The sequence below is a fragment of the Dechloromonas aromatica RCB genome (assembly GCF_000012425.1).
In genome coordinates this window covers 3,857,462-4,316,643 of sequence record NC_007298.1, presented here as the reverse complement: position 1 = coordinate 4,316,643, position 459,182 = coordinate 3,857,462, and the positions used below count along the sequence as shown (strand labels likewise).

The 459,182-nt window shown below is 60.5% G+C and carries 420 protein-coding genes, 2 tRNA genes, 2 pseudogenes and 1 riboswitch (2 of these 425 running past the window's edge); of the genes and pseudogenes, 262 read left to right on the top strand and 162 right to left on the bottom strand.

Features of this window, described 5'->3' with window-relative positions:
- The 5 genes in view from mdcE to DARO_RS20450 are tightly spaced (at most 42 nt apart) and all read left to right on the top strand, a layout consistent with a single transcriptional unit that may run on beyond the window.
- Positions 1–287 carry the end of a biotin-independent malonate decarboxylase subunit gamma gene (mdcE, locus tag DARO_RS20470; protein ID WP_011289738.1) on the top strand. The gene continues 436 nt to the left of window position 1, outside the view, so only the last 287 of its 723 coding nucleotides appear in the window; the start codon falls outside the window, past its left edge; the stop codon is at positions 285–287.
- A gap of 4 nt (positions 288–291) precedes the next feature.
- On the top strand, positions 292–960 hold the full coding sequence (mdcG, locus tag DARO_RS20465; protein WP_011289737.1) for a malonate decarboxylase holo-[acyl-carrier-protein] synthase: 669 nt from the start codon (positions 292–294) through the stop codon (positions 958–960).
- The gene (gene mdcB, locus DARO_RS20460; RefSeq protein ID WP_011289736.1) at positions 953–1,846 is read left to right on the top strand and encodes a triphosphoribosyl-dephospho-CoA synthase MdcB; all 894 of its coding nucleotides are present in this window, start codon (positions 953–955) and stop codon (positions 1,844–1,846) included. The genes mdcG and mdcB overlap by 8 nt, the downstream gene beginning before the upstream one ends.
- 1 nt (position 1,847) lies before the next feature.
- The gene (gene mdcH / locus DARO_RS20455) at positions 1,848–2,762 is read left to right on the top strand and encodes a malonate decarboxylase subunit epsilon (protein WP_011289735.1); all 915 of its coding nucleotides are present in this window, start codon (positions 1,848–1,850) and stop codon (positions 2,760–2,762) included.
- 42 nt (positions 2,763–2,804) lie between these two features.
- Positions 2,805–3,614, top strand: a complete 810-nt coding sequence (locus DARO_RS20450) for a sulfite exporter TauE/SafE family protein (RefSeq protein WP_011289734.1) — start codon at positions 2,805–2,807, stop codon at positions 3,612–3,614.
- An 11-nt stretch (positions 3,615–3,625) separates the two neighbouring features.
- Here DARO_RS20450 and DARO_RS20445 read toward each other — a convergent pair whose 3' ends face one another.
- Positions 3,626–4,402, bottom strand: a complete 777-nt coding sequence (locus tag DARO_RS20445; protein WP_011289733.1) for an enoyl-CoA hydratase-related protein — start codon at positions 4,400–4,402, stop codon at positions 3,626–3,628.
- 126 nt (positions 4,403–4,528) lie between these two features.
- Here DARO_RS20445 and DARO_RS20440 point away from each other — a divergent pair, with 126 nt between their 5' ends.
- From DARO_RS20440 to DARO_RS20425, 4 genes are all read left to right on the top strand, one after another.
- Positions 4,529–4,849, top strand: a complete 321-nt coding sequence (locus DARO_RS20440) for a DUF485 domain-containing protein (protein WP_011289732.1) — start codon at positions 4,529–4,531, stop codon at positions 4,847–4,849.
- Positions 4,849–6,522: a cation acetate symporter gene (locus DARO_RS20435; protein WP_011289731.1), complete on the top strand. Its 1,674-nt coding sequence runs from the start codon at positions 4,849–4,851 to the stop codon at positions 6,520–6,522. The genes DARO_RS20440 and DARO_RS20435 overlap by 1 nt, the downstream gene beginning before the upstream one ends.
- Before the next feature lie 105 nt (positions 6,523–6,627).
- Entirely contained in the window at positions 6,628–7,167 is a 540-nt protein-coding gene (locus tag DARO_RS20430) for a PAS domain-containing protein (RefSeq protein ID WP_497463008.1), read from the top strand.
- On the top strand, positions 7,142–8,428 hold the full coding sequence (locus DARO_RS20425; protein WP_011289729.1) for a methyl-accepting chemotaxis protein: 1,287 nt from the start codon (positions 7,142–7,144) through the stop codon (positions 8,426–8,428). Before DARO_RS20430 ends, DARO_RS20425 begins: the two co-directional genes overlap by 26 nt.
- A gap of 9 nt (positions 8,429–8,437) precedes the next feature.
- Here the strand turns inward: DARO_RS20425 and DARO_RS20420 are convergent, their stop codons facing one another.
- On the bottom strand, positions 8,438–9,103 hold the full coding sequence (locus tag DARO_RS20420; protein WP_041225320.1) for a GntR family transcriptional regulator: 666 nt from the start codon (positions 9,101–9,103) through the stop codon (positions 8,438–8,440).
- Between the two features lie 166 nt (positions 9,104–9,269).
- Between DARO_RS20420 and scpA the strand changes: the two genes are divergently transcribed.
- Genes scpA through DARO_RS20400 form a run of 4 tightly spaced genes read left to right on the top strand, consistent with a single transcriptional unit; the run spans position 9,270 to position 16,033 of the window.
- Positions 9,270–11,420, top strand: a complete 2,151-nt coding sequence (scpA, locus tag DARO_RS20415; protein WP_011289727.1) for a methylmalonyl-CoA mutase — start codon at positions 9,270–9,272, stop codon at positions 11,418–11,420.
- Positions 11,421–11,427: 7 nt separating this feature from the next.
- Positions 11,428–12,438, top strand: coding sequence for a methylmalonyl Co-A mutase-associated GTPase MeaB (gene meaB / locus DARO_RS20410; protein WP_041224568.1), 1,011 nt, complete (start codon positions 11,428–11,430; stop codon positions 12,436–12,438).
- 34 nt (positions 12,439–12,472) lie between these two features.
- Positions 12,473–14,008 carry an acyl-CoA carboxylase subunit beta gene (locus DARO_RS20405; protein ID WP_011289725.1) on the top strand — a complete coding sequence of 512 codons (1,536 nt, stop codon included), beginning with the start codon at positions 12,473–12,475 and terminating at the stop codon, positions 14,006–14,008.
- A gap of 21 nt (positions 14,009–14,029) precedes the next feature.
- A complete protein-coding gene (locus DARO_RS20400) occupies positions 14,030–16,033 on the top strand; it encodes an acetyl-CoA carboxylase biotin carboxylase subunit (protein ID WP_011289724.1) in 2,004 nt (667 codons plus the stop codon).
- A 78-nt stretch (positions 16,034–16,111) separates the two neighbouring features.
- On the opposite strand, the gene DARO_RS20395 is transcribed toward DARO_RS20400, so the two are convergent.
- Positions 16,112–17,647 (bottom strand): cyclic-di-GMP receptor FimW-related protein, encoded by a 1,536-nt coding sequence (locus DARO_RS20395; protein ID WP_011289723.1) that lies wholly within the window; start codon positions 17,645–17,647, stop codon positions 16,112–16,114.
- Between the two features lie 62 nt (positions 17,648–17,709).
- Between DARO_RS20395 and DARO_RS20390 the strand changes: the two genes are divergently transcribed.
- Positions 17,710–17,940 (top strand): hypothetical protein, encoded by a 231-nt coding sequence (locus DARO_RS20390; RefSeq protein WP_157037250.1) that lies wholly within the window; start codon positions 17,710–17,712, stop codon positions 17,938–17,940.
- A 3-nt stretch (positions 17,941–17,943) separates the two neighbouring features.
- Here the strand turns inward: DARO_RS20390 and napF are convergent, their stop codons facing one another.
- From napF to DARO_RS22035, 11 genes are all read right to left on the bottom strand, one after another.
- The gene (napF, locus tag DARO_RS20385; protein WP_011289721.1) at positions 17,944–18,423 is read right to left on the bottom strand and encodes a ferredoxin-type protein NapF; all 480 of its coding nucleotides are present in this window, start codon (positions 18,421–18,423) and stop codon (positions 17,944–17,946) included.
- A gap of 11 nt (positions 18,424–18,434) precedes the next feature.
- Positions 18,435–19,274 carry a c-type cytochrome biogenesis protein CcmI gene (gene ccmI, locus DARO_RS20380; RefSeq protein WP_011289720.1) on the bottom strand — a complete coding sequence of 280 codons (840 nt, stop codon included), beginning with the start codon at positions 19,272–19,274 and terminating at the stop codon, positions 18,435–18,437.
- On the bottom strand, positions 19,271–19,759 hold the full coding sequence (locus DARO_RS20375) for a cytochrome c-type biogenesis protein (protein WP_011289719.1): 489 nt from the start codon (positions 19,757–19,759) through the stop codon (positions 19,271–19,273). The genes ccmI and DARO_RS20375 overlap by 4 nt, the downstream gene beginning before the upstream one ends.
- The gene (locus DARO_RS20370; RefSeq protein ID WP_011289718.1) at positions 19,756–20,340 is read right to left on the bottom strand and encodes a DsbE family thiol:disulfide interchange protein; all 585 of its coding nucleotides are present in this window, start codon (positions 20,338–20,340) and stop codon (positions 19,756–19,758) included. The genes DARO_RS20375 and DARO_RS20370 overlap by 4 nt, the downstream gene beginning before the upstream one ends.
- Entirely contained in the window at positions 20,337–22,331 is a 1,995-nt protein-coding gene (locus DARO_RS20365; protein ID WP_011289717.1) for a heme lyase CcmF/NrfE family subunit, read from the bottom strand. Before DARO_RS20365 ends, DARO_RS20370 begins: the two co-directional genes overlap by 4 nt.
- A gap of 2 nt (positions 22,332–22,333) precedes the next feature.
- A complete protein-coding gene (ccmE, locus tag DARO_RS20360; protein WP_011289716.1) occupies positions 22,334–22,795 on the bottom strand; it encodes a cytochrome c maturation protein CcmE in 462 nt (153 codons plus the stop codon).
- Positions 22,792–22,992 carry a heme exporter protein CcmD gene (gene ccmD / locus DARO_RS20355; protein WP_011289715.1) on the bottom strand — a complete coding sequence of 67 codons (201 nt, stop codon included), beginning with the start codon at positions 22,990–22,992 and terminating at the stop codon, positions 22,792–22,794. The genes ccmE and ccmD overlap by 4 nt, the downstream gene beginning before the upstream one ends.
- A complete protein-coding gene (gene ccmC / locus DARO_RS20350; protein ID WP_011289714.1) occupies positions 22,989–23,735 on the bottom strand; it encodes a heme ABC transporter permease CcmC in 747 nt (248 codons plus the stop codon). Before ccmC ends, ccmD begins: the two co-directional genes overlap by 4 nt.
- Positions 23,732–24,400: a heme exporter protein CcmB gene (ccmB, locus tag DARO_RS20345; protein ID WP_011289713.1), complete on the bottom strand. Its 669-nt coding sequence runs from the start codon at positions 24,398–24,400 to the stop codon at positions 23,732–23,734. Before ccmB ends, ccmC begins: the two co-directional genes overlap by 4 nt.
- A gap of 13 nt (positions 24,401–24,413) precedes the next feature.
- A complete protein-coding gene (gene ccmA, locus DARO_RS20340; protein ID WP_011289712.1) occupies positions 24,414–25,028 on the bottom strand; it encodes a cytochrome c biogenesis heme-transporting ATPase CcmA in 615 nt (204 codons plus the stop codon).
- A gap of 116 nt (positions 25,029–25,144) precedes the next feature.
- Entirely contained in the window at positions 25,145–30,142 is a 4,998-nt protein-coding gene (locus tag DARO_RS22035) for a PAS domain S-box protein (RefSeq protein WP_011289711.1), read from the bottom strand.
- A gap of 265 nt (positions 30,143–30,407) precedes the next feature.
- Here DARO_RS22035 and DARO_RS20330 point away from each other — a divergent pair, with 265 nt between their 5' ends.
- From DARO_RS20330 to hypE, 25 genes are all read left to right on the top strand, one after another.
- Positions 30,408–31,499, top strand: coding sequence for a hydrogenase small subunit (locus tag DARO_RS20330; RefSeq protein WP_011289710.1), 1,092 nt, complete (start codon positions 30,408–30,410; stop codon positions 31,497–31,499).
- Position 31,500: 1 nt separating this feature from the next.
- Positions 31,501–33,297, top strand: coding sequence for a nickel-dependent hydrogenase large subunit (locus DARO_RS20325; RefSeq protein ID WP_011289709.1), 1,797 nt, complete (start codon positions 31,501–31,503; stop codon positions 33,295–33,297).
- A gap of 101 nt (positions 33,298–33,398) precedes the next feature.
- Positions 33,399–34,103, top strand: coding sequence for a Ni/Fe-hydrogenase, b-type cytochrome subunit (cybH, locus tag DARO_RS20320; protein WP_011289708.1), 705 nt, complete (start codon positions 33,399–33,401; stop codon positions 34,101–34,103).
- 170 nt (positions 34,104–34,273) lie between these two features.
- Entirely contained in the window at positions 34,274–34,888 is a 615-nt protein-coding gene (locus DARO_RS20315; protein ID WP_011289707.1) for a HyaD/HybD family hydrogenase maturation endopeptidase, read from the top strand.
- Positions 34,888–35,190, top strand: coding sequence for a HypC/HybG/HupF family hydrogenase formation chaperone (locus tag DARO_RS20310; protein ID WP_011289706.1), 303 nt, complete (start codon positions 34,888–34,890; stop codon positions 35,188–35,190). Before DARO_RS20315 ends, DARO_RS20310 begins: the two co-directional genes overlap by 1 nt.
- Positions 35,187–35,645: a hydrogenase-1 expression HyaE gene (locus DARO_RS20305; RefSeq protein ID WP_011289705.1), complete on the top strand. Its 459-nt coding sequence runs from the start codon at positions 35,187–35,189 to the stop codon at positions 35,643–35,645. Before DARO_RS20310 ends, DARO_RS20305 begins: the two co-directional genes overlap by 4 nt.
- Complete coding sequence (locus DARO_RS20300; RefSeq protein ID WP_011289704.1) at positions 35,642–36,505, top strand: hydrogenase expression/formation protein; 864 nt, start codon at positions 35,642–35,644, stop codon at positions 36,503–36,505. Before DARO_RS20305 ends, DARO_RS20300 begins: the two co-directional genes overlap by 4 nt.
- A 10-nt stretch (positions 36,506–36,515) precedes the next feature.
- Entirely contained in the window at positions 36,516–36,716 is a 201-nt protein-coding gene (locus tag DARO_RS20295) for a rubredoxin (RefSeq protein WP_011289703.1), read from the top strand.
- Positions 36,717–36,726: 10 nt separating this feature from the next.
- Complete coding sequence (gene hybE / locus DARO_RS20290; protein ID WP_011289702.1) at positions 36,727–37,197, top strand: [NiFe]-hydrogenase assembly chaperone HybE; 471 nt, start codon at positions 36,727–36,729, stop codon at positions 37,195–37,197.
- A complete protein-coding gene (locus DARO_RS20285) occupies positions 37,194–38,120 on the top strand; it encodes a hypothetical protein (protein ID WP_011289701.1) in 927 nt (308 codons plus the stop codon). Before hybE (DARO_RS20290) ends, DARO_RS20285 begins: the two co-directional genes overlap by 4 nt.
- Complete coding sequence (gene hypA / locus DARO_RS20280) at positions 38,113–38,454, top strand: hydrogenase maturation nickel metallochaperone HypA (protein ID WP_011289700.1); 342 nt, start codon at positions 38,113–38,115, stop codon at positions 38,452–38,454. Before DARO_RS20285 ends, hypA begins: the two co-directional genes overlap by 8 nt.
- Positions 38,455–38,467: 13 nt before the next feature.
- Positions 38,468–39,526, top strand: a complete 1,059-nt coding sequence (hypB, locus tag DARO_RS20275) for a hydrogenase nickel incorporation protein HypB (RefSeq protein ID WP_011289699.1) — start codon at positions 38,468–38,470, stop codon at positions 39,524–39,526.
- Positions 39,527–39,533: 7 nt separating this feature from the next.
- A complete protein-coding gene (hypF, locus tag DARO_RS20270; RefSeq protein ID WP_011289698.1) occupies positions 39,534–41,825 on the top strand; it encodes a carbamoyltransferase HypF in 2,292 nt (763 codons plus the stop codon).
- Positions 41,826–42,011: 186 nt separating this feature from the next.
- Positions 42,012–42,794 carry a transporter substrate-binding domain-containing protein gene (locus DARO_RS20265; RefSeq protein ID WP_011289697.1) on the top strand — a complete coding sequence of 261 codons (783 nt, stop codon included), beginning with the start codon at positions 42,012–42,014 and terminating at the stop codon, positions 42,792–42,794.
- Positions 42,795–42,802: 8 nt separating this feature from the next.
- A complete protein-coding gene (locus tag DARO_RS23205) occupies positions 42,803–44,374 on the top strand; it encodes a CHASE domain-containing protein (protein WP_011289696.1) in 1,572 nt (523 codons plus the stop codon).
- A 299-nt stretch (positions 44,375–44,673) separates the two neighbouring features.
- A complete protein-coding gene (locus DARO_RS20255; protein WP_011289695.1) occupies positions 44,674–45,858 on the top strand; it encodes a hydrogenase small subunit in 1,185 nt (394 codons plus the stop codon).
- Between the two features lies 1 nt (position 45,859).
- On the top strand, positions 45,860–46,915 hold the full coding sequence (gene hybA / locus DARO_RS20250) for a hydrogenase 2 operon protein HybA (RefSeq protein WP_011289694.1): 1,056 nt from the start codon (positions 45,860–45,862) through the stop codon (positions 46,913–46,915).
- Complete coding sequence (hybB, locus tag DARO_RS20245) at positions 46,912–48,072, top strand: Ni/Fe-hydrogenase cytochrome b subunit (RefSeq protein ID WP_011289693.1); 1,161 nt, start codon at positions 46,912–46,914, stop codon at positions 48,070–48,072. The genes hybA and hybB overlap by 4 nt, the downstream gene beginning before the upstream one ends.
- A 21-nt stretch (positions 48,073–48,093) precedes the next feature.
- On the top strand, positions 48,094–49,806 hold the full coding sequence (locus DARO_RS20240) for a nickel-dependent hydrogenase large subunit (protein WP_011289692.1): 1,713 nt from the start codon (positions 48,094–48,096) through the stop codon (positions 49,804–49,806).
- A gap of 67 nt (positions 49,807–49,873) precedes the next feature.
- Positions 49,874–50,353, top strand: a complete 480-nt coding sequence (locus DARO_RS20235; RefSeq protein WP_011289691.1) for a HyaD/HybD family hydrogenase maturation endopeptidase — start codon at positions 49,874–49,876, stop codon at positions 50,351–50,353.
- Positions 50,353–50,643: a HypC/HybG/HupF family hydrogenase formation chaperone gene (locus tag DARO_RS20230; protein WP_011289690.1), complete on the top strand. Its 291-nt coding sequence runs from the start codon at positions 50,353–50,355 to the stop codon at positions 50,641–50,643. The genes DARO_RS20235 and DARO_RS20230 overlap by 1 nt, the downstream gene beginning before the upstream one ends.
- Positions 50,636–51,187 carry a [NiFe]-hydrogenase assembly chaperone HybE gene (hybE, locus tag DARO_RS20225; RefSeq protein ID WP_011289689.1) on the top strand — a complete coding sequence of 184 codons (552 nt, stop codon included), beginning with the start codon at positions 50,636–50,638 and terminating at the stop codon, positions 51,185–51,187. Before DARO_RS20230 ends, hybE (DARO_RS20225) begins: the two co-directional genes overlap by 8 nt.
- Before the next feature lie 52 nt (positions 51,188–51,239).
- A complete protein-coding gene (locus DARO_RS20220; protein ID WP_011289688.1) occupies positions 51,240–51,485 on the top strand; it encodes a HypC/HybG/HupF family hydrogenase formation chaperone in 246 nt (81 codons plus the stop codon).
- On the top strand, positions 51,485–52,609 hold the full coding sequence (gene hypD / locus DARO_RS20215; protein ID WP_011289687.1) for a hydrogenase formation protein HypD: 1,125 nt from the start codon (positions 51,485–51,487) through the stop codon (positions 52,607–52,609). The genes DARO_RS20220 and hypD overlap by 1 nt, the downstream gene beginning before the upstream one ends.
- Positions 52,602–53,654, top strand: coding sequence for a hydrogenase expression/formation protein HypE (gene hypE, locus DARO_RS20210; RefSeq protein WP_041224566.1), 1,053 nt, complete (start codon positions 52,602–52,604; stop codon positions 53,652–53,654). The genes hypD and hypE overlap by 8 nt, the downstream gene beginning before the upstream one ends.
- Positions 53,655–53,658: 4 nt before the next feature.
- Here the strand turns inward: hypE and DARO_RS20205 are convergent, their stop codons facing one another.
- On the bottom strand, positions 53,659–53,871 hold the full coding sequence (locus DARO_RS20205; RefSeq protein WP_011289685.1) for a hypothetical protein: 213 nt from the start codon (positions 53,869–53,871) through the stop codon (positions 53,659–53,661).
- A gap of 161 nt (positions 53,872–54,032) precedes the next feature.
- On the opposite strand from DARO_RS20205, the gene DARO_RS20200 reads away from it, so the two are divergent.
- Genes DARO_RS20200 through DARO_RS20185 form a run of 4 tightly spaced genes read left to right on the top strand, consistent with a single transcriptional unit; the run spans position 54,033 to position 59,606 of the window.
- The gene (locus DARO_RS20200) at positions 54,033–55,709 is read left to right on the top strand and encodes a hydrogenase maturation protein (protein ID WP_011289684.1); all 1,677 of its coding nucleotides are present in this window, start codon (positions 54,033–54,035) and stop codon (positions 55,707–55,709) included.
- The gene (locus DARO_RS20195) at positions 55,706–57,193 is read left to right on the top strand and encodes a sigma-54-dependent transcriptional regulator (RefSeq protein ID WP_011289683.1); all 1,488 of its coding nucleotides are present in this window, start codon (positions 55,706–55,708) and stop codon (positions 57,191–57,193) included. The genes DARO_RS20200 and DARO_RS20195 overlap by 4 nt, the downstream gene beginning before the upstream one ends.
- Complete coding sequence (locus tag DARO_RS20190) at positions 57,190–58,191, top strand: NADH-quinone oxidoreductase subunit B family protein (protein WP_011289682.1); 1,002 nt, start codon at positions 57,190–57,192, stop codon at positions 58,189–58,191. Before DARO_RS20195 ends, DARO_RS20190 begins: the two co-directional genes overlap by 4 nt.
- Positions 58,188–59,606, top strand: coding sequence for a nickel-dependent hydrogenase large subunit (locus tag DARO_RS20185; protein ID WP_011289681.1), 1,419 nt, complete (start codon positions 58,188–58,190; stop codon positions 59,604–59,606). Before DARO_RS20190 ends, DARO_RS20185 begins: the two co-directional genes overlap by 4 nt.
- A 117-nt stretch (positions 59,607–59,723) precedes the next feature.
- On the opposite strand, the gene DARO_RS20180 is transcribed toward DARO_RS20185, so the two are convergent.
- Positions 59,724–60,884, bottom strand: coding sequence for an IS30 family transposase (locus tag DARO_RS20180; protein ID WP_011287191.1), 1,161 nt, complete (start codon positions 60,882–60,884; stop codon positions 59,724–59,726).
- A gap of 209 nt (positions 60,885–61,093) precedes the next feature.
- Here DARO_RS20180 and DARO_RS20175 point away from each other — a divergent pair, with 209 nt between their 5' ends.
- Genes DARO_RS20175 through DARO_RS22965 form a run of 3 tightly spaced genes read left to right on the top strand, consistent with a single transcriptional unit; the run spans position 61,094 to position 62,602 of the window.
- Complete coding sequence (locus DARO_RS20175) at positions 61,094–61,606, top strand: hypothetical protein (RefSeq protein ID WP_011289680.1); 513 nt, start codon at positions 61,094–61,096, stop codon at positions 61,604–61,606.
- A gap of 4 nt (positions 61,607–61,610) precedes the next feature.
- Positions 61,611–62,033 (top strand): hypothetical protein, encoded by a 423-nt coding sequence (locus DARO_RS22970; RefSeq protein WP_157037249.1) that lies wholly within the window; start codon positions 61,611–61,613, stop codon positions 62,031–62,033.
- 26 nt (positions 62,034–62,059) lie between these two features.
- The gene (locus DARO_RS22965; RefSeq protein ID WP_011289679.1) at positions 62,060–62,602 is read left to right on the top strand and encodes a hypothetical protein; all 543 of its coding nucleotides are present in this window, start codon (positions 62,060–62,062) and stop codon (positions 62,600–62,602) included.
- Positions 62,603–63,204: 602 nt separating this feature from the next.
- Here the strand turns inward: DARO_RS22965 and DARO_RS20170 are convergent.
- Together DARO_RS20170 and DARO_RS22030 are read right to left on the bottom strand one after the other, a co-directional pair.
- Positions 63,205–64,359, bottom strand: a complete 1,155-nt coding sequence (locus DARO_RS20170) for a Fic/DOC family N-terminal domain-containing protein (protein ID WP_011289678.1) — start codon at positions 64,357–64,359, stop codon at positions 63,205–63,207.
- A gap of 446 nt (positions 64,360–64,805) precedes the next feature.
- Entirely contained in the window at positions 64,806–66,797 is a 1,992-nt protein-coding gene (locus DARO_RS22030; protein ID WP_198134079.1) for a bacteriohemerythrin, read from the bottom strand.
- A gap of 190 nt (positions 66,798–66,987) precedes the next feature.
- On the opposite strand from DARO_RS22030, the gene DARO_RS20160 reads away from it, so the two are divergent.
- Together DARO_RS20160 and DARO_RS20155 are read left to right on the top strand one after the other, a co-directional pair.
- Positions 66,988–67,776: a J domain-containing protein gene (locus DARO_RS20160; RefSeq protein WP_011289676.1), complete on the top strand. Its 789-nt coding sequence runs from the start codon at positions 66,988–66,990 to the stop codon at positions 67,774–67,776.
- Positions 67,776–68,165, top strand: coding sequence for a hypothetical protein (locus DARO_RS20155; RefSeq protein WP_011289675.1), 390 nt, complete (start codon positions 67,776–67,778; stop codon positions 68,163–68,165). Before DARO_RS20160 ends, DARO_RS20155 begins: the two co-directional genes overlap by 1 nt.
- A gap of 15 nt (positions 68,166–68,180) precedes the next feature.
- Here DARO_RS20155 and DARO_RS20150 read toward each other — a convergent pair whose 3' ends face one another.
- The 4 genes from DARO_RS20150 to DARO_RS20135 form a co-directional block, all read right to left on the bottom strand.
- Positions 68,181–69,146 carry an AAA family ATPase gene (locus DARO_RS20150; protein ID WP_041224565.1) on the bottom strand — a complete coding sequence of 322 codons (966 nt, stop codon included), beginning with the start codon at positions 69,144–69,146 and terminating at the stop codon, positions 68,181–68,183.
- A 227-nt stretch (positions 69,147–69,373) separates the two neighbouring features.
- A complete protein-coding gene (locus DARO_RS20145; RefSeq protein ID WP_011289673.1) occupies positions 69,374–69,766 on the bottom strand; it encodes a hemerythrin domain-containing protein in 393 nt (130 codons plus the stop codon).
- Complete coding sequence (locus DARO_RS20140) at positions 69,763–70,830, bottom strand: DUF8744 domain-containing protein (RefSeq protein ID WP_011289672.1); 1,068 nt, start codon at positions 70,828–70,830, stop codon at positions 69,763–69,765. Before DARO_RS20140 ends, DARO_RS20145 begins: the two co-directional genes overlap by 4 nt.
- The gene (locus DARO_RS20135) at positions 70,831–71,160 is read right to left on the bottom strand and encodes a metal-sulfur cluster assembly factor (RefSeq protein WP_011289671.1); all 330 of its coding nucleotides are present in this window, start codon (positions 71,158–71,160) and stop codon (positions 70,831–70,833) included.
- Between the two features lie 81 nt (positions 71,161–71,241).
- On the opposite strand from DARO_RS20135, the gene nikR reads away from it, so the two are divergent.
- From nikR to DARO_RS20110, 5 genes are all read left to right on the top strand, one after another.
- Positions 71,242–71,706, top strand: a complete 465-nt coding sequence (gene nikR / locus DARO_RS20130; protein ID WP_011289670.1) for a nickel-responsive transcriptional regulator NikR — start codon at positions 71,242–71,244, stop codon at positions 71,704–71,706.
- The gene (locus DARO_RS20125; RefSeq protein WP_011289669.1) at positions 71,681–73,027 is read left to right on the top strand and encodes an ATP-binding protein; all 1,347 of its coding nucleotides are present in this window, start codon (positions 71,681–71,683) and stop codon (positions 73,025–73,027) included. Before nikR ends, DARO_RS20125 begins: the two co-directional genes overlap by 26 nt.
- Before the next feature lie 114 nt (positions 73,028–73,141).
- Positions 73,142–73,951 carry a HoxN/HupN/NixA family nickel/cobalt transporter gene (locus DARO_RS20120; protein ID WP_011289668.1) on the top strand — a complete coding sequence of 270 codons (810 nt, stop codon included), beginning with the start codon at positions 73,142–73,144 and terminating at the stop codon, positions 73,949–73,951.
- 85 nt (positions 73,952–74,036) lie between these two features.
- Positions 74,037–76,061 carry a TonB-dependent receptor gene (locus tag DARO_RS20115; protein WP_497463007.1) on the top strand — a complete coding sequence of 675 codons (2,025 nt, stop codon included), beginning with the start codon at positions 74,037–74,039 and terminating at the stop codon, positions 76,059–76,061.
- A gap of 164 nt (positions 76,062–76,225) precedes the next feature.
- Positions 76,226–78,502 carry an NADP-dependent malic enzyme gene (locus DARO_RS20110; protein ID WP_011289666.1) on the top strand — a complete coding sequence of 759 codons (2,277 nt, stop codon included), beginning with the start codon at positions 76,226–76,228 and terminating at the stop codon, positions 78,500–78,502.
- A gap of 98 nt (positions 78,503–78,600) precedes the next feature.
- Here DARO_RS20110 and mpl read toward each other — a convergent pair whose 3' ends face one another.
- Positions 78,601–79,947, bottom strand: a complete 1,347-nt coding sequence (gene mpl, locus DARO_RS20105; protein WP_011289665.1) for a UDP-N-acetylmuramate:L-alanyl-gamma-D-glutamyl-meso-diaminopimelate ligase — start codon at positions 79,945–79,947, stop codon at positions 78,601–78,603.
- A gap of 50 nt (positions 79,948–79,997) precedes the next feature.
- Here mpl and DARO_RS20100 point away from each other — a divergent pair, with 50 nt between their 5' ends.
- From DARO_RS20100 to DARO_RS23400, 9 genes and pseudogenes are all read left to right on the top strand, one after another.
- The gene (locus DARO_RS20100) at positions 79,998–80,588 is read left to right on the top strand and encodes a hypothetical protein (RefSeq protein WP_011289664.1); all 591 of its coding nucleotides are present in this window, start codon (positions 79,998–80,000) and stop codon (positions 80,586–80,588) included.
- 39 nt (positions 80,589–80,627) lie between these two features.
- Positions 80,628–81,107: a type II 3-dehydroquinate dehydratase gene (gene aroQ, locus DARO_RS20095; protein WP_041224564.1), complete on the top strand. Its 480-nt coding sequence runs from the start codon at positions 80,628–80,630 to the stop codon at positions 81,105–81,107.
- Positions 81,108–81,162: 55 nt separating this feature from the next.
- Positions 81,163–81,615, top strand: coding sequence for an acetyl-CoA carboxylase biotin carboxyl carrier protein (accB, locus tag DARO_RS20090; protein ID WP_041224563.1), 453 nt, complete (start codon positions 81,163–81,165; stop codon positions 81,613–81,615).
- 10 nt (positions 81,616–81,625) lie between these two features.
- Positions 81,626–82,984, top strand: a complete 1,359-nt coding sequence (gene accC / locus DARO_RS20085) for an acetyl-CoA carboxylase biotin carboxylase subunit (RefSeq protein WP_011289661.1) — start codon at positions 81,626–81,628, stop codon at positions 82,982–82,984.
- Between the two features lie 3 nt (positions 82,985–82,987).
- Positions 82,988–83,878 (top strand): 50S ribosomal protein L11 methyltransferase, encoded by an 891-nt coding sequence (prmA, locus tag DARO_RS20080; protein WP_011289660.1) that lies wholly within the window; start codon positions 82,988–82,990, stop codon positions 83,876–83,878.
- Positions 83,854–84,927 (top strand): DUF3426 domain-containing protein, encoded by a 1,074-nt coding sequence (locus DARO_RS20075; RefSeq protein ID WP_011289659.1) that lies wholly within the window; start codon positions 83,854–83,856, stop codon positions 84,925–84,927. The genes prmA and DARO_RS20075 overlap by 25 nt, the downstream gene beginning before the upstream one ends.
- A 6-nt stretch (positions 84,928–84,933) precedes the next feature.
- Entirely contained in the window at positions 84,934–85,866 is a 933-nt protein-coding gene (locus DARO_RS20070) for a carbohydrate kinase family protein (protein ID WP_011289658.1), read from the top strand.
- A 95-nt stretch (positions 85,867–85,961) separates the two neighbouring features.
- The gene (locus DARO_RS20065) at positions 85,962–86,714 is read left to right on the top strand and encodes a GNAT family N-acyltransferase (protein ID WP_011289657.1); all 753 of its coding nucleotides are present in this window, start codon (positions 85,962–85,964) and stop codon (positions 86,712–86,714) included.
- Between the two features lie 152 nt (positions 86,715–86,866).
- Positions 86,867–87,244: pseudogene (locus tag DARO_RS23400) on the top strand (lysophospholipid acyltransferase family protein); the annotation flags it as partial.
- A gap of 190 nt (positions 87,245–87,434) precedes the next feature.
- On the opposite strand, the gene DARO_RS20055 reads toward DARO_RS23400, so the two are convergent.
- The 4 genes from DARO_RS20055 to DARO_RS20040 are packed head-to-tail and all read right to left on the bottom strand — an operon-like array spanning position 87,435 to position 91,912.
- Complete coding sequence (locus DARO_RS20055; protein ID WP_011289655.1) at positions 87,435–88,265, bottom strand: symmetrical bis(5'-nucleosyl)-tetraphosphatase; 831 nt, start codon at positions 88,263–88,265, stop codon at positions 87,435–87,437.
- Between the two features lie 4 nt (positions 88,266–88,269).
- The gene (gene glmS / locus DARO_RS20050) at positions 88,270–90,093 is read right to left on the bottom strand and encodes a glutamine--fructose-6-phosphate transaminase (isomerizing) (RefSeq protein WP_011289654.1); all 1,824 of its coding nucleotides are present in this window, start codon (positions 90,091–90,093) and stop codon (positions 88,270–88,272) included.
- Between the two features lie 9 nt (positions 90,094–90,102).
- Positions 90,103–91,110: an NAD-dependent epimerase gene (locus tag DARO_RS20045; protein WP_011289653.1), complete on the bottom strand. Its 1,008-nt coding sequence runs from the start codon at positions 91,108–91,110 to the stop codon at positions 90,103–90,105.
- Between the two features lie 31 nt (positions 91,111–91,141).
- Positions 91,142–91,912, bottom strand: a complete 771-nt coding sequence (locus DARO_RS20040) for a glycosyltransferase family 2 protein (RefSeq protein WP_011289652.1) — start codon at positions 91,910–91,912, stop codon at positions 91,142–91,144.
- A 39-nt stretch (positions 91,913–91,951) separates the two neighbouring features.
- On the opposite strand from DARO_RS20040, the gene waaC reads away from it, so the two are divergent.
- Together waaC and waaA are read left to right on the top strand one after the other, a co-directional pair.
- Positions 91,952–92,905: a lipopolysaccharide heptosyltransferase I gene (gene waaC / locus DARO_RS20035; protein ID WP_011289651.1), complete on the top strand. Its 954-nt coding sequence runs from the start codon at positions 91,952–91,954 to the stop codon at positions 92,903–92,905.
- On the top strand, positions 92,905–94,164 hold the full coding sequence (gene waaA / locus DARO_RS20030; protein ID WP_011289650.1) for a lipid IV(A) 3-deoxy-D-manno-octulosonic acid transferase: 1,260 nt from the start codon (positions 92,905–92,907) through the stop codon (positions 94,162–94,164). The genes waaC and waaA overlap by 1 nt, the downstream gene beginning before the upstream one ends.
- Here waaA and DARO_RS20025 read toward each other — a convergent pair.
- From DARO_RS20025 to DARO_RS20005, 5 genes are read right to left on the bottom strand one after another with little or no spacing between them, the layout of a single operon-like run.
- The gene (locus DARO_RS20025; RefSeq protein ID WP_011289649.1) at positions 94,130–95,455 is read right to left on the bottom strand and encodes a TolC family outer membrane protein; all 1,326 of its coding nucleotides are present in this window, start codon (positions 95,453–95,455) and stop codon (positions 94,130–94,132) included. The genes waaA and DARO_RS20025 overlap by 35 nt on opposite strands.
- 7 nt (positions 95,456–95,462) lie before the next feature.
- Entirely contained in the window at positions 95,463–95,786 is a 324-nt protein-coding gene (locus DARO_RS20020) for a rhodanese-like domain-containing protein (protein WP_011289648.1), read from the bottom strand.
- Entirely contained in the window at positions 95,786–96,439 is a 654-nt protein-coding gene (locus DARO_RS20015) for a protein-L-isoaspartate O-methyltransferase family protein (RefSeq protein ID WP_011289647.1), read from the bottom strand. Before DARO_RS20015 ends, DARO_RS20020 begins: the two co-directional genes overlap by 1 nt.
- Before the next feature lie 60 nt (positions 96,440–96,499).
- The gene (locus DARO_RS20010) at positions 96,500–97,144 is read right to left on the bottom strand and encodes a TetR/AcrR family transcriptional regulator (RefSeq protein ID WP_011289646.1); all 645 of its coding nucleotides are present in this window, start codon (positions 97,142–97,144) and stop codon (positions 96,500–96,502) included.
- 53 nt (positions 97,145–97,197) lie between these two features.
- A complete protein-coding gene (locus DARO_RS20005) occupies positions 97,198–98,643 on the bottom strand; it encodes a carbonic anhydrase family protein (RefSeq protein ID WP_011289645.1) in 1,446 nt (481 codons plus the stop codon).
- A 123-nt stretch (positions 98,644–98,766) separates the two neighbouring features.
- A riboswitch (TPP riboswitch) is annotated at positions 98,767–98,863 on the top strand.
- Between the two features lie 53 nt (positions 98,864–98,916).
- Between DARO_RS20005 and thiC the strand changes: the two genes are divergently transcribed.
- The 6 genes from thiC to DARO_RS19975 all read left to right on the top strand — a co-directional run bounded on the left by thiC (position 98,917) and on the right by DARO_RS19975 (position 106,509).
- The gene (gene thiC, locus DARO_RS20000) at positions 98,917–100,833 is read left to right on the top strand and encodes a phosphomethylpyrimidine synthase ThiC (protein WP_011289644.1); all 1,917 of its coding nucleotides are present in this window, start codon (positions 98,917–98,919) and stop codon (positions 100,831–100,833) included.
- A 212-nt stretch (positions 100,834–101,045) separates the two neighbouring features.
- Positions 101,046–101,561, top strand: coding sequence for a Spy/CpxP family protein refolding chaperone (locus DARO_RS19995; protein WP_083761560.1), 516 nt, complete (start codon positions 101,046–101,048; stop codon positions 101,559–101,561).
- Between the two features lie 197 nt (positions 101,562–101,758).
- Positions 101,759–103,171 carry an efflux transporter outer membrane subunit gene (locus DARO_RS19990; protein ID WP_497463006.1) on the top strand — a complete coding sequence of 471 codons (1,413 nt, stop codon included), beginning with the start codon at positions 101,759–101,761 and terminating at the stop codon, positions 103,169–103,171.
- Complete coding sequence (locus DARO_RS19985; RefSeq protein WP_011289641.1) at positions 103,168–104,469, top strand: efflux RND transporter periplasmic adaptor subunit; 1,302 nt, start codon at positions 103,168–103,170, stop codon at positions 104,467–104,469. Before DARO_RS19990 ends, DARO_RS19985 begins: the two co-directional genes overlap by 4 nt.
- Positions 104,470–104,605: 136 nt before the next feature.
- On the top strand, positions 104,606–105,304 hold the full coding sequence (locus DARO_RS19980) for an ABC transporter ATP-binding protein (RefSeq protein ID WP_011289640.1): 699 nt from the start codon (positions 104,606–104,608) through the stop codon (positions 105,302–105,304).
- Entirely contained in the window at positions 105,301–106,509 is a 1,209-nt protein-coding gene (locus DARO_RS19975) for an ABC transporter permease (protein WP_011289639.1), read from the top strand. The genes DARO_RS19980 and DARO_RS19975 overlap by 4 nt, the downstream gene beginning before the upstream one ends.
- Positions 106,510–106,580: 71 nt before the next feature.
- On the opposite strand, the gene DARO_RS19970 is transcribed toward DARO_RS19975, so the two are convergent.
- Positions 106,581–107,486 carry a LysR family transcriptional regulator gene (locus DARO_RS19970; protein ID WP_011289638.1) on the bottom strand — a complete coding sequence of 302 codons (906 nt, stop codon included), beginning with the start codon at positions 107,484–107,486 and terminating at the stop codon, positions 106,581–106,583.
- 96 nt (positions 107,487–107,582) lie between these two features.
- Here DARO_RS19970 and DARO_RS19965 point away from each other — a divergent pair, with 96 nt between their 5' ends.
- From DARO_RS19965 to DARO_RS19925, 10 genes are all read left to right on the top strand, one after another.
- Entirely contained in the window at positions 107,583–108,347 is a 765-nt protein-coding gene (locus DARO_RS19965; protein WP_011289637.1) for a sulfite exporter TauE/SafE family protein, read from the top strand.
- A 119-nt stretch (positions 108,348–108,466) separates the two neighbouring features.
- Complete coding sequence (locus tag DARO_RS19960; RefSeq protein ID WP_011289636.1) at positions 108,467–108,802, top strand: hypothetical protein; 336 nt, start codon at positions 108,467–108,469, stop codon at positions 108,800–108,802.
- 10 nt (positions 108,803–108,812) lie between these two features.
- Positions 108,813–109,052 (top strand): hypothetical protein, encoded by a 240-nt coding sequence (locus tag DARO_RS23395; RefSeq protein ID WP_011289635.1) that lies wholly within the window; start codon positions 108,813–108,815, stop codon positions 109,050–109,052.
- A gap of 33 nt (positions 109,053–109,085) precedes the next feature.
- Positions 109,086–109,910, top strand: coding sequence for an undecaprenyl-diphosphate phosphatase (locus tag DARO_RS19955; RefSeq protein ID WP_011289634.1), 825 nt, complete (start codon positions 109,086–109,088; stop codon positions 109,908–109,910).
- A complete protein-coding gene (locus DARO_RS19950; protein ID WP_011289633.1) occupies positions 109,895–110,464 on the top strand; it encodes a YqiA/YcfP family alpha/beta fold hydrolase in 570 nt (189 codons plus the stop codon). Before DARO_RS19955 ends, DARO_RS19950 begins: the two co-directional genes overlap by 16 nt.
- 7 nt (positions 110,465–110,471) lie before the next feature.
- Positions 110,472–112,385, top strand: a complete 1,914-nt coding sequence (locus tag DARO_RS19945) for an RNB domain-containing ribonuclease (RefSeq protein WP_011289632.1) — start codon at positions 110,472–110,474, stop codon at positions 112,383–112,385.
- The gene (locus tag DARO_RS19940) at positions 112,382–113,272 is read left to right on the top strand and encodes a TonB family protein (RefSeq protein WP_011289631.1); all 891 of its coding nucleotides are present in this window, start codon (positions 112,382–112,384) and stop codon (positions 113,270–113,272) included. The genes DARO_RS19945 and DARO_RS19940 overlap by 4 nt, the downstream gene beginning before the upstream one ends.
- A complete protein-coding gene (gene aroE / locus DARO_RS19935) occupies positions 113,269–114,093 on the top strand; it encodes a shikimate dehydrogenase (RefSeq protein ID WP_011289630.1) in 825 nt (274 codons plus the stop codon). The genes DARO_RS19940 and aroE overlap by 4 nt, the downstream gene beginning before the upstream one ends.
- Positions 114,090–114,785 (top strand): monofunctional biosynthetic peptidoglycan transglycosylase, encoded by a 696-nt coding sequence (gene mtgA, locus DARO_RS19930; protein ID WP_011289629.1) that lies wholly within the window; start codon positions 114,090–114,092, stop codon positions 114,783–114,785. The genes aroE and mtgA overlap by 4 nt, the downstream gene beginning before the upstream one ends.
- A 92-nt stretch (positions 114,786–114,877) precedes the next feature.
- Positions 114,878–116,263 carry a magnesium and cobalt transport protein CorA gene (locus tag DARO_RS19925; protein WP_011289628.1) on the top strand — a complete coding sequence of 462 codons (1,386 nt, stop codon included), beginning with the start codon at positions 114,878–114,880 and terminating at the stop codon, positions 116,261–116,263.
- A gap of 30 nt (positions 116,264–116,293) precedes the next feature.
- On the opposite strand, the gene DARO_RS19920 is transcribed toward DARO_RS19925, so the two are convergent.
- The 5 genes from DARO_RS19920 to thiD all read right to left on the bottom strand — a co-directional run bounded on the left by DARO_RS19920 (position 116,294) and on the right by thiD (position 121,678).
- Positions 116,294–118,504: a SulP family inorganic anion transporter gene (locus DARO_RS19920; RefSeq protein WP_011289627.1), complete on the bottom strand. Its 2,211-nt coding sequence runs from the start codon at positions 118,502–118,504 to the stop codon at positions 116,294–116,296.
- 61 nt (positions 118,505–118,565) lie between these two features.
- Positions 118,566–118,904 carry a quaternary ammonium compound efflux SMR transporter SugE gene (gene sugE / locus DARO_RS19915; protein WP_011289626.1) on the bottom strand — a complete coding sequence of 113 codons (339 nt, stop codon included), beginning with the start codon at positions 118,902–118,904 and terminating at the stop codon, positions 118,566–118,568.
- Complete coding sequence (hemL, locus tag DARO_RS19910; protein WP_011289625.1) at positions 118,901–120,184, bottom strand: glutamate-1-semialdehyde 2,1-aminomutase; 1,284 nt, start codon at positions 120,182–120,184, stop codon at positions 118,901–118,903. The genes sugE and hemL overlap by 4 nt, the downstream gene beginning before the upstream one ends.
- The gene (gene thiE, locus DARO_RS19905) at positions 120,181–120,816 is read right to left on the bottom strand and encodes a thiamine phosphate synthase (RefSeq protein ID WP_011289624.1); all 636 of its coding nucleotides are present in this window, start codon (positions 120,814–120,816) and stop codon (positions 120,181–120,183) included. Before thiE ends, hemL begins: the two co-directional genes overlap by 4 nt.
- Positions 120,803–121,678 (bottom strand): hydroxymethylpyrimidine/phosphomethylpyrimidine kinase, encoded by an 876-nt coding sequence (gene thiD / locus DARO_RS19900; protein WP_011289623.1) that lies wholly within the window; start codon positions 121,676–121,678, stop codon positions 120,803–120,805. Before thiD ends, thiE begins: the two co-directional genes overlap by 14 nt.
- Before the next feature lie 231 nt (positions 121,679–121,909).
- Here thiD and DARO_RS19895 point away from each other — a divergent pair, with 231 nt between their 5' ends.
- From DARO_RS19895 to DARO_RS19875, 5 genes are read left to right on the top strand one after another with little or no spacing between them, the layout of a single operon-like run.
- Positions 121,910–122,284: a response regulator gene (locus DARO_RS19895; protein ID WP_049758819.1), complete on the top strand. Its 375-nt coding sequence runs from the start codon at positions 121,910–121,912 to the stop codon at positions 122,282–122,284.
- 14 nt (positions 122,285–122,298) lie between these two features.
- Positions 122,299–122,664 carry a response regulator gene (locus tag DARO_RS19890; protein ID WP_011289621.1) on the top strand — a complete coding sequence of 122 codons (366 nt, stop codon included), beginning with the start codon at positions 122,299–122,301 and terminating at the stop codon, positions 122,662–122,664.
- A 4-nt stretch (positions 122,665–122,668) separates the two neighbouring features.
- Positions 122,669–123,181, top strand: a complete 513-nt coding sequence (locus DARO_RS19885; protein ID WP_011289620.1) for a chemotaxis protein CheW — start codon at positions 122,669–122,671, stop codon at positions 123,179–123,181.
- A gap of 38 nt (positions 123,182–123,219) precedes the next feature.
- Complete coding sequence (locus DARO_RS19880; RefSeq protein WP_011289619.1) at positions 123,220–125,340, top strand: methyl-accepting chemotaxis protein; 2,121 nt, start codon at positions 123,220–123,222, stop codon at positions 125,338–125,340.
- 46 nt (positions 125,341–125,386) lie between these two features.
- The gene (locus DARO_RS19875; RefSeq protein ID WP_198134077.1) at positions 125,387–130,963 is read left to right on the top strand and encodes an Hpt domain-containing protein; all 5,577 of its coding nucleotides are present in this window, start codon (positions 125,387–125,389) and stop codon (positions 130,961–130,963) included.
- Here the strand turns inward: DARO_RS19875 and DARO_RS19870 are convergent.
- Positions 130,960–132,372: a cryptochrome/photolyase family protein gene (locus tag DARO_RS19870; protein WP_011289617.1), complete on the bottom strand. Its 1,413-nt coding sequence runs from the start codon at positions 132,370–132,372 to the stop codon at positions 130,960–130,962. The genes DARO_RS19875 and DARO_RS19870 overlap by 4 nt on opposite strands.
- A gap of 38 nt (positions 132,373–132,410) precedes the next feature.
- On the opposite strand from DARO_RS19870, the gene DARO_RS19865 reads away from it, so the two are divergent.
- The 6 genes from DARO_RS19865 (at position 132,411) to DARO_RS19840 (ending at position 136,496) form a co-directional block, all read left to right on the top strand.
- Positions 132,411–132,971: a YqgE/AlgH family protein gene (locus DARO_RS19865; RefSeq protein WP_011289616.1), complete on the top strand. Its 561-nt coding sequence runs from the start codon at positions 132,411–132,413 to the stop codon at positions 132,969–132,971.
- A gap of 1 nt (position 132,972) precedes the next feature.
- Positions 132,973–133,413: a Holliday junction resolvase RuvX gene (gene ruvX, locus DARO_RS19860; RefSeq protein ID WP_011289615.1), complete on the top strand. Its 441-nt coding sequence runs from the start codon at positions 132,973–132,975 to the stop codon at positions 133,411–133,413.
- Positions 133,385–133,894 (top strand): bifunctional pyr operon transcriptional regulator/uracil phosphoribosyltransferase PyrR, encoded by a 510-nt coding sequence (pyrR, locus tag DARO_RS19855; RefSeq protein ID WP_011289614.1) that lies wholly within the window; start codon positions 133,385–133,387, stop codon positions 133,892–133,894. The genes ruvX and pyrR overlap by 29 nt, the downstream gene beginning before the upstream one ends.
- Positions 133,887–134,846: an aspartate carbamoyltransferase catalytic subunit gene (locus tag DARO_RS19850; protein WP_011289613.1), complete on the top strand. Its 960-nt coding sequence runs from the start codon at positions 133,887–133,889 to the stop codon at positions 134,844–134,846. The genes pyrR and DARO_RS19850 overlap by 8 nt, the downstream gene beginning before the upstream one ends.
- Positions 134,847–134,848: 2 nt before the next feature.
- Positions 134,849–136,096: a dihydroorotase gene (locus tag DARO_RS19845; protein ID WP_011289612.1), complete on the top strand. Its 1,248-nt coding sequence runs from the start codon at positions 134,849–134,851 to the stop codon at positions 136,094–136,096.
- Positions 136,097–136,214: 118 nt separating this feature from the next.
- Positions 136,215–136,496, top strand: a complete 282-nt coding sequence (locus DARO_RS19840) for a helix-hairpin-helix domain-containing protein (protein ID WP_041224560.1) — start codon at positions 136,215–136,217, stop codon at positions 136,494–136,496.
- Between the two features lie 49 nt (positions 136,497–136,545).
- On the opposite strand, the gene DARO_RS19835 is transcribed toward DARO_RS19840, so the two are convergent.
- Genes DARO_RS19835 through DARO_RS19820 form a run of 4 tightly spaced genes read right to left on the bottom strand, consistent with a single transcriptional unit; the run spans position 136,546 to position 138,867 of the window.
- Entirely contained in the window at positions 136,546–136,839 is a 294-nt protein-coding gene (locus tag DARO_RS19835) for a DUF167 domain-containing protein (protein ID WP_011289610.1), read from the bottom strand.
- Positions 136,836–137,369, bottom strand: coding sequence for a YggT family protein (locus DARO_RS19830; protein ID WP_011289609.1), 534 nt, complete (start codon positions 137,367–137,369; stop codon positions 136,836–136,838). Before DARO_RS19830 ends, DARO_RS19835 begins: the two co-directional genes overlap by 4 nt.
- Positions 137,369–138,181 (bottom strand): pyrroline-5-carboxylate reductase, encoded by an 813-nt coding sequence (gene proC, locus DARO_RS19825; RefSeq protein ID WP_011289608.1) that lies wholly within the window; start codon positions 138,179–138,181, stop codon positions 137,369–137,371. The genes DARO_RS19830 and proC overlap by 1 nt, the downstream gene beginning before the upstream one ends.
- Positions 138,178–138,867 (bottom strand): YggS family pyridoxal phosphate-dependent enzyme, encoded by a 690-nt coding sequence (locus DARO_RS19820; protein WP_011289607.1) that lies wholly within the window; start codon positions 138,865–138,867, stop codon positions 138,178–138,180. Before DARO_RS19820 ends, proC begins: the two co-directional genes overlap by 4 nt.
- A gap of 56 nt (positions 138,868–138,923) precedes the next feature.
- On the opposite strand from DARO_RS19820, the gene DARO_RS19815 reads away from it, so the two are divergent.
- The 6 genes from DARO_RS19815 (at position 138,924) to DARO_RS19790 (ending at position 144,775) form a co-directional block, all read left to right on the top strand.
- Positions 138,924–139,967 (top strand): type IV pilus twitching motility protein PilT, encoded by a 1,044-nt coding sequence (locus DARO_RS19815; protein ID WP_011289606.1) that lies wholly within the window; start codon positions 138,924–138,926, stop codon positions 139,965–139,967.
- Positions 139,968–140,000: 33 nt separating this feature from the next.
- Complete coding sequence (locus tag DARO_RS19810) at positions 140,001–141,137, top strand: PilT/PilU family type 4a pilus ATPase (protein WP_011289605.1); 1,137 nt, start codon at positions 140,001–140,003, stop codon at positions 141,135–141,137.
- Positions 141,138–141,156: 19 nt separating this feature from the next.
- On the top strand, positions 141,157–141,843 hold the full coding sequence (locus DARO_RS19805; RefSeq protein WP_011289604.1) for a DUF4197 domain-containing protein: 687 nt from the start codon (positions 141,157–141,159) through the stop codon (positions 141,841–141,843).
- A 50-nt stretch (positions 141,844–141,893) separates the two neighbouring features.
- Positions 141,894–142,211 carry a hypothetical protein gene (locus DARO_RS19800; RefSeq protein ID WP_011289603.1) on the top strand — a complete coding sequence of 106 codons (318 nt, stop codon included), beginning with the start codon at positions 141,894–141,896 and terminating at the stop codon, positions 142,209–142,211.
- Positions 142,212–142,328: 117 nt separating this feature from the next.
- The gene (locus DARO_RS19795; RefSeq protein WP_011289602.1) at positions 142,329–144,320 is read left to right on the top strand and encodes a UvrD-helicase domain-containing protein; all 1,992 of its coding nucleotides are present in this window, start codon (positions 142,329–142,331) and stop codon (positions 144,318–144,320) included.
- Positions 144,321–144,460: 140 nt separating this feature from the next.
- On the top strand, positions 144,461–144,775 hold the full coding sequence (locus DARO_RS19790; RefSeq protein ID WP_011289601.1) for a hypothetical protein: 315 nt from the start codon (positions 144,461–144,463) through the stop codon (positions 144,773–144,775).
- A gap of 127 nt (positions 144,776–144,902) precedes the next feature.
- Here DARO_RS19790 and DARO_RS19785 read toward each other — a convergent pair whose 3' ends face one another.
- The 3 genes from DARO_RS19785 to mobA all read right to left on the bottom strand — a co-directional run bounded on the left by DARO_RS19785 (position 144,903) and on the right by mobA (position 146,556).
- Entirely contained in the window at positions 144,903–145,346 is a 444-nt protein-coding gene (locus DARO_RS19785) for a c-type cytochrome (protein ID WP_011289600.1), read from the bottom strand.
- A gap of 313 nt (positions 145,347–145,659) precedes the next feature.
- The gene (locus DARO_RS19780) at positions 145,660–145,842 is read right to left on the bottom strand and encodes a hypothetical protein (protein WP_011289599.1); all 183 of its coding nucleotides are present in this window, start codon (positions 145,840–145,842) and stop codon (positions 145,660–145,662) included.
- Between the two features lie 108 nt (positions 145,843–145,950).
- Positions 145,951–146,556: a molybdenum cofactor guanylyltransferase MobA gene (mobA, locus tag DARO_RS19775; protein WP_011289598.1), complete on the bottom strand. Its 606-nt coding sequence runs from the start codon at positions 146,554–146,556 to the stop codon at positions 145,951–145,953.
- Positions 146,557–146,589: 33 nt separating this feature from the next.
- Here mobA and pncC point away from each other — a divergent pair, with 33 nt between their 5' ends.
- The 3 genes from pncC to DARO_RS22025 all read left to right on the top strand — a co-directional run bounded on the left by pncC (position 146,590) and on the right by DARO_RS22025 (position 150,874).
- Positions 146,590–147,090, top strand: a complete 501-nt coding sequence (pncC, locus tag DARO_RS19770; protein WP_011289597.1) for a nicotinamide-nucleotide amidase — start codon at positions 146,590–146,592, stop codon at positions 147,088–147,090.
- 83 nt (positions 147,091–147,173) lie between these two features.
- Positions 147,174–148,316: an FIST C-terminal domain-containing protein gene (locus DARO_RS19765; RefSeq protein ID WP_011289596.1), complete on the top strand. Its 1,143-nt coding sequence runs from the start codon at positions 147,174–147,176 to the stop codon at positions 148,314–148,316.
- Positions 148,313–150,874, top strand: coding sequence for a PAS domain S-box protein (locus DARO_RS22025; protein WP_011289595.1), 2,562 nt, complete (start codon positions 148,313–148,315; stop codon positions 150,872–150,874). The genes DARO_RS19765 and DARO_RS22025 overlap by 4 nt, the downstream gene beginning before the upstream one ends.
- A 43-nt stretch (positions 150,875–150,917) precedes the next feature.
- On the opposite strand, the gene DARO_RS19755 is transcribed toward DARO_RS22025, so the two are convergent.
- From DARO_RS19755 to ubiB, 3 genes are all read right to left on the bottom strand, one after another.
- Positions 150,918–151,358 (bottom strand): DUF302 domain-containing protein, encoded by a 441-nt coding sequence (locus DARO_RS19755; RefSeq protein WP_011289594.1) that lies wholly within the window; start codon positions 151,356–151,358, stop codon positions 150,918–150,920.
- A gap of 64 nt (positions 151,359–151,422) precedes the next feature.
- Entirely contained in the window at positions 151,423–154,698 is a 3,276-nt protein-coding gene (locus tag DARO_RS19750; protein WP_011289593.1) for a DEAD/DEAH box helicase, read from the bottom strand.
- 4 nt (positions 154,699–154,702) lie between these two features.
- Positions 154,703–156,223 carry a ubiquinone biosynthesis regulatory protein kinase UbiB gene (ubiB, locus tag DARO_RS19745; protein WP_011289592.1) on the bottom strand — a complete coding sequence of 507 codons (1,521 nt, stop codon included), beginning with the start codon at positions 156,221–156,223 and terminating at the stop codon, positions 154,703–154,705.
- Between the two features lie 220 nt (positions 156,224–156,443).
- On the opposite strand from ubiB, the gene DARO_RS19740 reads away from it, so the two are divergent.
- The 15 genes from DARO_RS19740 (at position 156,444) to DARO_RS19670 (ending at position 169,288) form a co-directional block, all read left to right on the top strand.
- A complete protein-coding gene (locus DARO_RS19740) occupies positions 156,444–157,964 on the top strand; it encodes a GGDEF domain-containing protein (protein ID WP_041224558.1) in 1,521 nt (506 codons plus the stop codon).
- A 9-nt stretch (positions 157,965–157,973) separates the two neighbouring features.
- On the top strand, positions 157,974–158,504 hold the full coding sequence (locus DARO_RS19735; protein ID WP_011289590.1) for a DNA-deoxyinosine glycosylase: 531 nt from the start codon (positions 157,974–157,976) through the stop codon (positions 158,502–158,504).
- Positions 158,505–158,535: 31 nt separating this feature from the next.
- Complete coding sequence (gene argS / locus DARO_RS19730) at positions 158,536–160,299, top strand: arginine--tRNA ligase (protein ID WP_011289589.1); 1,764 nt, start codon at positions 158,536–158,538, stop codon at positions 160,297–160,299.
- Between the two features lie 9 nt (positions 160,300–160,308).
- Complete coding sequence (locus tag DARO_RS19725) at positions 160,309–160,938, top strand: SPOR domain-containing protein (protein ID WP_011289588.1); 630 nt, start codon at positions 160,309–160,311, stop codon at positions 160,936–160,938.
- Between the two features lie 9 nt (positions 160,939–160,947).
- Positions 160,948–161,604: a thiol:disulfide interchange protein DsbA/DsbL gene (locus tag DARO_RS19720; protein WP_011289587.1), complete on the top strand. Its 657-nt coding sequence runs from the start codon at positions 160,948–160,950 to the stop codon at positions 161,602–161,604.
- Positions 161,605–162,387, top strand: coding sequence for an SDR family oxidoreductase (locus tag DARO_RS19715; protein ID WP_011289586.1), 783 nt, complete (start codon positions 161,605–161,607; stop codon positions 162,385–162,387). It begins immediately after the preceding gene.
- A gap of 4 nt (positions 162,388–162,391) precedes the next feature.
- The gene (thiS, locus tag DARO_RS19710) at positions 162,392–162,595 is read left to right on the top strand and encodes a sulfur carrier protein ThiS (protein WP_011289585.1); all 204 of its coding nucleotides are present in this window, start codon (positions 162,392–162,394) and stop codon (positions 162,593–162,595) included.
- 12 nt (positions 162,596–162,607) lie between these two features.
- Positions 162,608–163,390: a thiazole synthase gene (locus DARO_RS19705; RefSeq protein ID WP_011289584.1), complete on the top strand. Its 783-nt coding sequence runs from the start codon at positions 162,608–162,610 to the stop codon at positions 163,388–163,390.
- Positions 163,387–164,127 carry a tRNA (guanosine(46)-N7)-methyltransferase TrmB gene (gene trmB / locus DARO_RS19700; RefSeq protein WP_011289583.1) on the top strand — a complete coding sequence of 247 codons (741 nt, stop codon included), beginning with the start codon at positions 163,387–163,389 and terminating at the stop codon, positions 164,125–164,127. Before DARO_RS19705 ends, trmB begins: the two co-directional genes overlap by 4 nt.
- Positions 164,128–164,181: 54 nt before the next feature.
- The gene (locus DARO_RS19695) at positions 164,182–164,802 is read left to right on the top strand and encodes a c-type cytochrome (protein ID WP_011289582.1); all 621 of its coding nucleotides are present in this window, start codon (positions 164,182–164,184) and stop codon (positions 164,800–164,802) included.
- 207 nt (positions 164,803–165,009) lie between these two features.
- Complete coding sequence (locus DARO_RS19690) at positions 165,010–165,924, top strand: recombination-associated protein RdgC (protein ID WP_011289581.1); 915 nt, start codon at positions 165,010–165,012, stop codon at positions 165,922–165,924.
- Positions 165,921–166,310 (top strand): YchJ family metal-binding protein, encoded by a 390-nt coding sequence (locus tag DARO_RS19685; RefSeq protein WP_011289580.1) that lies wholly within the window; start codon positions 165,921–165,923, stop codon positions 166,308–166,310. Before DARO_RS19690 ends, DARO_RS19685 begins: the two co-directional genes overlap by 4 nt.
- A 41-nt stretch (positions 166,311–166,351) precedes the next feature.
- Entirely contained in the window at positions 166,352–168,031 is a 1,680-nt protein-coding gene (locus DARO_RS19680) for an ATP-binding cassette domain-containing protein (protein WP_011289579.1), read from the top strand.
- Between the two features lie 85 nt (positions 168,032–168,116).
- On the top strand, positions 168,117–168,527 hold the full coding sequence (locus DARO_RS19675) for a YidB family protein (protein ID WP_011289578.1): 411 nt from the start codon (positions 168,117–168,119) through the stop codon (positions 168,525–168,527).
- Between the two features lie 95 nt (positions 168,528–168,622).
- Positions 168,623–169,288, top strand: a complete 666-nt coding sequence (locus DARO_RS19670; RefSeq protein WP_011289577.1) for a YiaD family glycine zipper/OmpA-like lipoprotein — start codon at positions 168,623–168,625, stop codon at positions 169,286–169,288.
- 28 nt (positions 169,289–169,316) lie between these two features.
- On the opposite strand, the gene hemW is transcribed toward DARO_RS19670, so the two are convergent.
- The 5 genes from hemW to DARO_RS19645 all read right to left on the bottom strand — a co-directional run bounded on the left by hemW (position 169,317) and on the right by DARO_RS19645 (position 173,775).
- Positions 169,317–170,516 (bottom strand): radical SAM family heme chaperone HemW, encoded by a 1,200-nt coding sequence (gene hemW, locus DARO_RS19665; protein WP_011289576.1) that lies wholly within the window; start codon positions 170,514–170,516, stop codon positions 169,317–169,319.
- Positions 170,517–170,599: 83 nt separating this feature from the next.
- Positions 170,600–171,187 (bottom strand): RdgB/HAM1 family non-canonical purine NTP pyrophosphatase, encoded by a 588-nt coding sequence (gene rdgB / locus DARO_RS19660; protein WP_011289575.1) that lies wholly within the window; start codon positions 171,185–171,187, stop codon positions 170,600–170,602.
- A complete protein-coding gene (gene rph / locus DARO_RS19655) occupies positions 171,184–171,900 on the bottom strand; it encodes a ribonuclease PH (protein ID WP_011289574.1) in 717 nt (238 codons plus the stop codon). The genes rdgB and rph overlap by 4 nt, the downstream gene beginning before the upstream one ends.
- 10 nt (positions 171,901–171,910) lie before the next feature.
- Complete coding sequence (locus DARO_RS19650; RefSeq protein WP_011289573.1) at positions 171,911–172,831, bottom strand: PP2C family protein-serine/threonine phosphatase; 921 nt, start codon at positions 172,829–172,831, stop codon at positions 171,911–171,913.
- Positions 172,831–173,775 carry a serine/threonine-protein kinase gene (locus DARO_RS19645; RefSeq protein WP_011289572.1) on the bottom strand — a complete coding sequence of 315 codons (945 nt, stop codon included), beginning with the start codon at positions 173,773–173,775 and terminating at the stop codon, positions 172,831–172,833. Before DARO_RS19645 ends, DARO_RS19650 begins: the two co-directional genes overlap by 1 nt.
- 77 nt (positions 173,776–173,852) lie before the next feature.
- Between DARO_RS19645 and DARO_RS19640 the strand changes: the two genes are divergently transcribed.
- Entirely contained in the window at positions 173,853–174,719 is an 867-nt protein-coding gene (locus DARO_RS19640) for a YicC/YloC family endoribonuclease (RefSeq protein WP_011289571.1), read from the top strand.
- Positions 174,720–175,281: 562 nt separating this feature from the next.
- On the opposite strand, the gene DARO_RS19630 is transcribed toward DARO_RS19640, so the two are convergent.
- A complete protein-coding gene (locus tag DARO_RS19630; protein ID WP_011289570.1) occupies positions 175,282–175,896 on the bottom strand; it encodes a PEP-CTERM sorting domain-containing protein in 615 nt (204 codons plus the stop codon).
- Between the two features lie 416 nt (positions 175,897–176,312).
- Here DARO_RS19630 and DARO_RS22015 point away from each other — a divergent pair, with 416 nt between their 5' ends.
- From DARO_RS22015 to napH, 9 genes are all read left to right on the top strand, one after another.
- Positions 176,313–178,895 carry a response regulator gene (locus DARO_RS22015; RefSeq protein WP_011289569.1) on the top strand — a complete coding sequence of 861 codons (2,583 nt, stop codon included), beginning with the start codon at positions 176,313–176,315 and terminating at the stop codon, positions 178,893–178,895.
- A gap of 42 nt (positions 178,896–178,937) precedes the next feature.
- Entirely contained in the window at positions 178,938–179,546 is a 609-nt protein-coding gene (gene gmk / locus DARO_RS19620) for a guanylate kinase (RefSeq protein WP_011289568.1), read from the top strand.
- A gap of 16 nt (positions 179,547–179,562) precedes the next feature.
- Positions 179,563–179,769, top strand: coding sequence for a DNA-directed RNA polymerase subunit omega (rpoZ, locus tag DARO_RS19615; RefSeq protein WP_011289567.1), 207 nt, complete (start codon positions 179,563–179,565; stop codon positions 179,767–179,769).
- A gap of 21 nt (positions 179,770–179,790) precedes the next feature.
- Positions 179,791–181,944, top strand: coding sequence for a RelA/SpoT family protein (locus DARO_RS19610; protein WP_011289566.1), 2,154 nt, complete (start codon positions 179,791–179,793; stop codon positions 181,942–181,944).
- Positions 181,941–183,197 carry a D-amino acid dehydrogenase gene (locus DARO_RS19605; RefSeq protein WP_011289565.1) on the top strand — a complete coding sequence of 419 codons (1,257 nt, stop codon included), beginning with the start codon at positions 181,941–181,943 and terminating at the stop codon, positions 183,195–183,197. The genes DARO_RS19610 and DARO_RS19605 overlap by 4 nt, the downstream gene beginning before the upstream one ends.
- On the top strand, positions 183,191–183,952 hold the full coding sequence (locus DARO_RS19600) for a TatD family hydrolase (RefSeq protein WP_011289564.1): 762 nt from the start codon (positions 183,191–183,193) through the stop codon (positions 183,950–183,952). The genes DARO_RS19605 and DARO_RS19600 overlap by 7 nt, the downstream gene beginning before the upstream one ends.
- 126 nt (positions 183,953–184,078) lie before the next feature.
- Positions 184,079–184,282 (top strand): molybdopterin-binding domain-containing protein, encoded by a 204-nt coding sequence (locus tag DARO_RS19595; RefSeq protein ID WP_198134076.1) that lies wholly within the window; start codon positions 184,079–184,081, stop codon positions 184,280–184,282.
- A gap of 87 nt (positions 184,283–184,369) precedes the next feature.
- Entirely contained in the window at positions 184,370–185,242 is an 873-nt protein-coding gene (gene napG / locus DARO_RS19590; RefSeq protein ID WP_011289562.1) for a ferredoxin-type protein NapG, read from the top strand.
- On the top strand, positions 185,239–186,144 hold the full coding sequence (napH, locus tag DARO_RS19585) for a quinol dehydrogenase ferredoxin subunit NapH (protein WP_011289561.1): 906 nt from the start codon (positions 185,239–185,241) through the stop codon (positions 186,142–186,144). The genes napG and napH overlap by 4 nt, the downstream gene beginning before the upstream one ends.
- A gap of 152 nt (positions 186,145–186,296) precedes the next feature.
- On the opposite strand, the gene rpoH is transcribed toward napH, so the two are convergent.
- Positions 186,297–187,157, bottom strand: coding sequence for an RNA polymerase sigma factor RpoH (gene rpoH / locus DARO_RS19580; RefSeq protein WP_011289560.1), 861 nt, complete (start codon positions 187,155–187,157; stop codon positions 186,297–186,299).
- A 772-nt stretch (positions 187,158–187,929) separates the two neighbouring features.
- Here rpoH and katG point away from each other — a divergent pair.
- On the top strand, positions 187,930–190,140 hold the full coding sequence (gene katG, locus DARO_RS19575; protein WP_011289559.1) for a catalase/peroxidase HPI: 2,211 nt from the start codon (positions 187,930–187,932) through the stop codon (positions 190,138–190,140).
- A 57-nt stretch (positions 190,141–190,197) separates the two neighbouring features.
- Here the strand turns inward: katG and DARO_RS19570 are convergent, their stop codons facing one another.
- Together DARO_RS19570 and DARO_RS19565 are read right to left on the bottom strand one after the other, a co-directional pair.
- Positions 190,198–191,109, bottom strand: coding sequence for an alpha/beta fold hydrolase (locus DARO_RS19570; RefSeq protein WP_011289558.1), 912 nt, complete (start codon positions 191,107–191,109; stop codon positions 190,198–190,200).
- A gap of 11 nt (positions 191,110–191,120) precedes the next feature.
- Positions 191,121–191,975, bottom strand: coding sequence for a LysR family transcriptional regulator (locus DARO_RS19565; protein WP_041224556.1), 855 nt, complete (start codon positions 191,973–191,975; stop codon positions 191,121–191,123).
- A gap of 114 nt (positions 191,976–192,089) precedes the next feature.
- Here DARO_RS19565 and DARO_RS19560 point away from each other — a divergent pair, with 114 nt between their 5' ends.
- Together DARO_RS19560 and DARO_RS19555 are read left to right on the top strand one after the other, a co-directional pair.
- On the top strand, positions 192,090–193,121 hold the full coding sequence (locus DARO_RS19560) for a zinc-dependent alcohol dehydrogenase family protein (protein WP_011289556.1): 1,032 nt from the start codon (positions 192,090–192,092) through the stop codon (positions 193,119–193,121).
- Between the two features lie 32 nt (positions 193,122–193,153).
- Positions 193,154–193,690, top strand: coding sequence for a carboxymuconolactone decarboxylase family protein (locus DARO_RS19555; RefSeq protein ID WP_041224555.1), 537 nt, complete (start codon positions 193,154–193,156; stop codon positions 193,688–193,690).
- Between the two features lie 212 nt (positions 193,691–193,902).
- Here the strand turns inward: DARO_RS19555 and DARO_RS19550 are convergent, their stop codons facing one another.
- Positions 193,903–194,910 carry a LysR family transcriptional regulator gene (locus DARO_RS19550; protein ID WP_011289554.1) on the bottom strand — a complete coding sequence of 336 codons (1,008 nt, stop codon included), beginning with the start codon at positions 194,908–194,910 and terminating at the stop codon, positions 193,903–193,905.
- 29 nt (positions 194,911–194,939) lie between these two features.
- On the opposite strand from DARO_RS19550, the gene DARO_RS19545 reads away from it, so the two are divergent.
- The 5 genes from DARO_RS19545 to DARO_RS19525 all read left to right on the top strand — a co-directional run bounded on the left by DARO_RS19545 (position 194,940) and on the right by DARO_RS19525 (position 203,162).
- Positions 194,940–195,875: an alpha/beta hydrolase gene (locus DARO_RS19545; RefSeq protein ID WP_497463005.1), complete on the top strand. Its 936-nt coding sequence runs from the start codon at positions 194,940–194,942 to the stop codon at positions 195,873–195,875.
- A 111-nt stretch (positions 195,876–195,986) separates the two neighbouring features.
- Entirely contained in the window at positions 195,987–197,150 is a 1,164-nt protein-coding gene (locus DARO_RS19540; protein ID WP_011289552.1) for an efflux RND transporter periplasmic adaptor subunit, read from the top strand.
- Positions 197,151–197,162: 12 nt separating this feature from the next.
- Positions 197,163–200,351, top strand: a complete 3,189-nt coding sequence (locus DARO_RS19535; protein ID WP_011289551.1) for an efflux RND transporter permease subunit — start codon at positions 197,163–197,165, stop codon at positions 200,349–200,351.
- A gap of 18 nt (positions 200,352–200,369) precedes the next feature.
- Positions 200,370–201,884 (top strand): efflux transporter outer membrane subunit, encoded by a 1,515-nt coding sequence (locus tag DARO_RS19530; RefSeq protein ID WP_011289550.1) that lies wholly within the window; start codon positions 200,370–200,372, stop codon positions 201,882–201,884.
- A 108-nt stretch (positions 201,885–201,992) separates the two neighbouring features.
- Positions 201,993–203,162: a metallophosphoesterase gene (locus DARO_RS19525; protein WP_011289549.1), complete on the top strand. Its 1,170-nt coding sequence runs from the start codon at positions 201,993–201,995 to the stop codon at positions 203,160–203,162.
- Between the two features lie 233 nt (positions 203,163–203,395).
- Here the strand turns inward: DARO_RS19525 and DARO_RS19520 are convergent, their stop codons facing one another.
- Complete coding sequence (locus DARO_RS19520) at positions 203,396–204,187, bottom strand: hypothetical protein (protein WP_011289548.1); 792 nt, start codon at positions 204,185–204,187, stop codon at positions 203,396–203,398.
- 143 nt (positions 204,188–204,330) lie between these two features.
- Here DARO_RS19520 and DARO_RS19515 point away from each other — a divergent pair, with 143 nt between their 5' ends.
- The 13 genes from DARO_RS19515 to DARO_RS19455 all read left to right on the top strand — a co-directional run bounded on the left by DARO_RS19515 (position 204,331) and on the right by DARO_RS19455 (position 221,797).
- Positions 204,331–205,764 carry an IS1182 family transposase gene (locus DARO_RS19515; protein WP_041224552.1) on the top strand — a complete coding sequence of 478 codons (1,434 nt, stop codon included), beginning with the start codon at positions 204,331–204,333 and terminating at the stop codon, positions 205,762–205,764.
- 387 nt (positions 205,765–206,151) lie between these two features.
- Positions 206,152–206,739 (top strand): hypothetical protein, encoded by a 588-nt coding sequence (locus DARO_RS19510; RefSeq protein WP_011289546.1) that lies wholly within the window; start codon positions 206,152–206,154, stop codon positions 206,737–206,739.
- Between the two features lie 608 nt (positions 206,740–207,347).
- A complete protein-coding gene (gene ltrA / locus DARO_RS19505) occupies positions 207,348–208,679 on the top strand; it encodes a group II intron reverse transcriptase/maturase (RefSeq protein ID WP_497462968.1) in 1,332 nt (443 codons plus the stop codon).
- Positions 208,680–209,337: 658 nt separating this feature from the next.
- Entirely contained in the window at positions 209,338–211,536 is a 2,199-nt protein-coding gene (locus DARO_RS22010; RefSeq protein WP_198134075.1) for a hybrid sensor histidine kinase/response regulator, read from the top strand.
- Between the two features lie 270 nt (positions 211,537–211,806).
- Positions 211,807–213,312, top strand: coding sequence for an aromatic/alkene/methane monooxygenase hydroxylase/oxygenase subunit alpha (locus tag DARO_RS19495; protein WP_011289544.1), 1,506 nt, complete (start codon positions 211,807–211,809; stop codon positions 213,310–213,312).
- Positions 213,313–213,375: 63 nt separating this feature from the next.
- On the top strand, positions 213,376–213,642 hold the full coding sequence (locus tag DARO_RS19490) for a toluene-4-monooxygenase system B family protein (RefSeq protein WP_011289543.1): 267 nt from the start codon (positions 213,376–213,378) through the stop codon (positions 213,640–213,642).
- 47 nt (positions 213,643–213,689) lie between these two features.
- The gene (locus DARO_RS19485; protein WP_011289542.1) at positions 213,690–214,025 is read left to right on the top strand and encodes a monooxygenase system ferredoxin subunit; all 336 of its coding nucleotides are present in this window, start codon (positions 213,690–213,692) and stop codon (positions 214,023–214,025) included.
- Between the two features lie 163 nt (positions 214,026–214,188).
- The gene (locus DARO_RS19480) at positions 214,189–214,503 is read left to right on the top strand and encodes an MmoB/DmpM family protein (RefSeq protein WP_041225276.1); all 315 of its coding nucleotides are present in this window, start codon (positions 214,189–214,191) and stop codon (positions 214,501–214,503) included.
- 56 nt (positions 214,504–214,559) lie between these two features.
- The gene (locus DARO_RS19475; RefSeq protein ID WP_011289540.1) at positions 214,560–215,546 is read left to right on the top strand and encodes an aromatic/alkene monooxygenase hydroxylase subunit beta; all 987 of its coding nucleotides are present in this window, start codon (positions 214,560–214,562) and stop codon (positions 215,544–215,546) included.
- A 72-nt stretch (positions 215,547–215,618) separates the two neighbouring features.
- On the top strand, positions 215,619–216,635 hold the full coding sequence (locus DARO_RS19470) for a 2Fe-2S iron-sulfur cluster-binding protein (protein WP_011289539.1): 1,017 nt from the start codon (positions 215,619–215,621) through the stop codon (positions 216,633–216,635).
- 67 nt (positions 216,636–216,702) lie between these two features.
- Positions 216,703–218,097 carry an outer membrane protein transport protein gene (locus DARO_RS19465; protein ID WP_011289538.1) on the top strand — a complete coding sequence of 465 codons (1,395 nt, stop codon included), beginning with the start codon at positions 216,703–216,705 and terminating at the stop codon, positions 218,095–218,097.
- Positions 218,098–218,282: 185 nt separating this feature from the next.
- On the top strand, positions 218,283–221,174 hold the full coding sequence (locus DARO_RS19460) for an ATP-binding protein (protein ID WP_011289537.1): 2,892 nt from the start codon (positions 218,283–218,285) through the stop codon (positions 221,172–221,174).
- Positions 221,171–221,797: a response regulator gene (locus DARO_RS19455; protein WP_011289536.1), complete on the top strand. Its 627-nt coding sequence runs from the start codon at positions 221,171–221,173 to the stop codon at positions 221,795–221,797. The genes DARO_RS19460 and DARO_RS19455 overlap by 4 nt, the downstream gene beginning before the upstream one ends.
- Positions 221,798–221,814: 17 nt before the next feature.
- Here the strand turns inward: DARO_RS19455 and DARO_RS19450 are convergent, their stop codons facing one another.
- The 11 genes from DARO_RS19450 to DARO_RS19400 form a co-directional block, all read right to left on the bottom strand.
- A complete protein-coding gene (locus tag DARO_RS19450; protein ID WP_497463004.1) occupies positions 221,815–223,419 on the bottom strand; it encodes a methyl-accepting chemotaxis protein in 1,605 nt (534 codons plus the stop codon).
- A 219-nt stretch (positions 223,420–223,638) separates the two neighbouring features.
- Complete coding sequence (locus DARO_RS19445) at positions 223,639–224,073, bottom strand: tautomerase family protein (RefSeq protein WP_011289534.1); 435 nt, start codon at positions 224,071–224,073, stop codon at positions 223,639–223,641.
- A 15-nt stretch (positions 224,074–224,088) separates the two neighbouring features.
- Positions 224,089–224,853 carry an SDR family oxidoreductase gene (locus DARO_RS19440; RefSeq protein WP_011289533.1) on the bottom strand — a complete coding sequence of 255 codons (765 nt, stop codon included), beginning with the start codon at positions 224,851–224,853 and terminating at the stop codon, positions 224,089–224,091.
- The gene (gene dmpG, locus DARO_RS19435) at positions 224,850–225,914 is read right to left on the bottom strand and encodes a 4-hydroxy-2-oxovalerate aldolase (protein WP_011289532.1); all 1,065 of its coding nucleotides are present in this window, start codon (positions 225,912–225,914) and stop codon (positions 224,850–224,852) included. Before dmpG (DARO_RS19435) ends, DARO_RS19440 begins: the two co-directional genes overlap by 4 nt.
- A complete protein-coding gene (locus DARO_RS19430) occupies positions 225,911–226,828 on the bottom strand; it encodes an acetaldehyde dehydrogenase (acetylating) (RefSeq protein ID WP_011289531.1) in 918 nt (305 codons plus the stop codon). The genes dmpG (DARO_RS19435) and DARO_RS19430 overlap by 4 nt, the downstream gene beginning before the upstream one ends.
- A gap of 15 nt (positions 226,829–226,843) precedes the next feature.
- Positions 226,844–228,313 carry a 2-hydroxymuconic semialdehyde dehydrogenase gene (locus DARO_RS19425; protein ID WP_011289530.1) on the bottom strand — a complete coding sequence of 490 codons (1,470 nt, stop codon included), beginning with the start codon at positions 228,311–228,313 and terminating at the stop codon, positions 226,844–226,846.
- 108 nt (positions 228,314–228,421) lie between these two features.
- Positions 228,422–229,357: a catechol 2,3-dioxygenase gene (locus DARO_RS19420; RefSeq protein WP_011289529.1), complete on the bottom strand. Its 936-nt coding sequence runs from the start codon at positions 229,355–229,357 to the stop codon at positions 228,422–228,424.
- A 66-nt stretch (positions 229,358–229,423) separates the two neighbouring features.
- Positions 229,424–230,224 (bottom strand): 4-hydroxy-2-oxoheptanedioate aldolase, encoded by an 801-nt coding sequence (hpaI, locus tag DARO_RS19415; protein ID WP_011289528.1) that lies wholly within the window; start codon positions 230,222–230,224, stop codon positions 229,424–229,426.
- A 183-nt stretch (positions 230,225–230,407) separates the two neighbouring features.
- Positions 230,408–230,839 carry a PAS domain S-box protein gene (locus DARO_RS19410; protein ID WP_011289527.1) on the bottom strand — a complete coding sequence of 144 codons (432 nt, stop codon included), beginning with the start codon at positions 230,837–230,839 and terminating at the stop codon, positions 230,408–230,410.
- The gene (locus tag DARO_RS19405; protein WP_011289526.1) at positions 230,832–231,023 is read right to left on the bottom strand and encodes a hypothetical protein; all 192 of its coding nucleotides are present in this window, start codon (positions 231,021–231,023) and stop codon (positions 230,832–230,834) included. The genes DARO_RS19410 and DARO_RS19405 overlap by 8 nt, the downstream gene beginning before the upstream one ends.
- Before the next feature lie 3 nt (positions 231,024–231,026).
- Complete coding sequence (locus tag DARO_RS19400) at positions 231,027–231,233, bottom strand: DUF3079 domain-containing protein (protein WP_041225275.1); 207 nt, start codon at positions 231,231–231,233, stop codon at positions 231,027–231,029.
- An 83-nt stretch (positions 231,234–231,316) separates the two neighbouring features.
- Here DARO_RS19400 and DARO_RS19395 point away from each other — a divergent pair, with 83 nt between their 5' ends.
- A complete protein-coding gene (locus DARO_RS19395; RefSeq protein WP_041224546.1) occupies positions 231,317–231,598 on the top strand; it encodes an EAL domain-containing protein in 282 nt (93 codons plus the stop codon).
- Between the two features lie 48 nt (positions 231,599–231,646).
- Here DARO_RS19395 and DARO_RS19390 read toward each other — a convergent pair whose 3' ends face one another.
- The gene (locus tag DARO_RS19390; RefSeq protein WP_011289524.1) at positions 231,647–232,549 is read right to left on the bottom strand and encodes a LysR family transcriptional regulator; all 903 of its coding nucleotides are present in this window, start codon (positions 232,547–232,549) and stop codon (positions 231,647–231,649) included.
- A gap of 13 nt (positions 232,550–232,562) precedes the next feature.
- Complete coding sequence (locus DARO_RS19385; RefSeq protein WP_011289523.1) at positions 232,563–234,239, bottom strand: sigma-54-dependent Fis family transcriptional regulator; 1,677 nt, start codon at positions 234,237–234,239, stop codon at positions 232,563–232,565.
- 437 nt (positions 234,240–234,676) lie between these two features.
- Between DARO_RS19385 and DARO_RS19380 the strand changes: the two genes are divergently transcribed.
- Genes DARO_RS19380 through DARO_RS19350 form a run of 7 tightly spaced genes read left to right on the top strand, consistent with a single transcriptional unit; the run spans position 234,677 to position 239,668 of the window.
- Positions 234,677–234,946, top strand: a complete 270-nt coding sequence (locus DARO_RS19380) for a phenol hydroxylase subunit (RefSeq protein ID WP_011289522.1) — start codon at positions 234,677–234,679, stop codon at positions 234,944–234,946.
- Positions 234,947–234,987: 41 nt separating this feature from the next.
- On the top strand, positions 234,988–235,977 hold the full coding sequence (locus DARO_RS19375) for an aromatic/alkene monooxygenase hydroxylase subunit beta (protein WP_011289521.1): 990 nt from the start codon (positions 234,988–234,990) through the stop codon (positions 235,975–235,977).
- A gap of 8 nt (positions 235,978–235,985) precedes the next feature.
- On the top strand, positions 235,986–236,255 hold the full coding sequence (locus DARO_RS19370) for an MmoB/DmpM family protein (protein WP_011289520.1): 270 nt from the start codon (positions 235,986–235,988) through the stop codon (positions 236,253–236,255).
- 14 nt (positions 236,256–236,269) lie between these two features.
- Positions 236,270–237,823: an aromatic/alkene/methane monooxygenase hydroxylase/oxygenase subunit alpha gene (locus tag DARO_RS19365; RefSeq protein WP_011289519.1), complete on the top strand. Its 1,554-nt coding sequence runs from the start codon at positions 236,270–236,272 to the stop codon at positions 237,821–237,823.
- Between the two features lie 58 nt (positions 237,824–237,881).
- A complete protein-coding gene (locus tag DARO_RS19360; RefSeq protein WP_011289518.1) occupies positions 237,882–238,238 on the top strand; it encodes a phenol hydroxylase subunit P4 in 357 nt (118 codons plus the stop codon).
- Positions 238,239–238,250: 12 nt separating this feature from the next.
- Positions 238,251–239,312, top strand: coding sequence for a phenol 2-monooxygenase domain-containing protein (locus DARO_RS19355; protein WP_011289517.1), 1,062 nt, complete (start codon positions 238,251–238,253; stop codon positions 239,310–239,312).
- A gap of 17 nt (positions 239,313–239,329) precedes the next feature.
- Entirely contained in the window at positions 239,330–239,668 is a 339-nt protein-coding gene (locus tag DARO_RS19350) for a 2Fe-2S iron-sulfur cluster binding domain-containing protein (protein WP_011289516.1), read from the top strand.
- Positions 239,669–239,680: 12 nt separating this feature from the next.
- Here the strand turns inward: DARO_RS19350 and DARO_RS19345 are convergent, their stop codons facing one another.
- Positions 239,681–240,388 (bottom strand): FCD domain-containing protein, encoded by a 708-nt coding sequence (locus DARO_RS19345; RefSeq protein ID WP_011289515.1) that lies wholly within the window; start codon positions 240,386–240,388, stop codon positions 239,681–239,683.
- Positions 240,389–240,570: 182 nt separating this feature from the next.
- Here DARO_RS19345 and DARO_RS19340 point away from each other — a divergent pair, with 182 nt between their 5' ends.
- From DARO_RS19340 to DARO_RS19255, 18 genes are all read left to right on the top strand, one after another.
- Complete coding sequence (locus DARO_RS19340) at positions 240,571–241,497, top strand: catechol 2,3-dioxygenase (RefSeq protein WP_011289514.1); 927 nt, start codon at positions 240,571–240,573, stop codon at positions 241,495–241,497.
- The gene (locus DARO_RS19335; RefSeq protein WP_011289513.1) at positions 241,497–241,925 is read left to right on the top strand and encodes a heme-binding protein; all 429 of its coding nucleotides are present in this window, start codon (positions 241,497–241,499) and stop codon (positions 241,923–241,925) included. Before DARO_RS19340 ends, DARO_RS19335 begins: the two co-directional genes overlap by 1 nt.
- Positions 241,926–241,947: 22 nt before the next feature.
- The gene (locus DARO_RS19330; protein WP_011289512.1) at positions 241,948–243,402 is read left to right on the top strand and encodes a 2-hydroxymuconic semialdehyde dehydrogenase; all 1,455 of its coding nucleotides are present in this window, start codon (positions 241,948–241,950) and stop codon (positions 243,400–243,402) included.
- A gap of 12 nt (positions 243,403–243,414) precedes the next feature.
- Complete coding sequence (locus DARO_RS19325; protein ID WP_011289511.1) at positions 243,415–244,239, top strand: alpha/beta fold hydrolase; 825 nt, start codon at positions 243,415–243,417, stop codon at positions 244,237–244,239.
- A 22-nt stretch (positions 244,240–244,261) separates the two neighbouring features.
- Entirely contained in the window at positions 244,262–245,044 is a 783-nt protein-coding gene (gene dmpE, locus DARO_RS19320; protein WP_011289510.1) for a 2-oxopent-4-enoate hydratase, read from the top strand.
- 14 nt (positions 245,045–245,058) lie between these two features.
- Positions 245,059–245,853 carry an SDR family oxidoreductase gene (locus DARO_RS19315; RefSeq protein ID WP_011289509.1) on the top strand — a complete coding sequence of 265 codons (795 nt, stop codon included), beginning with the start codon at positions 245,059–245,061 and terminating at the stop codon, positions 245,851–245,853.
- Between the two features lie 25 nt (positions 245,854–245,878).
- Positions 245,879–246,793 carry an acetaldehyde dehydrogenase (acetylating) gene (locus tag DARO_RS19310; RefSeq protein ID WP_011289508.1) on the top strand — a complete coding sequence of 305 codons (915 nt, stop codon included), beginning with the start codon at positions 245,879–245,881 and terminating at the stop codon, positions 246,791–246,793.
- 20 nt (positions 246,794–246,813) lie between these two features.
- Positions 246,814–247,845: a 4-hydroxy-2-oxovalerate aldolase gene (dmpG, locus tag DARO_RS19305; protein WP_011289507.1), complete on the top strand. Its 1,032-nt coding sequence runs from the start codon at positions 246,814–246,816 to the stop codon at positions 247,843–247,845.
- On the top strand, positions 247,842–248,630 hold the full coding sequence (gene dmpH, locus DARO_RS19300) for a 2-oxo-3-hexenedioate decarboxylase (RefSeq protein WP_011289506.1): 789 nt from the start codon (positions 247,842–247,844) through the stop codon (positions 248,628–248,630). The genes dmpG (DARO_RS19305) and dmpH overlap by 4 nt, the downstream gene beginning before the upstream one ends.
- 16 nt (positions 248,631–248,646) lie before the next feature.
- Positions 248,647–248,838 (top strand): 2-hydroxymuconate tautomerase, encoded by a 192-nt coding sequence (thmT, locus tag DARO_RS19295; protein WP_011289505.1) that lies wholly within the window; start codon positions 248,647–248,649, stop codon positions 248,836–248,838.
- 249 nt (positions 248,839–249,087) lie between these two features.
- Positions 249,088–250,053: a YCF48-related protein gene (locus DARO_RS19290; RefSeq protein WP_011289504.1), complete on the top strand. Its 966-nt coding sequence runs from the start codon at positions 249,088–249,090 to the stop codon at positions 250,051–250,053.
- Positions 250,054–250,073: 20 nt separating this feature from the next.
- Complete coding sequence (locus tag DARO_RS19285) at positions 250,074–252,464, top strand: MMPL family transporter (RefSeq protein ID WP_011289503.1); 2,391 nt, start codon at positions 250,074–250,076, stop codon at positions 252,462–252,464.
- Between the two features lie 78 nt (positions 252,465–252,542).
- Positions 252,543–254,504 carry a DUF1302 family protein gene (locus DARO_RS19280; protein WP_497463003.1) on the top strand — a complete coding sequence of 654 codons (1,962 nt, stop codon included), beginning with the start codon at positions 252,543–252,545 and terminating at the stop codon, positions 254,502–254,504.
- Positions 254,505–254,526: 22 nt separating this feature from the next.
- Positions 254,527–255,843 carry a DUF1329 domain-containing protein gene (locus tag DARO_RS19275; protein ID WP_011289501.1) on the top strand — a complete coding sequence of 439 codons (1,317 nt, stop codon included), beginning with the start codon at positions 254,527–254,529 and terminating at the stop codon, positions 255,841–255,843.
- Positions 255,844–255,963: 120 nt separating this feature from the next.
- Complete coding sequence (gene leuB, locus DARO_RS19270; RefSeq protein WP_011289500.1) at positions 255,964–257,040, top strand: 3-isopropylmalate dehydrogenase; 1,077 nt, start codon at positions 255,964–255,966, stop codon at positions 257,038–257,040.
- A 306-nt stretch (positions 257,041–257,346) separates the two neighbouring features.
- Positions 257,347–257,868, top strand: coding sequence for a TlpA disulfide reductase family protein (locus DARO_RS19265; protein WP_011289499.1), 522 nt, complete (start codon positions 257,347–257,349; stop codon positions 257,866–257,868).
- A 130-nt stretch (positions 257,869–257,998) separates the two neighbouring features.
- Positions 257,999–258,295, top strand: coding sequence for a hypothetical protein (locus DARO_RS19260; protein ID WP_011289498.1), 297 nt, complete (start codon positions 257,999–258,001; stop codon positions 258,293–258,295).
- 51 nt (positions 258,296–258,346) lie between these two features.
- Complete coding sequence (locus DARO_RS19255; RefSeq protein ID WP_011289497.1) at positions 258,347–259,564, top strand: c-type cytochrome biogenesis protein CcmI/CycH; 1,218 nt, start codon at positions 258,347–258,349, stop codon at positions 259,562–259,564.
- A gap of 10 nt (positions 259,565–259,574) precedes the next feature.
- Here the strand turns inward: DARO_RS19255 and DARO_RS23200 are convergent, their stop codons facing one another.
- Complete coding sequence (locus DARO_RS23200) at positions 259,575–259,733, bottom strand: hypothetical protein (RefSeq protein ID WP_198134074.1); 159 nt, start codon at positions 259,731–259,733, stop codon at positions 259,575–259,577.
- 431 nt (positions 259,734–260,164) lie between these two features.
- On the opposite strand from DARO_RS23200, the gene DARO_RS19245 reads away from it, so the two are divergent.
- Complete coding sequence (locus DARO_RS19245) at positions 260,165–261,142, top strand: sensor domain-containing diguanylate cyclase (protein WP_157037343.1); 978 nt, start codon at positions 260,165–260,167, stop codon at positions 261,140–261,142.
- A gap of 149 nt (positions 261,143–261,291) precedes the next feature.
- A complete protein-coding gene (gene gluQRS, locus DARO_RS19240) occupies positions 261,292–262,197 on the top strand; it encodes a tRNA glutamyl-Q(34) synthetase GluQRS (RefSeq protein WP_011289494.1) in 906 nt (301 codons plus the stop codon).
- Here gluQRS and clsB read toward each other — a convergent pair.
- From clsB to DARO_RS19220, 4 genes are all read right to left on the bottom strand, one after another.
- Positions 262,178–263,371 carry a cardiolipin synthase ClsB gene (clsB, locus tag DARO_RS19235; RefSeq protein ID WP_011289493.1) on the bottom strand — a complete coding sequence of 398 codons (1,194 nt, stop codon included), beginning with the start codon at positions 263,369–263,371 and terminating at the stop codon, positions 262,178–262,180. The two genes, gluQRS and clsB, sit on opposite strands and share 20 nt — an antisense overlap.
- A complete protein-coding gene (locus DARO_RS19230; RefSeq protein WP_011289492.1) occupies positions 263,361–264,119 on the bottom strand; it encodes an endonuclease/exonuclease/phosphatase family protein in 759 nt (252 codons plus the stop codon). Before DARO_RS19230 ends, clsB begins: the two co-directional genes overlap by 11 nt.
- Positions 264,120–264,126: 7 nt before the next feature.
- Positions 264,127–265,224 (bottom strand): quinolinate synthase NadA, encoded by a 1,098-nt coding sequence (nadA, locus tag DARO_RS19225; protein WP_011289491.1) that lies wholly within the window; start codon positions 265,222–265,224, stop codon positions 264,127–264,129.
- A 76-nt stretch (positions 265,225–265,300) separates the two neighbouring features.
- The gene (locus tag DARO_RS19220) at positions 265,301–265,753 is read right to left on the bottom strand and encodes a rhodanese-like domain-containing protein (protein WP_011289490.1); all 453 of its coding nucleotides are present in this window, start codon (positions 265,751–265,753) and stop codon (positions 265,301–265,303) included.
- Positions 265,754–265,800: 47 nt separating this feature from the next.
- On the opposite strand from DARO_RS19220, the gene DARO_RS19215 reads away from it, so the two are divergent.
- The 3 genes from DARO_RS19215 (at position 265,801) to DARO_RS19205 (ending at position 269,141) form a co-directional block, all read left to right on the top strand.
- Positions 265,801–266,970: a cation diffusion facilitator family transporter gene (locus DARO_RS19215; protein WP_011289489.1), complete on the top strand. Its 1,170-nt coding sequence runs from the start codon at positions 265,801–265,803 to the stop codon at positions 266,968–266,970.
- A 201-nt stretch (positions 266,971–267,171) separates the two neighbouring features.
- The gene (gene glnA, locus DARO_RS19210) at positions 267,172–268,587 is read left to right on the top strand and encodes a type I glutamate--ammonia ligase (protein ID WP_011289488.1); all 1,416 of its coding nucleotides are present in this window, start codon (positions 267,172–267,174) and stop codon (positions 268,585–268,587) included.
- Between the two features lie 107 nt (positions 268,588–268,694).
- Positions 268,695–269,141 (top strand): DUF4124 domain-containing protein, encoded by a 447-nt coding sequence (locus DARO_RS19205; protein ID WP_011289487.1) that lies wholly within the window; start codon positions 268,695–268,697, stop codon positions 269,139–269,141.
- Between the two features lie 78 nt (positions 269,142–269,219).
- Here DARO_RS19205 and DARO_RS19200 read toward each other — a convergent pair whose 3' ends face one another.
- Together DARO_RS19200 and DARO_RS19195 are read right to left on the bottom strand one after the other, a co-directional pair.
- Positions 269,220–272,363, bottom strand: a complete 3,144-nt coding sequence (locus tag DARO_RS19200) for an efflux RND transporter permease subunit (RefSeq protein ID WP_011289486.1) — start codon at positions 272,361–272,363, stop codon at positions 269,220–269,222.
- Positions 272,364–272,366: 3 nt separating this feature from the next.
- A complete protein-coding gene (locus DARO_RS19195) occupies positions 272,367–273,443 on the bottom strand; it encodes an efflux RND transporter periplasmic adaptor subunit (RefSeq protein WP_041225273.1) in 1,077 nt (358 codons plus the stop codon).
- A gap of 103 nt (positions 273,444–273,546) precedes the next feature.
- Here DARO_RS19195 and glnL point away from each other — a divergent pair, with 103 nt between their 5' ends.
- The 11 genes from glnL to DARO_RS19145 all read left to right on the top strand — a co-directional run bounded on the left by glnL (position 273,547) and on the right by DARO_RS19145 (position 286,265).
- Positions 273,547–274,617 (top strand): nitrogen regulation protein NR(II), encoded by a 1,071-nt coding sequence (gene glnL / locus DARO_RS19190; protein WP_011289484.1) that lies wholly within the window; start codon positions 273,547–273,549, stop codon positions 274,615–274,617.
- A gap of 49 nt (positions 274,618–274,666) precedes the next feature.
- A complete protein-coding gene (ntrC, locus tag DARO_RS19185; protein WP_041224542.1) occupies positions 274,667–276,079 on the top strand; it encodes a nitrogen regulation protein NR(I) in 1,413 nt (470 codons plus the stop codon).
- Positions 276,080–276,089: 10 nt separating this feature from the next.
- Positions 276,090–276,893, top strand: a complete 804-nt coding sequence (locus tag DARO_RS19180) for a biotin--[acetyl-CoA-carboxylase] ligase (RefSeq protein WP_011289482.1) — start codon at positions 276,090–276,092, stop codon at positions 276,891–276,893.
- 7 nt (positions 276,894–276,900) lie between these two features.
- Complete coding sequence (locus DARO_RS19175) at positions 276,901–277,617, top strand: type III pantothenate kinase (protein ID WP_011289481.1); 717 nt, start codon at positions 276,901–276,903, stop codon at positions 277,615–277,617.
- Between the two features lie 20 nt (positions 277,618–277,637).
- Positions 277,638–278,945, top strand: a complete 1,308-nt coding sequence (locus DARO_RS19170) for a cyclic di-GMP phosphodiesterase (protein WP_011289480.1) — start codon at positions 277,638–277,640, stop codon at positions 278,943–278,945.
- Entirely contained in the window at positions 278,926–280,611 is a 1,686-nt protein-coding gene (locus DARO_RS19165) for a GGDEF domain-containing phosphodiesterase (protein WP_011289479.1), read from the top strand. The genes DARO_RS19170 and DARO_RS19165 overlap by 20 nt, the downstream gene beginning before the upstream one ends.
- A 58-nt stretch (positions 280,612–280,669) precedes the next feature.
- Positions 280,670–281,071 (top strand): DUF350 domain-containing protein, encoded by a 402-nt coding sequence (locus tag DARO_RS19160; protein WP_011289478.1) that lies wholly within the window; start codon positions 280,670–280,672, stop codon positions 281,069–281,071.
- Between the two features lie 18 nt (positions 281,072–281,089).
- On the top strand, positions 281,090–282,103 hold the full coding sequence (locus tag DARO_RS19155) for an SPFH domain-containing protein (RefSeq protein WP_011289477.1): 1,014 nt from the start codon (positions 281,090–281,092) through the stop codon (positions 282,101–282,103).
- A gap of 10 nt (positions 282,104–282,113) precedes the next feature.
- Positions 282,114–284,045 (top strand): DUF4178 domain-containing protein, encoded by a 1,932-nt coding sequence (locus DARO_RS19150; protein WP_011289476.1) that lies wholly within the window; start codon positions 282,114–282,116, stop codon positions 284,043–284,045.
- Complete coding sequence (locus DARO_RS23195; RefSeq protein WP_198134073.1) at positions 284,045–284,188, top strand: hypothetical protein; 144 nt, start codon at positions 284,045–284,047, stop codon at positions 284,186–284,188. Before DARO_RS19150 ends, DARO_RS23195 begins: the two co-directional genes overlap by 1 nt.
- A gap of 64 nt (positions 284,189–284,252) precedes the next feature.
- Complete coding sequence (locus DARO_RS19145) at positions 284,253–286,265, top strand: diguanylate cyclase (RefSeq protein WP_198134072.1); 2,013 nt, start codon at positions 284,253–284,255, stop codon at positions 286,263–286,265.
- A gap of 6 nt (positions 286,266–286,271) precedes the next feature.
- On the opposite strand, the gene DARO_RS19140 is transcribed toward DARO_RS19145, so the two are convergent.
- Positions 286,272–286,943, bottom strand: coding sequence for a UCP032817 domain-containing protein (locus tag DARO_RS19140; RefSeq protein WP_011289474.1), 672 nt, complete (start codon positions 286,941–286,943; stop codon positions 286,272–286,274).
- A 4-nt stretch (positions 286,944–286,947) separates the two neighbouring features.
- Positions 286,948–288,402 (bottom strand): NAD-dependent succinate-semialdehyde dehydrogenase, encoded by a 1,455-nt coding sequence (locus DARO_RS19135; protein ID WP_011289473.1) that lies wholly within the window; start codon positions 288,400–288,402, stop codon positions 286,948–286,950.
- Between the two features lie 63 nt (positions 288,403–288,465).
- On the opposite strand from DARO_RS19135, the gene DARO_RS19130 reads away from it, so the two are divergent.
- The gene (locus DARO_RS19130) at positions 288,466–288,966 is read left to right on the top strand and encodes a C40 family peptidase (RefSeq protein ID WP_011289472.1); all 501 of its coding nucleotides are present in this window, start codon (positions 288,466–288,468) and stop codon (positions 288,964–288,966) included.
- A gap of 78 nt (positions 288,967–289,044) precedes the next feature.
- Here the strand turns inward: DARO_RS19130 and DARO_RS23390 are convergent, their stop codons facing one another.
- A complete protein-coding gene (locus DARO_RS23390) occupies positions 289,045–289,302 on the bottom strand; it encodes an HDOD domain-containing protein (RefSeq protein WP_497463002.1) in 258 nt (85 codons plus the stop codon).
- A gap of 18 nt (positions 289,303–289,320) precedes the next feature.
- Here DARO_RS23390 and DARO_RS23385 point away from each other — a divergent pair, with 18 nt between their 5' ends.
- Together DARO_RS23385 and DARO_RS19120 are read left to right on the top strand one after the other, a co-directional pair.
- Positions 289,321–289,524 (top strand): hypothetical protein, encoded by a 204-nt coding sequence (locus DARO_RS23385; protein WP_497463001.1) that lies wholly within the window; start codon positions 289,321–289,323, stop codon positions 289,522–289,524.
- Between the two features lie 177 nt (positions 289,525–289,701).
- A tRNA-Arg gene (locus DARO_RS19120) sits at positions 289,702–289,778 on the top strand.
- A gap of 511 nt (positions 289,779–290,289) precedes the next feature.
- Here DARO_RS19120 and DARO_RS23380 read toward each other — a convergent pair.
- A complete protein-coding gene (locus tag DARO_RS23380) occupies positions 290,290–290,874 on the bottom strand; it encodes a PEP-CTERM sorting domain-containing protein (protein ID WP_011289470.1) in 585 nt (194 codons plus the stop codon).
- Positions 290,875–291,692: 818 nt separating this feature from the next.
- On the opposite strand from DARO_RS23380, the gene DARO_RS19105 reads away from it, so the two are divergent.
- Together DARO_RS19105 and DARO_RS19100 are read left to right on the top strand one after the other, a co-directional pair.
- Entirely contained in the window at positions 291,693–293,849 is a 2,157-nt protein-coding gene (locus DARO_RS19105) for an HDOD domain-containing protein (protein WP_011289469.1), read from the top strand.
- Positions 293,846–296,014 carry an EAL domain-containing protein gene (locus tag DARO_RS19100; protein WP_011289468.1) on the top strand — a complete coding sequence of 723 codons (2,169 nt, stop codon included), beginning with the start codon at positions 293,846–293,848 and terminating at the stop codon, positions 296,012–296,014. The genes DARO_RS19105 and DARO_RS19100 overlap by 4 nt, the downstream gene beginning before the upstream one ends.
- Before the next feature lie 177 nt (positions 296,015–296,191).
- On the opposite strand, the gene DARO_RS19095 is transcribed toward DARO_RS19100, so the two are convergent.
- The 7 genes from DARO_RS19095 to DARO_RS19065 all read right to left on the bottom strand — a co-directional run bounded on the left by DARO_RS19095 (position 296,192) and on the right by DARO_RS19065 (position 300,757).
- Positions 296,192–296,470: a type II toxin-antitoxin system HicA family toxin gene (locus tag DARO_RS19095; RefSeq protein ID WP_011289467.1), complete on the bottom strand. Its 279-nt coding sequence runs from the start codon at positions 296,468–296,470 to the stop codon at positions 296,192–296,194.
- A 55-nt stretch (positions 296,471–296,525) separates the two neighbouring features.
- Positions 296,526–297,011 (bottom strand): phosphatidylglycerophosphatase A family protein, encoded by a 486-nt coding sequence (locus DARO_RS19090; protein ID WP_011289466.1) that lies wholly within the window; start codon positions 297,009–297,011, stop codon positions 296,526–296,528.
- Entirely contained in the window at positions 296,995–297,972 is a 978-nt protein-coding gene (gene thiL, locus DARO_RS19085; RefSeq protein ID WP_011289465.1) for a thiamine-phosphate kinase, read from the bottom strand. Before thiL ends, DARO_RS19090 begins: the two co-directional genes overlap by 17 nt.
- A 4-nt stretch (positions 297,973–297,976) precedes the next feature.
- Complete coding sequence (gene nusB / locus DARO_RS19080) at positions 297,977–298,468, bottom strand: transcription antitermination factor NusB (RefSeq protein ID WP_011289464.1); 492 nt, start codon at positions 298,466–298,468, stop codon at positions 297,977–297,979.
- Positions 298,465–298,947 (bottom strand): 6,7-dimethyl-8-ribityllumazine synthase, encoded by a 483-nt coding sequence (gene ribH / locus DARO_RS19075; RefSeq protein WP_011289463.1) that lies wholly within the window; start codon positions 298,945–298,947, stop codon positions 298,465–298,467. The genes nusB and ribH overlap by 4 nt, the downstream gene beginning before the upstream one ends.
- 5 nt (positions 298,948–298,952) lie before the next feature.
- Positions 298,953–300,062 (bottom strand): bifunctional 3,4-dihydroxy-2-butanone-4-phosphate synthase/GTP cyclohydrolase II, encoded by a 1,110-nt coding sequence (gene ribBA, locus DARO_RS19070; protein ID WP_011289462.1) that lies wholly within the window; start codon positions 300,060–300,062, stop codon positions 298,953–298,955.
- 101 nt (positions 300,063–300,163) lie between these two features.
- Complete coding sequence (locus DARO_RS19065) at positions 300,164–300,757, bottom strand: YceI family protein (protein ID WP_049758797.1); 594 nt, start codon at positions 300,755–300,757, stop codon at positions 300,164–300,166.
- A gap of 263 nt (positions 300,758–301,020) precedes the next feature.
- Between DARO_RS19065 and DARO_RS19060 the strand changes: the two genes are divergently transcribed.
- Positions 301,021–302,520 (top strand): polyamine aminopropyltransferase, encoded by a 1,500-nt coding sequence (locus tag DARO_RS19060; RefSeq protein ID WP_011289460.1) that lies wholly within the window; start codon positions 301,021–301,023, stop codon positions 302,518–302,520.
- A 7-nt stretch (positions 302,521–302,527) separates the two neighbouring features.
- Here DARO_RS19060 and DARO_RS19055 read toward each other — a convergent pair whose 3' ends face one another.
- The 9 genes from DARO_RS19055 to DARO_RS19015 form a co-directional block, all read right to left on the bottom strand.
- Positions 302,528–304,276 (bottom strand): EAL domain-containing protein, encoded by a 1,749-nt coding sequence (locus DARO_RS19055; RefSeq protein ID WP_011289459.1) that lies wholly within the window; start codon positions 304,274–304,276, stop codon positions 302,528–302,530.
- A gap of 44 nt (positions 304,277–304,320) precedes the next feature.
- A complete protein-coding gene (gene ychF, locus DARO_RS19050) occupies positions 304,321–305,412 on the bottom strand; it encodes a redox-regulated ATPase YchF (RefSeq protein ID WP_011289458.1) in 1,092 nt (363 codons plus the stop codon).
- Positions 305,413–305,422: 10 nt separating this feature from the next.
- Positions 305,423–306,001 (bottom strand): aminoacyl-tRNA hydrolase, encoded by a 579-nt coding sequence (gene pth, locus DARO_RS19045; protein ID WP_011289457.1) that lies wholly within the window; start codon positions 305,999–306,001, stop codon positions 305,423–305,425.
- A gap of 69 nt (positions 306,002–306,070) precedes the next feature.
- Positions 306,071–306,682, bottom strand: a complete 612-nt coding sequence (locus DARO_RS19040; protein WP_011289456.1) for a 50S ribosomal protein L25/general stress protein Ctc — start codon at positions 306,680–306,682, stop codon at positions 306,071–306,073.
- Between the two features lie 56 nt (positions 306,683–306,738).
- Positions 306,739–307,689 carry a ribose-phosphate pyrophosphokinase gene (locus DARO_RS19035; protein ID WP_011289455.1) on the bottom strand — a complete coding sequence of 317 codons (951 nt, stop codon included), beginning with the start codon at positions 307,687–307,689 and terminating at the stop codon, positions 306,739–306,741.
- 92 nt (positions 307,690–307,781) lie between these two features.
- A tRNA-Gln gene (locus tag DARO_RS19030) sits at positions 307,782–307,858 on the bottom strand.
- A 74-nt stretch (positions 307,859–307,932) separates the two neighbouring features.
- Entirely contained in the window at positions 307,933–308,757 is an 825-nt protein-coding gene (gene ispE / locus DARO_RS19025; protein WP_011289454.1) for a 4-(cytidine 5'-diphospho)-2-C-methyl-D-erythritol kinase, read from the bottom strand.
- A gap of 20 nt (positions 308,758–308,777) precedes the next feature.
- Complete coding sequence (gene lolB / locus DARO_RS22005) at positions 308,778–309,350, bottom strand: lipoprotein insertase outer membrane protein LolB (RefSeq protein ID WP_011289453.1); 573 nt, start codon at positions 309,348–309,350, stop codon at positions 308,778–308,780.
- Positions 309,347–311,065 (bottom strand): tetratricopeptide repeat protein, encoded by a 1,719-nt coding sequence (locus DARO_RS19015; protein WP_011289452.1) that lies wholly within the window; start codon positions 311,063–311,065, stop codon positions 309,347–309,349. Before DARO_RS19015 ends, lolB begins: the two co-directional genes overlap by 4 nt.
- 100 nt (positions 311,066–311,165) lie before the next feature.
- Between DARO_RS19015 and mutM the strand changes: the two genes are divergently transcribed.
- Both mutM and DARO_RS19005 read left to right on the top strand, forming a co-directional pair.
- Positions 311,166–311,999 carry a bifunctional DNA-formamidopyrimidine glycosylase/DNA-(apurinic or apyrimidinic site) lyase gene (gene mutM, locus DARO_RS19010; RefSeq protein WP_011289451.1) on the top strand — a complete coding sequence of 278 codons (834 nt, stop codon included), beginning with the start codon at positions 311,166–311,168 and terminating at the stop codon, positions 311,997–311,999.
- A 67-nt stretch (positions 312,000–312,066) separates the two neighbouring features.
- Positions 312,067–314,016, top strand: a complete 1,950-nt coding sequence (locus DARO_RS19005; protein WP_011289450.1) for a dynamin family protein — start codon at positions 312,067–312,069, stop codon at positions 314,014–314,016.
- Positions 314,017–314,078: 62 nt separating this feature from the next.
- Here DARO_RS19005 and DARO_RS19000 read toward each other — a convergent pair whose 3' ends face one another.
- From DARO_RS19000 to DARO_RS18975, 6 genes are read right to left on the bottom strand one after another with little or no spacing between them, the layout of a single operon-like run.
- Positions 314,079–314,336 carry a YfhL family 4Fe-4S dicluster ferredoxin gene (locus DARO_RS19000; RefSeq protein ID WP_011289449.1) on the bottom strand — a complete coding sequence of 86 codons (258 nt, stop codon included), beginning with the start codon at positions 314,334–314,336 and terminating at the stop codon, positions 314,079–314,081.
- Positions 314,337–314,353: 17 nt separating this feature from the next.
- A complete protein-coding gene (gene coaD / locus DARO_RS18995) occupies positions 314,354–314,848 on the bottom strand; it encodes a pantetheine-phosphate adenylyltransferase (protein WP_011289448.1) in 495 nt (164 codons plus the stop codon).
- Positions 314,845–315,399 (bottom strand): 16S rRNA (guanine(966)-N(2))-methyltransferase RsmD, encoded by a 555-nt coding sequence (gene rsmD, locus DARO_RS18990; protein ID WP_011289447.1) that lies wholly within the window; start codon positions 315,397–315,399, stop codon positions 314,845–314,847. The genes coaD and rsmD overlap by 4 nt, the downstream gene beginning before the upstream one ends.
- Positions 315,396–316,685, bottom strand: a complete 1,290-nt coding sequence (locus DARO_RS18985) for a M16 family metallopeptidase (protein ID WP_011289446.1) — start codon at positions 316,683–316,685, stop codon at positions 315,396–315,398. Before DARO_RS18985 ends, rsmD begins: the two co-directional genes overlap by 4 nt.
- A complete protein-coding gene (locus DARO_RS18980; protein WP_011289445.1) occupies positions 316,682–317,089 on the bottom strand; it encodes a hypothetical protein in 408 nt (135 codons plus the stop codon). The genes DARO_RS18985 and DARO_RS18980 overlap by 4 nt, the downstream gene beginning before the upstream one ends.
- Positions 317,090–317,101: 12 nt before the next feature.
- Complete coding sequence (locus tag DARO_RS18975) at positions 317,102–318,454, bottom strand: M16 family metallopeptidase (RefSeq protein WP_497463000.1); 1,353 nt, start codon at positions 318,452–318,454, stop codon at positions 317,102–317,104.
- Between the two features lie 138 nt (positions 318,455–318,592).
- On the opposite strand from DARO_RS18975, the gene ftsY reads away from it, so the two are divergent.
- The 4 genes from ftsY to DARO_RS18955 are packed head-to-tail and all read left to right on the top strand — an operon-like array spanning position 318,593 to position 322,758.
- A complete protein-coding gene (ftsY, locus tag DARO_RS18970; RefSeq protein ID WP_041224536.1) occupies positions 318,593–319,567 on the top strand; it encodes a signal recognition particle-docking protein FtsY in 975 nt (324 codons plus the stop codon).
- Entirely contained in the window at positions 319,564–320,217 is a 654-nt protein-coding gene (ftsE, locus tag DARO_RS18965; RefSeq protein WP_011289442.1) for a cell division ATP-binding protein FtsE, read from the top strand. Before ftsY ends, ftsE begins: the two co-directional genes overlap by 4 nt.
- Entirely contained in the window at positions 320,214–321,113 is a 900-nt protein-coding gene (gene ftsX, locus DARO_RS18960; RefSeq protein ID WP_011289441.1) for a permease-like cell division protein FtsX, read from the top strand. The genes ftsE and ftsX overlap by 4 nt, the downstream gene beginning before the upstream one ends.
- On the top strand, positions 321,106–322,758 hold the full coding sequence (locus DARO_RS18955; RefSeq protein ID WP_011289440.1) for an NAD(P)/FAD-dependent oxidoreductase: 1,653 nt from the start codon (positions 321,106–321,108) through the stop codon (positions 322,756–322,758). Before ftsX ends, DARO_RS18955 begins: the two co-directional genes overlap by 8 nt.
- On the opposite strand, the gene DARO_RS22000 is transcribed toward DARO_RS18955, so the two are convergent.
- From DARO_RS22000 to DARO_RS18940, 3 genes are all read right to left on the bottom strand, one after another.
- Positions 322,724–325,831 (bottom strand): PhnD/SsuA/transferrin family substrate-binding protein, encoded by a 3,108-nt coding sequence (locus DARO_RS22000; protein WP_157037248.1) that lies wholly within the window; start codon positions 325,829–325,831, stop codon positions 322,724–322,726. The genes DARO_RS18955 and DARO_RS22000 overlap by 35 nt on opposite strands.
- A gap of 104 nt (positions 325,832–325,935) precedes the next feature.
- On the bottom strand, positions 325,936–327,150 hold the full coding sequence (locus DARO_RS18945; protein ID WP_011289438.1) for a DUF1343 domain-containing protein: 1,215 nt from the start codon (positions 327,148–327,150) through the stop codon (positions 325,936–325,938).
- Positions 327,147–327,701 carry a DOMON-like domain-containing protein gene (locus tag DARO_RS18940; RefSeq protein WP_011289437.1) on the bottom strand — a complete coding sequence of 185 codons (555 nt, stop codon included), beginning with the start codon at positions 327,699–327,701 and terminating at the stop codon, positions 327,147–327,149. Before DARO_RS18940 ends, DARO_RS18945 begins: the two co-directional genes overlap by 4 nt.
- A 168-nt stretch (positions 327,702–327,869) precedes the next feature.
- On the opposite strand from DARO_RS18940, the gene DARO_RS18935 reads away from it, so the two are divergent.
- The 5 genes from DARO_RS18935 to DARO_RS18915 are packed head-to-tail and all read left to right on the top strand — an operon-like array spanning position 327,870 to position 331,603.
- Positions 327,870–329,234 (top strand): TrpB-like pyridoxal phosphate-dependent enzyme, encoded by a 1,365-nt coding sequence (locus DARO_RS18935; protein ID WP_011289436.1) that lies wholly within the window; start codon positions 327,870–327,872, stop codon positions 329,232–329,234.
- Between the two features lie 4 nt (positions 329,235–329,238).
- Positions 329,239–329,967 carry an SPOR domain-containing protein gene (locus tag DARO_RS21995; RefSeq protein WP_011289435.1) on the top strand — a complete coding sequence of 243 codons (729 nt, stop codon included), beginning with the start codon at positions 329,239–329,241 and terminating at the stop codon, positions 329,965–329,967.
- Positions 329,964–330,587: a dephospho-CoA kinase gene (gene coaE, locus DARO_RS18925; RefSeq protein ID WP_011289434.1), complete on the top strand. Its 624-nt coding sequence runs from the start codon at positions 329,964–329,966 to the stop codon at positions 330,585–330,587. The genes DARO_RS21995 and coaE overlap by 4 nt, the downstream gene beginning before the upstream one ends.
- 60 nt (positions 330,588–330,647) lie before the next feature.
- Positions 330,648–331,406, top strand: coding sequence for a cell division protein ZapD (gene zapD, locus DARO_RS18920; RefSeq protein ID WP_011289433.1), 759 nt, complete (start codon positions 330,648–330,650; stop codon positions 331,404–331,406).
- A complete protein-coding gene (locus DARO_RS18915) occupies positions 331,406–331,603 on the top strand; it encodes a DNA gyrase inhibitor YacG (RefSeq protein WP_011289432.1) in 198 nt (65 codons plus the stop codon). The genes zapD and DARO_RS18915 overlap by 1 nt, the downstream gene beginning before the upstream one ends.
- Here DARO_RS18915 and DARO_RS18910 read toward each other — a convergent pair.
- Positions 331,587–332,531, bottom strand: a complete 945-nt coding sequence (locus tag DARO_RS18910; RefSeq protein WP_011289431.1) for a Nudix family hydrolase — start codon at positions 332,529–332,531, stop codon at positions 331,587–331,589. The two genes, DARO_RS18915 and DARO_RS18910, sit on opposite strands and share 17 nt — an antisense overlap.
- Positions 332,528–333,418, bottom strand: a complete 891-nt coding sequence (locus DARO_RS18905; protein ID WP_011289430.1) for an ATP-binding protein — start codon at positions 333,416–333,418, stop codon at positions 332,528–332,530. Before DARO_RS18905 ends, DARO_RS18910 begins: the two co-directional genes overlap by 4 nt.
- Before the next feature lie 289 nt (positions 333,419–333,707).
- Between DARO_RS18905 and mltA the strand changes: the two genes are divergently transcribed.
- Positions 333,708–334,682, top strand: coding sequence for a murein transglycosylase A (gene mltA / locus DARO_RS18900; RefSeq protein ID WP_497462999.1), 975 nt, complete (start codon positions 333,708–333,710; stop codon positions 334,680–334,682).
- 158 nt (positions 334,683–334,840) lie between these two features.
- Positions 334,841–336,043 carry an ammonium transporter gene (locus DARO_RS18895; protein WP_011289428.1) on the top strand — a complete coding sequence of 401 codons (1,203 nt, stop codon included), beginning with the start codon at positions 334,841–334,843 and terminating at the stop codon, positions 336,041–336,043.
- 231 nt (positions 336,044–336,274) lie between these two features.
- Here the strand turns inward: DARO_RS18895 and DARO_RS18890 are convergent, their stop codons facing one another.
- The 7 genes from DARO_RS18890 to DARO_RS18855 form a co-directional block, all read right to left on the bottom strand.
- A complete protein-coding gene (locus DARO_RS18890) occupies positions 336,275–336,826 on the bottom strand; it encodes a hypothetical protein (RefSeq protein ID WP_011289427.1) in 552 nt (183 codons plus the stop codon).
- The gene (locus tag DARO_RS18885) at positions 336,808–337,821 is read right to left on the bottom strand and encodes a transketolase C-terminal domain-containing protein (RefSeq protein WP_011289426.1); all 1,014 of its coding nucleotides are present in this window, start codon (positions 337,819–337,821) and stop codon (positions 336,808–336,810) included. The genes DARO_RS18890 and DARO_RS18885 overlap by 19 nt, the downstream gene beginning before the upstream one ends.
- Before the next feature lie 7 nt (positions 337,822–337,828).
- Complete coding sequence (locus DARO_RS18880) at positions 337,829–338,791, bottom strand: thiamine pyrophosphate-dependent dehydrogenase E1 component subunit alpha (RefSeq protein WP_011289425.1); 963 nt, start codon at positions 338,789–338,791, stop codon at positions 337,829–337,831.
- 135 nt (positions 338,792–338,926) lie between these two features.
- Positions 338,927–340,264: a GAF domain-containing protein gene (locus DARO_RS18875; RefSeq protein WP_011289424.1), complete on the bottom strand. Its 1,338-nt coding sequence runs from the start codon at positions 340,262–340,264 to the stop codon at positions 338,927–338,929.
- Complete coding sequence (locus DARO_RS18870) at positions 340,261–340,734, bottom strand: hypothetical protein (RefSeq protein WP_011289423.1); 474 nt, start codon at positions 340,732–340,734, stop codon at positions 340,261–340,263. The genes DARO_RS18875 and DARO_RS18870 overlap by 4 nt, the downstream gene beginning before the upstream one ends.
- A 780-nt stretch (positions 340,735–341,514) precedes the next feature.
- Positions 341,515–341,820: a hypothetical protein gene (locus DARO_RS23185; RefSeq protein ID WP_041224533.1), complete on the bottom strand. Its 306-nt coding sequence runs from the start codon at positions 341,818–341,820 to the stop codon at positions 341,515–341,517.
- Between the two features lie 248 nt (positions 341,821–342,068).
- Positions 342,069–342,497, bottom strand: coding sequence for a bacteriohemerythrin (locus DARO_RS18855; RefSeq protein WP_011289421.1), 429 nt, complete (start codon positions 342,495–342,497; stop codon positions 342,069–342,071).
- Positions 342,498–342,593: 96 nt separating this feature from the next.
- Between DARO_RS18855 and DARO_RS18850 the strand changes: the two genes are divergently transcribed.
- A complete protein-coding gene (locus tag DARO_RS18850) occupies positions 342,594–345,386 on the top strand; it encodes an EAL domain-containing protein (protein WP_011289420.1) in 2,793 nt (930 codons plus the stop codon).
- A 517-nt stretch (positions 345,387–345,903) separates the two neighbouring features.
- Here the strand turns inward: DARO_RS18850 and DARO_RS18840 are convergent.
- A complete protein-coding gene (locus DARO_RS18840) occupies positions 345,904–346,470 on the bottom strand; it encodes an OmpA family protein (RefSeq protein WP_011289419.1) in 567 nt (188 codons plus the stop codon).
- Between the two features lie 188 nt (positions 346,471–346,658).
- Between DARO_RS18840 and DARO_RS18835 the strand changes: the two genes are divergently transcribed.
- From DARO_RS18835 to hemA, 5 genes are all read left to right on the top strand, one after another.
- Positions 346,659–347,657, top strand: a complete 999-nt coding sequence (locus tag DARO_RS18835) for a sulfate ABC transporter substrate-binding protein (protein ID WP_011289418.1) — start codon at positions 346,659–346,661, stop codon at positions 347,655–347,657.
- The gene (cysT, locus tag DARO_RS18830; protein WP_011289417.1) at positions 347,657–348,532 is read left to right on the top strand and encodes a sulfate ABC transporter permease subunit CysT; all 876 of its coding nucleotides are present in this window, start codon (positions 347,657–347,659) and stop codon (positions 348,530–348,532) included. Before DARO_RS18835 ends, cysT begins: the two co-directional genes overlap by 1 nt.
- A complete protein-coding gene (cysW, locus tag DARO_RS18825; protein ID WP_011289416.1) occupies positions 348,529–349,392 on the top strand; it encodes a sulfate ABC transporter permease subunit CysW in 864 nt (287 codons plus the stop codon). Before cysT ends, cysW begins: the two co-directional genes overlap by 4 nt.
- A complete protein-coding gene (locus tag DARO_RS18820; RefSeq protein WP_011289415.1) occupies positions 349,392–350,459 on the top strand; it encodes a sulfate ABC transporter ATP-binding protein in 1,068 nt (355 codons plus the stop codon). The genes cysW and DARO_RS18820 overlap by 1 nt, the downstream gene beginning before the upstream one ends.
- A 72-nt stretch (positions 350,460–350,531) precedes the next feature.
- Entirely contained in the window at positions 350,532–351,782 is a 1,251-nt protein-coding gene (gene hemA, locus DARO_RS18815) for a glutamyl-tRNA reductase (protein WP_011289414.1), read from the top strand.
- On the opposite strand, the gene DARO_RS18810 is transcribed toward hemA, so the two are convergent.
- On the bottom strand, positions 351,779–353,410 hold the full coding sequence (locus DARO_RS18810; protein ID WP_011289413.1) for a diguanylate cyclase: 1,632 nt from the start codon (positions 353,408–353,410) through the stop codon (positions 351,779–351,781). The two genes, hemA and DARO_RS18810, sit on opposite strands and share 4 nt — an antisense overlap.
- Positions 353,411–353,541: 131 nt before the next feature.
- Here DARO_RS18810 and prfA point away from each other — a divergent pair, with 131 nt between their 5' ends.
- Positions 353,542–354,624, top strand: coding sequence for a peptide chain release factor 1 (gene prfA, locus DARO_RS18805; RefSeq protein WP_011289412.1), 1,083 nt, complete (start codon positions 353,542–353,544; stop codon positions 354,622–354,624).
- 16 nt (positions 354,625–354,640) lie between these two features.
- Here prfA and DARO_RS18800 read toward each other — a convergent pair whose 3' ends face one another.
- Both DARO_RS18800 and DARO_RS18795 read right to left on the bottom strand, forming a co-directional pair.
- Positions 354,641–356,503 carry an ATP-binding protein gene (locus tag DARO_RS18800; RefSeq protein ID WP_011289411.1) on the bottom strand — a complete coding sequence of 621 codons (1,863 nt, stop codon included), beginning with the start codon at positions 356,501–356,503 and terminating at the stop codon, positions 354,641–354,643.
- Positions 356,500–357,357 (bottom strand): phosphate/phosphite/phosphonate ABC transporter substrate-binding protein, encoded by an 858-nt coding sequence (locus tag DARO_RS18795; RefSeq protein WP_011289410.1) that lies wholly within the window; start codon positions 357,355–357,357, stop codon positions 356,500–356,502. The genes DARO_RS18800 and DARO_RS18795 overlap by 4 nt, the downstream gene beginning before the upstream one ends.
- Positions 357,358–357,476: 119 nt before the next feature.
- Here DARO_RS18795 and prmC point away from each other — a divergent pair, with 119 nt between their 5' ends.
- Entirely contained in the window at positions 357,477–358,289 is an 813-nt protein-coding gene (prmC, locus tag DARO_RS18790) for a peptide chain release factor N(5)-glutamine methyltransferase (RefSeq protein ID WP_011289409.1), read from the top strand.
- Positions 358,290–358,302: 13 nt separating this feature from the next.
- Positions 358,303–358,623 (top strand): Grx4 family monothiol glutaredoxin, encoded by a 321-nt coding sequence (gene grxD / locus DARO_RS18785; RefSeq protein WP_011289408.1) that lies wholly within the window; start codon positions 358,303–358,305, stop codon positions 358,621–358,623.
- 66 nt (positions 358,624–358,689) lie between these two features.
- Here the strand turns inward: grxD and DARO_RS18780 are convergent, their stop codons facing one another.
- Both DARO_RS18780 and argH read right to left on the bottom strand, forming a co-directional pair.
- A complete protein-coding gene (locus DARO_RS18780) occupies positions 358,690–359,067 on the bottom strand; it encodes an OsmC family protein (RefSeq protein ID WP_011289407.1) in 378 nt (125 codons plus the stop codon).
- Positions 359,068–359,207: 140 nt separating this feature from the next.
- Complete coding sequence (gene argH / locus DARO_RS18775; protein ID WP_011289406.1) at positions 359,208–360,596, bottom strand: argininosuccinate lyase; 1,389 nt, start codon at positions 360,594–360,596, stop codon at positions 359,208–359,210.
- A 120-nt stretch (positions 360,597–360,716) separates the two neighbouring features.
- Between argH and DARO_RS18770 the strand changes: the two genes are divergently transcribed.
- From DARO_RS18770 to DARO_RS18760, 3 genes are read left to right on the top strand one after another with little or no spacing between them, the layout of a single operon-like run.
- Complete coding sequence (locus DARO_RS18770; protein ID WP_157037246.1) at positions 360,717–361,679, top strand: histidine kinase; 963 nt, start codon at positions 360,717–360,719, stop codon at positions 361,677–361,679.
- The gene (locus tag DARO_RS18765) at positions 361,646–362,434 is read left to right on the top strand and encodes a LytR/AlgR family response regulator transcription factor (protein WP_011289404.1); all 789 of its coding nucleotides are present in this window, start codon (positions 361,646–361,648) and stop codon (positions 362,432–362,434) included. The genes DARO_RS18770 and DARO_RS18765 overlap by 34 nt, the downstream gene beginning before the upstream one ends.
- A gap of 22 nt (positions 362,435–362,456) precedes the next feature.
- Positions 362,457–362,975 (top strand): glutaredoxin family protein, encoded by a 519-nt coding sequence (locus DARO_RS18760; protein ID WP_041224526.1) that lies wholly within the window; start codon positions 362,457–362,459, stop codon positions 362,973–362,975.
- A 34-nt stretch (positions 362,976–363,009) separates the two neighbouring features.
- Here DARO_RS18760 and DARO_RS18755 read toward each other — a convergent pair whose 3' ends face one another.
- The 4 genes from DARO_RS18755 to DARO_RS18740 form a co-directional block, all read right to left on the bottom strand.
- The gene (locus DARO_RS18755; protein WP_011289402.1) at positions 363,010–363,501 is read right to left on the bottom strand and encodes an RNase H family protein; all 492 of its coding nucleotides are present in this window, start codon (positions 363,499–363,501) and stop codon (positions 363,010–363,012) included.
- A 218-nt stretch (positions 363,502–363,719) separates the two neighbouring features.
- Positions 363,720–366,326 carry an aminopeptidase N gene (pepN, locus tag DARO_RS18750; protein ID WP_011289401.1) on the bottom strand — a complete coding sequence of 869 codons (2,607 nt, stop codon included), beginning with the start codon at positions 366,324–366,326 and terminating at the stop codon, positions 363,720–363,722.
- A 40-nt stretch (positions 366,327–366,366) separates the two neighbouring features.
- On the bottom strand, positions 366,367–366,972 hold the full coding sequence (locus tag DARO_RS18745) for a methyltransferase domain-containing protein (RefSeq protein WP_011289400.1): 606 nt from the start codon (positions 366,970–366,972) through the stop codon (positions 366,367–366,369).
- A complete protein-coding gene (locus DARO_RS18740; protein WP_041224524.1) occupies positions 366,969–367,451 on the bottom strand; it encodes a SoxW family protein in 483 nt (160 codons plus the stop codon). The genes DARO_RS18745 and DARO_RS18740 overlap by 4 nt, the downstream gene beginning before the upstream one ends.
- Between DARO_RS18740 and hemC the strand changes: the two genes are divergently transcribed.
- From hemC to DARO_RS18715, 5 genes are read left to right on the top strand one after another with little or no spacing between them, the layout of a single operon-like run.
- Positions 367,450–368,385, top strand: coding sequence for a hydroxymethylbilane synthase (gene hemC / locus DARO_RS18735; protein ID WP_011289399.1), 936 nt, complete (start codon positions 367,450–367,452; stop codon positions 368,383–368,385). The two genes, DARO_RS18740 and hemC, sit on opposite strands and share 2 nt — an antisense overlap.
- Positions 368,382–369,164 carry a uroporphyrinogen-III synthase gene (locus tag DARO_RS18730; RefSeq protein WP_011289398.1) on the top strand — a complete coding sequence of 261 codons (783 nt, stop codon included), beginning with the start codon at positions 368,382–368,384 and terminating at the stop codon, positions 369,162–369,164. The genes hemC and DARO_RS18730 overlap by 4 nt, the downstream gene beginning before the upstream one ends.
- On the top strand, positions 369,161–370,207 hold the full coding sequence (locus tag DARO_RS18725) for a uroporphyrinogen-III C-methyltransferase (protein WP_011289397.1): 1,047 nt from the start codon (positions 369,161–369,163) through the stop codon (positions 370,205–370,207). The genes DARO_RS18730 and DARO_RS18725 overlap by 4 nt, the downstream gene beginning before the upstream one ends.
- Positions 370,204–371,388, top strand: coding sequence for a heme biosynthesis protein HemY (locus DARO_RS18720; protein WP_011289396.1), 1,185 nt, complete (start codon positions 370,204–370,206; stop codon positions 371,386–371,388). The genes DARO_RS18725 and DARO_RS18720 overlap by 4 nt, the downstream gene beginning before the upstream one ends.
- Positions 371,389–371,417: 29 nt before the next feature.
- The gene (locus DARO_RS18715) at positions 371,418–371,657 is read left to right on the top strand and encodes a hypothetical protein (protein WP_011289395.1); all 240 of its coding nucleotides are present in this window, start codon (positions 371,418–371,420) and stop codon (positions 371,655–371,657) included.
- Between the two features lie 3 nt (positions 371,658–371,660).
- Here DARO_RS18715 and hemF read toward each other — a convergent pair whose 3' ends face one another.
- The 10 genes from hemF to DARO_RS18665 form a co-directional block, all read right to left on the bottom strand.
- The gene (hemF, locus tag DARO_RS18710) at positions 371,661–372,557 is read right to left on the bottom strand and encodes an oxygen-dependent coproporphyrinogen oxidase (RefSeq protein WP_011289394.1); all 897 of its coding nucleotides are present in this window, start codon (positions 372,555–372,557) and stop codon (positions 371,661–371,663) included.
- Positions 372,558–372,634: 77 nt separating this feature from the next.
- Positions 372,635–373,912 (bottom strand): phosphoribosylamine--glycine ligase, encoded by a 1,278-nt coding sequence (gene purD, locus DARO_RS18705; RefSeq protein ID WP_011289393.1) that lies wholly within the window; start codon positions 373,910–373,912, stop codon positions 372,635–372,637.
- Between the two features lie 27 nt (positions 373,913–373,939).
- Positions 373,940–375,532, bottom strand: a complete 1,593-nt coding sequence (gene purH, locus DARO_RS18700) for a bifunctional phosphoribosylaminoimidazolecarboxamide formyltransferase/IMP cyclohydrolase (RefSeq protein WP_011289392.1) — start codon at positions 375,530–375,532, stop codon at positions 373,940–373,942.
- Positions 375,533–375,621: 89 nt separating this feature from the next.
- The gene (locus DARO_RS18695; RefSeq protein ID WP_011289391.1) at positions 375,622–375,855 is read right to left on the bottom strand and encodes a Fis family transcriptional regulator; all 234 of its coding nucleotides are present in this window, start codon (positions 375,853–375,855) and stop codon (positions 375,622–375,624) included.
- Positions 375,852–376,865, bottom strand: coding sequence for a tRNA dihydrouridine synthase DusB (dusB, locus tag DARO_RS18690; protein WP_011289390.1), 1,014 nt, complete (start codon positions 376,863–376,865; stop codon positions 375,852–375,854). Before dusB ends, DARO_RS18695 begins: the two co-directional genes overlap by 4 nt.
- A 68-nt stretch (positions 376,866–376,933) precedes the next feature.
- Positions 376,934–377,806, bottom strand: coding sequence for a 1,4-dihydroxy-2-naphthoate polyprenyltransferase (locus tag DARO_RS18685; protein ID WP_011289389.1), 873 nt, complete (start codon positions 377,804–377,806; stop codon positions 376,934–376,936).
- A gap of 67 nt (positions 377,807–377,873) precedes the next feature.
- Positions 377,874–379,019: an FAD-dependent monooxygenase gene (locus tag DARO_RS18680; RefSeq protein WP_011289388.1), complete on the bottom strand. Its 1,146-nt coding sequence runs from the start codon at positions 379,017–379,019 to the stop codon at positions 377,874–377,876.
- Complete coding sequence (locus DARO_RS18675; protein WP_011289387.1) at positions 379,012–380,310, bottom strand: aminopeptidase P N-terminal domain-containing protein; 1,299 nt, start codon at positions 380,308–380,310, stop codon at positions 379,012–379,014. Before DARO_RS18675 ends, DARO_RS18680 begins: the two co-directional genes overlap by 8 nt.
- A complete protein-coding gene (gene murU, locus DARO_RS18670; protein ID WP_011289386.1) occupies positions 380,307–380,978 on the bottom strand; it encodes an N-acetylmuramate alpha-1-phosphate uridylyltransferase MurU in 672 nt (223 codons plus the stop codon). Before murU ends, DARO_RS18675 begins: the two co-directional genes overlap by 4 nt.
- A 6-nt stretch (positions 380,979–380,984) precedes the next feature.
- Positions 380,985–382,010, bottom strand: coding sequence for a phosphotransferase (locus tag DARO_RS18665; RefSeq protein ID WP_011289385.1), 1,026 nt, complete (start codon positions 382,008–382,010; stop codon positions 380,985–380,987).
- 91 nt (positions 382,011–382,101) lie between these two features.
- On the opposite strand from DARO_RS18665, the gene DARO_RS18660 reads away from it, so the two are divergent.
- The 4 genes from DARO_RS18660 to rsmA are packed head-to-tail and all read left to right on the top strand — an operon-like array spanning position 382,102 to position 387,717.
- Complete coding sequence (locus DARO_RS18660) at positions 382,102–384,651, top strand: LPS-assembly protein LptD (RefSeq protein ID WP_011289384.1); 2,550 nt, start codon at positions 382,102–382,104, stop codon at positions 384,649–384,651.
- Positions 384,648–385,964 carry a peptidylprolyl isomerase gene (locus DARO_RS18655; RefSeq protein WP_011289383.1) on the top strand — a complete coding sequence of 439 codons (1,317 nt, stop codon included), beginning with the start codon at positions 384,648–384,650 and terminating at the stop codon, positions 385,962–385,964. The genes DARO_RS18660 and DARO_RS18655 overlap by 4 nt, the downstream gene beginning before the upstream one ends.
- Complete coding sequence (pdxA, locus tag DARO_RS18650; protein WP_011289382.1) at positions 385,964–386,953, top strand: 4-hydroxythreonine-4-phosphate dehydrogenase PdxA; 990 nt, start codon at positions 385,964–385,966, stop codon at positions 386,951–386,953. The genes DARO_RS18655 and pdxA overlap by 1 nt, the downstream gene beginning before the upstream one ends.
- Positions 386,950–387,717 carry a 16S rRNA (adenine(1518)-N(6)/adenine(1519)-N(6))-dimethyltransferase RsmA gene (gene rsmA, locus DARO_RS18645; protein WP_011289381.1) on the top strand — a complete coding sequence of 256 codons (768 nt, stop codon included), beginning with the start codon at positions 386,950–386,952 and terminating at the stop codon, positions 387,715–387,717. Before pdxA ends, rsmA begins: the two co-directional genes overlap by 4 nt.
- 66 nt (positions 387,718–387,783) lie before the next feature.
- Here rsmA and DARO_RS22960 read toward each other — a convergent pair.
- Positions 387,784–387,870: pseudogene (locus tag DARO_RS22960) on the bottom strand (YgaP family membrane protein); the annotation flags it as partial.
- Positions 387,871–387,961: 91 nt separating this feature from the next.
- On the opposite strand from DARO_RS22960, the gene DARO_RS18640 reads away from it, so the two are divergent.
- Positions 387,962–388,984, top strand: a complete 1,023-nt coding sequence (locus DARO_RS18640; RefSeq protein ID WP_011289379.1) for a site-specific integrase — start codon at positions 387,962–387,964, stop codon at positions 388,982–388,984.
- A gap of 163 nt (positions 388,985–389,147) precedes the next feature.
- On the top strand, positions 389,148–390,707 hold the full coding sequence (locus DARO_RS18635) for a TIR domain-containing protein (protein WP_041224521.1): 1,560 nt from the start codon (positions 389,148–389,150) through the stop codon (positions 390,705–390,707).
- Positions 390,708–390,724: 17 nt separating this feature from the next.
- Here DARO_RS18635 and DARO_RS18630 read toward each other — a convergent pair whose 3' ends face one another.
- The 8 genes from DARO_RS18630 to DARO_RS18590 form a co-directional block, all read right to left on the bottom strand.
- On the bottom strand, positions 390,725–391,303 hold the full coding sequence (locus tag DARO_RS18630; RefSeq protein ID WP_011289377.1) for a recombinase family protein: 579 nt from the start codon (positions 391,301–391,303) through the stop codon (positions 390,725–390,727).
- A 595-nt stretch (positions 391,304–391,898) separates the two neighbouring features.
- Entirely contained in the window at positions 391,899–392,891 is a 993-nt protein-coding gene (locus tag DARO_RS18625) for a hypothetical protein (protein ID WP_011289376.1), read from the bottom strand.
- Positions 392,892–393,145: 254 nt separating this feature from the next.
- Entirely contained in the window at positions 393,146–393,337 is a 192-nt protein-coding gene (locus DARO_RS18615) for a YgaP family membrane protein (protein ID WP_011289375.1), read from the bottom strand.
- A 72-nt stretch (positions 393,338–393,409) separates the two neighbouring features.
- Positions 393,410–394,078 carry a Crp/Fnr family transcriptional regulator gene (locus tag DARO_RS18610; protein WP_011289374.1) on the bottom strand — a complete coding sequence of 223 codons (669 nt, stop codon included), beginning with the start codon at positions 394,076–394,078 and terminating at the stop codon, positions 393,410–393,412.
- A 6-nt stretch (positions 394,079–394,084) separates the two neighbouring features.
- A complete protein-coding gene (xth, locus tag DARO_RS18605; RefSeq protein ID WP_011289373.1) occupies positions 394,085–394,849 on the bottom strand; it encodes an exodeoxyribonuclease III in 765 nt (254 codons plus the stop codon).
- Positions 394,846–395,334: a glutaredoxin family protein gene (locus DARO_RS18600; protein ID WP_011289372.1), complete on the bottom strand. Its 489-nt coding sequence runs from the start codon at positions 395,332–395,334 to the stop codon at positions 394,846–394,848. Before DARO_RS18600 ends, xth begins: the two co-directional genes overlap by 4 nt.
- A 24-nt stretch (positions 395,335–395,358) precedes the next feature.
- Positions 395,359–397,413, bottom strand: a complete 2,055-nt coding sequence (locus tag DARO_RS18595; protein ID WP_011289371.1) for a M3 family metallopeptidase — start codon at positions 397,411–397,413, stop codon at positions 395,359–395,361.
- Positions 397,414–397,474: 61 nt separating this feature from the next.
- Positions 397,475–398,248: a DUF2189 domain-containing protein gene (locus tag DARO_RS18590; RefSeq protein WP_011289370.1), complete on the bottom strand. Its 774-nt coding sequence runs from the start codon at positions 398,246–398,248 to the stop codon at positions 397,475–397,477.
- A 292-nt stretch (positions 398,249–398,540) separates the two neighbouring features.
- Here DARO_RS18590 and DARO_RS22955 point away from each other — a divergent pair, with 292 nt between their 5' ends.
- The 4 genes from DARO_RS22955 (at position 398,541) to DARO_RS18570 (ending at position 401,263) form a co-directional block, all read left to right on the top strand.
- Positions 398,541–399,125 carry a hypothetical protein gene (locus DARO_RS22955; RefSeq protein WP_011289369.1) on the top strand — a complete coding sequence of 195 codons (585 nt, stop codon included), beginning with the start codon at positions 398,541–398,543 and terminating at the stop codon, positions 399,123–399,125.
- A 128-nt stretch (positions 399,126–399,253) separates the two neighbouring features.
- Entirely contained in the window at positions 399,254–399,877 is a 624-nt protein-coding gene (locus DARO_RS18580) for a DUF5343 domain-containing protein (protein WP_011289368.1), read from the top strand.
- A 1-nt stretch (position 399,878) separates the two neighbouring features.
- Complete coding sequence (locus DARO_RS18575; RefSeq protein ID WP_011289367.1) at positions 399,879–400,457, top strand: Swt1 family HEPN domain-containing protein; 579 nt, start codon at positions 399,879–399,881, stop codon at positions 400,455–400,457.
- 71 nt (positions 400,458–400,528) lie between these two features.
- Entirely contained in the window at positions 400,529–401,263 is a 735-nt protein-coding gene (locus DARO_RS18570; protein ID WP_157037245.1) for an abortive infection system antitoxin AbiGi family protein, read from the top strand.
- A gap of 206 nt (positions 401,264–401,469) precedes the next feature.
- Here the strand turns inward: DARO_RS18570 and DARO_RS18565 are convergent, their stop codons facing one another.
- From DARO_RS18565 to DARO_RS18550, 4 genes are all read right to left on the bottom strand, one after another.
- Complete coding sequence (locus DARO_RS18565) at positions 401,470–402,402, bottom strand: phosphoribosylaminoimidazolesuccinocarboxamide synthase (RefSeq protein ID WP_011289365.1); 933 nt, start codon at positions 402,400–402,402, stop codon at positions 401,470–401,472.
- Positions 402,403–402,476: 74 nt separating this feature from the next.
- Positions 402,477–403,790 (bottom strand): DUF3422 domain-containing protein, encoded by a 1,314-nt coding sequence (locus DARO_RS18560; RefSeq protein ID WP_041225249.1) that lies wholly within the window; start codon positions 403,788–403,790, stop codon positions 402,477–402,479.
- Between the two features lie 54 nt (positions 403,791–403,844).
- Entirely contained in the window at positions 403,845–404,795 is a 951-nt protein-coding gene (locus DARO_RS18555; protein ID WP_011289363.1) for a LysR family transcriptional regulator, read from the bottom strand.
- A 613-nt stretch (positions 404,796–405,408) separates the two neighbouring features.
- Positions 405,409–406,788: a ribulose-bisphosphate carboxylase gene (locus DARO_RS18550; protein ID WP_011289362.1), complete on the bottom strand. Its 1,380-nt coding sequence runs from the start codon at positions 406,786–406,788 to the stop codon at positions 405,409–405,411.
- Between the two features lie 330 nt (positions 406,789–407,118).
- On the opposite strand from DARO_RS18550, the gene DARO_RS18545 reads away from it, so the two are divergent.
- From DARO_RS18545 to DARO_RS18530, 4 genes are read left to right on the top strand one after another with little or no spacing between them, the layout of a single operon-like run.
- Positions 407,119–407,397, top strand: coding sequence for a DnaJ domain-containing protein (locus DARO_RS18545; RefSeq protein WP_011289361.1), 279 nt, complete (start codon positions 407,119–407,121; stop codon positions 407,395–407,397).
- Positions 407,394–407,969: a hypothetical protein gene (locus tag DARO_RS18540; RefSeq protein WP_011289360.1), complete on the top strand. Its 576-nt coding sequence runs from the start codon at positions 407,394–407,396 to the stop codon at positions 407,967–407,969. The genes DARO_RS18545 and DARO_RS18540 overlap by 4 nt, the downstream gene beginning before the upstream one ends.
- A gap of 48 nt (positions 407,970–408,017) precedes the next feature.
- Complete coding sequence (locus DARO_RS18535) at positions 408,018–408,779, top strand: hypothetical protein (RefSeq protein ID WP_011289359.1); 762 nt, start codon at positions 408,018–408,020, stop codon at positions 408,777–408,779.
- A gap of 11 nt (positions 408,780–408,790) precedes the next feature.
- Positions 408,791–410,032, top strand: a complete 1,242-nt coding sequence (locus DARO_RS18530) for a hypothetical protein (protein WP_198134070.1) — start codon at positions 408,791–408,793, stop codon at positions 410,030–410,032.
- Between the two features lie 6 nt (positions 410,033–410,038).
- Here the strand turns inward: DARO_RS18530 and DARO_RS18525 are convergent, their stop codons facing one another.
- Entirely contained in the window at positions 410,039–410,653 is a 615-nt protein-coding gene (locus tag DARO_RS18525; RefSeq protein ID WP_011289357.1) for a trimeric intracellular cation channel family protein, read from the bottom strand.
- A 317-nt stretch (positions 410,654–410,970) separates the two neighbouring features.
- On the opposite strand from DARO_RS18525, the gene DARO_RS18520 reads away from it, so the two are divergent.
- Entirely contained in the window at positions 410,971–411,651 is a 681-nt protein-coding gene (locus DARO_RS18520; RefSeq protein WP_041224513.1) for a hypothetical protein, read from the top strand.
- Positions 411,652–411,819: 168 nt separating this feature from the next.
- Here the strand turns inward: DARO_RS18520 and DARO_RS18515 are convergent, their stop codons facing one another.
- Both DARO_RS18515 and DARO_RS18510 read right to left on the bottom strand, forming a co-directional pair.
- Positions 411,820–412,185: a hypothetical protein gene (locus DARO_RS18515; protein WP_011289355.1), complete on the bottom strand. Its 366-nt coding sequence runs from the start codon at positions 412,183–412,185 to the stop codon at positions 411,820–411,822.
- 128 nt (positions 412,186–412,313) lie between these two features.
- Entirely contained in the window at positions 412,314–413,015 is a 702-nt protein-coding gene (locus DARO_RS18510; protein ID WP_011289354.1) for an HAD family hydrolase, read from the bottom strand.
- A 179-nt stretch (positions 413,016–413,194) separates the two neighbouring features.
- Between DARO_RS18510 and DARO_RS18505 the strand changes: the two genes are divergently transcribed.
- From DARO_RS18505 to fba, 5 genes are all read left to right on the top strand, one after another.
- Entirely contained in the window at positions 413,195–414,268 is a 1,074-nt protein-coding gene (locus tag DARO_RS18505) for a class 1 fructose-bisphosphatase (protein WP_011289353.1), read from the top strand.
- A 23-nt stretch (positions 414,269–414,291) separates the two neighbouring features.
- A complete protein-coding gene (locus DARO_RS18500) occupies positions 414,292–415,164 on the top strand; it encodes a phosphoribulokinase (RefSeq protein ID WP_011289352.1) in 873 nt (290 codons plus the stop codon).
- A 109-nt stretch (positions 415,165–415,273) separates the two neighbouring features.
- Positions 415,274–417,346, top strand: coding sequence for a transketolase (tkt, locus tag DARO_RS18495; RefSeq protein ID WP_011289351.1), 2,073 nt, complete (start codon positions 415,274–415,276; stop codon positions 417,344–417,346).
- A 121-nt stretch (positions 417,347–417,467) separates the two neighbouring features.
- Positions 417,468–418,487 carry a type I glyceraldehyde-3-phosphate dehydrogenase gene (gene gap, locus DARO_RS18490; protein ID WP_011289350.1) on the top strand — a complete coding sequence of 340 codons (1,020 nt, stop codon included), beginning with the start codon at positions 417,468–417,470 and terminating at the stop codon, positions 418,485–418,487.
- A 116-nt stretch (positions 418,488–418,603) separates the two neighbouring features.
- Positions 418,604–419,641, top strand: a complete 1,038-nt coding sequence (gene fba, locus DARO_RS18485; protein WP_011289349.1) for a class II fructose-bisphosphate aldolase — start codon at positions 418,604–418,606, stop codon at positions 419,639–419,641.
- Positions 419,642–419,694: 53 nt separating this feature from the next.
- Here the strand turns inward: fba and DARO_RS18480 are convergent, their stop codons facing one another.
- From DARO_RS18480 to DARO_RS18450, 7 genes are all read right to left on the bottom strand, one after another.
- A complete protein-coding gene (locus tag DARO_RS18480; RefSeq protein ID WP_011289348.1) occupies positions 419,695–421,446 on the bottom strand; it encodes a PAS domain-containing protein in 1,752 nt (583 codons plus the stop codon).
- Between the two features lie 151 nt (positions 421,447–421,597).
- Positions 421,598–422,110, bottom strand: a complete 513-nt coding sequence (locus tag DARO_RS18475; protein WP_011289347.1) for a VF530 family DNA-binding protein — start codon at positions 422,108–422,110, stop codon at positions 421,598–421,600.
- Between the two features lie 39 nt (positions 422,111–422,149).
- Complete coding sequence (locus DARO_RS18470; RefSeq protein WP_011289346.1) at positions 422,150–423,391, bottom strand: GGDEF domain-containing protein; 1,242 nt, start codon at positions 423,389–423,391, stop codon at positions 422,150–422,152.
- Between the two features lie 307 nt (positions 423,392–423,698).
- Positions 423,699–425,264, bottom strand: a complete 1,566-nt coding sequence (locus tag DARO_RS21990; protein WP_011289345.1) for a hypothetical protein — start codon at positions 425,262–425,264, stop codon at positions 423,699–423,701.
- A 53-nt stretch (positions 425,265–425,317) separates the two neighbouring features.
- Complete coding sequence (locus tag DARO_RS18460; protein WP_011289344.1) at positions 425,318–425,983, bottom strand: D-Ala-D-Ala carboxypeptidase family metallohydrolase; 666 nt, start codon at positions 425,981–425,983, stop codon at positions 425,318–425,320.
- Positions 425,980–431,397: a DUF7379 domain-containing protein gene (locus DARO_RS18455; RefSeq protein WP_011289343.1), complete on the bottom strand. Its 5,418-nt coding sequence runs from the start codon at positions 431,395–431,397 to the stop codon at positions 425,980–425,982. Before DARO_RS18455 ends, DARO_RS18460 begins: the two co-directional genes overlap by 4 nt.
- Positions 431,398–431,433: 36 nt before the next feature.
- Positions 431,434–432,270 carry a caspase family protein gene (locus DARO_RS18450; protein WP_011289342.1) on the bottom strand — a complete coding sequence of 279 codons (837 nt, stop codon included), beginning with the start codon at positions 432,268–432,270 and terminating at the stop codon, positions 431,434–431,436.
- A gap of 662 nt (positions 432,271–432,932) precedes the next feature.
- Between DARO_RS18450 and DARO_RS18445 the strand changes: the two genes are divergently transcribed.
- The 18 genes from DARO_RS18445 to DARO_RS21980 form a co-directional block, all read left to right on the top strand.
- Positions 432,933–433,505: a Pvc16 family protein gene (locus DARO_RS18445; RefSeq protein ID WP_011289341.1), complete on the top strand. Its 573-nt coding sequence runs from the start codon at positions 432,933–432,935 to the stop codon at positions 433,503–433,505.
- Positions 433,502–434,500, top strand: coding sequence for a hypothetical protein (locus DARO_RS18440; protein WP_011289340.1), 999 nt, complete (start codon positions 433,502–433,504; stop codon positions 434,498–434,500). The genes DARO_RS18445 and DARO_RS18440 overlap by 4 nt, the downstream gene beginning before the upstream one ends.
- A gap of 14 nt (positions 434,501–434,514) precedes the next feature.
- On the top strand, positions 434,515–436,464 hold the full coding sequence (locus DARO_RS18435; RefSeq protein WP_011289339.1) for a phage tail sheath C-terminal domain-containing protein: 1,950 nt from the start codon (positions 434,515–434,517) through the stop codon (positions 436,462–436,464).
- Between the two features lie 30 nt (positions 436,465–436,494).
- Positions 436,495–436,935: a phage tail protein gene (locus DARO_RS18430; protein WP_011289338.1), complete on the top strand. Its 441-nt coding sequence runs from the start codon at positions 436,495–436,497 to the stop codon at positions 436,933–436,935.
- 20 nt (positions 436,936–436,955) lie between these two features.
- Positions 436,956–437,399: a phage tail protein gene (locus DARO_RS18425; protein WP_011289337.1), complete on the top strand. Its 444-nt coding sequence runs from the start codon at positions 436,956–436,958 to the stop codon at positions 437,397–437,399.
- 14 nt (positions 437,400–437,413) lie between these two features.
- Positions 437,414–437,584 carry a DUF5908 family protein gene (locus DARO_RS23180; RefSeq protein ID WP_011289336.1) on the top strand — a complete coding sequence of 57 codons (171 nt, stop codon included), beginning with the start codon at positions 437,414–437,416 and terminating at the stop codon, positions 437,582–437,584.
- Between the two features lies 1 nt (position 437,585).
- Complete coding sequence (locus DARO_RS18420; protein WP_011289335.1) at positions 437,586–438,326, top strand: CIS tube protein; 741 nt, start codon at positions 437,586–437,588, stop codon at positions 438,324–438,326.
- 3 nt (positions 438,327–438,329) lie between these two features.
- Positions 438,330–440,054: a type VI secretion system tip protein VgrG gene (gene vgrG, locus DARO_RS18415; protein ID WP_011289334.1), complete on the top strand. Its 1,725-nt coding sequence runs from the start codon at positions 438,330–438,332 to the stop codon at positions 440,052–440,054.
- Between the two features lie 19 nt (positions 440,055–440,073).
- On the top strand, positions 440,074–440,352 hold the full coding sequence (locus tag DARO_RS18410) for a PAAR domain-containing protein (protein WP_011289333.1): 279 nt from the start codon (positions 440,074–440,076) through the stop codon (positions 440,350–440,352).
- 37 nt (positions 440,353–440,389) lie between these two features.
- Entirely contained in the window at positions 440,390–440,836 is a 447-nt protein-coding gene (locus tag DARO_RS18405; protein ID WP_011289332.1) for a GPW/gp25 family protein, read from the top strand.
- A gap of 6 nt (positions 440,837–440,842) precedes the next feature.
- Positions 440,843–443,866, top strand: coding sequence for a baseplate J/gp47 family protein (locus DARO_RS18400; RefSeq protein ID WP_011289331.1), 3,024 nt, complete (start codon positions 440,843–440,845; stop codon positions 443,864–443,866).
- 13 nt (positions 443,867–443,879) lie between these two features.
- Positions 443,880–446,471, top strand: a complete 2,592-nt coding sequence (locus tag DARO_RS18395) for a baseplate wedge protein (protein WP_011289330.1) — start codon at positions 443,880–443,882, stop codon at positions 446,469–446,471.
- Positions 446,472–446,489: 18 nt separating this feature from the next.
- Positions 446,490–449,315: a hypothetical protein gene (locus tag DARO_RS18390; RefSeq protein WP_011289329.1), complete on the top strand. Its 2,826-nt coding sequence runs from the start codon at positions 446,490–446,492 to the stop codon at positions 449,313–449,315.
- A gap of 13 nt (positions 449,316–449,328) precedes the next feature.
- On the top strand, positions 449,329–450,819 hold the full coding sequence (locus DARO_RS21985) for a contractile injection system tape measure protein (protein WP_011289328.1): 1,491 nt from the start codon (positions 449,329–449,331) through the stop codon (positions 450,817–450,819).
- A complete protein-coding gene (locus DARO_RS18380) occupies positions 450,804–452,150 on the top strand; it encodes an ATP-binding protein (RefSeq protein ID WP_011289327.1) in 1,347 nt (448 codons plus the stop codon). The genes DARO_RS21985 and DARO_RS18380 overlap by 16 nt, the downstream gene beginning before the upstream one ends.
- A 79-nt stretch (positions 452,151–452,229) precedes the next feature.
- Entirely contained in the window at positions 452,230–455,406 is a 3,177-nt protein-coding gene (locus tag DARO_RS18375) for an eCIS core domain-containing protein (protein WP_011289326.1), read from the top strand.
- A 211-nt stretch (positions 455,407–455,617) separates the two neighbouring features.
- The gene (locus tag DARO_RS18365) at positions 455,618–457,006 is read left to right on the top strand and encodes a toll/interleukin-1 receptor domain-containing protein (protein WP_011289325.1); all 1,389 of its coding nucleotides are present in this window, start codon (positions 455,618–455,620) and stop codon (positions 457,004–457,006) included.
- 2 nt (positions 457,007–457,008) lie between these two features.
- On the top strand, positions 457,009–459,182 hold the 5' portion of the coding sequence (locus tag DARO_RS21980; RefSeq protein ID WP_011289324.1) for a WD40 repeat domain-containing protein. It continues 1,462 nt past the right edge of the window; 2,174 of the gene's 3,636 nt are visible here — the first part of the coding sequence; it begins with the start codon at positions 457,009–457,011; its stop codon lies off the right edge, out of view.

The following is a 459,182-nucleotide window of genomic DNA, read 5'->3' as shown; positions in this document are numbered from 1 at the left end:
ACCTGCGGGCCATGGCGCGGGTGACCAAGATCGCCCATGAGCGCCTGGTCGAACTGGCCACCACTTCCCCGATCTTCGCGCCGGGCGCCGAGAGCTATGTCCGCATGGGCGGCATCGCGGCGATCTGGCCGGGGCCGTCGGCCGACCTGCTGGCGAGTGCGCTGGCCGATGCGGCCACGGCGTGTGCCGCGGGTGACCGGCGCCAGGCCGAGGGTCTGGCCCGCGGCGGGCGTCAACTGGCGGCCGGGATTGCTCAAACCGTCCGCAATTCGGCGCCCGGGGTCTGAGGCAATGCGTCGCCACGACCTCGTCTATCTGCAGCGCGATGCCTTGTTCTCGACCCCTTGTGCGGAAACAGGCGATCCCTACTGGCAGGCTGCAGGTGACTGGATCGCGGCCGGCCGGCCGCTGGTGGCTGCCCGCCAGCCGGTGGACTGCGAGTGCCTGCTTCTCGGTTTGAGTCTGCCGTCGGCATTGCAGCGAAAGAGGCTGTCCATCACTGTCGATCATGGCGCCGTGGCCAGGGTTTGCTCGCCACTCTCGCTCAGGCATTGCTTGCCCCTCTTGCCAGCGGCCCAGGTCGAAATTTTACGCCGGCTGGATGTCGGGGCTGCCGCCTGCTCGGTACGCCTCGGCGTTTTCGGCTCACTGGCCTGGGAGGCACTGAGCGGCGAAAGCTATCGCCATGCCGAATCCGATATCGACCTGATCTGCGATATCGCCACGCCGGAGCAATTCGATTGCATGCTGAGCTTGCTGCAACAGGCGGCCGACGCCTTGCCCTGCCGGCTCGATGGCGAAATGCGCTTTCCCGATGGCGCTGCCGTTGCCTGGCGGGAGCTTGCTGCACAACGCTGGCAGCCGGCCGCACAGGTGCTGGTCAAGGGGGAGCGTGAAGTCGGGCTGCGACCCTTGCAGCATCTGCTGGCCAGCCTGAAGGAGGAATGCTGTCATGCTTGAGCGCATCGTTCAGGTAGCCCGGCCTCAGCCGCTGGCTAGCCCGCTCGGCGAACTGCCGGCCGCCCGCATCGGCCGCTTGGCCATTCGCAGCCTGTATCGCGAAGCGGCGCTGGCGCCCAAGCCCGGCCTGGTCAGTCCGGGCAGCCACGGTAGCCATCGTGACATGGATTTCGCCACCTTCCTGCGCAGCCTGCAGTCCTTGCGCGCCTATTTTCCGTCCATCGCTGCCTGTGGCCTGCGCCGCCCTAGGTTTGCTCCGTTGCAGCAGCTCGGCATCGACGCCGAAAGCGCCATGCTGGAGGCGACCGGCGGGGTCAACACCCATCGCGGGGCAATTTTTAATCTCGGTCTGCTGTGTGCGGGAGCCGGCCGGCTGATCGCCGAAGGTGAAAGGCTGGAGGCTGCAGCGGTCTGTGCTGTCGTGAAAGATACCTGGGGGGCGGAGATTCTTGCCGGACTGTCATCGGTGCCGGATGTCGCAGCGCTCAGCCACGGCCTGTCCGTCGCCCGGCGCTATGGCAGCGGCGGCGCCCGTCAGGAAGCGGCCAGCGGGTTTCCGGCCGCGCTGGAACTCGGCCTGCCGGCCTATCGCAGCGCGCTGGCCACCACCGGCGATGGCGAACTGGCCGCTGTGCAGGCCCTGTTCGCGCTGATCGCTAAACTTGAAGATACCAACCTGCTGTGGCGTGGCGGGCGTCAAGGCCTGGCCCACGGACGTCAGGCCGCGGCTGGCTTCCTTGCTGCCGGTGGCGTGCTGGCTGGCGACTGGCGTGAGCATGCGGCGGCGATCGACCGCGATTTCGTTGCCGCGAATCTCAGCCCCGGCGGTAGCGCCGACCTGCTCGGCGTCACGCTTTTCCTGGCCGAACTGGACGATTGCTTCTGAAATGCGCCTCGCCCTCCTCTTCAGCGGTCAGGGCGGACAAACCGCGGCCCACTGGCAACAGGTGCAGGCCGGTGCTACCGGCGAGTGGCGTGAAGTACTAAGGCAAGTCTTGCCCGGTATCGCGGATCAAGACGCGATGGTCGCCCCGGGAATACTGGCCAAAAACAAAATCGCCCAACCGCTGATCTTTGCCCAGCAGATGCTGCTCTGGGGCAGCCTACAAAGTCGCCTGCCGCGGCCGATCTGCGCCGCCGGCTATTCGCTGGGAGAAATGGCCGCGTGCAGTGCGGCCAGTGCCTTTACGGCCATCGAGGGGATCGCCCTGTGTGTCGAACGGGCGGCGGCGATGGATGGTGCCGCGGCTGGCGAGCATGGCATGCTCGCCGTGCTTGGACTCGACGATGCGCTGGTCGCGACTATGGCCGCCGAGGCCGGTCTGGCCGTGGCCATCCGCAATGCGCCGCGCCATCTGGTCGTCGCCGGGCCGCTCGCCGGCATCGTTGCGGTGGCCGATAAGTTCGCAGCCGCCGGGGCGAGCCGGCTGGTCCATCTGGCGGTACAGACGCCATCGCACACGCCCTTGCTGGCCAAGGCGGCGGTCGAATTCGGGAAACGTCTGGATGGCTTGCCTGATCGCCGGCTAGCCTTTCCCGTGCTCAGTGCCATTGACGCAACGGCGGCACGAACGGCTCGCCCGGCGCTTGATGCCTTGGCCCGCCAGATCTGCACGCCGCTCGACTGGGCGGCTTGTCTGCAGGCCGTGCGCGAGATGCAGCCTGATGCGGTGCTCGAAATCGGCCCCGGCAATGCGCTGGCCAAGCTGTTCGGCGAGCTGGTTCCAACGATCCCGGTACGCGCTTGCGATGATTTTCGCAGCGTCGAGGGCATCGTTCGCTGGGTTGAGGGCTGTGCCTGATAAAATTCAGTACTTGCTAATATTGCTGCATTACCCACCATCGTGATTCCCTTCGAGGCCATTCCGGCCTATTTGCTGACCGGCGCCTGCGCTGGTTTCTTTGCCGGCCTGCTCGGGGTCGGCGGCGGTGTCGTGGTGGTGCCGGTGCTGACCATGATTTTCGCCTGGCTCGGCTTTCCCGGCCGCGAGGTCCTCCATCTGGCGCTGGGCACCTCGATTGCGACCATCCTGTTCACCTCGCTCTCCAGCCTGCGTGCCCATCATGCCCATCGAGCCGTCCTCTGGCCGGTCATGCGCGCCCTGACGCCGGGCATCCTGATCGGAACCTCGCTCGGGGCCGGGCTGGCGGTGGCCATTTCATCCCGTGCCTTGTCGATCTTCTTTGTCGGGTTCATGCTGTTCGTGGCGCTGCAGATGATTGCCAATCTGCGTCCGCAACCGAGCCGCAATCTGCCGGGGCGCGCCGGTCTCGGCCTGGCCGGTATCGTCATCGGCGCCGTGGCCAGCCTGGCGGCGATGGGCGGCGGGGCCTTGACGGTGCCCTACCTGATCCGCTGCAACGTCAATCCGCATCAGGCGATTGGCACCTCGGCCGCGGTCGGCCTGCCGATCGCCCTGGGCGGGACGCTTGGCTATATCTGGAACGGCTGGGCGCATCCCGGCCTGCCGCCTGGCAGCCTGGGCTTTGTCTATCTGCCGGCGCTCGGCATCATTCTGCTGGCCAGCGTACTGGCCGCCCCACTTGGCGCCCGCCTCGCCCACCGTCTGCCGGTCATTGTCCTCAAGCGCATCTTTGCCGGACTGCTCCTGATCCTTTCGGCAAAAATGCTGTGGAGTCTGTATGGCAGCTGAATCGCTATGCTTCAGCGCGCCTTGAAAACCGGCTTGCGCTTTTCGAGAAAGGCGGCAAGGCCTTCCTTGTAGTCCTCGGTATCGAGGAAGGCGAAGGAGGCCGCCTTTTCAGCGTCAGTGAGCGGTCGGCCGTCGAGCAAGCGGCGAATCCATTGCTTGTGCCAGCCGGCAACCAGCGGCGCGCCCGAACAGATACGGCGGGCCGTGGCATAGGCTTCGTCCGCCACCTGCTCATCGGCGACAACCCGCGTCAGCAATCCCTTTTCGTAGGCTTCCCGGGCGTGCAGGATGCGCCCCTCAAGCAGAATTTCCTTGACGACGGCTGGCCCGACCAGGCGCAGCAGGCCTTCCATTTCACCGGGGTACATCGAGAAGCCCAGGCGGTTGATCGGTGCGCCGAAGCGTGAACTTTCCCCAGCGATCCGGAAGTCGCAGACTCCGGCGATCTCCAGTCCACCGCCAATACAGGCACCGCTGATCAGCGCTAGCGTCGGATGCGGGCAGTCGGCGATGGCGTTAAGCGCCACGGCGACCTGGTCATGGTAATGCAGCGCCTGTTCGAGTGTCGTGCGGGCGGTGACGAATTCTTCCAGATCACCACCGGCGGCAAAGGCGTCATTACCAGCGCCGCGAATGACGACACAGCGAATGCTGCTATCGGCAGTGATTTTGCCCATGCGGTCAGCGAGTTGCTGCCACATGGAGAGATTGATTGCGTTGAGTTTTTCCGGGTTGTTCAGGGTCAGAGTCGCGATTTCGCCCTGAACCAGAAGGTCGACTGTCGTCATTCGATGTCCTGCCAGTACAAAGCAGGGAATTATAAGTGGGTGCCAAGCCAGCGCTTGCCATGTCTTCTATAAGATATAATACAGCCGCCGGTTTTTACGGTAATTATTAATTAGGGAGGAGCAGCCATGAGCAGCGCGATGTATGAGCGGATGCGGGCCAACCCAAAGTTCCAGGAACTCGTCGCTCGACGGGGTCGTTTTGCCTGGACGTTGGCATTCATTGTTTTGACCATGTTTTACGGCTTTGTGATGGTGGTGGCATTCAACCCCGCCTCGTTGGGGCAGCCGTTGAGTGAAGGTTCGATGCTGACGGTGGGGGTCGTCGTCGAGCTCTTTATGTTCATTTTCTTCTGGGCGCTGACAGCGGTTTACGTCCGTCGTGCCAATACGGAATTCGATTCCCTGACGCAGGAAATCGTCAAGGAAGCCTGGAAGGAGAATAAATAATGCGTCGCCTGACACAACTCATTACCGCGCTCGGCCTCGTCGCTGTTGCAGCCATGGCTTACGCCGGTGGCCCGCTCGAAGGCGTGACCGAAAAGCAGGCGACCAACTGGCACGCCATCATCATGTTCTGCATCTTCGTCACGATGACGATGGGCATTACCTATTGGGCCGCCAGCCGCACCAAATCGACGGCTGACTTCTACACGGCCGGTGGCGGTATCACCGGTTTCCAGAACGGCCTGGCGATTGCCGGCGACTACATGTCTGCCGCCACGCTGCTTGGTCTGACTGCCATGGTCTATGGCCAGGGTTATGACGGCTATATCTACATGCTGGCTTTCTTTGCCGGCTGGCCGGTCATCCTGTTCCTGATGGCAGAACGCCTGCGCAATCTGGGCAAGTTCACCTTCTCCGACATCACCGCCTACCGCCTGGATCAGGGCAAGGTGCGCACCATGGCCGCGATTTCCTCGCTGACCGTGGTCTGCTTCTACCTGATCGCCCAGATGGTTGGTGCCGGTCAGCTGATCAAGCTGCTGTTCGGTCTCGATTACAACGTCGCGATCTTCGCCGTTGGCATCTTGATGATGGTTTACGTGACCTTCGGCGGCATGGTTGCTACGACCTGGGTGCAGATCATCAAGGCCTGCATGTTGCTGGCCGGTGGCACGCTGGTCATGTTCCTGGCCTTCGGTCAGTTCGGCTTCTCGTTCCAGACCTTGGTGGAGAAGGCGACGGCAGTGCACAAGCTGGGTCCCAAGCTGATGTTCCCGGGTAGCCTGCTGGCCGATCCGGTGACCGCCATCTCGCTCGGTCTTGGCCTGATGTTCGGTACGGCCGGCCTGCCGCATATCCTGATGCGTTTCTTCACGGTGACCGATGCCAAGGAAGCGCGTAAGTCGGTGCTTTACGCTTCCGGTTTTGTCGCCTACTTCTTCAACGTCATCTTCATCATGGGCCTGTGCGGCATCCTGATCGTCGGTCAGAATCCGGAGTTCTTCGAAGGCGGCGTCGTCGGCGCCAAGATGATCGGTGGTGGCAATATGGTTGCCATGCACCTGGCCAAGGCTGTGGGCGGCAACATGCTGCTCGGCTTCCTGGCAGCGGTGGCCTTCGCTACTATCCTGGCCGTTGTGTCGGGTCTGGCGCTGGCTGGTGCTTCGGCCATTTCGCACGACATCTACGCTCGCGTCATCATGAAGGGGCAGGCTTCGGAAGCCACTGAAATCCGTGTTTCGAAGATTGCGACCATTTGTCTTGGTGCTGTTGCCATCGTGCTCGGCATCCTGTTCGAGAAGCAGAACATCGCCTTCATGGTCGGCCTGGCGTTCGGCGTGGCAGCAGCAGCCAACTTCCCGGTCCTGATCCTCTCCATGTACTGGAAGGGCTTGACCACCCGCGGCGCGCTGTTCGGCGGCTACGGCGGCCTGGTTTCCGCTGTGCTCTTCGTGGTCTTCTCCAAGTCGGTGTGGGTTGATGTGCTGCACAATGCAGCCCCGCTCTTCCCTTACACCCAACCGGCGCTGTTCGCGATGCCGATTGCCTTCCTGCTTGCCTACATTTTCTCGAAGACTGACACCAGTGTTCGCGCTGGCAAGGAAATCGAGGCGTTCGAAGATCAGTATGTCCGTGCCCAGACGGGTTACGGAGCTGAATCAGCCAGCAAGCACTGATCCCGCTTGAGCCAATCGAAACCCCGGCAGCCAAAACTGCCGGGGTTTTCTATTGGGCGAAATACTTTTCGGCTGCTTCAATGAATTACCGTTTGTAGTAAATTCGTGGAATATCTGGAGGAGCTGATGAAACGAGCGATAAAACCGACCAGCGTTGAGCGAAAAATGCGTGAAGATGACTTCATCGTTTCCAAAACCAACGCCAAAGGCATCATCACTTACGGGAATCCGATTTTTATCGAATTTTCCGGCTATACAGAAGAAGAACTGCTGGGTTCCCAGCACAACATCATTCGTCATCCGGACATGCCCAGATCGGCCTTCAAGCTGGTTTGGGACACGATCCAGTCAGGCAAGGAATTCTTTGGCTACGTAAAGAACATGTCGAAGGACGGTGGTTTTTATTGGGTCTTTACCCACATTACGCCGGATCTGGATTTGTCCGGGAATATTGTCGGTTATACCTCTGTCCGGCGTTGCCCCAGCGCGGAGGCCGTGCGCAAGATTGAGCCAGTCTATCGCGCCATGCTCGAGGCGGAACGCTCGGCCGGAGCGCGCTCGGCGATGGAAGCCGGAACCAATGTTTTGCTCGAAATCATGAATCAGTCAGGAGTGAGTTATGAAGAACTCGTCTTCTCGCTCTAAAGCGCAACTTTTCCTGGCTATCCTGCTGTTGCTGGCTTTGGGTCTGGGATTTCTTTCACCGTGGGCGTCTGCGGCTTGTTTGGCGGTAGCCTTGCTGGTTCTACTCTGGCCCAACGCCAGTTCGGTCAAGGAGCTCTCAACGCTTGATGCATTGCTGCGTCAGGTCGGCAAGGGGGAACTGGTCGCCCGCTTGCCTCATGCCATGGGTGATCCAACGCTGGAATCGATCCGGGTTAACCTCAACTCGGCGCTCGACCAGACTGAAACGGCTTTTCGCGAAATCCTGGGCGCGATGCAAGCCTCATCGACGGGCCGGACATGGCGAAGGCTCCAGCGACCGGGCCTGCATGGCACCTTCGGTACCGTCCTGGCCCAGATGCAGGTGTTGCTGGATCAGCTTGAAGAGGCTCAGGAGTCGATTGCGCGAGAGGCGCTTCTGTCACGAATTTTCCTGCGCTCCGAGCGTGGCTTGTCGATGGCCATTGAGCACGTCGACAAAGCCTTGTTCGAAGTGGGCGGCAACTCAAAACTGTCGCAGCAGTTGGCAGGTGATTTTGGCGAATCCGCCTCGGCGATGTCGAGTTCGGCGCAGCGCATGTCCGATGCACTCGGCGGGGCGCAGCAGGCAGCTGAGGCTGGCGTCAGCGCACTCGACGACCTCAATGCCAAGGCGGCAGCGATTCATCTGCTGACAGGCCAAATCGAAGGGGTGGCGAAACAGACCAATCTTCTGGCGCTCAACGCCGCCATCGAGGCGGCACGGGCCGGTGAAGCCGGGCGAGGCTTTGCAGTCGTCGCCGATGAGGTACGTAAACTGGCCGATCAGGCACAGCGTTCGGCCGAAGAAATCGCCGCAGCGATTTCGGCGATCAGCACCTCAATGCAATCGGCCACGGTCCAGATCGGTGATCTGCAACATGCAGTGTCTGGAGCGCGGCTTACCGCAGGCGAATTCAGCAGTGAGCTGGCCAATTCGGCGACCTCGGCCAATCGCGTTTACGACTTGGCAAGTACGATAGGGGAAGGCGCCCACTCCATGGAGTCTTCAATGCGTCTGGTGGCCACCGCCCAGCGGGCGCGGGCCGATGTGACGGCTATTCTCCACGGCGAGGAGGTCAATATCTCTTCGCTGAGCGAAATGGAGCAGGAAGCGGCGAATATTGCGCGTTCCCGCAAATGGATCAAGGGAAGCTCAGACCGTGAGGCCTTGGTGGCGATTTACGACAGCCTGTTCGCCAATATCGAAAGGCAGATGCACTAATCAGTGCGCTCAGGCCGCCTTGGGGGCTTTGGCATCCATCTTGGCCAGTGCTTCGCGGCCGGAAAGCAGGTGGTCATGCATCAGCTTTTCGGCACGGCTGGCATCGCTGGAAGAGAGCGCCGCCATGATCAGGCGGTGTTCATCCAGCGATTGCTGCAGGCGGCCCTCCAGCGACAGGGAATGCAGGCGCGACAGCTTCAATACTTTGCGCAAATCCTGGATCACCGAGAGCAGCCAGCGGTTGCCGGAGAGTTCCTGAATTTTCTTGTGGAATTCCTGGTTGGCCTCGAAGAAGGCATCGATGCGACCGTCGCGCGCAGCCGATTCCAGTCGCTCGTGTATTTCCTTGAGCGCGGCGATGTCGACAGGCTTGGCGTTCTTGACCGCTTCGGCGGCGCAACGTCCTTCCAGCATGGCCATCAGCGGGAAAATGTCGTCCAGATCCTGGCGGGAAATTTCAGTGACGTAGCAACCACGCCGCGGCCGAAGTTCAACCAGTCCCTCGGAGGCGAGTACCTTGAGTGCTTCACGCAAGGGTGTGCGTGAAATGCCGTACTGCTCGGCGAGTTTTTGCTCGTCGATCCAGGTGCCGGGGGTCAGTTCGTGGGCGAAGATGCGTTGGCGCAGTCGTTCTGCCACTTCCTGATAAAGCGCGGTTGGTGCGATACGGTTCATGGTTTTGGTGTGGTGTGAATGGGCAAGTCGGTGCATGGCTGACTTGCTTCCATAATTATGGATACAGTATTATGTGGGGCTTGGTATGTCAAGCTGGGCCCAAAAGCGTAGAATTTTGAATTCTGCATCATAAGCCCGAAAAAATCGAATCAGCGAGGGGTGTGTCATGTCTGAAAAGTTCTTTGATTCCAATAACCTGGATGCCTGGGAAAAGGCAGCCGCCAAGCAATCTCCCGGCGGTGACGTCAATAACCTGGTCTGGAACACACCCGAAGGTCTGGCCGTCAAAGCCTTGTACACCAAGGCCGATGTTGCAGACCTTGAGTTCGCCGACACCCTGCCCGGCTTCGCGCCCTATTTGCGCGGCCCGCAACCGACCATGTATGCAGTCAAGCCGTGGACCATCCGCCAGTACGCCGGTTTCTCCACTGCCGAGGCTTCCAATGCTTTCTACCGCAAGGCGCTGGCCGCCGGCGGTCAGGGCGTTTCGGTGGCTTTCGACCTGGCGACGCACCGTGGTTACGACTCGGACAACGCCCGCGTCACTGGTGACGTCGGCAAGGCTGGCGTGGCGATCGACTCGGTCGAGGACATGAAGATTCTCTTTGACAGCATCCCGCTCGACAAGATTTCCGTCTCGATGACCATGAACGGCGCTGTGCTGCCGATCCTCGCCGGCTACATCGTTGCTGCCGAAGAACAGGGCGTGTCGCAGGACAAGCTGTCCGGCACCATCCAGAACGACATCCTCAAAGAATTCATGGTGCGGAACACCTATATCTATCCGCCCAAGCCGTCGATGAAGATCATCGCCGACATTTTCGGCTATACCGCGCAGCACATGCCGAAGTTCAACTCGATCTCGATTTCCGGTTATCACATCCAGGAAGCCGGCGCCAACCAGGCCATCGAGCTGGCCTTCACGCTGGCCGACGGCATGGAATACGTGCGTACCGGCGTCGCTTCCGGCATGGACGTCGACACCTTCGCTGGCCGTCTGTCCTTCTTCTGGGCCGTCGGCATGAACTTCTACCTGGAAATCGCCAAGATGCGCGCCGGCCGCCTGTTGTGGGACCGCATCATGACCGGTTTCAATGCCAAGAGCCCGAAGTCCAAGATGCTGCGCACGCACAGCCAGACCTCCGGCTGGTCGCTGACCGAGCAGGACCCGTACAACAACGTCGTGCGTACCACGATCGAAGCGATGGCGGCCGTCTTCGGCGGCACCCAGTCGCTGCACACCAATGCGCTCGACGAAGCCATTGCGCTGCCAACCGAGTTCTCGTCGCGCATCGCCCGCAACACGCAGCTGATCATCCAGGAAGAAACCCACATCACCAATGTCGTCGATCCGTGGGCCGGCTCCTACATGATGGAAAAGCTGACCCAGGACATGGCTGACAAGGCCTGGGGCATCATTCAGGAAATCGAGGCGATGGGCGGCATGACCAAGGCCGTCGAGTCCGGCTGGGCCAAGATGCAGGTCGAAACCTGCGCCGCCGACAAGCAGGCGCGCATCGACTCCGGCAAGGACGTCATCGTCGGCGTCAACAAGTACAAGCTGGCCAAGGAAGACGCGATCGACATTCTCGATATCGACAACCATGCCGTGCGTGATTCGCAGGTTGCCCGCCTCAAGCAGATTCGTGCCACCCGCGACACCGCTGCGGTCAACGCAGCTCTGGAGGCCTTGACCAAGGCAGCCGAGACCGGCGAAGGCAACCTGCTCGACCTGACTGTCAAGGCCATGCGTCTGCGTGCCACGGTCGGTGAAGTATCCGATGCGCTGGAAAAAATCTTCGGTCGTTTCCGCGCCAACAACCAGACCATTTCGGGTGTTTACGGAGGTGTCGTGGAGGGTCAGGAAAGCTGGGAATCGATCAAGGCCGATATCGCCAAGTTCGCTGAAGAAGAAGGTCGTCGTCCGCGCATCATGATCGCCAAGCTCGGTCAGGACGGTCATGACCGCGGCGCCAAGGTGGTGGCCACCGCTTTCGCCGACCTCGGTTTCGACATCGACATGGGCCCGCTGTTCCAGACCCCGGAAGAGGCAGCCCGTCAGGCCGTTGAAAACGACGTCCACGCGATTGGCGTTTCGTCGCTGGCCGCTGGTCACAAGACGCTGTTGCCGGAACTGGTCAAGTCGCTCAAGGCGCAAGGTGCCGATGACATCATCGTCTTCGCCGGCGGTGTGATTCCGGCCCAGGATTACGACTACCTCTATAACGCAGGTGCCAAGGCCATCTTTGGCCCGGGCACGCGGATCGAGGATTCGGCCAAGCGCGTGATGGAAGAAATCCGTAAGGCGCGCGGCTGATTCGCGAATGAATCTGAGCGAGGTTCCGGTGTCGGCTCATTCGCTGTCGTCTGCTGACCAGACGCTCGTCGAGAGCGTGCTGGCCGGTCAGCGGCGGGCGCTCGCCAAGGCGATCACGCTGATCGAGTCTACCCGTGCCGATCACCAGCAGCGCGCCCAGCAGGTGCTGAACGCGCTGTTGCCAAAGACCGGTAACGCGGTCCGGATCGGTATTTCCGGCGTGCCGGGGGCGGGAAAGTCGACCTTCATCGAGGCGCTTGGCGTCTGGTTGATCGAGCAGGGCAAGAAACTGGCCGTGCTCGCCGTCGATCCTTCCTCGTCGGTATCCGGTGGTTCCATTCTCGGCGACAAGACGCGCATGGAGCAGCTTTGCCAGCGCGAGGAAGCATTCATTCGTCCCAGTCCGTCGGCCGGTTCGCTCGGCGGTGTTGCTGAAAAGACCCGCGAGGCCATGCTGCTTTGCGAAGCGGCCGGTTTCGACGTGATCATCATTGAAACCGTCGGCGTCGGTCAGTCGGAAACGACCGTGGCCGGCATGGTCGACATGTTCTGTCTGCTGCAATTGCCGAATGCCGGTGATGACCTGCAGGCGATCAAGAAGGGTATTGTCGAGATTGCCGACATGGTGGTCATCAACAAAGCCGATATCGATCGTCAGGCGACCGCAGTCGTTCGCGCCCAGTGGCGCAATGCGCTGCACATGTTGCGGCCGGCGTCGCCAAACTGGGCACCGCCGGTGATCGCCCTGTCGGCCTTGCATAAGGAAGGTATTGCCGAGTTCTGGGAGCAGGTCGAGAAGTACCAGGCGGCCTTGAAGCCGACCGGCGAGTTCCAGGCCAAGCGCCAGCACCAGTCCTTGAGCTGGATGTGGCAACTGATCGATTCCGGGCTGCGCCAGCATTTTCGCCAGCATCCGCGTGTGCAGGCCAATCTGCCGGCACTGACCCTATCCGTTGAACAGGGCCATACGACCCCGGCTGCCGCCGCGTATGCGCTGCTCGACTATCTGAAACACTGAGTTCAAATTACCTGATCCACTTAGGGAGTTTTTTATGCACGACATCATCCGTCAGCTGGAAAAAAAGCGCGAAATGGCCCGCCTCGGCGGTGGCCAGAAGCGTATCGACAGCCAGCACAAGAAGGGCAAACTGACCGCCCGCGAACGCCTTGAGCTGCTGCTTGACCCGGATTCCTTCGAGGAATGGGACATGTTCAAGGAGCACCGTTGCGTCGATTTCGGCATGGATCAGGCCGAAAAGACCCCCGGTGACGGCGTTGTCGTCGGCTATGGCACCATCAATGGTCGCCTGGTTTTCGTCTTCTCGCAGGACTTCACGGTGTTTGGCGGTTCGCTGTCCGAAACCCACGCCGAGAAGATCTGCAAGGTCATGGACCAGGCGATGAAGGTCGGTGCGCCGGTGATTGGCCTGAACGACTCGGGTGGCGCCCGTATCCAGGAAGGCGTTGCCTCCCTCGGTGGCTATGCCGACGTGTTCCAGCGTAACGTGATGGCCTCCGGCGTCGTGCCGCAGATCTCCATGATCATGGGCCCCTGCGCCGGTGGTGCGGTTTATTCGCCGTCGATGACCGACTTCATCTTCATGGTCAAGGATTCGTCCTACATGTTCGTGACCGGTCCGGAAGTCGTCAAGACCGTGACCCACGAAGACGTCACCGCCGAAGAACTGGGCGGTGCCGTGACCCACACGACCAAATCCGGTGTGGCTGACCTGGCCTTCGAGAACGATGTCGAAGCCCTGTCCATGCTGCGTCGTTTCATGAACTTCGTGCCTTCCAACAACAAGGAAAAGCCGCCGGTCACCCCGACCAACGATCCGGTTGATCGCATGGACTATTCGCTCGACACCCTGGTGCCGGACAACGCGAACAAGCCGTACGACATGAAGGAATTGCTGGTCAAGGTCGTTGATGACAACGATTTCTTCGAATTGCAGGCCGACTACGCCAAGAACATCATCATCGGCTTTGGCCGCGTTGATGGTCATCCGGTCGGTATCGTCGCCAACCAGCCGTTGGTGCTGGCCGGCTGTCTGGATATCAAGTCCTCGATCAAGGCCGCCCGTTTCGTCCGTTTCTGCGATGCGTTCAACATTCCGGTGGTCACCTTCGTCGATGTGCCGGGCTTCATGCCGGGTACGACGCAGGAATACGGCGGCATCATCAAGCACGGCGCCAAGCTGCTCTACGCCTACGCTGAATGTACCGTGCCGAAGGTCACTGTGATTACCCGCAAGGCTTACGGTGGTGCCTATGACGTGATGTCCTCCAAGCACCTGCGTGGTGACGTCAATCTGGCCTGGCCGTCGGCTGAAATCGCGGTCATGGGCCCGAAGGGCGCTGTGGAAATCATCTTCCGCGAAGAAAAGAGCGATCCGGCCAAGCTGGCGCAACGTGAAGCCGAGTACAAGGAAAAGTTCGCCAATCCGTTCGTGGCGGGCGCTCGTGGCTTCATCGACGATGTCATCATGCCGCACGCCACCCGCAAGCGCATCGCCCGTTCGCTGGCCATGCTGCGCGACAAGAAACTCGACAATCCGTGGCGCAAGCACGGCAACATTCCTCTGTAAGCGTCAGGGAGAAAAAGGAATATGTTCACTAAGATTCTGATCGCAAACCGCGGCGAAATTGCCTGCCGCGTCATCAAGACCGCCCGCAAGATGGGCATCAAGACGGTTGCCGTCTATTCCGAAGCCGACAAGGACGCCTTGTTCGTCGATATGGCCGATGAAGCCGTCTGTATCGGCCCGGCTGCGTCGAAAGAGTCCTATCTGGTTGCCGACAAGATCATCGCCGCCTGCAAGCAGACCGGTGCTCAGGCCGTCCATCCGGGCTACGGCTTTCTGTCGGAAAACGCAGGGTTCTCGCGTCGCCTCGAAGAAGAAGGCATCAAGTTCATCGGTCCGAAGCACTACTCCATCGCCAAGATGGGCGACAAGATCGAGTCCAAGAAGCTGGCCATCGAAGCCAAGGTCAACACCATCCCGGGCTACAACGAGGCCATCGCGGGTCCTGACGAAGCCGTCAAGATCGCTCAGGGCATCGGCTATCCGGTCATGATCAAGGCTTCCGCAGGCGGCGGCGGCAAGGGCCTGCGCGTGGCCTACAACGATGCCGAAGCGCACGAAGGTTTTTCCTCTTGCGTCAATGAAGCCCGAAATTCCTTCGGTGACGACCGCGTCTTCATCGAAAAGTACGTGCTCGAACCGCGTCACATCGAAATTCAGGTGCTCGGTGACTCGCACGGTAACTACGTGTACCTGAACGAGCGCGATTGCTCGATCCAGCGTCGTCACCAGAAGGTCATCGAAGAAGCGCCGAGCCCCTTCGTCGATCCCGAGATGCGCAAGGCGATGGGCGAACAGGCCGTAGCCCTGGCCCGTGCTGTGAATTACGAGTCGGCCGGTACGGTCGAGTTCGTGGTGTCCGGTGCGACCAAGGAGTTCTACTTCCTGGAAATGAACACCCGCCTGCAGGTGGAACACCCGGTCACCGAACTGATTACCGGTCTCGACCTCGTCGAGCAGATGATCCGTGTCGCCTACGGCGAAAAGCTGCCGCTGACCCAGGCTGAAGTGAAGATCGACGGCTGGGCGATGGAATGCCGGATCAACGCCGAAGACCCGTTCCGCGGCTTCCTGCCCTCCACCGGCCGTCTGGTCAAGTTCCTGCCCCCCAAGGAAGTGCCGGGTCACGTGCGCGTCGATACCGGCGTTTACGACGGTGGCGAGATCTCGATGTTCTACGACTCGATGATTGCCAAGCTGATCGTCCATGGTGCCACCCGCGAGCAGGCCATCGCCCGCATGCGCGATGCGCTGAACGGCTTCGTCATTCGCGGCATTTCCTCGAACATCCCGTTCCAGGCCGCGCTGATGCAGCATCCGGTTTTCCATTCCGGCATCTTCGATACCGGTTTCATCCCCAAGCACTACCCGACGGGCTTCGATGCCTCGATGGTGCCGCACGATGATCCGGCCCTGCTGGTTTCCGTTGCCGCCTACGTCTATCGTGCCTTCACCGACCGTTCTGCCTCGATCACCGGTCAGTTGCAGGGTCACGAGCGCCTGGTCAGTGACAACTGGTGTGTCGTTCGCCTGAACCCGAATGGCAACGAGAATCATATGGTTGTCGCCCGTCCGATTCCAGGTGGCTACCATGTCGAGTACAAGGGTGAGCAGTACGAAATCCTGTCCGACTGGAAGCTGGGTGAGTCGCTGTTCAACGGCACCTGCAACGGTGAGGAATTCACGCTGCAGGTCGAGCGTCACAAGACTCGCTACAGCCTGTTCCACTGGGGCACACGTGCCGATTTCATGGTGATGAGCGCCCGTGCAGCTGAACTACTGGCCTTGATGCCTGAAAAGCAGGCGCCTGACCTCACCAAGTTCCTGATCTCCCCGATGCCTGGTCTGCTCCGCGAAGTGGCGGTCAAGGTTGGTCAGGACGTCAAGGCCGGCGAAAAGTTGGCGGTCATCGAAGCCATGAAGATGGAAAACATCCTTAAGGCCGACCAGGACTGCAAGGTCAAGAAGATCTCGGCAGCGGCCGGCGAAAGCCTGACCGTGGATCAGATCATCATTGAATTCGAGTGATGGTCCGTAGCTGCTGACTTTTAGTAAAAATCAGCAGCTCTCACACGCAAGAAAGGTCCGCCAAATGGCGGGCCTTTTTTATTGCCTGTTCACCGCGTAGCGGACGAAATCGACGCCACGCTCGAGTACTTCGGTTGGCAGCAAGTGGCTGACCTTTTCTGACTCGAAAGTGATGCCGACCTTGAGGCGAAGGCCCGCTGTCGAGGGAACGATCAGCGAATAATGCGTCCCGTCGCGCAGCAGGAAGGCCGGAGTGGCCGGCGCCTGTTTGTCCTGCAAGGCAGAGCGGCCAATGCGACCAGCGACAATATCTTCTTCATACCATGTCAGATTGGCCGCCAAGGCGCCGGTGGCCAGGCTTTGCAGGCCGATCATCACGCCAAGCCGAGCGGTCCCGCCATGGGAGGAAGCGATCAGGCAGGGGGTCAGGCGGCGAGCGCCTCCCCGGTCTTGCGAACGGATCGCCTTGCCGTCGACCAGTGTCCATTGTTCGCTAGGTACGTTCAGCTTCTTGACTGAGGTCGGCATGGCCGAGACCCGATCAAAGCCGAACATGGCGACCCGCTGGTGGGCCAGGGTGGCGCTGCCGGCATCGAGCGCGCCGGCAGGGGCAAGCAATTCGCCAGTCAACACGGCATAGGCATGGGTTGCTCCGAAGGCGAGTTCGATTTCGCCGATTTCTGTCGAAGCTTGCGGATATTGTGCGTCAAGACTGGCATCAAGCTGCCTGAGCAAGCGGATGCAGGCAGGCCCAGACAGCTCCCGTCCAAGTTTGAGCGCCTCGGGGGCTTCCCCGGCCTCCAGGGCAGCGATACGCTGCTCGATCTTGCGGACCACCTTGCGAACTTCCAGCCAGCGCGGCACCCCCGCCGGCAGCGGGGCACCGAAGAGTGGCGTGAGATCGACCGAATGGGCCTTGGGATCGTCGTCTGCCATGCTCTGGAAGCCGGCCAGTTCTCGCCAGCGACTGATCGCCCGGTTGGCGACACTGAGTTGGGCAGCTGATAATCGATAGGGATCGATCAGGCGCAGCATGAAGGCCCAGGCCAGATGCCCGGCGATGTTTGCTTCGCCCAGATGGCGAAAGTCTGGATCGGGCAGCGCCTGGCGCAACAGGCCACTGCTTTCAGCCTGCGCCAGCACGGCAAAGAGTGCTCGGTCCAGGATTTCAGGCATCTCTCGGGCCGCCTGAAAGTGGCAATATTGAGCCATGCGGAAGGCGCAGGCGGCCCGGTGCAGCGGCAGACACTTGTCAGATGACCCGAAATGCGGGGCCTGGCGAAGATAGGCGATGCCGAGGCGCAGCCACAGGCGCTGGGCCGTATCGAAGCAACGCTCGTCTTCGTCTGGCATCGGCAGCGCCTTGCGAACGTAACGGGTTTCAATCGCATCCTGCGCCGGAACGGCTGCACTGCGTAGCAGGTTCAGCAATTCGACGGCTTGCGCTGGCGGCAGCGCGGAGCCTTCCAGGGCCTCGATCTGTAAACAGATGGCAGCCAGCATGTGCATCGGCTGTGCTTGCGGCTGGCTGGCCAGCCAGGCTTTGGCTGACGGCAGATCGTGAAAAGCCTGAGTGATATTCTTGCGTGGTTCAGGCAGTGTTAACCAGTGCATAGGCGCTCCTTGCGGGGTATGCTTGAGTTATGAGCGGATTTGAACATTATGATCGCGAATTGATGGATCTTGATAACGAGATTCATCGCTATGCTGCCATTTGCGGCGTCAACTTGGCGAATCGCCACGAAGTCGATGCCTGTCTGCGCAATCATCACGAGACTTGGGCGGACGACAAGGCACGCGAGTCTCTGCAGGGCTTGCTGATTTTGCGTATCAAGCTGGAGGCGGAGATGATCGAACTTGGCTTCACGCCGCCAGCGCTGATCAAGCCGCGAACCCCGGATGCGTAAACGCTAGCCAACGCCGATGGCGGTGACCGGACAAGGCGCAACGCAGGCGCCGCAGCCGGTGCACGTTTCCGCATCAATTTCCGGCAGTGGGCTACCGCCCAGGCGCGGCGGGAAACGGATGGCGCGGGTGTCGCAAAAATCGCCACAGACCCGGCATTCGACCCCTTGTCGGGGCAGGCAGTCTTCGCCGATAGTGGCTTTGTAGGCCCAGGCGACTTGTTCAGGTTCAAGGCGAACCAGGGCCTTGGGTTGGCAACGACTGACGCAATCGCCGCAGAAAGTGCATTCCCCAAGGCTGAAATCGACGGTTGGATAGCCGCCGTCCCCGATCGCGATGATCTGGGTCGGACAGGCTTTCACGCAGTCACTGCAGCGTGTGCAGTGGTCGATGAAGGCGTCTTCCTGCAGAGCCCACGGCGGACGGAGCTCTGTCCTGGGGCGAGGTCGCCCCCGGAAAAAGCTGCGCCGTGACAGGTCGACCATGATGTGCAGCCTTACTTGCCAGCTTTCATTTTGTCGATACCGCTACGCAGCATCTGATCAATTTCGGAGCCCGGTTCGACCTGGTCCAGCAGTGGTTCCCAATACGCGATGCCCTTCTTGTTGTCGCCAGCCTCCATGGCGGCAGCGCCGGCCAGGAACAGACTGTGGGCGTGCTTGGGATCGATTTTCAAGGCGCGCTCGACCAGTTGCAGGGCCTTGCCGGTGATGCCCTTGCCGTTGGCCATGGCGACAGTTTCGGCGTAAGCAGCGAGCAGGTCGGGATTGTCGTCAATGGTTTTTTCGGCCTTGGCGAAGGCTTGTACCGCTTCGTCGTAACGGCCAAGTGATTTGTAGGAGCGGGCGAGCATCAGCCAGCCTTGCATGTCGTCCGGATTGGCCTTCATTTTTGCGGCCAGGCTGGCGACCATTTCGTTGATCTTTTCCGGCGTCATCTGCTGCGGGGCAGCGGTTTGCATCGGGTCCAGCGCTTTCGGATTGCCGAGTATGCCGTAGGCCAGCAGGCCAAGGATAGGGAGCAGGAGCAGGATGATGATCGCCATCTTGCGGCTCGGGCCGTACGTGGTGGTCACGGCATCGCCGGTCGTCGGTTCGACTTCTTCAAGCAGGCGGCGTTGGAGTTCGCGTTTGGCCTGCTCGAAATCGGCGATAGCCAAGGTTCCTTCCGTATTTTCGCGTTCAAGTTCGGCCAGCTGGTCGCGGAAAATCGCAACATTGGCTTCCTTGCGGTCTGTTTGCGGTTTTGGCGTGCGCAGGCCGAGCCAGAGCGGGGGCAAAATGAAGGCGGCAACCACCACGATCAACAGGGTGGCAAAAATGGCGAACTGGGTCATTTCTGGTCGTTTTCCTTGAGCAGCGCGTCGGCGCGGCTGGCGTCGTCAGCCGACAGCGGCTGATCTTCGGCATCAATGCGGGTCGAGCGGCGGCGCAGATAGCGCTGCAGCATGAACAGGCCAAGCAACATCAAGACGATGGGGCCGCCCCAGAGCAGCAGGGTGATGCCCTTGACTGGCGGCCGGTAGAGCACGAAATCGCCATAGCGGACGACCATGAAATCGACGATTTCCTTGTCGGTCTTGCCATCCTTGATCATGGTGCGGACTTCGCGGCGCAGATCCTGCGCCAGTTCAGCATTGGAGTCGGCAATGGTCTGGTTCTGGCAGACCAGGCAGCGCAGTTCCTCGGAGAGCTTTTGCAGGCGCTTTTCGGCCACCGGGTCGGCGGCGGTGGCCGCTTCGGTGGCCGCATCGGCCAAGGCTGCGGTCGACCCAAAAAAAGAGCCAAAAATGAAAAGTGCAATCAGGAAGCGGCGCTTCATTTGTTCAACTCGGCGAGTAGCGGCATGATCTTTTGCGCCAGCACGTCCGGCGAGATCGGGCCGGTGTGCTTCATGCGGATGATGCCGGCCTTGTCGATGATGTAGGTTTCCGGCACGCCATAGACGCCGTAGTCGATACCAACGCGGCCATCGAGATCCATGACGGTCAGCGTGTAGGGATTGCCGTGTTGCGCCAGCCATTGATTGGCGCGCTGGAAAGCCAGTTTCTTCTCTTCATCGGCCGGCATCTTGCTCATGTCGAAATTGCCGTCGCCCCGGACTTCCTTGTAGTTGAGGCCGACTAGTGGTACGTCGACCTTCCTGGAGAATTCGACCAGGACCGGGTGCTCCTGGCGGCAGGACACGCACCATGAGGACCAGACGTTAAGCAGCCAGACCTTGCCCTGCATGTCCTTGGGGCCCAGTGTCTTGTCAGGCGTGGCCAGGACGTTCAGGTTGAAGGCGGGAGCGGGTTTGCCGACCAAGGGAGACGGGACATCGCGGGGGTTGAGGTTGAGCCCGACAGCGAGCAGGGCGACGAGGGCGGCGAAAGCGCCGAGGACCCAGTAATAACGATTCATGCTTGTTGTGTTCCGGCAGGGATTTTGACAGTGGCTGAGACGCGGGATTTGACGCGATAGCGGCGGTCGAGCAGAGCGAGCAGGCCGCCCAGTGCCATCAGGAAGCAGCCACCCCAGATCCAGTCAACGAAGGGCTTGTAATAGACGCGCACCGCCCACTCGGCTTCCGGCTTGTCACGGTCGATTGGCTCACCGAGCGAGACATAGACATCGCGCAGGAAACCAGCGTCGATGGCGGCTTCGGTCATCGGCATGCCGGAGGACGCGTAGTTGCGCTTTTCCGGGTTCATTTTGCGCATGAATTTGCCGTCGACCGCAAGGTCGAAATCACCCTGAGCGGCCGTGTAGTTTGGCCCCTGCACGGATTTGACGCCGTTGAAAGTGAAACTGTAGCCGGCAACCGTGGTTGTTTCACCCGGCGCCATCTTGATGTCCTTTTCGTCCTGGAAGCTATTGACCATGGTCACGCCAACCACGAAAACGGCGATGCCAAAGTGCGCCAGGCACATGCCGACGAAGCTGCGCGGCTGCTTGACGGCGGTACTCAGGAAGGACTGGCCGGCACGCGTGTGCTGGACACGCTCGACGAAGGTAATCACCGTCGTGATCGCGACCCAGGCGGCGAGCAGGATGCCCAGTGCGATCAGCGTGCTCCAGTGGCCGTAAATCAGCGGCAGGGCGATAGCGACTACCGCAGCGGCGACCATCGCCCAGCGCACGATTCGGGTGATGTCCGGAATCGACGCTTCCTTCCAGCGGGCGAAGGGAGCAATGCCCATCAGAAACAGAACCGGAGCCATGACGGGAACGAAAACCGCGTTGAAGTACGGTGGCCCGACCGAAATCTTGCCGATGCCGAGGGCGTCGATCAGCAGTGGGTAGAGCGTGCCGAGGAGCACGGTGGCGCAGGCGACGACGAGCAGTACGTTATTGGTTAGCAGCAGCGACTCGCGAGAAATCAGCCCAAAACGGCCACCCAGGCCAACCTTCGGCGCCCGCCAGGCGAACAGTGCCAGCGAGCTACCGATGACGGCGACCAGGAAAATCAGGATGAAGATACCGCGCCGTGGATCGGTGGCGAAGGCATGAACCGAGGTCAGTACGCCGGAACGGACCAGGAAGGTGCCGAGCAGCGACAGCGAGAAGGCAGAGATGGCCAGCAGAACCGTCCAGTTCTTGAAACTGCCGCGCTTTTCGGTGACCGCCAATGAGTGGATCAGCGCCGTGCCGACCAGCCAGGGCATGAACGAGGCGTTTTCAACCGGATCCCAGAACCACCAGCCGCCCCAGCCCAGTTCGTAATAGGCCCACCACGAGCCGAGGGCGATGCCCATGGTCAGGAAGCACCAGGCAGCCATGGTCCATGGCCGCGACCAGCGTGCCCAGGCGGCATCCAACTGGCCAGAAAGCAGGGCTGCAATGGCAAAGGCGAAGGCGACCGAGAAACCGACGTAACCCATGTAGAGCATGGGCGGATGGATGACGAGTCCCGGGTCCTGTAGCAGCGGGTTCAAGTCGCGCCCTTCGGCGGCGGCTGGAAGCAGGCGCTCAAATGGATTGGAGGTGATCAGGATGAAGAGCATGAAGCCGAAGGCGACCAGCCCAAGGGTTCCGAGCACGCGGGCAACCATCGTTTCCGGCAGTTGCTTGGACAGCATGGCGACGCTGAAGGCCCACCAGGTCAGGAACAGCATCCAAAGTAGCAGCGAGCCCTCATGGCCGCCCCAGACGGCGGCAACGCGGTACTGAATGGGCAGCAACGAATTGGAGTGTTGCGCGACATAAACCACGGAGAAATCGTTGGTCACGAAAGCCTGCACCAGGCAGGCAAAAGAGAAGGTGAGCAGCAGCGCCATCGCCGAAGCGGCGGGGCGGGCGATGGCAACCCAGGCCAGGCGGTTCTGGTGGGCGCCGACTAGCGGCAGGGTGCCGAGGATCAGGGCAACCAGTGCGGCAAGGATCAGGGCGAAATGGCCGAGTTCAGGAATCATGCTTAGTAGCTCGCTTTGGGTTTTTCTGCGCCGGCCGACTTGGCCTGGGCATCGCCAACGGCCTTGGCGGCTTCCGGCGGCATATAGTTTTCGTCGTGCTTGGCCAGCACCTCGCTGGCGGTGAAGGTGCCGTCAGCGGCCATCTTGCCCTGGGCGACCACGCCTTTGCCTTCCTTGAACAGGTCGGGGAGGATGCCCTTGTAATGGACGGTCATGTCCTTGGCCGTGTCGGTGACGACGAAGGCGATAGTCACCCCGTCGGCTTGCCGTTGCAGGCTGCCTTCCTTGACCAGGCCGCCGATGCGGAAGGCCTTGCCTTGCGGTGCTTTGCCTTCGGCGACGTCGGTCGGCGAAATATAGAGGGCGATGTTGCTGTTCAGGGCATTCAGGACCAGTGCAGCGATGATGCCGATGATGGCCAGTGCGCCACCGATCAGGGCGAGTTTCTTGTGACGGGATTTCATTCTGCGGTGTTCCTGTTGTCAGCGCGCGATTCAGCGCGCAATTGGCGCTTCAGGCGTGCGATGGTGGTCTTTTGATTGCGGGCAACGATAATCGGTTCAATTGCCATGATCAGTGCGGTGAGGCCGAACGAGCCCCAGACGTAAAAACCGTAGCCACCCATGGCGAGGAAGTCGGCAAAGCTGTTCCAGTAGATCACTTGCCTTCTCCTTCCAGTACGGCCTTGACCCAGTCGGTATTGCGCTCGCGTTCAAGCATGATGGTGCGCACCCGCATCAGGGCGACGGCGATGGAATACATCCAGAAACACATGGCCATCAGCAGCATGCCCCAGAGCATGGTCTGCGCCATCGACGACTTGGCCAGGTTGACGCTGGAGCCCTGGTGCAGGGTGTTCCACCATTTGACCGAGAAATAGATGATCGGCACATTGACTACGCCGACCAGCAACAACAGGCCACCGGCCTTGTCGGCGCGGCGCGCGTCGTCGATCGCGGCGGTCAAGGCCATGTAACCGATGTACAGGAAGAGCAGAATCAGCTCTGAAGTCAGGCGCGCATCCCACACCCACCACGCACCCCACATCGGCTTGCCCCACAGGGCGCCGGTCCACAGCGAGATGAAGGCCATCAGCGCACCGGTCGGCGCCAGCGCCTGGGCCATCATGCCGGAAAGCCGGGTGTTGAAGGCCAGTCCGATAGCCGCCCAGAAGGCCATGACCAGGTAGATGAACATCGACATCCAGGAAGCCGGGACGTGGATGAAGATGATCCGGTAACCCTCGCCCTGCTGAAAGTCGGTCGGGGCAACCAGCATGCCGAGGTAGAGTCCGGCCAGGCCAAAGAGCACTGAAATGGCGACAAAGAAAGGAATCAGCGCACCGGCCAGCGGGTAAAACGTGGCGGGCGATGCGAAACGATAGAGATTGAAGCGATCTTTCATTCGAGGGCGATCTTCAAGGCAGCGGCCGACGCCCATGGGGCGAAGCCGAGTGAGGCAAAGGTAAGAGCAGCAAGCAGTGACAGATGACCTTCTCCCCCGAGTCCGGACACCGTCGCATCGACTGCGCCAGCGCCGAATATTAGCACCGGGATGTAGAGCGGCAGCACCAGCAGCGACAGCAGCACGCCGCCGCCACGCAGACCGAGGGTCAGCGCGGCGCCGATGGCACCGATGCCGGACAATGCTGGTGTACCGAGCAGGATGGCACCGGTCAGCACGACCAGCGCCTCGGACGATAGGTCGAACTGGATGCCGAGGACTGGCGCGATCAGCGCCAAAGGCAGTCCGGAGACCAGCCAGTGGGCGATTACTTTGCCGGTAACGACCAAACCAAGCGGGTGTGGAGCCAGGGCTAGTTGCTCCAGGGTGCCGTCACGATGATCGTCGGCAAACAATCGGGGCAGGGACAGCATGGTGGCGAGCAGCGCCGCAACCCACAGCACGCCGGGTGCCAGCTTGCGCAACAGGTCGGGTTCCGGGCCAATGCCGAGCGGGAACAGGCTGACGACGATGACGAAGAAGAACAGCGCTGAGACGATGTCGGCCTGGCGTCGCATGGCCAGTTTGAGATCGCGACCGATGACGGCGGTGATGATTTTCAGCATTCGCGTCTCGTCCTCAACCGAGCCTCAGTTCGCGCACGGTGCCGGCCGGAATGTTGACCTGCTGGTGCGTCGTCATCACCGCCATGCCGCCGCGCTGCAGGTGGCCGGAAATGATGCCGGCCAGCCAATCGACTGCCGCCACATCGAGGGCGACAAACGGCTCGTCGAGTATCCACAGGGGACGTTTTTCCTTGACCAGACGGGCTAGCGCAACACGGCGTTTCTGGCCCTGCGACAGGTATTTGCAGGCAAGGTCTTCACGGCCGGCCAGCCCGACCTGCTCCAGCGCATCGATGGCATCGTCCTCGGATAGTTCTTCGTCGGCCAAGTGGGCGGCAGCGAGCAGGTTTTCCAGCGGCGTCAATTCTTCCTTGATGGCATTCAGGTGGCCGAGATAGCAAAGGTCGGCCCGGAAATCGTCGCCCTGCGTCTTGATCGACTTGCCTTTCCAGCGAATTTCGCCGGCTTCGGGCGGCAACAGACCGATCAGCATGCGCAGCAGGCTGGTCTTGCCGGCACCGTTCCGGCCCTGCAAATTGAGCAGTTCCCCGCCTTCCAGTTTGAAGTCGAGGCCTGCGAACAGGCGGCGCTCGCCGCGCACGCATTCCAGATTGTCAGCTTCAAGCATCAGGGGAAAAAACCGAAAGGAATCAGGCGCAAATTATGAACGCGCCAGTGTACCGGCAGATTGATGATCATCAAACAAAAACGGGCAAGAAAAACGGGGGGCTGCGGTCGGATCTGCTACTTGCCGATCTGATTTTTAAGCAGCACTTCTGCCTGTATCTGCCGGATATAGTCACTGATTTGGCTGCTTACGCTGTCGAGTTCGAGCTTCAGTGGCTCGATGGTGTCCAGCTCACCAGCCTGGATATGCTGGATGAACTGCCGTCCGATCTCGTGCAGGCGGGTGTGAACCGTCTCGAGGGTCTTGAAGGCTTCGATGCTCGCATAGCGCTGGCTCTCCGGGCTGTAATACCAACGCCCGAAACGGCATGCGTGCTCGTCCATCGCGGGTAGGCTTGCGCCGTTCCGGCTGTTATCCAGATAGCTGTAAAGCTGTTTTTTCCAGCGTTTGTGATCGACTTCGGCAATCAGCATCGGCAGATCTTCTCTTGACCATTCGAAGGCTGTGGCTAGGCTCCAGAGTTCATCGGGCTGGAAATGCCTGATCCAGTCGGGCAGCTGTTCGGGCGGCATCGGGCGGGCGATGCCAAAGCCCTGGGCCATATCGCAGCCGAGCAGTAGCAGAACCAGGCCGTGCTCGACCGTTTCGACGCCTTCGGCAATGACCTGGCGCTTGAAGGCGTGGGTCAGCCCGATGACGCCTTCGACAATGGCCAGGTCGTCCGTGTCGTCCAGCATGTTACGAATGAAGGACTGGTCGATCTTCAGCATGTCGGCGGGCAGGCGCCGGAAGTAAGTTAGCGAGGAGTATCCGGTACCGAAGTCGTCAAGCGCAAAAGTGACGCCGAGGTTTCGGCATTCGGCAAACAGTTCGGCGGTGGTCTGGATATCTTCCAGGGCTGCAGTTTCCAGGACTTCAAGTTCGATCTGGCCAGGGGTGACGTTCGGGTAGGCGGCCAATAATTCGCCGAGGCGACGGGAAAAACCCGGGTGTTGCAGATGGATGCCGGCGATATTGATGCTCACCGAGAGATCGATGCCTTGGGTCCGGTGCCAGGCGTCAATCTGTTTCAGGGCTTCCTGGATGACCCAGTCGCCAATGTCGATGGCCAGTTCGCTGCCTTCGAGCGCCGGCAGGAAACTGTCGGGGAGCAGGAGGCCACGCTCAGGGTGTTGCCAGCGGATCAGCGCTTCGGCACCGATGAAGGAACCTTCGCGCATGTTGACCTTGGGCTGGTAGTAAAGCTTGAACTCGCCGTTGGCCAGTCCTTCGCGAATTTGGCCGATTTCCTCGCGGCGGAGACGGGCGCGTCTATCATTTTCCGGATCGAACAGGTGGTAACGGTTGCGGCCCTCCTGTTTGGCCGCGTACATGGACTGGTCGGCGTGGCGCAACAGCGTGTCGGAATCCGATCCGTCATGGGGGTAGAGGGTGACGCCGATGCTGGCCGAAACGGTGACAAATTGTGCCGAGACCCGGAAGGGTTGTGAGAGCGCCGAAATGACCCGGGTCATGGCGTGGTCGCATTCGTTCAAATCATCGAGATTGGTGATGAGCAGCACGAACTCGTCGCCGCCCAGACGGGCAACGGTGTCACCAGCTCGAACGCAGGTTTTCAGGCGCTGGGCGACTTCGATCAGCAGGAAGTCACCGACTGAATGGCCGTAGCGGTCGTTGATCGGTTTGAAATTGTCCAGGTCGAGATAACAAACGGCCAGCGTCTTGCCGCTGCGCTCGGCCTGTGCCTTGGCCAGTTGCATCCGGTCACTGAGCAGCATGCGGTTCGGCAACTGGGTCAGCGCGTCGAAGTGGGCCAGATGCTCCAGACGCTGCTGGTGCTGTTTGAGCAGCGTGATGTCGGAGAAGATGGCAACAAAGTTCGACAGGGCACCATCCCGATTGCGAACGCTTGAAATGGTCAGTTGTTCGACGAAAATTTCGCCGGATTTCTTGCGGTTCCAGATTTCGCCACGCCAGTAGCCATCGTCGCGGATTTTTTGCCACATTTCCTCGTAGAAGGCCGGGTCATGATGGCCGGACTTGAGCATGTCCGGCGTGTTGCCGAGTGCTTCCGCACGGGAATAGCCGGTCAGTTCGGTGAATGTGGCATTGACCTCAAGGATATTGCCCTTGGGGTCGGTGATCATGATGCCTTCATGGGCGTTGTCGAACACGCTGGCCGCCAGTTGCTGGCGTTCTTCGGCCATCAGGCGCTCGCTGATATCCTGTGAGATGCCGATCAGCGCGGGTTGCCCATCCCAATAGCCGTTAACGACGCGCGTCTCGACCATGATTTGCTCGCCGCTGGCGCACAGGATAGGCAAGGGGCAGCTATAACGACGGCCCGAGATGATGTCGACCGTGACCTCTTCGGCTATCTGGCGCAGGTTTTCCGGGTGCACCGCAGCAATCGTTTTTCCCTTGAGCGTGTTCTGGCCATAGCCAAGGTCTTCAGCGACGGCGCGGTTGTAATGGAGGATGCGGCCTGCCTGGTCGAGAATGAAGATGAAATCGGTCAGCGTATCGAACAGGCCGCTCAGGTTCTCCTGCAGGCGCCGGGCTTCTTCCTGTGCGGCGAGACGATGCAATGCCTGACTGAATTGGCCGCTCAGTTTTTCCAGCGAGAGCAGGGTCGACGGCAAGACGCCGGAGGCTTGGCGACTGCCCAGGGTCAGGCAGGCGACCGGCTGGCTTTCCTGTTTGATGGGCAGTGCAGCCAGGCAATCCAGTCCCTCGCGTTGCATGGCCTGGTTATCGAGGATGCTTGCGTCGGCACAGTGTTTGTTGGGGGTTTCGCAGTTGCAGATGGTGCCGCCGTTCAGCGCCAGGAGGGCGAGTGGGCTGTCGGCATCGAGATGGCTGACTTTTTCGGCAAAGTCGAGCGAGACGCCTTGATGGGCGACCAGGCGATAGCTGCCGTCGGCTTGTCGCCAGTGCACGCAGCCGGCATCAAGATCAGGGAAGCGCTGGATGGCTTTGAGTAGCGCCCCTAATACTTCGTCTCGCTGCATGCCGGAGGCCAAGGCCTGAGCGAGGTCGTGCTCGACTTCAAGGCGCAGTTCGGCATTCTTGCGTTCGGAAATGTCGACGGCGGAAGCGATCAGCACCGGGCGACCGAAGTAGCTGGCGGTATGGAGGCGAACTTCGATCGGGAAAATACGCTCAGTGCTGCTTCTGGCCAGCGTTTCGAATGCCTGTGGCGTGCCGGCAAGCGCCGTTGAAATGGCCTGATCGATGGCCTCCAGATCAAGCATACCTGGCGCAATCAGGGATTCATGCGTCTGGCCGATCAAGCTGGCACGGGAGAGGCCGAACATTTGCTCGGCGCTGGTGTTAACGTCCAGAAAGCGTCGGTCTTCACCTTGAATGAACAGGGCTTCCCCGATGCTGTCGAAAATACCGCGGAAGGTGGCCAGGCTGCGTTCCAGATCCTGCGAACTGTTCTGGCGCTCGATGACCAAGGCAGTGAGCTGGGCCGCCTGCAAGAGCAGGCCCAGGTAGTCTTCATGCGGGCTGGTCGGCGATGGGTAGTAGGCAGTAAAGGTTCCAAGCAACTGGCCGTTGGTGCCGATCACAGGCTCCGACCAGCAGGCGGAAAAACAACCGTGATCGGCCAGGTCGCGATAATTCACCCAGTTCGGATGCTCGTTAATGTTGTCGACAACGACGCGCTGGCGGGTGGCGGCAGCGGCGCCGGAAGAGGCAACACCGGGGGCGATCGGCATGCCGTCGACGGCAAGGCCGTAAGCCGGGGGCAGACTGGGCGCGGCACCAAGGCGCAGTTGTCGCCCATCCTTGTCGGCCAGCAGGATCGAGCAGTGCCAGCCCGGAATTTCGGCTTCGACCGACAGGGCGATCAGTTCGAGGACTCGGGGCAGCGCTTCACCGGCAATCAGTCCGGCCAGCGCCTGGTTGCGCAATTGCATGGCTTCTTCGGCGCGCTTGCGTTCTGAAATGTCGCGGGCGAAGCCGACCGTGCCCAGCAATGTGCCATCGTCGGCGATGACCGGCGCCTTGTAGGTCTCGTGCCAGACCGTCTGGCCGTCGACGATGATCGGTTCAACGACGATCTTGTTTTGCCGGGAGGCCATGACGGCGAGGTCGTCGGCGCGATAGGCGCTGGCCAGCTCCGGTGGCCAGAGTTCGCGATCGGTTTTACCGATAACAGAGTCGCTTCCTGCGGCCTTGGCCATTGCCCGGTTGGCCGTCAGCAATCGCGATTCGGTGTCTTTCAGCCAGACCAGAAAGGGAAAGTTATCGAGCAGGGCGCGCTGATAGCGTTCGTTGCGCGCCGTTTCGTCAAGCATGGCTTCCCGGGCTCGGGCGAGCGCCTGTCGATCGATCAATGCGTCGTCGATCAGGCCCAATTTGAGCGGGCTCATCAGGGTATGCTCGGAGAGCAGGCCGGCCAGATTGCCGTCGCTATCGACGACGGTCAAATGACGAATGCCGTGGTCGAGCATCTGTTGGGCGGCATCGGCCAGCGGGCAGTCCTCCCGGACGCTGATGGTCGGGTGGGTCATCACCGAGCCCAGCGTCGGGTTGCTTTCGCTGCTCAAAAAAAGGCGGACGATGTCGTGCTCGGTGACAATTCCTTGCGGGCGCCGGCCATCGACCACGATGACGCAACTGCCGCGCACGGTTTCCATGGCAACCAGTGCCTCGTCAAGGGCCGCGCTGGCAGGCAGGCGGGGGAAAGTGCCTTCCATCAGCGTGTCAGCGGTATTCAGATGGAGGAAGAAGTCGGGGCCGAGGTGTTTGCGATAGTCCGCTTCACTGACCACGCCGAGCGGCAGGCCGGCCTCGTCGGTGACCACGATGTGGCGGATGCCGAGGCTGGCGGCCTCGCGGTAGGCGAGCCGGAAATCCGTCTTGGCCGGCACGCTGTGCACCGGACTGGTCATCGTTTCGCGGGCAGTCTGTTCGAGGGGGCGGCGCAGACGCATGGCGCGCAGCATGTCGCGTTCGGTGATGATGCCCAGAATAGCGCCCTGGTCGACCACGATCACCGAGGATGTCTTCACGTCCAGCATCCGTGATGCCACGTCGCGGAGACTGGCGGCGGGCGCAACTCGATCGCTTCGGGTTGTTATCAGCTCGACAATTTTGGGCACACCACTCCTCCTTCTTTTTATTTTAGAGCGACTTGGCGTCACGATGTTTAACTGTGATCAAGCGCGTCTGTCTTATTGGTGGAATGTTTGTTTCCATGTTGGATGCCAGCTAGCCATATTCGGTATTGGCCGGTTTTTCTGGCCGCAATTGGGCACTGCTCATAAATGCATTGATTCGTATCAATAATTTGGTCATTTTGTACGTGTGGCATACGCCTTGCGTAGTAGCCCCCACTTGGCAATAAAACCAACGGGGGACATACCAGTGACTGAGACCTTTTATGAAGTATTGCGCCGCCAGGGCATCACCCGGCGCAGTTTCCTGAAATTCTGCAGCCTGACGGCGACCTCGCTCGGGCTGGGTTCTGCCGCTGCGCCGCGCATCGCCCATGCGCTGGAAACCAAGGCCCGGACGCCGGTGATCTGGCTGCACGGCCTGGAATGTACCTGCTGCTCTGAATCCTTCATCCGCTCGGCGCATCCGCTGACCAAGGATGTCGTGCTTTCGATGCTCTCGCTCGATTACGACGACACGCTAATGGCCGCTGCCGGTCATCAGGCCGAGGCGATCATTGAAGAGGTCAAGAAGAAGTACAAAGGCAACTACATCGTCGCCGTCGAGGGCAATCCGCCCTTGAACGAAGACGGCATGTTCTGCATCCACGGCGGCCGTCCTTTCGTCGAAGTGCTGAAAGAAACCTGCGCCGATGCCAAGGCCATCATCAGTTGGGGTGCCTGCGCTTCCTACGGTTGCGTGCAGGCTGCCAAGCCGAATCCGACCCGCGCCACACCGGTACACAAGGTCATTTCCGGCAAGCCGATCATCAACGTGCCGGGCTGCCCGCCGATCGCCGAAGTCATGACCGGCGTCGTCACCTACATGCTGACCTTCGACCGCATTCCCGAACTCGACCGTCAGGGTCGCCCGAAGATGTTCTACGGCCAGCGCATCCACGACAAGTGCTATCGCCGTGGCCACTTCGATGCCGGCCAGTTCGCCGAGGCCTGGGACGATGAAGGTTCGCGCAAGGGCTACTGCCTGTACAAGATGGGCTGCAAGGGCCCGACCACCTACAACGCCTGCTCGTCGATGCGCTGGAATGGCGGCGTCAGCTGGCCGGTGCAATCCGGCCACGGCTGTATCGGCTGTTCCGAAGAGGGGTTCTGGGACAAGGGCAGCTTCTACGACCGCGTGACCGACATCAAGGCCTTCGGCGTCGAAGCCAATGCCGACACCATCGGCAAGGCCGCGGCGGGCACCGTCGGCGCCGCAATCGCCGCCCATGCCGCGGTAACCGCTTTGGCCCGTGCCCGCCAGAAGGCCGGCGAGACTGAAGAACAGAAGGGGGAAAAATAAGATGAGCGCTTACGAAACCCAAGGCTTCAAGGTTGATAACTCCGGCAAGCGCGTCGTCGTCGATCCGGTCTGCCGCATCGAGGGCCACCTGCGGGTGGAAGTGAATCTCGACGACAAGAACGTCATCCGTAATGCCGTGTCGACCGGCACCATGTGGCGCGGTCTGGAAGTGATCCTCAAGGGCCGCGATCCGCGCGACGCCTGGGCCTTTACCGAACGCATCTGCGGCGTCTGTACCGGCACCCATGCGCTGACCTCGGTGCGTGCCGTCGAGGATGCGCTGAAGATCCAGATCCCGGAGAACGCCAACACCATCCGCAACCTGATGCAGCTGAACCTTTACGTTCACGACCATCTGGTGCACTTCTATCACCTGCACGCGCTGGACTGGGTCGATGTCGTGTCGGCGTTGAAGGCTGATCCGAAGGCGACTTCCGCACTGGCCCAGAGCATTTCTTCCTGGCCGCTGTCCTCGCCGGGTTACTTCCGCGACATCCAGAATCGTCTGAAGAAATTTGTCGAATCCGGCCAGCTCGGCCCGTTCATGAACGGCTACTGGGGCAACCCGGCCTACAAGCTGCCGCCGGAAGCCAACCTGATGGCCGTGGCCCACTACCTCGAAGCCCTCGATTTCCAGAAGGAAATCGTTAAGGTGCACACCATTTTCGGCGGCAAGAATCCGCATCCGAACTGGCTGGTTGGTGGCGTGCCCTGCGCGATCAACCTCGAAGGCGTCGGTGCCGTCGGGGCGGTGAACATGGAGCGCCTGAATCTGGTCAAGAGCATCATTGACCGCTGTGCCGAGTTCGTCGAACAGGTCTACATCCCCGACCTGCTGGCCATCGGCTCCTTCTACAAGGGCTGGCTGTACGGTGGCGGTTTGTCGTCGAAGAACCTGCTGTCATACGGCGATATTCCACAGAAGGCCAACGATTACACCTCGGGCAACCTGCTGCTGCCGCGTGGTGCGATCATCAATGGCAAGCTCGATGAGATTCACCCGGTCGATCTGAAAGACCCGGAACAGGTGCAGGAATTCGTCGCCCACTCCTGGTACAAGTACCCGGACGAAACCAAGGGCCTGCACCCGTTCGATGGCGTCACCGAACCCAGTTTCGTGCTCGGCCCGAACACCAAGGGCACCAAGACCAACATCAAGGAACTCGACGAGGGCGGCAAGTATTCGTGGATCAAGGCGCCGCGCTGGCGTGGTCACGCCATGGAAGTCGGCTGCCTGCCGCGCATGGTGCTGGGCTACCTGCAACCCAAGCAGTACCCGGAAATCCACGGTCTGGTCGACGGCGCGCTGAAGAAGCTTGATGTGCCGGTTACTGCGCTGTTCTCGACGCTTGGTCGCACCGCGGCGCGTGGTCTGGAAACGGCGTACTGCGTCAAGCTGCAGCAACAGCAGTTCGACAAGCTGATGACCAACCTGAAGTCCGGTGACCTGAACACGGCTAACATCGAGAAGTGGGAACCCAGCACCTGGCCGAAGGAAGCGATGGGTGCCGGTTTTACCGAAGCCCCGCGCGGTGCGCTCGGTCACTGGATCCGCATCAAGGACACCAAGATCGACAACTACCAGTGCGTCGTGCCGACCACCTGGAACGGCGGTCCGCGTGACCACAAGGGCCAGATCGGTGCCTTCGAGGCCTCGCTGATGGATACCCCGGTGGCCAAGGCCGATGAACCGCTGGAAATCCTGCGTACGCTGCATTCCTTCGATCCCTGCCTGGCCTGCTCGACGCACGTGATGAGCCCGGACGGCCAGGAAATGACGTCGGTCAAGGTCCGCTAAGCGGTCCGGAAAGGAACAGCCATGACCCCCACGCTCACGTTGTTCGCTGCCCCCCGAGGGGGCGCCGCCTCCCTCGGGGCGGCCCGTCAGGAGGCTTAATCATGCTCTCTCAACAGGACATGCTCGAGGCCGAACGGCACGGTAAACAAGTCCGTTCGATCTACGTCTATGAAGCCCCGGTGCGCCTGTGGCACTGGGTGAATGCGCTGGCCATGGTGGTGCTGGCGGTGACCGGCTATTTCATCGGCCAGCCATTGCCGACCCAGCCGGGCGAGGCGGCGACCCATTTTCTGATGGGTTACATCCGCTTCGCCCATTTCGCTGCGGCCTACATCTTTGCCATCGGCTTGCTCGGTCGCGTGTATTGGGCTTTCGTCGGCAATCACCACGCCAAGCAGATCTTCAAGCTGCCAATCACCAATCCGCAGTGGTGGAGCGAGGTCTTCTTCGAGCTGCGCTGGTATCTGTTCCTCGAAAAGACCCCGAAGAAGTATGTCGGCCACAACCCGATGGCGCAGCTGATGATGTTCTTCTTCTTCACGGTACTGGCCGTCGGCATGTTGTTCTCCGGCTTTGCGTTGTACAGCGAAGGCGCCGGGCTGGGCCATTTGACCGACACGCTGTTCGGCTGGGTCATCCCGGCGCTGGGTGGCTCGATGCAGGTGCATAACCTGCACCGTCTGGGCATGTGGATCATGATGACTTTCGTGCTGCTGCACGTCTATGCAGCGATCCGCGAGGACATCATGAGCCGGCAGAGTCTCATCTCGACCATGATCTCCGGCTGGCGGATGTTCAAGGACTGATGGCCATGCTTGCCGGGGCCGCGTTGTCCGTGCTTGCCGTGCAATTGCACTGCCAGCTCGCGTCCGCCTCGCCCCGGCAGCGCCTGGCCATCAGTCCGGGGTAAAGGTTTACCTTGCGTTGGCCCCGGTGTGCATGGAAGTGTGCCCGGGGCGTTTTTTCAGAGGTTCCAATGAATACCAAACGCATTCTGGTCTTGGGTATCGGCAACATCCTGTGGGCCGATGAAGGCTTCGGGGTACGCTGCGTCGAAGCGCTGAACGACGGCTGGGAGTTTCCGCCGCAAGTGACACTGATGGATGGCGGCACGCAGGGCCTTTACCTGCTGCCCTACGTGCAGGAAGCCGATTGCCTGCTGGTCTTCGATGCCGTCGATTACGGCGATCCGGCCGGCAAGCTGCGCGAAGTCGTCGGCGATCAGGTACCGCGCTTCATGGGCGCCAAGAAGATGAGCCTGCACCAGACCGGCTTTCAGGAAGTGCTGATGGCGGCCGAGCTGACCAACAAATTGCCGGCCGAACTGGTGCTGATCGGTGTCCAGCCGGAAGAACTTGAAGACTACGGTGGCAGTCTGCGCGACATCGTCAAGGCGCAGATGGTGCCGTCCTTGAATCTGGCGCTCGACTGGCTGGAGCGCTGGGGCGTGGTCGGTCGTGTCCGTGAAGGCAAGGCCGAAAGCCTGACCGATGCGGCGCTGGCCATGGACGTTTACGAAGGGGAACGGCCGCCGGCCGATCAGGCTTATCGCCTGGGCGATGCCCGTTTCCTGAATATGGAAGCTGCCTGATGTGCCTGGGTATCCCCGTTCAGGTGATCGAGTGCGGCGAGCACTTTGCCCGCTGTGCCGGTCGTAACGGCGAAGTGCGGGTCGACCTCAGTCTGGTCGGCCAGCAGTTGCCGGGTACCTGGCTGCTGACTTTTCTGGAAGCGGCGCGCGAGGTCATCGATGCCGAGCGGGCCGCTGCCATCAATGCCGCCCTGAATGCGCTCGCTGCCGCCCATGCCGGTGAAACCGATTTCTCCGACTTTTTCGCCGATCTTGATCGCGAACCCCAACTCCCCGACTTTCTGAGGACACAACTATCATGAGCCTCCAACTCGTTGCCGGACCGACCTCGCTCGAAAAGCTGGAAACGGCCATTGGCCGCATGCAGCAAAAACATGGATTTTGTCGCGTTGATAACAGCAAGCCGGAATTCCCGGCCGGCCTGACCGCCCTGCTGCTGACCGAAGATCCGCAGCGCAATCTCGAAGTGCTCGATGCCTGCGTGATCCTGCCCGAAGCCCTGAAACCGGTCGCCGCGCAAATTGCCCGCTGGGTCGCCGGCCCCGATTTCGCCCCGGCCCTGATGGCGCAATACGGCGTACCACGCGCGCCAGCCGTCGTCTTCCTGCGCGATGGCCAGTTTGTCGGCATCCTGAACGGCATCCGCGACTGGGGCGAATACCAGAGCGAAGTCGCCCGTCTGCTCAACGGCCCCGTACAACCCAAGCCGATCGGCATCCCCGTTCGGGTCGAAGCCTCCCAAGGAGCCTGCGTATGAACCCGTCCACGATGCGTCCCTTTCCGATTTCCGTCGTCGCCATGGGGCCTGGTTCGCAGGGCGACGAAACGCCGGATTACCTGCCCATGCCGAAGGGCATGGAAACCTTTTCGCAACCGCGATTGCCGGATAACGTCGCGCCCGAGGTGGTCAATCGGGCGGCCAGCCTGCTCGGCACCTTTGCCGATGAGGCCGAGAGGTTCGGTTTCGAAGGGGCGGCGAGGCTCGAGCTGCTCGATCTCGACGCCACGATGCGCGACGTGATCAACCAGTCGATGGGCTTTGGCGAGGTCAGTGCCTTCACGACTGCGCCGGCTCATTGGCGCGTTCAGGAAACCGCCTTTTCCGGCCTGTGGCGTGTCCTGAAGGTGGCCGATGATGGCGCCATGATGGTGGACCACCTCGAAACCGGCAGCGTTCCGGCGGTGCTGACCGAGGCCATGGTGAGCACGAGCACGGCCGATCTGCCGCCGCCGGACTATCCGGCTGGCTGCATGAACGCCCAGGCCCTGGTCGAGGAAATCCGCATGCAGGCAGCGGCCTGGAAAGCGGGCGATTCAGCCCATGTCATCAACCTGACGCTGCTGCCGGTCAGCGATGCCGATCTCGATACGCTGTACGGCTGGCTCGGCCATCGCGAAGTCTCGATCCTGTCGCGCGGCTACGGCAATTGCCGGATCACCAGCACGCGTCTGAAAAATGTCTGGTGGGTCCAGTACTTCAACAGCATGGATACACTGATCCTGAACTCCATCGAGATTGTCGGCATGCCCGAAGTCGCGCTGGCGGCCGACGAGGATTTCAGCGATTCCGTCGAACGCCTGCGGGAATACCTCGACATGATGGTGGAGCCAGTCTAAATTCCCCAACATGCGATTCGAAGGTTCATTTCTCGGCGTCAAACCCGACGACAAGCTGGAGTGCGGCATCTGCTGGTGGGTTTATGACCCGACGCAGGGCGATGACGTGCGCGGTATTCCGCCCGGCATTGCCTTTGCCGACTTGCCGGATGACTGGTGCTGCCCGGGGTGCGATGCACCCAAACATAAGTTCATGGTGACCGATGAATGAGGGCGGGCGAATGAAAGTCTGGACGACCGATCCGTCGCCAGAACTGGTTGCTGTTTTCGATAATATCGCCCGGACACGAATGCACGATGTGCCGATCTGCAACGGGAAACTGCAGGTCGAGGCAGTCGGTTTTCAGCGGACTGCCGATGGCCACTGGGCGGGGGCGATGATCACGCCGTGGGCGCTCAACCTGCTCCGCCTTCCCGCTCAGGTCGATGGCTGGCCGGTGTTGGCGGCGTGTAGCAAGCACGACTGGCATTTCCCGTCCGGCAACTACGAATTCACAGTGGCTGAGGAGGCCAGCATCGGCAACTATCATCTCTGCTCGCTGTTCTCGCCGGCGCTGGAATTCGAGAGTCACGAGGCGGCCCGCCTGACTGCGCTGGCTGCCGTCCATGCCCTGTTTGGCGAGCCGCTGGTGGCGCCTGACGCAGCTGCCAAGCCCGCCAGTCGTCGTGCTTTTCTGGGGCTGGGTCGATGAACAGCGCTGGTCTGCTGAAGGTTCGGGCGCAGCTTAAGCATGGGCGCCTGCAGGATCTTGAGGTCATTCTGAAACGTCCCTCGGTGACGCGCCTGTTCATCGGCCAGTTGCCCGATGCCGTGGTCAAGACGGTGCCCTATTTGTTCACGCTCTGTGCCCATGCCCAGCGGGCTGCCGCTCAGGCAGCGGTGGCGGCCGCCCAGAACGAGCTGCCGAGAGCCAGCGATTCGGCGGAATTGTGGCTCGAAGTGCTGCACGAAAATCTCTGGCGCCTGCTGCTCGATTGGCCGCCTGCCCTCGGTCTGCATGCGGAAAAGGCGGCTTTCATTGCCTGGCGGAACGCGCGGCAGAGCGATGATTTTCTGGAAACAACGCAAAAACTCCTGCGTGAAACCTTGCGGCCACTGGCCGATAAATGCCTTGAAAACCTCGTTGGCCGGACGACGGAAGAAGTGGCGCCGGAGTTGGCCGGGCCCGGTCTCTCCGCAACTGCCGTGCTGGCGCCCGGACCATGGCTCGCCTATTGGCAAGGCGTCGCCTCGGAGATGCCGGGCCTTCCCCGGCCGGTCTCGATTCGCTCGGTTTTTCAGGCCCGACTGGCCGAGCTTGAGGCCGCCGCCCGGGCGCTGGCCGATCACACCCCGTTTCCGATTGCCAGCGCCGGCGGTGATGGCTGGGGCGTAGCGCAAACCTTGACGGCGCGTGGTGTGCTGACCCACGCCGTGCATGTCGTCGATGGCAAGGTGGCCAATTACCGCGTTCAGGCACCGACCGATGGGTTCTTTGCCGATGCCGGGGCGCTGTCATCGCTGCTGGAAAATTGCCGATTTGCTTCTCTGGATCAAGCAAAACAGGTGCTGAATCAGGCCATACTGGCACTTGATCCCTGCCTGCCCTATGTTGTGGAGTTGCGTGATGCATGAGATGTCGCTGGCCGAAGGTGTGCTGCAACTGGTTGAAGACACGGCCCGCCGCGAAAGCGCCAGCCGGGTGAAGCTGGTCGTGCTGGAAATCGGTCGTCTGTCGTCGGTGGAACCGGAGGCGATCAAATTCTGCTTCGAAGCGGTGACTCATGGCAGTATCGCGCAGGGCGCGGCGCTGGAGATTATTGCCGTGCCGGGCGCTGGCTGGTGCATGCAATGTGCTGAAACGGTCCCGATGACCGAGCTTTACGGGGCCTGCCCGACATGCGGCAGCCATCAGGTACAGCCGACTGGTGGCACGGAAATGCGGGTCAAGGAAATAGAGATCGAATAATCAGGAGACGGATATGTGTACGGTTTGTGGCTGTGGTGCAGGAGAAACGAAGATCGAGGGTGGGGCGCATGAGCACACCCATGTACATGAAGACGGCACGGTGCATACCCATACGCACGAGCACGGGCATGACCACGATCACGGCCACGAGGATGCCCCGCTCGGCGTGCATTCGCATACCCATCACCACAGCGACGGCAGCGAACACAGCCATGCTCACGTCCATGATGGCGAACACGCCCATCAGCACGGCGAAGAGCTCCACCACCATGAACATGGCGTCGCCGGCGATCTCGACTATGGCACCGGCCCGGCCCGCGCTCACGTGCCGGGCATGTCGCAGGCCAGGATGGTGCAGATCGAGCAGGACATCCTCTCGAAGAACAACACCTATGCCGCCGCCAACCGCGCTGCCTTCGATGATCGCGGTATCTTCGCGCTGAATCTGGTGTCCAGCCCCGGTTCCGGCAAGACCACGCTGCTGGTGAAAACCATCGAGTTGCTGAAAGACAAGGTGGCGATCAGCGTCGTCGAGGGCGACCAGCAGACCTCCAACGACGCCGAGCGTATCCGCGCTACTGGCGTGCCGGCCCTGCAGATCAACACCGGCAAGGGCTGTCATCTCGATGGCCACATGGTCGGCCATGCCATGCAGCGCCTGCAACCGGCCGACGAATCGCTGTTCCTGATCGAGAACGTCGGCAACCTCGTCTGCCCTGCCGCCTTTGATCTGGGCGAACATCACAAGGTCGCCATCCTGTCGGTCACCGAAGGCGAAGACAAGCCGCTCAAGTACCCGGACATGTTCGCGGCGGCCGACGTCATGCTACTCAACAAGTGCGACCTGCTGCCCTATCTCGAGTTCGATGCCGACCTGGCCGAAGCCAACGCCCGCCGCGTCAATCCGCACCTGACCATCTTCCGCGTCTCGGCGACCAGTGGCGACGGCCTTTCCGCCTGGCTGGACTGGATTCAATCCGGGCTGGAAGCACAGCGCGCCAAGCGCTCCGAATCCGTCGATGCGCTGAAGCGCCGGGTCGCCGAACTGGAACGCCAGTTGGCGGCCAAGTAGGCCGCCGATGACCGGCCGCCTGCTCCGTATTCGTGGTCTGGTGCAGGGGGTCGGTTTTCGTCCTTATATCTGGCGCCTGGCCAACGAACTCGGGCTGACGGGCTGGGTGCGTAACGACGGCGCCGGGGTGATTGCCGCAGTTGCCGGCGAAAAGGTCGCTGACTTCGTCACTCGCCTGCCGCAGGAAGCGCCCCGCTTGGCGCGCATTGACGCCATCGAGAGCGAGGCCGCTGTAGTAAGTGCTCAGGGTTTTGCCATCCTCGATAGCGAATCCGGCGAAGTGCAGACGGCCATCGGTCCCGATGCTGCGATCTGCCCCGAGTGCATCGCCGATATCTGCAATCCGGCCAGCCGCCGCTGGCGCTATGCCTTCACCACCTGCACCCATTGCGGTCCTCGCTACACGATCAGCCGTCGTATTCCCTATGACCGGGCGCAAACCTGCCTCGCCGCCTTTCCGCTTTGCGCGCCGTGCAATGACGAATACACAACGCCCAGCGACCGCCGCTTTCACGCTGAAACCACCTGTTGCCCGGATTGCGGCCCGCAATTGAGCCTGCTGGATGCCGGTGGTCTGCCGCTGGATGGCGATCCGATTGCCGCATGCTTGCACCTGTTGCGCGCTGGCAAAATCGTTGCGATCAAGGGCTTGGGCGGCTTCCATCTGGCCTGCGATGCGCGCAATGCCGTCGCCGTGGCCGAACTGCGTGAACGCAAGCAGCGCGAGGAAAAGCCTTTGGCGGTGATGGGGCTGAACGCCGACGCATTGGCCGACTACGCGCGAATCGGCAAGGCAGAGTTGGCCCTGCTGCAAAGCACGGCCGCTCCGATCGTACTCTGTGCCAAGGGCGCGACCGAACTTCAGGGCATCGCACCTGGCCTGGCCTGGTTCGGTGTCATGCTGCCGGCAACGCCGCTGCACCTGTTGCTTTGGCACGAAGCAGCCGGCCGGCCGAGCGGCAGCGCTTGGCTGGGCGAGCCGAATGAGTTGCTGCTGGTCATGACCAGCGCCAACCCGCACGGTGAGCCGCTGGTCATCGCCAACGACGAAGCACTGGACAGGCTGACCGGCATTGCCGATGCCTATCTGATGCACAACCGCGACATCGTCATCCGTTGCGATGATTCCGTATTACGGGTGACGCCGGGCGGTCCAGCTTTCATCCGCCGTGCCCGTGGCTACGTGCCGGTGCCCATTTCCCTGGTTGATGATGGCCCGAGCGTGCTGGCGCTGGGCGGCTACCTGAAGAACACCATTTGCGTCATGAAAGGCCGCGAAGCCTTCCTGTCGCAGCATATCGGCAGCCTGGACAACGTTGCGGCCATCGGCTTTCTCGAAGAAACGGTCGATCATCTGCTCGGCATCCTTGACGTCAAGCCCGAGCTGATCGCGCATGACCTGCACCCGGACTTTCCATCGACCCATCTTGCGCTGCAACTGGCCGAAAAATACGCTATCCCGGCGGTCGCTATCGGTCATCACCAAGCCCATCTTGCCGCGATCTGCGCCGAACATGGCGTCAACGGTCCGGTCGTCGGGCTGGCGCTGGATGGGGTCGGTCTCGGCCCGGACGGTGGTGCCTGGGGCGGCGAACTGCTGCGCCTCGACGGCGCCAACTGCGAACGCCTCGGCCACCTCCACCGACTGGCCATGCCCGGCGGCGACCGAGCGGCCAAGGAGCCGTGGCGCATGGCCGTTGCTGCGCTGCATGGGGCCGGCCTGGGCTACCGGGTCGGTGGCTGGATCAAGCAGTACTACCCGACGCGCGACCCCGGCCCGCTGCTCACCATGCTTGCCCGCCATCTGCGCTGCCCGCAGACGAGCAGCCTCGGCCGCTGGTTCGATGCCGCGGCCGGTCTGCTCGGCGTGCGCGATTTGATGCAGTACGAAGGGCAGGCCGCCATGGAACTTGAAGGCCTCGCCGCAAAACATGGAGCGGTTGAGCCGCTGCCCGGCGGCTATGCCTTGCACGAACAGGGGGCGGTGCTCGATTTCTCGCCGCTGCTGCTGGCGCTGCTGGGCTGCAAGGACAACGCAGCCTACGGGGCGGCGCTTTTTCACGCCACGGTAGCGGCTGGACTGGCCGAATGGAGCATTCTTGCCGTCGGCCGCAACACGGCTTCCAAAATTGCCGTCGCCGGCGGTTGTGCGATGAATGCCGTGTTGATGGATGCGTTACGTCAGCATCTGGACGTGGCTGGCGTTGGCTTGCTCGAAGCCCGGCAAGCGCCACCGAATGATGGCGGTCTGGCCCTGGGCCAGGCGTGGACTGCAAGGCGCCAGATTGCACTCGGTTGAACGCTGAGCCGGACAGAATCTGGGTGCTGCTTCTCCCGGTCGGGCATCGATGATGGTCCGGGCGAAGGTGCTCTGAAGCATCGGGGTGATCCCGGCTGGCGCGGGCATGCAATATTCGGACGACTTGGCGCCGATTCGGTATCATCGATCAAACCTGCTTCAGTCATCCTCCCAGCAGAGGTATCAATGCTTATTCGCTGTGTCTTGGCGTTGTGGATCGTCTTCGGCAGTCTCGGCATCGCCAGCGCGAGCGGACCGGACTGCTCGCGTCCATATACCCTCGCACTGCATGATCATGGCCTCCTGTATTCTGCCGCCACCGACACCGGTATCGACAAGGATGTGGCTGACGAATTGATTCGCCGCTCAGGATGCAAGGTGACCGTCAGCCTGATGGCCAGGGCGCGCATCTGGCAGTTGATCGAATCCGGGGCGCTCGATTTCAGCTTGTCTGGCATTAACAATGCAGAACGCGACAAGTTCGCTGCTTTTGCCTGGTATTTCAGCAATAAATACTATTTGTTGGTGCGCAAGGATTCCGGCGTGTCGAATCGGGCGGATTTCGAGCGGAACGAAAAATTGCAGCTCGGTGTTATTCGTGGCTTCCGGTACAGCGAAACGGCCAATCGTCTGGTCGATCGGCTGCAGGCGACGAACCGTCTTAGTCAGGCCGGTGGCCTGGCGCCGTTGTACCAGACGCTGATCCTGAATCACATTCAGGGGATGATCATCGAGCCTTTTGATTATCCGTCACTGGAAGAAAAGCAGATTCGCGACCTGAGCACGATCATCGAGTTCAACGACCCGGCGGTTCCGCACGGCCTGATCATGTCGAAAAAGGCGCTGCCGACCGCGGAGCAGGAAAAGTGGCGTTCGCTGGTGACTGAAATGCGTCGTGACGGCACCATGCGGCGAATTTTCGAGAAATACTTCAGGCCAGACCTGGCTGCCGCCATGGTTGATTTTTAGGTTACGCGATGGCATCCGAACGCACGCCAATCTCCGCGTCCCGCTTGCCGGTATTCCTGCCCTGGCTGATTCTGGCGGTCACGCTCGCTCTGACCTGGCTGGTCTGGGATCACGAACGCCAGCTGGCGCGCAAGGAACTGCGTACCCAATTCGATTTTGTGCTGCGCGAAACGGTCAGCCGGGTTGAGCAGCGTGTGGCCGGGTACGAACAGATGCTGCGTGGTGTTCAGGGTTTGTTTGCAACCACCGCGCTGACGAATCGCCGCGCTTTATGCGATTACGTCGAGACCTTGCAACTGGATGCCAATTTTTCGGCGATCCAGGTCATTGGCGTCATCGAGCAGGTTCCCCTGGCGAGCAAATCCGCCCATGAGGCAAGGATGCAGCAGCTCGGCTTCACGGGTTACGCGATTCATCCCGAAGGTGAGCGAGAGGTCTATGCCCCGATCATCCAGCGTGAACCTGACGCTGGAGGCAAACACTCCATCCTTGGCCTTGACCCGTGGGCAGATCCGGCGCGCCGGGTGGCCATGGAGGCGGCCCGCGATTCCGGCATGGCGGCAATCACCGGCAAGGTCAGGTTGGCGATCGATCGGCGGCAAGAGGCGCAGCCGGGCTTCATCATGTATCTGCCGATTTTTGCCCACGGCCAGCCGCGCGACAGCGTCGCCCAGCGCAGAGCCAACCTCATTGGCTGGGTTTACGCATCGTTCTACATGGATGAATTCATGGCCGGCCTTTATGGCAAACAGGCTCCGGGTATCACACTGGCTATTTACGACGAGGCCAACCCCGTTGAGGCGGCGCTCATGTATCGAACCGGTAACTCCTCTGACAAGGGTTTGCCTGCCATTGAGAGCTTGCTCAGCGCCAACGAATACATGGTGGTTGCCGGTCACACCTGGACGCTGAGCTTGAGTACGCAACGTGAATTCGAGGCCTGGTATGGCCGTGACGTGTCATCGGTCATTGCCGTTACCGGCGCCGGCCTGGGCGTTGCACTGGCGTTGCTTGCCTGGCTGATGGTGACCGGTCGTGCTCGCGCCTTGCGGATGGCTGCAGAGATGACCGAGGAACTTCGGCATATGGCACAGCACGATCCGCTGACCGGGTTGCCAAACCGGGCCCTGTTCAGTGACCGGTTGCACAAGGAACTGGCTCGCGCCAAGCGCCATGATGGACAGTTTGCGCTGGTGTTTCTCGATCTCGATCACTTCAAGCCGATCAATGATAACTACGGTCATGCCATCGGGGATCTCGTGCTCCAGCAAGTGGCGCTACGCTTGAAGGATACCGTTCGTGAGTCTGATACGGTGGGCAGAATCGGTGGCGACGAATTCGTTGTGCTGGTGCCGGAATTGGCTGAATCAGACGCTGCGCTCAGTCTGGCCGAGAAGATTCGCCAGGTCATTCGGCAGCCCTTCGCGCTTGATGGCCGTCAATTGGATATTTCGTGTAGCTTGGGGGTCGCCATCTATCCGGATGACGGCATCGATGAGATCTCGTTGACCAAGAGAGCTGACGAAGCCATGTATCGCGCCAAGGATGATGGTCGAGACAGCGTTCGGCGAGCAAGTTGAATCGCGATCCTGTGCTGACTTGATGCTTCGGCTTGGAATTTGCCCTAGATGACTAGTTCGTCAGTCTGATCAGCAGTTGATCAGTTTGGGTGGCCATGTGGAAAGTATTAATCGGCTTTCTGGTGGTTTACCTGATCCAATGTTTTTCTAAGTCTCTGGATTAAAAGAATTTTGAAATCTGGCCCATCTGTTGCTAGATTGAGTTCTATAAAATTAATTTCTAATATTTGCCGCCTCCCCAGCAGAGAGCATTTGTCGGTCATCGGTGACTGACATCGAATTAAAAAAAGGGGAGATCCATGGCCAACCAAAATTTGATTTCGCTGGAACAGGACGATCGCATCGAAGCTGCGGCTGCGCGTTTGTCGATGGACCGGCGGGAGTTCCTGCAGTTCTGTGCCGCACTGGCGACCACACTGGGCCTGCCGCAAGGCGCCGATGCCGCGGTGGCCGAGGCGGTGGCGACCAAGAAGCGGCCGAGCGTGATCTGGCTGCACTTCCAGGAATGCACCGGGTGCACCGAGTCCATCTTGCGGGCCGAGCACCCGACGCTGGAAAAACTGATCCTTGACGTCATTTCGCTCGACTATCACGAGACGCTGTTCGCAGCGGCCGGCCATCAGGTCGAAGCCGCCCGCAAGACGGCGATGGCCGAGAACAAGGGCAAGTACATCCTGGTCGTCGAGGGCGCCATTCCGACGCGCGACAACGGCATCTACTGCAAGATTGGCGGCAAGACGGCGATAGAGTTGCTCACGGAATGCGCGGCTGACGCGGCGGCAGTGATCGCCATCGGCTCTTGCGCCTCGTGGGGCGGCATGCCCTCGACCGATCCTAACCCGACCGGCGCCAAGGGCGTGGACAAGGTGCTCGGCAAGCCGGTGGTGACCATTCCCGGTTGCCCGCCCAATCCGTACAATTTCCTGTCCACGGTGGTGCATTTCCTGACCTTCGGCGCGTTGCCGGCCGTTGATCATCTGGGGCGGCCAAAATTTGCCTACTCCCGCCTGATCCACGAAAACTGCGAGCGCCGCGCCCACTTCGACGCCGGCCGCTTCGCCATGGAGTTTGGCGACGAAGGCCACCGCAAGGGTCATTGCCTGTACAAGCTGGGCTGCAAGGGGCCGGAAACCTACGCCAATTGCTCGGTGATCATGTTCGGCGATGCCGGGGCCGGCACCTGGCCGGTCGCCTGCGGCCACCCGTGCATCGGCTGTACTGAGCAAGGGGTCGGCTTCACCAAGCCGATCCATACCGTCGCCAAGCTGAAGAACATCGAACCCTCCGCCTTCCTGCCGCGCATCGTCGAGGAAAAGGGCGTTGGCGCGTCGCTCGGCTCGGCGGCCGTGCTGGCCGCCGTGGCCGGTGCCGCCGCCGGGGCTGGCGCGATGGTCGCCAAGAACCTCGGCCTGTCGCACAAGGCTGAGGAGATGGAACAGGCCAAGAAGGAAGGCAGCAAAGCCACCGAATCAACGGAGGTCTGAGATGACCACAAGACGTGATTTTTTGCGTGGTTGCCTGGCCAGCGGCGCAGCGGCGGCTTCGGCCGTTCTGCCCGAGACAGCCTGCGCCCGCGATACCCTGAAACGCCCGCCGGAAGGCCTTGGTCTGCTCTACGACGCGACCCTGTGCGTCGGCTGCCAGGCCTGCGTGGCTGCCTGCAAGCAGGTCAATGAAAACCCGGCCGAATTCACGGCCATGGACAAGTTGTGGGATACGCCGCTCGATACGACCGGCCACACCTTCAACCTGATCAAGATGTACCGCAACGGTACGATGGAAACCAAGGACAGCGAGCTGAACGGCTTCTCCTTCATGAAGACCTCGTGCATGCATTGCGCCGACCCGTCCTGCGTCTCGGCCTGCCCGGTGTCGGCGATGACCAAGAATCTTGAAACCGGCATCGTCGGCTACGACCCGGACGCCTGTATCGGCTGCCGTTACTGCGTCGCCGCCTGCCCGTTCGGTATTCCGAAATACCAGTACGACTCGCCGACCGGCAAGATCGGCAAGTGCGAGCTGTGCCGGCATCGCCACAAGGACGGCCATTACTCGGCCTGCGCCGAGGTTTGTCCGACCGGCGCGACCTTGTTTGGTCGGACCGAGGACCTGCTGGCCGAAGCCAAGCGTCGTCTGGCCCTGAAGCCGGGTGAATGGACGACGATTCCGCGCGGCCGCCTGCGCCCCGCCCAGGAGAAGGTGCTGGCTGGCGGCGAGGATGGCAAGGGCCAGAAGCATCGTCATGGCTGGCGCGACGAACCGGACCAGAGCTATCAGGCCCAAGTCGGTAACTACCTGCAGCACGTCTATGGCGAGACCGAATACGGCGGCACGCAGGTACTCAAGCTGTCGGCCGTCAATTTCCAGAAAGTCGGCCTGCCCGACCTGCCGCCGAAATCCTCGGCCGCCACCTCGGAAACCATCCAGCACACGCTGTACGGCGGACTGATCATGCCGATTGCCGTACTTGCCGGCCTGACCTGGGTTGCCAAGCGCAATGTCGTGCCGGAAGACGATGACCAGAAGGGAGGCAAGTCATGAGCGCCCATCATCCCGCCGCCCCGGTTGGCGGCAAGCTGTTCAACACCGCAACGCTGGTTTGTGGCGTGCTGATCGCGGCGATGATCGCCGTACTCTTCGTCCGCTTCATTTTCGGCCTCGGTGCAGTGACCAACCTGAACGATGGCTACCCGTGGGGCATCTGGGTCGTCTTCGACGTGATCATTGGCTCGGCCTTCGCCTGCGGCGGCTTTTCGGTCGCCATGCTGGTGTACATCTTCAACCGCGGCCATTACCACCCGCTGGTTCGCCCAGCCTTGCTGGCGAGTCTGTTCGGCTACACGCTGGCCGGCGTTGGGGTGCTGTTCGACCTCGGTCGCTGGTGGAACTTCTGGCACATTCTGTGGCCGGGTTACGCCAATCCCAATTCGGTGATGTTCGAGGTGGCCGTCTGCATCTCGGCCTACGTCATGGTGATGTGGATCGAGTTCTCGCCGGTCTTCATGGAGCAATGGGGCCTGAAGGTGCAGAAGCAGAAGCTGGAGAAGGTTCTGTTCTTCTTCATCGCACTCGGCACCCTGCTGCCGATGATGCACCAGTCCTCGCTGGGGACCATGCTGGTGGTCATGGGGCCGCAGGTCAATCCGCTGTGGCAGACCCCCATCGTGCCGCTACTTTACCTGCTGTCGGCAATCACCATTGGCTATGGCATCGTGCTGTTCGAATCCTGCGTCGCCGCTTCGGCCTACCGGCGCGAGATCGAAATGCATCTGCTGCAGCCGATGGCCAAGATCATGCTCGGTGTGCTGGCTGCCTACTTGGCCGTGCGCTTCGGCGATCTGATCGTGCGCGGCGCGCTCGGCCATGCGCTGGCGCCCAGCCTCGAGGCCTTCTTTTTCTGGCTGGAAATGGCCTGCTTCATCGCACCGTTCGCCATCGTCGGCACGCCGGCTGCCCGGCGCAATCCGGCTCGCCTGTTCGTGGCCGGGGTCTCGATCATGCTCGGCGGCATCCTGCTTCGCATCAATGGCTTCCTGATCGGCTACGACACCGGCCTGGGCGTCGATCATGGCTGGAACTATTTCCCGAGCATCGCAGAAATGCTGGTCACCATCGGCATGTTCGCGCTCGAAGTGCTCGGCTACATCATCATCACCCGCCGCTTCCCCGTGCTGCCGCACGAAGCTGCCACCCACTGAATTCAGGGATAGGAGAACAACATGAACAAACGTGTCACCATCGACCCGGTCACCCGTATTGAGGGCCACCTGCGCGTCGACGTCGAAGTGGATGGCGGCCGCGTCAAGAAGGCCTGGGCATCGGGCCAGATGTGGCGGGGCGTCGAGAACATCCTGATCGGCCGCGACCCGCGCGACGCCTGGGCGATCACCCAGCGCATCTGCGGCGTTTGCACCACCGTGCATGCCATGGCCTCGGTCCGTGCGGTCGAGAACGCGCTGCAGTTGGAAATCCCGGTCAACGCCCAGTACATCCGCAACATGATCATGCTGGCCCATGCCGTGCATGACCATATTGTCCATTTCTATCACCTCTCGGCACTCGACTGGGTCGATGTCGTCTCGGCGCTGAAGGCTGATCCGGCCAAGGCGGCCAGTCTGGCGCAGAGCCTGTCGAACTGGAGCGGCAACAGTCAGGCCGAGTTCAAGAAGGTGCAGGATCGGCTGAGCGGCTTTGTTGGCACCGGACAGCTCGGTATTTTCACCAATGGTTATTGGGGGCACCCGGCGATGAAACTGTCGCCCGAGGTCAACCTGATGGCCACGGCGCACTACCTGCAGGCCTTGGAAATCCAGCGTTACGCCAGCAAGATCGTCGCCGTACTCGGTTCAAAATCGCCGCACATCCAGAATGTCGCGGTCGGCGGCGTGGCCAATCCGCTGTCGGTCGATTCGCAATCGGTGCTGACCATCGAGCGCCTGCTGGCGATCAAGGAGTGGATGCTCAAGCTCGAAGACTTCGTCAAGAACGTCTATCTGGTCGACGTCGGCGCCATCGGCGGCTTCTATGCCGACTGGACCAAGTACGGCAAGGGCATCACCGACTACCTGTGCGTGCCGGACATCCCGCTCGATGGCAAGGGCACGACTTTCGCGCTGCCCGGCGGCTACATCGAAGGCGGCAAGCTGGAGAGCTACAAGGCGATCACCAGCTTTAACGACAAATACTTCACCGACGGTGTATCCGAGGCGATCAAGCATTCCTGGTACAACTACAGCGACGGCAACGACAAGTCGCTGCACCCGTACAAGGGTGAAACGACGCCGAACTACACCGATTTCCAGGATGATGGAAAGTACTCGTGGCTGAAGTCGCCGACCTTCTATGGCAAGCCGATGCAGGTCGGCCCACTGCCGCGCGTGCTGAACATGCTGGCCGCCGGCCACGAACCGACCAAGAAGTACGCGACCGCGGCGCTCGATCTGGTGTCTTCGGTGGCCGGCACCAAGGTCGGCGTCGAAGCGCTGCATTCGACGATCGGCCGCCATGCGGCGCGGGCTGTTGGCTGCGCTGTGCAGGTTGATGAACTGATCAACCAGTGGGATCTGCTGCTCGCCAACATGGCCAAGGGCGACCTCAAGACCTTCAATCGCCCGGTCTTCCCAAAGGGCGAACAGATGGGCGTCGGTTTCCACGAAGCGCCGCGCGGCGTGCTGTCGCACTGGGTGGTCATCGATTCCGGCAAGATCAAGAACTACCAGTGCGTCGTGCCGACCACCTGGAATGCCGCGCCGCGCAACGAGAAGGACCAGCCCGGCGCCTACGAGGCCTGCCTGATCGACAACCCGGTGGCCGATCCCGAGAAGCCGCTGGAAGTCCTGCGCACGGTGCACTCCTTCGACCCCTGCCTGGCCTGTGCCGTGCATGTGGTCGATCAGGAGAACAATCCGGTGGTCACGGTGACGGCTGTTTGATCGATCGCAAGAGAACTCTGCGTTGGGGGCGCGACAATGCTCGCGCCCCGTTTTTTTGGAATTGAGCATGCGTATCGTCGTATTGGGAATTGGCAACATTCTGCTGACCGATGAGGGGGTCGGTGTTCGCACCATCGAGGCGCTGGAGCGCGACTACGTGCTGCCGCCGGAGGTCGAGCTCATCGACGGCGGCACCTGCGGCATGGAAATGCTCGAACAACTGGAAAACCTCGACGGCCTGATCGTCGTCGACTGCGTGCGCTGCAAGCAGCCGCCAGCGACGCCGGTGCTGCTCAAGGGCGACGATGTGCCAATCTTCTTCAAGACCAAGCTGTCGCCGCATCAGGTCAGCCTGTCCGACGTACTGGCCAGTCTGGAATTTACGGACAAGGCACCGAAGTCGATTGCTATCGTCGGCATGCAGCCGGTATCGATGAGTCTGGGCATGGAACTGTCGCCAGAGGTGGCGGCGCGGGTGCCGGAATTGATCGAAATGACGCTGGCCGAATTGCGCCTGCTCGGCATCGACGCCAAGGCGCGCAGCTGATGTGCCTGTCGATTCCGAAACGCATTGTCGAATGGGAAGGCAGCGGCGAAAATGCCGGGGAATTTGCCTGGGTCGAGCGGGACGGCGAGCGCGAACGCATCAACATGATGCTGATCGGCCCGCAGCCGGTCGGTACCTGGGTATTGACCTCGCTGGGGCTGGCCCGGGAAGTGGTTGAAGACGAGCAGCGCACGCTGATCGAGGATGCGCTCTCGGCACTGGCCGCTTCGCTGGAAGGCGATTTCGATCCAGCGCTGCATTTTCAGGACTTGAACCACCCGCATGACTGAACGCATTCGTACCCCTGCCCTGGCCCCACCGCCGATTTGCCCGGCCGTGCCGCGCGACGACGACCCGACGGCCTTTCTCGAAGCACATTACCGCCACGTCTGGCAGACGCGCATGCATGACATGCCTTTCGTTAACGCGGCGCTCGGCGTTGAAGCGGTCGGCTTTGCACGCTACGAGGGGGATTGGCTGGGGGTGGTGATCACGCCGTGGTTCCTGAACCTGGTGCTGGTCTACGGTGGCGGTCAGTTGTGGGGCGACATTCCGGCCGGCGAACGGCGCTACCTGAACCTGCCCTGCGGCACCATGCAGTTCCTCGCCGACGATGATCCGGACATCGGCCCCTATCAGTATTGCCCGCTGATTGCGCCGGTAACCAATCTGGCCGACATGGCGCAGGCACGGGTGGTGGCCGCCGATGCGCTGAAGACGGTATTCGGCCTGCCTGCTGCTGAGCCAGCGCCCGATCTGCCGCCGGTGGCGGAGGGGAAGCCAGCCGTTTCCCGGCGCGGCTTTTTCCGCCGCCTGGCAGGCAAGCGCAATTGATTCCCAACGGGTAGTATCTCCCCTACAAAAAGAATGGTGAGGAGCAAATCGGATGTGTCTCGCGATCCCCGCGCAGGTCGTTGAACTGCGCCCCGACGACAACGCCCTGGTCGATCTGGCCGGCGTTAAAAAGGAAATTTCGCTGGCCCTGGTCGAGGGCGTCGCGGTGGGCGATTACGTGATCGTCCATGTCGGCTACGCGCTGAACAAGCTTGATCCGGAGGAGGCCGAGAAAACCCTGAAACTCTTTGCCGAGATCGGCCAGTTGCCGGCCGACGGCGACATCACCTTGCACTGATGAAGTACATCGACGAGTTCCGCGACGGCGACGTCGCGCAGACGCTGGCTGCCGCCATTCGCGCCGAGGCTGACCCGGCGCGCAGCTACCATTTCATGGAGTTCTGCGGCGGCCACACCCACGCCATTTCTCGTTACGGCGTGTCCGACCTGTTGCCGGCCAACGTCAAGATGATTCACGGTCCAGGCTGCCCGGTCTGCGTGCTGCCGATCGGTCGCGTCGATCAGGCGATCCGCCTGGCGCTCGAACAGGGCGTCACGCTGTGCACCTACGGCGACTGCCTGCGCGTGCCGGCCTCCGATGGTCTATCGCTGATGAAAGCCAAGGCCAAGGGCGGCGACATCCGCATGGTTTATTCGAGCGCCGATGCCGTGACCTTGGCGCAAAAGAATCCGGACAAGCAGGTCGTTTTCTTCGCCATCGGTTTCGAAACGACGACGCCGCCGACGGCGGTGGCGATCAAGCACGCTGCCGCGCTGGGCCTGAAGAATTTCTCGGTGCTCTGCTGCCATGTGCTGACGCCATCGGCCATTTCCAGCATCCTCGAATCGCCGGAGGTTCGCCAGTGGGGCACCGTGCCGCTCGACGGCTTCATTGGTCCAGCCCATGTATCGACCATCATCGGCAGTCGGCCCTACGAGTTCTTCGCCGAGGAATACCGCAAGCCGGTGGTCATTGCCGGCTTCGAACCGCTCGACGTGATGCAGGCGATCAAGATGCTGATCCGCCAGGTCAACGAAGGGCGCGCCGAGGTCGAGAACGAATTCGCCCGCGCCGTCAGCCGCGACGGCAACCTCAAGGCGCAACAACTGGTCGCCGAAGTCTTCGAGATGCGCAAGCATTTCGAATGGCGCGGCCTGAACATCCTGCCTTACTCGGCGCTGCGCATTCGCAGCCAGTTCGCCGAATTTGATGCCGAAAAGCGTTTTCCGCTCGGTTATGCATCGGTGCCCGATCACAAGGCCTGCGAATGCGGGGCCATCCTGCGCGGCGTCAAGCGGCCGCAGGACTGCAAGATTTTCGGCACCGTCTGTACGCCGGAAAACCCGGTCGGTTCCTGCATGGTCAGCTCCGAAGGCGCCTGTGCCGCTCACTACACTTATGGACGCTACAAGGATGTCTGAAGTACGCAAAGGCTACGTGCGGCCAATCGATATCAAGCACGGTCAGGTCGATATGGCGCACGGATCCGGCGGCCGGGCGATGGCTCAGCTGATTGAGGAATTGTTCGCCAAGTATCTCGGCAACGAATATCTGGCCCAGGGGGATGATGGTGCCTTGCTACCGGCGCAGGGCGAAGGGCGGCTGGTCATGGCCACCGACTCGCATGTCGTCTCGCCGCTGTTTTTCCCCGGCGGCGACATCGGCTGCCTGTCGGTACATGGCACGATCAACGATGTGGCCATGATGGGCGCCAAGCCTTTGTGGCTATCGGCCGGCTTCATCCTTGAAGAGGGGTTCAAGCTCGCCGATCTGGCGCGTATCGTGCAAAGCATGGCGGCAGCGGCGAAGGAGGCTGGCGTGCCGGTGGTGACCGGCGACACCAAGGTCGTCGAGCGTGGCAAGGGCGATGGCGTGTTCATCACGACGACCGGCGTCGGCGTCGTGGCACCGGGCCGGGAATTGTCCGGGCGCTATGCCAAACCCGGCGATGCCATTCTGGTGTCCGGTACGCTGGGCGATCACGGCATGGCGATCATGGCCGAGCGCGAGAGCCTCGGCTTCGAATCGCCGATCGTTTCCGATACGGCGGCCCTGCACGGGTTGATCGAGACGATGCGGGCCAGCGGCGCCGACATTCATGTCCTGCGCGATCCGACGCGTGGCGGTCTGGCGACGACGCTGAACGAGATCGCCAAGCAATCCGGCGTCGGCATGATGCTGCAGGAGAAGGATCTGCCGGTGACGCCGGCGGTCAATGCAGCTTGCGAATTTCTGGGATTGGACCCGCTTTATGTGGCCAATGAAGGAAAACTGGTGGCGATCTGCGCCGAACCGGATGCCAAAAAGCTATTGGCTGCGATGCAGGGCCATCCGCTGGGGGCAGCTGCGGCCATTGTTGGCCGTGTGCATGAAGATGCCCATCATTTTGTCCAGATGACCACCGGTTTCGGCGGCAAGCGCATCGTGGACTGGTTGAGCGGCGAACAATTGCCGCGGATTTGCTGAGCGATCAGTGGCGCAGCGCAATCATCACGGAGCGGACTTCGCCGACCTCGGAAATGACGAGTTCGCGGGCATCGGCCAAGTTGTCGGCGTTGCGAATGTGGAACAGATCGCGGCGACCATCCAGGTAACGGATCGCGGCGACGTATTCCGGGCGCGGAGCGCGGCTGACGGGCATGTTGCGTTGTTTGGCGGGCTTTCTTTGAGCTTGCGTTGTCATTTCCCAGTTCCTTTTTTGTTGCAGCGCATCGTAGCGATCTCGTGTTACATCAAAAATATCGCGAAGGTGATAGCGCTATGCGAAATGGGAATTTGTGCCCAGAAAAGCCTTGTCCTGCCTAAGGTCGGCATCTCGAGATGAATTGTAAAGAAGTGTAAAACATGCGAATTCTCTTCATTACGCACAGTTTCAACAGCTTGACGCAGCGCTTGTATTACGAATTGGTGGCGCGTGGTCATGAGATCAGTATCGAGTTTGATATCGCGGATTCGGTCAGCGAGGAAGCGGTCAGCCTTTTTCGGCCCGATCTGATCATCGCGCCCTTTCTCAAGCGGGCCATTCCCGAATCGATCTGGTCGCGTCACCTGTGCCTGGTGGTTCATCCCGGCATCGTTGGCGACCGTGGCCCATCGGCACTCGACTGGGCGATCCAGAATGGCGTTCAGGACTGGGGTGTCACGGTTTTGCAAGCCGAAGCGGAAATGGATGCCGGACCGGTCTGGGCCTCGGCCAGGTTTTTGATGCGTCCGGCCCGGAAAGCGTCGATCTACCGCAACGAGGTCACCGAAGCGGCGTTGCAGGCGGTGCTGGCGGCGGTCGACCGGAAAAGTGCCACCAGTTTTATGCCCGAGCGGGTGTCAGGTCAGGCCCACGCCTTGATGCGGCAGAGCGACAGGGCCATAGACTGGCAGGCTGACAGCAGTGCCGCGATCCTTGCCAAGCTGAATGCTGCCGATGGTTTTCCCGGTGTGGCCGACGAACTGTTCGGCCAGCCCTGCCATCTGTTTGATGCCTGGCCGGAAGGCCTGCTGAAGGGCGAGCCGGGCAGTCTGCTTGGTCGTCGGGAAACCGCCATTTGCCGGGCGACCGTCGATGGTGCAGTCTGGATCGGCCACATCAAGCGCCCTGGGAGCATCAAGCTGCCGGCGACGCAGGCCTTCCCCGAGGCGGCCGAATTACCGGCGCTGCCCTTGTCCGGTTACCGGAAATCGCCGATGCCGACCTGGCAGGACATCGTCTATGAAGAGGCGGCCGGTGTTGGTTTCCTGAGTTTCGAGTTCTACAACGGCGCGATGAGCACCGCCCAATGCCGGCGCCTGACCGAGGCCTTCCGCTGGGCTACGACGCAGCTGACCAAGGTGATCGTGCTGCGCGGCGGCAGCGATTTCTGGTCGAACGGCATTCACCTGAACACCATCGAGGCGGCTGAAAGTCCAGCCGATGAATCGTGGGCCAACATCAATGCCATTGATGACCTAGCCGAAGCCATTCTGCGTTGCGAAACGCAACTGACCGTGGCCGCAGTTGGCGGCAATACCGGGGCGGGCGGCTGCTTCCTCGCGCGGGCGGCCGATTTCGTCTGGGTGCGCGACGGTGCTGTTCTTAATCCGCATTACAAGAACATGGGCAACCTGTTCGGCTCGGAATTCTGGACTTATTTGCTGCCACCAAGGGTTGGCGAGGCAGGGGCCAAGGCGATCATGCGCCACCGGTTGCCGATGAGCGCGAAGGAGGCGGTTGAGTTGGCTTTCTACGATGCCTGTCTGCCGGCCCCGGGGTTCACTGTCGATGTTGCCCGGCGGGCCGCCGAGCTGGCTGCAGCGCCCGATATGGCTGAACGCCTTGCGGCCAAGCAGGCCAAACGACAGGCCGACGAAGCGATCAAGCCGCTGGCCGCCTACCGTGAAGACGAACTGAAGGAGATGCGGCGCAATTTCTATGGCTTCGATCCTTCGTACCATGTCGCGCGCTATCATTTTGTCTCCCGTTCGGCGCATTCGTGGACGCCGCGCCACCTTGCCCGTCACCGCGATCTTGACTGGAAGATTCCCGAATGAGTCACCCGGCTTCCAACCGCAGCCTGCGCAAACTACCGGCCATCCTTGTCGTCGATGACGAAGTGCGGTCGCAGGAAGCCTTGCGCCGCACGCTGGAAGAGGATTTCGATGTGCTGTGTGCGTCCAGTGCCGACGAGGGCATGGAAATCCTCGAGCGAGAGCAGGCCTCCGCCGCCATCCGCATCGTGCTTTGCGACCAGCGCATGCCGGGAACGACCGGCGTCCAGTTCCTGCGCGAAGTGCGGACCCGCTGGCCGGATATCGTACGCATCATCCTGTCCGGCTATACCGACGCCGAGGACATCATTACCGGCGTCAATGAGGCGGGTATCTGGCAATACCTGTTGAAGCCCTGGCAGCCCGAGCAACTGCTGCTGACCATGCAGCGCGCCGCCGAAGTCTGGCGTCTGCAACAGGAAAACCAGCGGCTGTCGCTTGATCTGCGCACGGCCGAGCCGGTGCTGAAAAGGCACGTCGACAGCAAGCAGGAGAAGGTCAAAAGCAGTTTCGGCCTGGCTGGCTTCATCCGGGCGCCGGGCAGCCCGATCAATGCCGTCTGCGACATGGTCGGGCGCGTTGCGCCTTTTGACCTGTCGGTGATGGTCACCGGCGAATCGGGCACCGGCAAGGAAATGATCGCCCGCGCCATCCACTACGAAAGCCGCCGGGCGAGCAAACCCTTCATCACCGAAAACTGCGGCGCCCTGCCCGATACGCTGCTTGAGTCCGAGTTGTTCGGCTACAAGCGCGGCGCCTTTACGGGCGCGGTGGAAGATCGTGTCGGCCTGTTCCAGCAGGCCGATGGCGGCACGCTGTTCCTCGACGAAATCGGCGAAACCAGCCCGGCCTTCCAGGTCAAGCTGCTGCGCGTGCTGCAGGAAGGCGAGTTTCGCCCGCTGGGCAGCAACCGCCCGGTTCATGTCGATGTCCGGGTCATTGCCGCGACCAATCGCGACCTGGAAGAAGACGTGCGCACCGGACGTTTTCGTGAGGATCTCTACTACCGGCTGGCGACCATTTCATTGCATGTGCCGCCGTTGAGAGAGCGGCCAATGGATCTGCCGCTACTGGCGCGTCGTCTGCTCGACAGCAGTTGCCAGGCGCTTGGAAAATCGGTTGAGGGCTTCACCAACGAAGCGCTTGCCTGCATTGCTGCTTACCGCTGGCCAGGCAATGTGCGCGAACTGCAAAACGAAATTCTGCGCATGGTCGCCTTGTCCACCGCGCCGCTGCTTGGTGCCGACCTGCTGTCGCCACGGGTGTTGCGCACACCGGTGGGCGAAACTCAGGAAAATGATCTGGCCTGGGCTTCCGGCTTGAGCGGTGGCCTCAAGGAGCGCATGGATCAGCTGGAAATGCACGTCCTCAAGGAGGCGATGATCCGCCACCGCTGGAACAAATCGCGGGCAGCCCGGGAGTTGGGGCTGTCGCGTGTCGGCCTGCGGGCCAAGCTGGTTCGCCACGGGCTGGAGCAGGCCGAATGAAAGTGCTTTGGCTGCAGAGCGGCGGCTGCGGCGGTTGCACGCAGTCCATGCTGTGCTCCGAGCCTCGTTCGCTGTTCGACGAACTGCGCGACGCCGGTATCGAGTTTCTCTGGCACCCGGCGCTGTCGGTCGAAAGCGGCGAGGAAGCACTAAGCATTCTCGAAGACTGTGCCGAAGGTCGCTTGGCCTTCGATGCGCTGTGTATCGAAGGTGCCATGCTGCGCGGTCCGAATGGAACCGGCAAATTTCACCTGATGGCCGGTAGCGGCCGGCCGCTGACTGAATGGGTCGAGCGTCTGGCCCGTCACGCCAAATGGGTCTTTGCGATTGGCTCGTGCACAGCCTATGGCGGCTTTTCGGCCAACACGCCGGGCAATCCGCTGGAAGCCTGTGGCCTGCAATTCGACGAACAGACGCCAGGTGGCCTGCTCGGCGCTGGCTTCCAGTCCTCCGCCGAGCTGCCGGTGATCAACATTGCCGGTTGCCCGACGCATCCCGGCTGGGTGGTCGATACGCTGGAAAAGGCTGCGCTGGAAGGTATAAGGGCCGATGACCTTGATGAATTCGGCCGGCCATTGCTTTACGCCGGTGGCCTGGTGCACCACGGTTGCGCTCGCAACGAATATTACGAATTCAAGGCCAGTGCCGAGAAGCAGTCCGATCTTGGCTGTCTGATGGAAAACCTTGGCTGCAAGGGCACCCAGGCTCACGCCGACTGCAACCTGCGGCCGTGGAACGGCAGCGGCTCCTGCCTGCGTGGCGGCTTTGCTTGCATAGCCTGCACCGAGCCGGGTTTCGAATCGCCCGGTCATGCCTTCCAGGAAACGCCCAAGCTGGCCGGCATCCCGATCGGCCTGCCGACCGACATGCCGAAAGCCTGGTTCGTCGCGCTGGCTGCGCTCTCCAAGTCGGCCACCCCCAAGCGGGTGCGCAACAACTCGGTGGCTGACCACCCGGTGGTTCTTCCGGCGATTCGCAAGAAGGGCGGCGGCAAATGACGCGCCTCATCGTCGGGCCGTTCAACCGGGTCGAAGGCGATCTCGAAATCAGCCTCGATGTGGAAAATGGACGCATCCAGTCGGCTCAGGTCAATTCGCCGCTCTTTCGCGGTTTCGAGCAGATCATGGTTGGCCGGGCCCCGCTTGATGCATTGGCCATCGTGCCGCGCATCTGTGGTATTTGCTCGGTGGCACAGTCGGCGGCAGCGGCTTCGGCGCTGGCCGATGCGATGGGTATCGCCCCGACGCCGAACGGGTTGCTCGCCCGCCATCTGATCCAGTCGACGGAAAATCTGGCCGATCACCTGACGCACTTCTACCTCTTTTTCATGCCCGACTTTGCCCGTCCGGCCTATGCCGGGCGCCACTGGCATGGCGCTGTCGCCCAGCGCTTCGCGGCCGTCAAGGGTGATGCCACTGCCGAAGTCCTGTCGGCCCGCGCCAGCTTCCTCAAGCTGATGGGTTTTCTCGCCGGTCGCTGGCCGCACACCCTGGCCATTCAGCCCGGTGGCAGCACGCGGGCGATCACTGCTGGCGAGCGTATTCGCCTGCTGGCGCTGCTCCGCGAATTCCGTAGCTTTCTCGAAAAACGCCTGTTCGGCGATTCGTTGGCCACGGTCTCCCAACTGGCCAGCAAAGATCAATTGCTCGCCTGGGCCGCCGGCCGTGCTGGTGACTTCCCGGCGTTTCTGGATGCCGCTACCGATCTTGGTCTCGACCGGATGGGAAGCGCCTACGATGCTTTCCTGTCCTATGGCGCCTACGATCTCTTTCCCGCCGGCACCTGGCAAGGCGGTCAAGCGGCTGCCTTCGATCCCGTGGCGATCGATGAAGACACGACCAGCGCCTGGCTGGCTGCCGGCCAGCCGCGCCATCCGGCGCAGGGTGAAACGGTTGTCGATGCCGGCAAGCCGGCGGCCTACACCTGGTGCAAGGCACCGCGCTACGCCAGCCAGCCCTACGAAGTCGGTGCGTTGGCCAGGCAGGTCATCGCCGGTCACCCGCTGGCGTTGGATCTGGTACAACGCGACGGCGCCAGCGTCATGGCTCGCGTCGTTGCACGCCTGCTCGAACTGGCCCTTGTCCTGCCCGCCATGGAAGGCTGGGTTCTGGCGCTACAACCCGGCGAAGCCTTCTGCGCCCACGGCGATATGCCCGATGACGCCACTGGCACCGGCCTTGTCGAAGCCGCCCGCGGCAGCCTCGGCCACTGGCTGAGCATCAAGCGTGGCCGCATCGAGCGCTACCAGATCATCGCCCCGACCACCTGGAACTTCTCGCCGCGTGATGGCAACGCCCTGCCCGGTCCGCTCGAACAGGCACTGGTCGGCCTGCCGGCCGGAGAGGGCGCCCCGCCAACCGTGCAGCACGTCGTGCGGTCGTTCGATCCTTGCATGGTCTGTACCGTGCATTAGTCCGGAAAGCCCCATTTGGCGAGCTTTTCCGGATTGTTCACCAAAAGTTCACCAAATGTTTACCAAACTCCCTCTGTTTTTCGGCAAATCATCAGATGCCGCTATCGGGCTGCGGATTCAACCGGTGGATGCAACGGTTTGGTAAAAACGTTGTGCCGGTGTTTCGTAGTTTAGTGTTTTCCGTGGGCGCTCATTCAGTTTTCGGGCAATGGCACTCAGCTTCGCTTGCGAATAGGGGGACAGGTCAATTCCCTTTGGGAAATACTGGCGCAACAGGCCATTTGTATTCTCATTCGTTCCACGTTGCCAAGGGTGATGGGGATCGCAGAAATAGACTTGAATATCCGTCGCCAGCGTGAATCGCTTATGGCCAGCCATTTCCTTGCCCCGGTCCCAGGTGAGCGATTTGTAAAGGTCTTGCGGCAACTTACGAGCGTTTTTGATCAGGGCGTTGGTGACGGTCCCGGTGTCTTTGCCGGAGAGCTTGACCAGCATCAGGTAGCGCGACTGACGTTCGACGAGCGTTGCAATCTGACTGTTCTTGCTGCCGCACAGCAGATCCCCTTCCCAGTGCCCCGGCACCGCTCGATCATCAGCCGTGGCCGGCCGTTCGCTGATTGACACAGCATCGACGATTCGGCCGTGATCGGCAGTCTTTTGTGTGTGATGGCGAGAGCGGCGCATGGCTCGCGTCCGCCGCAAATACGCCAACAACTCTTTCTTCAGAGCGCCTCGGGTTTGAATATAGAGGGTGCGATAGATTGTCTCGTGTGACACCTGATTGCTCGCATTGTCTGGGTTGGTCCGCTTGAGCCAGCCAGCAATCTGTTCTGGTGACCACAGCGACTGCAGCTTGTTCGCCACTATATGCGCCAGCCCAGGGTTCTCAGTCAGTTTGCAAGGCTTGGGGCGAAGCGCCCGAGTCCAGGTTGCCTGGTCGGCCTGAGTTGCTCGGTAGCATTCACGGCCACCATTACGTTTGACTTCACGACTGACGGTGGACGGTGCTCGTCCCAATTGCGCAGCAAGCACACGGATTGAAAGCCCCGCCACCAAGCCTCGGGAAATCTCCTCCCGTTCAGCAAGCGTGAGCGAACGTTTCGAGCGACATCGGGGTGCCGGTGGAATGCCACCTGTCTCGGCCAGGACTCCCTGAACCGATGAGTGGTTTCGATCAAATAACTGGGCGATTTTTTGAAGCGAATCGCCCTTGCGCCAGCGTTCCCACATCAGCGCCTTCTGGCTATCCGTGTAATAGATTCGGGGTCTCTGCTTCATTGGCAACACTCCTTCTGCTCACGCAGTTTCTAGTGTGTTGCATCCACCGGTTGAATCCGCAGCCATTAGCGGCCGCTCAGTGAACCAGCCCCATAGCTGACACTCGCTGTTGCCAACAGAGAGCAAAAAGTCGGCTTGATATTCCAAATGCTTCGCGGCACGATATTGGCATGAATGTTGATTCCGTCTACCTTCGTTAGCCTTTTGCTATGAACTTACGTTTTCTCCTGCTCAGTTTTGCTGCATATTGCGTTTCAGCGATTGCGGAACCCAACCCCCCTTCCGCTACGCCGAAAGATAAGGAAATAGCGTTTGCCACCATCAAAAAATGGAAGGGTTTTGAAGGCATTTGGGAGGGCGAATTGCACTATGTCGCGGCGCCCAAAAAAGAGTGGTACAAGCAAAGGCAGCCAGTACGCATAATTTTCCGACAGTCGGAAATAAAAATCCTCATCCGCTTCGAGGGGGGAGAGTGGACGGAATTTGCGCAACAGTATGGTGGCAGCAACCCCGACGAATTGACACTCATCCTCCATGCCTATGGGTCAAGTGGTGTTTGGACGGAAAATAATGTTTTCGTACTAACACGTCGCTCAGAAAATGAGGCCGAGGTATTTGTTCAGCGGGCCGTAAACAACTGGGCAGGAAAACCATTACCGGGTGAGGATCGGATATATGGCGACTCACGAGTTGGTCATGTCAAACGAAAATCGGGGGAGTAGCATCATGAACATGACTTTGTCTTCAATCGCCCTAACACGCTGGATATGCCCCATAGGATGGATACTATCGACTCTTCCCTTCGCATTGGTTGCATGCACGACCTCTTCGTCATATGACCCCTCTGCCAAGGAGTCTTTTGGTGTGATCGTTGCAAAGGACGTAGTGGGAACACATCAGCAGGCCACCGCCGATTCACCAAATCACCCGTTAGCCAAGGTTGTTCCTGTGTTTGGATTGATGGATGCGCTTCATGAAAAAAGAACTAACCTGCCTTTATATAGCTACCGCCTAAAGAAAATCTCAGGTGAGGAAATTACAGTAACGACTACATACTCGGCCGACTCTGTAGGAAGTTGTGTCCAAATATTTGAATCTACCCGCCCAGGCTATCCCCGATTTGTAGCTACAACTCAATGCGAACCCTAATGCGGGATCGTAGAGCTACCTAGTCCATGACTACTTTTAAGAATGCAACGGTGTTCTGGCTAGTGCTAATAGGATTATTTTTTTGCAAAACAGCTTTTCCGTGTGAAGCCATAGACTCATCGTTCGCGCTATCTGGTCTGGTCATATCGAGCACCGCCGACACCACTCAAGCCGTTGGCAGTGTTGCTCGACTTGAGCGGATGCTTAAAGCCGTGTACCCAACCAAAGTAAGAGGGCACAAGCTTGAATCAGCGCATTTAAGCGTTGACCGCAAAACTCAGATACTTGTGATTTCTTACGAACAAGAAAACACGAGCCAGCCCCCGTCAATTGACTATGACGTCTACTGTATTGGTGACGAATGGGGCTATTCAAGAAGCACGCAGCTTTCTACAGATGGTAGTTACAGAGAGGTTGTACAAGAGGTTCGGCTAAAGCTATTACCAAATGGAGATTTAGAAGTACGGAACGCAGATGCAATTAGCCGTGGGTTGATACTTAAAACGAAGGAATTGTTTTCGGTGAGCGCTCGTTTTTCTAAAGCAGGTGTTCGACGCGCCGACGAGTAAAACATTGCAGGCGTTTTGTATTTCATACGATTCATGGGGTGAATAATACAAGTGTGCGATTTTTTTAAAGCGCTAGCTTGGTCGGAGGTCATTTTCATCGTTACTGAATGGCCGCTTAATAAATCTGCCTAGGTCCGCAAAGGGTCGCGAGCCGACCGAAGACTTAGGCTGTTTTAACCTCAATCCACTCGGCGCCTCGGGTGTCTCGATAGATGGCCGTCATGTCGGCCGACTTATGCCCAAGTAGTGCTTGGGCGTTAAATCCCTTGCTGTTCTTGGTCACACATCTTGCACATTCGTGAAAGCGCCTCGACAGACATATCGTATCCGGGTCTGTTTCTGGCTTGCTTTATCCGCTCCCCAATACCGGTTTCCGGCGGAACATACTTTCTTCCTCCGCCTATATCGAGAACAGGGGCTGTGTAGGACGGCGGATTGGTTGTGTCAGACATCGGGAGATCTTTTCTGTGCTGCGGTTCTGCAATCCTCTGAAACCCGCGTAAAACAGCGGTTTGGCAGAAGTTTGCAATGGTTATTCCAAGCGCCGAACTATAGCCCTCCAATCCCCCGGCCGTCAAAGTGACGACCGGGCCGAAGAGTCCCTATAGAAGCTCTCCCTGAACTGGTTCTGATCCTTTGGGGGGGGATAGGTCAATTCTTCCTTCGGCAATATCGAGTAGTCGCGGGAATACATAGATTGCTGGTCGTCTGCCCGATGCTTGGCGCATCACCTTGATAATTCCATCCTCTTGCAGTTGGCGAATCAACAAGTGGGCGGTCGGCTTCGGTATTTCTGATTTTTCAATGATGTCTGAGGAGCGGAAAATTGGCTTGGCGAACAGAAGGTCAACCAGCTGGGCGGTGTGCTGAGAATGTGTGACGGCCCGAACTCGATCTTTCATCGTGTCGTACAAGGACATGATGTGCTGGACTCGGGCAGTGTTGTCCGTTGCTTGCTCGATGATAGCTCTCAGGAAAAACGCGATCCAACCGGTCCAATCCCCCTCTTTCGAGATCGCTTTAAGCCTTGCATAGTACTCATCCCGGTTGCTCTCCAGGTAAGCACTCAGGTAGAACATGGGGCTGAATAGACGCCCCTTCGCGTAAAGCAACAAGGGAATCAATAGCCGTCCGATACGTCCATTGCCATCCTTGAATGGGTGGATCAGTTCAAATTGAGCATGGGCAATGGCGGTTTGTGCTAGGACATCAAAGTCCGTGCTTGAGAGATAGGTTTCCCATGCCTGTAGGTGATCATGCAGGCGCAGCGGGCTGGGGGGAATGAAGCTGGCTTCCTCCATCGAGCAGCCCGTTCTGCCAATCCAGTTTTGCTCTTTGCGAAACTCGCCTGGCGTTTTGTTCTGCCCTCGAACGCTGTCCATCAAGATAGTGTGCAGATGCAGCAACAAACTGAGCCGAAGAGGCCTCCCCTGTAGTTGTTCCTGGGCAAGCATCAACGCCTTCCGGTAATTGAGTACTTCCCGAATATCCTGAGTCTTGTTCTCGTCGTGGGTTTGCCCAGCTTCGTGCTCCAGAACCTCTTCGAGAGTTGCCTGCGTTCCCTCAATTTTTGAGGATAGAACGGCTTCCTGGTTCGTTATTGGTGACAGAAGGACGGCTGGGTTTACCATTCCCTGAAGTAGGCCGCTATAGCGAGCCAATGCTGCATTTGCCTCGCCAACCAAAGCGATCAATGCTCGATAATCTAGATCGTCAATCGGCAGGCTTTGCGGTTCGTATGGGGCTATCGTGGTCATGCTCAGCGTTGTGAATCATCAGGTTTACACAACTTTCATTATGTATCATTAAACGAGCCTAGTGATACACAACTTGTGTATCGTCTAGATGACACAAATTCATTTGCGTATTACGAAACACCTTTTTGCATACGCAAAACTTTTGTGCTGATGCAGCCGGCTCTGTCTCTTGTTTACCAAATACGCTGCTAACCCTTTGATTCTTAGCGTGCGAAATGGTGTGTTTCAAGACTCTTTGAGAGCGCAGAAAAAGAAGCTATCCCGTTGAGCCAGCACAGGAAATTCAGCCCGTTTCGCTTGCGCATGGTCTGTACGGTGCATTAGACATGGAAGCCGCATTGGGCAGACCTTTTTGGGCTTTTTGCCCAAGTTTTCGGTTTGCCCGGGTCATGCTGAATGGCCGGGATTCCAACCGTCATGCCCGTGACGGCCAGTCTGAACCGCAGCTAATTGGCACCTTTAGAGGCTAGATATGCCCCTAGCGGCTTGTCGGCATGTTCGATGTGCCTCAGTAGCCAGTCTTTGATCATCTGGAGCGATTGCAACTCATCACCTTGCTCGAACCGGGTAATCAGATTACTGAGTTGCGCCACAAGTGCCTGGTGCTGCTGGTCATGAACGTCGGTTTCCGGATAGTGAAAATCGATCATGAACCGTAATTCGGTCGAGAAATGGTGTTCGGTGAATGCAACGAGTTCATTGAACATCAGTTTCAGTGAGGCATCTTCACATCGCGAATGAATGGCTCGATTGATCTTGTTTACCATGCGGACCAGTTCCTGATGCTGCTCGTCGATTTTTTTGACGCCAACAAGATGGCCCGACTCAAAAACAATCCAGTCCGATTGATTTTTCTTTTCTGACGCCACAACGTCGGCGAGTCGAATGATGTTGTTGCCAGACGACTTGCTGGCATACATGGCCGCGTCGGCGACAGAAATCAGGGAATCCATTTCCATGGCGTTGTCAGGATAGATGGCGATCCCTATGCTTGTGCCGACCGTGCAGCTTTGATCGTTACCAATTGCGATCGGTGCTTCCAGCGTCGCAATGAGCTTTCTCGCGATGATCTTGGTTTGCGATACATCGTTTAGATCACAAATAATCAGCGCAAATTCGTCGCCGCCTATCCTTGCCAGAAGGTCGTTGTCGCGTACACAAGCCAACCACCGTTGCGAGACGGTTTTTAGAACCGTGTCGCCTGCTTCGTGACCAAATTGGTCGTTAATTGGCTTGAATCGATTCAGGTCGGTGAACAGCAGCCCAACGCGCTTTCCGGTGCGGCGGGCGCGGGATAGTTCTTTCGAAAGCTGCTGAAAGAAGTGGTTTCTGTTGGCTAAATTGGTTAATTGATCGTGGTTGGCCTGATGGTAAATGACCTCTGCGGATTGTTTTTGTGACGTGACATCGTGATAGAGCGCTACAAACCGTTGTGGCGATCCGTCCGGGTTGCGTATGGTATTGATACTGAGCGCCTCGGCAGACAGGTTTCCGTCCTTGTGTCGATTCCACAGTTCGCCTTTCCAGTGCCCCGTCGCAATGATTTCCCGCCACATCGCCGCATAAAACTCGGGCTCTTGTTTTCCCGACTTGAATATCCGGGGAGTTTTTCCGACCAGCTCATCTTGCGTATAACCAGAGATGGCGGTGAAAGCAGGATTGACGGAGATGATTCTGCCATCGGGTTCCGTGACGAGCATGCCTTCACTGCTTGCCTGATAGACCATGGCGGCAAGCTGTACTGAGTGGTCGATTTCTCGCCGCGCCAGGAGTTCGGCATTCAATTGTTCCTGAAGGCGTTGTACGGCGAGCAACACGAATAACGCGGTCGATACCGATGCCGTGATTACCGACACCACATAGAACTGACCGACCTGCCAACGGGCGTCAAAAAGCTGGGTCAATTCGTTGATGCCGATGTAAGCGGTCTTGACGAGATTGGAGATCACCTGTGCCAGCAAGGTAATCGCCAGTATCCTGAACGTTGCGCGTTGTGCCCCTTCCTTGAAGCGCAGGCACACGAAAGCGGCATACAGGTCGAAGCCGATGACAGGCAGGCTGGCCGCGTAGGTCCTTATCGCAAAATCAGGGGATATGACGAGAAACCAGAAAGTGCAGAGGATCGCCAGGGCGATGAACGCGCCCCCCGTCCGCCATGCCGGCTTGTGCCGCGCCGCGATGGAAATCCCTCCGGTGATGCTCATCCAGCCAGTCATGATCAGGCACTGCGCGAGCAGGATTGAAACAACAGGAGATATGTGATCCCTCAGGCCGACCAACAACTCGCCGACGCTGATCAACAGCGACCCGATAGCCCAATAGCTTGCGGGCCGATAGGGACGGGTGATTTTCCAGACGTACCCTAATATGAACGTGCGACAGGTCACGACAATGGTGATGACCAGTATCAGCGTCCGAATGTCGAGCAATGAGTTCATGTCTGACATCATAACGGTACTTTAAAGGCCATCCTGAGGGCTGAGCCGAGATTCAAAATGTTTATTCAACTGCAGGCTGACTTCCCGATCGGCTCCCCCTGACCAGGAAGTGAGCATTGCCCATCCATAGTTGGTGGACGGATGATGGCTTTGGTATGCTCCGCGGCTAGTTACCACCGAATCTCACGCGATGAAGCAGACGACAAACTACTACGACTTGCTGGAAGTCTCGCAGCATGCTGATCTGATCGAGATCAGTTCGGCTTACCTGAGAATTTCACGAGAGTTGGCGGCGGGAAACAGCCCGCTGCCCGAGGCTGAAGTTGAATTCAGGCTCCAGTTGCTCAAGCAGGCTTACGATGTGCTCTCCAATCCTTCGCGCCGCTCGGATTACGATGCCGGCCTGGTCATGCGCGGTGGCGAGACGGCAGGACTGGTGCGGCCGCTGCATGTCGAGGTCGCGCTGGAGTCATCAAAGTCGAGTCCGATTCGCAGGCTGCTGACGGTGATCGCCGGCGTCATGGTGATCGGCATGGTCATGCAGATTACCGTGATGTTCATGTCCTACCAGCGGGCCAAGGCGGTCATGGGGGAGGATCCGGCATCGCCGGCGGCCGAAAAGGTCTATCTCCAGGATTTCTACCAGACCTACGGTATCCGGGCGGCGAGCCGGGCCGAAGCCGATTTGTTGCTGGCCGACATGCGTCGCAAGGAGCAGGCCGAGCGTGACGACAAGCAGAAGCAGCGGCTGCAGGAGGACGAGGAACGCAAGCAGCGCCGTTTCGAGGAAGAGTCGCGGCGCCTCGGCGAAGAGGTTTCGGCCAATCTCCGCCGTGCCGAGCAGGAAGCTGAGCGCGCCAAGGCGGAAGAGCTTCGCCGCAAGGAAGAAAAGGAGCGCGCCGAGAAAGAGGCCGAACGGGCGCGTCGGGAGCAGGAAATCAACCGCTTCCGCGGGCGCAGCTTTCAGAACGAGGAGTAATGGCGGCTAGCGTTCGCCATCTTGCCGCCATGGAATTTTTCTCCGGAAAGCGATTCAGGCTGGTCGTGCTGGCGCTGCTGGTCGGATTCGGCATTCATTTCCTGACCGGCAAGAAAGTCAGCCAGCGCGACTTTGTCGGCAAGTGGCAGTCTGACCGTGCCGTCACCCCCATCCACCTGGCCGCCAATGGCGAATGGGAGCTTCGCAAGGACGACGGCACCCTCCTGCAATACGGCGTCTGGCGTTACGAGGGCAAGCAGATCATCTGGAGCATCAAGCAGGGTGGGCGGATTATCGACGATCCGAACCCCGTCCTTTCCGTCACGCCCGCTGAGTTTCGACTCCGGGAGCGTGATGGCCAGACGACCGTGTTCAAGCGACTGGACTGAGCCGGGGCGCTATCGTTAGAAGCCGATCTTCCGGCTTCGTCCCATCCGCGCCTGTTCGAAATCCCTGCCTTCCAGCCAGTTGCGGCCTTCCAGCTTGGCGGTGCCGAACGCGGCCATCAGACGCTTGCGCATGTCACGCGGTGGCAGCGAGCCGAGGCGTTCGAGTACCGCCTCGTCGGCCTCGGGCGGGAAGCCCCAGTCGTGCTGGCTGACGATGTCGCGGTAGAGCGCGGCGGCAATGGTGATTGCGGCATCGTGGTCGGGGCGCGGCACTTCGTAGACGTTCATCCGGTTGAGGATGGGTTCCGGAATGCTGCGCTCGTCGTTGGCCGTCGTCACCCACAGGATGTGCGAGGCGTCGATGTCGATATCGATGAACTCGTCCTTGAAGGCGCGGGCAGTGTCGCGTTCAAGCAGGCCGTAGAGCGCGCCCATCGGGTCATAGCGCGAATCGCCGCCGGCCTTGTCGACTTCGTCGAGGACGACGATGGGGTTGGCGAAATCGCCATGCACCAGCGTGTGCGCCACTTTGCCCGGCTTGGCGTTGCTCCACTGCGACGAGGCGCCGGACAGCACCCAGCCGGCCGTCAGCGAACTCATCGAGATGAATTCATGGCCGGTGCCTAGGTGGCTCGCCAGTTCGCGGGCGAAATGGGTCTTGCCGATGCCCGGTTCGCCGAGCAGCAGGATGGGCGTGAAACTCATCGGTTCGTTGCCGGCGACGGAGAGCGCGACGTACTTCTTCAGATCGTCGATGACCTCGCTGAAGTTCGGGCAGCTGTCGTAGAGATCGTCGATCATGTCAGCGCCGGTTGGGCGGACCAGGAAGCGGCCGCCGCCGCGCTGCTTCATCTTGTCGTAGAGGGTGGCCAGCGCCTCGTTGCGGTTGCCGGCCGCCTCTTCCATGGCGCGCTCGATGGCGCCTACGTCGTAGATGGTGCGCTCTTCAGCGACCGAGAGTCGGATTTCACTGTGGGCCATGATGACTTCCTCCATGCGCTCTTAAACCAGATAACGGATCAAGCGTGCTACAGCTTGAGTCAAGCATATCCCGTTCCCGGTTTTTGGTGGCGAGCGTGAAAGGCGTGAAGATGGCCTGCAGCAGGGGCTCGTCGAACTTGGCGAGGGTTCGGGGTGTCGTCTCTGTTTTGCCGGTTTTGCGACGACACGCGCAGCGAGCCGACAATTTTTGCCCCTGATTGGTGCGCTCAGTGTTCGGGGTAAAGCAGCTGCTGCGCGGTTTCGAACAGTTCGCGCTCTTCGAAGCGGACATGGTCGTTCAGCAAGGTGGCAAAGCGGGCCAGGGTTTCACCGTCCGGCTCTGCCAGGCGCCGGTTGAGTTCTCGAAGTTCGGCGTGTTCGGTCAGCGTGCGCTGCGCCAGATTGCTTGCGCCAGCAGCGGCTAGTGCTGGCAGCAGGTCTTTTTCTTCCGCCTGGAAGTGTGGCTCCAGTTCGTCACGGAAACGTTCGCAGATGGCTTCGGCGGCCTGGGTTATGGCTTCTAAAACTCCGGCGTCGCAGGCGAAGCGGGCCTGGCGGGCCATTTTGAGCGCTTGGTGGTGTTCGCGCGAGAGTTGCAGCAGGGCGGCATGGCGTTTCATCGGGCACCTCGTGGGGCATTGCGGCGAACCAGCGTCGCAATCGTGACAATAAAGACAATCAGTACCAGCCCGTTCAACAAGGCGGAATGGTGACGCAGGTCGAAATTGCCGGCCAAGCTGCCAAGTACACGTAGTGCCAACGTCAGGTGGAGCAGTACGAGGGAAAGGTAGAGGGCCGGGTGGTAAGGGATTTTGATGCGGGTGACGGCAGGGAAAATGATCGGTGCATGACCGAAGACCATGGAAAAAACGAAACCAAGGCCGATGGCGTGCAGCGCGGCATCGCGCCATGGGTGGCCGGGGGTGAAGGCGCCGGCCAGACCGAGCAGGCCGGCCACGAGCAACCAGGCATAGCCGGAAAGAAGGCAGGCGGCAATGAAGCGGGTCAGGCCCTCCGTCGCGATATTGCGGCGGGCGATGTCGTAACGCAGCAGCCAGAACGCCAGGGCGAGCAAGCCGGTGGAAAAAAGCGAGTTAACTGCGGTCAGTGCGCCAATGAGCAGAACGCCAACGATGCCGATGAACAGCTTCTGGGCGACCGGCGGCGTGGGTAGAAAACGGGTCAACTCAAGGCGTTCGCCTGCAATGGTCAGGACCAGAAAGAGCAACCACCACGCCACGGCAGTGCTGACGTTGCCGCTGGCCAGCCAGACGAGGTTGCCGACCAGCCAGCAGCCGGCTGCCAGTGTCAGGACAACGGTGAAGGCGGCCACCTGGCGGCGCAGGGCGACGGCACTGGCAGCAATCAGGCCGAATGCGGCGAGGCTGCCCAGGATTTGGCCTGCCAGCAGTGGGGCGCCGGCGATCAGGACAATGCCGCTGGCCCCGGCAGCCAGCGGGGCAAGATAGGCCCAGTTCCGGCCCGCCGCGACGGCACGTTCGAGGCTGATCACCGTGCCGAAAAAGGCGGCGATCATCAGTGGGCCATGCACGCCGGCTGCCTGCATGGCAGGGGCGGGGACTTCCCAGCCGAGCCGTGCCAAGCCGGCCATCACGCCACCGAGCAGCGAGAGCATGCCGAAAAACAGCAGCGGCAACCGGCCAGCGGGTTTCAGGTCAGCCATTTAAGCGCTGTCCGCCTCGTTCCAGCCCAGGCTCAGGCGGCATTTTTCGCTCATCATCGACGGTGCCCATGGCGGTTCCCAGACAAGGCGGATTTCCGGCTGGCAGTCAGCCGGCAGCACGCGCTCGAGTTCGGCGTAGGCGTCATCGACAATCATTTCGCCCATCGGGCAGGCCGGCGAGGTCATCGTCATCTCGATCAGCAGTTTGCCAGGGGCATCGAATTCGATGCGATAGATCAGGCCGAGATCGACGATGTTGGCCCCGACCTCGGGGTCGACCACCTTGCGCAGGGCGGTGCGGATCTGTTCGGTATCGAGAGCAGCGGTCATGGGCGGGGCGAGAAGTTAGAATGCAGGAAAGGCCATCCTAGCACCGCGTTTACCGGCCGTATTTAGCAGGGAGCAAAGAACATGGAACGTTTCACCATTTCGCTGGACGAGGATTTGGCCAAACAATTCGATCAACTGATCGCCGCCCGCGGCTACAGCAACCGCTCGGAAGCCGTGCGTGACCTGATCCGCGGTGCCATCGAAAGCGACCGTCAGCGTGAAACGCCTTCCGGCCATTGCGTCGGCAACCTGTCCTACGTTTACAACCACCACGAACGCGAACTGGCCGAACGCCTGACCGGCCTGCAGCATGATCACCATGACCTGACCGTGGCCGCCATGCACAGCCATCTCGATCACGACAACTGCCTGGAGTCAGTGATCCTGAAAGGCTCGACTGCCGATGTCCGCCGATTTGCCGATGCCCTGATGGCCGAGCGAGGCGTTCGTCACGGCAAGCTGAACCTGATCGCGCTGGAAGCGGAACATCATCACGCCCATGACGAACACGGTGAAGCCCATGTCCATTACCGTCCCGCCCGCTGATCTGTCGACGGAATCGCCGCTGCCGCCGGGCGGGGAGCAGGCCTGGATCGAAGTCATCCAGAAGATGGATGAGGTCTACAACGACCTCCTCCAGTACGAAGTCGCCCTCGAAGAGAAAAACGCCGCGCTCGAGGAGTCGCATCAGTTCATCGAGAGCGTGCTTGCCTCGATGTCGGACATCCTGATCGTGTGCGACCGCAATGGTGGCATCGAGGAGGTGAATTCCTCGCTCCAGCATTTCTCCGGCAAGACGGCCGGCGAACTGGAAAAGACACCGGTTTTCGACCTGTTTGCCGACGACGTCGAGCGGGGCAAGGCGCGCGAAATCTTCTCGCGTTTCGGCCGCGAAGGCGTCCATGACTGCGAGTTTTTCCTGCGTGCCGGCGATGGTTCGACCGTGCCAGTGTCGATGAACTGCACGCCGCGTCTATCGCAGACCGGCAAGCTGATGGGCATGGTCGTCACCGGTCGGCCGGTCGGCGAACTGCGCCGTGCTTATTCCGCCCTGCGTCAGGCCCACGATGATCTGAAACGGACCCAGGGCCAATTGCTGCACGCCGAGAAAATGGTTTCGCTTGGTCGGCTGGTCGCCGGTGTGGCGCACGAGCTGAACAACCCGATCAGTTTCGTGCTGGGCAATGTGTTGTCGCTGAAGCGCTACGCCAGCCGCCTGGAAAGCTATCTCGCTGCGGTGCATGCCAGCGATGCCGCAGACGATGAGGCGCTCAAGGCCATGCGCGAGGCGTTGCGCATCGATCGTATCCTGGCCGACATGCCGCACCTGATCGACGGCATGATCGAAGGGGCGGAGCGGACCCGCGATATCGTCGATGCCCTGAAACGCTTTTCGGCGGTGGACAAGATGACGTCGGAACGGGTCAGCCTCAACGACGTGGTCGAGCGCTCGGTCCGCTGGGTGGTGCAAAGCGCCCCGGCCAAGTTTGTGGTCGATATCGATTTGCCGCCGGATCTACGCTGCTCCGGCTCCTCCGGCCAGTTGCAGCAGGTGGTGATGAATCTGGTGCAGAATGCCAGCGATGCGCTGGCCAATCGGGCCGACGCCCGACTCCAGGTCAGCGGTAGCGTCGAAAACGCCATGGCGGTATTGCGCTTTACCGACAACGGCCCGGGGATCCCCGAGGAACACCTGAGCCGCCTGTTCGAACCCTTCTTCACCACCAAGCCGGTTGGTCAGGGCACGGGGCTGGGCTTGTCGATCAGCTACGGCATCGTCGAACGGCATGGTGGCAAGCTGAGCGCCGGCAACGTGCCGGGCAACGGGGCGGAATTCATCCTTGCACTTCCGGTGGAAAGCCGCTGACCAGTTGGCCGCTTTTTCTGGTGGTACCGGAAGGCGGAAATCAATACGAACAATGACTTATTGATCTGGCACGCTCTTTGTATGAAGATGTGAAAAACCTTCATACGGTGCCCTATGGAAACCCTGCCTTCTGATTGGCTGTCGCTGCTGATCCTGACCTTTGTGCTCGGCATGAAGCACGGTTTCGATGCCGATCACCTGGCGACCATCGACGGCCTGACCCGCTTCAACGCCCGCTCCCGGCCGGGTCTGGCGCGCTACTGCGGCACCTTGTTCTCGCTTGGCCACGGTGCCGTGGTCATGGCCATCGCGCTTGGCGTCTCCGCCCTGGCCGGCCAGTGGGCGGTGCCGGCATGGTTCGGTACCCTGGGGGCGCTTATCTCAATCGGCTTTCTCGTCGCGCTGGGCAGCTTGAACCTGGCCGCCGTGTTGCGCGCCGAACCGCATGAAGTCGTCCAGCCGGTGGGCATCAAGGGGCGCCTGCTCGGCAACCTGCGCCATGTCTCGCATCCGGCACTGATCGCGCTGGTCGGTGCGCTGTTCGCCCTTTCTTTTGACACGCTGTCGCAAGCCGCCTTTTTCGCGCTGACTGCGACCCAGTTCGGCGGCTGGGAGCACGCGCTGGTCCTGGCCCTGCTGTTCATGCTTGGCATGCTGCTGACCGATGGCATTAACGGTCTGTGGATCGCCCGGCTGATTGCCCGCGCCGATCAGGTGGCCTTGATCGCTTCTCGCGTGATGGGGCTGGTCGTCTCCGGCGTCAGCCTGCTGGTCGCCGCCTTTGGTGCCGCCAAGATGCTGTCGCCGGCCGTCGATGCCTGGAGCGAGGGAAAGGAACTGGTTTTTGGCTTTACGCTGGTGGCCATCATCGCCGTCAGCTTTGTCGCCGCCGTGCGGCTGACGCGTCGGCCGGCGCTGGCCTAGCCATTCTTGGAGGAGGCCGGGCAACCGGCTTTTTTTGGCGATGAGCGTAAGAAAAAAGCTAATAAGTTCCTATTTTCTGGCGGCCGTGAGCAGCGTCGGAGCACATGAGTCGGCTGAGCTTTCTACGGTCGAAGTGCGGGCCAAGGCCGAAAATCTGGAAGGCATCGCCGCGTCCGGCAGTGAAGGTGTGGTTTCCAGCCAGCGCCTGGCGGCCGTGCCCATCCTGCGCCCCGGCGAGGCGCTGGAAATGGTGCCCGGCCTGATCGTTACCCAGCACGCCGGTGACGGCAAGGCCAACCAGTATTTTCTGCGCGGCTTCAACCTCGACCATGGTACCGATTTCGCCACTTACGTCGGTGGCGTCCCGGTCAACATGCCGACCCATGCTCATGGCCAGGGCTACACGGATCTCAATTTCCTGATTCCCGAGCTGGTCGATCGCATCAGCTTCCGCAAGGGGCCGTACTTCGCTGAGGAAGGCGATTTCTCATCGGCTGGCGCAGCGCATATCGACTATTTCCGCCAGATGGATGCGTCGCTGGCGCAAATCACGCTGGGCCAGAAGGGCTATGTGCGCAACCTGTTGGCTGGCTCGCCGGAAGTGGGCCGCGGCAATCTGCTCTATGGTCTGGAATTGTTCCATAACGACGGACCGTGGGAAGTGGCCGAGAATTACCGCAAGTTTAATGGCGTGCTGCGCTATAGCCAGGGAACACGCAACGACGGCTTTTCGCTGACCGGCATGGCCTACCGGGGCCAATGGACGTCCACCGACCAAATTGCCCAGCGCGCCATCGACCGCGGGCAGGTCGGCCGCTTTGGCACCCTCGATTCGACGACCGGTGGCGAGACCAGTCGCTACAGCCTGGCCGGTGAATGGGCCAGGCGCTGGGCCAATGCCCAGACCAAGGCCAACGTCTGGTGGCTGAAGTCCAGCCTCGATCTGTGGTCCAATTTTCAATATTGCCTGAACGATGTCGCCCACAGTGGCACCTGTGACACCGGCGACCAGTTCAAGCAGGGCGAGCGCCGTCAGTCGGGGGGCTTTGCGCTGTCGCATGCGATGTTCGATCGCTGGGGCGCTTTCGAGGTCGAGAACAGCATCGGCCTGCAGAGCCGGATCGACCGTCTTAACCCGGTTGGTCTCTACGCCACCTCGGCCCGGCAGACCGTCGGCACTGTCCGCGAAGACAAGGTGACCCAGCGCAGTCTGACGCTGTGGGGGCAAAACGAAACGCGGTGGACCGAGTGGTTCCGTTCGGTCCAGGGCTTGCGTGCCGATGCCTACGATTTCGACGTCGAATCGAGCCTGGCTGCTAATTCCGGCAAGGCCAGCGACCAGATGGTGACGCCCAAACTGGCGCTGATTTTCGGCCCGTGGCAGAAAACCGAGCTCTACCTGAATTACGGCCACGGCTTCCATTCAAACGATGCGCGCGGGACGACGATCAAGGTCGATCCAGCTGACGGCACGACGCCAGTACAGCGCGTCAAGCCGTTGGTCCGCACCAAGGGTTACGAAGTGGGTGCGCGCAGCGAACCGGTCGCCGGCTGGCAATCGACGCTTGCCTTGTGGCAACTCGATGCCGCCTCCGAACTGCTCTTTGTTGGCGATGCCGGCACCACCGAACCATCACGCCCGTCGCGCCGCTATGGCCTTGAGTGGACCAACCTCTATGTACTCTCCGATTGGCTGGCGATCGATGCCGACCTCGCCTGGTCGCATGCCCGTTTCCGCGATCAAGATCCGACGGTCGGCGACTACATTCCCGGTGCGGTGGCGACGACTGCCAATATCGGCCTGACGTTCGATCACCTCGGCCCGTGGTTCGGGGCCTTGCGCCTGCGCTATTTCGGGCCGCGTCCGCTGATCGAAGACAACTCCGTGCGCTCCGGCAGTTCGGCACTGACCAACCTGCGTACCGGCTACAAGATCGACCAGCGTACCCAGTTGACCCTCGACGTCTACAACCTGTTCGATCGCAAGGAGAACGACATCGAATACTGGTACGACTCGCAACTGCGGGGAGAGGGCACCTCGGCCAGCGATCGCCATATTCACCCTGCCGAACCGCGTAGCCTGCGCCTGACCATCTCCCATCGCTTCTAATCCCGGGAAGTTGCCAGCCGGGGTGCGTCGATGAGCGCGCCCTTTTTATGACCGGCTTCGGATTACACGTAGATATTGCTGTAATTCATAATTACGCTTCCAGCCAGTGAACCTTTGGAGTAACCTAACGGGTTTTCCCTAATACCGATTGCCAAGGAGAATCCGTGGAAAAGGATCTGCGCGAAGCCGCTCTCGAATACCATCGCTGGCCCACCCCGGGCAAGATTTCCGTCCGCCCGACCAAGGGCCTGACCAACCAGCGCGATCTGGCGCTGGCCTACTCTCCGGGTGTTGCCGCCGCCTGCGATGCGATCGTCGAAGATCCGGCCACTGCTGCCTGGTATACCTCGCGCGCCAATCTGGTGGGGGTTGTGACCAACGGTACTGCCGTGCTTGGCCTTGGCAATATCGGCCCGCTCGCTTCCAAGCCGGTCATGGAAGGCAAAGGCTGCCTGTTCAAGAAATTTGCCGGTATTGACGTGTTCGACATCGAACTGGCCGAGAACGATCCGGACAAGCTGATCGACATGATCGCCGCCCTCGAGCCGACGCTCGGCGGTATCAACCTTGAAGACATCAAGGCGCCGGAATGCTTCTACATCGAAGAGAAGCTCAAGGCGCGGATGAACATCCCGGTCTTCCATGACGACCAGCACGGCACCGCGATCATTTCCGGCGCCGCCATGCTCAACGGCCTGAAGGTCGTCGGCAAGAAGATCGACCAGGTCAAGGTCGTCGTTTCCGGTGCCGGTGCGGCCGCCATCTCCTGCGTCAACCTGTGGTGTGAGCTCGGCGTCAAGCGCGAGAACATCACCATTTGTGACTCCAAGGGCGTCATCTACGTTGGTCGCCCGGGCGGCATGGACGAGACCAAGGCCCGCTACGCCCAGAATACCGACAAGCGTACCCTTGGCGAGGCGCTGGTTGGTGCCGATATCTTCCTCGGCCTGTCCGCTGCCGGCGTCGTCAAGCAGGACATGGTCAAGGCCATGGCCGACAAGCCGATGGTCTTTGCGCTGGCCAACCCGACCCCGGAAATCATGCCGGAACTGGTCAAGGAAGTTCGCCCGGACGCCATTATCGCCACCGGCCGTTCTGACTACGTAAACCAGGTCAATAACGTTCTGTGCTTCCCGTTCATCTTCCGCGGCGCGCTCGATGTCGGCGCCACGCGTATTACCGAAGAAATGAAGATGGCTTCCGTCCGTGCCATCGCTGAACTGGCCGAAGCTGAAGTGACTGACGAAGTCGCCATGGCCTATCCGGGCGCTGATCTGTCTTTCGGCCCGGAATACCTGATCCCCAAGCCTTTCGACCCGCGTCTGATCGTCAAGATCGCGCCGGCCGTCGCTCAGGCCGCCATGGATTCCGGTGTCGCAACCCGTCCGATCACCGACTGGGCTGCCTATCGCGCCAAGTTGTCTGAATTCGTTTATCACACCGGTGTCGGCATGCGGGCCATCTTCCAGGCCGCCCGTCAGGCCAAGGGCAAGCGCATCATTTTCGCCGAAGGTGAAGATGAACGCGTCCTGCGCGCTGCCCAGGTGGTGATCGAAGAGAAGTTCGCGCGTCCGATCCTGATCGGTCGTCCGGAAGTGATCGCGCACCGCCTCGAAAAGGCCAAGCTGCGCATCCAGCCGGGTGTCGACTTCGATGTCGTCAATCCGGAGTCCGACGAGCGCTATCGCGAATGCTGGACCGCCTACCACAAGGCCATGGCGCGTCAGGGCATTACCCCGGCCATCGCCAAGGAAGCCATGCGCCGCAAGCCGACCGTGATCGGCGCCATGCTGCTCAAGCTCGGCTACGCCGACGGCATGATCTGCGGCATGACTGGACAATATAGCCACCATCTCGGCGTAATCAGCCAGATCATCGGCAAGCGCGCCGGTGTCAGCACGCTGGCAGCAATGAACTACCTGATGCTGCCGGGCCGCTCGCTGTTTATCTGCGATACGCATGTGAACGAAAATCCGAATGCCCAGGAAATTGCCGAAATGACGCTGATGGCGGCCGAACAGGTCAAGCGTTTCGGTAGCCATCCGAAGGTGGCGCTGCTGTCGCATTCCAATTTCGGTTCCGCCAATTCCGAATCGGCACGCAAGATGAGCATTGCCGCTGGTCTGGTCTCCGCCATGTCGGCCGGTGAGCTGGAAGTGGATGGCGAAATGCATGGTGACTCGGCGCTGAATGAAGATCTGCGCCGTGAAGCGAATCCGGATTCACCGCTCAAGGGTGAAGCCAATCTGCTGGTCATGCCGAACATCGATGCCGCCAATATCTCCTACAACCTGATCAAGATGACCGGTGGCGAAGGCGTGACCATCGGCCCCATCCTGCTCGGTGCGGCCCGTCCGGCGCATGTGCTGACCTCGACGGCCACCGTCCGTCGTCTGGTCAATATGACCGCTCTGGCAGTTGTGGAGTCGATGGAGCGCTAAACCAGCCGTAACAAAAAGGCGCGGGAGGGAAGCCTCACCGCGCCTTTTTTATTTTCGGTTTTTTCTGATTGTGCCTGGAAGTACGGCCTGTCGCTGTTTTACTCGGTGAGCCCGGCCAGAATCTTGCCGTGGATGCCGCCAAAGCCGCCGTTGCTCATGACCAGGATATGATCGCCCGGTTGTGCGGCAATGACGATCTGGTCAACCAGTCGGTCCAGATTTTCCTCGACGATGGCGCGTTCGCCCATCGGTGCCAGTGCTTCGCGGGCATCCCAGCCGAGGTTGCCGGCGTAGCAGAAAGCTGCATCAACTTCGCGCAGGCTATCCGGCAACTGCGACTTCATCGTGCCCAGCTTCATCGTGTTCGAGCGTGGCTCCAGCACGGCCAGAATGCGGGCATTGCCGACCTTGCGGCGCAGGCCGGCGACGGTGGTGGCGATGGCCGTTGGGTGGTGGGCGAAATCGTCATACACCGTGACGCCACGTACTTCGCCACGGACTTCCATGCGGCGTTTGACATTGACGAAGCGGGACAGTGCATCGAGGCCATGGGCCAGCGAGACGCCGACATGGCGGGCAGCGAGCAAGGCGGCACAGGCATTGGCGCGATTGTGTTCGCCGGAGAGATTCCAGCGTGTGCGGCCAATCACACCCTCCGGGCCATGTAGCACGAGTTCACCCCGCGCATCGTCGCCGGTCACGCGATAACCGGCTGGATCGTTGAAGCGCTCGACCGGTGTCCAGCAGCCACGCGCCAGCACGCGGTCGAGGCTGGCTTCGGCGGCATTGGAAACAATCAGCCCGCTTTGTGGCAAGGTGCGCACAAGGTGATGGAATTGCGTCTCGATCGCCGCCAGATCGCTGAAAATATCGGCGTGATCAAACTCAAGATTGTTCAGGACAACGGTTCGCGGATGGTAGTGAACGAATTTCGAACGCTTGTCGCAGAAGGCCGTGTCGTACTCGTCGGCTTCGATGACGAAAAATGGCGTGTCACCCAGGCGGGCAGATACCCCGAAGTTCAGCGGTACGCCGCCGATCAGGAAGCCGGGGGCCATGTTGGCATCTTCAAGTATCCAGGCCAGCATCGAGGCGGTGGTCGTCTTGCCGTGGGTGCCGGCAACGCCAAGCACCCAGCGGCCCTGCAGCACATTCTCGGCCAGCCATTGCGGGCCGGAAACATAGGGCAGACCCTTGTCGAGAATGGCTTCGAGCAGCGGGTTGCCGCGTGAAATGGCGTTGCCGATCACGAACATGTCCGGGGCGAGGGCGAGTTGGGCCGTGTCGAAGCCTTCAATCAGTTCGATGCCGGCGCCGCGTAACTGGTCACTCATCGGCGGATATACATTGGCATCGCAGCCGGTGACTTTGTGGCCGGAATCAACCGCCAGTTGCGCAACGCCACCCATGAAGGTGCCGCAGATACCGAGAATATGAATGTGCATGTCACATTGAGCCGTTAGAATGGAGGGGATTTTACCTTGATCGAGTCCCCATGACCCGTCATGAAAAGCAACGCCCGAGTACCGGTATCCGGGCCAGCATTGCCAGCGCCGCCGCTCGCCTGATGGCCGAGGATGGCATTACCGACTATCACCACGCCAAGAAGAAGGCGGCCCGCCAGTTGGGGGTCCCCGAACATTCGGCGTTTCCCGACAATGCCGAGGTCGAGGCCGAATTGCGCGCCTACCGGACCCTTTATCAGGGTGAAGACCATGTCGAGTTGATCGCTGCCTTGCGTCATACCGCGCTGGAGCTGCTCGACCTGCTGGCGGATTTTCAGCCTTACCTGACCGGTTCCGTGCTGGATGGGACGGCGGGTGAGCATTCGCATATCGATATCCTGCTTTTTGCCGATAGTGCCAAAGAGGTCGAGATCTTCCTGCTCAACCGCGGGATCGACGTTTCCCATGTCGAAGCACGCAATGAGCGGGTCGAGGCAGTGCTGCAAATGGAAACAGATACGGCCGATGCCAATCTGGTGATCTTGCCGCCGCACATGGAGCGGGTCAGCATGAAGCATCGCGATGGCCGTCCGCATGAGCGCATCCGGGCAGAAGCACTGCGTGCCCTGCTAAAGGATTAGACTGGACAAGTTGTTGCGATTTACGGCAAACTTGCAGCTATGACGAAGCGAAAAACTGCTTCCAAGTCGGTCGATAAGCCCCGCGTTCTGGTAATGCACGGGCCGAATCTGAACCTGCTTGGCACCCGTGAGCCGGAGCATTATGGCCGGGTTACCCTGTCGGATATCAACATGGCGCTGGCCCGCATGGCCGAAGGTGCCGGCGTTGAGCTGGAATCCTTCCAGAGCAATCATGAAGGTGCGCTGATCGAGCGCATCCATGCGGCTCGTGAACAGGGTGTCCGTACCATCATTATTAATCCTGCGGCTTATACGCATACCAGCGTGGCGCTGCGCGATGCTTTGGCGGCGGTAGCGATTCCGTTCGTCGAGGTACATCTTTCCAATGTGCATGCCCGGGAGCCATTCCGGCATCACTCGTATTTTTCGGACCTGGCTGTCGGCGTCATCTGCGGGCTGGGTCATGAGGGCTACCTGTTGGCCCTCGAATACATGCTTAACAAGCTTAATATTGAATAGTCCGGCTTCGGCCGGCTTCTTGCACCCAACGGGCGCAAAACAGAAGGGAGTTCCCATGGATCTGCGTAAACTCAAGAAACTCATCGACCTCGTTCAGGAATCCGGTATTTCCGAGCTGGAAGTGACCGAAGGCGAAGAAAAGGTTCGTATCGCCAAGCACTACGGTGCTGCCGTTGCCGCGCCGCAGCAATACTATGCTGCACCGCCCCCGATGGTGGCCGGTGCTCCGGCTGCTTCCACGGTTAATCTCGATGACGAAGACGAACTGCCGGAAGGCCACGTCGTCAAGTCGCCGATGGTCGGCACCTTCTACCGTTCGCCGTCGCCGGGTGCCGATGCTTTCGTGCAAGTCGGTCAGACCGTCAAGCAGGGCGAAACCCTGTGCATCATCGAAGCGATGAAATTGCTCAACGAAATCGAAGCCGATGCCTCTGGTGTGGTCAAGGCCATTCTTCTCGATAACGGCGAACCTGTCGAATTTGGCGAACCGCTGTTCGTGATCGGCTGAGTGGCCCATCATGTTTGAAAAAATCCTCATTGCCAACCGGGGCGAAATCGCGCTGCGTATCCAGCGTGCCTGCCGCGAGCTTGGCATCAAGACTGTGGTCGTGCACTCCGAGGCCGATCGTGATGCCAAGTACGTCAAACTGGCCGACGAGTCGGTCTGTATCGGCCCGGCTTCTTCTGCCCTCAGCTACCTGAACGTTCCGGCGATCATTTCGGCGGCAGAAGTCACCGATGCCCAGGCGATTCACCCGGGTTATGGCTTCCTGTCCGAGAATGCCGACTTTGCCGAGCGCGTTGAAACCTCCGGCTTCGTCTTTATCGGCCCGAAGGCCGAAACCATTCGCCTGATGGGCGACAAGGTGTCGGCCAAGGATGCGATGAAAGTGGCCGGTGTGCCCTGCGTTCCAGGTTCCGAGGGCGAGTTGCCGGATGACCCTAAGGAAATCGTCAAGATCGCCCGTGCGGTGGGTTATCCAGTGATCATCAAGGCCGCCGGTGGTGGCGGTGGTCGCGGCATGCGCGTCGTTCATACCGAGGCTGCCCTGGTCAATGCCGTGCAAATGACCAAGCAGGAAGCCGGCAGCTTTTTCGGCAACCCTGCGGTCTATATGGAAAAGTATCTGGAAAATCCGCGTCACGTGGAAATCCAGGTGCTGGCCGACCAGCATGGCAGCGCCATTTATCTGGGCGAGCGCGATTGCTCCATGCAGCGTCGTCACCAGAAGGTGATTGAAGAGGCACCGGCACCGCACATCGCGCCGCGCCTGATCAACCGTATTGGCGAGCGCTGCGCCGAAGCCTGTCGCAAGATCGGTTACCGTGGTGCAGGTACCTTCGAATTCCTTTACGAGAACAACGAGTTCTATTTCATCGAAATGAACACCCGTGTTCAGGTTGAGCATCCGGTGACCGAGATGATCACTGGCGTCGATATCGTTCAGGAACAGATTCGCGTCGCCTTTGGCGAAAAGCTGCGCTACAAGCAGAAGGACATTGTCTGCCGTGGCCATGCCATCGAGTGCCGTATTAACGCCGAAGATCCCTTCACGTTCGTGCCATCTCCCGGCAATATCACGTTTTATCACCCACCGGGTGGCCCAGGTATCCGCGTTGATTCGCACATTTATCAGGGTTACAAGGTGCCGTCGCATTACGACTCGATGGTTGCCAAGGTGATTTCCTATGGTGATACTCGCGAGCAGGCCATTCGTCGCATGCGCATCGCCTTGTCCGAGATGAGCATCCAGGGCATCAAGACCAACATCCCGTTGCACCAGGAACTGATGCAGGACGCCCGTTTTGTTGAGGGCGGCACCAGCATCCACTACCTTGAACAGAAACTCGCCGACAAGGGCGAAGTGAAGGCTTAGGCGATGGGCTGGCAAAATGTCAGTTTTCTGACCGATGTGTCCCATGCTGAGCCGATGTGCGATGCACTTCTCGAAGCGGGGGCGCTATCGGCCAGCATTGAGGATGCCGATGCCGGCACGCCGGACGAGCAGCCGCAGTTTGGCGAACCGGGTTCGGTAAATACACCGGGCTGGATGCATTCGCGCGTTGTCGTGTTGCTCGAACCGGATGCGGATATCGAGGCCCTCCTTGCTGAGGCGGGGGCTGCCATCGGCTTGTCTGAAATCCCGGCATATTCTGTCGAGAACGTCGCCGAGCAGAACTGGGTCCAGCTAACCCAGTCGCAGTTCGACCCGATCCGTGTCTCGGAGCGCCTGTGGATTGTTCCTTCCTGGCATGAAACTCCCGATCCGGCTGCGGTTAACCTGATCCTCGACCCCGGCATGGCTTTTGGAACCGGCTCGCATCCGACCACCCGGCTTTGTCTGGAATGGCTGGAGCGCAATGTCTCCGAAGCTTGCACGGTACTTGATTACGGCTGTGGCTCAGGCATTCTGGCCATTGCTGCGGCGCGCCTGGGGGCCGGCCATGTCGCAGGTGTCGATATCGATCCGCAGGCCGTTGAGGCGGCGCGCGCCAATGCCGAGCGCAATGGCGTGACAGCGTTGTTTGCTGATTCGGCGACGCCGGTCGCTGGCGAGTACGATGTGGTTGTTGCCAACATCCTGTCCAATCCCTTGCGTGTGCTCGCGCCTGCCATTTGTGCGCATGTCCGCCCGGGCGGCAAGTTGGCCTTGTCCGGTATCCTGCGCGAGCAGATCGACGAAATCATCGCCATCTACGCGCAGTGGATTCCGCTGCAAGTAGCCGATGTGCGTGAAGACTGGGTATGTCTGGCCGGGATCAAGCCCTGATGCGGACCCGCTGCCCGGATTGCGGCACGGTTTTCCGGGTCACGTCCGAGCAGTTGCGTCGCAAGGCCGGCAAGGTCCGTTGTGGACATTGCCAGTCGGTCTTCAATGCGTTTGATCAATGGCTATCTGACACCGACGAGCCGGAAGTCAATTCACCGCCTCCTGAGGAAGAAGCTTCGCTAGTCGAGCAACTGCAGACGGAGCCGGAAGCTGCTCTTGAAGAGCTAGCAGTCGAACCTGAGCCGGAGTTGGCGGAGCAGGTTGATACTCTGGTCGAAGAGCCATTTGAAGAAGTTATTGAAGTCCTGCCGCTTGAGATCATCGACAGCGAAGTGCCTGCCGAGCCCAATGCACTGACAGCGCCTGGCGAGTCCGAGCCCGAAAGCGTGCCGGGGAGTGAACTGCAAGCCCCATGCGACGACACGTTGCCGGAAGATAGCCAGGAAACCCCCGAAGAGTCGACCCAGGCGGCGCGTGACGCCGGCCTCGTTGCGGCACGGGAACTGAACGATACGACGGCCTACAATCGCTGGGCTGCCGGTACGCTGGCCAGCGATGGATTGGGTGGCTTCGCCAGTGAGTCGGCCAAGCGGGCGGTCTGGCCTTTCGTGCTGGTCTCGATTCTGTTGATCGTCGCCCTGCTTGGGCAATTGCTTTACTACTTCCGCAGTGAGATCGTTTTGCGGATGCCAAGTGCGGCGTCTCTGTATCAGCTGGTTTCGGTCGACATTCCGCTACCGCGTAATCCGGCCCTGGTTTCCATTGAAACCTCCGATCTGCAATCCGATAACGCCCGTGGCCTGTTCGTGTTGCAGGCGACCCTGAAAAACCGGGCCGATCACCCCCAGGCCTGGCCAGCGCTTGAGCTGAGCCTGACCGATACCAACGATTCCGTTGTTTCCCGACGGGTCATGTACGCTGCCGAATACTTGCCGCCCGGCACGGCTTCCGATCATTTCCCGGCCAACGGCGAAGTTGCTGTCCGACTATGGATCGAGGCCAAGGAAATCGGCGCCTCCGGCTATCGCCTTTACATCTTCTATCCCTGATTCTTTATGACGACACTGATCTGTGGTTCCCTGGCTTTCGACAACATCATGGTCTTCCCGGACCGCTTCAAGAACCACATCCTGCCTGAGCAGATCCACATCCTGAATGTGGCCTTCCTGGTTCCCGAGATGCGTCGTGAATTCGGCGGCTGTGCCGGCAACATCGCCTATAACCTGATGCTGCTTGGCGGCAATCCGACGATCATGGCCACCGTTGGCGATGATGCCGCGCCCTATCTTGATCGGCTCGACAGGCTTGGCCTGTCACGGAGCCATGTTCGCCAGATCGGCGGCAGCTTCACGGCGCAGGCTTTCATCACGACCGACCTCGACGACAACCAGATCACCGCTTTCCATCCAGGAGCGATGACGTTTTCGCATCTGAACAAGGTTGAAAGTGCCAATGCCAAGCTCGGCATTGTGGCGCCGGATGGCCGCGAAGGCATGATGCAGCACGCCCGTGACTTTGCCGATGCCAACGTGCCGTTCATTTTCGATCCGGGCCAGGGTCTGCCGATGTTCAATGGCGACGAGCTGCTCGATTTCATTCAGCTGGCCGATTACGCCTGCTTCAACGATTACGAGGCCAAGCTGCTGTGCGACCGCACCGGGCGTAGCCTCGAACAACTGGCTGGTAATTTGAAGGCCCTGATCGTGACGCGCGGTGGTGAAGGCTCGGAAATCTACACCGATGGCCAGCGTCACGATATCCCTTGCGTCACGGCCGACGAAATTCTTGATCCGACGGGCTGCGGCGATGCCTACCGTTCCGGCCTGCTCTACGGCATTGCCAATGGTTTCGACTGGCCGACAACCGGCCGCTTGGCGGCGGTGATGGGCGCGATCAAGATTGCCCACCGTGGTGGCCAGAACCACCAGCCGAGCCGCGAAGAGATTGCCGAGCGTTACCGCAAGGCTTTTGGCTCACTGCCCTGGTAAGGCGTATTTTCTGAAACATCGCTGTCATTTTCGGGCAAAGCGCTTGTAACAAGGCTCATCCAGACTTGTTCTCCACGAATACAAGGAGAACAAAGATGGAAAATATCCATAAGGCTGCGGGTCGCAGCCGTCCCGAAAAGAAGAGTCTGGCTGTTGGTTTTGCCCGCAGCCAGAGCGATATCCTCGATGCGCAACGCCTGCGCTACCGCGTGTTTGCCGGTGAAATGGGCGCCAACCTGCCCAGCCGGACGCCGGGCGTCGATCACGATATTTACGATCCGTATTGCCAGCACTTGGTCGTGCGCGATACGCAGAGTGGCGAAATCGTCGGTACCTACCGCATCCTGACACCGGAAAACGCTCGCCAGGTCGGCTACTACTCCGAAAATGAATTTGACCTGACCCGCCTTCAGCACCTGCGTTCGCGCCTCGTTGAGATCGGCCGCTCCTGCGTCCACCCGGATTACCGCACCGGGGCCACGATCACCCTGCTTTGGTCGGGTCTGGCCCAGTTCATGGTCGAGAACGGCTACGACTACCTGATGGGCTGCGCCTCGATCAGCATGGCCGATGGCGGCCATGCTGCGGCCAGCTTGTATAATCGTCTGGCTGCCGATCACCTCGGGCCGCAGGAATATCGCGTTTTCCCGCGTTGTCCGCTGCCGCTGGCTGCCCTGAAGCAGGATCGCCCGGCCGAAACCCCGCCGTTGATCAAAGGCTACCTCCGTGCGGGGGCCTGGATTTGCGGTGAGCCGGCATGGGATCCTGATTTCAACACGGCCGACCTGCCGATCCTGATGCCGATGGCCAAGGTTTCCGGTCGTTACGCCAAGCACTATCTGGGATAAGTAGTCTGAACCAAACCAACTTAGCGATTCGCGCCTTCCGGATTTTCCGCATCGCCCTGCTGGTCATCAGCGGGGCGCTCTTTTCGCTGTGTGTTTTTCCGCTCTGCAGTGACCGCCAGCGTCTGGCCCTGAAAGCCAGCTGGTCGGCCGCCTTGCTTGATGCCTTGGGCGTCGAGGTCGAGGCCGACCTGACGCATGCCGTTCCTGGTGCGCTGATCGTCGCCAACCATATCTCGTGGATCGATATCTACGTGATTAATGCAGCCCTGCCCGCTGCTTTCGTGTCGAAGGAAGAGGTACGCCACTGGCCGCTGATCGGCTGGCTGGCAGCAAAGAACGACACGGTCTTTCTGCGTCGAGGCAGCCGCGGTCACGCCAGGATCATCAACCAGCAAGTGGCTGAAATTCTGGATAAGGGCAAGCATGTGGCAGTCTTTCCCGAAGGAACGACTACCGATGGTCGGAGCCTGTTGCATTTTCACGCAGCACTGATTCAGCCGGCGCTGGCTGCCGGCCGGCCGGTGTTACCGGTGGCCATTTCCTATTGGGAGTTGGATGGCCAGCGCAGTCTGGCGCCGCGTTACGATGGCGAGATTTCCATGGGCCAGTGCACATCGGCAATTCTCGGCCGCAAACGCCTGATTGCCCGACTGGTGACCACACCGCTGCGTGGTCTGAATGGTGAGGATCGCAAACAGGTGGCGGCAGATGCGCGTGAAGCTATCGCTTTAGCGGCAGGGCTTCCGTTGGTGAGCAGTCCACTTGAAATACCTGACGGTCTTCCAGCCGAACCGCAGTCAGATGGCCGCCCCACAGGCAACCGGAGTCCAGTGCCAGCAGATTTGGCGTGACTTTCAGGCCGAGGGCCGACCAGTGGCCGGTGACCAGTACCGATTTGGCACTTTTCCGGTCAGGCAGGTCGAACCAGGGGATGTGGCCGGCGGGGGCATTCGACAGCTTGCCCTTGACCTTGAATTCCATGACCCCGTCCAGCGTACAGAAACGCATCCGGGTCATCGCGTTGACGATGACGCGCAAGCGAGCCCAGCCTGACAGGTTATCCGACCAGCCGGCCGGTTCACTGCCCCACAGGTTCAGGATGAATTCGCGGAAATCAGGCCCTTGCAACGTAATTTCGACTTCGCGGGCCAGTTCGCGGGCGCGCGAAGCTGTCCATTGCGGCAGCAGCCCGGCATGCACGAGGCAGTACTCGCCTTCGGTGTGGCAGATCGGCTGGTGACGCAGCCAATCGAGCAACTCGGCACAGTCCGGCGCGTCGAGGATTTCCTGCAGCGTGTCGTCCTTGCCGCGAAACTTGGCGCCACCCTCGGCGACCATCAGCAGGTAGAGGTCGTGATTGCCGAGAACGGTCAGCGCGGCCGGCCCCAGGGACTTGATCAGACGTAGTGTGGCCAGGGATTTCGGGCCACGATTGACCAGGTCACCGACTAGCCAGAGCCGGTCGCTGGCGGGGTCGAAGGCGCAGCGCTCGAGAAGTCGTTGCAGCGAGTCGTAGCAGCCCTGAATGTCGCCGATGGCATAAGTGGCCATTTGATTACTCGACGGTCACCGATTTCGCGAGATTGCGCGGTTTGTCCACATCGGTTCCTTTGACCAGGGCAGCGTGGTAGGAGAGCAATTGCAAGGGAATGACGTGCAGAATTGGCGACAGTTCGCCGTAGTGTTCCGGTAAACGCAGGACGTGCACGCCTTCGGATTCCTGGATTTCCGAATCGGCATCGGCAAAAACGTAGAGTTCGCCGCCGCGGGCCTGAACTTCCTTGAGATTGGACTTCAGCTTGTCGAGCAACTGATCGTTGGGCGCAACGGAAATAACCGGCATGTTGGCATCAACCAGCGCCAGCGGACCATGCTTCAGTTCGCCGGCTGGATAAGCCTCGGCGTGGATATAGGAGATTTCCTTGAGCTTTAGTGCGCCTTCCATGGCGATCGGGTAATGCCGGCCACGCCCGAGGAACAGGGCGTGATGCTTGTCGGCAAAACGCTGGGCCCAAGCCTTGATCTCGTCCTCTAGCTCAAGCACTTTGTTGACGGCCACTGGCAGGTGACGCAACTGGTCGATAAAGGCGCTTTCCTGATCCTGAGTCAGGCGGCCCTTGACCTTGGTCATGACCAGCGTCAGCAAGAAGAGGGCGGCGAGCTGGGTGGTGAAGGCCTTGGTCGAGGCGACGCCGATTTCCGGGCCGGCGCGGGTGATGAAGCGCAGCGCGCATTCGCGGACAATGGCGGATTCCGGCACGTTGCAGATGGCCAGGGTCTTGGTCTGGCCCAGCGACTTGGCGTGACGCAGGGCTGCCAGCGTGTCAGCGGTTTCACCGGACTGGGAGATGGCGACGATCAGCTGGCGCGGATTGGCGACCGAGGTGCGGTAGCGGTATTCGCTGGCGATTTCAACATTGCACGGCACGCCGGCAATGGCTTCGAGCCAGTAGCGGGCGGTGTAGCCGGAATGGCTGCTGGTGCCGCAGGCAAGAATGAGGATTGAGTCGACATCGGCGAGCATATTGCCGGCTTCTGCGCCGAAAATACCGGGCTGTATGGTCTTGCTGCCACCGACGATTTCCAGCGTGTTGGCCAGTGCTTCCGGCTGCTCGAAGATTTCCTTCTGCATGTAGTGCTGGTAGTTGCCGAGCTCGACCGCGGCGGCCGACAGCTGGGAAACATGAACCGGGCGTTCCACCGGTGTGCCATCGAGGCGGGTGATCTTGACGCTGCTTGCGGTCAACTCGGCAATGTCACCATTTTCCAGATAGACCATGTTGCGGGTGACTTGCAGCAGGGCCGAGGCATCTGAGGCCGCGTAGTTGCCGGTATCCGAGACGCCGAGCAGGAGCGGCGAGCCTTCGCGGGAAACGACCACCTTGCCGGGCTGATTGTGGTCGATGACGGCGATCGCGTAGGCACCGACCAGACGACGGCAGGCAAGTTGCACAGCCTTGAAGAGATCGGGCTCGCTCTTCAGCGTCGCCTGGATCAGGTGGGCGATGCTTTCGGTGTCGGTGTCCGAGGTGAAGACATAGCCTTGGGCGCTCAGTTCAGTGCGCAGGGACTCGTAGTTCTCGATGATGCCGTTATGGACAACGGCGATGGAGCCGGAAACGTGTGGATGGGCATTGCGCTCGCAGGGGATGCCATGCGTCGCCCAGCGGGTGTGGGCGATCCCGGTGACGGAGCTGGTGCTGGCCGAGGCGATTTCCAGCTCGGCCACCCGGCCGACCGAACGGACGCGTTCGATCGCGGTGCTGCCGATGACGGCCAGACCAGCCGAATCATAGCCGCGGTATTCGAGCTTCTTCAGCCCTTCGACGAGGACAGGGACGATATTTTTGCCGGCGGCTGCCGCGACGATGCCACACATAACGAATCCTTAAACCTTGTAGTAGTCGCGATACCACGCGATGAATTTGCTGACACCTTCCTGAACGGAGGTGCCAGGGACGAAGCCGACCCAGTCATTGAGCAGATCGGTGTTGGCGTAGGTGGCAGGGACATCGCCGTCCTGCAGCGGCAACAGGCGCTTTTCGGCCTTCTGGCCAAGGGCGGTTTCGATGGCGCCGATGAAGTCGAGCAACTGCACCGGATTGTTGTTGCCGATGTTGAACACCCGGTAGGGGGCATTGCTGGTCGCCGGATCGGCGGAGAGCGAGTCGTATTCGGCATTGGCCGCGGCATTGCGATCCATCACGCGGATGACACCTTCGACGATGTCGTCTACGTAGGTGAAGTCGCGTTTCATGTTGCCGTGGTTGAAGACATCGATCGGCCGGCCTTCGAGGATGGCCTTGGTGAACAGGAAGAGCGCCATGTCCGGACGTCCCCACGGGCCATAGACCGTGAAGAAGCGCAGGCCGGTCGTCGGCAAGCCATAGAGGTGGCTGTAGGTGTGGGCCATCAGCTCGTTGGCCTTCTTGGTTGCGGCGTAAAGGCTGACCGGGTGGTCGACGCTATCGTGCTCGGAGAAGGGCATCTTGGTGTTGCCGCCATAGACGCTGGAACTGGAGGCGTAAACCAGATGCTGAACCTTGTGGTGGCGGCAACCTTCAAGAATATTGATGAAGCCGACCAGATTGCTATCGACGTAGGCGTGCGGGTTCTGGATCGAATAGCGGACGCCGGCCTGGGCGGCGAGGTGGATGACCTTGTCGAATTTCTCGTCGGCAAACAGCTTTTCCATGCCGGCCCGGTCGCCCACATCCAGTTTGACGAAGCGGAAGCCGGGGAGGGCAGTCAGGCGCTTCAGACGGTTTTCCTTGAGCGACACTTCGTAGTAGTCGTTCATGTTGTCGAGACCGACCACCTCATCGCCGCGGGCCAGCAGGCGCAGCGAGGTAGTCATGCCGATGAATCCGGCAGCGCCGGTCACGAGAATTTTCACGGAATCACCTTGGGGAGAGAGTCATGCGATTTTACCGCAGTGCAGCATTTGATCGCTGTTTTTCAAAGAGTTTGGCATATTTCATGAAGCTGTTGAAACAGCCGATGGCGATGTGAATCAGGCCGGGCAGGCCATCACGAAAGCCCTGGCGGACCAGGTAAAACTTGATGAAGCGGATGATCGGGCTGAAGGCGAGGCGCGCGAACGAGGCGCGCTTGCCTGCCGCGGCGGCCATTTCGGCCGCTAGTGTCGTATAGCGGTTTTGCTTGCCGAGATAGATGGCGAGGGTTTCGGCTGAGTCGTGCAGCAGATCGCCTTTCAGGGTGCCGACAGCGCCGTTGGCGATTACCTTTTCATGGACGGCGTCGTCGGACCAGCCTGCCTGGCGGCGGTCGAAAAGACGCAGCGACCAGTCCGGATAGCCCTCGCCGTACTTCAGGTAGCGACCAAGGAAGCGGTTGCAGCGGGCAAATCGGAATGCTGCGCTCGGCGGCGATTGCAGGGCATTTTCGATGGCCGCCTGCAATTCCGGCGACACCCTTTCGTCGGCATCGAGGCAGAGAACCCAGTCGTGGCTGGCGGTGTCGACTGCGAATTGCTTTTGCGGCCCGAAACCCAGCCATGCCTGTTCGATGACGCGAGCGCCGTAGCGTTCAGCCAGCGCCTGTGTGCCATCCGTGCTGCCGGAATCGACGACAACAATTTCGTCGGCAAAGCCAGCACTCTTCAGGCAGTCCTCCAGCTGGGAGGCGGCGTTGAGCGTGATGATTGCAACGGAAAGCGGCTGGCGCGTGGCGGGCATTTATAATTGCGGCTTCGAAAGCCGTGATTTTATCCGCCGATGCGCATTCTGATCGTGAAAACTTCCTCGCTCGGCGACGTCATCCACAATTTGCCGGTGGTTAGCGATATCCGACGGCATTTTCCGGATGCCGAAATCGACTGGTGCGTCGAGGAGAGTTTTGCGGCTATTCCGCGTCTGCATCCCGGTGTCGGAACAATCATTCCGGTGGCCATCCGGCGCTGGCGGAAGAATCTGCTGAAGACTGATACCTGGCGGGAGATTGCCGAATTCCGGCGTCTCTTGCAGGTTCGCGCTTACGATGCCGTGATCGACACGCAAGGCCTGCTGAAAAGTGCACTGATCGCCAGCCAGGCGAATGGGCCTGTCCTGGGCTATGCGGCAGACTCGGCTCGGGAGCCGATTGCGGCGCGCTGCTATGACCGTCGCTTTCACGTTTCACGGGAACTGCACGCCGTCGCGCGCAATCGTCGTTTGGCCGCAGCGGCGCTGGGCTATGCTGCCGAGTCTGAACTCGACTACGGTATCGAAGCTGGTGCTGCAGGGTTCGACTGGTTGCCGCATCGGCCTTTTGTCGTTTTCCTGACAGCGACCAGCCGCGATGACAAGTTGTGGCCGGAAGCGAACTGGCTGAGTTTGGGGGCGCGTTTGAACTCGCTGGGTTTGAGCTCCGTGCTGCCCGGCGGCAGTGCGGTCGAACGGGAGCGAGCTGGCCGGCTGGCGGCCGGCATTCCCGGCGCGGTGGCTGCTCCGGCGATGAGCATTCCCGACCTGGCTTCGCTGCTCGCCGGAGCCCGAGCCGCCGTTGGTGTCGATACCGGTCTGACCCATTTGGCGGTGGCCTTGAAGGTGCCCACGGTGGCTCTTTATACCGCCACCGATCCTGACTTGACCGGGGTGCTCGGGGCTGGTTTTTATCGCAATCTTGGTGGTAAAAAACAGATCCCGTCGCCCGACGCCGTGCTTGGCGAATTGCAAATGGCGCTTGGCTGATGGCGCGCATCGCCTACTCGCTGCTGCTCTATCTGATTACGCCGCTGATCTGGCTGCGTTTGCTGTGGCGAGGCCGTAAGCAACCCGAGTATCTGGCAAACCTCGGCGAGCGCTACGGTTTCTATCCTCAGTCTGCGCCGGCCAAGCTGATCTGGGTGCATGCCGTGTCGGTGGGTGAAACCCGCGCTGCCCAGCCCTTGATCGAGGGGCTGCGGAGCCGCTGGCCCGAGCATCGCATCCTGCTGACCGGCATGACCCCGACCGGGCGGGCAGCGGGGCTGGAGGTCTATGGTGACAAGGTCGTTCAGGCTTACCTGCCCTATGATTATCCGGGCGCCGTGGCCCGCTTTCTGCGGCATTTCTCGCCCGCCTTTGGCGTGTTGATGGAAACTGAAATCTGGCCCAATCTGCTGGCCGGCGCCAAGCAGCAAGGTGTTCCAGTGGTGTTGGCCAATGCGCGCCTGTCGGTTCGTTCAGCCCGTGGTTATGGTCGTTTTTTGGGCTTGGTCGGTCCGGCCTTTACCTCGCTGAGCGGTGTGGCAGCACAGACTCGCGGGGATGCTGAACGCATCGTCACCCTAGGGGCGAAGACGGTCGAAGTCTGCGGCAACCTGAAATTTGATGTTACCCCGCCGGCCGACAAGATCGCGTTGGGGCAGGCATGGCGACAGGCGATCGGCCAGCGCCCTGTCTGGCTGGCGGCGAGCACGCGTGAGGGCGAGGAAATGCTGGTGCTTGAGGCGTGGCGTCGTGTCGCCATTCCGGGGGCGCTGCTGGTGCTGGTGCCGCGCCATCCGCAACGCTTTGACGAGGTGGCTGATTTGCTGAAACAGCAAGGGGGGCGCAGTTCCCGGCGGAGTACCGGCCTGCCGGCCCCTGATACGCAAATCTGGCTTGGTGACAGCATGGGCGAAATGGCCGCTTACTTCACGCTGGCCGACTTGTCCTTTATCGGCGGCAGTTTGCTGCCGCTGGGCGGGCAGAACCTGATCGAGGCGGCCGCTTGCGGATGCCCGGTGCTTGTCGGGCCGCATACCTTCAATTTCCTGCAGGCGACTGAAGATGCCATCGTTGCCGGTGCTGCGCAACGTGTTGAGAATTCGGAAATGCTTGGGGCCGCGGTCGAGCGCCTGTTAAACGGGCCGGCTGAATTGGCGGCGATGCGCGCCGCGGCCAGCGCGTTTGCCTGCGCGCATCAAGGCGCAGCAGAGCGGATACTGACGCTTATTGAGCGGTGGACGGGTCGAGCAGGGCGTTGATCTGGGCGACATCATCTTCGCCCAATGAGCCGGTTGCTGCCTTCAGACGCAGTTGCGACATCAGCGTATCCAGTGTGGCTTTGGCCAGATCGCGTCGCGTGACGTAGACCTGGTTTTCGGCGTTCAGCACGTCGATGTTGATGCGAACGCCGACTTCGTAGCCCAGCTTGTTCGATTCCAGTGCTGATTGTGATGAGATTAACGCGGCTTTCAGGGCTCTGACCTGGGCCAGCCCATTGCTTACGCCGAGATAGTATTGCTGCGCAGACAATGCGGCACCGCGGCGAGCCGTTTCGAGTGCGGATTGCGCCGCGCCACGATTGGCGGCCGCTTCACGTTGACGCGAAACGGTCAGGCCGCCCTGAAACAGCGGAATATTGACTTGAACGCCGACGTTCTTGAAATCGGTGTCATAGACGCCGAAAGTCGAGGCGTAGTTCTTTGAATAGCCCTGGTTGGCGACCAGGTCTACGGTCGGATAGTGTCCAGCCCGTTGTTTGTCGACTTCACGGGCTGCGATGTCGGCATTGGCCTGTTGCACCTGAACCGTGATGCTGTCCTTTTCGGCGGCTGCCACCCACTGTTTCATGTCGTTTGGCTGCGGCGGCGATAGCTCGGCATCCTTGCGCGTCGTCGCCAGTGGCCCCGGCTCTTTGCCGATGATGGCCTGCAAGGCGCGTTGGCGGATTTCATAATCGCTTTCGGCGGCAATTTCCTGAGCGATCGCCAGATCGTAACGGGCTTGTGCCTCGTGCGTATCGGTGATGGTCGCGGTGCCGACTTCGAAATTCTTCTTGGCTGACTCGAGTTGCTGGGCAATGGCGGCCTTGTTGGCGCCAACTGCCTTCAGGTTTTCGACGGCATAAACCACGTCGAAATAGGCTTGTGAGACACGCAGGATCAGGTCTTGTCGGGCCTGAACGAAATTGGCTTCAGCCTGGGCAACCTGCAGCTTCGATTGGTCGTAGGAAACCCAGTTTTGCCAGCGGAACAGCGGCTGGCTGAGCGTCAGTTGGTAACCGTTGGAGTTGTAGTGCGGCTTGGCGATGGTCGGTCCGTTGTGGGCCGAGAGTTCATTCTCGTTCCACACGGTGTTGCCGGACAAGGTCAGGCTGGGTAATAACCCGGCGCGTGCCTGTGGCGACTTTTCACGTCCGGCATCGAGCGTTGCCCGGGCGGTGGCAAAGGTCGGATCGTTGTCCTGCGCGTCGCGATAAACCTGCATCAGGTCGGCGGCAAAGAGTGGGGAGGCGAGCAGCGGCGAAACGATCAGCCAAGCGAGTTTTTTCATGCCTTCCTCAATAACGACGCATGGTCGGGTCGACTTCGCCAGCCCAGGCCTCGACACCGCCCATCAGGTTGTATACGGCACCAAAGCCCTTGCGCTCAAGAAACATGGCGACCTGCATGCTGCGGCCGCCGTGATGACAGATCACGACCACATCCTGCGTCGAGTCAATTTCGTCGCAGCGGGTCGGGACCAGATGCATGGGAATATGCTGCGAACCTTCCAGTTGGCAGAGTTCGAGTTCCCACGGTTCGCGCACATCCAGCAGAACGGGCTTGGGCCGGGCTTCGTCGGCCAGCCATTCTGCCAGTTGTTGAGCGCGAACCTGTTTCATCAGAAAGTGAAGCTGGCCTTGGTTTCGATACCGTCAAGGGCTGGAATGACAGTTTCGAACAGGTTGACGGTGTTATAGATGCCTTCACCCGTGCAGGTGATCAGTTGGGCTTCCATGACCGGTGCTTCGCCGACGACGACAGCCAGGCGGCCGCCGACGCGCAATTGCTTGAGCAGGCTGGCAGGCACGGTCGGCAGGGAGCCAGAGACGACGATGGCATCGTAGGGGCCGCGCTGCGACCAGCCTTCGGCACCATTGCCAACTTCGAGCGTGACATTGGCAACGCCGGCGCGTTCAAGGTTTTCCTTGGCGATAGCGGCCAGTTCAGGGCGAGATTCAACGGTGACGACGTGCTCGGCGCGGGCAGCCAGCAGGGCGGCCATATAACCGCTGCCGGTACCGATTTCGAGCACCTTGTCGGTTTTCTTGAGCACCAGTTCCTGCAGCATCTTGGCTTCGATCTTTGGTGCCAGCATGACTTGGCCACCGCCCAGCGGGATTTCCATGTCGGCAAAGGCCAGGTTGCGATAGGCCGGGGGGGTGAAGTCTTCGCGCTTGACGACGAAGAGCAGGTCGAGAACCTGCGGATCCAGAACCTCCCAGGGTCGGATCTGCTGTTCGATCATGTTGAAGCGCGCTTGCTCGATGTTCATTTGGGTCTCCGCAGGCATAATATTAGCACAAGCTAATATATAGGTTCCGACAAATCAAAATTATACCTGACTCTCTTTTTCCAGCCTGCGCAAACCTTGCCGCAGTATGTCCATATGGATCTGCAGATACTGCTGCGGATCGGTTTGGCTGCCTTGGCAGCAGTTCATTGAAAAACGCCAGATCAGCAGCATCAGGATCGGTGCAATGAGCACGTCGATCGTTGTTTCAACGTCCATCGGCCGGAATTCGCCGCTGTTCATGCCGCGGCGCAGTGTTGATCCGACCAGCGCCCGGCTGCGGTTGATGACATTTTCGTAATAGAAAGTCGCCAGCTCGGGAAAGTTCCTGGCCTCGGCCACCATCAATTTCGGAATGCCGGCAAAAGCCGTCTGGCCGATTTTCGTCCACCAGTTATCGAGCAGTTTTTCCAGCAGATCGAAGCTGCTGCTCGTGTGCTTGGCCGCGATGGCTTCATTTTCGGCGATGATCGGAATTACACCTTCCTGGATCACTGCCTTGAACAAGGCTTCCTTGTTCTCGTAATAGAGATACAGCGTACCCTTCGAAACCCCCGCCTTGGCAGCGACATCTTCCAGTCGGGTCGCGGTGAAGCCTTTTTCAACAAACAAATGGAGGGCTGCACCAAGAAGTTCCGATGGGCGGTCTTCCTTGCGACGTTTGCGGGGGGCGGGTATTGCTGACATGGGTAACTTAATGACTCGTTGGTCATTAAGTTACCACTCTGCCTCGTTTCAGGTCAACGGCCTTCCTTGATCAGGCGTCCGCCGGAGGGCTGGATCGGCCGGGCGTTGTTTTTGTACAGGCGGCTGAAAATGTTGATCTGATCCTGCGAAACTTGCACCGGTTGTTTCATGACCAGCCACAGCACCCCTTCGGAGCACGGTGGCGTGGTCAGCGAGCCCATGTAGGTGTAGTAGTTGCGGGTAGCTGGTAGCAGGGTGTTCAGATCGATGGTAGTCGTCGGAGGGGCAACGGCCATGTTCTTTTCCAGTGGCATGTTGTTCCACAGCGTCTGGATGAAGGGGTTCTCGGTACCACGTTCGAGCAGCACGGCGACAACAGCGAGTTGCCCGTCATCCGACTTGTGCACCAGATGGACGACCATGTCGAAGCGCTGGCCGTTTACCTTTTCTTCAGACGGGCGATGGAAGTGGAACTGGACCAGTTCATAGGTTTTGCCGGTCAGAGAAATCGAGCCATCGCCGACTTCAACCTGCACGGTATGGCCGTTGTCGACGATCCTGAAGGTAGAGGGCTGGTACTTGAACTTGATCGGCTCCAGGTCGACCTTGATGCCGTCCTTGATGTCGATTGGTGACTGGCGCTCGCCGATCGCGCACACCTTGTTCTTCGGGTCGAGATTGGGCCAGTTTTCCGGGGCGCCGGCACCATCGTAGGCCCAGTGAATTTGGGCGTGCTGTGCGGCAGGTTCGGAATGAGTCAATTCCAGCATATAGCCTTCAGACCTGGCTGGCTTCCTGGCTTTGGGCGCTGGGGCTGGGGTGGTGTGCACGACGACGGTCGCCGCTTTTGCCGGGGCCACTGCTTTGGCCGGCGCAGCTGCCGGCGTTGGGGCTGGTGCCGTCTCCTTGGCGCTTTCCGTTGCTGCCTTCAGGTTTGGGCGGATCGAGGGAATGGCGCCGTGTTCCGCTTCCTTGTCCGGCACATCGCTGGCCTTGATGGTTGCCGGCTTTTCGGCCTTGGCCATTTCCTTCTTGAGCAGCGCGTCGTTGGCAGCCTTCAGTTCGCCAGCTGCTTCATTGGCTTTTTTGGCCAGTTCTGCCGGGCTTTCCTTCGGCGGGCGGCAGACTTCACGCAATACCTTGTCGTCCAGCGTGCCGGTGCGTACCGGGAGGTCGGAGCCCTTGATTTCTTCCTCGCGGATGACTTCGTTTTCGTTTTTCTTGAAAATGCGTTTGATCGTGTTGGCGTTGCGCGTGTTGCAGTCGTAGCGGGTAATTGCTTCGATGACCCGGTAGCCGGCGCCTGATTTTGCGTCAGTCAGCTCTTTTTCAAGGACGATGCGCCCTTGAGCCTGCACGGTGCTCCCTTCGCGCTTCAGGCTGGTGCGGTCGATCTCGATGCGCTTGCCCGGTTCTGACGAGATGGTTTGCCAGGTTGGGGCAGCCGAAGCAGCCCAAGGCAGGGCGGCCAGCAGGCTGGCGATGATCAGGTGGCGCATCTTGGTTCCCTCATTTTTCTTTAGTATTCCGCGGCTTGTCCAAGATATTTCGGCTGATTTCTGCAAATCTTGAGCGCACTTTGTCATTCCTTGCATTTTGCCTGTATTTCCAGTAACTTGCAGCCCACTCGTTAGGGGTGCCAACCGCAAAACTTGGCTGAGAATTACCCTTCGAACCTGACCGGGTCATGCCGTCGTAGGGAAACGAACTCTGTCGTTGGAACCAGATCGCTCCTTGCCCGTCTTACCTGCTACAAAATGCATGGAGCTTCAATGAACGCCACCGAACAATTCCTCGCCGCCAACGCCCACGTCGACGAGGCTGCAGTCCAGCCGCTGCCCAATTCCCGCAAAATCTACGTTGAAGGTTCGCGCCCGGATATTCGGGTGCCGATGCGCGAAGTGTCGCAGGACGACACGCCGACCGCCTTCGGTGGAGAAAAGAACCCGCCGATCTACGTCTATGACTGCTCCGGCCCCTATTCCGACCCGGCCGCCAAGATCGACATCCGTTCCGGCCTGCCGGCGCTGCGTGCCCAGTGGATTGCCGAGCGCGGCGATGTCGAGGCGCTGGCCGATTTGAGTTCCGAGTTCGGCCGCCAGCGTGCCGCCGACCCAAAACTCGACGAACTGCGCTTCCCCGGCCTGCACCGCAAGCCGCTGCGCGCCAAGGCCGGTCAGAACGTTTCGCAGATGCACTACGCCCGCCGGGGCATCATCACGCCGGAGATGGAATACGTCGCCATCCGCGAGAACAACAACCGCCGCGCTTACATTGAAAGCCTGAAGGCCACCGGCCCGATGGGTAACCGGATGGCCGACATTCTCGGCCGCCAGCACAAGGGCCAGGATTTCGGCGCCAGCATTCCGGAAGAAATCACCCCGGAATTCGTCCGCAGCGAAATCGCCCGCGGCCGCGCCATCATCCCGAACAACATCAACCACCCGGAAAGCGAGCCGATGATCATCGGCCGCAATTTCCTGGTCAAGATCAATGCCAACATCGGCAACTCGGCGCTCGGCTCCTCGATTCAGGAAGAAGTCGAAAAGATGACCTGGTCGATCCGCTGGGGCGGCGACACGGTGATGGACCTGTCCACCGGCAAGAACATTCACGAAACGCGTGAATGGATCATCCGTAACAGCCCGGTGCCAATCGGCACGGTGCCGATCTATCAGGCGCTGGAAAAGGTTAACGGCAAGGCCGAAGACCTGACCTGGGAAATCTTCCGCGACACACTGATCGAACAGGCCGAACAGGGCGTCGACTACTTCACCATCCACGCCGGCGTCTTGCTCCGCTATGTGCCGATGACCGCCAACCGCCTGACCGGCATCGTTTCCCGCGGTGGCTCGATCATGGCCAAGTGGTGTCTGGCCCATCACAAGGAAAGCTTCCTCTACACGCATTTCGAGGAAATCTGCGAAATCATGAAGGCCTACGACGTCGCCTTCAGCCTCGGCGACGGCCTGCGTCCCGGTTCTATCTACGATGCCAACGACGAAGCGCAACTCGGCGAATTGGAGACGCTGGGCGAACTGACCAAAATTGCCTGGAAGCACGACGTTCAGGTCATCATCGAAGGCCCGGGTCATGTGCCGATGCACATGATCAAGGAAAACATGGACCTCCAGCTCAAGCATTGCGACGAAGCTCCGTTCTACACCCTCGGTCCCTTGACCACCGATATTGCACCGGGCTACGACCACATCACCAGCGGCATCGGTGCCGCGATGATCGGCTGGTACGGCACTGCCATGCTCTGTTACGTCACGCCGAAAGAGCACCTTGGCCTGCCCGACAAGGATGACGTCAAGGAAGGCATCATCACCTACAAGCTCGCCGCCCACGCCGCCGACCTCGCCAAGGGCCATCCCGGCGCGCAGATCCGCGACAACGCGCTTTCCAAGGCACGCTTCGAATTCCGCTGGGATGACCAGTTCAACCTCGGCCTCGACCCGGACAAGGCGCGCGAATTCCACGACGAAACCCTGCCCAAGGAATCAGCCAAGGTCGCTCACTTCTGCTCCATGTGCGGCCCGCACTTCTGTTCGATGAAGATCACCCAGGAAGTCCGGGAGTTCGCTGCACAGCAAGGGCTGGATGAAGCGGCTGCCCTGGAGAAGGGGATGGAAGTGAAATCGGTTGAGTTTGTGAAGGCCGGCGCTGAGGTTTATAGCAAGATCTAAATCTCGCCAAGCGGCTTGGAAAAAAGGAAAGGCGGCTGATTCAGCCGCCTTTTTCTTTTTGTCGACGATGTCTCAGGCAAACCCCCTGAAATAAATTGCAGAAACCTCATTTACGACCATTTACATCTCCCTGACATCGCTTAACCGGCCTGGGATGGAGTATTCGTCCTGTCGTCGGGCGCTGCCCGAATCCCCAAGCGAAAGGATGAGATATGGATTTGCCCAGGTTGAGTTGGAAGCGGTTTTTGCTTGCTGCAGGTGTTTCCCTGGCGGTGCCGTTGCTTGCGTTGGCGGTGAATCAACGAGCTTCGGCCTGTGGTGTCGGGCCCGGGATGGAGGGCGGGAAAATGCCGCCCTATCTGCATTCGCTGAATTTGAGCGAAGCGCAGTGTGACCAGGTGTTCGAAATCATGCACGGCCAGATGCCGGCCATGCGCGACAAGGGCAAGGCAGTGCGCAATGCGGAAGAGAATTTGCGTAAGCTGGTGTTGTCGCCGGAGTACAGCGAGCCGAAGGCGCGCGAGTTGGCCAATGATGCGGCCAAGGCGATGAGCGAGATGTCACTGGCGCGGGCCAAGGCAGAGCGCCTGGTGTACGAGGTGCTGACGCCGGAACAGCGCAAGCTGCTGGCCGATCGAAAGGCACTAGGCGAGCCGCCGATGGAAAATCGTGGCGACGGTCCTCGTGGCCGCGGCGATGAACGCCACCAGCCGCCTCCCGGGCGCTGAATCATAGCTTTTGGCCGGCGCCGCGCCGGCGTCGGCCACCCTGCCTCCCCCCTTGCCCGCCCCGGCTCAACGAGTGGTCGCGGCGGGCCTTTTTACATCGTTTAACGCCTGTGAAGATCGCAGGCTGTGAAAATATCGGGATGAGATACCTATCGTTTTCAAGGGTGCCGACGTGTTGCCTGTCGCTTGCCGTTTTAATGAGCGCAGGCCTGTTGAGTGCCTGCACCGGGCTGCCTTCGCTTGGCCCGGATTATCAGGCGCCGGCCTGGACGATGCCGAATCGCTGGCTGGCCGCAAAGCCGGCGGCTACCAATTCGGCGCTCAAACAGGGCGTTGATCTGAAAATTGATTCCGTCTGGTGGCGGCAACTGGGCGATCCGGCGCTTGATGCCTTGATCGCCGTCGCCCAGTCCGGCAGCCTCGATCTCAAGGCGGCGCAGGCTCGCTTGCGGCAGGCGCGGGCCAGTCGGGCGCAGGTGGTGAGCGGTTATTTTCCGCAAGTGTCGGCGTCGACTGGCGCCAGCCGGACGAAGAACGCCACGGCAGTCAGCACCCTGCCGACCCGCACGCTGTACGACGCCGGTTTCGACGCCAGTTGGGAGCTTGATCTTTTCGGCGGCACGCGGCGGGCGGTCGAGGCGGCGAGTGCCGATCTGGCGGCGAGCGAGGCCAGTCTGGAAAACGTGCAGGTGTCGCTGCTTGCCGAAGTGGCGCAGAACTATGTTGAGTTCCGCGCTTACCAGTCGCGGCTGGTAATTGCCCGGGCCAATCTGGCCAGCCAGACCGAAACGGCGCAGATCACTGAATGGCGTGAGCAGGCTGGGCTGGCCAGCAACGCTGATGTCGAGCAGGCGCGGACCAGCCGCGAGCAAATGCGGGCCGGCATGCCGGATCTTGAGGTCGGGCTGGCGGCGGCGGAAAACCGGCTGGCGACCTTGCTTGGCCGGCAACCTGGCGCCCTGCATGAACAGTTGTTGGCCGCGCAGTCCCGGCCGGTGGCGCCGCCGACGGTGGCGACCGGCATCCCGGCCGATGTGCTACGTCAGCGGCCCGATCTGATCGTTGCCGAGCGCACGCTGGCGGCGGAAACGGCGCGTATCGGGCAGCGACAGGCGGCGCGCTTTCCCAGCCTGTCGCTGGGTGGCTCGTTCGGCTGGCAGGCTTACAGCCTCGGCGCGCTGGGCGGCAGTGCCAGCTTGGTGCGTGCAGCGAGCGGCACGCTGGCGGCAACCTTGTTTGACGGCGGCAAGCTGCGCAGCGCAGTGGAGTTGCAGACGGCGGTGCAGGAAGCGGCGCTGGTGGCTTACGAGAGCGCCGTGTTGACTGCGCTGGAAGAGGTCGAAAACGCGCTGACCGCCCATGCGCAGGCCCGCGATCGGGTGGTCGCCCGTGAAGCGGCGGCCTTCTCGGCGCGCAACGCGGCGACGTTAAGCCGACAGATGTACGAAGCCGGCCTCGCCGACTTCCAGAAAGTGCTGGAAACCCAGCGCACCCAATTGACGGCCGAGGATTCGCTGGCCACCGCCCAGTCGGCGGTGCTGACCACGCTGATCCAGCTCTACAAGGCGCTTGGCGGCGGTTGGTCGGCCTATGAAAGTGATCGAACATGACGCAAAGTACGGATTCCCAAAGCGCGGATACCTCGTCGGCGGCGCTCGTTGCGCTGCTCAGCAAGAATGCCAACCAGGGCAGCGGCCGGCGACGGCTGTGGCTGATCGGCGGCGGCATTGCCGTCGTGGCTGTGCTGCTGGTGGTTTTGTCCGGCGGCAATGGCCAGCCTGCCGGGCAGTTTCTGACCGAGGAGGCGGTTCTCGGCAACCTGCTGGTCACCGCCTCGGCCAGCGGCACGCTGCAGCCGACCAAGTCGGTCGATGTCGGCTCCGAGCTTTCCGGTACCTTGGCCAGCGTGCTGGTGCAGGAAAACGATGTGGTCAAGAAAGGCCAGTTGCTGGCTCAGCTCGACACCGCCAAATTGAAGGACGCCGTGGCCAAGTCGCAGGCCGCCGTGGCTGCGGCGGAGGCCTCGGTGGCGCTGGCGCAGGCGACGGTGGCTGAAACGACGGCCTCGCTGAATCGCATGCGCCAGGTCGCCGAGCTTTCCGGCGGCAAGGTGCCGGCCAAGACCGAGCTGGAGACGGCCGATGCGGCGCGGCAACGGGCCATCGCCACTCTGGCCAGCGCCCGGGCCGACGTCGTGCAGGCGCGGGCGACGGCGAAAACGGATGAAACCAATCTCGGCAAGGCGACCATCCGTTCGCCGGTCGATGGCGTCGTGCTGACCCGCAAGGTGGAGCCGGGCCAGACCGTGGTGGCGGCGATGACGACGCCGGTGCTTTTCGTGCTGGCTGAGGATCTGGCCAAGATGGAACTGCAGGTCAAGGTCGATGAGGCCGATGTCGGCAATGTCAAAATCGGCCAGACGGCCAGCTTCACCGTGTCGGCCTGGCCGGGGCGCAAGTTTCCGGCGAGCATCCAGCGCGTCGGGCTGGGTTCGACGACGACCGATAACGTGGTCACCTACAAGACCATCTTGCGGGTCAATAACGACGACCTCGCGCTGCGCCCGGGCATGACGGCGACGGCCGCCATCGTCACGGCTAGCCGCGACAAGGTGCTGCTGGTGCCCAACGCGGCGCTGCGTTTTACGCCGCCGGGCGAGGGGGCGGCGACGAAAGAGCGCGGCCTGGTCGCCCGCCTGATGCCCGGCCCGCCGCCGGAGGCGCCGAAGAATCGCCCGGCTGCGGCCAAGGGCAGCGGCGACGGGCAGGTCTGGGTGCTGGTCGATGGCCAGCCGCAGGCGGTGGCGCTGAAAACCGGCGTCAGCAACGGGCGCCTTACCGAGGTGCTGGGCGGCGATTTGCCGGTGGGTGCGGCGGTTATTTCCGACTATCAGGCGGCGAAAAAGTGAGTTGTCACACCCCAAGAGTGCTGATGAGGCCCCTGCATAGCAAGACGGCCAGCACAGCTGGCGCGTCGCTGTGGATTCCTTCGGGGCGCGGTCAACCAGAAAAAACGGCCAAAATTGAAATGACGGCGAGGTTGCTGTGAGTGCGCCCTTGATTGAATTGCGCGGCATCACCAAGACCTACGGTCAGGGGCAGGCGGCGTTTCAGGCCCTGCGTGGCGTTGATCTGACCATCGAAGCCGGTGAATTCGTGGCGGTGATGGGGCCGAGCGGTTCCGGCAAATCGACGGCGATGAACCTGCTCGGCTGCCTCGATACGCCGACCTCGGGCGAATACCGTTTTCAGGGCATCAACGTCGAGCAACTCGACCGCAACCAGCGGGCCTTGCTGCGTCGGCAATGTCTTGGCTTCGTTTTTCAGGGCTTCAATTTGCTGGCGCGCACCTCAGCGCAGGAGAACGTCGAGCTGCCTCTGCTCTATCGCGGCGAACCGGCCGCAGTGCGCCACGCTGCGGCGCGGGCGGCTCTCGCCAAAGTCGGCCTCGACGGCTGGGAAACGCACACCCCGGCCGAGCTTTCCGGCGGTCAGCAGCAGCGTGTCGCGATTGCCCGGGCCATTGTCACCAACCCGCTGGTGCTGCTCGCCGACGAGCCGACCGGCAACCTCGACAGCAAGCGCAGCCACGAGATCATGGAGCTGCTCGGGCGGCTGAACAGCGAACAACGCATCACCATCATCATGGTCACCCACGAGCCGGATATGGCGCACTACGCGCGGCGCATCGTGCATTTTGTCGACGGGTTGGTGGACAGCGACAGCGCGACGGAGGCAGCATGATTTTGAACGCACTCCTGCTCGCCCTGCGCGAGATTCGCCGCAACCTGCTGCGCTCCTTCCTGACCGTGCTCGGCATCGTCATCGGCGTCGGCGCGGTGATCACCATGGTGACGCTGGGCAACGGCGCGACCAAGATGGTTTCCGATCAGATTGCCAGCCTCGGCAGCAACCTGCTGATGGTCATGCCCGGCCAGCGCCTCGGCCCGGGGCGCGACAGTGCCGGCGCGCCGAAATTCAAGATCGCCGATATCGAGGCCATCCAGCAACAGGTCAATGGCCTCAAGGCTGTGGCGCCCGTCGTCGGCAGCCCCGTAACGCTGGTCGTCGGCACGCAGAACTGGTCGTCGACGGTGAGCGGAACAACCAACGACTACTTTATCTCCGGCAACTGGAAAATCGCCGCCGGGCGGCAGTTCACCGATGACGAGGAACGCGCCGGCAAGGCCGTTTGCGTGGTCGGTAATACCGTCAAAAAGGAGCTGTTCGGCGCCGGCAATCCAGTCGGCAGCAGCATCCGCGTCAAGACCTTCGACTGCGAGGTGATCGGCCTGCTCGTCGCCAAGGGCCAGGGCGGCATGGGCCAGGACCAGGACGACACGGTGCTGATGCCGCTGCGCACCACGCAACGCCGGCTGACCGGCTCGCTCGATATCGGCAATGTCATGGTCTCGCTCAAGGACGGCACTGACGCGACCGTCGCCATCGCCCAGCTGCGCAGCCTGCTGCGCGAACGCCGCAAGCTGGCCGAGAACGCCGACGACAATTTCAACGTGATGGACACCAAGCAGATCGCCGAAACGCTCTCCGGCACCATCGGCACGATGACCGCGCTGCTCGGCGCGGTGGCCGCCGTCAGCCTGCTCGTCGGTGGCATCGGCATCATGAACATCATGCTGGTGTCGGTCACCGAACGGACGCGGGAAATCGGCATCCGGCTGGCCATCGGGGCGCTGGAAAACGAGGTGCTCTGGCAATTCCTGATCGAAGCCGTGGTGCTCTCCGCCTGCGGTGGGCTGGTCGGCGTGGGGCTGGCTTTTGTCGCCTGCCTCGGGCTGTCGTCGCTGATGCACATCCCTTTTATGTTCAACCCGGCCATCAACCTGACGGCCTTTGGCTTCTCGGCAGCGATTGGAGTGATTTTCGGCTACGTGCCGGCGCGCCGGGCGGCGCAACTTGACCCGATCGAAGCGTTGCGGCACGAGTAGTGTTTGCGAATTTTGGCCGTTTTCACTGTTCCTGCCTGAGACCTGCCATTGTTTCTATGGTTTCGGAATGCTCAGAGCACGCCGTCCTTCGTGCCAGGCGCTTGCACCATCAGGTCGGCAAACCGCCGCGCCAGGACCGTCGCTTGCAACGGCAGGACCAGCGCACTGCGCGCTTCTGCATCGGGATCAGCCAAAGGCCGATAGATCAGGCCGTCGGAAGTGATGCTGGTCATTTGCCGGGGGACCACGGCAATGCCGAAGCCAGCTGCCACCAAGTTCAGCATCGATGTCTTTCGCGAGATGACCGCTGCCAGTTTGGGCACAAAGCCTCGGCGCAAACAGAGGTCGGTGACCAGCCGGGCCAAACCGCCCCGTTCGCGGTGGACGGCAGAGACGAAAGGCTCTGTCTGAAGGTCATCCAGGACAAGGGTTTCGCGGCTTGCCAGCGGGTGATTGGCCGGTAGCGCAACCCATAAACGCTCGGCTGGCAATTCGGTGAAGGTGACGGCGGGGTCGCGCCGCAAGACCGGCAGGCGGACGATGCCGATATCGGCCTTGCCGTTGGCGACTTCGGTGACCTGGGCTTCGGACGATATTCGGTCGAGGTCAATCCGCGCTTTTGGCGACTGTTCGAGGAATCGCCGGATCGACGGCATCAGGTTGGTGGCGGGGATGGAGCTGGAGTGCAACAGGCGCAGCACGCCGGCATCGCCTCTGGCCAATTGGGCGCCTTCTTCAGCAGCGGCCGATAGCAGCTTGTCGATGCTCAGGACGCGGTCACGGTAGCCCAAGCCGGCCGGTGTCAGACGCACGCCCCGGGGCTCTCGGGCAAAGAGCGCAAACCCCAGTTCCTTCTCCAGCAGGGCAATTTGCCGGCTCAGTGCGGGCTGGGCGACGAACAGGCTGGTCGCGGCATGGGTAAAGCTGCCGAGGTCCGCGACCGTCAGGAAATAGCGAATCTGCTTCAGGCTTGCCATGCGTTTTTGGAATGTATCAAGGGTAATTTTGATATTTGTCTTATACCGGATGGGCTTTCAAAATGAAATCTTTCTGTTTTGGCGCTCATCACGATCATGAACGAATTTGTTTCCCTGCTTCCTCTTGCCCATGAGCCTGTCTTCCTTGCGCTGGCGATGGGGGCGGTTGTCGCGGCCTATGCCGTCTTCACGCTGGTCGGCTTTGGTTCTGCGCTCATGGCCAGCGCACCATTGGCACTGGTCATGCCGGTTGCCAAGGTGGTGCCGATGCTGGCGATACTGGATTTTGGCGGCTCGTCCTTGCGCGGATGGCGGGCTCGCAAGGATGTTGCCTGGAAGGAATTCCGCCAGCTTTTTCCGGGGATGCTGCTCGGGCAACTGCTTGGGGTGCTGGTTCTCTCCCGCGTACCGGCAACGATGATGGCGGTCGTGCTTGGTCTATTCGTGGTGTTTCAGGGGATTCGCGGTTTCAGCAAAAAAACTCCGGCCGCGGATGTCGGTGTTTCTCCGGCAATTGCCTATGGCGTGTTTGGCGGTGTACTGGGGGGATTGTTCGGTAGCGGCGGCTTTGTCTATGCCTCGTATCTCGAACGGCGACTGGAAAACCGCGCCGCATTCCGGGCGACACAAGCCGTTCTGATTGCCTTGTCGACTGGCTGGCGTATCGTCCTGTGCCTTTCTGTCGGCTTGCTGGATCTCAAGCTCGTGGTGGTCACGCTGATCTTTGCGCCGGCGATGGCCCTCGGCGTTTATCTCGGCCAGCGCATTGATTTGCGGATTAGCCGGGAGCAATTGTTCCTGTTCCTCAATGGCCTGCTGGTGGCGAGCGGGTTGAGCCTGATTGCCAGGTTTCTCGCTTGATGCTTCTGCCGTTCATGTTTGTCTCACCTGCACCCCATGCCTGGTTGCTGCAATTCATTTCGGCAAATTGGCTCAAATGGGCGAAAATCAAAGCTCAAATGGTCTGTGTGAGTTAGGTGATGGCAAAGTTAGCCATGGGTGGTTCGAAGTCAGCCAAGCTGAAAGGGGTTGCCAGCCGGACAAGTGCCGCACCTTTGGTTTCCGGCGTCGGACAGTTGCCGGCGGCTTATGGCGTTTCGCCGCCGTCTTGTTTGGCGGCGGGGGCCTGGGTGGCTTACCGGGATCAGTTCCTGGACAGCTCGGCACAGGCGCAGATCAGCGAGATCCGTAAGGGGGCGCCAGCCAGTAATCCGGTCGGTGTGGCGGAGGCGTTGCATCCGGGCTTTATCGAGCTTGAATTCGCCGTGGTGTGCCCATTTGTTTTTGACCAGCGGCTACAGCCGTTGGCGGCCTGAGGCTGTCGCCATGGATTGCCGTCCGCATTGCGCCGCCTGTTGTATCGCGCCTTCGATTTCGTCGCTCAACAAGCCGGCCGGCGTGCCATGCCAGCACCTTGATGCCGATTTGCGGTGCGCTATTTTCGGCCAGCCGGAACGGCCATCATGCTGTGCTGGCCTGCAACCGGCGCCGGACATGTGCGGACTATCCCGCGAGCATGCGCTCAAATGGCTGGCCGAACTCGAGGTTTTGACACATCCGGGATAGTAGAATGCGGCCTCCCCAACTTGGTTGCGCCCCATGGACCCGATTCTTCTCCTCAAAGCCCTCATCCTCGGCATCGTCGAAGGGCTGACCGAATTCCTGCCGATCTCGTCGACCGGGCATTTGATCCTTGCCGGTGATCTGCTCAATTTCAACGATGATCGCGGCAAGTTGTTCGAAATTGTCATCCAGTCGGGAGCCATTCTGGCCGTCGTCTGGGAATACCGCGAGCGCTTGCTCAAGGTGGCCCGCGGCGCCTTCAGCGAGCCGGCTGCGCAAAAATTCATTCTCAACCTGTTTGTCGCTTTCCTGCCCTTGGCCATCCTCGGGCTGGCCTTTGGTAGGGCGATCAAGGCCCACCTGTTCAATCCGGTGACTGTGGCAAGCACATTTATCCTCGGTGCTTTCGTCATTCTCTGGGCCGAAAGGCGCGAGCACAAAATCCGCATTCAGACGGTCGACGAAATGAGCATGCTTGACGCGCTCAAGCTTGGCATTGCACAGGCTTTCGCGCTGATTCCCGGCACCTCGCGTTCTGGTGCCACCATCATCGGTGGCCTGCTGTTCGGCCTTTCACGCAAGGCGGCGACCGAATTCTCCTTTTTCCTGGCGATTCCGACGCTGATCGTGGCCACTTTCTATCAGCTCTACAAGGAACGTGCCCTGCTTAATGCCGACGACCTCGCCATGTGGGCCGTTGGCTTCGTTGCTGCCTTCGTTTCGGCCTTCCTTTGTGTGCGCTGGTTGCTGCGCTACATCTCCACGCATGACTTCACCGCTTTTGCCTGGTATCGCATTGCTTTCGGCATTGTCGTGCTGGCGACTTGGCAATTTGGCTGGGTGCAATGGGCCGCGGATTAATCGTTTATCTGCACGGTTTCTGCTCCTCGCCAGCGTCGTGGAAATCACGCTTGCTGGGCGAGGAAATGGCTCGGCGCGGCATGGCGGCACAGTTTGTCTGCCCTCAGTTGTCGCCAGTGCCGGATGAGGCCGTTGCCAGTGTCAGTCGTTTGATCGAACAGGCCAGTGGGCCGGTCACCTTGATCGGCTCCTCGCTGGGCGGGCATTACGCCAACCATCTGGCCGAAAAACATGGCTTGAGCGCGGTGTTGATCAATCCGGCAGTAACCGACCGCCTCGATTTGGAAAAATTTGTTGGCACTCATGCCAATTTTCACACCGGCGAGCAATTTACCTTTACCACAGCCCACGCTGCACAGCTGAAAGCGCAGGTTTCCATCCCGAAATCTGAGCGTTACTGGTTGTTGCTTGAAGAGGGCGACGAAGTGCTGGATTACCGTCAGGCACAGGCGTTTTACGCGGGTTGCCGGCAAACGGTGCTGCCGGGTGGCGATCACAGCTTCACGAAGTTTCCCGACTTTGTGCCGCAAATCATTGAATACGCTGGGCTATAATCCGTCGATGAACGTATTGTTTGAAGAAGATGGCGGCTTTAAGGCCGGCAGCATCATGGCCGACAACGATAGCTCGTTGCAGGTCGAAATGCCCTCCGGCAAGCGCAGCAAGATCAAGGCCGCAACGGTATTGTTGCGCTTTGAAAAGCCCTCTGCGGCTGCCTTGCTCGATCAGGCTACGCCGCTGGCCGAAGAGATCGAAGCTGAATTCCTGTGGGAGTGCGCAAGCGATGGCGAATTTTCGTTTCTTGATTTTGCCCGTGATTACTACGGACACGAACCCGCGCCGATCGAAGCGACGGCGGTGCTGCTTGCCCTGCACGCCGCGCCCGTCTATTTCCACCGCAAAGGCAAGGGCCGCTTCCGCAAAGCGCCTGCCGACATTCTCGCAGCTGCTCTGGCCAGTCTTGAAAAAAAGCGTCAGCAAGCGCTCACGATGGAAGGCTGGATTGGCGAGCTGAGAGAGTTCCGCTTGCCGCCGGAAATTGGCTTGCTGACCGATGCGCTGCTCTATGCACCGGATCGCAACAAACCGGAAACCAAGGCCTTTGAAACCGCCTGCGCCGAAGCGGGCCTGACGGCGGCGCAAATGCTCTTCAAGTGCGGTGCCATCAAGTCGCCGTACTTCCTGCATTACCGTCGTTTCCTGCACGAACAATTCCCCAAGGGCACGGCTTTCCCGGCGCTTGATGCGCCAAAGCTCCCGAGCGATCTGCCGCGCGCCGACGTCCGGGCTTTCTCGATCGATGATGCCAACACCACCGAGATCGACGATGCACTATCGGTCGTCAAGCTGCCCGGCATCGGCTCGCGGATCGGCATCCACATCGCTGCACCGGGGCTGGCCATCGAGCATGGTTCGCCACTTGACGGCATCGCCCGCGCCCGGTTGTCGACGGTTTACATGCCGGGCAACAAGATCACCATGCTGCCCGATGCCGTGGTCCAGAACTACACGCTGGCCGGTGGTGTCGATTGCCCGGCCGTGTCGCTGTACCTGACGGTCAATGAATCGCTGGAAATTCTCAGCCACGAGTCGCGGCTGGAAATGGTGCATATCGCTGCCAACCTGCGCCACCATGAAATCGAACCGTGGTTCAATGCCGAAACCATAGCCGGCCCGCTGCCCGACCAGCCATTCAAGGACGAGCTGGTTCACTTGTGGCACTTTGCCAATGCCTGCGAAGGCCGGCGCGGAAAACCGTCGGCCATGCAGGGCATCAACGACTACAACTTCGAAATCGTTGGTGATCTGGCCGATCCGGATGCCTGTTCCGTCGAGATTAGCGAACGCAAGCGCGGCAGTCCGCTCGACAAGCTGGTCGCCGAGTTGATGATTGTTGCCAATTCGACCTGGGGCGGCCTGCTCGCTGAAAAGAATATTGCCTGCCTGTACCGTGCCCAGACGCAGGGCAAGGTGCGCATGACGACTTCGCCGCTGCCGCATGAAGGCCTGGGCGTGCCGCAATATGCGTGGATGACCTCGCCGCTGCGTCGTTATTGCGACATGGTCAACCAATGGCAGCTGATCGCCTGTTTGAAAGGCGAAACCCCGGCTTTTGCCCAGAAATCGGCCGAATTGTTCGGCGCCATGCGTGATTTTGAGGTCACCTACGCAGCTTATGCCGATTTTCAGCGCCAGATGGAGCGTTACTGGTGCCTGCGCTGGATTCAGCAGCGCGGCTTGACTGAAATCGATGCGACCCTGCGCCGAGAACAGAGCGTCAAGCTTGACCATTTGCCGCTGCTGCTGCGGGTGCCTTCAATTCCGTCCGACCTGTCGCCGGGGCAGCGCATTCGTCTGGCAGTCGAGAGCCTTGATTTGCTGGCACCGGAAATTACCTGCCGTTTCCTTAATCTGCTTGGCGAAAGCGACGCTGCGGAAGTCGCGGAGGAAGCCGAAGAGGGAGAGGGCGCGTGACAAAGGCGGCCAGGCTGCGCGTATTGCCGACGGTCAAGCAAAACCGTCGCTTGTGGATTGCGCTTGGCGTTTCGCTGTTTATTCATGCCGTTCTGCTCGCGCTGGAATTCAAGTTTCCAGATGCTTCCAAGGCCTTTCGCGAAAGGGCCATGGACATCATCCTGGTCAATGCGAAATCGGCGCGCAAGCCGTCCGATGCTCAGGCGTTGGCGCAAGCCAATCTTGACGGTGGCGGCAACACAGACGAAAACCGCCGCGCCAAGACGCCGCTGCCGCCAACGCATCAACAGACGGAGGGGGATGCCGTTCAGCAGATGCAGCGCCGTGTTCAGGAACTGGAGTCTGCCCAGCAGCGGCTGCTGACGCAGGCCAAGAGTCTGCGCAACGTCAGCGCTGCGAAAACGGCCAGCGAACAGCCATCACCGGTGCCCAGTGTCAGCGGTCTTGACCTGGCCGAATCGGCTCGGGCGATGGCTCGGCTGGAAGGTGAGATCAGCAAGTCGGCGGATGAGTACAGCAAGCGCCCGCGCAAGAAGTTTGTCGGTGCTCGCACAGAAGAATACGGCCTGGCAGCCTATCTCGATGGCTGGAAGCAAAAAATTGAACGTATCGGCACCTTGAATTACCCCCCCGAGGCGCGCGGCAAGCTCTACGGTGCGGTGGTGATTTTCGTAGAACTGCGCGCCGAGGACGGTAGCTTGTTCAACGCGGAGATCTCCCGCTCTTCCGGTCACAAGGTGCTCGATCAGGCAGCCTTGCGCATTCTCCGGATGTCGGCGCCGTTCGGTGCTATTCCGCAGCAGGCGCTGGGCGGCGCGACGGTACTGTCCTTTGCCCGCACCTGGTACTTCACACAGGGCGATGCTCTGAATACGGCCAGCAAATGAGCGATTTGTACTGCGTCTTCGGCAATCCGATTGCCCATTCCAAATCGCCAGCCATTCATGCTGCCTTCGCGGTCCAAACGGCGCAGGATTTGCGCTATGAAGCGCGTCTGGCTGCGCTTGATGGCTTCGGCCTGGCTATTGCCGAATTCGTTGCGGTGGGCGGCAAGGGGGCGAATGTCACCGTGCCATTCAAGGAAGAAGCCTATCGTCTGGCGACGCGCCTGTCCGACCGTGCGGCGCGCGCCGGGGCGGTCAATACGCTGGTGTTCGATGGTCCTGAAGTTTTTGGCGACAACACGGATGGTGCTGGGCTGGTTCGTGACATCACGAACAACCTCGGTTTTTCGCTGGTCGGCAAGCGCATTTTGTTGCTCGGTGCCGGTGGCGCTTCACGCGGGGTCATCGCCCCGTTGCTGGCTGAAAAGCCGGCCTCACTGATCATCGCCAACCGCAGCGCCGACAAGGCCGTTGCATTGGCACAGGCATTTGCTGATATGGCGCCGCTGGGGGGCGGAAGTTTTGCAGAAACTGCTGGTAAAAGCTTCGATCTGGTAATTAACGCTACCTCCGCCAGCCTTTCTGGTGCAAGTCTGCCCCTGCCCCCGGGGATTTTTGCACCGGGTAGCCTGGCTTACGACATGATGTATGGCAAAGGTGAAACACCATTCCTGACGCTGGCCCGACAGCAGGGGGCGGCACGTTGTGCCGACGGTCTTGGCATGCTGGTTGAACAGGCGGCGGAAGCCTTCTTCGTCTGGCGTGGCATTCGCCCGGGTACTGCGCAGGTGCTGGCTGAGCTGAGAGCCAAGCTGGTCGCATGAAAATACTCGGCCGCTGGCTGAAATTGCTGTTGCTGGGCCTGATTGGCCTCTTCCTGGTCTGGCAGTTGTGGTTGCTCGGCTGGGTCTTGCTTTGGGGTTGGGTCAATCCCGGCGAAACCCGCTTTATGGCAATCCGTCTGGCCGAGTTGCGCCAGAAAGTGCCGGAGGCCCAACTCAAGCAGCAATGGGTGCCTTACGAGCGGATTTCCATTCACCTCAAACGCGCCATCATCGCGGCCGAAGATGCCAAGTTCGTCGATCATGAAGGCTTCGACTGGGAAGGCATACAAAAAGCGATGGAAAAGAACCAGAAGAAGGGACGTTTCGTCGCCGGTGGTTCGACCATCAGCCAGCAACTGGCCAAAAACCTGTTCTTGACGCCAACCAAGTCATACTTCCGCAAGGTGGAAGAGGCCATCATCACCTTGATGCTGGAAAATCTGTGGAGCAAAAAGCGGATTTTCGAGGTTTACCTGAATGTGATCGAGTGGGGCAATGGCGTGTTTGGCGCCGAAGCGGCCGCCCGTCATTATTACAACACCAGCGCTGCTCAGTTGGGGCCGGAGCAGGCGGCCCGTCTGGCCGGCATGGTGCCGAATCCGCGTTATTACGACCGGAACCGCAGTGCGCAGGGATTAGGAAGGAAGACCGCGATTATTCTCGCCCGGATGCCGGCTGCTGACGTGCCTTGAGGGCATCCGGCTAGAACGAGTTTGCCGGGGTTTTGCGCACAAAGGTGGTGCTACAATCGCACTTTGTTTTTGCAATGCAGCATTGGTGTGCCATGCCCGACGATACCCAGACCGAAGCAGATGTCCTCAAGGAGCATCTGGCCGATGTGCAGGAACTGCTGTCCAAGCACAAGCTTGTCGAAGATATGGTTCGGCGCCAGGAAATGCCACGTCACGAGCTTGTCGAAGGCTTGGTCCACAAGCAACATACCAATGAGCTTCGCGCGCTCTTCGCGCGGTTGCCGGTTGTTTCGGTGGCACTCATTCTCAGCGCCTTGCCCGAGGACGACCGGCTGATTGCCTGGAAGGAAATTGAGGAAGGTCGTCAGGACGACATTCTCGCATTGCTTTCGGACGAAGTTCAGGAGGTGCTGGTGGGGGATGGGCACCGTCCAAGCAAGAAGGTGATGGTCAATGCCTTCGAGTTGCACGATGGTCGGCTGAGACAGATCGTCGTCGAACGTCAAACAGACTTTGCTGAAATTTCACCGATCTGGATCGATCTGGTCGCCCCGACACCCAGGGTTCGCGAATGGGTTGGGCAGCATTTCGGCCTGGATCTGCCAGACCCCAAAAATCTGACAGACCTTGAAGCCAGTGCGCGCTTCTATATCGAGGATAACGGCGAACTGCACCTGCACTCCGATTTCCTGCTCGATATGGCCAACGAGTCTCGCAACGTGGCAGTGGCTTTCATCCTCCACGACGAGATTCTCTTCTCAGTACGCTCGGAAGAGCTTCCGGTTTTCCGGCTACAGCGTCATCGGGCTCGCACCCGGCCTGGCTATGTGACCGATGCCAAGGATGTCCTGCTCGATCTGTACGCCGCCGACGCCGAATACTCTGCCGATGCCCTGGAAGATGTCTATGCCTCGTTGGAGGCCGTCGCCAAGCACGTGTTGAGCACGCACCTGACCGACGAAGTGGCCGGGGTGATCCTGGCCGATGTAGCCAAGCAGGAAGACTTGAACGGGCGTATTCGTCGCAATGTGCTGGATACTCGCCGGGCCGTTGCCTTCCTGATGCGCGGCAAGTTCCTGGCGCCGGCACAACAGGAGGATGCCCGCCAGATCCAGCGCGACATCGAGTCGCTTGATGGTCATACCTCGTTCCTGTTCGGGAAGATCAATTTCCTGATGGACGCTGTGGTCGGCTTCATCAACATCAATCAAAACCAGCGCGTTTCGAAGCTGACCAAACTTTCCATCATTTTTATGCCGATCAATATCGTGGCCGGTATCGGTGGGATGTCGGAATTTTCGATGATGACCCAAGGAATTCCCTGGCCGGTTGCCTATGGGGGATTCACGCTGGGCATGGGCGTCGTCGGTTGGCTGACTTATCTCGCCCTGCGCCAGGCCGAGCGGCGCGAAGCGCAGAGCAAGCTGGAGGAGGCGAGAGCGGTTATGATTTCCTCATCTTCGGCGAAATCGGACTGATCTGGTTTCTTGCGGTACTGCGGTGCCCGGCTAGTATTCTTGGCGCATGGCGTTTTCGGTATCGGCGTGGCGCAGGCGCAGAGCGAGGGAGCGGGCCAGTGCCTGAAGCAGGGTCAGTGCCAGTTTCTTGTGCTCCTCGGAGAGGATATTGAACTGCTCCTGGGACAGGATGAAAAACTCCGTGTCGCTGGCGGCGACCGCATCGTTGCCTCGGGGCAAGCCATCGAGAAACGCCAGGCCGCCAAAAAAGTCTCCGCGGCCAAAGGTCGCCACATGTCTGGTTCGGCCCCCGCCCAACGGGGCAAAAATCTTTACCGAGCCGTACCGGATCAGGTAAATCTCATCTCCCGCTTCGCCTTGCGAATAGACGACATCGCCGGCGGCGTAGTGGCGTTTGACCAGACATTTTTCCAGATCAGCCAAGGTTTCGTCCTTGCGGTGCTTGAATAACTCCATCTCCTGGAGCTCTAGTGGCGTTTCGGTTTCCGGGCTGGCCTGTTCTTCTCGGCTGCCGAGCAGGCGATCCTCAACCCATTCGATGGCGCTATCCAGTTCGTCGAACAGGCGGACGCTTTCCGGGATGTCGGTGACGCCGGTCTGGGCCAGAAATTCGCGCAGATTACGATTATTCGGCAGGTTTTCCCGGACGTTGGACAGGATCAGCAGGGCGTTACGTTCAGCCAGTGAATCTCGAACCTGGCTGAGCAGGTGGGCTGCCGTGACATCCACCGACTGAATGCGCTTCATGTCGAGGATCACGAAATTTCGGCTCTTTAGCTCAGGCTCCAGCTGACTATAAAGCTGCTGGGTGGTGCCAAAAAACAGGCTGCCCTGCAGTTCGAAGATCACCGCCTGGTCCCCCTTCTTTTCGAGAATACGGGTCTCGGCTTCAGGGCGATGCCAGCTCGACGACATCTGGTTGACGTAGAACTTGTGGCGGACGACGGAGCCGCCGATCTGCTCGCGCAGAAAAAGGATGATGGAGAGCGCGACGCCGGTAGCCGAAGCGGCAATCAGGCCAATGGTCAGAGCGACGACGACGACGGTGACGACAACGCCGAAATCGAAAACCGTCGCCGAAGACTGAACAAAGCGCAGCGGTCCGCGGTCGATCATCCGGATACCGACCACGATCAGAATGCCGGCCAGTGCGGCAACCGGAATCCATGCAATGAAGCTGCTCAACAATAGCGCGAAGACAAGGGCCGAGATGCCTTCGACCAGGCCCGAAGCGCGAGTCATCGCCCCGCTGGACAGATTGACCAGCGTGGCGCCCATCGTGCCGGCGCCGGGAATGCCACCGACCGACGACGAGGCGATATTGGCAATGCCCTGGGCGACCAGCTCGCGGTTCGGGTTGTGTTGCGAGCGGGTCAGTTGATCGAGGACAACGCAGGTTTTCAGGGTGTCGATCGACAGGAGCACGGCCAGGGTCAAGGCATTGCCGAGCAGCGCGGCAACCTGGCCCAGTCGCAGATCGCCGATCTCGTTCCAGCGGGCGGTGATCGACTGGATGTAGCCTTCGCCGCTGGCGCCCAAGGGGCCGATGACAAGATTGTTGGCTGCGAGTTGGAGCAGGCTCTCGTCTTGCGACGCCAGGGCGAAATAGCAGGCAATTCCGGCGGCGATGCCGAGGATGGTGGCCGGCAGGCGTCGGGTCAGACCTGGGCTGAGCCACATGACGAGCATCGTTGTCAGGCCGACGGCCAGCGCTCGCCAGTCCCATAACGATGGGGTGTAAAGCACTTCGTACCAGCGGGCGCCGGTCGGCGTGCCGAGCAGTTTGCCAATCTGGCTGCCGATGATGATCAGGCCAACACCGGTCAGGTAGCCACTGACCACCGGGTAGGGGATGTATTTGATCAGTCGGCCAATGCCGACAAAACCGAAGAGCACCTGAAACATGCCGGCGAGCACGCCGAGCATCAGCAGCAACAAGATGATGTTGCCACCCGGTATGCCCTGGGCGACGAGTTCGATGGCGAAAGCCGAAAGCAAGGCGGCGGCCGGGGCGCAGGGGGCGCTGATCAGACGGTCGGTGCCGCCAAGGGTGGAGGCGATCAGGCCGATGACCGAGGCGCCGATGATTCCAGCCAGTGCGCCAAGCGCCGCATGGCTGGGGGCGATGGCCGAGTAGATCGTGACACCGAAGGCGATGGCCGCCGGCAGGGCGACGAGCATGGCCGCCAGGCCGCCCCAGAAGTCACCGCTCTGGTAGAGCTTCTTGAAGACATCCTGCATGGCGCCACTCCCTTTGTCTTTTTATTAAGGGAATCTTACTGCGCTTTTTCAGCCGGCGAGCTTAATGGGTGTCAGGGGTGACCAGTTTGAGTCCGATGATGCCGGCGACGATCAGACCGATACAGACGAAGCGCAGCACTTCGCGCGATTCGTCGAACAGGTAAATGCCGAGAATGGCCGTGCCAACCGCACCAATGCCCGTCCACACCGCATAGGCGGTGCCCAATGGCAGGGTCTTCAGCGACCAAGCAAGCAGGATGACGCTGGCAGCCATGCCGAGCACCGTCCACACGCTCGGCCACAGCCGGCTGAAGCCCTCGGTATATTTCATGCCGACTGCCCAGCCGACCTCGCAGAGGCCGGCGATGAACAGGATGCTCCAGGCGGCGCCTGCGTTCATTTGAGGCTGGCGAAATAGGCGTCAGCTGCAGCGATCGTGCCGGCGATGTCGGCATCTGAGTGGGCGGCCGAAACAAAGCCCGCCTCGAAGGCCGATGGTGCAAAGTAATGGCCAGCGTCGAGCATGGCGTGGAAGAATCGGTTGAAGGCTTCCTTATCGCAGGCCAGTACTTCGTCGTAGGTGCCGGGGCACTGCTCGGCGAAATAGAGGCCGAACATGCCACCGATGTTCTGGGCACTGAAGGCAACACCGTGCTTTTTCGCCGCTGCGACCAATCCGTCGCACAACGCCTTGGTCTTCGCGGTCAGCGCTTCGTAGAAGCCCGGTGCTTGAATCAATTTCAGTGTTGCCAGCCCGGCCGCTGTGGCAATCGGGTTGCCGGACAGTGTGCCGGCCTGATAGACCGGGCCGAGCGGGGCGATTTTTTCCATGATCTCGCGCTTGCCGCCAAAGGCGCCAAGGGGCATGCCGCCACCAACCACCTTGCCAAAGGTGGACAGGTCAGGGGTGATGCCGAACAGGCCTTGCGCGCTCTTCAGGCCGACACGGAAGCCGGTCATCACTTCGTCAAAAATCAGCACTGAGCCGTTTTTTGTACACAGATCGCGCATGGCATTCAGGAAGGCCTGGGTCGGGGCGATCAGATTCATGTTGCCAACGACCGGCTCGACAATCACCGCGGCGATCTTGTCGCCGTGCTTGGCGAAAGCGTCGGCCAGTTCCTGCGGATCGTTGTAGGTCAGGACCATGGTTGTTTCGGCAGTGCCGGCCGGGACGCCGCTGGATGAAGGATTGCCGAAGGTGAGCAGGCCGGAGCCGGCTTTGACCAGCAATCCGTCGGAGTGGCCGTGATAGCAGCCTTCGAACTTGATCAGCACGTCGCGACCGGTATGGCCACGAGCCAGGCGGATCGCGCTCATCGTCGCTTCGGTGCCCGAGGAAACCAGACGTACCATGTCCATCGACGGCACCAGTTCGCACAGCAGGTCGGCGATGTCGACTTCCTTCTCGGTCGGCGCGCCGAAGGACAGGCCATCGACGACCGCGGCCTGGACGGCGGCGATCACGTCCGGATGGGCGTGGCCGAGGATCATCGGACCCCATGAGCCGACGTAATCGGTGTACCACTTGCCATCAGCATCCTGTACCTTGGCGCCAACACCCTTCTGGAAGAAGCAGGGTGTACCGCCGACCGAGCGGAAGGCGCGGACGGGAGAATTGACACCGCCGGGAATGTGGCGCTGGGCGCGTTCGAACAGTTGCTGGTTGCGTGAGGTCATGAGTGGGCTTCCTCGAAAAGGCGTTGGTAGGCGGCAGCGCGCGCCATGATGTCGGGCGCGCTGAACAAATCGGTAATGACGGCGAGCAGGTCGGCGCCGGCAACGATCAGCGGCGGCGCGTTGTCCAGTGTGATGCCGCCGATGGCACAGGTCGCTGCGGGCAATTCGGCTTTGGCGCGAACAAACAGTTCAGTTGTGGCGTTTGCTGCCTGTGGCTTGGTCGGTGACGGATAGACAGCACCAAAGGCCACGTAGTCAGCACCCGCCCGGCTGGCTGCCTCGGCGGCCGCAAAGTCGGCATAGCAGGAGGCGCCGAGAATCTTGTCTGGACCGAGAATGGCACGGGCGACCACTAGGTTGCCGTCATCCTTGCCAAGGTGCACGCCATCAGCCTGGACCAGTGCGGCCAGCGCCAGATCGTCGTTGATCAGCAGGGTTGCGGCAAAACGGCGGGTCAGTTCGCGCAGCGCCTGGGCGCGGGCAACCTGCTCCGGCATCGTGCTCAGCTTGTCGCGGTATTGCACGACGCGGCAGCCGCCGGCCAGCGCCGCTTCGACATCGGCGAGCAGCCGGGCGCCGTCGGCGCGGTCGGGGGTGATGGCGTAAAGGCCGCGCAACTTATTCGTGGCCATCGGCCGTCGTTTCGGGTGGGTTATCTTCGGCGGCATCATCCGTGTTGCGCGCCCAGAAGAAACGATCCGGAATGAACTGCCCCATGCCGGCGCGAAAGCCGTTTTTCAGCGCCTGCCAGGTGTAATCCTGCGCATCGCGTACGGCATCCTCGATGCTCGCTCCACCAGCAATGCAGCCGGCAATGGCCGAGGCCAGCGTGCAGCCAGAGCCGTGATAACTGCCGGGCAGGCGTTCCCACTCGTCGCGACGAACAACCCCATCGGGGCCGTATAGTGTATTGATGACCTGGGGCGTGTTTTCATGGGTCCCGGTGATCAACACATACTGGGCGCCCATCTCGATCAGGCGCTGGGCGCAGATGTCGATCGAAGGCTCGCTCTCGTCTTCGTCACTTTCTGCCAGTCGCCGGGCTTCGGGCGCATTTGGCGTGAGCAGTGTGGTCTGGGGGAGCAGCATTTCACGGATCGCGGAAATGATCTCTTCACTCGACAGGTCGTCGCCCCGCCCGGAGGCCAGCACTGGGTCAAGAATCAGCGGGATTTCCGGGTAGTCGGAAACGATCTCGGCCACGGCCAGCACATTCTCGACGCTACCCAGGACGCCAATCTTGAAGGCGACGACCGGCATGTCTTCTAGGATCGTTCTGGCTTGCTGCTCAAGCAGCTCGGCAGCCAGAGGGTGGACGCTCTGGACGCCAACGGTATCCTGAACAGTGACGGCGGTCAGGGCGGTCAGTGGATGGCAACCCAAGCTGGCCAGTGTCAGCAGGTCGGCCTGTATGCCGGCGCCGGACGAAGGGTCGCTGGCGGCAAAAACAAGAACCAGTGGCGGGCTGGGTGGGGTGGAGGGGCTGGCGGTCATTGATTTTCGCGCCCTTGGCGGTCGCGAAGGGAATTGGGTAAGATGACCTCGATTTTATCCGAATCTTGTGGCTGCCGAGGCCATCATCGGGATGCTGTGACACTGTGGCTGGTATTGATTTGTGGTGTTATTTCCGTAGTATGATGATGAGCTGATAGCGATAGCGCCTCTCCAGAGGCCGAGGGGACAGGGAAATTGACTGATTTATCCAGACTGCGTGGCGTCAGGGTTATGGTCATCGACGACAGCAACACCATACGGCGCAGCGCCGAGATCTTTCTCGTGCAGGCCGGGTGTCAGGTTGTTCTGGCCGAAGATGGTTTTGACGCACTGGCCAAGATTGCCGATCATCAACCAAGCGTGATCTTCTGCGACATCATGATGCCGCGACTTGATGGTTACCAAACCTGCTCCCTGATCAAGAAAAATCCGCGTTTCAAGGCCACCCCGGTGATCATGCTGTCTTCCAAGGATGGCTTGTTCGATAGGGCGCGGGGACGCATGGTCGGTTCCGATCAGTACCTGACCAAGCCATTTACTAAAGACAGCCTGCTGCAGACCGTTGCCGCCTTTGCATTGCCGGTTGAAACAGAATCCAATTCGTAGTCCAGGAAGAAAAAATGCCCGTCAAGAATATTCTCGTCGTTGATGATTCACCCACCGAACGGTTTTTTACGGTTGATGTGCTGACCAAGGCCGGTTATCAGGTTTCGACCGCTGAAACTGGCGAAGAGGGTATTGCCAAGGCCAAGGCCACCAAGCCGGACTTGATCCTGATGGATGTCGTGATGCCCGGACTGAATGGCTATCAGGCGACGCGTACGCTGACTCGCGATGAAGAAACCAAGGGTATCCCAATCATCGTCTGTACCTCAAAAGGGCAAGAGACCGACAAGATCTGGGGTTTGCGCCAAGGGGCCATCGATTATCTGGTCAAGCCCTTGAATCCGGAAGAGCTGTTGCAACGTATCGCCGCGCTGCCATAGCCAAATGGCCCGGAAAACCAGTCTTCGCGATTTCCAGGAGTACCTGGCATCCCGTTTGAGCCAAGCGGCGCGGGGAAAAGGTTCGGCATCCTGGCTTGGGGTGGAAGCAGGCGGTGAGGCTTGGCTGGTTGATCTTTCCGATGGCGGTGAGATCGTTCAGGCCTCCCAGATGGCGCCTGTCCCGCTGACTCGTCCATGGTTTGTCGGGATATCAAATATCCGCGGCAATCTGCATGCGGTCAGTGATTTTTCATTGTTTCGTGGTGGTCCGCCGATCGTACAGAATGCCAATGCACGCTTACTGTTGATAGGGGCGCGTTACGGTATCAATGCGGCTTTGTTGGTGTCGCGGATGCTGGGCTTGAAGAATCCCGAAGATTTCACCCCCGAGTCGGCTGATGCATCCATGCCTGCGTGGGGGATGCAGCGTTTTGCCGATACGCACGGAAAAATCTGGCACAAACTGTCGGTTCGCGAATTGCTCGCCGATCAGGATTTCATGAATATTGGGGTTTGATAGAGGGCGCTAGCCCCAACCCCTAGTGGAGGATTTCCATGGCTTTCAGCTTCAAGTTTCCGAAAATTGGCGATGCCGGGAAGGCCGTGGCTTCGCCCATGACCGTTTCAGCCGAAGGTGTCCCAACCGCCAAATTGGCATTGCCTGGTTTCCTGGCAGGGAAACCGGTTATCCAGCAGATGAAAATGCTGGGCGGAATTTTCGTTGCCCTGCTGTTGTTGATTGCCGCCCTGGTTTTTCATGACAACCGTGAATCGACACACAATACCGCCTACATTGCGGCATCCGGCGAAATGCGCATGCTCTCTCAGCGGCTGGCCAAGGCTTCGTCGCTGGCTCTCCAGGGTAACGCTGTCGCCTTCGGTCAACTGAAGGAATCTCGCGATACCTTCGCCAGGCTCCTTGAGCAACTGACCAACGGCGGTGAAATTGGCAACGTTAGCGTTCCTGCTTCACCGAGCGATGTTCGCCCTCAGTTGGACACACTCGCCCAGCGCTGGGTTTCGACCGACAAGGACTCGGAAACCGTGATTGGCCAGGAAAAGAACCTGGTTGCATTGGGTAAGAGCGTGGCACTGATCGACAACAATAATGCCACCATGCTTGAGTTGACCGAGCAGATTGCCACGTTGAAATTGCAGTCTGGTGCAGCATCGCGTGAAATTGCTGCGGCTAACCAGTTGGTCATGCTGACGCAGCGGATTGCCAAGAATGCTTCTGCGCTGCTCGTCGGTAATGAAATCAATCCTGAAGTGGCCTTTCTGCTCGGCAAGGATACCAACGCCTTCCGCGACATCCTCGGTGGCTTGACCAAGGGTGGCGCCGATGCGGACACGCGCGCCAAGCTGGACGAACTGGACGGCGCTTTCAAGGAGTATCAGGGCGCTATTGCCAGTATTCTCGGCAACATGCAGCCGCTGGTTCTCTCCAAGCAGGCCGGTTCACGCATTTTCCGCGAGAGTGAGGATCTGCTGAAGGCGACGGACGAGCTGGCACAGGGTTATCAGAGTGCATTGTCTGAGCGTGCGCTCTATATCGTCCTGCTGATTGTGCTGACACTCGTCGCAGTTGCGGTACTGGCGCTGCTGGCCAAAATCTACCTCAACGATACTGAGCGTCGTGCTGAAGCAGCTGAACAGCAGCGGCATGCGGCTGACCAGACCAATCGCGACAATCAGGACGCTATTTTGCGCCTGATGAACGAACTGGGTGACTTGGCTGACGGTGACTTGACCGTAACAGCGACCGTGAGCGAGAACATCACGGGCGCCATCGCCGACTCGATCAACTACACCATTGAAGAACTTCGTGTGCTGGTCGGCCGGATCAACGATGCGGCGAATCGCGTGACGGCTGCGACAGAAATTGCCCGCTTGAACTCGGCACAACTGCTTGACGCTGCCGAGCGGCAATCGACCGAAATTCAGGAAGCGGGTCAGTCAGCGCTGGAAATGGCGCGCTCGATGACCGAAGTGTCCGGCAGTGCAACCCAGTCTGCCCAGGTTGCCCGGCAATCGCTGACAGCAGCTGAGAAGGGTACGCAAGCCGTGCAGGATTCCATCAAGGGTATGAATGAAATTCGTAACCAGATTCAGGAAACCTCGAAGCGGATCAAGCGACTCGGTGAAAGCTCCCAGGAGATCGGTGAAATCGTGGAACTGATTTCCGATATTACCGAACAGACCAACGTTCTGGCCTTGAACGCTGCTATCCAGGCGGCCTCCGCCGGTGATGCAGGCCGCGGCTTCACGGTGGTTGCCGAGGAAGTGCAGCGACTGGCTGAACGTTCCGCCGAAGCTACCAAGCAGATTGCGGCGATTGTGAAGACCATTCAGACCGATACTCAGGATGCTGTTTCGGCTATGGAACAGTCGACCCGAGGCGTGGTTGAAGGGGCCAAACTTTCTGATGCGGCCGGTCAGGCACTGTCCGAAATCGGTCAGGTGTCGCGCGACCTTGCCGAACTGATTCAGGATATTTCGAGTTCGACGCAGAACCAGGCCGATTCGGCTACGCAGGTGGCGCGTCTGATGCAGGACATTCTTCACGTGACAGAACAAACGACGGCCGGCACGCAGCGTACTGCTGAGGCTGTTGACGAACTGACCGCACTGGCTTCCGAACTGAAGGGTTCCGTCGCTGGCTTCAAGGTGGATTGACGGACATCGATCGCGAGAGACTATGAACGCGGCAACTGAATTTGATTTGGGCCCCCTGACCTGGGTCAAGGGCGAGATTGATCTGGCGCTGGAGCGGGCGGAGGAAGCCTTTGGACTTCATGTCTCGGGTGCTGATGACACACAGCTCAAGTTTTGCCGCACCCATGTTCACCAAGTGCATGGTGCATTGGCAATTGTCGGCCTGGACGGCATAACGCAGGTCACCGAGTCGCTGGAGTCGTTGCTCTCGGCCATGGAAGAGGGGCGCCTGGCTTCTGACGATGCCGCCGTCGCGGCCGTGCATCAGGCGCTGGCCGGCATACGCCTCTATCTCGACGAACTGATGGCTGGGGAACCCAATCAGCCGCTCCGTTTGTTGCCTGTCTACCTTGCCTTGGCCAAGGTGCGTGGCTTGCCGACGGCGCGGGCTAGCGATTTGTTTTTCCCTGATCTTTCCTTGCGCCCGCCAAAGCGGGTTGCTGCCAGCAAGCGCTTGGGGCAGGAAGAGCTGCGCCAAGTATTGAAAGCAGAGCGAGGCCTATACCAAAAAGGCTTGCTCCGCTGGCTGACCAAGCCAGCCGAGGCCGAAGCCGGCCGTCAGATGATGCTGGATGCCTTGACGGGTATCGAGGCTACTCAGGAAACTCCGGCGGCCCGTTCATTCTGGTGGACCGCACAGGCTTTTATTGAGGCCTTGAAGGATCCGTCAGTCAGTGCCGATGGCTCGGTCCGTCAAGTGAGTGCCCGCATCGACCTGCAGATTCGCCGCTTGCTAGAGGGCTCGAACAGCCTGGCCGAGCGTCTGATGCGTGAAGCGCTTTATCATGTTGCCCAAGCACCAACCGGGTTGAGCAACGTTGTTTCACAGGTCCAGTCAACCTTCGGTTTGCCATCACAGCTTCCCTCTACCGCCGAGACGGCGACGCTACCGCAGGATGCCGTGCTGCGGCGTCTGCGTGAGGTGCTTGGCAGTGCTGAGGATATTTGGAACAAGGTCTGCGCATCGGGTAGCCCTGCGATGCTGCCTGCCTTCGCCGAACAGGCGCGTAGCGTTGCGGCGCTGACCGAAGAAATTGCAAATACTGACCTGAAGCGCCTCGGCCAGGGGCTGGGGGCAATTGCTAACTGGTTGACCGAAGATCCTGCTCACCACTCCGATACGGTGGCGATGGAGGTGGCAACCGCGATCCTGCTTTTGCAGAACGCCCAGGAGAGCTTCAAGCGTCTGGGAACCGATTTCGCCCAACAGGTCGATCTGATGGTTGCCCGGCTTTATGCTTGCATTGCAGGCCGACCGGCGACCGATGAAGCGCTGCCCTTGCTCGACGAAATGACCCGGCGCGCTCAGGAAAAGCTGCTGATTAGCCAGGTTGCCAGGGAAATCCAGAACAATCTGGCGCAGGTCGAGCAGTCGCTCGATGCCTTCTTCAGGGATCCCTCCGCTGAACACGATCTGGCGCCACTTGATGGTCCGCTGAAACAGATTGCCGGCGCATTGGCCATGCTCGGTCACATGGGGGCTACAGCCAGCGTCAAGGATTGCGGAGAACAAATTCACCGCTTTGCCGAGCCCGGTTCAAGCCATTCACCGGAAGATTTCGAGAAGATTGCCCAGCAGCTGTCTATTCTCGGCTTTTTTGTTGATGCGCTACCCAGTGGTGAGACTGATTTTGAGGCCTTCGTCAGCCGGATTCAGGGTACCAAGACGATTGATGAGGATGAAGAGGAGACTTCCTCGGAAGCCGAACCGGCATCGAGTGTTGAAGCTGAGCTGGCGCAACAGGCACGCGACACCCACGCCCTGGTCGCTGCGCTGAAGGAGGCGCCGGCAGATGAGCGTCTGCAGCAGGAGCTCAAGCAAAATCTTCAAGCGCTAAAACAGGATGCTGATCTCGTTGCGAATCACGAGCTGGGAGAAACTGCCAAGGCGGCACTTGAGGCTTTGAAGACTGGCGATCTGGCCGGTGAAAGCGGCGATGCCGCGCTCGCCGCCCTGATGCCACAGCAACCAGAGGTGACGGCACCGTCGGCTGAAACGCTGCAGCTTGCCGAGTCAACGCATGAAGCAATTGATGCCGAACTGCTGTCCATCTTTCTTGAGGAGGCCAACGAAGTTTTGGTCACGATGAGCGATCAGCAGGCATTGCTCGTTGCTGATCCGCACAACTTGGAAGCATTGACGACGATTCGTCGTTCCACACATACGCTCAAGGGCAGTGGACGCATGGTCGGTTTGAACGACCTGGGCGAAGCCGCGTGGGAGCTTGAGCAGACATTGAATATCTGGTTGCGCCAAGATCAGTGGGCAACGCCGGAACTGATGCAGATGATTCAGGGCGAGCACGCTTTGTTCTCCGCCTGGGTGCATTATCTTGAGTCCGGTGAGGGTGTAGCGCCCGACCCTTCTGCCCTGGTCGCGCTGGCCGGCCGCTTGCGTGGTCTGGAGCCGCCTCCCGTCGCCGTGGCGCCGCTAGAGGTTGAACCGGAGGTCGCTGAGCAAATTCAATTGCCGGAGCCGGAGCCGGAGCCGGAGGCTGAAGCTGAAGCTGAAGCCGAGATCAGCGTGTTCGAGGCGGAGCAGTTTGTTGCGCCTGAGCCGACTGTTGCCGAAGAGTTACCCGTGGTCATCGAGTTCGAAGCTGTTCCAGAAGCAGAGCACACTTCGCTGACCCCGGCGACTGAGCCGGAACCCGAAGCCGGCCTGCTCGAAGTGGAGCAGTTCGATGCTACCGAGTTGCCTGTTGTCGAGGAGTTGCCTGAGGTCATAGAACTCGTGGCGGTTCCGGAAGAGGAAGCGCTTCCGCTGCAACTCGAACCAGCGGCTGAAGTCGTGTCGCCAAGCATGCCTTCGATGGTGACGGCCTCGCCGACCTTGTACGATATTTTCCGCGATGAAGCGCGTGGTTATCTGCAGACCTTGGTCGACAGCTACGCGGTGCTCGATGCCAATCCGTCCGGGCCGACGACTTTCGAAATGACTCGTGCTGCCCATACATTGGGCGGTATTGCAGCAACTGTGGGCCTGATGCCTCTGCATCGACTGGCCCTCGCCCTTGAGCACGCCTTGTTGCGCCGGGATGGTTCAGCTCATCCGGAGAGCATCGAGGGGCTGGAAACCGTGCGGCAGAGCATCATTACCCTCGAAGGGATGTTCGATGCATTGGCCCAGCAGCGTGCTCCGGACGAACAGCAGCAACTGATTTCGGCGCTGGATGACATTTTCCACCCTGCCCCCGTTGAGGAGTCGCTGCCGCCGACAAGCGCCGAGATTATTCAACTGCCGGGTACGCAGAGTACGGTTGCCGAGATCGAGCCGGAACCTTCCGCACAGGTGCCCGTTCCGGCCTTGCCGCAACTGACTGATGAATTCGACGAACAGCTACTGCCCATCTTCCTCGAAGAGGCGGTTGATCTGACGCGTGACCTGATGGCGCAACTGCGTACCTGGCGTGGAGACCCGGCTGGTACCGCAGCGCCAAAGGCGATTGCCCGTTTGATGCATACCTTCAAAGGTAGTGCGCGGATGGCGGGGGCGATGAATCTCGGTGAAGTGACGCACATGCTCGAAGCGCGGGTCGAAGAGGCCATGCGGGCAGGGCAGGCGACACCGGCATTCATTGATGAAATTGAAACCGGATGCGATACGCTGGTGCAGGCGGTTGAACGCCTGCGTGCCGGGCCACAGGAGCCTGAGGTTACGGAAGTTCCCGCGGTTGAGGGCGAAACGGCGACGCCTGTTGTCGTACAGCCACTTCATGTCGAAGCGGAGCCAGAAACCGATGTCAGCGGGCAACGCGCCACGCTGCGTGTTCGTGCCGACCTGATTGATCGATTGGTTAATGAGGCGGGTGAGTTGTCCATTGCCCGGACCCGGATCGAAGGAGAAATGCGCAGTCTGAAAGGCTCGCTGCTCGAATTGACGGAAAACGTCATTCGTCTTCGTCGCCAGTTGCGCGACATCGAGATTCAGGCAGAGTCTCAGATTCAGGCTCGTGTGGCCAACACTCCGGAAAGTGATGCCGATTTCGATCCGCTGGAGCTTGACCGTTTCACCCGCTTCCAGGAACTGACGCGCTTCATGGCCGAGTCGGTCAATGACGTGGCGACGGTTCAGCAAAACCTCTTGAAGAATCTTGATGACGCCAACGCGGCGATTCTGGCGCAGTCACGCCTGAATCGCAGCCTGCAGCAAGAGCTGATGGGCGTGCGCATGCTGCCGTTTGCCAGCCAGACCGAGCGTCTTTATCGTATTGTCCGGCAGACCGCCAAGGAGACCGGTAAGCGAGCCAATCTCGATATCATCGGTGGCCAGGTCGATATCGACCGTTCGGTGCTCGACAAGATGCTGGCGCCGATCGAGCACATGCTGCGCAATGCCGTGACCCACGGTATCGAAAATCGCGATCAGCGCCTTGCTGCCGGCAAGCAGGAAGCGGGAGAAATCGTCGTCAAGATTGCCCAGGAAGGCAATGAAATCATTCTGTCCATGTCCGATGACGGTAAAGGGCTGGATACGACCCGTATCCGCACCCGTGCCGAGGCCATGGGGCTGCTCCAGCCAGGGCAAGATGCCGACGAAGCAACGCTGTATGACTTCATCTTCCAGCCGGGCTTTTCGACGGCGACCGAACTGACCCAGTTGGCTGGCCGCGGTGTCGGCATGGACGTTGTGAAGACGGAAGTGGCCGAACTCGGCGGGCGCATCGAAATTTTGTCGCAGCCCGGCCACGGCACGACCTTCCGTCTCTACCTGCCATTGACCCTAGCCGTGACGCAAACCTTGTTGATCCGGGCTGGCAGCCATCTCTACGCTGTGCCTTCAACGATGATCGAACAGGTCATGGAAATGAAGGAAAAGGCGCTGGCGGTTTACCGCGAGCAAGGCGAAGTAACGTGGCAAGGCAATCGTTATCCCTTCCAGTACCTGCCGCATTTGCTGGGTGATACGCAGGCGGTGCCAGAGTTGCATCGCCAATATTGGGTGCTATTGCTGCGTTCCGGTTCGCAACGGGTAGCGATTCTGGTCGATGAACTCAAGGGTAACCAGGAAGTTGTCGTCAAGAATATCGGTGTGCAGCTGGCGCGGGTCGTCGGTATTGCCGGCGCTACCGTGCTTGGCGATGGCAAGGTCGTGCTGATCCTGAATCCGGTGGCGCTGGCCAGCCGGGTCCCGGTAAGCGGTGCGCCGGCTGTCGTGGCGGCCGTACCGGCGGCACCGGAGCCGGTCGCAACGGCGGTTGAAATGCTGCCGACGGTGATGGTGGTCGACGATTCGCTGACGGTGCGCAAGATCACGAGCCGTTTGCTGATGCGCGAAGGCTATCAGGTCATCCTGGCCAAGGATGGTGTCGATGCGCTGGAGCAACTGATCGACGTGATGCCGGATGTGATCCTGTCCGACATCGAAATGCCCCGCATGGATGGTTTCGATCTGGTGCGCAATATTCGCGCCGAGGAGCGTCTGCGCTCGGTGCCGATCATCATGATCACCTCGCGGACGGCCGACAAACATCGCAACTACGCACTGGAAATCGGTGCCAACCATTACCTTGGCAAGCCGTACGACGAAGTTGAGTTGCTCAGTCTGATCGACGGTTATGCCAAGGCGAGACGGGCGCATTAGGCCTGCTTCTTGACGACTGCGTAGCGGGCCAGGGTTTCATCCCTGGCCGTTGCGTGATCGACGATCGGCGACGGGTAGTCGCGTCCGATCACCACCCCGAGTGCTTCCTGTTCGATGCGCCCCATTTTCCACGGGGCATGGATGTATTTATCGTGTACCTTGGCCAGTTCCGGCACATAACGGCGGATGAATTTGCCCTCCGCATCGAACTTTTCCGACTGCGTGACCGGGTTGAAAATCCGAAAATAGGGCTGGGCATCGCAGCCGCTCGATGAGGCCCACTGCCAGCCGCCGTTGTTGGCAGACAGATCGAAGTCGTTGAGTTGCTCGGCAAAGTATTTTTCGCCGAGCCGCCAGTCGATGCCGAGATCCTTGGTCAGGAAGGAGGCGACGACCATGCGGAGCCGATTGTGCATCCAGCCGCTGAAATTGAGTTGGCGCATGGCCGCATCGACTAGCGGGTAGCCGGTGCAACCTTCGCACCAGGCTGCAAAGGCTTCAGGACGGCTTGCCCATTGAATTGCATCGTATTCCGGCTTGAAGGCGTGTCCGGCGACGTGGGGAAAATGGTCGAGGATCATGAAATAGAAGTCGCGCCAGATCAACTCGCTGAGCCAGGTGTCAGCCTGATGTGCCAATGCCTGCCTGACCAGTTGGCGGATCGAGATGGTCCCGAAGCGTAGATGGACGGACAGGTAGGAGACGCCCTTGACGGCAGGAAAGTCGCGCAGGCTGCCATAGCGCTCGATGCGGTCCCGGGAGAAATCGTCCCACAGCCCTTTGGCGCCTGACATGCCCGGCTGGATGCCGAGTTCGGCCAAGTCGGTCGGAGTAAAGCCAATCTCTTCCAGCGTTGGAATGCCTGCCAGTTCCTGGCCGGCCAATCGCCCATCACAGGGCCAGGCAGCGTAATCAGCGGTGGTCAGGCGTTTTAGCCAGGCATTCTTGTAGGGGGTAAAAACAGAAAAGGCTTTTCCCGCCTGGGTTAATACTTCGTCGCCATCGAAAATGGCCTGATCCTTGACACCGTGAAAGGCAATGTCGTCGTTCCGAAGTTGCCGGGCAACCTGGGCATCGCGGCGTTTCGCCGAGGGTTCGTAATCCCGGTTGGTGAAGACGGCAGATACGCCAAGCCGCCTGGCGAGAGCAGGAATCTCGTCGACGGCCTGGCCGTGCCGAATGATCAGCCCGCCACCCCTGGCTCGCAAGGCGGCATCCAGTTCGACCAGCGATTCGCGGATGAAGTGCACCCGGCGATCATGGCGTGTTGGCAGCGGATCGAGAATTTCGCTATCGAAGACAAAGGCGCAATACACCTGCTGCGCCTCGGCGAGGGCCGCGCTCAGGGCGGCGTGGTCATGGTCGCGCAAGTCGCGGCGGAACCAGACCAAGGCTTTTTCTTTTTTCATGGTTGGTTTGTACCTCCCCGGCGATTAAAATTCCAGTCATGGACAACGTCAATCTGACCGACAACTTTCTCATCGCCATGCCGACGCTGGAAGATCCGTACTTTTCCAACGCGCTGGTCTATATCTGCGAACACAATGAGAACGGCGCCTTGGGGATTATCGTCAATCGCCCGATCGACATGAATCTGGCCAGTTTGCTTGAAAAAATCGACATCAAGCTGGAGGCCGAGAATCTCGCCGATATGCCCGTCTATTTTGGTGGGCCGGTTCAGCTGGATCGCGGCTTTGTGCTTCATCGTCCAATCGGCCAATGGCAGTCCACGCTGGCCATCAACAGCGATGTCGGCCTGACCAGTTCTCGTGATGTACTGAGTTCAGTCGGGAGTGCCGGCTTGCCGGCGGAAATCCTCGTTACCCTTGGCTATGCCGGCTGGGATGCCGGACAGCTGGAAGAGGAACTGGCCCAGAACTCCTGGCTGACGGTGCCAGCCAAGGCCAGCATCCTGTTCGATCTGCCACCGGAGGAGCGTCTGCCTGCCGCCATGCAGAAACTCGGTATCAGTTTTACCCAGCTTTCCGACGTGGCTGGACACGCCTGACGTGGGGACAGTGCTCGCCTTCGATTTCGGCGAAAAGCGTATCGGTGTCGCCACCGGTGAAACCATGCTCTGTTCCGCCCACCCGCTGACCACCATCCATGCTGAATCGAACGAAGACCGATTTGCCGCGATCGGCAAGCTGGTCGCCGAGTGGCAACCGGAACAACTGGTGGTCGGCCTGCCGACCCATGCCGATGGAACGCCGCATGAAATGACCCGCTTGGCGACAAAATTTGGCGAACGACTGGCCAGACGCTTCAATTTGCCGGTTTCCTTTGCCGATGAGCGTCTGACTTCGCTGGATGCCGAAGCACGCCTGCGTGAAACCGGCCGCAATAGTAAATCAGCCAAGCCGCTGCTTGATGCAGTAGCGGCTCAACTTATCCTTCAAACCTGGTTCGAAAGCCCGCACCATGTCATCCCTACCCAACCCTCTGCCTGATGCCGAGGCCCAGTGTCGCCAATTGGCTGACCTGATTCGTCCTCATTTGCACAAGAACCCCGCGCTGGTCGGAATTTTCAGCGGCGGCGCCTGGGTCGCCGAGCGACTGAAGGAACTGCTCGCGCTGTCGGAAGACATCGGGATGATCGACGTTTCGTTTTACCGCGACGACTTTGCCGAAAAGGGACTGCATCCGCAGTGCCGGCCGACGGTCATTCCCTTCGATGTCGAAGGCCGCCACATCATTCTGGTCGATGACGTGCTTTATACCGGTCGTACGACGCGTGCTGCCATCAACGAATTGTTTGATTACGGTCGCCCGGCTGCTGTTGAACTGGCCCTGCTCGCTGACCGCGGCGGGCGCGAATTGCCGATTGGCGCCACTTACTGTGTCTGGAGCGTGGATCTGAGCGATGGGCAGAATCTGGTCCTCGCCCGCAACGATGCCGGTCAACTCGCCTGGAGGCTGGAAAATGTATAACCCGCAGTTGAACAAGAACGGCGAACTTAGTCATCTGTTGTCCGTCGAGGGGCTACCCAAGGCCATCCTGAACCAGATTCTCGACACCGCTGCCTCCTTCATGGAAGTCTCGGCCCGTGAGGTCAAGAAAGTCCCCTTGCTGCGCGGCAAGAGCGTTTTTAACCTGTTCTTCGAAAACTCGACGCGGACCCGCACTACCTTCGAGATCGCCGCCAAGCGCCTGTCGGCTGACGTGATCAACCTCGATATCAACAAGTCCTCGGCCAGCAAGGGTGAGACCCTGCTCGACACCATCGACAACCTGTGCGCCATGCACGCCAATCTGTTCGTGGTGCGCCATGCCTCCAGTGGTGCGCCCTATCTGATTGCCGAGCATCTGCAGCGGGTTGGCCGGGATGACATCCACGTCGTCAATGCCGGTGACGGACGGCACGCCCATCCGACCCAAGGGCTGCTCGACATGTACACCATTCGCCACTACAAGAAGGACTTCACGCAACTGCGCGTGGCGATTGTCGGTGACATTCTGCATTCACGCGTCGCCCGCTCCGACATTCACGCCCTGACCACGCTGGGCGTGCCGGAGGTCCGCGCCATCGGCCCGGAGACGCTGCTGCCCAAGCATCTCGACAAGCTCGGTGTGCATGTCTTCCACGACATGAACGAAGGACTCAAGGATTGCGACGTGGTCATCATGCTGCGTTTGCAGAACGAGCGGATGACTGGTGCCTTGTTGCCATCAGCCGGCGAGTACTTCCGTCACTACGGTCTGACCCCGCAAAAGCTGGCGCTGGCCAAGCCGGACGCCATCGTCATGCACCCGGGGCCAATGAACCGGGGGGTCGAAATTCACTCGGCAGTGGCCGACGGCTCGCAGGCTGTGATCCTGCCCCAGGTCACCTTCGGCATCGCGGTTCGCATGGCCGTCATGAGCATCGTTGCAGGGAATTGAACATGAACATCGTTATTGAAAATGGCCGTGTCATCGATCCGAAAAACGGTGTCGACCGCAGAGCCTCGCTCTATGTCGCCGATGGTAAGGTAGCCGGCATCGGTCAGGTACCTGCCGGGTTTGTCGCCGACCGGAGCATCGATGCCGCCGGCTGTGTCGTCTGCCCCGGCTTTATCGACCTTGGCGCCCGCCTGAACTCAATCGAAGCGGAACTAGCCGCTGCAGTTGCTGGTGGTGTGACCACCGTCGTCGTGCCGCCGGATGCCGACCCCCCGCTCGACGAGCCGGAACTGGCCGATCGCCTGGTTCATCGCGGTGAGGAAATCGGCAAGGCCCGCGTCCTGCCGCTCGGTGCGCTGACCCTCGGCCTCAAGGGCGAGCGCCTGGCCGAACTGGCCGGCTTGAAGAAAGCCGGCTGCGTTGCCTTCTCGCAGGCTAACAAGACGGTGGTCGATACCGAGGCGCTGCTGCGTGCCTTGGAATACGCGGCGACCTTCGATTTCGCCGTCTGGTTGCAGCCGCAGGACTACTGGCTGTCACGCAATGGCATTGCGCACGAAGGGGAAGTGGCCAGTCGCCTCGGTCTGGCTGGTATTCCCGTCGCGGCCGAAACCATCGCCATCGGTACCATCATCCAGTTGGTGCGCGACACCGGTTGCCGCATCCATCTGACCCGCATCTCGTCCGCGGCCGGCATGGCCCTAGTGCACCGTGCCCAGCACGATGGCCTGCCAATTTCCTGCGATGTCGGCGTGCATCATTTATTGCTCACCGAGAACGACATCGGCTTCTTCAATCCGCATGCCCGTTTCTGCCCACCATTGCGGGCCCAGACCGACCGCCAGGCCCTGTCCGACGCCGTCGTTGCCGGCTGGGCGGCCATCTGTTCCGACCATACCCCGGTTGGCGCCGACGACAAGCTGCTGCCCTTCGGCGAAGCCAAGCCAGGCGCCACCGGCCTTGAAGTGCTGCTCCCGCTGACCCTGAAGTGGGCCGACGCCGCCAAGGTCGATCTGCCGACGGCTCTGGCCCGTATTACGTCTGCGCCGGCAGCAGTGCTCGGTCTGGCCAGCGGTCAACTGGCGATCGGTACAACGGCGGACATCTGTATTTTCGACCCGGAAGCGAACTGGCAGCTGACACCGGACGCCCTGAAGAGCCGCGGTAAAAATTCGCCTTGGCTGGGCTACGTGATGACAGGGAAGGTCAAGGCGACGCTGGTTGGTGGCCGCCCGGTCTATCAAGCGTGAGGCGAATTTATTTGGCATAGAAAATTCCGTTAGCATTAAAATTAAACGGCCTCACCGGGCATTCCGGTGAGGCCGTTGTCTTGTGCAGCGCGATATTTTCAATCCGAAGGAGCAACCGATGAAACGTGTACTGACCCTGATTCTTGTCCTTTTTTCCAGCATCAGCCTGGCTTTTGCGGCGGTGAATCTAAACACCGCCACGGTCGACGAGCTCGACGGTGTCAAGGGAATCGGCCCCAGCAAAGCCAAGGCCATTGTCGATTACCGGACCAAGAATGGTTCCTTCAAATCGGTGGACGACTTGAAAGGCGTCAAGGGTTTTGGCGAGAAAAGCATCGCCAAATTGCGCAGTGAGTTGACGGTGGGTGATGGTGCTGCCAAGGCTGCGGTGAAAAAATAGATTGCGGGTATGGTTGCAGGACAGGCGGCTGCGTCGGTGGCCGTTTGTCTTATCGATCAGCCAGTCCAGCGATAGTCGTGGTACTGGTGCCAAGGATTTCCAGCACCTTGCGCCGCGAGGTTTGGCCACTCTTCAGATGGACCGCCGATTTGGCTAGTCCCAGTGCGTCGGCGATGAATCTGATCAGCGCCTCGTTGGCCTTGCCATCGACGGGCGGTGCGGCGAGGCGGATTTTCAGGGCATCGCCATGCAGCCCGGCGAATTCCGATTTCTTCGCGCCGGGCTGGATGTGCAGGGTCAGTGTGATGCAGCCATTGGCTGCCTGACGGAACCAGTCACTCACAGGAACATCAACAAGGCCTGCAGGAGCAGGATGGCGACCAGCGGCGACAGATCGATGCCGGAAATGGTCGGGATGATGCGGCGGATCGGATCGAGAATTGGCCGGGTTAATTGGTAGGCCGGCGCCGCCAGTGGCGAGTAGGGGTTGATCCACGACAGCACGGCCTGCAGGATAAGCGCTCCGATCAGGATATAGACCGTCAGGCGAAGCAGCGCGCGCATGGCGAACCACTGCACCATCAGCGCGATACTGCCTGGATCGGCGTTCATTGCTGGACCGGCCAGGCCAATGAGCAGGACCGATAGCAGGAGTTGAGCGCCGAGTGCGGCAATTAGGCTGGCCCAGTCGAAACCGCCGGCCCCGGGAATGATGCGACGCAGCGGCTTGACCGCCCAGTTGGTCAGCTTGACGACGAAATCGCCAATCTGGCCGGCGAAAGAAACCCGCATCGCCTGCATCATGAAGCGCAGCAAAAACAGGGTGCAGAAGAAGCTGACGACAGCGTCGAGCAAAAAGGCGATGGCCTGCATCAGTCAGCCCCAAGGATCTTGCCGAGTTCCTGGCCACGCGCGGCGGCCGCCATGCAGCCGGCAACAATGCCTTCTTTTACGCCGCGTTCGGCCATGACGTTCAGGGCTGCAGCGGTCGTGCCTCCTTTGGAGGTCACCCGTTCACGCAGGATGGAAGCCGGCTCGGTCGATTGCGCAGCCAGCGCGGCTGCCCCCTGGACAGTTTCGATGGCCAGCTGGCGGCCCTGCTCCGGCGTGAAACCGAGATCGGCAGCAGCCTGTTGCAGCGCTTCGATGAACAGAAAAACGTAGGCCGGGCCACTGCCGGAGATGGCGGTCACACCATCAATCTTTGCTTCGTCGTCTATCCAGACGGTGGTGCCGACGGCACGCAGCACGCGGTCGGCTACAGCGCGTTGGTCAGTGCTTACTTCCGGCAGGGCGCATAGCCCGGTTATACCAGCGCCGATCAGGGCTGGCGTGTTGGGCATGCAGCGAACAATCTGGCGATGGCCGCCCAGCCAGCGTGATAGTGCCGTCATGTCGAGGCCGGCGGCGATGCTGATGATCAGCGCCTTGCCCAGCTTGCCGACGAGCGGTGCGACAGCGTCCTTCATCTGCTGCGGCTTGACCGCCAGAATAAGCACATCGGGTGAAGCTGGTGCTGCATCGGCGCTGGCGTGGCAGTTGACGCCATAAGCGCTGGCCAGTTTGGCCAGCGCCTCTGCACCCGGGTCGATCACGTGGATATCCGCTGCAGAAAAGCCTTGCTTCACCATACCGCCGATCAGCGCGTTGGCCATGTTGCCGCCGCCAAGGAAAACAATTTTCATGCGTAGTTTCTTTCACCAAAAATGGCCGTGCCGATGCGGACGATGGTCGCACCTTCGGCGATGGCTGCTTCAAGATCGTGGGACATGCCCATGGAGAGTGTGTCGAGTGGCAGGCCGGAGGCCCGGATATGTTCGTAAATTTCCCGGAGCTGGCGAAACGGTAGGCGCTGGGCGTCAAGGTCGTCCGTCGGCTCGGGAATGGCCATCAGGCCACGCAGGCGGAGGCCGGGAAGTGCAGCGATCGACTTGCACAGGGCAGGCGCCTCATCCGGGGCACAGCCGCTCTTGCTGGCCTCGCCGGAAACATTGACCTGGATGCAGACCTGCAACGGTGGCAGGTAGGCGGGGCGCTGGGCAGACAGACGTTCGGCGATTTTCAGGCGCTCGATGGAATGGACCCAGTCAAAGCGCTCGGCGACGGGGCGCGACTTGTTGCTCTGCAGCGGTCCGATAAAGTGCCACTCCAGATTGCGGCCGCTGATGGCCGCGATCTTGTCGATGCCTTCCTGCACGTAGTTCTCGCCAAAGGCGCGCTGACCGGCGTCGGCCGCATCGAGAACGCACGACAAAGGCCACGTCTTGCTGACGGCAAGCAGGCGAACGGTGTCCGGCGAACGTCCGGCCGCAGCTGCGGCAAGGGCGATACGACTGTGGACGGCTTGCAGGTTGTCGGCGATTGCGCTCATAATCCTTTTGGAATTAACCACAAACCAAGTATACACGCGCTCCGAGGACGATCCGCATGGACATCACCGAACTGTTGGCCTTCAGTGTCAAGAACAAGGCTTCAGACCTTCATTTGTCGTCCGGGTTGCCGCCCATGATTCGCGTGCACGGCGACGTCCGGCGCATCAACCTGCCAGCCATGGAGCACAAGGATGTGCACGGTATGGTGTACGACATCATGAACGATGGCCAGCGCAAGATTTATGAAGAAACGCTGGAATGTGATTTCTCTTTCGAAATTCCCAATCTGGCGCGTTTCCGGGTCAATGCCTTCAACCAGCAGCGCGGTGCGGCGGCGGTGTTCCGGACCATTCCGTCCAAGGTGCTGACCCTTGAAGAGTTGAATTGCCCGAAAATTTTCAAGGAAATTTCCGAGTATCCGCGCGGTATCGTGCTGGTCACCGGGCCGACCGGTTCCGGCAAATCGACGACACTGGCGGCGATGGTCAATCACATCAACGAAAACGAATACGGCCACATCCTGACGGTCGAGGATCCAATCGAATTCGTGCATGAATCGAAGAAGTGCCTGATCAACCAGCGCGAAGTCGGGCCGCATACCCTGTCGTTCTCCAATGCCCTGCGTTCGGCGCTGCGCGAGGATCCGGACGTCATTCTGGTCGGCGAAATGCGTGACCTGGAAACCATCCGCCTGGCCCTGACCGCAGCCGAAACCGGTCACTTGGTGTTCGGCACGCTGCATACCTCATCTGCTGCCAAGACAGTCGACCGCGTGGTTGACGTCTTCCCCGCGGCAGAAAAGGAAATGGTTCGTTCGATGCTGTCCGAATCGTTACGCGCCGTCATTTCGCAGACGCTGCTCAAGACCAAGGATGGGGGCGGCCGGGTTGCGGCGCACGAAATCATGATTGGTACGCCGGCTATCCGCAATCTGATTCGTGAGAACAAGATTGCCCAGATGTATTCAGCCATTCAGACCGGCCAGAATTTCGGCATGCAGACACTGGATCAGAATCTGATCGACATGGTTCGACGCAATGTGGTGTCGAGCAATGAGGCACGCTACAAGGCGGCCAACAAGGATGCATTCCCGGCCTGATCAGGCAGGGAATAGAACAACAGAGGGGAAAGTATGGAACGCGATCAGGCAATGAAATTCATGCACGATCTTTTGCGCCTGATGTCGCAAAAGAAAGGCTCCGACCTTTTTATCACGGCTGGGTTTCCGCCGGCCATCAAGATCGATGGCAAGATCACGCCAGTCTCGAACCAGATTCTGACGCCGCAGCACACGGCCGAACTGGCACGCTCGATCATGAACGACCGCCAGGCCTCCGAGTTCGAAGCGACCAAGGAATGCAACTTCGCCATTTCGCCGGCTGGCATTGGCCGCTTCCGGGTCAATGCATTGGTCCAGCAGGGGCGGGTTGGCGTCGTTTGTCGGACGATCAACATGAGCATCCCGACGCTCGACGAACTGCAGTTGCCGCCGGTTTTGAAGGATCTGGCGATGACCAAGCGCGGCCTGATCATCTTTGTCGGCGGCACCGGCACCGGCAAGACGACCTCACTGGCGGCGCTGGTCGATTATCGCAACGAGAATTCCTACGGTCACATCATCACGATCGAGGACCCGATCGAGTACGTCCATGACCACAAGAACTGCATCGTCACCCAGCGCGAAGTCGGGGTCGATACCGATGACTGGGGTCCGGCGCTGAAGAACACGCTGCGTCAGGCACCGGACGTCATCCTGATGGGCGAAATCCGCGACCGCAACACCATGGACTACGCCATCGCCTTCGCCGAAACCGGCCATCTGGCACTCGCTACGCTACACGCCAATAGTGCCAACCAGGCGATTGACCGCATCATCAACTTCTTCCCGGAAGAGCGACGTCAGCAACTGTTGATGGACCTCTCGCTGAACCTGCGCGCCATGGTCTCGCAGCGCCTGATCCCGAAAAAGGACGGCAAGGGCCGGATGGCGGCGATCGAAGTGCTGCTCAACTCGCCGCTGATTTCCGACCTGATCTTCAAGGGCGAGGTCCATGAGATCAAGGAGGTCATGAAGAAATCCCGCGAACTCGGCATGCAGACTTTCGACCAGGCCTTGTTCGACCTCTACGAGGCCGGCAAGATCACCTACGAAGATGCGTTGCGCAATGCCGATTCGCTCAATGATCTGCGTCTGCAAATCAAGTTGCACGGCAAGGAATCCAAGGATCGCGACCTGACGACCGGTATCGGCCATCTGGATATTGTCTGAACCCGTTTAGAAGAGCGCCATGCGTCGTTTGCTCAAACCCGTTTTTGCCCTGATCTTCTCGCTCAGCGCCGCACTGGCCCAGGCCGGGGCGCTCGACGCCATTTCTTCAGGGGATGCCAGTGCTAGCGTCAAGGAAGCGCTTGCCAAGGGGGCTGATTACGCGGTTTCTTCACTCGGCAAGAATGGCGGTTTTCTGGGCAACGACAAGGTAAAGATTCCGTTGCCTGGATATCTGCAAAAGGCCGATTCGGCCCTTCGCATGTTTGGTATGGGCAAGCAGGCCGATCAACTGGTCGAAACGATGAATCACGCTGCCGAAAATGCGGTGGCCGAGGCCAAGCCCATTCTGGTCGACTCGATCAAGAAAATGAGCGTGCAGGATGCCAAGGGTATCCTGACTGGTGGCGATGACAGCGTGACGCAGTATTTCAAGCGCACCTCCACCGATCAGCTGACGGCCAAGTTCATGCCCATCGTCAAGACGGAAACCAACAAGCTGCAGCTGGCCGAGCAATACAACAAATTTGCCGGCAAGGCGGCCAGTGCCGGACTGGTCGACAAGAAGGATGCCGACATCGACAGCTATGTGACGCAAAAGGCCATGGATGGCCTTTTCCTGATGATCGCCGAAGAGGAAAAGAAACTGCGTGCCAACCCGGTTGGGGCCGGCAGCGACCTGCTGAAAAAGGTATTCGGCGCGCTCTGACCTAAAGCTGGGCGGCTCGGATGTCGTAGACGGGTTCAGGAGCCCGTCAAATGAAACTGAACCGCCTTGCCTCGACTACGCAGCGCCCCACGCAGGACGCCATCGAGCGGGCGCGTCATCGGCCGGATGAGCAGGTTCGCCGCGTCGAGGCACTTGAAGGTGTGGAAGGCGACCGCCGGCGCAGCCTGCAGCAGGAGATTGCCGAAATCGACCCGGGGGCGATTGGCCCATTCAACGGTGGTGAGCAGGTCTTGCAGGGCGCCCGCGATGTTGCAGCGCAACTGGCGGTGCTTGGTTCGGCCGTCGATGCGCTGATCAAGCCGGTGCCCGTGGCGACAGCGATTCATATCGTTGATGACAAGGTCTGAGTTCCTTCGGCGTTCGGTCTTTCCTGGGACAAATTTCCACACCCCTGGCACTGCGGTAGAATCTCTGTCCGAATCAATGCGCCCCGCCTTGTCGGGGCGCTGCTTTTTCCCAGGTCCATGTCCGGTCTCAATCCCCAGCAACGCGAAGCGATCCACTATCTTGACGGCCCCTTGCTGGTGCTGGCGGGGGCTGGTTCGGGCAAGACACGGGTAATCACGCAGAAAATTGCCTATCTGGTCCAGGATTGCGGCTTTCAGCCACGCAACATCGCCGCCATCACTTTCACCAACAAGGCGGCCAAGGAAATGCAGGAGCGGATCGGCAAGATTCTGTCGAAGCCGCAAGCCGACGATCTGCAGATTTCAACTTTCCACTCGCTGGGCGTGCGCATCCTGCGTGAAGAAGCCAAGGCACTCGGTTACAAGCCACGTTTCTCGATCTTCGATTCAGCCGATTGTGCTGGCATCATCAGCGAAGCGGCAAAGACCGTCGACAAGGGAACGCTGCGCCACCTGCAGTCGATTATTTCTAACTGGAAGAATGGTCTGATCACGCCCGAGGCTGCTCTAAAGCTAGCCAAGGATGATCACGAGACGCTGGCCGCCCACGCCTACCTGAGCTATGAAGCCACCCTGAAGGCTTATCAGGCAGTCGATTTCGACGACCTGATCGGCTTGCCGGTCGTCCTCTTCCAGCAGCACCCGGACATTGCCGAAAAATGGCAGAACCGCCTGCGCTACCTGCTGGTCGATGAATACCAGGACACCAACGCCTGCCAGTACCAACTGCTCAAGCTGCTGACCGGCGTCCGCGCCCAGTTTACGGCGGTGGGTGACGATGATCAGGCGATCTACGGCTGGCGGGGCGCTGACATCGACAACCTGAAAAAGCTGCCGGCTGAATTCCCTGCGCTGAAAGTCATCAAGCTGGAGCAGAACTACCGTTCGACGGTGCGTATCCTGAAGGCGGCCAACAACGTTATTGCCAATAACGAAAAGCTGTTCGACAAGAAGCTGTGGTCGGATCTTGGCCACGGTGAGCAGATTGTCGTGACTGCCTGTCGCGACAACGATGCTGAAGCAGAAGGTGTGGTCATGAAGCTGCAAGCGCATCGCTTCCAGCATCGTGGCAAGTTCAAGGACTATGCGATTCTTTACCGCTCGAATCACCAGGCCCGAGGTTTCGAGGAGTATCTGCGGGATCACCGCATTCCCTACCTGCTCTCCGGTGGCAAATCGTTTTTCGACAAGCCGGAAATCAAGGACATCACCGCCTATCTACGCCTGCTGACCAACGAGGACGATGATCCGGCCTTTATTCGGGCGGCGACGACCCCCAAACGCGGTATCGGCGCGGCGACGCTGCAAGTGCTTGGCACCTATGCCGGCGAGCGCCATATTTCGCTGTTTCAGGCGGCGTTTGAAGAAGGCTTCGCGCAGCGCGTCCAGGCGCGCCAGCTGGAGCCATTGCTCGAATTCTGTAACTTCATCAACCGCCTGCAGCACCGGGCTGGAACCGAACCGGCACAGCAGGTACTGCCCGATCTGCTCAAGGCGATCGATTACGAAACCTTCCTCTACGATCACGAAGAGGAGCGGACGGCCCAGACGCGTTGGGGCAACGTCTGCGAGTTTGCCAACTGGCTGAACAAGAAGGGCGAGGAGCAAGGCAAGACGCTGATCGACCTGACCCAGAGCATCGCCCTGATCAACATGCTGGACAAGCAGAAGGACGAAGACTACGACGCAGTTCAGCTGTCGACCTTGCACGCGGCCAAGGGGCTGGAGTACAAGCACGTCTTCCTGGTCGGGATTGAAGAGGGCATCCTGCCGCATCGGGAATCCGTCGATCCGGCCAAGATCGAGGAAGAGCGCCGCCTGATGTACGTCGGCATCACTCGTGCCCAGCACACCTTGAATATTTCCTACTGCGAAAGACGCAAGCAGATGCGGGAGTTCATCCCCTGCGAACCGTCACGGTTCATCGATGAAATGGGCAAGGAGGACGTCCGCTTCTCCGGCGGCAAGGATGCCGCGCTGCCCGACAAGGAAACCGGCAACGCCCGTCTTGATGCCATGAAGGCCATGCTGGCCGGAAACAAGCGCTAACCGCTTCGTTACACCGCGTTACAGCGGGTTACTCTCCTTATGACATCCGGGCGGTCATCGCCTGCGTTATTCGGTACAAGGCAGCGCATTCATGCAACGCCGGATCAAACACCGAATTAACAACATCAGGAGATTCAAAAATGACCAAGCAACTTATCGCCATCGCCCTTGCCGCTGCTTTCGGTATCGCTCACGCCGCCGACGCCAAACCGGCTGCCGCCGAAGCCAAGGCTGCTGCTGCACCGGTTGCCGCTACCGTCAAGGCCGAAGCCCCGAAGGCCGCTGAAGCGGTCAAGGCACCGGAAGCCAAGCCGGCTGTTGCTGCGCCGGAAGTGAAGAAGGAAGAAGCCAAGCCAGCCGCCAAGCCGGTGAAGAAAGTGAAGAAGACCGCCAAGGCTGCCAAAGCGAAGGCTGCTCCGGACGCCACCAAGGCTGCCGAGCCGGCCACGAAGTAACAGATCCCTGCAGGAAGTCAGTGGCGGCCCTCCAAAAGCCGCGCTGACCAAGGCGCCCAAGAGGCGCCTTTTCTTCGTCCACGAAAAAGGGAGGCCGTAGCCTCCCTTGAATCCGGGTCGGAAGGTCTTACTTGACCTTGGTCAGGATGTAATCGACGGTTGCCTTGATTTCGGCGTCGGACAGGCTCGTGCCGCCTCGGGCTGGCATGGCGTTCTTACCATTCAATGCGCTCTTGTAAAGAGCCTCCTTGCCGGTGGCGACGCGCGGTGCCCAAGCTGCCTTATCGTCGACCTTCGGGGCGCCAGCTGCACCAGTGTTGTGGCAGGCGCCACAAACCGTATTGAAAATGGTGGCGCCATCCTTGGGGCCGCTGCTGGTGGCTGCGTCGGCTTTGGTCAGTTCGAACTTTGCGACCGGCTGGATGCGAACATCAGATTCGTCAGTGCCCTTGGCTGCATCAGCCGCCGAGTGGTAAGTTCTGTTAGTGAGTGGATAGATAATGGCGATCAGAATAGCTGCTACGCCGATCGTTTTCCACATGATGCTCTTGGAAGAGTTTTGTTCAGCCATGCCGAAGACCCCAGTGCGAAAAATAAAACAGTGATTATAACGGTCCGTCGGAACTCAGCCAAAAAAAACCCCGCCAGCGGCGGGGTGAAAAATTCTCGAAAGGGGGAATTTCGAGAGGAGGGGTTCAATGCACAGTTGCAGTTTAGGCATCCGTGACTCTCTCGTCTGTCGTCCTTTCGTAGCCTTCTGTAACAGAATGTTGCCAGTGGCTAGAGGGATTTTGTGTTGCGTCGCAACAATTCCATGTGAATTTTTCCCGGAGTGCTCCGGTTTTATTGTCGAACCTTGATGATTTTTGCCTATCGGCAAACGATCAGCTTTCGATCCGACAGATTTCAACGGCGCTGTGCGGCACCTGATAATCGGTGGCCAGCTGGCTTCGTGCCGTGTCTTCGACAGCCTCGCCTTCGCGAACGACGAAGTGGCGGGCACCGTTGTAGTCTTGCGGGATGCCGGCGCGGTCCTGGGTGATGCGATAGTGGATTTTGACGTTCATGGCTGTTCCCCTTCTATGGGTAATAGTTATATCTGCATGCCAAGTATAGTCAAGTAATGCTGCGGTGCAATATCGGTTTTCCACAGGTGCCAATTGCTACCTGATGGCTTAGCTATTTTTCAGGTCAGCCAGCGTGTTGAAATTGCTGAAGGCTTCCGGCTGGTTGGAAAAGTCGACCTCAACAGCCCCCATTTCGGCGCACCACATGGCCACCTTGCGCCCCCCGGATTGCAGGTAGTGCTCCAGTTCGTCGCGCAGCGTCGCCCGGCACAAACAGAATACCGGGTGGATGCGCCCACCGGCCGAGGCGATGGCTAGATCTGCCCCCTTGGCTTGCAGACCGGCGAGCAGGCCGTCGACCAGATCGAGCGGCAAGTACGGTGAGTCACAGGGGGCGGTCGCCACCAGCGTGGTCTCGGCCGCCGCCAGCGCGGCGTGCAGACCGGCCAGGGGGCCGGCAAATCCGCTGATCACGTCGTTTATCAGCGGGTAACCCAGCGTGGCGTACTGCTCATGGCTGCGGTTGGCATTGATCAGCAGGTGGTCGACCTGCGGGGCCAGTCTTTCGGCGACATGTCGGATCAGCGGCCGGCCGTCAAGCAACTGCAAGCCCTTGTCGACGCCACCCATACGTCGGCCCAGTCCGCCGGCAAGAATGACACCGGTAATGGATGGCTTGGGCAGACAGGAAACAGCAGGTTTGGCGAGAGGCATCCAGCGATGGGTAACGTGCTAGGATCGTGCATTATGTCGGAACTGGAAAAACTTGCCGAACAACTCGGTGCTGCGCTTCTTGAGCGCGGTGAGTGGCTTGCTGCGGCCGAGTCGTGCACTGGCGGATGGCTGGCTCAATCGGTAACGGCTATTGCCGGGAGTTCAGCTTGGTTTGATCGGGGGTTCGTGACTTATTCCAATGTAGCCAAGATGGATATGCTTGGTGTACCGGAGACGACGCTTGATCGCCATGGCGCTGTTTCGGAAGCCACGGCGAGAGCCATGGCCCAAGGGGCTCTGGTGCATAGCCGGGCGGACTGGACGGTGGCGATCACGGGCATTGCTGGGCCATCCGGAGGTTCGGTGGAAAAACCTGTTGGCACGGTCTGTTTTGCCTGGGCTGGGCGCGACGCCGGGTGTGAAGCCTGCACCTGTCATTTCGCCGGGGATCGGGCCGCTGTTCGCGAACAGTCGGTTGAATATGCGTTGACCAGCTTGCTGGCGCGTATCGGAGCTTCTCCCGTTCTGACTTGAGTTTGGCAGGTTATTGGCGGACAATCGGCGAGTAATTGGCAAAATTGCAAAAAATCCCGCCTGAACTTTGGGGGTTGTCATCGTTGCGCTACATTGAATTGACGGCGGAAGCCATCGAGCAGGCCCTGAATGATTGGGCTCCTCCGTCGAGCGGGGCTGGTGTTTTGGCCTTACTACCGGAAGCCGAAAAGGAGCAACTACCGCTGCTGCAGAGTGCCTGTAGCCGACGCGGGATCGCATTGGTCGGCGGCATTTTTCCGGCGCTGATCGAGCGGCAGGGTTTTTCCAAAAAAGGGGCCTGGTTGTTGTATTTTGACCAGATGCCGCCGCATTTTCTGTTGCCGGCGATCAATGTGGAAGGCAGGCCAGCCGTTGATCGACTGGTTTCGGCGGCGCTCAGCGGGTGGAAAAGCTATCCGGCCGATGCGCCGAAACCGACGCTTTTCATGATTTTCGACGGCATGTTGCCGAATATCGCCAGTATTCTCGATGAACTCTATCTGGAACTGTCGAATCGCGTCGAATACGCCGGTGTCAATGCCGGAAGCGAAACCTTCCAGCCCATGCCCTGCCTGTTCGATGCATCGCAGGTCGTTGGCGACGGCGTGCTTGCCCTGTTATTGCCTGGCAATATGGCGCCGGTGCTGGAGCACGGTTTTCGGCAGCCTGAACATGCGATGAGCGCAACGTCGACTGAAGGCAACCGGATTGCGACGATCGATTGGCGGCCGGCTTTCGATGTCTATCAGGAAATCATCAAGGCGCAATACGGCATAGCCCTGACGCGGGAAAACTTCTATGAGTACGCCGTGCACTTTCCGGTTGGCATCCTGCGTGCCAATGGGGCCGTGGTGGTGCGTATCCCCGTGGCGCTGGCTGACGATGGTTCCCTGTTCTGCGTCGGGGAAATTCCAGAAAACTCGATGCTGGTTCTGCTGCAGGCTCCGGAGGCCGGCGCTAATGCTTGCATAGCGCATCTGGCCGAAAATCTGCGCGGTATTCATGGTGACCTGGCAGGCGCTCAACTGCTGACCTTCTACTGTGCCGGCCGGCGCATGCACCTTGGCCAAGGGGCCGAAAAGGAATTGGCTGAATTGCACATGGCGACTGGCGTTGGCGAGATGGCAGGGGCTTTGTCGCTGGGTGAGATCGGCAGCACGGTTCGTTGGGGCTATCCGATGTTCCACAACGCCACCCTGGTCTGCTCGCCGTGGAGGCTGGCGTGAACCGCGAGCAGATTCTTAGCATTCTCTATGACCTGTCGCTGACGATTGGTGGAGAACTCGATCTCGACAGTCTGCTCAAGAAGACGCTGCAGCGACTGCTTTTCCATACCTCGTTCCCGACCGGTGTGGTTCTGGCGGCCCCACATCGTTCCGAGTTCGGCGTTATTGCGACACTGGAAAAAGCCGTTGGTGATTACATGTTGGCTGACCGTTGCGGTACCGGCATCAATCTTTCGGAAGGCGTGCTGGCCAGCGAGGTTGAGCTTCTGGCTGATCCCATAATGTTGCGCCCGTTTTCGCTGGATCAGGTTTATACGCACGCCTTGCGTCTGCCCATCGACGGTCAGCGAACTATCCTGCTGCTTGCGCCGGGCGAGCCGTCAGGCGGCCTGCCGTTGACCCAGATATTTCAGCCCGTGCTGGCCAATTTGGCCAAGGCAATTATTCTCTGTTGCAATAATGATCGTCTGACCAGGGCGCTGGCTGCAGACCGAGATGATGCGCGTGCCGAGTTGGCCGTTGCCCTGGCCCAGAGCGAACGCGAACGCGCTTTTCTGGATAGTCTCTATGACGCGATTCCCGATCTGGTCTGGGTCAAGGATATGAATGGGGCATATCTGTCCTGTAACCCGATGTTTTCACGGTTTTTTAATGCCAGCGAATACGACATTGTCGGCCGAACCGACTATGATTTTATCGACAAGGAGTTGGCCGATTTTTTCCGGGAGAAGGATCGTGCCGCGGCAGAGGCCGGCGGGCCGACGATCAACGAGGAGTGGCTGACTTTCGGTGATAGTGGTTATCGCGGTCTGTTTGAGACGATCAAAACGCCGATGCGCGATAAAGAGGGATATTTAATCGGTATCCTCGGTATCTCCCGGGAAATCACCGAGCGGCGGCGGGTCGAGGATGCCTTGCGGACCAGTGAAGCCGAGCTTGACAGGCATCGGCAGCATCTGGAAGCGCTGGTGGCGGAACGTACGCATGCCTTGGCGCAGGCCAATGTCCAACTCGAACAGACCATATTTGCCATGGACCGCGTCGGCATCGGTATTCACTGGGTGGACACCCAAGGCTACTTTATCTATGTGAATCGGGTTGCTGCCGCAATGCTCGGTTATTCCGTCGACGAAATGATGCGATTAAGCGTGCCGGATATCCATCCCGATTTCACGATTGAAGGCTTTGGCGCCGCGACGGAAAAAATCAGGCAGGCCGGCCGGGTGTCCTTGGATGCGCAACACCGGCATCGTGACGGGCATATGGTTCCAGTCAGTATCAATATTTACTATCGGCCTGAAACCGCTCAGGAGCCTGCTCGTTACATTACATTCGTCAGTGATATCAGCGAACGAAAACGGGCCGAACAGGAGCTGCGCGAGGCGAAAGAACTGGCCGAGCAGGCAACGAAGGCCAAAAGCGCCTTCCTGGCAAATATGAGCCATGAGATCAGGACGCCGATGAACGCCATTCTCGGTTCTACTTACCTGATGCGCCGTGGGCTCACGGATGCCGCGCTGAATGAACCTCTGGAGCGGATTGAAGCTTCCGGCAAGCACCTCCTGTCAATCATCGACGACATTCTGGATCTTTCCAAAATAGAGGCCGGCAAGCTGGTGCTTGAGGAAGCGCCGCTGATGCTCCCGCAGTTATTGGGAGAGGTGGCGGAAATGCTCAGGGGGCGGGCTCAGGAGAAAAATCTGGCGGTCCGCGTCGAGTCCGCGGGATGGCCGCTCAATGTGCTGGGCGATGCCACTCGCTTGCGCCAGGCGCTGATCAATTACGCCAATAATGCGATCAAGTTTACCGACCATGGGGCGATTACTTTACGCAGCAGGGTGATCGAGGAGAACGATGAAAGCATACTCGTCCGCCTCGAAGTGGAAGATACGGGCATCGGTATTTCCCCGGAAGCCTTGGGACGTTTGTTTACTCCGTTTGAACAAGCCGACTCGTCGACGACCCGGAAGTACGGAGGGACTGGCTTGGGTCTGGCCATTACCCGTCACTTGGCGATATTGATGGGGGGCGCTGCTGGCGCGGAAAGTTCGCTGGGTAAAGGCAGTCTCTTCTGGATTACGGCGCGCCTGAAGCGCCATCAAGTTCAGGCGTCCGATAAAGGGATGCTGGTCACAGGGTCCAGCCGCGATGTTGAGGCCGCGTTGCGGCAGCGTTATGCCGGCCGTCTTGTTCTTCTGGTCGAGGACGATCCGATCAATCGGGAGGTTGCCCAGATGATGGTCGAAGAGGTCGGCTTGGCTATCGATGTGGCTGAAGATGGGTGTGAAGCGCTCGATAAGGTCAGCCAAACCAATTACGCACTGGTCCTGATGGACATGCAGATGCCGCGTATGGACGGGTTGGAGGCGACGCGGCGCATCCGGCTCCTTGAAAACCGGAAGAACCTGCCCATTCTCGCCATGACGGCCAACGCCTTTGCCGAAGATCGCGAACGGTGCATGGCTGCCGGCATGAACGATTTTGTCAGCAAGCCGGTCAATCCAGATTTGTTGTACGCAGCCTTGCTACGGTGGCTGGATTTTTCTGCCGGGCTCTGACGCGAATGTTTGCAGCCTGAGTTCTTGCCGTTTCAGGCAAGGCTCATTGCCCCGCTTCGGCGCTAATTTCCCTGAGCAAGGGTTCGACCAGCTTCGCCGCTTCGCCTTTGGGTAGCCGATAGGCAACCCAAGTCGCATTTTTTTCACCGGGCAGCGTGTAGATCGAGATGGCGAAAGGGCAGAGCACGATGTTGTGCGGGTCCAGTTCCATCATCTTGCGCGACAGTTTGGCCGAGCAGAATTCGATGATTTCCGCCTTTTCAAAGACCTGCCGAGTGGCACCAATGTCAGCTCCGGTCCGGGCCAGCATATCGGCGATATGCGAGGTGTAATTGATTACCAGCCCCCGGTTTTCGATGGCCATGACCACTGCTTCCTTGGCATCGTCGAAGTTTGTCGCCAGTTTTTTCCTGACCATCCATTCCTCGGCATGGGCGGTCGCGATGAAGAGTCCAAGGCAAAGCAGAGCAACAAAGCGGTGCATGGCAAATCCTCTATTAGAAAACGCTGCTGAGCCTATTGTAGGCATTGCCGCGCCCCAGCGGTACTTACTCGGGCAAGGGTTCGAATAGTGCGGCCAGGTCGTCGGTCCCGAACTTGACGTCCACGCGGTGGTCTTCGGACAGAATCCCGGCGGCCAGTTCGGCTTTCCGCTCCTGCAGGGCAAGGATTTTTTCCTCAATGCTGCCGCTGACAATCAGCTTATAGACGAAGACCGGTTTGTCCTGACCGAGTCGGTGTGCCCGGTCGGTGGCCTGGTTTTCGACGGCCGGGTTCCACCACGGGTCGTAGTGGATCACGGTATCGGCGGCAGTCAGGTTCAGACCGACGCCACCGGCTTTCAGACTGATCAGGAAGATCGGTACTTCGCAGTCCTGGAAGCGGCGAATCGGCACTTCGCGGTCGACGGTATCGCCGGTCAGCGTGACGTAGGTGATGCCGGCCTTGTCCAGTTCATGCTCGATCAATGCCAGCATGCTGGTGAATTGCGAGAAGACGAGGACACGGCGGCCTTCGTCGACCAGTTCCGGCAGCATGGCCATCAGCAGGTCGAGCTTGGCGCGTTCCGTCACCTTGCGGGCGGAACTGGCCTTGACCAGGCGGGGGTCGCAGCAGACCTGGCGCAGCTTGAGCAGGGCATCGAGGATGACGATCTGGCTACGGGCGAAACCCTTGCTGGCGATTTCATCGCGCACCTTGGCGTCCATCGCGGCGCGCACCGTTTCGTAGAGGTCGCGCTGGGAGCCTTCGAGTTCGACGCTGCGGATGATGATGGTCTTCGGCGGCAGTTCCTGCGCCACATCTTCCTTCTTGCGGCGCAGGATGAACGGGCGAATGCGCCGGGCGAGCAGGCTGCGCCGGGCCATGTCACCCTGTTTCTCGATTGGTGCCCGCCAGTGGCGGTTGAACTGCTTGCTGGTGCCGAGGAAGCCGGGGAGCAGGAAGTCGAACTGGCTCCACAGTTCGCCGAGGTGGTTTTCGAGCGGCGTACCGGTCAGGCACAAGCGATGGCGGGCGTCGATCTTGCGCACTGCCTCGGCGCTCTGACTCTGGGCGTTCTTGACCGTCTGCGCCTCGTCGAGAATGAGCAGGTGGTAGCTGTGCTGCATCAGCTCGTCGGCATCGCGCCAGAGCAGCGGGTAGGTGGTCAGGATGACGTCGTGCTTGGTGATTTCGCCGAATTGGGTCTTGCGTTCCGGGCCGTGCAGCGACAGTACCTTGAGGTCGGGAGCGAAACGCGCCGCTTCATTCTTCCAGTTGAAGATCAGCGAAGTCGGCAGGATGATCAGCGCTGGTTTTTCCAGGCGGCCGGCTTCCTTTTCGAGCAACAGGTGGGCCAGCGTCTGGGCGGTCTTGCCGAGGCCCATGTCGTCAGCCAGGATGCCCGACAGATCGTGCTCACGCAGGAACTGCAGCCAGGCCAGGCCTTCCTTCTGGTAGGGGCGCAAATCAAGCCGGAAGCCGGCAGGGGGCGCGACGTCGCCAATGCCCTGGGCGTCGAGCAGGCGTTCGGCCATGGCCATGATGTCGCTCTGGCCGCGGAACTGCCAGCGGCTGATGTCGGACAGTTCGGCTAGGCGCGGTGCGTCGAAACGCGACAGGCGCAGCACGTTGCCACCGGAGAAACCATCGAACAGGTCGATCAGCGTGGCGGCGAGCGGTTTGATGCGACCGGCCGGCACGCGCAGGCGCTTGCCGCGGGCCGTGTAGAGGTCGATGCCTTCGGTGTCGGGAACGCGTTCGAGCTCGGTTGCTTCCAGCCAGCGCGGGTCGGTGCGGAACAGATTGGCGAGCAGCGGGGCCAGCGGCAGGCGCTCGCCTTCAACGATGATGCCCATGTCGAGGTTGAACCAGCCGTTGTCGGCTTCGAACAGTTCGGCTTCCCAGCCATCGACCTCGATGACGTGGTGACGGAAATCCTCGGGAAATTCGATCTGCCAGCCAGCTTCCTTCAGGCGCTGGGCGTCCTGCATGAAGGGCACCCACAGCGACTCTTCGGCCAGGCCATAGATGCCTTCCGGCGGGCTGCCGAAGGTATGCAGCGTGTGGCTGGGGATCTTCTGCAGGCCAAAGTCTTCCAGTGTCAGCAGCGCCTTGGCTTCCTCTTCCGGCCGACGTTTCAGGCGGATGGTCTCGCCCTCGGGCAGGGTGATGAATTCGCTTTTTTCCTCGGGCCGGACATCGGTGTCGGCATAGCGGAAAACGACCTTGGCGACATCGAACGAGTCGCCGCCGAAATTCTGCGGATAGTTGCGCCAGGCGCGATGGCCGTGGGTATGCAACGTTTCGAACTGGAGGATCGGTTGCAGCGGTGCATCAACCAAGCGCAGGCGGGCACCGGCATCGTCGCCAGGCAGCGGCAGATCGGGGGCGAGTTCGGACAAGGCCTCGGCGACCAGCGCGGCTTCCTTGGAAGATAGCGGCGGTAGCGAGAACAGGCGATTGACCACGCCGGGGTTGCCGGTCACTTCAAGTGGCCCGGTTTCGCCTTCGGCCAGGTCGACGTACCAGGGCGGATCGACGGCGATGATCATCTCGGCCGAAGGTTCCGGCTTCAGGTAAGGGCGCTGGAAGCCCATGCCATCGACCTGCCAGCCAATGCTGGCCGGGCGGGTAGCGCTGGCGTTGAGCGGCAGGCCGAGATCGTCTTCCGGATAAAGCCGGTGGCTGGCCGCCATGCGCTGCAGAATTTCGGCGCCATGTGTCGGCCCGAGGCCGAAAGCCCGCAGACCTGTCTCGTGGCCACGGTCAGCCCAGATCAGGCGGAGGATGCCGAGGTCTTCCTCGGTGACGAATTGTGGCGGCGTGACCAATGCGCGGTCGACCTTCCACCACTCCTCGGCACTTTCCGGGAATTTGCCCTTGCGGATTTCGATGCCGAACTGGCGCTTGTCGGCCGTCCATTTCAGGATGTAGAACAGCTGCTGCCGGGCACTGGCCGGGCGAGCTTTCTTCTTGGCGACGGCAATCGAGGTGCGGCGCAGGTCTTCGACCCAGGAGAGGACGCTATTGCTGACGCGTTCCTTCGGGTTGCGTTCTTCAATGGCCTTGAGCAGCATGGCCGCGACGTGCTTGCAGTGGCGGCCGACATTGCAGGTGCAGCGGCTGACCACCATCATCTCGCCGCTCTGGGCCTGGCTCAGGTAGGCCTGGACCGTATAAGGCGTCTTGGCCGAGCCGGGGACGACGGCGCTGAGCTGGCTGCCATTGATTTCAAGATCGCGGACCAGATCAACGTAAGGCTTGGCCTTGTTGATGTCGCGGGTGGCGAACCAGTCGGCGACGTGCTCAGCGGTGAAGGTTTCGAGGGTGACGACGGCCATCGGGTCAGGCGAACAGCGCGCCGACGAGCAGGGCGAGCAGCAGGGCGATAATGGCCAGCCAGCGATTCTGCTGATGCTGGGCGGCGATCAGTTGGGCGAGTTGAGGTTGCAGGTCGGCCTTGGTCGGGTTGGACAGCGCCTGATGGACGAGGCGCGGTAGTTGTGGAATGGTCCGCGCCAGATAGGGCGCTTCCTGCTTGAAGGTCTTGATCAGGCCTCGCCAGCCGATCTGCTCGCTCATCCAGCGCTCGAGGAAAGGCTTGGCGGTTTTCCACAGGTCGAGTTCAGGATCGAGCTGGCGGCCGAGGCCCTCGATGTTGAGCAGGGTCTTCTGCAGCATGACCAGTTGCGGCTGGATCTCGACGTTGAAGCGGCGCGAGGTCTGGAACAGGCGGAGCAGGATCTTGCCGAAAGAGATGTCCTTCAGCGGGCGGTCGAAAATCGGTTCGCAGACGGCGCGAATGGCCGCTTCGAACTCGTCGACGCGGGTGTCTTTCGGCGCCCAGCCGGATTCGATGTGCGCCTCGGCGACACGCTTGTAGTCGCGACGGAAGAAGGCGAGGAAGTTCTGGGCGAGGTAATTCTTGTCAGAATCGGTCAGCGTGCCGACGATGCCGAAATCGAGCGCGATGTAGCGGCCATCGGGGGCGACGAAGATGTTGCCCGGGTGCATGTCGGCGTGGAAGAAGCCGTCGCGGAAGACCTGCGTGAAGAAGATTTCGACGCCGGCCGCCGATAGTTTGGAGAGGTCGATGCCGTCGGCGCGCAGCTTGTCGATCTGCGAGATCGGCGTGCCCTTCATGCGCTCCATGACCATGACCGTCGAGGTGCAGAAATCCCAATGCACCTCGGGCACGATCAGCAACTGCGAGTCGGTAAAGTTGCGGCGCAGTTGCGAGGCGTTGGCGGCTTCGCGCATCAGATCGAGCTCATCGCGCAGATACTTGGCGAATTCAGCGACCACTTCGCGCGGCTTCAGGCGCTTGCCGTCCGACCACAGCTTTTCAAGCAGCATGGCCAGGTTGTCCATCAGCGCCAGATCGTGCTCGATGACCGACAGCATGTTGGGGCGCAGGATCTTGACGGCGACTTCATGGCCGCCATCCTCTTCGCGCAACTTGGCGAAATGGACCTGGGCGATCGAGGCGGAGGCAATTGGCGTCGCGTCGAATTCGGCAAAAACTTCGCTGGCCGGACGGCCATAGGCCTTTTCGATTTCGGCTAGGGCGAGCGCGGAGTCGAAAGGTGGAACGCGATCCTGCAAGCGGGCCAGCTCGTCGGCAATGTCGGGGGGCATCAGGTCGCGCCGGGTGGACAGCACCTGGCCGAACTTGACGAAAATCGGGCCCAGTGACTCCAGGGCAAGGCGCAGGCGGACGGCACGTGGCGTGGACAGGTCGCGCCAGAATTGCAGGGCATTGGCGATGCGCACCAAGCGGCCGCTCGGCTCGTGTTCGAGCACCATCTCGTCCAGGCCGAAACGGCTGGCGACAGAGGCGATCTTGAGCAGGCGAAGGATGCGCATTGGACGGTAAACGCCGGCCGGGCCGGGCAGCAAAGCTAAACGAGCATGTTAACACGCCAACGCGGGTTGCGGCCCGGCGATTTGGGGGTGTTGGCAATGCGCGGGCCGGTAGCCAAAGTCGAGGCTAACTATCTTGCAGGTCGGGCGCTTCAATGGGATAAACTTGCTAACCGACTGTCCCGGTGCCATGTCTCGCCACCCGAAGCCAAATATCGCGTCCATGAACGACCCAAAACAGCCCTCAGATATTGCGCGGGAAGCGCTAAAGCGCCTTGCTGTTCGTCACTTGCAGCCGACGCCTGCCAATTATCAGGCGTGCTACAACGAAATCGCCGGTATTCCGAACATCCTTCCTTTTCCCGAAGTGCCGTTGCGCCACTTGGCGACTCAATTGTCGCCGCGCAATAAGCGGCAGCAGCAATCGCTCGATTTGCTCGACTCGGCGATTGGTCGGCGTAGTTGGCAGTGCGTTACCGATGCGTTGAATACTTTTGCCCAGGCTGGCGTTGTGTCGCCACCCGCCGAACCAGCCTCCTCGTCGGTGGAGTCGTTGCCTGGCGAGTTTGCCAGCAAGCTCGCCCGTCTTGTTGAGGGCGTGTTGCCTGCGCTGGGCGACGATAATTCGCGGGTGGCCGGAATGGCCAATGAATTGCTGTTGATGCTCAAGCAGACGACGGTCGAGCTAACTTCCGTTCAGGAGCTTCTGGCCAATCTGGCTTACCAGATGTGCGCTGCTGCCGAGGAGCAGGTCGAGATCAAGGGGGCCCTGCTCAAGCTCTTGCACATGATCATCGAGAATATCGGCGAGCTGAGTGTTGATGACAGCTGGTTCAAGGGGCAGATCGATGGTCTTCTGGCGGCGGTTGCCCCGCCGTTGACGCTGCGTCATCTCGATGAGATGGAGCGCCGCTTGCGCGACGTGATGGAAAGGCAGGGGCGCGCCAAGTCGCGTTCTGTCCAGGCGCAGGCTGAAATGCGTCATATGCTGGCTGAGTTCATCGAGCGACTGGCGACCATGAACCGTTCGAGCAGCGAGTTCGAGGGGCGTATCGAGGAAAGTGCGCGCCAGATCGAGAGAGTCTCTAGCGTTGATGATTTGAGGCCCTTGCTTGATGATGTGATCAGGGCGACGCATGCGATGGCCGAAGAAACCGCGCAATCCCGCGAGCAATTGAAAACGCTGCAGGATAAGGTGTTGATTACTGAATCGGAGCTGATGCAGTTGCATCAGGAGCTGGATAACGCCAGTGCCCTGGCCCGCCACGACCCGCTGACCGATGCCTTGAACCGCAAGGGGCTGGACGAGGCTCTGGCGCGCGAGGTTTCCAGCATGCGGCGCAAGGATTTGCCCCTGTCGATCAGTTTGCTTGACGTCGATAATTTCAAGAAACTCAATGACCGGCTCGGTCACGATGCCGGCGATGGGGCCTTGATCCATCTGGCGGACGTTACGCGGAGCAACATGCGACCGAGTGATACGCTGGCCCGCTACGGTGGCGAGGAATTCGTCGTCCTGATGCCGGATACGACCCTGGAGCAGGGTATTGAGGCGATGACCCGTCTGCAGCGCGAGCTCACCAAGGCGATCTACCTTTCGGGTAATGAAAAGATACTGATCACGTTCAGTGCCGGGGTGGCTCAGCTGGCACCTGATGAAACCGGTACCGATGCCATCCGGCGAGCCGATCAGGCCATGTATCTGGCCAAGCGCTCCGGCAAGAACCGGGTCATGGGGGGCTGACTGCGCGTCATGTCACCGATGTCGCAGATTCAAGGCTTTTCACCGGTCGTCGATGCTCGCGCCAGGATCCTCATTCTCGGCAGCATGCCGGGGGAGGCTTCGTTGCGTGCCGGACAGTACTACGCCAATGAACGTAATGCTTTCTGGCGGATCATCGGAGATTTGATCGGTGCCGGGCCTTCGCTGCCTTATGCTCAGCGCCTGGAAAGCTTGCAAGCGGCCGGGATTGCCTTGTGGGATGTGATTGCCACGTGTGAGCGCTACGGTAGTCTGGATTCCGATATTGTTCGCGGCTCGGTTTGCGTCAATGACTTTCCGGCTTTTTTTGCGGCCCATCCCGGTATTGAAAGCGTGTATTTTAATGGTGCTACGGCCGAGGCCAGTTTTCGCCGCCATGTGCTCCCGGGGCTGGGCGGCAAGGAATTGCGCCTGCTCCGACTGCCATCCACCAGCCCGGCCCATGCGGCACGCAGCTACCTTGAAAAACTGGCGGCCTGGTCGGCAATTACGAAGCAGACCCCGGGCGTCGGCAGCGTATAATCGCCGTTTTGGATTTTTCTGCCGCAAATCAATGGCCCAAGACGTCAAAACCCAGCTGACCGCCCTGTTGCAACAGGCACTGGCCAGCGTTGCACCTGCTGCAACCGATACCCCCATTCACCTCGAGCGCCCGCGCGATCCGACGCATGGCGACTTCGCGACCAACTTGGCCATGCAATTGGCCAAGGCGCTGAAGAAGAACCCGCGCGAAATCGCCAATCAGCTGCTGGCTGAGTTACCTCCCTCCAGGCTGGTGACCAAGGCTGAAGTGGCCGGGGCGGGCTTCATCAATTTCACGCTTGATGCCGGCTTCAAGACCGATGTTGTCAAGGCCGTGCTGGCCGAAGGCGATAATTTTGGCCGCTCGAACCAGGGTGGCTGGCAGAAAGTGCAAGTCGAATTCGTGTCGGCCAACCCGACCGGCCCGCTGCACGTCGGACATGGTCGCGGTGCTGCTTACGGCGCTTCGCTGTCCAGTCTGCTGACTTTCGCCGGCTGGGACGTGACCCGCGAGTATTACGTCAATGATGCCGGTCGTCAGATGGACATCCTCGGTCTGTCGACCTGGTTGCGCTACCTCGAACAGCACGGCGTCGATGTGCCCTTCCTGCCCAATGCCTATCAGGGCGACTATGTACGCGACATGGCCAAGCAGATGACGGTGGCGCATGGCGACAAATTCGTTCGTCCGGCCGCCGACGTGCTGGCCGGGACGCCTGGCCTGCCTGAGGCCGAGCGTGCCGACGATGAAGCCAAGCGCCAGCGCGACCTGCATCTCGACGCCTTGATCGCCAATGCCAAGGTATTGCTTGGCCCGGACTGGACCTATGTGCATCAGCATGCCTTGTCCGAGCAATTGGCGGATGGCCGCGACGATCTGGAAGAGTTCGGTGTCCATTTCGACGTCTGGTTCTCCGAGCAGGCGCTGTTCGACACCGGCTTGGTCGCCCGTTGCGTCGACCTGCTGGAAAAGAACGGTCACCTGTATGTGCAGAACGGTGCCCGCTGGTTCAAGTCGACCACTTTCGGTGACGAGAAGGACCGCGTTGTCCAGCGCGAAAATGGCCTCTACACCTATTTCGCCTCCGATATTGCCTATCATCTGAACAAGTTCGAGCGTGGCTTCGACAAGGTCATCAATATCTGGGGTGCCGATCACCACGGCTACATCGCCCGCGTAAACGGGGCGATCACCGCGTTGGGGCTGGATGCCAGCAAGTTGCAGGTCGCACTGGTCCAGTTCGCCGTGCTCTACCGCAACGGCCAGAAGGCCTCGATGTCGACGCGCTCCGGCGAGTTTGTCACCCTGCGCGAATTGCGCGGTGAAGTTGGTAACGATGCCTGCCGCTTCTTCTATGCGCTGCGCAAGTCCGACCAGCACCTCGATTTCGACCTTGATCTGGCCAAGAGCCAGACCAACGAGAACCCGGTCTATTACATCCAGTACGCTCATGCCCGCGTCTGCTCGGTGATCAACCAGTGGGGCGGCGATCTGGCCACTTTGGCCGATGCCAATCTGGCGCTGCTCGACAACCCGCGCGAACTGGCCATTGCCAGCAAGCTGGCTGAATTCCGTGACGTCATCGATGGCGCCGCCCGCGAATTGGCGCCGCACCTGATTGCCTTCTACCTGAAGGATCTGGCTGGTGAATTCCACGGCTGGTACAACGCCGAACGCATGCTGGTCGATGATGCTGCACTGCGCGATGCTCGCGTCGCGCTGGCCGCTGCCGTGCGCCAGACGATCCGTAACGGCATGACGATCCTCGGTGTCAGCTGCCCGGATTCGATGTAAGGAAATTTGATGAGTCGCGATATGAAATCCCGCAAGAGCGCCCCGGCAAAAAAGAAATCCGGAGGCGGTACGCTGGTCGGCATGTTTATTGGCCTGGTGCTTGGTGTCGGGATTGCGGCCGGGGTGGTCTGGTATCTGAACAAGTCGCCCTTGCCCTTCGTCGAAAGAGCACAGCCGCCAGCCAAGGCCGAAGGTAGCAACGGGCAGCCGGCCCAGCCCTTGGCCTTGCCAGGCAAGCCGGGTGACGCTATCCCGGAAAAGCGCTTCCAGTTCTATGACATCCTGCCAGGCAAGGCGGATGCCGTGCCGGACAAGACCTCCAAGCCGGATGCCAAGAAGGACGAGGCAAAAAAGGACGAGGCGAAGAAGGAAGAAAAGAAAGAGGACAAGAAGGAAGAGGCCAAGGAATCGAAGACCCCGCTCTTCCTGCAGGCCGGTTCGTTCAGCACGGCGCAGGACGCTGACAACCAGAAGGCCAAGCTCGCGTTTATGGGTATTGAGGCCGTCGTCCAGCAGGTGATGATTCAGGACAAGACCTTCTACCGTGTGCGGGTCGGCCCCTACACGAAGATCGATGAATTGAACAAAGTACGTGCCGAGCTTGCCAAATCCGGCATTGAAGCTCAACTGTCCAAATAGGAGTAGCGAATGAAGGTTTCACGCCGCAGTTTCGTCAGCACCATTTTTGCATTCGGCGCCGCCCTTGCCGTGGCCATGCCTTCCTTTGCCCAGACCGTCGGCAAGGATTACACGCCGATCGTTCCGGCGCAGGCGACCGAGGATGCTGCGAAGATCGAAGTGCTCGAATTCTTCAGCTATGGTTGCCCGCACTGTGCGGATTTCAACCCGTTGCTGACGGCCTGGGTGGCCAAGCAGCAGGGTGATGTGGTCGTCAAGAAGGTGCCGATCACCTTTGGTCGCGCCGCCTGGGCGAACATTGCCAAGCTGTACTACACGCTGGAGATTACTGGCGACCTGCACCGTCTTGAAGCTGATGTCTTCAAGGCGATCCATGCTGAGCGCCAGAACCTGTTCGACGAAAAGACCGTGACTGAATGGGCACTCAAGAAAGGTGTCGATGCGAAGAAATTTGCTGAAACCTTCAATTCCTTTGGCGTCATGAGCAAGGTCAAGCGTGGCGATCAAATGGCACAGGCCTACAAGATCACCGGCGTCCCAGCACTCGCCGTCGAAGGCAAGTATCTGGTCGGTGGCAAGGATTTCAACGAAGCACTGGCGATCACCGACAGCCTGATTGCCAAGGTGCGTAGCGAGAAGTCAGGCAAAGGCGCCGGCAAGAAATAATTGACGCTCAGGGTCTTCATCACAGGCGCCTCGTCGGGTATCGGCGAGGCGCTTGCCGTTTACTATGCCGCTCAAGGTGCTCGTCTTGGCCTGGTGGCGCGACGCAACGAGTTTCTTGAGGCTTTGAATCAGCGTCTTGGCGGGCAGCATGCCTGCTATACGCTGGATGTCAGCGATGCGCCGGCGTTGCATGCGGCGGCCGCCGATTTCCTGGCTCGTTTTGGCGCGCCGGACATCATCATTGCCAATGCGGGGGTTTCGGCCGGTACGTTGACCGAATGCGAGGAGGATCTGGCGGTCTTCCGGCGCGTCATGGACACCAACGTTTTCGGCATGGCGGCGACTTTCGCGCCCTTCATTCCGGCCATGAAGGCAGCCGCTAGCGGCGGCAGGAAAACGCAGCGGCTGGTCGGTATCGCCTCGGTCGCCGGTATCCGTGGGTTGCCGGGGGCAGAGGCCTATTCGGCCTCAAAGGCAGCGGCGATCACCTATCTGGAAAGCCTGCGTCTTGAAATGCGGCCGTACGGCATCAAGGTGGTGACCATCGCGCCGGGCTACATCGAAACGCCGATGACGGCGGTCAATCCCTACCAAATGCCGTTCTTGTTGCCAGTCGACCAAGCAGCCGAGCGTTTTGCCGCCACCATCGAGCGTGGCACGAGCTATGCCGTGATCCCGTGGCAGATGGGCGTGGTGGCCAAATTGTTGCGGGTTTTGCCCAACTGGCTTTACGACCGCTTATTCACCAGCGCACCGAGAAAACCGCGCGGCTTGCTAAAATAGCCCGATGCTCGAACTTAAAATCAATGGCGAGTCCCGCCAGTTTTCCGAAGCGTTGACCGTAGCGGGGCTGATCGATCAGCTCGGGTTTACGGGCAAGCGCATCGCCGTCGAACGTAACGGCGAAATCGTCTCCAAGAGCCAGCATGCAACGACAGCGCTGGTGACGGGCGACCAACTTGAAATCGTCGTCGCCGTCGGCGGCGGCTAAGGAGCAATCTCCATGCATCAACTGACTATCGCCGGCAAGGCGTACCGCTCCCGTTTGCTGGTCGGCACCGGCAAGTACAAGGACTTCGCTGAAACACGGGCGGCCATCGATGCCTCGGGGGCGGAGATCGTCACCGTCGCCATCCGCCGTACCAATATCGGCCAGGATGCCAGTCAGCCCAATCTGCTGGACGCCATTCCACCGTCCAAGTTCACCATTTTGCCCAACACCGCCGGCTGCTATACCGCCGACGATGCGGTGCGCACGTTGCGTCTGGCGCGCGAACTGCTCGACGGTCATCCGCTGTGCAAGCTGGAAGTGCTCGGTGATCCGACCAACCTGTTCCCGAACATGCCGGAAACCCTGAAGGCCGCCGAAACGCTGGTCAAGGAAGGTTTCCAGGTCATGGTGTACTGCGCCGACGATCCCATCCAGTGCAAGATGCTCGAAGAAATCGGCTGTGTGGCGGTGATGCCGCTGGCTTCGCTGATCGGTTCCGGCATGGGTATCGTCAATCCGTGGAACCTGCGTCTGATCATCGACAACGCCAAGGTGCCGATCATCGTCGATGCCGGCGTCGGTACGGCCTCCGATGCGGCGATTGCCATGGAATTGGGTTGCGACGGTGTGCTGATGAACACGGCCATTGCTCACGCCAAAGACCCGATACTGATGGCCAGCGCCATGAAGAAGGGTGTTGAAGCAGGCCGCGAGGCTTTCCTGGCGGGCCGTATGGCCCGCAAATACTACTCGGCCGACCCTTCGTCGCCGACCTCTGGATTGATAGGCTCATGAGCGATACCCCCCTGATTCAACCGGCCAATGTCGGCGAAGGCGTTTACGAAGAAGGCCGCGAAGGCTATGGGCACATCAAGAGCTACGTGCGACGGGCAGGCCGCATGTCCTCGGCCCAGGAGAACTACTACGCCGAGATGATGCCGAAGATCGGCCTGGTCTATGCATCTCAGCCGATCGATCTGGCTGCCTTCTTTGGCCGGAACAATCCGAAAGTGCTCGAAATCGGCACGGGGATGGGCGAAACCACGGCCAAGATTGCCGATGCCAATCGCGATATCGACTACCTCGGCGTCGAAGTGCATGTGCCGGGGGTTGGGGCGCTGTGCAAGCAGATCGCCGAACGCGAGCTGACCAACCTGCGCATCTGCCAGCACGATGCGGTTGAAGTGGTCCGTGACATGCTGCCGGAAGATTCGCTCGATGGTGTCCATGTCTTCTTTCCGGATCCGTGGCACAAGGCCCGCCACAACAAGCGCCGCCTGATCCAGTCGCCGTTCGTTGCGCTGCTTGCTTCCCGCCTGAAGCCGGGTGGTTACTTCCATTGCGCCACCGACTGGGAAGAATACGCGCACCAGATGCTGGAAGTGCTCTCTGGCGAACCGACGCTGGTCAATTCATCGGAAGGCTTTGCCCCGCGCCCCGATTACCGTCCGCTGACCAAGTTCGAAAACCGAGGTTTGCGCCTCGGCCATGGCGTCTGGGACGTCATTTTCCGTAAAAAACAGCTGGCATGAAAACAAGCGCTGGGTAAAATGTGATTTGTAATTAATTATAAAAGCGGGGTTGTTATGAAATGTAGCAAAAGTATTTCCATGGGATTGCTGGCGGCATTGGCCGTACTGCCTCTCTGTATCACGCCAGCGCTGGCATCCGATCGCTCCGGCAAAGAAGTGGTTGATACCGTCTGTGCAGCGTGCCACTTGTCCGGCAAGGACGGTGCTCCAAAAATTGACGATCGTGCCGCCTGGTCCCAGCGTGCATCCAAGGGTCTGGACAAGCTGACGCAGAATGCCATTACCGGGGTTCGCAACATGCCGGCCCATGGTGGTCAGGCAGCGCTTTCCGATGTCGAGATGAGTCGTGCCGTGGGCTATATGGTGAGTGCCGGTCATTCAGCCGATACGAACAAGGTTTACAGTTCAGCGAAGTCACGGAGCGGTGATCAGGTGGTTCAGGAGCGTTGCCAGGAGTGCCACGCCACCGGGAAGAACGGCGCGCCGAAACTGGGCGATATGAATGACTGGAAGCCGCGTCTGAAAAATGGGGTTGATCCTCTGATCAAGTCAGCCATCAATGGCCATAACTCGATGCCGGCTCGCGGTGGCCTGGCCAATTTGAGCGATGCCGAAATGAAGGCCGCTGTTGAATTCATGGTCAGCAAGACTGGCGGTCACGTCGGTACCAAATAGTCTGAATCCCTGGCCCGGCAAGTGAGTCGGGTGCTGTTGAAAAAGAGCCTCTGGCAACTCACACGAAGTTGCCAGAGGTTTTTTTCTGGCAGGCTTCAGGTGCCTTGTCGCGATGCATTCCGGCAAGGCAGCCGGCCGGCTGTTAAACTCTCGCTCTTTGCTCCCGCGCCGACGATTGGTAGCGGGCTGTTTTTTGGGAAATACGCCATGTGGTTCAAGAATCTCCAGCTTTATCGCCTGCCGACGCCGTGGAACATCGACCTCGCCAAATTTGACGAACAACTCTCCCGTGGGCCGTTTGTAAAGTGCCCGAGCAACCAGCCGATGAGCCGTGGCTGGGTATCGCCGCGCCGCGATGGTGCGCTGGTTTACTCGCTTGGCCAGCAATGGATGATTGCCCTGAGTGTTGAGCAGCGCCTGCTGCCTTCTTCCGTAGTCAATGAAGAGGTCAAGGAACGGGCCGAGCTGATGGAAGCCCAGCAGGGCTATGCCCCCGGTCGCAAGCAGTTGAAGGAATTGCGCGAGCGCGTCACTGAAGAACTGATGCCCCGCGCCTTTACCCGCCGCCGCACCACTTACGTCTGGCTTGATCCGAAAAATGGCTGGTTCTGCGTCGATGCCGGCAGCCCTGCGAAGGCCGAGGAGGTCATCGAGCATCTGCGTCACTGTCTCGATGATTTCCCGCTGACCATGTTGCACACCCAGGTTTCGCCGCAAGCGGCGATGGCCGACTGGCTGGCCGGCGGCGACGCCCCGGCTGGCTTTACCATCGACCGCGACTGCGAACTGAAGGCGGCCGGCGAAGAGAAAGCGGCTGTGCGTTACGTCCGTCACCCGCTGGGCGATGAAATCAGCGGCGAGATCAAGGCCCACCTGGCCAGCGGCAAGATGCCGACCAAGCTGGCCCTGACCTGGGACGACCGCATTTCCTTCGTGCTTGGTGAAAAGATGGAAATCAAGCGCCTCGCTTTCCTTGATCTGCTCAAGGAAGAAGCCGAGAAAAGCGCCGAACACGCCGATGAGCAGTTCGATGCCGATTTCGCGCTGATGACCGGCGAACTGTCGCGCTTCCTGCCGCAACTGGTTGAAGCCCTCGGCGGCGAAGTCGTCGAAGCCAAGTGAAAACGAGTGACGCCTGTCCCTGCGGTAGCGGCAGGCGTTACGCCGATTGCTGCGGCCGACTGCACGCCGGGGCTGAAGTTGCCCTCACAGCCGAGGCGCTGATGCGCTCGCGTTACAGTGCCTATGTGCTGAGGCTGGACGATTACCTGCAGGCCAGCTGGCACCCATCGACCCGGCCGGTTAATCTTGATCTGGCCGAAGACGATGGCACCAAGTGGCTCGGGCTGGAGATCAAGCGCCACCAGCTGCAGGATGAAAATCATGCCACCGTCGAATTCGTCGCCCGCTACCGGATTGACGGACGTGGCCATCGACTGCACGAAATCAGCCGCTTTGTTCGCGAAGATGGCTGCTGGTTCTACGTCGACGGCGACATCATCGCCTGATCGGGCGTTCGCGCCCACCCTCTGAAGAAAACGAATACCCCATGATCATCCTCAAGAACGTCACTCTGCGCCGCAGCTCGAAAGTGCTGCTCGACAAGGCCTCCGTCACCATCAATCCCGGTGAAAAGGTCGGTCTGGTTGGCCGCAATGGTGCCGGCAAGTCCACGCTGTTTGCACTGCTCAACGGCACGCTGCATGAGGATGGCGGGGATTATTCGATTCCCAAGCAATGGCAGATGGGCCAGGTGGCGCAGGACATGCCGGAAACCGAGCAGTCGGCCACCGATTTCGTCATCGACGGCGACACCAAGCTGCTCGCCGCCCGCAACGAAGTGCACGACGCCGAAGCCAGCGACGACGGCATGCGCATGGCCGAGGCCTACATGGCGCTCAACGACGCTGGCGAGCACGACGCCGAAGCGCGCGCCCAGTCGCTGATCCTCGGCCTCGGTTTCAAGGTGTCCGAACTGCACAACCCGGTCAACAGCTTCTCCGGCGGCTGGCGCATGCGCCTGCAACTGGCCCGCGCCCTGATGTGCCCGTCCGATATCCTGCTGCTCGACGAACCGACCAACCACTTGGACTTGGACGCGCTGGTCTGGCTCGAAGCGTGGCTCAAGCGTTACCAGGGCACGCTGGTCATGATCAGCCACGACCGCGAATTCCTCGACGCCATCACCCAGGTCACGCTGCATATCGACAACGCCAAGCTGGTCCGTTACGGCGGCAATTACAGCAAGTTCGAAGACATGCGCGCCGAGCAGATGCTGCTCCAGCAGGCGACGATGGCGAAGCAGGCCGAGAAGATCGCACACCTGCAATCCTTCATCAACCGCTTCAAGGCCAAGGCCAGCAAGGCCAAGCAGGCCCAGAGCCGAGTCAAGGCGCTCGACCGCATGGAAAAGATCGCGCCGGTGCTGGCCGACGCCGAATTCACCTTCGAGTTCCAGGAGCCGCAGAACCTGCCCAACCCGATGCTGTCGATGATGGACGTCACCATCGGCTACCCGCCGGCGGAAGAAGCGCCGGCCGGCACGCCGCCGACCGTCATCGTCCGCGGCATCAACCGGTCGGTCATGGCCGGCCAGCGCATCGGCATCCTCGGCGCCAACGGCCAGGGCAAGTCGACGCTGGTCAAGACCATCGCCCGCGACCTCCAGGCGATCAGCGGCGATGTCACCGAGGGCAAGGGCCTGAACATCGGCTACTTCGCCCAGCAGGAGCTTGACGTGCTGCGCCCGCAGGACACGCCGCTCGAACACATGGTGCGCCTGGCCAAGGAAGCCATCGCTGCCGGCCGCAGCAACGTGCCGGGACGCGAACAGGAACTGCGAAATTTCCTCGGCACCTTCAATTTCGGCGGCGAGATGGTCAAGCAGGCGGTCGGCACCATGAGCGGCGGCGAAAAGGCGCGCCTGGTGCTGTGCATGCTGGTCTGGCAGCGCCCCAACCTGCTGCTGCTCGACGAACCGACCAACCACCTCGACCTCAACACGCGCGAAGCGCTGGCCGTCGCGCTCAACGAATTCGAAGGCACCGTCATGCTGGTCAGCCACGACCGCGCCCTGCTGCGCTCGGTCTGCGACGAGTTCTGGCTGGTTTCCAAGGGCGGTGTTGCGCCGTTCGACGGTGATCTGGAAGACTATCAGCGCTATCTGCTCGACGAAGCCAAACGGGTGCGTGAAGAGGCATCGGCTGCGCAGAAGAAGCTGGCGGCGTAGCAGGCAGCCTTTCGCAAATATTCACAATCGCCGTCATGCCGATGGATTAGGATGGCCCAATCTAATTCCTTGTGGAGAGAAAATCATGGGTCTTCTTGATTCGGTCGTTGGTGCCTTGGCGGGCGGGCAATCTGGTGGTGAAAGCCCGCTGCTGAACATCGTTATGCAGCTGATCAACAACCCGCAGACCGGTGGTCTGGGCGGGCTTGTCCAGTCCTTCCAGCAGGGCGGCCTGGGCAATATCGTCAATTCATGGGTGTCCACGGGCCAGAATCTGCCGATTTCGGCCGAACAGATTCAGGCTGTCCTTGGTGGCGGCAAGCTGCAGGAAATTGCCGCCCAGTTGGGCGTTTCAACGGAACAGGCTTCCGGTGGTCTGGCCGATCTGCTGCCACAGGTGGTCGACAAGCTGACCCCGAATGGTCAAGTCCCCGAAGGTGGTGATCTTCTGGCCCAGGGGTTGGACATGCTGAAAAAAGGCGGCCTCTTCGGCTGAGCCTGCGCTCTCGTTCTCGGCTGGGTCAGTTTGCGCTATCGCTTGGACTGACCTAGGCTGAGTACTCAATTGCTGTATTTCGAGGAGCGTCGTACATGAAAAACATCTTGGCGAAGTTGGTCGCGTTTGCCGTTTTTGGTGGCAGCCTGTCGGGCTGCGCCAACATGGACGAGTCGCAGCGGACGACAGCAACGGGCGCGGCAGTCGGCGCGGTGGCAGGTGCGCTTCTCGGAACGGTGACGGCTGGTGGTAACAAAGGCAGGAGCGCAGCGACCGGTGCAGCTGTCGGTGCTGCGCTTGGCGCCGGTGGTGGCTACCTGTGGTCGCGGCACATGCAGGAACAGAAAGCGGCAATGGAGCAGGCGACCCAGGGTACTGGTATCGGCGTCACCCAGACGGCCGACAATCAGCTCAAGCTGGATATCCCCAGCGACCTGTCCTTCGATTCCGGTCATTACGACATAAACCCCGCACTGCATGCCGTGCTTGATCGTTTTGCCTCGACGCTGATCCAGAATCCGGTGACCCATGTGCGCATCGTCGGGCATACCGACAACGTCGGAGGCGATGCGATCAACAATCCCTTGTCGGTCAACCGCGCAGCGGCGACCCGCGATTACCTGGCTTCGCGCGGGGTGGCAAGCAACCGGATCAGTATTGATGGCCGCGGTTCGCATGAGCCGATTGCCGATAATTCCACGCCGGCCGGGCGGGCCAAGAACCGGCGGGTCGAGATTTTTGTCGCCGAGGTTCCGCGCTAAAGACAGGGGGCGGTATTCGCCCCGAATGCTAGAGAAAACGTTCTAGCAACACGTTCAGAAAGCGCCGGCCCTTCGCGGTCGGCGCAATTTTTTCCGGGCCGACGATCAGCAGTCCGTCGGATTCTGCGGCTTTCATTTGCGGCAGGACGCGGTTCAGCGACTGGGCAGTGCGCGCTTCGAACAGGGACGGGTGGAAGCCGTCGGCCAGGCGCAGCGCATTCATCATGAATTCGAAGGGCAGGCTGGCCACTTCAACCTGATTGTCTTCCTGCACTGCGTGGCCGCTGCGGATATTTTCCAGGTAGGCCTTCGGGTGTTTCCAGCGCATCTGGCGCAGTACCCGGTCATGCAAGGTCAGCTTGGAGTGGGCGCCAGCGCCGATGCCAAGATAATCACCGAAATACCAGTAATTGAGGTTGTGCTTGCACTGCTTGCCGCGTTGGGCAAAGGCCGAGGTTTCGTAATTGCTGAAACCGGCAGCAGCCAGGCGAGCTTCGATGCTTTCCTGCATGTCGGCGCAGATATCACTCTCCGGCAGTTCCGGTGGGAAGGCGGCGAAGCGGGTATTCGGCTCCAGCGTCAGCTGGTAGCAGGACAGATGTGAAGGGGAAAAGCTCAGCGCGGTTTCAACATCAGAGAGCGCTTGTTCGTGCGTTTGCCCCGGCAGGCCGTACATCAGGTCGAGGTTGAACGAGTCAAAATGCTCGCCGGCCAGTTGTGCCGCGCGCTTGGCCTCTTCGGCGCCGTGGATGCGGCCGAGCGCTTGCAGGTGTTCATCGTTGAAGCTCTGAATGCCCAGAGACAGGCGATTGACGCCGGCGGAGCGGAAGCCGGCGAACTTCTCCGCCTCGACCGTTCCCGGGTTTGCTTCCAGCGTGATTTCGGCATCCGGCGCCAGCATGGCCAGCGCCCGGAAGGTGGCGATCAGTTCGTCGACCGCCGCCGGCGACAGCAGGCTGGGTGTGCCACCCCCAAAAAAGACACTGACCACCGGCCGGCCCCAGATCAGCGGCAGGGCAGATTGCAGGTCAGCGATCAGCGCATCGACATATTCACGTTCAGGGATCGTCCCGTTGGCCTCGTGCGAATTGAAGTCGCAATACGGGCACTTCTGGACGCACCACGGCACGTGCACATAAAGGGCGAGTGGCGGCGAGACGCGGAACTCCAATGATGAGGAAACGGAGGGTGTCTTGCCGGCGGCGAAGATAGGAATGGTGCGTGCCATAGAGCCTGATGAATTCGGAGGGGGGCGTCCGGAAGGGGGATCCCAAGGCTCCCGCCTGCGCGGGAGTGACAGCGTATTTCGACCTAGAGTGTCGGCAGTCGTTCGATCAGTTTTTGCATGGCCCGGCCGCGGTGCGACAGCTGGTTCTTGACCTCGCTATCGAGTTCGGCCGCAGTCTGGTTCTGGCTGGGCACGAAGAACAGCGGATCGTAACCGAAACCATCGGCGCCACGTTGTGCCTCGAGAATTTCGCCGTGCCATTCGCCTTCGGCAATGATCGGCTGCGGGTCGTTGGCCGCACGAACCAGCACCAGTACGCAGTAGAAATGTGCCTTGCGGTTGCTTTGCCCCTTCAGGTGGGCGAGCAGCTTCTCGTTGTTGCGGGCATCCGATTTCGGGTCGCCGGCATAGCGGGCGGAGAGCACGCCGGGGGCGCCGTGCAGCGCTTCGACGCAGAGACCGGAATCGTCGGCCAGCGCCGGCAGGCCGCTATGTTCGGCGGCATGGCGGGCCTTGGCCAGTGCATTCTCGACAAAGGTGCAGTGCGGCTCTTCAGCCTCGGGAATGCCGAGTTGGCCTTGCGGGATGACTTCGAAGCCGAGCGGCGCCAGAAGGGCGTTGAGCTCCTTCATTTTCTTGGCGTTGTTGGAGGCGAGGACGAGCTTTTTCATGCGGCGAGGGCGGATTGCTGGGCGGCGACAAGGTGGCGAACACCGAGTGTGGCCAGGTCGACCAGTACGCTCATCTGCTCACGGGTGAATGGCTCGCCTTCGGCGGTGCCCTGTATTTCGACAATGCCACCGGCGCCGGTCATCACGACGTTCATGTCGGTGTCGCAGTCGGAGTCCTCCGGGTAGTCGAGGTCGAGGACCGGTGCGCCTTTGTAGATGCCGACCGAAATGGCTGCGACATGGTCGCGCACCGGGTTGGCGGGCAGCTTGCCGGCCTGGACCAGCTTGTCGCAGGCTTCGTAGAGGGCAACCCAGGCGCCGGTGATCGAGGCGCAGCGGGTGCCGCCATCGGCCTGCAGGACGTCGCAGTCGAGCGTGATCTGGCGCTCACCAAGGGCTTTCAGGTCAATGACCGAGCGCAGGGCGCGGCCGATCAGGCGCTGGATTTCCTGCGTCCGGCCGGTCTGCTTGCCCTTGGCGGCTTCGCGAGAAGAGCGGGTGTGCGTGGCACGCGGCAGCATGCCGTATTCGGCCGTGACCCAGCCCTGGCCCTTGCCGCGCAGGAAGGGCGGCACATTTTCTTCGACGCTGGCCGTGCATAGCACGCGGGTATCACCCATTTCGATCAGCACCGAGCCTTCGGCGTGGCGCGTGAAATTGCGGGTGATGCGGACGGTACGAAGCTGGTCCGGCTGGCGTTGGCTGGGGCGCATTGGGTAATCCTTATTTTTTCGGGGGTGAATATTTTTCGATGGCGGAGCGGATTTCCTCGATCGCATCCTCGATTTCGTCGTCGCTCAGTTCGCTCTTGTAGGCCGGGTTGCGGCCGAATTCCTCAAGGCGGGTCGTCACTTCGTCCTGGCTCATGGTCTGGGTCGAGATGGCGCTGCTCGCCTCTTCGACGTAAGTGTCTTCCCAACGCACGGCGACGACCGACAGGTTGTCGCCATGGGCGCCGCCCTTGAGTTCCGCCTGGTTGAGCACCATCGGCACGGCTTGCAGCAGGTTGGTGCCTTTCAGGGCGACGGCCATCATGTCGCCGGACATTTCACCCCACAGGCCATCCGAGCAGAGCAGGAGGATGTCGCCGTGATCGAGCGGTGTCTTGCGTGAAAATTCGATCTCCGGCGGCGTCGGGCTGCCCAGGCAGCTGTAGATCTTGTTGCGGTCAGGGTGGAAGGCAGCCTGAGCCTCGGTGATCATGCCTTCTTCGACGAGCAGGCGAATGCGCGAATGGTCCTTGGTCTGGGCGATGACCCGGCCGTCACGCATCATGAACAGGCGGGAGTCACCGGCATGTGCCCAGTAGGCCACGTTGTCCTGAATGACGCAGGCGACACAGGTGGTGCGCGGGGTGTCTTTCAGGCGGTGGCGAGCCGTGTAATCGAGAATGGCGTGGTGCGCATTGGTCATGCCCTTCTGCAGAAAACGGAAGGGATCGTTGAGTAGCGGCCGGGCTTCACGCTGAAAGGCGTCAGCCAGCGTCTGGACGGCGATCTGAGCTGCGATTTCACCATAGTGATGGCCACCCATGCCGTCGGCAACAACCATCAGCAGGGCGTCGCGGGAGTAGCAGTAGGTCGTGCGGTCCTCGTTGTTGGAGCGGCCGCCTTGGCGACTTTCCTGATAGATGGTGAATCTCATTAAATCGGCTTCCTGAGTTTTTCGACAAAGCGGCCCAGCCAACTAGGATTGGCCTTCGGGCGTGGTGGCGTAATCGTTTCAACGAGCGCCTTCTGCAGGGCAAAGACGCTTTGCGGACGGTAAAGGTGGTTCAGGTTGAGGCACCAGTCGATGATCTCCAGCAGGCGATCGGAGTACTGGCCGTCCCAGCGCATCATGGCGGGGGGGAGGGTGTCTTTTTTCATGCGGGCATCGGCCGCTTGCGGTGCGACGCCAGCCAGGCAGGCATACATCGAGGCGCCGACGCTGTAGATGTCACTCCACGGTCCGAGGTCCTTGCGGTTGCCATAGTGTTCCGGTGAAGCGAAGCCAGGCGTGTACATCGGCTTGAGAATCGGCTGGTCGGTGACCAGGGTCTGGCGCGCGGCGCCGAAGTCGATCAGCACCGGCGTATTGTCGCCCCGCAGGTAAATGTTCGACGGTTTCAGGTCAAGATGCAGCAGCTTGTTCGAATGGACTTCGCGCAGACCGTTCAACAGGCGGGTGAAGACGCCGCGGATGAAGCGTTCGGAAATGTGCCCCTGGTGTTTCTGGATGAATTCTTGCAGCGTCCGGCCGTGTTCGTACTCCATCACCATATAGACAGTGTCGTTGGCGCGGAAAAAATTCAACACGCGGATCACGTTGGGGTGAGACAGGCGGGCCAGGGCGCGGCCTTCCTCGAAGAAGCACTTCATGCCATAGCGGAAGGCACCGAGATGTTCCGCAGTGATGACTGGCTTGATTTCACCCTTGCTGCGCAGCGCGAGGCTATTGGGCAGGTATTCCTTGATCGCGACTTGGCGGCCCTCGGGATCCGTGGCGAGATACACAATGGAAAAGCCGCCGAGCGAAAGCTGGCGGTCAATTATGTACTCTTCGAGCGGGTGGCCGTTAGGTAAGGCCTGATTGGCTTGTTGCGCCATGGATCTCGCGGTTATGATGCAATTTCAGGCATTTTCGGGCGTGTTGTCCGGCCTGTAAAGGTGGAGAACCCCTGATCATGATCTGTAGTATGACTGGTTATGCCGTTAAAACGCGCGATATTGAGCGCGGAACACTGCAACTTGAGCTTAAAAGCGTCAATTCCCGCTATCTCGATTTTCATTTCCGCGTCAGTGATGAATTGCGCTCGCTGGAAATGCCCCTGCGTGAATTGCTGGCCGCGAGATTATCACGCGGCAAAGTGGAATGCCGACTCTCTTTCAATGCCTCGGCGGCCCGTGCCGATCAGCTGCAACTCAATGGCGAACTGCTCGCGTCACTGAAGCTGCTGAGCGAGCGTGTGCGGCATGAAATGCCCGATGCCAGCCCGCTATCGGTCAACGAAACCCTGCGCTGGCCAGGCATGTTCGGCGACCAAAGCGTCGATTTCGCTGCTTTTGGACCGGTCGTCATGGCGCTGGCGCGCGAGGTGCTCGATGAATTTACCGCCAGTCGGGGGCGCGAAGGCGACAAGCTGGCGGCGATGATCGTCGAGCGCGTCAATGGCATGCGCGACATCGTGCGCCGGGTGGCACCCCGTATTCCTGAAGCCCAGGCGATATTCACCGACAAGCTGCGTCAACGTTTGACCGAAGCGCTGGGCAACGCCAGTGACGATCGCATCCTGCAGGAAGTGGCCGTTTTCGCGACCCGAATCGATGTCGCCGAAGAGCTTTCACGGCTGACTACCCACCTCGATGAAGTCGAGAGGGTGCTGAAGCAGGGGGGCGCCTGTGGCAAGCGCCTCGATTTCCTGATGCAGGAACTCAATCGTGAAGCCAATACCCTGGGCTCCAAGTCGGCAATTACCGAGGTTTCACAGGCGTCGATGGATCTCAAGCTGCTGATCGAACAGATGCGCGAACAGATCCAAAATTTGGAGTGACGTTTCAGCCTGTTGCAGAACATCGCAAGACACCCTCAGAAGCCGCTATGGTTCATTTCTTTGGTCTGAATATGGAGGCCAAATTATTGGCCGAAAAGAGGTAACCAAGTACAAGTCCATGAGTGCCGCTTATTCAGGGACAGGTATCTGCCCTGCCGTTGGATGTGGGCGACGGGTGGCGATCCTGTACGGTGGCTGCATGTTTGCCTGTCGGCGCTGTCACAAGCTGAACCACTAATGCCAGCGGGAAACAGATGATGACCGAGCCGCACGACGGGCGGACAAAATCAGGGTACGGCTTCAATGGGGCGGGGATATTGAATGGCAACGGCTGGAAGCCCAAAGGGGGGCTCTGGTGCACCTTCGAGCGACTGAGGGCAGAGCATGATGCTTTCGTCAGTGCTTCCCTGTCTGGGATGGCGAAACGCCTTGGGCTATTCGAGGGTCGGCTTGAGGCCAGGAACCGGATGGCTGACAAGTTCGACTAGTCGCAATCTGTATTCGCAATACTAGAAACGAAAAACCCGCCACGAAGGCGGGTTCAGTACTGAGTACAGCTTGCTTAGGCGGTCTTGCGACGGCGGGAGGGAACCAGACCAACGAGGCCAAGGCCAAGAAGGGCAAGGCTGGCCGGTTCAGGCACGGATTGTATTCCAACATTGTATTGAAGGTTCGCCATGCCATAATCACCTTCAGTATTGGAGTTGCATTTCGTCAGGGAGGTTCCTGAGCAGTATCCATAGCCGTTGAGGGTAACATCACCAGAGTAAGTCCAAGTGCCATTTCCCTGAATGTAAAGATCGGAACCGCTATCGGCAACTAACCTGTATTGGTGACCCGCTAGCAGGTCAATGTTGACGGACGAATAACGGTACAAACCTAGAAGAGGATCGCTGGACAGGACGTTTGTCGATACCAGCAACGCGCTAGAAATCTCGTCGAATATTCCGACTTTGATTTGTCCAGTAGTGAAGCCGTCACCCGCGAAATCGTAGGCACCTAATGATGTGACATTAAGGTTATTCGCGCCAACCGTGAATATCGTTCCGAACGACCATGCGCCATTGGTCCCGGGGGCATCCTCGGAGATGATACTTCTAAGAACGTTAGCTTGCGCTCCCAAAGACATGCAGCATGCGGCAACTACTAAAGCAAACTTACGCGTCGCAGATTTCATTATTATTCCCCTTGAAAATTTAGAATATATCGCCTACTAAGGCAAGCAATAAGCGGGCCATAAAAACGACTCAATCCCTATATAATTGATTTAATTTATTTGATAATTTACGAGTGCGGTTGCTGGGGTTGGTTCTGTAAGATTTTCCGACAGTTTTTCAGTCGTCGAAAACAGCTTGATGTGGCAAAGTGAAAAATTACCTTTGAATAAACCCTGACTGCTCTTTTGGCGGTATGTCGTCTTGTAGATCAACTGGCGGATATAATTAATTGCATCACAACGTATCAGGTAAGCCCATGAAAAGCGTGTACCCGTGCGTGTACCCCCGCCAAATATCGAATAACGAAAAATCAGTAGTTGTGGGCCTTTGTGCCTGCTACTACTGATTTAGATCCACCTCGAATAAACCGGCAGATATGCAACTAGCCAGCCGGTTTTCGTCGCTATCCGCCACGGCACTTACCCGGCGGTTTGTGATCGGCTGGTTGATTGTCGTTTTATCGGTCGTGGCGCTGGTTGCCTATTTCGTGCGCGCCAGTTTCGAGCAGCAAAAGCAACGGACGCTGCTTGAAGTCGAGAATCTATCGATGTTGCTTGAGCGCGATATCGCGGCCAATCTGGAAAAGGTTGATCTCATCCTGCGCGTCGCTATTGACGAGTATGCGGGGTTGAAAGAAAAAAAGGCGGTCGATGCGGTGACGGTGGACCGCTTCCTGGCTCGCCAGCGTGATCGGCTCAAGCCCTTGGTGGCGCTGCGGATTGCCAATGCAGCCGGGGAGGTTATCCTGGGTACCGATGGCGGAACGGGGTCGAACGCCATGATCGACGACCGCGAATATTTCAGGCAATTGCGGGACGACCCCGCGGCTGGTCTGCTGATCTCGAAGCCGATACGCGGGCGGATCAGTGGCAAATGGGCGATCATTCTGGCGCGCCGCTTGCCCGATGTTGGCGGCCATTTTTCCGGAATTGCCCTGGCCAGTGTCGGACTGGATAACTTTACCCATCAATTCACGGCGCTTCAGATGGGGCCGCGTGGATCGGTTGCCATGCGGGCCGCTGATCTTTCCTTGCTGGCCCGGGTGCCTTGGGACGAGGCGGTCGCAGAATACGGCTCGACGAAGATTTCGCAAGATTTTCAGCGTGCGCTGGCGGCTGATCCTGGGGCTGGCGTTTATTTCTCAGGGGCGACCAGTCTTGATGGCGTTCATCGTCTGCATGCCTACCGCTTCAATTCGGACTACCGGTTCTACATCAATATCGGTGTGCCGGAGGACTCCTATCTTGCCCCCTGGCATCACCAGTTGTATGGGGTCTTGGCCATGCTGGCGCTGTTTCTGGCACTCAGTGGCGGGACTGTCTACCTGCTGCACGGTTATGCCAGCAGGCTCGGTGAGCGCGAGCGAATGCTGCGGACCATTTTCGATACGTCGGATGGCGCAATTTTTCTGGTCGATCCGGCCGGAAAAATCGTGCTGGCTAATGAACGGATGGCGACAATGTGGGATGTGCCGCTGGCCGAGTTGGTCGGTAGCGAGTATGTATCGCTGATTCATCCGGCGGAGAGGGAATTCGGGCGGGAGAGAATGCTGAAGCTGATGGCCAGCGAGATTCCCTTCGTCCGTCTGGAGCGGGAATACGTCAAGCGTGACGGCACGGTTTTCTGGGGCTTCCTGTGTGGTCGGCGTCTGCTTGACGAGCAGGGGAAATTCGTCGGACTGGTTGGCCTGATCGCCGATATCGACGAGCCGAAGCGCAATGCCAGGGAACTGGAAACCTATCGTCAGCATCTGGAAGATCTTGTGCGGGAGCGCACGGCGCAACTGGAGGGGGCAAAGGATGCCGCTGAGTTGGCCAATCGTGCCAAGAGCGCTTTCCTTGCCAACATGAGCCACGAGATAAGGACGCCGATGAATGCAATTGTCGGCTTTGCCCATTTGCTTCGGCGCGATGGCGTTACGCCGAAGCAGGCGGACCGTCTCGACAAGATCATGGGCTCGGCGGAGCACCTGCTGGCGATCATCAACGATGTGCTCGATATCTCGAAAATTGAATCGGGCAAATTGGTGCTGGAGGCCAAGCCTTTCCGTGTCGTCGATGTGGTCGAGCGACTGGTCGGCTTGTGTGCAGAGCGGGCGCAGTCCAAAGGCCTGGCTTTCAGAACCATGGTTGGCGCCTTGCCGCCGGTACTGGTCGGCGATTGCACGCGACTGAGCCAGGCCTTGCTCAACTACGTCGGCAATGCGATCAAGTTTACCGAGGCCGGCACGATCACGCTCCGGGCTGAGGTGCTTGAAGAGGATGCGCATTCCCTGCTGGTCCGTTTTGAGGTTCAGGATACCGGTATCGGTATTGCCGGCGATGTATTGTCCCGGCTGTTTCGCCCCTTTGAGCAGGCCGATAATTCGACGACCCGAAAATACGGCGGCACTGGGCTTGGCCTGGCGATTACCCTGCGTCTGGCAGAGTTGATGGGAGGTCAGGCGGGCGTGGACAGTGAGGCGGGGGTCGGTAGCACCTTCTGGTTGACGGCGCGTTTTGGCAAGGCAAATTCCGCTGAGCCGGGGGGCTTGGCCGGGCAATCCGGGAGGGCGCCAGCTGCAGGTTCGACTTTGCGCAGGGCGCATATCCTGCTGGTTGAGGATGATCCGCTGAATCGCGAGGTGGCTGCCATTCTTGTTGAAGAGATGACGGGGGTGCCGGTCGATCTGGCCGATTCTGCCGAGCAGGCCATCGCCAAGGTGCAGGCGACGGCCTACGACCTGATTCTGATGGACCTGCTGATGCCCGGCATGGATGGTCTGGAGGCCACCAGGCGCATACGGGCCTTGCCGGGTTACGCGACGACACCGATCATTGCGCTGACCGCCAATGCCTTTGCCGAAGACCGGGAGCGTTGCCTGGCGGCCGGGATGAATGACCATCTGGGCAAGCCGGTCGTCCCAGAGCGCCTGCAGGCCGTACTCGAACACTGGTTGGCGCCGGGGTCGCTACAATAACGGACTTTGGCGCCAGGCGCCCCTTAGCTCAGGAACGAACGAATGGCAGGAAATCTCTTTGTCGTCGCAGCCCCGTCGGGGGCCGGCAAGACCACCTTGGTCCGCATGCTGCTGGAGCAGGAATCGAGCGTTAATCTTTCCATTTCCTACACGACGCGGCATCCGCGACCGGGCGAGCAGAACGGGCGCGAATATCACTTCGTCGAGACCCCGGAGTTTCGCGCCATGATTGCCCGCCAGGAGTTTCTTGAATGGGCAGAGGTGCATGGCAATTTCTACGGGACATCGAAGAAATGGATTGCTGACCAGCTGGCTGCCGGTCGCGATGTGTTGCTTGAAATCGACTGGCAGGGCGCCCAGCAGGTTCGCGCCTTGTTTCCGCAGGCGATCGGGGTTTTCATCCTGCCGCCCTCGATGGAGGAATTGACCCGTCGTCTGACCGGTCGCGGAACCGACAGCCCCGATGTCATAGACCGTCGCCTTGCCGCAGCGCAGGCGGAAATGCGCCATGTCGGGGAATTCGACTATGTTATTATTAACGACCAGCTAGCGCAGGCGCTGGATGATTTGCGTGCAGTTGTTCGCGCATCCGGCCTGAGCTTCGGGGCGCAACGTGCGCGTCACGCCGCCCTGTTTGAAAGAATGATCTGATTTTTGAGGTTTTACCATGGCCCGCGTTACCGTTGATGACTGCCTGAAAAGAATTCCGAACCGCTTCCAGATGACCCTGGCTGCCGCCCACCGTGCCCGCCAGCTGGCCAATGGCGCTACCCCGCTGGTCGATCCGGAAAAGCACAAGCCGACCGTCGTCGCGCTGAAGGAAATGGGCGCCGGCAAAGTGGGTCTGGAAGTACTGAACCGCGGCCAGGCCTGAAAGCAGGGGCGGTGAAGACTGATGGGCTCCGTACCGTCAACTCAGCCGCCTGCTTATGAGGAAGCCGCTTACCAGGTCTTCCTCGATAGTCTCGAATACCTATCTCCCGTTGATGTAGAGAGAATCAAGGCGGCGTATGCCTACGCCGCCCGTGCGCACGCCAGTCAGCGGCGCATGTCCGGCGAGCCCTACATCACTCACCCGCTGGCCGTGGCTGGCGCGGTCGTCGAGTGGCGGATGGATGCCGATGCGGTGGCGGCTGCGCTTCTGCACGATGTGCTGGAAGATACCGGCGCCACCAAGCACGAACTGGCCGAAAAATTCGGCAAGGAAGTGGCTGAACTCGTCGATGGCCTGTCCAAGCTCGACAAGATGGAGTTCGCTTCCTATCAGGAGGCGCAGGCCGAGAATTTCCGCAAGATGCTGATGGCCATGGCGCGCGATTTGCGCGTTGTGCTGATCAAGCTCGCAGACCGCCAGCACAATCTGGCGACAATGTCGGCCATGCGCGCCGACAAGCGTGCCCGCATTGCCCGGGAAACGCTGGAAATCTACGCGCCGATTGCACTGCGCCTGGGGCTGAACAAGCTCTACCGCGAGTTGCAGGATACGTCGTTCGAGCTGATCCACCCGCACCGTGCCGAGGTGCTGGCCAAGGCGCTCAGTGCGGCACGTGGTAACCGCCGGGAATTGCTGACCCAGATTCTCAACGGCATTCAGGACAAACTTCGCCATGCCGGCTTGAAGGCCGAGGTTTTTGGCCGCGAAAAGAGCCTGTATTCGATCTTTCGCAAGATGAAGGACAAGCATCTGTCGTTTTCGCAGGTGCTCGATATCTACGGTTTTCGGGTGGTTGTCGACAATGTGCCGACCTGCTATCTGGCACTCGGCGCCTTGCACAGCCTTTTCAAGCCGGTTCCCGGCAAGTTCAAGGACTACATTGCGATCCCCAAGGCCAATGGCTACCAGTCCTTGCACACGACCCTGATCGGTCCTTACGGTACGCCGGTCGAAGTCCAGATTCGCACCCGCGAAATGCACCATGTGGCGCAGGAAGGCGTTGCGGCGCACTGGCTGTACAAGGACATGGACGAAACTAGCGCCGATCTGCAGATCAAGACGCACAAGTGGTTGCAGTCGCTGCTCGAAATGCAGACTAGCGATTCGTCCGAGTTCTTCGAGAACGTCAAGATCGACCTCTTCCCCGATGAAGTCTATGTCTTTACGCCCAAGGGCAAGATCATGGCCATGCCGCGCGGGGCGACGGTGGTTGATTTTGCCTACGCGGTGCACACTGACGTCGGTCATCATTGCTCGGCCGTGCGGATCAATCACGAGCTGTCGCCGCTGCGGAGCGAATTGCACAACGGCGATCTGGTCGAGATCATCACCTCCGGGCAGGCCAGCCCCAATCCGGTCTGGCTGACCTACGTCAAGACCGGCCGCGCTCGCAGCAAAATTCGCCATTTCCTGCGCACCATGCAGAATGAGGAATCGGCCCGCCTCGGCGAGCGCCTGCTGCGCCAGGAGCTGTTGTCGCTCGGCGTCGTGCCGATTTCGATTCCGACCGACGCCTGGGATCAGCTGGTCAAGTCCGGTGGCCAGAAGTCGATGGAAGAGATTTACACCGAAATTGGTCTCGGCAAGCGTCTGCCTTCGGTTGTTGCCCGCCGTCTGCTGGCCCGCGAAGACATGTCGCACGATTCGCCGAGCAGCATGACGCTGGCCATCCACGGCACCGAGGGCATGGCCATCCAGTTGGCGCGTTGCTGCCAGCCGATTCCGGGCGATCCGATCATCGGTTCGATCAAGAAGGGCACTGGCCTGGTGATTCATACCCACGATTGTCCGACCATTCGCAAGTCGCGTTCGTCCGAGCCGCAGAAGTGGATCGATGTCGAATGGGAGCCCGAAGAGGGCAAGCTGTTCGATATTCGCATCACGGTCGAGGTCAAGAATGCGCGGGGCGTCTTGGCGCAAGTCGCTTCGGCGATTGCCGAAGCCGGCTCGAATATCGAGCATGTCTCGATGGATGCCGACCCGGAGCGTCTGTTCACTTCCCTCCGCTTCACCATTCAGGTTGCCCACCGCAATCACCTGGCCGCCGTGATGCGTGGCATGCGCCATATTCCGGAAGTGACCCGGATTACCCGTGAAAGGGGAGGCGAGACTTGAGAGTGCTCGTGCTGGGTGCCGGCGTTGTCGGCACAACGAGCGCGTGGTATCTCGCTCGGGCCGGGCATCAGGTCACGGTCGTCGACCGCCAGCCGGTGGCCGGCAATGAAACCAGCTTCGCCAACGGCGGCCAGATTTCGGTGTCGCATGCCGAGCCGTGGGCCAATCCACATGTCCTGCCGCGTGTGCTGAAGTGGCTCGGTCGCGAAGATGCGCCGCTGTTGTGGCGCTGGCGGGCCGATCCGGCCCAACTGGCCTGGGGGTTGCGGTTTCTCGGTGAGTGCTTCCCCGGCCGGGTCCGGCGCAATATCGCCGCCATCGTGTCCATGGCACTTTACAGCCGTGGCCGATTGCAGGCTCTGCGCGAAGAGTTGGGGCTGCAATACGATCATCTCGAACGCGGCATCCTGCACATCTACACCGACCGTGACGAATTTTCGGCAGCGCTTGATGCAGCACGCGTCATGCGCCAGTTCGGTCTGGATCGCGACACGGTCGATGTCGACAAGTGCCTGGAAATCGAACCGGCCTTGTCTGGTGCGCGCCATCTGCTGGTCGGTGGCGACTACACGCGCTCGGATGAATCCGGTGATGCCAACAAATTTACCTGTGCCCTGGCCGAACACGCCAAAGCAGCCGGCGTCGATTTTCGTTATGGTCTGACTGTCGAGCGAATCGCGACCAGCGGCAGCGAGATTGTCGGCGTGCTGGTGCAGCACAGCGAAGGTGGCCCGGAACGGCTGACGGCCGATGCTTATGTGGTCGCCCTCGGTAGCTATTCGCCCTTGTTGCTCAGGCCGATCGGTGTCGGCCTGCCGGTCTATCCGGCCAAGGGCTATTCGGCGACGCTGACGCTGGCCGAAGCCAGCCTGGCGCCGACGGTCAGCCTGACCGACGACGAGCGCAAGCTGGTCTTTTCCCGGCTCGGCAATCGACTGCGCATTGCCGGCACCGCCGAATTCAATGGCTACAACCTCGAACTCAATCCGGTGCGCTGTCAGGCGCTGATCGACCGCACGCGTCAGCTTTTTCCTCGCCTGGAAATCGTTGGCGAGCCGACCTTGTGGTGCGGCTTGCGCCCGGCCACCCCGTCGAACGTGCCTTATATCGGCCAAACCCGCTATCGCAACCTGTGGTTGAATACCGGCCACGGCACATTGGGCTGGACGATGGCCTGCGGCTCGGCCGCCTCGCTGGCCGAAATGATCAGCGGTCGCCGCCCCGAACCGGAATTTCCCTTCCTGCGATGCTGATTGATACCCATTGCCACCTTGATGCGGCCGAGTTTGATGCGGATCGTGATCGGGTGCATGCCGCGGCGCTGGCGGCGGGGGTAGCGCGTATTGTCGTGCCGGCGGTGGCGGTTGATGGTTTCGAGAAGACGAAGACGGCGGTCGAGCGTTATCCCGGTTGCGTTGCCGCTTACGGCATACACCCGATGGTCGTAATGTCGGCCCGGGAGAGCGATCTTGGCATCCTGCGCGACTGGCTGGCGCGGGAGCGGCCAGTCGCTGTGGGTGAAATCGGGCTGGACCTTTTTGTCAGCGACATCGATCCGGCGCGCCAGGAGTTTTTTTTCGTTGAGCAATTGAAACTGGCGCGCGAATTCGACCTTCCGGTGTTGCTGCATGTGCGGCGCGCCGTTGATCCCATCCTCAAGCAACTACGCCGCATCGGCGTGCGCGGAGGCATCGCCCATGCCTTCAACGGTAGCCGTCAGCAGGCCGATGAGTTGATCAAGCTTGGCTTTGCGCTGGGTTTTGGTGGAGCGATGACGTTCAGCGGTTCGACGCGGATCCGCGATCTGGCGAAAAACCTGCCGCTCGAATCCATCGTCCTTGAAACCGACGCACCGGACATTCCCCCAGCCTGGCTGAACGGTGGCCGCAATTCGCCGGCTGAATTGGCCCGTATCGCCGATGTCTTTGCCGACCTGCGTGGCATCGGTCGGGCCGAAGTGATGTTGGCCACGGCCGCCAATGCGCGACGAGTTCTGCCTGGACTTTGATTACCGTCAACATACCTGCAAGAAATTCAGGGCTATCCCTGTTGTTTTGATTTGCGCTAATGAAGCGCCGGCTTATGGGCGTAGATTGCGCAAGCTGATATCAAACTGACTGGGCGTTGTATGGACATGAAAGTCTCTGCGGGGGGCAATATCTCCAGCCTGATCCGCGGCGTATTGCCGGCGGAGGCCGAACAAGTGGCCGCGCAATGGCGGCTTCTGCCATGGGTTGAAGTTCATGCTGCCGCCGAAATACCGGATGCCGTGGTGTACATGCATCCGGACAATGCCAAGAAGCTCGGCCTGGCACGCAACGAGGTGGCCAAGGCGTAACCGAATCAACGAGGCAATCAGGGAGCGCCGGAAACGGGTGGGAAAGGGGCCCGCCCGTGACTGGCCTGACCGATCTGTGAGAGATAGATGAAAAGCGATTCCCCAAAAACGAGTGCAGCCCGCCGCCAGTTCATGTTCGATACCGCCCGCATGGCGTGCGGCGTTGGCATGCTGGGTCTTGGCCTGGGGCTTTATGCCAAGCAATCGAAGGCCTTGCCGGCCCTTGCCCTGCGGCCACCGGGTGCCCTGCCCGAGGATGGTTTCCTCGGCGCCTGCATCCGCTGCGGCCTGTGTGTCCGCGACTGCCCCTACAACACGCTGTCTCTGGCCAAACCGGAGGCTCCGGTTGCGACCGGCACGCCGTATTTCAGTGCGCGGAACATCCCGTGCGAGATGTGCGACGACATCCCCTGCATCAAGGCCTGCCCGACCAAGGCGCTGGACCATGAGCTGACCGACATCAACAAGGCCAAGATGGGCGTGGCGGTGCTGATTGACCACGAAACCTGCCTGAATTTCCTCGGCCTGCGTTGTGACGTCTGCTATCGCGTCTGCCCGGTCATCGACAAGGCGATCACGCTCGACATGCAGCCCAATACGCGGACTGGTCGCCACGCCATGTTCCTGCCCACCGTGCATTCCGAGTTTTGCACCGGTTGCGGCAAGTGCGAGAAATCGTGTGTGCTCGAAGAAGCGGCCATTCGTGTCCTGCCGCCCAAGCTGGCCAAGGGCGAACTCGGTCACCACTACCGTGTCGGCTGGGAAGAGCAGAAGAAGGCAGGCCATTCGTTGATCGATGAATCCAAGATGATCGATCTGCCGGATCGGATGCCCGAAGGTACGGTGTTGCCTGGTCACTACGATCCGGCCTCCGGTCACACCGAAACGATGCGTGGCGTGGCCGGCAGCGAGGCGGGCGTCATTCCGAGCCATCCGCCCGGGCTGGGGGGTAAGCCATGAGCCAGATGGGCAACAAGAAGCGCATTGGCGCCGAAGCCGTCGAGGAAAAGGGCTGGTTGCGCGCCCACAAGTGGCTAATCCTGCGTCGTCTGTCGCAGTTCGGTATCCTTGCCCTGTTCCTGCTCGGCCCGCTCGCCGGCATCTGGATCGTCAAGGGCAACCTCAACTACAGCTATACGCTGAATTTCTTGCCGCTGACCGATCCCTACGTTGCGCTGCAATCGCTGATGACTGGTCATGTGCCGGAAAAACAGGGCCTGATCGGCGTCGCCATTGCCTTGGTTTTCTATTTTTTGGTTGGTGGGCGGGTCTATTGCAGCTGGGTTTGCCCGGTTAACGTCGTGACCGACGCGGCGGGCTGGCTGCGTGACCGTCTGGGGATCAAGGGTGCTGGCAGCCTGTCGGCTCGCACGCGCTACTGGATACTCGGCATGACCCTGCTCGGTTCGGCGCTGACCGGTGTGGTGCTGTGGGAGCTGATCAATCCGGTCTCGATGCTGCATCGTGGGCTGATCTTCGGCCTTGGCTCGGCATGGATGATCGTCATCGCCATTTTCCTGTTCGACCTGTTCGTGATGAATCGTGCCTGGTGCGGCCGCCTTTGCCCGGTTGGTGCTTTCTACAGCCTGATTGGCCGCTGGAGCCCGTTGCGTGTCTCGGCCGCGAAGCGCACGGCATGCAACGATTGCATGGATTGTTTCGAGGTCTGCCCTGAGCCGCAGGTGATTCGTCCCGCCCTGAAGGGGGAGGATAAGGGCGTTGGCCCGGTCATTCTGGCACCGAGTTGCACCAATTGCGGTCGTTGTATCGATGTCTGCTCGAAGGAGGTCTTTTCCTTCGGGTTGCGCATCAATAACCCGACTTCGACGGCTGCCGCCATGGCTCAGCCCGAAGCCAAATGATGTTCGAATCTTGGCGTTACGGCGGTCGATCAGGCGCCGGAAGCTAAAGAATACATGGGCAGCAAACCGCAGCCAGGAAAAAGAACAGAGCGGACAGCCTGGAAAAACAAAGGGGAGCCTCGGCTCCCCTTTCTGTTGGTAACGAGTTGCTGTCAGGCCGTAGCGAGTACGCCGCGCATCTTTTGCAGCGCCTTGACCTCGATCTGGCGAATCCGCTCGGCGGAAACGTCGAATTCGTCCGCCAGATCATGCAGCGTGGCCGTTTCGCCATCGTGCAGCCAGCGTGCTTCGATGATGCGGCGGCTGCGCGGGTCGAGTGCTTCGAGCGCTTCGTGCAGGCCTTCGTCCTGCAGGCGGGCGATGGCCTTGTTTTCCAGCACGCGGGTCGGTTCGTAGCGCGAGTCGGCCAGATAGTCGATCGGGGCAAATGCTTCTTCGCCATCGTCCGGATTGCCATCCAGCGCGATGTCGCGACCGGACAAGCGGGTTTCCATCTCGACGACTTCGTCCTGCTTGACGCCCAGGCGAGCCGCAACTTCGGCCGCTTGTGTGCCGGACAGCGTATCGATGCCTTCGTAGCCGCTCTTCATGCTGCGCAGATTGAAGAACAGCTTGCGCTGGGCCTTGGTGGTCGCGACTTTGACGAGGCGCCAGTTTTTCAGGATGTACTCATGAATCTCGGCCTTGATCCAGTGCATGGCAAACGAGACCAGACGCACACCGCGCGACGGGTCGAAGCGCTTGACCGCCTTCATCAGGCCGATGTTGCCTTCCTGAATCAGATCGGCATGCGGCAGACCGTAACCCAGATAGCCACGGGCAATGGAGATGACGAGACGTAAATGGGAGAGCACAAGCTGACGCGCGGCCTCCACATCGCCATCATTGTGGAGACGCTCGGCCAGCCGGGACTCCTCGGCCTCGGTCAGCATCGGATAACGGTTCGCTGCCTGAATATAGGCATCGATATTCCCGACGGACGAGGGGATGGGAAGCGCCAAGGCGTAGGTCATAGCGTAATTTCCTCCTTCAAGGTACAACTTCATTTTAGCACTCGCTGCATAAGAGTGCTAAGGCTGAAAAAAGTTTCGCGACAAAAGTATCTTCGGTGCCAATTAAGTCTGAGACAGAACAATAAAGTCCGAGCCAGCGGCGAATAGCGTCAGTTGGCATTTCCATTCATCAGATCAGGCGGCTTTCGTTGTGAAACCTGAGTCCATCTGACGGGCGCCCTTCTCCCCTTGTCCGACAGGCTGTTCACTGGCCTGCAGGCACTAATCCTGAACGTGTGGCTAACAGACGGGCCGCTGCGGCCGATCCATGCAACTGAAACCATGCGCCTGACCTGAAATCAAATGCACAGCTATTTCTCTTGGCAAAACGGGCTCTTTCGAAAGCAGCCCTAAAGTCCATCTATGGAATAAAGCTATCGGACAAATGCAATCAATTTATTGGAGCTATTTTTCAGCCAAACCTAAACTGAGTTCATCAAGTCGCTCCAGACAGATTTCAGGCGCCAGGTAACCCGCCGGAACGTGAGAAATCCTCTGACTTTACCCATCCGGCGAAGAACGACTTCCACTCAATCGCGCTATCAAGGAATGATCATGACCACCAAGCTCGACAAGGTTCTATATACCGCCAAAACACATACCACCAGTGGCCGTGATGGCCGAGCCATATCCGATGATGGACTGGCCAACGATCAATAAAATCCAAATTGAATAACAATGCAGTGCAGTATCACCTTATTGCCCGATTAATCCTGGATTGATGGAGAAACCCATGAGCAACGAACAGAAATGCCCATTTTCTGGAACACATGGTGCCCGCACGACGGTTGGCACCCAATCCAATCGTGACTGGTGGCCTAAGGTGTTGAACCTCAACATCCTCCACCAGCACGCACCTGCCGCCAATCCGATGGATGCGGATTTCGACTATTCCGAAACCTTCAAGACGCTCGATTTCGGCGCCCTGAAGCAGGATCTCTACGCGTTGATGACCACGTCCCAGGATTGGTGGCCAGCCGACTGGGGCCACTATGGCGGACTTTTCATTCGCATGGCCTGGCATAGTGCCGGCACTTATCGCACTGGCGATGGGCGCGGTGGTGCGGGGACCGGCAACCAGCGTTTCGCCCCGATCAACAGCTGGCCGGACAATGGCAACCTGGACAAGGCGCGCCGCCTGCTCTGGCCAATCAAGCAGAAGTACGGCAACAAGATTTCCTGGGCTGACCTGATGATCCTCGCCGGCAACTGTGCGCTTGAATCGATGGGCTTCAAGACCTTCGGCTTCGGTGGTGGCCGTGTCGATATCTGGCAACCGGAAGAAGACATCTACTGGGGCGCCGAGCGGGAATGGCTGGCAACCAGCGACAAACCCAACAGTCGCTACTCTGGTGAGCGCAATCTGGACAATCCGCTGGCTGCCGTGCAGATGGGCCTCATCTACGTCAATCCGGAAGGCCCGGATGGCAATCCCGACCCGGTCGCTTCCGGGCGCGACATTCGTGAAACCTTTGCCCGCATGGCCATGAACGATGAAGAAACGGTCGCCTTGACCGCCGGTGGCCACACCTTCGGCAAGGCCCACGGCGCTGGCGACCCTGCCCTGGTCGGTCCTGAGCCGGAGGCCGCGCCAATCGAGGAACAGGGCTTGGGCTGGATCAACAAGTTCGGTTCCGGCAAGGGGATACATGCGACCACCAGCGGCATCGAAGGTGCCTGGAAGCCAAACCCGACGAAATGGGATAACGGCTACTTCGACATGTTGTTCGGTTACGAGTGGGAGCTGACCCGGAGCCCGGCTGGCGCCAAGCAGTGGGTGGCCAAGGACTGCAAGCCGGAACACCTGATTCCGGATGCTCACGACCCGAGCAAGAAACATCCGCCAATGATGACGACCGCTGACCTGGCGATGCGCTTTGACCCGATTTACGGGCCTATCTCGCGCCGCTTTCACCAGGATCCGGCTGCCTTCGCCGATGCATTCGCCCGTGCCTGGTTCAAGCTCACCCATCGTGACCTAGGACCCAAGGCACGCTACCTCGGACCGGAAGTCCCGGCCGAAGACCTGGTCTGGCAGGACCCGATCCCGGCAGTCGATCATCCGTTGATTGAGGTGACCGATGTCGCCAGCCTCAAGGCCAAGTTGCTCGCCTCCGGCCTGTCGACCGCCGAACTGGTATCGACGGCCTGGGCCTCGGCGTCGACCTTCCGCGGTTCCGACAAACGGGGTGGCGCCAATGGCGCCCGTATCCGCCTTGCGCCGCAGAAGGATTGGGCGGCCAACCAGCCAGCCCAACTGGCCAAGGTGCTGGGCGTGCTCGAAGGTATCCAGCAGGCGTTCAATAGCGCGCAAACCGGCGGCAAGAAAGTCTCGCTGGCCGACCTCATCGTGCTGGGTGGCTGTGCTGCCGTCGAGGCGGCGGCCAAGGCAGCCGGCTTTGCGGTCGCGGTGCCTTTCACTCCGGGCCGAACCGATGCATCGCAAGAACAGACCGATGCCGAGTCCATCGCAGTGCTGGAGCCGGAAGCCGACGGTTTCCGCAACTACCAGAAGAAAACCTATTCGGTATCGGCCGAGGAAATGCTGGTGGACAAGGCACAACTGCTCACCCTCAGCGCCCCGGAAATGACGGTGCTGGTCGGAGGCCTGCGCGTCCTGGGCGGCAATGTCGGCGGTTCGTCGGATGGCGTCTTCACGACAACGCCAGGCACATTGAGCAACGACTTCTTCGTCAATCTGCTCGATATGGGAACGGTCTGGAAACCGGCTGCCGAATCCGCCGGCCGCTATGAGGGACGTGACCGCCAGACGGGCGTGGCCAAATGGACTGCGAGCCGCGTCGATTTGATCTTCGGATCGAATTCCCAGCTCCGTGCCCTGGCTGAGGTCTATGCCCAGAACGATGCGCAGGAGAAATTCGTGCGGGACTTCATCGCCGCCTGGAGCAAAGTGATGGAACTGGATCGCTTCGATCTGAAGTAACGAAATCCGGGCGTTCCGGCAGCATTGCAGGCTTGGCCTGCCGGAACGCCCGGTTCCCTATCCGGCGAGCGAATTGGCAGACGAATGGCGAGCGATGAATTCGACCAGCTCGCGTGCGACGTCGTTGGGCAATTCCTCCGGCAGGAAGTGTCCGCAGGGCAAGCCCTTTCCGGAAACGTCGAGCGCCTTCTCTCGCCACAAGGCGACAACATCGTAGTTGCGACCGACAAATCCCTTGTTCCCCCAAAGAACCAATAGCGGGCAACTGATCCGTCGTTCGGCATCTTCGCCATCGTGCTGCAGGTCGATACCGGCTGCGGCGCGATAATCGTCGCAGCTACACCGAATCGCCTCCGGGTTCGAGAAACAGCGAACGTACTCGCTGACAACCGCGGGATCGAATGCCTCTTCGTTGCCCATGCTCCAGCGCGACAAGCAGCCCTTCAACCAGCTAGCCGGGTCGGCGGCAATCATGTTCTCTGGCAATGGCGCTGCCTGAATCAGGAAAAACCAGTGGAAATAACTGGTTGCCAACGCCTGATTGGTCAGCGCAAAGGTCGTTGCCGTCGGCGCAATATCCATGATGCAGGCGGTTTGAATACGCCCCGGGTGATCCAGACAAAGGCGGTGCAAAACGCGTGCCCCGCGATCATGGGCAGCAACATGGAAGCGCTGATAACCCAATGCCGTCATCAGTTCAGCCATGTCTTGCGCCATGACTCGCTTCGACTGATTGCCTGCATCCGCCTGGGAAGCTGGCATCCCCGAGTCCCCATAGCCACGCAGGTCGGGGAGGACGAGAGAAAAGCGATCCTGCAGCAAAGATGCGACTTTGTGCCACATGGCATGCGTTTCGGGATAGCCGTGGAGCAGCAACAGCGGCGGCCGACCCTCGTTTTCTCTGACCCTCACATGGATGCGAGTAGCGCCGACATCGACGTCACGAGTGACATAGCTTGAATCAAACATGATCTTCTCCTTCAGTTGCTGCTCAGGCGATGCGAAACGAAATCGAGGAAAACTCGGAGTCGCCCCAAGTGGCGCAAGTCTTTGTGATAGCCGAGATACACATCTCTCCCTGGCGCTTTCTCGCCTAAATCCAGTTTCTGGATTGTTGGAATGCGATCTCCCAGAAGGCAGGGTAATACAGCGATTCCACCGCCTGACATACATTGTGTTGCTTGAGCTTCCCTGCTGTTGCTGGCAAATCCAATGCTTGAGTTCGGCAGCAACTTACGTAACCAGCGTGCGTCTGGTATTTCAGCGTAGGCGGAATCCATGGTGATTAGCGAGCAGCCTTTGCCGTCACCGGCTTGGGGCGCCGGCAAGTATGGCGCCGCGTATAGCGCGTATTCCATATGCATCAACTTGCGCTGAATTACATCCGGTTCCTCAAAGGGTTTAATTCGGAAAGCAACGTCAGCCTCTCGGCGGGCAAGGCTATAGAGGCGACTGTCGGTGATCAGTTCGACGCTGATCCCGGAATGCTCTCGACGAAAATCCGCGATGAGTGGACTCAGCACATGGGCACCAAACCAGTCGGAGGCTGATATGCGCAGTTGCCCGTGCAAAGTTCCTGGCTGGCCAGCCAACTTTCGCTGTAATGCCAGCGCAGCTTCTTCCATATGCTCAGCGTGCGGCAACAAGGACTGTCCCTCATCGGTCAGGACAAAACCATCATTCGTTCGCTGGAAGAGGGCGCAGCCTAGCGCGGCTTCAAGGGCGCGTAGGCGTCGCCCCATCGTGGGTTGCGATTGCCCGGAAAGACGAGCGGCACCGCCGAGTGTGCCGACACGGGCAATGGCGAGAAAGACACGCAAATCACTCCATTCCATGGCCGCCTCTGTGCTTTCATTATTGAATGGCAAGCATACATTAGTGTCAATTTACATGCATTAATGAATAACAAAGAATGGCGGTGTCTTTCTTTTATTGAGGAGTTATCCAACATGAATTCAACCGTCAAAGCAGCTATTCCGACAACGATGCGGGCCTTATTTGTCGATGAAATCGACGGACCGTTCGTATTGCGTGAAATCCCAGTTCCTCCGGTCGGTGCTGGGCAGGTTCTGGTTCGAATCGCGGCCAGCGGGGTAAATCCGCTGGATACGAAAATCCGGGCAGGTAAAGGTGGCCATGCATGTCATCCGTTTCCCGCCGTCTTGGGCATGGATATGGCAGGGACCGTCGTCGGGATTGGCCAAGATGTCGCTGGGTTCAGCGTAGGCGATGACGTTTTTGGCTTTACTGGTGGCATCGCAGGAATACAGGGCTCACTCGCCGAATATGCAGCGGTAGATGCCCGACTGTTGGCGCGCAAGCCAGCCAATCTGTCCATGCGGGAGGCGGCGGCATTGCCATTGATTTTCATCACTGCCTGGGAGGGGCTGGTGGATCGTGCCGGCGTTGAGGCGGATGACTATGTGCTGGTGCACGGCGGGGTCGGTGGCGTGGGGCATGTCGCAGTCCAGATTGCGCAGTCAGTTGGCGCAAAAACATTTGCCACAGTGAGATCCGGCGATTTCGAAGCGGCCAGTGCTTTTGGTGCCATTCCTATCGACTACGCACGGGAAAGTGTTGAGCAATATGTGGCCGAGAGAACGGCCGGCGAGGGATTCGACATTGTCTTTGATACGGTCGGTGGTGACGTCCTGGATGCCTCATTTCGCGCAGCAAAAAACTATCGTGGCCATGTTGTGAGCGCCCTCGGCTGGGGGACGCATGCATTGGCCCCGCTGTCATTCCGCAGCGCAACCTATTCCGGTGTATTCACCTTGCTCCCGTTACTGACTGGAAAGGAACGGGCGCATCACGGCGACATCCTGAGACAAGCGGCACGCTTGGTTGACGCCGGAAAGCTCAGGGTTCGCATGGATGCTCATCGATTTGGCCTGGAAGATGTGGAGGCAGCACACCAGCTGGTGGCATCGGGCAAGTCGGAAGGCAAGGTGGTCATCGATGTATTTGGCGCGACCAAGTAGCGCCGTGTATTTCATTGAATCAGGAGAAGATCATGTCCCGTATTCCCGCTATTTCGCCTCAAGAATTGAACGACTCATCTCGCACATTGTTCGAGAAGATTCAGAAAACTGTTGGCAAGGTCCCGAACGCCTATGCATTGATAGGGAGCTATAGTCCGGCGTCCCTGGGCCTCCTCCTTGAAGGAGATGCACTGCTGAGCAAAGGCCAGCTTAGTCGATCCGAGATTGAGTCCGTAAGGATCGCGGTCAGCGAATTGAATGGCTGCGACTATTGCGTTGCTGCGCATGTCGCAATCGGCAAAATGGTCGGCCTGAATGAGCACGAGATTCGCGGAGTCCGAAATGGAGGGCAAACTGGAAACCTGCAGCGAGATGCCTTGATCCAGTTTTCCAGACAGGTTGCAGGAAGTCGCGGCCTTGTGGACGAATCGGTACTCAAGGCTGTACTTGAAGCAGGCTACTCTCCAAGTCAGGTTATCGAGGTTCTATTGGTGATTGCACTGATCACTTTCACCAACTTGGTTAATCGAGTGAACGATACGACGATCGACTTTCCAAAGCCCATATGACCATGTCGGTCATCCGAGTGCCAAATCAGTTAGTTTCAAGCGACTGAATCAGTAAGTTGATGGGAGCTGGACCTGTTTTCCCAGCCCCATCAATCTTCGAACAAGCATCAAGTTGATTCGGCGAAAGGCAAGACCGAACGATACCTTTGCGGTGTCAATCTGCCGCATGGCGCAAGGTGACTGCGATAAATGGCCTGCCGGCGTCCCGCTCCCTATCCGGTCTGCTCCAGAACGTTCTGGAAGGCGATCTCTTCGCGTAGCGTGTTGTAGCCAGCTTTCGGGGTGTAGCTGCACTCGCCATTGCCGTTGTCGACACCGCCCAGCAGCGGGCAGGCACCGAACAATTCGGCCACCCAGTCGACGAAAGCGCGCACCTTGGGCGATAGGTGGCGGTTCTGCATATAGGCCACTGAAATCGGCATTGGTGACGGTGCCAGTTCGGGCAGCACCTCGACCAGGGCTCCCGATTCAAGATATGGCAGCACCGAGAAGCGCGCCGGCTGAATCATGCCCATGCCTTGCAAGGCGCAGGCAATGTAGGCATCCATGTCGTTGACCGAAACGGTGCCCTGCATCTTGTAGGGCACCGATTGATCATCGACGATGAAATCCCAGTCGAAATTACGCCCGGTCCGATGCGAGAAATAGTGCACAGCGACATGCTGCTGCAGGTCGTCGATGCTACGCGGCACACCGTAACGTTCGAGGTAGTCCGGCGTCGCGCAGGTAATCAGCTTGATGGCGCCAATCCGCCGGGCAACCAGCGTCGAATCCTGCAAGTCGCCGGCCCGGATGACGCAATCGACGGCTTCGCGCACCAGGTCGACCATGCGGTCGCCCATGCCGATGACCAATTCGACCTCCGGATAGCGCGCCCGGAACTCGCACAGCCGGGGAATCAGCACCAGACGACCAATCGGCGAGGGAACATCGATGCGCAGCCGCCCCTTCGGCCCGGCCGCCACGTCGCGAAATGAAGACTCGGTTTCTTCCACTTCGCCGAGGATGCGGGCGCAATGCTCGTAGTAGGCGGCACCGTCCGGGGTCAGGCTGATCCGCCGCGTCGTGCGGTTGAGCAGGCGCACCTGCAAGAGGGCTTCGAGGTTCTGGATGATGGTCGTCACCGTTGCCCGCGGCAAGCCGAGCATGTCGGCGGCACGGGTAAAACTGTTGGCATCCACCACCCGGGTGAACACCTGCATGGCTTGAAAACGGTCCATCGCCCATCCTCCTGACGCATTGCGATTGTTTGTTGCTGCTGAATAGTATTGTCGAAATTTATGGATTTATCCAGCCACAAACAACACAGAGAATGGCTCCATCCCAATTAACAGCAGGTTCGCCTGCCCCGGATGCGATGCAAACCAGCCCTTCGACGACCCTCCAGCAGCAGGACCTGAGCATTGCCGGCCCGGCCGGCCCGCTGGCGCTGCGCCTTTACCGGCCAAGCCTGGCGCGGGTCGTGCTGCCCGTCGTCCTCTATTTCCACGGCGGCGGCTTCGTCGGCGGCAGCCTGGACGATGCCGATGCCGCGGCCGGCTTCATCGCCGAGCACACCCCGGCCCTGGTCGTCGCCGTCGATTACGCCCTGGCCCCGGCCCGTCCCTTCCCGGCCGCGCCGGAAGATGCCCATGCCGCCGCGCTGTGGACGGCCGCACACGCCGCCGAACTGGGCGGCGACCCGGCCCGTCTGGCGGTGGCCGGCGACGATGCAGGCGGCAACCTCGCCGCCGCCCTGACGCTGATCGCCCGCGACCGCAACGGCCCGGCCATCGCCGCCCAGGCGCTGGTCGGCCCGATGCTCGACCCGAGCATGACCCGGCTTGGCGACGGCGTCCGCCTCAATTCCGACCTCAGCGCCGCGACCTGCGCCAGTTGCTACAGCCAGTACCTGCCGCAGTCGCGCCAGCGCCTGCACCCCTACGCCTCGCCGCTGGCCTCGGTGCGCCAGGCCGGTCTGCCGCCGGCGCTGATCGTCACCGCCGAATGCGATGTCCTGCACAACGAGGCCGAGAAATACGCTGCCGCCCTGATCGCCGCCGGGGTGCCGACCCAGGTTGTGCGCTTCGCCGGTGTCAATCACGCCACGCTGGCCAGCCACCGGCCGGCGCTGGCCGAGATTGCCCACTTCCTGCGCCGTCGGCTGTGGGATGCCGAGGCGCCGGCGCATCCGCTCAATTTGTAGGATCAGGCAAGCATTCGCGACGAACAGGCTGCCGCCCAGGACGCCGCTCCGCCTACGCTACCCACGACAAAAACAGAACTCCATCATTCAAAACCTCCAGAGGATTTCATCATGCCAAAACGCCAAAAACGCCTCGTCCTCGCCGCCGCCCTGGCCGCCCTGTTCAGCCTCGGTGGCGGTCTCGCCCTCTATCACGGCCACGCCGGCGCCGCCCCGGCCGCTGCCGCGCCGGCCGCCGCCACGGTCGATGTCGCCGAAGTCGCCAGCCGCGCCGTGACCGAGTGGCAGCAATACTCCGGCCGCCTCGAAGCCGTCGAACGGGTCGAGATCCACCCGCAGGTGTCCGGTATTCTGACCGCCGTGCATTTCAAGGACGGCAGTCTGGTCAAGAAAGGCGAGCTGCTGTTCACCATCGACCCGCGCCCCTTCGCCGCCGAAGTTGCCCGTGCCGAAGCCCAGCTCGCCGCAATGGACGCCCGCGTCGCCTACACCGCCAGCGACCTGGCGCGCGGCGAACGGCTGCTGGCCGAAAACGCCATCGCCCGTCGCGATTTCGACGAGAAGCAGAACGCCGCCCGCGAAGCCAAAGCCAACCTGCAGGCCGCCAGGGCGGCGCTCAAGGTCGCCCAGCTCAACCTCGAATACACCCGCATCACGGCGCCGATCGCCGGCCGCGTCTCGCGCGCCGAAGTCACGGTCGGCAACCTGGTCGCTCCCGGCAACGGCCCGGCCCTGACATCGCTGGTCTCGGCCGACCGCATCTACGCCGCCTTCGATGTCGACGAGCAGAGCTATCTCAAGGTGGTCAACGGCAGCCAGGGCAAGGCCCTGCCCATCCACCTCGGGCTGGCCGACGACGAGGGTTACTCGCGGGAAGGCAAGCTGAGTTCGGTGGACAACCGCCTCGACAGCACCTCCGGCACCATCCGCCTGCGCGCCCTGGTCGACAACCCGGACGGCAAGCTGGTCCCCGGCCTCTACGCCCGCATCCGGCTCGGCGCCGCCGGCCAGCGCGACGCGCTGCTGATCGACGAGAAGGCGGTCGGCACCGACCAGGCCAAGCGCTTCGTGCTGGTGGTCGGCGAAGGCAACCAGACCGCCTATCGCGAAGTGCAGCTGGGCAGCGTGCAGGATGGTCTGCGCGTCGTCGAAAGCGGCCTCAAGGCCGGCGAACGCATCGTGGTCAACGGCCTGCAGCGTGTGCGTCCGGGCGACCAGGTCACACCCAATATCGTGCCGATGGGCGGCGTTGCGCCGGCCGCAACCAAGGGCTGAGGAGCAAGGGCCATGAACATTTCAAAATTCTTCATCGACCGGCCAATCTTCGCCGGCGTGCTGTCCATCCTGCTGCTGCTGGCCGGCGTGCTGGCGCTGTTCCAGCTGCCGATCTCGGAGTATCCGGAGGTCGTGCCGCCCTCGGTGGTGGTGCGTGCCCAGTACCCCGGCGCCAACCCCAAGGTGATCGCCGAAACGGTGGCCTCGCCACTCGAGGAGTCGATCAACGGCGTCGAGAACATGCTCTACATGCAGTCGCAGGCCAACAGCGACGGCAACCTGACGGTGACGGTCAATTTCAAGCTCGGCGTCGATCCCGACAAGGCGCAGCAACTGGTCCAGAACCGCGTCTCGCAGGCCCTGCCGCGCCTGCCCGAGGACGTCCAGCGCCTCGGCGTGACGACGATCAAGAGCTCGCCGACGCTGACCATGGTGGTGCACCTGATCTCGCCCGACGACCGCTACGACATGACCTACCTGCGCAACTACGCGGTGCTCAACGTCAAGGATCGGCTGGCCCGCATCCAGGGCGTCGGCGAAGTCGGCCTGTTCGGTTCCGGCAACTACGCCATGCGCGTCTGGCTCGACCCGCAGAAAGTGGCCCAGCGCGGCCTGACCGCCAGTGAAGTGGTGCGCGCCATCCGTGAGCAGAACGTGCAGGTCGCGGCCGGCGTCATTGGCGCCTCGCCGAGCGCCGCCGACGTGCCGCTGCAGCTCAACGTCAATGCCCAGGGCCGCCTGCAAAGCGAAGGGGAATTCGGCGAAATCGTGCTCAAGACCTCACCGGACGGTGCCGTCACGCGCCTGGCCGACGTCGCCCGCATCGAACTGGCGGCATCCGAATACGGCCTCCGTTCCCTGCTCGACAACAAGCCGGCAGTGGCCATTCCCATTTTCCAGGCGCCAGGCGCCAACGCGCTCGATGTCTCGGCCAAGGTGCGCGAAGCGATGGCCGAGCTGTCCAAGGACTTCCCGGCTTCGGTCGAGTACCGCATCGTCTATGACCCGACGCAGTTCGTGCGGGCCAGCATCAAGGCCGTCGTCCATACCCTGCTCGAAGCCATCGCCCTGGTCGTGCTGGTCGTCATCGTCTTCCTGCAGACCTGGCGCGCCTCGATCATCCCGCTGCTCGCCGTGCCGGTTTCCATCGTCGGTACCTTCTCGTTGCTGCTCGGCTTCGGCTATTCGATCAACGCCCTGTCGCTGTTCGGCATGGTGCTGGCCATCGGCATCGTGGTCGATGACGCCATCGTCGTCGTCGAAAACGTCGAGCGCAACATCGAGGCCGGGCTGACGCCGCGCGAAGCCACCTACCGGGCGATGCGCGAAGTCAGCGGGCCGATCATCGCCATCGCCCTGACGCTGGTCGCCGTCTTCGTGCCGCTCGCCTTCATGACCGGCCTGACCGGCCAGTTCTACAAGCAGTTCGCGATGACCATCGCCATCTCGACGGTGATCTCGGCCTTCAATTCGCTAACCCTGTCGCCGGCGCTGGCCGCCATGCTGCTCAAGGGCCACGGCGAAGCGCCGGACTGGCTGACCCGGCAGATGAACCGCTACTTCGGCCGTTTCTTCGCCGCCTTCAACCGCTTCTTCGGCCGCGCTTCAGAAAACTACGGCCGCGGCGTCACCGGCGTGATCGGCCGCAAGGCTTCGGCGATGGGCGTCTATGCCGTGCTGCTCGGGCTGACCGTCGGCATTTCCTACCTGGTGCCCGGCGGCTTCGTGCCGGCCCAGGACAAGCAATACCTGATCGGCTTCACGCAGCTGCCGAACGGCGCCTCGCTCGACCGCACCGAGGCGGTGATCCGCAAGATGGGCGAAATCGCCCTGGCCCAGCCCGGCGTCGAAAGCGCCGTCGCCTTCCCCGGCCTGTCGATCAACGGCTTCACCAACAGCTCGAGCGCCGGCATCGTCTTCGCGACGCTCAAGCCCTTCGACGAACGGCGCAGCCCGGAACTCTCGGCCGGCGCCATCGCCGGCGCGCTGAACCAGAAATACGCGGCCATCCAGGAAGCCTTCATCGCCGTCTTCCCGCCGCCGCCGGTGATGGGTCTGGGCACCGTGGGCGGTTTCAAGATGCAGATCGAGGATAGAGGCGCGGTCGGCTATGCCGAGCTCAACGCCGCGGCCCAGGCCTTCATGGCCGCTGCCGCCAAGACCCCGGAGCTGGGGCCGATGTTTTCCAGCTATCAGATCAATGTGCCCCAGCTCGACGTTGATCTCGACCGCGTCAAGGCTAAGCAGCAGGGGGTTTCGGTGACCGACGTCTTCGACACCATGCAGATCTACCTCGGCTCGCTCTACGTGAACGACTTCAACCGCTTCGGCCGTACCTACCAGGTCCGTGCCCAGGCCGATGCGCCGTTCCGTGCCCACCCGGAAGACATCCTGCAACTGAAGACCCGCAACAGCCAGGGCGAGATGGTGCCGCTTTCCTCGCTGGTCAAGGTGCGCTCCACCTTCGGGCCGGAAATGGTTGTCCGCTACAACGGCTACACCGCGGCCGACATCAACGGCGGTCCGGCCCCCGGCTACTCCTCGGCGCAGGCCGAGGCCGCGGCCGAACGCATCGCGGCGGAAACCCTGCCGCGCGGCGTGCGCTTCGAATGGACCGACCTGACCTACCAGAAGATTCTGGCTGGCAACGCCGGCATCTGGGTCTTCCCGATCAGCCTGCTGCTCGTCTTCCTGGTGCTGGCCGCGCAGTACGAAAGCCTGACCCTGCCGCTGGCCGTGATCATGATCGTGCCGATGAGCATCCTGGCGGCGCTGACCGGCGTCTGGCTGACCGGTGGCGACAACAACATCTTCACCCAGATCGGGCTGATGGTGCTGGTCGGGCTGGCCTGCAAGAACGCTATCCTGATCGTCGAGTTCGCCCGCGAACTGGAACTGCAGGGCGCGACGCCGCTGCAGGCCGCCATCGACGCCAGCCGGCTGCGGCTGCGCCCGATCCTGATGACCTCGATCGCCTTCATCATGGGCGTCATCCCGCTCGTCACCTCGACCGGCGCCGGTTCCGAAATGCGCCACGCCATGGGCATCGCCGTCTTCTTCGGCATGCTCGGCGTGACCACTTTCGGTCTGTTCCTGACCCCGGTTTTCTACGTGCTGCTACGGACGCTGGACAAGGGCCACAAGTTGCACACCGCCGCCCCGCACGAGGCGCCGATTGCCCCAGCCCATAGCGCGGCCTGAGCCGCAGGAGAAATGAACATGGACTACTTGCTCCCTTACTATCCCCGCGCCAACACTGCGGCCGAATCTCCCAAGCGCCCGGCCCGCCGGGCGGGCACTGCCAGATTCATCCCATTGCTGGCGGCATTGCTGACGCTGGCCGGCTGCTCGCTGGCCCCGAGCTACCAGCCACCAGTGGTCGATACCCCGGCCGCGTTCAAGGAAGCGCCGGCCAATAGCCAGTGGAAGACGGCCGAGCCGGCCGAGAACATCCCGCGCGGCGAATGGTGGAAGGCCTTCGCCGACCCGACGCTGGACGACCTCGAAGCCCGGGCGGCCGCAGCCAACCAGGACCTCAAGGCCGGCGCCGCCCGTCTGGCCCAGGCCCGGGCCCTGCAACAGAACGCCCGCTCGGCGCTCTTCCCGCAGATCGGCATCGGCGCCGGGCCGACCCGCCAGCGCCCCTCACCGGCCTCGCAAGGGCTGGCGGCCGACGCCGACACCAGCCTCTCGACCCTTTGGCGGGCGCAAGGTACGGTCGCCTACGAGGCTGACCTGTTCGGCCGGGTGAGCAGCAGCGTCGATGCGGCCAAAGCCACCACCGAGCAGCGCGAGGCCCTGTTCCACTCGCTGCAGCTGGCCATCCAGGCCGACGTCGCGCAGGCCTATTTCTCGCTGCGTGAACTCGATGCCATGTCTGCCCTTTACGCCGAGACGGTGACCCTGCGTGAGCAGAGCACCCAGCTGTTCCAGCGCCGCTTCGACGAAGGGGACATCAGCGAACTTGAGCTGGCCCGCTCCCGCACCGAACTTGCCTCGGCCCGTTCCGAGGCGCTGGGCATCGCTCGCCAGCGCGCCGTCGCCGAGCACAGCCTGGCCATCCTGCTCGGCCAGGCACCGGCTGCATTCGCGCTGCCGGCGAAGCCGCTCAACCGGGTCAGCCTGCAGGTGCCGGCCGGTCTGCCCTCGGCCCTGCTCGAACGGCGTCCCGACATTGCCGCCGCCGAACGGGCGATGGCCGCCGCCAATGCCCGCATCGGCACGGCCCGCGCCGCCTTTTTTCCGCGCCTCAGCCTGACCGGGGCGCTCGGTTACGAGTCGGCCGAACTGGGCGACCTGTTCAAGTGGAGCAGCCGCGCCTTCGTCATGGGGCCGCTGGTCGGCACACTGCTGTCGCTGCCTGTGTTCGATGGCGGTGCCCGCCAGGCCGGCGTCGACCAGGCCCATGCCGCCTACGCCGAAGAGGCCGCCAACTACCAGCAGACGGTACTCAAGGCCTTCAAGGAAGTGGAGGACAACCTGGCCCACCTGCGCCTGCTCGTCGACCAGACTCAGGCGCAGGACGAGGCGGTCAGTTCGGCCCGGCGTTCCGCCCGGCTGTCGCAGATCCAGTACCGCGAAGGCTCGGTCAGCCACCTCAACGTGATTGATGCCGACCGCAGCGTGCTGCAGCAGCAACGCGTTTCCGTGCAGCTTGAGGCCGAACAGGCGCGGGCGACGGTCAATCTGATCCGGGCAATCGGCGGGGGGTGGAGCAGTGCATCGACGAACTAAAGCAGGATTACCCTTGTCATCGTTGTCTAACGATCAGGACCGGAAGAGGGGAGCAAACCGCATTGCGTCCGGCTTCGGCCGGCCACAACAAAATGGAAGCACGTCCCCATGACCGCAGCAATGAATCGATCGACAACAAGCCACCCTGTCCTGCCGGGCCGCTTTCGCCGCGCCCTGTGGCGTGTTTTGCCGCTCATCGGCGGCCTGCACGCCTACATCGGCTGGCGCCTGCTGCCGGCCCTCGATCTCGGTGTGGCCGGCCTGGCGCTGGCGATTGGCGGGCTGGTGATATCGAGCTGCCTGGTGCCGCTCGGCCTGCTGGCGCGCTTTGTTGTCGCCCGTCAGGCGCTGGCCGACCGGCTTAGCTGGCTGGGCGGTCTGGCGATGGGGCTGTTTTCCTCGGTGCTGGTGCTGACTGTGCTGCGCGACGTTGTACGTCTGCTGGCTGATGCCCCGTCGCTGGCCGAGCCCACGGCCATTGCCGTTCTTGGCCTGGCCAGCCTGTTCACGCTGGTCGGCTACGTCAATGCGCGGCGGCTCGCTCGCGTCGTCACGGTGGGTATCCCATTGGCCAATCTGCCGAAAGAACTGGCCGGATTCACGATCGTCCAACTCAGCGACATCCATGTCGGGCCAACGATCAAGCGTGAATATGTCCAGGCCATTGTCGACCGCGTCAATCAACTCGATGCCGATCTGGTCGCGATTACCGGCGATGTGGTCGATGGCAGCGTCGAGGACTTGCGCGCCCATACCGCGCCGCTGGGCAGCCTGCGCAGCCGGCATGGCAGCTATGTGGTGACCGGCAACCACGAGTATTACTCCGGTGCGACGGCCTGGATGCGTGAATTCGAGCGGATCGGACTGCGTGGCTTGCACAACCGCCACGTCGTCATTGCCCACCGTGGTGCCTGCTTCGTCCTGGCCGGAGTGACCGACTTTTCGGCCGGCGCCTTCGATACGGGGCAGGCCAGCGATCCGAATGCTGCTCTGGCAGGCAGCCCACCCGACCTGCTGCGCATCCTTCTCGCTCACCAGCCGCGTTCAGCGACCGCTGCCGAAGCTGCCGGCTTCGACCTGCAACTTTCCGGCCACACCCACGGTGGCCAGTTCTGGCCGTGGAATTTCTTCGTGCCGTTGCAGCAGCCCTTTACCGCCGGCCTGCACCGGCTTGGTCGGCTGATGGTCTACACCAGTCGCGGTACCGGCTACTGGGGGCCGCCCAAACGCTTCGGCGCGCCCTCGGAAATCAGCGTACTACGCCTGATCGCGGCTTAATGTTCGACTCGGGGAACGGGATGCACGCGCTGTATTGAAAAGCCGCCGCTCAGGCCGACTGGCAGTCTGTTGTTGCTGGCGACAGAGCGCAGTTCGGCCAAAGCCGACGTTGGGCATCTGGCCATAATCCGGCGGCTTCGCACCAGTTACCTGCCGCTCAACCGCAGATGACAACCAATGGCTGCTTTCGTCATCGGCGAGGGGCGGCTCCGTGCCCTAAGCGGACCAAGCTCCTATTGGGCTGTATCGGTCTGAAACAGGCGATTACAAGGGCAATTTTGTTGGGCAACCTTCTCCCGATTACAGAATTGGAGACATGCACCAAGTGACGGCTGCCGCATATATGGCCCTAATCCAGACCAGCCATGACCATTACGAATCATCTCGCCACACGCCACAGGTCCCGTTTGCTTGATTGGCTCACGCAAAATGGTTTTATATATGCTTGGCGTCAGGCTGCCGTTTAGCTTCTTGATCACGCTGGCCGGAAGCAGCTTGTAATGTTCAAGGGCTTCGAATAAATCCGGGTCTTTAATATCGATGGTGACGTTCAACTCTTTGAACTCGAGCGGAAACTCCTCCAGTGGAATCCTCTGCCATTTCTTGCCATCGTGCCTGAAGAAGACATAGGGCGGATTTGGCCTGCCCCATTTATTGAACGCTAGGCACAGACTGGGTTCGGCCACGATATAAGGCGTACCATTGAGTATATGAACAGCCAGCAGGTCGAAGTTGGCGCGCCCAACGTCTTCGGTGAATTCGCTTTTCCAGATAATCGACTGATTCCCTCCCGGTACGCTGAAGGTCACGGATTGCTCCTTGATCGGCGCCCCTTGAGAAAGTTCGTGACGCCCACCGTAGCTGGAATGGCGTTCCACGAGAATCTTGCTGCCATCATGCAGCAGCACTTCTTCCTTCCAACTTGTGCCACCAAATCCAAACACCCCTGCATTTGCCGTCGCAGTTGTTAGCACTGCAATGAGAACGAGCAAAAATTTGAGGATATTCAATCGAGCGCGGGACATGAACGGAAAGTCACCTTGTTGTCAGAAATTGGCTAATCATATCGCATGCCGACTGACCGCTTCTGGCCCAGACTGTGTAAAAACGTGAACGAAAATTGGCAGTCGCGATCAATGCAATAGGCATTGACGACAAGGCGACCAAGATGAAGCGTTTTATCCAGGGCGAGAGCCGAACCCAAAGCACTTTGCTTCCCGCAGTGCTGGATGACTACATCGCGGATACCAACCCGGTTCGGGTTGTCGATGTCTTTGTTGATGAACTGTCGCTGGGAGTCTTGGGTTTTGCGAGCGTTGATCCGGCGACGACAGGGCGTCCTGCTTACCACCCGGCCGTGTTGCTGAAGCTGTATATCTACGGCTACCTCAACCGTATTCCGTCGAGTCGGCGGCTGGAGCGGGAAGCCCAGCGCAACGTCGAACTGATGTGGCTCACCGGGCGCCTGACGCCCGACCACAAGACTATCGCCAATTTCCGTAAGGACAACGGTCCAGCGATCTGCAAGGTCTGCCGGCAATTCGTGGTCATATGCCAGCAACTCAAACTATTCACGGAGGCGCTGGTCGCCATCGACGGCAGCAAATTCAAAGCCGTCAATAATCGTGACCGGAATTTCACGAGCGCCAAATTACAGCGGCGGATGGCTGACATCGAGGCGAGCATTCAGCGTTATCTAACTGACCTCGAGACTGCGGATCGGCAGGAACCGGAGATTGCCCAGGCCAAGGCGGCTCGGCTCAATGACAAGATCGCGGCCCTGAAGGCACAGATGCAGCAACTCCAAGTCATCGAAACCCGGTTGGGGCAATCACCCGACGGGCAACTCTCTTTAAGCGACCCCGATGCCCGCTCGATGAAAACTCGGGGCGCCGGGATTGTGGGCTACAACGTGCAGACCGCAGTGGAAGCCAAACACCATCTGATCGTGGCACACGAAGTCACCAATGTTGGCATTGATCGGGATCTTCTGGTCGGCATGGCGAAGCGGGCACGAGAAGCCATTGGTGGCGGTGATCTGACAGTGATTGCCGATAGAGGCTACTTTAAAGGTGAGCAGATTCTGGCCTGCGAAGAAGCGGGGATCACGGCCATCGTCCCTAAAACCAGCACCTCGGCCGCTAAGGCTGAGGGCCGCTTCGATAAAGCTGATTTCATCTATGACCCTACGGCCGATGAATACCGCTGCCCGGCCAATCAGCATCTCATCTGGCGCTTCGCCCGCGTCGAAGGCGGTCTGATGATGAACCGTTACTGGAGTTCAGCCTGTCCACAATGTGCCATCAAGGCGCAATGTACGCCGAGTGACTACCGGCGGGTCAGTCGCTGGGAACACCAGGCGGTGCTTGATGTCATGGAACGCCGGCTGGATCGCGCGCCAGACAGCATGCGCATTCGCCGACAGACGGTGGAGCATCCGTTCGGGACCCTCAAGGCATGGATGGGCGCCACCCACTTTCTGACCCGTACCCTGGAAAAGGTAAGAACGGAGATGAGTTTGCAGATACTCGCCTACAACCTGAAACGGGTGATGAATCTCTTGGGCGTGAATGAGTTGATGGCAGCATTGCAGGCGGCCTGACGGCCAGCCCGTCACCTTCAATTTCTCCCTGCCTTCCGCCTATGCCCAACGCCCACGCCAGCCACCCTTGCTACCTGGGGTTTTTACACAGTCTGGGCCGGTAGTGTGAGTTCGACGCGGAACCTTTAAGCAGTTAGTTGAGAAGCACATTTCCTGGGAACGACCGCTTTGCGGCAAGTCGCCATACTGGTGCTCCCGGCCATCGCCGGTCACTCAGAAAATCGTCGCATAGCGGACATTGATGCAGTCCGATTGAATGGCAATTGATACGGGCAAACGAACGAGATAATCTCTATGTCATTCACAATTTTGGAGACGACTCTATCGTGTCCAAATTTTGTGCAATAACCTAGGTGTGTCTGCGCCTGAATAACCGTTGAGTTTTTTATGGCAAATCGAACTGACCGACAACAAGCAATTCTTCAAGCAGCCGATGAATACCTCCTCATCATTCTCAATAAGTTGAAAAACGAGAAGGGGGTGCATGCCGATACGGCGATCGCTGCTGCAAGTCGCATGGCAGGCACATTTCTACTTCGCTCATTCAACCTCCCTATCGGGGATATAAAGCCAGGCACTGCGGTCCTCTCCGATGTCGCGAATGAGAAAGGACCATTTCTGATCTCCCTCCTCGGGAGCACTCTCAGCCAAATAGGCGTTCCAATTGACGGCAAGTCGTTAGCTGATGCACAGGATGAGAAAGGAGAGCCACCCCACCTGACCGTGAATGAAACACAGGCATTGCTGGAGGTCTCCCTAAATAATGTTAAAGACAAATTCCAACTGACCCTTGAAGAATCTGCTCACGCTGCGGCGGTAACGGCCGCCCTTCTTATCAGGCAATGCTCTGGCGTAATTGATCCAAACGTTGCGTTCAACATCGCTGCTTATGGCTTCGTTGAAGGCTCGAAGACTGCTCCAGCGACCCTTACCCAAGAGCTCGCTGTCAAGAAGCCTTGGTACAAACCATGGTGAGGTCAAATTATGCATTTCAACTGACGGTCTTCACGCTGCGTGCTCCGCCTGAGGCTGATCTCAACTGTTCTTAAGCGTCCGCTTTCCAATACTGGCAACGGCAGCAAAGGGCGTGCGCCGTGCAAAGGCGGCGCTTTTCCAGTGGGTGAAAGCCCCACCCGGCGAAATGCTCCAGCCGGAAGCAACCGGAGCAGTCATGGAGGTAACGAAATGGCTGAAGCCTTCGGATAGCGGGCCACAAATTCTGGTGGCAGCGCGAGTGTGCAGGCCGTAACGCGAGTGAACGCTGAATAAGCCTCGAAAAGGACGATGCACAGGCCGACCCAGCAGCCCTTCTGGGGAAGGCTGATACGACTGAAGGGATGAGCAAGGATGTACCGTCAGTCGCTGTGCCGGGGTATTGGCGACAGCATGTACACAAGGAAAGCGCACGCAACACGGGAAGCCCTATGGCGTGGTCAGGGATGGCCAACCGAACACCCGTGAGGGATGGTTCGGGCGTCATAGGGTGGCGGAGAGGTCCGTAGTACCGGGGAAGCCGGGTAATGCCGGTGGAGGGAAGGGGCCTTGGTTCATGACAGACGCACTACGTAGTGAGGACGTGGAGATTGGGCAACCTATCAACTCCGTTGCATGTTCAGAAACTGCAGATGGCGTTACACGCGAAAGCGAAGTCGGAATCTGGATATCGTTTCTACGCGCTGTACGACAAGATTTATCGCACGGATATTTTGGCGCATGCCTATGCCCAGTGCCGCTCCAATAAGGGCGCGCCGGGTGTGGATCGTCAGGATTTCGAGGATGTCGAGGCGTATGGTGTGCGGCGATGGCTGGAGGAACTGGCGCTTGCGCTCAAAGAGGAGAGCTACCGACCGGATCCAATTCGGAGAGTGTTTATCCCGAAAGCCAATGGCAAGTTAAGGCCTCTGGGCATTTCAACGCTGCATGATCGAGTGTGTATGACAGCAGCCATGCTGGTACTCGAACCTATCTTTGAAGCTGATCTTCCTGATGAACAGTATGCCTACCGGCCGGGCCGCAATGCCCAGCAGGCGGCAGAAGAAGTGAAGAACCGGCTCTACCTTGGACAAACGGACGTTGTCGATGCCGACCTGTCGGACTACTTCGGCAGCATTCCACATTCTGAACTGATGAAGTCGCTGGCGCGACGCATCGTGGATCGGCGTGTGCTACATCTTATCAAGATGTGGCTGGAGTGCGCGGTTGAGGAAACCGATCAGCGAGGACGGAAGAAACGGACGACCGAGGCCAAAGATCAGGGGCGAGGTATCCCGCAAGGCTCACCGATCTCGCCGCTGCTATCGAATTTGTATATGCGGCGGTTTGTGCTGGCGTGGAAGAAACTGGGGTTGGAGCGAAGCCTTGGCAGTCGCATCGTCACCTATGCCGACGACCTCGTGATCCTGTGCAAGTGTGGCAAGGCGGAAGAAGCCTTGCAATGGATGCGCACGATCATGGGGAAACTGAAGCTCACGGTGAACGAGGAAAAGACACGAATCTGTCAGGTACCGGCAGGGACGTTCGACTTTCTGGGTTACTCGTTTGGACGGCGATATGTGCCGCGCACAGGGAAGCCGCAGATCGCTCTGTGGCCGTCGAAGAAAAGCATTCGACGCATGGTGGAGAAAATCCATGACATGACTGAGCGGCAAACGGGTTGGCAAGAGACCACGGAGCTGGTGGGCAAGTTGAATCGGACGCTACGCGGCTGGGCGAACTACTTCAGTGTAGGGAACGTCAGTCGCGCCTATCGTGCGCTCGACAGTTACACGGCAACGCGGTTGCGTCGGTGGTTGCGCTACAAGTACAAGCTCAGACATTGCAAGGGCGGGAGCTATCCACTCTCGCACCTCTACGGGTACTTTGGTCTCGTACGTCTGGGCGCACGTGGGCGCAGCGAGGCGTGGGTGAAGGCGTGATGTCGTGTCCGAGAGCCGGATGCGGGAAATCTGCATGTCCGGTTCGATGAGGGGGATGTGAAAACGGGGTTACGGCAGAGTTACTTGGGCACCGCCAGACGAAAGGGGCGGACAACAGACATACCAAGCCTAATGCTACCGCGTCACATCTCTACTCTACACCGAAGGGACGGTCGCCAAACAAAGAAGCTGCCGTTCGCAGCAACTTGCCACTGACCGGCCGGTATTCAGCTCATTGCAGACCCACACGAAGCAAGATGCCACCGGCGGCTATGGCCGATATGTCGCCTGTTGCCGCTGGCATGAGACCGATGTTCGATCATTGGAGAAGAGCGCGTGAAAGCCTATGGCTTTGGGGCGTCTGCCGCGATCGTCAGCAGTTCGGCGAGATTGTGTGGAAACGTTCCGGAATTTCGGCCGCCACGGATTACCTTGTTCAGAACGAGCCCAATTAAGGCAAGCCAGGGTGAGAAGACTAGAAATTCATCGGTGATTTGCGCCATACTGGGGTTAGGTGGGGGAGCCGGATTTCGATGCAATTCAACAATAAACGGCAGATATTGGGGAAACTCATTACATGACCGCTTTTCGGCTTGGCAGCTTGAGAGTTCGACTGCTGGCGATGCTTGCAGCACCGCTAATGGTGATTTTTGCTGCCATGTTTCTGGTTACGTTGTACGAGCGCGAACGGCGTATCGAGAGTGCGCTGGAGCAGCTTCAACGAACGGCTGGTCAGCTGGTGGCAGAGCAGGCTCGGAACGTCGTGGAAATCAAAGAGCTGCTCGCGAGGCTCATGACCGTTGATGCGATTCAAGGCTATGCGACCCAGCCCGGTCATTGTTCGGAACTTCTCGCCAATGAGTTGAAGGCGCAGCGACGATTGGTGAATATCGGGGTTGTGGACTTGGATGGGCAGTTGCTTTGCAGCGCGGTATCAGGCTCGGAATCGCTCAATGTTGCTGACCGCGGATATTTCATTAATGCGCTGAAAGAGCGCGATTATGTCATTGGCGGACCACACGTTGGCAGGAGAGTGGGGCGGCCTGTTATTCCCATCGCTGTCGCGCTCCGCGATTCCTCTGGCAAGGCAATTGGCGTCATCTTTGCCTCGTTGGATGTCGGTTGGCTCAACAATGAGTTGGCCAAGATAAGCCGGCCGGAAACATCGAGGCTGGGACTAATTGACAATCAGGGCTACGTGCTGGCCCGTCATCCCGACCCGGAGGGCTGGGTCGGTCGGAGTGCTGCGGAAACTTCCTTCTTCAAGATGCTGATCCAGCACGGCGGTAGCGGACTGGCGGAAGAGGTCGGATTCGATGGCGTGCCCCGTATCTACGCGTTGGCAAGATTTACCGATACCCTGGACGGGCCGATCCATTTTTGGCTTGGCGCGGACAAGGAGAGCGTGACGGCTGCAATTGACCGGCAGTTGGTACGTACCATAGCCGTCAGTGCCGCATTGATGCTGGGCTTCCTGTGTCTGGCATGGTTCATCGCTGACCGCTGGCTTGTGAAGCCTATTCTGGCCGTCGCCACCGCTGCCAGGCGACTTCGCAGCGGCGACCTCGATGCCCGTACTGGTCTGAGGCGGAGCAACGATGAGCTAGGGGAGTTGCTGGAAGCTTTCGATCACATGGCAGAAGATTTGGCAGAAAGTGACCGAAACCTGCGTCGGCAAGCGGTCGCTCTGGAGCGGGCCAAAGGCGATGCAGAAGCTGCCAGCGCCGCCAAGAGCACCTTCCTCGCCAACATGAGCCACGAAATCCGCACGCCGCTGAACGGCATCCTCGGCATGGCGCATCTCATCCGTCGCGGCGGCCTCACGGACGAGCAGGCGAAGCGTATGGATACGCTTCAGGTATCGAGCGAACATCTGCTGAATATCATCAATACCATCCTCGAACTGTCAAAGATCGAGGCCGGCAAGTTTGTTCTGGAGGAAACGAGCGTCAGGATAGAAACCCTGATCGCCAACATCGCTTCGATACTCCAGGACCGGATACAGGCCAAACACTTGGTGCTGCGCACGGAAGTCGGCGCTCTGCCGGCCAACCTGCTGGGTGATGCCACCCGTATCCAGCAAGCGCTGCTCAATTATGCCGGTAACGCCGTCAAATTCACCGAGACCGGCAGCATCGCCCTGCGAGTACTTCCGCTCGAGGAGGATGCGGATAGCGTCCTGATCCGCTTTGAAGTTCAGGATACTGGCATCGGCATCGCCCCGGAGGTCATGCCCAAGCTCTTTACCGCCTTCGAGCAGGCGGATGCCACATCGACCCGCAAGTACGGTGGCACTGGCTTGGGGCTGGCAATCACGCAGAAGATCGCCAAACTGATGGGCGGCGATGCTGGCGTGGAAAGCACCCTCGGCGTGGGCAGCACCTTCTGGTTCTCCGTCCGACTGAAGAAGGGTAAGCAGGCTTCCGCCATGTACGGTAATCAGCCGATGGCCGAGGAAATCCTGAAGCGCGATTACCGAGGCGCACGCATCCTGCTGGCTGAAGATGAACCCATCAACCGCGAGGTCGCCCAGATCATGTTGAACGATGTGGGGATGGCGGTCGATGTCGCGGAAGATGGCATCGCTGCGCTCAGGCTGGCCGGTGAGGTCGACTACGCCCTGATCTTGATGGACATGCAGATGCCCAACATGAATGGCCTTGATGCAACCCGGCAGATTCGCCAGCTGCCCCGGCACAAGGAGACTCCGATTCTGGCGATGACCGCGAACGCCTTTGTCGAGGACAAGGAAAGGTGCTTCGAAGCCGGCATGAACGACTTTATCGCCAAGCCAGTCGAGCCCGAATCGCTCTACGACAAGCTGCTCCATTGGCTTTCACGCGGGCCGTCACACTGAACCGTTCTTGCCGAGTTGCCTCCGGATTTGACCAGGTATCCCCCTCGCCGCACAGCCAGCGGGGATTGGCCTTAGTGGCCTAGCCGCTTACCCGGCTCCCCTTCTTTGAACTAAACCAAAGTCTAATAGCCGCCTTTGGGCTTTCAGAATAACTTTGTCTCCAGGCGAATTATCGAGAAAAAACGATTATTTCGCAGATTTCGGGCGAACAAGATCGCTTTGATTCGGGAATGGCGGGCCCCCAAGTCCTGCTGTAAAGAGGAGACATAGATGGCTGTGCTTAATAGAATGGACTGGTACGACCTGGCCAGGACTACCAACTGGACGCCCAAGTACGTGACCGAAGATGAACTCTTCCCGCCACTGTTGGCAGGGGATTTCGGTCTGCCGCAAAACGCCTGGGAAAAATACGACGAGCCGTACAAGCAGACCTACCCGGAATACGTGAAGGTCCAGCGCGACAAGGATGCCGGTGCCTACTCGGTGAAAGCTGCGCTGGAGCGTAGCCGGATTTACGAAAATGCCGATCCGGGCTGGAAGTCGGTCATGAAGGCCCACTACGGCGCCATCGCCCGCGGCGAATATGCCGCGGCCAGTGCCGAGGCCCGCATGATGCGCTTCTCCAAGGCGCCGGGCATGCGCAACATGTCGACGCTGGGTTGTCTGGATGAAATCCGCCACGGCCAGATGCAGCTCTACTTCCCGCACGAGCACGTCTCCAAGGATCGTCAGATGGACTGGGCCTTCAAGGCCTACGACACCAACGAGTGGGCGATGATCGCGGCCCGTCACTTCTTCGACGACATCATGATGACCCGCGACGCGATCAGCGTCTCGATCATGTTGACCTTCAGCTTCGAAACCGGCTTCACCAACATGCAGTTCCTCGGCCTGGCGGCCGATGCCGCCGAAGCGGGCGATCACACCTTTGCCAACCTGATCTCCAGCATCCAGACCGACGAGTCGCGTCATGCCCAGATCGGCGGCCCGGCGCTGAAGGTGCTGATCGAGAACGGCCACAAGGCCGAGGCGCAGAAGCGCGTCGACATCGCCGTCTGGGGCGCCTGGAAGCTGTTCTCGGTGCTGACCGGTCCGATCATGGATTACTACACCCCGCTCGAGCACCGCAAGCAGTCGTTCAAGGAATTCATGGAGGAATGGATCGTTGCCCAGTTCGAGCGCGCCCTGACCGACATGGGCCTCGATTTGCCCTGGTACTGGGACATCTTCCTGAAGGACATCGCCCAGACCCACCACGGCATGCACCTCGGCTCCTATTTCTGGCGCCCGACCCTGTGGTGGAACCCGGCCGCCGGCGTGACGCCGGACGAGCGGGCCTGGCTGGAAGAGAAGTATCCCGGCTGGAACGATACCTGGGGTCAGTGCTGGGATGTGTTCATCGACAACGTGGTCGACGGCAACATGGCCATGACCTATCCGGAAACCCTGCCTTACGTCTGCAACATGTGTCAGCTGCCGATCCTCGGCACGCCGGGCAAGGGCTGGAACGTCAAGGACTACCCGCTCGAATACAACGGTCGCCTCTATCACTTCGGTTCCGAAGTCGACCGCTGGGTCTTCGAGCAGGAGCCGGAACGCTACGCCGGCCACCTGTCCATCGTCGACCGTTTCCTGGCCGGGATGATCCAGCCGATGGATCTGGGCGGGGCGCTGCAGTACATGAACTTGGCGCCCGGCGAGATCGGCGACGACGCCCACAACTATGCCTGGGCCGAAGTGTACCGGGCCATGCGGGCTGCCAAGAAGGCTGGCTGATCACCGTCCATGCAAGCCGGCGCCGCCAGGCGCCGGCATCAAAAAACAGAGGAGATTATTGAAATGGCGTTGTTTCCATTGACATCCAACTTCGAAGGCGACTTCGTCCTGCAACTGGTCGCCGTCGATAGCGAAAACACCATGGATGAAGTCGCTGCTGCAGCGGCACATCATTCCGTCGGCCGTCGTGTTCGTGCCCGTCCGGGTCAGATCCTGCGGGTCCGCCGCCAGGGGGGCGAGGAGTTTCTGCCGCGCACCATGCGGGTTTCCGAATCCGGCCTGAAGCCGACCGAAACCGTCGAAATCATCTGGGAGGCCCCGAAGCACTAAGTGCTGCCGGCGGCGCCACCCGAATCAGGAAATAACAGGAGGCAGGAATGGGTTTCAAAAAGGTATGCACGCGCGACGACCTCTGGGAAGGGGAAATGGAGTCGTTCGAGGTCAATGGCCAGGAGATTTTGCTGGTCTGTGCCGAAGGCGGTGACATCAAGGCTTTCCAGGGCATCTGCCCGCATCAGGACATTCCGCTGATCGATGGCACTTTCGATGGCCAGAAGATCATTTGCAAGGCGCATCTGTGGCAGTTCGACGCCTGCACCGGCAAGGGCATCAACCCTTCCGACTGCGCGCTGGCCGAGTACCCGGTCAAGCTGGATGGCGACGATGTGCTGGTCGAAACAGAGGGCATCGAGGCCCTGTTTGCCCATACCTGATTCCGGTCATTCCTCCACTTATTACAGGACGAGTCGCATGGGCATTTTGCAATGGCTGGGAGGCCTTTTCGGCGGCGGGCAAGCGCAGCCGCAACTGGCGTGCCCTTCCGGACTGGCGAGCGACATTGCTGCGCCAGACTTGAAAGAAAACGAGGAGAAGCAAATGAGCACCACGAGTTCCGCACAGGCCTATCACAACAATCTGGTCGGTCCGGTCATGCGGGCCGGTGATCTGGCCATGGCGGTCATCGAAGCAGCCAAGGTGGATAACCCGGGCAAGGAGGTCTTCGTTGACGACAAGCGGGCCTATATCCGCATTCACACCGAGCAGGAGATGGTGCTGCACCGCGAAACCATCGAGGAAGAGCTCGGCCGCCCGTTCAAGATGAACGACCTGGAAGTCGACCTGAGTTCCTTCGCCGGCCAGATCGAAAGCGGTGACAACAGCATCCGCTTCTATTTCATGAAAAAGATGTAAGCGCGGCCCGAGCGCAGCGCCGGCCAGCCAATACCCAAAATCGAGGAGACAAGAGAATGTCCGAAACCCAAGTACTGAAGCCGCTCAAGACGTGGAGCCATCTCGCCGCCCGCCGTCGCAAGCCGAGCGAATACGAGATCGTCAGCGCCAACCTGCATTACAACGACAAGCGCCCCGACTCGCCGTACGAACTCGACCCCAACATGTTCATGAACCAGTGGTACAAGAAGAACACCTTCGGTACCGCGCTCAAGCATCCCGACTGGAATGCCTTCCGCGACCCGGAAGAAGTGGTCTATCGCACCTACAACATGATGCAGGACGGTCAGGAAACCTACGTTTTCGGCCTGTTCGACCAGTTCAACCAGCGCGAGCACGACCTTGCCCTCGATCCGCGCTGGGCCGGCACGCTGGCTCGTTTCTACACGCCGTCGCGCTACCTGTTCCATACCGTGCAGATGGCTTCGGCCTATGTCGGCCAGGTCTCGCCGGCCAGCACGATCACCAACTGCAACTACTTCCAGATGGCCGACAGCTTCCGCTGGCTGAGCCACACGGCCTACCGCACCAAGGAACTGTCGCAGGTCTTCACCGACAAGGGCTTCGGCACCGACGAACGCACCTACTGGGAAAACGATCCGGTCTGGCAGGGCTTCCGCGAACTGATGGAAAAGACGCTGACCGTCTGGGATTGGGGCGAAGCGATTGTCGTCCTCAATCTGGTCGCCAAGCCAGCCATCGACGAAGCCGTCTTGCGCAGGCTGGGCGAGTCGGCCCGCCACAACGGCGACACGCTGCTCGGTCTGGTGACCGATGCGCAGCTGATCGACGCGGCCCGCCATCGCCGCTGGATTTCCGCGCTGGTCAAGATGGCGCTGGAAACCCCGGGCAACCTGGAACTGATCCAGGGATGGATCGCAAAGTGGGAACCGCTGGCCGACAAGGCCATCGAGGCCTACTGCGCCCCCTTGCCGGATGTGGCCGGTGGTGCCGAGGCAGCCAAGGCGGCAACGCGCGACTTCCGCCGTTCGCTCGGCCTGTAATCCACAGGTCGCTTGCCGCCGGAGCGGTGCCCGCGGGTGCCGCTCCGGCCTGACCTTCGACTTTGAGCTGCCATGACCGAAGCCACGATTTTCAACGAGAAAGACGGTTCGTCCTGCCTGCAGGCCGAGGGCGACACCATCCTGCGTGCCGCCTTGCGGGCGGGGCAGGGCTATTCCTACGAATGCAACTCCGGCGGCTGCGGCGGCTGCAAGTTCGAACTCGTCAGCGGCGAGATCGAGACCTTGTGGGCCGATGCGCCGGGCTTGACTGACCGTGACCGCAAGCGCGGTCGACATCTGGCCTGCCAGTGCCGGGCCTGTGGCCCGGTCACGATCAAGGCGGCCAGCGCGGCGGAATACCAGCCGAAGATTCCGCCCCGGCGCCAGCGCGCCCATTTGCTCGCGACGCGGGATATTACCCACGATATCCGCGAGTTCCGCTTCCTGGCTGAACAGGCGGCGGATTTCCTGCCCGGCCAGTTCGCCATGCTCGATCTGCCCGGCATCGAGAGCTCGCGGGCCTATTCGATGGCCAATACCGGCAACGGGCAGCGCGAATGGCACTTCCAGATTCGCCGTGTCCAGCACGGCCACGGCACCCACGTGTTGTTCGACAAACTGGCGGTGGGCGATGAAATCGGCCTCGATGGGCCGTATGGCGTGGCCTACCTGCGGCGCGCCGCGCCGCGCGATCTTGTCTGCGTGGCCGGCGGTTCCGGGCTGGCGCCGATGGTTTCGATTGCCCGCGGGGCCGTCGAGTCCGGGCTGCTGGCCGACCGCAAGCTCTACTTTTTCTACGGGGCGCGGACGCCGCGTGATGTCTGTGGCGAATCGCTACTCCGCACGCTGCCGGGCTTTGGCGACCGGATCATCTATATCCCGGTCGTTTCACTGCCCGGCGACGACGGCGAATGGTCGGGCGAAACCGGCTACGTGCACGACACCGTGGCCCGCGCGCTGCCGGATGCGCTGGCCAGCTACGAGTTCTATTTCGCCGGCCCGCCGCCGATGACCCAGGCGCTGCAGGAACTGCTGATGGTCGGCCACAAGGTGCCTTTCGAACAGATTCATTTCGACCGCTTTTTTTAATGGTTCACGGCAAAGGGCACGGGGATTCATCGTGTCCGCAATTTCAACAACAAAGGAGATGATGGGGATGACGACAAGAAAAATCATGGCCTCGGTGCTGGTTTCGGGTCTGGCCGGCTTTAGCAGCCTGGCGCAGGCGACTGATGTGTTCCGCCTGGAAGGTTACGGCGCGGTATCGCGCGGTATGGGTGGTACGGCGGTCGCCCACGATGTCGGCCCGGCCGGCATGATGACCAATCCGGCCACGCTGTCGCTGATGCAGGAGGGCGACCAGGTCATGGGCGGGCTGGATCTGGTGACGACCGACATCGAGGTCAGGAACAAGAACACCGGCGAGCGCGTTTCGTCGGGCGAACACGCCAGTAACCGGGGGCCGTATGCTGCGCCGGAGCTGGCCTATACCAAACGCTTCGGCGACTGGGCGGTGGGCGTCGGGGCTTTTGCCCAGGGCGGCCTCGGCACCGAATACGGTACCGGTAGCTTCCTGTCGAGAGCGGTCGGTGGACTCAACACCGGCCTCGATAATTCCAGCCGCCTGCTGGTCCTGAACATTCCCTTTGCCGCGAGTTTCAAAGTCAGCGAAAAACTGGCCGTCGGCGGCAGCTTCGATGCGATGTGGCAGGGCCTGAACCTGAACCTGCTGCTCGGCGCCGATCAGGTCGGCAGCCTGCTGAGCTCCGGCCGGGCGACCGGTACCCTGGTGCCGGTTCTGGGTGGCCTGCCTGATCTGCGCGGCGCTCACTTCAGCCTGACCAAGAACCAGCCGCTGGGCAGCGGCGTCGATGCCTGGGGCTACAGCGGCAAGCTGGGCATGATCTACAAGGCAACCCCGGAGACGACACTGGGCGCCTCCTATACCTTCAAGAGCCAGATGGACGACATGGAGGGTGGTGCCACCCTGACGGCGGTGGACGGCATTGCCGGCCAGATTCCGCTGAAGGGCAAGATCAAGATCCAGGATTTCCAGATGCCGGCCCATCTCGATCTCGGCTTCAACCAGCGCCTGTCGGCACAATGGACGGTCGCGGTCGATGTCTCGCAGGTCTTCTGGAAGGATGTGATGAAGGACATCAAGGTGGCCTTCGTGGCTGACCCGAGCGCGGCCGTGCCGACCGGCGGCACGCTCAATATCCTGCTGCCGCAGGACTACAAGGATCAGACCATCCTGTCCCTGGGCACGGCCTACGACCTGAGCGATCAGCTGACGCTGCGCGGCGGTCTGCGTTTCGCGACCCAGGCCTTGCGCTCCTCGACGCTGTTTGCGGTGATCCCGGCCACGCCGAGAACGCATTTGTCGGCCGGCCTGACCTATGCCCTGTCGAAGCAGAGCAAGATCGATTTCGCCTACTCCCACGCCCTCAAGGAAACGATGGATAACAGCAGCCTGCCGAACACCTCCGATCCGATTCAGGTCAAGCACGCACAGAACAACGCGACCATCAATTTCCGCTATAACTTTTGATCCGCTTTAACCCCCCCTCCTCCTTGGGTTGGGCGAGTTCGCACTCGCCCTTTTTTGCTTGCGGGACAGGGCAGGGCAGGCCTTGCAGAAGCGCTTTTTGCTCGTATAGTCGAAGGATGGTTTCCGCGAACCGGAGCCGGGTGACGTGATGCGTCCCCCGGCTCGGTTCGCCTTGGGGAACGATCATGACTTCGGAAAACGCAATGCCCAACAAGGAAATGCAAGCCTCCGTCAAAGGAGTGACACTGGTGCCTGACGATGCCACGGAGGTTCGTCGGCAGAAACTGGCGCGCATCATTCTCGATGCGATGTACCAGTTCCTCGGCCTGCTCGATGTCGACGGCACGGTGCTCGAGATCAACCGGGCCGCGCTGGAAGGGGCCGGTATCTGCCTCGATGAGGTGATCGGCAAGCCGTTCTGGGAGGCACGCTGGTGGGCCATCTCCGAAGAGGCCCGCAATCGCGTGCGGAGCATGGTCGAGCAGGCCAGGAATGGCGAATTCGTCCGTTGCGACATCGAGATTTTTGGCGATTTGCAGGGCAAGAAAAGCATCTTCGTGGACTTTTCCCTGACGCCGATCCGCGACGATGCCGGGCGGGTCGCCTTTTTGCTGCCGGAAGGGCGGAACATCACCGAAAAGATCGCCATCGAGGCCGAACTGACGCGCAAGAACGGCGAACTGCAGCTGGCACTGGAGAAGCTGCGGGAAATCGATGGCTTCAAGACCAAGTTCTTCGCCAACGTCAGCCACGAACTGCGGACGCCGCTGGCGCTGATCCTCGGGCCGGTCGATCAAATGCTGCGCGAGTCCGAGCAACTGGGGGAGCGGGAACGCTTCCGTCTGACCACGATCAAGCGCAACGCCCAATCCCTGCACCAGCAGGTGAATGACTTGCTCGATCTGGCCCGTATCGATGCCCAGCAAATGCCGCTGGCCTACGTCTGCGTCAATGTCGTCGCCCTGCTCCGGGAGGTCGCGGCCGGGTTTGCCGCTGCCGCCGAAGAGCGGGCCATTTCGCTGATTATCGAGGGGGCGGACGAGCTTCAGGCCGACGTCGACCGGGCCAAGTTCGCCCGGGTGCTGGCCAACCTGCTGTCCAATGCCTTCAAGTTCACCCCGGCCGGCGGGCGCATCTGCTGTTCGATCACCCGCGTCGCCAACGACCGCTTCCTGCTCAGCGTGCAGGACAACGGGCCCGGCGTGCCGCCGCCGATGAAGCAGCAAATCTTCGATCGCTTCGCGCAGGGGCAGGGCGGCCTCTCCGGCATCGGCAGCGGGCTTGGCCTGAATATCGTCAAGGAATTCGTCGAACTGCATTTCGGAACGGTGGTCGTTCTCGATGCACCGGGCGGCGGGGCGATCTTCCAGGTCGAGATGCCGAAGCGGGCGCCCAACGGCGTCTTCGTGCGCGAAAGCGGCGAGGGCATCGGCCTGGTCACGCCGCAGGATATCGATTTCCTCGAGCCGTCGAGCCACCCGGCCAGCGCCTACAAGTCAGGCACGCCACGCATCCTGGTCGTCGAGGACAATCCCGATCTGCGCCATTTCCTCTACGACGTGCTGATCGACGATTACAACGTGACGCTGGCCGCCAACGGCGCCCTCGCCCTGACCTCGGCACTGGAAGATCCGCCGGATCTGGTGATCACCGATTTGATGATGCCGCATTTCGATGGCGAGCAATTCGTCCGCGAACTGCGGACCAGCGGCTGCTTCCCGAATCTGCCGGTCCTCGTGCTGTCGGCCCGGGCCGACGATGCCCAGCGGGAAACGCTGCTCGAAGAGCTGGTTCAGGACTACCTGACCAAGCCGTTTTCTCCGCAGGAACTGCGGGCGCGCGTGCGCAATCTGGTCACGGTCAAACGGACCGTCGACATCCTGCAGAAGGAACTCAATACCCAGGCTTCGGACGTCGGCGAACTGACGGCCGGCCTGGTCGCCAGCCGTAAATCGCTGCAGGACAGTCTGGTCGCGCTGCAGATCTCGGAGCGGCGCTGGCAGGGGCTGTACCGGAATTCCGCGGTCGGCATTGCGCTGGCCGACCGGGAGGGACGTATCCTGAAAGCCAATCCCGCCTTGCAGCAGATGCTCGGCTACAGCGAAGCGGAGATTGTCGGCGTATCGTTCATCGACATTTCGGACGAGTCCCAGCGCGCCATGACCCTGCGCAATGTGCACGGCCTGTTCGATGGCAGCATTGACCACTACCATGTGCAGAAACGCTACGAAAGAAGGGACGGCAGCTTCCTCTGGGCCAATGTCAGCGCCTCCCTGATTCCGGCGGTCGATGTGGAAGGGCCGAGGCTGGCGGTCATCGTCGAGGATGTCAGTTCGCGCAAGGAGGCGGAGAGCGCGCTGGCCGCAACGCAGACCGAACTGGCCCGGGTGTCGCGCTTCACCGCGATGGGCGAACTGGTCGCCTCGATTGCCCACGAGGTCAACCAGCCGCTGTCGGCGATCGTCACCAACAGCCAGGCCGCCCTGCGCTGGCTGGCCCGCGAAACGCCGGATTATCAGGAAGTGGTTGCCGCCCTGAACCGGGTCAATCGCGATGCCAGTCTGGCCGGGGAGGTCATTGCCCGTATCCGCAACTTTCTCAGCATGGGCGGCATGCAGCGCGAGCGACTGGTCGTCCGCCCCATCCTCGAGAACCTGCTGCAGATGTTGCAGACCATGTTGCAGGAGGCCGACGTCGAGGTTGATCTGCGGATTGCCCCGGGCTTGCCCGATCTGCTGGCCGATCCGGTCCAGTTGCAGCAGGTGCTGCTCAATCTGGTGGTCAACGCGGTCGATGCGATGCGCGAGGAGAAGGAGCGGGCGCGCCGCTTGAGCATATCGGTCAGTGCAGACACGGCCGGCAGCGTCCTGTTTTCAGTCAGCGATACCGGTCCGGGCATCCCGCCCGACAAGGCGGCGAAGATCTTCGATGCCCTGTTCTCGACCAAGAGCCGTGGCCTGGGCATGGGCCTGGCCATCAGCCGATCCATCGTCGAAAACCACGGCGGGCGCCTGCGGCTGGTGCCTGAGGCCGCCGGTGGTGCTCATTTCGTGTTCAATATTCCGGTCCAACCATGACAAACCACACTGCGTCGCTCGTCCCCACCGTCTACGTCGTCGATGACGATGCCTCGATCCGGGAATCTCTGAGCAGCCTGATTCGCTCGGCCGGCATGGCCGTCGAAGTCTTCGCTTCCCCGCTCGAATTCCTGGCCCGGGACAAACTCAGCGATTTCGCCTGCATCGTCCTCGATGTGCGCATGCCGGAAATGGACGGGCTGGCACTGCAGGAAAGGCTGGCCGAACACGCCCGGGAAATTCCGATCATCTTCATCACCGGCCATGGCGACGTGCCGCTGGCCGTGCGGGCCATGAAAGCCGGCGCCATCGATTTCCTGAACAAGCCGTTCAACGACACTGACCTGTTGCAGGCCATCTCCGTTGCCCTGTCACGGGTCAGCGCCAGTTCGCAGGAGCGCATGGAAGTGGCCGACCTGCGCGCCCGCTTCGAAACCCTGACGCCGCGCGAGAAGCAGATCCTGTTCGCGGTGGCCCAGGGCAAGCTGAACAAATGCATCGCGCAGGATCTGGATGTGACCGAAAGCACCGTCAAGGTGCACCGGCACAACGTGATGGCCAAGATGCACATCAAGTCGGTCGCCGAATTGGCGCTGGCCATCCAGCGCCTGAAACCGCAATGAAGCTTGTCGGGCTTGCGTCAGGCCTGGACCTTGAACGAGCCGACCGATGATTTGAGCCGTTCGGCCAGTTGATCGAGCCCCCGGGCCGCATCGAGGCTGATGCCCAGGCTGGCCGATGTCGCCTCCAGGCCAGCTGCGATGTTTTCCATGTTGCGGGCGATGTTGTTGGAGGCGGACGCCTGTTCCTTGACCGACAGGCTGATCTCATCCACGCCCAGGCTGGCCGCTTCGACCCGCTCGATGGCTGTGCCCAGGGCACCCAGTGTCCTGCTCATGTTTTCCTGGCTGTGCTGCAAGGTTTCGACGCCGCGCTCGACCGATTTCGATACCGACAGGGAATTCTCGGCCAGCAGTTTGGTCAGGTTTTCGATGTCCATGCCCGAGCGGCCCGACTGTTCGGCCAGCTTGCGCACCTCGTCGGCGACCACGGCAAATCCGCGTCCCGATTCGCCGGCGCGGGCGGCTTCGATGGCCGCATTCAGGGCGAGCAGATTGGTTTGTTCCGCAATCGCCTTCACCTGCTGGGTCAGTACCGAAATCGACCCGGTATTGCGCATGAAGGCTTCGGTCGTGCTGCGTATTTCCTCGACGGCGTTCTGGATTTCCTGAATATTGGCATCGAGCTGTCCCATATTCCGCCAGCCATCCCGGCTGCTGTGCAAGCTTTCGTCAGAGAGGGCCCTGACTTCGCTCGCCCGGTCGGATACCGAGGCAATGCTGGTCGCCAGTTGTTCGATCGTGCTGGAAATGGCCGCCACATCGTCGCTCTGGTCACGCATCTTTTCGGCGCCGGTTTCCGATTGCTGGCGCACCGTGCTGGCCGTTTCGGCAATCAGATGGGCATCCCGCCGGGCATCGTTGACCAGCAGCGACAGGCTCTCGCTCATGTGGCCGAGCGCTCGCATCAGCTTGGCGGATTCATCCTGGCCGACCACGTCGGTCTGCGCCGTCAGATCGCCGGATGCTACCCGTTGCGCCGTGGTGACGGCCAGCGCGAGCGGTTTGAGCGTTCGCCGCCGCAGCGCAACGGCGGTCAGAATCAACAGCAGGGAACAGGACAGGGTGAGCAGGGAGACCGAGACCTTGATGAAGGTTGCGGCTTCCGACGTGAGCGGGGCGAATGCCCGCGAGTTCTGCATCACGGCATCCATGCCCGGGCGAAGCTTTTCCGCCAGCTCGACGGGCACCGGGCCGGATTGGACCGGCGATCCGGCAATGATGGCCAGCATGCCGTCGACGTCAACAATGTCCTTTTGCGGCAGATCGATCAGGGGACCGAAGCCCAACCAGCGCAGCAGCTGTTGCTCGATCCCGAACACTTCGTTATCGGCGCGCACCGCCAGGAGGCGGGCATCGCGAAGGCGACCGACAAGATCTTCCAGCCGGGTATCAGCGGCGTTCTTTGCCGCCTGCTCCACGTTGCCGAGTGCGGCATCGATGCGCAGCGCCAGCTCCATGTGGTTGCGTTCCAGGAAGTGGAAGGTGGCGGCTTTCCCCATTAGCCGGTTGCCGTAGGCGGTGACCAGTGCCACCGCAATGATGACGCCGATGGCCAGGGAAAATCGCTGCCGCAGCGACCAGCGTCCCTCGCTGAAAAGCCCGCCGATACCGTTCAATCTCACTGCCCCTTTTGGTGAATATCGCGCTGTTGCGCGAAAAGCAAATCGTTATTTATTACGTTGAATTTTGTGCCGTCATTTCCTGCCGACGGCACTGTGCGCGGCCATGGGCGAGTTTCACTCAGCACCCTTGGGGCCGGAAACGAGACTAAATGAAGCAGGACAAGCGGCCTATTAGACTTTGGTTTAGTTTTCCTCGTTTAGCCGCACAGGCAGGGCGGATCAGCCGTTATTCCGGCGCGCTGCGAGTTCGGCGGCGCGGCGGATGCTGGCTGGCACGCCGCCAATCCCCCAACGGTCGGGGTGGGCGTGTTCGATATGGACCCGGATGCGCTCTGCATCGACCTCCATCAGGCGGGCGGTGATGGCGGTCAGTTCGGCGATCACGCGGTGCAGTTGTTCGACCGTGCGGCCTTCCATCAGGATCATCCGGATGAAGGGCATTTCCGCCTCGTGGCGCGGGGTATGCGCGAGCACTTCGCTGGCCGGATCGCCGCAGATGCCCCACAGTTCAGGGTCGATTTCGGTGACCCAGACTTCGAGGCGATCCATCGGCGCAGCGAGGATTTCCGACAGGGCATGCGAGGTTTCGCGAATCCAGCTTTTGAGGTTTTCGCGCGGGTGGCCGGTGAGGACGTGCAGGTTGGCGACGGGCATGTTTTTCTCCGTGGTTTAGGGCAGGCCGCGGCGGCGACCGGCGTCGAGCATCAGGCTGGAACCGGTCATGGCGTCGGCTTCAGGGGCGAGCAGCAAGGTCACCGCCCAGGCGATCTGCTCCGGTGTGCTGAGAATGCCGAGCGAGGATTCGGCGCGCATTTCGTCGAGGACTTCGTCGGTGCTGCAGTTGCGCTGTTCGGCGCGGGTGGCGGCGACGCGGCGCAGGCGGTCGGTGTCGGCCGGGCCGGGGACGATGGTGTGGGCGGTGATGCCGCGCGGGCCGTAGGCCATGCTGAGCTGGCGGACGACGTTGAGGATGGCGGCGTTGGCGACGCCGGCTGCCGCCGCATAAGCCGTCGGCTCCAGGCCGTAGTGGCCGCCGATGGCGACGATACGCGAACCGGCAGAAAGACGGGCATCGGCTGCCCGGACCAGACGTAGCAGGCCGCCGACCTTGATATTGACGGCATCGACCATCGATTCGGTCGGCGCGGTCAGGATGCCGCCGGCGACGGCCACGCCGGGGCCATGCACGACCATCCGTACGGGCTTGTCGATGGCGGCGGCAATGGCCGTGATGGCTGAATCGCTGGCGATGTCGGCCACGCAGGCACGGACGCCGGGGTGTTGAGCGGTCATCGCCTGCAGGCTATCGGCCGTACGGGCCACGGCAATGACGCCGAGGCCGGCAGCAAGCAGGCGCTGGGTGATGGCAGTGCCGAAGGCGCCAGTGGCGCCAACCAGAATGGCGCACTCGTCTCGATCCGCGTAGGGCTTCATGGTGCGACTCCTGCGGTGGCATCCTTCAGCAGGCCGCGCTCCTTGGCCATGGTCATCGCGGTGTCGATGATCATGTCTTCCTGGCCGCCGATCATCTTCTTGCGGCCGAGTTCAACCAGGATGTCGCGGGCCGGAATGCCGAAGCGCTGGGAGACCCGGTTGGTGTGCAGCAGGAAGGTGGAATAGACGCCGGCAAAACCCAGGGTCAGCGACGAGCGGTCGACGCGGACGATGTGGTCCATGATCGGGAAGATGATGTCCTCAGCCATGTCCATCAGCTTGAACAAGTCGCAGCCGGTTTCGATGCCCATCCGTTCGCAGACGGCAACAAAGGCTTCGAGCGGCGTGTTGCCCGCCCCGGCGCCCAGCCCGCCGACCGAGGCATCGATGCGGCTGGCCCCGGCCTCGATGGCGGCGATGGAGTTGGCGATACCCATGCCCATGTTGTGATGGCCGTGGAAACCGATCTCGGTTTCCGGCTTCAGCACATCGCGCAGGGCGCTGACCCGTGCCTTGACGTCGCCGGGCAGCATGTAGCCGGCCGAGTCGGTGATGTACACCGTCTGCGCGCCGTAGGATTCCATCAGCTTGCCTTGCTGGGCCAAGCCTTCCGGCGTGTTGAGGTGAGCCATCATCAGGAAGCCGGTGCTATCCATGCCCAGCTTGCGGGCGAAGGCGATGTGCTGTGGCGAGGTGTCGGCCTCGGTGCAGTGGGTGGCGACATGCACGCTGCGGGCGCCGCAGTCGTAGGCCGATTGCAGCTCGCGCATGGTGCCGAGGCCGGGCAGCAGCAGCACGGAAACCTTGGTCTGCTTGACGGCACCGCACACCGCTGCCAGATAGGCTTCGTTGCTGTGCGGCGCGAAGCCGTGCTGCAGCGAATTGCCGCCGAGGCCGGCGCCGTGCGTGACCTGGATATAGGGGACACCGGCTTCGTCGAGCGCGGTGGCGATGGTGACCATCTGTTCGATCGACATCTGCTCGCGCTTGGCGTGCATGCCGTCGCGCAGGCACATGTCGTGGACGGTGACCTTGCGGCCTTTCAGATTCACTTCACTCATACTGCCATCTCCACGGGCTTGAGCTGGATGGTGCCGGCCAGGATTTCCTCGGCGAACATTTCGGCGGTGCGCGTGGCGGCCGCGGTCATGATGTCGAGGTTGCCGGCGTACTTGGGCAGGTAGTCGCCGAGGCCGGCCACTTCCATGAAAACGGTGACGCGCTTGCCGTCGAACAGCGGGCCATTGACCAGACGGTAGCCGGGCACGTACTTCTGCACTTCCTTGATCATCGCCAGTACCGATTCGATGATGCGCGGCTCGTCAGGTTCCTCGTCGGTCAGGCAGGAGATGGTGTTGCGCATCATCATCGGTGGGTCGGCCGGATTGATGATGGCCAGTGCCTTGCCCTTACGGGCGCCGCCGACGATCTCGATGGCGTTCGAGGTGGTGTAGGTGAATTCGTCGAGGTTGGCGCGGGTGCCGGGGCCGATGGACTTCGACGCCAGGCTGGCGACGATCTCGCCATACGACACCGACTGAATGCGCGAGATGGCATGGACGATGGGGATGGTTGCCTGACCGGCGCAGGAGATCATGTTGACGTTCATCTCCAGCTTCTCGGTGTGTTCCTTGAGGTTCACCGGCGGCACGCAGAGCGGGCCGATGGCCGCCGGCGTCAGGTCGATCATCATGACGCCCAGTTCGTTCAGCTTGCGCGAGTTCTCGGCGTGGACATAGGCTGAGGTGGCATCGAAGGCGATCTGAATGTTGTCTTCGAGTACGTGCGGCAGCAGGCCGTCGACGCCGGCAGCGGTGGTCTTCAGGCCCATCTCGCGGGCGCGCGCCAGGCCTTCGGATTCCGGGTCGATGCCGACCATCCACACCGGTTCAAGGACAGGGCTGCGCTGTATCTTGTAAATCAGGTCGGTGCCGATGTTGCCGGAGCCGATCAGGGCGCATCGTATTTTTTTCATGGTGGCCTCTTGGGTTTAGAGCTTGATGCAGACGTTGCGGGTTTCGGTATAGAACTCGAGCGAATGGACACCGCCTTCGCGGCCGATGCCGGACTGCTTTGAGCCGCCGAAGGGCGTGCGCAGGTCGCGCAGGAACCAGCTGTTCACCCAGGTGACGCCGACTTCGACGCGCTCGGCGACGCGATGGGCGCGCGACAGGTTCTCGGTCCAGATCGTGGTCGCCAGGCCGTAGTCGTTGGCGTTGGCGAGTTCGATCACTTCTTCTTCGCTGTCGAAGGGGCGGATGTGGCAGCACGGGCCGAAGATTTCCTCGCGCACCACGGCGGCGGTTTCCGGCAAGCCAGTCCAGATGGTCGGCTGCACCCAACTGCCACCGGCCAGCTCGGCCGGCATGTCGGGCACGCCGCCGCCGGTGACGACTGTCGCCCCTTCGTCGACTGCTTTCTTGTAATACGACAGTACCTTGTCGCGGTGTTCCTGGCTGATCAGCGGGCCGTAAGTGCTGGTGTGGTCTTCCGGGCGGCCATAGCGCACACCTTCGACCTTCGCCTTCAGCGCCTGCACGAAGTTTTCGAATATCGGCCGCTCGACATAGACGCGCTCGGTGCCCAGGCAGACCTGCCCGGTGTTGAGGAAGGCGGAGCGGAAGATGCCATCGACCGCTGCCTCGAAATTGCAGTCGGCGAAAACGATGCCGGCATTCTTGCCGCCCAGTTCGAAGGACACGTCGCGCATGCCTTCGGCGGCGGCCTTCATGATCGCCGTGCCGGTGCGAGTTTCGCCGGTGAAGGTGATGGCATCGACGCCCGGATGCTGGGTCAGGTAAGCGCCGGCCGAATCGGGGCCGAAGCCGTTGATCACGTTATAGACGCCCTTGGGAATGCCGACGCTGTTCATCACCTCGCCGAGCAGCGTGGCGGTCAGCGGGGTTTCCTCTGAAGGCTTGACCACCACGGTGTTGCCACAGGCTAGTGCCGGGCCAACCTTCCAGGTCATCAGCAGGAAGGGCGCATTCCACGGCGAGATAACGCCGATCACGCCCTTCGGATTACGGATCGCGTAGTTCAGTGCGCCCTTACCGTCTGGCGTCGCCATGCGGAAGGATTCGGCGGCAACGTTCTTGATCACGTCGGCGAACACCTTGAAGTTGGCCGCGCCGCGCGGAATGAAGACATGCGTCTGGACGTGCGAGGGCTGGCCGGTATCGGCCATTTCGGCAGCGACGAAATCATCGAAGCGGCGGGTGATTTCGTTGGCCACACCATAGAGCAGGTCGACGCGCTGGTCGGTGCTCAGCTTGCCCCATTCACCCTTCAGCGCAGCACGGGCAGCGGTGACGGCGGCATCGACATCGGCCTGGCCGGCTTCGGCGATGTGGGCGATGACGCGGCCGTCAACCGGCGAACGCTTGTCGAAATAGCGGGGATCGGGCGAAGCGGTGAATTCGCCGTTGATGAAATGGTGGATTCTTTGCGGTTGGCTCATGGCGTGTTCCGGAAAATGAAAGGCGTACAAAACCTTCGCCAGTCGATGACTGCGCGTTGCAGGGGGAATGCAGAAGGGGCGGCTGCTTGAGTCAGCCGCCCGTAACGATCAAGTCACGACGGTGAGGAAGGTTTCGTGCAGCTTGCGTTGCGGGTAGTCCAGGCCGCCGCCGGCACCCAGGCCGTCGAAAGTCCAGGTCGTCGGCTCATAATCGGGATAGGGCTGGTAGCCGCCCATGAAGGTCTCGAAGCGGTTGCCGGACGGGTCGAAGGCGTAGATGGTGCAGCCGCGGGTGATGCCGTGGCGGGTCGGGCCGATGTCGATCGGCACGTTGTTCATCGACATGATGTCGCTGGCGCGCAGCACTTCTTCCCAGGTGTCGAGCAGGAAGGACAGGTGATGCAGCTTGCCCGGCTCCGGGTGTTCGACGAAGGCGATGTCATGCACCTTGTGCGAGCAGGAGAGCCAGATCGCGGCGTTGGCTTCGTTATCCGGAGCGAGCACGCGCTCGACCAGGTAGAAACCGAGCACGTCGGTGAAAATCTTCTGCACTTCGGCGATGTTCGGGCCGTAGAGCAGGCAGTGGTCGAGGCGAACCGGCGCGATGCCGTTTTCCGATGCCTTGGTCCACGGCGCCGGGTTCTGCACCTGCAGACCGTTGCCGACGGCTTTTTTCTCGGCATAGAGTTCGATCAGGTGACCGGACGGAATTTCAAAGCGCACGCGCTCGCCGGTTTCCAGCATTTCGCCGGCCGGGATGCGCTCGGTCTTCAGGCCATAGGCGCGCAGATCGGCTTCCATCTTGTCCAGGGTTGCCTTGTCGCGCACCTTGAAACCGAAGAAATCGAGTCCGGCGCGGTCCGCCTGGCGCAGCACGACGCTGTTGTGGTCGCGCTCGTCCCAGCATTTCAGATAAACCCGCCCCTGCGCATCGCGCCCGGTTTCCACCATGCCGAGAATGTCGCGGTAGTGGTGGACTGCCTCCTCGAGATCAAGAACCCGGATCGCCCCGTGTCCGGGACGTAAAACGCCTGTCATTGCCATTGTCTACACTCCTTTGGTTATCAAATGGGCCATTCGTCGATGGCTTTGGTTTTTGAATCTGTCTGCCTAATACGAACCGGGGATGCCGGCTGGAAATGCCTCCGGCTTGTAGCTCCGGCATAGCGCCGTGGTCGCTGCGGTGAGCAGCAGCGCATCGATGCCGACCGCGACAAAGTTGGCACCGGCACCCATGTAGCGGGTGTTGAGCTCCCGGTCGCTGCACAGCACGCCGCCGGCCTTGCCGGCTGTTCGTGTGCGGTGCAGGCCATCCTCGATGGCGGCGACGATTTCCGGATGCGTCGACTGGCCGAGATAGCCGTAGGAAGCGGCGAGGTCGGCCGAGCCGAAAAACACCCCATCCACCCCGTCGACCGCCAGGATGCTGTCGAGTTGTTCGTAGCCGGCCCGCGTCTCGACCTGCACCAGCAGGCACATCTGGTCATTGGCCAGATGGGCATAGTTGTCGATGCGGCCCCAGCGCGATGCTCGGGCCAGCGCGCTGCCGACGCCGCGAATGCCGGCCGGCGGATAGCGCATGGCCTCGACCAGTCCGCGGGCCTGTTCGGCCGATTCGACCATCGGAATGAGCAGGGTCTGGACGCCGGTTTCCAGCAGTTGCTTGATCAGTACATGATCGCCCTGTGGCGGGCGGACCACCGGCTGGGTCGGGTAGGGCGCCAGCGCCTGCAATTGCGACAGGATGCTGCGCAGGTCGTTGGGGCCGTGTTCGGCGTCGATCAGCAACCAGTCAAAACCTGCCCCGGCGCAGATTTCGGCGCTGAAAGTCTCGCCCAGGCCGAGCCACAGCCCGATCTGGTCGCGGCCGGCGCGCAGAGCGCTCTTGAACTGGTTGTTGGGTATTTGCATCGCCACTCACCTGAAATTGATCGTCCCGGGAAAACGTCGGATGGCTCCCGGGGATGTTCAGATCAATTAAACGTGATGCGTGTGATACCGTCCAATACCGTTGGAATTGCTTGGTGATACGGAAAAGGTATGCCTTGGCTGGCTATTGGAGGAAGTTCGTGCCGCCGATCGCAGGGCGACGGCCTAGCCAGTCGGCTCGCCGGCTTTCGCCGTGGCCTTCTCGCGCTGCACTCTCTCCGTCGCGTCCCTGGCCATGGCGACCGAGCCGAGGACCTTGCCGAGTTCGTCGGTGACCAGCGAAAAGCTCATCTCGACGTATAGCCGGGCGCCAGATTGGTGCTTGGCCCGGGTCAGCGTCGGCCGGCCGTGCAGGCGCGTGGTGCCTCGCATGAACGCCGCTTCGAAGCCACGCCAGTGGGCGGCCCGCAGCTCCTCCGGGATAATCAAGTCGAGGCTCTGTCCGTTGGCCTCGGCGCATTGGTAGCCGAACAGGATCGTGGCTGCCTTGTTCCATCGCTCGATGACGCCCTGACGATTGGAATAAATGAGCGCGTCGGCGGTTTGTTCGAGTATCAGCTCGGCCAGCGAGGAAACTTGTCGCGAGTCTTCATTCATGATCCGCTCCATCGATTTTTGATTGCCGTGCCTGTTTTTCGCGCAGGCGCTCATTTTTCTCGGCATTCGCGAACACATATCTGCCATGCAGCACGCAGCCTTTCATTCCCGGGTCGCACGAAAGCTTGTTCACCTTCTGGCACACGCCGTTCAATTCATGCGGGCAACCCCAGGAACCGGCCATCGCTCAATCCGCCTTTTCATCGGCCGGCGAATCGTCGGCAACGATGCCCCAGTCGCCCCACTGGTACCAGTCCTCGCCGAGCATTTCGGCGGGATGCTGGGTACGGCCAGAGCCATTGCCGCATTGCAGGGAATTCACTGAGCAGTATTTATCGCAGCCCCAACAGGTTCGCTCCGGATGTTTCGGATTCAGGGGAAACTTTTTGGCCATTTCGGCTGATTTGAAAAATCCCGGCTTGCTGCTCATTTTCGCGACCTCGCCATGATTCCAGCCAGGTTTCAGCTGGATATTAGTTGACTATATTACTCAGCTTCTACGGCGCGGATTTGATCTCCATCACAAATCGGCGTCGAACCTTCGAAGCAGGTCGGCTCGGCTTGTCAGTCGTTGCCGAAGGCGTCGAAACCGAAGCGCAACAGCAGTTCCTGGCGAATATTGGCTGCGACGTGTTACAGGGCTTTCTGTTTGCTCGCCGGCTGCCAACGGCAGAGCTCGAGGCCTGGCTGATTCACCGATACGGTTCTGATCCTCCCTCTCTGTCAGGCTTTGAAAAAGTATCGACGTTAATACAATGAACAACAGCCCCTTCAAGATGCTTGCCTGATTGAGCTGTGTCACATTGCTCAGTGTCGCCCCTCGTTCTTCGCCCTGAACTCCCGTATCGTCTGCAAAAAAGCCAGCAGGATCGGGGAGGTCTCGTCGGTGCGGTAGATGCAGCTGAGATCGACGACGGCGTCCGGGGCGTTGGCCAGGCGGCGGTAGACGACGCCGGGAACGCTCAGGCTGGTGGCGGCTTCGGGAACCAGGCTGAGGCCGAAGCCGGCGGCGACCAGGGCGACGCTGGTCGGGGCATCGCCGACTTCCTGGGCGACGTTGGGTTCGAAGCCTTCGTTGGCACACAGCGACCACACCTTGTCGATGAAGCTGGGGCGCGCGCCGCTGGGGAAGAGGATCAGCGGCTGGCCGGCCAGCTCCTTGAGCAGGATGGCCGCCTTGGCCGCCAGGGGATGCTTTTCGTTGACGGCAACCACGATGCTTTCGAGCATGACCGGCTCCGACGAAATGTCGGGCAAGGGCGCCAGCATGCGGTTGAAGCCGGCCATGATGCGGTGTTGGCGCAGGGCTTCGATCTGCTCTTTCTTGCTCATCTGGTGCAGGGCGATCTGCACGTCCGGGTGGCTGGCGCGGAAGGCGTGCAGCACTTTCGGAATGACGTCGAGGATGCCCGAGCCGAAAATGCCGATGTCCATCTTGCCGCGCTTGCCCTGGCCGGCCTCGCGGACGCGCTCGAGCGCCTGCTGCATCAGGTCGCGGATGTTGCGGGCATCGCGCAGCAGCATTTCGCCGGCCTGGGTCAGTTCGACGCCGCGCGCCGTGCGCAGGAAAAGCTGGGTGCCGAATTCTTCCTCGAGCTGCTGGATTTGCCGGGTCAGCGGCGGCTGCGAAATGTGCAGGCGGGTCGCGGCGCGACCGATGTTGAGTTCCTCGGCGACGGCGATGAAGTATTTGAGTTGCCTGAATTCCATGTCTGCCGCTCCGTCAGACGCCGTCCTTCTTTTTCAGGCGATATTGCAGTTGCGGCCGGGTGATGCCTAGCGTGCGGGCCGCGCCGGCCAGGTTGCCGTCAGCGCGTTTGACGGCCTCGTTGATCAGCTGGTTTCCCAGTTCCTCGAAACCAATGCCGCTGCTGAAAATGGCTTCGATCAGGCTATCCGGGGCACCGGGTTCCTGTTTTCGCTCCAGGCTGCCGGCCTGGGTGATCTGCGCTTCGCTGAAATCGCTTTCGGCGACATTGGCGAACAGGTGTTCCTGTTCGATCCAGCCGCCGTTGGGGGCGAGGATCATGCCGCGCTCGATCATGTTTTCCAGTTCGCGCACGTTGCCCGGCCACTGATAGCGCTTGATGGCCTGCATCGCCTTGTCGCTGACGCCGAGCAGTTTCTTTTCATAGAGCGTGCTGAAGCGGGCGAGCATGGCTTCGATCAGCAGCGGGATGTCGGCGATGCGTTCGCGCAGCGGCGGGATCTGGATCGGATAGACACTCAGCCGGTAAAAGAGATCGGAGCGGAAACGCCCGGCCTTGACGGCGGCCTGCAGGTCGACGTTGGTGGCGGCGACGAGGCGGATGTTCAGTTTGCGTACCCGGTCGTCGCCCAGGCGTTCGATCTCGCCTTCCTGCAGCACGCGCAGCAGCTTGGCCTGGGCGGCGAGCGGCAGTTCGCCGATCTCGTCGAGGAACAGGGTGCCACCGTCCGCCCGCTCGAACTTGCCCATGCGCGAGGTATGGGCGCCGGTGAAAGCGCCTTTCTCGACGCCGAACAATTCGGATTCGATCAGGTCATTGGGCATGGCCGCACAATTGACCGCGACGAACGGCCCCTGCTTGCGGTTGCTCATTTGGTGAAGTGTGCGGGCGAAGCGTTCCTTGCCGACGCCGGTTTCACCAAGCAGCAGCACGGTGACCTGGGTACCCGAGGCGCGGGTGACGAGGTCGTAGGCGTGCTGGAAGCCCTTGGAATTGCCCACCAGCTGGGGCGTCTGGGTCTGCTGCGAAATGGTGGTGCGCAGGTAGTCGACCTGGTGGCGCAGTTCCAGCAGATGGTTGAGCATCGAATCGGATTCGAAATAGCTGGCGTGCTGCTCGGCGTCTTCCCATTCTTCCAGCGGTTTGCCGACGATGCGGCAGTTGTTGTGGCCGCAGGCCACGCATTCAATTTCCTTGAACAGGATGAAACGCCCCATGAAGGCCGAGGTGTAGCCCGAGGCATAGCCGATCTGCGACCAGCAGACCGGTTCATCCGACTGCCCGAGTTCGCGCAGGTGGATGTCCTGCTCCCAGGAGTTTTCCCACAGGAACTCACCGGAGAAGGTGCCCTTGTCGAAATCGAGGTTCATGTGCACCGGCGTGACGCGCACGATACCTTCGAGCATGTGCAGTTGCGGGCCGGTGAAGAAGGCGTCCTGCATCGACAGGTTGCCGCGGATGCGCTTGGCCAGTTCGGCATCGCAGACACCGGCGGCGTAGCCCATGCGGGTCAGCAGGCGGCGGGCGTGTTCCTTGCCAACCGAGCCGACCAGTTCGCGGCGCAAGGCGCCGAGTGCCGAGGTATGCATGAGGACCATGCGGTTCTCGGCCAGCCAGATCGTTCCATCCTTTTCGCAAAACTTGACCAGATTGCGCAGGTCATTCGACTCGGGGTACTGAATGGTGGTCATCTTGTCTCTCTGTCACCGCTAACCCCTTCGCTGGGGGCAATCCGGCTATTTCTGGTGTTAACGCCTGCCGGTTTACCGCGGAATGGTCTGCTCCGGTAGATGATATTTTTTCTCGAGATTATTCCACGGTTTCTCTTTTCTGTGGGTTATTGCTCGTGCGGGCAGTCCCCGCCGACGTTCACTTTTTGCAGATGCCCGGGGGGATTCACCGGCTGCCCGGACTGCACTCCGTACGTACGCAGTAGCAGCGCCCGGGAGTTGATCATTTGATTAACCAGAACGAAATCAATTCATCGGATCGTAATTCTGCACTGCAGCAAAACGAGCCTCGTATTTTTGCGATCTCAATAAAAACAGCCACTTATCAAAGTGGCACGCTCCTTGATTAAGAGAAGCCCTGTAGCGAGATGCGCTGCGCAGTTTTCAGGAGAGAAGCGATGGGGCAAGAAGAGAGGCAAGGCAGCACGTTTGATGCAGGGCGTCGTTACGTTCGCATCTGCAAGCGTCGTCCGAATGGCTTCATCGAATTCGAGTTTTCGATCGGCGATCCGGAACTGGCTGTCGAGCTGATGTTGCCGGAACCCGCTTTCCACGAGTTTTGTCTGGCCAACGAAGTCATCGTGCTCGATCCGGCAACTTCGGATCAGGGCGACTGGGTTTCCCGGTTGAACGATGCCTCGCGCCAGGGTTTTGAAGACGCAGTCTGAACACACCATCCCGCCAGCGGGAATAACGAGAGGAGACCTACATGCAGATTGATCTGCGTACCGTGGCAATCAAGCCTTTGCGCCATACCTTCGATCACCTGGTCGAGCGCTTCGGCGACAAGCCGGCCAGCCGTTATCAGGAAGGCAGCTACAACATCCAGCAGGAACACATCTTCCATTACCGGCCGAGCTGGGATGCCGACCATGTGCTGTTCGACAAGAAGCGCACCAAGATCCAGATGAAGGACTGGTATGCGCTGAAGGATCCGCGCCAGTTTTACTACGGTGCCTACACGATCGCCCGTGCCCGGCAGCAGGATGCCACCGAGTCGAGCTTCGAGATGATCGAGGACCGCGGCCTGGCCGAGCTGATCCCGGCCGACCTGAAGCAGACCGCGCTCGATGTGCTGGTGCCGATGCGCCATGTCGAGTGGGGCGGCAACATGGGTAATTCCTATATCGCGGCCTATGGCTACGGTACGGTCATCACCCAGCCCTGCCTCTATCACGCCATGGACCACCTCGGCGTCGCCCAGTACCTGACCCGCATCGGTCTTGTGCTCGACGGCCCGGACGCCCTCGATGCCGCCAAGGAAGCCTGGATGTCCGGCGCCACCTGGCAACCGATGCGCCAGCACGTCGAGAACCTGCTGGTCCTGCAGGACTGGTTTGAAATCTTCGTCGCCCAGAACCTGGTGCTCGAAGGCCTGCTCAACCCGATGCTCTACGACTACCTGGATGCCCAGTTCTCGGCCAACGGGGGTACGGCGATCTCGATGATGACGCGCTTCATGGGCGAATGGTCGGCCGAAACCGCCAAGTGGGTCGATGCCCAGATCAAGGTCGCCGCTGCCGAATCGCCCGAGAACAAGGCTCAACTGAGCGAATGGGTTCAGCAGTACCGCGGTGCCACGCTCAAGGCCCTGGCCCCGATCGCCCAGCGTGCCTTCGGCGACAAGGCCGACGATCTGATGGCCGAACTCACGTCCGAATTCAACGCCCGCTGCGCCAAGCTTGGCCTGGCTGTGTAGGAGTATCCATGTCTACCGTATTCATCGCTTTTCAAACCAACGAGGACACCCGTCCGATCGTCGAATCGATCCTCGCCGACAACCCGCATGCCGTGCTCGACGAGCAGCCGGCCATGGTCAAGATCAATGCCGAAGGCAGCCTGGTCATCAAGCGCGAATCCATTGAGGAACGCATTGGCCGCGATTTCGACCTGCAGGAGCTGCAGGTCAACCTGATCACACTCTCCGGTTATCTGGACGAGGACGACGACCAGCTGACGCTGGCCTGGAAAAACTGAGCAAGGAGACTCTCATGGACATGAAAGCCAACAAGAAAAAGCTGGGCCTGAAGGAAAAGTACGCCCACATGACACGCGGCCTGGATTGGGAAACCACCTACCAGCCGAAGGACAAGGTATTTCCGCAAGCCACCTTCGAGGGCATCAAGGTGCACGACTGGGACAAGTGGGAAGACCCCTTCCGCCTGACCATGGATGCCTACTGGAAATACCAGGCTGAAAAGGAGCGCAAGCTGTACGCCGTGCTCGACGCCTTCGCCCAGAACAACGGCCACCTCGGGATTACCGATGCGCGCTATCTGAGTGCCGTCAAACTGTTCCTGACCGGCATTTCGCCGCTGGAGTATATGGCCCACCGTGGTTTCGCTGCAGCCGGCCGTAATTTCCCCGGCGTTGGTCCCCGCGTTGCCTGCCTGATGCAGTCGATCGACGAAGTGCGTCATGCCCAGACCCAGATCCACGCCCTGTCGAACTACAACAAGTTCTACGAAGGCTTCCATGCCGGCGCAAGCCACCAGATCGAACGCCTCTGGTACCTGTCGGTGCCCAAGTCCTTCTTCGACGACGCCTTCAGTGCCGGCCCCTTCGAATGGATGATCGCCATCGGCTTCTCCTTCGAATACGTGCTGACCAACCTGTTGTTCGTGCCCTTCATGTCCGGTGCTGCCTACAACGGCGACATGGCGACCGTGACCTTCGGTTTCTCGGCGCAATCCGACGAAGCCCGCCACATGACGCTGGGCCTCGAGTGCATCAAGTTCATGCTCGAACAGGATCCGGACAACCTGCCCATCGTCCAGAAGTGGATCGACAAGTGGGCCTGGCGCGGTATCCGCGTGTTGAGCCTGGTCTCCACGATGATGGACTACATGCTGCCGAAGCGCGTGATGAGCTGGAAGGAAGCCTGGGAAATCTACTTCGAGCAGAACGGCGGCGCGCTGTTCAACGATCTGGCCAAGTACGGCATCAAGGTCCCGGACTGCATCGCCCAATGCACCGTCGACAAGGAGCATCAGTCGCACCAGCTGTGGCTGACCTTGTGCACCCACTCGCATGCGATGGGCCTGCACACCTGGCTGCCCGATGCCGACGAGATGGACTGGTTGTCGGCGAAATACCCGAACACCTTCGACAAGTACTACCGTCCGCGTTTCGACGAGCTGCGCGAACGTGCCGACAAGGGCGAGCGCTTCTTCGCCAACACGCTGCCCATGCTGTGCCAGGTCTGCCAGATTCCGATGCTCTTCACCGAGCCGGACGACCCGACCAAGATCTGCTATCGCGAGTCGGAGTTCCAGGGCGAGAAGTACCACACCTGCTCGGATGGCTGTAAGCACATCTTTGACGACGAGCCGGAGAAGTACATCCAGGCCTGGTTGCCGGTATATCAGCTTTATCAGGGCAATTGCTGGCCGGAGGGCACTGATCCGACGGCCGAAGGATTCAATCCGGTGGCCAAGTATCTCGAATGGTGCCACATCGATGCCAAGGACACCGGCGATTACGAAGGCTCCGGTGACCAGGCGAACTTTGCTGCCTGGCGTGGCGCGGCCACCCAGAACACCTGATCAATCAGTATCAACGGAGGGCAGCTTTGCCCTCCGGACAAAAATTTAGGAGACAAACATGGCTGTCACAGCCCTCTACGATTATCAATATCCTGCCGCCGATACTCAGGACAAATTTCATGGTAACCAACTGCTCTTCGTTGGTTGGGATGACCATTTTCTGTTTGTTGCGCCGCTCGCTTTTTCGGTGTCGCCGAATACCAAGTTTTCCGATCTGGTCGAGAAGAACCTGACGTTTGCTTACGGCCGTCACTCCGACTGGGCCAAGGTCGACTTCAGCAAGGCCGTTTGGCTGAAGTCCGGCCAGCCGTTCCAGCCTGATTTCAACAAGACGCTGGCCGAGCAGGGGCTCAAGCACAAGGATGCGCTGCGCTTGCAAACTCCGGGCCTGAACGGCAACGGTACCTGTTTCTGAGCCGGGGGCGTCATGGCTTACGAACTGACCATTGAACCGCTCGGCCAGACCATCGAGGTTGAGGATGGGCAGACCATTCTCGACGCTGCGCTGCGCGCTGGCATCTACCTGCCGCACGCCTGCTGTCACGGCCTGTGCGCGACCTGCAAGGTGCAGGTCACGGATGGCGAAGTCGATCAGGGCGAGGCGTCGACCTTCGCGTTGATGGATTTCGAGCGTGAGGAAGGTAAATGCCTGGCCTGCTGTGCCCGTCTCGAATCCGACGTAGTGATCGAAGCCGAGATCGAGGACGATCCCGATTCCGAAAACCTGCCGGTCAAGGATTACAGCGGCGAGGTGGTCCGTATCGAAACCCTGACGCCGACCATCAAGGGCATCTGGCTCAAGCTGGACCGGCCGATGAAGTTCCAGGCCGGCCAGTACGTCAATCTGGAAGTCGATGCCCTGGGGGGCCAGACGCGCGCCTTCTCGCTGGCCAATTCGCCGCAGACCGGCGACATTGTCGAGCTGAACGTGCGCATCGTGCCGGGCGGTCAGGTCACCACCTGGCTGCACGAGCAGTTGGCCGTCGGAGACCGGCTGAAATTCACCGGTCCCTATGGTCGTTTCTTCGTCAAGAAGTCGGCCAATGTCCCGTTGATCTTCATGGCTGGCGGTTCCGGTCTGTCCAGTCCGAAATCGATGATCGAGGACCTGCTCAGCGAAGGCTGCTCCCTGCCAATCACCCTCGTATATGGCCAGCGCAGCCGCGCCGAGCTGTATTACGACGCCGAGTTCCGGGAGCTCGCCGCGAAATACCCGAACTTCAACTACGTACCATCGCTGTCCGATGAACCGGCTGGCTCAGATTGGTCGGGCTCGCGCGGCTTTGTGCACGAGGCGGCCAAGGCGCATTTCGATAATGACTTCCGTGGCCACAAGGCTTACCTGTGCGGGCCACCAGCCATGATCGAAGCCTGCATCACGACCTTGATCCAGGGCCGGCTGTTCGAGCGGGACATCTACATGGAGAAATTCTTCTCCGCGGCCGATGCCTCGCAACAACTGAAAAGCCCGCTGTTCAAGAACATCTGACCATCGACGGAGCAGCTATGATCTATTTCAACGTGCTGATCGAGGAAACCGGCGAGACCTTTCGTTGCTCACCCAACGAATCCTTGCTGGTGGGCATGGAGCGCCTTGGCAAGAAGGGCATTCCGGTCGGTTGCCGGGGGGGCGGGTGCGGCGTGTGCAAGGTGGAAATCACCTCGGGCGACTACGTCAAACGGGTGATGAGTCGCGATTACGTCAGTGTCGAGGACGAGGCGGCAGGCCGGGTGCTGGCCTGCCGGGTGCGACCGAGCAGCGACATCACCTTGCGGGTGCTTGGCAAGATGGCCAAGAACGTTTGCCGGACGTCGGCGACACAGGCGGTGGCGGCCGCAGCGTAGCGGCCGAAACGGTCATGCCCGCAGTTTGGCGTTCAGTTGTTCAGCCGGAATGGCCTGCACCGAGCGGAAAGTCAGCAGGATGTGCTCGGACAGGATGGCTGCAGCCTTGTCCGCCTCGCGGTTGATGGCGGCGTGGAGCAAGGCCTCATGTTCGACATGAATATCGCGGGGAATCGGTTGCAGGTAGAGCGACAGGCGCCGATAGCGTTCGGCCTGGAAATAGAGGATGGACAGGAAATGTTTGAGCCAGCGGGAGGGGCAGGCCGCGATCAGAACCTCGTGAAAGATCCGGTTGCGCTCTTCCCATTCCTCGCGGGCTTCGCTGCCGATCCGCTTTTCCTCGGCCTTGGCCAGGCGGTGAAAGGCAGCAACGAGGTCGGCTTCCCAGGCATCGTCGCCCATCGCGATCGACTGGCGCAGGGCCTCGCATTCGAGCATCACGCGGGTCTGGGCGATGTCTTCGAAGTCGGCCAGCGAGACCGGGGCGACGCGGAAACCGCGCTGTCCCTGGCTGACGACCAGGGCGTCGGAGATGAGCAGGGAAAGCGCCTCGCGCAGTGTGCCGGCGCCGACCCCGTAGTTGTCCTTGAGGTGCTCGACGCGGAGCTTTTCACCGGGGGCGAGGTTGCCTTCGATGATGTCCCGGCGCAGGGCGCGATAGGCGGATTCGACCAGGGTCTTGGGTTCGGCCAGGCCTTCGGCGACGACATTGTTGTTCATGGTATTTGAATAGCTGACAGGAAACGGACAGGAAAATTTTAACCCGATAACAGCAATTGTCGGGTGTATTTAAAAATCTCGAGAAAATATATTGACATCGAGATTGGTTGTAAATATCGTTACGTTAAATCGATTGCATGGATTTTGTGCAGTTATCAAATCTAAAAAAGAGGAGCAGACAAATGGCAATGACAGGCGTACTTCGTCCCGGGCACATTCAGATGCGGGTGCTCGACATGGCAGAAAGCGTTGATTTCTATTCAAAGGTGTTGGGCCTGATCGAAACCGGTCGCGATGCCCAGGGCCGCGTTTATTTCAAGACTTGGGAAGAGCGCGATCACAACAGCGTGATCCTGCGCCAGGCCGATAGCGCCGGCATCGACTTCTTCGCCTTCAAGGTCGATAGCGATGCGACGCTGGCCAAGCTGGAAAAGGATCTGAACGCCTACGGCGTCGCCACCAAGCGCATTCCGGCCGGCGAATTGCTGGAAACCGGCGAGCGCGTGCGTTTCACGCTGCCGACCGGCCACGACATCGAGCTGTATTCGCAAAAGACCGCCATCGGCAACGACATGGGCGAACTCAATCCGGAAGCCTGGTGCGCCTCGGCCGAAAAGGGCATCGCCCCGATCCGCCTCGACCACTGCCTGCTCTACGGGCCGGATATCGAAAAGGCCCAGGCCATCTTCCAGGACGTGCTCGGCTTCTTCTTGGTCGAGCACATCGCGCTCGACGACAACCAGGATCTGGCCATCTGGCTGTCGTGCTCGACCAAGGCCCATGACATCGCCTTCGTCCGTCATCCGGAACCGGGCAAGCTGCACCACGTTTCCTTCCTGCTCGAAACCTGGGAGCAGGTACTGCGCGCCGCCGACCTGATGTCGATGAACCGCGTTTCGATCGACATCGGCCCGACGCGCCATGGCGTGACCCGCGGCACGACCATCTACGCCTTCGACCCGAACGGCAATCGCTTCGAAACCTTCTGCGGTGGCAACTATGCCTACCCGGATCAGAAACCGACGAAGTGGACGATGGATGAAGTGGGCGCCGCCGTGTTCTATCACGACCGCAAGTTGAACGATCGCTTCCTGACGGTGGTGACCTGATGCAAGTCGCCGTCAGCACGCCGGGGATCACTGCCGAGGCAGCCTCCGCAGCTTGTGCGGCGGCGGTTGCTTTCGCGGCGGCCAAGGGATGGAAGATCAACGTCGCGGTCGTCGACCGCGGCGGCAACCTGATGGCCTTCCTGCGTCAGCCGGGGGCGTTCATCCACTCGATCAATATCGCCATCGACAAGGCCTACACCTCGGCCAGCTTCGGCTTCCCGACCAAGGCCTGGATGGGGGCGATTGGCCACGACGACGGGATGAAATTCGGCTTCTCCAACCAGCCGCGCCTGATCGTTTTCGGCGGCGGCCTGCCGGTGCCCGGCGAGGGCAGCGAGTGGATCGGCGGTATCGGTGTTTCCGGCGCCTCGGAGTCCGAGGACGAAGAGTGTGCCAAGGCTGGGCTGGCGGCCATCGGGCTGGCCTGACAACAAAACCACAGAGGACAGAATGAAACAGATCCTGAATTTTATTAACGGCGAGTTCGTTGCTACAGGGAAGCAGTTCGAGAAGCGGACGCCGCTCGACAACTCGCTGATCGGCATGGTGCATGAAGCCGGCAAGGCCGAGGTTGATGCCGCGGTCAAGGCAGCGCACGATGCGCTGGAAGGGCCGTGGGGCAAGATGACCGTGGTCGAGCGCACCGATATCCTGAACAAGGTGGCCGACGAGATTACCCGTCGCTTCGACGAATTCCTCGAAGCCGAATGTGCCGATACCGGCAAGCCGAAGAGCTTGGCTTCTCATATCGACATCCCGCGCGGCGCAGCCAATTTCAAGATTTTCGCCGACGTGATCAAGAACGCGCCGACCGAGTTCTTCGAAATGGCGACACCGGATGGCAAGGGCGCGCTGAACTACGCCATCCGGCGCCCGGTGGGCGTGGTCGGTGTGGTCTGCCCGTGGAACCTGCCGCTGCTGCTGATGACCTGGAAGGTTGGTCCGGCGCTGGCCTGCGGCAACACGGTCGTCGTCAAGCCGTCGGAAGAAACCCCGTCGACGGCCACCCTGCTCGGCGAAGTGATGAATGCCTGCGGCGTGCCCAAGGGCGTCTACAACGTCGTGCATGGTTTCGGGCCGAATTCGGCCGGCGAATTCCTGACCACCAACCAGAACGTGAATGCGATCACCTTTACTGGCGAGACCCGTACCGGTGCTGCGATCATGAAGGCCGCTGCCGACGGTGCCCGCCCGGTATCGCTGGAAATGGGCGGCAAGAACCCGGCCATCGTTTTTGCCGACGCCAATCTGGATGTCGCGATCGAAGCCACGCTGCGCTCCTGCTTCTCGAACTGTGGCCAGGTCTGCCTGGGCACCGAGCGTGTCTATGTCGAGCGCCCGTTCTTCGAGACCTTCGTGGCTGCCCTGAAGGCCGGTGCCGAAAAGCTCAAGCTCGGCGTGCCGAGCGACCCGAGCGCCAACATGGGGCCACTGGTCAGCCAGGAACACCGCAACAAGGTCTTGTCGTATTACAAGAAGGCCGTCGAGGAGGGCGCCACCGTGGTTACTGGTGGTGGCATCCCCGACATGCCGGGCGAGCTGGCCAATGGCGCCTGGGTGCAGCCGACCATCTGGACCGGTCTCGACGACAACGCTGCCGTGGTTCGCGAAGAGATCTTCGGACCTTGCACGACCGTGATGCCGTTCGACAGCGAAGATGAAGTGATCAAGCGCGCCAACAACACGACCTACGGTCTGGCCGCCTCGGTCTTCACCCAGGACGTCAATCGCGCTCACCGCGTTGCTGGTCGTATCGAAGCCGGCCTGGTCTGGGTGAACAGCTGGTTCCTGCGCGACTTGCGCACGCCGTTCGGTGGCGCCAAGCAGTCCGGTATCGGCCGCGAGGGTGGTGTGCATTCACTTGAGTTCTACACCGAACTCAAGAACGTCTGCATCAAGCTGTAAGGCGATCCGAACATGTCCGCAACTTCTCCCGAAATCGGCCAGCGCATCGTCGCCGGCGGCATCGAAACCAACTATCACGATCTCGGTAGCGGGGCCCCGGTGCTGCTCATCCACGGCTCCGGCCCGGGGGTGACGGCATGGGCCAACTGGCGTCTGGTTCTGCCGGAGCTGGCCAAGACCTGCCGCGCCATCGCGCCGGACATGGTTGGCTTCGGCTATACCGAGCGGCCGGCCGGTATCGAATACGGTGTCGATGGCTGGGTCAATCAGGCTGTCGGTTTGCTTGACGCACTGGGTATCGAACAGACCGACCTGATCGGCAACTCCTTCGGTGGCGCCATTGCACTGGCGCTGGCCATCCGCCACCCGCAGCGCGTGCGTCGGCTGGTATTGATGGGCAGCGTCGGCGTGCCGTTCGAACTGACGCCGGAACTCGATGCGGCGTGGGGCTATGAGCCGTCATTGCAAGCCATGCGTGGCCTGCTCGATATCTTTGCCTACGACCGCAGTCTGGTCACCGACGAGCTGGCCGAACTGCGTTATCAGGCCAGCATCCGGCCCGGTTTTCAGGAATCGTTTTCGGCCATGTTCCCGGCCCCGCGCCAGCGCTGGGTCGATGCGATGGCCAGTGCCGAGGCCGATATCCGGGCGCTCAGGCACAAGACGCTGGTCATCCACGGTCGTGACGACCGGGTGATTCCGCTGAGCAACTCCCTGACCCTGAACCGCTGGATCGACGACTCGCAACTGCATGTTTTCGGCCGCTGCGGGCACTGGGTCCAGATCGAACACAACCGCGACTTCAACCAGCTGGTCAGCAATTTCCTGGCCGCATAACGAAAGAGCACGAGAAACCATCATGGAACAATCGCAAATCACCCAACTCGGCGACGAGCTCTACGAAGCGCTGGTTGCCGGCAAGACGGTCAGCCCGCTGACTTCGCGTGGCTTCGACATCACCATCGAGGACGCCTACCACATCCAGCAGCAGATGCTGTCGCGCCGCCTGGCCAAGGGCGAACGCGTCATCGGCAAGAAGATCGGCGTCACCAGCAAGCCGGTCATGAACCTGCTCGGCGTGCATCAGCCGGACTTCGGCTACCTGCTCGACGGCATGGTCTACAACGAAGGCGAATCCATCGAGATGAGCTCGCTGATCCAGCCGAAAGCCGAGGGCGAAATTGCCTTCCTGCTCAAGAAGGATCTGAAAGGGCCGGGCGTGACGGCGGCTGACGTACTGGCGGCGACCGAAGGCGTCATGGCCTGTTTCGAGATCGTCGATTCGCGTATTACCGACTGGAAGATCAAGATCCAGGACACCGTGGCCGACAACGCCTCCTGCGGCGTCTTCGTGCTCGGTGACCAACTGGTCGACATCAGCAACGTCGATCTTGGCCTGTGTGGCATGGTCCTCGAAAAGAACGGCGAAATCGTCGTCACCGGCGCCGGCGCCGCGACGATGGGTCACCCGGTCAATGCCATGGTCTGGCTGGCCAACACGCTGGGCAAGCTTGGCATCACCCTGAAGGCCGGCGATATCGTGCTGTCCGGTGCGATGGGCGCCATGGTTCCGGTGGTCAAGGGCGACAACCTGCGCATGACCATCGGCGGCATCGGCGGTTGTTCCGTCCGTTTTGTCTAAGCCGGCAGCCTGACATGGACTTCCAGATCAAATCGAAGACTGCGGTCGTTTCCGGATCGACCGTCGGCATCGGCTTTGCCATCGCCACCGAGCTGGCTCGCGAAGGCGCCCGGGTGGTGATCAACGGTCGCAGCCAGAAAAGTGTCGATGCGGCGCTTGGCCGCCTGCGTTCGCTGGTGGCTGGCGCCGACGTACAGGGCGTGGTGGCTGATTTGTCCACGGCGGAAGGTTGCCAGTTCCTGTTCGACGCCTGTCCGCAGGCCGACATTCTGGTCAACAACCTCGGCATCTTCGATCCGGTGCCCTTCGACGCCATCCCTGACAGCGAATGGCAGCGCTTTTTCGACGTCAACGTGATGAGCGGCGTCCGTCTGGCCCGTCATTACCTGCCGGCCATGAAGGCGGCCAACTGGGGACGTATCGTGTTCATCTCCAGCGAATCCGGCATCAACACGCCGGGCGAGATGGTCCATTACGGCATGACCAAGTCGGCCCAGCTCGCCGTGTCGCGCGGTCTGGCCCAGAGTTGCGCCGGCACCGGTGTCACGGTCAATGCCGTGCTGCCCGGCCCGACGCGCTCGGAAGGTGTTGGCGAATTCTTCGGCAAGCTGGCCGCCGAGTCCGGCATCAGCCTCGATGAAATGGAACGCCGTTTCTTCGCCGAAGGGCGCCCGACCTCAATTATCAAACGCATGATCGATCCGGCCGAAGTGGCTGCGCTGGTCGCCTACGTCTGCAGCGCGAGAGCGGCTGCGACGACCGGTGCCGCGCTGCGCGTCGAGGGCGGCATCGTTTCCACCATTTGCTGAACAACGATCAATAAGGAAAATATTGATGACCCAAAAAATCAAATGCGCCCTGATTGGACCGGGCAATATCGGCACCGACCTGCTCTACAAGCTGAAGCGCAGCCCCTTCCTTGAACCGGTCTGGATGATCGGTATCGACCCCGAATCCGAAGGCCTGAAGCGCGCTGCCGAGATGGGCCTGAAGACCTGCGCCACTGGGGTCGATGGTTTCCTGCCCCACGTCCTTGAAGACAACGTGCAGATCGCCTTCGACGCCACCTCGGCCTACGTCCATGCCGAGAACTCCCGCAAGCTGAATGCCCTCGGCGTCCTGATGATCGACCTGACCCCCGCCGCCATCGGCCCGTTCTGCGTGCCGCCGGTCAATCTGAAGGAACACGTCGGGCGTCGTGAAATGAACGTCAACATGGTCACCTGCGGTGGCCAGGCCACCATCCCGATGGTCGCTGCCGTTTCCCGCGTCCAGCCGGTCGCCTACGGCGAAATCGTCGCCACGGTGTCTTCGAAGAGCGCCGGCCCCGGCACCCGCAAGAACATCGACGAATTCACCCGCACCACCGCTGGTGCTGTCGAAAAAGTCGGCGGCGCCAAGAAGGGCAAGGCCATCATCATCATCAACCCGGCCGAACCGCCGCTCGTCATGCGCGACACCGTGCACTGCCTGACCGAAACCGCCCCGGACCAGGCCGCGATCACCGAATCGATCCACGCCATGATCAAGGAAGTCCAGAAGTACGTGCCGGGCTACCGCCTGGTCAATGGTCCGGTCTTCGATGGCAACCGCGTCTCCGTCTACATGGAAGTCACCGGTCTCGGCGACTTCCTGCCGACCTACGCCGGCAACCTCGACATCATGACCGCCGCCGGTGCGCGCACCGCCGAAATGTTCGCCGAAGAAATGATCAAGGGCACGCTCAAGCTTGAGCCGGTGCACGCCTAAGGAATAAGGAGAAAAGACAAATGACCCTCAAAGGCAAAAAAGTCACCGTCCATGACATGACCCTGCGCGATGGCATGCATCCCAAGCGTCACCTGATGACTCTCGACCAGATGACCGCCATCGCCACCGGCCTCGACGCCGCCGGCGTGCCGCTGATCGAAGTCACCCACGGCGATGGCCTGGGTGGTTCCTCGGTCAACTACGGCTTCCCGGCCCATACCGATGAAGAGTATCTCGGCGCCGTCATCCCGAAGATGAAGAACGCCAAGGTCTCCGCCCTGCTGCTGCCCGGTATCGGCACTGTCGATCACCTGAAGATGGCACGTGACCTCGGCGTGCACACTATTCGTGTCGCCACCCACTGTACGGAAGCGGATGTCTCCGAACAGCACATCACCATGGCCCGCAAGCTGGAGATGGACACCGTCGGTTTCCTGATGATGGCCCATATGAACAGTGCCGAAGGCCTGGTCAAGCAAGCCAAACTGATGGAGTCCTACGGTGCCAACTGCATCTATGTGACCGACTCGGCCGGCCACCTGCTGCCGGAAGGCGTCAAGGAAAGACTCAGTGCAGTGCGCGCCGCGCTGAAGCCGGAAACCGAACTTGGCTTCCACGGCCACCACAACCTGGCCATGGGCGTCGCCAACTCGATCGCCGCCATCGAAGTCGGGGCCAACCGGATCGACGCCGCTGCGGCTGGCCTCGGTGCCGGGGCCGGCAACACGCCGATGGAAGTGCTGATTGCCGTGTGCAGCCTGATGGGCATCGAGACCGGCGTCGATGTCGCCAAGATCACCGACGTCGCCGAAGACCTGGTCGTGCCGATGATGGACTTCCCGATCCGCATTGACCGCGATGCGCTGACCCTGGGTTATGCCGGGGTCTATGGTTCCTTCCTGCTGTTCGCCAAGCGCGCTTCGGCCAAGTACGGCGTACCGGCCCGCGACATTCTGGTCGAGCTGGGCCGGCGCGGCATGGTCGGCGGGCAGGAAGACATGATTGAAGATACCGCCATCACGATGGCACGCGAACGGGGATTGCTGAAATGAAACTGAATCAACAAACCATCGGCCAACTGGCCGAGTTGCTCGAAAACGCCGAGCTGCAAGCCCATGATGTGGTCAAGATCACCGACCCCCATCCCGAGATGGACTGGGATGATGCCTACGCCATCCAGGCCGAGATCCTGCGCCGCAAGCTGGCCCGGGGCAATCGCGTCGTTGGCCTGAAAGCCGGCCTGACTTCGCATGCCAAGATGAAGCAGATGGGCGTCGAAACGCCGTGCTTCGGCTTCCTGGTCGATTACTTCAGCGTGCCGGATGGCGGCGAGATCAAGATCAAGGAACTGATCCACCCGAAGGTCGAGCCGGAAATCGTCTTTGTGCTGAAAAAGGCGCTGAAAGGCCCGGGCTGTCATATCGGTGCCGTGCTGGCCGCGACTGATTTCATCATGCCCGGCATCGAGATCATCGACTCGCGCTACCGCGATTTCAAGTTCGACCTGAAGAGCGTCATTGCCGACAACTGCTCGTCCTCGCGCTTCGTGCTCGGTGGCCAGATGACGCCGGTGGCCGGTCTCGATCTGCGTACCCTGGGCGTGGTCATGGAAAAGAACGGCGAACCCGTTGCCATCGGCGCCGGCGCTGCCGTACTCGGCCATCCGGCGGCAGCCATCGCCATGCTGGCCAACCATCTTGGCGCCCGTGGCGAAGAGATTCCAGCCGGCACGATGATTCTTTCCGGCGGCGTCACCGAGGCAGTTGCTGTCAGTGCAGGTGATCACGTCAATCTGCGTATTCAGTCGCTGGGTAGCACCAGCGTCAAGTTCGCCTGAGAAAGCCGGAGGAAACATGCCATTCGCACAAATCTACCTGATTGAAGGTCGGACCGACGAGCAAAAGAAGCTGTTGATCGAAAAGGTCAGCGCGGCCATGTCCGAGGCGCTGGGTGCTCCGCTGGAGAACACCCGGGTCTGGATCCAGGACGTACCCAAGGCCCAGTGGGGTATCGGCGGCAAGACCGCAAAGGACTTGGGGCGCTAGTCATTCGACATGGCGGGCGGGGTGGAAGCCCCGGCCCGTCAGGCGGCGCCGGGCCGATACCCGGCAGGTATCAGAAAAACGACTAAATGGTATTGGACGGTATTGGCCGGTGTCGGCCATTATTGAATCAATAAAAAATATCGAGATTTTCTGCAATTCACGGGAAGCCAATAAATCCCGGAAGAAGCGGAAGCCGGAGCAAATCAAGGGTGTGCCGCAACAACGGTCGCCCGGTAAGGAGGAGGTTTTATGGGGCGGATATTTGCCACCCGACAATTGCCGCTGGGCGTAGCGGTGGCCGGCGCATTGCTGTCGGCCTGCACGCAAGCCCCGGACATGTCCGGTATCGCCACCGAGCGTCAGCGCTCGGTGCATCGTTACGACGTCAGCCAGGCCATTGCCAGCAATGACAAGGTGATCGTCGTCGGCACCCAGAGCGGTGTCGCGCTGGTTTCGAGCGACAAGGGCGCAAGCTGGCAGCGTCAGGCGCTCGGCCAGACTTCGCTGGTCGATATTGCCGTTTGTGCTGACAAGACCTTCGTTGCGATCGACCATTATCACAAGGTGTGGTCGGCCGATGCCGAAGGCAAGAACTGGCAATCGGCCAAGCTCGAGCAGCCGCGCACGCCGCTGGCCGTGACCTGCAGCCCGCAGGGTGGCTGGTGGGTGGCTGGCACCAATGCCGTGATCGCCGGCAGTGCCGATCAGGGCAAGACCTGGCAGGTCACCGACCTCGGCGAGGACACCCAGATCACCACCATCCAGTTCGTCAACGACAAGCAGGCGGTGGCGCTCGGCGAGTTTGGCCTGACGGTGATGTCCGAGGATGGCGGTGCCACCTGGAAGAAGGGCCCGAAGATTCCGGGTGACTTCTATCCCTACGCGGCGCTGTTCCGCGATGCCCGCGAAGGCTGGGTCAGCGGGATTGCCGGCCAGATGCTGCATACCCGCGATGGCGGCCAGACCTGGCAGAAACAGGTCAATGCCACCCAGGCTTCCCTGAACCGCCTGTTCATGCACGACGGTGGCCCGTTTGCTGTCGGCAACGGCGGTGTCATTGCCCGCCTCGAAGGCGACAGCTGGCGCAATGTGCCTTATCCGGATCCGCTGCCGATGTTCCTCGGCGGCGGGGCTTCCCTGCCAGGCCAGGCGGCGATCGTCATCGGCGGCCCCGGTGGCCTGCTGCGTGCCGTCGGCACAGCCAATAACAAATAGACCAGGGAGCGAGCAACACCATGGTGAGCCAAATCCGTCATTCCATCACCCATCGCCTGCATCAGGGCGAGGAATGGATTTTCCGTAACCCGAAGATCGTGCTGGCGCTGGTTCTGGCCGTGACGATCATGTTCGGTATCGCGCTGCCCAAGCTGCGCATCTTCACCGACTTCTCCGACCTGCTGCCGCAGAACCACGGCTACATCAAGGTCTACAACCGTCTGAAGGAGAACTTCGGCGGCGCCAACATGATCGTCATGTCGGTCGAGGTCGAGCAGGGCACCATCTTCAACGATGAAACGCTGAAGCTGATCCACGAGGCCACTCAGGGCATCGACAACCTGCCCGGCGTGAACCACAACCTGGTCAACAGCCTGACGCACCGCACGGCGCGCAAGGTCTTCCTCGATGACCAGGGCGGTTTCGCCTCCGAGTCCTATTACGATCCACTGAAGCCGACCCGCACGGTTGCCGAGCTGGAGCAGTTGAAGAAGGATGTCATCGCCAACCCGACCATCTACGGCCTGCTCGTCTCGCCGGACATGAAGGCAGCGCTGATCAAGGCGCAGCTCAACGAAGGCGACATCGATTATCCGACCACCTTCGCCGCCCTGCAGGAAGTGCGCAAGACGCTGGCCAAGCCGGGTCATCACCTCTACGTCACCGGTAATCCGGTATTGACGGGCTGGGTGTACACCTACCTGAACCAGATCGTCGAGATCATGGCCTGGACGCTGGCCCTGCTGGCGACGCTGCTCATTGTCTATTTCCGCCGCTTCTACGGCATCGCGTTGCCGCTGCTCGGCATTGCGTTGTCGTCGATCTGGGGCCTCGGCTTCATGGCGGCGATGGGCATCAACCTGGAACCGCTGTCGCTGCCGATTCCCTTCCTGATCGCGGCACGGGCGACTTCGCACGGCGTGCAGCTGGTCGTGCGCTATTACGAGGAACTGGCCATCGTCCACGACGGCAAGAAGGCAGCCCGTAATGCGCTCGACGCCTTGTTCCGCCCGGGTTCGCTGGCCATCATCGTCGATGCGGTCGGCATCGCCGTCCTCGTCCTTGGTGCTGCGCCGTTCAACCACAAGCTCGGTATGGCCGCTGGTTTTTGGGGCTTCTCGGTGATCTTCACGGTGCACTTCATGGTGCCGCTGGCCCTGACTGTCCTGCCGGCCCCGAAGAAGCACGAGAACGGCAACGAAGGCGTGCGCAACTTCCTGGCCAAGGCCATGGCGCTGACCGGTGGTACCGACGGCGGGGCGCGTTCCATCCTGATCCTGACCCTGATCGGCGCCATCGGCGGCACCTATCTGGTCGGCAAGGTGCAGCTCGGCGAATCCGAGCCGGGCTCGCCGCTGCTCCATCGCGACCACGACTACAACGTGTCGACCAAGGCGATCAACACCCGCTTCCCGGGTTCCGAGGAACTGCACGTCGTGGCCCGTACCGACGACAAGGGCGGCATCAAGCGTCCGGAAGTCATGGCCGCCATCGAACGCTTCCAGGCGCACATGCTGTCCGACCCGCAACTGGGTGGCACCAAGGCCCTGCCCGGCGTCGTCCGCGTGGTCAACAAGCTGACCCACAACGACGACCCGCGCTGGATGCAGTTGCCGGACACGGCCGACGAAATCGGCGGCCTGATGTTCGCCTACATGGCCTCCAGTCCGATCCCGGGCGCCCTGAAGGAATTCGTCACGCCGGACGAGAACGAAGCCGACATGGTGTTCTATTACAAGGACCATCAGGCCGACACGATCAACCGTATCGTCGCGCTGGCCGAGGAGGGCATCAAGCTGATCGAGAAGGACGTTCCCGGCCTGCACATCGAACTGGGCGGCGGCATCATCGGCGTCACGGCAGCCGGCAACCAGGCGCTGCATACCGACCACATGATCATCATCCCGGCGGTCATGATCCTCGCCTTCCTGATCGTCATGATCTACTACAGCTCGCTGCACGCCGGCTGGCTGATGATCCTGCCCATGCTGTTCTCGACGCTGATGACCTACGCCTACATGGGCGCCCTGAATATCGGCATCAACGTCAATACGGTGCCGGTCATTGCGGTCGGGGTCGGGGTCGGTATCGACTACGCCGTCTATTTCATGGACCGCATCCGCGAAGAGTATGCCCATCTGCGCGACATGAAAAAGGCCGCCATCACCGCCGTGGCAACCACCGGCTATGCCGTCAGCTTCACCGCGGTCACGCTGATCGCCGGCGTCGTGATGTGGATCTTCATGTCCGACCTGCGCTTCCAGTCTGACGCGGCCATCCTGCTTTCTTTCATGCTCATCGTCAACGCGATCGCCGCCGTGCTGATCGTGCCGTCATGGTGTGTCGTCTTCAAACCCAAGTTTGTGACGGCTGTTCATTACGACGAAGACGGTGTGCTGGAAAACGATTAACAACACTCCGGCTCGACCGGGGGGAACAGCAAGCACTTTTCTAACAACCATTGGGGGTTAATATCCATGGAGACAAACTTGAATACGGGAAGGCGCCTGTCGCTGCTGGCGGTGGCGCTCACCGCCTCCTTCGCAACGCAGGCGTGGGGCAACGAACTTCCTTCAATGGGCGAGGAATCCTCGCCCTGGCAGGTCGATCTGACTTACGAAAACCACACCGTCAGGCGCGAGCACACCGGTCTGGCCAAGTTCCGCAACACCATGCAGGCCGAACTCGACAAGAAGGTCGGCGATGGCTGGGGTATCCACAGCATCCTGCGCGGTAGCTGGGATGGCGTTTATCGCATGAACAGCAGCGAATACGGCAAGGATGCGGGTGGGTCGATCACGACGCAGTCGACAACGCCAGCCGGTTTGGTGACCAGCCCTTGGGGTGCTGGTCCCGTAACCCATACGCTGGTTTCAGGCTTGGGTTACCCCGGGGCTGCCGGTAACGCTTTTGTCGATTCCTATGGGGCCAATAATCCGAACAGCGGCTTGCGTGTGCTCGGTGATCGCTGGCATGCCACCGACGGTGGCGTTGGCTTCGCGGTACCGGTACGTCCCTGCGACATCGACAGCCGTGGCTGTCGCGATTTCGGCGGTTATGGAAACAAGAAGCTGTCCGAGCTCGAAATGCCGGAATTCAACAGCCGTCTCGACTTCATTCGCGAGCTGTATGCCAAGAAGACGTTCAACCTGGGTGACGGCAAGGATCTCTTCGTCAAGATCGGTAAGCAGCAGGTGGTCTGGGGCCGTACTGACCTGTTCCGCGTGCTCGATGTCATCAACCCGGTCGATTTCTCGCGCAACAATATTTACGACGAACTGTCCGATATCCGCATCCCGATGTGGATCGCCCAGGCGGAATACCGCATGGGGGCCAGCGACTGGATGCAGGATCGCAACTTCCAGATCGTCTGGAACTTCGACAAGTTCCGTCCGAACAATCTCGGTCAGTGCGGCACGCCCAACGTCATTCTCGATGCTGGCTGCTTCTTCCGTGGCATGGCCAACCTGTGGGACAACGGCGGTACGGTGGCCAACTTCGCCAACGTTGGACCGGGTACCTTGCTGGCCACCAACTTCGGTCCTGGTCAGATCGGTCTGAAGGACGTGAACCTGCCGGACTGGAGTCTCTCCAATACCCAGCTGGGTGCCAAGTATGAAGGTGTGACCATGGATGGTCTGTCCTTCTCGCTGAATGCGCTGACCTATCGTTCACAACTGCCGTCGTTGCACGGTGGGAAGCGTGCAACGAACTCGTTTACCGGCCAATACCAGAATGCCTGGCCGTATCTGATCTCGTTCGACATGGAATTCCCACGTGTCAACCTGGTTGGTGGCTCGATGGACTTCCAGATCCCGGCAGCCGGTGCGGCCGTTCGCATGGAAGCGGCCTATACGCAGGGTGAAGAGTTCTCCAACACCTCGCGTGAGCAGCTGTACTCCAAAAACGACGTTTTCCGTGCGGTCATCGGTGTCGACCGTCCGACCTTCATCCCGTTCATCAGCGAAACCTCGGCCACCCTGATCTCGGCTCAGTTGTTCTACCAGCATATCTTCAACCACGAGTGGAAGCAGGAGCAGTACGGCCCGGTCGGCATGCCGGATTGGGAAAACAACTTCATCGGCACCCTGCTGATCAAGGGCTTCCTGCGTAACGGTACGGTCAGCCCACAACTGATCCTGGCACATGACTTCCGCGCCAAAGCAACGGCGATTGCGCCGCAGGTGGAGTGGAACTACACGAACGACCTGAAGATCACCATTGGCGCCAACTACAAGCTGGCTGATGGGCGCGATCACTGGAATTTCGATGACTGCCGTGCCTGTAATCCGTTTGCGCCATTTACCGCGCCAAACGGCGATGCCAACGCGATGACGTCTTATTCGCGTGGTTTTGGTGGCATGGAACCGCTCGGTCGCTTCCGTGCCGGCCCGATTGGCGCCGCGTTCAAGGAAAACGATATTTTCCTGCGTGTGAATTACAAGTTCTGATCCAACAGAGGAGACATAAAGTATGAAAAAGCATCTGATTGCCATGCTGCCGCTGATGGCAGCCGGCGTGATGGGGGTGGCGCAGGCCGCCACCGAAGCCGATGTCGACAACTCGTTCAACCCGTACAAGGCCGGCATGCCGAGCTTTCCGGGGCTGACCGCCGGTACCGTGATCAACAAGGCCAACGCCGACCAGTTCAAGGATGTGCTGGGCGCCGGTGTGTACAAGCTGATCAAGGATGGCCTGTTTGAAATGAAGGTCGGCGCCACGACGCAGTTCGCCATCAACAAGAACTACACCGACGCGACCAAGGCCAACCTGAACAAGACCAAGCTGGGTGCCAAGCCGGGTGACATGATCACCGGCTATGTCGCCGGCCGCCCGTTCCCGGAAGAGCCGGATGCCAAGGATGCACGCGCTGGCGAGAAGCTGGCCTGGAACTACAAGTACGGTGTTAACTGGGGTGACGGCGCGGTCATTTCGCCGTTCTACTGGAAGTACCGCAACATGCAGACCGGGCAGGTGGAAAAGACCATCAAGTGGGACTTCCACTTCCTGAACTTCATGCACCGGACCAAGGATGCGCCGATTCCGGAATTCACGCCGAACCCGTCGGGCATTTTCCGCGCCATCTACACCAAGGCCCACGAGCCCAGCGACCTGAAGAACACCCAGTTGCTGATCCAGCGCTTCGAGGATGATGCCAAGCTGGACGATGCCTACCTCTACCTTGGCTTCCAGCGCCGTGTCCGCCGCCTGGCCCAGGGCCAGGTGACCGATGCCTTCCTTGGCTCCGACCTGATGATCGAAGACTTCGAGGGCTACAACGGCCGGGTGTCCGACATGAAGTGGACCTACAAGGGCACCAAGAACGTCCTGTTGCCCATGTGGAATCACGACGAGCTGAAGTTGGCGACCGACATGCCGGCAGAAGCCGATGGCTACAAGTATGTCGACATGGGCGGTCAGGGCAAGTGCTTCTCCGAAGGCACCTGGCAGCTGCGCAAGGTCTATGTGCTCGAAGCGGCGCCGGTCAATACCAACCATCCGGTCAGCAAGCGCGTCTTCTACATGGACGTCCAGTTGCAGAACCTGAACGGTGCCAACGAAATCTACGACCGCAAGGGTGAATTGTGGAAGGTCTTCATGGTCGGCAAGTCGCACCCCGATCATCACCTGCCGGTCAACAAGGGTGCCGGTATCGGTATCGATGACGCCTTCTCCATGGTCGACCTGCAGTCCAAGCACTGCACCACCGGCCAGTTCAAGGGCCAGGTCGATCCGAAGAAGAATCCGCCGGGACTCTTCCAGGTGCAGAACCTGCGCGGCGGTGACTGATCCAGATAGTCCTGCACCCCGATAACGGGTGTCTCTGCGGTTGAGAGTCGTTCTGCGTTCGACTCTCCTCCAACCTTAGGGGGGCTTCAGGCCCCCCGTTTTTTTGCGGTGAGTTGTGAAATGAAAATCTGTGTAATTCCCGGGGACGGCATCGGTGTCGAAATTTGTGCCGAGGCCGTCAGGGTGATCGACGCCCTGAAGGATATCCATGGCCTGAAAATCGAATATGAGTACGGGCTGTTGGGTGGCGCCGCCTACGATCAGACGGGGCGCCCCTTGCCGGTTGAAACCTTGAGGCTGGCTGACGAAGCCAACGCCATCCTGCTCGGTGCCGTCGGCGGCCCGAAGTGGGACAAGCTGCCGGCCGAGTCGCGCCCCGAACGCGGCTTGCTGGGGATCAGGAAATATCTCGGGCTCAATGCCAATCTGCGTCCGATCAAGGTCTATCCGGAACTGGCCAATGCCTCGACGCTGCGCCCGGAGGTGGTCAGCGGACTCGACATGATGATCGTCCGGGAACTGACGGGCGATATCTATTTTGGCCAGCCGCGCGGGATACGGACCTCCGGGTTCGAACGCGTCGGTTACAACACCATGGAGTACTCCGAATCCGAGATCGCACTGATCGCCGAAATGGCGTTCAGGATTGCCCGCCAACGGAGTGGCAAGGTGATGTCCGTCGACAAGATGAATGTGCTGGAGTGCATGCAGCTCTGGCGCGACGTGGTGACCAAGGTCGGCGAACGTTTCCCGGATGTCACGCTCGATCACATGCTGGTCGACAACGCGGCCATGCAACTGGTCAAGAACCCGAAGCAGTTTGATGTCCTGCTCACCGGCAACATGTTTGGTGACATTCTCTCGGACGAAGCCGCGATGCTGACCGGTTCGATCGGCATGCTGCCTTCGGCCTCGCTCAATGTCGAGGACAAAGGGATGTATGAGCCTTGCCATGGTTCAGCGCCGGACATTGCAGGGCAGGGCGTTGCCAATCCCTTGGGCATGATTCTGTCGGCAGCGATGATGTTCCGCTATAGCTTGGGCCGGCCGGACATGGCCGATGCGATCGAATCAGCGGTCCAGACGGTATTGACGAATGGCGCGCGGACCAGGGATATTTTCCAGGCCGGTGACCGTTTGGTTTCCACTTCCGAAATGGGTGGGCTGGTCGAGGCGGCGCTAAGGCGAATCAGCTAGGGCAACGACAGGGGATGGGCAAATCATCCTGAAAAATCCACTCAGGCATCGTTGCCTGCCGAGCGGTTTGGTCGCGCCGGTGCACTTGGGCAAAGTGTTTTCGCACCGGCAATTAAAAGGAGGCATGTTCGGCATCGATTAAAATGCGGCGCATCCCTTCGGTCATACGAGAAAGTCTGTTTCGTTTTCCGTACTCGTGCTGGCCGCTTGGGAGATGTCGACTATTTTTTGGATGCGAACAAGGCAGCAGACTTCTGTTTCGGATGCATGTTTTGATTTGGCCGAATGAAAGTATTGGGGGTGCTGATGATCAAGATGTTCCGAGTGTTTCTAATGTGTATTACCGGACTGGGCGTCTTGCAGAATGCCTATTCTGCGAATGCTTCAGTGCAGGTCATTGACGAACAGTTGGCGGATGCCGCATTAAACGACTTGGCCAGTGGCGCCGGAAAACTCGCCCAATTTCGCGGCAAGCCATTGCTGATTAATGTCTGGGCGAGCTGGTGTGGGCCTTGCCGAGAGGAAATGGGGTCGCTGGAGAGGTTGGCCAAGCGCTATGACGGAAAGCAGATCAATATCATCGGCATCTCCACCGATGATGATCGTTCGGCGGCCCTCGCCTACCTGAAGCGCGCCGGAATTACTTTTCGGAATTACATAGATCGAAATCTGGTACTGGAAAAAATTCTGCGCGCCGACCGATTGCCGTTGACCGTTTTGGTTGATGCAGATGGGCGGGTGATCAAGAGGATTTATGGCTCACGCAACTGGGATAGCCCGGAGGCAACAAATCTGATTACCCAGGCTTTCCGGTTGGGGGCGCGGTAGGCTCGTGTTTGTTAATGCAAATAAAAGACGAAAATTCCGGCCCCAAGATCTGGGCTCGCTTTTGAGAAACCGGTGACCGCGTAAGCGATTGGCACGAACCTGTTCGTGACGGGGGGGGGGCGGTGTTGCGATGGCGAGCTTCTACAGCGGTGGCGGCTTTTCCGGGCAGAACTACGGCTTGAACAATATTTTTCCCTTTGCCGAAGTGTGGCGTCTCGAAGGGAATCTGCGTTATTTTTCGTCGAAGAGCGATAACGGCAGCGGGCAGACCAATTTCTCCCCCGCCATCAAACTGGGCTACCAATGGCGTAGTACGATGTTCGTCGAGAGTGAAATCGGCTTTTCGGATCAGAAAACCACCGGGATCAATTCGGGAAGCAATAAGCGCGAATATCTCTATCTTGGCCTTCGCTGGGACTTCCGCTAAGGTCTGGTCAATTTTTTTCCGGGAAATCCCCGGGTATCGGGTAATCAAAAAATGATGTTTGCGGTTTATATCGGTGTTGCCAGTATCGCGCTGTGCCTTCTCCTGCTGTGGGGGCTGAGCAAATGGTCGTCACGTCAGGCCGGTCAGGGACCATCGGTCGATATTGGCCAGGCCTTGCGGGAACGGCTCCTTGCCAGGGCAGAAGGGCGTATTGATCAGGCTGAATTCGATCGCCAGCAGGCTGCCTTGCATGCCTCGCTGCTGAGCGCCCCGGCATCACCGCGTCCGGCGACAGGAAAACTGGTGTGGGCTATTCCTGGCGGCGTTCTGCTGCTGGGCATGGCGGTTTATTTCGGTTTTTCCGGCCCGGGAACGGTTTCTGCTCCTGATTCGATGCCGGCGACTCCCTCGCTGTCAGCCGGGGCTGGAGCGCCTCCCGCCAACACCAAAGGCGGCGATCTGGGCACGGTCGTCAAGCGCCTGGCCGACAAGATGGAAGCCGATCCGAAAAATGGTGAAGGCTGGTTGCTGCTGGCCAAGACTTATGGTGAATTGAGACGATTTGCCGAGGCCGATGCTGCCTATGAAAAAGCCGCCGCTTTGTTGCCGGCCGATGCGACCATGCTGGCTGACTGGGCGGATACCCATGTGATGGCCAAGGATCGCAAGTGGGACGCAGCCGGTCGGGATATCGTCAAACGAGCACTGGCGGTTGATCCCAAACACGTCAAATCGCTTGCCCTGGCCGGCAGCGAGGCTTTCGATCGTGCCGACTACAAGGGGGCAATCGCTATCTGGAAACGCATGAAAGCAGCGGCGCAACCTGACTCGATGGACAGCAAGTTGGCCGATGCGAATATTGCCGAAGCCGAGTCGATGCTGAGCGGCAAGAAACCCGCTACGCCCGTGCTGGCAGGCGCCTCAGGCCCGGTTGTCGCTGGCGTGGTGACTTTGTCGCCGAAATTGCGCGGCCAGGTATCGCCAAGCGACACCCTATTTGTGGCCGCCAAGGCGCCGGACGGGAAAGGACCTCCACTGGCAGTTTGGAAATATCAGGGGACTGATTTCCCCATTGAATTCCGTCTGGATGACAGCATGGCCATTATCCCGGGACGAACCTTGTCCCAGCATCCAGAAGTTATCGTGACGGTTAGACTTTCCAAGACCGGGAGCGCTGATTTAGGTAAGGGCGATATTTCCGGGGCGCCTGCAAAAACCAAGCTGGGCGATACAACAATGGTCTTGGAACTGAATTCCATCAACCAGTAGCGCAGCAAGATCAAATCTCAGCCTTGGTGCGGGCGCAAAATATCGCGTTCGCCAGAACAAAGAACTGCAGTTCAGCGTGATTGTTCCGCTGAACTGCGGGCTGATTCATCAACCCGATGATCAGACTATCAGAGGCCGGAAAGGCCTCTTGAACCCAGGTTTCCGACATTAGCGAAACGTGGAGCCAACAATAGTAGTCCACCTGGCGGCAAGGTGTCGCGAGCTGAATTTGCGACTTTAATTGCTCGGAACAAACCTGGTCTAAGGCCAATCCAATGCCAAGTCGCTCGCCAGTTATCCTGCGCGCCCGCCGATCTCGAAGAAGATCCGCGCATTGGGAAGGACGGGTTTAAATCGCCCTCAAACTATTGAGGCTTGCGGCTGATCGTCGTGGGGAAATCGGCGACTGGCCAAAGAACTCGTCGTCTTGGGTTGGCTTAATTATTTTTGTGTGAATCGATTATATAATTAATAATTTCCTGGTCGATGCGGCTAAAAGTGCGGCTTGAACTGCACAAAACTAGCCGGGCTGCCATGTTCGGGCTATCGTGAAAGAAGAAGTTCTCGTTTTTCGGCGGGAATGGCAAAGGAATGGCAATGATGTCTAGTCGAAAACCGGCTAATCAGTCTCAAGAGTTGAGTTTTGCCGTAAACCTGATGGAGCATCTGGTGGTGCCGACCTTTGTGGTGGACGCCGCTTGTCGGGTGCTGATCTGGAATCGGGCCTGCGAACGACTGACCGGCGTGATGGCCTCAGAGGTGGTGGGTACCGTCGATCACTGGCAGGCTTTCTACGACGAGCCCCGCCTGTGCCTGGCCGATGCGCTGGCCAAGGGAATGACGGCCGATCTGGACCGCCTCTATTCCTACCATACCGAACCCTCCGAGCATGGTCATGGCATGAAGGCCGAGAACTGGTGCGTGATGCCGAAGATGGGTGAGCGCCTGTATCTGGCGATCGACGCCGGACCGATCTATGCCGACGATGGCCAGCTGGTTGCCGTTGTCGAGACACTGCGCGACATGACTGATTACAAGAACGCCCAGATGGCCTTGCAGCAGCAGGCCACGATGGACGGTCTGACGGGACTGGCCAACCGCCGCAGTTTCGATGAGAAGCTGCATGTCGAATGGAGCCGGTCGCAGCGCTACGGCGAGCCGATTGCGCTGATTTTGGCTGACGTGGACTATTTCAAGCGCTACAACGACTGCTACGGCCATCAGGGTGGCGATGAATGCTTGAAGGCCGTGGCTGGTATTCTGCGGCGCGAGGTTTTTCGGCCGACCGACATGGCGGCGCGCTATGGTGGCGAGGAATTCGCGATCATTCTGCCCGGGACGGATTTGCAAGGCGCCCTGACCGTGGCCGAGCGCCTGCGTGCCGATATGGAGCGCTCAGCCTTGCCCCATGCGGCCAGCGAGGTGAGCCCGTGGGTGACCTTGAGCATCGGTGTGGCGGCTATCGTCCCCGATCGTGAGGCGTTGTCGGCGACGCTCGTTGCCAAGGCCGACAGGGCCTTGTACAAGGCCAAGGGGAGCGGCCGTAACGTGGTTCGCGCCGGTGGCGATGAACATTGAGGGGCGGCGAATCTTGAGCGACCAGCGGATGTATCGGTGCTGATCGTTCGGTGCTGAGCGGGAGGTCTCGGCGGACAAACGCCGGCCTGCCTTCGCGCTGGCCTTGGCTTCGACATAAAATCGCCTGGCCCTGGTTTTTTCCGTCGTCAATGAACTCACCTTACCGGGGGCGTTTCGCGCCCTCTCCCACTGGTCCTCTGCACTTCGGCTCGCTTGTCGCGGCGGTCGGCAGCTATCTGGATGCCCGGACGCAGGGTGGTGAGTGGCTGGTACGGATGGAGGATGTCGATACCCCGCGCAACGTCCCGGGGGCTGCCGACGACATCTTGCGTACGCTGGACGCCTTCGGTTTCGAATGGGATGGCCCTGTGTTGTATCAGAGCAAGCGCTTCGAGGCCTATGCCGAAGCGCTGGATCGGCTGAAGCAGGCCGGGCTGCTCTATGGCTGTGCCTGTTCCCGCAAGGAAATCGCCGATTCCGCCACGCACGCGGCGATCGATGGTGGATTGGCCTATCCGGGAACCTGCCGCGGCGGATTGCCGGCCGGCCGCCAGGCACGTGCCTGGCGACTACGGGTTGATGCCGGTGAGACCGCTTTCATCGATCGCTTGCAGGGACGGGTTGCTCAGCATCTCGAGCACGATGTCGGCGATTTCGTGCTGCGCCGTGCCGATGGCCTTTTCGCCTACCAGTTGGCTGTGGTGGTCGATGACGCCTGGCAGGGCATCAATGCGGTGGTACGCGGGGCCGACCTGCTGGCTTCAACGCCACGCCAGATTTGGCTGCAACGTTGCCTCGGGTATCTGGAGTTGACCTACGCTCATTTGCCAGTAGCCGCCAATCCGGCGGGTGAGAAGTTGTCAAAACAAACTCGGGCTCAGGCGTTATCCGTTGACCGGGCCGCTGCCGAATTGGTCCGCGCTTTGCGGTTTCTTGGACAAGGCGTGCCGGAAGCGCTTGCCCGGGGGGCGGCCGCCGATGTCTGGGCATGGGCGGGTGAACATTGGACATTTGACGCGGTGCCGCGCCAGTCCCTTATTCTTCTTCCGGCTTGATACCCCGGTTTTGCCAATGATGCTGGCCGTAGCCGGCGATGCCGACCATGGCGCGAACCAGGCCGTAGGCCAGCCAGCGTAACAGCCGAGAATGCCAGGGCAGGCGGGTCAGGTCTTCGTGCCGCAATTCGCGGGCGCCGTTCTCGATAGCCGCGCCCAGGCTGGCTTTCAGTTCGCCTGCGAAAGCCGCGTCACGGACGACGAGATTGGCTTCCTTGGCCAGCAGCAGGCTGAACGGGTCGATGTTGGACGAGCCGACCGTCGCCCACAAGCCGTCAATGACGGCGACCTTGGCGTGCATGAAGCTTTTTTCGTACTCGAAAATCCGGATGCCGGCCTTAAGCGCCGTGGCATAGAGGGTTTGCGTCGCATAGCGCAACAGATGGTGGTCGGTCTTGCCCTGGAGCAGGACGGTGATACGGACACCACGTCTGGCTGCGGCATACAACGCGCGACCGAAGCGGACGCCGGGCAGGAAATAGGCATTGGCAATCAGTATTTCGCTCTGCGCGTTGTCGATGGCGTCCAGGTAGGCGTTGAGGATGTCGTTGCGGTGCCGGATGTTGTCGCGGATCAGGAAAGCGGCAGTCTGCTTGCCGGCAATCTCGCTACAGGCCCGCGTCACCGGTGACAGGCGGAAGCGTCGCTTGAAGCTGGCCCAGGAGACGATTTCCCACATCCGGCGGACGGCATGATGAATCTGGTCGAGGGTCGGGCCTTCGATGCGTACGGCGTAGTCGTAGTGGGGGCGCAATTCGGGTGGCCCACTGTCGTCGCTGAGGATGTTGATGCCACCGACGAAGGCGATCCGCGCATCAATCACTGCCAGTTTGCGATGCAGCCGGCGCAGGCGGTGGCGCTTCAGATGGAAGCGGCCGATCTCGGGGCGGTAGAACAGGGCGCGGACGCCGGCCGCAGTGAGGCGGGGCAGGAAATCGGCGGCGAAATTGTGGGCGCCGTAGCCGTCCACCGTTAGATTGACCTGGACGCCACGTTCGGCCGCCAGGCACAGGGCTCCGGCGACCTCGTGACCGATTTCATCGTTGGCGAAGATGTAGCTTTCAAGGTAGATCTCGATCTGCGCTTGGCTGATCGCAGCGAGCAGGGCGGGGAAATAGTCGGCGCCCGAATTGAGCAAGGTCAGCCGGTTGCCCGGCAGAAATTCAGCGGCCATGCCTTGCGAGGTAAGCCGACAGCGCGGCGTGGTCGGAAATATTTGACCACGGCAGCCCATGATGGACTTCCGTGCGCTTCACGTCGAAGCCTCGCACATAGATGCGGTCGAGACGGAACATCGGCATGGCGGCCGGGAAGCTGCGCGCCGGGTTGCCGCTCGGGCCGCTGAATACCTCGCGCAAGCCGAGACGTCGGGCCATGTGTTCGCCCGCCCGGTTGCCCCAGTCGTTGAAGTCGCCGGCGATGATCAGCGGCGCGGTCGGGTCGGCTGTTTTATCCAGATAAGTGGCCAGGGCGTCCATCTGTTTGCGGCGCGAATAGCCGAACAGCGATAGATGCACGCAGACGCAATGTGCGGCCGGTCCCTCGGGCAGTTCGATTTGGCAATGCAGCAGGCCGCGTTTCTCGAATTGCAGATGCGTCACGTCCTGGTTGTGTGAATGCAGGATAGGCAAGCGCGAGAGGATCGCATTGCCGTGATGGCCGTGATCGTAGATCATGTTCTGGCCATAGGCGCAGGATGCCCAGACATCCTCGGCCAGGAATTCGTGTTGTGGCGAATCGGGCCAGTCGTCGTGATTCTCGGCGTGGCCGAGGTGCAAGCCCTGCACCTCCTGCAGAAAGACGATGTCCGGGTTGAGATGGCGCAGCCGCTCGCGCAGTTCGTGCACCATCATTCGCCGGTTAAATTGCGAAAAGCCCTTGTGGATGTTGAACGTCGTGATGTGCAACGTGGGCTTGTTCATGATCGGCTCAGGAAATCGCCAGCATCCGGTCGAGCGCTAGCTTGGCGGCGGCAGTTTCGTGCTCCGGCACCTTGATCTGGTTGACCACCTTGCCCTCGGCCAGGTTTTCCAACGTCCAGGCCAGGTGCTGCGGGTCGATGCGCTGCATGGTCGAGCACATGCAGACGGTGGTCGCCATGAACTGGACGATCTTGTTCTGCGGCAGCACTTCCTTCGCCAGTCGGTCGACCAGGTTCAGTTCGGTGCCGACCAGCCAGCGCGTGCCCTCCGGCGCTTCCTTGATGGTCTTGACGATGTGTTCGGTCGAGCCGACGTAATCGGAGGCGGCGCACACTTCGAAATTGCATTCCGGGTGGGCGATCACCTTGCCGTCCGGGTACTTGGCGCGGAAGGCGTCGATGTGCGACTTCTGGAACATCTGGTGCACCGAGCAGTGGCCCTTCCAGAGCAGGATGCGCGCCTTCTTGATCTGCTCCGGCGTCAGGCCGCCGAGTTCGAGATCGGGATCCCAGACGACCATCTCGTCCATCGCGAATCCCATGTTGTGGCCAGTCCACCGGCCCAGATGCTGGTCGGGGAAGAACAACACTTTCGGCCGGCGCTCGAAAGCCCATTTGGCGATGGTGCCGGCGTTCGACGATGTACAGACGATGCCGCCATGTTCGCCGCAGAAGGCTTTCAGGTCGGCTGCCGAGTTGATGTAGGTGACCGGGGTGACCTCTTCCTCGGCGTTCAGCACTTCATTCAGTTCGCGCCAGCAGCGTTCGACCTTGGCCAGATTGGCCATGTCGGCCATCGAGCAGCCGGCAGCGAGATCGGGCAGGATGGCCTTTTGGTTCGGCGCGGTCATGATGTCGGCGACCTCGGCCATGAAATGTACGCCGCAGAAAATGACGTATTCCGAATCGGTCTGCGAAGCGAGGCGGGAAAGCTTCAGCGAATCGCCGGTCAGGTCGGCGTACTGGTAAACGTCGGCCCGCTGGTAGTGGTGACACAAAATGACTGCCTTCTTGCCGAGCTTGGCACGGGCGGCGCGGATGCGCTCATGGCAGGCCTCGTCGGACAGGCTGTTGAAGGGGGCGAAGGCAAGGGTGGCTGTTTGCATGCTGTACTCTGACTTTTGGCCATTTCATTTGTGGCCGTTTTTACGTTCTACCCAGTAAATCCGGTTAGTCGCGGGATTATCCCTGAATCCAGGGCAAGCCGGCCTTACGCCAGCCGCCAATGTTGTTTCGATGGCCGTTGGCGTCCTTGTCGCCCTCGAAACCCTCAAGAATATTGTAACAAGCGTTATAGCCGGCTTCGCTGGCAGCCGTTGCCGCGCCGATCGAGCGTACACCGCTGCGGCACAGGAACATGACCAATGCTTCAGGATCAACTTGCCGTTTCAACTCGGCCATAAAGTTAGGATTGCGGACGCCGCCCGGATATTGATTCCACTCGATTTCGACCACGTCGGGAACGCGTCCAACCCAATCCAGTTCGGCGCGAGTGCGGACGTCGACGATTTTCGCGCCGGGCGCCAGTTGCAGCAACTGGAAGGCTTCCTGCGGGGTCAATTCGCCCAGATAGGGGCGACCAAGCGCTTCGCCGCGAGCGCGGGCCAGATTCAGTATCTCGGTTAACTTTCCCATAATTTCGAACTGCTAGAATCGCAAGCCAACAGTATAGGGCAGACAACATGGTGCAAGAGCAACTCCACGTGACAACATCCCCGGCCGATCGGGCGGTCGAGGCGCAAAAGGCAACGTGGGTCAGTGTTGCGGTCAATCTGGTGATGACGGTTATTCAGCTTATTGTCGGCTGGCTGGCGCATTCACAGTCATTGGTGGCGCATGGCCTGCACTCGTTTTCCGATTTGCTGTCCGATTTTCTCGTCATCTACGCCAGCCGGCAGAGTGCCCATCCCGCCGATGAGGCCCACCCTTACGGCCACGCGCGCATGGAAACTGCCGCCACGCTGGTGCTCGGAGCTTCGCTGACGCTGATCGGTGGCGGCATCCTGTGGGAGTCGGGCATGCGTCTTCAGCATATCGAGGCGTTGCCGACCGTCGAACTTTCAGCCCTCTGGGTGGCGATCGCCACGGTGGTATCCAAAGAGGCCTTGTACCGCTACCTGATCCGGGTGGCCGAGCGCTTGCGTTCTCAATTGCTGATCGCCAACGCGCTGCATACCCGTGCCGATGCGGCGTCAGCGCTGGTTGTCGTGGTCGGCATCGGCGGCGCCTTGCTCGGCTGGTCATTCCTCGATCTGCTGGCTGCGGCCCTGATGGGCTTCATGATCCTGCGCATGGGTGCCGGTCTGGCCTGGGGCGCGATCAAGGAGCTGATCGATACCGGGCTGGATGAGTCACAGGTCGAGGCTATTCGTGCGACGCTGCGCGAAACGCCCGGCGTGCGCGGCTTGCACCAGCTAAGAACCCGACGCATGGCGCATCAGGCACTGGTCGACACCCACGTTCAGGTCGATTCGCGGATCAGCGTTTCGGAAGGTCACCGCATCGCCGAGTCGGCACGGGCCCGGGTGCTGCGCGAACATCCGGAGGTGCTCGATGTGCTGGTCCATATTGATCCGGAGGATGATATGGACCCGGCGGTTTTTTCTGCCCGCCTGCCGGGCCGGGAGGCCTTGCTGGCCGAGCTCAAGCCATTGCTGGCCGGATTGCCGAAGCCGGAAAAGGTGGTTTTGCATTACTTGAACGGCCAGGTCGAACTTGAGGTCTTCCTGAACCACGTCTTTTTCGAAAACGGCGAAGCACTAAAGCGAGCCGAGGAAGCCTTGGTCGAACAGCTAAAAGCCCATGCCGCAGTGCGTTGCATCTCTTTGAATTGCCTGGTTGCACCAAAATAGTGCGCATTTATTTGGTTTTGCACGATCGTGGTGCATGTGTGGTTCGGCGAATTCTTTGCTTAAAACCGGCATCTCCTTGTGGCAAAATAGAAAGATTGCTCCAGAGTGTTTGGCATGCTTTCTGCTAACTGCTCCTGAGTTACGATTTTTTGATTGTCGCCGGATCTGCCGGCACCTTGTTTTCTTAGGAGACTGACGCTTATGGCAACCCCCCAAGACGTGATCAAGATGATCAAGGAAAACGACGCTAAATTCGTCGATTTCCGTTTCACCGATACCCGTGGCAAGGAACAGCACGTTACCGTGCCGGTTTCCGCCTTCAGCGAAGACAAGTTCGAAAACGGCCACGCTTTCGACGGTTCCTCCATTGCTGGCTGGAAGGGCATTCAAGCCTCCGACATGCAGTTGAACCCGGATCCGGCCACCGCCTACATCGATCCGTTCTTCGACGAAACCACCGTCGTCCTGACCTGCGACGTCGTTGATCCGGCCGATGGCCGTGGTTACGACCGCGACCCGCGTTCCATCGCCAAGCGCGCTGAAGCCTACCTGAAGTCCTCCGGCATTGGCGACACCGCCTACTTCGGCCCGGAACCGGAATTCTTCATTTTTGACGGCGTCGAATGGAATGTCGACATGTCCGGCTGCTCCCTGAAGATCCACTCTGCTGAAGCAGCTTGGGGTTCTGGCGAGAAGAACGACGGCAATGGCTCCACCGGCCATCGTCCGACCGTCAAGGGCGGCTACTTCCCGGTTCCCCCGGTCGATAGCCTGCACGACATCCGTTCGGCCATGGTGCTGACCCTGGAAGCCCTCGGCTGCCCGGTTGAAGTTCACCACCACGAAGTCGCCACTGCCGGTCAGTGCGAAATCGGTACCGTGTTCAACACCCTGGTCAAGCGTGCCGACCAGACCCAGATCCTGAAGTACGTGGTGCACAATGTTGCTCACCAGTACGGCAAGACCGCCACCTTCATGCCGAAGCCCATCGTTGGCGACAACGGTTCCGGCATGCACGTTCACCAGTCCATCTGGAAGGACGGCAAGAACCTGTTCGCCGGCGACGGCTATGCAGGTCTGTCCGAACTGGCCCTGTTCTACATCGGCGGCATCATCAAGCATGCCAAGGCACTGAACGCCATCACCAACCCGGGTACCAACTCCTACAAGCGTCTGGTTCCGCACTACGAAGCTCCGGTCAAGCTGGCTTACTCCGCCAAGAACCGTTCTGCTTCCATCCGCATTCCGTACGTTGCCTCCACCAAGGCTCGTCGTATCGAGACCCGTTTCCCGGATCCGATCGCCAACCCGTACCTGTGCTTCGCCGCGCTGCTGATGGCCGGCCTGGATGGTATCCAGAACAAGATTCACCCGGGCGATCCGGCTGACAAGAACCTGTACGATCTGCCGCCGGAAGAAGATGCAAAGATCCCGACCGTCTGCGCATCGCTCGAAGAAGCCTTGGCTGCCCTGGACAAGGATCGCGAGTTCCTGACCCGTGGTGGTGTCTTCTCGAACGACTGGATCGACGCTTTCATCTCCCTGAAGATGGACGAAGTGAACAAGGTTCGCATGACGACCCACCCGGTCGAATTCGATCTGTACTACAGCTGCTAATTAGCACTGTGCAAAAAAGGGCGGGTTTCCCGCCCTTTTTTTGTCCACTTTTTCGGGTCTATGCCGTTAAGTCCGGTACACTCAAACGGTTACGAGGAATGATGACGATGACACGCTGTTCGCTTGCCCTGCTTGTTGCCCTTTTGCCGCTACCGGCTTTGGCGCAGACCATCTATAAATGTATTGATGCCGGTGGCAGCACCACCTATGCCAGTGCAAGGCTCGACAAGAACTGCAAGGCAATCTCCAGTGGCCCTGAAAATGCGATTCCGGCACCCAAGGCGAAACCAGCTGGTGCCGCTGCGAATCCATCGCCCGCTGGCTTTCCGCGTGTCCAGGAAGACACTCAGAAAGCCCGTGATGGCGATCGTCGCCATATCCTGGAACAGGAACTGGCCGGTGAGCAGCGCAATCTTGAGCAGGCCAAGAAGGAGCTGGCCGAGCAGCAGGCGGCGGGGGCGAGCAGCGATCGCGCCGCTCCGTATCGCGATCGCGTCGGACAGCATGAACGCAATATCCAGGCAATTCAGAAGGAGCTGGGCAACTTGAAGTAGTTGCTGGCTATTGGCTGTTAGCAAAGTTTGGGGGCGCTGCGGCGCCCTTCGCTTTTGCTAACAGCTAGCCGCTATCGATTAGCTACTGCTTTTTACCTTGTACCATGCAGCATAAAGCGATGGCAGGAAGAGCAGGGTCAGCCCGGTGGCGACGATCAGTCCGCCCATGATGGCGACCGCCATCGGTCCGAAGAAGTCGTTTCTGGAGAGCGGGATCATCGCCAGCACCGCGGCGGCGGCAGTCAGCACGATGGGCCGGAAACGCCGGACTGTCGATTCGACGATCGCATCCCGCCGCGCCTTGCCGGCAGCCATGTCCTGTTCGATCTGATCGACCAGAATCACGGCATTGCGCATGATCATGCCGAATAGGGCAATGGTGCCGAGCAGGGCCATGAAGCCGAAGGGCTGATTGAAGACGAGCAGGAACAGGGCGATGCCGATAATGCCCAGTGGTGCGGTCAGCAGCACCATCACGACGCGCGAGATGCTTTGCAGCTGGATCATCAGGATGGTGATGACCGCCAGGATGAACAGCGGAAGACCGGCAATGACGGAACTGGAGCCCTTGGCCGATTCCTCGACCGAGCCGCCGGTGGCGATCCGGTAGCCTTCAGGCAGGCCGGCCTGGATAGCCTCTATTTCCGGCTTGATGCGGTCAACGACGGTGGCTGGCTGAATCTTGCCGTAAAGGTTGCCGCGTACCGTGATCGTCGGCAGGCGGTCGCGTCGCCAGATCAGTCCCGGTTCGAAGCCATATTTCACGTGGCCGACCTGGCTCAGCGGCACGCTCTTGCCAGCGCGGGTCGGTACGGCAAGATCGGCCAGTGCCGACAGGTGGCTGCGTTCGTCGCGGTCGCCGCGCAGGACGACGTCGATGGTCTTTTCGCCCTCGCGGAAACTGGTCACCGTATAGCCGGTCAGCGACATGTTGAGCAGGGCAGCGACATCCTGGCTGGAAACGCCGAGCAGGCGGGCCTTGTCCTGGTCGATTTCAATCTCGACGGACTTTGATAGTTCGCTCCAGTCCATATTCACGTTGGACAGTTCGGGGTTCTTGCGCATGACTTCAGCGATCTGCGCTGCGGCCTTGCGCAAGGTCATGATGTCTTCGCCGGACACCCGGTATTGCACCGGGTAGCCGACCGGTGGTCCGTTTTCGATACGGCTGATGTTGCCGCGGGCGCCGAATCCGTCATGCTCGAACAAGCTGATCAGCCGGCCGCGCAGTGCCTCGCGGGCCTCGACGCTGCGGGTTACGATGACCAGCTGGCTGATATTGCTGGCCGGCAGTTGCTGGTCCAGGCCGAGGTAATAGCGCGGCGAGCCGGAACCGACGTAGGTGATGTAGTGCTCGAACTGCCCGAATTCAGCGTTGTCCTTGTCCAGCCAGTCTTCCAGGCGCTTCGTCTCGGCGTCGATGGCGGTGATCGAGGCACCCTCGGGCAGGCGCAGTTCGACATTGAGTTCGAGGCGTGTCGAGTTCGGGAAAAACTGCTTCTGGACCTTGCCCATGCCGACGATGGACAGGGCGAACAGCGCGATGGTGATGCCGATCACCAGCCAGCGACGCTCGACACACCAGCTGACCAGTTGCCTGAAACGGAGGTAGAAGGGCGTGCCATAGACGTCGTGATCTTCGGCATGTCCCGGACCGTTCAGGCCGATCTTGTCGCCCAAACGGGCGAGGCGGGGCCAGTTCTGTTCGAAACGGCTGGCCCGGCGGGTCGCGTGTGGATCGGGCAGTAGTTTGTAGCCCAGCCAGGGAATGGCGATGACGGCGGCCAGCCAGGAGATAAGCAGGGCGACCGCATTGATCTGGAAGAAGGCAAAGGCGTATTCGCCAGTCGCCGATTTGGCCAGCGCGATGGGGATGAAGCCGGCCACCGTGACCAGCGTGCCGGACAGCATGGGGCCGGCCGTGCTGGTGTAGGCGAAAGAGGCAGCGCGGGTGCGTTCCCAGCCCTGTTCCATTTTCACCCACATCATTTCGACGGCAATGATCGCGTCATCTACCAGCAGACCGAGCGCCAGAACCAGTGCGCCGAGCGAAACCTTGTGCAGGCCGACATTGAAAAACTGCATGGCGAGGAAGGTGGCGGCCAGGACCAGTGGAATGGAGATGGCGACGACCATGCCGGTGCGTATGCCAAGGCTGATGAAAGTAACCAGCATGACGACCGCGACGGCCTCGGCCAGGGCCTGGACGAAAGCCTTGACTGAACGCTTGACCGCTTCCGGCTGGCTGGCTGACTCGCCGATCTCGACGCCGACCGGGAGGGATGCTTGCAGCGCGGCGATACGGTTCTGCAGATCCTTGCCCAACTGGATCACGTCGCCACCCTTGGTCATTGAAACGGCGATGGCCAGGGCCTGTTTGCCCCCGAAGCGAACTTGCGTCGCCGGCGGATCGATCGTGCCGCGGCGAACCGTGGCGATGTCGCCCAGCCGGAAGCTGCGATTGCCAGCGCGGATCAAGGTGTCGGCCACCGCCTGAACACTATCGAAGGCGCCACCGGGGCGGATCTGGATGCGCTCGCTCTGTGTCTCGAAGAAGCCGGCGCCGGCGACCGTGTTTTGCTGAGCGAGCGCCTGAACGATGGTCGTCTGGTCAATGCCGAGCGTCGCCAGCTTGGCGTTGGAGAGCTCGATATAGATTCTTTCGTCCTGGATGCCGAAGATTTCCACCTTGCCGACATTGGGGACGCGCAGCAGGTCGTCGCGAATACGCTCGGCGAGGTCCTTTAGTTGCGGGTAGTCGAAACCTTCAGCAGTCAGCGCATAAATATTGCCGAAAACGTCGCCAAACTCGTCGTTGAAGTACGGGCCCTGGATGCCGGCGGGCAAGGTCTGGCGGATATCGCCGATCTTCTTGCGAACCTGGTAGAAAACATCAGGCACCGTCGGCGGTGGCGTGCTGTCCTTGGCGAAGAACATGACGGTCGATTCGCCGGGGCGCGAGTAGCTGGAAACCCGATCGATATAAGGGGTTTCCTGCAGCTTTTTCTCGATCTTGTCGGTCAGTTGCTGCTCGACCTGGCGGGCCGTGGCGCCAGGCCAGAAGGTGCGGATCACCATCAGCTTGAAGGTGAAGGGCGGGTCTTCGGCCTGGCTCAGCCGGCCGTAGGCGATAACCCCCATCAGGGCGATGGCAAACAGGAAATAGCCGACCAGTGTCCGGTGGTGCAGCGTCCAGTCGGAAAGATTGAAACGGTGGCTCACGGCTTAACGCTGCCTGGCCGGCGGGGTGGATGGTTTCGGCTGGACGTCCTGGCCGTCAACCAGCTTGCCGGCGCCGCTGATGATGACCAGTTCGCCGGCCTGCAGTCCGGCAGTAATGGCGACGCCATCCTCGCGGAATTGGGCAATCTGCACCGGCCGGGTGGTGACCTTGCCGTTGCTGACGACCCGGACCAGCGGTCCCTGTCCGAGGTCGATGACCGCGCTGAGTGGTACCAGCAGGTTGCTATCGGCGTTGTTGTTCACCATGACGCGAGCGGTCATGCCGAGACGGACTTCGGGTGACGGGTTGAGTAGCCGGATGCGGGCCGCGTAGGTGCGGGTTGCCGGGTCGGCGGCCGGAGAAAGCTCGCGCAGTTCGCCGCGCAGCTTGATGTTCTGATCGGCCCACAGGGTGACCTGAAGACCTTTTGCTGCCTTGAGCTCGGCCAGCCGGTTTTCGGGAATGGCGATGGCCACTTCCTTTTCCTCGGGGCGGGCAACGCGCAGCACGGCCTGGCCAGGGCTGACGACTTGTCCGGTATCGGCCAGTACAGCGGTGACGATGGCTGGAAATTCACTGCTCAGCGTGCCGTAGGCGGCCTGGTTGCCGCTGATCTGGTTTTGGGCTCGGGCCTGTTCCAGGCGAGCCTGGGCGCTGTTGAAGGCGTTGTCCTTGGCATCGAACGCGCCCTGGCTGACGAACTTTTTGGCCAGCAGGCCGGCGTAGCGGTCACGGTCGGCGCGGGTGGTCGTCAGGTCGCTTTCGGCGGCGGCCAATTGTGCCCGGGAAGCGGCGGCAGCCAGTTGCAGGTCGTTGGGGTCGAGGCGGGCGAGGGCTTGGCCGGCCTTGATTTCGGCCCCGGCGTCGACCAGACGGGTGGCAATCTTGCCGCCGACGCGAAAAGCGAGGTCAACTTCGTGGCGGGCGCGAATCTCGCCAGTGTAGATGCCACTGCTCAACGGCGCGCTGCTGGCCTCATGCACCAATACGGTGCGTGGTGCCGGCGGCGGTGGGTCGCCGGCATGGCAGCCGGCAAGGAGCGCGCAGGCACCGAGTAGCAGGGCGAGTGAACGAGGCATGGTCTTCGGCATTGTTCCACAATCCAATGGTCAGTCTTGCATGATAATGAACCATCGGTCAGTAACGCAAGTTGTCACTTGGTAGTACGACCAAATCGCTACAATGGCAGCCATGAATATCACCCATGCTTCCTTTGCCGGCCTCGATCTGCTGGCCTCGGCGGTGCTGCTGATCGACGATGGGCAGGCCATCCGTTATATCAATGCGGCTGGCGAGAATCTGCTCGCCGTCAGCAGTCGCTCGGTCATCGGCAAGACCCTGTCGACGGTGTGCACTTGTTCCGCCACCTTACAGGCGGCCGTGGGCAACGGACTGAATAACAATTGGGGTTACACCGGCCAGAATATCGAGGTCAGACGCAGCGACGGCGAAATCCTGCATCTCAACTGCACCGTGACGCCCCTGCGGCCGGAGATCGCGGCCGGCATGCGCCTGTTGCTCGAATTGCAGCCAATCGAGCACCATCTGACGGCGACGCGGGAAGAGCGATTGATCGAGCAGCAGCAGGCCAGTCGCGAGCTGATCCGCAATCTGGCGCATGAAATCAAGAATCCCTTGGGGGGCATCCGGGGGGCTGCGCAGTTGCTGGAACATGAACTGGGCAACCCGTCGCTTAAGGAATACACGCAAGTCATCATCAAGGAAGCGGACCGCTTGCAGGATTTGATGCAGCGCCTGCTGACCCCGCATCGGGCAATGCTGCCAACGACCGTCAATATTCACGAAATCCTGGAGCGGGTACGTAGCCTGCTGACAGCCGAATTTCCTGGTTCCTTGCAGGTCCGGCGTGATTACGACACCAGCTTGCCGGAGCTGATTGGTGATCGCGAACAGTTGATTCAGGCGGTGCTGAATATCGCCCGGAATGCCGCGCAGGCGATGAACGGCGAAGGCGAGATTGTGCTCAAGACGCGTTCCTTGCGGCAGGTGACGCTGGCCAAGAAACATTATCGCCTGGCCATGGAAATCAAGGTGGTGGACAACGGCCCGGGGATTCCTGATGAAATCCGCGAACGCATGTTCTATCCGCTGGTTTCGGGGCGTGAAGGGGGGAGTGGATTGGGGTTGACCATCGCCCAGAACTTCATTCAGCACCATCACGGGACCATCGATTGCTCCAGTCGACCCGGTAACACCATTTTTACGCTGCGCTTGCCGGTCGAACAGGCCTGAGTTTTGCTTCTGTTTAGGCAATTCTAACGACATGATGAGCCTACAAAATATGAAACCGGTCTGGATCGTAGACGACGATCGCTCCATCCGCTGGGTGCTCGAGAAGACCCTGTCCCGCGAGGGCATCCCATTCAAGAGCTATGCCTCGGCCAGCGAGGCGATCTCCCAGCTCGAACAGGGCATCGAGCCACCACAGGTGCTGATGTCCGACATCCGCATGCCAGGCCAGTCCGGGCTGGAATTGCTGCAGGAGGTGAAGACCCGCTTCCCGTCGGTACCGGTCATCATCATGACGGCCTATTCCGATCTGGAAAGTGCGGTTGCTGCTTTCCAGGGTGGGGCCTTCGAATACCTGCCCAAACCATTCGATGTCGACCAGGCGGTCGAACTGATTCGGCGTGCGATTGACGAATCAATGCACCAGAGTGGTGCAATGGAGGAGGAAGGGCTGGTGCCGGAGATTCTCGGCCAGGCACCTGCCATGCAGGAAGTCTTCCGGGCCATCGGCCGACTTGCCCTCTCGCACGCCACTGTGCTGATCACCGGTGAATCCGGTTCCGGCAAGGAGTTGGTTGCCCGAGCCTTGCACCGGCACAGTCCGCGCGCCGATAAACCTTTCATCGCAATCAACACGGCTGCGATCCCGAAGGATTTATTGGAGTCCGAGCTGTTTGGTCACGAGCGTGGCGCCTTTACCGGCGCCCAGGCTCAGCGGCGCGGTCGTTTCGAACAGGCCGAGGCGGGCACCCTGTTTCTCGATGAAATCGGCGACATGCCCTCGGAGTTGCAGACCCGCCTCTTGCGGGTGCTGTCGGATGGCCATTTTTACCGGGTCGGGGGCCATTCTCCGATCAAGGCCAACGTGCGCGTCATCGCAGCGACACACCAGAACCTCGAAACCCGTGTCAAGGATGGCCTGTTCCGCGAGGATTTGTTCCATCGCCTGAACGTCATTCGCATTCGCCTGCCCGCCCTGCGTGAGCGGCACGAAGATATTCCGCTGCTGGCCCGCCATTTTCTGCAGAAAAGTGCGCGCGAATTGGGCGTGGAAACCAAGCGTTTGACCGATGCGGCATTGAAGTATCTGTCAGGCCTGGAGTTTCAGGGCAACGTGCGGCAACTGGAGAATCTCTGTCACTGGCTGACCGTGATGGCGCCAGGGCAGCAAGTGGATGTCGGCGATTTGCCGGCCGAGTTGCGCGAGGCATCTTCAACGGTGTTGGCAACCGATTGGGAAAGTGCGCTGGAAGGCGAAGTCGATCGCATGCTGGCGCGCGGCGTGCCGGATGTGCATGGCGTTCTGGCCCAGACCTTCGAACGCATCCTGATTTCCCGGGCGTTGGCCCATACCGGCGGGCGGCGGATCGAGGCAGCGCAAGCGCTGGGGATTGGTCGCAACACGATCACCCGCAAGATTGCCGAACTCGGTATCGATGGCGGCAAGGAGCACGCAGCGGAGTAAAATCCGCCGCATGCCCTTGATTGATCCCATCTTGCTCAAGGCTCGGCTGGGTGCTCTGGCCGGGCGTTTTGACGTCGACGCGCTGGACGAGTGTGACTCGACCAGTAGTGAATTGATGCGCCGTGCCGATCGCGGGGCGCCGGCCGGCACCGTGATCGTCGCCGACCGCCAGAGCGCCGGACGCGGGCGCCGTGGCCGTAGCTGGTTGTCTTCTCCGGAACGCAGTCTTACTTTTTCACTGCTTTGGCGATTTGCCGGCAATGCCTCCCGCTTGAGCGGGCTGTCGCTGGCGGTTGGCCTGGGACTGGCCAAGGCGCTGGAAAAGCTAGGGGCAGTGGGCGTTCGGCTCAAATGGCCGAATGATGTCTTGTTACAGTCGGGCAGTGACTTCGCCAAGCTGGCCGGGATCCTGATCGAACTTTCCAGTGATCGCCGGGGAACGCAGGCGATTATCGGCATTGGCCTCAATCTTGAAACACCGGACAGTGATTTGCCGCAGCCGGTGGCTGGTTTGAAGCAGTGTTGTGCCCAGGCTGATCGCCACGAGGTGCTGGCGGCGATTCTCGTCAGCCTGGTCGGTGTACTCGATATTTTCGCGGCCGAAGGATTTGTCGGGCTCAGAGATGAATGGCTGGGCTACCACGCCTGGCAGGATCAACTGGTCCAGGTGCTGGGTGATGATGCTGAGCCTTTGCCGGGGCGTTGTCTGGGCGTCGATGGCGATGGCTCGCTATTGCTCGAGACGGCGCGTGGCGTCGAGCACATTTTCTCCGGCGATGTCAGCTTGCGCCCCGTAGGAAGGGCTCAGGGGTGAGCTGCGCATGATCGTCTGCCTGGATAGCGGCAATACCCGCATCAAATGGGGAGTGCATGACGGCGTGAAATGGCTGGCCCAAGGTGCAGTTGCCCATGCCGAGGTCGGGGCGTTGTCGCGACTGGTCGCCGAATGGCCCTTGCCTGAAAAGGTGATGTTGGCCAATGTGGCCGGGGTTGAGGCGGGCAGCCGTATTCGTGAGCAGCTTGCGGCTTGGGCTCCGGTGTTTCACGAGGTGCGTCCGGAGCTTCGGCGTTGTGGCGTTACCAATCTTTACAAAAGCCCGGAGCGTCTTGGCGTCGATCGTTGGTGTGCATTGCTTGGCGCCCGGAGCCTTGTCGACTCGGCTACGGTGGTGGTGATGGCCGGTACGGCAACCACCATCGATACGCTGGATGCCGACGGTAATTTTCTCGGTGGAGTCATCATGCCGGGTATCGGCTTGATGCTGCGCTCGCTGGCTCACGGCACGGCGGCCTTGCCGTTTGCCGATGGGGAGTATGCAACCTATCCGCGCTGTACCGATGATGCAATCGTGACCGGGGTTATCGACGCGCAGGCCGGGGCGATTGAGCGCATTTTTTCCCGCTTGGATGACCCGGCTGCGAGTTGCCTGCTCTCGGGTGGGTATGCCGAACAAATAGCGGTACACCTTGTGGTTCGGCATCGTCTGGCGGACAATCTTCCGCTTGAAGGATTGAGGCATCTCGCGCTCAAATCCTGATTCAGGATTGTTGAGAGAAGATGGAGATTGTTTCGGTTGCCGATTTAAAGATCGGCATGTTCGTCGCCGAGCCGGATTGCCCATGGAGCGAATTTTCATTTGCTTTTCAGGGCTTCGTTATTACATCCCCCGAGCAGGTCGATGTTTTTCAGCAAAAGTGCCGATTTGTATCGATCGATCGGTCACGTTCCTTGAATGAACATTACGCTGCACCGAAACAGGGATGGGACCGTTCTCTGAAGGCATCGCCTTTTCAGAGTGCTGGCGCTGATGGCGATGGGAGGCTCGGAGGCGTTTCTTCGTTTATCGTGTCTGCACAGGATAAGCAGCAGGCTCGCCGCCGCCGTTTCCTCGATTTCCTGCATTCCCAAAAGGATGATGAGCAGATCCTCGCCCTGTCGCGCGAACTCTCCTATATCGAGCCGCGCTACGATGAACTTTCCGATGCCTTGGAGCAAGCGTTTGACGCTTTTGCCGAAGGTCGGGAGGTCGATATTCTGGCGGTTCGCGAAGGCTTGCGTGATATTGCCGGCAGTCTCCAACGAAACTCCGATGCGGTGATGTGGCTGCTGCGACTGAAGCAGCGTGATCAATACAGTTTCGACCATGCGATGGACGTGTCGGTCAATATGATCATGCTCGGGACGCATATTGGCTGGCGCGAACATCAATTGCTCGAACTGGGTCTGGCGGGAATGATGCAGGACGTTGGCAAGACGCAGCTGCCGGTCGCGTTGCTGACCAAAAAGACCGACCTGACGGCCGAAGAGCGGAAACTGGTGCAGTCGCATGTGGCGAGTTCTCTGGAAATTCTGTATTCGCAGGCCAATCTCCCACCGGAAGTGATCCTGACGGTGGCCAGGCACCATGAGCGTTGGGATGGCGGCGGTTATCCGCGTGGCCTGAAGTTCGAACAGATCGGCATGGCCGCAGAAATCGCCGGCATGGCCGATTCCTTTTGTGCAATGCTCAAGGACAAGCCTTACCGCAGTGCGCTGGGGCATCAGGAGGCGTTGGAGGAATTGCACAACCTGCGCGGCAAGCAATTCAATCCGGCGCTGATGGAGCAATTCGTCCAGTGCGTCGGTCTTTATCCGATTGGTACGCTGGTCGAACTGAATACCGGCGAGGTCGCGGTTGTCATTCAGCAGAACCGGGTGAAACGCTCAAAACCGAGGTTGGTCTTGATGCTGGATGCTCAAAAGGAGCGGGTCCGGACCTATCGCATCATCGACCTGCGCGATGCGGTGAATGCCAACCTGCGCATTGCCAAGGCTCTAGCCCACAACGCCTATGGCTTGGCGCCCAATGACTACTATCTCGGATAACGACGGGTTCATCGACTATGCCGCCTTCGGGGTCAGCCCGGAGGATTTGCGCTCGCTGTGCGCCTTGTCCGACGTGTGGCGTAACGCAATACGCAAGGTGGCCGGATGTTTGGGGGCGAATGCCTCACTTGATGAGTTTGTCGGGCGGACGCTCGAGTTACCGTTGATGATTGCCGATATCGCCTGGCAGCGGCAATGGATGCAGTCATGGCACAAGCTGAGTAGCCGTGGCTTTGCAATGGTCGAAATGTTCGGTTTCTTTAACCGTGCAATCGCCTGCGCCGAGACAGACCTGTTCGGTGAGATGGCGCAGGTTAGCCGGGTTCAACTGGATTTGTTCGGCATTCTCCGACGCTGTGTCGTTGCAGCGATCAGTTGCGCCATTGAGCTGGGAGAAGAGGCGCATAACTCCGAACAGGGTTTGCCCGGTGAGTTTGCCGCGATGCGCAATTTGCGCCAGATTTCGGAAAATGCTCGGGCCGCTGCCGTGCTGTCGGTTTCCATGGTCAATCGTCGGGCTTTCTCCCACCTGACGGCGAGCGAATTGCAGAGTTTGCCGGTGTTGCTGACCGATCAGTTGACCACCCTGTTGCGTCCTCAGGACAAGGCGTTCATCGGTCACGAGGGCGAATGGCTTCTGGTGTTGCCGGATGTGCATTCCGCCGCCCAGCCAGCCTTGGCCGCTGCCCAGATTCGCCGTGCCTTTGGGCATCCTTTGGTATTGCTCAGCGGTCGTGGCATCTCGCTGGATGTGGCGATTGGTGCGGCCATGTCTCCCGAGCATGGCAGCGATGCCGAAGAATTGATCCAGGCAGCCAGGCTGGCGCGAGCCAGCCTGCAATCCTCCAATGAACCCTTCGCCATGTACGATCTGCGCATGAAGGAGGATTGGCAGAGCCACCATCAACTGTCGGAGGAACTCCGGGAGGCATTGCGCAAGGACGTGCTGAGCCTTCACCTGCAGCCGCAGGTGGATGTTGAAAGCGACCGGTGTTTTGGTGCCGAGCTTCTGCTGCGCTGGCAGCGGAGCAACGGAGATTGGGTGGCGCCGTCGTTGGTCGTGGAAATGATCGAAGAATACGGGTGGCGCGCTCAATTTACCGAGTGGCTGATCCGTTCGGCCCTGCGCCTCAGCGCGGAGCTTGACGCCGCGGGCGTCGATATCCGCTTGTCGCTCAACCTGACGGCCGGCGATTTGCTCGATACCGATCTGCCTGAACTGGTGGCCCAATGTCTGGAAACCTGGCGTCTGCCTGCCGAGCGATTCACCTTTGAGTTGACCGAGTCGGTGATGATGGTCGACCGCGAGCGCGGTCTGTCGGTGATGTCCAAGTTACGTGCCATGGGGGTCAAGCTGGCTCTGGACGATTTCGGTACCGGCTATTCTTCATTGAGCTACCTGGTCACGCTGCCCTTGAACGAGATCAAGATCGACCGTTCCTTCGTGGTTGGCATGTTCTCGTCGATCGAAGATCTGCGTATTGTGCGGACGATTATCGATTTGACCCATGATCTTGGTATGGTTTCGCTGGCCGAGGGGGTCGAGGAGGCCATTCAGCGCGATCAGTTGTTGGCGCTCGGGTGCACTAAGGTTCAAGGTTATTTCTACGGGAAACCAATGCCGTTCGCTGACTTCGTTGCCTGGCATCGAGCCCGTCAGGCTTGAACAAAGCTCGGCGAGCGGTGACAATCCGCTGTCATTGTTCCATCCCCCGGGAGATTCCATGTTCGATCCGGTCATCAACAGCCTGCCTGCCTTTGCCGGGTATTTTGCGACGGCGCTTGGTTTGCTTGCTGTCTTTGTCGTGCTCTACGTCTTTGTCACGCCGTATGACGAAATGGCCCTGATTCGCGAGGGCAATACCGCAGCAGCCGTCAGCCTGGGGGGCGCCATCGTGGGTTATGCCATGCCGATTGCTGTGTCTGTCGCCGTCAGTCATAACATTGTCGCGATGATCGGTTGGGGGGTTGTCGCCTGCATCGTGCAATTGCTGGCTTACATCGTGGCGCGTCTGGCGCTGCCGCAACTCGTCCTGAACATTCCCCTGGGGAAAGTCGCCTCGGCGATTTTTCTCGCTTCGCTTTCGCTCGGCATCGGCATCCTCAACGCCGGCTGCATTGCCTGATCATTCAAGGAGAACACCATGGCCCTGATGGACTTCATCAAGAAACAGTTTATCGACGTCCTCCAATGGACCGAGGATTCCGACGGCACGCTGGCCTGGCGCTACCCGATGGCGGAAATGGAAATCCAGAACGGCGCCAGCCTGACGGTGCGCGATTCTCAGGTGGCCATGTTCGTCAACGAAGGCACGGTGGCCGATGTCCTTGCGCCGGGCATGTACAAGCTGACGACGCAGACGCTGCCGGTCCTGACCTACCTGAAGAACTGGGACAAGCTGTTTGAATCCCCGTTCAAGTCCGACGTCTACTTCTTCTCAACCCGTACCCAACTCGACCAGAAGTGGGGGACGCCGAACCCGATCACCATCCGCGACAAGGAATTCGGCATCGTCCGTCTGCGTGCCTTCGGCATCTACTCGTATCACCTGACGGATACGAAAACCTTCTACCAGAAGATCTCCGGTACGCGCGACATCTACACTCGCGAGGAGCTCGAGGGTCAGTTACGCAACACAATGGTCGCCGGGTTGACCGATCTGTTCGGCGAATCTGGCGTGGCCTTCATCGACATGGCGGCCAATCAGGATGAGTTCGGCAAGGCAATGCTGGCCAAGGCGGCGCCGATGTTTGCCGAGTACGGTCTGGCGCTCGATTCGCTGGTTGTCCAGAACGTTTCGCTGCCCGAAGAGCTGCAGAAGATTCTCGACCAGAAAATCGGTATGAACATGATTGGCGACATGCAGCGCTACACGCAGTATCAGGTCGCCAACAGCATCCCCGATGCCGCGAAAAACGAAGGTGGCATGGCGGCGATGGGCGTCGGTCTTGGTGCCGGTGTCGGTTTCGGTCAGGTCGTCGGGCAGGCGATGGGCGCGGCCCTGCAACCAGCTGCCGCGGCGCCGGCGGTCGCGGCGATTTCGGCCGATGACATTGTGGCGACGCTGGAAAAACTGCACGGGCTGGTCGAAAAAGGCATCCTGACCAAGGAAGAGTTCGAGGCCAAGAAAGCCGAGTTGCTGAAGAAACTGACCTGATCCACGGCCTATGGCCCTGAACGCCTCCTGTCCTTCCTGTGGCGCGCCGGTTGTCTTCAAATCGGCGTCGTCGGTTTTTGCTGTCTGTGAATACTGCCAGAGCACGCTGGTCCGTCACGACCAGAATCTGGAAGACATCGGCAAAATGGCGGCGCTGGTCGAGGACCGTTCGCCGCTGCAACTGGGCTCGGAGGGGAGCTACAAGGGCGTTCATTTCGCGCTGATCGGGCGCATTCAGGTCAAGTACAGCCAAGGCTATTGGAACGAGTGGCACCTGCTGTTCGACGACATGCGAACTGGCTGGCTGTCGGAGGCAGGCGGTGAGTATGTGCTTACCTTCATGCAGCAGGTCCAGGAGCCACTCCCTGCCTTTGACGGGCTGAAGATTGGCCAGCGCTTCGTACTGGCCAGCCAGACCTGGACCGTCAGCAATCTCGAAGACGCCGAGTGCGTGGCCGGTCAGGGCGAACTACCGTTCAAGGTCGGGGCAGGTTACCCGGTCTCTGCGGTTGATCTCCGGAACCAGGCCAGTTTTGCGACGCTCGATTACTCGGAAACGCCGCCCTTGCTGTTCGTTGGCGAAGCGGTCGATTTCAAAACGCTGAAGATGGCCAAGCTGCGCGACGGCATGGACGAACCGACAGCGACGGTCACGGCTCAGGTTTTCCGCTGCCCGAGTTGTGGCTCTCCGATGTCGGCCCGCTCCCGGGAAATTCTCGCGGTGGGTTGTGCGACTTGCGGTGCGGTGGTCGATACCGCCGACCAGAACTACAAAATTCTCTCCAAATCGCTGGCGGCTCGCGATGAAAAATACACGCCGCGCTTGCCGCTCGGCAGCAAGGGAACGCTCGAGGGCAAGCCGGTCGAAGTGATCGGTTTTCTGGTCAAGCAGAGCAAGGTCGACGGCATTGCCTACCACTGGAGCGAATACCTGCTGGCCGGCGAGCACGGCAGCTACCGCTGGCTGACCGAATACAACGGGCACTGGAACGTGGTCGATGTGTTGTCGAGGCCGCCGACGAGCAGCGGTGTCATCGAAGTCGACAGCATTCGCTTTGCCGGCGAGCTCTTCAAACATTTCTCGACCACACAGGTGGCTGAAGTCATCCAGGTGGCCGGGGAATTCACCTGGCGAGTCAGGCGCGGTGAAACCAATCGGGTTGTCGATTACGTCGCTCCGCCACTGATGCTGTCACGTGAATCCACCGCTAACGATCTGACCTGGTCACAGGGCGTCTATGTATCGCCCAAAACAATCGCCGAGGCCTTCAAATTGCCTGGGGATTTGCCCGAACCAATTGGGGTCTTTGCCAACCAGCCCAATGCCTGGGCGGCGGCAGACCATCGCGTCTGGAGCTTGTTCTGGAAACTCGTTCTGGTCGCCATCGTCGTCCAGTTCTTCTTTGTCTTTCTTTCCGGCGGCAAGCAATTGCTGCGACAGGATTTCACCTTTGAGCCGCGCCGCAGTGACGAGGTACAGACCCGAGAATTCGAGGTCACCGGCAAGAAGCGTAAGGTCACCGTCAAGAATTCGACATCGCTTAACAACAACTGGATCGGCCTGGAGATGATGCTGGTCAACAAGTCCACGGGTACTGCCTGGCCGGCGACCCGCGAATTGTCCTTCTACAGCGGTTACGACGGTGGCTCCTGGACAGAAGGCAGTCGGGATGACGAGGTGGTTTTTTTGAATATCCCGGCCGGTACTTATTATCTGACGCTCGATCCCGACATGGCGCCCAACAACTCGCTGGCCGTGCGCGATACCGTTGAGGTTCATACGGCCAGTGCGGGCTGGTCGAATTTCGTGATGGTGCTGATCTTCCTGCTGCTCTTCCCCATCTTCGTCAGCATGCGGCGGGCTGCTTTCGAAGGGCGGCGCTGGGCAGAAAGCGACCATGCGCCGGTGAGCAGCGACGATGTGGATGGGGGTGACGACTGATGTTCGATAAATTCAACATCGCTGCCGGTGTCTTTGCCTTGCTGCTCTTCGCTTATGCCCAGCATCAGGGATGGAACATGTTTGATAATGTGGCCAATTCCGGGCACGGCAGTTCAGGCAGCAGCCGGACTTATCACAAGTAATATAAATTACCCGGATTGGCTGATAATGACGTCCGTGCGGCTGATCCTCTCCCTATTTCTTTTGTTGTTTCTCGCTCCTGTCTTTGCGGTGGAGCGGGTCGTCCTGCAACTGAACTGGAAACATCAGTTCCAGTTTGCCGGCTACTACGCCGCCATCGACAAGGGGTATTTTCGCGATGCCGGCTTCGACGTCAGTCTGCGTGAGTTAAGCGAGGGAAGCGATCCGGTCAGTGCCGTGCTCGGCGGCGAAGCGGAGTTCGGTGTCGCCGCTTCCGAACTCGCCCTGCATCGGGCCCAGGGCAAACCGGTCGTGGCCTTGGCCGCCATCGTCCAGCGCTCGCCGCTGGTGCTATTGGTCAACCGGCGAAAGATCACCAGCATTGATGCATTGAATGGTGCTCGCATCATGTTGACGCCGCATGAAACGGAACTGTTTGCCTATCTGCGTCGCGAAGGGGTGACGCGCTATGACGCGGTGTCGCATAGTTTCGATCCCAAGGATCTGATTTCAGGCCGGGTTGATGCCCTGTCCGGCTATGTTACCGACGAACCCTACACCTTGCAGTCCGTGGGTTTCCCCTATCTGGCTTTCAGTCCGTCGGCTGTCGGCATCAATTTTTACGGCGACACCCTATTTACGACCGAAGGACGGGCCCATAGCGCCCCGGAGCGCGTCCGCGCCTTTCGCGCCGCCGCCATCCAGGGCTGGAAGTATGCGATTGAGCATCCGGAAGAAATCGCTGATCTGATCCTGAAGAAATACTCCAGGCGACATGAGCGGGCGCATCTGTTATTCGAAGCGAAGGAGTTGAAGCGCCTGATGCAGCCGGATCTGGTCGAGCTCGGCCTGCAATCAAGCAGCCGTTGGCAGCAGATTGCCCAGACCTACGCCGAGTTGGGCATGCTGCCGGAAAAGTACTCGGTTAGTGGATTGATCTTCGAAGCCGAAGAACGGAAACTGCCGGTATGGTTTGGCTACGCACTTGCCGGCATTGCGCTGCTGATCCTTGTGGTTGCCGGAGCGGCAGTCTATTTCGCTCGTCTGAACCGGCGTCTGACCCGCGAGATGATTTCGCGACGGGTGTTCGAGCGGGCGTTGAGTCATAGCGAGGAGCGCTATCGGCAACTCGCCGAGCACAGCAAGGATGTGATCTGGACCGTCGATCTCGCCACCATGCGCTTTAGCTATGTCAGTCCCTCGGTGGAAGCGGTGCGCGGGTTCACGCCTGACGAAGTGATCAACCAGACGCTGGCTGAAGCGATGACCCCGGCTTCCTATGCCGCCGTTGTGGCAACGCTTGAGGAACATCTCGCCCGATTGGCTGCCGGCGATCTGAGCGCCCAGTCGGCGATGACGGAAATCGAGCAACCGCACAAAAATGGCGGGGTCATCTCATCCGAGGTTGTCGGCAGCTTTCTGCTCGATCAACAAGGCAAGCCTTTCGCGTTGCTGGGCATTGCCCGTGATATTTCGGAGCGCCGCCGCTCCGAGGCCGAATTGCGCAGCGCCAACGACAAGCTGCGCAAGCAGTTGGAAGAAATCGAAAAGTTGCAGGTGGCGCTTCGGGAGCAGGCAATTCGCGATAGCCTGACCGGTTGCTTCAATCGGCGCTATCTCGATGAAACACTGGAGCGCGAGCTCTCCCGTTCGCGCCGTGAAGGCTACCCTCTTTCTTTGCTTATTCTCGACCTCGACCATTTCAAGCGGATCAACGACACCTATGGCCACATGGCCGGCGATCAGGCACTGATCGTTCTGGCCGAAACTCTGCGCGCTGGCATCCGGCACGAGGACGTCCTCTGCCGCTACGGCGGCGAGGAATTCGTCATCCTGATGCCGCGCATGCCCTTGGCCATTGCCGCCGAAAGGGCTGAACTCTGGCGCAGCAAAATTGCCGAAATCCGTGTCACCTTCGGCAATTTCGAGCTTTCCTTTACCGCCTCGGCCGGGGTTGCAGCCTACCCCGATCACGGCAAAATGCCAGATGAACTGACCCAGGCCGCCGATCAAGCACTCTACACTGCCAAAAACGAGGGACGTAACCGGGTCGTGGTCTATTCAGCGAACCGCGGTTGAGTCGGTTTAATCACCGCCGCCTCCACAGCCACCACCGCAGCCACTGCCACCATCCCCGTCGCTGCTGCCTGAATCGCCACTGCCTGAGTCTCCAGAGCAGCCGCTGCTGCAGCCGATATGGCTGGCGCAATAGGCGTCGCCGGTAGCGCCGTTGCGAGCCGCCATGCAATCCAGCTGATAGATGAAGCCGCCAGCAATGCCAAGGCTGGCGTCGAGCGCGAATAGTCGAGGCAGGCGCTCCGGTTTTTTCGGGTCGATCTTCTCCTGCGCACAGGCCAGTCGCCAGGCGCGCCTGATGCCATCGCTCGCCTGCGTTGGCGAACTCATCGCCTCAGCTGGCGTGTGGTGCAGGAAGCGGCCGAAGGCGTGCCGGCAGAACTTGTCGTATTGCCGGGTGAACAGAATGAATTCATGCCATGCGTCGTCGACCGCCTGCGAGGGCATGGCCACCATGCGACGCCCGGCCCTGCGGCACAGCTGGAAGTAATCGTGCAGCCCGGCAAGGACCTCAGTCCGCTGTTCCGGGCTAAGTTCAGGTCGCCGGGCTGCCAGTCGCTTGTCGAGGAAACGCTGATAGGGGTAGCGCTCGATGTAGGCCGACTGCCGTTGCCGGCCCCACCTGCGCCACAGTAGTGCGACGAGCAGGGCCAGAAGGGAGAGGACGATCAGTTTGCCCATCGGCTCAGGTATTGACGTCGAAACAGAGGTATTTGATTTCCAGATAGTCCTCGATGCCGTACTTCGAGCCTTCGCGGCCGAGGCCGGATTGCTTGATGCCGCCGAACGGCGAAACCTCGTTGGAGATCATGCCGGTATTGATGCCGACCATGCCGTATTCCAGCGCCTCGCCGACGCGCCAGCAGCGGCCGACATTGCGGGTGAAGAAGTAGGCGGCCAGGCCGAACTCGGTATCGTTGGCCATGGCGATGGCCTGTTCCTCGGTCTCGAAGCGGAACAGCGGTGCTACCGGGCCGAAGGTTTCCTCACGGGCCACCATCATCGCGGTCGTCACGTCGGCCAGCACCGTTGGCTGGAAGAAGTTACCCCCGCGTTCATGGCGGGCGCCACCGCACAGTACGCGCGCGCCCTTGCCGACTGCGTCGGCGACGTGTGCTTCGACCTTGCTCAGGCCGGCTGCGTTGATCAGCGGGCCTTGCGCGACGTCGGCTTCAATGCCGGCGCCGACTTTCAGGGCGCTCGCCTTCTCGGCAAACTTGGCGGCAAACTCATCGTAGATGCCAGCCTGGATCAGGAATCGGTTGGCGCAGACGCAGGTCTGGCCGGTGTTGCGGTATTTGGCCGCAATGGCACCGTCGACCGCAGCGTTCACATCGGCGTCATCGAACACGATGAACGGCGCATTGCCGCCCAATTCCAGCGACAGCTTCTTGATGGTCGGCGCGCATTGCGCCATCAGCAGGCGCCCAACGCCGGTCGAGCCAGTAAAGGACAGCTTGCGCACGATAGGGTTGGCGCACAGCTCGCCGCCGATCTCAGCCGGCTTGCCAGTGACGACATTGAATACGCCAGCCGGGAAACCTGCCTGTTCGGCCAGCACGGCCAGGGCCAGAGCCGTCAGCGGCGTCGCTTCGGCCGGCTTGACCACCACTGGGCAACCGGCGGCCAGTGCCGGAGCGACCTTGCGGGTGATCATGGCGAGCGGGAAATTCCAGGGCGTGATTGCCGCACAGACGCCGATCGGCTGCTTGATGACCAGCAGGCGCGTGTTCGCAGCCGGGCTCGGGATGCTCTCGCCGTAGGTGCGCTTGCCCTCTTCGGCAAACCACTCGACAAAGGAGGCGCCGTAGATCACCTCGCCCTTGGCTTCCTGCAACGGCTTGCCGCATTCGGCTGTGACCAGCTGGGCCAGGTCGTCGGCATTCTTGATGATCAGGCTGAACCAGGCTTGCAACAATTGGGAACGGCGACGTGCGGTCAGGGCACGCCAAGCCGGCCAGGCGGCATTGGCTGCGTCGATGGCGCGGCGGGTTTCGGTGGCGCCGCAGAGCGGTACATCGGCCAGCTTTTCCCCGGTCGCCGGGTTGATCACCGCCAGCTGGGCGCCGTCATCGGCCCTGGCCCATATTCCGCCAATCAGGTTGGTTGACCGTAGCAATTCAGTGTTCTGTAAATTCATGGTCTTGAAAATTCCTGTAAAAACTGTAAGTTATGTATTGATCCAAGAAAGTGCTTTAGCTAAATGCGTATTCCAGCCCTGATTCTGCTCTCCCTTTCAGCCTTGCTGCTTGCCGCTTGCGGCAGCCCAGGGCCGCGCTCTTCCGCCTCGACGGAAACTATAGCGCAAGCATCGCGTCCGGTCAGTGAGAAGGGCACCGAGGTGGTTTTCTACGCCATGGGGCTGATCGATACCGGTTACCGCTTCGGCGGCAAAAATCCGGAGGCCGGTCTCGATTGCAGCGGCATGGTCAGCTATATCTACGGGCAGGCGGCGGGGCTCAGGGTGCAGGGCAGCGCGGCAGATATCGCCCGCAACGGCAAACCGATCGATCGGGCAGAGCTGCGGCCGGGCGATCTGGTGTTCTTCAATACCCTGAATCGCTCGTTCTCGCATGTCGGCATCTACATCGGCGAGACGCGCTTCATCCATGCGCCGTCGACCAACGGCCGGGTTCGCATCGACCGGCTGAGCGACACTTACTACGCGCAGCGTTTCCAGGCCGCCCGTACCTTCTTCGACTAAAGTCGATCAGGCTGCCGCGTCTTCGATGGCCGAGGCCACACGGCCACGCAGATCATCCAGGTCATCGCCAAGCAGGTGCTAGGCCAGCTGCGTGACGGCAATCAAGGAAAGCGTGCCACCGGGCAGCGTCCGGTCCGGCAAATCGTAGGCATCCTTTTCATGCTGAAAGCGGATCGCCTGTCCGAGGATAGAGGGCAGCCCCCAGTTGCGGACCAGCAGGGAGCCAATGATCGGGTGGGTGCTGGGGAAATATTGTTCCTCAGCCTCGGTCAGCATTGAGCCTTCAAGTTTGCACTTGTCCAGAAGCGCGGCGTAATCCGGAAAACGGCGCATCATCAATGGTATCGCTACATCATGGAAGAACGCGTAGGTATAGGCCGCATCCGGCGAATGCCATACTGGTGGCGGGCAATCAGACTGGATGCCAAAGCCTGCAGCATCGTCCGTTTCAAGAATTGCTCGATCAAGGCTGCCGGCAAACCGTTGATTCTCGAACGCAAGGCGGAAGCCACCACGAAACAGACGGTATTTTTTGTGGCCAGGCGCTCTACGGCCTAGCGAATGCTGGAGACGCGGTTGCCACTGCCGCAAAGCGGTGAATTGCCCAGCTTGAATGCCGAGGCTGACATCCCCCGCATCATTGGTAATGATTTTGGCCAGCCGTTTCAGATCAGGCTCATTATTTTGGCGCCATGGACGCAAGCTCAGGCTGGGGGTAGAATGCGTCCCTCCCATGCGCCCGTAGCTCAGCTGGATAGAGTACTGCCCTCCGAAGGCAGGGGTCACTGATTCGAATTCAGTCGGGCGCACCAGAATTCCGTTGTAAATCAAGTGATTGAGCCATCCGTTTGGGTGGCTCTTTTGCGTTATATGGAGTTTGTGCAGAAGCCGGCGCAAAAAAGGTTGGGTCTTGGTAACGCTCCGATTGCCGAGTCTGACCTGGTCTAGCAAATCCAGGCCTTACGCAAAGACACTAGTACCGGCTCCCCATCTCGCCAACATTGCCTCAAGTGCCTGTTGTCTGAATCCGCCAACCTTGGCCATCTCGAGCTTCTTGGATAATTCGTTGATGGCGACCTGATTAGTGGCAGCCTCCTTTAATAGGCGAGCATTTGTAATGCGGCACGGCTATCGTTAATTCAGATGATCTCTAGTGAGGACGCCTTCGATGCAGGCCGCTCACTTCTGGGTGACATCTTTCCGGATATTGAATGAGTTGCCAGAATTCAGACCTTACGATGGTAACAACTCAAATTATCCGTAGGTCAGGGCGCTAAAAATGAAAAGACCCGCCGGAGCGGGTCTGCTGAGAAATATTTCAGGTTATTGCTTGCGGCGACGCGTTGCTCCCAAACCAGCAAGGCCAAGTCCGAGAAGGGAGAGTGCCCCAGGTTCGGGGACCTGATTGGCTAAAGTCACCGACACATTGTCAAGCGCTTGATACGCCGGATCATTTCGCCCGAGGAATTCAATTACGGTCGATGAGCTGGATGCTGTGACGAGGAAACTCTCATGAGTGAACCCCGGGCGGGTATTCGTTGTGTCGTTCAGCGTGTGGAAGACCGTGGCGCCACCGAAATTTGCGATGAATTCGTTTGGTCTTGCGCCATCACTGCCGTAATCGAACTCGAACAAATAGCTAGCACCTGCCGTCGTGGAGATGGTTTGCGTATTACCGCACAGATTACCCACGCATCCCATATACATTGCAAAGTTGCCAAACGGCGTATAGCCATCGAAGGAGCCACTTACAAAATTGTTACCTACGCCGCTTTGGCCCCATCCGGCCAAGCTTCCCGTCTCGAAGTCACCGTTCGTTACCAAATTCGCTTGTGCTCCCATGCTTGCCAGCATCAAAGCGGCAGTCCCAGCGATAAAACTACACTTTTTAATATAGTCCCCAAACATTATTTACTCCCTTTTTCGATTATTTCGTTTCACAACGTCGAGCGCAACGGCGTGATAAATATTTGCGGGGTGGATATAAGCAAATCGCATGCCTTCAAAAATTATTTATTAAAATCAGTTGGTTACGAATGCGTGCCCTATGTTTCGCGAAGTGTCTGTAAAATTTGCCGACACCATTCGTTTGTCCTCCATGCCCTCCAATTAGTCTGAGATTCAGCTCAAATAAGGGGGGCATTGATTCGATGTCAGCGTCCAAAATGCTCCCAAGCGCAAGACAAAAAACCATCAAGTAACAAGCCGCCATACACCCTTCGCGCCACCAGCTAACGGCTTAGAGTGATGCTCCTTACAGGCAATCCTGCTTCGAAAAACCATCATTGATGGCGAAGCAACTGCACCAGGACGGTTGTCTTGCTGCATGAGATCCTGATGTCACAACTTGTGTTCGATGCCCTCAGGAAATCGGAGAAGGGTTTCCGGCCTACCCTAACGCCAATCTGGGCCATGCCATTGTCACCTCCGAGGAAACCCCGCCTCAGGGCTTCACTGCTTGCCTGGCATCCATTGTTCGATCCTGATCGCTGCGGCTTTGCAGGCTGACCGAAGAGCATCTGGTCGAGCAAATTCGCATAAATATAGTCTAGTATGTAGCCGATCGGTATTACTAAAGTTAGGTATGCTATGTGCTGAATCATTGTTAGTGAGCTTTCATACGCCTTACCTATTGATAGTGTAGATTGCACTTGATGTCCTGAAGCCAATGGATAGATCGTCATCTCTTTCGTTCGTAATTAGACAAGCTTCGATCCAGTAAACGCATGCACCGTCTCCCCGAGTCTGTTCACGAAGCAATCGAAAGCGGTCGGATTCCGTCGCCGCCCGAAATCCTGTTGCGACTGATGCGAACTGTCGAAGACGAGCAGGCGACGATGGGTGACTTGGCTGGTATCGTTGAGCAAGACCCAGGGTTGGCCAGCCGCATATTGCGCGTGGCCAATTCACCTGCGCTACGCCGAGGAACAGAGCTCAAGAATCTTGAAACCTGCCTGATCGCTCTCGGTACGCGACTGGTTCGCTCACTCGCCACCTGTCTTTCCATCCAGAGACTTTTTGAACGCGACACCAAGCTGGAGGGGGCTGACGTTGCCGACTTCTGGAGCCATTCACTCCTGGTTGGCGAGCTCGGGCGAAGTATTGCTGAGCTTGCGGGCTACCCGCATCCTGATGAAGCCTATCTGTCGGGGCTGTTGCACGATATTGGTGAGCTTATTCTGCTGTCGGCCATTGGCGAACCCTATCGCCGCTTCATGGTGAATGCGGAAGGCAATGCCAGATTGCTGACTGAAGAACGGCAGCTGTTTGGCACTACGCACGCCGAGGTCGGTGGGTGGCTGATCGACCACTGGGAATTGGATTCCGTGCTGGCCGATGGTGTGTCTTTTCACCATGCATCGGGAGGGCAAATTCAGACGGCAACAGCCTTGCCGCAGATCGTCTGGATGGCTCAGGCGCTGAGTGCAAGCATGGAAGATTCGCCTGAGTTTGGTTTGGCGCTCAACGGTAGCAGCCTCAAGGTCGAGAAATCAGCCCTGATTGCTGCGCGAGAGCGCGCCATCCAGCGAACCCGGCAAATTGCAGAGGCCATCGGAATTTCCGTTCCCGAAGTATTTCCCAAGCGCCGTAGGCTGATGTCGCCCCCTGCAGTGAGTTCGCCTGCTTCGGAAAGTGCTGCAGAGGACGATCTCACCGCAATGCTCGGTGGCATGGCGTTGCTGCAACCGCTGCAACAGGACTTGTTCCAACTGGGCAGTGACACAGAAGTCTTGCTGGCCTTGCGAGAGTCCGCGCGAATTCTCTTCGAACTCTCCAAAGTGGCCATCCTGTTGGCGACTGAAAAAGGAGATGCACTGTCCGGCGAAAAGGTGGGGGCTCAACCGGAACTCTTCCGGCAGCTTGCGATCCCCCTGCTTGCATCCCGCTCCCTGGCCGCCGCGGCGGTCATCGGCCGTCAGATACGGACAACGTTTGAACAGCCTGAATCGCTCCCCTTGCTCGACTTGCAGATCACCCGGGCCTTAGCGACTGAAGGCCTGCTGTGCGTCCCTATGCTGGCACGCAACCGCGTCATTGGCGTCATGATTTGCGGCTTGTCGGCCAAACAGTATGGTCGTCTGCAGCGCCGAATACCCTGGTTGGCCAACTTTGGCAAAATTGCCGCAATCAGTCTCGATGCCCTGATGGAGGCCAAGCATCACCGGCAGCAAGTCGAGGCGGAACTGAGCCATCAATTTAACCACCATGCACGCCAGATCGTTCATGAGGCCGGTAACCCGCTCGGTATTATCAAGAGCTACCTCAAAATTCTCGAACGGAAACTTCCGGAGGATGGTGTTCGCCAGGAGCTGGTGGTGTTAACCGAGGAAATCGATCGGGTCGCCAATATCGTTGGCCACATGACCCATGCCCTCAGTGGTGCCCCGAAAACCCAGGATAGCGATCTGACCAGTCTCCTCAATGATTTCGTGCTGTTATACGCTGACTCCTTGTTTAGAGACAATGGGATACGGTTTGAGGCAACGCTCCCGCAAACGGCAATGCCGATTCAGGTCAATCGGGACAACCTGAAGCAAATTGTTCTGAACCTCTGGAAGAACGCCTCGGAAGCGCTAGTCGCCGGGAAGTGCGTCAAAATTTCTGTCAGTGACAACATCATTCATGACGGCAATGGCTATGTCCAACTGCGTGTCGACGACAATGGCCCGGGGATGTCGGAAGAGACGATTCAATCGATCTATCGCCCGAAAGCCATCTCCGAGACTGGACAGCGTGGTATCGGACTTTCTGTGGTGGGCAGACTGGCCAAACAGGAAGGGATACTTATCACCTGTCGCAGCCAGATCGGGGTCGGTACCAGCATTGCGCTGTTGATTCCAAAACTCGGCAATTCGCCTGACGCATTGATGGGGCGTGCATGAACGCGATTACTGCACTGTACGAGCTCGCGAGGATACCCTCTGTTTCAACGCAGCAGAATATCCTGGTCGTAGATGACGAACCGCGCTTTCGGAGTGCCTACACTGCGCTGCTCGACAGCGATCAGCGTTCCATCGACGAAGCCAGCACGGGACAGGAAGCCATTGCCAAGCTAAAGGCGGGGAAGACCGATCTCGTCATTTTGGACTTGCGACTTCCAGACATCTCCGGTCTGGAGATCATGGAATGGATGAGCGCGCACGGGATCGATACCGATGTGATCGTGTTCAGTGCCGACAAGTCAATCGATTCGGCGATCCATGCGCTCCGTCATCGGGTCTTCGAGTTCTTGCGCAAGGATTGCGATCCGGACGACATGATCATCGCCGTCGAGCGAGCTTTGGTTCATCGCCAGCGCAAGAAAGAGCACGCACTCATTTCGGCGCAAATGCAGCATTCTGAGCGCCTGCACCGCTTCTTGGTCGAGCAGTCGCCAGACATGATCTTTACCCTGGATCCACAGGGGCGATTCACCTTTATCAATGGTCGAGTGAACGCTTTGCTGGGCTATACCCCCGGCGAGTTAACCGGACAGCATTACTCACAGGTGGTCGATTCCCGGGACTACGAACACGTTCAATATGCCTTCATTGAAAGGCGCGTCGGCGAACGAGCCACCAGCAACCTTGAAGTGCGCTTCAGGCGCAAACCGTCCTCCCCCGCGTTACGCAACGGTGCGGTGGTGACCAGCATCCTGAGTTCGCAGGGCGTATACGAAACCCAGCAATTTGGGCAACCCAGTGCGTTCCTCGGGACATCTGGCGTGGCGCGTGACATCTCGGAACGCAAGAAGGCGGAAGAGACCATCACATTTCAGGCGTTTCATGATCTCCTGACCAAGTTGCCCAATCGAATCCTGTTCCTGGATCGGCTGGAGATGGCGATAGCCCAGGCATCACGGCGCGAAGAAAAACTGGCTGTGATGTTTCTGGATATCGATCGTTTCAAACTGGTCAACGACACCTACGGCCACCAGGTGGGGGACCAACTTCTCCGGGAGTTTGCGGCCCGTGTCCGCCGTTGTTTGCGGACAGGAGATACCCTGGCCAGACAAGGTGGCGACGAATTTACTGCTTTGCTGCCGACCCTGACGAACCGCGATGACGCGAATGTGGTTGCCGAGAAAATTCTCTCGGAAACGCGCCGGCCATTCGTCGTGGCTGAAACTCAATTTCTGGCGACGACCAGTATCGGCATAGCCATCTATCCCGATGATGGCACGAATGCTCAGGACTTGATTCGCTGTGCTGACATGGCGATGTACCAAGTCAAGGCACAGGGCAAGAATGGCTATGTGGTGTTTCAGGAACACATGCACACAGCGCATCTTGACCGTTTGTCCATCGAGAATGACCTGCGGAAAGCCCTGAAGGAAGGCAACCAGTTTGAATTGCATTTCCAGCCACAAATCGATGCGACGGTCGGGCGTGCTGTTGGGGTTGAGGCCCTGATTCGCTGGCACCATCCACGAGAGGGCTTGATCAGCCCTGAAATCTTTATTCCTATTGCCGAAGAGACGGGTCTGATCATCGCGATCAGCGACTGGGTGCTGCGCGAAGCTTGTGCGCAATTGGCGCACCTGCGAGAACAAGGCTTCGGGACGCTACGAATAGGCGTCAATCTTTCGCCCCGCGAATTTGATCGAGCCGATCTGCTGGAGCGAATCCGCATTCCTCTCGACGAATTCGGGATTTCGCCCGAGTCGCTTGAAATCGAAATTACCGAAAGCCTGCTGATGAAGGACGTAGAGAATATCGTCGCGCAGGTGAAACGCCTTCGCAGTACCGGGGTGCACGTCTCAATCGATGATTTCGGTACGCGCTATTCCTCGCTCAATTACCTTCGTCGCTTCTCGGTCAACCGGATCAAGATCGACCAGTCATTTGTCCGCGACCTGCAGACCTCCCAAGATTCATACGCCATTATCCAGGCCATGGTCGGAATCGCCCGCAACTTCAATCTCCATGTGATTGTGGAGGGGGTTGAGACCGAGCACCAAGTGGCTGTCCTGGGACAGTTGGGGTGTCACGAGATGCAGGGCTATTTCTTCAGTCGTCCGTTACCGGCTCGGCAGTTGGTAGAGTTTTTGAAGGGCTCGAATCATTAGAAACCGGGATTGGCTGGGATTCTCTCAAGCCTTTCATCAATACCAATTTCCCAAATTCTCGTTGTCGTCCAAGTGGAAAAATTGTTCACTTGAGCCCGCTAGGGCAAGCCAAGGATTCATGAAAAAGCCACCGCAAAGGTGGCTTTTTCGCTTCTCGCGCGGAGAGGTGATCAATCCTCAGTCCTGCTTGGCTTCATACGCCGATAGCGTCACCCCGGCATGAGTCAGCACATCGCGGATAGCCTTGATGTCGGTCTTGCTGCAGGTGCTGCTGTTGTGCGGATGGTGCAGGAAGGCTTCGACCTTGTTCAGGGTGATCTTGAAGCGGGCTCCATGCGAGGGTTCAACTTCGGCGCCGAGGTGGAGGAGGAGCGATTCGATTTCGCGCCAGTGGATGTTCGCCGACGGCGGATCCTGGAAGATGCTGCGCATCAGGTGGGCATGCTTATGACTCATGATGAAGCTCCAAGCGTTGGAGACGTCGTTATTCTATGCCTGTGGCGTTCGAACGTCAGGCAAAAACGATCTTGAGCAGGGCCAGTGCGAGCAAAGTGTACCCGGCCGCAACAAGATCGTCAGCCATGACGCCAAAGCCGTTCTTGACGTGCTCGTCGAAATAGCGGGCCGGTTGCGGCTTGGTAATGTCGAAGTAGCGGAACAGCGCGAAGGCAGCCAGTTGCCAGAAAAATGTCTCCGGCGTCATCAGCAGGACCAGCCAGAAGGGAACAATCTCGTCCCAGACGATGCTGCCATGGTCGGGGTCGCCAATGGCCTTGCCGGTAACGTCGATGAACCAGATACCGGCAAGGTAGGCTGCGGCCAACAGAAAGAGCAGCTGGAAATCGCCAAAGTAGCTGTGGAAAAGCGCGAAGGTAATCCATGCGAACAAGGTGCCGAAGGTGCCGGGCGCCTTGGGGGCCAGTCCGCTACCGCAGCCGAGCGCGAAGAAGTGCGCTGGGTGGGCGAGCAGGAAAGCGAAATCAGGTTTCGGCGCCAAAGTGCTCGTATCCCTTGTGATTGAACTCGACCGGCTTGCCGTCCGGGTCGAATACAGCGACTTCGCCAGCCTGGCCGGTCACCATTTCGCCAATGTTCCACAGCGGCAATTCGAGTTGGGCGGCAATTTGCGCAATGGCCAGACTTTGGCTACCGGGGGCAGTGAAGCAGAGTTCGTAATCGTCGCCACCGGCCAGCTGGCATTCGAGGGCAATGCGTCGAAGGTCGGCATCGTAGCTTTCGCCCTTGGGCAGGTGCGGTAGCTGAACGAGTTTGACGGCGGCTGCACAGGCAGAGCGTTCGGCAATGTGGCCGAGGTCGGCCAGCAGACCGTCGGAAACATCGATCGCGGCACTGGCGATGCCGGTCAGTGCGAGGCCGAGGGCAACGCGCGGGCGCGGCTTTTCGAGGGCGCCGACGCATAGCCGTGGCCACGGTTCTGGCAGCTTGACCTTGCCTTGCAGATAGGCGAGGCCGAGGGCGGCGAGGCCGGGACGGCCGGATACCCAGATCTGGTCACCGACCTTGGCGCCATCGCGGCGCAGGGCTTGGCCGGGTTCGACTTCGCCGATGGCGGTGATGCAGACGTTGAGCGGGCCCTTGGTGGTGTCGCCGCCGATGACGTCGACGCCGTATTCCTGGGCACAGTTGAAGAAGCCGCTGGCGAAGGCGGCGATCCAGGCCTCGTCAACGCTCGGCAAGGCGCCGGCCAGCGTGACCCAGCGCGGTTGGGCGCCCATCGCAGCGAGGTCGGAGAGATTGACGGCGAGGGCTTTCCAGCCGAGATTCTTCGGGTCGGTGCCGGGCAGGAAGTGTGTGCCGGCCACCAGCATGTCCGTGGTGATGGCCAGTTGCTTGCCCGGTGAGGGCTGGACCAAGGCGCAGTCGTCGCCGGGGCCGAGGATAGCCGACGGGGTCGGCCGGGCGAAGTACTTGTCGATCAGCGCGAATTCGCCGGCCATAGGCTTATTTCTTGGCTTGCTTGCGGGCCGCAACCTCGTCCGGGCGCAGGATGGCCGCGACCTTGTCGAGCACGCCATTGACGTACTTGTGGCCATCGGTGCCGCCGAAGGCTTTGGTCAGCTCGATGGCTTCATTGATGATCACGCGATAGGGCGTTTCGGCATGGTTGAGCATCTCGAAACTACCCAGCATCAGGATGCAGGCTTCGACCGGGGATAGTTCGTTGAACGGGCGGTCGATATGGGTGGAAACCTGTTCGATCAGCTTTTCTTGCTGGCTGATGACGCCGCGCAGCGTGCCGACGAAGAATTCACGGTCGGCCTTGGCGAAGCCTTCCATTTCCGGTGCGTAGGCTTCGATGGAGGCCTCGTCGGCGCCGCCGACACGCCACTGGTAGAGGCCTTGCAGCACGAATTCGCGGGCCCGGCGGCGGGCCGATTTAGGCGGTGCCTTGACGTCCTGGGGATGTTCGCTGTCGCTGAGGAAGGTGGTCATTGGAGCAGGGCTTTCTGGAGGTTGGCCATTTCGACAGCGGCCTGGGCGCAGTCGGCGCCCTTCGGTTGCATGCGGACTTCAGCCTGTTCGTCGGTATCGCAGGTCAGGATGCCATTGGCGATGGGCACGCCGGTATCGAGCTGGACTTCCATGATGGCACGGCAGGCATCGTTGGAGACCACTTCGAAGTGGTAAGTGTCGCCGCGGATCACGGCACCGAGGGCGACCAGTGCGTCGAAGCTGCCACTCTGGGCCATGCTTTGCAGGACGAGCGGTGCTTCCAGCGCACCGGGCACGGTGGCGATGGTCATGTCCGCGTCGGCGACGCCAAGGCGCTTCAGTTCGGCGATGCAGGAAGAGAGCAGGCCTTCGCAGACCGGCAGGTTGAAGCGGCACATGACGACGCCGACTTTCAGGCCGGCGCCGTTGAGGTTGCTGTCGTATTCGAAGACGTTGTCGAAGCGGGAATTCGTGGACATGGTGCTTAGAGCTCCGCAGGAGAGGTGACGAAACCGGTGACTTCAAGTTCGAAGCCGGTCATGGAAGGCATCTTGCGCGGGCTGGAGAGCAGACGCATCTTGGTCACGCCGAGGTCACGCAGAATCTGGGCGCCGATGCCGTAGCTGCGCGGGTCCCACTTGGCGGGGGCGGTCGGGGCGGTGCCGGTCAGGCGGGAAAGCAGCGCCGCGCCATCTTCCGGGCGATGCATCAGGACGATGACGCCGTGGCCGTGCTTGGCCAGCGCAGCCTGCGCCTGGTCGATCGAGAACGCCTGGCGTTTGCTGGCCGGATCAAGGAAGTCGAGGACAGATAAGGGCTCATGGACGCGAACCAGGGTTTCGCCGCCGGCCGGGAGGCTGCCTTTAACCATGGCGAGGTGCGTGGCGCCGCTGGCCCGATCGACGTAAGCGTGCAGGGTGAAATCGCCGTGGGCCGTGGAGACGGTTTTGCTGGTGACGCGCTCGACCAGGGTTTCCGAGGAGGCACGGTAATGGATCAGGTCGGCGATGGTGCCGATTTTCAGGCCATGTTCCTTGGCGAATTCGATCAGTTCCGGCAAACGGGCCATCGTGCCGTCGTCGTTCATGATCTCGCAGATAACGGAGGATGGCTCCAGGCCGGCCATGCCAGCGAGGTCGCAGCCGGCTTCGGTATGGCCGGCGCGGACCAGCACACCACCTTCGCGGGCGGTGATCGGGAAGACGTGGCCGGGCTGCACGATGTCGTCAGCCGTCGATGCCTTGTTGACGGCGACCTGGATGGTGCGCGCCCGGTCAGCGGCGGAGATGCCGGTGGTGACGCCCTCGGCAGCTTCGATGGAAACGGTGAAGGCGGTGCCGTAAACCGTACCGTTGTTGCGCGCCATCTGGGTCAGCCCCAGCTTTTTGCAGCGTGCTTCGGTCAGGGTCAGGCAGACCAGGCCACGGCCGAACTTGGCCATGAAATTGATGGCTTCAGGCGTGATGTGCTCGGCGGCCATGACGAGGTCGCCCTCGTTTTCGCGGTCTTCTTCATCGACCAGGATGACCATGCGGCCGGCCTTGAGTTCGGTGACGATTTCAGCAGTGCTGGCTATGGCGGGATGGGGGGGCATGGGGGTAATCCGGGAACAGCAAAGGGGGTGCTATTTTCGCAGAAACAGGCAATTAGCACATGACTTTAGTGAGATGGCGGCGATCCGGTGCCGCGTTGAGATCAGGGCAGGTAAGCCTCGACCTGAATGCGCAGGCGCACTTCGTCGCCGATGAAAGGTTGGCCGTTGTTCATGCCGAATTCGGAGCGGCGCAGGCTGCCCAACGCATCGGCGCCGCAGCCACGCTTGCGGTTGGCGAGATTGAGGCCGCACTTGAAGCGACTGATTTCCAGACGCATCGGACGAATCTCGCCGAGCATGGCCAGCGTGCCTTCGACCGCACTTAGCCGGTCCTCGGTGAATACCAGTTTCTGGCTGCGAAACAGGATGTCCGGGAAGGCTTGGACATTGAACCAGCTGTCGCCGCGTAGTACGTCGTCGCGCAGGTCGAACCCGGTGTCGAGCGAGGCGGCATCAATGCGGATGTCGATACGTCCTGTCCTGCCTTCAGGGTCGAATTCAACGATGCCGCTGCTGCGGTTGAACTGGCCGCGTTGCGTCGAAAAGCCGAGGTGGTCGATTTCGAAGCTGGCGTAGGTGTGCGTCGAATCAATGGTGTATTCGGCCGCCTGTGCGGCAGGGGGGCTTAGAACCAGCAGGAGGAGAGGCAGGAATGCGCTTCGCCAGTGGGGTTTCCTTTGGGGAGAAGTCGACATGAAAATGAGCCAGTTTCCGGTAGGGGGTACTGCTCTGACCGCTCCGGTGCTGCGCCGTTCCATGCTTTTCGGGTTAGCATCCTGGTGGTCTGCTACGCAATTAACTGAACATGAAAGCTTGTCTTTGCACCGCTGGCGGTGTTACTCATCCTCGCGATAGCTTCGGCTATCGCTGCCGGGGTTTGCAAATTCGGCGCCTAGCCAACGGCACAAATTCAGCGCCTTCACCCTGTTCAGCCAATTACGAAGCAGACCACTAATCCATGCGGCATGCCCTCCTTTTTTCCGTCTTTGTCATCGCCTCCTGCGGGCTGGCCTACGAGCTGATTGCCGGCGCGCTATCGTCCTACCTGCTCGGCGATTCGGTGACGCAGTTCTCGACGGTGATCGGTACCTATCTTTTCGCCATGGGGGCCGGTTCGTGGTTGTCGAAATACATTACCCGCGACTTGATCGGCCGCTTTATCCAGATCGAACTGATGGTCGGCTTGCTGGGCGGTTTCTCGGCGGTTGGACTGTTCCTGGTGTTTACCTGGCTGTCAGCCCCCTTCAAGCTGGTGCTCTATCTGGCGGTTTTCGGCGTCGGCGTTCTGGTCGGTCTGGAGATTCCGCTGGTCATGCGTATCCTGAAGCGCGAGCTGGCTTTCAAGGATCTCGTATCGCAAGTCCTCACTTTCGATTATCTCGGTGCGCTGGCAGTCTCCATTCTCTTTCCGCTGGTCCTTGCTCCACAACTGGGCATGGTCCGCACCGGGCTGCTGTTTGGTGTCCTGAACGTGGCGGTAGCGTTGTGGGCGTTGCATCTGTTTCGCGAGCAATTGCCGAGTCGCCGCTGGCTGGCGATGCAAAGCTGGGGGGTGTTCGGTCTGCTGGCGATCGGTTTTGCCGGAGCCGGGCAATTGACGACCTTTGCCGAGGCACACCTCTACGCCGATGAAATCGTCCATGCCGAAACCACGCCTTATCAGCGTATTGTCGTTACCCGTTGGCGCGACGATCTGCGGCTCTTCCTGAACAATAATCTGCAATTTTCCTCGCATGATGAGTACCGTTATCACGAGGCCTTGGTTCACCCAGGGTTGGCTAGTCTGCCGGGGGCGAAGCGGGTGCTGGTGCTGGGCGGTGGCGACGGGCTGGCCGTACGCGAAATTCTCAAGTATCCGAACGTCGAATCGGTGACGCTGGTCGATCTCGATCCGGCGATGACCGATCTATTCGCAACGGCACCGGCACTGGTTGCATTGAATCAGGGGGCGCTGAAATCGGAGCGGGTCACGGTGGTCAACGCCGATGCCCTGCAATGGCTGGAGGACAGCAAGGAGTACTTTGACTTCATCGTCATCGACTTTCCCGATCCGGCCAATTTTGCGCTCGGCAAGCTCTATACCTCGGCGTTCTACCGGCTGATCGAAAAACGGCTGTCGGCCCGTGGGCTGCTCGTCGTGCAATCGACTTCCCCCCTCTATGCCCGCCAATCGTTCTGGTGCGTGGTGGCAACGCTGGAAAGTGCGGGCTTCAAGACGGCTCCCTACCATGCGCTGGTGCCCTCTTTCGGTGAGTGGGGTTACATCATTGCCGGCCGGCAGGCGTTTTCGATGCCTGCGTTTGCTTCGGACAAAACCCGATTTTTGACCAGCGAAACCCTGGCCGGTATGTTCAACTTTCCGGCCGACATGGCACGGGTACCGGCTGAAGTTAACCAGCTGAACAATCAGGTATTGGTGCGCTACTTCGAGACTGAGTGGCGCAAGGTCATCCGCTAGTCGCGGCCTAGGGCCGAGCCGCCTGATGCGCCTTGAGGTAAGCGATGGTTTCCTCGAAGGGCATTGGCTTGCTGTACAGATAGCCTTGCAGCGTGTCGCAGCCGAGACTGGCCAGGAAGGCACGCTGCGCCTCGGTTTCGACGCCCTCGGCGACCAGTTCCAGGCCCAGGCTGTGGCCAAGCGCTATGGTTGCAGTGCAGATGGCCGCATCGTTGGCATCGATTTCGATGTCCTTGACGAAGGATCGGTCCAGCTTCAAGCGCTGGATCGGCAGATGCTTCAGATAGGCTAGCGACGAGTAGCCGGTACCGAAGTCATCAATGGCCAAGACGATGCCCATTGCGGCCAGCTGGTCGAGTATCGACAGCGTGGTTTCCGGGTTCTGCATGGCCGTGCTTTCCGTGATTTCGAGTTCGATGTCTTCGGGGCGCAGGTCGTAGCAGGACAGGGCGCCGCGGACGAGCAGGAGCAGGTTTTCGTGGCGTAGCTGCTGGGCGGAAATGTTGATCGCAATGCGGATGTCTTCTATGCCGTGCTGCTTCATCTGGCGAATCAGGCGACAGGTTTCCCAGATCACCCAATCACCAAGCGGCTGGATCAAGCCGGTTTCTTCGGCGATGGCAATGAAGCGCATCGGCGAAACCTGCCCAAAGATCGGATTGTTCCAGCGCAATAGCGCCTCAAGCCCGAACACCTGGCCGGTGGCTGTTTGCACTTGGGGCTGGAAGTGCAGGGAGAATTCGCTGTCGCCTGGCGAAATGGCCGAGATGGCCTGGCGAAGTTCGTTTTCCATGTGCAGTCGTTCGCCCGCCGCCTCGTTCATGCGGGCGGTGTAAAACTGGTGGTTGTTGCGACCGGCGTCTTTCGCGTGATACATCGCGGTATCGGCATTGCGTAGCAGGGTGTTGGCGTCGCTGCCGTCGATCGGAAACAGGCTGATGCCAATGCTCGGCGTGGCATACAGCGCGTGATCGGCAATCCTGTAGCTGTCGGCCATGTTCTGCTGCACCTTGTTGGCCACCCGGGCGGCCGTCAGGGGGGACTCGATTTCCGGCAGAACAATGACGAATTCGTCGCCACCGATGCGGGCAACGAGATCGCTGGAACGCACGCTTTCGCGCAGGCGCAAGGCGACTTTTTGCAGCAGTTCATCACCGACGTGATGGCCGAGCGTATCGTTGATGTTCTTGAAATTGTCGAGGTCAATCAGCATCAGCGCGAGCTGGCGGTTGTCGCGTTCGCAGCCACGCAGGGCTTGCGCCAGTTGCGACTCGAAAGCAAGCCGGTTGGGCAGGTTGGTCAGCGGGTCGTGGTAAGCCAGATAGGCGAGCCGGTCGGCGTATTCCTTGCTGGCTTCCATTTCTGAAAAATTGGCGACATGATTTTCAATCTGGCCCTCGGCGTCCCGCAAGACGGCAATCTTCAGCCAGCGGTTATAGCGTTCGCCATTCTTGTTTTTGTCCCAAATCTCGCCTTCCCAGAAGTCCTTTGTGGCCAGTGCGTTCCAGATGCTCGCATAATGTTCGGCTGTCGAATTATCGGAGGCAAGGACCCGGGGATCCTTGCCAAGCAATTCGTCGGAGGCATAACCACTCAGCTGGCAAAAGGCGCCATTGGCCGCGACGATCAGATTGTCGCGATCGGTGACGAGAATGGCGTCCTGACTTTGCTCGTAGGCGCGTAGTAATGCCGCTCTGGAGAGAACTTCTCCTTCAGTGGCTGGCTGCCTTGCGGTAGCGGCGACGAGATCTGTCATTCGCGCAATCTATGGAATCAATGTCCTGATTCTAAACGCATGACTTAGACGTTAAACAAGAAATTCATTACGTCGCCATCCTTGACCACATATTCCTTGCCTTCAGCGCGCATCTTGCCCGCTTCCTTGGCGCCAGCTTCGCCCTTGTAGGTAATGAAGTCTTCAAAGGCGATGGTCTGGGCGCGGATGAAGCCGCGCTCGAAGTCGGTGTGGATGACGCCGGCCGCCTGCGGGGCGGTGTCGCCCTGGTGGATGGTCCAGGCACGGACTTCCTTGACGCCTGCCGTGAAGTAGGTCTGCAGGCCGAGCAACTTGTAGCCGGCATGGATCAGGCGGTCGAGGCCCGGTTCTTCGAGGCCGAGATCGGCCAGGAACATTTCCTTTTCCTCGTCGTCGAGGTCGGCAATTTCCGATTCGATCGAGGCGCACAGGGAAACCACTTCAGCCTTCTCTGCGGCGGCATGGGCGCGCACGGCATCGAGCAGCGGATTATTCGTGAAGCCGTCTTCCGCCACGTTGGCGACATAAAGGACCGGCTTGGCCGTGATCAGGCAGAAAGGCTTCAGGCAGGCCCATTCTTCCTTGGAGAGGTCGAGGGCGCGCACGGCCTTGGCCTGGTCGAGCTGGGTAAAACACTTTTCGAGCACGGCGACCAGAATTTTGGCTTCCTTGTCGCCGGAACTGGCCGGGCGGCGGTAGCGGTTGAGCGCTTTTTCGACGGTGGCCATGTCGGCCAGGGCCAGTTCGGTATCGATGACTTCGATATCACGCAGCGGATCGACGCCGCCGGATACGTGTACCACGTTGTCGTCGGCGAAGCAGCGCACAACGTGCACCACGGCATCGGTTTCGCGAATGTTGGCCAAGAACTGGTTGCCCAGGCCTTCGCCCTTGGAGGCACCTGCCACCAGACCGGCGATATCGACGAACTCGACGATGGCGGGCTGCATCTTCTGCGGCTTGACGATCTCGGCCAGCGCCTTCATGCGCTTGTCCGGCACTTCGACGATGCCGACGTTTGGCTCGATAGTGCAGAACGGATAATTGGCCGCTTCAATGCCAGCCTTGGTCAGGGCGTTGAAGAGGGTGGATTTGCCGACGTTGGGCAGGCCGACGATGCCGCATTTCAAAGACATGGGTTTTTCCTTAGACGGCTTTGCCGTGCAACTGTTGTTGAGCGCCGGCAAAGTCTCCGGCGGCGAGTTTTGGCCAGGCCAGCAGGCAGCGGGCGAGGGCGTGTTCTATATCCGGCAGTTCTTCCTTGCGCGGCTGGTGCAGTACGAAATCAACGACCTGTTGCGACAGGTTCAGGGTGCGCGGGTGGCCGATGCCGAGGCGCAGGCGCCAGAAATCCGGTGTGCCGAGTTTGGCCTGGATGTCTTTCAATCCATTGTGGCCGCCGTTGCCGCCACCCTGCTTGAGGCGGATGCCGCCGGGCGGCAGATCGAGTTCATCATGGATGACGAGAATCTCGTCCGCCGGAATCTTGTAGAAATTGGCCAGCGCCGCGACCGCCTGGCCGGAGCGGTTCATGAACGTGGTCGGCTGCAGCAGCCAGGTTTCGCCGGTGCGCGCTGCCCGGCCAAAGAACTTGGCCTGTGGGGCGAGCGATACCTTCAGCTTGTCGGCCAACTGGTCGACAAACCAGAAACCGACGTTATGCCGGGTAGCTTCGTATTCCGGGCCGGGGTTACCGAGGCCGACGATCAGGCGGGGAGCGTTCATGGCTATAAGTGCGAAAAGGCCGCCGGCGGCATGATGCCTGCGGCGGCCATTACTGCGGGATGCCGGAAATTACTCGGCGGCAGCAGCTTCGCCTTCAGCGGCTTCTTCAGAAGCGCCGCCCTTGCCGACGATGCCGACGACGACGGAGTCATCAGCGGTGTGGTGCACGATCTTGACGCCCTTCGGCAGCTTGAGCTGGGACAGGTGAATGCTGCCACCAATCTTCAGGGACGACAGGTCGACTTCGATGAACTCGGGCAGGTCGCCAGCCAGACACTGGATGTCGACTTCGGTCATCACGTGGTTGACCAGGCCGCCGTTGAGCTTGACGCCCGGGGCAACTTCTTCGTTGACGAAATGGAGCGGCACCTTGACGTGCAATTCGTGCGTGGCATCAACGCGCTGGAAGTCGACGTGCAGGACGAGCGGCTTGTAGGCGTGAACCTGGGTGTCACGGAGCAGAACCTGTTCCTTCTTGCCGTCAATGATCAGGTTGATGATCGAAGAATGAAAGGCTTCCTTCTTCAGCTTCAGCAGCAGATCGTTATGGTCGACTTCGATCGATTGCGGGGCGGCTGCGCCACCGTAAACGATACCCGGTACTTTGGCAGCGTGACGCAGGCGGCGGCTCGCACCCGTTCCCTGCAGCGTACGCGCTTGCGCGTTAAGTTCGAATTGCATGGTGATACTCCAATGTTTTTCCCGGTCCGCGACCAGAACGGGAAGGTTTAAAAAATTTAGTCGATGAACAGCGACGAGACGGAATCGTCATTGCTGATCCGGCGAATGGTTTCGGCCATGATTTCTGCCACGGAAAGCTGGCGGATGCGCGGGGAAGCGGCAGCATCGTCACGCAGCGGAATGGTGTCGGTCACAACCAGCGCGTCGAGGTCGGAGCTATTGACGCGCTCGATGGCTGGGCCGGACAGCACCGGGTGGGTGCAGTAGGCAACGACCTTCTTGGCGCCATTGGCCTTCAGGGCGGTGGCGGCCTTGCACAGGGTGCCGGCGGTGTCGACCATGTCGTCCATGATGATGCAGGTGCGGCCATCGACTTCACCAATGATGTTCATCACTTCGGAAACGTTGGCTTTCGGGCGGCGCTTGTCGATGATCGCCAGGTCGCATTCGAGGCGCTTGGCCAGCGAACGGGCGCGAACGACACCACCGTGGTCAGGCGAAACGACCAGCGGGTTTTCGTAATTCTGCTTGCGGATGTCGTCGAGCAGGATCGGCAGGGCGTAGATGTTATCGACCGGAATGTCGAAGAAGCCCTGGATCTGTTCAGCGTGCAGGTCCATGGTCAGCACGCGGTCGACGCCAGAGGCGACGAGCATGTTGGCGACCAGCTTGGCGGCGATGGGCACGCGGGAGGAGCGCGAACGGCGGTCCTGGCGGGCGTAGCCGAAATAGGGGATGGTGGCGGTGATCCGGCCGGCCGAGGCGCGCTTCAGCGAATCGACGATGACCAGCAGTTCCATCAGGTTATCGTTGGTCGGGGCGCAGGTGGATTGCAGCACGAAGATATCTCGGCCGCGGACGTGTTCCTGCAATTCGACGCTGACTTCTCCGTCAGAGAAACGACCGACATTGGCGCGACCGAGGTCGACATTGAGCTGTTTTGCGACATCGGCGGCCAGTTTTGGGTTGGCATTGCCGGTGAAGACCATCAAGCTGTTGTAAGCCATTTCCGCGTTCCTCCGGACTTTAAGCATAGTCGCCTGTATTCGCCCGATACAATGAAAATCGGGCAGGCTTGTGACCTGCCCGAAGGAAATTTTGGCTGGGGAAGAAGGATTCGAACCTTCGAATGCCGGAATCAAAATCCGGTGCCTTGACCAACTTGGCGACTCCCCAGCGGGTTGCTCGAACGGGTTCGCGTCCGAGCGAGGCGCGAATATTACAGTAGTCGCCGGAAGAAATCCAGCTCTTTATGAAATTTTTGCGAGCGGGTGTTCGCCAAGCCCATCGGCGATCCAGGCGTTCATGTCAGCGGGGCATTGCGCCAGGATGGCTTCTGCCTCGCGACGGCTGGCGAAGCCGGCAAAGACGCAGGCGCCGGAGCCGGTCATCATCGCCTGTGGTGCATGTTGTTTCAGCCAGTTGAGGTATTCGGCGACCGCAGGAAATTTGGCGCAGGCCACAGCTTCAAGGTCATTGTGGCCTTGTCCGGGCTGCCATTCGCCGTGCCGAATGGGAGGGGTGTCGCGCTTGAGTTCAGGGGCGCCGAAAATGGCCGCGGTCGGGACGTGGATTGCGGGATGCAGGACCAGATAGCTTTGCGGTGGTAATTCGATATCGGTAAATGCTTCGCCGATACCTTCAGCAAAGGTGTTGTGGCCATGCACGAATACCGGCACATCGGCGCCGAGAGTGAGTCCGAGTTTCTCCAGTTGGGGGCGAGTCAGGCCTGTCTGCCAGAGATGGTTCAGCGCGAGCAGTACGGTGGCTGCATCGGAAGAGCCGCCGCCCAGTCCGCCACCCATCGGCAATTGTTTGTCGAGATGGATGGTGGCGCCTTGTCGGCAAGCGCTTGCCTGCTGCAACAGGCGGGCAGCACGGACGGTCAGGTCGCTGTCGGTCGGGACGCCGGGGATCGGGGTGGCAAGGACGATTTCACCATCGCTGCGCGGCTCGAAACGGAGCGTATCGGCTCGGTCGATGAAGCGGAAGACGGTTTGCAATAGGTGGTAGCCATCGGCGCGCCGGCCGATCACGTGCAGAAAAAGATTAAGTTTGGCCGGCGCAGGCCACAAGCTGTCCCAGTTCCAGTTGCTCAAGGTGTTTCTTTCCACTCTTCGATGCGCAATTTCAGTTCGATTTCGCCGTCGCGGGAAATATTCAGTCGGCTGGGCAGGGCGGCTGGCGCTTCATCATCATAGGTGTAGTCGACCTGCCAACCGTCTTCCAGCAATTTTCCAGGGCGACCAATCGGGTCGTTAAAGATTTGCGCCTTGCCTCCGGAGCGCCCAAGCAGCCAGGCCGGCATGCGAGTGACCGGCAGACGCTGGCCGGTGACTTCTTCAATCAGGGTATCGGGATCGGTCGATTCGCTTTGCTTGCCTTCGGCGGTTCGTAGTCGGGACAGTTCGGGCGTGGTTTCAATTTCAGCCAGGCCGTAGCCGAGGGGGCTGGACAGCAGGACGCGGTCGCTGCGGTTCCGGTGGGTCCAACTCAGGCGGCCGCCTGAGCTTTGCGGCGCCTGGTCGGGCATGGCCACACGCAGGGCGAATCGGCCTTCCAGAGAAAAATCGCGGATATTGTCGCGGTGCTGCAGCGTGGCGGGGGGCGCACTGGCGCAACCGGCCAGTAGGCTGACCGTGAGCAGCAGGGAAAAGCGGAGTCTCAAGGCAGTAGTTTCTTGACGGCGCCGATCAGCACTTCGTTGTCTGGATTGGCCTTGGCAGCCGCTTTGAGGAGACTGCGGGCTTCGTCCTTGCGATCCAGCGCCCACAGAACCTCGCCGAGGTGGGCGGCAATTTCCGGGTCGGCCTTGATCTTGTAGGCCTGCTCCAGTGTTTGCAGGGCTTCGGTGAGCTTGCCCTGGCGATAGAGCACCCAGCCCATGCTGTCCATGATGAAGGGATCTTCCGGTGCCAGACTGAGCGCCTTGGCAATCAGGTCATGGGCTTCCGGCAGGCGAATGTTGCGTTCGGCCCAGGAGTAGCCCAGTGCATTCAGGGCGTGGGCATGGTCGGGTTTGATGGCGAGCAGTTGTTTGAGGTGGGTTTCAAGCAGCTCCGGTTTGCCGATGCGTTCTGCCGTCAGGCCTGCTTCGTAGAGCAGCTCGGTATTGTCGGGTTGCACGGAAAGGGCACTATCGAGAACGATGTATGCGTCGTTATGGCGGCCTGCTTCGCGCAATAGCTGTGATTCAGCCAGGGTTAACTGGGTGCGTTCGGCGACCGTGCCGCCGCGCGTGTTGTGCAGGAGTTCGCGGGCCTCTTCGCTTTTGCCCTGTTGCAGCAGGATCTGGGCGGCTCGCGAGCGGGCCGCGATGTATTGCTCGCCGCCAGTGACCTGGCGGAAGTGCTCGAGTGCCATTTCCGGTTTTTTCTGTTCCTGGTCGAGTTGGCCAAGGAAGAAGTGCACGGTGTTTTTGTCCGGGAAGTCGGTGGTCAGCAAGTGTTCGAGCTGTTTACGGCCGGTGTTTGCGTCACCCTGCTGCAGGGCGAGCATGGCAACCGGGTAAATGACTTCCGGGCTGTCCGGGTTGTCCTTGATCAGGCGATCAAAATGCTGGCGCGCTTCGCTGTAGCGTTTTTCGCTGATCAGCAGACGGGCCAGGGTCAGGCGGGCATCGCGGGCGGTAGCGTTGTGGCTGACAAAGTCTGCGAGGCTGTCTATCGCCGTCTTGCCGGATTGGCGCGCTTGTAGTTGGGCGCGAGCCAGCGCGGCCATTTCCCAGTCGGGGCGGAGTTGCAAGGCCTTTTCTGTTTCGTTCAGGGCGCGCAGGTTGTCGTTGGCGTTCGATGCCGCCTGGGCCATCGCAAAATGAGCCTCGGGCAGGCTGTCGTAGGGGGTTGCAATACGATCGACCAGGGCTTGTGCGGATTTCTTGTCGCCGATGCGGGAGAGCATGCGATTCAGATGCAGCAGGTTGCTGGCCAGATTTGGCTTGTCCTGTTCAAGTAGCGCAGTCAGTTGCGGCGCCAGGTCGTCAAGGCGGTTGGCCATGACCAGCAGGGAAGATTGCGTTTGTCTGGCTTGTGCGGAATCGGGTTCGATTTCTATCCACAGTTTCGAGAGTTCGAGTGCGCGGTCATACTGGCGGGCAAACCCGGCAACTTCGGTGGCCCGGGCGATCACCTTGGGGTCGCGGGTACGTTGGGCGAGATCGGTCCAGGCATCGGAGCCGAGCCTGGCATCACCGCGCTGCAGGGCGAATTCGCCGACCAGTGCCTGGAAAACGGTGCGTGCCAGCAGATCCTCCGAGGATGCTACGCGGGCCGCCATGCGTTTGGCGATAGGCTTGGCGGGGGGCTCGTCGGCGGCCAGACCGTATCCGCCTTGGGTGAGGCCCAGGGCGAGGGAGATGGCGGCAGCGATGAACTTCGGTGACATGGAAGGCTTTCGATCAAGGTTTGCGTGAAGCAGTCTCATTGGAGCGCATAGAATCCAATAAGTTTGCGATGGTATTTGGGTTTTGTCGGGGGAACAAGTAATGCCGGAATTGCCGGAAGTGGAAGTCTGTCGCCGCGGGCTGGAGCCGGAGCTTGCTGGGCAGGTGATACAAGGAGTGGTTATTCGTGCGCCGAAGCTACGGCACGAGATCCCTCCTGCGTTGGCAACGCTGTTGCCGGGGTGCCGGGTGGTCGCTGTTCGTCGTCGCGGCAAGTATTTGCTGCTCGATTGCGAGCGGCGTGGTGTCCAGGGTACGCTGATCATTCATCTCGGCATGTCGGGCAATCTGCGCTTCGTGCCGTTCGATCTGCCGCCGGCCAAACACGACCATTTCGAGTTGGTGCTGGCCGGGCAGATTCTCCGCTTTGCCGATCCGCGTCGGTTCGGTGTCGTGCTCTGGCAACCGGGGCCGCCCGCCTCGGCTGAGTGCCATCCGTTGCTGGCGACGCAGGGTATCGAGCCCTTGTCCGAGATGTTTACGGCTGAGTGGCTGTATGAAGCGATTGCCCGGCGTAGCGGGCCGATCAAGCCGACCCTGATGGATAGCCACCTAGTGGTTGGGATCGGTAACATCTATGCCTCAGAGAGCTTGTTTCGTGCCGGCATCTCGCCGCTGCGGGCGGCCAACCGAGTCAGCCGGGCGCGCTATGAAATTCTGGTGCCGGCCATACGCGAAACCTTGTCGGATGCAATTGCGGCCGGCGGCAGCAGTATCCGCGACTATGTACACAGCGATGGCGGGGCCGGCTGTTTTCAGATTCAGGCCGGTGTCTATGATCGCGCCAACCAGCCTTGTCTGCGCTGTGGCGGGGTCGTTCGCCAGATTCGGCAGGCCGGGCGAAGTACTTACTACTGCACTGGCTGTCAGCATTAAAAGCTGCCTGCAAGCTACTGTTTTTATGCTAAATTGGAGTTTCCGATAGGATCCGGGAATACAAAATATGTCGCTTGCCAATCAATTTGCCGCCTATACCGCCTGGCGCTCCCGCCTCGCCAACTATATTGGCGAGCTGCAGGGCTGGCTGAATCAAAACGAGCTTTCCGATGCCCAGAGCGACCTGCGCCTGACGCAATTGCTTGAGCGGCTGCGCGAAGATCGTCTGAATGTTGCCTTCGTTGCCGAGTTTTCGCGCGGCAAGTCGGAGCTGATCAACGCCATCTTCTTTGCCGATTACGGTAACCGAATGCTGCCTTCGTCAGCCGGCCGGACGACGATGTGCCCGACTGAATTGATGTTCGATGGCAACAAGTTGCCCAGTATCGAGTTGTTGCCGATCCAGACGCGATCTTCGAATTCCAGCGTCAGCGAATACAAGCGTTTTCCGGATGAGTGGACCAAGGTGACGCTCGATACCGAATCGCCGGATGCCATGCAGGATGCACTTCGCCACGTCAGTGAAACGACGCGAGTCACGCCGGAAGAGGCTTCTCGTCTTGGTTTTGAGGTAGGTGAGGGGCAGATCGAACTGTACTGCGTCGGTGATGACGGCCTGGTTGAAGTGCCGCGCTGGCGCCACGCCATGATCAACTTTCCGCATCCGTTGCTCAAGCAAGGGCTGGTCATTCTCGACACCCCGGGCTTGAACGCCATCGGTGCCGAGCCGGAACTGACGCTTTCACTACTGCCGAATGCCCATGCCGTATTGTTCATCCTGGCCGCCGATACTGGTGTAACCCAGTCCGATATGGCGATCTGGCGCGAGCATATTTGTGGTGGCGGCATGGCCAAGCGCGGTCGCATGGTCGTGCTCAACAAGATCGACGGCCAGTGGGACGAGTTGAAGACGGCGGAAGAAATCGACGCCGAGATCGAGCGCCAGGTTAATACCAGTGCCGATATCCTTGAACTGCCAGCCAGCCAGGTTTTCCCGGTTTCCGCCCAGAAGGGGCTGGTCGCCAAGATCAACGGTGATAGCGCCTTGCTTGAAAAGAGCCGCTTGCCCTTGCTGGAAGCGGCCTTGTCCAAGGAGCTGATCCCGGCCAAGCGCGACATTGTTTGCGAAAGCACCGAGAGCGAGTTCGGGGATGTCAGCCGCCGTGTGCGCGGGTTGCTCGATACTCGCCTCGTCGGCTTGCGCGAGCAATTGACTGAATTGACGGAATTGCGCGGCAAGAACAAGGGCGTCGTCGAATACATGATGGGCAAGGTGCGCTCGGAGAAGGACGAATTCGAGTCCGGCTTGCAGCGCTACTATGCGGTGCGCAGTGTTTTTTCGACGCTGACCAACAAGCTGTTTGCCCACCTTGGTCTTGATGTACTCCGCCAGTTGACGCACGAAACCCGTGAGGCGATGCTCGAAGCGGCGTTTTCCAAGACCTTGTCCGATGCCATGGCGCATTTCTTCTCGCAGTCGCGTGATGCACTGGCCAAGTCGAATACCGAAATCAGCGAAATCCTGTCGATGATGGAGGCGGTTTACAAGAAATTTGCTGTCGAGCATGGCCTCAAGCTTGGCTCGCCGACGACCTTCTCACTGCTTCGCTACGAAAAGGAGCTCGATCGCCTGCAAGCTTGGTGCGACGATCACCTGAACACCATGGTCAGCCTGCTGACCCATGACAAACGGAATATCACGCAGAAGTTCTTCGAAGAAGTGGCAGTCCAGGTTCGCCGCGCCTTCGAGCACGCCAATCGTGATGCGGAAGTCTGGCTGCGCGCTGTCATGGCACCGATGGAAACGCAGGTGCGGGAGCACCAGATTCAGTTGAAACGTCGCCTGGAGAGCATCAAGCGCATTCACCAGGCAACCGACACGCTGGAGGATCGTATTACCGAACTGGACGGCGTCGAGAAAAACCTGCTACAGCAGATCGATGCGTTGGAAGAGATCATCGGTCGTGTTCAGGAAATGCTCCTGCCGCTCACCTCGCAACAGCTGGAAGCGGCCTAGCCCGCAACGGGCAATAAAAAACCCGCGAAATTCGCGGGTTTTTTATTGGTATCGCAAAAGACTCAGGCGCGCTTGTTGCCAGTGAGCTTTTCGTACTTGACCCAGAGCTGGTCTTCGCTTTCGACAACATCCGGATTCTTCGGGATGCAATCGACCGGGCAGACCTGGACGCACTGCGGTTCGTCGTAGTGGCCGACGCATTCCGTGCACTTGTTCGGGTCGATGACGTAAACCTCTTCCCCTTGGGAAATGGCCTCGTTCGGGCATTCCGGTTCGCACACATCGCAATTGATACATTCGTCGGTAATCATCAGAGCCATAGCTGTTCCTCTCTCGTTTAAGCAGTGGTTGTCGCCCGCAGGCGCTTTTCTACACAAGGTTGCACAAATTTGCTGACATCGCCACCCAGGCGCGCAATTTCACGCACCATGGTAGCGGAGATAAACATGTACTGCTCGCCCGGCGTCAGAAACACGGTTTCGACCTCGGGGTAGACGCTGCGGTTCATGCCCGCCATCTGGAATTCGTATTCAAAATCGGACACGGCGCGCAGGCCGCGGACGACGACCTTGGCGCCCTTTTCGTGGACGAAGTTCATCAGCAGTGTGTTGAAGCCGACGATTTCGACATTATTCAGGTCACCGAGAATTTCCTGGGCCATTTCGACGCGGTCGGCCAGCGGGAAGCGTGGCTTCTTCGACGGGCTTTCGGCGATGGCCAGAATCAGCTTGTCGAACAGCGTCGAAGCGCGACGGACCAGATCTTCGTGGCCCCGGGTGATCGGGTCGAAGGTGCCTGGGTAGATCGCAACGCGATGGTTGAGTTTGTTCAAGCTGATTCCCCGCCTGTTTCTCGGCGCAACAAGTGAAAGTGGACTTCCCCCGCCTTGCCATGGCGCACTGTGCGCCAATCGCCAAGCGATTTTATTTCGTATTCTGCTTCGACGTAGATTGCTGCATCTTCGTTCAATACGTCTGGAAGGAGTGGTTCCAGACGGTCAATCCAACCTTTTTTGTAGGGCGGATCGAGGAAGATCAGGTCGAATTTTGCCTTCGTCGAGGCCAAATATTGTATCGCATCCGCGCGGATGATCTCTATCGCGCTCGGTTTATGGAGCGATTCGTGGTTTTCATGCAACGCGGCGAGCACTTTCGGTGCCTGTTCGACCATGACGACACGAGCCGCGCCACGCGAGGCTGCTTCGAAGCCGAGGGCACCGCTGCCGGCGAACAGGTCGAGGCAGTGCCAGCCGTCGAGCGCCTGCCCCAGCCAGTTGAAGAGTGTCTCGCGGACGCGATCCGGGGTCGGGCGCAAGCCTTCGCTGTCCGGGAATTTGAGGACGCGCCGGCGGAACTCGCCGCCGACGATGCGAACCGAGTTCAATCTGCGGCCACCGTGACCGTGATCAGGCTTTCCGGCCGCACGCGGCGGGCAAAGGCCTGCTTGATCTCGTCGGCGGTCACGGCCTGTACCTTGGCCTGATATTGATCGAGATAATCGAGCGGCAATCCGTAGAAGCCGATCACGGCCACGTTGTCGAGGATCTTCTTGTTGCTGTCCAGGCGCAGCGGGAAGCTGCCGGTCAGGTTCGCCTTGGCGGCGGCCAGTTCGTCGTCGCTCGGGCCGTCTTTCAGGAAGCCTTCGAGCACGTCGCGCGCCACCTTGATTGCATCCCTGGCTTGCGAGCGCTTGGTCTGCAGGCCGATCTGGAAGGGGCCGGTCTGCTTGAGCGGGGCGAAGTAGCTATAGACGCTGTAGGCATAGCCGCGCTGGTCGCGGACTTCCTTCATCAGCCGGGAGACGAAGCCGCCACCGCCCAGGGTGTAGTTGCCGACAAGCAGCGGGAAGAAATCGGGATTGCCACGTTCGACGGCCGGCAGACCGATGTAGACATGGGCCTGGCTGGCTGGGTGAGCGAGCTGGGTCAGGCCTCCTTTTGGCGCTTCGGGTGGGGCTGGCAATACGGCGGCTTGACCCTTGGGTAGTCCGGACGCGATGGCTTCGGCAAGCTTTTCTGCCTCCTGGCGCGACAGATCGCCAACCAGCGTGATGCTGGCGTTGGCTGCGTTGTAGTAGCGGGCGTGGAAGGCGACAAGGTCGTCGCGGTTCAGCGTGCCGACACTTTCCGGTGTGGCCTGACGGCCGTAGGGATGGTTCGGGTACATGGCAGCCCAGAAGGCCTTGCCAGCGATGCTGTCGGGACGGGTCATCGCTTCCTTGAGGCCGGCGATGGTTCGCGCCTTCTCGCGTTCGAAGATGGCGGCATCGAACAGCGGCTTGTGCAGCACGGTCTTCAGGATGTCGAGGGCGGGTTCGCGCTTGTCCCTGGCGGACAGGGTGCGCAGCGCAACGCTGGCGCGGTCGGTGTCAGCCCCCCCGGTGAGATTGGCGCCAATGTCGGCCAGTTGTTCGGCGATGGCGGTTTCATCGAGCTTGCCGGCGCCGAGATCGAGGGCGGCACGGGTCAGGGCGGCGAGGCCTGATTTGCCGACCGGGTCGAACATCGAGCCGGCGGCAAAGTCGACCTGAACGTCGAGCATCGGCAGGACGCGGCTTTCGACGAAATAGACACGGGCCCCGGAGGGGGAAACCCAGTGTTCGATCTTGACGCCGGCGAAGACGCTTTGGGTGAGGAGCAGCGCAATGGCTGCGATCAACAGTTTTTTCATGCAAAAAACTCCGTTAAGCGGGGCTGCCAGGCCCGCATCAGGGCCAGGCTGGCAAGCAGTGCCGTGGCGGTGAGCGCCCAGGCTTGAAGGCGGGCGCGCTGGCGCTGGTTTTCGATCTGAGCGACGAGCAGGACATTCTGCTCGCTCAAGGTCTGGATGAGTTCGCTGGAAGCGAGAATTTGCGTACGCAACTTGCGGTTAGCGGCTTCCAGCAAGCTCAGGCGGGCAGAGAAATCGGCATCGGGGGCGATGCTTTCGCCGGCGGGGTCGAATTCAGCCGCCTCGGCACTCTTGCGGCCCATGCCTTTCCACATTTTTTTCGCGCTATCGGCGATTTGGGGCGCTTTGCCGAGAACGTCGCTCCACGGCACATTGGTCAGGATGGTCTTCCACGGTAAGGGCATCGATTTGCGCTCTCAGTGGCGGGTAGCGACGGCCGGACGGCGTGGTTTGCCGTCGAGCGGCTGCGGATCGAGGACGCCGATGGTCAGGGCATCGTCGTTGAAGTATTTTCTGGCTACGGCCTGAACGTCGGCAGCGGTGACTTTCTGCAGCTTGTCCAGCATGTGGTCGAGCTTCTGGTAGGGCAGGCCGACCGATTCGATCTGGCCGATTTCCATGGCCTGACCGAACATCGAATCAAGCTTGTAGACCTGACCAGCCACCAGCTGGGCCTTGGCGCGCTTGAGTTCCTGGGTGCTGACACCATCCTTCTGGACACGGACGATCTCGGCGCGCAGCGCAGCTTCCAGATCGGCGACGGTTTTGCCTTCCGACGGCGTGCCGTGCAGGTAGAGCATGCCGGGGCCGCGGGCGGTGTTGTCGTAGTCGATGCCGGCCGACAGCGCGACCTTGTCCTCGCGCACCAATTTCTTGTTGAAGCGGGCAGCATCGTGACCATCGAGGATGGAGGCGAGCATTTCCAGTGCGTAGGGGGCGCTGTCCTTGTCGATGTCGCGCAGGATCGGCGCCTTGTAGCCCATGATCAGCACCGGCAGTTCGGCCGGGCCCTTGACCGTGACGTGGCGGGGGCCTTCCTGTACGGGCTCGATTTGCTGGCGGCGGGGCGGCAGGGCGCGGCCTTCAAGCGGGCCGTAGTATTTTTCGGCCTGAGCGAAGACTTCCTTGTGATCGACGTCGCCGGTGATGATGACGTAAGCGTTGTTTGGCACGTACCAGGTGTCGTACCAGGCCTTGGCATCGGCGGCGGTCATCGTTTCCAGGTCGTTCATCCAGCCGATGATCGGCCGGCGATACGGGTGAGCCTGGAAGGCGACGGCGTTCATCTGCTCGAACAGTTTGGCTTGCGGGTTGTCATCGGTGCGCATGCGGCGCTCTTCCATGACGACCTTGATCTCCTGCTCGAATTCCTTGGCGTCGACATTCAGGTGACGCATTCGGTCGGCTTCGAGCTGCATCATGTCGGCCAGTTTTTCCTTCGGCACCTGCTGGAAGTAGGCGGTGTAATCGCGGCTGGTGAAGGCGTTGTCCTTGCCGCCGGCGGCCGCGACGCGCTTGTTGAATTCGCCGGGGCCGACACTGGGCGTGCCCTTGAACATCATGTGCTCGAGCACGTGGGCGACGCCGGAGGCGCCATCGACCTCGTCCGTGCTGCCGATGCGGTACCAGACCATCTGGACGGCAGTCGGGGCGCGGTGGTCTTCCTTGACAATCACGCGCAGGCCGTTCTTGAGCGTCGTTTCATAAGGGTTGGCAAGGGCTGCGGTCGACAGACCGGCAGCGAGCAAAAAGGGGACAAGTTGTCGCATGCGCATGGGAGAGCGGGGGCTTTCTAAGTGGTCTTTCTGCTAAAATCGGGGCCGCATTTATATCGATCCCGGCGGCATCTTAACGGCTTGCCGCTCGCCTGTCAGCTTGGCCGAAGTCCTTCTAAGACCCAATTCCTCATGTTCAGTTTCCTGAAAAAATCCGGCTCCGAGACCAAGGCCGAAGTTCCGGCTGAAAAGGCCGCTGCGCCCAGCTGGCGCGAACGCCTGTTCAAGGGACTGGCCAAGACCCGTGCCCAGTGGGGCGGCAAGCTCAAATCCATCTTCTCGCGCGGCAAGGTCGACGACGAGCTGCTCGAGGAACTGGAAACCCTGCTGCTGACCAGTGACTGCGGCATCGAGGCAACCCAGCACCTGCTCGACGAACTGAAGAAGGCAGCCAAGCGCGACAAGCTGGATACGCCGGAGGCCATCCAGAAGGCGCTGCATGATGTGTTGCTGGAAACCCTGCAACCGCTGGAGCAGCCACTCGATTTCTCCACCCACAAGCCATTCGTGATCATGATTGCCGGCGTGAACGGAGCGGGCAAGACGACCTCGATTGGCAAGCTGGCCAAGTATTTTCAGACCCAGGGCAAGAGTGTGCTGCTCGCTGCCGGCGACACCTTCCGTGCCGCCGCCCGCGAACAGCTGGAAACCTGGGGCGAGCGCAACAACGTGACGGTGATCGCCCAGGACAACGGCGATCCGGCGGCCGTGGTCTTCGATGCCATTTCGGCCGCCAAGGCGCGCGGTATCGATATCGTGCTGGCCGATACGGCCGGCCGCCTGCCGACGCAACTGCACCTGATGGAGGAAATCGCCAAGGTGCGTCGCGTGATCCAGAAAATCGAGCCGGAAGGCCCGCACGAAACCCTGCTTGTGCTTGATGCCAACATCGGCCAGAACGCGCTGCAGCAGGTCAAGGCCTTCGACAAGGCGATCAAGGTGACTGGTCTGGTCCTGACCAAGCTCGACGGCACGGCCAAGGGCGGTGTCGTGACGGCGATCGCCCGGCAGTGTCCGAAGCCGATCCGCTTCATCGGGGTGGGCGAGCAGATCGACGATCTGCGTCCCTTCTCGGCCAAAGATTTCGTCGACGCCCTGTTCGAATGATCGAGGCAAGCAATCTCACCAAGCGCTATCCGGGCGGCCTGGAGGCCGTCAAGGATGTCAGCTTCCAGATCAACGCCGGACAGATGGTGCTGATTACCGGTCATTCCGGTGCCGGCAAGACGACACTGGTCAAGCTGATCGCGACCATCGAGCGGCCGACTTCCGGTAGCCTAGTGGTCAATGGTCAGAACCTGTCGGCGCTGGGGCGCAGTGCCATGCCGCACATTCGCCGCCATTTCGGATTGGTCTTTCAGGATCAGAAGCTGCTGTTTGACCGCAACGCCCTCGATAACGTGCTTTTGCCGCTGCAGATTGCCGGCCAGCCACGGCGCGAGGCGATCCGGCGCGCCCAGGCAGCGCTCGACAAGGTTGGCCTGCTGGCTCGCGAGAAGGCCAATCCGATTGCTTTGTCCGGCGGCGAGCAACAGCGCCTGGCCATTGCCCGCGCGGTGGTCAATCGGCCAACCGTGCTATTGGCCGATGAGCCGACGGGCAATCTTGATGCAGAGTCGGGGGCGGCCATTCTGGAAATTTTTGCCGACTTCAATCGGGTCGGCGTGACCGTCGTCGTCGCGACCCATGACCAGAGCTGGATCGAGCGCTATCACCCGAACGTGCTGCGCCTTGATCACGGGAGGGTGGTCGAATGAACGCCTGGTTCTCCCATCACCGTGCCGCGCTGGCCTCGGCCTTCCGTCGCCTGTGGGCAACGCCGCTGAATACCTTGCTCTCGCTGCTGGTTATCGGCATTGCGCTGACCCTGCCGGCGTTTGGTTACGTTGCCCTCGACAACTTGCGTGATCTTGGCCGCAATGCGTCCGGTGTGCAGCAGATCAGCCTGTTCATGAGCCTCGAGGCGAGCAAGAAGGATGTCGGCGAAATCGAAAATCGCCTGCGTCAGGTCGCTTCTGGCAAATGGCGCTTCGTACCCAAGGAGGAGGCGCTGAAGCGCATGCAGGCGAGCGAAGGGATGGCTGAAATTGTCGCCAGCCTGCCGCGCAACCCGCTGCCCGATGCCTTTGTGGTCGAACCGGCCAATACCGAGCCCGAGGCGCTGGAAATCATGCGCAAGGAAATCGCCGGCTGGCCCAAGGTAGCGCACGTGCAGCTCGACTCGGCCTGGGTCAAGCGGTTCGATGCCTTCCTGCGTCTCGGCAAGCTGGCTTTGTGGATGCTGGCTGGCTTGTTCGGTGCCGGTCTGGTGGCGGTGACCTTCAACACCATTCGTTTGCAGGTCATGGCGCAGTCGGCTGAAATCGAGGTGGCGCGGATGATCGGGGCGACGGATGCCTTCATTCGCCGGCCTTTTTACTACTTCGGTGCCTTGCAGGGGGCGCTTGGTGGCCTGGCTGCTGCGGCACTGGTGCTGGGGGCCCTGCGCATGCTGGCCGGGCCGGTCGGCGAGCTGGCGGTGCTCTATGGTGGCAGCTTCAGCCTGAAGTCACCGGGGGCGCTTGAAGTGCTGGCGCTGACTGTGGTCGGTGCCTTCCTTGGCTGGCTCGGGGCGCAGCTTTCCGTCAGCCTGTCCCTGCGGAAGTTTGACTAACACCACAAAGCCAGGGGCTGGCACCAGCCGCCGGGAATTTCTTTGCGCGGTGGGGGCGGCTGCCCTCGCCGGTTGTGCCCCGGTCGGCAAAGCATTGCTGCCGCCCGGCGAACTGCTGGGCATGTCGCATATCCGTGGCCATCGCTTGCGCGACGGCGGCTTTCCCCTCCCGTCAGAAGTCCGAAAAACCGGCGTCCTGATCGTCGGCGGCGGTGTTTCCGGTCTGTCGGCGGCGTGGCAGCTGGCCAAATTGGCCGTTGATGACTTTCTTGTGCTGGAAATGGAAAGTGAAGCTGGCGGCAATTCGCGCGCTGGGCAATCACCGCTGGTGGCTTATCCCTGGGGCGCCCACTATCTGCCGCTGCCGACACGTGAAGCCATCCATGTCCGTGAACTACTGGCCGAGTTGGGCGTCCTGCAGGGGGATCCGGGCGCAGTAAAGCCGAGTTACGACGAGCGCTATCTGTGTGCCACGCCGCAGGAACGCGTTTACCGCAATGGACTCTGGGAAGAGGGGCTGCTGCCGCATCGCGGCCTCGATGCGGCCGAATTGGCGCAGCAAAAGCGCTTCCATGCCCGGATGGAGGAACTGAAACAGGCCAGAGGGCGTGACGGTCGGCGGCTGTTCGCCATTCCGATGGCCTTGTCGAGTGCCGACCCTGAATGGCGAACACTGGACCGGATCACCTTTCGGCAATGGCTGAACGACAACGGTTTTACGGCACCGACGCTGCACTGGCTGTCCAACTATGCCTGCCGCGACGATTACGGCACGGCCTACGATCAGGTATCGGCCTGGGCGGGGTTGCATTACTTTGCCTGCCGCAATGGCGAAGCGGCCAATGCGGCCGCCGATGCCGTGCTGACCGCGCCGGACGGCAATGCCTGGCTGGCACGTGGTTTGGCGCAAAAGGCCGGTGATCGCGTGATGACCGGGGCTACGGTCTGGCGTATCGAGGAAGGCAAATCGAGCGTCGCGGTTGATGTGCTGATGGGCGAAAAAACGGTCCGTTTCGAGGCTCGGCAACTGATTTGGGCGGCACCGGCTTTTGTTTTGCCGCGAGTCTGGCCGGGAATTCCAGGTGGTCTGAGGTTGGCGTGTCTGGCCGGCGATTACGCGCCCTGGCTGACGGCCAACCTGCACTTGTCGAATTTTCCCGAAGAGCGATACGGCGCGCCGGCCGCCTGGGACAATGTTTTCTTCGATAGTCCCGGTCTGGGTTATGTCACGGCCACTCATCAACTGATCCGCCGACGCTTGGGTGGCACGGTGCTGACCTACTATCGGGCGTTGCACGATGTTTCACCCGCCGAGGGACGGCGCCTGCTGCTCGAGACCTCACGCGAGGTCTGGGCTGAAGGCATCCTGGCTGAACTGGAACGGGTGCATCCGGATATCCGCAAGCTGACGACGCGCCTGGACATCTTCCGGAATGGCCACGCCATGCGCCGTCCGGTGTCGGGTAGTCTCTTTCATGCTCAGCGGGAAAAAATGGCCGATTTTCGCAGCCGGCACATCACGTTGGCCCATGCCGATTTGTCCGGATTTTCATTGTTTGAAGAGGCGCAATACCGCGGCGTGCAGGCGGGGGAACGTGCAAGACAGATGCTTAATGGACGAGGTAGCGTAGCAGCAGCATCTTGAGGTCGTCGGGTTCAACCGGCTTCGACAGGAAGTCGTTCATGCCAGCCTTGATACAGCGCTCGCGGTCTTCGGCGAACGCATTGGCGGTCATGGCGATGATCGGTACGGCGTTTTGCTCGGGCAGGGCGCGAATCCGGCGGGTAGCTTCCAGGCCATCCATTTCCGGCATCTGCATGTCCATCAGGACCAGATCGTAGTGCTGGATCTTGATCAATTCGACCGCGTGGCGCCCGTTTTCGGCGGTATCTGCGGTGATCCCGAACTCGCCGAGGAGTTCCAGCGCAATTTCGCGGTTGATCGCCTCGTCTTCAACGACCAGCAGATGCCGTCCGCGCAGGCTGTTCTGAACGCCTTTGGCGGTAAGGCCGGCAAAGGTTGAGGTCATGGCATCGACGGCGTCGTCGCCGGGTTTCAACTGCGCCGTAAACCAGAAGCGGCTGCCGGCGCCGACGCGGCTGCTGACGCCGACCTTGCCGCCCATCAGTTCGGCCAGGCGTCGGGTGATGGCCAGGCCCAGACCGGTGCCGCCGAATTTCCGGCTGGTCGAACTGTCGGCCTGCTCAAAGATGCCGAACAGGCGATCGATGGCATCATCGGAGATGCCAATGCCCGTATCTTCGACTTCGAAGCGGATCAGTACGCCGTTGCTGTCATCAGCCATGCGCCTGGCTTTGAGGGTGATGCTGCCATGCTCGGTGAACTTGACCGCGTTGCCGGCGTAATTGATCAGGCACTGGGTGATGCGCGTCGGGTCGCCGATAAAGGTATGGGGGAAATCATCCGCCAGCACACGTAATTCGAGCCCCTTTTGGCGAGCACGGTCGCCGAGCACGGATACGACACGCTTCAGGATGCTGGTGATGTCCACGGTTGTTTCGTCGAGAACCAGTTTTCCAGCCTCGATTTTCGAGATGTCCAGGATGTCGTTGATCACCGCCAGCAGATGCTGCGAGGCCGAGTCGATCTTGTCCAGGCGGTCGATCTGCTCCAGTGTTGGTGCATCACGGCGTAACAGGTGCACCATGCCGAGCACGGCGTTGAGCGGCGTGCGTATCTCGTGACTCATGTTGGCCAGGAAGGCACTCTTTGATCGATTGGCGGCTTCAGCCGCCTGGCGGGCAATTTCCAGTTGTTCGGTACGTTGCCTGACTTGCGCTTCAAGGTGGGTGTGATGTTGTTCCAGTTCCTTGGCCACGCGTCGGTTTTCGCTGATGTCGGCGAACGAGACGACGACACCGGTAATCACGCCATCGCGTAGCTTGGCCGTGATGGTCAGGCGCACCGGAAAGCATTCGCCATTTTTCCGCCAGAAGACATCCTCCAGGCGCCGGCTTTGGCCATCCCTGGCGGTCAGGATCAGTGGGCATTCGGCCAGCGGCAAGGGCGTGCCGTCGGCTCGATGGTGGTGGAAGAGGGTATGGGTGTTCTTGCCCAGTGCCTCGTCTTCCTGGAGACCAAGGTAGTCCAGCGCGGCGGGATTGATGAAGGTGCAAACCCCGTCGAGGTCGGTGCCGTAGACGCCTTCGCCCAGTGTCTGGAGAATCATCCGTTGCCGGGATTCGCTCTCGATCAGCGCCTGCTCGGTATGGACCAGTTCGGTCAGGTTGATGTCGAGGCAGAACATCATCGGCCCCTTATCGGCCGTGTCGATGACGGTATGGCTCGAATAGACCTCGACCGTGCTGCCATCCTTGCGCTGCAATTTGAGCCGGCCCGGTGGAATGCCCGTCTTGTGGGAAAACATCCATTGCACGGCGCCCCGGACGTCTTCGCGCATGGCGGGGGGGATGATCAGGTCGAGCAGGGATTTGCCGAGCGCTTCCTGCGCGGTGTAGCCATAGGTAGTTTGCGATGCATTGTTCCAGTAGGCGACGGTACCGTCAGCCAGGTAGCCCTGAATGGCCAGGGTTTCGACGTTGTCGAAAATGGCCCGGAAGCGGGCTTCGGCGGCCGAGAGTTGAGCCATCGTCGCCTTGGTTCGCGAGCGTTCGCCCTTGAGGCGGCGTATCGTACGGAACAGGGCCAGAACGATGGCTATCAGGACGCTGATGCCGAGTATGGCGATCACCGCAATGACGGCACCGAACTGCACGAAAACATCATTTATCGTGAACTTTGGCGGAGCATCAAAAGGCGACAGGCGGAGCTGGCGCATCAATTCATCAACTGGACGGTAGTCTTCAGGAATGGTGAAGCCATGAATATTCATGGCTCGCGCAGTCTCCCCGTCGGCCGGCAGGGAAAGAATGGCTGCAGCGACCTGCCGCGCCAGATTGTTTTCTGTCCAGGGCATCGCGGCAACTGGCCATTCCGGATACAGCCGGGTTGACCGGACGAGTGGAAAGTCGCCGGGAGGCTGGGGGTTGATGACCCGCAATTGCCTGGCATCCAGCTTGTTCTCCATTTGCATGGCTTCGAGGAGGCCGGTGCGAACGAAGGCTGCGTCGGCCCGTCCGGCCAGCAATTCCTGAATGGCCTTGTCCTGGGGCTGCCCGGTCTCGATGATCCGGGCGTCGTTTGGCAGGTGGATGCCTGCTTGCAACAGTTCGAAGGCCTGCATCTGATAGCCGCCAAGCGATGCCATGCTGCTGGCCGCGATACGTTTTCCCCGCAGATCGGCGAGCTGCTGGATGTCTGTCTTGTCGCTGCGGGTGACGATTACGCCGCCAAAACTGGACAGTGCTTTGCCGCCTTCTTTTTCAACCAGCGTGGCCAATGGCGAGAGCAAATGTTCCTGCTTGGCCAGCAGGATGTAATGTGCCGGTTGGGTCAGGACGAAATCGATCTGCTTGTTCCTGACGGCGGCCTCGAGCTCCGGGTAATTGAGCGCGACCAGCGTGATCGGCTGGCTCGGCTGGATGCTGTTGAGGTAGTCGATCAGCGGTTGCCAGCGTGCTTCGGTTTCCGCTTTTGGGCGGTAGGCCAGGACGGCGAATTTCGCCGGTTTTTTGGCCTCGGTCGCGGTGCCGGCGGGCTCCATGCCATGCGCGACAGATAATCCGGAGAGCAGCCAGAAGACGGCCGCAACAATGCTTAGCCAGCAATTAACCATGGTGCGTCGGCTTTGAAGCACACGAACCCCGCTCGGAATTATCGTTTAGAAGCTGACGGTCATATTAGCAACAGGTGTTATCGATAGATAGCGATTTCCATTAGGCATTTTTTCTGGGTAATCGTTCAGTACAGCAGGAAGGTTTTGCTTTCCGCTTGCCAGGCCCGTTCGTCGGCGGTTGCCAGGACATCCAGATCGTTGGCACTTGCCTGCGGATCATCCACCCATTCCCGCAATAGCGGCGAGCCGTTGATCAGGTCGATGGCCAGCCGGTCATGTTCGTATTCGTAGGCAAAGTCGCGCCACAGCGGGTAATCGGGATAAAGCCGGCGGATGGCCTTGAAGGCCAGCGCCTGGATCCGCCAGGGCAGGAAGGCCTCGTGGTCGTAATAGGGGCCTTCGCAATGGATCTGCACGCCGTGATTAAGCTTGCCGGCATGCTTGTGGAAGGTCGGTTCGAACCAGATTTCACGCAGCTTGCAGCCCCTCAGCCACTGTGGGGCAAAGGCCTGCATTTCGGCGATCACGGCGCGGGCATCGATATCCGGAGCGCCGAAGATTTCCAGCGGCCGGGTGGTGCCGCGCCCTTCGCTCAAGGTGGCCCCTTCGAGCATGACGGTACCGGCATAGGCGCGGGCCATCCACAGGTTGGGCGCGTTCGGGCTGGGGTTGATCCAGGTCCGCTCGCCCAGTGGCCAGCCGTAGCCGGGGGCGGCATCCGGTTGCCAGCCCTGCATCGTGATGACTTGATAATCGACATCGAGCTTCAGGGTGGAGATGAACCAGTGACCGAGTTCACCCATGGTCAGGCCGTGGCGCATGGGCATCGTCCCCGCGCCGACGAAGCTCTCCCAGCCGTCGCGCAGCCTCAGGCCCTCGACCGGCCGGCCGGCCGGATTGGGGCGGTCGAGTACCCAGACGGTCTTGCCTTGTTTTGCCGCCGCTTCAAGCACGTAGCGCAACGTGGTGATGAAGGTGTAGATGCGGCAGCCCAGATCCTGCAAATCGACGAGCAAAACGTCGAAAGTATCCATCATGGCATCGGTGGGCCGGCGCACGTCGCCATACAGGCTGAAGACCGGGATGCCATGTTGCGGGTCGAGGAAATCGGGTGACTCGACCATGTTGTCCTGCTTGTCGCCGCGCAGGCCGTGTTGCGGGCCGAAGGCGGTGCTCAGCTTGAGGTCGGGCAGGGCGGCCAGGGCATCGAGCGAATGGGTCAGATCGGCGGTCACCGAGGCCGGGTGGGCGAGCAGGGCGATGCGCTTGCCGGCCAACGGGCGGCGCAGGGCGGAGTCGGCGAGCAGGCGGTCGATGCCGAACAGAATGGTCTGGGTCATGGCGTGTTTCGGTTCAAAGTCAGCGTAAAACTCTGACGGAGATGGAAATCGGGTTGGGTGGCGCAGTGCGCCAATGCCCAGTAGCTTTTGCTGCCGTCGGCGGATTCGATGACTGCGCTCAGGCCGAGTTGCAGCATTTTTCCGGTGGGCAGCAGTGCCGGGCCGAGTTCGGCTGTTAGTTGAAAATCATCGGCCAGGCGCTGCATCGTGATTCGCGGGGCATTCGGCGGGGTGGTGCCGGTGTCGCGCTCCCGGCAATCCTTGAAGTCATAGACCGCCCATTGGCCCGATGGTGAGAAATTGAATTCTCGGTATTGCTTGTCATCAACCGCGGCAACGAAGGCCTCGCAGCAAGTGTGCTGCCACAGATTGTCGGCCGGACCGGACGGGAGCGCCGACGGAATCAGGAGCGCGGCCAGCCTGCTCCGCACGCAGTAACGCAAGATCAGACCACCCGCTGCGCCGGGTTCGACCGTGACTTCGATGGCATCGAGCGCGGTGCACGGTGTCGCGGGGTGGCAAAACAGATGGGCGATTTTGGGGGCGAGCAAGGTGATTCTGGGTAACGAAAAAGATGGGCAGGCAGTACTTTAACTGCTTGCCTTGCTTGTTGTTCCGGTCGATCGCAAAAAACCGCCAGAATCCACGGCCGCCCTTGGTTGGCAAAGGCTTTTGGGGTAACTTACCGGCTTTCAGCAAACGCTTTCCGGGAGAGAAAAGTGACGCCGCTGCGCATCAACCTAGAACAAGAAGATATTCCAACGCACTGGTATAACATCGTTGCCGACATGACCAACCCGCCGGCGCCGCCACTTGGGCCGGATGGCAATCCGGTGCCGCCGGAAGCAATGGGGGCGATTTTTCCGGGGCCGATCCTCGAGCAGGAAATGTCGGCCGAACGCTGGATCGCCATCCCCGAAGAGGTCCGCCAGATCTACGCCCTGTGGCGTCCAGCGCCGCTCTGCCGCGCCTTGCGCCTTGAGCAGGCATTGGGTACCCCGGCCAAGATTTTCTACAAGTACGAGGGCGTTTCGCCGGCCGGTTCGCACAAACCGAACTCTGCCGTGCCGCAGGCCTATTTCAACAAGATTGCCGGCACCAAGCGGCTGACCACCGAAACCGGCGCCGGCCAGTGGGGTTCGTCGATTGCCTTCGCTGGCCAGATGTTCGGCCTGCCGGTGCGCGTCTTCATGGTCAAGGTCAGCTACGAGCAGAAGCCTTTCCGCCGCTCGATGATGCAGACCTGGGGCGCCGAAGTCTTCGCCAGTCCGACCAATCTGACCAACGCCGGCCGCGCTGCGCTGGCCGCCGATCCCGACAATCAGGGCTCGCTCGGCCTGGCCATTTCGGAAGCTGTCGAAGAAGCGGCGGCCGACCCCGGCACCTGCTACACGCTTGGTTCCGTGCTCAACCACGTGCTGCTGCACCAGTCGGTCATCGGCCTCGAGGCCAAGAAGCAGTTCGACAAGATCGGCCTTTATCCGGATGTGATCTTCGGCCCCTGTGGCGGTGGTTCCAGCTTTGGCGGGATCGCTTTCCCCTTCCTGGCCGACAAGGCAGCCGGCGACAAGCGCGCTGCCAACCTGCGCTGTGTCGCGGTCGAGCCGACCTCCTGTCCGACCCTGACCAAGGGCCACTATGCCTACGACTACGGCGACGTTTCCGGCTATACGCCAATCATGAAAATGTACACGCTCGGCCACGACTTCATGCCGCCCGGCATCCATGCCGGTGGTCTGCGCTACCACGGCGATTCGCCGCTCGTCTCGCAACTGCTCCACGAGGGGCAGGTCGAGGCGCTGGCCGTGCCACAGGTGGCGACTTTTGAAGCCGGCGTCCAGTTTGCCCGGGCCGAAGGCATCATCCCGGCGCCGGAGTCCTGCCACGCCATCCGCGCCGCCATCGACGAGGCGCTGAAGTGCAAGGTGACGGGCGAGGCGAAGACCATCCTGTTCAGCCTGACCGGCCACGGCCATTTCGACATGGCTTCGTACGACAAGTTTTTCTCCGGGCAACTGGAAGATTACGACTACCCGGCCGAAGCGATTGCCGAGTCGTTGAAGCATTTGCCGAAAGTGGGCTGATCCGGTGAAAGTCCTTGTTTTTCTGCTGGTCCTTGTCAATCTGCTGTTCTACGCCTTTGGCGCTGGTTATTTCGGTCGCCTGGACAATCCCGATGCCGGGCGGCTTGAGCATCAGGTAAAGCCCGAACGCATGCGTATCGTTTCCCGTGGCGAAGCGCCGGCTGCTGCTCCGGCCAAGGAGGAACCGGCCAAGGAGGAGCAGCCGAATCCGGCGCCTGCAGAGCCGGCTTTGCCTGAGGTTGCCAAGGAGGAGGTCGCCAAGCCTGTCGAGCCTCCCTCGGTTTGCCTGGCGTGGGAACATCTTTCTGTCGCCGATGCTGATCGCCTGACCGGGGTGCTTGCGAACAAGTTCAAGGAATTCAAGCTTAGCCGCCGTCTTGTTGCGGCGGAGGGCAACGGTTGGTGGGTTCATATTCCGCCGCTGGCCAGCAAGGCCGAGGTCGAAAAGAAAGCCGGGGAGTTGCGTAATCTGGAGGTGACCGACTTCTTTGTGGTTCAGGAGGGCGTCAGTCGTTCAGCCATTTCACTCGGCGTTTTTTCCTCCGAGAAAGGCGCGCAGGATCGATTGGCCGAACTGAAGAGCAAGGGGGTTCGTTCAGCCCGTGTGGCACCGCGTCCGGGCAAGGACAGCACGGTGAAGCTGCAGGCAACGGGCCCGGCTACCGATAAGGGCGCCTTGATCGCCGCAGCAGGCAAAGCGCTGCCCAAGGCTGAAGCGCTGGTCTGCAAGTGAGCTGCTTTGTTGTCGGCCTGACAGGCGGGATTGGCAGTGGCAAAAGCACCGTTGCTGATTTGTTTGTCGAACAAGGGGCCGGTCTGGTCGATACCGATGCCATTGCCCACGAATTGACCGCAGCCGGCGGTGCGGCCATGCCGGCCTTGATCGCCGAGTTCGGGGCGCTTGTCGCCACGGCGGACGGCGCGATGGATCGCGCCGTCATGCGCCGACAGGTTTTTGCTGACCCTTCGGCCAGGGTCCGACTCGAGGGCATCCTGCATCCGCTGATCCGTCAGCTGTCAGCCGAACGTTGTCGGGCAGCGGCTTCACCTTATGTGATCCTGGCAGTGCCTTTGCTGGTTGAGTCCGGCACCTACCGCGAGCGTTGTGATCGCATCGTCGTGGTGGATTGCCCGGAAAGCCTGCAAATAGAGCGAGTGATGGCGCGCAACGGCATGTCGGCCGATGAGGTAAAGGCAATCATGGCGGCTCAGGCAACGCGTCAGCAACGGCTGGCAGCGGCGAACGATGTCGTTGTCAATGATGCCGATCAGGCAAAACTTTATGCCCAGGTCAGCGCCTTGCATCTTCAGTATCTGAAACTTTCGGCTGAAAAAGTTAAAGCTTCCTGTTGAGATTTGACTGCAAATGGCTCAGAATTAACAAAATTTTCCGTTCTCCAGGCCACTAGTCGCGTGATTACTTACGAATATCCGTTCAATGAGCGCATCCGCACCCTGCTGCGTCTTGAGGATTTGTTCGAAAAAACCGCGTATTTCACTCAGGAAGATGGTGCCCTCGAGCATCATGCCGCCCTCGTCTCGATGTTCGAGATCCTTGAGGTGGCTGGGCGCGCCGATCTGAAGATGGACCTGATTCAGGAACTGGAGCGTCAGCGCCAGACCCTGCTGGCCTTCCGCAATAACCCGGATATTTCCGAAGAGGCCTTGTCGGGTGCTCTTTACGAAATTGAACAGTCATCAGCCGCTTTGCTCGGCATGGCTGGCAAGATCGGCCAGTATTTGCGGGAAAACGACTGGCTGATGAGCATCAAGAGCCGTGCGGCAATTCCCGGCGGCGTCTGCGAATTTGATCTTCCTTCGTATCACTGGTGGTTGCATCGTTCTCCCGAAACCCGGCGCGATGCGCTGGAGGGGTGGCTCAAACCCATGTTGCCCTTGCGTGATGCGGCGGCCATCGTGCTGCGCCTGCTGCGCTCCAGCGGCCGGCCGAAGAACTACACGGCAACCAATGGCCAGTTCCAGCTCAACCTCGGCGGTTCTGCCGCCCAGATGGTGCGCGTCACGGTGCATGTCGACGAACAGGCAATCCCCGAAGTCAGTGCCAACAAATATTTCCTGAACATCCGCTTCACCAAGCCACCGGCTGGCGAAATCAAGGCCCGGGGCTGCGAGCGCGATGTTGCCTTCGACCTCACCTTCTGCAATCTGTAATGGCCGTACGCAAGGTTCGTTGTCCGCAATGCGGTAAAGACGCCCTGTGGGCGCCGGAGAACCCGTGGCGCCCCTTCTGTTCTGAACGCTGCAAGCAGATCGATCTCGGTTGCTGGGCCAGCGATTCCTACCGGATTCCGGTGCCGGATGACAGCAACGAGCCGGGCACCGATCCCGATCCTACCAGCCGCGCATAAGCGCCAATCCGTGGGCGCCGTGGCCTTGGGCCTCGGCCAGCATTCCCGGCTTCATGCCGCCCAGCGCAAACACCGGCAGCGTATTGCCGGCCAGTCGCCCTTCGAATTCAGTCCAGCCGAGCCCGGTTGATTCAGGATGGGTTGGCGTTGGCATTACCGGACCCAGCAGCGCGTAATCCAGACCAAGTTCGCCGGCCCGGACGATTTCCTCCGCGCTATGGCAGGAGGCGCCCACCCAGGTGAAGTCCGGGCGTTGCTGGCAAGCGGCCAAGCGTGCCGCTGACAGGTGGACACCATCGGCGCCGATGCGTCTGGCCAGTGCTTCGTCGTCGTTGATGACAACCGTGGCGCCATGGCTGCGGGCCAGTTGCAGCACGGTTTCGGCAAACCACAGGCGCTGGGCTGGCGGCAGGCTTTTGTCGCGAATCTGGATCAGGCGCAGGCCGGCATTCAGGGCTTCTTCGAGGCGCTCCAGCTGGCGCTCGGTGCCTTCGCTTTCAGCCATCGTGATGGCCATCGTTGTCGGCAACGACAGGGCTTTCAGGATCGGGTCGTTGGCCGGCAGGATGGGGGCGACGCTGGCGGCCCCTCCTGTTTTTTGCCACTCGACTGCCGAATGTTCGAGCGGTGCGGTGATGCCGATCTCGCCATCCCAGGCGGTGACTCGCCAGAAGTTCAGGCGGACGGTGGCATGCGGGTAGGTAAATTGCCGGGTCAGCCACTGCGAGCAGGCGGTGACCGTGATGCCCAGTTCCTCCTGCAGTTCGCGGATCAGTGCCTGGCGGACGGTTTCGCCGGGTTCGACCTTGCCGCCGGGGAATTCCCAGTAGCCAGCGTAAACCTTGCCTTCCGGGCGCTGGGCGAGCAGGAATTCGCGGCCATCGGCACGCAGCATGACGGCAGCGGCAACTTCGACGATCTTGGTCATTTGGCTTTCTTTTTGGCTGGTTTCTGACGGCCGGCCAGGTCCTTGGCGAATTGCCAGGCGACGCGGCCCGAGCGTGAGCCGCGGCCGAGCGACCAGTTCAGCGCCTCGCGTTCGCTGTCGGCGATGACCTTTTCCTGCACGCCGAGTTCGCACGCCCAGTGCTGGAAAACGGCGAGATAGTCTTCCTGGCTGAACGGATAGAAGGAAATCCACAGGCCGAAGCGATCGGACAGCGAGACTTTTTCTTCCGTTGTTTCGCCGGGGCGGATTTCATCATTGACGGTGTGCGTTTCGAGATTTTCCGAAAAATACTCCGGCATCAGGTGGCGGCGGTTCGACGTGGCGTAGATCAGCACGTTGTCCGGCGGCGCCGCAACCGAGCCGTCGAGCACCGATTTCAGCGCCTTGTAGGCGGTTTCTCCGGCCTCGAAGGAGAGGTCGTCGCAGAAGATGATGAACTTTTCCGGGCGGCCTTCAAGCAGGTCGATAATGTCGGCCAGGTCGACCAGATCATCCTTGTCCACCTCGATCAGGCGCAGCCCCTGAGTCGAAAACTCGTTGAGCATGGCCTTGACCAGCGAAGACTTGCCGGAGCCGCGTGAACCGGTCAGCAGCACGTTGTTGGCCGGGTTGCCGGCAACGAACTGGCGGGTGTTGGCGGTGATGCGCTCCTTCTGGTCGTCAATCGTTTCGAGATCGGACAGGCGGATCGGGTGCGGGTGACGGACCGCCTGCAACCAGCCTCGGCCGTTGGTCTTGCGCCAACGGAAGGCAACAGCGGCTTGCCAGTCGGGTTGTGGCAGCGGTGGGGGCAGGGCGGCATCAAGGCGGGCCAGGGCGGCTTCGGCCAGGGCAAGCAGGCGTTCCAGTTGGGGGGAATCAGTCATGGTGGCGGGTATACTTCGCGGCAAATCGAGAACTCTAGCGAAACCCATGCGAAAAATCCAAGTTGCTGTCTTTTTATTTGTTGGCCTGCTGGCTGCTTGTTCGACCGTGCCGCCGAGTTCCGCGCCGACGACCTGCGCGCAGTGTCAGCCGTGTCCCGCCTGTCCGGCGGTGACGCCCGCCATCACGCCAGCGCCCGCGCCCGCTTTCTCGCGCTCGCTACTGCCGGCAAGCTGGGGCGATTTGCCCGGGTGGGCTGAAGACGATGTCACAGCTGCCTGGCCGGCGTTCATGCAATCCTGTCGCGGTATTGCCAGTCGGGGCAATGCGGCTGGCTGGAGGCGCGTCTGTGAGCTGGCAAGGGCCGCCGATGGCAAGCCCGAGAACGACGTGCGGCGTTTCTTCGAGCGGCATCTGAAGCCCTATGCCATTGTCAACGGCGATGGCTTGGTGAGTGGGCTGGTGACCGGCTATTACGAACCCATGTTGCGGGGAAGTCGGACCAAGGCCAAGGGCTACGAGCAGCCGGTGCGTGGTGTTCCCGATGACCTTCTGACGATCGACCTGTCGGCGGTCTTCCCGGAGCTCAAGGACAAACGCGTGCGTGGCCGGCTGGAGGGCAACAAGGTGGTGCCCTACTGGTCGCGGGCCGAGATCGCTGCGCGCGGCGACAAGCTTCCCGGTAAGACCCTGCTCTATGTTGATGATGCCGTCGAGCTGTTCTTCCTGCAGGTGCAAGGTTCCGGGCGGGTCAAGCTGGCTGATGGCGGCATGGTTCGCCTGAATTACGCCGACCAGAACGGTTACCAGTACCAGTCCATCGGCAAGGCCTTGGTCGAGCGCGGCGAACTGAAGCTGGAAGAGGCTTCGATGCAGGGAATCCAGGCTTGGGCGCGGGCCAATCCGGCGCGTCTTGAAAGTCTGTTGAATACCAATCCGAGCTACGTCTTTTTCCGCGAAGTGGCGAACAGCGCCGACGGTCCGGTTGGCGCTCTGGGTGTGCCGCTGACGGCGGAGCGCAGTATTGCCATTGATCCGCGCTCGGTCCCGCTTGGCTCGCCGGTTTTTCTGGCAACGACACGCCCGAATTCGGCGGTGCCGTTGAATCGTCTGGTCATGGCGCAGGATACCGGGGGGGCAATCAAGGGAGGCGTCCGTGCTGACTTTTTCTGGGGTTTCGGCAAGGAAGCCGGTGATCAGGCCGGGCGGATGAAACAGAGCGGGCGGATGTGGATATTGTTGCCAACCGAGCTTGCTCCGAAATGAGGCGGCCACGCACCGCTAATGAGCGGCGCGCTTAAAATTTGCACCAAACAGGTGCTATTTGATTGATAATGCTATTTGCAATGCACTGATTTGTAACATGTTTAATGCACTGGAATGGTGCTTGCTTTCGTGTCCGGGATATTTGTCTTGGGGGTTTCATGGAAACGTATCAGTCCAGCAGTAATGTGCTCTTTGTTTTGCTCGGTGCAATCATGGTTCTGGCCATGCACGCAGGCTTCGCTTTTCTCGAAGTCGGCACCGTGCGCAAGAAAAATCAGGTCAATGCGTTGGTCAAGATCCTGAGCGATTTTGGCGTCTCTACGGTGGCTTACTTCTTTGTGGGCTACACCATCGCCTATGGCGTCAATTTTTTTAGCGGTGTCGAGACGTTGTTGCAGAAGAGCGGCTTCGAGCTGACCAAGTTCTTCTTTCTGCTGACCTTTGCGGCAGCGATTCCGGCCATTATTTCCGGCGGTATCGCCGAGCGGGCCAAGTTCCATCCGCAATTGATCGCCACCTTCCTGCTGGTAGGCTTTGTCTATCCGTTCTTCGAAGGCATCGCCTGGAATCAGGCCTTCGGCATTCAGGCCTGGCTGAAGGCGAGCTTCGGCGAGGAGTTCCACGATTTCGCCGGATCGGTCGTCGTGCATGCGATGGGTGGCTGGATCGCCTTGCCGGCCGTGCTGCTGCTCGGCGCCCGCTATGGTCGCTATAACAAGGATGGTCGTATTTCTGCCCACCCGCCTTCATCAATCCCCTTCCTTGCCCTGGGGGCATGGATTCTGATTGTTGGCTGGTTCGGCTTCAATGTGATGAGCGCCCAGACGCTGGACAAGATTTCCGGTCTGGTGGCCCTTAACTCGCTGATGGCCATGGTCGGCGGCACCCTGGTCGCGCTGGTGGCTGGCAAGAATGACCCCGGCTTCCTGCACAATGGCCCGCTGGCCGGGCTGGTCGCCGTCTGCGCGGGCTCTGACCTGATGCACCCGATTGGGGCATTGGTCGTCGGTGGTGTCGCTGGCGGGCTTTTCGTCGTCATGTTTACGCTCGTTCAGAACCGCTGGAAGATCGATGACGTGCTCGGTGTCTGGCCTCTGCATGGCATGTGTGGCGCTTGGGGTGGGATTGCCGCCGGTATCTTCGGCAGCAAGGCTTTTGGTGGCGCCGGTGGCATCGCGTTCATGCCCCAGCTGATCATGACGCTCATGGCTATTGCCGTTGCCCTAGTTGGCGGTACGCTCGTCTATGGTGCCTTGAAGGCCACGCTGGGCTTGCGTCTCGATAAGGAAGAAGAGTACGAGGGGGCCGACCTCAGTATTCACAGGATTACGGCGACGCCGGAGCGCGAGCCAAATTGGTAATTTGATCCTATGAAATAAAGTCTGTCGGATAGGTTTTGACAAGAAGCCCCGCGATGATGCGGGGCTTCTTGTTGATGGGTGTGGCAGAACGAATTTTCATTGGAAGCCGCGAACGTAAATTCTGCTGTTCGGCCAAAGTTGACCTTGGTTCTCTGGCCAAAACAAGGCTGCAATGCGCCGGGAACGCCGTTCCCCTCTTCAGTTAGTTGGAAACCTGGTGATGAACGGACATCAGCGGTTGCTCGCCACTGGTGGCACGTACTCCGGCACCTTGTTCTTCACTGGCGGTTGCGCCTTGAGATAGGCGAAGAGCGCGCGCAGATCATGCTCCGGTAATGAGCCGACCGATTGCCAAGGCATCGGCGGCATGATCGGGCGGCCGGCGCCGAGGTGCTTGCCCTTGCGCATTGCCTGAATGAAATCCCTTTCGCTCCAGGCACCGATACCGGTTTCCCGGTCCGGCGTCAGGTTGCTGGCGTAGGAAACGCCCCAGGGACCGACGAAGGCGGTCATGCTGCCGGCGCCGCCCCAATTCCAGGGGCCTTCGAGCTTGGGCGGTGCAGGCAGGACGAGTTCGGCCGGGTGGCCGGAGAGGCCCCGCTCCATCTCCTTTTCCGGGCCGTTCGGGCCAAGCTTGAACGGGGTGTGGCAATCGACGCAGCCGCCGTAAGCGGCCAGCTGGGCACCGCGCTTGACGCGGGCTGGGTCGGCTTCGCCGGCGAGGGCGGTGCTACCAACCAGGCTCAAAGAAATGATCATGGAAGTCAGTGTGGTAAGGCGCATTTTGAGTTCTCCGTTGGGGGGTGGGTTAAGGCTCGACGCGATGCGCAAAGTTGCCTTGCCGCGGCAGCAATGGCATCGGCTTGTGGCACGGTGGCCTGTTCGAGCGGGAAGCTGGATGGCACCGGGGCGTCCGGGCCGCCGAGGCGGACAACGGGCGCCTTGAGGCTGGCAAAGGCCTGTTCGGCGATTAGCGCGGCGATTTCGGCGCCGACACCGCACAGGCGGTTGGCTTCATGGACGACGACGACGCGCCCGGTCTTCCGGGCGGTGGCGAGGATGGCAGCCTCGTCGAGCGGCTTCAGGCTGCGCAGGTCGATGACTTCGGCGGCGATTCCTTCGGCCGCCAGGCTTCCTGCCGCCTGCGCGCAGTGATGCACGGTCTTGCCGTAGGAAATGAGGCTGACATCCGTGCCGGCGCGAACCGTGGTCGCCTGACCGAGCGGTATCGGCACGGCTTCGCTTGGCACTTCGCCGGGTTGATAGAGCAGGCCGATGTCAAGCAGGAAAACGACCGGGTTGTCGTCGCGGATGGCCGTCTTGAGCAGCGCGCGGGCGTCGGCCGGGTTGCTTGGCATGACGACCTTGAGGCCGGGGCTATGCACGAACCAGGCTTCGACGTTGTGGTTGTGCTGGGCGCCAACGCCCCAGCCGGCCCCCGTCATGGCCAGCGCGACCAGCGGGAAGCTGAATTGGCCGCCCGACATGTAGCGCAGTTTGCCGGCGCTGTTGACCAGCTCGTCCATGGCATAGCAGAGGAAGGGAGCGAAGAGCAGATCGGCGACCGGGCGCAGGCCTCCGGCGGCGGCACCGGCTGCCGTGCCGGCGATGATCCCCTCGGCCAGCGGCGTGTTGCGGACACGCAGGGCGCCGAATTCGGTAACGAGTTCATGGCGCTTGGTGGCAATACCTTCGCCGAAGGCAATGACCTTGTGGTCACGGCGCATTTCCTCGGCCAGGGCCAGGCCGATGGCATCGTTCAGGGTGAGTGTGGGCATGGCGATCTCAGGCGTAGACGTCGAGGGTGAGTTCCTCGATGGATGGGAAAGGGGAGGCAGCGGCAAAGGCGACTGCGGCGGCGATGCTCGCCTCGACTCGGGCCGCAAGTTCGGCGTCGGCGGCAACATCGAGATGTCCGTCGGCGATCAGACGATCTCGGCAGAGGGCAATCGGGTCGCGGGCCAGCCAGGCGGCGAGTTCCGCCTTGTCGACATAACCCTGGTCGTCCGGTTCGAAATGGCCGCGTGTGCGGTAGGTCAGCACTTCAAGCAGCACCGGTCGGCGGGTGTCGCGCACCTGGGTGGCGGCTTCGCGGGTGGCTTCGAGCACGGCGAAGACGTCGTTGCCGTCGACGGTTCGCGCCGGGATGCCGTAGCCGGCACCCCAGTCGGAGACGTGTTCGCTGCTCATCGCTTCGCGGCGATGGACGAAGGCCTGCCACTGGTTGTTCTCGCAGATGTAGAGCACCGGCAGGTTCCACAGGGCGGCCAGATTGAGCGATTCGTGGAAGCTGCCTTCGCAGGCGGCGCCGTCGCCAAAGAAGCAGGCGACGATGCCGGGCCGGCCCTGCATTGTCTGGGCGAGGGCGACGCCGGGCGCGAGCGAGAGTTCGCCGCCGACGATGGTGGTGGTCAGCACGACGCCGAGTTCCTTGGCCGAGATGTGCAGCGATCCGCTCCGGCCTTTGCAGTAGCCGTCACGACGGCCCATCACTTCGGCCAGCATTCTGCCGGGATCGGCGCCGCGCGCCAGCAGATGGCCGGCGCTGCGATGGTTGGTCAGGATCAGGTCGTCGGCCTCAAGGGCATTGATGGCGCCGACGGCGGCGGCTTCTTGGCCGACCGAGGTACAGGTGCCGGGAATGCGCCCGTCGGTGCTGCCCCGGACGATGGCGTTTTCGTAGGCGCGGATCAGCAGCAGCTGTTCATACAGCCGGAGCGGATCGACTGCGGTTGGAAATGCGTTCATGGCGACTCCTGTCTGGTGTGTTGACGGAAGTCTAGGCGGCCAAAAAAGCAGGACAAGGGGCGTGGTGCCCGCTTACGAATCTTTTAAGAAATGCTGAATGAAGATTTAAGAAAGGCGGCTGCCAGAGCCGGAAAATTAGCTCTCGACCAGCGTCAGAGGGCGCTCGACGGTGAGTGCGAAACGACCGCGTCCGGTCTTGCCGATGGCGATGCCGACATTACGCTCGGCCAGCCGCCGTTGCAGCAGCACGAGGCGAGCTTCGAGGTTGTCGCTTGCGCCCGGCAGGCGGATGCGGGAATCGACCCGCAGGCCCTTGTTGGTGAAGCCGGTGCGGCCGCGTCGGGTGAAGTCGTTGAGCAGCGCCCAGAGAATGGCGCCGGCCACGCCCTTGATCAGGTAGTCATCGTCGAGAAACACGCTGTCGTTGGCGGCAAAGTGGCGCACGGTCAGCAGCGCGCCTTGCGGTGGCGCCGGCGGGCGCTCGGTGACCGGCATGTCGTCCGATGCCTCGTCCGTCATCTGGTGATGCTGCATTGCCAGGCCGAGCTGGGCGGCGAAGACGACCAGCGCGTCTTCTTCGTCATAGCCAAAATGCAGGTCGGCCAGGCTTTCGACGTAGATGACGCCGAGCAGCCGGTCGCCGGCGACGATGGGGATCGCCATCTGGCTGGCGGCGTTGGGCAGGCCGGGGAGCGGGATGGCGGTTTCCAGGGCGTCGATCTGCCCCTCGGCGGCCAGCCCGTCGCGGACGGTGCGGCCGTAGGTGTACTCGCTGCTCATGAAACCGATGCGGATCGGCGAACGTTCGCGGGCGCAGATGCCGATCAGGCCGGAACCGACCGGAATCTCGGAGCCGATGCCGGATTGCGTGTAGCCGCGGCTGGCAAGCGTGAACAGGCAGCCGCGTGCCTCGTCGTGCATCAGTAGCGTCAGGTGGCTGAAGCCGAACTCCTTCTCCAGGCAATCCACGGCCTTTTCGAGCAGGCATTCAAGGTTGGCGCAGGCGCTCAGGTGCTCGGTGGAGTGGCGCAGGGCGTTCAGGCAGTTGACGGCCGGCGGTGGCGGGCTGATGGTGCCGCCCGGCACCGGAAGGATGTCCAGCACACGGTAGATGTCGGCACCGAGCAGGCGAAAGATGCCCGCCATTCCGCTGTGCGCGGCGATGCCGGCGAGCTTGGCCTTCATCCGCTCGAATAGCGGGCCGGCCGTTTCGGTACGCAGGTATTGCAGTGAGAGGCGGTATTGACGGGCCGTCAGATGGCTGGTCAGCAGCAGGCGGACCGGCGAGCCGGCCAGCACGTTGCGCCGGGTGGTGTTGAAGAACTGGTAGGAGAGTGCGAGGTGTTCGTTATCGATGTACTCGGCCTGCGACAGGAAGGCGACATTGGGCATTCCACCCGGATCGCAGGTAACGATGTGGCCGGGAATGATCCCCTCCAGGCATTCACGGATGGTGTCTAGGCGCGGCGTCATGGCGTGGCCGGCAAGGGGTGACCGGCCTTCGGGCCAGGCGTCTGGTCAAAACCGCTGGTCGGCGTGAATAGGACCATCACCAGATCCTCGCGCTGGTAGGAAAGAAGGGCGCGCACCATCTCTTCCGGTGTTCCCAGTGCGACGGCTTCGGGAACGAACTCTTCGATGTGCTTGCGGACGAGATGCTCGTCATCCGGGTCGAAGGCGACGATGCGGGCATCGGAGCCCTTGATCTGGGTCGTCCGGTTGGTGGTCGGCTGGCTGAACGCCACCGCGACACGCCCGGTCAGACGAATGTTGTCGAGCGCTTCGGCGGCCTGCGTTCGGGGCAGGATGATCCCGATGGTGTCGCCATCAACCGGCTTGCAGGCATAGCCGCGGCTCATGCTCGGCACCCGCCCCGGCGCGCATGCAGCCAGCGTGATGCTGACGCCGGACTGGATGAAGGCAACGATGTCGTGATCGAACATGGGCAGTTTTCCTGATCTGGCAATGATGATAGCGCAATATCTTGATGCCATTTGCGAGCATGGGAACAGTCGGGGGACTGACCGCGTCATAGGGCATTTCCGCGTTTGAGCCAGTCAGCGGTCGATGGTTCAGACACCCCATACAGGCAATTGGTTAGCGGTTTGGTCTCAGCGCTACTGAAAGGCTAATTTCTGCCATATTTTCGACAGATACCTGCTGATCCGTCACCGGCGGCTTCGGCCGAAATTCGGAGTCATGAAAGCGACCACATGCAGTACCTCGGCCGAAGCAGTTGATAGCCTCCTCAATGAAAAATAACAGGAGCTAAGTTTTGGCCGGCCATTGGCATTTTGAGACGTGGGATGACAGTTTCTAAACCTGAGTTACGTCGGCTCCGTGCCCCAAGCGGTCAATTCTTCCTGTAGCCAGTCAGAAACAGAAAGCTGCCTACAACGGCCCAAAGCACAACAAGCCCCAAGCTACCGGCTGTATTAAATATGCTACCTGTAAGCCAACTCCATCTACCCGTGGGGGCTGTCATTGTCGGATGGAACAACTCAACCAAGGCCATCGCCCAGGCTCCAATAGCAAATGCGATACAGGCCTTTTTGGCGCCTGACTTGTCTAGCATCTGGTTACTCGTTCAATTGTGGCCAAGAAATCATATTGCATACTAGCAGGCCGCGCATGGCCGGACTCTATCTTATGCCATTCAAATGCAGTTGGTTGCTGCGATTTCTTACTCTAAGCGGCAGTTAGGCAATAGTGCTAGCAGCCCCTCATTTCTTTTTTTCGCTTATATAACCACGCCATTCTTCTCGCGCTTCCTTCGTAAGGAACACATAGAAAATACAAAACATATTTTCGTTGCGCGATAGCGACTCCCATTTGAAGTTCAACGGAGCCAGCTTCGAAGTTAACTTCATGAACAAAAAGAACCACACAGCGAAAATATCGACGATATATGCGGTACTGATAAACCTAGAAATGACACCAAGCCCCTGCCTGAGGGGCAACAAAAACACACCAAGTATCGCTATCAAGACCGTTGATATAAGGAGGATGGATGTGGTTCGTTCAGTCATAAGTGCCAATTATATGGCATATTCAACAGCCGCTATTGGCCGAGAGTGTGACTTCGATGTGACACCTGTAAGCCGGCAGTCGAGAAGGAATTTTTCCAGGCTATGACTGCTTTGTGGCAAGAGGCCAGGCTAGTGCTCCCGACCACAACCGGACTCTCAGTCATTCTCAAAAGCAGATGCTCAAGGGGGCGCCATCCTGAAAGCTGCCGAAGCCACCGCGTGCTCATCCGCCATATCAAAAACTCGGATTACATTTTTTGCGTACGCGAATTTGCAGTCTTCTGGTTTAACAGGGCACCGAGATTTCGGTCGCTCTTGAGAATGTGCTCGTAAAGCCACTCATTGAGGAAGTCAATCAAGATGCCCATGGTTTGCGGCGCATCTTGACTGGATGCAGCGCGCATTCGTGACAGTTGCTCTATAAAGCCTCTGTGTTGCCTCAGATGCTCCTCGGCATGCTGTTCGCTGCGCGGCAAAGTAGCCATTAGGGATTCTTCTGTACCGAAGTGGAACTCCGCGTAGGCACCGAGCCGCTGCAAGACGCTATCCAGGACAAACTGCTCACATCCTCCCGAATAGGCAGCGTCAAGTTCGTTCAGCATGCCGATCAGCTCTTCATGTTGAAGATCGATCGCCCGGATGCCAGTCTCCAGATCGCTGCTCCAACGAATTCGCATTCCACACTCCAAAATGACCGAGATTAAATCGCAAGTCTAACCTGTCCGATAAACTGCCGCTGATATCAAAGTTGATAAATTTAACCGATTTAACAAATGCCAATTGAAAACAGTCCGCAAAGCAATGTGCCAAGAGCTCCACCAAGCTCTCTTGGGCCCATTCGACGCAATGCCACTTGGGTGCTGATCGTTTTTCTTTTGGCGCTCTCATTTTTCGCGATACATAGCTTGGTCGAGCGCTTCGACCAGTTGCGGAATGCAAGCCTTGATCGAAAATGGATGGGAGCGAATGGGGCGATTAGTCGGCTTATCCACGAACTACAACGCGAGCGGGGGTTTTCCAGCGGCTTTATCGCTTCTCGAGGTGAGCGTTTTGGCGAATCGCTAGTGACGCAGCAGATTCGGACAGATGGTTCGCTGAATGAATTGAAATCAATCATTCGCGAACATGCCATGGATCAGGCCCTCCAGCGAAGCCTCGATGCAGGATGGGGGCAGCTCCAGGAGCTTCGGCCTCGGGTAAAGAGTCTCGAGCTATCGCGTGATTACACGGTCGACCGTTATACGTGGATTATTGACACGCTGTTTGACCTGCAATTGAGCTCCTTCGGCAGCGCCATCGAGTCTTCGATCTTCCGCAAGCAAATGGCCTTTATTGCCTTTTCCCAGGCCAAAGAGATGTTGGGGCAGGAAAGAGCGTTGCTATCGGCGATCCTGTCCGATCACAACTTCAGTGCAGGCCGGATGCTGACGTTAAACAATATCCGGGCCACGGAGCAGGCTCGTCTGGCCAACTTCGTCCGCCTGGCCGATGCAGAAACGGCGGCCAGGTATCGCGAAATTCTGGCCCAGCCCGACATCAAGGACGCTGAGCGTATCCGGCAAAAGATCAAGGCCGTTGCCTTTTGGGAGGAGTCGCACGGCAGCATGTCGACCACCGAGGCTTTATCCATATCGTTACCGACACCGGAAATGTGGTTTGAAGTCTCAACCGCAAAAATCGATGCCATGAAGGCCCTTGAGGATCGGTTAAATGCCTCGCTCGGCGTCAGTGCCGAACAGGTCGAAAAACGCGCCTGGAAAGAACTCTCGATCAGCGGTTTGTTGGTACTTCTGGCTTTCATGCTGGCGGGAATTCTGATTCGCCAGATTCAACGCGGTCGTCGCGTGGCCGAACACCAACTCAATCTTGCTGAAGCCGTTTTTGCGAATAGCGTTGAATCCATTCTGGTCACCGATGCCGACCAGCGGATCGTCGAAGTCAATCCCGCCTTCCTGAGAATCTCTGGTTATAGCCGCTCGGAAATCATCGGCCAGCATCCGCGCATCCTCAAGTCCGGTCGGCACGATGCGGCTTTCTTCGCAAGGATGTGGCAAGAACTTAACGCTAATGACACCTGGGAAGGGGAGGTCTGGAATCGGCGAAAGAATGGTGAGATTTATCCGGCCTTGCTTTCGATTGCCGTGGTGAGAAGTCAGGACGGAAAGGTTGTGAACTACACGGGGATGATTTTCGACCTCAGTCAGCAAAAGACGGTCGAGGCACTACTGGATCAACTCAGAACCTTTGATGGACTGACCGCTCTTCCCAATCGGGAATCCTGGCTTTCAGCCCTTGAGCAGCAGTTGGCCAATGCGAAAAGAAACAGCAGCCGATTTTCAATACTTCAGCTCGACCTTGATCGTTTCAAGGCGATCAATGACTCAATGGGTTATTCAGTCGGCGATCAGGTGCTGATCGAGGCGGCGGAGCGGGTCAAGGTTTCCCTGCGAAAATACGACATCGTGGCCCGCCTTGGGGGCAACCGCTTCTCGATATTGCTCAACGAAATTGTTGATCCTCAGACCATCGGCGGCATTTGCGAAAAGCTGCTCACCGCTTTTGCACGCCCATTTCAAATGGGCGGCATCAACGCGCATATCAGTGCCAGTATCGGGGTCGCCATCTTTCCGAATGACGGCCTAGACAGCAAGACACTAATGATGGCGGCGGAGTCTGCCTTATATAGCGCCAAGGCCGACGGCCGCAATTTATACAAATATTACTCGCACGAAATGAACGAGATGGGCACCCATCTTTTCAAGCTCGAACGCATGTTGCGAGTGGCGCTGGATCGCAACGAGTTTTCGGTCGTCTATCAGCCACAGGTCAACGCAAAAAATGGCGAATTGGTTGGCGTCGAAGCCTTGTTGCGCTGGCATAACCCGGAATTGGGCAATGTCTCAGCTGTCCAGTTCATACCTGTCGCAGAAGAAACCGGGCTCATTGTTTCGATTGGTGAATGGGTTATGCGGGCAGCCTGTCATCAGGCGCGAACATGGCAGACCGAATTGGGGTTTGAAATTCCGGTTGCCGTTAACCTCTCGGCTCGCCAATTTCGTCGCAATGACCTCTTGGCCTCGGTACAAACGATTCTCGACGAAACTGGCTTGCCTAATCGCCTATTGGAGCTGGAAATCACTGAAGGCTCGCTGATCGTTGATCCGATTGGCGCCATCGATATCATGCGCGGCCTCAACTGCCTCGGCATCAAGACAGCGCTTGATGATTTCGGCACTGGGTATTCATCGTTAGCCTATCTCAAAGCATTTCCATTGAATCGCTTGAAAATTGACCGCGCCTTTGTCCGTGACTTGCCAGACAATGAAAGCGATTGTGCCATCTCGAATACCATCATCGCCCTGGGCCTCAACCTCAATATGGAAGTCTTGGCCGAGGGGGTCGAAACAGAAGCCCAGCGTGACTTCCTGGCCGCCGCGGGGTGCCAGGTATTCCAAGGGTATTTGTTTGGCAAGCCAATGTCCGGCGAAGACTTAACGCAACGTTTGCAATCAGGAAACCTGATCGCTCCACGATGCAGCGCAAGTTCCGGTATCAGCGATGCTTAGAAGGTGTGGCCTGGTCGTGGCACTGACACCGTAACAGCGGGCAACTCACGCCCCAGGTAGTTGATCACGTGCGCCAACGGATTCCAGTCGTGTTCGTCGCGATCAACTTTTTATCGCATCTCGCAAATGGCCCGGCACCGTCGGGCCATTTTTGTTGTGATGTGAGTTTCTTCACTGCCTCTTTTTTCGTCTGCCTTTATATTGAAACCAGTCGGGAGTGTTGGCTCCGGGGTGATTAAAGGACGAGGTGTTTGATGGTTGTGAAAAACGAAAAGCGCTCGGGTGATGATCGCCGCGACTGTGAACTCGGGCCGCCGAATGGTTGGCGCGAGCGCCGGAAGTCGGTGGAAAGGCGTGTGCCGGAAGTCACGGAGATACCGTTTTCCGAATGGCTGGCGAATTTGCCTTCACATGAATTGAGCAATCATAAGTAGTCGTCATCGGTAGTCGCCATCGCTTCGCCCAAAGAAAAAGGCCTCGCTGTTTAGCGAGGCCTTTTGCTGGCGGGTTCTTCTGTTTAGTCTTCCCGTTCGTAGATCACGTCGGCGCGACGATTCTCTGACCAGGATGCTTCGTCATGGCCGACGAGCTTCGGACGTGCTTCGCCGAGTGTCTTGATGGCGATCTGTTTTTCCGCTGCACCGTTGCTGAGCATTGCCGAGCGTACATTTTCGGCGCGCTTCAGGCCCAGGCGCCGGTTGTGCTCGGAACTGCCTCGTTCGTCGGCATTGCCTTCGACCCGAACGCGCGCATTCGGATGTTCGGCCAGATAGCGGGCATGAGCACGCAGGGCCGGGTCGTAGTCGGCCTTGATGTCTGCGCTGTTCAGGTCGAAATAGACGCTACGCTGAGTGCGTAACCCGACCGGGTCTATCTTGATCGCGGAGTCTGCCGTGCCGGTTGTTGTTGGCGAGGTGCGGGTTTCTTGTTGCAGTTCCGGCGGTACTGGCTGGCCGAGCAGGCCCGGATGCACCTTGAGCGGGCCGCTTTGCGAGATGTGCTTGCTCGGCGGGATGTCGCCTTTGGAGGCGCAGGCGGCGAGCAAGGTGGAAAGCAGGAGTGTGGCAGGCAGGGAGGCGCGCATCTTGAATATATTGGCTGCGTGGTTAATGTTGAATGATAGCCCCTGGCGTGGCTGGCGAATAGAGCCAAGGAGGTTGGCTTTCGCTTACGACGCGGGTTTGGTAGAGATGGCTATAAGTAAATTCAAAATTTGTCTTTGTGGTTATAAACGACTCAGCTAGATTCGCTCAATCGCATAGGAGGTGAAGCATGACCCAATTCCGCAAATCGATTACCGCAATTTTGTTAAGCCTGGTGGCAGGCGCTGCACTGGCTGATTCGACGTTGCTCAACGCATCCTATGATGTTGCTCGCGATGTTTATAAAGACTACAACCCGATGTTCCAGAAGTATTGGAAGGCCAAGACTGGCGAGAGCATCGAACTGAAACAATCGCACGGCGGTTCGACCAAGCAGGTGCGGGCCGTGGCCGATGGCCTGGAGGCCGATGTGGTGACCATGAATCAGGCCAACGATATTGAATTCCTGGCCGACAAAGGTCTGGTTGCCAAGGATTGGGCCAAGAAATTCCCGAACAATGCCTCGCCTTATACGTCGACGATGGTTTTCATCGTGCGCAAGGGCAACCCGAAGGTCCTCAAGGACTGGAACGACATCGCTGCTCCCGGCGTTCAGATGATCATTCCGCATCCGAAGAATACCGGCAACGGCCGCAACACCTATTTGTCGGCCTGGGCCTGGGCGTTGAAGCGGCCGGGCGGCAATGACAAGACGGCGCAGGAATTTCTCGGCAAATTGCTGAAAAATGCCCCGCTGTTCGCCGCCGGTGGCCGTGACGCGACGACGACCTTCATGCAGCGCCGGATGGGCGATGTGCTGATTACCTTCGAATCCGAAGCCGAGATGATTGCCAAGGAGTTCGGCAAGGGTGAGTTCGAAGTGGTGTACCCCAGCCTGACCATGCAGACCGAGTTCCCGGTGGCGCTGGTCGAGAAGGTGGTCGACAAAAAGGGCACCCGCAAGCAGGCTCAGGCTTATCTGGAATACCTGTGGTCAAAGGAGGGGCAGGAAAATGCCGCCCAGAACTACCTGCGGCCACGTGATGCCGAATTGCTGAAGAAGTACGCTGCCTTCTTTCCCCCGGTGAAGACCTTTACCGTCGATGAGGTGTTCGGTGGGGCCAACAAGGCCTTCGCTGCACACTTCAAGGATGGCGGATCCTTCGACCAGATCTACCAAAGCAAGTAATGGCGGCAAAAACTCACCGCGTGTTGCCCGGCTTCGGCCTGGCGCTGGGCTATACGCTGGTTTATCTCTCGATCCTGATCCTGCTGCCCTTGGGCGGCATGGTCCTGAAGGCCTCCGAGCTCGGCTTCGGGCAGATCATTGACATCGCGCTCGGCGAACGCTCGCTGGCCGCCTTCCGGGTGACCTTCGGCGCGTCATTCCTGGCGGCCACCATCAATGCCTTTTTCGGGCTGATCGTGGCCTGGATATTGGTGCGCTATCCATTTCCCGGAAAGCGTTTCGTTGATGCCCTGGTCGATCTGCCTTTCGCCTTGCCGACCGCCGTCGCCGGTATCACGCTGGCCACGCTGTACGCCGGCAATGGCTGGCTTGGACAGTATCTCGAACCGCTGGGCATCAAGGTTGCCTACACGCCACTCGGTATTGTTTTTGCACTGACTTTTATTACGCTGCCCTTCGTCGTGCGCACGCTGCAGCCCGTGATCGAGGATATCGAAACCGAGGTTGAGGAGGCGGCTGCCTCACTCGGTGCCTCGCGCTGGCAGACCTTCGTCAAGGTGATCTTTCCCGCCATTTTTCCGGCTTTGCTCACCGGCTTTGCGCTGGCCTTTGCCCGGGCAGTCGGCGAGTATGGTTCGGTGATTTTCATCGCCGGCAACCTGCCGCTGATTTCCGAAATCACGCCGCTGCTGATCATTTCCAAACTCGAACAATACGACGTGCTGGGAGCCACGGCCCTGGCCGTCGTCATGCTTGGTCTGTCCTTCATCCTGCTGCTGGCGGTTAACGTTCTGCAGTGGTGGACGGCCAACCGGCACAAGAACAACGAGCCGCTGGAAGTGGCGGCCGCCAAGGCGAGCGGAGGTGGGCAATGAAATCGACCCGCGCCACACAGGAGCCGCGCTGGGTTCGCTATTCGCTGCTCGCTATCGGCCTCGGCTTCCTGTTCTTCTTCCTCGGCCTGCCGCTGATCGCCGTGTTCGTCGAGGCGCTGGCGCAAGGCGTGCCGGTTTATCTCGAAGCGCTCAAGGAGCCGGAAACGCGCTCGGCGATCGGGCTGACCATCGGCATCGCGCTGGCCGTGTTGCCCTTCAACATCGTTTTTGGCGTCGCAGCCGCCTGGGCGATCGCCAAGTTCGATTTCAAGGGCAAAAGCCTGCTGATTACGTTGATCGATCTGCCCTTCGCCGTGTCGCCGGTGGTCGCCGGCTTGATCTTCATCCTGCTTTTCGGGGCGCAGGGAACGTTTGGGCAGTGGCTGTCCGAACATGACATCAAGATTGTGTTTGCCGTGCCTGGCATGATCCTGGCCACACTGTTCATCACCTTCCCGTTCATCGCCCGCGAGCTGATTCCGCTGATGCAGTCGCAGGGCAAGGATGAGGAAGAGGCGGCGGTCTCGCTCGGCGCTTCCGGTTTCCAGATGTTCTGGCGGGTGACGCTGCCCAACATCAAATGGGGCCTGCTCTACGGCGTGATCCTGTCGAACGCCCGGGCGATGGGCGAGTTCGGTGCGGTGTCGGTGGTTTCCGGCCACATCCGCGGCGAGACCAACACCCTGCCGTTGCATGTCGAAATTCTCTACAACGAATACAACGCCATCGGCGCCTTTGCCGCGGCTTCCATCCTCGCCCTGCTGGCGCTGGTCACGCTGGTCGCCAAGACCGTCGTCGAATGGCGCATGAAGAAGGAAACCGAAATGTTGAATACCGTGCTGGCGCCGGAGAAAACCTGATGAGTATCGAAATCCGCAACATCTCCAAGCGCTTTGGCAATTTCGTCGCGCTCGACAACATCAACCTCGATATCCCGACCGGCGAACTGGTTGCCCTGCTCGGGCCATCCGGCTGCGGCAAGACCACCCTGCTGCGCATCATCGCCGGCATGGAAACGGCCGATCAGGGCGAGATCCTGTTCTCGGGGGCAGAAGCGACGCATCTGCACGCTCGTGACCGCAACGTCGGTTTCGTTTTTCAGCATTACGCGCTGTTCCGCCACATGACGGTGTTCGAGAACGTCGCCTTCGGCTTGCGCGTCAAGCCGCGTTCTGAGCGGCCGAGCGATGCCGATATCAAGCGTCGGGTTATGGAGTTGCTCGGTCTGGTACAGCTCGATTGGCTGGCCGACCGCTATCCGTCGCAACTGTCCGGCGGTCAGCGCCAGCGGATCGCGTTGGCCCGGGCGCTGGCCGTCGAACCGAAAGTACTGCTGCTTGACGAACCGTTTGGCGCGCTCGATACCAAGGTGCGCAAGGAGCTGCGTCGCTGGCTGCGTCGCCTGCACGACGACATGCACATCTCGTCGGTTTTCGTCACGCACGACCAGGAAGAGGCGCTGGAAGTGGCCGACCGGGTCGTTGTGATGAACCACGGCAAGATTGAGCAGATCGGTTCGCCGGACGAGGTTTATTCCAGCCCGGCCTCGCCTTTTGTTTACCAGTTCCTCGGTAATGTGAACGTTTTTCACAGTCGCCAGCAGGGGGCGTATGCCGAGGTCGAGCGCGGTGACGCTGCCGAAAAGGCGACTGCCTTCGTCCGTCCGCACGATATCGACATCAGCCATCAGCCGAGCGAAGACGGCTTGCAGGCGACCGTGCAACACGTGCATCCGATTGGGCCGGTGGTCCGTATCGAACTGCTGCATGGCAGCGAAATTGTCGAAGTCGAGTTGTCGCGCGAGCGGCACGAAACCTTGCAATTGGCGGCAGGTCAGGCGGTCTGGTTCCGGCCGCGGCAGATGAAAGTCTTTGGCGCCGATGCCTTGCCACGAGCGACGCCGGAAAAGCAGGCATTTTTGTTCTGATCCGGGGCAAATAGGGCAAGCGGGGGTGGATGTTATAATCGGCCCCCGTTTCGACCGCCCACGACCAATCCGGTGATCTTTACCCTAGGTATCAACCATCACTCCGCACCGCTTGCCATTCGCGAGCGAGTGGCGTTCGGCGCCGACAAATTACCGCATGCGCTGGCCGACCTGACTCGGGAACGCCCGGTGCGCGAGGTGGCCATCCTGTCTACCTGCAACCGTACCGAGATCTACTGCTCGGCGGAATCACCGGATGTGGTGATCGACTGGCTGGCGCATTACCACCAGGTCGGACGCGAGGAAATTGCCCCGTATATCTACACCCATGACCAGCCAGAGGCGATTCGCCACGCCTTTCGCGTGGCCAGCGGCCTCGATTCGATGGTCATTGGCGAGCCGCAGATTCTTGGTCAAATGAAGGATGCCGTACGCGCCGCCGAAGAAAATGGCACGCTCGGCACGCAATTGCACAAGCTGTTCCAGCGTTCCTTCTCGGTGGCCAAGGAGGTTCGTTCGACCACGGCCATTGGCGCCAATATCGTGTCGATGGCCGCTGCCGGCGTACATCTGGCCGAGCGCATCTTCGAGTCGATTGCCGGGCAACGCATCCTGTTCATCGGTGCTGGCGAAATGATCGAACTTTGCGCCGCCCACTTCTGTGCCGGCAAGCCGAAGCAGGTCACCATCGCCAACCGGACACTGGAGCGCGGTCGGGCCCTGGCCGAGCAATACGGCGGCACGGCCATTCGTCTCGACGAACTCGGTGAACATCTGGCCCAGCACGACATCGTCGTTTCCTGTACTGCCAGCCCCTTGCCGATCATTGGTCTCGGCATGGTCGAGCGAGCGATCAAAACACGTCGCCACCGTCCGATATTCATGGTCGACCTCGCCGTGCCGCGTGACATCGAGGAGGAAGTCGGCGAGCTTGACGACGTCTTTCTCTACACGGTGGACGATCTGGCGCAGGTGGTTGAAAGCGGCCTCGAATCGCGGCAGGCAGCCGTCGTCGAGGCAGAGGACATCATTGCCAACCGGGTCAAGGACTTCCTTGGCTGGCTGGAATCACGCGATACGGTGCCGGTCATCCGTTCGCTGCGTGATTCGGCTGAACGGATGCGCCGGCACGAGATAGAGCATGCGATGAAGTTGCTGGCCAAGGGCGAAGCTCCGGAAAAGGTGCTCGAACACCTGTCGCATCGCCTGACCAACAAATTCCTGCATGCGCCGACGCAAACCCTGAACTCGGCGGAAGGCGGCGAACGGGCCGACCTGCAAGGGGCCGCGGCGCGGCTATTCCACCTGCACGCTGCGGATTAGACGCTTAATTCCTGCCTTTTGCGGCCTGCCGCAATGATCTGGTTGCGACCTTCCCGTTTTGCCTGGAGCAGTGCTTCGTCAGCCGCCTCGATCAGCGAGCCGCCGGTCAGGTAACTGGGTACCGAGGCCACGCCACAACTGAAGCTGGCGCGCACGGCACCCCGGCTATGGGCATGAGGGAGCTGCGAGAAGTCGTGGCGAATGCGGTCGAGTAGCGTGATGGCCTGGCCGAGTTCGACACCGTTCAGGGCGACAATGAATTCTTCGCCACCGTAGCGCCCGATCAGGTCGGTGTTGCGCAAACGGCCGCGCAATAGCCAGGCAAGGCTGCGGATGACCTGGTCACCGACCGGGTGGCCGTAGTTGTCGTTGATCAATTTGAAACGGTCGATGTCAATCATGGCCACCGACAGATGCCCGGCTGGCAGGGTGCGGCGCAGCATCTGCTCCAGTTGCTCCTTGGAGGCGGAATGGTTGAGTAGTCCGGTCAGGCTGTCGTGGCGCCCGGAGCGCAGCATGTCGCGATAGCGCTCGATCTTCGTCTTGACCACCGAGCCGAGGATGATCGGGTTGGCTGGCTTGGTCAGGAACTGGTCGCCGCCCAGGCGCAAGGCTTCGACCTGCTGGGCGATGTCGGTTTCGCCGGAGAGGTAGATCACCGGCAGTGAATGGTATTCGGGAATCTGGCGCAGGGCGCGGGTGACCTCGACGCCGGTGCAGAAGGGCATGTACATGTCCATCAGGATGGCGTGTGGCCGGTATTCCGAGGTGACCTGGAGCAGGGCCAGCGGTGTGTTGATGGCGCGACTATCAATGCCGTGCCTGTCCAGGGCACGCTGGATGTGGGCGACAGCGGTTTTCGAATCCTCGACGATCAACACGCGATGGGTTTCCTGCTCGCGGCTTTCGACCAGGTCGAGAATGCGGGACAGGATGTCGCTGAGCTTGAATTCGGCCGGAATGCAGACATTCGCTCCGGCTCGTTGCAGGCCGACAATGGCTTCCAGCGAGGAGGGCACCGAAAGGCAGTAGAAGTAACTGGTGACGAAAACTGCCTTGAGCCGCTGGATGGCGGCAATGGCCGGGGGCAGGTATGGGCTGTCTTCGCGGTCGGGGATAAAGACGGCCGCCAGGGGCTCTTCATCCATCTGTGGAGTGTCGTCCCAACTCGCGGTATGGGCCTTGAAGCCGTAAAACGAAAGCTGCTCGACCAGCGCCGCCGACCACGGGTGATCCGGACGGGAGATGATCAGGACATTGCGCTGGCGTACCCATTGATCGCGCTCGTCTTCCTCTGTGTCGGACTGGCGCTTGGCAATGACGGCCGGTGTTTCATGGCGTTGCAGGACGCGCAGAATCGTGTTCAGTTGCTGGCTGATGCCGTCGGCGTTCTCACTGGTGACCGGATGGGCTGCGCCGTCATTGAACTGGGCCAGCGCCCGGTTCTCCAACTCTTCGCAGGCGCGGGCCAGGCCGGGCAGGTTTTGCTGCCCGAGGCGTTCGGTCAGGCCATTCAGCGACAGGGTGAATTCGATGAAATGATCGAAGTCTCCACTTGCACGATAGCTTTGCCAGCGTAACTCCAGGGTTTCCGCTAGCGCGATGAGGGAGTGGGGGACGGTCTGCATGAGAGGCGCATCAAGAAGGTCTGGATTATCGGGCTATCACTCCTCGCTGGCAATCTCCTTCCATCGCCGACGAGTGGTGTTCTCGGGTACCATAACGCCCCCTTGACCTCTTTATTGTCCGGCCCGCCAAAATGAAATCGAGCATCCGCCAAAAACTGGAGTTGCTGGTTGATCGTCTCGATGAAATCGACCGCATGCTGTCGGCACCGAGTACGGCCAGCGACATGGATCAGTTCCGCAAGCTGTCGCGTGAGCGGGCCGAGGTTGAGCCGGTAGTCGTCCAGTTCAATGCCTTCCGCCAGGCCGAAAATGATCTGGCCGAAGCCGAGGCCATGCTGTCCGACCCGGACATGCGCGAGTTTGCCGAGGAGGAAATGGCTGCAGCCAAGGCGCGCCTGCCGGAACTCGAACTCGAGCTGCAAAAACTGTTGTTGCCGAAAGACCCCAACGACGAGCGCAGCGTGCTGCTCGAAATCCGTGCCGGCACAGGTGGCGACGAGTCGGCGCTGTTCGCTGGCAGCCTCTTCCGGATGTATTCACGCTTTGCCGAGCGCCAGCGCTGGCAGGTCGAAGTGATGTCGGCCAGTGAATCGGAACTCGGCGGCTATCGTGAAATCATCTGCCGGATTGCCGGCAACGGCGCCTATTCTCGGCTCAAGTTCGAATCGGGTGGCCATCGCGTCCAGCGCGTGCCGGAAACCGAGACGCAGGGCCGCATTCATACCTCGGCGTGTACGGTGGCTGTGATGCCGGAAGTCGACGAGGTCGAGGACGTCAATCTCAACCCGGCCGACCTGCGCATCGACACCTTCCGTGCCTCCGGTGCTGGTGGCCAGCACATCAACAAGACTGATTCGGCCGTGCGCATCACCCACCTGCCGACCGGCATCGTTGCCGAATGTCAGGATGGCCGTTCGCAGCACGCCAACAAGGCGTCGGCGCTGAAGGTGCTGGCGGCGCGGATCAAGGATGTCCAGGTGCGCGCCCAGCAGGCCCATATCTCCAGCACGCGGAAGAGCCTGATTGGTTCTGGCGACCGCTCCGAGCGCATTCGCACCTACAATTTCCCGCAAGGCCGGATCACCGACCACCGGATCAACCTGACGCTGTACAAGATCGCTGCGATCATGGATGGCGACATGGATGAACTGCTTGGCGCCCTGGCAGCCGAACACCAAGCCGATCTGCTGGCCGAACTGGCAGAGCAGAACTGATTTTCGCCTCGCTGCGTCAAGCCGGTGTTGCGGGCAGCCAGGTCGTCAGGATACGTTCCAGTTCCGCAGCGAAGATCGGCTTGCTGATGTAGTCGTTCATGCCGGCAGCCAGGCAGCGCTGCTTGTCGCCCTCCATGGCATTAGCCGTCATCGCGATAATCTTGGTGGCCGGATCGATTCTGCTGTCCTCTCCTTCACGGATGCGTCGGGTGGCTTCAAAGCCATCCATGACCGGCATCTGGCAATCCATCAGCACCAGATCGACCACCTCCGTGGCGAGCCGGGCCAGCGCCTCTTCGCCGTGCTCGGCCATCAGGACGTGGCAGCCCAGCCTTTCGAGCATGGCGCCGACAACCTTGCGATTGATCTGCCGGTCATCGACGACCAGAATGCGTCGGGCATCGAAGTGGCGCTCACCGTCGGCCTTTTGGGGTTGTTCTTCGGCGACCGATGTTTCAGGCAGATCGGCGACGATGTGAAAGCGGAAGGTGCTGCCAACGTCCGGTTCTGATTCGGCGCTGATTTCGCCGTGCATCAATTCGATCAGGCGGCGACTGATCGAGAGACCCAGTCCTGTTCCGCCAAAGCGTCGCGTGTTGCTCAAATCGGCCTGAAAGAACGGGGTGAACAGGGCGTTGACGACGCCTGGCGTCATGCCGATGCCGGTGTCACGAACCACAAAATTCAGGCGTTGTCGGCCATCATCCGTTGGCTGGTGAGCCACTTCAAGGGTGACCGAGCCTTGTTCGGTGAACTTGATGGCGTTGCCGAGCAGGTTGAGCAAGACCTGGCGCAGACGAATGGCATCGCCGACCAGTATTTCCGGCAAGTCGTCAGCGATCTGGCTGATGAGGGAAATGTTCTTGGCGTCGGCGCTTGGGGAGATCAGGGCCAGTACTTCGCCGATGACTTTGCGTGCGGAATAGTTGGCATGGGCCAGCCGCAGCTTTTCTGCTTCGATGGCAGAGAGATCGAGAATGTCGTTGATGATGATGAGCAGGGCATTGGCGCTGCGCTGAATGGTGTCGGCGAAATCGCGCTGCTGTTCGTCAAGTTCGGTGCGCATCATCAGGAAACTCATGCCGATGATGCCGGTCATCGGAGTACGCAATTCGTGGCTCATATTGGCCAGGAACTGGCTTTTTGCAGCGTTGGCGCTTTCCGCTTCCTCCTTGGCCTGGCGCAGCTTGGCCTTGCTTTCCCGCAGGCTGGAAATGCTTCCGGCAACTTTTTCGACCATGTGATTAAAGGCTTGTGCCGTTTCGGCCAGTTCGTCATTGCCGTCGATTTTCAGGGGGCGGTCGAAGCGGCCTTCGGCAATTTCCCGGCTGGCGTTGCGCAATGCGGTCAGCTGGCGGGTCAGGTAGGTGCCCAGAATCAGCGAGAAGAAGGCAACCAGTCCCATTTCGAGCGCCGAGAGCGCCATGAACCAGCGTTGCGTCCGGTTAAGCGCCAGCGTGAAAGGGGCAATGTCGATGCCAAACTGGATCTGGCCAAAGCTTTCGCCGGAAACGGTAATCGGTACTGCCCGGTCGAGTACGCCATCTTCCGTCTGTGAAACGCCGGCTGCAAATTCAGGCTGGCTCGGCAATGCTCCGCGCTCGACCATCACCCGGCCTTGCCCGTCGAGGAAGCGGACGTAGCTGATTTCGCCGGTCTCCAGTACATCGCTGGCAATGCCATCGATGGTGGCCAGGTCGTAGGCGACCATGGCATCGCGGGCGCTGGCAGCCAGCAGACGGGCCGAGACGGCAGCCCGGCGGGTGATTTGCTGTTCGTTGGCATCGCGGAAAAGACTGAGGATGCCGATACCCAGTATGGCCAGCAAGACCCCCTCGATCAGGGCGACGCCAAGGATGGTCTTGGTGCGGAATTTCACGGCAGGGGCGACTTCCCGGGTTGGCCAACCTGAAGATCAATACGCAGCTTGCGAATTTCATCCCAATCCTTGTCCGCACCACCCTCGATGCCCTTGAAACTGAGCGGTTCAAGGGCGGTGCGACCCGCTTCGTCGAGGTCCAGTGTCAGCATGGCGGCCATGACCTTGTCCAGCGTTCTGGCCGCCACGCGCGGATGGGCTGCAAAGGCATGCGGAACATAGCTTGGCGTTGTGGCAAGGATGCGCAGCTGTCTGGAAATGGCTGGCTCGATGGCCTCAAGGGTGCGCTTGATGCCTGCGCCAGCCGCGAAACTCCCTTGGGCGACGCCACGATAGACCGAGTCATGGGAATTGACGAATTGAGCCTTGATCGGGATGTTTTTCCGCGAGAATTCGGCCCGGGGAAGGATGCTGGCGGCAAAGGCCGCCGGTGCCGGGAAGGCAACGGTCTTGCCGGCCAGTTCTTCGAGGCTGCTGCTCGGGTCATCCTTGCGCACGACGATGATACCAACCAGCTTGCGATTCTTTTCCCGGGCAAAGGCCCGGTAGCCCGGCTGCTTGCTGAAAACCGTGTAGTGGTAGGGGTTCATGTAGGCGAGGTCGTATTCGCCCCGTTTCATGCGCTCTTCAAATGCTGGAATGTCAGGCGCCGTCTTGAAAGTCAGGCGAATCCCGCTACGTTGCGAAATTTCGGCCAGCAACGGAATCCATGCCTTGGCCAGCGCCGTGGCTGCCTGTTGCGGCACGATGCCGACGCTGATCTCCTGCGGCGGTGCAGCCAGGATCAAAGGCGAGCAAAGGACAAGCCAGAGACTTAGAAAATAGAAGGAAGCTTGTCGAATTGCGAAAAACATTAAATTCACCTCGTTGTCAATTTTGAATCCTGTCTGCCTCAAAGGCAAGCATTCCGACGACGGGGAGAAAAATTTGGGACAATACGCACCCGATTCGAGTCGCCTGGATAATTTCGATCATGACCCTTGGTGAGGCATTGGCCGCCGCCAGACAGCAGATAGACCGGCTGGATGCCCGTCTGCTGCTGCAATACGCCACCGGCTGCTCACATGCTGATCTGCTGGCGCGCCCGGAAATGCCGGTGATCGGGCCGGCTTATGAACAGTTTCAGGATTGGGTGGCACGGCGTGCCGCTGGTGAGCCGCTGGCTTATCTGGTCGGCGAAGCCGAGTTTCGCGGGCGGGTATTTCAGGTTTCGCCGGCCGTGCTCATTCCGCGTCCGGAAACCGAGGTACTGATCGAACTGGCGCTGGCAAAGCTGCCGGGGCTGGCGGCACCGAAGGTCGTCGATCTGGGAACCGGTTCCGGCATTGTCGCCATCTCGCTGGCGCTGGAATCTCCGGCGGCGACGGTTGTTGCGGTTGATCTGTCCGCAGAGGCAATCTCGGTCGCGCGCAACAACGCTGGCCGGCTTGGCGCCCGGATTGATTTCCGCCAAGGCGACTGGTTTTCGCCGCTGGCCGGCGAGCGCTTCGATCTTATCGTTTCCAACCCGCCCTATGTCGCCGACGGTGATCCGCATCTGGCGCTCAACGGCCTGCCCTTTGAGCCGCAGATGGCGCTGACTGATGGTGCCGACGGTTTGAGTTGCATCCGGCACATCGTGGCCGACGCGGCGGATCATCTGGCCCCCGGTGGCTGGCTGCTTTTCGAGCATGGTTACGACCAGGGTGAAGCGAGCCGGAACTTATTGACCGCGGCCGGGTTCAAAGCCGCATTCACTTTTCCCGACCTGGCCGGCATCGACCGCGTTTCAGGCGGCCATCTTTAAATCAGGAGAAATCATGTCCGACGTTCAACAACGCATCCACGCCACCGTGACCGGCAACCCGGTCGTCCTCTACATGAAGGGTGATGCCCGTTTCCCGCAGTGCGGTTTTTCGGCCACGGCCGTGCAGATCTTGAAGGTCTGCGGGGTTAATGATTTTGTCACGGTCAATGTGCTGGCCGACGAGGAAATCCGCAATGGCGTCAAGGAATACGCCAACTGGCCGACCATTCCGCAGCTTTACATCAAGGGCGAATTCGTTGGCGGCTGCGACATCATGAAGGAGATGTACCAGACCGGCGAACTGCAACAGATGCTGGAAGGTATTGCGGCCTGATCACTCAGGTTCCAGAAAAGAAAAACCGGGGCTGGTCCCCGGTTTTTTATTGCTCGTTCGTTCGGCTCAAGCTTCTGCTACCTGAAATTCAATGGATGGGCCGTTGGCGACGATATCCTTGACCGCACAATAGGCGATGCTGTCGAGGATCTTTGCTTTTTGCTCGGCCGTGAAATGCGCCGGGAAGCGTACATCGGTCTTGAATTTGGCCAGCGTCAGCGGGCCACCGGGGCCGGCAAAAGGCTTGCAGGCGATTTCGATGCCGGCGGCGGGAATGCCAAGTTCCTTGCAGGATTTCTTTGCATAGACCGCCGCACAGGCTGCAAGGGAAGCGTAAAAAGCTTCGAGCGGATTCATCAGGGAACCATTTACCGCGTAGTTCGCTTCGTGCTTGGCACTATTCACCTTGATGAGCGGTGTGTTGTCGACAACGGTTGAGTACATGCTGATCTGCCTCGGGTTTAATTATCAGTGACGTCGATAGTTAAATATCAACATTTGCTTATATGTTAAACCCCTAATTCGTTTGACGCAAAAAAAAGGCCGCCAGCGTTGGCTGGCGGCCTTTCAGGCGAATGCGGAAATCAGCTCAGGCGCTGGCGAGCGCGCGCAACAGCGGCCCTGACCTGCTCCGGCGCGGTGCCGCCAATGTGGTTGCGGGAAGCCAGCGAGCCTTCGACGGTGAGCACGGCGAATACGTCGCTCTCCACCTGTGGGCAGAAGGCCTTGAGTTCGTCCAGCGTCAGTTGCGGCAAGTCGACGCCCTTTTGCTCGGCGGCCTTGACGGCGTGGCCGACGGCTTCGTGGGCATCGCGGAAAGGCAGGCCCTTCTTGACCAGATAGTCGGCGAGGTCGGTGGCGGTGGCGAAGCCCTGGGTCAGTGCGGCCTTCATGTTGTCGGCGCGGACGGTGATGCCGCCGGCCATGTCGGCAAAGATGCGCAGCGTGTCAGTGACGGTGTCTACGGCGTCGAACAGCGGTTCCTTGTCTTCCTGATTGTCCTTGTTGTAGGCCAGCGGCTGCGACTTCATCAGGGTCAGCAGGCTCATCAGCTGGCCATAGACCCGACCGGTCTTGCCACGCGCCAGTTCCGGCACGTCCGGGTTCTTCTTCTGCGGCATGATCGACGAGCCGGTGCAGAAGCGGTCGGCGATCTGGATGAAGCCGATGCGCGGGCTCATCCACATGACCAGTTCTTCCGACAGGCGACTGATGTGCATCATCAGCAGGGCGCAGGCGGCGGTGAATTCGATGGCGAAGTCGCGATCCGACACGGCATCCAGCGAGTTTTCGCAGACGCCTTCGAAGCCGAGCTGTTCGGCAACGTAGGCGCGGTCGATCGGGTAGGTCGTGCCGGCCAGCGCGGCGGCGCCGAGCGGCAGGCGGGCGACGCGCTTGCGGCAGTCGGCGTAGCGCTCGGCGTCGCGGCCGAACATTTCGAAGTAGGCCAGCATGTGGTGGCCAAAAGTGACCGGCTGGGCGACCTGCAGGTGCGTGAAGCCGGGCATCGGCGTTGCCGCTTCCTTTTCGGCCAGATCAACCAGGGCTGAACGGAAAGCCTTGATCAGCACCAGAATGTCGTCGATCGAGTCACGCAGGTAGAGGCGAATGTCGGTGGCGACCTGATCGTTGCGCGAGCGGCCGGTGTGCAGGCGCTTGCCGGCATCGCCAACCAGCGCGGTCAGGCGCTTCTCGATATTCAGGTGCACGTCTTCGAGGTCGAGCGACCATTCGAATTTGCCCGACTCGATTTCCTCGGTGACGATAGCCATGCCGCGCTCGATGTCGGCCAGGTCGGCGGCGGCGATGATGCCTTGCTTGGCCAGCATGCGGGCGTGCGCCAGCGAGCCGCGGATGTCCTGGCGCCACATGCGCTGGTCGAAATCGACCGAGGCGGTGTAACGTTTGACGAGATCGGAAACCGGCTCCGAGAAGCGGCCGGCCCAAGTGTATTGATTGGCGTTGGAAGTCATGACTATGGTCTAGAATGGGGCAGATTGGCGACGAATTTGGAACAAATCCGCACAAAGATGACAAGTATACGGCACTTTCCCGCAACCTACCCCTTGCCCGACTGGCGCAATTTTGGGGTGATGCTGCGTTTGCTGCTCGGCGTCAATGCGCTGGCGGCATTGGCGGCACTGGTGCAAACCCCCGAGATCGACGGCTGGATGGGGCAGTACATCGGGTTGGCGGCAGTCGTCGAGCCCTTGCTTCTGCTCTGCCTCGGATTGCTGTCCTTGTCCCGCGACATCCTGTGGCGTCTGCCGCTGCGCGTCGGCCAGGCCTGCGTGCTTGCCCTTGCCGGTGCTGTTTCGGCGGTGTTTGTCCTCTATGCGCGTTCCGTCGGTCTGGTCGAGGCAGGTGGTGCGCTGCGGGCCATGTTGCTGGCGATGGCCATGGCTGCCTTGTTGCTGACTTATTTCGAACTTCGTTCGCGGGCCTTTTCGCCGGTACAGGCCGAGGCGAGGCTGGCGGCGCTCAATGCCCGCATTCGGCCGCACTTTTTGTTCAACTCGCTGAACGCGGTATTGTCCTTGATTCGGGCGCGACCAAAAGAGGCCGAAGCGGCGCTTGAGTCTTTGTCAGACCTGTTCCGGGCCGCCATGCGCGACCCTTGCGAACTGGTCAGTCTGGCCGACGAAATAGCGCTGGCTAAGCAGTATCTGGCGCTGGAAGACCTCAGGTTGGGCGAGCGCCTGGCGATCGACTGGCAAATCGGGGAGGTTTCCATGGCGCTGCCGATTCCGCCGCTGATGCTGCAGCCGCTGTTGGAAAACGCTGTTTATCATGGCATCGAGCCGTCTGCGGCGGGCGGCACTGTCCGCATCGGCATCGAACAGAAGGGCGACGAGTTGTGGATCGCCATCGCCAATCCAACCGCTGGTCAGGCCCAGCATGCCGCTGGCAACCAGATGGCGGTGGCCAATATCCGCGAACGGCTGGCCCTGTATTACGATCTTGAAGCCCGCCTGGAAATCGAGGTCGGCGACAACAGTTATGAGGTTCGTATCATCCTGCCATGCCAACGCCGCAAACTCCCGCCAACCCGCTGAAAGTTCTGATCGTCGACGATGAGCCGCTGGCGCGCGACCGCCTGCGTGCCCTGCTGTCCGATCTCTCTGCGCAATTGTCGAGCGAGGTGGTGGGCGAAGCAGCGAACGGCTTGTTGGCACTTGAGGCACTTCGCCAACAGACGGTCGATGTGGTGCTGGCCGATATCCGCATGCCGGGCATGGATGGTATCGAACTGGCGACCCATCTTGGTCGTCTTGAAAAGCCGCCGGCGGTGATTTTTACGACGGCCTACGACAATTACGCCGTCCAGGCCTTCGATCTCAATGCGGTCGATTACCTGTTGAAACCGGTCCGGGTTCAGCGTCTGCTAGCCGCCCTGCAGAAGGTGCCGGGGCCACGGCCGGATACTTCGCTGCTGGCCAACATTGGCCAGGAGGTGCGTGGTGGCGGACGAACTCACCTTTCCTGCCACGAGCGTGGCCGTCTGCTGCTGGTGCCGATCGCCGAGGTGCTCTACTTCAAGGCCGATCTCAAATATGTGACTGCCCGTACCGTCGAGCGTGAATACCTGCTTGATGAAGCGCTGACCCATCTTGAGTCTGAATTTGCCGACCGTTTCCTGCGCCTGCACCGCTCGGTTCTTGTTGCCAAGGCGGCGCTGGCCGGTTTTGAAAAAGCGGTCGTCGACGATGCAGAAGCTTACGGCTGGGCGTTGCTGCGCGGTGTCCCGGAAAAACTGCCGGTGAGTCGCCGGCAATGGGCTGCCGCCAAGGCGCTGGTTAAAAATTCCTGAAATCTTCTAGCGAGAACTTGCCTTGAGCCAAATCTGCCCCCATTGCAACTATGCCCGCCGGCCTGAAGACCAGTCCCCAGACTGGCAGTGCCCTTCATGCGAACGGGCCTATGCCAAGGCAGGCCATTCGGCGCCGCCGGCGACTCCACCGCTGTACATGACGACGGCGGAACCGGAGCGCCGCGGCGGTGCGGGCAAGTGGCTGCTGGTTCTGCTGGCCTTTGGCGCGGCATTCTGGTTTGCTCGGCCACTGCTGCAGCAACGGAGCGTCCAAGCCGAGGCGGCGGTGACGGCCAGCCAGCCGGAGGTTTTGCTCTATGCCACGGACTGGTGTGGCTATTGCAAGATGAGCCGCGAGTTCTTCGCGGCCAACGGTATTCGTTATACCGAATATGACATCGAGAAAAGCTCGTCAGCGCTAAGCGAACACAAGAAATTGGGGGGCAACGGTGTGCCCCTGATCAAGGTCGGCGACGAGGTCATCAACGGTTACAACGAAGCCGCGTTGCGTCAGCTGCTGGGGCCGTGGATCAGGGGGTGAGCCTCCCCGCCTGGTTGTGCGCCAGCCAGGATACTTAACTTGCCGCCACTCGGGCATGCTGGTCGGCCAGTGCATTGCCACGGCAGGACGAATGCCCCTTGATCCAGACGATGCGCGCATTGGCCAGTAGTACGCCAAGATCCAGTGCAGCGAAGATGCCGGTCAGTTCAGGGTCTTGAGCCAGGCCTCGCGTCTTCGCCTGATTCAGACGACTGACGGCGTCCTGATTGTCTGAAAACAGGGCGGCTGGCTCGCCGGGGAAGTGCCGGCTGGCCTGTTCCAGCGCAAAAACAGCCGCCTGCAATTCGAGTTCATTACTGCCAGTGACTGCGACGGTCCGGGTGGCGATCACTGCTTCGCTATCGGGCTGCTCGAACAGGACTGCGGCCAGGCCGCCATGGCGGAGCTGGCTGGCATCGCTGAAAATCAGCCGATGGTCGATGAAGCGCTCAGCCAGTCGCTGGGGCAATGGCCCGGCGGAGAGATGGATGACGCGTTCGATCTTCTTTTTTCTTCGCTTGGCCATGGCCGCAAGAATAATCTGAAACGCCTGCCGCAAAAAGGCGAAAGCCCCGTACAGGGGGAGGTACGGGGCTTTCTGGACGGCCTGGGGTCTTGGGGGAGGGGGAGGCCGTCAAGGCTGATGTCTGATCAGCGCATGTGTCCAAGATAAGGCCAGCCCCTCGCCATTTCAAGTAACCGTTTGCAACAATGCGTATCGCTATGTGTGTCCGGTCGCTTGGTTCAGTCAGCACTCAGCGAACGCGTCACGACTTCCAGCACGTCGCGCGACAGGTTGGCATGATCGCGGATGCTTTCCAGCGCCGCACGTGCGTGGCGCTGTCGGCCGGTGTCGAATTTCTTCCAACGGTCGAAGCAACGGGCCAGACGCGAAGCGACTTGCGGGTTACGGTCGTGCAGTTCAATCACCCGTTCGGCGATGAAGGCATAACCGCTGCCGTCCGCGGCATTGAAGCGTGCCAGATTGGCGCCAAAGGCGCGGATCAGCGAATAGACTTTGTTCGGATTACCGATGTCGAAGGCCGGGTGGGCGGTGAGCGCCCTGACCGTATCCAGCGTATCCGGGCGGCGGCTGGTTGATTGAACGGCCAGCCATTTGTCGACAACCAGCGCTTCGTGTTGCCAGCGGGCGTAGAAATCAGCCAGTGCCTTGTCGCGTTCCGGGCAGGTGTCGGTATTGACGTTGGCCAGCACCGACAGTGCGGCGAACTGGTCGGTCATGTTGTCGGCGCTAGCGAACTGCTGCAACGCCAGTTGGCGGACGGCTGGCGTATCGAGTTCGAGCAGATAGCCCAGGCAGGCATTGCGCAGGGCGCGCCGGCCGGCCTGTTCGCTGGTCGGTGCGTAGGCAGCGTTGGGGGCGAGCCCGGCGTAAAGACCGGAGAATTCACCTTCGAGTTGCTCGGCCAGATGTCGGCGCAGCGCGTTACGGGCAGCATGCAGCGCATCGGGATCAACGACGTCCAGTGCTTCGGCCAGCGTCGATTCGCCGGGCAGGGTTAGGGCTTCGGCCACGAAGGCGGCGCCACGCCGGGCTTGGGTTTGCAGCAGGCGGCGAACGGCCTCGACGAAGCTGGCGGGCCAGACCAGCTGCCGGCCGGCGGCGATGGCTGCGGTGGCCTCGAGAATCAGTGTCGAAGCCAGGCGCTGGCCAGCTTCCCAGGCGTTAAACGGGTCGCTTTCATGGGCCAGCAGCAGGGTCAGTTGCTCCGGCGTGTAGTCGAAGTTGAGGATGACCGGGGCAGAGAAATCGCGCAGCAGCGACGGAACGGGTTCGCTGCTCAGGTCGTTGAAGACGAAGGATTGGGTGGCGGCCGTCATATGCAGCAGACGTTCGCTGTTGGGCAGCAGCCTGCCGTCCTCGCCAAACAGTGCGACGCGGATCGGGATCAGGTAGGGCTGCTCGTCGCTGGCGCGTGGGTTCGACTGCGTGCAGGTCAGCGTGTAGGTCTGACTGTCTGGATCGAAGTGGCCGTCCACAGCGACATGCGGCGTGCCCGGCTGGTTGTACCAGCGCATGAATTGCGTGAAGTCGAAGCCGGAGGCAGCGCTCATCGCGGCGACGAAATCCTCGCAGGTCACTGCCTGGCCGTCATGGCGACGGAAGTATTCATCCATCCCGGCGCGGAAAGCATCGCGGCCGATCAGGGTCTGGATCATCCGGATGACTTCGGCGCCTTTTTCATAGACGGTCGAGGTGTAGAAATTGTTGATCTCAACGAAGCTGGCCGGGCGGATCGGGTGGGCCATCGGGCCAGCATCTTCCGGGAACTGGGCAGCGCGCAGGCCGCGTACTTCGCGGATACGGGCGGTCTGGCGGTTGTGCAGGTCGGCCCCGAACTCCTGGTCGCGGAAGACGGTCAGGCCTTCCTTCAGCGAGAGCTGGAACCAGTCACGGCAGGTGACGCGGTTACCGGTCCAGTTGTGGAAATATTCGTGGGCGACGACGCGGTCGATGTTCTCGAAATCGACATCGGTGGCCACATCGCTGCGAGCGAGTACATACTTCGTGTTGAAGATGTTCAGGCCCTTGTTCTCCATCGCGCCCATGTTGAAGTCGCCGACGGCGACGATCATGTAATGGTCGAGATCGCATTCGAGGCCGAAGCGTTCCTCGTCCCATTTCATGGATTTCTGCAGCGCGGCCATGGCGTGCGGGCACTGGTCGAGCTTGCCCGGCTCGACGTAGATGGCGAGCTGCACGCTGCGGCCGGAAGCGGTCCTGAAGGTGTCTTTCAGCACGTCAAGCTTGCCGGCGACGACGGCGAACAGGTAGGCCGGCTTCTTGAACGGGTCGGCCCATTTTGCCCAGTGACGGCCATTGGCTTCTTCTCCGGCATCAACCGGATTGCCGTTGGCGAGCAGGACCGGATAGGTGGCCTGGTCGGCGTGCAGCGTCACAGTGTAGGTCGACATCACGTCTGGGCGGTCGAGGAACCAGGTGATCCGGCGGAAACCCTGTGCCTCGCACTGGGTGAAGTAGCCATCGGTCGAGCGATAGAGACCGGACAGGCGGGTGTTCTTGTCCGGGTCGATGCGGACGACAGTCTGCAGCGTGAAGGTTTCCGGCAGGTCGGTGATGGTCAGGGTGCTGGCCGTGGCCGCAAAGGGCACCTGGTGGCCGTCGACCGTGACACTGAGCGTTTCCAGTTCGTCGCCGTCGAGGACCAGCGGCTGACCGGCCGCGGCCGGGTTGCGGCGCATGGCCAGCATCGAGCTCACGGTGGTGCCACCGGTTTCGATATTGAAATCGAGGTCGACGGTGTCGACCAGATAGGCGGGGACGGTGTAGTCCTTGAGATAGATGGTCTGGGGGGTATCGGTTTTCATTGGGTGGGCATCGCGTTGGGGTTAGCCCACGATGATACCGCTAACGCCGCCGCCAGACTTGCCAGCGCTCCCGTCCGGCGAAGACGGGGACGGAGTCACCGACAGGCTGGTCTTCGATCAGCTCGAAATTCGGCCGCAGCAATTCGTCGAGCTGCGCCGGCAGGATGCCGAAGGGTGGGCCTTTCGGTTGGTCGCAGAGGAAGAAGAACCCGGCCAGCCGGGCGCCGCTCGGCAGCAATTCGGCGACCTGTTTGCCCCAGTCGGCCCACAGCTTGCGCGGCAAAGCGCAGAGGAAGGCACGTTCATAGATCAGATCGAGCGGTTGCCTGGGGGCGAAAGTGAAGAAATCGGCGCAAACGAGCTTGACTGGCGAATCGCCCAGAACTTCACGGGCTTTCTCAATAGCCAGCGGTGAAAAGTCCAGTGCTGTCACTGGCCAGCCAAGCTCGGCCAGATGAGCTGCCTCCCAGGCGCTGCCGCAGCCCGGAATCAGCGAGTTGAGTGGCGTCGTCTGGGCGCCAACGAAATCGACAAAGGCCATCGGTACCTTGCCGGCATCCCAGGGTGTCACCCCTTCGCCGAAGCGCTTGCACCAGAAATCGGGATGTTCCGGGCGCTGCTCGGGCGGCTTGATCGTTTCGCTCATGGCTTTTTCAAAGCACGGCTGGATTGCTCCACCGCGTCTTCCAGATAGGTTTGGTAAAAATCGGGCAGCCGGGCGCCGACTATCGGTTCGGCCAGCTTGCGCCCGTCGGGGCCATAAAAGGCGACGACCGGCACCAGCTTGACCTTCTCGGTCTGGGCGACCTTGGCATGGGTCGAGGGCGCACCTTTGAAGTCGCTTAGCGCCTGCGCCTCGCCATCCTGATTGACTTGACGGATAAGCACGCGGTCGCGGTAGTGCGGGTTGGTGGCGAGCGGCTTCAGGTAGTCGCGCTTGACGGCTTCGCAGTATTTGCAGTCCTGGCGGCTGTAGATGACGATCAGCGGGCCGCCAAGCTTGGCCGCCCGCGCCGCTTCCGAGCGTAAATCGGCGGCGGCCGGCAGGTCCGTTGCGCCCAAGGCGGGGGCGGCCAGCCATGCTAGAATCAGCCCTCCCAAAAGCCCTGCCCATTGCCTGATCATGTCCCGTCCTTCGAAGATTGTCATTGCCTCCCGCGAATCCCGTCTGGCCATGTGGCAGGCGGTGCACGTTAGAGATCGCTTATCGAGTTTAAATCCCGGGGCGGAGGTTGTCATTCTCGGCATGACGACCAAGGGCGACCAGATCCTCGATCGCCCGCTGGCCGAGATCGGCGGCAAGGGGCTGTTCATCAAGGAACTGGAAGTCGCCATGCAGGAAGGCAAGGCCCACCTCGCCGTGCATTCGATGAAGGATGTGCCGATGGTGATGCCGGAAGGCTTCGTGCTGGCCGCCATCTCGGCCCGCGAGAATCCGCGCGATGCCTTCGTTTCAAACAAGTACAACGGGCTGGATGACCTGCCGGCCGGCGCCATCGTCGGTACCTCCAGCCTGCGCCGCGAATCCATCCTGCGTGCCAAGTATCCACAGCTGGTCATCAAGAGCCTGCGCGGCAACCTCGATACCCGTTTGAAGAAGCTCGACGCCGGCGAATACGACGCGATCATCCTGGCTGCCGCCGGCCTGATCCGCCTCGGCATGGAAAATCGCATCAAATCCGTGTTGACCGCCGAACAGTCGTTGCCGGCTCCCGGTCAGGGCGCGCTGGGCATCGAGCTGATCGACGGCGCCGCCGACATGGCCGACGTTGTCGCACCGCTCAACGACCCGGAAACGGCCCACTGCGTCAAAGCCGAACGCGCCTTCTCGCGCGCCTTGGGCGGTAGCTGCCAGGTGCCGCTCGGCGGCTACGCGATCATCGACAACGGCCAGCTCTGGCTGCGCGGTTTCGTCGCGACGGCTGACGGCCAGGAAGTGGTCAGTGCCGAATTGCGCGGCAACCCGGCCGACGACGAAGCACTCGGCCTGCAATTGGCGGCCGAACTGCGCGCCAAGGGCGCCGACGCGATCCTGGAAAAGCTCGCCCACTGCAAATGACCGCCACCGGCCCGCTCGCCGGCCGAACCATCGTTGTGACCCGGCCGCAGGCGCAGGCAGCGCCGCTGGCCGAGGCGATTGCCGCCGCCGGCGGCAAGCCGCTGGTCTTTCCGTTGCTGGAAATCTCACCAGCGACAGATCCTCAGCCACTGATCGAGGCGGTAGCGCGACTGGAAAGCTACTCGCTGGCTGTTTTCATCAGCCCGAATGCCGTTGATCACGCCTTGCCGGCGATATTGGCGCATGGCGGGTGGCCGGTCAGCCTGAAACCCGCCGCCGTTGGCCAGGGCACGGCCAGGGAGCTGGCCGCCAAAGGTGTTTTCGGCTGCGTTGTACCAAGCGAACGTTTTGATTCCGAGGCCCTGCTCGAACTTCCGGAAATGGCTGCCGAATCGGTCAATGGCAGGCGTGTCGTCATCTTCCGTGGTGATGGCGGCCGTGAGCTGCTGGCCGATACCTTGCGCGAACGCGGGGCAAGCGTCGATTGCATCACCTGCTACCGCCGCTCCGGCCCATCCGCTGGCGTGCAGCCTCTGCTGGCCGCTTGGCAATCCGGACAGCTTGACGCATTGACCGTCTCAAGCAGCGAAGGCCTGCGTTATCTGGTCGATCGGCTCGACGCCGAAGGTCGCGCCTTCCTGCAAAAAACACCGCTCTTCGTTCCCCATGCCCGAATCGCCGAAAACGCCCGGGCATTGGGTTTAAGCAACATTATCCTCACCGAAGCAGCCGACGCCGGCATCCTCGCCGGCTTAGGTGCTTATAATTGGCCGGCATGATGCCCGAAAACAATACCTCCTCCCCTACGAATATGGTCCCGGCACCGGTGCCTGTGCGCAAATCTTCCCGCCAGGGGCCGTGGCTGCTCGTGGCTGTCGCCGCGCTGGGCCTGTCCGGTTGGCAGTGGTTCGAAACCCGCCAGAAGCTGCTTGATACCCAGCAGGAAGTCAGCCGCAAGCTGGCCGAATTCGATACTGGTAACAAGGAAGAACGGGGCGCCCAGAAACAGACACGCGAACAGATCGAGGCCCTGCAGGCCAAGCTGGGTGCCGTCGAGGGGCGCTTTGCCGAATTCCAGACGCAGACCGAAGCGCTCAAGGCGCTGAATCAGGATATCGCTCGCGGCCGCGAAGAGGCGACGCTGCTTGAGGTCGAACAGGCGATCACGTTGGCGGGTCAGCAACTTCAACTGGCCGGCAATGTGCCGGTCGCCGTGCTGGCCATGCAGACTGCCGATGCTCGTCTGGCCCGCCTGGACCGGCCGCAATACCTGCCTTTGCGCAAGGCGGTGACCAAGGATCTGCAAAAACTCAACGCGCTGCCTTTTGTTGATATGCCGGGCATCAGTTTGCGCCTCGAACAGGTCATTCTGGGTGTCGACAAATTGCCGCTTGCCTCCTATGGCCGCCCGGCAGAAAAGACCGAAAGCCAGAAAGCGGTCGAGGCACAACCGTGGTGGCAACGGACGGGAGGCAACATCTGGCAGGAGCTCAAGGGACTGGTCCGTATCCAGCGCTTTGACCGTGACGACACGGCGCTACTGGCACCCGGTCAGGGTTATTTCCTGCGCGAGAATCTCAAACTGCGGCTATTGAATGCCCGTCTCGCCCTGTTTGCTCGCGATCAATGGACTTTTCGCAATGAATTGAAGGTGGGTGGCGAATGGCTTGCCCGGCATTTTGATATCAATGACAAGTCGGTTCAGGCCGCCCAGGCAACGCTGCGCCAGATGACGGCGAGCGAAATCAATGTCGAATTGCCTAACCTCAACGACACCCAGACCGCCTTGCGCGCGCTGCGTCAGACCAAGGAAAAGCGGTGAGGGGCCTGTTCTGGATTCTTGCCCTGTTCGGGCTGGCAGTTGCGGTGGCGCTCGGGGCGCGTCTGAATGATGGTTACGTGCTGCTGGTTTTTCCGCCGTGGCGCGCCGAGGTTTCGCTCAATCTGCTGATTCTCGCTCTGATTGGCCTGTTCATGGCTTTTTATGCGGTCATGCGTGTCTTTTCGGCCACTTTCGGACTGCCAAAACGGGTTCGCGAATACCGCGCCCGACAGCAACGCGACAAGGCAGGTCTGGTTTTTCAGGATGCCGTTCGCCTGTTGTTCGAGGGGCGTTTTGGTCAGGCCATGAAAAAGGCCGCGGAAGCCCATGGCGCCGGTACGGCACCAGGCTTGTCGGCGCTGATCGCTGCCCGCGCGGCCCAGCGCATGCGCGAACCGGCCAAGCAGCAATACTGGCTGGAGCATGCGAAGACCGACGATCCGCGCACTGAAGCCGCTACCCTGATGCTCGATGCCGAAATGGCCAATGAGGAACGGCGCTTTGATGCGGCGCTGGCTGCCCTGGAAAAATTGCAAGGCAAGCAGGGGCGTCATATTGCGGCACTGCGACTCGAGCTGCGAGCTCGTCAGGGGGCGGGTGACTGGGATGGTGTGATCAAGCTGGTGCGTCAATTGGCCAAACGTGATGCGCTGCCTGACGAGGTGGTCGGTGAAATCCTGACCCAGGCCCACTTGGCCAGCATCGCCAAGCGTGGCGTGGACGAGCGGCGATTGATCTCCTATTTGCGCAACTTGCCGAATGAAGAGCGCGGCCGGCGTGTCGTTTTGGCTGCCGCCCGTGCCCTGAACGCGCTTGGTGCCAACGGCGAAGCACAGAAATTGATTGAGTCTGCCCTTGATGCGGCCGGGGACGATGCCTGGCAACCCGAGCTGCTGGCGATTTACGGCCGCCTGAGCGATGGTGAGTTGACCGCCCGTATTGCCAAGGCCGAGGCCTGGCTCCGCCGGCATCCGGATGACGCCTTGCTGCTCATGGCCCTGGGCCGGATGTGCCAGCGCCAGCGCCTGTGGGGCAAAGCGCAGAGCTATCTCGAAGCCTCGCTGTCCGTTGAAGTGACGCAGGAGGCTCACCTTGAGCTGGCGCGCCTTTTCGACCAGTTGGGCAAAAGCGAAGAAGCCAACAAACACTACCGGGCCAGTGCACTGCTTGACGTGCATTAGGCCAAGATCAAAAACAATGGGGAGGGGAAATGCTGAATATCGACATGCGCAAGATTTATAACTTCTATCCTGTCGAGCCATCCCCCGACCCAGCCGCCTTGCCGACCGGCGGCGACCTCTACTACGAGTGCCTGGATTGTCTGGTGATCGTCAATTCGGTGCCGCACATCAAGGCCGCCTGCGCCTGCGGCAATCTGCAGGGCGGCGGTGGCAGGATGGGCGTAAAAAACCCGGAACGGGTCCGGGTCGTCAAAGGCAAGTTGAAGTAGCTTTCAGGCCCAGTCCTGCGGCTTGAGGAATACTTCGTACAACTCGGCCTCCGGGCTGCCGGCTTCCGGTTGCCAGTCGTAGCGCCATTTGACGATCGGGGGCAGTGACATCAGGATCGATTCGGTGCGCCCGCCGGATTGCAGGCCAAACAGCGTGCCGCGGTCCCAGACCAGATTGAATTCAACGTAACGACCTCGACGGTAAGCCTGGAAGTCGCGTTCGCGCTCGTCGTAAGGCATCTCGCGGCGCTTGGCGAGAACAGGCAGGTAGGCCTTGGTGAAGGCATTGCCGACGGCCTGGGTTAGCTCGAAACAACGCTCGAAACCGCCTTCGTTAAGGTCGTCGAAAAACACGCCGCCGACACCGCGCGGTTCGTTGCGATGTTTCAGGAAAAAGTATTCGTCGCACCAATGCTTGTATTTCGGATAGACCTCGTCGCCGAACGGTGCCAGTGCATCCTTGCAGGTCTGGTGGAAGTGCACGACATCCTCACGCTGGCCGTAGTAAGGCGTCATGTCCATGCCGCCGCCGAACCACCAGACATCTTCTTCGCCTTCCTTGCTGGCCACGAAACAGCGCACGTTCATATGTGCCGTCGGGCAGTAAGGGTTGCGCGGATGCAGCACCAGCGAAACGCCCATCGCTTCCCACGAGCGCCCGGCCAGTTGCGGGCGGACGGCGGTGGCCGACGCAGGCAACGACTTGCCGGTGACGTGCGAAAAATTGACGCCGCCGCGTTCGAAGAAATCGCCTTCCTCGATCAGTCGGGAAATGCCACCGCCGCCTTCCGGGCGAACCCAGGAGTCCGTACGGAAAGGTTGCCCGTCGAAGGCCTCCAGTTCGGCGACGATGCGGCTTTGCAGGCCGGTGAAAAAATCCTTGAGGCGGGTGGTATCCATGAAGTTTCCTGAAATGAAATCGGGCGGCTCATTGACCAGAATGAGTCGCCCGTCTGAGTTGCTTTTGCTGAAATGGTTCAGCGGCTGATTGCGCGGTGTCCAATATCCTTGCGGAACTGCATGCCGTCGAAGTGAATCTGGGTGGCGGATTCGTAGGCCAGCTTCTGAGCCAGCTTGACGTTCTCACCGAGCGCGGTGACGCAGAGCACGCGGCCACCACTGGTCACCACCGTGCTGTCGGCATTGGCGGTGCCAGCGTGGAAGACGTGGCAGTCTTCGCCGAAGCTGTTGCCGTTCGGCAGGCCGGTGATCTGGTCGCCCTTGCGCGGAGTGTCCGGGTAATTGGCGGCAGCCAGCACGACGCCGAGCGCGATGCGGCGATCCCACTCGGCTTCGACCTGATCCAGGGTGCCGTCGATGCCGTGTTCGAGCAGTTCGACGAAATCGGACTTCAGGCGCATCAGGATCGGCTGGGTTTCCGGGTCGCCCATGCGGCAGTTGAATTCCAGGGTCTTGACCGAGCCATCCTTGCCGATCATCAGGCCAGCATAAAGGAAACCGGTGAATGGGATGCCATCGGCGGCCATGCCGCGCACGGTCGGCAGGATGATTTCGCGCATCGCCTTGGCATGCACTTCCGGCGTCACGCACGGCGCTGGGGAGTAGGCACCCATGCCGCCGGTGTTCGGGCCCTGGTCGCCGTCAAAGATGCGCTTGTGGTCCTGGCTGGAGGCCAGCGCCAGCACATTCTTGCCGTCGACCATGACGATGAAGCTGGCTTCCTCGCCATCGAGGAATTCCTCGATGACAACGCGCGCACCGGCGTCGCCCAGCTTGTTGCCGGACAGCATGTCGTCGATGGCGGCGTGGGCTTCTTCAAGGCTCATCGCAACCACGACGCCCTTGCCTGCAGCCAGGCCGTCGGCCTTGATGACGATGGGCGCACCCTGCTGGTCGATGTAGGCATGCGCTTCGGCCGCATTGGTGAAAGTGCCGAAACCGGCCGTCGGAATGTTGTGGCGGGCCATGAAGCGCTTGGCGAAATCCTTGGAGGATTCAAGCTGGGCGGCTTCCTTGGTCGGGCCGAAAATCTTCAGGCCGCGGGCGCGGAAGACGTTGACCACGCCGGCGGCCAGCGGCGCTTCCGGGCCGACGACGGTCAGGTGGATCTTGTTCTGTTCAGCAAAATCAGCCAGCGCTACCGGATCGGTGATGTCGAGATTTTCCAGCTCGTGCTCGCGTGCCGTGCCGGCGTTGCCGGGGGCGACGAAAACCTTCTGCAGGCCGGGGGTCTGCGCCAGGCGCCAGGCCATGGCGTGCTCGCGGCCGCCGGAACCGATTACCAGTAGTTTCATGGCTGATCTCTTTGGGTTTGTTTTTTATTAGTGACGGAAGTGGCGGGCGCCGGTGAAGACCATGGCCAGACCATGCTCGTCGGCGGCGGCGATGACTTCCTCGTCGCGCATCGAGCCCCCCGGCTGGATGACTGCCTTGGCGCCGGCTTCGGCCAGCACGTCGACGCCGTCGCGGAACGGGAAGAAGGCATCTGAAGCGACGACCGAACCGTTCAGTTCAAGGCCGGCGTGCTGGGCCTTGATGCTGGCGATCTTGGTCGAGTCGACGCGGCTCATCTGGCCGGCGCCGACGCCGAGTGTCATGCCGTTGCCGCAGAAGACGATGGCGTTGGACTTGACGAACTTGGCGACGCGCTCGGCGAAGAGCAGGTCTTCGATCTGCTGGGCGGTCGGTTGCACTTTGGTAACGATCTTCAGGCCAGAAGCTTGTGCGGTGAAGTTGTCCGGGGTCTGGACGAGCAGGCCGCCACCGACGCGCTTGAATTCCAAGGTATTGAGCACGCGGGAAATCGGCACGACCAGAACGCGCAAGTTGGCTTTGCCGGCCAGCGCTGCTTTGGCTTCGGCAGTGAAGGCCGGGGCGATCAGCACTTCGACGAAGTGCTTGCGCTCATTCATGGCGTTGACCACGTCGATGCCGACTTCGCCGTTGAAGGCGATGATGCCGCCGAAGGCCGAAGTGGAATCAGTCTTGAAGGCCTTCTCGTAGGCGGCGAGCAGCGTGCCGTCGATGGCGACGCCGCACGGATTGGCGTGCTTGACGATGACGCAGGCCGGGGTGTCGAAGGACTTGACGCATTCCCAGGCGGCATCGGAGTCGGCGATGTTGTTGTAGGACAGTTCCTTGCCCTGCAGCTGGGTGTAGGCGGCGATGCTGCCAGCGACCGGAGTGGTGTCGCGGTAGAAGGCGGCGGACTGGTGAGAGTTTTCGCCGTAACGCAGAATTTCGGTGCGGTCGAAAGCCAGTTGCAGCTTGGCCGGGAAGATGGCCGGGACCGGCGCGGCTTCGGCCGGCTTGGCTTCGGCGCCTTCGTCGAGGCCGGTCAGCCAGTTGGCGATCATGCTGTCGTAGCGGGCAGTGTGGGTGAAGGCCTTCTTGGCCAGGCCAAACCGGGTGGACAGTTGCAGGGCGCCGCCGGTGGCCTTCATTTCGGCGAGCAGCGGGGCGTAGTCCTCCGGGTCGGTGACGATGGCCACGCCGTTGTAGTTCTTGGCTGAGGAGCGAACCATGGCCGGGCCGCCGATGTCGATGTTCTCGATGGCATCTTCCAGCGTCACACCGGCCTTGGCGATGGTGGCGGCGAACGGGTAGAGGTTCACGCAGACCAGATCGATCATCGGAATGCCATGCTGTTCGATGGTCGCCAGATGTTCCGGCAAGTCGCGACGGGCCAGGATGCCGCCATGCACCTTCGGGTGCAGGGTCTTGACGCGGCCATCAAGCATTTCCGGAAAGCCGGTGTAATCGCCGATTTCGGTGACGGCCAGGCCGGCATCACGCAGCATCTTGGCAGTGCCGCCGGTGGACAGCAGCTTCACGCCTTGGGCAGCGAGGCCCTGGGCGAATTCGAGAACACCCGTCTTGTCGGAGACGGAAATCAGCGCTTGTTTGATAGTCATGTTAGTCGTGAGCTATTGGTAATTGGTTGTTGGCGGGAGTTACTAGGGGCTGCGCCGTTAGCTAATAACTAACGACCAATGACTAGTAACTAGAGCAGCTGGTGCTCGGTGAGTTTTTTGCGCAGCGTATTACGGTTGATGCCCAGCATGTCGGCCGCCATTGTCTGGTTGCCCCCGGCCTTGGAGAGGACAACCTCCAACATCGGCTTTTCGACGCTTTTCAGCACCATGTCGTAGATGGCGCAGGGTTTCTCGCCATCCAGATCGCGGAAATATTGCTCGAGTGCCCCCAGCACGCAAGCGGAAATGTCTTGTTGGCTCATGCTGCCAACGCCTCCTCTGTGTATTTCAAATGCTGATGCTCAGCCGCCAGTCGGCTGAAGAAGTCGTTCACTGCCTGCATCTGTTGATCGATGCTGGGCAGGACGTTCATTTCCTTGCGGAAGGCCGCCGAGCCAACCAACCCCTTGGTGTACCAGGAGATGTGCTTGCGGGCGACCTTGAACCCCGTTTCCGGGCCGTAGAAAGCGTAAAGGTCTTCGAGATGCTCCAGCAGGATGCTGTGAATCTCCATGACCTCGGCCGGTGGCAGGTGCTCGCCGGTTTTTAGATAGTGTTCGATCTCGCGGAACAGCCAGGGGCGACCCTGGGCGGCGCGGCCGATCATGACGCCATCGGCGCCGGTCACGTCGAGCACGTGCTTGGCCTTTTCCGGGGTCGTGATGTCGCCGTTGGCGATGACCGGGATGCTGATCAGCGTCTTGACCATGGCGATGGTGTCGTATTCCGCCTCGCCGGTGTATTGCTGGCAGCGCGTCCGGCCGTGGATGGCGACGGCACGGATGCCCGCCGATTCGGCGATGCGCGCGATGGTCGGGGCGTTCTTGTTGGCCAGATTCCAGCCGGTACGGAATTTCAGCGTGACCGGGGTGTTCGGGATTGCAGCAACGACGGCATCGAGAATGCGTCCGACCTGCTGCTCGTCCTGCATCAGCGCCGAGCCGGCCATCACGTTGCAGACCTTCTTGGCCGGGCAACCCATGTTGATGTCGATGATCTGGGCGCCGTTGTCGACGTTGTGTTTGGCCGCCTCGGCCATCATTTTCGGATCGGCGCCGGCGATCTGCACCGAGATCGGGGCGACCTCACCTTCGTGATTGGCCCGGCGCAGCGTCTTGGCGCTGCCATAAAGCAATGAATTGGAGGTGACCATTTCGGACACGGCCAGGCCAGCCCCCATCTTCTTGCACAACTGGCGGAAAGGACGATCCGTCACGCCGGCCATGGGGGCGACGAACAGGTTGTTGCGAAGCTGGAAACCGACAAAATCCATAGGCGTAGGGGCGGCGGGCAAATCGTGGGGAGCCGCGCATTTTACCCGAGTCGGCGCCTAAAAAATAGTCAAATTGTAAAAGCGAGTGAAAGCAGAAGGGCAAAAGTCAGCTGCAGTCCGGCGGTCGCGGCGAGGATGTTATTGAAGACCGGGCCAGGGGCTTCGTGGTGGAAGCGCCGGATCAGTTTCAGGGCGAGCGGTAGCGAGAGCAGCGGTAGCGCGGCCAGCCAGCCGAGGCTGCCAAGCAGCGGCAACAGCGCGTAAGGGGCGATTATTTCCAGCGTGTAGATGTGCCGGGTGGCTGGCCGTCCCAGACGAACCGCCAGTGTGTTTTTGCCGTTTGTCGCATCGCCGTCGAGGTCGCGGTAGTTGTTGACGGTGATCACCGCTGCGGCGTGGATGCCGACCAGTGCGGCAGCGAGCAGCGCCATCGGTGTCAGGTTCAGTGTTTGCAGGTAGTAGCTGCCGCCGACGGCGACCAGACCGAAGAAAATAAAGACGAAAACTTCGCCAAGCGGCCCGTAGGCAATCGGCTTTGGCCCGCCGGTGTAGGCCCAGCCGGCGGCCAGTGAGGCGAGGCCGATGGCGACGATGGGCCAGCCGCCGTGCCAGACCAGATAAATGCCGCACAGGAAGGCCAGCGCGAAGCTCAGCCAGGCGCCGGCCTTGACCTTGCCGGCGGTTAGCCAGCCCTCGGCGGTGGCGCGCTTCGGGCCAAGGCGACCGGGGGTGTCGGTGCCGCGCAGGAAATCACCGACATCATTGAACAGGTTGGTGCCGATCTGGATGAAGGCGGCGCCAAGTGCGGCGGCAAGCAGCGGTAGCCAGAGCAGGGTGCCGCTGTCGTGCCAGGCGACAGCGGTGCCGACGAGGACCGGCGACAGCGAGACGGAGAGTGTTTTCGGGCGGCAGGCGAGGAACCAGGCGGTGCTTGTCTTCATGCGGGACTTGGCGGGTGAGCGGCCCGGCACTGTAACCGATGCCGGGGTTTCGCGCCTCTGGGCTGGATCAAGGCCAGGCCCGGGCGCCCCAGATCATGCGCTTGGCGACGAAATGGCGGGCCGCCGGGCAGAGATCGAGGGCGAGCAGGCCAAGGCCGCGGGCCAGTTTGAGTGGGGCGAAATCGTTGGAGAAGGCGCGAACGATCTGGTCGGTGAAAAAAGCGCTGCCTTGGCGGTCGAGGCGGCGGATTTTTGCGTAGTGGTCGAGGCCTTCACGGTCAATGCCGTTTTTGAGCAAAATTTCTGCCAGTTGCCAGGCATCGCGGATGCCGAGGTTGAAGCCCTGGCCGGAGACCGGGTGCAGGGTTTGCGCCGTGTTGCCGATCCACACTTCGTTGTCCTTGACCAGCGTGTCGCGCAGGCGCAAGGCGAGCGGGAAACGGCTGCGCTTGCCGGGCTTGGCGAAGCTCATGCGCTGGCCGAACTGGGTTTGCAGGGCGGCGGTAAAGGCTTCGTCGTCCATGGCCATTACGGCGTCGGCCTTGGCGGGCGGTAGCGTGAAGACGATGGAGTATTCGTCGCCGAGCGGCAACAGGGCGAGCGGGCCGTCGGGCGTGAAGCGTTCCCAGGCGCGCTTGTTGTGGCCAGGCATTGGCGTGACTTCGCAGATGACCGCATGCTGCTCGTAATTGCTGACCTTGACAGCCGGGTCGTCGCCCGGCGTGCCTTCGGCGTGTATCAGCAATCGGGTCTGGATGGTACGCAACTGGCCGGCGTGGCGTAGTGCGACGGTGACGTGTTCATCGCCGGGGACGATGTCGAGGATTTCTGCCTCCGACAGCACGGCGTCGGCGGCCAGGTTGGCGGACAGTGCGCTCGCCAGGTCGCGGTAGCGGACGACGTAGCCCAAGGCGGGGAGGTCGTAGTCGGTGCGGTCGATCAGGGTTCGGCCGAAACCATCCTTCTGCGAGATGTGGATGGTTTCGATCGGCGTCGCGTTGCGGGTCGGCCAGCTATTGATCTGTTCAAGCAACTGGCGGGCGCCATGCGACAGGGCTAGGGCGCGGGGGTCACCTTGTTGCGCCTCTTGCGGTCGACGGTCCAAAAGCAATGATTTCTGACCGCCGGCCGCGAGCGCCAGATGCAGCGTCATGCCGACCGGGCCGGCGCCGACGATCAGGATGTCGACGTGTTCAAGCCTTGCTTCAGTCATGGCGCATGACTTCCTCGATCTCGGCCACCGTTTTCGGCGCCGTGGTGAAGATGTCACAACCATTCTCCGTGACGCGCACGTCGTCCTCGATGCGGATGCCGATGCCGGCCAGTGCTGGCGGGATATCGGTGCCGGGGCGGATGTAGAGGCCGGGTTCGACGGTCAGGGTCATGCCTGGCTGCAAGGTCGTCCATGCGTCGCCGACCTTGTATTCGCCGGCGTCGTGCACATCCAGCCCGAGCCAGTGGCCGGTGCGGTGCATGTAGAAGCGCTTGTAATCACCTTTTTCGATCAGATTGTCGAGGTTGCCGGTGAGCAGCTTGAGGTCGATCAGGCCTTGAGTCAGCACGCGGACGGCGGCATCGTGGCCTTCCATGAAATGGCGACCTGGCGCGGTGGCGGCGACGGCCGCCGTCTGCGCGGCGAGGACGATTTCGTACACATCCTTCTGCGCGGGGTTGAAGCGGCCATTGACCGGGAAAGTACGGGTGATGTCGGCGGCGTAACCGTCTACTTCGCAACCAGCGTCGATCAGGACCAGGGTGTGGTCGTTGAGTACCTTGTCGTTCGACACGTAATGAAGCACGCAGGCGTTGGTGCCACCGGCAACGATGGGCGTGTAGGCATGGGCATCGGCACCGCGCTTGCGGAATTCGTAAGTCAGTTCGGCTTCCAGTTCGTACTCGGCCATGCCGGGGCGGCAGGCGCGCATGGCGCGGGCGTGGCCGGCGCTGGCAATATCGGCCGAGCGTTGCTGGATGCCGGCCTCGGCACTGTCCTTGACCAGGCGCATACCGTCGAGTTCGGCGCGCAGGTCGTGAATGGCGCGCGGCGCCCGCTTGCCGGCCCGGGTCTGGGCGCGGACTTCGTTCAGGGCCTTGGCGATCCGGGCGTCCCATTCGGCGTCGTGACCGATGGCGTGCCACAGTGTGTCGCGGTCGACCAGGAACTCGGCCAGTTTCTTGTCGAGTTGCTCGATCGGATAGGCAGCGTCGAAGCCGAAGGCGGTTTTTGCCGCTTTCGGGCCGTAGCGATAGCCGTCCCAGATTTCGCGTTCTTCATGCTTTTCGCGGCAGAAGAGGATGGATTTCGGCTTCTTGCCGCCGATTAGCACAACGACCGCTTCTGGTTCCGGGAAGCCAGTCAGATACCAGAAATAGCTGTCGAATCGGTAAAGATGATGCGCATCGCGGTTGCGAATGACTTCCGGTGCGGTGGGTACGATGGCGACGCCGTCGCCGATGGTCTTCAGCAGGCGCTTGCGGCGGGCGAGAAAGTGGGCGTGGGTCATGGGGTTCTCAGTTCGGCATCCAGTTCAGCCAGGCGTTGCGGCGTTCCTACATCGACCCAGCGGCCAGCGTAGCGTTCCCCGGTTAGTGTGCCGGCGGCGATCGCGGCGTCGAGCAGCGGGCGCAGTTTCATCACTGTGCCCGGCTGGACATCAGCGAAGAAGGTGGGCGAAAAAACACCGACGCCGGCGTAAGTGAGGGTTTGCTCGCCGCTGGCGTAGATGACGCGTTGCCCGTCCAGGCTGAAGTCGCCGCCGGCATGGTGTGCCGGGTTGGCGACCATGACCAGATGGGCTGTAGCGGATCTGAGTTCTCGGGCACGCTTGAAATCCCAGTCGCAATAGACGTCGCCATTGACCACCAGGAAAGCCTGATCGCCCAGCAAGGACAGGGCGGTGGCGATGCCGCCGGCCGTTTCCAGTGCGCCAGGCGGCTCCGGCGAATACTGGACGCGCAGACCCCATTGCGATCCATCGCCCAGCGCCGCTTCGATCTGCGTGCCGAGGTGGGCATGGTTGATGATGATGTCGCGAAATCCTGCTGCTGCCAGACGTTCCAGATGCCAGACGATCAGCGGCTTGCCGCCGGCCACCAGCAGTGGCTTGGGCGTGTGGTCGGTCAGCGGTCGCATGCGTTCGCCGCGGCCGGCGGCGAGGATCATCGCTTTCATCGGCGTTTATTTGTAGCGGTAGCCGATCTGCTCGGTGTTGCCTTCGAGGCGGTCGAGCAGGTTCTGCAGGGGTTTTAGCTGGATGTAGCGGCTGGCGGTCTTGCGGGCGTAATTGATGAAGCGCGGCAGGTCTTCGCTGTATTTTTCCTTGCCGTCGCGGTACTTCAGGCGGCAGAAGATGCCGAGCACCTTGAGATGGCGCTGCAGGCCCATCAGCTCGTATTCGCGCCAGAAGGCACCGAAGTCCTCGCGCACCGGCAGGCCGGCAGCGCGGGCCTTTTCCCAGTAGCGGACGACCCAGTCAATTTCCTGTTCTTCATCCCAGGAGATGAAGGCATCGCGGAACAGGGAAACCACGTCGTAGGTAATCGGCCCCATCACGGCGTCCTGGAAGTCGATGATGCCCGGCGTCAGACGCTCGGCGCTTTCGACCACCATCAGGTTGCGCGGCATGAAGTCGCGATGGACGAAAACCTTGGGCTGGCCGAGGGCCGAGTTGATCAGGTACTTGAAGGTGCGATCGAGCATGATCTTGTCTTCATCGGCCAGTTCGATGCCGAGGTGACGGCCGATGAACCATTCCGGGAAGAGGTCGAGTTCGCGGCGCAGCAGGGTGCCGTCATAGGGTGGCAGGACGCCGGCCGTGGTGGACAGTTGCCATTGAATCAGCGTGTCGAGTACCGGTCGGATCAGGAAGTCGGCCAGGCTGAGGTCGGCGTTGATGGCGTCGAGGTAGCCAATGCGGCCGAGGTCGGTCAGGACCAGGAAACCATTGTCGAGATCCTTGTCGAGAATGCGCGGCGCGGCGAGATCAGCCTTGGCCAACAGCCCGGCGACATGGATGAAGGGCTTGCAGTCCTCTTTTTCCGGCGGGGCGTCCATCAGGATGCGCGTCTGGCCATCCGGCCAGGTCAGGCGAAAATAGCGGCGGAAACTGGCATCGGCCGAGGCCGGGGTGATCCGGACGGATTGCTCGGGAAAGCGACTGGCAACCCAGTCGGTAACAAGTTGATCGCGCGGCGTGGCTTGCATAAGCGGGTAGGCTTCGGTTCGTTGTAAAATGGCGCGATTTTAACACTCGGGCATCGGCCGTTCCGGTCCCGGACCTTCACTGATTGCCCTGATGCCCGGTTTTTCCCGCCGCCCGCTTGCTGTTTTCGTCTGTTGTCTGTTTGCCGGAGTGCAGACCGGGCACGCGGCGGCTGATATTGAGCGGGCGATGGTCCAAGGCGAAAGCACCGCCCCTGCTGCCGAGCGTTCTGTCGCCATGCAGCTGGCAGCAGTTAGTGAATTGCCGTTGAATCTGCGAAAGGAACGCAAGTTCGATGTGCTGGGCAAGAAAAAGCAGCCAGCCGAACCAGTGGCGCCGATGCTTGCTCCAGAAAAGCCGATAGAACTGAAAAAGGATGACGCATATCCGTTGTTCATCGTGGCTGATCAGATTGAGGGGCAGGCTGACGAACTTACCGAAGCAGAAGGTGATGTCGAGCTGCGCAAGGTTGGCACGCTGATTTACGCCGATCGCCTGACTTATCGGCCGCTTGAGGATGAAGTCGAGGCAACAGGCTCAGTCCGCATGCTGCAGGATGGCGCCGAAATCAGCGGGCCACACATGCGGATGAAGTTGGCCGACCAGATCGGTTCGGCTGAGCAGGTGACCTACCATATCGTCAAGGAAGTGCCGAGCCGCTTCTATGCGCCGCAGCAGACTGTCGTCACGGTTGCAAGCAGCAACGCGACCAACTCCGGCGCGCCGATGATGCTCAATGTGTCCAATAGCTACGGCTTGCCAACACAGTTGCCCCCGCCGCGTCCCTCTGAAGCGAACGGTTACGCCGAGCGCGTCGAGTTCGAAGGCGAAAACCAGATGACACTGTTTTCGAATACCTACTCAACCTGCAAGCCGGGGCAGGCCGACTGGTACATGAAAAGTTCCGAGACGCACCTTGATTATGACCGCAGTGAAGGCACGGCCAGGAACGCGACACTGTGGTTTGGCGGTGTGCCTATCGTCTACACGCCGGTCGCCGGCTTCCCGCTGAGCACCCAGCGACGTTCAGGTATTTTGCATCCTCATTTCTCGGCATCGACTCGCAGCGGCCTGGATATTTCGGTGCCGTATTACCTGAATCTGGCACCGAACTATGATCTGACGCTGGTTCCGCGCTATATGAGCAAGCGAGGGATGCAACTTGGCGCCGATGCGCGCTATGTTGATTACTTCTACGAGGGGGAGGCGCGTTTCGAGTACCTGCCCAATGACGAAATGCTGGGGCGCAGCCGCTACGGCTACCGGTTTGAGCATCGGCATAACCTGGGGCAGGGCGTCTCCGCCGCGCTGAACTGGAATGGCGTTTCCGACGATCTCTATTGGCAGGATCTATCATCGCGCTTGCTGCAAACCTCGCAGGCGCAGTTGCCACGACAGGTGTCGCTGGGCTACTCGCCATCGCCATGGTTGCAGAGTAACTTGCAGGTCTTGCGCTATCAGACGCTGCAGATAGACCCGAACAATCCGGTGACCAGGCCCTATTTCCTTGAGCCGCAACTGAACCTGGTTGGCTACAAGCCGAATATCTGGAAGACCGATTTCAGCATGGTCGGGCAATTCTCGCGCTTCACGCATGTCGATGCCGGCAAGGTGCAGGGCGATCGAATGGTGTTCTACCCGCAGCTTTCCCTGCCCATCGTCCATCCGGCTTTCCAGATTACCCCCAAGATTGGCCTGCACATGACCAAGTACACGCTCGATCAGCAGGCTGCCGGTCTGCCGGAGAGTATCTCGCGTGTCTTGCCGACCTTTTCGCTGGATTCGACCGTAATTCTGGAGCGCGAGGGCGACTGGTTCGGCCGTGGCTATATCCAGACGCTGGAACCGCGTCTGTACTACGTCAATATTCCGTACAAGGATCAAAGCCAGATTCCCTTGTTCGACTCTGGTCTGTCCGACTTCAATTTCGCCCAGATCTTTTCCGAGAACCGCTACAGCGGCTACGACCGGATCAACGATGCCAACCAGTTGACCGCTGCGCTCACCACGCGTCTGCTCGATGGCGAGACTGGTGTTGAGCGTCTCAAGGCCATGGTTGGCCAGCGCTATTATTTCAAGCCGCAGCGCGTTGCAATTACCGGCGAAACGACCCGCCAGAACGATTTTTCGAATCTGGTCGCCGCAGTCAATGGGCTGGTGGCCCCCAAAACCTATGCCGATGTGGCTTGGGAATACAACTACCGTGAGAATATCAGCGAGCGTTTCTCGGCCGGGGTGCGTTTCCAGCCGGAACTCGGCAAGGTGATGTCGGCCAGTTATCGCTACACGCGTGACCCGCTGACCACCCTGTCGACGGTCGATCAGGTCGATATTGCCGGCCAGTGGCCGATTTCGGCAAATTGGTATGCGGTCGGCCGCTACAATTATTCTCTGCGCGACAAGCGTGTACTTGAATCGATTGCCGGCGTGGAGTACAACGCCGGTTGCTGGGCGGTCCGCCTCGTTGGCCAACATCTTGGGGCCATTTCCGGTGCGGCGAACGACACGGTGTTTTTCCAGCTTGAACTGAACGACTTCGGCAGCATCGGCTCAAATCCGATCGGCCTGCTACGACGCAGCATTCCCGGCTACGGCAAGATCAACGAATTGCCCACCAGCAGCAGCCTGCTTACCTCCCAATGAAGACCATGAACCCATATATTCGTCATCTGATTCTCCTGATTTGCTGTCTCGGTGGCATGCTGGCGCAACCGCTCTCGGCCGCCCCGCAGGACCCTGTCGAAGCTGACCGTATCGTGGCAGTGGTTGGCAGCGACGTGATCACCTATTTCGAATTGCGGACCCGTTTGACGGCGGCGCTCAAGCAGTTGCAAAAGCAGGGAACGCCATTGCCGCCGCAGGATGTCCTGGAGCGCCAGATGCTCGAGCGCCTGATCATGGAACGTGCCCAGTTGCAGTATGGGCGCGAGACCGGGATGAAGATTGACGATACCCAGCTGGACCTGGCCATCGGCCGGATCGCTGCCGGCAACAAGATGACCGTGCCGCAGTTCCGCGCCGCACTGGAAAAGGATGGCGTGCAATACGCCCAGTTCCGCGAGGAAATTCGCAATGAAATGGTGACTGTTCGGTTACGCGAACGTGAGGTGGACAGCAAGTTGGTGATCTCCGAAGGCGAAATCGACAACTACCTGGCCAATCAGACAGCCACTGGGAGCGAGGAGGAGTATCAACTGGCGCATATCCTGTTGCGCGCCCCGGAGTCGGCCACCCCCGAACAGCTGCAGAAATTGCGGCAACGTGGCGAGCAAGCCCTGAAACGGGCCCGTGCCGGTGAGAACTTCGCGCAATTGACAGCGGCTTTTTCAGATGCCCCTGATGCCTTGCAGGGCGGCGATCTTGGCTGGCGCCCGCTGGCTCGTTTGCCGGCACTCTACGCCGAAGCCGGATCGCGCCTCCAGTCGGGTGAAGTCAGCGACCTGCTGCGTTCATCGGCTGGTTTTCACATCGTCAAGCTGGTCAGCAAGCGCGGTGGCAGTGCCCCGGCTTCCGTACAGCAGACCCACGCGCGTCACATCCTGATCCGCTCCAGCGAAGTGCTCTCGGAGGCCGAGGCTACTCGCAAACTGGAAGCTGTTCGTGAGCGCATTGCCAATGGCGTTGATTTTGCCGAACAGGCGCGCCTTTACTCGCAGGATGGTTCGGCCGCCAAGGGAGGGGAATTGGGCTGGCTTAACCCCGGCGATACGGTCCCCGAATTTGAGCGGGCGATGGATGCATTGAAAATCAATGAAGTCAGCCAAGTGGTCCAGTCGCCTTTCGGCATGCACCTGATTCAGGTGCTCGAACGCCGCGAGCGCGACGTATCCGCCGAGCGTCAGCGTGCCGTGGCACGTCAGGCCTTGCGTGAGCGCAAACTGGATGAAGCCTATCAGGATTGGCTGCGCCAGTTGCGCGACCGGACTTACGTCGAAAACCGTCTCGACGAACAGTGATGCACCCGCTTATTGCCGTCACCAGCGGCGAACCGGCCGGCATCGGGCCGGAACTTTGTTTGCGGCTGGCCGACTACGACGGTGCTGCCCATCCGGTGGTTCTTGGTGATCGTTCTCTCCTCGAGGCGCGCGCGGCTCAGCTCGGGCTGAACGTGGCTTTTCGCGATTACACCGCGGGGCAAGCTCAAGCGCCAGGGAGCCTCGACGTGCTGCATATTCCTCTGGCCGTTTCATCGCAGGCTGGCCAGCTGGATGCGGCCAACGGCCTCTATGTCCTTTCCCTGCTCGACCGCGCGCTGGCCGGCTGTCAATCCGGCGAGTTCGCTGCGATGGCGACAGCGCCGGTGCACAAGGGGGTGGTCAACGAAGCCGGTGTGCATTTCACCGGTCACACCGAATACCTTGCTGAAAAAACCGACACGCCGCTGGTCGTCATGATGCTGGCCGGTGAAACTGAACGCGGGCCGCTACGCGTTGCCCTGGTGACAACGCACCTGCCATTGAAAGATGTGCCGGCAGCGATTACTGCCGAGGTGCTGGAAAAAACGCTGCGCATCCTGCATGCCGACCTGCGCGCCAAATACGGCCTTGCCCAGCCGCGTATCCTGGTTGCCGGCCTCAACCCGCACGCTGGTGAAGGCGGTTATCTCGGCATGGAAGAAATCGAAGTCATCACGCCGGTACTGCAAAAGCTGCGGGCCGAGGGCATGGTGCTGTCCGGCCCTTACCCGGCCGATACCATGTTTACGCCACCTATCCTCGCCCAGGGCGACGCGGTGCTCGCCATGTATCACGACCAGGGGCTGACCGCATTGAAGTACGCCACTTTCGGCAAAGGCATCAACGTCACGCTTGGCCTGCCCATCATTCGCACCTCGGTCGATCACGGAACCGCATTGGAATTGGCCGGTACCGGCAAGGCCGATCCGGGCAGCCTGTTCGAATCGATTGCCGAAGCGGCACGCATGGCTCAAAGGAGCATTCAATGAAAGGCCACGTCGCCCGCAAACGCTTCGGCCAGAATTTCCTGGTGGATCAAGGCATCATCGCCGCCATCATCTCGGCCGTCGATCCGAAACGTGACGAAACCGTGGTCGAAATCGGCCCTGGTCTGGGCGCCATTACCGAGCCGCTGATGGCTCGTGTCGATCACCTGCATGTCATCGAAATCGACCGCGACCTGATCGCCCGGCTGAAAAAACAGCATACGCCAGAGCGGATGACCGTTCATGAGGGCGATGCGCTGGCCTTCGATTTCGCCAGTATCGGCAAGAATTTGCGTCTTGTCGGCAACCTGCCCTACAACATCTCGACGCCCCTGCTCTTCCATCTTGCCGAGTACGTCGATGTCGTCCATGACATGCACTTCATGCTGCAGAAGGAAGTGGTCGAGCGCATGGTGGCCGAGCCGGGCAATGCTGATTTCGGTCGGATGTCGGTGATGCTGCAATACCGCTTCTATCTGGAATGGCTGATCGACGTGCCGCCGGAAAGCTTTGATCCGCCGCCCAAGGTCCAGTCGGCCGTCGTCCGCCTGATTCCGAAGCCCGTTTCCGAGTTGAATGCCAAGAGCCAGGAAAAACTGTCGCAGGTCGCGCTGACCGCTTTCTCGCAACGCCGAAAAATGCTCCGCAACACCATGAAGACCCTGCTCAGCGATGCCGCCTTCACCGAGCTCGGCATCGATCCGACCTGCCGGCCGGAAGATGTTTCGGTCGAGGATTACGTCCGCATCGCCAACTATCTGAGCTGATGCCAACCGCTCGCCGAGAATGAAAAAACCCGCCAAGGCGGGTTTTTGTTTGGGGCCTTGGCCAAATTACTTTTGCGTCGGGCAGGTCTTGATGCCGAGCAGCGTGTAGGCCGGGCACCAGCCCATCAACCCTGTTGCGAGAGGGACGATGCCGCCCGGAGATGCTGATCTGGCAAGGTTTTCCAATTTCGAGTTTTAGCGCATTTGTCTGTTTGTCCCTCCTGTGTCCCTCCGGGAGGTTTCAGTGGCTACATTTAGGCAGCGTTCAGGTGGTTGGCAGGTTCGGGTTCGGCGTCAGGGCTACCCCGATGTAGTGAAAACATTCAAGCTCCGGCAAGACGGCGAGAAATGGGCCAGAGCCATTGAACGCGAGTTGGACATGGGTTGCTATGTCCATCGCACAGAAGCGGAGCGGATGACGCTTGCAGAGCTTCTGGATCGCTACGGCAAGGAGGTTTCGCCGCAGCACAAAGGCCACCGGGAAGAGCTTTGGAAGATCGGCGTCATCCTGCGTGACCGGATCGCCAAATACAGCTTGGTTGCTTTAACGCCGATGCTGGTCGCTGATTACCGGGACCGGCGCTTGCAGGTGGTTGCAGATGCAACGGCCAGGCATGAACTGAACATCATCAGTGCCGCCTACAAGGTGGCTGCTCGTGAGTGGGGCATCCCCGTCAGCAATCCGGTCAGTCAGATCAAACGTCCTCCTGCTGGACGAGAGCGCAAGCGACGCATCAGCCAGGCGGAGATTGAGGCCATCATCCAGCACAGCAAGACCCGCGAGCTACCGGACTTCCTGTGTCTTGCAGTGACTACCGGAATGCGGCGAGGCGAGATCATTCGCCTACGTTGGCAGGACATCGATATGGGGAGGCGCCTTGCCTACCTGAGCGATACAAAGAACGGCGAGGATCGCGTCGTGCCGCTGAGTAGCGAAGCACTGGCGGTGCTGCAAGCCATGCCTCGGCGATTCGACGGGCGCTTGTTCAGTCTGGAACCGCGAGGGTTTTCCAAGGCGATGCGGAAGTCAGTGGTCAGGGCTAGGCGCGCCTATGAGGCTGAGAGTAGTCTGGCTGGTGTGCAGCCTGATCCTGAATTCCTCTGTGATCTTCGCCTCCACGATGCTCGCCACGAAGCGGTCAGTGCATTCTTCGAGCGAGGATTGGATGTGATGGAGGTGGCCTCCATCTCTGGCCACAAGACACTCAGTTGCCTGAAGCGCTACACGCACATGAGGGCGGAGAGAATCGCACGAAAGCTCGGCTAACGGAGGCCATGGAAACAGACTCTCAAATGTGATTACGCTTGTATCAATGATATATCAATAAACAAAGTTCCAAGGACCGCCAATTTTCTATATGATAAGTGCATCACGAACGGCTCCGGCGTATCTAAATTTACTTTATTACTGGGCGTTAATTTAATAAAACATGGAAAATATTCGGCCAATCGAATTACAAGAAGTTTTTGTTCTGTCTGGAATACCAACGATTACTTTTGTTCAGCCCGTAGAATATACTAGGCTCTTGGTGGCACTAAAAACAGCAGGGCGTGGGATTGTGGTTGAAGGGCCATCCGGAATCGGAAAAACGACTTCAGTTATTAATGCCATCAAAGATGCTGGATTGGCTGAAAAAGTATTGGTGTTGTCAGCAAGAAAAGCTGATGAGGTAGAGTTGATTAAGGAATTGCCAAAGCAAGTTCCATTTGGAGTCGTGGTTATTGACGATTTTCATCGGCTTGATAGAAAAGTAAAAAAACAAATTGCCGATTTAATGAAGTCCCTTGCGGACGATGGGGCTGCTCACAGTAAAATTATTATTCTTGGCATCACCAATGCCGGGCAAACTCTAATCTCCTTCGGAAAAGATCTTGCCAATAGAATCGAAGTAATTCCCTTTGAGGCAAATCCTGAGTATAAAGTTGAGGAGTTAATCAAAAAGGGGGAATTGGCGCTAAATATAAATATAAACATCGCTAGCGATATTGTAAAAGACGCCCAAGGTAGTTTCTATTTGGCTCAGATGCTGGCATACAATACATGCCTCCGGGCTGGAATACTGAAGTGGAGCGAAAGTCTAATTGAAACCCAGGAAAGTCATGAGTCTGTCAAGACGCAAGTCATGACGGCGCTATCACGAATATTTCACGATACTGCTATAAGTTTTGCTAGGGGAACAAAGTTAAGAAGAGAGGGGCGCGCCCCTTACTTGCATCTCTTATATTGGCTTAGTCAAAGTAAGACTTGGGTTATTAATGCGGAAAGAGAGGCCGACCGTCATCCAGAGCAAAGAGGAAGCGTATCTCAAGTTGTTACAAAGGGGTTTCTGGAGGAATTAATTTCGTCATCGGATGACCTTCAAAAGGTTTTGCATTTTGATAACACGAGTGGCAACTTGGCTATTCAAGATCCACAGTTTGTGTTCTACATTAGAAATCTGTCATGGCCTCAATTTGCAGACGAAGTTGGTTTTATATCTCTTGAGTTTCCTTCTCGTTATGACTTCGCCTTGTCATTTGCCGGATCGGACCGAGATATTGCAGAGGCGATATTTAATTGCCTCTCTGAAAACGAGCTTGAAGTTTTCTACGACAAGAATGAGCAACACCGCATACTTGCGCAAGATGTGGAGGAGTATTTGGCTCCAATCTACGCATCAGATGCCCAGTTCGTTGTTTGCATTCTTGGACCGGATTACCCGAAGAAAATTTGGACCAAATTTGAATCGAGCCAGTTTAAGCAAAGGTTTAAATCTGGTGATGTCATTCCTATTGTTTTGTCGAGTGCTCCTCTTGGAGTTTTTGATACTGCTACGAGTGTAGGATATTTGCCTTGGGATAGGGCTAGTGTATTTGAATATCAGCTTAAAAACGTTGTTGAAACGCTATTGAAGAAATGCGCTGAAACTCGAAGCAGCCGAAGGCACGAATTTGATGGCGACAATAATTTTCTGACTGAACAAATTGCTCTCAACCTCGTTGCCGAATAAGGCTCACCGGCAAAAAATTAACCTGCACAAGCTTTTATAGCACAAATGGTCGCGCGAGAAACCCTGTAGGAGCGCGCCAGAGCGCTCACAGATTCTCCCGCCCCCATCCTGCGTCGTATTTCCGTTCGCTCGTCCTGCGTCGTTTTTGACGGTCTGCCGAGGGTCTTTCCTTCTACCCTCGCCCGAGCCAGTCCGGCTTGGGTTCGCTCAACAAGTAGATCGCGCTCCATCTCTGCGACCGCTGCCAGCATGGACAGCAGCAGCTTGCCTGCCGGTGCCGTCAGGTCGGTGTTGCCGAGTTGCAGGACGACGACGCGGATGCCACGCTCACCTAGCTGACGAACGGTCTGCAGCACGTCGATTGCATCCCGACCAAGCCGGTCCAGCTTGGACACGACCAAGGTCTCGCCCTTGCGAATCTGACCGAGCAGCGCTTTGAACGCCGGACGCTGAGATGCGGCGACCTTGCCGCTGATGCCGTCATCGGCAAACCAGAAATCTGGTTCGATCTGGTAGCCGGCTTGCTCAAGCTCAAGCCGCTGGTTGTCTGTCGTCTGCGTCCCGGTTGATACACGTCCGTAACCGAAGGTGGCCATCATCTGCTCCTGTATGACTGTTGGAAAACGTGGCCAAGAATAGGACGCCGCCAGAAAGTCCACAAGGATAGGATTCCGACAGGGTTGGACGTAGAGACAGACCGGTGCCGGAATACGGTCGATTTCCAACAGAGCGGTGCAAACTCTCATGTCGCGCAACTAACTACAACTGACTTCCAACTTAACGTCATAAGCGCCCAAACTGACTTATATATGCCCACGCTCAGGAGCGAAGTCCTAGCCGGATCGTGAAAGCTCGAAGGTGATCCATTCTTCAATCCGGTATCTGGGACTGAAGTCTTATAGATAGCCGAGGCGTGGGCATCCCTTTCCGAGGATCCTCAACGGAGGCGGAGCCGACGTTCGGAGCCGAGCATGGCCTGACGTTAAAAGTTCGAGATTAGAGCATCCGGCGGCGCAGCCGCCGTCGCGAAGCGAATCGGAAAATTATTAACCTACCCAACTACATCACTACTGACTTACAAACTTATGCGTTCAGATTTTAAGGAAAGTGTCGCCGAAACCATTGCCGGTTCTGGATTTCGACGACTTGTGCCTACGAATCTGCATGGCAGCAAAGCAGTCGAGGGCTGACCTATACCTTACTTCCCCGTGTTTCGGTGCGCCGACGCATACGCTTCAGTTTCGCGGAGAGCGTGCTAATCGAAAGCGGTGCCTTGCCAGAAATCCAGCCATGCATCTGAGCAACCGCAAGCAGCCCCTGACCTTCCATCACCTTGTCGGCCAGCCAAAGCAATTTGAAGTCTTCAATATGGGTCTTCAGGCTCGGTTCGGAGACAAGCTGCTCGCGCAGTCTGCGGTCGATGGTGGTCTTCATGCTGTTTTCCGCATAACGCCATCTATCGGCGACCGCCTTGGTGCGCAGGCATGCCAACTGCAATTCCTCATGAGGGATCAAATTCAAGACCTTCCCGACTTTGGCTTCGTTTGTCCACGACTTCGCAGCAAGGATTGCAGCCCTATCGAAGTCCAACTCCTCATTGGCAAACAGGGGGGCGAAGGCTCGATCAGGCAGTTCATCCCGTTTGCCTCGACTGTGAAGCCAGTGCATGTCGATAACCTGCCGGTCACGCATCATCAGTGTGTCATCGGGAGTCGCCTTTTGCATTCGACGGGGCAGAGGACGCTGAGGCCGGAACTTGGGCGGCACCTCGCCACGTTCATTCATGGCGACGCTGATTGCACAGTATTTCTCTCGAATCTGGTGATACGGGGTAGTAGTGCCGATCAAAGCCTTCAACGCCTTTGTTTGATTGCTGCTGGTGAGGGGCATGAAATCGACTTGATCGAGCGCCACATCCGGGAAGCAGTAACATTCGACAAGCTCCTTGGCAGGATCGTGTTGGGGGTGGGCTACGGTCTTGTCTGCCGCCCCAACATCTTTGGCACTGCTGGCTGCTGCCTCCAAAGCCTCACGTGCTGCCTCGGCGCTACCGTCATCCTCATCAAGTCCGAGAAGCAGATCGTCAAGTTCCTTATCCAGGGCCAAGTCCTGTTCGGACACTCGGTTCAACTCCAGCTCTCGACGTTCTGCGAGAGAAAGACCGACTACGTTTTTCATCATCATGGGTGCTGCCCTCCTGTTGGTTGGTTATCTACAGGAATAGTTATAGTCAGATTTGAGTTATCTCGATGAAATCGACTATGGCAGTTTTGTTGTGGGTGGCCAAAGGATGTGGTTTGATGGCCTCTGGTGGGCAAATTCTTGTCCCTCCAGTGTCCCTTTTGATTAACAAATTGAGGGTAAAACAGACGAAAAAGGCGGCTCAGGTCACCCTGTCCGCCTTCTGCAAAAAGCTTGGAAAGCCTTGTGCTGTCTGATTACTTTTGCGTCGGGCAGGTCTTGATGCCGAGCAGCGTGTAGGCCGGGCACCAGCCCATCAACCCTGTTGCGAGAGGGACGATGCCGATGTAGCCCCAGACCGGCAGCATGCCGGCTGCGGTGGCGCCGATCAGGCCGGCGCCGGCTACGATACGAATGATTTTGTCGATACCGCCAACATTTGCAGCCATGGTGTTTTCTCCGTCAGGTTATGTGTACAGCGCCAATGTAACGGGGCATCGTGACAGCGTATGTAACCTTGGTCACACAGCCGCAAGTTTCTGCAAGCCGTCGCGATCGGTGACCGTCAGCTGTTCGCGGCCCAGCGTCACTACTCCTTGAGCGGCAAAGCCCTTGAGCAGGCGGCTGACAATTTCGCGGACGCTGCCCAGTTCGTCGGCCAGCTGTTGGTGGGTGACGTTGAGCGTTGTTTCATTGCGAGCCAGGATCAGCTTGGCAAGTCGCTGGTCGAGCCGGGCAAAGGCGACCTCCTCGACCAATTGCATCAGTTCGCCGATGCGGTCCGCAAACAGGTGAAAGACGAAATCCCGGAAAGGCGGATGCTCGACCATCAGTCGGGCGAATTCGGCGACCGGTATGGCGAGCAGCGTCAGCGGCGTTTCGGCGATGCCGCGGGCGTTGTAGTCGGTATGGCCGAGCAGGCAACTGGAGCTAATGATGCATGAACCGCCGGGGGGGACGCGATAAAGCATCAGCTCCCGCCCGCTGGCTGCCAGCTTGATGACCTTGATGCTGCCTTCGAGCAGCAGCGGAAATCCCTGACAGGGCTGGTGTTCGGCAAAAACCTGGGTGCCGGCCGGCAAATGCATGATCGCCTGTGGCTGCAGCAGGGCTGCCAGACGTTCGGCCGGCAGGCCGGCCAGCGCCGGGTAGAGCGCCGTCAGTCGTTCCGGGGTGATGGCGGTCGACATTGGAGGTTAGGAAATTTCGGCCCAGACCGGCGCGTGATCGGACGGGCGCTCCAGCTTGCGCGGGGCGCGGTCGATGCCGGCAGCGCTGCATTTTGCGGCCAGTGGTGCGGAAAGCAGTACGTGGTCGATGCGCAGGCCGAGGTTTTTCTGGAAGCCCAGCATCCGGTAATCCCACCACGAGAAGGTTTTTTCCGGTTGCTCGAATAGCCGGAAACTGTCGTTCAGGCCGAGGCCGATGAAGCGCTGGAAGGCGGCGCGCTCGGGTTCGGAACAGAGAATGTTGCCGGCCCAGGCCTTGGGGTCGTGTACGTCGCGATCATCCGGCGCGATGTTGTAGTCGCCGCACAGGGCCAGCTTCGGATATTTGCTCATTTCTTCGCCGAGCCAGACGGCCAACGCGTCGAGCCAGCGTAGCTTGTAGTCGTATTTGTCGCTGCCGACGGCCTGGCCATTCGGCATGTAGGCGCAAACGACGCGGGTGTCGCCAACCGTGCCGCTGATCAGGCGTTTCTGTTCGTCCGGGAAGTGCGGATTGCCGCAGATGACATCGTGAATCGGCTGGCGGGCGAGCAGGGCGACGCCGTTGTAGGTTTTTTGGCCGGAGAAAGCGACCTGGTAACCGGCGGCCTCGATTTCGGCGCGCGGGAAGTTATGGTCTTCAAGCTTCAACTCCTGCAGGCACAAGGCATCCGGCTGAGCTGCGGCGAGCCAGTCGAGCAGGTGCGGCAGGCGGACCTTCAGGGAATTGACGTTCCAGCTGGCGATTTTCACTTGCTGAGACCGCCGGAAGGTTTGCTGCCGTAGGCGGCCGTCTTCGGATAGCCGGCCAGGTCGAGCAGGTTGTCGTAGGCTGCTGCCTCGAAGCCGCGGAAGCGCTGATTGCCGACCTTCAGTGCGGGCACGGCGGCGTCTCCGACCAATTGCTTCAGTTCGTCGATTTCAGCTTGTGTCTGCAGCATTTTCTCGGTGAAGGGAACGCCGCGGCCATTCAGCAGATCGCGGGCCTGCTTGCAGCCATCGACGCATTCGGCTGAGGTGTACAAGGTGACCGGAAATGCTTCGGCCGCTTTTTTGGTGGCGAAGCTCTGGTTGTCACCGGCTTCCGCTTTTCCGCCATTTTTGACGACACCTTTGGTTTTGCCTGGCGGGGGCGTGTCGGAGACGACCGTGCGGCCGCCTGAGTCGAGCCAGCGGTAGGTGTCCGCTTGGGCAAAGGTGGCAGCCAGTGTCAGGCACAGCATGAGCAGGTAACGCATTATTCTCTCCCTCGTTTGAGCTGCTTAGGCCGCAATCATACCGCTATGACGGAGCAGTGCATCGACGCTCGGTTCGCGCCCACGGAAGGCCTTGAACGACTCGATGGCCGGACGCGAGCCGCCAACCGACAGGATTTCATCGAGGAAGCGCTTGCCCACCGTGGCATCGAAGGGATCGCCGGCCTCTTCGAAAGCCGCATAGGCATCGGCCGACAGCACTTCCGCCCACTTGTAGCTGAAGTAACCGGCCCCATAACCGCCGCCAAAAATGTGCGAGAAGCTGTTCGGGAAGCGATGCCATTCGGGCGGAATCAGCACGGCGACTTCCTTGCGTACGTCCTTGAGCACGTCCATCACGGTCAAGCCGGATTTCGGGTCAAGATCGGAATGGATCAGCATGTCGAACAGCGAGAACTCGATCTGGCGCACGGCCATCATGCCGCTCTGGAAATTCTTGGCGGCCAGCATCTTGTCGAACAGTTCGCGCGGCAGCGTCGCGCCGGTATCGACGTGGGCCGTCATGCCGGACACGACTTCCCATTCCCAGCAGTAGTTTTCCATGAACTGCGAGGGCAGTTCGACGGCATCCCACTCGACGCCATGAATGCCCGAAACGCCGAGCTCTTCGCCACGGGTCAGCAGGTGGTGCAGGCCGTGGCCGGTTTCGTGGAACAGGGTGGTCACTTCGTCGTGCGTGAAGGTGGCCGGTTTGCCGCCGACCGGGCGGGCGAAATTGCAGTTCAAGTAGGCAATCGGCTTCTGGATGCCGGTGACGGTGCGGCGGCGCGAGCGGGCTTCATCCATCCAGGCACCGCCACGCTTGGTTTCGCGGGCGTAGAGGTCGAGGTAGAACTGGCCGACCAGATCGCCGGTCGGCGTTTCCAGCCGGTAGAAGCGGACGTCCTCATGCCAGACCGGCGCCGTGTCCGGCTTGACCTTGACGTTGAACAGGCTCTCGATGACCTTGAACAGGCCGCCGAGCACCTTGGGCTCGGTGAAATACTGCTTCACTTCCTGCTCGGAGAAAGCGTAGCGGGCCTGCAGCAGCTTTTCGGATACATAGGCGGCATCCCACGGCTGGAAGTCGTTCAGGCCCAGTTCATCCTTGGCAAAGGCGCGCAGCTCGGCGATGTCCTTGGCGGCGAACGGCTTGGCCTTGGCTGCCAGTTCGCGTAGGAAAGCCAGCACCTGGGCCGGCGTGTCAGCCATCTTGGGGGCCAGCGACACTTCGGCGAAGTTGTTGAAGCCGAGCATCCTGGCGTCTTCCTCGCGCAGTTCAAGCATGCGCTGGATGATCGGCGTATTGTCCCATTCCGGCTTGCTGGAGCCGTCGTGGAATTCGGCGGCGCGCGTCGCGTAGGCGCGGTACATCCGGGCACGCAGCTCGCGGTTGTCGGCATACTGCATGACCGGGCCGTAGGACGGGGCCTGCAGGCTGAAACGCCAACCATCGACGCCGGCTTTTTCGGCCGCGGTCTTCGCGGCTTCCTTGACGTCGTCGGGCAGGCCAGCGAGCTGTGCTTCGTCGGTGATGACTTCGGCGAACGCGTTGGTCGCGTCGAGCAGGTTCTCGGCAAATTTGGCAGACAGCTGCGATAGCTCTTCCATGATGGCCTGGAAGCGCGGCTTCTGCTCTTCCGGTAATTCCGCACCAGAAAGGCGGAAATCACGCACCTCGTTATTGACGATCTTTTTCTGTTCGACGCTCAGCGTCGCGTATTCGGCACTTTCACGCAGGGCCTTGTACTTTTCGAACAGTTTCAGGTTCTGGCCGAGTTCGGCGTAGAAGCGCGACACCTCAGGCAGCATTTCGTTGTAGGCCTCGCGCCAGGCAGGCACGTCATTGACTGAATGCAGGTGGCCGACAATGCCCCAGGCGCGGCCGAAAGGCTCCAGCCCGTCGGAAAGCGCCCCGGCGAATTCCGGCCAGGTGGCGGGCGTGCTGTCGGCGGTCAGGCGCTCGATCAGCGCCTTGCCTTCGGCAAGCAGGGATTCGATGGCTGGTTTGACGTGTTCGGGCTGGATCAGGTCGAAGCGGGGCAGGTCGGAGAAATCGAGGAGCGGGTTGCTGGCGGTCATGGTCGTCGGGGCAATGAAAAAGGGCGGTCTGCGCCGCCCGTTTGGGAAAGGGAGAGTGTGTCTATTCTACAAGTTCGCGGTAGGCATGCCACGAAGCGTGGCCGAGAATCGGCATGATCACGACCAGACCGAAGAGCAGGGTGGCGAAACCGAGCAGAGTCAGCCCAACGAGCAGGGCCGCCCAGAGCAGCAGCGAACCGGTGTTCTGCATGAAGCTGCGCAGGCTGGTCATTATGGCCGTGGCGACATCGGCATCGCGGTCGAGCATCAGCGGGACTGACACGACGGCCAACGCATAGACGAAGAGCGCCAATCCGCTGCCGAGCAGGAACCAGGTGGCGGTGAAGGCCAGGTGCTGGCCGTCGAACAGGATTTCGTTCAGGTAGGCACTGGCTATCGGCGTCGAGTCGGCGCCGATCAGGGCAAAGGCGACGGCAGAAAAGCGCTCCCACATCAGTGTGATCAGCGCCAGGATCAGACCGAAGAGGGCCAGCGACTGGCCGTTGCGCGCGAAGCATTTGAGCGAATCGATGAACAGAATTTTCTCGCCGGCTTCTGTTCGGCGGCTCAGCTCGTAGAGCCCCGCAGCCAGCAAGGGCGCGACGAGGAAGAAGCCGGAAATGGAAACGGTCAGCAGATGCGGCGTTTCGAGCAGCGCGAGAATGATCAGATCGCCGCCCAGTGCGAACAGCAGGCCATAGGCCAGCGATGGCAAAGGATCGGCCCTGAGGTCGTGCCAGCCGGCGCGCAGCCAGAACCAAGGGCGATCGGCGGCGATGCGCCGAATGTGGGGCAAGGACATTCCTTGCGCATGGAAATCGGAAAGCGGGTTCATGGCAGCCTCCTCTGTCAGGGTAACGGAACTTTGACAGGGGGGGACGGGGCGGGGTTCAGTAGATGGCTAGGTCCGGGATCGGCCACAAGCGGCCGTTGCGCGATTTTCCCTAAAGCTGACGTCAGCCCCCCGGATAGCCTTGAATACTGTACGGAGTATTTCGTCAATTTACGGACGTGGAAGTCAGGTAATCCTTGCAAGACAAGCAAGTACAAAGACATAATTCATGTCATTGATTTCACTTCATAGATGGACCCGCTGCGTCCGTCTAACAACTAGTTAGAACGTTCCTATGGACTGGCTTACCTTCATCTCAAAGGTTGTAGAAGCGACCTCTTGGCCTCTAGTTGCATGCATCTGTTTCTTCGCGCTCAAAGATCAACTCCTTCGTCTATTTCCATTCCTTCGGCGTCTCAAGTACAAAGAGTTTGAGGCGGAGTTTGGAGAAGGTGTTCGAGAGGTAAGCGAAAAGCTTACTGCAAGCGCAACACCACCAGTTGTTTCAACGTCACCAGAGGCAACTGCGGCTTCTGGAGATACACGAGACCATTTCGTTCGATTGGCGGAAGCGGCACCCCGCGCAGCTGTTCTCGAAGCCTGGCTTCAGGTTGAACATGCCGCCCAACGCCTAATTCGTTCTTATGGTGTAGCTGAACGCAGACCACTTCGCATGGTTGGGCCAACCATCATTCGTGACTACCTAGATAAAACGAATGCAGTTACCCCAGAGCAGCGTGAGAGCTTCGACAAGCTCCGTCAGCTAAGAAACAAAGTCGTTCACTTTGCGGACGTATCTTTGCCGCTCGATGAGGTTATCGAATACATCGACCTAGCTCTTTCTCTCGCGGGACAGTTTGATGTTGCCGTCAAGTCCTAACATGGCGCTAAACCTCGCTCCCTCTGGACGTTGGATGCTATGCGATAAAGCCGCGCAGCGTCGGTTAGCTCTTTGCTAGGCCCCCGATATACAGAAGTTTTTCATCGAATCAACTTTTAGGAATAAGCATGGGACAAATAAATATCCCCTACATGTCTGCTCCGGGGGCAATTTCAAAGATTCTTGAGAAAATAAAAGAAGCCGGAACGCCTGACAATTTCAACGCCGATTTTCTGTCGACGAAGCTAGGCTTCAAGGGAGGGAACTACCGTACTTTTATATCTTGGGCAAAAAAAACTGGGCTACTAAATGGCGACGGCACCCCAACACTTCTCTACAAGTCTTTCAGAAATCCAACATCATCAAAATCCAGCCTTGCTCAGGCCATTAGAAATGGATACACCGAGTTGTATTCGCGAAACGAGTATTGTCACGAGCTTGATAGAAAAGCTTTCAAAGGCCTAGTCATGGAGGCCACAGGAGAGGCCCATGACTCGAAGGTTGTAGAAGTTATTGTTTCAACGTTTTTCAACGCAAAGGCTCTCGCTGATTTTGACTCGCGCCCGGGAGATGAGAGTCGTGTAGAGCTTAAAGTTGAAAAGCAGCTCGAGCTAGATGACGAGAAAACTCATCACAAGCGAGTACACCTCGGCCTTAATTTCACAATAAATTTGGTGCTTCCGAAAACAGACGACCCTGCTGTTTACGCAGCTATTTTTCAGTCTCTTCGAGAAAGCCTTTTGAAAGAGTGACATGGACGCAGAGAGCAAAGTAAAGCTATTTGTCCTATCCAATTCGATTGCTGAACATAGACTCGATCGCGTTGAAAGCGAACTTGGTCTCGATTTGGGACGGTACGAAAAAGCCGTCACGAAAGAGGAAGACTATTACGCCCAATTTGATGCTGCTTTCAGAAACGAGGCCAAAGTAATGGCTCGCCACTACGAAATTTTTTACTGTCTAGAAAAATCCATTCGAAGCCTTATTGTTCAGATAATGAAGGAAAGTTACTCTGATAATTGGTGGGATTTGAAGGTTAGGGAAGACATCAAGAGAAATGTAGAGGCAAACATTCGACGAGAAGCGGAATCAGGTTTCACAGAGAGGTCGGAGCTTGAGATCGATTACACAACCTTTGGTGAATTGACCTCGATTGTTCAAGACAACTGGGAAGCTTTCTCGGCGCTTTTCAAAAATCCCAAAGCATTCTCAAAAATCATGACGAGCCTCAATCAACTAAGAGGCCCCATTGCTCACTGCTGCCCGTTGGCTGAAGACGAGGTCGTAAGACTGAATCTTGCTGTCAAGGACTGGTTTAGATTGATGGCGTAGGCTTTGTTCGAATTCGCAACGGAACTTCAGGCTAGTAACTCCCTCACGTCAAAAGTTAGGTGTATTTCCACATGATCGCTGACCGAAAATACATCAATAGTTCGCTTATTCATTGGACAGGGCGCGCCAAGGATCAAGATGCCGCCTGTTCAATTTTGGAGAATATCTGTAGGGAGCAGATTCTTCGATTGACCTATTGTCCAACCTATGTACAAGGGAATTTTAGGCCTCGCGTAGCAATGGCTTGCTTCACTGATATTCCGATTGAGCATAGCCACGAGCACTGCGCTAAATTTGGGCAGTTCGGACTCGCATTCGATAAAAAGAAGATGATTGAGTACGGAGCAAATCCTGTCCTCTACACAACCGGGAGGCATCTGGATCGCGTCCGAAAACTTTCGTGTTTGTTGGAGCGCATGAAAGATTTGGAAAAAGACCGGGAATGGCGAAGCGAAGTTGAACCATACAATTTTGCAGAAGACGAGACTTTTGCGTTGCTTGAAGTCCTTGGTCTTCTCCAAGAGTATTCATACAAGAACGATGATGGAACTGACTACGTCACCTACTTGCAGCGAGAGTGGCGCCTTACATTTGAGGTATTACCATTTGCGGGTGGCACTACAGAACACACCCCGGGGAGTAGCTGCTTCTATATTAGAGATGAAACCACCTATAGCGTTTTTAAATTCGACAAGTCGGATGTTGAGTACATCATTGCCCCTGCCGCGTATAAAGACCGAGCATCTGATGCGGCGAGTATTCTTGGGTGCAACTTAAGGATCTATGAAGTAGAAGTGAATGTCTGACATCACCAAAGGCAGCGCAGCTACGCGGCGCAGCTTAATTCTGGCATTCTTGAACGTCAGTTTTTCCAAATCGGCAATTTTCGCTTAGGGCACAACCCAGCCTCTCAAAAGCTCCCATCGCTTTCATGGCTTTCCTTTTTCCGGTTCGGAAGCGCAAAAGAAAAACGCCCGCTTCATGCGGGCGTTTTTCTTGAAGTGACGGTCGCTTACAGCGTCTTGCCGGTCAGCTTTTCGTAGGCTTCGATGTACTTGGCGCTGGTGCGGGCGATGACGTCGGCCGGCAGTTTGGGGCCGGGGGCGACTTTTCCCCAGTCCAGGGTTTCGAGGTAATCGCGGACGTATTGCTTGTCGTAGGACGGCGGGTTGCTGCCTTCCTGATAATGGTCGGCTGGCCAGAAACGCGAGGAATCCGGGGTCAGGGCTTCGTCGATCAGGTGCAGGGTGCCGGCGGCATCGATGCCGAATTCGAACTTGGTGTCGGCGATGATGATGCCGCGGCCACGGGCGTAGGCGGAGGCTTCTTCGTACAGGCGGATGGCGGCGATGCGGGCTTCGTCGGCCAGTCCGGCACCGTTCTTGCCGGTGCCGGCCAGCGCTTCGGCGAGGTCGGCGGCGCAGTTGGCCTGGGCAGTGGCGAAGGAGACGTTCTCGTCATGGTCACCGACGGCGGCCTTGGTGGCCGGCGTGAAGATCGGAGAGGGCAGCTTGGCGGCCATCTTGAGGCCGGCCGGCAGCGCGATGCCGCAGATGGCACCGGTTTCCTGATAGTCCTTCCAGCCGGAACCGATCACGTAGCCACGGACGACGGCTTCGATCGGCAGCGGTTTCAGGCGCTTGACGACGACGGCACGGCCACGGACTTGCTCACGTTCGTTTTCAGCAACGACGGTTTCGGGATCGATGCCGGTCAGTTGATTCGGGACGATGTGGCCGAGTTTGTCGAACCAGAAATTGGCGACAGCCTGCAGGACTTCACCCTTGCGCGGAATCGGGTCCGGCAGGATGACGTCGAAGGCGGACAGGCGGTCGGTGGTGACGATCAGCAGCTTGTCGGCGTCGACGGCGTAGATGTCGCGGACCTTGCCCTTGTTGATCAGGGGCAGGCTGGTGATGGTGGATTCGAAAAGCGGAGCGGTCACGGTCGTGGTCCCGATAAGCAAAACGCAGATTATAAATTATTACCGGGCAATCAAATCCGTTGCCGATTTGCAAACTAGTGCTGAATGCCTTCTTCGGCAGACAGTTTCTTGCGCATGCGGCGGGTGCCCCAGGCAACCAGCCCGGCGATCACCGGAATCGATACGGCGGTGATTACGTCGGTATTGATGTGGTGAAGTTCTTTGGTGCCTTTGGCGATGTACTGGACCAGTTGCGAGCCGTAGTAGGTCAGAACGACCACCGACAGGCCTTCGACGGCTTCCTGCAGGTGTAGCTGGAGTTTGGCGCGGCGATTCATCTGGCCGAGCAGTTCCTGGTTCTGGCGTTCCAGTTCGATGTCGACGCGGGTGCGCAGCAACTGGCTGTTGCGGGCGACGCGGGCGGAGAGTTCTTCCTGTCGACGGCTGATCGCTTCGCAGGTGTTCATGGCCGGCAGTAGCCGGCGCTGCATGAATTCGAAGAAGGTAGGCAGGCCGGAGATGCGGGTTTCGCGCAGTTCCTCGATGCGCTGCATGACCAACCCGTGATAGGCCCGGGAAGCGCCGAAGCGGAAGGTGGTGCGGGCGACGGAGTGCTCGACGTCGGCGGCCAGCGCCGACAGCATGCCGAGCACTTCGCGTTCGTCGGTCGGCGACTTGGCATGGCCGATGCGGTCCATCATGTCGGCCAGCTTTTTCTCGCCGTCGTACAGCCAGCGCCCGACCTCCTTGGCGACCGGCAGGCCGAGCAGGGCCATCATCCGGTAGGTTTCGATCTCGACCAGACGCTGCACGGTACGGCCGGTCTGGCGCTGGGTCATGCCGGCGTTGAGCACCAGAAAGCGCGAGAAGCCGTTGTCGATCTTGAAATCGGTGAAGATCCAGGCGGTGTCGTCGGCCACCTTGGCGGCAACCATCGTCCGGCCGTTCGGCGTCAGGCTGGCGAGAATCGAATCCGGGCTGATTTCGTCAGTCGACCGCAGTTCGACATGGGTAGCGACGATCAGCTTGCCCGGGATGCCGGAAAACCACTCGGGATGCACGGCATCGAATGCAGTGACGTCCGGGTGCAGTTCTTCGCCGCTGGCCAGCGGGCGGAAGAAGGTGTAGCTGGAGAATTCGGTGTGCAGCTCCCAGCGCATACGGAAGGCGCCGGTATCGATCATCAGGTGCGAGTCGGAGCTTTCAATCGAATTGCAGACGTGGCCCTGGCAGAGCTTGCTCAGGTTGTCACGGGCGGCCGGTGCTTTCTCGGCGCTGTGCTTGAAGACCAGATGCGAGACGAGCATGGCGCCGACCAGCGGTACGGGCGGCCGGGCGTGGAACTCGTTGTTCAGGCGCTGGCGGAGCGGGTGCTCCTGCAGGTCGGAAAGCGCAAGGCGAGGATGCATGATCGAGGTTGAAGGCATTATTGTTGCGGTGCAACAGATTGTAGCGTAAGCAAATCAGGATGCGGTGCGTGCCGCAAGATAGCGGCCGAATTCCTGCTCCAGCCCTGGCGTCGCCTGTTCGAGCAGGAACTGGCGGAAGCGCTGGCCAGCTGGTAGCAGGCGTTTGCTGTTCATGTGCACGACGTACCAGGTGCGTTCAATCGGTGTGCCGATGACGTCGAAGACGGCCACCTCGGCGGTTTTCAGTTCAAGCGGCAGGGTGTGCAGCGAAATCAGCGCGATGCCCATGCCGGCCATGACCGCTTGCTTGATCGTTTCGTTGCTGCCCATGCTAATGGTCTTGGCCGGTGTGAACAGATGGTTCTTGAACATTTCCTCGGCCACCCGGCGCGAACCCGAGCCTTCCTCACGCAGCAGAAAGGTTTCGTGGCGCAGCTCCTGCAGGTCAAAACGGCGGGCGTCACGCAGCGGGTGGTCGGCCGGGCCGATCAGCACGTAAGGGTGGCTGGCCATCGGCTCGGCGTGAGCGTCGATCTCGACCGGGATACGGCCCATCACGGCGAGGTCGATGGCGTTGTCCTGCAGCTTTTGCAGCAGCGTTTCGCGGTTGCCGACCGAGAACTGCACTTCGATGCCGGGGTGCGCCTGCGAAAACTGGGCGAGCAGGCGGGGCATGAAATATTTGGCAGTGCTGACCAGACCGACCGAGAGCTGGCCGGCTTCGGCCCCGAGCAGGCCCTGAAGGTTGGCCTCGGCGTCCTTGATCTCGCCGAGCACGCGCAGGGCGTGGTGCATCAGCAGCTCGCCGGCATCCGTCAGCGCGACGCCACGGCCCATGCGTTCGAACAGTGGCAGGCCGACGTTGTCTTCGAGCTGTTTCAACTGCATCGAGACGGCGGGGGGCGTCAGGTGCAGTTCCTCGGCGGCGCGGGCGTAGCTCAGGTGGCGGGCAGCGACGACGAAAATCTGCAACTGGCGGAGCGTCAGGGTGCGGATGAAGTTCATGTTCAGGGCGGCTCGGGTTTTTTTGGGTGTTTGGTAAGGGGGAGTTTAATGCTGGTGATTGTTTTAGCGTTGGTTTTCGCGCTTGAGGCGCGCCTTACTTTCTTTTGCTTCGCCAAAAGAAAGTAAGCAAAGAAAAGGCGACCCAGGGTCGGTGCCGGCTGCGCCGGTTCCCTGTGCTACTCGAAACGCCGGGCGGCTGGCTAAACTCGCCTGCGGCTCAGACAACGCCAGCCGAAGTCCCCCGGCGCTTCTGCGTTGCTCGGCACCTTCCAAGGGGCCCGGTGAGGCGTCCTCGCTGAACCTGTGAATTTCATTTTTGGCCTTTTTCCCGGTTGACCGTGGAAGTCAATTTCTTGGTTGTCGCTTGGTTCCGAGACGAGTTTAGGGCCCCGTGTGAAGCGCCGAGCAACGGAGAAAACGGCGGAAAAAGGGCGAGGACTGTCTGAGGGCGAAGCCCGAGTTCCGCAGCCCCCGACGGTTTTGAGTAGCGCAGGGAAGTTGGCGCAGCCAACCGCGTAACTCGGGGTCGCCTTTTCTTTGGCTACTTTCTTTTGGCGAAGCAAAAGAAAGTATGCCCGCCCGCAAGGCGGAAAGCAGCGGTTGATAACCAGCCTCACGCCGCTGGCCGCAACTTATGCCGCCACCCCGGATACAACTGATCCGCATCCTGCGGGAACGATTCAAACGCCCGAGCGAACTCGTAGTGGTCGCGCGCCCACTCCACCGGATCGGCCCCGGCCTTCCAGCAATCGTAAGCCTGACGCAGCGAGCGCGCACCGGCGGCCGGTGAGTCAATGTGACCATACGCACCACCACCTGCCGTGTTGATCACATTGCCGTGACCGAGATTTTCGAAGAAGCCAGGCAGGCGCAGCGCGTTCATGCCGCCGGAAATGATCGGCGTCGTCGGCTTCATGCCGTACCACTCCTGGTGATAGACCGGTCCCGTGTAGCTGTCGCGCTCGATGATGTAGGCGCAGGCGCGGTCGTCCTTGTCGCCTTCCATCTTGCCGTAGCCCATGGTGCCAACGTGGATGCCGGAAGCGCCCTGCAGGCGGGACATCTTGGCCAGCACGTAGGCGGTGTAGCCGCGCTTTGATGAGGGTGAAGTGACGGCGCCGTGGCCGGCGCGGTGGTAGTGCAGGTACTGGTTAGGGTACTGCCGGCGGGCGGTAGTGATCATGCCCGGGCCGCCGACATAGCCATCAACCAGAAAGGCCAGCTTGTCGGCATCCGGGCCGAAGGCTTCGAGGGCAAAGTCGGCGCGGGCACACATTTCGAAATGGTCGTCGGCCGTGATGTTCATCGAGAACAGCTTTGCCTCGCCGGTTTCGTCCATGGCCCGCTTCATTGAATCATAGACCAGCGGAATGACCTTTTTTAGCGGCGCGAAAACCTGGTTGCCCTGCGGCTCGTCGTTCTTGATGAAATCTCCACCGAGCCAGAATTCGTAGGCGGCGCGGGCGAAGGGCTCCGGGCGCAGGCCGAGCTTGGGTTTGATGATGGTGCCGGCGATGTAGCCGCCGTCCTTGACCGGCCGGCCGAGCATGCGCCAGAGGTCGGAAATGTCCTTGCTCGGGCCGTCGAACAGCTCGATGCCACGGCGCGGCACGTAGAAATCGACCATCTTGGCATGCTCGATGTCGCCCATGCCCTGGTTGTTGCCGATGGTCAGCGTCAGGAAGGAGGCCATCATCATCCGGCCATCGGTCATGTTGCGGTCGAACAGGTCGAGCGGGTAGGCGATGCGCATGTCCTCGCTCGCCTCGTCGATGTGATAGACCAGGGCATCGACGCCCTTCGTGAATTCGTCGGTCGTACACACCTCGACATTGGTGCCGGTGGATGATTCGGCGGCGAAGTGAGCGGCGGCTTCAAGATAGCGGTGGCCGGCCTTGGGTTTCATCTTGTAGGCGCACAGGATGTGCTGGCCACCGGCGATCAGTTCGGCTTCGGTCAGGCTGAGATCGGCATAGCGGTTTGACTGGTCCATCGTCTTGTCTCCTGGGTTATTCGTCGGGGAAAAACTATGGACTGAATGCTAGGCGGGGCTATTGATAAATAATAGTCACGTGTTTTTATCTGACACTTAAGCGATGGCTGAACCAATGAGCCTTGTTTGAGCCTTTCGGTTTCTGGCAGAATTTCCCGCTATTCCCAGACCAGCCCTTGCATTCCGGGGCATGGATGATCGCTTCCAGTCGACAGCGAGGAAGCATTGTTGGCTTAGTTGACGGATAATTCGCCTTTGGCCGTAACGCGTTGTTTTTTGCGAGGGAATCACTCAGGTTTTCGCTGATCCCTGACCACAGATAAAGGCACTATGAAAGACTATTACGGGCTGCTCGGCGTCGCACCGGATGCCAGCAATGAAATCATCAAGACGGCCTACCGGAAGAAAGCGGCGCAGTTTCACCCCGACCGCAACCCGGAACCCGACGCCGCCAGCAAATTCAGGGCGGTGCAGGAAGCTTACGAAGTACTGGCCGATGTGGATCGCCGCAAGGTCTATGACGAGACCCGGCGCACCAGCCTGATCGACGACCCGCTGGTCGTGGCGCGCGAAATCTGGTCCAGCCATTTAGGAAACATGCAAAAGTGAAAAAGTCTTATTACTTTGCCGAGTTGTCAGCGTCGTACGACGCGGAAATTCAGGATCTGCTGAACGATTCGGAGGGAAAGTCTGCGCTCAAACTCCGGCTGAAGGAAAAACGCCAGGAATTGAAGTCCATCCTGCCGATGATTGAGTTCAGCCCGGAGATGGTGGTGCCGGTGTTTTACGACGGTTTTTCCTTCCCCAATCCCAAGGCCATGGCTGCCGCCGTGATGTGCGAGCCGGATGACGGCGACTTTCCGAGCTGGGATGACGTCAGCGCCGTCGTCAAGCTGGAATCCTGGGCCGCCCCTTACCTGGCCGCGGTGCTGGCCGAGGGCGCCGGCGAGGCGTTCATGGTGACTGCCGCCTGCCTGGAATTCATCCGCAAGTTCGATCACAGCGCGCCCCAGTCGGCGTCGAAGAACGACGATGACGATGACGATGACGAAGAGCGTGGTGACGAGGAAGATCGCAGCAGTCGGAACAGTGATGAAGAGGGCGACGATGAAGACCGTGATCTGGCCGAAGCCGGTGACGACTGGCTGGGCGAGCAGGGCTTCGATTCGCTGAAATCCTGATCCCCGCTGACACAGCCCGCACTATTCGATTTTTAGATAAGGCATGAAATGAAACATCCGGTCGTACTCAAGGCATCCCAACTCATTCTCGCCGGCGACGTGAAGGGCGCCGAAACGGCCCTGGCCAACATTGCCGACAGCGAAGGCGATGACGCACTGGTCGAGATCTTGAACGACGTCGCGCCGAAGGACCTGCTCGCCATCATGCGCGGCTTCGACGGATCGAAACAGACCGTGGTCAATATGCTGGTCACGCCGGAACAGTTCGCCCGGGCTGTCATTCTCGAAGTTCGCTATCGCGACCAGACCCACGCCGCCCTGCACGGCATGATGAATGCCGTGCTTTACCGCGACGAGGAAATGACCGCCGAGTACCTTGAAGCGATTGGCGAGATCGAAGGTGGCTACGAAGTGCTGGCCAATTATTTCGGCGAGCGTGATGACGAGCTGCTGGCCTTCGCCATGTCCGGCGTGTTCTCCGAGGAGTTCGACGCCGAGTATGGCCATGAATCGAAGTCGATCTCCTGGCTCAACGAAAAAATCGAAGAGATCGACGAAGCCCTGCACGAAGGCAATTCCATTACCGGCTCGCGGCCCAAGGTGCCGCGCTCGGAAATCGCCGACCACGACTGGATGGAAACCGCCTGGGTGCTGCGCTACGAACTGTCGGACATTTTCGAGCAGATCGTCATCATCCTGCGCGACCGCCTGCTGCGCCGTGTCGAAGTCCTCGAGGACGACGAAGCGGTGGCGAGCAAGCCGAAACCCGGCCCAGCTGCCGCAGCGGATGACGAGGAATCGGCGCTCTGACAATGGCCTCAGTGAACAACTCAGTCGCGGTCGTTGATGATCGCCCCTACTTCGAAAAAGCGGTGCGCTTCGGGCTGGCGCAGGGCATCCTGACGCCGGCCGACATCGCCCGGATGGAAGCCGATGGCCCGAAAGGGATCGTCCAGATTGCCGATCATTTCGGCACTGCCTATTTGCGCACCGATCTGGAAAGCGCCGTGGCGCGCATGGCCAACCTGATCAGCCTGTATCTCGAAGATTTCTCGAACGGCGATTTGCGCGCCGCAGCCATGTCACTGCGCGACAACACGCTGCTGTCCCACTCGCGGGGCGGCTCCGAGATGCTCAAGCGCCTGCACGCGATGCCCGGCGAAACCAGCCTGCATGCGCGCCGGGTGGATCCATTGGCGCAGAAGATTTTCGTCAATGAGCGCAGCTTTGCCTTCCCGCTGTCCGTGGCCAGCTACCGGGCGCAGGTTGCCCAGTGCCAGGCCAACCAGATGCGCATCGATTTTGCCCGCTGGCTGGCGCGGCAGTTGAACGCAAAGCCGGACGAATACGAAGACTACAGCGCGGAAGAGGTGATTCGCTCGGCGATGCTGCTGCTCTACGCCGGCGCCAAAACGCTGGAAATGCCGTCGAAGGGTGAGTTCATCAAGCTCGTTGAAGCGCTGCGCAAGAAAAGCTTCAAGCCCAAACCGACGACACTTGACGCCTTCCTGCGCGAGGCGCCGGAGGCATTCGAGCAGATGACCCGGCAGGCCATGCAGGAATTTATTGACACTGCGCTGCCCCGCCTGAAATCACCGGAAAAGTCAGCCGACGAAATTCTGCACGCCGAAGCGCAGGGGGCCTATTTCGTTCGGGATGCCTCGGAAGACGATGTGGTCGCCTACGACAGGCTGGTGGCCAAGGAGTGGGTGCGCATCACCAAAGGCAATGCCGACGATCCCGCCGTGCTGGCAACGATTTTTCTCAGCGTCGCCACCGGTCATCCGCCCAAGGCGGCCGCCTTGCTCAAGGAGGCCAAGAGCATCATCACCACCTTCCGCGAAAAGGGATTCGACTCAAAAGCGGTGGCCGCATTTATTGACGAGCACGCCCCCTTTGAGCAGCGCGAAGACCTCAAGCTGATGTGGTCGCAGGACTTGAGACCCGATGCAGAAGTGCATCTGGCCGATAACGACCCGCAGATGCCCGACGCCTACATGGATCGCGCCCTGAAGTACTTCAGGCAAAACTGCGTGGCCAACTGGAAGAGCAGTAGCCGCTGATCGGCCTCACTGCCGTTCCGAGTAGATCGGCAGGGTAATGCGGAAGGCGATGGCCAGCAGGCGGGCGGCAAGAACGACCGCCATGCCTGCCCACGCGGCAATGACCGGCGAAATGTCGAATCCCTGCAGGCCGATCAGTACCAGCGCTCCGGCCCAGGCCGCGGAAGCATAGAGTTCGCCGCGCACGAAAACCAGCGGCACTTCGTTGCACAGCACATCGCGCAGCACGCCGCCAACGACCCCGGTAATCACCCCAAGCAGGCTGGCAACCAGCCACGGCGCCTGCCATTCCAGCGCAATCTGCGTGCCGGAAACAGTGAATAGCGCCAGGCCGATGGCGTCGGGAATCAGGAAGCGACGTGATGGCAGGTGCAGGGCGCGCACTGCAAAGAAAATGAGCAGTGTCGTGAGCAGTGCGACCACCAGATAGGTCTGATCGCTGATCCAGAAGACTTTGCGGTCGAGCAGCACGTCGCGCACCGTGCCGCCCCCCAGTGCCGTGGCGCAGCCAACCATCACCGCGCCGATCAGGTCCATGTTCTTGCGGCCGGCGTCGAGCACGCCGGTCAGGGCGCTGACAGCGACGGCGGCGAGGCCGATCCAGTAGAGCAGGTTTTCCATGGGGAGATTGAAGGTGCCGGGAGGGGGCAGTTTAGCGGTTTGCGTTGCTTGATGCCCGCCGGGGAAGATCCTGATGTTCAACCGGGAAAAACGGCCAAAATTGAAATCCCGCCAACGCGCTCCAGTAATACCAAAAGCTGCCTATCAAATGCCATTTGCAATCTTGGCCAAACATTCATACTGTCTGGTCTGTCGCCCGAAAACTGTCGAAAATATGCCAGCAAACGCGCAAATCGATTCCTGATAAAACAACAGGGTAGGTTCTAAAAAGTGGTCTTTTCCTCATTTGTTTATAACTATCAGGTCGTATCAAAACCATGTCCTCATCCTCCATAACTGATTTGGTCACTGTTGTCGGGGCTGCGTACTTTCAACCTATTGCGGATCTGATTGAGAACCTGACCCGATGCGCTGCGCCGGATATCCACCCGTCGGGCACCAGCCACAGGGAGAATGGTTATGCCGCATCAATCTCAGTGCTTCTAGTCGCTGTCTTGGAGTCGTATACCGCGAGACTTCGATTCGTAAGGAATGCCGAATTTGAAGCGGCCGCGAATAGCACTCCAGATTTGCTCGAGAAGTACTTTCCAGACCTTCCAAACAAGAGGGAACTTGTCGAGATTTTTCTTCTTCGGAATCTCTTGCTTCACAACCACATCTGGCACCTCGATGTCTCAGACATTGAAGCTCAAGGGACTCCAGCCTTGGCTACCCCGAAGGAGCTTGGCTTTCACACAAACAAGCACTACGAGGAAGTGGTCGATGTTCCCCGTCGGAGGACCAAGTCCCTCCAACTAAACGCTAGTCCAACTTCAGTAGACCGCAGTGATGCCCAGAAGGTTTTCAGAGTTGTATGGAGCACACTTTTTTTCATGCAGACAAAGAACTTTTCTCACACGCCGCTCAGTGGTCGAACAGTGCGTTATGAAGGCAAATTCCGGCAGTTCGAGGAGCTTATCGAAGTGCTTGACTGCACCATACCCCCGGATGCGGCCTAGCTTCTCAGTCAACCGGACCTGCCCTAGGCAGGCTGGTTACCTCAAATATTCCTGAGTCCACTTTCCAAGTCTGGCGAAACCTCAGCAATAACAGGGGACAGACCATGTTTTGGTGGCTGGCAGAAAACTGCTCCCCGGCGGCTGGAGCCGGGTTTCCGGCCATGCGACTTACTTCGCGGCTGAGCCTTCGGTCTTCTCGATTTCCGTCAGCGTCAGGTAGCCGTCCTTGGTGTTGACGACCTTGTAGATGGCGTCCGGCTTGGCCTGGGCTTTTTTGAGCACGGACTGCCATTCGGCCTCGGCCGAGCGCAAGCCGTCGATCTTCTTGTGCAGCGAAGCCACACTGTCCGCCAGGTCGGTCTTGAGCTCTTCATTGAATTGCTCGACCTTTTTGGCGGTGGGGTTCATGACGATCAGCGCGGTGTTGGCCAGCGTTACCACGAGCGCGACAGCCACGAGGATCATCGTCGGTTTTTCAAATGATCGCGCCTTGACGGGCTGCTCCTGGCTGTCCTTGGATTCTTTTTCGCTCACGGTCTCGCTCCTGGGTGGCTTGTTCTATCAGTCATTACGGCCAATGGGGGGCAAACTTGAGTTTTGTGCGCCGGGGGCGGGTAGTCGGGCCAGCCAAATTCAACCGGGAAAACGGACAAATATGAACTTTATGGGGTGGCGATGGCGGAGAGATCAACCTCCAGCAGGTCCGACAGCACCTGCCATGCACCGCTGAAATCCTCGCCGGCTGTGTAGTTGTTGGGCGTAACGAGGCAGCGCATCCCGGCGGCGCGGGCGGCTTGCAGGCCGTTGGCTGAATCTTCGATGGCCAGGCAATTTTCGGCCGGCAGGGCGAGACGATCGAGCACCCAGCGGTAAATGTCGGGCGCCGGCTTCTTGTGGGGAACGATGTCGCCGGCACCGATCACTTCAAACCAGTCGGGTGACTCCGCCCCGAGTGTGGCGTTGAGCAGCGTGGTGACGTTTTCCGGAGTGGTCGTGGTGGCGATGGCGAGGCGTAGGCCGCGTTGGCGGGCTTGCTGGATCAGCGCCGCGACGCCGGGCCGGAGCGGCAGGCTGGCGGATTCGACGAGGCGCAGGTAGTGGCGTGTCTTAGCGGCGTGCAGGTCGCGGACGAGGCAGTCGAACTCGGGCCGGGCAGCAATGTCGGGGGCGCGGCGGGGGGCGTAGTGACGGATGCGCTCCTTGCCGCCGGCGATGGCGAGCAATTCGCCGTACAGCATTTCATCCCAGTACCAGTCCAGGCCGTGCTCGGCAAAGGCCGCATTGAAGGCGGGGCGATGGCCGTCGCGCTCGGTGTCGGCCAGCGTGCCGTCGACGTCGAAGATCAGGGCTTGAAGTGTGTGCATGCGACGGACGATAGCCCGGCGCCCCACCGGCGGCCAGTCAGGATTTTTGAAGCGATTGGTAAGCGCCCATTTAATAAACGATGGCTTACTCGGTTGGTAAGAAAGTCTGACTGTTACTTAATTAATAAGTCACTTATCTTGGTTGCCAATGCGGTAACACAAGAATGATTGGAGACACCATGCAATTCGGCCGTACGACCCTCTCGAAATTCGTCATCGAAAACACTCGCGCCAGCCATGGCGAACTCGGCGCCCTGCTGATCGACGTCGCCGCCGCCGTCAAGACCATCTCGGCGATGGTCGCCAAGGGGGCGCTGGCTGGCCACCATGGTGCGCTGGACAGCACCAATGTCCAGGGCGAAGTGCAGAAGAAGCTCGATGTGCTGACTAACGATGCCATCCTGCGTCACTGCGAGTGGGGCGGCCAGCTGGCCGGCATGGCTTCCGAGGAAATGGACGACCCGTACCCGATCCCTGCCGAATACCCGCGCGGCCGCTACCTGCTGGTGTTCGACCCGCTCGACGGCTCGTCGAACAGCGACGTCAATGTCTCGGTCGGCACTATTTTTTCGATATTTTCCCGCAGGGCCGCTGGCGATGCCGAGCTCGGTGATTACCTGCGGCCGGGCAGCGAACAGGTCGCCGCCGGCTACGCCATCTACGGCCCATCGACGATGATGGTGCTGACGCTGGGCAATGGCACGCACGGCTTCACGCTGGATCGCGAGAGCGGCAATTTCATCCTGACCCACGCCAATATCCGCGTGCCGGAAGACACCCGCGAATTCGCCATCAATACTTCCAACGAGCGTTTCTGGGAGCCGCCGGTGCAGCGCTACGTCAGCGAGTGCAAGGCCGGCAAATCTGGCGTCCGTGGCGAGGATTTCAATACGCGCTGGATCGCTTCGATGGTCGCCGAAGTGCACCGCATCCTGATCCGCGGCGGCATCTTCATGTACCCCAAGGACAGCAAGGACCCGAGCAAACCGGGGCGCTTGCGCCTGCTCTACGAAGCCAATCCGATGGCCATGCTGATCGAGCAGGCCGGTGGTGCCGCGAGCACTGGCCGCCAGCGCATCCTCGACGTGGTACCGGACAGCCTGCACCAGCGCGCGCCGGTCATCCTCGGCTCGAAGAACGAGGTCGAGCGGCTGGCGCGCTATCACCACGAATACGACACCGGGGCTGATCGGCCGTTTGTTTCGCCGCTGTTTTCGGAACGCTCGCTGTTCCGCGACGAGTCGCGCGCCTGAATTCAAAGCACAGGGAGAAGCACATGTCCGTCAAACACCCCATCATCGCTATCACCGGTTCGTCCGGCGCCGGCACCAGCACGGTGATGCAGAGCTTCCAGCACATCTTCCGTCGCGAGTGCCTCAAGGCGCAGATCGTCGAGGGTGACTCGTTTCATCGCTACGACCGCCTGGCCATGCGCGCCGAAATGAAGGCGCAGGAAGAGGCCGGCAATCGCAATTTCAGCCACTTCGGCCCGGAAGCCAATCTGCTTGAGGAATTGCAGGACCTGTTCATCGCCTACGGCCAGAACGGCACCGGCAAAGTCCGCAAATACCTGCACGATGCGGGCGAGGCCGAGCCTTTCGGCCAGCAACCGGGCACCTTCACGCCGTGGCAGGAAATCACCGCGACTACCGACCTGATGTTCTACGAAGGCCTGCACGGCGCCTATGCCGATGACCAGATCGACATCGCCAAACAGGTCGATCTCTGCGTCGGCGTGGTGCCGACCATCAACCTCGAATGGATCCAGAAGCTGCACCGCGACCAGAAAATGCGCGGCTATTCGCAGGAAGCGGTCACCGACACCATCCTGCGTCGGATGCCAGATTACGTCAGCCACCTTTGCCCGCAGTTCTCGCGCACCCACGTCAATTTCCAGCGCGTGCCGATCGTCGATACCTCCAATCCCTTCATCGCCCGCGACATCCCGACGGCCGACGAGAGCATGGTGGTGATCCGCTTCGCCAACCCGAAGGGCATCGATTTTCAGTACCTGATCAACATCCTGCACGGCGCGATGATGACCCGCCCGAACACGCTGGTCGTTCCCGGCGGCAAGATGGGCCTGGCCATGCAGATGATTTTCACGCCGATGGTTTTGCGCCTGATGGACCACAAGCGCCGGGCCTAGGGATTTGTCGCTCCCGCTCCGGCGGGAACCCCGAAATGCAAGGAACAGGATCCCCGTTTCCACGGGGAGGGCGAACTGCAAGCTGAATTTGGAAAAAACGGAGACAAGCATGGATCGCAACCAGACCGAAATCACCTTCCGCCGCGAACTGGCCAACGCCGTCCGCTTTCTGGCCATCGATGCCGTCAATCAGGCCAAGTCCGGACACCCTGGCGCGCCGATGGGCATGGCCGACATCGCCGAAGTGCTGTGGCGTGACCATCTCAAGCACAATCCAGCCAACCCGCAGTGGGCGGACCGCGACCGCTTCGTACTGTCGAACGGTCACGGCTCGATGCTGCTCTACGCGCTGCTTCACCTGACCGGCTACGACCTCAATATCGATGACCTCAAGAACTTCCGCCAGTTCGGCAGCCGCACCGCCGGCCATCCGGAAGTCGGCCACACGCCCGGCGTCGAGACGACCACCGGGCCGCTCGGCCAGGGCCTGACCAACGCCGTCGGCATGGCGCTGGCCGAAAAGCTGCTGGCCCAGCGCTACAACCGGCCAGGTTGCGAGATCGTCGATCACCGGACTTGGGTTTTCGTCGGTGACGGCTGTCTGATGGAAGGCATCAGCCACGAAGCCTGTTCGCTGGCCGGCGTCTGGGGCCTCGACAAGCTGACCTGCTTCTACGACGACAACGGGATTTCCATCGACGGCCACGTCAAAGGCTGGTTCCGCGACGACACCCCGGCCCGCTTCCGCGCCTACGGCTGGCATGTTGTCGGGCCGATTGACGGCCATGACTCGGTGGCGCTGTCCGCGGCCATTGCCGAAGCCAAGGCCGTCACCAGCCAACCGACCCTGATCGTCTGCCGCACGCAGATCGGTTGGGGTTCGCCGAACAAGGCCGGTTCGCACGACGTTCATGGCGCGCCGCTCGGCGCCGATGAAACGGCCGCCACCCGTGCCGCGCTTGGCTGGTTGCATCCGCCGTTTGAAGTGCCGGACAGCCTGCGCGCCGCGTGGAATGCCCAGTCTACTGGCGCCACTGCCGAAGCCTCATGGCTGGCCAGGTTCGCCGCTTACCGCACCGAGTATCCGGAACTCGCCGCCGAATTCGAACGCACGCAGGCCGGCGGTCTGCCGGAAAAATGGCCGGAAATTAAAAGCGAACTGCTGGCCACGGCCGGCCGCAAGGAAGGCGCCGTCGCCACCCGCAAGTCGTCGCAGAACTGCCTCGATTGGCTGGTCGACCGCGTGCCCGAACTACTTGGCGGCTCGGCCGACCTGACCGGCTCCAACCTGACCGCCGGCAAAGGCAGCGTGGCCCTGCATGAAGTACCCCAAGGGCACTTCCTTCGGGGCGCTGGTGAGCGGCAGGCCAACTACATTTCCTACGGCGTCCGCGAATTCGGCATGACGGCGATCATGAACGGTGTCGCCCTGCACGGCGGGTTGATTCCCTACGGCGGCACCTTCGCCGTCTTCTCCGACTACGCCCGCAACGCGATCCGGATGAGCGCCCTGATGCAGCAGCGCGTCGTCCATGTCCTGACCCACGATTCCATCGGCCTCGGCGAGGATGGCCCGACCCACCAGCCGGTCGAGCACGCCAGCAGCCTGCGCATCATTCCCGGCCTCGACCTGTGGCGCCCGTGCGACGAGCTGGAAACAGCCATCGCCTGGGGCGCCGCGCTCGAGCGCCAAAACGGACCTTCCACCCTCTTTTTGTCGCGTCAAAACCTGCCGCAATACGGCGGCGCGGCGAGCCGGGCGGAAGGTGCCAGCCGCGGCGGCTACGTGCTCTCCGAAGCCGACGGCCCGCTGCAGGCAGTGATCATCGCCACCGGCTCGGAAGTCGCCATCGCCATGCAGGCGCAGGCCATTCTGAAAACCGGCGGCGTTGCAGTGCGTGTCGTCTCGATGCCCTGCACGCGGCGCTTCGACCAGCAGCCTTCGACGTGGAAGAAGCTCGTGCTGCCGCCGGAAGTCTGCCGCGTCGCCATCGAAGCCGGCCAGACCGATTTCTGGCGAAAGTACGTTGGCCTCGACGGCGACGTGCTCGGCCTCGACGAATTCGGCGCCTCGGCCCCGGCCCCGGTGCTTTACGAACACTACGGCCTGACCGCGGACAACCTGGCGCAGACGGTGTTGCGCACCATCGTCAGTGCCGGGGGCAGTGATGGTGACTTCTGATGCCTGACCTGACGTCCGCCTAGTCCGGCCCAAACCCAATTCAAGCTGTCCCGAACGCCCGTTGCTACGGGTGTAACGGGCCGGCTCGTTCAAGAATTCTTAATCATCAGGAGACAACACCATGCCTATACGGGTGGCAATCAACGGCTTCGGCCGGATCGGGCGCATGGCCTTCCGGGCCATCGCCAAGGAGGCGGAGTTCGCCGACATCGCGGTGGTCGCCATCAACGACCTGCTCGAACCGGACTATCTCGCCTATATGCTCAAGTACGACTCGGTGCACGGCAATTTCGCCGGCGACGTTGCGGTCGACCGCAACGATCTGCTGGTCAACGGCCGCCGTATTCGCCTGAGCGCCGAGCGCCATCCCGAGCAGTTGGCTTGGGGCGAGGTCAAAGCCGATGTCGTGATCGAGGCGACCGGCCATTTTCTGACTCATGACGGCTGCCTCAAGCACGTCCATGCTGGCGCCCGCAAGGTTGTCCAGTCGGCCCCGGCCAAGGATTCGACGCCGATGTTTGTCTACGGCGTCAATCACGAGACTTACGCCGGCGAGGACATCGTTTCGGCTGCTTCGTGCACGACCAACGGCCTGGCCCCGGTGGCCAAGGTGCTGCACGACAAGTTCGGCATCAGGCGCGGCCTGATGAGCACCGTGCACGCTGCAACCGCCACACAAAAGACCGTCGACGGCCCATCCGGCAAGGACTGGCGCGGCGGGCGCGGCATCCTGGAAAACATCATCCCGTCCTCGACCGGCGCCGCCCAGGCCGTCGGCAAGGTGATCCCGGCGCTGAACAAGAAGCTGACCGGCATGGCCTTCCGCGTGCCGACTTCCGATGTCTCGGTGGTCGACCTGACCGTCGAACTGGAAAAGCCGGCCAGCTACGCGGACATCTGCGCCGCCATGAAGGCCGCCGCGGAATCCGGCCCGCTCAAGGGCGTGCTCGGCTATACCGGCGACAGCGTTGTTTCCACCGATTTCCGCGGCTGCCGTCTGCCCTCGATCTTCGACGCCGGCGCCGGCATCGCGCTCGACCCGACCTTCGTCAAGGTCGTGGCCTGGTACGACAACGAGTACGGCTATACCTGCAACCTGCTGCGCCTCGTTCGCCATATTTCGGAAGCGCCAACAAAATGATTCTGGCGTCGTTGCACCGCCTTGCCGTACCCGGTGTACTGCCTGTGGCGGCGCGCCTAGCCAGAACCGCTGCGCTTCATTTTGTTAACGCTTCCCAACAGAATTAAGGAACAACCATGGCCCTCATTTCCCTGCGCCAACTGCTCGACCACGCGGCAGAGCACAGCTACGGTCTACCCGCCTTCAACGTCAATAACATGGAGCAGATCCAGGCCATCATGCAGGCGGCCGAAGCCTGCGACAGCCCGGTCATCCTGCAGGCCTCGGCCGGCGCCCGAAAATACGCTGGCGAGCCTTTTCTGCGCAAATTGGTCGAAGCCGCCATCGAGCAATACCCGGACATCCCCGTCTGCCTGCACCAGGATCATGGCACCTCGCCGGCCGTCTGCCAGCAGTCGATGCGCAGCGGTTTTTCCAGCGTGATGATGGACGGCTCGTTGGGGCCGGATGGCAAGACGCCGGCCAACTACGCTTACAACGTCCTGGTGACGCGCAAAGTGGTCGAAATGGCCCACGCCATCGGCGTTTCGGTCGAAGGCGAACTGGGCTGCCTGGGGTCGCTGGAAACCGGTGAAGCGGGCGAGGAAGACGGCATCGGCGCTGCCGGCAAGCTCGACCGCTCACAGATGCTGACCGACCCCGATGAGGCCGCCGACTTCGTTGCCAGGACCGGCGTCGACGCGCTGGCCATCGCCATTGGCACCAGCCACGGCGCCTACAAGTTCACCCGGCCGCCGACCGGCGAGATCCTCGCTATTGACCGCATCAAGGCCATCCACGCCCGTATCCCAAATACTCATCTGGTCATGCACGGCTCGAGCAGCGTGCCGCAGGAATGGCTGGCGGTCATCCGCCAGTACGGCGGCGCGATCAAGGAAACCTACGGCGTGCCGATCGGGGAAATCGTCGAAGGCATCCGCCACGGCGTGCGCAAGGTCAATATCGATACCGATATCCGCCTCGCCATGACCGGCGCCATGCGGAAAGCCATGGCCGAAAAACCGGAAGAGTTTGATCCGCGGGCCTTTTGGAAAGCAGCCGTCGCGGCAGCGAGCGACCTCTGCCGCCAACGCTTCGAAGTCTTCGGCTCGGCCGGTCAGGCCAGCCGCATCAAGCCGATTTCACTGGAGAAAATGGCCACCACATACCGCTGACTCGAGGATTCTGAAGGCGGCATGGAAACAAAAGTTTATTGTCCTTGCCGGCTTCAGTGCGCCGATTTTCCGTACCCTGCATCTAACTTGATCTGATTTCGTCCTGCGGCTTTCGCCTGGTACATCGCGTTATCAGCACGCCGAAGAATGGCCTCGCCACTTTCGCCGCACGGTGGGAACAAGGTCATTCCCAGGCTTGCCGAGCATTGATGCTCGACAGTCTTCCCCATTTCCTCTTCTGTATCAAAGGCAAGGGAATAGGTTTTGGCCAAGTCATCACGGATGCGTTCCGCGACATGTTTGGCCTGTTTCAAAGCCTCATCTGGCGTCGGTGCCACATTGACCAGCAAGACCACGAACTCATCGCCGCCAAGGCGGGCCACAGTATCGTGATCACGCACACATCCGGCGAGGCGTCGAGCGGCTTCCTGTAGCAGCAAGTCACCTGCAATGTGACCGTACTGGTCGTTGACCGGCTTGAAATTGTCGAGGTCCAAATAGATAACCGCGCCATAGTTGCCGCTGCGCTGACTCAGTGCCAGCGCTTTCGCCAGGTGGTCAAAAAACAGGCGTCGGTTTGGCAGGTCGGTCAGCGCATCGTAATACGCCAGCTGATGAATGGTCCCTTCGTATTTCATCCGTTCTGTCAGGTCACGGACCGTGGCCAGTATGACGGCCTCACCGTCCAGATCCACGATGTTGGCACTGACTTCAACCGCCAAGGCCGGACCGTCATCCGGTCGTTGGATAAGCCAGTCAAAACGATGCTGTTTTTCCGTTTTAATGATGGCGATGTGGGTGGCGGCCAGCTCGGTGGAGGGCGTTCCGCAGGCTTGGGTTGGGGGTGAGAAATCAGCAGGGGTATGTCCAAGGCAATCCGCCTTGCTGGTCAGCCCCAGAAGCTCTATTGCCGCTTGATTGCAGTCAATGATGCCCGCCTTCTGGTCAAGCAAAAGGACCGCATCCCGGCTGCCTTCGAACAAGGTCCGGAAGCGTGTTTCAGAACTTGCGACAGCGCGTTGAGTCTCTTTGAGCTCTGTAATATCGATTGACAGTCCAATGAGACAGTCGGGGTGATCAGCCCTGCGCAACAACTGCTTGATCGACCAGAAATAGCGCAATTTCCCAGTGCTTCCGGATAAGTACTCCTCACCGGCTTGCCGCTCGCCTGTTTCAAAAACCTGATCATCGAATTCTTTGACGCGCCGAGCCTCTTCTTCCGGTAATAGCTCATCGTCGGTATGACCGACAATCTGCTCCGGACTGCGTTGAAATTGTTCCGCGACCTTTGGACTGACAAAGAGATAGCGACGGTCGTGTCCCTTGATATAGAAATGACCATCGACATTGCTGAGCAGCATATCCAGGAATTGTCGGGAGTCACTCAGCAAAGCCTCAAAGTTCTGATTGCTGGTGATGTCGATGGAAACTCCCGAAAGGCCGATAATTTTGCCTTGGGGGTTATACAGCGGTCTCTTGACCGTTAAACATGCATGTTTTTCTCCGCCCCGCCTGGAGACTCGAATTTCTTTCTGTTCAATGGTTTGACCGGTGGTCAGTACCCGGAGGTCATCCTGTTTGAGCTGAGCGGCCGTGCTTGGGGCAAATAAATCATCAAGGGAGTGCCCGACAACATCTTCCCTCGCAGCTCCGACCATTTCGCAGAAAGCTTGGTTGGCGAAGGTGTAACGGCCGCTCAAGTCTTTGGTATAGATTGAAGCCCCAAGGCTATCGATGACCGTTTGCAATAAATTCAAATCACCCTCGGACAGGCTATCTGTATGCAAAAACCCAACCGCTTGCATAACCCACTCCCGATGAGGCACTTACAGAACATATTGCGCTTTTTAGTCGCTGCTATCAAATGCAGCTAACAACCCGTGGCGGGTTGGAACTGGCTGGTCGTTGCCTGATTCCAGATGTTAAGAAAATAGCTGCATTTGGTCCGGAACGCCGTCACCGGGCAGGGTATTCCAATCCCTGAAACCCGATTATTTTCGCCACTTCACCCCAGGGGTCTGAATCACCATTAAGCGAGGGGCTGGAATAATTCGCTGTCCTTTTGGCAGATGCGGAACGACGGCCTGCATCCTGGTCGTGCAAGGCCGCTTTTTTGGCGCGTTTTTCGCGGAGTCGCTCGGCATCTTCCATGCTCAATACGGCCGGTTGGCCCGGTATTTGATCCGGCGGTACGATGCGATCTCTTGGTGGCAATTCAAACTGCTCGGCGGAGGCTCGGGGCAGGCTTTTAAACTGGTACAAATAGAAGGCTTCAACCTTTTCGCGCGCCCAATCCGTTTTTTTCAGGAATTTCACACTGGAATCAATACTCGGGTTGTTATTGAAACAATTGATATTCAGGTATGCAAATAGAATTTCAAAACCGTAGTGATCAACTATTTCAGTTAACAGCTTTTTTAAACTGACGCCGTGGAGCGGGTTATTTTTGTAATTGATATCAACGTTCATGGTGGCGCTTGAGCAAGGGGGAATTCGGCATTATACCTGTCACGCAACAGCGCTTTTGGCCTCGCACGCCTCGCCTTGCTGATCTGATTCAATGGCATTTTCCGGCGGCTCGAATTGGCCGGTGTTGTTCAGGTCGGGGGTAACTTCGACCTGGTTGCGTCCCTTGTCCTTTGCCGTATACATGGCGTTATCAGCGCGATGCAGCGTGACTTCGGGCGCCTCGTCCTTGCGGTAATGGGTGACCCCGATACTGACGGTCAGTGTGATACTGCCATGCTCATTCTTGACCGGTCTCGCGGCGACTTCGCAGCGCAGGCGCTCGGCAACTGTCGCTGCCTTGCTTATGTCCGTATCGGGCAGCAAAATCGCAAATTCCTCTCCGCCGACTCGACCGATGATGTCCCCGTTGCGTATGCAGGGCACAGCCACGGCGACAAAATGCCGCAAGGCTTCATCGCCGCTCTTGTGTCCCCAGGTGTCGTTGATCTTTTTGAAATGGTCCAGGTCAATCAACATGATCGATAACGGTGAAGCCATCCGGTCCGAATGACTAATGGACTTATCGAGCAGGGTCAGGAAGGAGCGGCGGTTGAAAACGCCGGTTAGCGGGTCCCTTTCGGCAATCGCTCTTAATTCGAGCGTCACTTGTTCATTGGCCAGCATCACGATACCAAATGCCATCAAGACAATGGCCGCGATGGATTCGACCATGACGAACTGGGAGACGGCGATTGCCTGCGCTGCATCGAACAGGCCACTTTTGCCCAAACTGAACAGCCAGGGGCGAATCAGCAGGAAGGCGCCGTGGCAGCCACAAGCCATGGCATAGAGGTAGCGGGCTGGATATTCCTGTACTTTCCCCTTGGCGACTGTTTTTGCGCAAAGCAGAAAGATCACGCCAGCCATCAGGCTCGACAGCGCGAAGCGCATACCCGGGTCGGGTTGAATCGCCGTGAAGTAGGCTGAGGCGGCGACGAGCAGAAGTGCCGCCAGGGCGGCATAGCCTGGCCAGGATTGGGGCAGTCCGACGTAGGCCCTGGTCCCTCTCAGGTTCAGGTAGGCCATCAGGAAAAGCAGGCTTTGTGCCGTGATAACCGACCAGACTTCGGGTGTGGCCGTCCGCACCAGCAGGCTGACGCAGAAAAGGGTGCCGAAAAAATAGGAGCCGGCCCATAAGCCAAATCCGGCAATCTGCCGATTGAAGCGCCAGGCAGCCATCAGCATCATGGTCATGATCCCCATCAGGATCGTGGCAAGAATGAGCAGCGTGGGGCTATGCACTAAGGAAAATTCCAAACAATGTTATCGGGCCGTGATGATGCAGCGCATGCTCGACATGACAGTTCGAGGATTGCTTCTGTTCGAGCTTGAGATGCGTTGCTGAAAATTTCGATATGAATCATCGCGATTTCTGAGCGGCCTTGCTCGTCAATATGCCGGGTAGTCTGCCACAAAGTGGCTATATCCTTGGTGATAGATGAGTGATTCGCAGGCAAGGTGCCGTGATGTTTTTGGGCTAATTTCGCTAGCGGGCGGTGTTCGTGGTTGCTGGATTTCGTCCGGATTGCCAAATAGAACAGGCGTTGGCTCAAGCTGAGATGGTAGCAAACAACGGGGCCAGCACTTGCTCGGTTCCGAGAGGCGCGATTCCTTGCTGGGCCAGCCAGACGAAGCGCCCGGCCGGTGCCTGGCTCGTCGCCGCCTGGGCGGCAGCCATTTCGGTGCGGTCGTTGACCAGCACGACGACGCACTTCAGGTCGGGGGCAGTGGACAGGGTTTCCAGTTCGTACAGGCAGCCCTTGTTGGCGGCGACGAAGTTCCGCAGGTCCATCAGCACGACATCGCTGGCCCGCAGCAGTCCGGCGAGGGCGTGTTGCCAGGTGGTGTCGTGGCAGTAACACTCATTGACCCGGTAACGGCCTTCGGCATCGGGTTGGAGTTCAAAGCTGGACAGTCGGCGGTCTACATCGCCGGCTTGGAGGATGAAACGCTCGGCCAGGCGCCCATCGAGGAAGGTGAAGATATCTTCGGCGTCGATGGTCCGGTCAACAAGATCGGTGCCGGCAATCAGCACAGTGTTGCCGGTCAGGCGCCAGCGTTCGATCACCCGGTCGAAAAGATCCTGAACATTAGCATCCTGCTGAAAGACGCGAAGGACGAGCAGGGTCGGTGGTCGCCCGGGCGGGCGTTGGCCGGTGGTGGCCTGCATGACTTTGGCGCCGAGCGGAATCCACAGTAGCGGCAGAAAATCGACCAGTGCGCCCCAGCCGAGGCTGGCGATGGCGCCGATCGCCGGGCCGGTCAGCGCGATGGCCCAGACGGCGGTGAACAGGTAGAACAGTTCGGAAATCTGTCGTCGGGCATAGGCGCCGGCCAGCCAGCGGCAGATTGCCAAAGCAGGCCACCAGGCGATCAGCCACGGGGCGAGGGCGAACAGTGCGATGCCGCCGACCGGCGGCAGCCAGCCAACCAGCCAGTAGATCAGCGGGCTGCCTTGCTCGACCAGCAGGTTGAGCAGATCGACGCCGGCTTGTGAGGCCCAGCACAGGAGGATGAACAGCGGCGCCAGCCAGGGGCCGACGGCGCGGGTGGCGCCGCCGAGGCATAGCGCGGTGACGACGATCAGCGGCAGGCCAATGTCGAATGACATCCAGAAGAAGACCTGAGCGAAGCTGATGTTTTCATTGGTTCGCCAGGTGAGCAGCGCAACGGCGGCGACGAACCAGAGCAGCAGTGTGCCGACCAGCCGCCGGCGTCGCCAGCGGTCAATGACGGCGATTACCGGGATGACCGGCCAGGCGTAGGCTGCACCCAATGTCATGACGGTTTTGAGGGTGACTGGCCCGTCGGCGATCAGTTGCGTGATGATCGTCCGGGTCAGTGCCATCAACAGGGTCAGTGCGATGAAGGCGGCGACCAGATTGCGCCGGGCGCGCCGGTTGTCGTCGAGGCTGAGCGGTATCGGTGGTGCCTGCCCGGTGCTGACGGGTATGAGCGTCGTCGATGCATCCACTTTCGCAGTCGACGGCGAATTCTGGATGATTTTCATCAGCCGCTGCATCGTCGCACGGTAGCGGCTGGCGACAATCAGGGCCCCGATGACCGACAGGAAAGTGGCAATGATCAGCAGGGTCGCAATCTTGCCGGGCAGCATGGCTAGTGGCTTCCCTGGATCGATTCAGTGTCTCGGCGCATCGCTGGTCCCGCCTAGGTCATCGCGCTCAGGCCGCTGACGTAGACCAGGCGGCCCGTTGCGGCATCACGCACATAGCTCAGGCATTGCTTGCGGTTGGCGCCGGTGCCGGGCGGTTTCAGCGAAATGTGCACCCAGCCGGAGTTGGGGCCTTTGGCCGGGTCGTAGCATTCGCAGATGATCTGGTCGAAATCGGCCAGGTGCTCACGCGCCCAGGCGGCCAGTTCCAGTGTCGCCATGCCGGCGATCTCGATGTCGCAGGCCTCGCCGCGGGCATGCTGGCTGGTGCTCAGCCAGGTGGCCGGCTTGTTCTTCAGGGAGCGTTCCAGACTCTGGCTGCGATAGACGCTGTTCGGCGAAAACGAGCCGAACTTGTCGCGGATTGCTTGCAGTACGTGGCGGGCGAGATGAATCGCGGCGCGTAGTTCGGCGTCGCTGGCAAAGCTGTTGTCGATGCCCTGGCGGGCTGCCAGATCGGAGCGGGTCAGTTCATAGACCCGGAAGTTGGGCGCGATCAGGGCGCGGGGTGAGAGGCTGCTCAGGGAAATCTGCTCAAGCGGCGTTTTGGAGAAGTCGGGCGCCACATCGCGAGCAATCGGTGCAGGTGCCGAGCGTTTGCGGCGGAAGATTCTGGGCTTCGCTTCAAGCGCAGCGGGGGCTTTTTTCGGACGCGGGCTCATGACAGGTTCTCCTGAATCTGTTCGAGGATGCGCCGGTTCGCCTTGTCATCCGGCGCCCACAGGGCGAGCAGGAAGTCGATATGCTCGGCCACCGACGACACTTCGCGCGGGCTGGCGCCGCGGGCGATGGCGTTGCGGTAGGCGTGCAGCACGGCGACGCCTGGTGCCGGCGATGCTGCCTCGCCGCGTTTTCGTGGTGGCGCCGCAGGTTGTGACAGCAGCTTGATCAGTTGCAGGTCGGCCAGGCTGGCGCTGTCCCAGAAGTTTGGATCAGCTTCGTTGCGCTGGGCCAGTTCGCGCAGCAGGCTGTCGAGTTCGCGCTGCATGGCAACCGGGTCGGCTGCCGCCGGCGATTCGCCGCGCTGGGCGGTGAGCAGGGCGCCGGCCAGCCAGTTGGTGAAGGCGTAGGCATCGTGCCGCCGTTCGTAGGCCAGCCGGTAGTGCTGGGCCATGTTGACCAGCGCTTCCATGCGGCGTGGACCTTCTTCCTCGACCAGGGCCAGTCGTTTGTAGGCACTGCCCAGCAGGTTCAGGCGTTCGACGGTGGGGGCGCGCCGGCACAGGGTGTCGAGATCGAGAATGGCCGATTCAATCAAGTCGGCCTGCTCGCCACGCAGTTTTTCGCGTGTCTTGGCGGCCTTGCGACTGGCGCTCTGCCACAGTTCGGCGGCATAGCGCACGCGGAAATTGGCGTACTGCTCCAGCGCGCGCATCGGGCAATCGCCCTGGTCGGCCGTCAGTGCCTTTTCCAGGCAGGCGATGGCTTCCGGCCAGCAGCGGGCTTCGCCCCAGGCCAGACCGAGCGCGGCCTGCACGTCGGCCCGGGCCAGCCAGCTGGCCTTCTGGTTGGCAGGAATGCGCGCCAGACGTCGTTCGATCTTGCCGCTGGCGTCGTCTGTTGCTCCGGCACGCTGGTCGGCCGCGACGTTTTCAAATTCAGCGACCAGTTCGTGGGCCGTGGCGAACGGTGTGACGATGTGCTGCGGTGCCGAACCATCGCGGTGGAAGCGGAAGTCCGGATCGCCGTAGCACTGGTAGGCACCCCAGGTATTGACGTCCGGGAAGCGTTGCCAGACGTCTTCGCGGGCGACGCGGACCGCTTCGCCGAAGGTTTCGCCGGACAGCATGCCACGGTAGAAAGTGGCGGCGAAAGCCTGCCCGGCCCGGTCATCCACTGCCCAACCGGCGGCGATCACGGCACGCACGCCCATGCGGATGAATTCTTCGCCGAGGTTGGCGGCCAGGCCAAGGCGGTCGAGATCGCGATTGCCGTCGACGCGTCCAAGGTGGCAGCAATTGACGAAGACCAGTTCCGGCACGAAACGCATTTGCGCGATGTCGCCTGGGGTCAGGAAATTGTCCGGACCGATCACCATGCCGGAGACCTTGCCGGCCGCTACCGGGAATTCATGCACGCCATGCCCAGCCAGATGCAGGATGCGCCAGCTGTTCTTGTGCAGCGACTCCATGATCGGCGTTGCCGTCTGTTCGATGCAGTCGAGTACATCGTAACCATCGGCGGTCAGTTGTTCGGCCACCTGCTGCGCCTCGTCGCGGGCGCCGGGCAGGTCGCAGAAATCGGGGCTGTTCTGCAGATCGGGGTTGCCGATGACCAGCGCCGTGTTGGCGAGGCCGTGGGCCGGCCGTTGCCGGAAATCGGCGGTGCGGAACTGGCGGACGAAGCCGGCGGCGACTGAGGGCGGACGTTCGCCGACACTCCAGCGGTTTTCGAGCAGTTCCCATGGATAGCGGGCCGACTGGCTGTCGACGATGACGACCAGGTTGCCTTGCTGTGGCGACAGTTCGCGCAGGCGCAGCGGCAACAGCATTTCGTACAGCGTCTTGGCCGCTTCGGAGTTCTGGCCGGTGTCGCGGCTGGCAATCTTGACGAAGGCATCGGCCAGGGCCAGTTGCCCGGTGGCGAGTGTTTCTTCGGCGCGGGCCCGGTCGGTCGGGAAAAGGAAGCGCAGACGGTCGTCCTGGCGGACGATTTCGAGGCGTTGGTACCACTCGTTGGGGGTATCGAAGCGCACCCGGCGACGGCCAGCCTGGGCGGTTTCAACGCAGCCGGACGGCCAGACGAACGCCGGTGCCAGCTGTTCGTTGAGCAGGATGCGACCGAGTGCCTCGGCGGCTGAAATGGCGACGTCCTCATACAGTTCGAGCAGTTCGAGACGGTCGATCAGCACGCGGCCTTCCAGCCTGTGTTCAGCCAGCGCATGGTTGGTGGCCACCGCGGCGCGCAGCATGGCTTCCAGCGAATCGCCGATCGGCAGGCCGCCGGCACCGGTTCCGACGAGCAGGCAGGTGACAGCCGCCGAGCGTGGCCGGCCTTCTTCGCCAAAGCGTGCATCGGGCCAGTAGGCGACCTTCAGTGCGAAATCGAGCAGGGCGTCGCGCACCGAGGATTCGAGCAGGCCGGGGCTGAGCCCGCCAATCTGGCCGAGACCGACGACGAGCGCGCCCATCGGCTTGGCCGTTGGCGAATCATTGAGGAAAACGGTGTGACTGCCGAGCGGCCCGGGGTAGATGCCGAGATCGAGCCGCCGGGTCAGGTGGTTGCCGAGCTGGCGGTCGAGCACCGCTTCGGCACTGATCACCGTGTCGCCCTGATAGTGGCCGACAAGCACCGGATGGCGGGCATAGGTCAGGTTGCCGTGGCGGATGCTGACCTCGATCGGTGGCAATTGCCGTTCGCCTTCGGCCAGTTCGGGCAGTTGTCCGGAGAAGCCAAGGCCGGCCATGTCGTCGGGCGACGGAATGCCATCGGCCGGTGGCGCTGGTGGCAGCACGAAGCGTTCTTCGCCGGCGGCCGCGCGGCTACGGGCCGGGGGGGCGCTGGGCAGCAGGCTGGTCTGGCCATTGACCAGAATGTCGAGATAGCCGGGGAAAGCCTTGGGCTGGGCACACAGCATGTCGTGTGCCGTGTTATCGACGTACCAGACCGGTACGCCAGGCAGGCGGCCGGAGGCCCAGGCGACCGTGCCGTCGCCCTCGCGGGTGGCGATGAATTCAAGGCGCTTGAGATCGGGGCGGAAGGGGATGTCGCCAGCACTGAGCTGATAGTCGATCACCGTGGCTGGTTGGCAGCCGGCAACATAGACCATGTGTTGCGGATCGGGTGGGGCGGCCTTGAGGAAATTCCAGGTGGTGGCCGCTTCCTGGAGGTCCGTGATTTCGGCAGTGTCCCAGCGGGCGCCGAGTTCCTTGCGTAGCGCTGTCCACCGCGACTGGTCGGCGAAATCCGGATCGTCCGGGGCGAAGGGCAGCAGTTCGAGCAGACCAGGGTAGCGGGCGACCAGACCGATGATCTGGTCTGTGCTTTGGGTGATGTCGAGCAACGACAGCTTGCCCTCGGTCGGGTTGAAACCGGTCAGCCAGCGCACCGCTTCGTAGGAGCCGAGGTTGGGTGTGCCGAGCATCAGGAAGCGGCTGCCGGGCAGGCGGATGATGCGTTTCCACAGCGCCGTGCCGGCGCCGCCGTCGGCGATCATCGATCGAACGACCAGGCCGCCCATCGAGTGGGCGACCAGGCGCAGCGGCTGGCCGGAACGTTCGGCCTGGCTGACCAGCGGTTCGAGCGTGACCGCCAGTTTCGCCGCCGCCTTGCGGACGGAGAAACGCCAGTCGTAGGGGAAGATTTCGACCTGATGACTGCGTGCCAGGAATTCGACCAGCGGGCCATAGAACTGGTCGACCAGCCCGACCGGCGTGACCTCGTCGCGGCCCATGGCGATCTTTTTCAGGCCGCCCTTGAGCAACGCCCAGTAGTTCAGCCAGACGGCGCCGTCGCCGGCCTTCAGTTCGCTGCCCATGGTGCCGGGCAGCATGACGGCAATCGGCCGTGGCTTGTTGCCGCCGCGACTGCGCGTGACCGCCGCCGCACAACGTGGGCCGAGATAGCCTTTGGGTCCAATGGGCTGGAAGCCGCCGCTGTCGCCGTCGGTGCGGGTCAGGCCGGCACGCAGCCAGCGCACGCTCTGCTCGTTGGTGAAATAGCGGAAGTGATTGACCTTGGGGCCCTGATCCTGACGGACGCGGGCTCCATTGCCGAGGCGCGGCAGGCCGCCGCTCATCGAGGCGGTATCGACCACGAGGTCGTGTTCATTCTTGTAGAACCAGTCGGTGGCGAGCACCTTCAGGGTGTTCCACAGGCCATCCCCAGCCTGGATGTCGCCGGCGATCACTGACAGGTCGGCGCTGCTGACCAGTTCCGGCGTGTTGTTGAGCAGGCGGGTCAGGGCCGAGCCGGGCATCATCGCCTCGACGCCGGGCAGGGTGCGCGGGTCGGTGCGCTCCTTGACGACGGCGAGCAGGAAGTCGAGGCCGTCGGCAAACAGACCATCGCCGGTGGCCGCGGTTGCAACGTAGTCGAGCACCGACAGCCAGCGGTCGAGACGGCCGGACGCTAGTGTGGTGCCACGGGCCGGACAGGCGACCCGGACGAAGCGGCCGACGCGCAGTTTCTTCTGGCTGAAGACATCGATCAGTTCGAGCAACAGCTGGCGATCGTTGTCGTAGGCAGCGTCACGGGCCTTCATCTCGTCATCGGACAGTGGCAGCAGGCCGAGTTGCGGTGCCAGCGTGCGGTCGGCGGCGAACAGCGTCTTGACCTGTTCGCCGCTCAAGGTGTTGGCGAGGTCCGCACAGCCGGACAGGGCCATCACTTCACCAACCAGCCCGCCACGTGAATGGCTGACCAGATGGATTTCCGCGCCTTCCGGCAGACGCTTGGCCAGGGCCAGCGCATTGTTGATCGGGCTTTCCGTCAGCGTCCGGTGTTCGAGCGAGAAGACGCGGTCGCGATAGGTCGGCAACAGCGCTTCGCGCAAGCGCGCACCTTCGGTATTGCCGGCCTCCCACAGCTTGCCGAAACTGCCCTCGCCGGACGAGGCGGTGCCGTGCAGGAAAACCAGCAGCGGACCGGAATTGGCCGGAATGTTCTCGTTGTCGGCGACCGGTTTCAGGGAAAATTCGCCAGCCAGATCGACCCGGTAGAAGCCGGGAGCGTGCTTGCCGAGCAGCTTTTCCTCGAAATGCCTGCCCAGCTTGCCGGCCGATTTTTCAGCCAGATCGACACCAAAAAAGTCGAGGACGCGGATCGCCAGCCCGCCGAGGCCGCGCTCGCTGCTCGCCGTGTGGCGCGGCGTCAGGCGGCTGAGGTCCCAGGCGTCGCTGCCATCGCGCGCCGGCGGCGTTCCGAAGTCACGCGACAGGTCATCGACCCGGCTCCACAGCACAAAGCCGTTGTCGAGTTCGACCCGGACAACGGTGTCGCCGCTGACCTCCACTTGATCCCCGCTGCCATCCCGGGCGGTTCCCGGCTGCAAACGGAACATCGGTTGCGGGCCGCCGATGGTGTGGCGAACGACGTCTTCGCGGCTGCCGCGAATCTTGTAGAGGCGCTGGGACATGCGAGTCTCCTTGTCAGGACAGTGGCGGCAGATGGCTTATTCGAAAATCTTGCCCTTGCGTGCGCCGGTGCTACCAACTAGTTGCGGCACTTGGGAATAGCTGGCCGAAGGCAGGTATTTGCCGATGGCCTTGTACCAGTCGACGTAAGTGGCACCTTCCTTCATGTTTTTCAGGGCCTTCAGCGCGTAGTAGGTGAAGGCGCCGTTGAAGCGCCCCTTGATTTTGGCGTCGTAGCTGAAATTGTTGGGGCCTTCCTTGCAGCCTGCTAGCAGCAAATCGCCGAGCTGGTTGGTCCGGGCCGCAGCCAACAGCGGCGAAGACCCGGCCGGTGCGGTCATCGTGGCGGCTGTCTTGCCTGCGCGGTTCTTGGGCAGCAGCTTTTCCGGCAGCCAGTTGCCCATCGGCATGAAGCGTGGCCGGAAATCGGCATCCTTCTCGGCCTTGGCGGCGCGGGTGACGGTACCGGAATGGCAGCTATCCGAGATCAGCACAAGGCGCACACCGCTCTTGCGGGTATTGAAAATGGCGTGGATTTCATCATCGATCAGGGCTTCGCCCTTGGTCTGCAGATCGTAGGGGCAGAGCGCCTCGTCGAGTCCGTCAGCCTCATCGCCGTCGGTGTCGGGCTGGTAGGTGCCGTGCCCGGAATAGGTGATGACCAGCGTATCGCCCTTGGCGCCCTTGCCGATCAGATCGCTCATGGCCTTGACCATGGCGGCCTTGGTCGCCTGGTCGTCAAGCAGCGTCGTTACCTTGAAACCGCGTTCAGCCAGAACGCCAGCCCAGTCGTTGGCGTCATTGACGCAACCCTGCAAATCCATGTCGGTGCCGGGGTAGTTGTTGATGCCGATGCAAAGTGCTTTTTTTGCCATGGTGAGTCTCCTTACGGTTCAGTCATTGGTGCAGTTGGATTGCCGGCAGGCTGCCGGCAATGACTCAGGAACAGAACTTCTGGTCGACCGAAGTGGTCGGCCCGCGGGCAGGAGGGGGGGTGAAGGATTTTGTCCGGCCGGCAGTCGCTATTGAGGCTTCGCGTCCCGGCGTTTGCTTGATAAATGGCGACGTGAAAAATAGGCTGCATGACTCACCTTTCAGGACATTGTGCTGCGGTTCTTGTCGTCAGGTAAACAATGTGGCGGCATGTCTTGTCGAAACGCGACCAGCGATTTGTTGGAGTGCAATTGACTATTGACTTGTCATTTCCGAATTTGGTTCAAGCGATGGTACCAATAAAACGACATTTTGTGATCTGTCGCTAAAATCAGACAACTTGCGGATAAATATACTTCATCTTATGGTTTCGCAGAGAACAAACGTTTTAATTGGTGTTGTTGAATTTGTTATTTCTTCGGGTGGCTATTTTCGATCTGCATCAGAAATTATGCATATTGAAAATATCGGTGACAAAAAATATTTCCTGTGCTTTACTGAAATTTACGTTTCTGCGACACAAATTTGAAGTTTGTTTCGACACGGTGCTGGCGTCTTGTTTCCGGCTCGCCAGCCCCCGGTTCATAGCGATGAGAGAGGCGGCATGCTGGATGTAGCGGTGTCCTTCCTGGCAGATCAATTCAATGCCTACCTGTTGCGCCGGACCGGTTCGGCCTCGTTGGGCCAGGCTGTTCCGGGCGGCATCCTAGATGACAAGGGCAATCTGGCCATTGCCAGCGGTACCGTGGCGCTGAGCCTGGTCAATATCGAGGAAGAGCGCGTCATGCGCGAGCAGGTGCCGGCCCGGATTATCAGCAATGGTCGCGAGATGGTGCTGCAGCCAGAACTGAAGCTGAACCTGACGCTGCTTTTCGCGGCCCGGATGAATGACTACCCGCTGACGCTGAAGGCCTTGTCGAACGTGCTGACCTTTTTTCAGTCGCACCCGGTGTTCAGTGCCGACGATTACCCGGCACTTGATTCCCGCATCGGCAAGATCGTCATGGAGTTGTACAGCGTGACGCCGGAAACCCTGAACCAGATCTGGGCCAGCGTCGGTGCCAAGTACCAGCCTTCGGTGCTCTACCGAGCGCGGTTGGTCACCATCCAGGATCAGGAGCCGTTCATGCCGGGCGCACCGATCACCGACATCGGGCTGGAGCTGCACGAAAAATGAGCATCCATTTCCGTACCCTTTTCGAAGTCGAAATCGAGCACGCTTACTACCGGGGACTTTGTAGCGACATCGATTTCGTGGTGCCGGGTGCGGAGCAGGCACTGGCTGCCGGCAAGCTGCTGACGCGGGTGCGGGACGGCCGTTTGCGCGTGCTGTTCGAGGCCGACGATGCCGGCAATGCCCTGCGCGACATTCATGGCGCGACCTTTCTGATCGGCCTGCGCGTGGCCAATCCCTACTTTGCTAATTTCACCGAAGCACCGGTCGCATCCGGTGGGCTGGTCCTTTACGGCAACCGGAATGCCCCGCGCAGTCTCGATCCGGCGCTGGCTGCCGGGTTCATCGCGCCGCACCAGCGGATCGCACCGGGTCAGGCCGCAAGGCCGCTGACCCTGAGCTGGCAGTACGGGGGCAGCCCACTGGTCGAACAGACGCTGGTGGCCGGTCAGGACGAGGCCACCTTTGAAACCCGCGAATGGCCGACGGGGCGATATGCCTTGCTTGAAACGGCGGGTGCCCACGCGCAGACCTCGCACTGGCTGCACTCGCCGACGCTGGCGGGAGAGCAGCTGTGGGGCGTCGTCGCGTTGACGGTGGATCGCGGTTTCTACGCCAATCCGCCGGTTTTCCGCATCGCGCTGCAGGCCCGCAGCGAGCAGCTGCAGTATTACGTCGTGGCGCGCAACTTCGGCGCCGCTGAATTCGGCCAGTTGCAACTGGCCGATGCTGGCGCAGGAGAACAGGGGCGGACCGCACTCAATTTCGACAAGATCACCAGCGATCACTTTACGGACAACGATCTGCCTGCCGCGTCCCTCGGTGATGCCGGCACCCGCATCGTGCTCTTCCAGTCGCAGCTGCCGGTCGCCCGGCGGGCTGGCGGCTATCGCAAGCTTCAACTGAGGCGCAACGCCGAAGTTCTCGTCCAGCATCTGCCCCAGGCCGGTTCCGACCGGGCGCAGGCGCGTTTCATCGTCCACCTCGCCAAACCTTAGAAGGGGGTCAGTCCATGCCAACCTACCGTACTCCGGATGTTTACATTGAGGAAATTTCGGTCTTCCCGCCCTCGGTCGCCGAGGTGGAAACCGCGATCCCGGCCTTTGTCGGCTACACCGCCAACACCACGCTGATCTCCGCCGGCGATCTGCTCAATGTGCCGCGCCGCATCAAGTCCCTGCTCGAATTCGAGGCCTATTACGGCAAGGGGCCGAGCTATACCGTGACGGCGGCCAATATCGACGAAGCCGGCAACTTCCTGACAGCCGACATCAGCAACAGCTATTTCATGTACGACAGCCTGCGGTTGTTCTACGACAACGGGGGCGGCGACTGTTACATCGTCTCGGTCGGTGCCTACAAGACCAGCGGCTCGCCAGTGCTGCGCGACGAGATCAAGGCTGGCGTGCAGGCCGTGGCCAAGGTCGATGAACCGACCATCCTGCTTTTCCCCGATGCTGCGACACTGGGTGCCGACGATCTGGCCGCCGTGCAGCAGGAAGCGTTGAAGCAATGCGGCGAGCTGAAGGACCGCATGGCGGTGCTCGATCTGCGCCAGGGCGACCCGAACGGCGCCAGCTTCCGCGACAAGATCGGCATCAACAACCTGAAATACGGTGCCGCCTACACCCCCTGGCTGAAGCTCAACTACAACAAGTCGGTTGGCTACGCGCAGGTCAAGGACAAGATTTTCAAGAACGGCATTCAGGTGCCGCTCAAGGATCTGACCACCGAACCGCAACTGCTCGCCGCCCTGACCGCGCTCGATGAACTGACCGCCGACAGCACGGCGTTGGCCGCCGCCGTCAGCGCCTATGCCGGGCCCGGTGAAACGCTGAGCAGCGCTTTCGCCAAGAAACTGGCCATCTACAAGGGCAAGGCTGCGCCGGTACCGGCCGATGCCGCACTGCTCTTCGAATACGTTTTCGGCATTGCCAAGCTGGTCGATGGCTTCGTCGATGCCTCGCCGCTGAGCAACGCCAAGTTGGTCACCGACATCAACACCATGATCGCCGGCACGCTGGCCCCCGCCTTCTCCAGCCTGATCGCGCTGGAAAAGGAAATGGCGGCCGATATCGTGACCGCCGGCGGCGCCTATACCGTCGAATGGGACCAGAACAACCCGCCGGCCACCGCCGCCTGGGGCGCCATCTTCGGGGCCAGCGCTCCGCTTGCATCGAACGGCAATACCGCCGGCGCGACAGTCAAGGACGTGATGGACAGCGCCTTGCTCGGGCTGCAAAAGGGCTTTTCTGCCGCCAGCGGCGCGATTGCCAGCATCGTTTCGGCCATCGCCAACTACCGCACTCTCAACGAGCAGACCCTGTTCGAGAACTTCCTGCCCTACCGCAATGTGATCAACGGCATCGGCTCGACGCTGACCCTGTGCCCGCCGAGCGGCGCCATCGCCGGCATCTATGCCCTGGTCGACAACCAGCGCGGTGTCTGGAAAGCACCGGCCAATGTCAGCCTGAACGGCGTCATCGCCCCGGCCAGCAGCTTCACCACCAGCGAAACCGATGCGCTGAATGTCGATGCCACCGGCGGCAAGTCGATCAACGCCATCCGCGCCTTCGTCGGCAAGGGGACGCTGGTCTGGGGTGCCCGCACGCTGGCAGGCAACGACAACGAATGGCGTTACATCTCGGTCCGTCGCTTCTTCAACATGGTCGAGGAGTCGATCAAGAAGTCGACCTACTGGGCTGTCTTCGAGCCGAACGATGCCAATACCTGGGTCAAGGTCCGCGGCATGATCGAGAACTACCTGACGCAGAAATGGCGCGAAGGCGCGCTGGCTGGCGCGGCACCGAAGGATGCCTTCTTCGTGCGCTGTGGACTGGGCGTGACGATGAGCGCCCAGGACATCCTGGAAGGGCGGATGAATGTCGAGATCGGCATGGCGGTTGTCCGGCCGGCTGAATTCATCATCCTGAAGTTCTCCCACAAGCTGCAGACCAGCTGATTCGAACCCTGACGCGAAAGGACATTCACCATGCCCGTACAAGCCCAATATCCGCTGCCGGTCTTCCACTTCCGTGTCGAGTGGGGCGGCACCCGCATCGGTTTCTCGGAAGTTTCCGGCCTGACCCAGGAAGTCCAGGCCATCGAATACCGCGACGGCAGTTTCCCGGAGTATTCGTCGATCAAGATGCCCGGCCTGCGCAAATACAGCAACATCACGCTGAAGCGCGGCGTCATCAAGTCCGACAACGACTTCTTCAAGTGGCTGTCGACAGTCACGATGAACACCGTCGAACGCCGTGACCTGACGATCAGCCTGCTCGACGAAGCGCACAACCCGGTGATGACCTGGAAAGTGAATCGCGCCTTCCCGGTCAAGGTCGAAGGGCCGCAGCTCAAGGCCGCCGGCAACGAAGTGGCGATCGAGACCATCGAACTGGCCCATGAAGGGCTGACGGTCGAGAACACCTGATCGACTGAACGCAGACCGCCATGGCCTCCTACTACCCGCCGGTCGGCTTCCACTTCTCGGTGGCCTTTGTCGGCATGTCCGATCACGCCGACACGCGCTTCACCGAGGTCGGCGGGCTGTCGGTCGAGATGGGCAGCGAGGAGGTGCCGGAGGGCGGCGAAAACCGCTTCGTGCAGAAGTACCCGACCCGGGCCAAGTACCCGGAACTGGTGCTCAAGCGCGGCCTGCTGAAAAGCTCGGCAGTCTGGAACTGGGTTCGCGACTGCATCGTCGATTACAAGATCGAGTTGCGCAACGTCGACATCATCCTGCTCAACGAGGCGCACGAGCCGTTGATGACCTGGCATGTCATCGGCGCCTGGCCGACGAAATGGGCGGTTGGTGACCTCAACGCCAGCAACAACACCTATGCCGTCGAGTCGATGCAGCTGGCCTACCAGTACTTCACGGTCGACAAGAATTAGGAGCCAGAAACGAAATGCCCATCATCGTCGATGAAGTGGTGATTTCCGTCGAAGTCGGCAACGGCGAGGCTGGCGGCAGCAATGCGGCCGGTTCGGGGGGCGGATCGGCCGAGGATAAACAGGCGCTGGTCGAGGAATGCGTCGCCCGCGTGCTGGAAATCCTGCGCGAACGCGAGGAGCCGTGAGATGAGTTTCGGCCCCGCATCAGGCATGGGCGCCGGGCAAGGCAGCGGCGGCCTCGGCCAGATCGACATTGGCGGCATGCCGAACGGGACGCTGGAAAAGCTGACCATCCTGGCGCACAGCCAGCCGGACTACAGCGACCAGGCGATCGCCCGATTTGCCGCCTACGTCAATCCGGCCGAAATCACTCAGTCCTACGAAATCGAGTACGACGCCGCGCAAGGTTCCGGGACGACCAGCAGCCGGATGGAATTCAAGAAGGTCAAGCCGGGCGACCTGACGCTGACCTTCTTCATCGACGGCACCGGTGCGAATGGCGTCAAGGCCGAGGTGCAGGCCGAGGTCGAGCAGTTCCAGAAAGTGACCGGCTACAACGGCGACATCCACCGCCCGAATTATCTGAAAGTGGTCTGGGGCACGCTGCAGGTCAAGCGCTGCGTGCTGAAGAGCGCCTCGATTGCCTACAAGCTGTTCCGCGCCGACGGCGTGCCGCTGCGCGCCGTGATCACCGCCGTCTTTACCGACAATTCCGACGATCAGACGCGGGTCGCCACCGCGCAGGATCAGTCGCCGGACCTGACGCACCGCCGCATCTTCAAGGCCGGCGACCGCCTGCCGGCACTGTGCAATGCCATCTACGGCGACCCGCGGCTTTACCTGCGCGTCGCCGAAGCCAACGGGCTCGACGATTTCCGGCATATCGAGCCGGGCACCGAGCTCTTCTTTCCGCCACTGGAGAAATAGACCGTGCCGGAAACCCGCGCCCTGCCCATCGCTGCCGAACATCGCGAATTCACCGTCAAGGCCGGTGGCCAGGCGGTGCCGCGCGAGCATCAGCTGCTCTCGGTCAGCGTCACGGTCGCGGCCAACCGCATAGCCTCGGCCCGGCTGGTCTATGTCGATGGCGCCGCGTCGACCGGGCAGTTTCCGCTCAGCGACGGTGACCTGTTCACGCCGGGGCAAAGCATCGAAATCCTGGCCGGCGCCGGGCGCGACAGCACCTCGGTGTTCATCGGCACGGTCGTTCGCCAGGGCGCCCGGGTGCGGGAAGCAGCCGCCTCGCAACTGGTCGTCGATTGCAGGCACGCGGCAATGAAACTGGCCGTCACCGAGCGGTCGACCGACCATTTCGATAAAACCGACAGCGACATCATCGAAGCCGTGCTCGGCGCGGCCGGTGTCGGCACCGATGTCGAAGCGACCACGCTGCAACACAAGCAGGTCTTGCAGTATCAGAGTACGGACTGGGATTTCATCCTTGCCCGGGCACGGGCCAACGGCCAGCTGGTCTGGTGCGAAGGCGACAAGGTAGTGCTCCGCAAACCGGCGCTGACTGGCGCCACGGTGTGCACACTGCAGTACGGCGCGACGCTGCTCGAATTCGAAGGCGAAATCGACGCCCGTCTGCAGCACGGTGAATACAAGGGCACGAGCTGGGATGCAGCGAGCCAGGAGGCCGTTGAGGTGCAGGCGGCAATGCCGTCCTTTACGCCACCCGGCAACCTGAGCAGCGACGACCTGGCCGGCGTTGCCGATCAGGCTTTCGATGTGCGCCACCCGGGGCTGCCGGAAGCCGAAACGCAGGCCTGGGTCGATGGCATCGCGCTGTATCGCCGGGTCGATCAGGTTTCCGGGCGCGGCAAGTGCGAGGGCATCGCCACGGTCAAACCCGGCGTGGTCGTCGAACTGGCCGGTCTTGGCCGGCGCTTCAACGGCAAGGTGCTGGTCACCGGCGTGCGCCATGAATTCAGTCTGGTGCAGGGCTGGAAGACTCATGTGCAGTTCGGAGGCGTCGATCTTGAGGCGCCCGGAAAGGCCAGGGCCGACGGCCTGCTGCCCGGCGTTTCGGGCCTGCAGATTGGTGTCGTCACCAGCAACGAAGACCCGGATGGCGAGCATCGGGTGCGCGTCAAACTGCCGCTCCTCGGGCTGGCCAGCGACGGTCTGTGGGCTCGGGTGGCCAGCCTCGATGCCGGCGACGACCGAGGCTTCTTCTTCCGCCCCGAAATTGGCGACGAGGTGACGGTCGGTTTTCTGGCCGACGATCCGCGCCACCCAGTCATCCTCGGCATGCTGCACAGCAGTGCCAAGCCGGCGCCGCTCGAAGGCAGCGACGACAACCACGAAAAGATGCTGAAGACCCGTTCCGGTATGACCGTGCATTTTGACGACGACAAGATCGTCATGACCTTGGCCACGCCGGCCGGGAATTCGATTGTGCTCAGCGAGGACGAAAAGTCGCTGACGCTGGCCGACCAGAACGGCAACAAGATGGTCATGGACAGCGACGGCATCCATTTCGAGAGCGCCAAGGCGGTCGAAATGAAGGCGGGCACGGAAACCAAGATGGAAGCGACGGCCAGCTTCGAAATCAAGGCTGGCAGCGAATTGAAGCTTGAGGGCAGCGCCAGCGCCGAACTCAAGGGCGGCGGCATGGCCAAGTTGTCCGGCGCCATGGTTCAGATCAACTAGGTCGGGAAAGGAACGCGCGATGCCTGCAGCAGCCCGAGTCGGCGACCTCAGCAACCACGGTGGAACGATCACCGGGCCGGGCGTGCCGACCGTGATGATCGGCGGCCAGCCGGCGGCGGTGGTTGGCGACATGCACGCCTGCGTATTGCCACCCAACAGCCATCAGCCGACGGTCAGTCCATTTCCGATGGGCAGCGCGACGGTGATGATCGGCGGCCGGCCGGCGCTACGCGTTGGTGACAGCTGCCTGTGCGGCGCCTCGGCCGCTGTCGGCAGCCCGACGGTGATGATCGGATGAGGCCCGCGATGACATCTTTAGTCGAAGGAGCAGGGGCATGAGTGATCCCAGCGACCGCTACGAATCCTTCCTCGGCACCGGCTGGAGTTTTCCGCCGCGCTTTTCGCGCAGCGGCGCGGTGATGGTTTCCAACGAGGCCGACATCCATGAAAGTCTGGTCATCCTGTTCGGCACCGTGGCTGGCGAACGTCTGTTCGAGCCCAAATACGGCCTCGACATGCGCGAAATGATGTTCGAGCCGATGAGCACGACGATGCGCACCTTGCTGCTCGACCGCGTGCGCACCGCCATCCTGATCCACGAGCCGCGCATCAAGGTGATCACGCTGAGCGTCGATAGTCCCGATCCCAATACCGGCCAGTTGAACATCCAGCTGGATTACGAAGTGCGCGCCACCAACTCGCGCTTCAACCTCGTTTTCCCGTTCTACAAAACCGACAGCAACGAGCTGCGCGCGGCGATGGTGCCGGGCGGAGGGCGCTAGGAAACCATGGCCAGCGACCGCATCCTGCAAAACGAAATTGCCCGGCTCGGGCAGAGCCAGGAAGACCGCTCGCCGGCCGCGCTCGACCCCGCTTTTGCCCCGGTCGATGGTCGCAGCCCGGCCGATCGCGTCGCCGAAGCGCGCCGGCTGGCCGCCCAGTTGCGCTATTACGGCTTCGATCCGGACAAGGCCGATGGTGACTGGCAAGGTCTTTTTCCGGCTGACGCCGAGCAGGCACTTACTCGCGACGATGGCGGCGTACCGCCGCATCTCGGCCTGTTTGGTGCCTTCCTCGATATGCTGGATCCAGCGAAAGATGCGCTGAACGACCTGACCGCCCGCCACCTTGATTTCCAGTATCGCCGGGTGCTCGGTTTCGAACCGCTGCCGGCCGAACCCGAGCATGCCCACCTGACGCTGGAACTGAAGAAAGGCACGGCGCCCTTTGCCATTACGCCGGCTCATCGTTTCACGGCCGGCAAGGGCGCCGATGGCAGCGAACGCCTCTACGCCCCGCTGCGCGAAACGCTGATCGGCCAAGGCAAGATTGCCGCGCTGCACAGCGTCTATCGCGATGCCGGCGGCGTGCGTTTCGCCCCGGTTGCCAATTCGGCCGATGGCCTCGGCACGCCGCTCGATCCGGCCAAGCCGCACTGGTCGGCTTTCGGCCACGCCGGGCTGGCCGCAGCGCCGCTCGGCTTTGCGCTGGCCTCGTCACTGCTGCGGCTGCGCGAAGGGCGGCGCGAGGTGGCGGCGACGCTCGATGTTGCCTTTGCCGACAGCGTCGGGCTGAGCGGGCAGGCCATCGCCGACTGCCTGCAGGCCTTTGTCAGTGGTGAAAAAGGCTGGCTTGGGCCGTATCCGCTGACTGGCACGCTGAGCGCCGGCCACTTGAAACTCGGTTTTACGGTGCCGGATGGCGAACCGGCCGTGGTTGATTACGACGCCGCACTGCATGGCTCGGCCTTCGCCACCGCGCTGCCGGTCGTCCAGTTGCTGCTCCGGCCCGAATCCGCCGCTGCCTACGCGGCACTGTCGCAACTGCGGCTCGACAAGGCCCGACTGAGTGTCACGGTCGACGGCATGAAAACGCTGGATCTCGAAAACGATTTCGGCAGCCTCAACCCGAAAAAGGCCTTCCAGCCCTTCGGCCCGCAGCCGGTCAAAGGTTCGCGGTTCATGGTCGGTTGCCCCGAGGCGCTGAGCAAACCGCTGACCGACCTGAAAATCCGTTTGCGCTGGCAGGGTGCGCCCGGCGACTTCGCCGGCTGGTATGCCTGCTACAAGAACGTCGCCGCCGTCAGTAACGGCATCGCAGCCCGGCTGGTTTATCAGGATGCCGGCGGCAGCGAGACCTCGCGCGAGCTGAACCTGATGAACCGTGTCGATGGCGTCAGCACGCTGAGCCCGAGTGCGCCGGCGACCGCCTTCACGCCGCTCTACGTCGGGCAGAATTTCGTCTATTCGATGCTCAGCGGCGGCAGTTTCATCAGCCGCCTGTTCGGCAAGCGCTTCATGCAGGCGCAGCCGGTCTATCAGCGGGAAAACGTGCCGCCACCGGCTGCGCGCAGCGGCTTTGTCACCGTGGCGCTGATCGAGGATTTCCTGCACGCCGACTACCGCCGCGAGACGATGGAAGAGGCGCGCAAGACTTCGCCCAAGGTGCTGAACGAACCCTATACGCCGGTGGTGCAGGAGATCACGCTGGCCTACGCCGCCCAATCGCCGGTCGCCGACCTGACACTTGACGATCAGGACGCCTTCGCCGCCTCGCTCGACCTGCAGTTCTTCCATGTCGGCGCCTTTGGCCCGCGCCGCGAACACCCCTTCCTGCGCCGCCAACTCGGCTGGGTCAGCGAAAAGAAAATCAGCCTGCTGCCGAGCTATCCCGACGAAGGCGAATTGATCGTCGGCGTCGATGGCGTCGGGGCCGGCGACAGCATTCACCTGCTGCTGCAGGTTGCCGAGGGCAGTGCCGATCCCGAGTTGCAGGCGCAGCCGGTCAAATGGTCGGTGCTCTGCGACAACCACTGGCGCCCCGCGGCGCCGGAGGAATTCGCCCTCGACACCAGCCGCGGCCTGCGCGCCAGCGGCCTCGTCGGCCTGGTGCTGTCGCGCTCGACGACGACCGACAACAGCTGGTTGCCGGCTGGTCCGGTCTGGCTCAAGGCAGCCGTGAACAAGGACAGCGCGGGGGCCTGCAAGCTGCTCGCCGTGCACGCCAACGGCGTCGAAGTGGTGCGTGACTGGTCGGCTGCTGCGACGGCGCCGGCCGTTGAAACGCTGGCCCCGGGCAGTATCGCCAAACTGCTGGCGCCGCCCGCCGCGCTCAAGCAGGTGGCCCAGCCCTACGCCAGTTTTGGCGGGCGGGCCGGCGAAAGTGCTGCCATGCTCAACCGTCGTGCGGCCGAGCGCTTGCGCCATCGCCAGCGCTGCATCACGCCCTGGGATTACGAGCGACTGCTGCTCGAAAACTTCCCCGGCGTGCATCGCGTCAAGTGCATTCCGCATGCCAGCGAAACATCGTGGATGGCGCCCGGCCACCTGTTGATCGTCGCCATTCCCGACCTGCGCAACCGCAACCTGCCCGACTTGCTGCAACCCAAGGTCGATCTCGACACCTTGACGCAAATGACCGAGTTGGCCCAGGCGCATGCCTCGCCGCAGGTCACGGTGCGCGTTCGCAACCCGGCTTACCAGGCCATCCGGCTCGATTTCAAGGTTCGCTTCCGGGCCGGCTATCCCTTCGACTACACCCGCCGGCAACTGCACGAAGCCATCGTCCAGGCGCTGTCGCCGTGGGCTTTCGCGGCCGGCCGGCAGCTCGATTTCGGCGGCCGCATCTACCGTTCGGTGTTGCTCGATTTCATCGAGGAGCTGCCTTACGTCGATTTCGTCACCGACTTCCGCTGCGGTCTGGCCGGCAGCGGCGACCTGTTGCTCAACGATGTCGCCGAGATCGTCGCCGAACGGCCCGACACCATCCTCGTTTCGGCGGCCCGGCATGTGATTGCCGAAGCCACCGACTGACGCGAGAAACGCCATGCTGCTGCAACCCAAGATCTCGCCCCTGCCCCCCGCCGATCCGGCGCTCGACCAGCGCCGGCTGGCCGGCATCGGCCTCGACAGCGTGCGCCGCCTGTCGCGCCGCCTGTGGACCGACCACAATTCGCACGACCCCGGCATCACGACGCTGGAACTGCTGGCCTACGCGCTGACCGATCTCGCTTACCGGGCCCGTTTCCCGATCGAAGACCTGCTCGCCGCGCCGGAAGATAACGCTGTCGAGATGGCCAAATTGTTCGACAGCGCCGGCAGCATCCTGCCCTGCATGCCGGTCACCGAGGCCGACTACCGCAAGCTGCTGATCGACCTGCCCGGCGTCAAGAACGCCTGGCTGCATCCGGTGCCGAAGACGCTCTACGCCGATCCGGCCGAAGGCACGCTGGCCGCCACGCCGACCGGCAGCAAGACCGAGCGCCCGATAGCAGTGCGCGGCCGCTATCGCGTGCTGCTCGACTACATGGACGACAAGGACACCGTCGAACTGCGGCAGGGCGTCGATCGGGACGTGCTGGCCACCCTGAATGCCAATCGCGGCCTGTGCACCGATTTTGTCGGCGTCGACCGGATCGCCATGCAGTACTTCAGCCTGTGCGCCGAAATCGACCTGCAGCCGGATGCCGATGCCGACCGCGTCGCGGCCGACATCGCCTTTGCCGTCGATCGCTTCCTGGCGCCGCCGGTGCTCAACTACACGCTGGACGAAATGCGCGCCCGTCGCCGGGCCGATGGCTCACTGTGGAGCATTCCGGAAATCTTCGAAGGGCCGAAGCTGGTCAATGGCTTCATCGACGACGAGGAACTCGCTGCCGCCGGTCTGCGCAGCGAAGTCCGGCTCTCAGATGTGATCAGCGTGATCATGGATATTCCGGGCGTCGTTGCCATCCGCGACATCCTGCTCAACGCGCTGGATACCGCCGGCAAGGCCATCGAGCCGACCGACAAGTGGCGCCTGCCTGTGCCGGCCGGGATGCAGCCTCGGCTTTCGGCAACGCGTGGCCGGCTGGTTTTCTACAAGAAGAACCTGCCCATTCCGCCGAATGCCGCACGGGTCTCCAGCCTGCTCGGCGATCTGCGGCTGGCCGAACGCCTCAAGCTCGAAGACGGCATGCTCGAAGACCTGCCGATTCCGCTTGGCCGCTATCGCAACCCGGAAAGCTACCGTTCCTTCCAGACGCATTTTCCGGTTACTTACGGCATCTCCGAATTCGGCCTCCCGCCCGGCGCCACGCCCCAGCGCGCGGCGCAGGCGCTGCAGTTCAAGGCCTGGCTGCTGTTCTTTGACCAGATGATGGCCAACTACCAGTCGCAACTGGCGCATGTCCGCGACCTGTTCTCGACTCGGCCCGAGCTGGCGCAGAGCTATTTCAGCCAGTTGGTCGACAGCTTCCCGAATTGGGAAAAGGTCTACGGCGCCGGATTCGATGCTGCCAAGCTGGGCGAAGTGGTCGAACCGGCCGGTAGCGGGCTGGTGCGCCGCAATCGCTTCCTTGATCACCTGCTGGCGCGTTACGCCGAGGATTTCCAGGAATACACCGCCGTGATGCAGGCGCGTTTCGGCATGGGGCCGGCCCAGGCGGCCAGCGCCAAGTGCGTTTTCCTCGACGAATATCCGCGTCTCGGCGGCCAGCGCGGGCAGGCCTACAACGCGGCGCTGAAGGGCGACGCCGACCTGTGGAACAGCGACAACGTTTCCGGCTTCGAACGCCGCATCGCCCGCCTGCTCGACATCGGCAACTGGCAGCGGCGCAACCTGTCCGAGGTGGCCTACGACACCTACGCCGAGGTCGATGCCACGCCGAACGACGAATTCCGCTTCCGCGTCCGGCATCCGGTCAGCGCCAAGATCCTGCTCTCGAGCAGCACCAACTACACGACCAAGGCCAAGGCGCGCAACGAAATGGAGCAGGCCATCGCTCGCGCCCAGCGCCCCGAGGGCTATTCACGCAAGACGACGAGCGATGGCCGGCATTACTTCAACATCGTCGATGCCGGCGGCGAAGTCATCGCCCGGCGCATCGAGTATTTCGCCAGCGCCGAGGCGATGGAACTGGCCATTGCCAGCCTGATCGCCCACCTGCGCAACTACTACAGCGGCGAGGGGATGTACGTCATCGAGCACCTGCTGCTGCTGCCGGAGCAAACCGGCGACCCGTTCATGGACATCTGCGTCGATCCCGGCTGCACCGACTGTGCCGATCTCGATCCCTACAGCGACCGCATCACCATCGTGCTGCCCGCCTTCACCGGCCGCTTCCGCGATTTCGATTTCCGCAACTTTGTCGAGGAAACCCTGCGCCAGGAAACGCCGGCCCACATCCTGCCGCGCATCTGCTGGGTGAACAGCGACGACATGGCCGAAATCGAAAAGGCCTATCGCGACTGGCTGGCCATCAGGGCCGGCACCGCCACGGCCGACCGGGCAGCCAGGATCAAGGCGCTGACCGATGCGCTGACCCGCGCCAAGAACGTTTATCCCTCCAGCGGCCTGCACCCCTGCGGCCAGATGGAGCCTCCACCTTTCGTCCTCGGTCGCACTGCATTGGGCAGTGCCGACGAGGCCCCTGTTTAGTAGTCCGGGAGCACGACCATGGCCGAACCGCTCAAGATCATCCGCCGCCTCAACGAAGTCACCACCGATTACGCCGTCTTCGAGCGCGATCAGGTGCTGACCGAGACGCAACTGAACAGCGTCGTTGAATACCTCGACGACCAGAGCCGCCTGACGCGCACGCAACTGCTCGGCATCGGCATTGTCGGTGGCCTGTGGCCATCGCTGGGCAAGGAGCAACTGGTCGTCAGCAAGGGCGTCGGTGTGACCAGCGATGGCGATCTGATCGGCCTGTCCGACGATACGGTTTTCGACCGCTGGCTGGCCTACGACGAAAGCGCCCCGGCCTACGACGCCTTCTACGACGGCGAGAAGATGCTACCGCTGATCGAACTGCTGGCTGCCGATGACAAGCGTGAGGGCAAGCCGCTGGCCGAGATCGGCGATACGCTGAAGCAGATGGTCGCCATCGCTTTCATGGAAAGCTACGAAAACGATCCCGACCTATGCACCGGCGGCGATTGCGACAACCGCGGCCGCACGGCCCGGAACACCCAGCGCCTGCTGCTGATCAATCGCGAACTGGCCGAAAAGATCCGCCTGAACGCCAGCTTCCGCACCGGCGCCGAACTGGCTCGCCAGTTGAAGCGTGTCCGCGTGACGCGTGTCGATCTCGGTACGGGTAGCGACGCCAAGGTCGATGTCACCTCGGCCGAACTGTTCGCCGCCCGTTATCGTACGGCCGCCGATAGCAGTTTCAAGGCGCTGTACGGGGCCGTAAAGCAACTGATCGACCGGGTCGGCGATGGTGCCGCCCTCGGGCTGCCCAGCCCGGTTGGCTGGACGGCTGGCCTGGACAAGCGTCTGCAGGCCTTGCCCGGCACGGTCGGTGGCATCCAGTATTTTCATGACCATGCCAAGGATCTGGTGGCGGTCTGGAACGACCTGCGCGCCGCCCTGTTCGCCGACGACGGCGTGCTTTGCCCGGCCAGCGAGGCTTTTCCCAAGCACCTGCTGCTCGGGGCGCTGGCCGATCCTTCGGTCGATCGCACCGGCTGCTACCCGGCGCCGTGGCTGGCTGGCGGCATGCTCGAGCGGCAGCGGGTGATCCTGCTCATGCGCAAGTTTGGGTTGCTGCTGGACGCCTTCGAGCTGCCCAAGGCACAGATTCCCAAGATCATCCCCAGCCGGCGCGAGAGTATCGCGCTCGACGAACGAGCCATCCCGGTCTATTACCGGGCAGATGCCACGTTACGCGAACTGTGGAACGACACCCGCCGGCAACGCGGCGAGAGCGAGGACAACACCGGCTACCACTGGACGCAGGCCACTGACCTACAGCCCATCCTGCCTGAAGCGCCGCTGGCCGAGCGCCAACTGCCCGATCCTTTCCTGAGTGATCAGGGCGGCAACGATTTTTATCGCATCGAGGGTTTCCTCGGCCTGAAGGCCGACGTGGCCGAGCGGGCCATTGAAAAGCTGATCCGCCAGCGCAACCTGCCGATTTCGGTGGTCAGTGCGCTGACGCACAATCAGCGGCAATGGATCATCCGTGGCCCGAAGTTCAAGAAGACCAGCTTGCACAGCCTGCACTACCTGCTGCGCCAGGACCTGACCAGCCACCTCAAGGACAACATCGCCTACAGCGGCCGCCTGATCGAAGATGTGAAGAAGGCGCAGACCGACTGGAGTGCCGATGAGGACCGCAAGCTCAAGGTCGGCGGTATTTTCACGCAGCACGCTGCACTGACTACCGATTACGCCAAGCCCATCGAGAACGCCAAGATCCAGCTCGAAGCGGCCGATACCGACCTGATCGGCAGCGCCACCAAGCCGGGTCCGTTGGCCACCCGCAGCTACAAGGGCTTCGTGGCGCAGGACAAGACCATCCGCGAACGACTGAGCACGGTCGTCGTCGGCGCCGCCACCGCCAAGGCCAACCTAGGCCATGTGACGCGCAACGACATCGTTTCGCCGCTCGATTCCTTTGCCGGGTCGAAGAGCCACCTTTGGGTGGATTGGCTCGGCGACATCCTGAAAAAACGCGAGGACGATCAGAAGGACCGCCTGCTGCTGACCAACATGCTGAACGAGCATCCGGGACTGGAGCATGCCGGCGGCGTCGTGCCCGGCGGCACGTTCGTGCTGGTCTACAACGACGCCGGTATCGTCATCGGTGACCTGATGCTGCCCTACTGGATCGACGACAACGACGAAAGCGATTTCGACGAGCCGCAACTGACGCTGCCCGACATCAGCCTGCGTCTGCCGAAGGATCTCATGCCGATCAAGTTCATCAAGCCGCTCGACCTGAGCTTCGACGACTTCAAGGTGACCAAGATCGCACCCGAGATCAAGATTCAGGAAAACTACAGCAAGTTCTTCCAGACCTCGCTCGGCAGCCTCGGCGAGGTGCTGAAAACCAAGGCATCATCGGTCAACGATGGCGTCAAGGCCGCGACCGGCGACAAATACATGGAACAGATGCTGGCCATCGTCAAATCGCAGCAGGAGCAGATCAAGGGCTTGCGCGAAGTGGCCGGCGACGACCGGATGACGCCGGCAACGCGCGAGAAGGCACTCGAACAGGCCAAAGCGGTCGAGGCGCAACTGGCCGTTTCGGTCGGCACGACGGTCGAATACTTTGCCGTTGCCGCACCGGAAACCGTGCGCTTCGAAGCCGACAAGGCGGCGGTTTACGAGACGGTCGGTTCGGCCATCAATATGGTCACCGACAAGGATGCCAGCGCTAGGCTGCAGACCAACCTCAAGGAAACGGCCATCGCCGCTAACAAGGTGCCGACCGGCAGCTCGGCCATGGTCGCCGAGCAGATGATGAACAAGGTCGGTATCCGCATCGGCTGAACGAGAGATCATCATGAGCGCCACGCACCGTATCCGCCGCCAGCGCTGGCAGGTTCGCACTGCCAGCGCCGCCGATGCCTTTGCCGTGCGCACGGCCCTGCGGCAGGAGAACGAAGTCAGCCTGCTGCCCGCGCTGGAAAGCGTCTTTGCCGCGCTTGATGATGGCGAGCGGGAAATCCATTTGCCGCGCCTCGAACTGGCTATCCGCATTTCATTGCCCGAGCGGCTGGCCGAAGAGTTGCCGGTCATGCTGGCCGAGGCTGCCCGTCAGGCGCTGGCCGAAGTCATCGATGTGCCGTCGCAGGAGCCGGCCGCCATGCCGCGCAGCCTGACGCCGGGCAAGCGATTGCGCCGCTATCTGGGCAGCGGCCAGGTCGACTGGTTCGATGCCGATCGTGAACAGTCCGAACTGCAGCAGCAACTGGCGGACGAAGCCCGCCAGTGGAGCGCCTCGCCGGCCGCCGCCTGGCCCTGTCTGCTGGCCGATCTGCCAGCCGGCGGACAGGCGCGCGCCGATGCCTTCTTCCGCTTCCTGCAACTGCTCGATATCGCCGACCGCCTGCGCTGGTGGGATTTTGCCGCCCGTCTGGCCGAGGCCCACGATGGCGAATCGCCGGCCCGACTGGCGCTGCTGCGTCAGATGGCGGCGACACGCCCGGCTGACCATGCACTCCGCCTGCAGGCGCTCGGCTTGCTGGCGCTGTCGGCCGACCCGGCCCGTTCTTCCCGCCATCGCAGCGAGTGTTTGCGGGTGGCGCAGGCCTGTGCCGGGCAGCTGGAAACCTTTGCTGCGGTTGACCAGAAAAACTGGCTGAAAATCGAAAGCTGGCTCGGCGGCGAGAGCGGGGCAATAACGCTTGATCTGGATAACGGCAGCGCGAAGGCAGCAATAGATGCAACGAGCCCTCCGCTACCGGAGGCAGCGGGAGTCGGGAAAGCACCGAATCTTTCGACTGATCGTGATGGTGAACCTGGCCAGGCCCTTGGGCTGCCGCTGCGCTCGGCTGGATTGATCCTGCTCCATCCGTATCTGCCAAGGTTGTTCGCGGCACTCGGCTGGGTCAGCGCCAGCCATCCGCCCGGCGAGCCCTTCCCGTGGGCCAGGTTGCCGCATGCCGCCGCCTTGCTCAACTGGCTGGCCACCGGCCGCGACGAGCCTTTCGAATTCGAACTCGGCACCGCCAAACTGTTGCTTGGCCTGCAGCCGGACGCCCCGCTGCCAGTCGCCGCCGGCCTGATCGGCGATGCCGAAAGGGAGGAAGGCGAGGCCCTGCTCGGCGCTGTCATCCTGCACTGGTCTGCCCTCGGCCAGACCACCGTCGACGGCCTGCGCGTCGCCTTCCTGCAACGCGGTGGCCTGCTTTATCCGGCGCCTGACGGCTGGCTGTTGCGGCCGCAAGGCGAAACCTTCGACCTCTTGCTCGACCGCTTGCCCTGGGGCTTGTCCATCATTCGCCTGCCCTGGATGCCTAGCTCTCTCCACACCGAATGGCTGAGCGCCTGAACGCCACCGCCCGCGATGTCGAAGCCGACCTGGCCTGGCTGGCGGCCTTGTTGCAGCATCGTCTCGATACCTACTTTGCCGAAAAGCCGGCCAGCCCGGCCTTGCCTGGCGAGCGGCCGCCGCCGAGCCTAGCCGACAGCCAGTCGCCCTATGCCGAATTCCTGCGCCGCCACGCTCTGACTGCCGACGAACGGGCGGTGCTGCTGCTCGCCCTGGCGCCATCGCTCCGACCGCAACTGCTCGACGTGCTGTGGGCGCGCAACCCGGCCAACCAGCGTGGCTACAGCGAATTCGGCGGCGTGCAGGGGGCGTCATCCGGGCATTTCATCCCGACCGGCGAGACGGCCTGTTTCCTGCTGGCTGGCGACCATCTGGCGGAACGCCTGCGCATCATTCACCTGCTCGGCCAGCACGACAGCCTGCTCGCCGGCGACGTGCTGCTGCCCTTGGTGCCGCCGCCCGGTGAGGGCTTGCTGGCCGGGCGTCTGCAACCGGCGCCGGCCTTGCTCGCCCTGTTCGGCCTCGACGCGCCGGGCAGCGAGGCTGATGCCCTGCCGGCACAAAGGGTGACGACTGGCTTGGCCTGGGCCGATTTGGTGCTGCCGCCGGCGACGCTGGCCCAGCTTGAGGAAGTGCGCGACTGGCTGGCGCACGGCGACACCCTGTTGCACACGCTGGGCATGGCAGCCCGCATGCGCCCGGGCTACACCTGTCTGTTCCATGGCCCACCGGGCACCGGCAAGACCCTGTCGGCCTGCCTGCTCGGCAAGCTGTGCGAGCGCGAGGTGCATCGTGTCGACCTGTCGATGGTCGTTTCCAAGTACATCGGCGAGACCGAAAAGAACCTCGCCCGCGTTTTCGACCTGGCCGAACAGCGCGGCTGGATCCTGTTCTTCGACGAAGCCGACGCCCTGTTCGGCCAGCGCACCCGCGTCGATAGCGCCCACGATCGCTACGCCAATCAGGAGGTCAGCTACCTGCTGCAACGCATCGAGGACTTCCCCGGCGTCGTCATCCTGTCCTCCAACCTGCGCGGCAATATCGACGATGCCTTCACCCGGCGCTTCCAGTCGGTGGTCGCCTTCCCGATGCCGGCCGTCGAGGAGCGCTACCGGCTATGGACCGAGTCGATCCCGGCCCTGCTGGAACGTGACCGGGATCTCGACTTCGTCCGGCTGGCCGAAAAGTACGAGGTTTCCGGCGGCACCATCATCAACGTCATCCGCTACGCCGCGCTGCGTTCGCTGGTCCGTGGCGACCGCCGGCTGGCGACCGACGATATCGACGACGGCCTGCGCCGCGAGTTGCTCAAGGAGGGCCGGGGCTTCTAGCCCGGACAGAACATGCGCCACCTGCCTGCCTTCGCCGCCTTGACGATGCCAAAACCCGGTCCGGGCTGAGCCGAACGCCATGGAAGCCGCCGCCCGCCTCGTCAATCGCCCGTCGCCACCGATGCCGGCGGCTGCGGTCAAGGTGGCCGAGCCAGTGGTGGCGCAGACGGCGCCGATCCGCATCCAGTGCCAGAGCCTGCGCGTTTCTACACCCGGCGATGCGGCCGAAGTCGAGGCCCGGCATGTCGCGCGCAGCATCGTCAGCATGCCGGCGACTGCGGCAGCCCGGCCGGCCAGCGTGCTCAGTCCGCCCACGCTGCATCGGGCCAATCCGGTGCGCGGGCCGGCGGTTGCCGCGCCCACCCGGCCGCAGCAAACGGCCGCCAAACCAACGTCCAGCGGTGGCGAGCCGCTGCCCGAGGCGGTGCGCCAGGACATGGAGTCGCGCTTCGGCGCCGATTTCAGCGCCGTGCGCATCCATCGCGATGCCCGCGCCGCGCAAGCCAGCACTGCCCTCAACGCGGCGGCCTTCACGGTCGGCAACCAGATCCATTTCGGGGCCGGCCAGTTCAACCCGGGCAGCGGCGAAGGCCGCGAGCTGATCGCCCACGAACTGACCCACACCATCCAGCAGGGCGCCGCACCGCAAGCCCAACGGCAGATCCAGCGCAGCCCGGCCCCGCTGGTCGTCGAGCGCAGTGCTCCAGCTGTCCAGCGCCTCGGCCTTGGCGATGCGCTCAATTACTTTGCCGAGCACGCCAATTTCATCCCCGGCTTCCGGATGTTCACGCTGGTCCTCGGTGTCAATCCGATCAACATGCGGGCCGTTGACCGCTCGCCGGGCAACCTGCTGCGCGCTGTCGTCGAGCTGATGCCGGGCGGCGCGCTGATCACCCGGGCGCTGGATGGCTACGGCATCATCGACCGCGTTGCCGGCTGGGTGCAGCAGCAGATGAGCAGCCTCGGGCTGGTCGCCAGCAGCATCCGGCAGGCGGTCGACCGCTTCCTCGACTCGCTGAGCTGGACCGACATCTTCGATCTGGGCGGCGTCTGGGAACGCGCCAAGCGCATCGTTACCGAGCCGATCGCGCGCATCACCAGCTTTGTCGGCAATCTGGTTTCCGGCATCCTCCAGTTCATCCGCGATGCCGTGCTGCGACCGCTGGCCGGGCTGGCGCAAGGGACGCGTGGCTGGGATCTGCTCTGCGCCGTACTCGGCCGAAACCCGATTACCGGCGACGCGGTGCCGCGCACGGCCGAAACGCTGATCGGCGGCTTCATGCGCCTGATTGGGCAGGAGGAAGTCTGGCGCAATCTGCAGGAAAGCCGCGCCGTGCCGCGGGCGATGGCCTGGTTCCAGGGCGCGCTGGCCGGCCTGATGGGCTTCGTCACCGCCTTGCCCGGCCTGTTCATGGACACCCTGCGCAGCCTCGGCATCAACGACCTGCTGACCCCGGTCCAGACTTTCGGGCGCATCGTCCGCGTCTTCGGCGATTTCGCCGGGCGCTTCGTCGGCTGGGCCGGTGCGCAGGTGATGAGCCTGCTCGAAATCATCTTCGACGTCGTCGCGCCGGCCGTGATGCCCTATATCCGCCGGGCCGCCGGCGCCTTCCGGACCATCGTCGCCAATCCGGTCAATTTCGTCCGCAATCTGGTCCGCGCCGCCGTTCAAGGCTTCCGCCAGTTCGCCAGCAACATCCTGACCCACCTGCGCGCAGCGCTGATCGGCTGGCTGACCGGGGCGATGGGCGGCGCCAATATCTACATTCCGCAGGCGCTGACGCTGCAGGAAATCATCAAGTTCGTGCTCAGCGTGCTCGGCCTGACCTGGCAGAACATCCGCAGCAAGCTGGTCCGCGCCGTCGGCGAAACGGCGGTCAATGCCATGGAAACCGGCTTCGACATCGTCGTCACGTTGGTTCGCGACGGGCCGGCCGCTGCTTGGGAACGCATCCGCGAAAGCCTCTCCAACCTGCGCGAAATGGTCATGGAGCAGATCATGGCCTTCGTCCAGAACAACATCGTGATGGCCGCCGTGACCCGGCTGGTCAGCATGCTCAACCCGGCCGGCGCCTTCATCCAGGCCATCATCGCCATCTACAACACGGTGATGTTCTTCGTCGAACGCCTGCGCCAGATCGCCCAGGTGGCCGCTGCCTTCATCGACTCGATTGCCGCCATCGCCGGCGGCGTCATCGCGGCTGCCGCCAACCGCGTCGAACAGACGATGGCCGGGCTGCTGACGCTGGTCATCAGCTTCCTCGCCCGACTGGTCGGCCTCGGCCGGGTCAGCGATGCGGTGACTAACATCATCAACCGCATCCGCGCCCCGATCGACCGGGCGCTCGATCGCGTGGTAGCCTGGATCGTCAGTCTCGGCCGGCGCTTTATGACCGCCGCCCGCAGCGCGGCCGGGCGCGTCGCCGAATGGTGGCGCCAGCGCAAGCCGTTCCGGACGGCCGGCGGCGAAAGCCACGAGGTCTATTTCGTCGGCGACGAGCGCAATCCGCGCCCGATGGTGGCCAGCCGAGATCCGCAGCCGGTCGAAACGCGCCTCGACCGTTTCCTGGCTGCGGCCAACGAGTCCGGCGCCCCGGCCCGCAAGCGCAACGCCATCCCGCTGATCGGCGCGACGCGAACGGCTGTGCGGGCCAACGCCGATGATCCCATCGTCGTCACCAACCTGCGTACCCTGTTCGGCATCTTCGACGATCCCTCGGCGCCGCGCGTCACCCGCTACCAGCCGCGTACCCAATCGCTGGGCGGCGATACGGTCGGCGTGGGCATGACCATCGACTGGCTCAACGACGCCTGGCGCCGAAGCCACCCCGGCAGCCCGCCTCGCTCCGGCGCGCAGAGCACGCTGATGAGCAAGCTCGAAACCGATCCCGGTGAATCCAGCCCCGACAAATACATCCGCGGACACCTGCTCAACGAACACATTGGCGGCATCGGTGACGCCACCAACCTCTTCCCGATCACCGGCAACGCCAACAGCCGCCACCTGCACTCGACCGAAAGCCGGGTCAAGCGTTGGGTCGATGTGCCCAGCAACTGGGTGTTCTACGAAGTTACGGTAGACGGCATCAGCTCGCGGCTCAATGCCAGCGACGTCACCCAGAACTACGTCAACGCCACGTTCAACTGCCGCGCCGTGCTCAAGGACGACGACGGGACAGAAAAGGAAAGCTACATGACTGCGATCAGTTCAACCTATCGCGTTCGCAACGAAGCACGCGCCTTCCAGGTGCGCTGAGCGCGTTTGGTTTTTCTTCGCGGGCTGGCATTCTTTTTTTGGCAAGTTGCCCAGTTGATTTTGGGCGGTGGGAATTGACCCAAAGCGCTTCTCGGCTATCGCTAACACTTTGCTGCAAAACGGTTATGATAAAGCAATGATTCATGCCCTTCTTCGTCGCCGGAGATAGGTACGACTTGAGGTCCAGCCAAGCGCTAACGGAATCCGTCTCATGACCCAAGATGTTGATGACAACTGGTATTGTCTGATCGAGGAACTGGATCGCGGCAACGTTATTCCCATCGTCGGCCCTGAGCTGCTTGAGGTGCCTGACGCCACGAATGGCGGCATGGCACAGCTTTACGATCTGGTCGCCCGCGAGCTGCTTGCGCGCTACCTCTCTGCCTCTGACCAGAGCTTTTCCGGGGTCTGGGGTTTGCATGGCTGCATCGCGGCCATCGTCGCCAGCGGCCAGAATCCCGACAAGGTCCGCCGCACCACGGCCAAGACACTGGATGCACTCACGGCTGATTGTCCTTTACCGCCCGCCTTGCAGGCCTTGGCGGCCATCGACGCATTTGATCTTTATGTCAGCCTGAGTTGTGACTCGCTGCTTCTCCGCTGCCTGCGCGAGCCCAATGTGGACCCGCAGGCCGAGTCGTTTGCCTTCGGTATTCGCTCCGACACCAATGGTCATCCGCTTGATATTCCGGTCAGGCCGCGCGGCAAGAAAATCTGCTACCAATTGCTTGGTTCGGCCGAGAACCTGCTTGATTTCGCCATTCACGAAGGTGACGTACTCGAATACCTGTATCGCCTTCAGTCTGAACAGACGCGCAGCATCAAAAACCTGCTTGGCCGATTGCGCAGCAGCAACCTGCTTTTCATCGGCTGCCACCTGTCAGACTGGTTCGGTCGCTCGTTATTAAGGCTGGTCAATGAAGATCCACTATTCTCGAAAGCCAAGCAGGAATTCATGACCGACTTCGAGGGGGATACCTCGTTGTCCACCTTTGTCTCCCGGTTCAGCCCGAATAGCCTGGTTTTTCCCGGGACACCAAAGGAGTTTGTCCGCGAACTGGCCGAGCGCTGGCAAAAATGGCGCTTGACCCATCCGCAGCAAGACAAGAAAGCACCGCCGATAGCCGCTGTGAAGGCTGCTGACAGCCCGCAGGTTTTCATCAGCTATGCCAGCGAGAATGCGGATGCCGCACGAGCCATCGCGGATCGACTGCTGCAGCTTGGCGCCGGCGATGTCTGGCTTGATAAGAAAAAACTGCGCGGCGGTGAGGACTGGTCGAGCAAGCTGGAGCAGGCGATCGCCAGTTGCGACTACTTCCTGCCGCTGCTTTCCAGCGAGGCCGATCAGCGCCGCGAAGGCGTTTTTTGGGATGAGTGGGGCAGCGCCCTCGAACGCGCCCGCAAAGTTGCCGATACCTTCATCCTGCCCACCCTGATTGATGCTTCGCCTGACAGCCGCAACAATTATCAGCGGATTGGCAAGCAACTCGGTACCGAGCGTTTCTGGACGCTGCAGCTGTTGAATGCGCCATCCGGAACCTTTGACGCCAAGTCGGAAAGCGACTTGGTCGATTGTTTCGCCAACTTCAGGGGGCATTGATCATGGCGCCCCCGGTCATTGACCGCAACAATCCCTGGCCTTGGCTGGACCCGTTCACCGAAAAGGCTGAAGCCTTCTTCAATGGACGGGATGACGATAGTGCTGCACTCCAGCGTTGTGTCCTGGCGGGAGTGGCGACGGTGCTCTTTGGCAAGTCCGGACTCGGCAAGACCTCACTGCTCCAGGCCGGGCTTTTCCCCCGGCTGCGCAAGTCTGGCTTGCTGCCCGTGCTGGTCCGCCTCGAACATGGTAGCGCTTCGCCAACGGCCGCAGCCCAGATTCGGACCTGCCTGCACAAGGAATGTACGGCTTACGGCCTGACGATGCCGGGCAACCCACAATTTGCGCCGCAACTGGAAAAGCCAGAAGACCGCTTGTGGCTCGACTTGCATACCAATCCGGTCGGTTTGCGCGATGCCCATGGTCAAACCTGGCAGGTGGTTTTCGTTCTCGACCAGTTTGAGGAAATATTTACCCTCGGCGGCCAGGATAGCGAGCGCCAGAGGCTTGATTTTGGCGCACTCGGTGACCTCGTCGAAAACCGCATCCCCCGCGCGCTGGAAAACGCGATCAGTGTCGATGAGGATCTCCTCGATGAATTACGTCTGGACGTTCAGCCCTACCGCGTCGTCTTCTCGCTGCGCGAGGACTATCTGCCGAACCTGGAGCGCTGGTGCGACCGGATTCCCCGCCTCGGCCCCAATCGCTACCGCTTGCTGCCCATGCAGGAAGCTCAGGCGCTTGACGCCATACGACTGACTGGCGGTGATCTGGTCTCGCCGCAAGACGCCGATCGCATCGTACGATTCGTCTCCAGCCAGCAGGAAGGCCCGGCCGTTGGCATGGCGAGCGGCGAATCGGCCGAGGTCAGTATCGAGCCGGCACTCCTCAGCCTGTTGTGTTCCGGCCTCAACCTCGAACGCCAGAAGGCAGGGGCTGCACACCTCGACGCCTCCAACCTGGAACAGAGTGGCGGTCGAATCATGGAGCGGTTTTACGATGACGCGACTCTGGATGTTGCACCGGCGGCCATCGCTTTTGTCGAAGACGAGTTGATCACTCCGGACGGTGTTCGTCTGTTCTATCCACTCAAGTCCATCCTGCAGAATCCCGGTATCACCAAGGCGGATATCGACACCCTGATCGAGCGCCGGCTGCTGCGTCGCCAGCCATTCACCGAAGGCGACCGCATCGAGCTCGTCCATGACCGCCTGGCCGCCGTCGCTCGCCAACGGCGCCGGAATCGGGAAAGCGTGGCCGCGCAGCAGCGTCGGCTGGACGAGGCGCGCCGTGAGGCGGCCGCCAAGGAAGCGAATGTTCGTGCCGATCTCGAAAGCAAGGCGCGGGAGAGCGAAACCCGCGCCCGCCTGCGCGCCGAAAAAGATGCTTCATCCCAAAGGCGCTTGCAAGGAATACTGAAGTTCGTCGTTGCCGCCCTGGTTGTCCTTCTCTGTTTGGCCGGGGCGTCCGCCTGGTTCGCCCGCGAGCAGTCGGCATTGGCACGGGCCGCTGAAGGCAAGGCCAAAAGGTCGGCGGAGGAAGCCAGTATCCGCCGCCTGGTTGCCGAAGGGCAGGCGATGACGACCGGCGCGCAGAGTGGCGGCTCCATCCTCGGCATACTGCAGTTGCTGGCGGCTCACCGCCTGTCCGATGAGGCCTATCCGCAAGCCTCACCGGGGGCTCTGGGCGCGTTGCGGGCCGAATTCATGCGCAGTGCCAGATTGCTCCACCTGAGCGAAAGTGACGAAGCCATCACCACCCTGGACTTGAGTCCGGACGGCCTGCGTATTGTCACGGGGAGCCGCAACGGTAGCCTGCAGCTATGGGAGGCCGCATCGGGAGCCCCTATCGGCAAGCCGCTGATCGGGCACTCGTCGTACGTCAACAGTGTCGCCTTCAGCCCGGACGGCAAGGCGATCGTTTCGGCCAGTCGGGACCACACCCTGCGCCTGTGGGAGGCCGGCACGGGTAATCCGCTTGGCAAGCCGCTGCAAAGTGACAGCGCGGTCTGTAGTGTCGCCTTCAGCCCCCTCGGACAGCGCATCGTCGCGGGTGGCCTGGACGGTAACTTGCGCCTGTGGGATGCCGCTACCGGGCAAATGCTGGGTGAGCCGCTCAAGGGGCATAGCCAACGGGTTTGCGCCGTCGCCTTCAGCCCGGATGGTCAGCACATTGT

Excerpts from the sequence above, each read along its gene's own strand:
- mdcG (WP_011289737.1), top strand. The coding sequence starts at position 292 with ATGCGTCGCCACGACCTCGTCTATCTGCAGCGCGATGCCTTGTTCTCG.
- mdcB (WP_011289736.1), top strand. The coding sequence starts at position 953 with ATGCTTGAGCGCATCGTTCAGGTAGCCCGGCCTCAGCCGCTGGCTAGC.
- mdcH (WP_011289735.1), top strand. The coding sequence starts at position 1,848 with ATGCGCCTCGCCCTCCTCTTCAGCGGTCAGGGCGGACAAACCGCGGCC.
- DARO_RS20445 (WP_011289733.1), bottom strand. The coding sequence starts at position 4,402 with ATGACGACAGTCGACCTTCTGGTTCAGGGCGAAATCGCGACTCTGACC.
- DARO_RS20440 (WP_011289732.1), top strand. The coding sequence starts at position 4,529 with ATGAGCAGCGCGATGTATGAGCGGATGCGGGCCAACCCAAAGTTCCAG.
- DARO_RS20435 (WP_011289731.1), top strand. The coding sequence starts at position 4,849 with ATGCGTCGCCTGACACAACTCATTACCGCGCTCGGCCTCGTCGCTGTT.
- DARO_RS20425 (WP_011289729.1), top strand. The coding sequence starts at position 7,142 with ATGAAGAACTCGTCTTCTCGCTCTAAAGCGCAACTTTTCCTGGCTATC.
- DARO_RS20420 (WP_041225320.1), bottom strand. The coding sequence starts at position 9,103 with ATGAACCGTATCGCACCAACCGCGCTTTATCAGGAAGTGGCAGAACGA.
- scpA (WP_011289727.1), top strand. The coding sequence starts at position 9,270 with ATGTCTGAAAAGTTCTTTGATTCCAATAACCTGGATGCCTGGGAAAAG.
- meaB (WP_041224568.1), top strand. The coding sequence starts at position 11,428 with ATGAATCTGAGCGAGGTTCCGGTGTCGGCTCATTCGCTGTCGTCTGCT.
- DARO_RS20405 (WP_011289725.1), top strand. The coding sequence starts at position 12,473 with ATGCACGACATCATCCGTCAGCTGGAAAAAAAGCGCGAAATGGCCCGC.
- DARO_RS20400 (WP_011289724.1), top strand. The coding sequence starts at position 14,030 with ATGTTCACTAAGATTCTGATCGCAAACCGCGGCGAAATTGCCTGCCGC.
- DARO_RS20395 (WP_011289723.1), bottom strand. The coding sequence starts at position 17,647 with ATGCACTGGTTAACACTGCCTGAACCACGCAAGAATATCACTCAGGCT.
- DARO_RS20390 (WP_157037250.1), top strand. The coding sequence starts at position 17,710 with ATGGATCTTGATAACGAGATTCATCGCTATGCTGCCATTTGCGGCGTC.
- napF (WP_011289721.1), bottom strand. The coding sequence starts at position 18,423 with ATGGTCGACCTGTCACGGCGCAGCTTTTTCCGGGGGCGACCTCGCCCC.
- ccmI (WP_011289720.1), bottom strand. The coding sequence starts at position 19,274 with ATGACCCAGTTCGCCATTTTTGCCACCCTGTTGATCGTGGTGGTTGCC.
- DARO_RS20375 (WP_011289719.1), bottom strand. The coding sequence starts at position 19,759 with ATGAAGCGCCGCTTCCTGATTGCACTTTTCATTTTTGGCTCTTTTTTT.
- DARO_RS20370 (WP_011289718.1), bottom strand. The coding sequence starts at position 20,340 with ATGAATCGTTATTACTGGGTCCTCGGCGCTTTCGCCGCCCTCGTCGCC.
- DARO_RS20365 (WP_011289717.1), bottom strand. The coding sequence starts at position 22,331 with ATGATTCCTGAACTCGGCCATTTCGCCCTGATCCTTGCCGCACTGGTT.
- ccmE (WP_011289716.1), bottom strand. The coding sequence starts at position 22,795 with ATGAAATCCCGTCACAAGAAACTCGCCCTGATCGGTGGCGCACTGGCC.
- ccmC (WP_011289714.1), bottom strand. The coding sequence starts at position 23,735 with ATGAAAGATCGCTTCAATCTCTATCGTTTCGCATCGCCCGCCACGTTT.
- ccmB (WP_011289713.1), bottom strand. The coding sequence starts at position 24,400 with ATGCTGAAAATCATCACCGCCGTCATCGGTCGCGATCTCAAACTGGCC.
- ccmA (WP_011289712.1), bottom strand. The coding sequence starts at position 25,028 with ATGCTTGAAGCTGACAATCTGGAATGCGTGCGCGGCGAGCGCCGCCTG.
- DARO_RS20325 (WP_011289709.1), top strand. The coding sequence starts at position 31,501 with ATGAGCGCTTACGAAACCCAAGGCTTCAAGGTTGATAACTCCGGCAAG.
- cybH (WP_011289708.1), top strand. The coding sequence starts at position 33,399 with ATGCTCTCTCAACAGGACATGCTCGAGGCCGAACGGCACGGTAAACAA.
- DARO_RS20315 (WP_011289707.1), top strand. The coding sequence starts at position 34,274 with ATGAATACCAAACGCATTCTGGTCTTGGGTATCGGCAACATCCTGTGG.
- DARO_RS20310 (WP_011289706.1), top strand. The coding sequence starts at position 34,888 with ATGTGCCTGGGTATCCCCGTTCAGGTGATCGAGTGCGGCGAGCACTTT.
- DARO_RS20305 (WP_011289705.1), top strand. The coding sequence starts at position 35,187 with ATGAGCCTCCAACTCGTTGCCGGACCGACCTCGCTCGAAAAGCTGGAA.
- DARO_RS20300 (WP_011289704.1), top strand. The coding sequence starts at position 35,642 with ATGAACCCGTCCACGATGCGTCCCTTTCCGATTTCCGTCGTCGCCATG.
- DARO_RS20295 (WP_011289703.1), top strand. The coding sequence starts at position 36,516 with ATGCGATTCGAAGGTTCATTTCTCGGCGTCAAACCCGACGACAAGCTG.
- hybE (WP_011289702.1), top strand. The coding sequence starts at position 36,727 with ATGAAAGTCTGGACGACCGATCCGTCGCCAGAACTGGTTGCTGTTTTC.
- DARO_RS20285 (WP_011289701.1), top strand. The coding sequence starts at position 37,194 with ATGAACAGCGCTGGTCTGCTGAAGGTTCGGGCGCAGCTTAAGCATGGG.
- hypA (WP_011289700.1), top strand. The coding sequence starts at position 38,113 with ATGCATGAGATGTCGCTGGCCGAAGGTGTGCTGCAACTGGTTGAAGAC.
- hypB (WP_011289699.1), top strand. The coding sequence starts at position 38,468 with ATGTGTACGGTTTGTGGCTGTGGTGCAGGAGAAACGAAGATCGAGGGT.
- hypF (WP_011289698.1), top strand. The coding sequence starts at position 39,534 with ATGACCGGCCGCCTGCTCCGTATTCGTGGTCTGGTGCAGGGGGTCGGT.
- DARO_RS20265 (WP_011289697.1), top strand. The coding sequence starts at position 42,012 with ATGCTTATTCGCTGTGTCTTGGCGTTGTGGATCGTCTTCGGCAGTCTC.
- DARO_RS23205 (WP_011289696.1), top strand. The coding sequence starts at position 42,803 with ATGGCATCCGAACGCACGCCAATCTCCGCGTCCCGCTTGCCGGTATTC.
- DARO_RS20255 (WP_011289695.1), top strand. The coding sequence starts at position 44,674 with ATGGCCAACCAAAATTTGATTTCGCTGGAACAGGACGATCGCATCGAA.
- hybA (WP_011289694.1), top strand. The coding sequence starts at position 45,860 with ATGACCACAAGACGTGATTTTTTGCGTGGTTGCCTGGCCAGCGGCGCA.
- hybB (WP_011289693.1), top strand. The coding sequence starts at position 46,912 with ATGAGCGCCCATCATCCCGCCGCCCCGGTTGGCGGCAAGCTGTTCAAC.
- DARO_RS20240 (WP_011289692.1), top strand. The coding sequence starts at position 48,094 with ATGAACAAACGTGTCACCATCGACCCGGTCACCCGTATTGAGGGCCAC.
- DARO_RS20235 (WP_011289691.1), top strand. The coding sequence starts at position 49,874 with ATGCGTATCGTCGTATTGGGAATTGGCAACATTCTGCTGACCGATGAG.
- DARO_RS20230 (WP_011289690.1), top strand. The coding sequence starts at position 50,353 with ATGTGCCTGTCGATTCCGAAACGCATTGTCGAATGGGAAGGCAGCGGC.
- hybE (WP_011289689.1), top strand. The coding sequence starts at position 50,636 with ATGACTGAACGCATTCGTACCCCTGCCCTGGCCCCACCGCCGATTTGC.
- DARO_RS20220 (WP_011289688.1), top strand. The coding sequence starts at position 51,240 with ATGTGTCTCGCGATCCCCGCGCAGGTCGTTGAACTGCGCCCCGACGAC.
- hypD (WP_011289687.1), top strand. The coding sequence starts at position 51,485 with ATGAAGTACATCGACGAGTTCCGCGACGGCGACGTCGCGCAGACGCTG.
- hypE (WP_041224566.1), top strand. The coding sequence starts at position 52,602 with ATGTCTGAAGTACGCAAAGGCTACGTGCGGCCAATCGATATCAAGCAC.
- DARO_RS20205 (WP_011289685.1), bottom strand. The coding sequence starts at position 53,871 with ATGACAACGCAAGCTCAAAGAAAGCCCGCCAAACAACGCAACATGCCC.
- DARO_RS20200 (WP_011289684.1), top strand. The coding sequence starts at position 54,033 with ATGCGAATTCTCTTCATTACGCACAGTTTCAACAGCTTGACGCAGCGC.
- DARO_RS20195 (WP_011289683.1), top strand. The coding sequence starts at position 55,706 with ATGAGTCACCCGGCTTCCAACCGCAGCCTGCGCAAACTACCGGCCATC.
- DARO_RS20190 (WP_011289682.1), top strand. The coding sequence starts at position 57,190 with ATGAAAGTGCTTTGGCTGCAGAGCGGCGGCTGCGGCGGTTGCACGCAG.
- DARO_RS20185 (WP_011289681.1), top strand. The coding sequence starts at position 58,188 with ATGACGCGCCTCATCGTCGGGCCGTTCAACCGGGTCGAAGGCGATCTC.
- DARO_RS20180 (WP_011287191.1), bottom strand. The coding sequence starts at position 60,884 with ATGAAGCAGAGACCCCGAATCTATTACACGGATAGCCAGAAGGCGCTG.
- DARO_RS20175 (WP_011289680.1), top strand. The coding sequence starts at position 61,094 with ATGAACTTACGTTTTCTCCTGCTCAGTTTTGCTGCATATTGCGTTTCA.
- DARO_RS22970 (WP_157037249.1), top strand. The coding sequence starts at position 61,611 with ATGAACATGACTTTGTCTTCAATCGCCCTAACACGCTGGATATGCCCC.
- DARO_RS22965 (WP_011289679.1), top strand. The coding sequence starts at position 62,060 with ATGACTACTTTTAAGAATGCAACGGTGTTCTGGCTAGTGCTAATAGGA.
- DARO_RS20170 (WP_011289678.1), bottom strand. The coding sequence starts at position 64,359 with ATGACCACGATAGCCCCATACGAACCGCAAAGCCTGCCGATTGACGAT.
- DARO_RS22030 (WP_198134079.1), bottom strand. The coding sequence starts at position 66,797 with ATGAACTCATTGCTCGACATTCGGACGCTGATACTGGTCATCACCATT.
- DARO_RS20160 (WP_011289676.1), top strand. The coding sequence starts at position 66,988 with ATGAAGCAGACGACAAACTACTACGACTTGCTGGAAGTCTCGCAGCAT.
- DARO_RS20155 (WP_011289675.1), top strand. The coding sequence starts at position 67,776 with ATGGCGGCTAGCGTTCGCCATCTTGCCGCCATGGAATTTTTCTCCGGA.
- DARO_RS20150 (WP_041224565.1), bottom strand. The coding sequence starts at position 69,146 with ATGGCCCACAGTGAAATCCGACTCTCGGTCGCTGAAGAGCGCACCATC.
- DARO_RS20145 (WP_011289673.1), bottom strand. The coding sequence starts at position 69,766 with ATGAAACGCCATGCCGCCCTGCTGCAACTCTCGCGCGAACACCACCAA.
- DARO_RS20140 (WP_011289672.1), bottom strand. The coding sequence starts at position 70,830 with ATGGCTGACCTGAAACCCGCTGGCCGGTTGCCGCTGCTGTTTTTCGGC.
- DARO_RS20135 (WP_011289671.1), bottom strand. The coding sequence starts at position 71,160 with ATGACCGCTGCTCTCGATACCGAACAGATCCGCACCGCCCTGCGCAAG.
- nikR (WP_011289670.1), top strand. The coding sequence starts at position 71,242 with ATGGAACGTTTCACCATTTCGCTGGACGAGGATTTGGCCAAACAATTC.
- DARO_RS20125 (WP_011289669.1), top strand. The coding sequence starts at position 71,681 with ATGTCCATTACCGTCCCGCCCGCTGATCTGTCGACGGAATCGCCGCTG.
- DARO_RS20120 (WP_011289668.1), top strand. The coding sequence starts at position 73,142 with ATGGAAACCCTGCCTTCTGATTGGCTGTCGCTGCTGATCCTGACCTTT.
- mpl (WP_011289665.1), bottom strand. The coding sequence starts at position 79,947 with ATGCACATTCATATTCTCGGTATCTGCGGCACCTTCATGGGTGGCGTT.
- DARO_RS20100 (WP_011289664.1), top strand. The coding sequence starts at position 79,998 with ATGACCCGTCATGAAAAGCAACGCCCGAGTACCGGTATCCGGGCCAGC.
- aroQ (WP_041224564.1), top strand. The coding sequence starts at position 80,628 with ATGACGAAGCGAAAAACTGCTTCCAAGTCGGTCGATAAGCCCCGCGTT.
- accB (WP_041224563.1), top strand. The coding sequence starts at position 81,163 with ATGGATCTGCGTAAACTCAAGAAACTCATCGACCTCGTTCAGGAATCC.
- accC (WP_011289661.1), top strand. The coding sequence starts at position 81,626 with ATGTTTGAAAAAATCCTCATTGCCAACCGGGGCGAAATCGCGCTGCGT.
- prmA (WP_011289660.1), top strand. The coding sequence starts at position 82,988 with ATGGGCTGGCAAAATGTCAGTTTTCTGACCGATGTGTCCCATGCTGAG.
- DARO_RS20075 (WP_011289659.1), top strand. The coding sequence starts at position 83,854 with ATGTCTGGCCGGGATCAAGCCCTGATGCGGACCCGCTGCCCGGATTGC.
- DARO_RS20070 (WP_011289658.1), top strand. The coding sequence starts at position 84,934 with ATGACGACACTGATCTGTGGTTCCCTGGCTTTCGACAACATCATGGTC.
- DARO_RS20065 (WP_011289657.1), top strand. The coding sequence starts at position 85,962 with ATGGAAAATATCCATAAGGCTGCGGGTCGCAGCCGTCCCGAAAAGAAG.
- DARO_RS20055 (WP_011289655.1), bottom strand. The coding sequence starts at position 88,265 with ATGGCCACTTATGCCATCGGCGACATTCAGGGCTGCTACGACTCGCTG.
- glmS (WP_011289654.1), bottom strand. The coding sequence starts at position 90,093 with ATGTGTGGCATCGTCGCGGCAGCCGCCGGCAAAAATATCGTCCCTGTC.
- DARO_RS20040 (WP_011289652.1), bottom strand. The coding sequence starts at position 91,912 with ATGCCCGCCACGCGCCAGCCGCTTTCCGTTGCAATCATCACGCTCAAC.
- waaC (WP_011289651.1), top strand. The coding sequence starts at position 91,952 with ATGCGCATTCTGATCGTGAAAACTTCCTCGCTCGGCGACGTCATCCAC.
- waaA (WP_011289650.1), top strand. The coding sequence starts at position 92,905 with ATGGCGCGCATCGCCTACTCGCTGCTGCTCTATCTGATTACGCCGCTG.
- DARO_RS20025 (WP_011289649.1), bottom strand. The coding sequence starts at position 95,455 with ATGAAAAAACTCGCTTGGCTGATCGTTTCGCCGCTGCTCGCCTCCCCA.
- DARO_RS20020 (WP_011289648.1), bottom strand. The coding sequence starts at position 95,786 with ATGAAACAGGTTCGCGCTCAACAACTGGCAGAATGGCTGGCCGACGAA.
- DARO_RS20015 (WP_011289647.1), bottom strand. The coding sequence starts at position 96,439 with ATGAACATCGAGCAAGCGCGCTTCAACATGATCGAACAGCAGATCCGA.
- DARO_RS20010 (WP_011289646.1), bottom strand. The coding sequence starts at position 97,144 with ATGTCAGCAATACCCGCCCCCCGCAAACGTCGCAAGGAAGACCGCCCA.
- DARO_RS20005 (WP_011289645.1), bottom strand. The coding sequence starts at position 98,643 with ATGCGCCACCTGATCATCGCCAGCCTGCTGGCCGCCCTGCCTTGGGCT.
- thiC (WP_011289644.1), top strand. The coding sequence starts at position 98,917 with ATGAACGCCACCGAACAATTCCTCGCCGCCAACGCCCACGTCGACGAG.
- DARO_RS19995 (WP_083761560.1), top strand. The coding sequence starts at position 101,046 with ATGGATTTGCCCAGGTTGAGTTGGAAGCGGTTTTTGCTTGCTGCAGGT.
- DARO_RS19990 (WP_497463006.1), top strand. The coding sequence starts at position 101,759 with ATGAGCGCAGGCCTGTTGAGTGCCTGCACCGGGCTGCCTTCGCTTGGC.
- DARO_RS19985 (WP_011289641.1), top strand. The coding sequence starts at position 103,168 with ATGACGCAAAGTACGGATTCCCAAAGCGCGGATACCTCGTCGGCGGCG.
- DARO_RS19975 (WP_011289639.1), top strand. The coding sequence starts at position 105,301 with ATGATTTTGAACGCACTCCTGCTCGCCCTGCGCGAGATTCGCCGCAAC.
- DARO_RS19970 (WP_011289638.1), bottom strand. The coding sequence starts at position 107,486 with ATGGCAAGCCTGAAGCAGATTCGCTATTTCCTGACGGTCGCGGACCTC.
- DARO_RS19965 (WP_011289637.1), top strand. The coding sequence starts at position 107,583 with ATGAACGAATTTGTTTCCCTGCTTCCTCTTGCCCATGAGCCTGTCTTC.
- DARO_RS19960 (WP_011289636.1), top strand. The coding sequence starts at position 108,467 with ATGGCAAAGTTAGCCATGGGTGGTTCGAAGTCAGCCAAGCTGAAAGGG.
- DARO_RS23395 (WP_011289635.1), top strand. The coding sequence starts at position 108,813 with ATGGATTGCCGTCCGCATTGCGCCGCCTGTTGTATCGCGCCTTCGATT.
- DARO_RS19955 (WP_011289634.1), top strand. The coding sequence starts at position 109,086 with ATGGACCCGATTCTTCTCCTCAAAGCCCTCATCCTCGGCATCGTCGAA.
- DARO_RS19950 (WP_011289633.1), top strand. The coding sequence starts at position 109,895 with ATGGGCCGCGGATTAATCGTTTATCTGCACGGTTTCTGCTCCTCGCCA.
- DARO_RS19945 (WP_011289632.1), top strand. The coding sequence starts at position 110,472 with ATGAACGTATTGTTTGAAGAAGATGGCGGCTTTAAGGCCGGCAGCATC.
- aroE (WP_011289630.1), top strand. The coding sequence starts at position 113,269 with ATGAGCGATTTGTACTGCGTCTTCGGCAATCCGATTGCCCATTCCAAA.
- mtgA (WP_011289629.1), top strand. The coding sequence starts at position 114,090 with ATGAAAATACTCGGCCGCTGGCTGAAATTGCTGTTGCTGGGCCTGATT.
- DARO_RS19925 (WP_011289628.1), top strand. The coding sequence starts at position 114,878 with ATGCCCGACGATACCCAGACCGAAGCAGATGTCCTCAAGGAGCATCTG.
- DARO_RS19920 (WP_011289627.1), bottom strand. The coding sequence starts at position 118,504 with ATGCAGGATGTCTTCAAGAAGCTCTACCAGAGCGGTGACTTCTGGGGC.
- sugE (WP_011289626.1), bottom strand. The coding sequence starts at position 118,904 with ATGAACGCAGGCGCCGCCTGGAGCATCCTGTTCATCGCCGGCCTCTGC.
- hemL (WP_011289625.1), bottom strand. The coding sequence starts at position 120,184 with ATGACCTCACGCAACCAGCAACTGTTCGAACGCGCCCAGCGCCACATT.
- thiE (WP_011289624.1), bottom strand. The coding sequence starts at position 120,816 with ATGGCCACGAATAAGTTGCGCGGCCTTTACGCCATCACCCCCGACCGC.
- thiD (WP_011289623.1), bottom strand. The coding sequence starts at position 121,678 with ATGACCGCCAGCCCCTCCACCCCACCCAGCCCGCCACTGGTTCTTGTT.
- DARO_RS19895 (WP_049758819.1), top strand. The coding sequence starts at position 121,910 with ATGGTCATCGACGACAGCAACACCATACGGCGCAGCGCCGAGATCTTT.
- DARO_RS19890 (WP_011289621.1), top strand. The coding sequence starts at position 122,299 with ATGCCCGTCAAGAATATTCTCGTCGTTGATGATTCACCCACCGAACGG.
- DARO_RS19885 (WP_011289620.1), top strand. The coding sequence starts at position 122,669 with ATGGCCCGGAAAACCAGTCTTCGCGATTTCCAGGAGTACCTGGCATCC.
- DARO_RS19880 (WP_011289619.1), top strand. The coding sequence starts at position 123,220 with ATGGCTTTCAGCTTCAAGTTTCCGAAAATTGGCGATGCCGGGAAGGCC.
- DARO_RS19870 (WP_011289617.1), bottom strand. The coding sequence starts at position 132,372 with ATGAAAAAAGAAAAAGCCTTGGTCTGGTTCCGCCGCGACTTGCGCGAC.
- DARO_RS19865 (WP_011289616.1), top strand. The coding sequence starts at position 132,411 with ATGGACAACGTCAATCTGACCGACAACTTTCTCATCGCCATGCCGACG.
- pyrR (WP_011289614.1), top strand. The coding sequence starts at position 133,385 with ATGTCATCCCTACCCAACCCTCTGCCTGATGCCGAGGCCCAGTGTCGC.
- DARO_RS19850 (WP_011289613.1), top strand. The coding sequence starts at position 133,887 with ATGTATAACCCGCAGTTGAACAAGAACGGCGAACTTAGTCATCTGTTG.
- DARO_RS19845 (WP_011289612.1), top strand. The coding sequence starts at position 134,849 with ATGAACATCGTTATTGAAAATGGCCGTGTCATCGATCCGAAAAACGGT.
- DARO_RS19840 (WP_041224560.1), top strand. The coding sequence starts at position 136,215 with ATGAAACGTGTACTGACCCTGATTCTTGTCCTTTTTTCCAGCATCAGC.
- DARO_RS19830 (WP_011289609.1), bottom strand. The coding sequence starts at position 137,369 with ATGCAGGCCATCGCCTTTTTGCTCGACGCTGTCGTCAGCTTCTTCTGC.
- proC (WP_011289608.1), bottom strand. The coding sequence starts at position 138,181 with ATGAAAATTGTTTTCCTTGGCGGCGGCAACATGGCCAACGCGCTGATC.
- DARO_RS19820 (WP_011289607.1), bottom strand. The coding sequence starts at position 138,867 with ATGAGCGCAATCGCCGACAACCTGCAAGCCGTCCACAGTCGTATCGCC.
- DARO_RS19815 (WP_011289606.1), top strand. The coding sequence starts at position 138,924 with ATGGACATCACCGAACTGTTGGCCTTCAGTGTCAAGAACAAGGCTTCA.
- DARO_RS19810 (WP_011289605.1), top strand. The coding sequence starts at position 140,001 with ATGGAACGCGATCAGGCAATGAAATTCATGCACGATCTTTTGCGCCTG.
- DARO_RS19805 (WP_011289604.1), top strand. The coding sequence starts at position 141,157 with ATGCGTCGTTTGCTCAAACCCGTTTTTGCCCTGATCTTCTCGCTCAGC.
- DARO_RS19800 (WP_011289603.1), top strand. The coding sequence starts at position 141,894 with ATGAAACTGAACCGCCTTGCCTCGACTACGCAGCGCCCCACGCAGGAC.
- DARO_RS19795 (WP_011289602.1), top strand. The coding sequence starts at position 142,329 with ATGTCCGGTCTCAATCCCCAGCAACGCGAAGCGATCCACTATCTTGAC.
- DARO_RS19790 (WP_011289601.1), top strand. The coding sequence starts at position 144,461 with ATGACCAAGCAACTTATCGCCATCGCCCTTGCCGCTGCTTTCGGTATC.
- DARO_RS19785 (WP_011289600.1), bottom strand. The coding sequence starts at position 145,346 with ATGGCTGAACAAAACTCTTCCAAGAGCATCATGTGGAAAACGATCGGC.
- DARO_RS19780 (WP_011289599.1), bottom strand. The coding sequence starts at position 145,842 with ATGAACGTCAAAATCCACTATCGCATCACCCAGGACCGCGCCGGCATC.
- mobA (WP_011289598.1), bottom strand. The coding sequence starts at position 146,556 with ATGCCTCTCGCCAAACCTGCTGTTTCCTGTCTGCCCAAGCCATCCATT.
- pncC (WP_011289597.1), top strand. The coding sequence starts at position 146,590 with ATGTCGGAACTGGAAAAACTTGCCGAACAACTCGGTGCTGCGCTTCTT.
- DARO_RS19755 (WP_011289594.1), bottom strand. The coding sequence starts at position 151,358 with ATGCACCGCTTTGTTGCTCTGCTTTGCCTTGGACTCTTCATCGCGACC.
- DARO_RS19750 (WP_011289593.1), bottom strand. The coding sequence starts at position 154,698 with ATGGCCGTCGTCACCCTCGAAACCTTCACCGCTGAGCACGTCGCCGAC.
- ubiB (WP_011289592.1), bottom strand. The coding sequence starts at position 156,223 with ATGCGCATCCTTCGCCTGCTCAAGATCGCCTCTGTCGCCAGCCGTTTC.
- DARO_RS19740 (WP_041224558.1), top strand. The coding sequence starts at position 156,444 with ATGAACGACCCAAAACAGCCCTCAGATATTGCGCGGGAAGCGCTAAAG.
- DARO_RS19735 (WP_011289590.1), top strand. The coding sequence starts at position 157,974 with ATGTCACCGATGTCGCAGATTCAAGGCTTTTCACCGGTCGTCGATGCT.
- argS (WP_011289589.1), top strand. The coding sequence starts at position 158,536 with ATGGCCCAAGACGTCAAAACCCAGCTGACCGCCCTGTTGCAACAGGCA.
- DARO_RS19725 (WP_011289588.1), top strand. The coding sequence starts at position 160,309 with ATGAGTCGCGATATGAAATCCCGCAAGAGCGCCCCGGCAAAAAAGAAA.
- DARO_RS19720 (WP_011289587.1), top strand. The coding sequence starts at position 160,948 with ATGAAGGTTTCACGCCGCAGTTTCGTCAGCACCATTTTTGCATTCGGC.
- thiS (WP_011289585.1), top strand. The coding sequence starts at position 162,392 with ATGCTCGAACTTAAAATCAATGGCGAGTCCCGCCAGTTTTCCGAAGCG.
- DARO_RS19705 (WP_011289584.1), top strand. The coding sequence starts at position 162,608 with ATGCATCAACTGACTATCGCCGGCAAGGCGTACCGCTCCCGTTTGCTG.
- trmB (WP_011289583.1), top strand. The coding sequence starts at position 163,387 with ATGAGCGATACCCCCCTGATTCAACCGGCCAATGTCGGCGAAGGCGTT.
- DARO_RS19695 (WP_011289582.1), top strand. The coding sequence starts at position 164,182 with ATGAAATGTAGCAAAAGTATTTCCATGGGATTGCTGGCGGCATTGGCC.
- DARO_RS19690 (WP_011289581.1), top strand. The coding sequence starts at position 165,010 with ATGTGGTTCAAGAATCTCCAGCTTTATCGCCTGCCGACGCCGTGGAAC.
- DARO_RS19680 (WP_011289579.1), top strand. The coding sequence starts at position 166,352 with ATGATCATCCTCAAGAACGTCACTCTGCGCCGCAGCTCGAAAGTGCTG.
- DARO_RS19675 (WP_011289578.1), top strand. The coding sequence starts at position 168,117 with ATGGGTCTTCTTGATTCGGTCGTTGGTGCCTTGGCGGGCGGGCAATCT.
- DARO_RS19670 (WP_011289577.1), top strand. The coding sequence starts at position 168,623 with ATGAAAAACATCTTGGCGAAGTTGGTCGCGTTTGCCGTTTTTGGTGGC.
- hemW (WP_011289576.1), bottom strand. The coding sequence starts at position 170,516 with ATGGCACGCACCATTCCTATCTTCGCCGCCGGCAAGACACCCTCCGTT.
- rdgB (WP_011289575.1), bottom strand. The coding sequence starts at position 171,187 with ATGAAAAAGCTCGTCCTCGCCTCCAACAACGCCAAGAAAATGAAGGAG.
- rph (WP_011289574.1), bottom strand. The coding sequence starts at position 171,900 with ATGCGCCCCAGCCAACGCCAGCCGGACCAGCTTCGTACCGTCCGCATC.
- DARO_RS19650 (WP_011289573.1), bottom strand. The coding sequence starts at position 172,831 with ATGAGATTCACCATCTATCAGGAAAGTCGCCAAGGCGGCCGCTCCAAC.
- DARO_RS19645 (WP_011289572.1), bottom strand. The coding sequence starts at position 173,775 with ATGGCGCAACAAGCCAATCAGGCCTTACCTAACGGCCACCCGCTCGAA.
- DARO_RS19640 (WP_011289571.1), top strand. The coding sequence starts at position 173,853 with ATGATCTGTAGTATGACTGGTTATGCCGTTAAAACGCGCGATATTGAG.
- DARO_RS19630 (WP_011289570.1), bottom strand. The coding sequence starts at position 175,896 with ATGAAATCTGCGACGCGTAAGTTTGCTTTAGTAGTTGCCGCATGCTGC.
- DARO_RS22015 (WP_011289569.1), top strand. The coding sequence starts at position 176,313 with ATGCAACTAGCCAGCCGGTTTTCGTCGCTATCCGCCACGGCACTTACC.
- gmk (WP_011289568.1), top strand. The coding sequence starts at position 178,938 with ATGGCAGGAAATCTCTTTGTCGTCGCAGCCCCGTCGGGGGCCGGCAAG.
- rpoZ (WP_011289567.1), top strand. The coding sequence starts at position 179,563 with ATGGCCCGCGTTACCGTTGATGACTGCCTGAAAAGAATTCCGAACCGC.
- DARO_RS19610 (WP_011289566.1), top strand. The coding sequence starts at position 179,791 with ATGGGCTCCGTACCGTCAACTCAGCCGCCTGCTTATGAGGAAGCCGCT.
- DARO_RS19600 (WP_011289564.1), top strand. The coding sequence starts at position 183,191 with ATGCTGATTGATACCCATTGCCACCTTGATGCGGCCGAGTTTGATGCG.
- DARO_RS19595 (WP_198134076.1), top strand. The coding sequence starts at position 184,079 with ATGAAAGTCTCTGCGGGGGGCAATATCTCCAGCCTGATCCGCGGCGTA.
- napG (WP_011289562.1), top strand. The coding sequence starts at position 184,370 with ATGAAAAGCGATTCCCCAAAAACGAGTGCAGCCCGCCGCCAGTTCATG.
- napH (WP_011289561.1), top strand. The coding sequence starts at position 185,239 with ATGAGCCAGATGGGCAACAAGAAGCGCATTGGCGCCGAAGCCGTCGAG.
- rpoH (WP_011289560.1), bottom strand. The coding sequence starts at position 187,157 with ATGACCTACGCCTTGGCGCTTCCCATCCCCTCGTCCGTCGGGAATATC.
- katG (WP_011289559.1), top strand. The coding sequence starts at position 187,930 with ATGAGCAACGAACAGAAATGCCCATTTTCTGGAACACATGGTGCCCGC.
- DARO_RS19570 (WP_011289558.1), bottom strand. The coding sequence starts at position 191,109 with ATGTTTGATTCAAGCTATGTCACTCGTGACGTCGATGTCGGCGCTACT.
- DARO_RS19565 (WP_041224556.1), bottom strand. The coding sequence starts at position 191,975 with ATGGAATGGAGTGATTTGCGTGTCTTTCTCGCCATTGCCCGTGTCGGC.
- DARO_RS19560 (WP_011289556.1), top strand. The coding sequence starts at position 192,090 with ATGAATTCAACCGTCAAAGCAGCTATTCCGACAACGATGCGGGCCTTA.
- DARO_RS19555 (WP_041224555.1), top strand. The coding sequence starts at position 193,154 with ATGTCCCGTATTCCCGCTATTTCGCCTCAAGAATTGAACGACTCATCT.
- DARO_RS19550 (WP_011289554.1), bottom strand. The coding sequence starts at position 194,910 with ATGGACCGTTTTCAAGCCATGCAGGTGTTCACCCGGGTGGTGGATGCC.
- DARO_RS19540 (WP_011289552.1), top strand. The coding sequence starts at position 195,987 with ATGCCAAAACGCCAAAAACGCCTCGTCCTCGCCGCCGCCCTGGCCGCC.
- DARO_RS19535 (WP_011289551.1), top strand. The coding sequence starts at position 197,163 with ATGAACATTTCAAAATTCTTCATCGACCGGCCAATCTTCGCCGGCGTG.
- DARO_RS19530 (WP_011289550.1), top strand. The coding sequence starts at position 200,370 with ATGGACTACTTGCTCCCTTACTATCCCCGCGCCAACACTGCGGCCGAA.
- DARO_RS19525 (WP_011289549.1), top strand. The coding sequence starts at position 201,993 with ATGACCGCAGCAATGAATCGATCGACAACAAGCCACCCTGTCCTGCCG.
- DARO_RS19520 (WP_011289548.1), bottom strand. The coding sequence starts at position 204,187 with ATGTCCCGCGCTCGATTGAATATCCTCAAATTTTTGCTCGTTCTCATT.
- DARO_RS19515 (WP_041224552.1), top strand. The coding sequence starts at position 204,331 with ATGAAGCGTTTTATCCAGGGCGAGAGCCGAACCCAAAGCACTTTGCTT.
- DARO_RS19510 (WP_011289546.1), top strand. The coding sequence starts at position 206,152 with ATGGCAAATCGAACTGACCGACAACAAGCAATTCTTCAAGCAGCCGAT.
- DARO_RS22010 (WP_198134075.1), top strand. The coding sequence starts at position 209,338 with ATGTTTCTGGTTACGTTGTACGAGCGCGAACGGCGTATCGAGAGTGCG.
- DARO_RS19495 (WP_011289544.1), top strand. The coding sequence starts at position 211,807 with ATGGCTGTGCTTAATAGAATGGACTGGTACGACCTGGCCAGGACTACC.
- DARO_RS19490 (WP_011289543.1), top strand. The coding sequence starts at position 213,376 with ATGGCGTTGTTTCCATTGACATCCAACTTCGAAGGCGACTTCGTCCTG.
- DARO_RS19485 (WP_011289542.1), top strand. The coding sequence starts at position 213,690 with ATGGGTTTCAAAAAGGTATGCACGCGCGACGACCTCTGGGAAGGGGAA.
- DARO_RS19480 (WP_041225276.1), top strand. The coding sequence starts at position 214,189 with ATGAGCACCACGAGTTCCGCACAGGCCTATCACAACAATCTGGTCGGT.
- DARO_RS19475 (WP_011289540.1), top strand. The coding sequence starts at position 214,560 with ATGTCCGAAACCCAAGTACTGAAGCCGCTCAAGACGTGGAGCCATCTC.
- DARO_RS19470 (WP_011289539.1), top strand. The coding sequence starts at position 215,619 with ATGACCGAAGCCACGATTTTCAACGAGAAAGACGGTTCGTCCTGCCTG.
- DARO_RS19465 (WP_011289538.1), top strand. The coding sequence starts at position 216,703 with ATGACGACAAGAAAAATCATGGCCTCGGTGCTGGTTTCGGGTCTGGCC.
- DARO_RS19460 (WP_011289537.1), top strand. The coding sequence starts at position 218,283 with ATGACTTCGGAAAACGCAATGCCCAACAAGGAAATGCAAGCCTCCGTC.
- DARO_RS19455 (WP_011289536.1), top strand. The coding sequence starts at position 221,171 with ATGACAAACCACACTGCGTCGCTCGTCCCCACCGTCTACGTCGTCGAT.
- DARO_RS19445 (WP_011289534.1), bottom strand. The coding sequence starts at position 224,073 with ATGCCCGTCGCCAACCTGCACGTCCTCACCGGCCACCCGCGCGAAAAC.
- DARO_RS19440 (WP_011289533.1), bottom strand. The coding sequence starts at position 224,853 with ATGAAGCCCTACGCGGATCGAGACGAGTGCGCCATTCTGGTTGGCGCC.
- dmpG (WP_011289532.1), bottom strand. The coding sequence starts at position 225,914 with ATGAGTGAAGTGAATCTGAAAGGCCGCAAGGTCACCGTCCACGACATG.
- DARO_RS19430 (WP_011289531.1), bottom strand. The coding sequence starts at position 226,828 with ATGAAAAAAATACGATGCGCCCTGATCGGCTCCGGCAACATCGGCACC.
- DARO_RS19425 (WP_011289530.1), bottom strand. The coding sequence starts at position 228,313 with ATGAGCCAACCGCAAAGAATCCACCATTTCATCAACGGCGAATTCACC.
- DARO_RS19420 (WP_011289529.1), bottom strand. The coding sequence starts at position 229,357 with ATGGCAATGACAGGCGTTTTACGTCCCGGACACGGGGCGATCCGGGTT.
- hpaI (WP_011289528.1), bottom strand. The coding sequence starts at position 230,224 with ATGCAAATACCCAACAACCAGTTCAAGAGCGCTCTGCGCGCCGGCCGC.
- DARO_RS19410 (WP_011289527.1), bottom strand. The coding sequence starts at position 230,839 with ATGAATGAAGACTCGCGACAAGTTTCCTCGCTGGCCGAGCTGATACTC.
- DARO_RS19405 (WP_011289526.1), bottom strand. The coding sequence starts at position 231,023 with ATGGCCGGTTCCTGGGGTTGCCCGCATGAATTGAACGGCGTGTGCCAG.
- DARO_RS19400 (WP_041225275.1), bottom strand. The coding sequence starts at position 231,233 with ATGGCCAAAAAGTTTCCCCTGAATCCGAAACATCCGGAGCGAACCTGT.
- DARO_RS19390 (WP_011289524.1), bottom strand. The coding sequence starts at position 232,549 with ATGGAATTCAGGCAACTCAAATACTTCATCGCCGTCGCCGAGGAACTC.
- DARO_RS19385 (WP_011289523.1), bottom strand. The coding sequence starts at position 234,239 with ATGACCACCATTCAGTACCCCGAGTCGAATGACCTGCGCAATCTGGTC.
- DARO_RS19380 (WP_011289522.1), top strand. The coding sequence starts at position 234,677 with ATGGGGCAAGAAGAGAGGCAAGGCAGCACGTTTGATGCAGGGCGTCGT.
- DARO_RS19375 (WP_011289521.1), top strand. The coding sequence starts at position 234,988 with ATGCAGATTGATCTGCGTACCGTGGCAATCAAGCCTTTGCGCCATACC.
- DARO_RS19370 (WP_011289520.1), top strand. The coding sequence starts at position 235,986 with ATGTCTACCGTATTCATCGCTTTTCAAACCAACGAGGACACCCGTCCG.
- DARO_RS19365 (WP_011289519.1), top strand. The coding sequence starts at position 236,270 with ATGGACATGAAAGCCAACAAGAAAAAGCTGGGCCTGAAGGAAAAGTAC.
- DARO_RS19360 (WP_011289518.1), top strand. The coding sequence starts at position 237,882 with ATGGCTGTCACAGCCCTCTACGATTATCAATATCCTGCCGCCGATACT.
- DARO_RS19355 (WP_011289517.1), top strand. The coding sequence starts at position 238,251 with ATGGCTTACGAACTGACCATTGAACCGCTCGGCCAGACCATCGAGGTT.
- DARO_RS19350 (WP_011289516.1), top strand. The coding sequence starts at position 239,330 with ATGATCTATTTCAACGTGCTGATCGAGGAAACCGGCGAGACCTTTCGT.
- DARO_RS19345 (WP_011289515.1), bottom strand. The coding sequence starts at position 240,388 with ATGAACAACAATGTCGTCGCCGAAGGCCTGGCCGAACCCAAGACCCTG.
- DARO_RS19340 (WP_011289514.1), top strand. The coding sequence starts at position 240,571 with ATGGCAATGACAGGCGTACTTCGTCCCGGGCACATTCAGATGCGGGTG.
- DARO_RS19335 (WP_011289513.1), top strand. The coding sequence starts at position 241,497 with ATGCAAGTCGCCGTCAGCACGCCGGGGATCACTGCCGAGGCAGCCTCC.
- DARO_RS19330 (WP_011289512.1), top strand. The coding sequence starts at position 241,948 with ATGAAACAGATCCTGAATTTTATTAACGGCGAGTTCGTTGCTACAGGG.
- DARO_RS19325 (WP_011289511.1), top strand. The coding sequence starts at position 243,415 with ATGTCCGCAACTTCTCCCGAAATCGGCCAGCGCATCGTCGCCGGCGGC.
- dmpE (WP_011289510.1), top strand. The coding sequence starts at position 244,262 with ATGGAACAATCGCAAATCACCCAACTCGGCGACGAGCTCTACGAAGCG.
- DARO_RS19315 (WP_011289509.1), top strand. The coding sequence starts at position 245,059 with ATGGACTTCCAGATCAAATCGAAGACTGCGGTCGTTTCCGGATCGACC.
- DARO_RS19310 (WP_011289508.1), top strand. The coding sequence starts at position 245,879 with ATGACCCAAAAAATCAAATGCGCCCTGATTGGACCGGGCAATATCGGC.
- dmpG (WP_011289507.1), top strand. The coding sequence starts at position 246,814 with ATGACCCTCAAAGGCAAAAAAGTCACCGTCCATGACATGACCCTGCGC.
- dmpH (WP_011289506.1), top strand. The coding sequence starts at position 247,842 with ATGAAACTGAATCAACAAACCATCGGCCAACTGGCCGAGTTGCTCGAA.
- thmT (WP_011289505.1), top strand. The coding sequence starts at position 248,647 with ATGCCATTCGCACAAATCTACCTGATTGAAGGTCGGACCGACGAGCAA.
- DARO_RS19290 (WP_011289504.1), top strand. The coding sequence starts at position 249,088 with ATGGGGCGGATATTTGCCACCCGACAATTGCCGCTGGGCGTAGCGGTG.
- DARO_RS19285 (WP_011289503.1), top strand. The coding sequence starts at position 250,074 with ATGGTGAGCCAAATCCGTCATTCCATCACCCATCGCCTGCATCAGGGC.
- DARO_RS19275 (WP_011289501.1), top strand. The coding sequence starts at position 254,527 with ATGAAAAAGCATCTGATTGCCATGCTGCCGCTGATGGCAGCCGGCGTG.
- leuB (WP_011289500.1), top strand. The coding sequence starts at position 255,964 with ATGAAAATCTGTGTAATTCCCGGGGACGGCATCGGTGTCGAAATTTGT.
- DARO_RS19265 (WP_011289499.1), top strand. The coding sequence starts at position 257,347 with ATGATCAAGATGTTCCGAGTGTTTCTAATGTGTATTACCGGACTGGGC.
- DARO_RS19260 (WP_011289498.1), top strand. The coding sequence starts at position 257,999 with ATGGCGAGCTTCTACAGCGGTGGCGGCTTTTCCGGGCAGAACTACGGC.
- DARO_RS19255 (WP_011289497.1), top strand. The coding sequence starts at position 258,347 with ATGATGTTTGCGGTTTATATCGGTGTTGCCAGTATCGCGCTGTGCCTT.
- DARO_RS23200 (WP_198134074.1), bottom strand. The coding sequence starts at position 259,733 with ATGTCGGAAACCTGGGTTCAAGAGGCCTTTCCGGCCTCTGATAGTCTG.
- DARO_RS19245 (WP_157037343.1), top strand. The coding sequence starts at position 260,165 with ATGTCTAGTCGAAAACCGGCTAATCAGTCTCAAGAGTTGAGTTTTGCC.
- gluQRS (WP_011289494.1), top strand. The coding sequence starts at position 261,292 with ATGAACTCACCTTACCGGGGGCGTTTCGCGCCCTCTCCCACTGGTCCT.
- clsB (WP_011289493.1), bottom strand. The coding sequence starts at position 263,371 with ATGGCCGCTGAATTTCTGCCGGGCAACCGGCTGACCTTGCTCAATTCG.
- DARO_RS19230 (WP_011289492.1), bottom strand. The coding sequence starts at position 264,119 with ATGAACAAGCCCACGTTGCACATCACGACGTTCAACATCCACAAGGGC.
- nadA (WP_011289491.1), bottom strand. The coding sequence starts at position 265,224 with ATGCAAACAGCCACCCTTGCCTTCGCCCCCTTCAACAGCCTGTCCGAC.
- DARO_RS19220 (WP_011289490.1), bottom strand. The coding sequence starts at position 265,753 with ATGGGAAAGTTAACCGAGATACTGAATCTGGCCCGCGCTCGCGGCGAA.
- DARO_RS19215 (WP_011289489.1), top strand. The coding sequence starts at position 265,801 with ATGGTGCAAGAGCAACTCCACGTGACAACATCCCCGGCCGATCGGGCG.
- glnA (WP_011289488.1), top strand. The coding sequence starts at position 267,172 with ATGGCAACCCCCCAAGACGTGATCAAGATGATCAAGGAAAACGACGCT.
- DARO_RS19205 (WP_011289487.1), top strand. The coding sequence starts at position 268,695 with ATGACACGCTGTTCGCTTGCCCTGCTTGTTGCCCTTTTGCCGCTACCG.
- DARO_RS19195 (WP_041225273.1), bottom strand. The coding sequence starts at position 273,443 with ATGCCTCGTTCACTCGCCCTGCTACTCGGTGCCTGCGCGCTCCTTGCC.
- glnL (WP_011289484.1), top strand. The coding sequence starts at position 273,547 with ATGGCAGCCATGAATATCACCCATGCTTCCTTTGCCGGCCTCGATCTG.
- ntrC (WP_041224542.1), top strand. The coding sequence starts at position 274,667 with ATGAAACCGGTCTGGATCGTAGACGACGATCGCTCCATCCGCTGGGTG.
- DARO_RS19180 (WP_011289482.1), top strand. The coding sequence starts at position 276,090 with ATGCCCTTGATTGATCCCATCTTGCTCAAGGCTCGGCTGGGTGCTCTG.
- DARO_RS19175 (WP_011289481.1), top strand. The coding sequence starts at position 276,901 with ATGATCGTCTGCCTGGATAGCGGCAATACCCGCATCAAATGGGGAGTG.
- DARO_RS19170 (WP_011289480.1), top strand. The coding sequence starts at position 277,638 with ATGGAGATTGTTTCGGTTGCCGATTTAAAGATCGGCATGTTCGTCGCC.
- DARO_RS19165 (WP_011289479.1), top strand. The coding sequence starts at position 278,926 with ATGACTACTATCTCGGATAACGACGGGTTCATCGACTATGCCGCCTTC.
- DARO_RS19160 (WP_011289478.1), top strand. The coding sequence starts at position 280,670 with ATGTTCGATCCGGTCATCAACAGCCTGCCTGCCTTTGCCGGGTATTTT.
- DARO_RS19155 (WP_011289477.1), top strand. The coding sequence starts at position 281,090 with ATGGCCCTGATGGACTTCATCAAGAAACAGTTTATCGACGTCCTCCAA.
- DARO_RS19150 (WP_011289476.1), top strand. The coding sequence starts at position 282,114 with ATGGCCCTGAACGCCTCCTGTCCTTCCTGTGGCGCGCCGGTTGTCTTC.
- DARO_RS23195 (WP_198134073.1), top strand. The coding sequence starts at position 284,045 with ATGTTCGATAAATTCAACATCGCTGCCGGTGTCTTTGCCTTGCTGCTC.
- DARO_RS19140 (WP_011289474.1), bottom strand. The coding sequence starts at position 286,943 with ATGGGCAAACTGATCGTCCTCTCCCTTCTGGCCCTGCTCGTCGCACTA.
- DARO_RS19135 (WP_011289473.1), bottom strand. The coding sequence starts at position 288,402 with ATGAATTTACAGAACACTGAATTGCTACGGTCAACCAACCTGATTGGC.
- DARO_RS19130 (WP_011289472.1), top strand. The coding sequence starts at position 288,466 with ATGCGTATTCCAGCCCTGATTCTGCTCTCCCTTTCAGCCTTGCTGCTT.
- DARO_RS23390 (WP_497463002.1), bottom strand. The coding sequence starts at position 289,302 with ATGATGCGCCGTTTTCCGGATTACGCCGCGCTTCTGGACAAGTGCAAA.
- DARO_RS23385 (WP_497463001.1), top strand. The coding sequence starts at position 289,321 with ATGGAAGAACGCGTAGGTATAGGCCGCATCCGGCGAATGCCATACTGG.
- DARO_RS23380 (WP_011289470.1), bottom strand. The coding sequence starts at position 290,874 with ATGTTTGGGGACTATATTAAAAAGTGTAGTTTTATCGCTGGGACTGCC.
- DARO_RS19105 (WP_011289469.1), top strand. The coding sequence starts at position 291,693 with ATGCACCGTCTCCCCGAGTCTGTTCACGAAGCAATCGAAAGCGGTCGG.
- DARO_RS19100 (WP_011289468.1), top strand. The coding sequence starts at position 293,846 with ATGAACGCGATTACTGCACTGTACGAGCTCGCGAGGATACCCTCTGTT.
- DARO_RS19095 (WP_011289467.1), bottom strand. The coding sequence starts at position 296,470 with ATGAGTCATAAGCATGCCCACCTGATGCGCAGCATCTTCCAGGATCCG.
- thiL (WP_011289465.1), bottom strand. The coding sequence starts at position 297,972 with ATGGCCGGCGAATTCGCGCTGATCGACAAGTACTTCGCCCGGCCGACC.
- nusB (WP_011289464.1), bottom strand. The coding sequence starts at position 298,468 with ATGACCACCTTCCTCAGCGACAGCGAACATCCCCAGGACGTCAAGGCA.
- ribH (WP_011289463.1), bottom strand. The coding sequence starts at position 298,947 with ATGTCCACGAATTCCCGCTTCGACAACGTCTTCGAATACGACAGCAAC.
- ribBA (WP_011289462.1), bottom strand. The coding sequence starts at position 300,062 with ATGCCCCCCCATCCCGCCATAGCCAGCACTGCTGAAATCGTCACCGAA.
- DARO_RS19065 (WP_049758797.1), bottom strand. The coding sequence starts at position 300,757 with ATGTCGACTTCTCCCCAAAGGAAACCCCACTGGCGAAGCGCATTCCTG.
- DARO_RS19060 (WP_011289460.1), top strand. The coding sequence starts at position 301,021 with ATGCGGCATGCCCTCCTTTTTTCCGTCTTTGTCATCGCCTCCTGCGGG.
- DARO_RS19055 (WP_011289459.1), bottom strand. The coding sequence starts at position 304,276 with ATGACAGATCTCGTCGCCGCTACCGCAAGGCAGCCAGCCACTGAAGGA.
- ychF (WP_011289458.1), bottom strand. The coding sequence starts at position 305,412 with ATGTCTTTGAAATGCGGCATCGTCGGCCTGCCCAACGTCGGCAAATCC.
- pth (WP_011289457.1), bottom strand. The coding sequence starts at position 306,001 with ATGAACGCTCCCCGCCTGATCGTCGGCCTCGGTAACCCCGGCCCGGAA.
- DARO_RS19040 (WP_011289456.1), bottom strand. The coding sequence starts at position 306,682 with ATGCAATTCGAACTTAACGCGCAAGCGCGTACGCTGCAGGGAACGGGT.
- DARO_RS19035 (WP_011289455.1), bottom strand. The coding sequence starts at position 307,689 with ATGGCTTACAACAGCTTGATGGTCTTCACCGGCAATGCCAACCCAAAA.
- DARO_RS19015 (WP_011289452.1), bottom strand. The coding sequence starts at position 311,065 with ATGTCACCGAAGTTCATCGCTGCCGCCATCTCCCTCGCCCTGGGCCTC.
- mutM (WP_011289451.1), top strand. The coding sequence starts at position 311,166 with ATGCCGGAATTGCCGGAAGTGGAAGTCTGTCGCCGCGGGCTGGAGCCG.
- DARO_RS19005 (WP_011289450.1), top strand. The coding sequence starts at position 312,067 with ATGTCGCTTGCCAATCAATTTGCCGCCTATACCGCCTGGCGCTCCCGC.
- DARO_RS19000 (WP_011289449.1), bottom strand. The coding sequence starts at position 314,336 with ATGGCTCTGATGATTACCGACGAATGTATCAATTGCGATGTGTGCGAA.
- DARO_RS18985 (WP_011289446.1), bottom strand. The coding sequence starts at position 316,685 with ATGAAAAAACTGTTGATCGCAGCCATTGCGCTGCTCCTCACCCAAAGC.
- DARO_RS18980 (WP_011289445.1), bottom strand. The coding sequence starts at position 317,089 with ATGCCCTTACCGTGGAAGACCATCCTGACCAATGTGCCGTGGAGCGAC.
- DARO_RS18975 (WP_497463000.1), bottom strand. The coding sequence starts at position 318,454 with ATGCGACAACTTGTCCCCTTTTTGCTCGCTGCCGGTCTGTCGACCGCA.
- ftsY (WP_041224536.1), top strand. The coding sequence starts at position 318,593 with ATGTTCAGTTTCCTGAAAAAATCCGGCTCCGAGACCAAGGCCGAAGTT.
- ftsE (WP_011289442.1), top strand. The coding sequence starts at position 319,564 with ATGATCGAGGCAAGCAATCTCACCAAGCGCTATCCGGGCGGCCTGGAG.
- ftsX (WP_011289441.1), top strand. The coding sequence starts at position 320,214 with ATGAACGCCTGGTTCTCCCATCACCGTGCCGCGCTGGCCTCGGCCTTC.
- DARO_RS18945 (WP_011289438.1), bottom strand. The coding sequence starts at position 327,150 with ATGACCCAGACCATTCTGTTCGGCATCGACCGCCTGCTCGCCGACTCC.
- DARO_RS18915 (WP_011289432.1), top strand. The coding sequence starts at position 331,406 with ATGGCCGTACGCAAGGTTCGTTGTCCGCAATGCGGTAAAGACGCCCTG.
- DARO_RS18910 (WP_011289431.1), bottom strand. The coding sequence starts at position 332,531 with ATGACCAAGATCGTCGAAGTTGCCGCTGCCGTCATGCTGCGTGCCGAT.
- DARO_RS18905 (WP_011289430.1), bottom strand. The coding sequence starts at position 333,418 with ATGACTGATTCCCCCCAACTGGAACGCCTGCTTGCCCTGGCCGAAGCC.
- mltA (WP_497462999.1), top strand. The coding sequence starts at position 333,708 with ATGCAATCCTGTCGCGGTATTGCCAGTCGGGGCAATGCGGCTGGCTGG.
- DARO_RS18895 (WP_011289428.1), top strand. The coding sequence starts at position 334,841 with ATGGAAACGTATCAGTCCAGCAGTAATGTGCTCTTTGTTTTGCTCGGT.
- DARO_RS18890 (WP_011289427.1), bottom strand. The coding sequence starts at position 336,826 with ATGCGCCTTACCACACTGACTTCCATGATCATTTCTTTGAGCCTGGTT.
- DARO_RS18885 (WP_011289426.1), bottom strand. The coding sequence starts at position 337,821 with ATGCCCACACTCACCCTGAACGATGCCATCGGCCTGGCCCTGGCCGAG.
- DARO_RS18880 (WP_011289425.1), bottom strand. The coding sequence starts at position 338,791 with ATGAACGCATTTCCAACCGCAGTCGATCCGCTCCGGCTGTATGAACAG.
- DARO_RS18875 (WP_011289424.1), bottom strand. The coding sequence starts at position 340,264 with ATGACGCCGCGCCTAGACACCATCCGTGAATGCCTGGAGGGGATCATT.
- DARO_RS18870 (WP_011289423.1), bottom strand. The coding sequence starts at position 340,734 with ATGTTCGATCACGACATCGTTGCCTTCATCCAGTCCGGCGTCAGCATC.
- DARO_RS23185 (WP_041224533.1), bottom strand. The coding sequence starts at position 341,820 with ATGACTGAACGAACCACATCCATCCTCCTTATATCAACGGTCTTGATA.
- DARO_RS18855 (WP_011289421.1), bottom strand. The coding sequence starts at position 342,497 with ATGCGAATTCGTTGGAGCAGCGATCTGGAGACTGGCATCCGGGCGATC.
- DARO_RS18850 (WP_011289420.1), top strand. The coding sequence starts at position 342,594 with ATGCCAATTGAAAACAGTCCGCAAAGCAATGTGCCAAGAGCTCCACCA.
- DARO_RS18840 (WP_011289419.1), bottom strand. The coding sequence starts at position 346,470 with ATGCGCGCCTCCCTGCCTGCCACACTCCTGCTTTCCACCTTGCTCGCC.
- DARO_RS18835 (WP_011289418.1), top strand. The coding sequence starts at position 346,659 with ATGACCCAATTCCGCAAATCGATTACCGCAATTTTGTTAAGCCTGGTG.
- cysT (WP_011289417.1), top strand. The coding sequence starts at position 347,657 with ATGGCGGCAAAAACTCACCGCGTGTTGCCCGGCTTCGGCCTGGCGCTG.
- cysW (WP_011289416.1), top strand. The coding sequence starts at position 348,529 with ATGAAATCGACCCGCGCCACACAGGAGCCGCGCTGGGTTCGCTATTCG.
- DARO_RS18820 (WP_011289415.1), top strand. The coding sequence starts at position 349,392 with ATGAGTATCGAAATCCGCAACATCTCCAAGCGCTTTGGCAATTTCGTC.
- DARO_RS18810 (WP_011289413.1), bottom strand. The coding sequence starts at position 353,410 with ATGCAGACCGTCCCCCACTCCCTCATCGCGCTAGCGGAAACCCTGGAG.
- prfA (WP_011289412.1), top strand. The coding sequence starts at position 353,542 with ATGAAATCGAGCATCCGCCAAAAACTGGAGTTGCTGGTTGATCGTCTC.
- DARO_RS18795 (WP_011289410.1), bottom strand. The coding sequence starts at position 357,357 with ATGTTTTTCGCAATTCGACAAGCTTCCTTCTATTTTCTAAGTCTCTGG.
- prmC (WP_011289409.1), top strand. The coding sequence starts at position 357,477 with ATGACCCTTGGTGAGGCATTGGCCGCCGCCAGACAGCAGATAGACCGG.
- grxD (WP_011289408.1), top strand. The coding sequence starts at position 358,303 with ATGTCCGACGTTCAACAACGCATCCACGCCACCGTGACCGGCAACCCG.
- DARO_RS18780 (WP_011289407.1), bottom strand. The coding sequence starts at position 359,067 with ATGTACTCAACCGTTGTCGACAACACACCGCTCATCAAGGTGAATAGT.
- argH (WP_011289406.1), bottom strand. The coding sequence starts at position 360,596 with ATGACTTCCAACGCCAATCAATACACTTGGGCCGGCCGCTTCTCGGAG.
- DARO_RS18770 (WP_157037246.1), top strand. The coding sequence starts at position 360,717 with ATGCTGCGTTTGCTGCTCGGCGTCAATGCGCTGGCGGCATTGGCGGCA.
- DARO_RS18765 (WP_011289404.1), top strand. The coding sequence starts at position 361,646 with ATGCCAACGCCGCAAACTCCCGCCAACCCGCTGAAAGTTCTGATCGTC.
- DARO_RS18755 (WP_011289402.1), bottom strand. The coding sequence starts at position 363,501 with ATGGCCAAGCGAAGAAAAAAGAAGATCGAACGCGTCATCCATCTCTCC.
- pepN (WP_011289401.1), bottom strand. The coding sequence starts at position 366,326 with ATGAAAACCGATACCCCCCAGACCATCTATCTCAAGGACTACACCGTC.
- DARO_RS18745 (WP_011289400.1), bottom strand. The coding sequence starts at position 366,972 with ATGAGCGAAACGATCAAGCCGCCCGAGCAGCGCCCGGAACATCCCGAT.
- hemC (WP_011289399.1), top strand. The coding sequence starts at position 367,450 with ATGTCCCGTCCTTCGAAGATTGTCATTGCCTCCCGCGAATCCCGTCTG.
- DARO_RS18740 (WP_041224524.1), bottom strand. The coding sequence starts at position 367,451 with ATGATCAGGCAATGGGCAGGGCTTTTGGGAGGGCTGATTCTAGCATGG.
- DARO_RS18730 (WP_011289398.1), top strand. The coding sequence starts at position 368,382 with ATGACCGCCACCGGCCCGCTCGCCGGCCGAACCATCGTTGTGACCCGG.
- DARO_RS18725 (WP_011289397.1), top strand. The coding sequence starts at position 369,161 with ATGATGCCCGAAAACAATACCTCCTCCCCTACGAATATGGTCCCGGCA.
- DARO_RS18715 (WP_011289395.1), top strand. The coding sequence starts at position 371,418 with ATGCTGAATATCGACATGCGCAAGATTTATAACTTCTATCCTGTCGAG.
- hemF (WP_011289394.1), bottom strand. The coding sequence starts at position 372,557 with ATGGATACCACCCGCCTCAAGGATTTTTTCACCGGCCTGCAAAGCCGC.
- purD (WP_011289393.1), bottom strand. The coding sequence starts at position 373,912 with ATGAAACTACTGGTAATCGGTTCCGGCGGCCGCGAGCACGCCATGGCC.
- purH (WP_011289392.1), bottom strand. The coding sequence starts at position 375,532 with ATGACTATCAAACAAGCGCTGATTTCCGTCTCCGACAAGACGGGTGTT.
- DARO_RS18695 (WP_011289391.1), bottom strand. The coding sequence starts at position 375,855 with ATGAGCCAACAAGACATTTCCGCTTGCGTGCTGGGGGCACTCGAGCAA.
- dusB (WP_011289390.1), bottom strand. The coding sequence starts at position 376,865 with ATGGATTTTGTCGGTTTCCAGCTTCGCAACAACCTGTTCGTCGCCCCC.
- DARO_RS18685 (WP_011289389.1), bottom strand. The coding sequence starts at position 377,806 with ATGAAGACAAGCACCGCCTGGTTCCTCGCCTGCCGCCCGAAAACACTC.
- DARO_RS18680 (WP_011289388.1), bottom strand. The coding sequence starts at position 379,019 with ATGACTGAAGCAAGGCTTGAACACGTCGACATCCTGATCGTCGGCGCC.
- DARO_RS18675 (WP_011289387.1), bottom strand. The coding sequence starts at position 380,310 with ATGACCCACGCCCACTTTCTCGCCCGCCGCAAGCGCCTGCTGAAGACC.
- murU (WP_011289386.1), bottom strand. The coding sequence starts at position 380,978 with ATGAAAGCGATGATCCTCGCCGCCGGCCGCGGCGAACGCATGCGACCG.
- DARO_RS18665 (WP_011289385.1), bottom strand. The coding sequence starts at position 382,010 with ATGCAAGCCACGCCGCGCGATCAACTTGTTACCGACTGGGTTGCCAGT.
- DARO_RS18660 (WP_011289384.1), top strand. The coding sequence starts at position 382,102 with ATGCCCGGTTTTTCCCGCCGCCCGCTTGCTGTTTTCGTCTGTTGTCTG.
- DARO_RS18655 (WP_011289383.1), top strand. The coding sequence starts at position 384,648 with ATGAAGACCATGAACCCATATATTCGTCATCTGATTCTCCTGATTTGC.
- pdxA (WP_011289382.1), top strand. The coding sequence starts at position 385,964 with ATGCACCCGCTTATTGCCGTCACCAGCGGCGAACCGGCCGGCATCGGG.
- rsmA (WP_011289381.1), top strand. The coding sequence starts at position 386,950 with ATGAAAGGCCACGTCGCCCGCAAACGCTTCGGCCAGAATTTCCTGGTG.
- DARO_RS18635 (WP_041224521.1), top strand. The coding sequence starts at position 389,148 with ATGGAAAATATTCGGCCAATCGAATTACAAGAAGTTTTTGTTCTGTCT.
- DARO_RS18630 (WP_011289377.1), bottom strand. The coding sequence starts at position 391,303 with ATGGCCACCTTCGGTTACGGACGTGTATCAACCGGGACGCAGACGACA.
- DARO_RS18625 (WP_011289376.1), bottom strand. The coding sequence starts at position 392,891 with ATGATGATGAAAAACGTAGTCGGTCTTTCTCTCGCAGAACGTCGAGAG.
- DARO_RS18615 (WP_011289375.1), bottom strand. The coding sequence starts at position 393,337 with ATGGCTGCAAATGTTGGCGGTATCGACAAAATCATTCGTATCGTAGCC.
- DARO_RS18610 (WP_011289374.1), bottom strand. The coding sequence starts at position 394,078 with ATGTCGACCGCCATCACCCCGGAACGACTGACGGCGCTCTACCCGGCG.
- DARO_RS18600 (WP_011289372.1), bottom strand. The coding sequence starts at position 395,334 with ATGCGTTACCTGCTCATGCTGTGCCTGACACTGGCTGCCACCTTTGCC.
- DARO_RS18595 (WP_011289371.1), bottom strand. The coding sequence starts at position 397,413 with ATGACCGCCAGCAACCCGCTCCTCGATTTCTCCGACCTGCCCCGCTTC.
- DARO_RS18590 (WP_011289370.1), bottom strand. The coding sequence starts at position 398,248 with ATGAACCCGCTTTCCGATTTCCATGCGCAAGGAATGTCCTTGCCCCAC.
- DARO_RS22955 (WP_011289369.1), top strand. The coding sequence starts at position 398,541 with ATGGACTGGCTTACCTTCATCTCAAAGGTTGTAGAAGCGACCTCTTGG.
- DARO_RS18580 (WP_011289368.1), top strand. The coding sequence starts at position 399,254 with ATGGGACAAATAAATATCCCCTACATGTCTGCTCCGGGGGCAATTTCA.
- DARO_RS18575 (WP_011289367.1), top strand. The coding sequence starts at position 399,879 with ATGGACGCAGAGAGCAAAGTAAAGCTATTTGTCCTATCCAATTCGATT.
- DARO_RS18570 (WP_157037245.1), top strand. The coding sequence starts at position 400,529 with ATGATCGCTGACCGAAAATACATCAATAGTTCGCTTATTCATTGGACA.
- DARO_RS18560 (WP_041225249.1), bottom strand. The coding sequence starts at position 403,790 with ATGCATCCTCGCCTTGCGCTTTCCGACCTGCAGGAGCACCCGCTCCGC.
- DARO_RS18555 (WP_011289363.1), bottom strand. The coding sequence starts at position 404,795 with ATGAACTTCATCCGCACCCTGACGCTCCGCCAGTTGCAGATTTTCGTC.
- DARO_RS18550 (WP_011289362.1), bottom strand. The coding sequence starts at position 406,788 with ATGGACCAGTCAAACCGCTATGCCGATCTCAGCCTGACCGAAGCCGAA.
- DARO_RS18545 (WP_011289361.1), top strand. The coding sequence starts at position 407,119 with ATGAAAGACTATTACGGGCTGCTCGGCGTCGCACCGGATGCCAGCAAT.
- DARO_RS18535 (WP_011289359.1), top strand. The coding sequence starts at position 408,018 with ATGAAACATCCGGTCGTACTCAAGGCATCCCAACTCATTCTCGCCGGC.
- DARO_RS18525 (WP_011289357.1), bottom strand. The coding sequence starts at position 410,653 with ATGGAAAACCTGCTCTACTGGATCGGCCTCGCCGCCGTCGCTGTCAGC.
- DARO_RS18520 (WP_041224513.1), top strand. The coding sequence starts at position 410,971 with ATGTCCTCATCCTCCATAACTGATTTGGTCACTGTTGTCGGGGCTGCG.
- DARO_RS18510 (WP_011289354.1), bottom strand. The coding sequence starts at position 413,015 with ATGCACACACTTCAAGCCCTGATCTTCGACGTCGACGGCACGCTGGCC.
- DARO_RS18505 (WP_011289353.1), top strand. The coding sequence starts at position 413,195 with ATGCAATTCGGCCGTACGACCCTCTCGAAATTCGTCATCGAAAACACT.
- DARO_RS18500 (WP_011289352.1), top strand. The coding sequence starts at position 414,292 with ATGTCCGTCAAACACCCCATCATCGCTATCACCGGTTCGTCCGGCGCC.
- tkt (WP_011289351.1), top strand. The coding sequence starts at position 415,274 with ATGGATCGCAACCAGACCGAAATCACCTTCCGCCGCGAACTGGCCAAC.
- gap (WP_011289350.1), top strand. The coding sequence starts at position 417,468 with ATGCCTATACGGGTGGCAATCAACGGCTTCGGCCGGATCGGGCGCATG.
- fba (WP_011289349.1), top strand. The coding sequence starts at position 418,604 with ATGGCCCTCATTTCCCTGCGCCAACTGCTCGACCACGCGGCAGAGCAC.
- DARO_RS18480 (WP_011289348.1), bottom strand. The coding sequence starts at position 421,446 with ATGCAAGCGGTTGGGTTTTTGCATACAGATAGCCTGTCCGAGGGTGAT.
- DARO_RS18475 (WP_011289347.1), bottom strand. The coding sequence starts at position 422,110 with ATGAACGTTGATATCAATTACAAAAATAACCCGCTCCACGGCGTCAGT.
- DARO_RS21990 (WP_011289345.1), bottom strand. The coding sequence starts at position 425,264 with ATGCTGCCCGGCAAGATTGCGACCCTGCTGATCATTGCCACTTTCCTG.
- DARO_RS18460 (WP_011289344.1), bottom strand. The coding sequence starts at position 425,983 with ATGAGCCCGCGTCCGAAAAAAGCCCCCGCTGCGCTTGAAGCGAAGCCC.
- DARO_RS18455 (WP_011289343.1), bottom strand. The coding sequence starts at position 431,397 with ATGTCCCAGCGCCTCTACAAGATTCGCGGCAGCCGCGAAGACGTCGTT.
- DARO_RS18450 (WP_011289342.1), bottom strand. The coding sequence starts at position 432,270 with ATGGCAAAAAAAGCACTTTGCATCGGCATCAACAACTACCCCGGCACC.
- DARO_RS18445 (WP_011289341.1), top strand. The coding sequence starts at position 432,933 with ATGCTGGATGTAGCGGTGTCCTTCCTGGCAGATCAATTCAATGCCTAC.
- DARO_RS18440 (WP_011289340.1), top strand. The coding sequence starts at position 433,502 with ATGAGCATCCATTTCCGTACCCTTTTCGAAGTCGAAATCGAGCACGCT.
- DARO_RS18435 (WP_011289339.1), top strand. The coding sequence starts at position 434,515 with ATGCCAACCTACCGTACTCCGGATGTTTACATTGAGGAAATTTCGGTC.
- DARO_RS18430 (WP_011289338.1), top strand. The coding sequence starts at position 436,495 with ATGCCCGTACAAGCCCAATATCCGCTGCCGGTCTTCCACTTCCGTGTC.
- DARO_RS18425 (WP_011289337.1), top strand. The coding sequence starts at position 436,956 with ATGGCCTCCTACTACCCGCCGGTCGGCTTCCACTTCTCGGTGGCCTTT.
- DARO_RS23180 (WP_011289336.1), top strand. The coding sequence starts at position 437,414 with ATGCCCATCATCGTCGATGAAGTGGTGATTTCCGTCGAAGTCGGCAAC.
- DARO_RS18420 (WP_011289335.1), top strand. The coding sequence starts at position 437,586 with ATGAGTTTCGGCCCCGCATCAGGCATGGGCGCCGGGCAAGGCAGCGGC.
- DARO_RS18410 (WP_011289333.1), top strand. The coding sequence starts at position 440,074 with ATGCCTGCAGCAGCCCGAGTCGGCGACCTCAGCAACCACGGTGGAACG.
- DARO_RS18405 (WP_011289332.1), top strand. The coding sequence starts at position 440,390 with ATGAGTGATCCCAGCGACCGCTACGAATCCTTCCTCGGCACCGGCTGG.
- DARO_RS18400 (WP_011289331.1), top strand. The coding sequence starts at position 440,843 with ATGGCCAGCGACCGCATCCTGCAAAACGAAATTGCCCGGCTCGGGCAG.
- DARO_RS18395 (WP_011289330.1), top strand. The coding sequence starts at position 443,880 with ATGCTGCTGCAACCCAAGATCTCGCCCCTGCCCCCCGCCGATCCGGCG.
- DARO_RS18390 (WP_011289329.1), top strand. The coding sequence starts at position 446,490 with ATGGCCGAACCGCTCAAGATCATCCGCCGCCTCAACGAAGTCACCACC.
- DARO_RS21985 (WP_011289328.1), top strand. The coding sequence starts at position 449,329 with ATGAGCGCCACGCACCGTATCCGCCGCCAGCGCTGGCAGGTTCGCACT.
- DARO_RS18380 (WP_011289327.1), top strand. The coding sequence starts at position 450,804 with ATGGCTGAGCGCCTGAACGCCACCGCCCGCGATGTCGAAGCCGACCTG.
- DARO_RS18375 (WP_011289326.1), top strand. The coding sequence starts at position 452,230 with ATGGAAGCCGCCGCCCGCCTCGTCAATCGCCCGTCGCCACCGATGCCG.
- DARO_RS18365 (WP_011289325.1), top strand. The coding sequence starts at position 455,618 with ATGACCCAAGATGTTGATGACAACTGGTATTGTCTGATCGAGGAACTG.